Here is a 459,748-nt window from a genome sequence, read left to right as displayed (position 1 = left end):
GTCTGATGCGCGCCATCCGCTCCCCCGACGGGTCCGCGCCGAACGCGGCCGGGCGCAGGGCGTCGAGCGGTGAGCTGATCGGGCGGGAGCCGGTCACGGCACCTCCAGGGCGAGGGGCACCCCCGTGCCGTGGCGGCCCCGGGGAAGAGCAGGTCACCTCATTATCCGTCCGGCCCGCCGGGCTGCCGGACGAGCCCCGGACCCGGGCTACAGCCCGCTCACCCGGAGGGTGACGTTCAGTCTGCCGTCGAGGCCCAGCGCGGGCGGCGCGGTGCCGGGGAGGGTGCGGGGAACGCCGTGGTAGGCGAGCCGGGAGGGGCCGCCGAAGACGAAGAGGTCACCGCTGCGCAGCTCCACGTCCGTCCAGGGGCGGGTGCGCCCGCCCGGGTGCCCGAAGCGGAAGACGCAGGTGTCACCGAGGCTGAGCGAGACGACCGGCGCGAGGGACTTCTCGTCGCCGTCGCGGTGCAGGCCCATCTTCGCCTTTCCCCGGGCGTCGTAGAAGTTGACGAGGGCGATGTCGTACGGCTCCGGGCCGGCCTCGCGCCCGTACGCCCGGGCCACCGCGTCCCGGGCCAGCTCGCCCAGCCACGCCGGGAACGGCTTGACGGGCGCCCCGTCGCCGTCGACGACGGTACGGGCGTAGCCGTAGGGGAACCAGTGCCAGCCGAGGCAGACCGTGCGGACCGACATCTCCCCGCCGCTCGGCATCCGGACCGTCCGCAGGCCGGCGGGCGGCGCGGCCCAGCGCCGGCAGGCGGCCAGCAGGCGCCGCTGGTCGGCCGGGCCGAGCCAGCCGGGGACGTGCACGGCTCCCGGGGCGACCTCGGCCGAAGGCCTCGGGAAGAGCTCACCGTCCATGCCGCCAAGACTAGGACAGCCCCCTGACACACCGGCTCTGACCTGCGACGTCAAAAAACTTTCGGAAGGATGTCACGCCCGGGACCCCGCGGTCCGTCGTACGGTCGAAAGCAACCGCCCCTCTGACCGATGGAGGCACCGGCCATGGCCCGCATCCCGCTCGACCCGCCCCGCACCCTGCTGAACCGGATCACCGCCTGGTACAGCAAGCGCACCTACGGCAAGGTCATCGATCCGCTCCTGGCGCTGGCCCACCACCCGAAGGTGCTGATGACCGACGCCCGCTTCGAGAAGTCGGTGGCGCGCTGGAACAAGCTCGACTCCGGCCTCAAGGAACTCGCCGTGATGGCGTCGGCCTCGACCATCGGCTGCTCGTGGTGCATGGACTTCGGCTACTGGCTCAGCCACAACCAGGGCATGGCGCAGGACAAGCTGCGCGACGTGCCCCGGTGGCGGGAGAGCGACGCCTACACCCCGCTGGAGCGGGACGTCATGGAGTACGCCGAGGCGATGAGCCTCACCCCGCCGGCCGTCGAGGACGACCTGGCGGAGCGGCTGCGCCGGCGGCTCGGCAACGAGGCGTTCGTCGAGCTGACCGCGATGGTGGCGGTGGAGAACCTCCGCTCGCGCATCAACTCGGCGCTGGGGCTGACCAGCCAGGGCTTCAAGGACTCCTGCGACGTCCCGGCGCGGCCCGCGGTCTGACCCTCCCGGTCAGCCCTTGCGGCCCACTCCTCCGTAGAAGACGGTGTTGTTGAGCTCCTCGGCCCCCGGCACCGGACCGTCCGGGCGCCACAGCGGCACCCGGACGAGGCCGGGCTCCAGGAGCCGGAAGTCTCCGAAGAGGGGCTCGATCGCGGCGCGGCGGCGCAGGTTGAGCGGGGCGGTGGCGTTCTTGTAGACGTTCACCACGCCGTCCCGGGCGGCGTAGTCGGTGCGTCCGCCCTCGTATGCCTCGTAGGGCTCCTCGGTGGCGTGGGAGAGCACGAGCCAGCTGCCGGCGGGCAGGGCGTCACCGAGGGTGGCGACGATGCCGGCCGGGTCCTCCTCGTCCTTGACGAAGTGCATGACCGCGACGAGCAGCAGCGCCACCGGCTCATCGAAGTCGATCAGCCCGCGGACGACGGGATCCCGCAGGATCGCCCCGGGGGACCGGACGTCCCCGAGGGCGAATCCCGTGCCGCCCTCGTCGGTGAGTCTCGCCCCGGCGTGGGTGGCCACGATGGGGTCGTTGTCGACGTAGGCGACCCGGACGTCCGGGGAGACCTCTCTCGCCACCTCGTGGGTGTTGGGCGAGGTGGGGATGCCGGTGCCGATGTCGAGGATCTGGCGGATGCCCGAGCCGACGGCCTCGCGGACGGCGCGCCGCAGGAACGCGCGGTTGGCCCGGGCGGAGAGGCGCACCTGCGGGTGTACCTCGATGACGCGCTCGGCCGCGGCCCGGTCGACCTCGTAGTTGTCCCAGCCGTCGAGGTAGTAGTCGTACATCCGGGCCGGATGCGGTCTGCTGGTGTCGATGTCCTCGACCGGGAAGCCCACCTCGTCGATGCCCGGTCCCGGTACTCCCATGTCGTGCTCGCTCACGCGCTGTCCCCTTCGGTACGCATCTGATACGGCCGTCCCACCGCGTGCGGCTGGACGCCGTGCGCGGCTATTCGCCGGCGCGCGGCCCGGCCAGCAGGAAGTCGGCCTCGCCGGCCTTGGCGCCCCGGATGAAGGTCTCCATCTCGTGACGCGTGTAGATCAGTGCGGGGCCGCCGGGGTCGGTCGACTGGCGCAGGGCCACCCGGCCGTCGCACAGCCGCATCACCTCGACGCAGCTTCCGCCGTTGCCGCCGCTCCACGGCTTGCTCCAGCCTTCGGTACCGAGGTCGGTCGCGGGCATGCCGTTGTAGACGTGCTCCAGATCCATGGTTCAGATCTCCTTACGAATGCCACCCAGGATTGCCTTGGTGGTGTGTGCCGGCGCGGCCTGCGCGCACATGCGGTCCAGCGCCTCGAGGAAGGCCGACACGTCGTCGCGCTGGTCGAAGTACGAGGCGCCGACGAGGTTCTCGGCGTAGGCGATGTCCGGCAGTTCCCGGATCGGGAACCGGAAGATGTGGAAGGGGCCGTACATCGCCGGATGCGGTCCGGCGGCGAACGGCATCAACTGCAGGCGTACGTGGGGCAGGTCGGTGGCCTCGACGAGCCGGTCGAGCTGGGCCCGCATGACCTCCGGGCCGCCGATGGGCCGGCGCAGGACGGTCTCGTCCATCACCACCCACAGCAGCGGCGCCCGGTCCCGGGTGAGCAGGGCCTGGCGCTGCCGGCGGACCGCGACGGCACGCTCGACGTCGGCCTCCGGGGCGTGCGGCATGCCGGCGCGGAGCACGGCCCGGGCGTAGTCCTCGGTCTGCAACAGGCCGGGGACGTAGTGCGGTTCGTAGGCGCGGATGAGATTGGCTTCTCCCTCCAGGCTCACGAAGGCGCTGAACCACTCGGGCAGCACGTCGCGGAAGCGGTGCCACCAGCCGGGGCGGTTGGCCTCGCGGGCGAGGGCGAGGAAGCCCTCGACCTCCTCGGCGTCGAGCACGCCGTAGACGCGGAGGAGCTTCTCGACGTACGGGATCTTCAGCCCGACCTCGGCCTTCTCCATCCTCCGGACGGTGGCGTGCGTGACGTCCAGGGCGCGGCCCGCCTCCTCGTAGGAGAGCCCGGCCTTCTCCCGCAGGTCCTGGAGCCGCTTGCCGAGCACGACCCTCAGGACCGTCGGAGCGCCCGCCGGCCGCGCGTCCGCCACTGTCCACCCCCTCCAACTGCCGTCATATGCCAGCAGTGTGCCACGCAGTCTGCCGAGCCGACAGACTGTCCTTGCGATTCTGTAATTTGCAGATTGAACCTTGCCACAGATGAGCCGCATCGCACATAGTTGCGGAGTGGTCCCCTCCCATGACGCACTCTCGCTCGGGCTCTGCGGCAGCTTTCTCCCCGGCCGTCGGCAGGACGCCTTCCACTTCCCGGCCCTCACGACCTCGGTGGCCGAGGCGCGACGACGAGTCCTCGCGCGGCTGCGGGAGTGGGGAATGGACGAAATGGCGTGCGACGACGCCCAGTTGGTGGTGTCGGAGCTGGTCACCAACGCCGTGCGCCACACCGACAGCGACAAGGTCAGCTGTCAGCTGCGGCTGAGCGGCACGGGGCTGCGCATCGAGGTCGTCGACCAGGGGCACGCCCCGACGGAGCCGAGAGCGCGGTGCAGCGGGACGGACGAGGAGAGCGGACGCGGTCTGCTGCTGGTCGGCGCGCTCTCCCACGCGTGGGGGGTCCGGCCCGACGACGACGGCCGGGGCCGCGTCGTCTGGGCCGATCTGCCGCACGGGCGGCTCACCCCCTGAAGGCCCCCGCCGGGGCGAGGGTGGTGACACTAGAGGGGAAGCAGGTCCGGGCGCTTGGGCTCCACGTTGTCACCGGAGGACTGACCGCGCAGCCGGCGGCCGATCCACGGCACCAGGTGCTCCCGCGCCCAGTTGATGTTGTCGCGCCGCACCTCGGCGGCGGAGCGCTGCTCCTCGTCGGGCCACGCCTGGTCGGGGTCGGCCGGCACCTCAAGGCCCAGGACCTGGGCGGCCCGCAGCGCGACGCGCGTGTGCCCGTCCGCCGAGAGGTGCAGCCGGTCCTCGCTCCAGGCGCGCCGGTCCTGCACCGAGCGCAGCGACCACAGGTCGAGCACCGGGCAGTCGTGCCGGTCGGCGATGGCGCGCACGTGCGCGGTGTACGTCGCGATCTTCCCCCGCAGGTGGCGGAGGACGGGGACGCCGCGGGTGTCGAAGCCGGTGCACAGCAGCACCGTGCCGACCGACTCGCTCAACCGGACCACCGCCGCCTCGTAGCGCTGGGCCACGTCGTCCGGGTCGCTGCCCGGCCGGAGGATGTCGTTGCCCCCCGCGCAGAAGGTGACCAGGTCCGGCGCCAGCTCCTTGGCGCGGGGGACCTGCTCCTCGACGATCTGGTCCAGGAGGCGGCCGCGCACCGCGAGGTTGGCGTAGCGGAAGGAGTGCTCGTCCCGCTGGTCGGAGAGGAGTACGGCCAGTCGGTCGGCCCAGCCGATGAAGGTTCCGTCGGGCCCTGGATCGCCGACGCCTTCGGTGAAGCTGTCCCCGACGGCTGCGTACGACCCGATCGCGCCCTTGCTGAAAGAATTCGAATCGTCTGCCACGTCAGTACATCTTTCACCTTCACAAGTGACCTACGCCACCGTAACCAGGGGTTGACGTGCCGTGATGTATCCCACCCCGGCAATGTCGCCCCACCCGGAATACGATGCGGCGTCGCCGTTCGTGTCCCCTTCGTCCCTGCCCGACGTACCGCGCCGCCGCGCGGAGCCCCGAGGAGTGCCCATGACGCAGACGCCGCACGTCCCGTCGCACAGACCGCAGGCGGAAACCCTCCTCGCGGGGGTGCGCAACTTCCGTGACCTGGGCGGGCTGCCGGCCGCCGACGGACGGCGCGTCCGTCCCGGCGTCCTGTTCCGCAGCGGTCACCTCGCCCACGCGACGGCGGAGGACGTGGTGTTCCTCAAGTCGCTGGGCCTGCACACGGTCTTCGACTTCCGCAACGCCGCCGACATCGAGCTGGAGGGCCCGGACGTGGCCCTGACCGGGGTGCGGAACGTCAACATCCCGCTCTCCGACCCTGCCGACGGCAGCGCTTTCTGGCGGATGGTGCGGGACGGCGACCTGGACGTGCTGCGGTCCGTCCTGGGTGACGGCCGGGCCGCGGGCCGGATGTCCCGCTCGTACCGCACCATCATCACCACCCGCACCGCGGAGCACAGCCGGGTCCTGCACACCCTCGCCGACGGGGGCGTGCCGGCCCTGATGCACTGCGCGGCCGGCAAGGACCGGGCCGGGCTGTCGATCGCGGTCACGCTGCTGGCCCTCGGTGTGACGCCCGAGGCCGTCGAGGCCGACTACCTGGAGTCGAACGCGCCGCACCGCCGCTACCGCGTCCGGCGCGGCGACGCGATGGACGGTCAGGCGACCCCCGAGGTGATGGAGCTGCTGTCGCCGTTGTTCGAGGCGCGGGCGGAGTACCTGGCCGCCGCGTTCGCCGCCGTCGCGGAGACCTGGGGGACCACGGACCGCTACCTCGCCGAGGGGCTGGGGCTCGCCCCCGCCACGCGCGAGCGGCTCCGCGACCTCCTGCTCACGGACTGACGGGACGGCCGCCGCCGGCCGGCGGCGGTCACCGGTTGGTCACCGTCTGCTTGACCAGGGTCCGCCCGAACTCCCACAGCAGACCGCCGCCGCTGTGGGCGTCGTCCATGACCGCCGTGAAGGCGTCCACGAAGCGGTCCACCTCGCGTTCCTTGATGATCAGCGGCGGGATCAGCTTGATGACCTCCACGTGGTCGCCGGAGACCTGGGTGAGGATGCGGTGCTTCTGCAACAGCGGCACCACCACCATCTGCGCGAACAGGCCCTTGCGCGCGGCCTGCAGCATGGCCCAGCGGCTGCGCAGGCCCAGCGAGGAGGGCCTGCCGAACTCGATGCCGATCATCAGCCCCCGGCCGCGCACCTCGTGCAGCAGCTCGTACTTGCCGACCAGGGCGGCCAGCCGGGACCGCAGCAGTTCGCCGGTGTCGCGGGCGTTGGCGACGATCCGCTCGTCCTCCATGACGGCGAGCACCGCCAGGCCGGCCGCCATGGCCTGGGCGTTGGAGCCGAAGCTGGCCGAATGGACCAGGACCCGGTCCATCGAGGAGTAGACCTTCTTGAAGATCCAGTCCCTGCCGAGCGTCGCGCCGACCGGGACGTAGCCGCCGGAGAGGGCCTTGGCCACGCACACCAGGTCGGGCTCCACGCCGGGCTCGTGCTGGTAGGCGAAGAACTCGCCGGTCCGCCCGACGCCGGTCTGCACCTCGTCGGCGATGAGCAGGGCCTTGTGCCGGCGCAGCAGGTCCTGTGCCGCGCGCAGGTATCCGGGCGGCGCCATGTGCACGCCCTTGCCCTGGATCGGCTCGATGACGAAGCCGGCCACGTCGCCGCGCTCCAGTTCCCGTTCGAGGGCCTCCAGGTCGCCCAGCGGGACGGCGGTGTCGGGCAGCAGGGGCGCGAAGCCCCTGCGGAAGCCCTCCTCGCCGTTGACGGACAGGGAGCCGGTGGTCAGCCCGTGGAAGGCGTGCGCGCAGTACAGCACGCGCGGCTTGCCGGTGGCGTACCGGGCGAACTTCAGTGCCGTCTCCACGGCCTCGGTGCCGCTGTTGCCGAAGAAGACCCGGTCCAGGTGCGGGGCGTGGGTCAGCAGCCGCTCGGCCAGCAGGCCGGGCAGCGGGGGGCAGTCGAAGCGGGTGAGGTCGGGGAGCTGCGCGTCGAGCACGTCGTGCAGGGCCTTGCGCACGACGGGGTGGTGGCGGCCCAGCCCCATCACGCCGAAGCCGGCGAGCATGTCCAGGTAGTCCCGGCCGTCGGCGTCCCAGAAGTAGGCGCCCTCGGCCCGCTCGTAGACCTTGTCGAAGCCGATGGTGTGCAGCATGCGCGGCAGCTGGTGGTTGAGGTGGCGGGCGTGCAGCTCGTACCGTTCGCCGCCGCGCCGGCGCAGCAGCGCGGCCAGATCGAATCCCTCGGTGCCGTCGGCGGTCATGCGCTGTCGCTCTCCTTACCGGCTGTGCCGGCCCTGCCGGCCAGGGCCGCCTTCCTGCCCGGGCCGGCAGGGCCGGGGGACGCGCCGCCGCCGCGGCCGTCCACGGGCTCCTTGCGGGCCAGGACCGCGCTGATGCGTCCGGCGACCTCGGCGGGGGTGAGCCCCAGGTCCGCGAGCACCTCGGCGCGCTTGGCGTGCGCCAGGAACTGCTCGGGGATGCCGAAGGTCCGTACGGGCAGGTCGACGCCGGCGTCGCGCAGGGCCTGCGCCACCGCCCAGCCGACGCCGCCCGTGCGGCTGTTGTCCTCGACCACGGCGACCATCCGGTGCCGGGCGGCGAGCGCGGGGAGCGCCTCGTCGACCGGCTTGACCCAGCGGGGGTCGACGACCGTGCAGGTGGTGCCGCGGGCCTCCAGCAGGTCGGCGGCCTCCAGAGCCATCCGGGTCAGCGCCCCGACGGTGACGAGCAGGACGTCGCCGCCGGACGCTCCCGGTCCGGCGAGGAGGTCCATGCCGCCGATCCGGCCGAGGGCCGGGATGTCCGGGCCCACGTCCTCCTTCGGGAAGCGCACGACGGTGGGGGCGTCGGCGACGCCGACGGCCTCGCGCAGCTGGGCGCGCAGCTGCCCGGCGTCGCGCGGGGCGGCGATCCGCAGGCCGGGCACGACCTGGAGGATCGACATGTCCCACATGCCGTTGTGGCTCGCCCCGTCCGTGCCGGTGACGCCGGCCCGGTCCAGGACGAAGGTGACCCCGCACTTGTGCAGGGCCACGTCCATCAGGACCTGGTCGAAGGCCCGGTTGAGGAAGGTGGCGTAGACGGCGAACACCGGGTGCAGCCCGCCCGTGGCCAGCCCGGCCGCCGAGACGGCGCCGTGCTGCTCGGCGATGCCCACGTCCCAGACCCGGTCGGGGTACGCCTCCGCGAACTTCGTCAGGCCCACCGGGTGCAGCATGGCCGCCGTGACGGCCACCACGTCCGGGCGTTCGGCGCCGATGCGCACCATCTCGTCGCCGAACACCGACGTCCAGGACCTCCCGGCGGGCGGCGCCAGCGGTTCGCAGGTCAGCGGGTTCATCACCCCGACGGAGTGGAAGCGGTCCGCCTCGTCCTCCAGCGCGGGCTGGTAGCCGCGCCCCTTCTCGGTGCGGCAGTGCACGAGGACGGGGCCGTGGAAGCGCTTGGCGCGGCGCAGCGCCGACTCGACGGCGGCGACGTCGTGGCCGTCTATCGGGCCGAGGTACTTCAGCCCGAGGTCCTCGAACATGCCCTGCGGCGCGAAGGCGTCCTTGAAGCCCTTCTTCGCGCCGTGCAGCGACTCGTACAGCGGCTTGCCGAGGAGTGGCAGGCGCTGGACGGCGTCCTTGCCCCAGGACAGGGCGCGCTCGTAGCCGTCGGTGGTGCGCAGGGTGGCGAGGTGGTCGGCGAGGCCGCCGATGGTGGGCCCGTAGCTGCGTTCGTTGTCGTTGACGACGATGATCAGTTGGCGGTCCTTGGCGGCGGCGATGTTGTTGAGGGCCTCCCAGGCCATGCCGCCGGTGAGCGCGCCGTCCCCGATGACGGCGACGACGTGGCGGTTCCAGCGCCCGAGCACCTGGTTGGCCTTGGCGAGGCCGTCGGCCCAGCCGAGCACCGTGGAGGCGTGGCTGTTCTCGATGACGTCGTGCTCGGACTCCTCGCGCGAGGGGTAGCCCGACAGGCCCCCCTTGCCGCGCAGCTTGGAGAAGTCCTGGCGGCCGGTGAGCAGTTTGTGGACGTAGGCCTGGTGGCCGGTGTCCCACAGGATGCGGTCGGCGGGCGAGTCGAAGGCCCGGTGCAGGGCCATCGTCAGTTCGACCACGCCGAGGTTCGGGCCGAGGTGCCCGCCGGTCCTGGCCACGGCGTGAATGAGGAAGTGGCGGATCTCCTCGGCGAGTTCCGCGAGGTCCTCCCGGTCCAGCGCCTTCAGGTCGCTGGGGTTCCGGATGTTCTCCAACAACGACACGACGGCCCCCTCCTTGTTGGTCCGGCCTTTCCTGGCGAAAGCCCCCGGTCAGTGGACGGTGACGGCGGGGGGCCCGGAGAGGGCGCCCTCCGCCTCCATCTGCTCGGCGATCTTCATGGCCTCCTCGATGAGGGTCTCCACGATCTTGGACTCGGGAACGGTCTTGATGACCTCGCCCTTGACGAAGATCTGCCCCTTGCCGTTGCCGGACGCCACACCCAGATCCGCCTCACGGGCCTCACCGGGACCGTTGACGACACAGCCCATGACCGCGACCCGCAGCGGCACCTCCATGCCCTCCAAGCCGGCGGTGACCTCCTCGGCCAGCTTGTAGACGTCCACCTGCGCGCGGCCGCAGGACGGACAGGAGACGATCTCCAGACGACGCTGGCGCAGGTTCAGCGACTCCAGGATCTGGATACCGACCTTGATCTCCTCCGCCGGCGGAGCCGACAGCGACACGCGGATGGTGTCGCCGATGCCCTCGGAGAGCAGGGCCCCGAAAGCCACGGCGGACTTGATGGTGCCCTGGAAGGCCGGGCCCGCCTCGGTCACACCCAGGTGCAGCGGGTAGTCGCACTGGGCGGCCAGCTGCCGGTAGGCGTTGACCATCACGACCGGGTCGTTGTGCTTGACCGAGATCTTGATGTCGCGGAAGCCGTGCTCCTCGAACAGCGACGCCTCCCACAACGCCGACTCCACCAGCGCCTCGGGGGTGGCCTTGCCGTACTTCTGCAGCAGACGACGGTCCAGCGAACCCGCGTTCACACCGATACGGATCGGCGTCCCCGCGTCGGAAGCCGCCTTGGCGATCTCCTTGACCTTGTCGTCGAACTGCTTGATGTTGCCCGGATTGACCCGCACCGCCGCACACCCCGCGTCGATCGCCGCGAACACGTACTTCGGCTGGAAGTGAATGTCCGCGATCACCGGGATCTGCGACTTCCTCGCAATGACCGGCAGCGCGTCCGCGTCGTCCTGAGTCGGACACGCCACACGCACGATCTGACAACCCGACGCCGTCAGCTCGGCGATCTGCTGCAACGTCGCACCGATGTCGGACGTGCGCGTGGTGGTCATGGACTGCACCGACACAGGGGCGTCACCGCCGACCGGCACCGACCCGACCTGGATGCGCCGCGAGGGGCGGCGCACCGCGAGCCGGGCCGGCACCTGGGGGACGCCGAGGGAGAGCGGCTCCGTCGTGGCCATGGTCCCCTCAGCCCCGGTTCCCGGAGACGGTCTCCCGGGCGGCCCGCAGGGACTCCTTGAGGGACCCCATGGTGGCGAGCACGGCCGTGGGCTCGTAGCCGCAGTGCGCCATGCAGTTGGCGCAGCGCGGGTCCTTGCCCCGGCCGTACTTGTCCCAGTCGGTCTCCTCGATCAGCTGCCGGTAGGTGGGCACGTACCCGTCGCTCATCAGGTAGCAGGGCCGCTGCCAGCCGAAGAGCGAGTAGTTGGGAATGGCCCAGGCGGTGCAGGGAAAATCCGCCTTGCCCTCCAGGAAATCGAGGAAGAGCGGGCTGTGGTTGAGCCGCCAGCGCTTGCGGTTGCCGCCCGAGAACGCCTTCTTGAACAGCTCGCGGGTCTGCTCCACGCCCAGGAAGTGCTCCTGGTCTGGCGCCTTCTCGTAGGCATAGGCCGGAGAGATCATCATCTCGTCCACCCGCAATTCGTCGTTGAGGTAGTTGAGCACCTCGACGACGGTCTGGGCCGTGTCGGTGTTGAAGAAGGTGGAATTGGTGGTGACCCGGAAGCCGCGCCGCTTGGCCTCCTTGATGGCCTCCACCGCCTCGTCGAACACACCCTCCTTCGCGACGGATTCGTCGTGCCGCTCGCGCAGCCCGTCGATGTGCACGGCGAAGGCGAAGTACGGGGAAGGCGTGAACTTCTCCATCTTCTTCCGCATCAGCAGCGCGTTGGTGCAGAGGAAGACATACTTCCGGCGCGCCACCAGCTGGCGGACGATCTCATCGATCTGAGGGTGCATCAGCGGCTCGCCGCCCGCGATGGACACCATGGGGGCACCGGACTCCAGCACCGCGCCGACCGCCTGGGCCACCGGCATCCGCTGTTTGAGCACCCCCGCCGGATGCTGGATCTTCCCGCAGCCCTCGCATTTGAGGTTGCAGGCGTAGAGCGGCTCCAGTTCCACGATCAGTGGGAACTTCTCACGCCTGCGCAGCTTCTGTTCAAAAAGATAGGTCCCGACCCGGATGGTCTGGCGAAGCGGCATGGCCATCTGGCTCACCTCCTGGGGAGCAGCAAAGAACGGTGCCATTCGAAAAAGGCCGGAAGGACGGTGCGCAGCACACGGAAAGCCGATATTCCACCCCGCAGGGTCCCGATTCGCACAAGTTCGTGTTCTGGAGCGTCCACGACCACCCGTACGGCCGCAACCGGGCGTGTGCCGGCCCGCACGGCGCTTCGGAGTGTGGCGGCGGACTCCATGTCCGCGGCCAGTGCGCCCGCGGCGTGCAGGGCGGCCCGCTCCGCGCCGCGCACGACGTGGTCCGCGCCGATGAGGGGCCCGGTGTGGATGACGCGCCGGGGCACGGCACGCGCCAGCTCCTTGGCCAGCAGTTCGACGCCGACGCACTCGGTGCGTCCCGAGCTGTCGCGCGTCTCGTCGGCGACCACCAGGTCGCCGGGGTGCATGCCGGGGGCCAGCCCGGCACAGAAGCCCGTGGCGATCACGGCGGCGTCGTGCAGGACGGAGCCGTCGGCCAGGGCCTGGGTCACGGCACGGTCCGCCGCCTGCGGGCCCATGCCGGTGCGCAGGACGGTCACGGGCCCGGCCGCACCGGAGAGACCGCCGCGCAGGGCGAGGCGCTCGATGCCGAGCGCACAGGCGATCAGCAGCGGTGCGGGGGCGGGCGTGCCCGTGCCGGTGATCATCAGTCCTCCCGCCGCTCGGGGGACGGGGGCTCGCCGTGCAGGTACCGGCCGAGGGCCGTGAGCGGGAAGACCTGACGGTAGAGGTGGTAGTTGATGGAGAAGTCCCACGGGAAGCCAGTGCCGGTGAAGTGCGGCTCGTCCCACGAGCCGTCCTCGCGCTGGGTCTCGGTGAGCCAGGCCACGCCCCGCTCGACCGCCTCGCCGTCCCGCTCCCCCGCCGCCAGCAGGGCCAGCAGGGCCCAGGCGGTCTGCGAGGCGGTGGAGGCGCCGCGGCCGATCCACTCGGGGTCGCGGTAGGAGCGCAGGTCCTCGCCCCAGCCGCCGTCGGCGTTCTGCACACCGGTCAGCCAGGTCACGGCCCGCCGGATCGCAGGGTGGGTGACGGGCAGTCCCGCGGCCACCAGCGCGGGCACCACGGACCCGGTGCCGTAGACGTAGTTGACGCCCCAGCGGCCGAACCAGGCGCCGGACTCCTCCTGCTCGGCCAGCAGGTATTCGATGCCGCGCCGGGTGCGCGGGTCGTGCTGCTTGCCGAGGACCGCCAGCATCTCGACGACGTGCGCGGTGACGTCGGCGGACGGCGGGTCGACGACCTCCCCGAAGTCGCAGAACGGCAGCCGGTTGGGGAAGGCGCTGGTGTTGTCCGCGTCGAAGGCGCCCCAGGCGCCGTTCTTCGACTGCATGCCGAGCGTCCAGCGGGCGGCCCGCTGGACGGCCGTCTCGACGCGCTCGGGATCGGGGTGCGCCACGCGCTTGAGGGCGAGGACGACCTCGGCGGTGTCGTCGATGTCGGGGTAGTTGTCGTTGTGGAACTCGAAGGCCCAGCCGCCCGGGGGCAGTTCGGGGCGTCGTACGGCCCAGTCGCCGGAGCGCAGGATCTGCTCGTCCAGCATCCAGTCGGCGGCCTTCACCAGCGCCGGGTGGTCGGGGCGCACCCCGGCGTCGACGAGGGCGATCGCGGCCAGGCAGGTGTCCCAGACCGGGGACTGACATGCCTCGATCATCCGGACGGGGGCGCCCTCCTCGTCCTCGCTCCAGATGGCGAAACGGTCCAGCGACTCCAGCCCGGCGCGCAGCACCGGGTGGCCCAGGTCGTAGCCGAGGAGGTGGAGGGCGATGACGGAGTACACGGCGGGCGGCTGGATGCCGCCCCAGCAGCCGTCGTTCTCCTGGCGCTCGATGATCCAGCGCGCGGCGGCGTCGACGGCCGAGCGACGCAGCGGGCCGACGGCGATTCTGCGGTAGGCGTGCAACGCCTTGTCCAGGCGCTGGAAGAGGCCCTGCCAGCCGCCGGAGGAGCCGGTGCGCCGTGCGGGGAGGGGCCGGCGGGGGTCGGTGTGCAGCTCGTCGAGGCTGAAGGGCGCCGGCCGGACGGGCCGGGCGGCCGAGACGATGGTGAGCGGCACGATCGTCTGCCGGGCCCAGCAGCCGAAGTCGTAGATGTTGAGGGGGAACCACTTCGGCAGGTACATGATCTCCGGCGGCAGTTCGGGGAGATCGGTCCACCGCCACCAGCCGAAGAGGGCCAGCCAGATCCGGGTGAAGACGCGGGAGGCGGCGATGCCGCCCTGTTCCCGGACCCAGGCCGAGGCGGCGGCCATGTGGGGGGCGTCGGGAGGGTCTCCGGCGAGCCGCAGGGCGGTGTAGGCCTCGATGGTGGCGGAGAGCTCGGGAGGGCCGCCGTAGAAGGTGGCCCAGGTGCCGTCGGGGCGCTGCTGGGAGCGGATCCAGCGGGCGGCGGCCGCGGTGGTCCGTTCGTCGCGGATCCCGAGGAACTGACGCAGGAGCAGGTCCTCCGCGTCCATGGTGACGTTGGTCTCCAGGTCGCCCTTCCACCAGCCCTGCTCGTCCTGGCGGGACAGCAGGTGCTCGGCGGACCGGGCGGCGGCCCGCTCCGCGGCTTCGCGGATCTTCGGCGGCTCGGTGGCCGCCGGGCTCGGGGGCGGTGCTGTCGTGCTCTGGCCGGCCTCGGCTGCGCGGGGCGCTACCGCCCCGGTGCCGTCGGTCGTCGCTGTCATGGCTTTCCCCTAATGCAGTGAGTTCTTCTCTGCCGTACTGCTTGTGACTGCCGTACTGGGGGGTATCCGTCGGCCGGTACCGAGAGCGAGGGCACCGGCCGGCGACCGCGAGGTGGTGCTAGATCGGGTGAATGGCAATCATCTCTTCCGTACGACGACGAAGTCGGCGAGGGCGGTCAGCTGCGCCCTGACCTCTGCGGGCATGTCCACGGCGCTCAGCGCCTCGATCGCGGTGGCGTGCTGGCGGCGCGCCTCCTGAGAGGTCCACTCCCGGCCGCCCGCCTCCTCGATCAGGGCGGCGCGGTGGGCGAACTCCTCCTCGCTGAAGTCGGCCAGCTGGGCGTCGGTGAGCTTCGCGTCGGCGGCGAGCATGCCGGCGAGCCGCTCGGACGCGGAGCCGCCCGCCGCGAGGGCGGCGACGACGGGGAGCGACTTCTTGCGCTGCCGCAGGTCGCTCCAGGTCTGCTTGCCGGTGGCCTCCGGGTCTCCCCAGATGCCGAGCAGGTCGTCGACGGCCTGGAAGGCGAGGCCGAGGTGGTAGCCGTAGGCCTCCAGGGTGTCGGCCGTACGTTCGTCGGCGCCGCCGAGGACCGCGCCGATGGAGACGGCGCAGGCCAGGAGGGCACCGGTCTTGTTGCCCTCCATCTCCAGGCACTCCGCGACGGTGACCCGCTCGCGGTGCTCGTAGGAGATGTCCTGGGCCTGGCCGTCGATGAGCTTGCGGGTGGCCGTGGTCAGGCGCCGGGTGGCCCGGCCGGCCTCGACGGTGCCCAGCTCCAGCAGGACCTCGTTGGCGAGCGCGAAGAGGGCGTCGCCGACGAGGATGGCCTGCGCGGGGCCGTACGCCTTCCAGACGGTGTCGCGGTGGCGGCGCTGCTCGTCGCCGTCCATCAGGTCGTCGTGCAACAGCGAGAAGTTGTGCACGAGCTCGACGGCGACGGCGCCGGGGACGCCCACCTCGGCGGGCGCGCCGGCGGCCTCGGCCGAGAGCAGGGCGAGGGCGGGCCGGACGGCCTTGCCCTGGTCGCCGTGGGCGGGCCGGCCTTCGGCGTCGATCCAGCCGAAGTGGTAGGCGGCCACGGTGTCCATGGGTGCGGCGAGCCTGTCCACGGCGGCACGCAGCACCGGCGTGGCAAGCGTCCGTCCGCGCTCCAGCAGGGCCTGGACGCCCGCGGTGTCGACAGCTGGGATCGCCGATGTCACGGTCTCTCCTCTGGTGGTCGTGCTCACACGCGCCCCACTGTGGGGGACGCGCGCCTTGATGGCTCGCTGGTTCATACCGCCGCCTCCCGCACGGGGTTCCGGTGCGGTCGGCCGAGCTCGGAGAGTGCCGCGCCGGCGGCGTTCAGCCCGCTGCGCACCGCGCTCTCCATGGTCGCGGGCCAGCCGGTGGCGGTCCACGCACCGGCCAGGTAGAGGCCGGGCGCGTTCGTGGGGGCGTGCGGCCGCAGGCGGCCGACGCCCGGGGTGGGGGCGAACGTCGCCGTGCGCTCCCGGGTGACGAAGAAGTCCTTGACGACCGCGCCCCGGGCGGCGGGCAGCAGGCGCTCCAGTTCGGGCAGATAACGCTCGCGCAGCTCGGCGACGGGCCGGTCGATGTCGTCCTGAGCGGCCGACTGGGAGACGGCCAGGTACTGGGCGCCGGGGTCGGCGGCGGCCAGTCCGGAGGAGTCGGTGCGGTCGAAGACCCACTGCACCGGGCTGCCCAGGGCGGTGAAGAACGGCTGCCGCAGGACCTTGCGGTCGTAGACGACGTGCAGGTTGAGGATCGGCGCGGTGCCGATGCCGAGGAGCCGGCCGGGCTCGTCGAGGGCGCCCTCGGGCAGCAGGCCGTGGGCCTCGCGCTGCGGTACGGCGAGCACGACGGTGTCGGCGGCGAGCCGCCCGGCGGTGCCGGGGCCGGCCGCGGTGTCCACCTGCCAGCCGCCCTCGGGGTGCGCGGAGATCCGCGTGGCGCGGGTGCGCAGCGCGGTGCGCACGCCGGCCCGGTCGAGGGCGGCGCGGGCGCGGGTGTCGTGCAGCTCGCCGAGGGGGACGTGCGCCCAGCCGATGTCGGCGGCGCCGGGCTCGGAGAGCAGGCCGGTCTTGAAGACCATCGTGGCCAGGCCCAGCGAGGAGTGCTCGGCGGTGGCGTTGAGGGTGGCCACGCCGACGAGGTCCCACAGGGCCTCGACGGTGCGGGCGGACTGGCCGTGGCGGCGCAGCCAGCTTCCGAAGTCGACGTCGTCGAGCGCCGGGTCCAGGGGGTCCATGCCCCGCAGGGCGAGGGCGGCCCGCCCGACCCCGGCCCGCTCGGCGACCGAGAGGTGGGGGTAGGTGGCGAGGCTGGCGGCCAGGTGGAGGGGGACGGGCAGCGCGGTGCGGCGCAGCCGGCCGAGGCGGGGCCGGCCCGAGGGGCGGCCCACGTCCAGGACGGGCACGTCGAGCCGGTCCTGGAGGGGGGCGAGCGCCCGCGCGTCGAGGCGGTCGAGGAACCACCGGTAGGCGGTGCAGCAGCGCAGGTAGACGTGCTGGCCGTTGTCGACGGTCAGCTCGCCGCGCTGGAAGGAGAAGGCGAGGCCGCCCAGGCGCGGGCGGCCTTCGAGCAGGGTGACGCGCAGTCCGGCGTCGGCCAGCTCCAGCGCCGCCGTGACGCCGGCCAGGCCGCCCCCGATCACCACCGCGGCCGCCCCCTCGGGGCGGCCTGCCTCGTGCGCGGGGAGCCGGCCGTGCCGGGTGGTCGTCTCCGACGTCATGCCCCCACCCCCTCGGCTGCTGTCAGGGACGCGCCGGCCGGGCGGAGGGTTGCAGACCGGTGGCGGGTGTGGGCGCGGGCCATCAAGCGCGCCCCCTGGCGGTCTGCCGGTGGACGGTCCGCGCGTCGTACCCGGACAGCCCGCGCACGGCGACGAACGCCTTCTCGCGCCCGGGCAGGGAGACCCGGCCGCGCAGCACGGCCTGCGGCTCCTCGGCGATGCGGTCCAGGAGCCGGCGGTAGATGCCGGACATGGCGGCGACGCAGGCGCCGCTGCGCCGGTCGAGCATGGGCAGCAGCCGCATGCCCTGGGCGAAGAGCGCCCGGGCGCGCCGCACCTCGAACTGCACCAGCCCGGTGAAGTCCGCGCCGGGCGGCAGCGTGGCGGAGTGGAACCCGGCGGAGCAGCCGAACTTGGCGAGGTCCTCGGACGGCAGGTAGGTGCGGCCGTTGGCCGCGTCCTCGCGGACGTCGCGCAGGATGTTGGTCAGCTGGAGGGCGAGGCCGAGGGTATCGGCGTACTCGGCGGCGCGCGCGGTGTCACGCGCGCCGGGCACGGTCCCGAACACGCCGAGCGAGAGCCGGCCGATGGCGCCCGCGACGCAGCGGCAGTACGCCGACAGCTCGTCCCAGGTCTCGTAGGTCTCGCCGCGCACGTCCATCTGGACGCCGTCGATCAGTTCGTCGAGGCCGCCGATGGGGATGGGGAAGCGGCGCACGGCGTGCGCGAGCGCGACGGCCACCGGGTCGGTGTCGTCCTCGTCGAGGTCGCCGGCCTTGATCCGGTCCAGCGTCGTCCGGGCGTCCTCCAGGCGCAGCCGCTTGGACTCGGCGTCCAGGGGGCCGTCGCCGATGTCGTCCACGCGCCGCGAGAAGGCGTACAGCGCCGACATCGCCCGCCGCTTGGCGGCCGGCAGGAGTCTGATGCCGTAGCTGAAGTTGCCGGCCTGCTGTCCGGTGACGGCCTCGCAGTAGCTGTACGCGGCGAGTACCGGCGCGGACGCGTATGGCGTTCCGGTCACGGTCCCGCTCACCCCTCTCTTCGCAGTGTCGCCCCCACCTCGCGCAGCAGGCTGAGCTTGGTGGGCTTGGGCGGTCCGGGGAGAACGTCGTGGCCCGCGGCGGCGACCGCTCGGAGCGCGGCCCTCCCTCCGCCCACGAACCCCGCGAGCAACAGCTTCAGCCTGCCGTGGACGCTACCCACCAGGGGGGTGCCTTCATTCAGCAGGTGCCGGGCGCGTTCCGCCTCGTACGCGACCAGTGCACGCACCGAAGCGCTGCCGGTGGCGCGGGCGAGGTCGGCCTCCGTGACGCGGAAGCGCTCCATGTCCTCGGCGGGGAGGTAGACGCGGTCGCGCCGGAGGTCCTCGGCGACGTCCTGTAGGTGTTCGACGATCTGCAGGGCGGTGCAGACGGCGTCCGAGCGGCGGGTCCGCTCGGGGGTGGCGGTGCCGGTGATGCCGAGGACGAGGCGGCCCACGGGGTTGGCGGACAGCTCGCAGTAGGCGAGCAGGTCGGCGTACGTGCCGTAGCGGCGCACCCGCTGGTCCTGGCGGTTGGCCCCGATCAGCCCGAGGAAGGGCTCGGGGGTGAGCCCGCAGCGCCGCACGGTGGGGCGCAGGCGGAGCAGCAGGGGGTGGCGCGGGCCCGTGCCCGTGCGGTCGAAGACCCGCAGGAGGTCGGCCTCGAAGGCGTCGAGCATGGCGACGCGGTCGTCGCTCTGCTCGCGGTCCAGGCCCAGCAGCTCGGCGTCACGGCCGCCCGGGGGCAGGTCGCCGTCGCCGATGTCGTCGACCAGGCGGGCGTAGCCGTAGACGGCCATGAGGTCGTCCCGCCAGGCGCGGGGCACGAAGAAGGGTGCCACCGGGAAGTTCTCGTGCGCGGCCTTGTCGAGCACGGCGCGCGTGTGCGCGTCCGTCCCCGCGGTCATCGCGGGCTGCCCGGACCGGGGACGGCGTACGCGTCTCTGATCTGGAGAGTTCCCGTACCCATTGCCGTCACATCTCCCGTTCTACACTGCCGACCCAGAACATCCTATTTCGGACACGCCGCACAGCGGCGCCGCCTTGGGCTCCCCCTTGAGCCGCCCCTCGCGCCACCCCGCCGTCGGGGGGCGCCCAGGTCACCATGCCCCACCGCAAACAACCACAAAAGAGCACGCTACAGGGTACGCCGTACAAATGTCCGACGCCCGCCGGGGTACGTGCTTGATCCATACAATGCCACGCACGCGGTGAATCAACCCTGCTAATAAGCCAGTTGGTCGTCACGGATAGGTCAAGGCCCCCTGGGCGCACGCCCCGGGGGCCTTCTCGGCCCGGGGCCCTTGGGCCCCGGGAGCGAGCGGGAAGCGGACCGCTAGCGGGCCGTCTCCTTCTCATAGGCCCGGACCACCTCGTCGGTCGGCCCGTCCATGAGCAGCTCGCCGCGCTCCAGCCACAGCACGCGGTCGCAGGTGTCCCGGATCGACCTGTTGTTGTGGCTGACCAGGAAGACCGTGCCGGCCTCCTTGCGCAGCTCGCGGATGCGTTCCTCCGAGCGCTTCTGGAACGACCGGTCACCGGTGGCCAGCGCCTCGTCGATCATCAGCACGTCGTGGTCCTTGGCCGCGGCGATGGAGAAGCGCAGGCGGGCCGCCATGCCGGAGGAATACGTCCGCATGGGCAGCGTGATGAAGTCGCCCTTCTCGTTGATGCCGGAGAAGTCGACGATGCCCTGGTAGCGCTCCTTGATCTGCTCCCGGGACATGCCCATGGCCAGACCGCCGAGCATCACGTTCTTCTCGCCCGTGAGGTCGTTCATCATGGCCGCGTTGACGCCCAGCAGCGAGGGCTGGCCGTCGGTGTAGATCTTGCCGCGCTCGGTGGGCAGCAGCCCGGCGACCGCCTTGAGGAGGGTCGACTTGCCGGAGCCGTTGGAGCCGATCAGGCCGATGGCCTGACCCCGGTACGCGGTGAAGCTCACACCCTTGACGGCGTGCACCTCGCGCACCCCCGCCCCGGGCTTGCGCTTGATGATCCGGTTCAGGGCGGCGGTCGCGCTGCCGCGGCCGGTGTTGCCGCCGTAGACGCGGTAGACGATGTGGACGTCGTCCGCGATGACGGTGGGGACCCGCTCGGACGCCTTCGACGCGGAGTTCTGATCAGCCACGGCCGTACTGCTCCTCAGCCTTCCAGAAGTACACGAAGCCGCCGACGCCGACGACCAGCGCCCAGCCGACCGCCAGCGCCCAGACGTGCGGCGGCAGGTGGATCCGGCTGTGGTTGTCGATCAGCGACCAGCGCATCAGGTCGATGTAGACGGCGGCGGGGTTGGCCCCCAGGACGTCGACGACCCACGCGGGGGCCTTCGTCTTCTCCAGCGCCGCGGTCAGGTTGTACATCACGCCGGACGCGTACATCCACGTGCGGGTGAGGAACGGCAGCAGCTGGGCCAGGTCCGGGGTCTTGCTGCCCATCCGGGCGAGGATCATCGCCAGGCCGGTGTTGAAGACGAACTGGCACACCAGCACCGGCACGATCAGCAGCCAGGACAGCGCCGGCATGTGACCGAAGCCGACCAGGAACACGAACAGCACGCACATCGACAGCAGCAGCTGCTGGAGCTGCTGCATCGCGAAGGAGATCGGCAGAGCCGCCCGGGGGAAGTGCAGGGCGCGCACCAGCCCCAGGTTGCCGGCGATCGAGCGCACGCCCGCCATGGCCGAGCTCTGGGTGAAGGTGAAGACGAAGACACCGGTCACCAGGAAGGGGATGTAGGTGCCGATCCCCATGTCCTTGCCCTGCTGCATCAGGACGCCGAAGATCAGGAAGTACACCGAGGCGTTGAGCAGCGGCGTGGCCACCTGCCAGACCTGGCCCAGCTTGGCCTGGCTGTACTGCGCCGTCATCTTCGCCCGGGAGAAGGCGATGATGAAGTGCCGCCGGTCCCACAGCTGCCGCGCGTAGTCCGGCAGGCTCGGCCGGGCGCCGCTCACCGCGAGGCCGTACTTCTTGGCCAGCTCCGCGGCGGACAGTCCGTCGTCGGGGGATGGCGGGGCACTCATGGCGACCGCACTGTCGTGCGTTGTCTCGCTCACAGTTGACACTTTCGTCCTCAAGGTGCGCTGCCGGGGCGGGGCCCCGGCACGCGCCCGGTGCTCTCAGACACGAGCTTGTCAGATCACGGGCGGTCGACCCAGTCGGGTCAGGCGCCACACGGTACGCCACTTCATGGGCCGGCGCGGACCGCAGGGAGTCGTCCAGCCCTCCCGGAAACCGCCGAACCAGGCCCGCAGCGCGGGCAGGGAGGGGCGGCGGGCCAGGGTCAGCAGCAGCCAGACGCCGACGTAGACCGGGACCAGCGGGGCGGGCAGGTTGCGGCGCGCCAGCCAGACGCGGTTGCGGGCCACCATGCGGTGGTAGACGGCATGGCGGCTGGGAGCGGTGGTCGGATGGTGCAGCACCATGTCCGCCCGGTAGTCGATCATCCAGCCCGCGTCGAGCGCCCGCCAGGCGAGGTCGGTCTCCTCGTGCGCGTAGAAGAACTCGTCCGGCAGCCCGCCGACGTCGGCGAAGACCCTGGTGCGGGCCGCGTTGGCGCCACCGAGGAAGGTGGTCACGCGCGAGGAGCGCATCGGGTCGGAGGCCCGCAGGCGCGGCACGTGACGACGCTGGGTCTCACCTGTGTCGGGGTCGGCGATACGGAAGCTGATGATGCCGAGCTCGGGATCCGCGGCGAACGCCTCCCGGCACAGCTGGGCCGTGTCCTGGCCCGGCAGCAGGCCGTCGTCGTCGAGGAAGAGCAGGACGTCGACGTCGCGGCCGGCCGGCCCGAAGGCCTCGATGCCGACGTTGCGGCCGGCCGGGATGCCCACGTTCTCCGACAGCTCGACGGTCCGCACGGCCAGGCCGGGGACGCTGATCTCCGGCAGCGGCGAGCCGTTGCCGACCACCACCACCTCGATCGCCTCGCCGGTCTGCTTGGCCACCGACTCCAGCAGGGCGCGCAGCTCCTCGGGGCGGTTGCCCATGGTGAGGACGACCGCGCCGACCTTCATGCCCGGGCCCGTCATCGCAGCCTGCTCGACGCGAGGATGGACACCAGGTGCAGAAGGGTCTGCAGGACGGCGATGCCGGCGAGGACCGCGGTGCCGAGCCGGGTGAAGAACAGGTCGCCCCGGGCCGTGTCCACGATCGCGAGGACCAGGATCAGCAGGGACGCCTCGATCCCGAGGATCAGCCGGTGGAACTTCAGCGCGGCGGCGGCCTTGCGGGCCAGCGCCACGCCGGAGGAACGGGGCTCGGACGCGGCCTCCTTGACCGGCGGCAGGCCGGCCTGGTGGCGGGCGACGCCGACGAGGTCGGTCTCGGCCTTGATCAGGACGGCGCCGAGCGCGGCGAGGGTGCCGAGGAAGGCCCACAGCCAGTCGATCCGGCCGCCGCCCCACAGGTCGGCGGCGCGCAGGCCCAGGCCGACCAGGACCGCGGCGTCGCACAGGTAGGCGCCGACCCGGTCCAGGTACACCCCGGAATTCGAGTACTGCTTCTTCCAGCGGGCGATCTCGCCGTCGACACAGTCCAGCAGCAGGTAGAGCTGGACCATGACCACGCCGAGCACGGCGCCCGTGATCCCCGGCACCAGCAGGGCCGGGGCCGCGAGGACGCCCGCGACGGTCATCAGGTAGGTGAGCTGGTTGGGCGTGACCCTGGTGTTCACCAGGTGACGGTCCACCCGCAGCGAGATCTCCCGCATGTACAGGCGGCCCGCCCAGTGCTCACCGCTGCGCCGGTCCTTCACCCCCGCGGGGTGGACGACCGGGCGCAGCTCAGCGACGGACGGTTTTGGCATAGTCGGCGTATGCGTCCCTGATCTGGTCGGTGGAGAGCGCGAGGTGCTCCAGGATGGTGTACCGCCCGGGGCGGGTCTGCGGCGCGAACTCCACCGCCTTCACGAACTCCTCGTCCGTGAAGCCGATCTCGCCCGGCAGCACGGGCAGGCCGTGCCGGCGCAGCACCTCGACCATCAGCGCGGACTCCTCGCGGGCACCGCGCAGGTGCATCGCGAAGGCCGCTCCGAGGCCGCACTGCTCGCCGTGGCTGGCGGCGCGCTTGGGGTAGAGGAGGTCGAAGGCGTGGTTGATCTCGTGGCAGGCGCCGGAGGCCGGACGGCTGTCACCGGCGACGGACATCGAGATGCCGGTGAGCACGAGGCCCTCGGCCAGCACCTGGAGGAAGCTGTCGTCGCCGACGCCGCCGGGGTGGCGCAGCACGGCCTCGCCGGCCTGGCGGGCCATGGCGGCGGCCAGTCCGTCGATCGCCTCGCCCGTCTCGCGGTGGGCGAGCTCCCAGTCCGCGACGGAGGAGATGTTGGAGATCGCGTCGCCGATGCCGGAGCGGACGAAGCGGACGGGGGCCTCGCGGATCACGTCGAGGTCGATGACCACGGCGATCGGGTTCGGCACCCCGTACGAGCCGCGGCCCGCGTCGTTGTCCAGGGTGGCGACCGGCGAGCACAGACCGTCGTGCGACAGGTTCGTCGCGACGGCCACGAGCGGCAGGCCGACCCGGGCCGCCGCGTACTTCGCACAGTCGATGATCTTGCCGCCGCCGAGGCCCACGACCGCGTCGTAGTGCCCCTTCTTCATGGCGTCGCCCAGCTTGATCGCGTCGTCCAGCGTGCCGCCGCCGACCTCGTACCAGGTGGCGCCGGGCAGCGCCGGGGCGAGCCGCTCGCGCAGCACCGCCCCGGAGCCGCCGCTGATGGCGATGGCCAGCTTGCCGGAGCTGGAGATCCGCTGGTCGGCGAGGACGCTCGCCAGATCGTCCAGGGCTCCGGCACGGATGTCGACGACGACCGGCGAGGGGATGAGCCTCGTCAGTACTGGCACGCGATCCCCCGGCCCTTGGCGAGGTCGTCGTGGTTGTCGATCTCGACCCACTGGACGTCGCCGATGGGCGCCACGTCGATCTTGAAGCCGCGGTTGACGAGCTCCTGGTAGCCGTCCTCGTAGTAGAGGTCGGGGTCGCGCTCGAAGGTGGTCTTGAGCGCGTCGGCGAGCTCCTCGCCGGCCTCGGCCTCGATGAGGGTGACGCCGATGTACTCGCCGGTGGCCTCGGCGGGCTCCATCAGCTTGGTGATCTTCTGGACGCCCTTCTCGGCGTCCACGACGACCTTCATCTCCTCGTCGGCGAGGCTCTTGACCGTGTCCAGGGCGAGGATGATCTTCTGGCCCTGGCCGCGGGCGGCCAGCAGGGTCTTCTCGACGGAGACCGGGTGGACGGTGTCGCCGTTGGCGAGGATCACACCGCGGCCCAGGACGTCACGGGCGCACCACAGGGAGTAGGCGTTGTTCCACTCCTCGGCCTTGTCGTTGTCGATCAGGGTGAGCTTGAGGCCGTACTTGGCCTCCAGCGCCTCCTTGCGGGCGTAGACGGCCTCCTTGCGGTAGCCGACGACGATGGCGACCTCGGTCAGGCCGACCTCGGCGAAGTTGCCGAGGGTGAGGTCGAGGACGGTGATCGACTCCTCGTCGCCCTCGGGGCCCACCGGCACCAGGGCCTTGGGCAGGGTGTCGGTGTAGGGGCGCAGACGCCGTCCGGCGCCGGCGGCCAGCACGAGGCCGATCATGCGGGTTCTCCTGTTTCGTCGTGTACTGCGGGCGCCCCGGAGGACACCCAGAACCGGATGCTCTCGCCGAGCACCACGAGCGCGAGGGCGGTCGCGAGGACCGTCAGCGCGATGGTGAAGCCTTGACCGTGCCACAGGGCGGCGGCGGCCGTGACCGCCAGGACCCGTCCCTCGTGTCCCCCGATCGCGCGCACCAGCCACTGCGGGGGCGCGCCGGTACCGCCACGGATGCGGTAGACCGTGTCGTAGTGATGGTAGGCGACCGCGGCCACCAGGCCGAAAGCCGCAGGAAGGGCGCCGGAGACGCCGGATTTCGCCGCGAGCACCAGGATGATCCCGTATTCGGCGGCGCGGAACACCGGCGGGACGAGCCAGTCGAGGGGGCCCTTGAGGGGCTGCGCCACGGCGACGCCCGCGAAGACGGCGTAGACCAGGGCCTGCAGGACGGCCCGCCAGGTGCCGGCGTTGCCGGCGAAGAGCGGACCGACGAGCAGCGAGGCCGTCGCCAGCAGCGCCCAGAAGGGCGCGCTGTAGGCCGTGGCGGGCACCGTGCGGCCGACGCTGCCGGCCGCGAGCTCGGCGAGCGGGCCGGAGTCGGCGAGGTCCGCCAGCGCCTGGGCGGCGCGGTCGGTGCGCTTGGCCTTGCGGGTCAGCGAGCGCAGCACGCGGCCCGCGGTGGTGTAGCAGGCGGCGAACGCGCAGCCGATCAGCAGCACCGTGAAGACGACGCGGGGCGTGGTGAGGGCGGTGAGGACCGCGATCAGGGCCCAGCGCTCGCCGATGGGCAGCACGATCATGCGGCGGGCCCAGACCGTCCAGCCGACGCTGTCCAGCTTGTCGGAGAGGGCGGCGGTGGGGCTCGTGTTGGCGCTGGCGTCGTGGTTGGCCTCGGTGAAGGCGAAGTCGACGACGTGCCGGCAGGTCTGGAGGACCATCGCGCCGAGGGCGAGCGCCCACACGTCGTCCCCGCCGCGGGCGGCGCCGAGCGCCAGGCCCGCGTAGTAGGCGTATTCCTTGGCGCGGTCGAAGGTGGCGTCGAGCCAGGCGCCCAGCGTGGAGTACTGAAGGGAGTAGCGGGCGAGCTGGCCGTCGGTGCAGTCGAGCACGAACGACGCGATCAGCAGCACCCCGGCCGCGACGAAGCCCGGCCGGGTGCCGGTGGCCGCGCAGCCGGCCGCGACGAGCGCCGTCAGCAGCGAGGCGGTGGTCACCTGGTTGGGGGTCAGCCCCCGGCGTGCGCACCAACGGGCGACGTAGCGGGAGTACGGGCTGATGAAGAAGGTGGTGAAGAACCCGTCGCGGGACTTCACGGCGCTGCGCAGCCGCACGGCCTCGTCGTCGACGGCCTCGACCTCGGCCCGGGTCTTGGCGCGGGTGGCCTCGTCCTCGGGCACGGCGGCGACGAGCACGCCGAGCTCGGGCCGGTGCACGGCGACGCCCTCGGCCTCCAGGCGGGCGCCGACGGTGTCCGGCTCGGCGGTGCCGGCCGCCTCCAGCGCGCGCGTCAGGGCGCCGCGCGCCTCCGGCTGCGCGGTGAGCGCGCCCGGCACGGCGCCGGCGGGGAAGCGGGGGTCGGTGAGCGCCAGCCGGAGCGCGTGCGTGTGGCCCACGAAGCGGGGGTCGACGAGCGCGACCCGCTCGGCGGCCGGCACGGCGGCCAGGGCCGTCGCGGCGCCGTCGGCACCGGTGGCGGTGCGCACGGTGAAGCCCAGGGACCGCAGCTCGCCCTCCAGGGCGGAGCCGGCGGGCGGCGTACCGGTGAGGATGGCGGTCGACAGACGAACTCACTCCCTTGGAAGCTGACGTGGCCGCCGCGGGTACGCGAAGTGACCGGGCAGCGGGCGTGCCGCGCCGGGCCCCGGGCCGGGGGGCGGCGTGCGGCACGTCGGCAGAGGCTATCGGATCACTGGAAGGCGCCGTTCACCGCACGTGCACCGGTACGCGCGCCCGGGCGCCCCGTCACTGACCAGACGCACGGCGAAGCCGTACGGTTCCCGGGGCGCGGGCGGGGATTCCCGGCCGTCCGGCTGGATTAGGGTGCCGTCATGACGTGGCTGATCACAGGCGGAGCGGGGTACATCGGGGCGCACGTGGCGCGGGCGATGACAGAGGCCGGGGAGCGGGTGGCCGTCCTGGACGACCTGTCCTCGGGTGTGGCCGCCCGGCTGCCCGCGGGCACGCCGCTCGTGCGGGGCTCGGTGCTGGACCGTGCGGTGCTCGACCGGGCCTTCGCCGAGCTGGACGTGACGGGCGTGGTGCACCTGGCCGCGAAGAAGCAGGTCGGGGAGTCGGTGGAGAAGCCCCTGCTCTACTACCGGGAGAACCTGCACGGGCTGACCGTGCTGCTGGAGGCGGTGGTGGCCGCCGGTGTCGGCAGCTTCGTCTTCTCCTCCTCGGCGGCCGTCTACGGCATGCCCGACGTGGACCTCGTCACCGAGGACACGCCCTGTCTGCCGATCAACCCCTACGGCGAGACGAAGCTGGCGGGCGAGTGGCTCGTGCGGGCCACTGGCGCCGCGCACGGCATCTCGACGGCGTGTCTGCGCTACTTCAACGTGGCGGGGGCGGCCCGGCCGGAGCTGGCCGACACCGGTGTCTTCAACATCATCCCGATGATGTTCGACCGGGTCACCCGGGGCGAGCGCCCGCGGATCTTCGGCACCGACTACGCCACCCCCGACGGCACCTGCGTCCGTGACTACATCCACATCGAGGACCTGGCCACGGCCCACCTGGCCGCCGCCCGGCGCCTCGCCGGCCGGCCGGGCGCCGGGGACCTGACGCTGAACGTGGGCACCGGCCAGGGGGTGTCCGTCCGGGAGATGGCGGACCTGATCGCCGAGGTCACCGGCCGTCCGGGGCTGACGGCCGAGACCGGCCCACGCCGTCCGGGTGATCCGGCGCGTGTCGTGGCGTCCGGGAAGCGGATCGCCGAGGAGCTGGGCTGGAGCGCCACCCACGACCTTCGCAGCATGGTCACTTCGGCCTGGGAGGGCTGGTGCCTCCACCACCCCGAAGCACGTCTTCGCTGATCACCCCGGGTGCGCGTTCCCGCAGGTCAGGGGCAATGACAACGGTGTTCAGTGCCGCGTTGCCCGATACCCCCCACCCGTAGTTCACTGGGGCTCGGCCGGCGTCCGCCGGCCGATTCGGGCAACCGTTCGGAGGCGGCATTCATGGGAGCGGGGCACGACCACGGCCACTCACACGGGGGACCGCCGCCCGGTACGAGCGGCACCGCGGCCGCCGCCTACAAGGGGCGGCTGCGCGTCGCGCTGGGCATCACCCTGACCGTGCTGCTGACGTACGTCGCCGGCAGCGTGCTCACCGGCTCCCTGGCGCTGTTCGCCGAGGCCGGGCACATGGCGACGGACGCCGTCGGGGTGTCCATGGCGCTCCTGGCGATCCACTTCGCCGGCCGGCCGCCCTCCAGCCGGCGCACCTACGGCTACGCCCGCGCGGAGATCCTCGCGGCGCTGCTGAACTGTCTGCTGCTGCTCGGCGTCGGCGGCTTCATCCTCTTCGAGGCCGTCGAGCGGCTGGCGAACCCGACGGACGTGCCGGGCGGGCAGGCGGTCGTCTTCGGCCTGGTCGGCGTGGTGGCCAACGGCATCTCGCTGGCCCTGCTGATGCGCGGGCAGAAGGAGAGCCTCAACGTGCGCGGCGCGTTCCTGGAGGTGCTCTCGGACGCGCTGGGCTCGCTGGCCGTGGTGATCGCCGCCCTGGTGATCATGGTGACGGGCTGGACGCGGGCGGACTCGGTGGCCTCGCTGGTCATCGGCCTGATGATCGTGCCGCGCACGGTGAAGCTGCTGCGTGAGGCGCTCGACGTGCTGCTGGAAGCGGCCCCCAAGGACGTCGACATGGACGAGGTCCGGGCGCACATCATGGCCCTGCCCGGCGTCGAGGACCTCCACGACCTGCACGTGTGGACCATCACCTCGGGGATGCCGGTGCTGTCGGCGCACGTGGTCGTGGACCCGGCGAGGCTGGACTCGGCCGGGCACGAGAAGATGCTGCACGACCTCCAGGGCTGCCTCGGCGAGCACTTCGCCGTCGAGCACTGCACCTTCCAGCTGGAGCCCAGCGGCCACGCCGAGCACGAGGCGCGGCTGTGCCACTGACCGCGCCACCGGCCGTCGGGGGTCACCTCTCCCGTAGCGGGTTGATCCATGGCAGTCGCGGGCATTCCGTACGGCAGACTTGAGGTCGAAGACCGACAACGAGGATGGTCAATGCCGATCACATCAGCCCAGGGCCGCGCGGCCGACTCCGCGGCGGTCCCCGCCTCCGACGACGCCGCTGAACCGATCATGCTGGAGCTGGTCGACGAGAACGGCAGAACGATCGGCACCGCCGAGAAGGTCGCCGCGCACCTGGCGCCCGGCCGGCTGCACCGCGCGTTCTCGGTCTTCCTCTTCGACGACCGGGGCCGGCTGCTGCTCCAGCGCCGGGCCCTGGGGAAGTACCACTCCCCCGGCGTCTGGTCGAACACCTGCTGCGGTCACCCCTATCCGGACGAGCCCCCGTTCGTGGCCGCCGCCCGCCGCACCGGCGAGGAGCTGGGCCTCGCGCCCGCGCTGATGCGCGAGGCCGGGACCGTGCGCTACAACCACCCCGACCCGGCCTCGGGCCTGGTCGAGCAGGAGTACAACCACCTCTTCGTGGGGACCGTGCGGGCCGAGCCCCGGCCGGACCCGGAGGAGATCGTGGAGACAGCGTTCGTGACCCCGGCCGAGCTGGAGGAGCTGCGCGCGAAGCACACGTTCTCGGCGTGGTTCACGACGGTGCTGGACGCGGCGCGGCCGGCGATCCGGGAGCTCACCGGGGCCGGGACGGGCTGGTAGCCGGCGGCGGGCACAGCGGCAGGGCGGCCCAGATCACCTTGCCGCCGGCCGCGGTGTGCTCGACGTCGCACAGGCCACCGGCCTCGGCCACGGTGGCCTGGACGAGCAGCAGCCCCCGGCCTCCGGTCCGCGGCTCGTCCTCGGCGTACGCCTCGGTCGGCCTGGGCCGGTAGGGGTGGCTGTCCTCGACCGCAACCCGCACCCAGGCCGGGCCGAGGGAGACCTCCACGGCCACTTCGGGGGAGAGCAGCGCGGCGTGCTGGACGGCGTTGGTCACCAGCTCCGAGACGATGAGCAGCAGCCCCTGCAGCAGGTCCTCGCGCAGCGGCACGCGCTCCCGGCGGATCAGGTCGCGGACCGCGTGCCGGGCGCGGGGGACGGAGGAGTCGAGGGCGGGGGCGGTGTACCGCCAGGTGCCGTCGTACTCCGCCGGCTTCCGGGGCGGGGGCGTCCGCCGCGGTTCGGACGGGACGCTCCCGTGGCTCTCCATGTCCGATACCAACCCCTCACCCTGACTCGACCGCACATGCCGAGTGTTGGGAACCTTGGGGTGCGCACCGACGAGCTGTCCACAAGTCGACGCCTTTAGAAGGACTTTGACCGAGCGCGTATGCCGGAGTCACTCCCACGACTGTTCATGGCTGCTTACTGAGCCGTTCACGGGGCCTTCCGGAACACCCCCGTCCGCGACGAGACGTCACCAGGCGGCGTCGGGCGGACGTGAGCGACTCCTCACAGCGCCCCCCGTTCCTGATCACAGCCCCGCCCGTCCCGGATAGCATCCGGCGCATGGAGCCCGCACTGCGTCTCGACATCGCCGACGCCACCGCAACGATCCGCATCGCGAACCCCGCCAAGCGCAACGCCATGACCGCCGGCATGTGGCGGGCGCTGCCGGAGCTGCTCGACCGGTGCGCGGCCGACCCGGCCGTACGGGTGCTGGTGCTGACGGGTGAGGGTCAGACGTTCTGCGCGGGCGCGGACATCTCCACGCTGGGCGCGGACAGCGCCGAGAGCTCACGGGACCTCGCCGTCGCCGCCGAGGAGGCGCTGGCGGCGTTCCCCAAGCCGACGGTCGCGGCCGTGCGCGGCTACTGCGTGGGCGGCGGCTGCCAGCTCGCCGTCGCCTGCGACCTGCGGTTCGCGGCGGAGGACGCGAGCTTCGGGATCACCCCGGCGAAGCTCGGCATCGTCTACGCGGCCTCTTCCACGCGGCGGCTGGTGGAGCTGGTCGGCCCGGCGACGGCCAAGTACCTGCTCTTCTCGGCCGAGCTGGTCGACGCCGGACGGGCGCTGCGCACGGGCCTGGCCGACGAGGTGTGGCCGGCCGGAGAGCTGGACAAGCGGGTCGCGGAGTTCGCCCGGGTGCTGGCGTCGCGTTCGCAGCTGACGCAGGCCGCGGCGAAGGAGTTCGCCGCCGGGCCGGCGGACACGGAGCGGATGGCGCACTGGGCGGCGGTGGCGCGGGACAGCGGCGACACCGCCGAGGGCGTCGCCGCCTTCCTGGAACGCAGGGCGCCGCGCTTCGGGTGGACGGTCCCGACCCCTGTACCGGACCGTCCGCTCGGCGCCGCGGGCTCCTAGGCCACGCTGCGGCGCTCCTCGTAGATCTTCCGGAACCGGGCCACCAGGTCGGCGGGGGCCTTCTCGGGGGAACCCGCGTCGTAGGGCGGCTGCGGGTCGTACTCGAGCAGCAACTGGGCGCTTCGGGCGGCCTCGTCGCCCGCGATGCGGCCCACGAGGGTGAGTCCCATGTCGATGCCGGACGAGACCCCGGCGGCCGTGACGTACTTGCCGTCGGTGACGACCCGCTCCCCCGTCGGGTCGGCGCCGTAGGAGGCGAGCACGTCCAGGGCCGTCCAGTGGGACGTGGCGCGGCGGCCCCGGAGCAGCCCGGCGGCGCCCAGCAGCAGGGAGCCGGTGCACACGGACGTCGTCCAGACGGTGCCCGGGTCGACGGCCCTGAGCCAGTCCAGCACGGGTCCGGGCCGCCGCGGCAGGTTGGCCTCGGGGCCGCCCGGCACCACGACGACGTCCGGGTGGGGCACGTCCGCGAGCGACGCTTCGGCGACGAGCGAGAAGTGCCCCCGGTCGTTGGGTACGGGGCCGGGCCGCTCGGCGAGGAGGACGGGCTCGGCTCCGGGCATGCGGCCGAGCGTCTCGTAGGGGCCGACGGCGTCGAGCGCGGTGAAGCCGGGGAAGAGGAGGACAGCGATCTGCATGTGAGGCCCTTTCAGAGGTTCGGTCAGGGGGTGGGGAGGGCGGGGCGGAAGCGCCGCCGGTACTCGGCGGGCGCGGTGCCCAGGGTCCGTACGAAGGCCCGGCGCATCGCCTCGGGGGTGCCGTAGCCGCAGGCCCGGGAGACCTCCGCGACGCCGTCGGCCGTGTCCTCGAGCATCCGCCGGGCCGCCTCCAGCCGCACCTGTTCGACGTAGCGGCCGGGTGTCGTGCCCACCTCGGTGTGGAAGGCGCGGGCGAAGTGCCGGGGCGAGAGGTTCGCGCGGGCGGCGAGCGCCTCCACGCTCAGGTCGTCGGCGGGGTGCTCGGCGATCCAGTGCTGGACGTCCCGCAGCGTCGGGCGGTCGGCGGTCTGCGCGGCGAGGTGGGCGCTGAACTGCCGCTGGTTGCCCGGGCGGCGGAGGAAGACGACGAGGTGGCGGGCGACGGCGAGCGCGGTCCGCCGGCCGTGGTCCTCCTCGACGAGGGCGAGCGCCAGGTCGATGCCGGCGGTGACGCCCGCCGAGGTCGCCACGTCGCCGTCCCGGATGAAGATGGGCTCGGCCTCCAGGCGGACCGAGGGGTAGCGCTCGGCGAAGTCGTCGCAGTACGCCCAGTGCGTCGTGGCCCGGCGGCCGTCCAGCAGCCCCGCGGCGGCGAGCAGGAACGCCCCCGTGCACACGGAGACCCGGCGCCCGGCGAGGGAGCCCGTCGCGCGCAGCCAGGCCACGAGGCGGGGGTCCTGTTCCCGCGTGCAGAGGCCACCGGGGACGAGGAGGAGGTCCGGCGGCGCGCAGTCGCCGAGCGCCGCGTCCGGCATCAGGCCCAGCCCGCTGTGGGTCCGCACGGGCCGTCCGTCGACGCTGGCCGTGCGCACCCGGTAGGCGTCCGGGTCGCCGACGGCGTTGGCCGCACCCTTGAACACTTCCAGGGGGCCGGCCACGTCAAGGCTCTGTACGCCTTCGTAGAGCACGATGAGCACGCTGCGACGGGTTGTCATGCCGCCCATCGTCAACGGCCGCAGGACAGCGCCGCAATGACGGGTTTCCCACCTATCCTGCCATCGCACCCCGGCCCTTCCGGCCGTACCAACCAGTCGGTAGCGTACCGGCCATGACCACTCTGCCCGCGCGCGCCGGCCGGCGCTGCCACTACGTCGTCAACGCCCTGCACTCCGTTGTCTACTTCTCCCCCGACAACGAGCGGGAGATGTCCGCGCTCGGCATCACGGACCGCAGCGCCCTCTACTTCGCCGGCCGGGCGGCCGCACTGGGCCGGGTGGGCGCGGGCACGGTCACGGCCACCTTCCACAGCTTCAGCCACGAGCTGGTGGCCCGGCACGTCCCGCACATCTGGGACGTCGCCTCGCCCGAGGACGTCCTCGCGGCCCGTCTGCGCGTCGCCGACGCCACGCTGCGACGCCTGCTCGGCGAGGAGGCGCTCGCCTCCGCGGAGATGGCCGAGGCGGCCGGGCTGGCACTGCGGGCCGCGGAGGCCTGCGAGCGCCCGGTCCGCCCGCTGTACGCGGCCCACGCCGACCTGCCGGTGCCCCACGCCCCGCACCTGGCCCTGTGGCACGCCGCCACGCTGCTGCGCGAGCACCGCGGCGACGGCCACCTGATCGCCCTGGCCGGCTCCGGCCTGGACCCGCTGGAGGCACTCGTCAGCCACTCCGCCACCGGGCGCGGCATGTCGACGAAGTGGCTGCTGGCGACGCGCGGCTGGAGCGAGGAGGAGCTGACCGCGGCGCGGCTACGGCTGCGCGAGCGCGGTCTGCTCGACGAGCGGGACGCGCTGACGGACGCCGGGGCCGCGCTGCGCGAGGAGATCGAGGAGGAGACGGACCGCCTGGACGCGGCGCCCTACGAGCACCTGGGCGCGGAAGGCGTCGGGCGCCTGACCGAGCTGGCGACGGCCTTCGCCACGACGCTGGTAGAGAACGGCGGCTACCCCGCGGACCTGCGCCGGTAGGCGCCGCCGGCCCGGCCGCTGACGGCGCCGTGCTCCCGGCCGGGAGCACGGCGCCGTCAGCGGTACCTGCCACAATGCGATCGCGGGCTCGAGAGGGAAACCCCGGAAGAAGCGGAAGAAAGCAGAGCGTGATCGTGACGACGTCGATCGAAGGCAGGATCGCCGAGGAGCTCGGCGTACGGGAACGGCAGGTACGGGCGGCCGTCGACTTGCTCGACGGCGGGTCCACCGTCCCGTTCATCGCGCGCTACCGCAAGGAAGCGACCGAGATGCTCGACGACGCGCAGCTGCGCGCGCTGGAGGAGCGGCTGCGGTACCTGCGCGAGCTGGAGGAGCGGCGGACGGCCGTCCTGGACTCCGTGCGGTCCCAGGGCAAGCTGGACGAGGCCCTGGAGGCGCGGATCCTCGCGGCCGACTCCAAGGCCCGCCTGGAGGACATCTACCTGCCCTTCAAACCCAAGCGGCGCACCAAGGCGCAGATCGCCCGGGAGGCCGGGCTGGAGCCGCTGGCCGACGGGCTGCTCGGGGACCCTGACACCGAGCCGCTCGCGGCGGCCGCCGGCTTCGTGTCCGCCGAGAAGGGCGTCGCGGACGCCGCCGCCGCGCTGGAGGGCGCCCGCGCCATCCTCACCGAGCGGTTCGGCGAGGACGCGGACCTGATCGGTGAGCTGCGCGAGCGCATGTGGACCCGGGGGCGCCTGGTCGCGAAGGTGCGCGCCGGCAAGGAGGAGGCGGGCGCGAAGTTCGCCGACTACTTCGACTTCGCCGAGCCCTTCACGGAGCTGCCCTCGCACCGGGTGCTGGCCATGCTGCGGGGGGAGAAGGAGGAGACCCTCGACCTGACGCTGGAGCCGGAGCCCGCCGGTGAGACGCCCGCCGGGCCGAGCTCGTACGAGCAGGCGATCGCCCGGCGCTTCGGCATCGCCGACCGCGGGCGCCCCGCGGACAAGTGGCTGGGCGACACGGTGCGCTGGGCCTGGCGCACCCGCGTGCTCGTCCACCTCGGCATCGACCTCCGGCTGCGGCTGCGGCAGGCCGCCGAGGACGAGGCGGTGCGCGTCTTCGCCGCCAACCTCCGCGACCTGCTGCTGGCGGCGCCGGCCGGCACGCGCGCCACGATGGGGCTCGACCCCGGTTTCCGCACGGGCGTGAAGGTCGCCGTCGTGGACGCGACCGGCAAGGTGGCCGCCACGGAGACCGTCTACCCGCACGTTCCGCAGAACAAGTGGGACGCGTCGCTGGCGACGCTGGCCCGGCTCGCCCGGGAGCACGGCGTGGAGCTGATCGCCGTCGGCAACGGCACGGCCTCGCGCGAGACGGACAAGCTGGCGGGCGACCTGATCTCCCGTCACCCCGAGCTGAAGCTCACGAAGGTGATGGTCTCCGAGGCCGGCGCCTCGGTCTACTCCGCCTCCGCCTTCGCCTCGCAGGAGCTGCCGGACCTGGACGTGTCGCTGCGCGGCGCGGTCTCGATCGCGCGGCGGCTCCAGGACCCGCTGGCCGAGCTGGTCAAGATCGACCCGAAGTCGATCGGCGTCGGCCAGTACCAGCACGACCTGTCCGAGGTGAAGTTGTCCCGCTCGCTGGACGCGGTCGTCGAGGACTGCGTCAACGGCGTCGGCGTGGACGTCAACACCGCCTCCGCGCCCCTGCTGTCGCGGGTGTCGGGCATCGGTGCCGGCCTCGCCGAGAACATCGTCGCCCACCGCGACGCCAACGGCCCGTTCCGCTCCCGCCGGGCGCTGAAGGACGTGGCGCGGCTCGGCCCCAAGGCGTACGAGCAGTGCGCCGGCTTCCTCCGCATCCGCGGCGGAGACGACCCGCTGGACGCCTCCAGCGTCCACCCGGAGGCGTACCCGGTGGTGCGGGCCATGGCGAAGAGGACGGGCGGCGACGTCGCCTCGCTCGTCGGCGACACGGCGACGCTGCGCTCCATCCGCGCCGACGACTTCGTGAGCGACTCCTTCGGTCTGCCGACGGTCACCGACATCCTGCGCGAGCTGGAGAAGCCGGGCCGTGACCCGCGGCCTGCCTTCAAGACGGCGGTCTTCAAGGAGGGCGTCGAGAAGATCGGCGACCTGGCGCCGGGGATGCTGCTGGAGGGCGTCGTCACGAACGTGGCCGCGTTCGGGGCGTTCGTGGACGTGGGCGTCCACCAGGACGGCCTGGTGCACGTGTCGGCGATGTCGAAGACGTTCGTCAAGGACCCGCGGGACGTCGTGAAGCCGGGCGACATCGTGCGTGTGAAGGTGATGGACGTCGACATCCCGCGCAAGCGGATCTCGCTGACGCTCAGGCTGGACGACGAGTCCCCGGCCGGCGGCCGGGCCGGTGCCACGGCCGCCCCCCGCGAGCGCGCCGAGCGGGGCGCCCCGCGCCGCGGCGGCACCCCGCGGCCCCGTCGCGCGGAGGGCCGCGAGGCGGCTGCGGCGGACGGCGCGATGGCGGACGCCCTGCGCAGGGCGGGACTGCTGGGCGGGCCGAAGGGCCGGTAATCGGAACGGGCGGGGTGGGGCGTGCGCGCCCCGCCCCGCCTGGCAGCGCGAGACCGCCTTGCGGCCGCCGGGGCTGCCACGGGCCACCGTGTCGGCCGTGGACTGGGGTGAACGGAACGTCGTGAACGACACCGGGCGGACCGTCGGCTACGTCTTGATGGGCCAGTGACGGCTGGAGCGACGAGCCCGGCCGCCGGGCGCTGGAGAGCCCGCCCCGGCCGGCGGCGGCTGGGCGGGCACGGCGGGACCCGTCCTGGTGGACGGGTCCCGCTCCTACTTCCCGCTGTCCTCGGCGAGGGTGTGGGCCACGAGGGCGTTGGCGTGCCCGTGCCCCAGGCCGTGCTCGGCCTTCAGCCAGCCGACGAGTTCCATGTGCTTGGTCAGGGGCGAGGAGCGGATGAGGTTCTTCCACTCCGCTATCGGGCGGCCGTGCTTCTTCTCGACGGAGGGGAAGTAGCTGGCGGGGCCCTTCACGGTGGCCGTCATGTCAGGTGCGTTCCTTCCGCGTGTCGTGGGCAACCGGGCTGAAGCGCGTCAGCGGGCGGCGGGGGCGTAGGCGAGGACCTGGGCGCCGGTGGCGAACGTGGTGGTGCCGACGAGCCGGAGCGTCTTCTTCGGGGAGACCTCGGTGAACAGGCGCTTGCCGGTGCCCTCCACGACGGGGTGGGTCCACAGGCGCAGCTCGTCGAGCAGATCGTGCTCCAGCAGCGTGTTGACGAGGTCGCCGCTGCCGTAGACGAGCAGGTCGCCGCCGTCCTGTCGCTTCAGGTCGGCCACCGCCGCCGGGACGTCACCGGTCAGGAAGGTCGCGTTCCACTCGGGGGTGTCGAGGGTGGTGGTGGCGACGTACTTGGGCATGGCGTTCATCCGGTCGGCGAAGCCGTCCCCGTCGGTCATGGACGGCCATGCCTGGGCGAAGCCCTGGTAGGTCACGCGTCCCAGCAGGAGGGCCTCCGCGGCGAACAGCTGGGCACGGGCGAACGCGCCGGCCTCGTCGTTGAAGTACGGGGCCGACCAGGCCGGGTTCTCCATGACCCCGTCGAGCGTGACGTAGACAGACGCGATGACCTTGCGCATGGGAGACCCCCTGGTGACGAAGGGCACCACGGCACCCTTGTGTACGATGTCCACATTCGGAGGGTGTGGCGATCCGCGACCCCCCGAGCGATCTTGCACGAGCGTAGACGACCTAAGTGGATGCTGTCCACATTGGAGGGCGGATGTCAGCGGGGACGACCGGACCGAAGCGGGACACCTACCGGCACGGCGACCTTCGCAACGCGCTGATCGAGGCCGGCCTCGAACTCGCCCGCCAGGGTGGGCCGGAGGCCGTGGTGCTGCGCGCCACGACCCGCCAGGCGGGGGTGGTGCCCAACGCGGCCTACCGCCACTTCGCCGACCGGGGCGCCCTGCTGCACGCCGTCTCGCAGGCCGCCATGGCCCGGGTCGCCCGCACCATGGAGGCCGAGCAGGCCGCCCTGCCGCCGGCCGCGGACGAGGCCGCCGCCGCCCGGGCCCGCTTCCGGGCGGTCGGCACCGGCTACCTCCGTTTCGCCCAGGAGGAGCCCGGACTGTTCCGCGCAGCCTTCCACGTGCCCGGGGACATGACGCACGCCGCCGCCGACACGGCCGCCGGGACCGGCGGCAAGACCCCCTTCGAGCTCCTCGGCGCCGCCCTCGACGACCTCGTGGAGGCGGGCCTGCTGCCCGCGGACCGGCGCCCCGGCGCCGAGTTCCTCGCCTGGTCCGCCGTCCACGGCCTCGCCGTCCTCCTCATCGACGGTCCCCTGCGCGGCCTCCACCCCTCCCAGGCCCATGACGCCGGCCAGCACGTCATCGACATGATCGAGCGCGGTATCTGACGCCGGGCCGGGACGCCGCCGGAGGCGGGCCGTGCGGCGGGAGCGGCCACGGCGCAGTGCAGGGGGAACGATTTGGGAAGATCTCCCCCACGGACCGCGACCACCCCGGAGGCATCCATGGCAGCCAGAGCCACGACCCTGAAAGCCCGCGCCACGGTGCGGGAGTTCGCCCTCTCCCTCCCCGGTGCCGGCGAGGAGTTCCCCTGGGGTGACAGCGCGGTCGTGAAGGTCAACAAGAAGATTTTCGTCTTCCTCGGCGAGGAGGGGAACGCCGAGAACCCCGCCATCTCCCTCAAGCTCAGGGACGAGGAGATCCACGGGCACGCCCTGGCCGTGCCCGGCGCCGCCCCCACCGGATACGGGCTGGGCAGGTCCGGCTGGGTGACCGTGCCGCTGACCGGCGCGGACACACCCCTCGAGGTGCTCTGCGACTGGGTCGAGGAGAGCTACCGCACCGTCGCGCCCAAGCGGCTCGTCGCCCAGCTCGACGCGGGGTGACAGCCCGTGCGCCCCAGCCCCTTGTGGAGACTGGAACACGTTCTTAACATCACGAGTGTTACAGCGGTTGTGTCATAAGACGTGTCATCGGACGTGCCGTCAGGCACCGGACGTGGGGGCCGCATGGCGGGAACGACGGGAACGGGGCACGGTCCGCTCACCGGGGTGCGCGTGGTCGAGCTGGCGGGGATCGGGCCGGGCCCGTTCGCCGCCATGCTGCTGGCCGACCTCGGTGCCGACGTCGTACGCGTCGACCGGCCCGGGGGCTACGGGCTGGGCGTCGACCCGGCCTACGACCTCACCAACCGCAACAAGCGTTCGGTCCTCGTCGACCTCAAGTCCGCCGACGGCCCGGGCCTCGTGCTCGACCTCGCCGAGCGGGCCGACGTCCTGATCGAGGGCTGGCGGCCCGGCGTCGCCGAGCGCCTGGGCGTCGGCCCCGAGGCCGCCCTCGCCCGCAACCCCGCCCTCGTCTACGGGCGGATGACCGGCTGGGGACAGGACGGACCGCTGGCCCGGACCGCCGGCCACGACATCGGCTACATCGCCGTCACCGGCGCCCTCGGCATGGCGGGGCCCGCCGACGGCCCCCCGTACCCCGTCGCCAACCTCCTCGGCGACTACGCCGGCGGATCCCTCTACCTCGTCGTGGGCGTCCTCGCCGCCCTCCAGCACGCCCGCGCCGCCGGCACCGGCCAGGTCGTCGACGCCGCCATCGTCGACGGCACCGCCCACCTCACCGCCATGATCCACGGCATGCTCGCCGCCGGGGGCTGGCAGGACCGACGGGGCGCGAACCTCCTCGACGGCGGCGCGCCCTTCTACGGCACGTACGAGACCGCCGACGGCGGCCACATGGCGGTGGGCGCGCTGGAGCCCGCCTTCTACGACGCGTTCCTCCAGCTGCTCGGCATCGCCGGATCCGTGCCCGCCCGCGACGACCCCGGCCGCTGGGGCGAGTTGCGCGCGGCGATCGCGGCGCGCTTCCGTGAGCGCACCCGCGCCGAGTGGACCGAGGTCTTCGAGGGCTCCGACGCCTGCGTCGCGCCCGTCCTCACCCTCCGCGAGGCACCCGGCCACCCCCACCTCGCCGCACGCGCCACCTTCACCGACCACGACGGCATCACCCAGCCCGCCCCCGCCCCGCGCTTCTCCGCCACCCCCGGCTCGGTGCGCCGGCCGCCCGCGCGTCCGGGCGCCGACACCTCCGAGGTGGCCCGCGACTGGGGCGTACCCGGCCTACGACAGCTCCGGAAGGGGCAGCAGCGATGAAGCGTCAGCTCTTCTCCAGCGACCACGAGGCGTTCCGCGAGACCGTCCGCGCCTTCCTCGCCAAGGAGGTGACGCCGCACTACGAGCAGTGGGAGCGGGACGGCGTCGTCTCCCGCGACGCCTGGCTCGCGGCCGGCCGCCAGGGGCTGCTCGGCCTCGCCGTCCCCGAGGAGTACGGCGGCGGGGGCGAGAGCGACTTCCGCTACAGCGTGGTGCTCGCCGAGGAGTTCGCCCGCGCCGGGGCCGCGGGCCTCGCGATCGGACTGCACAACGACGTCATCGGCCCCTACCTGACCTCCCTGGCCACCGCCGAGCAGAAACAGCGCTGGCTGCCCGGCTTCTGCACCGGCGAGACGATCACCGCCATCGCCATGACCGAGCCCGGCGCCGGCTCCGACCTCCAGGGCATCCGTACCACGGCCGAGGACCGGGGCGATCACTGGCTGCTCAACGGCTCCAAGACCTTCATCTCCAACGGCATCCTGGCCGACCTGGTGATCGTGGTGGCGAAGACGACGCCGGAGGGCGGGGCCCGGGGCTTGAGCCTGTTCGTCGTCGAGCGCGGGACGGCCGGCTTCGAGCGCGGACGCAACCTCGACAAGATCGGCCAGCGGGCCCAGGACACCGCCGAGCTGTTCTTCCACGACGTCCGCGTCCCCAAGGAGAACCTGCTCGGCGAGCTGAACGGCGCCTTCGGCCACCTCATGACCAACCTCCCGCAGGAGCGCCTGAACATCGCCGTCGCGGCCGTCGCCGCCGCCGAGCACCTGCTGGAGATCACCACCGGCTACGTCAAGGAACGCGAGGCCTTCGGCCGTCCCCTCGCCCGGCTCCAGCACATCCGCTTCGAGATCGCCGAGATGGCCACCGAGTGCGCCGTCACCCGGGCCTTCCTCGACCGCTGCGTCGGCGACCACGACCGGGGCGAGCTGGACGCCGTGCACGCCTCGATGGCCAAGTGGTGGGCCACCGAACTGCAGAAGCGCGTCGCCGACCGGTGCCTGCAACTGCACGGGGGGTACGGCTACATGACCGAGTACCGCGTCGCCAGGGCGTTCACCGACGGCCGGATCCAGACGATCTACGGCGGCACGACCGAGATCATGAAGGAGATCATCGGCCGCTCCCTGCTCTCCTGACCCGCTCCCCCTCCTCCAGCCACCCCGAAAGGCCTACGACCTTGAGCACCGAAGCGTACGTGTACGACGCGATCCGCACCCCGCGCGGGCGCGGCAAGGCAAGCGGCGCGCTGCACGGCACCAAGCCCGTCGACCTCGTCGTCGGCCTGATCCACGAACTCCGGCGCCGCCTGCCGGACCTGGACCCCGCCGCCGTCGACGACATCGTGCTCGGCGTCGTCAGCCCCGTCGGCGACCAGGGCTCCGACATCGCCCGGATCGCGGCCGTCGCCGCCGGTCTGCCCGACACCGTGGCGGGCGTCCAGGAGAACAGGTTCTGCGCCTCGGGCCTGGAGGCCGTGAACCTCGCCGCCGCCAAGGTGCGCTCCGGCTGGGAGGACCTCGTCCTCGCGGGCGGCGTGGAGTCGATGTCCCGGGTGCCCATGGCCTCGGACGGCGGCGCCTGGTTCGCCGACCCCATGACCAACCTCGACGTCAACTTCGTGCCGCAGGGCATCGGCGCCGACCTGATCGCCACGCTGGGCGGCTACTCCCGCCGCGACGTCGACTCCTTCGCCGCCCGCTCGCAGGAACTGGCCGCCGCGGCCTGGAAGGACGGCCGCTTCGAGCGTTCCGTCGTGCCCGTCCGCGACCGCAACGGCCTCGTCGTCCTCGACCGCGACGAGCACATCCGCCCCGGCACCACGGCCGACACGCTCGCCGCCCTCAAGCCGTCGTTCGCGGCCGTCGGCGAGCAGGGCGGCTTCGACGCCGTGGCGCTCCAGCAGTACCACTGGGTGGAGCGGATCGACCACGTCCACCACGCGGGCAACTCCTCCGGCATCGTCGACGGCGCCGCCCTCGTCGCCATCGGCAACCGCGAGGTGGGCGAGCGGTACGGGCTGCGGCCGCGGGCCCGCATCGTCTCCGCGGCCGTCTCCGGCTCGGACCCCACCATCATGCTCACCGGGCCGGCGCCGGCCACGCGCAAGGCGCTGGCCAAGGCGGGGCTCGGCATCGGGGACATCGACCTCATCGAGATCAACGAGGCCTTCGCGGCCGTGGTGCTGCGGTTCGCCGACGAGATGGGGGTCGGCCTCGACCGCGTCAACGTCAACGGCGGGGCGATCGCCATGGGCCACCCGCTCGGTGCGACCGGGGCGATGCTGCTGGGCACCGTCGTCGACGAGCTGGAGCGGCGGGGCGGACGGTTCGGCCTGGTCACCCTGTGCGTGGGAGGCGGGATGGGGATCGCGACGGTCGTCGAGCGCCTGTAGCGCCCTCCCTTCCCCGCCGGACCACCACAGACCTCTGGAGACTTCGGACATGAGCGAGCCCACCACCATCCGCTACGAGCGCGCCGACGACGGCGTCGTCACCCTCGTCCTCGACGACCCCCGGCAGTCCGCCAACACCATGAACAACGCCTTCAAGGCGTCCCTCACCGCCGTCGCCGACCGGCTGGAGGCGGAACGGGAGTCCGTCCGCGGCGTCATCGTCACCTCCGCCAAGAAGACGTTCTTCGCGGGCGGCGACCTGCGCGAGCTGATCGCCGTGACCCCGGCCGACGCCCAGCGGGTCTTCGACGCGGGCCTGGCCGTCAAGCGGGACCTGCGCCGCATCGAGACCCTCGGCGTGCCCGTCGTCGCCGCCCTGGGCGGGGCGGCGCTCGGCGGCGGCTACGAGATCGCGCTGGCCTGCCACCACCGGATCGCCCTCGACGCGCCCGGCTCGAAGATCGGCCTCCCCGAGGTCACCCTCGGGCTGCTGCCCGGTGGCGGGGGCGTCACCCGCGCCGTACGGCTGCTCGGCATCACCGACGCGCTGCTGAAGGTGCTGCTCCAGGGCACCCAGTACGCCCCCCGGCGCGCCCTGGAGGCCGGGCTGGTCGACGAGGTGGTGACCGACGCCGGCGACATGCTCGCCCGGGCCCGGGCCTTCATCGACGCGCACCCGGAGTCCCGGCAGCCCTGGGACGAGAAGGGCTACCGGATTCCCGGCGGCACCCCGGCCAGCCCCCGCTTCGCCGCGAACCTGCCGGCCTTCCCGGCCACCTTGAGGAAGCAGACCGGCGGGGCCCCCTACCCGGCGCCCCGCGCCATCCTGGCGGCGGCCGTCGAGGGCTCACAGGTGGACTTCGAGACCGCCCAGGTCATCGAGGCCCGCTACTTCACCGAGCTGGTCACCGGTCAGACCGCCAAGAACATGATCCAGGCGTTCTTCTTCGACCTCCAGGCCGTCAACGCCGGCCGCAGCCGTCCCGAGGGGATCGCGCCCCGCACGGTCCGGAAGGTCGCCGTCCTCGGCGCCGGCATGATGGGCGCGGGCATCGCCTACGCCTGTGCCCGGGCCGGCATCGAGGTGGTCCTCAAGGACGTCTCCGCCGAGAACGCGGCCAAGGGCAAGGCGTACTCCGAGGGCCTGCTGGCCAAGGCGCTCGCCAGGGGCCGCACGACCGAGGCGGAGCGGGACGAGCTGCTCGCCCGCATCACGCCGACCGCCGACGCGGCCGACCTGGCGGGCTGTGACGCGGTCATCGAGGCCGTCTTCGAGGACCCGGCGCTCAAGCACAAGGTCTTCCAGGAGGTCCAGCACGTCGTCGCCCCCGACGCCCTGCTGTGCTCCAACACCTCCACGCTGCCCATCACCCAGCTGGCCGAGGGCGTGGAGCGGCCCGCAGACTTCGTGGGCCTGCACTTCTTCTCGCCCGTCGACAAGATGCCCCTGGTGGAGATCATCAAGGGTGAACGGACCGGGGACGAGGCGCTGGCGCGCGCCTTCGACCTGGTCCGGCAGATCCGCAAGACGCCCGTCGTGGTGGGCGACTCCCGGGGCTTCTTCACCTCGCGGGTCATCGGCCGGTTCATCAACGAGGGCGTGGCCATGCTGGCCGAGGGCGTCCCGGCCGCCTCCGTCGAGCAGGCCGCCGCGCAGGCCGGCTACCCCGCCAAGGTGCTGTCGCTGATGGACGAGCTGACGCTCACGCTGCCGCGCCGCATCCGCGAGGAGACCCGGCGCGCCACCGAGGAGGCGGGCGGCGTCTGGGAGCCGCACCCCGCCGACGAGGTCATCGACCGGATGGTGGAGGAGTTCGGCCGCACCGGCCGCAGCGGAGGGGCCGGCTTCTACGACTACGTGGACGGCGAGCGGGCCGGCCTGTGGCCCGGGCTCGCCGAGCACTTCGGCCGGGGCGGCGACCCGAGCGGGATCCCCTTCGAGGACCTCAAGGAGCGGATGCTCTTCTCCGAGGCGCTCGACGCGGTGCGCTGCCTGGAGGAAGGCGTTCTCTCCTCCGTCGCCGACGCCAACATCGGCTCGGTCCTCGGCATCGGCTTCCCCGGCTGGACCGGCGGCGTCCTGCAGTACGTCAACGGCTACGAGGGCGGCCTGCCGGGCTTCCTGGCCCGGGCGCGCGAGCTGCGGGCGGCGTACGGCGAGCGGTTCGCGCCACCCGCGCTGCTGGTCGAGAAGGCGGAGAAGGGCGAGACCTTCACGGACTGAGCGGGGCCTGCGGGCGCGGCGGCCGGGCTCCCCGTCCGCCGCGCGTCAGCCCCCGTACGTGGCCCTCAGTTCCTGCTTGAGCGACCGCTGGAACGCGGTGACCAGCGCCTGCACCACCAGCGGCTGCATGTGGGCCGACAGCGACTTCATCGCCTCGACCTCCTCCGGGTCGCTCTCGCGTTCGCGGTAGGGGCCCCACACCTCGTCGTGGAAGAGCCGGGTCAGCTCCCGCGCGGTGGAACGGGCGTGCTCGATCAGGACCGTACGGGCCGCCAGGACCGTCTCCAGCGCGATGGGCACGTCCAGCAGTTGCACCCCCAGGCCCAGCAGGCCGGGGTCCACCCGGAAGGTGTCGTCGTCGCCCGCCCGCTCCAGGACGTTCATCGCGGCGAGCCGGTCCACGTCCTCCTCGGCCAGCGGCCGGCCGGCCCGCCGCTCCAGCTGGGCGCGGGAGGTCTCCTCCGCCTTGTCCGGCGTCCAGGAGGCGACCAGTGCGCGGTGGATGGCCAGGTCGTGGGCGCTCAGGTCGGCGGGCAGCCGGCGCAGGTAGCGCTCGATGGCGGCCAGGGTCAGGCCCTGGTGCTGGAGTTCCTCGATCAGGGCCAGCCGGGACAGGTGCTCCGGTCCGTAGCGGCCGACCCGGCGCGGTCCGATCTGCGGCGGGGGCAGCAGGCCGCGCGTGCCGTAGAAGCGCACGGTGCGCACGGTCACCCCGGCGCGGGCGGCCAACTCGTCGACGGTGAGGGTGGTCTCCGCGCTCTCCGTCGTCTCCCCGGCTTCAGCGGCCATCAAAGGTGCCTCGCTCTCTGTCGCGCCCTTCGGGCCCAACAGTATTGCTGTGCCACCAGTGCTGTGAAACCCGTCCCGGGCGCGTGGAAAGGGCCCGCCGCCGAGGCGACGGGCCCTTCCGGGAGCCGCGGTCAGTGCTGGTGGCCGCGCTGCGCTTCCTGGATCTTCTTCCACGACCTGGGCTCGGCGGCCTTGAGGGACCGGCCGGTCCTGGCCGTCGCGGCCGTCTTGCCGATGCCGTCCTTGGCCGCCTCGGCCGCGCTGGGCTTGGCGGGCGTGAACAGCCAGGTGTCGAAGAGCTTCTGCAGCGGCTTGCCGGACGCCTTCTCCGCGAACTTCACGAAGTCCTGCACGGAGGCGTTGCCGTACTTGTTCTCGGCGGTCCACTGCTTGAGGATGGCGAAGAACGTCTTGTCGCCGACCTTGTTGCGCAGTGCCTGGAGGGCGACGGCCCCCCGGTTGTAGACGGCACTGTGGAACTGGTTGTCGGCGCCCGGGTCGGAGGGCTTGACCTTCCAGAAGGCGTTGTCGGCGGGGATGCTGGAGTAGACGTAGTCGGCCAGTTCCTGGGCCGTGCCCTCCTTCTCCTTCTCCGACCACAGCCACTGGGCGTAGGTGGCGAAGCCCTCGTTGACCCAGATGTCGCGCCAGTCCTTCACCGAGACGCTGTCGCCGAACCACTGGTGGGCGAGTTCGTGCACGACCACGGAGACGTTGGCGCCGTTCGCGAACTGGGAGGGGCTGTAGTACGGCCGGGTCTGGGTCTCCAGGGCGTACCCGGTCTTCACGTTGGGCACGTACCCGCCGATGGCGTTGAAGGGGTACGGGCCGAAGACCTTGGTCTCCCAGTCGATGACCTCGGTGCTGCGCTCGACGCTGGCCTTGGCCGAGTCGAGGTTGTCGCCCAGGTCCTTGCTGTAGGCGTTGAGGACCGGCAGCCCGTCGGCGGTCTTGTCGGTGGTGATGTCGAACTTGCCGATGGCCAGCGTCGTCAGGTAGGGCGCCTGCGGCTTGGTGGAACGCCAGTTGTACCGGGTCCATCCGAGCTTGGAGGTCTGCGACTTCAGCTCGCCGTTGCTGACGGTCTGGAAGCCGTCCGGCACCGAGACGGAGACGTCGTAGGTGGCCTTGTCGCGCGGGTGGTCGTTGCTGGGGAACCACCAGGCGGCCGACTCCGGCTCGTTGGCCACGACCGCGCCGTCCGGGGTGCGCTGCCAGGCGGAGTAACCGCCGATCTTCACCTCGGAGGGGACGCCGCTGTAGCGGACCACGACGGTGATCTGCTTGCCCTTCTCCAGCGGGGAGGCGGGCGTGATCTCCAGCTCGTGCTCGCCCGACGTGGCGAAGGGCGTGGGCCGGCCGTTGACCAGCACCTCGCTCACCTTGAGCCCGAAGTCGAGGTTGAAGCGGGACAGCGCCTGGGTGGTGGTGGCGGTCAGGGTCGCCGTCCCCTCCAGCACGTCCGTCTTCGGCTGGTACTTCAGCCGCAGGTCGTAGTGGGAGACGTCGTAGCCGCCGTTCCCGGACGTCGGGTAGTACGAGTCGCCGGCACCCGGCGCACCGGGCGTGGCGTCGGCAGCCGATGCCGGGACCGCCAGCAGCAGGAAGGCGGCGGCCGCGCTCGGGACGATGAGTCTGTGACGCACGAGTCACTCCAACTCGTAGGGGGCGAAAGATCGATCGCAGCCTATGCACTCATCGCCGCAGGGGCCATGCCCTGACCGGAACCCGACACGTGATCGACACGCCCGCGACATGAGCGCGCCCCAGATCATCACCCCCACAACCCACGTCAGCCCCCTTCTGCACGGCAGTTGACGCGCGCTACGGTCCCGCCGTGCCGATTCCCGTGCGGAAGCCCCGCATCCCTTGGTCAACGCCCTTACTGGCGGGCCTCGTCGCCCTGCTGGCCGTCCTCCTCGCCCCGCCGGGCGCCGCGCACGCGGCCCAGGACCCGGCCGGCGCGCGGCCGCCGGGCGGGAGCAGGCCCGTCTACTCCTACGACCGCGCGATCCGCGAGACGGTGTGGGTGGACACGGGGCTCGACGGTGACGGCGACGGCCGCGCCGACCGGGTGGCGGCCGACGTCATCCGCCCCCGCGAGGCCGCCGAGCAGGGCCGCAGGGTGCCGGTCATCATGGACGCCAGCCCGTACTACTCCTGCTGCGGACGCGGCAACGAGAGCCAGCGCAAGACGTACGACGCCCAGGGGAACCCCCTCCAGTTCCCGCTGTACTACGACAACTACTTCGTACCGCGCGGCTATGCGGTGCTGTTGACCGACCTCACCGGAACCAACCGTTCCGACGGTTGCACCGACATCGGCGGGCCCTCCGACGTCCAGTCCGCCAAGGCCGTCGTCGACTGGCTCAACGGCCGGGCCCGCGGCTACGCCTCGCGCACCGGCACGGGGCGCGTCGGGGCGGGCTGGAGCACCGGAGCCGTGGGGATGATCGGCAAGAGCTACGACGGGACCGTCGCCAACGCCGTCGCCGCCACCGGCGTCAAGGGCCTGAAGACCATCGTCCCCATCGGCGCCATCAGCTCCTGGTACGACTACTACTTCGCCAAGGGCGCCGCCCTGTTCGGCAGCGGCCCCGACGGCCTGGCGGCCGGCGTCGAGAGCCCCGGGGCGCGCGACCGCTGCCGGGCCGTGCAGCGGCGCCTCGCCGAGGGCGCCCCGCGCACCGGCGACTGGACTTCCCTGTGGAGCGAGCGCGACTACCTCGACGGCGCCCGCAAGGTGCGCGCCAGCGTCTTCGCCGTCCACGGCAAGCAGGACCTCAACGTGCGCACCAAACACCTCGGGCAGTGGTGGGACGCGTTGGCCGAGCAGGGCGTGGAACGCAAGATCTGGCTGTCCACGGCCGGGCACGTCGACCCCTTCGACTTCCGCCGCGAGAGCTGGGTGCCCACCCTCCACCGCTGGTTCGACCACTACCTCCTCGGCTACGACAACGGCATCGAGCGCGAGCCCATGGCCGACGTCGAGCGCGCCCCCGGGCAGTGGACCACCGACCGCGTCTGGCCGCCGCGCGGAACCCGGGCGGCCACGCTGCGTCCCGCCCCCGGCCCGGTGCCCGGCGCCGGCACGCTGGGCACCCGGCCCGCGCCGTACGGCAGCACGGCCGCCTTCACCGACGACCCCGGCCGGAGCGAGAGCGACTGGGCGGCGACGGTCGACCGGCCCACGCCCGACAAGGTGGCCTTCACCACCGGCCCGCTCGCCCACGACCTGCGCCTGGCCGGCTCCTCGTCGGTGCGCCTGACGGTCACCCCCCAGGCCGCCTCCGCCCACCTGTCGGCCGTGCTCGTCGACCTCGGACCGGCCACCATCCGCGACTACGCGGCGCGCGGCGAGGGCATCCGCACCCTCACCGAGCGCACCTGCTGGGGCGACGGCACCCCGGCCGACACCGGCTGCTTCCAGCGGACCGAGCCGGCCGCGGTGTCCACCGACCACACGGTCTTCAGCCGCGGCTGGGCCGATCTCGGCCACTACGCCGGCCTCGCCCACGGCCGCCCGCTGACCCCCGGCACCGCCTACGGGATCACTCTCGACCTCGCCGCCACCGACCATGTCGTCCCCGCGGGCCACCGCCTCGCCCTCATCGTCGCCGGCACCGACGCGGGTCTCCTCGAACCGGCCTCCACCACCCCGCGACTGACCGTGGACCTGCGGCGCAGCGCGGTGCGCCTGCCGCTCGTGGGCGGCGACGACGCCCTCGCCCGCGCGACGGCGGACGCGGGACGGCCCCAGGCACGCCCGACGGCACCGCTGACGCCGTACGGACCGCGGCCGGCGGGTCCGACGCTCCTGCCCTGACCGGGGAGGCTCGAAGCCGCGCTCCGGGGGAATACTCCCTCCATGACAGGGGGGCGGACGGGCGGTGAGCTGGTGCCGGCGGGGGCCGGCCGCCGGGTGCTGGTCGTCGGCCCGCGCGTCGCCTTCTCCGCCCGGCTCGCCGCCGCCCTGCGCGCCCGCGGCATCGGCACCGAGATCACGACGGCCGCCGCGGAGGCGGACCCCGGCGAGCTGCGCGGCTACGGGGCGGTGTCCTTCGACCGGACCGTCGGTGAGGACGCCCGGGCGGCGGTGCGCGCCGCGTTCGCGGCCGCCGGCTCCCGCGCCCTCTTCGTCGAGCCGCTCGCGCCCGTCGTGCCGCTGGTGGCGGCCCAGCTGGAGCAGGCCCTCCACAGCGGGTGCCGCACCCGGCGCCGCCGGCTGACCGGGCTCCGCGCGGAGCCCGGCCGGGTGCGGCTCGACCTGGCGGAGGCGTGCCGGGTGCGGGTGACGGGGTACGGCTCGGGGCGGCTGCGGCGCGGGCGTGCCCGCGAGCTGCTCGACGACCGGCTGGAAGCGGGCGGCCACCACGTGGCGTTGCCGCGCGGCGTGGCCTTCGTCGTGGCCCGCACCTACGACGACGTCCTGGTCGTCTCCGCGGCCGCGACGGACATCGAGTGGGGCGCCGGGCCGCCCACCGGTTAGAGTCGGGCTCTCATGAGTGCCACCCTCGTCGCCAAGGACCTCGCCGCCGGCCACGGCGACCGTACCCTCTTCTCCGGGCTCGACCTCGTCGTCGCCCCCGGGGACGTCATCGGTCTGGTCGGTGCCAACGGCGCCGGCAAGTCCACGCTGCTGCGCCTGCTCGCCGGCCTCGCCACCCCTGACGAGGGGACGCTGCGGCTCAGCCCGCCCACGGCGACCGTGGGCCATCTCCCCCAGGAGCCCGAGCGCCGCGAGGGCGAGACCGTCGGGGCCTTCCTCGCCCGCCGCACCGGGGTCGCCGCCGCCCAGGCCGCGCTCGACACCGCCACGCAGGCGCTCGTCGACGGCGCGCCGGGGGCCGACGACGCCTACGCGGTCGCCCTGGAGCGCTGGCTGGACCTCGGCGGCGCCGACCTGGACGAGCGGGCCGAGGAGGTCGTGGACTCGCTCGGCCTCGCCGTCGGCCTCGACCGCCACATGACCGGTCTCTCCGGCGGCCAGGCCGCCCGCGCGGGCCTGGCCTCGCTGCTGCTCAGCCGCTACGACGTCTTCCTGCTGGACGAGCCCACCAACGACCTCGACCTGGACGGCCTGGACCGCCTGGAGGCCTTCGTCACGGGCCTGCGCGCCGGGACGGTCCTGGTCAGCCACGACCGGGAGTTCCTGAGCCGTACGGTCGGCAAGGTCCTCGAACTCGACCTCGCCCAGCAGCAGGTCAATCTCTACGGCGGCGGCTACGCCTCCTACCTGGAGGAGCGCGAGACCGCCCGCCGGCACGCGCGTGACGCCTACGAGGACTACGCCGACACCCGCGCGGGGCTGGAGGCGCGCGCCCGCACCCAGCGCAACTGGATGGACAAGGGTGTCCGCAACGCCCGCCGCAAGTCCACCGACAACGACAAGATCGGCCGCAAGTTCCGCGCCGAGTCCACCGAGAAGCAGGCCGCCAAGGCCCGTCAGACCGAGCGCCTCATCGAGCGGCTGGACGTCGTCGAGGAGCCCCGCAAGGAGTGGCAGCTGCGCATGGAGATCGCCGCCGCGCCCCGCGCGGGGGCGGTCGTGGCCACCCTCAGGGGGGCACGGGCCCAGCGGGGGGCGTTCGCCTTCGGCCCCGTCGACCTCCAGATCGACTGGGCCGACCGCGTCGCCATCACGGGCGCCAACGGCTCCGGCAAGTCCACCCTGCTCGCCGCCCTCCTGGGCCGGCTGCCGCTGGAGGCGGGCAGCGCGTCCCTGGGGCCGGGGGTGGTGGTGGGCGAAGTGGACCAGGCCCGGGCGCTGTTCTTCGGCACCGAGACCCTGCTCGACGCCTTCGGCGCGGTGGTCCCCGAGCTCGCACCCGCCGACGTGCGCACGCTCCTGGCCAAGTTCGGTCTCAAGGCCGACCACGTGATGCGGTCGGCGGTGACGCTCTCGCCGGGCGAGCGGACGCGGGCGGCGTTGGCGCTCCTCCAGGCGCGGGGCGTGAACCTGCTCGTCCTCGACGAGCCCACGAACCACCTCGACCTGCCCGCGATCGAGCAGTTGGAGTCGGCACTGGCGTCGTACGACGGGACGTTGCTGCTGGTGACGCACGACCGCCGGATGCTGGACGCGGTCGCGGTGACGCGGCGGATCGAGGTGGCGGCGGGCAGGGTGAGCGAGCGCTGAGCGACGGGGCCGGCGCTCCGGTCACGGCAGCAGCCCGCCCTCCTCCAGCAGTCGCCGCACGCGTGTCACCGCCGCGGCGGGCAGGGGCGTCTGCGGGGCGGCCGTCGTCGCGCAGTCGATGACGCCCAGCAGCCGCAGCGCGGCCTTGAAGCCACCGAGGGCGGAGGCACCGCCGCTCATCAGGGCCGGATCGCCCGCCTCCACGAGCGCGAAGAGCCCTGCCAGCCGGTCCTGTTCGGCGGCCGCCTCCGCCCAGCGCCCGGCTCGCGCGTGCTCGTACAGCCGTACGTAGCCCGCCGGATCCACGTTGCCCAGGCCCGGCACGACGCCGTGCGCGCCCGCGAGCAGGGCCGCGTCGACGGTCAGTTCGGAGCCGGTCAGCACCGCGAAGGAACGGTCGAGGCCGTCGCGCCGCAGGGCGAGGAGGAGGCGGCGCAGGGCGCCGAGGTCACCGCTGCTGTCCTTGAGCCCGGCGAGCGTGCGGTCCTCGGCGAGGGCCAGCACCGTCGCGGCGGACAGCTTCGTGTGCACGGCGGGCGGGATGTCGTAGGCGATGAGGGGCAGGTCGACGGCTTCCCTGACACGCCGGAAGTGGTCGGCGACCTCGGCGGGGTGGGCGCCGGCGTAGAAGGGCGCGGTGGCGACGACCGCGTCCGCGCCGAGGGCGGCCGCGGCGCGTGCCTGGTCGAGGACGCGGGCGGTGGTCATGTCGATGGCGCCGGCCAGCACCGGCACACGCCCGGCGACGGCGTCGACGACGGCCCGCAGGGCGGTGCGCCGCTGGGCGTCGCTCAGGTGGGCGGACTCCCCGCTGGTCCCGAGGGCGAACACCGCCGCCGCCCCGGCGGCGAGCACGTGCTCCACCAGTGCGGCGAGCGAGCGCGGGTCCACGTCGCCCGACGCGTCGAGCGGGGTGCACAGCGGGGGGACGACACCGGACAAGGGCACGGGCAGACGCATCGGGGCCAGCCTTCCGGTCCGCGGGGATCTTCCGGTTCCGCACCGAATCTGTCCCGGCCCCCGGCGGGTGTCAAGGGCGCACAGCCGAACGCCTAGGGGCGGGCGGCCCGCAGGGCCCGCCGGCACAGGGCGTCCGCCGCCCGGGTGGTCTCCGGCTGCCGGAAGCGCGGTGCCAGCCGCAGGACGTGCGCACAGGCGTGGTCGAGGCTCACCCGGTGGCCGACCGAGACGAAGACCGGCTTGACGCCCTCCTGGGTGCGCAGCGCGCGCCCCACCTCCTCGGTGCCGTCCAGCAGCGGGGCCCACTCGCCCCGGCGCGGGCCCGGTGCTTCGTGGCGGAAGGTGAAGGGGTTCTTGGCGACCCCGATCGTGGGCAGCCCGGTGAGCACGCCGAGGTGGCTGGCCAGGCCGAAGCGGCGCGGGTGGGCGAGGCCGTAGCCGTCGCAGACGACCAGGTCCGGGGCGACGGCCAGGCCCTGGAGGGCGGCCAGCGCGGCGGGGATCTCGCGGAAGGCCAGCAGGCCGGGGACGTAGGGGAAGGAGATCCGGCCGACGGCCGTCGCCTCGGCGACGACCGTCAGGGTGGCGGCGTCGAGCGCGACGGCGGCGGCCGCGACGACGTCCCGCTCGTCGTCGTAGGCGACGTCGACCCCCGCCACGACCAGGGCCGCGTCCGGCGCGGGGCCCGCCTCGTCCCGCACCACCCGCGTGCGCAACCGGTCCTGGACGGCGGCCGCTTCCGCTTCGGTCGTGGGCCAGCCGGGCGGCGGGACGGCGGTGACGGGCGGGGGCGTGGGCGTGTCGGTCATGATCGCCCCACCGTACGGGACGGGTGCGCGGGAGGGAGCGGCGGGCGAGCCTGAGGCCGCGCCCGGGCGTAGCCTGTGGATCATGTTTGTACTTGAGCTGACGTACATCGCCCCCATCGAGCGCATCGACGCCGCCCTCGCCGAGCACGTCGCCTGGCTGGACGCCCACTACGCGTCCGGCGTCTTCATCGCCTCCGGCCGCAAGGTGCCGCGCGACGGCGGGATCATCCTGGCCCTCGGCGACGACCGGGCGAAGATCGAGGAGATCACGCAGAGCGACCCGTTCACCGTGGCGGGCGTATGCGAGTACACCATCACCGAGTTCATCCCGACGAAGACCGCCGAGGGCCTGGCCCAGTACCGTCAGTCGCTACCCTCCTGACCCTCCCGGCGCGAGCCGGGCGGTGCGTCCCTTCTCCCCCGCAGCCCAGCAGCCGCCGTCGGGGCCGCAGGCGACGGTGTCGTAGGAACCCGTGTCGAAGGCGCGCCAGGTGCGGCCGGCGTCCGTGGTGACCTCGCTGCCGGTCGGCCCCACGGCGAGGGCGGTCGTACGGCTGTGCGGCAGCCAGGCGACCCCGGAGCGGTAGCCGGCGGGCGGCCGGGGCGCGGCGGTCCAGCTGGTCCCGCCGTCGCCGCTGACGGCTGCGGCCGTCGGCGAGGGCTGCCCGGCGCGGTAGTCGCCGCCGACGGCCAGCCCGTGGGCGCGGCCCCGGAAGGCGAGCCCGAAGACGCCGCGCGCCGCGTCGCCGGCGGGCACGGGTGTGCCGGCGACGCTCCAGGTGCGGCCCCGGTCCGTGGAGTGCAGGACGCGGGAGACGGCCGCGCCGCCGGTGGCGAGCCAGGCGTCGTGTCCGCCGGCGGCGGTCACGCACTGGCCGCTCGCGGCGAAGGCGGCCTCGCCGGGCAGCGCCGCGGGCATCCCGTCGGAGGGCAGGACGTGCCAGCTGCGGCCGCCGTCGCCGGTCGAGAGGACCCGGAACCGGCCGTCCACGGGGTCGCCGACCGCGATGCCGTGCCGGCGGTCGAAGAAGGTGAGGCAGTCGTAGAAGGCCCTGGGGTCGGGGTTGCGGAACGTCTCGGTCCAGCTGGCCCCTCCGTCGTCGGTGCGCAGGACGCGTGAGGCGTCGCCCTCGCCGATGGCCAGCACGACCGCGTGCCAGGCGTCGAACGCCTCCACGTCCCGGAACTCCAGGGTGCCGGCCCCGGGCGGCGAGACGTCGCGCCAGTGGCGGCCGCCGTCGCGCGTGAGCAGTACGGTCCCCTTCGTGCCCGCCACCCACGCCGTGGACCGGCTGACCGCCGCGAGCCCGCGGAAGCGGGCGTCGCTGCCGCTGGTCCGTGTCTCCCAGGCCGGCCGGGGCTCTCGGGGGCGTGGGTCCGCCGCCTGCGCCGGCAGTGCGCCGCTCAGCGCGAGCGCCGCCGCCCCGAGCCCCACCGGTAACGTGCAGATCCTGCGTCTCATGAGCGGGCAAGCTAGCGGAGGCGTACCCGGCCGTCCATGGGTGCGGCGCATCCCCGTGCGCCGGCGCCCGGCGGGCCTCGCCGCACGCCTGGACGCGGTCGGCGGATGGCAACGGTCCATCACTCTTGGCGGGATTCCTTGGAGTTCACCGGCATAGAACACAAATGTCTTCTTTCCCAAGGAGCGTGACGCAGGTCACGCTTGATTCATGTGCACTGCTGCAATCGATAGACCGTCTCTCCCTGGGAAGAGGTCACGGAGCACGGAAGCGCACCACCCGGAAAACAACCGCAAGGGAGCTGGCGTTGTCCACTGTCATCGAACAGGCTGTCCAGGCACGGATCATCGCGTCGGCCCCGCCGTCCCGCACGGTTCCCGCCCGGCTGCGCTACGACCGCCGAGACCCGTTCGCCGTGCGCATCGCCTTCCCTCCCGCGGCCTCGCTGGACGGCGCCGACGTGGAGTGGGCGTTCGCGCGGGACCTGCTGGCGCGGGGACTGTTGCGCTCCGCCGGCGGCGGCGACGTCCGCGTGTGGCCGTGCGGGCCGCACCGCACGGTGCTGGAGTTCCACGCCCTGGAGGGCGTCGCCATGGTCCAGACCGACACCGCCGAGCTGCGGGCGTTCCTCGCCCGTACGTACACCTCGGTGCCGGCGGGAGGCGAGTCCGGCCACCTGGACGTAGACAGCGACCTGGCGGCTCTGCTGCGCCAGGCGTAGGGAAAGTGGGCACGGCTCAGGGGAGGTAGGCGACCCAGTCGGTGCCCGGCAGCGGGTGGGGGTGCCAGTCACGGGCGTACGCCGGCAGATAGGGGTCCTCGGTGTCGAAGAGCAGCGCCGTCGGCATCCGGTGCGCGGCGCGGACGATGCCGGCGGTGGTGGTGGAGCGGTTGTTGCCCATGGTCTGGGCCGAGGCGCAGCCCGCCTCGTAGGCGATCGGCTGGGCGCGCGGTCCGGTGACCAGGCAGGGAGCGGTCAGACCCAGACGCCCCAGCTCGTCGGCGGCCCGGCGGTAGCGCACGGTGGTGTCGCGGGCGTCCGCCGTGTTCAGCCGCAACTCCTCGGTCTGCACGGTGAGGTGGGCGGCGAGCACGGCGCCCAGCAGAGCGGCGACGACGAGCCGGGGGCGGCCGGGGCGTACCGCTCGCACCGCGTCGGCGGCCAGGCCCGCCACGGGGAGGGCGAGCAGCGCGTACGAGGGGAGCAGGAAGCGCGGCGCCGAGTAGTCGAGCAGCAGCAGATAGGGGGCGGCGAGGGCGAGGGCGCAGGCCACGGGCAGCCAGGTCGCGGCCGCGTCCGCGCGACGGCGGGCGGCCAGGGCGAGGGCGCAGGCCGCCAGGAGGGGGAGCAGCAGCCACCACAGGGAGTGGGTGACGGACGGGCCGGCCACGTGGCAGGGGCGGCACAGCTGGGGGCCGTTGAGGGAGCGGAGGGCGGCCCGCAGGCCGGCGCCGAGGTGGGCTCCCATGCCGCCCTCGGTGTCACTGGAGACCGACAGGCGCCGCCCGATGCCGCCGAACCGCGCGTACGCCTCCACCGCCCACTGGACGCCACCCAGCGCGAGCCCGCCGAGGACCGCGGCCACCGTGCCGGGCCGCCGCCAGGCCCGTACGGCCGCGCAGGCGGCCAGCATGGGCAGGGCCAGCCAGACCCCGTCGGGGGCGCGGAAGAGCGTGGCGGCGGCGAGCGTGGCGGCGAGGGCCGCGCGTGCGCCGCGCCGGCCGGGGGCGTCCGCGCGGGCCCGCAGGAACCAGCCCGCGGCGGCGACCGCGGTCAGCGCGACCCAGAGGTTCGGCATGACCTCCGGACCGCTGAGCACGGTGATCCACAGTCCGGCGAACAGCAGCGCCGCCAGCGCGGGCCGGACCCTTCCCAGCAGCGGCCGCCACACCGCGAACGCGGCGTACAGGGCGGCCGAGGACAGCAGCACCAGCACCACGCGCAACACGAGCACGGAGGACGTGAGGGCGACCACGGGCGCGGCCAGGAAGCTGACGCCGCGCGACCGGGGAGCGCTGAAGAATGCGGCCGGATTGCGGGGGTCGACCTGCGAGAGGTAGACGGTCTCGTCCCAGCCGAGGTCCATGTGGGCCACGGCGAAGCACAGTTGCACCACCGCGAAGGCGAGGGCGACGGCCGCCAGACGGAGATCACGGCTCCGTCCCGCGCCGGTGGTCGGGGCGGGGGCGGTGCCGGCTAGCCGGTCGGTGGTGGCCATGCCCCCTTGCTTACCGCATCACGGCGCGGGCCTCACCCCGATGTCCCGTTCCCGCCCCGCTTCGCGCGGGCGCGCGAGGCGTCGATCTCGGCCTCGGCGGCCACACGGCCGGCCCAGCAGGCGGCCTCGACGCTTTTCCCGGGCTCGAGTTCCTTGTAGACCTCGAAGAAGTGCTGGATCTCCAGCCGGTCGAATTCCGGCAGATGCCTGAGGTCGCGCACGTGCTCGTGCCGGGGGTCGGTGGAGGGCACGCACAACACCTTGTCGTCCTCGCCCTGTTCGTCGCGCATCCGGAACATTCCGATCGCGCGGCAGCGGATGACGGTGCCGGGAAAGGTGGGGTCGCCGGCCAGCACCAGGGCGTCCAGCGGCTCCCCGTCGGCGCCGAGCGTGCCGTCGATATAGCCGTAGTCGGCCGGGTAGCGCGTCGAGGTGAAAAGCATCCGGTCGAGCCGGATGCGCCCCGTCTCGTGGTCCATCTCGTATTTGTTGCGGCTGCCTTGCGGAATCTCCACTACTACGTCGAAGTCCACGGGGCTCCTCCGGAGGGTCGGCGCCGGGGTCACCATGGTGACGCGAGGGGGCCGGTGGGCGCCATGGCGCGTCCGTGTTCGCCGCGCCCCCACCGGGCTCCGTCGGTGCCGCCGGGCCACGCAGCCGCCCCGCTCGGACCGCCCCGGACCGCGCCGCGAGGCGGCGGCCGAGGAGGCGGGCGGCGGCGCGAGGGTGCACGGCCGGGGACAACCGGCCAGGTCCGGACCAGGTGGCGCTCAGCGCTGCTTCGTCCCCGAGCGGACGGGCACCAGGCAACTGTCCGACCGCGCGCCCGGAAGCATCGGTCCGCGTACGACGTTCATGGCGGGCACCGGTACAGCGGGGGGCGCAGGAGGAACGTCCTCCGGCTCGTCCTCGTCGCCCTCGCCCACGCCCTCCTCGCCCGGGGGACCTTCCGCCCCCTGGAGCGTCAGGGCGACGACGCCCACCGCGGCGACCGCGCCGGCGCCGGCGGCCAGCAGGCCGCCCACCAGCCCGAACCGGAAACCCTCGCCGAGGGCGACGATCCCGACGCCGGCGGCCACCACGGGATTGACGACCGTCACGGTCGCGAGGGGCGCGGTCAGGCCCGCGCCGCGGTAGGAGGCCTGGGAGAGCAGCATGCCGGCCGGGGCGAGCAGGGCTATGGCCACCAGGCTCGGCACCTGGGCGACCAGGCCCGCGTCACGGGCGATCCAGTCCTCGGCCACGGCCTTGGTGAACACCGAGGCCATGCCGAAGGCCGCGCCGGCCGCCGTGGCCAGCACCACGCCGCGCACCACGGGCGCGCGCACCCAGCGCGCGGCGAGCGCCAGCACGGCGACCCCGCCCAGCACCACCGCCGCGAGCACGGCCCGCTCGGCGCGCGCGAGGGACTCGGCGTGCGGCGGCCCGGTCAGCGAGAGCAGCCCGGCGAGCCCCGCCGTGGCCAGCAGCGCGCCGCGCCAGCCCGCCGCGCCGACGGGCCGGCGCACGCACAGCGCCGCCATGGGCAGCGCGAAGACGATCGTCAGCGCCCCCAGCGGCTGCACCAGGCTCAGCGGTCCGTACGCCAGCGCCACCACGTGCAGCCCCGCGCCGAGCCCGGTGAGCGCCACGGCGCCCCACCAGCCGGGGCGGCGCAACGTCCCGTAGGTCCCCGAGGTGTTCGTCGCGGCGACGCGCTCCTGGACGATGGCCGCGCCCGCGTAGCAGACGGAGGAGACCAGGCAGAGCAGGACCGACAGGACGAGCGCGCTCACGGCCTGCCTCTGCGGTCCGTAGCGCCCCCGTGTCTGCGCATGTCTCTGTGGTCCGTCCCCTCATGCTCCATACCTCCAACGATGCCTCTTTCCGAAGGCCCCGTCGTCGTACTTGAGTACGGGCTTTTTCGTACTTCGGATGGAGTACGGACCGGTGGCGGGACGGCGTCGGGCATGTTGGTGACACCCCCTCACGCGGTGGGCCGCCGGCCGGGGCCGCCGGGCGCCGGCGAGCAGCGCGCGGGCCTATTCGGCGCATTCCCTTCCGAATATCCGGATGATCGCAGACCGCTTTTATGCGTATGCCGTCTAACCGTTTGTCGACGCGGCGCGGAAAATTCCGTTGCGGGTTTGAGGGTGTCCTGAAACACCATTGTCACAGCCCGGGGTATATGAAATCTCTGTGTAGGCTCAAAGGGGAATAGCAAGGCATTTACGGGGGGAAGCTTCAATGTCCGATGCCTCAGCTTCTTGGCATGTCCACACCTTCGAAAACCTCGAACGGCGCGGTCGGCGCGTCCTCGTCATAGGCGCCGGGGTTTCCGGTCTCGTCGCCGCGTACGAGCTTGAGCGGCGCGGATTCGACGTCGAGGTCCTGGAAGGCAACACCCGCATCGGTGGGCGCATCCACACCCACCGGTTCGGGCAGCGCCCCGGGGGGCCGACCGTGGAACTCGGCGCCATGCGCATTCCGTCCCACCACGCCCACACCCTCGAATACATTCGGCGGATGGGACTCGACGGAAAACTCCGCGCGTTCAGCACCCTCCTGTCGGAGGAGAACGCCTTCCTCCACACCGACCGCGGCTTCGTCCGCATCCGGGACGCGGCCCGCACGCTCGGCCGTGACTTCCGGCACGAGCTGGAACGACACCGCCCCGGGCACCACCACGACGACGCCACGGTCGCCTTCGGGGCGTGGCTGACGGCCATCGTCGACGCCATCGCGCCACCCGACCTGCGCGAGGCGCTCCGCGGGGACCTCAGCGGCCGGCTGCTCGACATGGTCGCCCGCGTCGACCTGACCGGTCATCTGCGCGGTCCGGCCCGGGACCGGGTGGACCTGCACTCGCTCTTCGCGGCACACCCTGAGCTGCGCGCCGGCTGCAGCGCCCGGCTGAACAGCTTCCTCGACGACATCCTCACCGAGACCAGCCCCGACCTGCTGCGCCTGCACGGCGGGATGGACCAGCTGACCGACCGTCTGGCCGGGAGGATCCGGGGGCCGGTGACCTGCGGCCGCCGGGTCACGGGCCTCGACGTGCAGGGCGACCACGTCGTCGCGCACGTCCGCGCCGGCTCCCGCACGACCGTCCGGCGCGCGGACTTCGTCGTCTGCACCGTGCCCTTCCCTGCCATGCGGCGCATGCGCCTGAACGGGTTCGACCGCGACAAGCGGGCCGTGCTGCGCGACGTGGTCTACTGCCCGGCGACGAAGGTGGCCGTGCTGTGCCGGACGCCGTTCTGGCGGGAGAGCGGCATCCAGGGCGGGGCCTCGTTCACCGGGGGACGCATCCGCCAGACCTACTACCCGGCCCCCGACGGGGAGCCCGGACGCGGCGCCGCGCTGCTGGCCAGCTACACCATCGGCGACGAGGCGGCCCGGCTGGGCCGGATGTCGGCCCGCCGGCGTCACCGCCTCGTGCTCGACGAGCTCAGCGTGGTCCATCCCGAACTGCTCTCGCCCGGCATGGTGCTGGACGTGGTCAGCATGGCCTGGGGCCACCACCCCTGGACCGGCGGCTGCACCACGCGCTGGGGCAAGAACGCCGCGGAGTGCGAGGAGGAGCGCCTGCGCGCCGCCCGGCCGGTGGGCCGGCTGTTCTTCGCGGGCGAGCACTGCTCGAAGGCACCCGCCTGGATCGAGGGCGCGATCGAGTCCGCGCTGGAGGCTGTCCAGGCGATCGAACGCTTCGAGCCGGGCCGCCGCACCACGGAGGCCACCGGCCGTCCCAACCCCGCGGGAGCCCTGTGATGAGCGTCTTCGACCTGCCCCGGCTCCACTTCGCGGGCACCGCGACGACCAAACTGCCCACCGGGCCGCGCAGCGGGCTGGTCGACCTGGCCACGGGCCGCGCCCTGACGGGCGACGGCCCGTTCCCCACCGACCGGCCCGCGGCCGAGTACCACGACTACCTGCAACGGCTCGGCCCGCGCTTCGACGGCGAGGGGCGGCCGGACGGGGAAGGGGAGTTCAGCGCGGCGAAGGGCTGGCACTTCGACGGCAACGGACACTTCTGGCTGGACGCGCGGATCGTCTCCGCCGAGCACCCCGGCGGCGGCGCTCCGGACACCGGCGACCCGGTGGTCGGCCGCAGCGTGGACGTCTGGGGCCACTACAACGCCTATCTGCGCACCACCGTCAACCGGGCCCGGGTCTTCGACCTGGACCCGGCCTCCCGGTGGACGACGGCCCTGATGGTGGGCCGGTTCGGCTTCGGCCGGCTGGGCCGCTCGCACGACGACGGATACATGCTCATGGGGGAGGTGGAGGGCTTCCACCCGCCCCGCTGGGCCGACTTCCGCCGCATCCTCGACGTGGGCGAGCACGCCCTGGCGGAGCAGCTGCGCTACGGCGCGGTGCACCAGTTCGTGGTCACCGGTGAGGACGGGCCGGGCAGCGCGCTCCAGTGGCTGCCCGACGCCGACCTCTCCCCCGCCGCCCTGGCGCTGCGCACGGCCGTGGAGGGCGGGGCGGACGGGCTCGTGGTCCGCTTCGCGCTGGACGACATGGCCTCGCCCCGCGTCCCGGACACCCCCGCCCAGTGGCGGGTGCGGGGCACGATCGCGCCCTGGCACGCCCACGAGCTGCGCACCTACCCGGCCGGCCGGCTGCTCGTCCCCACCGCGGACGCGGCCGGCCGGCTGCACCACTGCACGGTGGACCTGGCCGACGGGCGCGCCGCGTTCGACATGGTCTCCGCCGTGCCGGTCACCCACCGGGCCCGCGAGGCGGGCCCCGGGCTCCTGCACCGGCTCGGCCCGCCGGTGGACGCCGGCGACCTGGAGCTGCGCACGGCCGGCTCCGGGCGGCTGGTCGCCCTGCTCCCCTCCGGTTCCTACCCCGGCGACCTCACCTCGGGGCTGGTCGCCGTGCCGGCCGAGCCGGGCTGGGAGCGGGCGGCGGGCGAAGGGCTGTGCCTGACCGGCACGGGGGCCGACGGGCGGCGGGTGACGCTGGCGCGCGAGCGGGAGGTCAACGTCCAGAGCGACGAGTCGCTGGTGGTCCTGCACCACCGCGACCGGGCCAACGGCCGTGACCACGCGGTCGGCGTGCCGCTGCGGGCGTACGTGCGCGGCCGCCCGGCGAGCGCCGGGCGGGTGCGCGTGCGCCAGTTCTACAACCCCCGCGCGCTGCCCGCCGACGGGCGGGCCGGCGCGCCGGGGGCCCGCTGCGGCGACGCGGTCGTCCTCGGCGTGCGCGGCGAGGGGCCCTTCGCCGAGGAGTGCGTCGTGGAGACCGACGAGCACGGCCACGGCCTGCTCGTCCTGCGCGGCGAGCGGGCGGGCACGTGCCGGGTGCTGCTGTCGGCCGGCGCCGAGGACGGGCCGCCGGGCGTGGACCCGCGGGCGGAGGGCTCGGCGTGGGCGGCGTACGACGACGAGGACGCGCTGGGCTTCTGGGCGGGCGCCGGCTCGCTGGCCGTACGGGTCCTGCCCGACGACTGGCACCTGGACGACGTGCCCCGCGAGGACGTGGACTTCGAGCTGCTGCACAGGGAGGTCTTCGCCTACTACGAGCACGTGTCCACCTTCATGCGGTCGGAGGTGTTCAGCCTCGCCGACCGCTGCAAGGTCGAGACGTACGCGGAGCTGGCGTGGCAGATGTGCGATCCGCGCAACAAGCCGAAGACCTACTACATGCCGCCCACCCGCGACCTGTCGGACCCCAAGGCCCGGCTGCTGCTGGCCTATCTGCGCAACCTCCAGGCACGCACCCGCCCGCCGCTCGCCGTTCCGGCCCGGAGCCCCGTGGGGCCGGTGATCGGCACGCGGGGCGAGCTGTGGACCGTGCTGAAGCAGGCGGCCACGCTGGAGCTGGCGGTGATGCTGCAGTACCTGTACGCGGCCTTCTCGGTGCCGACGCACGGCGCCGGGCGGGAGTACGTGCGGCGCGGCAGCTGGACGGCGCGGCAGCTGGAGCTGGCGTGCGGGCAGGGCGGCGCCACGCTGGACGACGGCATCCGCGGCATCCTGCTGAACGTGGCCCGCGAGGAGATGATCCACTTCCTGCTGGTCAACAACATCATCACCGCGATGGGCGAGCCCTTCCACATCCCCGCGATCGACTTCGCGACGCTCAACAGCGAGCTGCCGGTGCCGCTGGACTTCGCGCTGGAGGGGCTCAGCGTGGGCAGCGTCGAGCGGTACGTCGCCATCGAACAGCCGGCGGGCCTGACGCCGGAGCTGCGGTGTGCCGGGCGGCCGGAGACGGCCGGCGGGGTGGCCGCGGCGGAGGCCGCCCCGACCGCCTGGGGTTCGGTGAGCGAGTTGTACGCGGCGATCCGGGAGGGGCTGCAGCGCGTGCCCGACCTGTTCCTGGTGGACAAGGGCCGCGGGGGCGGTGAGCACCACGTGTTCATGCGGGAGTCGGTCAACTCCCGTCACCCCGACTACCAACTGGAGGTCGACGACCTGCAAAGCGCGCTGTTCGCCGTCGACTTCATCACCGAGCAGGGCGAGGGCGGCGCCCTGGGCCCCGCGGCGCCCTCGGACTCGTCGCACTTCCAGAGCTTCCTGCGGATCGGGGAGGTGCTGACCAGCGAGCGGGTCCCGGGCCCGTACGGGCGGCTGCTGCCCTGGAGCCCCGCCTACCCGGTGCTGCGCAACCCGACGCTGGGGCCGGGCGGCGACGGGGCGAAGGACCCGGTCACGGACCCCGAGGCGCGGGCCGTGGGGCGGCTGTTCAACCACTCCTACCACCTGATGCTCCAGCTGATGGCGCAGCACTTCGGGCAGAGCCCCGACGGGAGCCTGCGCCGCTCGAAGCTGATGAACGCCTCGATCGACGTGATGACCGGCGTCATGCGCCCGCTGGCCGAGCTGCTCGTCACCATGGAGTCGGGGCGGCGCGGCAGGACGGCCGGCCCGACCTTCGAACTGGCCGACGTGCCCGGCGTGACACCCCGCCCGGACGTGGCCCGCCGCGCGCTGGCGCTGCGCTTCGCGCACCTGTCGGCGGCGGCGCGCAAGTGCGGGCCGGTTCCCCCGCAGGTCGCCGAGATGACTGCTTTCTACGCCGACTTCTTCCGCCGCGACGAGTGAGGACCGGCCATGACGACGAAGGCGAGTGCGCGCGTCTGTGACACCGACGTGCTGATCGTGGGCGGGGGCCCGGTGGGCTTGGCCCTCGCCCTGGACCTGGCGTACCGGGGGGTGGACTTCCTGGTCGTGGACGCCTCGGACGGGGTGGTCGCACACCCGAAGGTGAGCAACGTCGGCCCCCGCTCGATGGAGTTGTTCCGCCGCTGGGGCCTGGCCGGCCGGATCCGCGCCGCGGGGTGGCCGGGCGACCATCCGCTGGACGTCGCCTGGGTGACCGCCGTCGGAGGGCACGAGATCCACCGCCTCCGCTTCGGCACGGCCGACTCCCGTCCGCTGCCGTCGTACACGCCCGAGCCCGAGCACGCCTGTCCCCAGCACTGGCTGGCGCCGCTGCTGGCGCGGGAGGTGGGGGTGCACGGGAGCGGTGCGGGGAGTCCGCTGCGGCGGCGGTGCCGGCTGGACGGCTTCGTCCAGGACGACGACGGGGTGACGGCCACGGCGACGGACCTCCGGGACGCCTCGCGCCTGACCGTGCGGGCCCGCTACCTGGTCGCCTGCGACGGCGCGTCGTCGCCCGTGCGCAAGGCGACGGGGGTCCCCGCGCCGGACCTGTACGCCACGCGCGTTTTCCGGAATATCCTCTTCCGGGCGCCGGGGCTGCGGGAACGGCTCGGAGCGCGGAACGCGCTGGTGTACTTCCTGACGCAGCCCCCGGCGCTGCGCTTCCCGCTGCGGTCGATCGACGGCCGCGAGCTGTACCGGCTGACGGTGGGCGTGGACGCGGGGACGGCGGAGGAGGGGGGCGGCGGGGACCCGCTCGCCATGGTCCGTTCGGCCATCGCCTTCGACACCCCGCTGGAGGTCCTCTCCGACAACGTCTGGCACCTCACCCACCGCATCGCCGGGCGCTTCCGCCTGGGGCGGGTGCTGCTCGCGGGGGACGCCGCCCACACGCTCTCGCCCTCCGGGGGCTTCGGCATGAACACCGGCATCGTCGACGCCGCCGACCTGGGCTGGAAACTGGCCGCCGAACTGGCGGGCTGGGCCGGCCCGCGGCTGCTCGACGCATACGACACCGAGCGCCGGCCCGTGGCCGAGCACAGCCTGGAGGAGGCCAACGTCAACCTGCAGCGGACCATGGGCCGGGAGCTGCCCAAGGAGATCCTGCTGGACTCCCCGGAGGGCGAACGGGCCCGCGCGGCGCTGGCGGCGGCGATGGAACGCGGCGGCGTGCGCCGCGAGTTCGAGGCCCCGGACGTGCACTTCGGATTCCGCTACGACTCGCCGCTGATCGTGCGCGACGGCACCGGGGCGGACGACGAGTGCTGGCGCACCGCGGCCGTCCCCGGCGCCCGCGCCCCGCACGCGTGGCTGGGCGAAGGGGTCTCCACCCTGGACCTGTTCGGCCGGGCCTTCCGGCTCATGTGCTTCACGGGCCAGGCGCCGGCGGGCGCGCCCGGCCCCGACGGGAGGGCGTCCACGGCGGCGGAGGGCGCGCTGGAGGACGCCTTCGCGCGAAGGCGCGTGCCGCTGGAGACCTTCCACTGCCAGAACCCGGCGGTGGGCGCCCTCTACGGCAGCCCGTATGTGCTCGTACGACCCGATGGCCACGTCGCCTGGCGCGGTGCGCGACCGCCCGCCGACCCCGGGGCGCTGGCCGACACGGTACGCGGAGGCGTGACATGACCGGCCCCCTTCCCGCTCCCTTCCGCACGGCGGACGTCCACCTTCCCGATCCCTACCCCCTCTACCGCCGCTACCGGGAGGCCGATCCGGTCCACTGGGCCGGGGACGGCTGGTACCTCTTCCGCCACGACGACGTGGCGCACGTGCTGACCAGCCGGCGCTACGGGCGGGGGGCACTGCCCGCCCGGCTGCCGCAGGAGTGCCCGCACCTGCGGCGCACCACCGCCAACTGGATGGTCTTCATGGACCCTCCGGAGCACACGCGCGTGCGGGCCCTGGTGGCCAAGAGCTTCACGCCGCGCATCGTGCGGGAGCTGCGTCCGCGCGTCCGCCGGCTGGCCACCGATCTGGTCGCCGAACTGGGCGCGAAGGCGACGGAGGACGCGACGGCCGACCTGGTCGGCGGCTTCGCCGCGCCCCTGCCCATCCTCGTCATCAGCGAACTGCTGGGCGTGCCGCGCGAGGACCGCCCCTGGTTCCGGGCCCAGGCCGTGGACCTCCAGCAGGCCACCAGCTCCCGCGTGGCCCGGCGGGCGGACGCCTTCGCGGTCGCGGACGCGGCGGCCCGGGAGCTGGACGCCTACTTCCGCGCCGAACTGGCCCGCCGCCGAGCCCGGAAGGAGGGCTTCGGGCCCGACCTCATCGGGGCCATGCTGCGCGCGGAGGAGGAACTTCCCCTGGGGGAGGACGCGCTGGTGGGCACGTGCATCCACCTGCTCACGGCCGGGCACGAGACGACCACCAACCTGCTGGCCAAGGGCCTGCTGGCCCTGTTCGCCCACCCGGATCAGCTGGCGGTGCTGCGGGAGCGGCCGGAGCTGATGCCGGGGGCCGTGGAGGAGCTGGTGCGCTACGACTCGCCCGTGCAGATGATCAGTCGCTGGGCCCGGGAGGACGACCGGATCGACGGACGCGCCATCCCGCGGGGCGCCAAGGTCACCCTGGTGCTGGGCGCCGCCAACCGCGACCCCGGCCACTTCCCGGACCCCGACCGGCTGGACGTCCACCGCGACGCGCGCCGCCACAGCGGCTTCGGCATGGGCATCCACTACTGCGTCGGGGCCCCGCTGGCGCGCGTCGAGGCGGAGATCGGCCTGAGCGAGCTGCTGCGGGGCCTGCCAGGGCTCGCCCCGGCGGACGGGGAGGCGGTGCGGTACGCGGAGGACCTCGTGTTCCACGGACCGGAACGGATGATGGTGCGGATCCACGCGTGAGGAACACCGGATGAGAGGAAAACCATGAGGTCCCAACGAATGTGACGACTTATCGTCTCCTGTGCGCTCGCACCCCGAACCCACAGGAGACTCGGTTGAGAACATTCCGGATAGGTGACCGGCTGCGCCGGGCGTTGGTCCCCCTGGCGGCCGCCGCGGCGGCGACGCTCGGCCTGCCCACGACCGCGGGCGCCGCGGGCGGCTCCACCGCGGTGGAGTCCGTACGCGCGATGACCTGGAACATCTGCGGCGAGGCCGGCGGAACCAGCCCGGCGGACGCAGGCTACTGCCCGTACCGCAACGAGCCGCAGAAGAAGGCGGACGCCATCGCCGAGGTCGTGCGGGTGCGCAACCTCAACGTCGTCATGCTCCAGGAGGTCTGCTCCGGGCCGCCCGTCGCCGGCGGGGCCACCGGGCCCAGCCAGCTCGACGTCATCCTGACGGCGCTCGGCCCGGGCTGGACGTCCGCGACGGCCCTCTCCGAGCGCCCCGACGGCCGCACGAACTGCCGGGGCGCCCTCTCCGGCACCCTCGGCACGGCCATCCTGGTCAAGGGCACCATCGACGACCGGCCCGAGCCCGTGGTGCTGCCCGTTCCCCTCGACACGGACGCCGACCGGTCCCGGGTGCTGTGCGTCGGCGTCGCCGGCTGGCGGACGCACCTGTGCACCACGCACCTGGCGAACAACGACACCCTGCTGAAGAGCGGCGCCTACGACGCCCAGGTCGCCACCCTCAAGCGCACGATCTCCGCGTACCCGCGGGTCGTCGTGGGCGGCGACTTCAACATGGGCCTCTACCACCACGTGATCCCGGCCAAGCTCCAGCCGATGTACGACCTGCTGACGGAGTGCGACCGCACGTCGTACGTGGCGGGCGACGCCGCCGACGAGGTCACGCACTTCACGTACGCCTCCGCCACCGGCACCTACACCTCATCGAAGATCGACTACCTGTTCTCCACGGCGGGCTTCACCGGCTGCGACTCGTGGACGCAGAAGGCCGACCAGGCCGACTACCGCACCACCAGGCAGCCCACGGGCGTCTCCGACCACGCGCCGCTGTACGGATACACCCCGGCCACGTCGTAGGCACTCCCCGGGCCGGCCCGGGCCATCCCGGGTTCTCAGACCGCGTCCCGGGCGAACCACCTGCGCAGATACGCCTCCAGCTCCTCCACCCGGTCGGTGCGCAGCCCGATGTGCCGGTCGGGCCGGACGAGCACCAGGGCCTTGCCGGGCAGCCGGGGCACCGTGTCCGGGTCCGTCCGGGGCCTGAGGATATCGACCGGGGCGCGGTAGCCGGCGACCAGCGCGCGCAGGTGGTCGTCGGTCATGCCGGGCCCCTTGGCCCCGGGTGCGGCCAGCAGGGTCCAGCGCTGGTAGGAGAGCAGGTCGTGGAGCCGGCAGTGCCTTCCCCGCACCCGGACGAACGGGTCCGGCAGCCGGTCCCCGCCACCGCCCTGCGACAGGGCGCTCTCCCGGTGGTGCATGGTCAGGTCGCTGAGCATCGACCTGATCCGGCCCGAGGCCCAGGGGGTGCTCATCACCGGCCCGCCGACGAGGCGCATGCCGCGCAGGGCGAGGGCGGTCGGCGGCAGCTCCAGGAGGTTGTGCCGCATCTCCCGCATGACCTTCTCGGCCGTGAGCCGCTGCTCGGTGCTGTAGGTGTCGAGCAGGGCGAACGGGTCGGCCGCCCAGCCGCGTACGGCCGCCGCGACCTTCCAGGCGAGGTTGTGCGCTCCGCGCAGCCCGGTGTTGAGGCCGTGGCCGCCGATCGGCGCCCACAGGTGCGCGCTGTCGCCCGCCAGGAGCGCCCGCCCCTCCCGCAGGGTCGCGGCGACGCGGTCCTGGAAGCGGGCGCGGTTGGCCCACGGCGGATCGGTCGGCGCCAGCCGCACTCCGGGCTCGTGCGCGGAACGCGCGACCAGGTCCCGCATCTCCTCCACTCCGGGCGGCCCTTCGACGGTCGGGTCGGGGTCCGTGAGGAAGGCGAAGAACCGGTATCCGCCGCCGGGCCGTGGCGAGACGCCCATCGACAGACCGCGTTCGAGGAAGAAGTAGGTGTGCCCGGGCCGGTAGGGCACCTTCCAGTCCGGCACGGCGTTGAGCTGGACGCACTGGAGGTCGGGGCGCCGACCGCCCTCGAACGGGATCCCGAGGCCCTTGCGCACGACGCTGTGCGCCCCTTCGCACCCGATCACCCACGCGCAGCGCAGGGTCGTGAGGCCCCCGTCCCCGGTGCGGACGTCGACTTCGGCGCCGTCGCCCCCGGTGCGGACCGCGACGGCCTCGGTGGACCATTCGACGCGGCCGCCGAGGGCGACCAGGCGCTCGCCGAGCAGCCGCTCCACGGCGTCCTGTTCGATGGACAGGGGGTTCGGGAAGGCCGTGCCGGCGCACTCCATCCCCATCCTCCACGCACGACGGCCCTCGGCGAAGACCTCCACGCGCCGCAGCTTGATGCCCTCCGCCGTCATCTCGCGCGCGCAGCCCAGGTCCGCCAGGACCTCCAGGGCCCGCTGCCAGATGATCCCGGCCCTGGCCTCGCGCTTGCCCAGCGCCGCCTTCTCCACCACGGCCACGTCCACTCCGTGCTGGCGCAGTCCCACGGCCACGGCGAGCCCCGTGGGGCCGGCCCCGACCACCACGACGTCGGCCTTGCGGATGTCGTCCACGGGTGTCTCCCCCCCTGTCGCGGTGCCTCGGGCGGTGCCGGCGCCGGGGCGCCGGCGGGCGAGGCCCCTTCCCTCCATCGTGTGGGACGAGAGGGCGGAACTCAGAACTTCCGGGAAAATCGGGGGCACGGTTCCGGTCAGCGTGGGGCGGAAGCGACGGGGAACGACGAAAGCCCCGGCCGAGGCCGGGGCTTTCTCACGCCGTCGTCACCGGCGGCGTCACTCCTGGGCCTCGGCCGCCACGGGCTTGGGGATCAGGAAGGACGTCGCGATGGCGGCGGCCAGGATGGCGACGCCCGCGATCATGCCGGCCACGTACCCGTCCGGCGAGGCCGCGTCGGACGGCTGGGCCGCGGTCTTGACCGCGTAGAGCAGCGCGAAGCTCAGGCCGGCGCCGAGGTTGAAGGCGCCCGCGTTGAGGCCGGGCAGGAAGCCCGGGTTGTCCTTGGGGGACAGCACGATGCCGAGCCCGTTGAGGACGATGTTCGCCACACCCGCGTAGGTGACGCCCACGAGGACCGAGGCCGCCAGCAGCATCAGACGCGAGTCGGCGGAGACCGTGAAGATCATCAGGGTGACGGACGCCACGGCGCCGACGAGCCCCAGCCGCAGGACGCGGCCGTAGCCGAAGGTGGCCGCCAGCCGTCCGGCGACCGGTCCCATGGCCAGTCCCGCCAGCGCGTAGGGGGTGAGCGTCCACCAGGCGGACTGCTCGGCGCTCATGCCGAGGCCGGCGTCGGCGTCCTGGGCGAGCGCCGGGATCAGTCCGTTCATGACGGCGAACACACCGGTCATGGTGAGCACGGTGGTCAGCAGGGTCGCCCAGGTGGCGCGCTGCTTCAGGTGCCGGGTGGCGACCAGGGGGTGGCCGCTGCGGTCCTCGGTGCGCCAGAACAGCGCGAAGGCGACGGCGGAGACGGCCACCAGGGCGCCGACGAAGCCCCAGCTGGCGTCGGCCAGCTTGCCGGCCTCGTTGAGGGCGATGAGCAGGGACCCGACGGACACGACCAGGAGGCCGACGCCCGGCCAGTCCATGCGGCTCGCGGCGGCCACCTTGGTCTCGGGGGTCAGGAAGGCGACCAGGCCCATGGCGACGGCGGCCACGCCAGCCATCGCCCAGAACACGGCCTGGAAGCCGTGCTTGTCGGCCAGGAAGCCGCCCGCGAGGGAGTCGACGCCGGCGACGCCGCCGTTGACGGCGGTGATCACGCCCAGCAGGGTGCCGTACCGCTTCGGCTCGGTGACCTCGACCCGCAGCATGATCAGGCACAGCGGGACGGTCGGGCCGGAGGCGCCCTGGAGGACCCGGCCGACGAACAGCACGGGCACGCTCTGCGCCAGCGCGGCGACGACGCAGCCGACCGCCATGAGGGCCAGCATGCCCACCAGGACCTTGCGGCGGCCGACGATGTCGCCGAGCCGCGGCAGGAAGAGGGAGAAGAGGGCCGCCGAGGTGAAGAAGGCGGTCTGCGTGAGGCCGATCTCGGCGGAGTCGGCGCCGAGGCTGTCCTCGATGCTCTTCAGCGCCGGGCTGAGCATGCTCGCGTTGAGCTGGAAGGCGACGCAGGCGGCGAGGAGCGCGGTCACCAGGACGCCGACGCGGACGGGACGGCCCGGGGCGGCGGAGGTGTCGTCGGTGGAGCGGGCAGGACTGGCGGTGCGGGTGGTGCTGGAAACGTTCATGCCTCGTGGATCTCTGGGTACATACACAGAAAAACCCCAGCTCAGCTGGGGTTCTCTCTGGTGTCCGAGGGGGGACTTGAACCCCCACGCCCGATAAAGGGCACTAGCACCTCAAGCTAGCGCGTCTGCCATTCCGCCACCCGGACTAGGTGTCTGCCTCTCGCGGGGGTGTTCCCCGCGGCGACATGGATAACTCTACCAAGGTTTCGGAGTGCCTTTCACCAGGGATTTCCTCGGGGGCCGGGACCGTGCGCCACGGGGCGTGGCGGCCGGGGCCGCGAGCCCCGGGCGCACGGTCGCGCCGGGCTCAGGGCATCAGGTGGTAGTCCGGGAAGTTGCCGGGCGCGCGCTCGTCCGCCGGGCCCTGCGTCACCGCCCTCACCAACAGCTCCCCGCCGACGAAGGCACCGCGCCACGAGGCGCCGAATCCTCCGAAGAGCTCCTCCCGGTCGCCGCGCGACCTGGGCTTTCCATGACCCACCTTGAACGCGCGGATCTGCGGGGCCAGCCGCTCGTACGCCGCCCGGTCGTCGCAGGAGAGGGTCGCGACGAGGGCGCCGTTGCTGGCGTTCATCGCGCTGAGCAGCTCGGCCTCGGTGTCGACCAGCACGATCGTGTCGACCGGCCCGAACGGCTCCGCGTGGTGCAGGGGCGAGGTCGAGGGCGGGCTGAGGAGCGTGACGGGGGGCACGTAGGCGCTGGTGTCCTGGCCCGGCAGGAAGCGGCCGGCCGACAGCTCGCCGCGGTGCAGGGGTATCGCGCCCCGGTCGACGGCCTCGGCCACCTGGTCGTTCAGCTCCTTGGCCTTGGCCGCGTTGATCAGGGGACCGAAGTCCAGGGCCGGAAGGTCCTCGTCCGCGGTGGCGACGGCCAGCGGGTGGCCGAAGGTCACCGAGCGGACCGCCGGGAGGTAGTGCGCCAGGAAGTCCGCGAACGCCGAGCGCTGCACCACGAAGCGCGGGTAGGCCGTGCAGCGCTGCTTCGCGTAGTCGAAGGTCTTGCGGATCTGCGGCGCGAGCGCGTCCCAGTCGGTGAAGTTCCAGACGCCCCAGGTGTTGAGGCCCTCCTGTTCCAGGATGTGGCGCTTGCCGAGGTCGGCGACGGCCGTGGCGACCCGGGCGCCGGTGTCCCGGCCGCCCACGAAGGAGACGCAGCCGACCTCGGGGGCCCGCACCAGCGCCTCGGACAGGTCGGCGCCGCCGCCGCTGACGAGCGTGACCGGCAATCCCTCCCGCGCGGCCAGGGCGCACGCGAGCGTGAGGCAGGCCAGACCGCCGTCGGTGGGGGTCTTGGCGATGACGGCGTTGCCGGCCAGCGCCTGGACGAGCATGGCGTGGACGAGCACGCTCATCGGGTAGTTCCAGCTGGCGATGTTGCTGACCGGTCCGGGCAGCGGAACGCGCCCCGCCGTCATGCGGTCGATCTCCGCGACGTACCAGCGGACGCCCTCGATCGCGCGGTCCACGTCCGCCCGGGCCAGCCGCCACGGCTTGCCGATCTCCCACACGAGGAGGAGGGCGAGCAGGTCACGGTGCTCGGCGAGGGCGTCCAGGGTGGCGCCCACCATGGCCTTGCGCTCGGCGAGGGGGACGTCGCGCCAGGCGCGGTGCTGGTCCAGTGAGGCCCGTACGGCGTGGTGGGCGGTGGCCGCGTCGAGCCGGGGCGGGCCGGCGATCGGGGTGCCGTCGACGGGGGTGGTGGCGGGCAGGGGCCGGCCGTCGGCCTGCCAGAGGCCGTTCCAGAGGTTGAGGACGCGGTCGTCGCGGAAGGCCTCGGGGGCGAGGGCCTGGCAGCGCTGCCAGGCCGTGGCCCATTCGGTGCCTGGCCGGAGGATGAGGGTGGGTGCCATGTGGATCTCCGCTCTCGGTGCACGGTCGGGGCGGGAATCGGCGCTTCCTACCGAACGGTAGCCACTGGGAGGGGTACGGGGCGGGGCCCTGCCTCCGATGAGGCCCACGTCACGTGAGACGGTGCCCCTGGACACGGCCGCGCACGGCCGGGGGCGCCCGACGGGCGCCCGGTCCGCCGAGAAACCGCCGAGCGCACACGGGGAACGATCAGCATGGGACGGGTCACCGCACGCCGCCGCGTCATCCGCATCCGCGACGGGGCCGTGAGCGCCCGCCCGGACACCCTCGTGGCCGAGGAGCCGCTGGAGATCCGGCTGAACGGCAAGCCGCTCGCCATCACCATGCGCACCCCGGGCGACGACTTCGACCTCGCCGCCGGCTTCCTGGTCAGCGAGGGCGTGCTGGGCGGTGCGGAGGAGCTGGCGAACATCGTCTACTGCGCCGGCGCCACGGACGACGGCTCGAACACCTACAACGTCGTCGACGTACGGCTCGCGCCCAGCGTGCCCGTGCCCGCCGTCAGCCTTGAGCGCAACGTCTACACCACCTCCTCCTGCGGCCTGTGCGGCAAGGCGAGCCTGGACGCCGTACGGACGACCGCCCGCTGGCCTCTCTCCGACGGCCCGTCACCGCTGCGGCTGGAGACGGGGCTGCTGGCCGCTCTCCCCGGCCGGCTGCGCGAGGCGCAGCGGGTCTTCGACCGCACGGGCGGGCTGCACGGCGCGGCCCTGTTCTCCGCCGAGGGCGAGCTGCTGGACGTACGGGAGGACGTCGGCCGGCACAACGCCGTCGACAAGCTCGTGGGCCGCGCCCTGCGGGAAGGGATGCTTCCGCTGGCCGGCGCGGTGCTGCTCGTCTCGGGGCGCGCCTCGTTCGAGCTGGCGCAGAAGGCGGTCATGGCGGGGATCCCGGTGCTCGCGGCCGTGTCGGCGCCGTCCTCCCTGGCCGTGGACCTGGCGGTGGAGACGGGGATGACGCTGATCGGCTTTCTGCGCGGCTCCTCGATGAACGTCTACGCGGGGGAGGAACGCGTCGTGCTGCCGTGAGGGTGGTGCGTTACTCCTACGTCCTGCCCGGCCGGCCGCGCCAGCGGCCGCTGAGACGGCCGAGGACGCCGAAGCGGTCCCACTCGTGGAACGTCTCCGCCCACGGACCGCCGACCTGCCGCAGGCAGTGGCGGATCTCCTCGACCTCCTCGGTGGACATGCGGCGCACTTCGGGCCGCAGCACCGAGGCGAGCAGGTCGGTGCGGATCTCGTCCCACAGGTCGTTCACGCCCGGGGCGGTGTGCCAGGCGACGAAGCAGACGGCGGCGTAGGTGGGCGTCCGCCCCAGCAGCGCGCGCACGCCGTCGCTGTGGGCCTCCAGGGCGTAGGCGTCCAGGAGGAGTTCGTCACCGGAGTGGATGAGGTCGGGCAGCTCGCCGGGGGCGGGGGGCGGGTCCATGCACAGCAGCCGCCGGGCGAGCGCGGCGCAGAGCCGCTCCGCGATACCGGCCTCCAGGGGGTGGGCCTGACGACGGAGGGCGATGACGCGGGCGGTGTATCCGGGTGGGGCGGCGCCGGAGGCGAGGTCGCCGGCCTGTTCCAGCAGCAGGAGCGCGGCGCGCTGGCGGGCGTCCAGCTCCCCGCTGCGGCCGAGGAGGCTCTTCAGCAGGCTCTTCGCGAGCCGTGGCGCCACGGGGTCGTCGGGCCCGCTGTCGAGGGCGGCTCCCACGAAGGCGTCGACGAGGTCGGGGGCGCGGTGCCAGCCCGGCGGCAGGCCGGTGAGCAGGGCCTCGGCCTCGGCCGGGCGCAGGGGGGCGTCGCCCCAGACGAGCCGGAAGGCGGTGCGCAGGACGGACGCGGTCTCCTGGTGCTCGGGGCCGGCCGTCTTCAGCAGGGTGTGGAGCTGGGCGGCGGCGTCGTGGTCGCCGTCCGGCAGGGGGGCGGCGGCCACGGCGGCGGCCATGGTCAGGTGGGGGCGGCCGGTGAGGTCGGCGCCGGGGAGTTCGGCGCCGAGCAGCCGCACGATGGGCTCGGGCGCGCTCGTGGCGGCGGTGTGGTCCAGCGAGTCGAGGACGGCGGCGCGCAGTTCGGGGTGGGCGTCCATGGCCGCCCGTACGACCTTGCGGTCCTGTGAGCGCTCGTCGAGCAGAGCGGCCGTCAGGCGGGCGGCCAGGACGGGCAGGACGGTGTCGCGGTCCACCCAGAGCGCCTCGGCGAGGCGCAGCAGGGCGAGGAAGCGGACGAGGGGGGTGGCCGGGTTCCCCGCCGCGCGGTCCAGCTCCGCGCGCAGGTCGTCCTTGAGGGGGGTGGTGGCCATGCGGAGGGCCGGTCCCGAGAACTCCTCGGTGAGCGAGGCCAGGACCGTCCACTCCTCGGGGGTGCGGTCGGTGCCGCCGGCGGCGACGGTGGTGAGGAGCCGGGTGCGCAGGGTGTTGCCGGGGTCGGTGCCGGGCGCGTGCCGGCGGGTCCAGCGGGCCGCGGCCGTGCGGCCCGCCGAGTCGAGGGTGATGCCCTCGCGGGCGGCCAGGGCGGCGAGCCGGTCGGCGTCGTCCTCCGCCTCGGGCACGCAGACGGTTCCTCCCGTGCCGCTGCGGGCCGCCGCGGCGCGGCCGGCGCCGGCGGTGACCGCCCCGGTACGGCCGAGGGCGGTCCGCCGGGTGGCCTCGGCGAACAGCTCCGGCCGTCCGGCCAGCCAGATCCGGGCGGCGACGGCCGCCCAGAGGTCCCGCTCCGTCCGGGCGGGGCTGGAGTGGCCGCCGGTGCAGTCGTGGACGCGGTAGCGGTGCTGTGAGGCGGCTGCGGCGTAGTCGAAGTCGGCGTCGGGGAAGACGCCGACGATCTGCTGCCGGGCGAGCATGGGGCGGCGAGTGTAGGTGGTGAACGTCAGCCGGCCGGCGAGTTCGCGCGGCAGGACGGCACTGGCGACGGCGACCCAGTACGCCGTATGGGCGCTGTTCTGCTCGACGACCAGGAGCTGGGGGGCGTCGGGGGTGCGGAACAGGGTGCGTACGTCCGTGAGGAAGGCTTCCAGCCGGTCCGCGCGGGCCTGGACGAAGTCCAGAAGCCCTTTCTTGTCGATGCGGCGGGCCGGGACGAGCGCCGTCAGGGGGACGGGGATGCCGCCGTCGGGCGTACGGTCGGCCCAGGAGGGCGACTCCCACGCCTCGATAGGCAGCAGGCCGCCGGGCAGGCCTCCGCTGTCGGGCAGCCGGATGGCGTGGGCGTGGAAATTTCCGTGGCGTCCGCTGCGGCCGGGGCCGGTGCGGACGGTGCGGCACAGCAGGCGGCTGCCGTCGGACAGCCTGTTGTGACTGAACGCCACGGGGAACGAGCTGAGTTCCTCGACGGTCGGGCGGCGGGGGGCGTCGCTCGGCGGCTCGTACCCGATCAACTGCTCCGCCTCGCCCAGCAGGGTGATGGGCAGTTCGGGACTCGCGGCGGTGAAGCGGAATCCGGAGCCGTTCGGTCCCAGCGTGGCGGTGGAGGTGTAGTGCAGCTGCTGCAGGTTCACGCGGCACCCCGTCTCGCCTTGTCCTTCTTGATCCTTGCCCTGTCGATTCTCGCCGTGCTCGGTGCACTTGTCGTGCTCGCCGTGCCCGTCGGGTGGTTTCTTGCTCCGCTCTGTAGTACGGGCAGGGGGCACCCAGGGGCTGTTCCCGCGCCCCTGCCTCCTCACATCGGGTGACATCCCACCAGATCCGGCGGGTCGTCACCTGGGGTTTGCGGAGGTTGGGGAGGAAGCGGGGGCGTACGCGTCGTCCTTACCGGGTGTCGCTCGCCGCCTGTCGGTGTCCCTACCGGGTGTCGCTCGCTATCTGTCGGCGTCCCTTCTGGGTGTCGCCGCCTGTCGGCCCTGGTCGTTCCTGCTCGCCTGGCCGGCCTGCTCGCCTGTCGGCCTGCTCGCCTGTCGGCCTGCTCGTGTCGGCCTGCTTGCCTGTCGGCCTGCTCGCCTCTGCTCGTTGCTGCTCGCCCTTACTGCTCGCCCTCGACGATGCGGGTGAGGAGCGCGAGGAACAGCTCGCGTTCGACGGGGGTGAGCGCTGCGAGCAGGGCCTCGTTGGCCTCGTCGCCCAGCTCGGCCAGGTGGGCGAGGCGGCGTCGGCCGGCCTCCGTGAGCGTGATGGCGTTCTTCCGGCGGTCGGCGGGGTCGGGCTCGCGGGTGATCAGCTCTTGAGCCTGGAGCTCGTTGAGGATGCCGACCATGTCCTTGGGGTCGAACCCGGTGGTGCGCCCGAGCTCGGCCTGGGCGACCGGGCCGAGGTCGGCGACGGCGGAGAGCACGGCGTGGTGCGGCATGCGCATGCCGTCCTGCGCCAGCGCGTCGGCCACGAGACGGCGTCCGCGCGCCGAGGCGCGGTTGAGCAGCCAACTGGGGAGGGAGCGGATGCGGGTGAGCGCGGGCCGGTCCTCGGAGGCGGACTCGGAGTCCTGCGTGGCGGGCGTTGCGGGTGACGGAGGCATGGGGCAAGCCTACCCAGAATCCGTTGGAGTTCCCAACGAAATAACCGTTGGACTTCCCAACGAACGGGTGTACCGTAGGCATAGCCAACGTTGGTGACCCCAATGAAAGCGCGGTCTCTTCGACTGTGCCCGCAATCCGATCCGTGGAGGTGTGCCCGCATGCGTCGTGTCCGGTATTACGAGAACGGCGGCCCCGAGGTCCTGAAGGTCGAGGAGGCCGAGGTCCCGGAGCCCGGTCCGGGTGAGCTCCTGCTGCGCACCGAGGCGGTGGGCGTCACTCTGCCGGTGGTGCGCAAGGTCCGGGAAGGCGGCCTGGCGTTGCCCGCGAGCGTGGGCGGCGAGGTGGCCGGAAAGGTCGTCGCCCTAGGGCCGGGGGTGACCGGCTTCGCCGTGGGCGAGCGGGTCACGGGCCTGTGTTTCGGCGACGGATACGCCGACTGTTCCCTTCTGCACTCCTCGATGGCCTCGCTCGTTCCCGGGGGCGCGAGCGCTGTCGACGCGGTCGCGCTCGTGCGGTCGGGGATCGTCGCCCTGGGGGCCTACGAGGCGGCGCGGCCCGCCGAGGGCGAGTCCGTCCTGGTGACGGGTGCCGCGAGCGGCGTGGGCCATCTGGCCGTGCAGCTCGCCAAGGCACGCGGCGCCGGACGGGTCGTGGCGGCGGTCGGCTCGATGGAGAAGGCCGAGTTCGTGCGCTCGCTGGGGGCGGACGAGGTCGTGACGTACGGCGACGACTGCTGGGGCGAGCCGGTGGACGTCGTCCTGGACGCGGTGGGCGGGGAGCTGCTCTCCCCTGCCCTGGCGGCGCTCGCGCCGGGCGGGCGGCTGGTGGCCTACAGCTCGGGCGGCGGCACCCTTCAGGCGTACGACCTGCTGGTGGGCGGAAAATCGGCGATCGGCTTCCAGGTGGCTCTCATAGCCCGCCACAAGCCCGCCCTGATGGAGCGGTGGCGGCGGGAGCTGTGGGAGCTGTTCGCCGCCGGACGGTTGCGCCCGCGGGTGCACGCGGAGTTGCCGCTGGAGAACGCGGCGAAGGCACACGCGATCATCGAGGCCCGCGCCAATCTGGGCAAGGTGGTGCTCCGCCCCGTGTGAGCCCGGTGAGCCCCGGTGAGCAGGGCGGGCTGCGGGCGGGAGCGGCGGCCTGTGCGCCCCCTTCGGCCCACGGTGCTTGTGAGGGGAAGGTCCGCCACGTACGTTTGCCCACCCGGACACGTGGGGCCTTCGGGCCTTGACGCGAAAGGGACGGGCCATGGCGGCGCATCCTGTTCCCCCAGTTCCCTCAGTTCCGTCTGCTCCCTCCGCTCCCCCGGGACGAGGTGGCCCCCGTGTGTGGGGGCGGCTCAGACAGGCCGTCAGACGTACGCGCGGCACAGTGCGCAGACGTGACATCAGGTGTGGCGGGGACGGACGCTCGGGAGCGCGGGGCAGCGGCATGCGTGACGGCCGCGTCATCCGTGCCCTCCGTGCCCGGCCCGGTCTCTCCACCCTGCTCGCGACCGGCGGGGCGTTGCTCGCCCTGCTCCCCCACCCGGCGTTTCCTCAGCCGGCGAGGGACCTGGCGCCGTTCGAGGAGCAGGTCCTGTTCCGGGCCGACCTGGACCCCGGCTACGCCTGCTATCGCATCCCGGCCGTCGTGACGACCACGCGTGGCACCCTGCTGGCGTTCGCCGAGGGGAGGAAGGAGAACTGCGGCGATGCCACCGACATCGACCTCGTGCTCAAACGCTCCACCGACGGCGGACGCACCTGGGGGCCTCTTCAGGTCGTCGACCCCGGTGACGGCGACACCCACGGCAATCCGGCGCCCGTCGTGGACCGGCGCACCGGCCGGATCGTCCTGGCCACGACCTACAACAAGGGCCGTGAGGACGCGGGCAACTGCGACGTGCCCTGCGACCGCACCCCCCATCTCCAGCACAGCGACGACGACGGGCTCAGCTGGTCGCGACCGCGCGACCTGTCCGCGCAGATCCGGCCGCGCGGCTGGAACTCCTGGTACGCGACGGGCCCGGGGCACGGCATCCAGCTGGCCGGCGGACCGCGTCGCGGCCGTCTGGTCATCGGGGTCAACGCCGAGAGCCATGACGGCGGCCACACCTCCGCCAACCACGCCGCGCTCGTCCTCAGCGACGACGGGGGCGAGCACTGGCGGCTCGGGGCGCTCGACAGCTACCCCGTGGGGTCCGACGACACCTACCGCCAGAAGCCCTCCGAGCTGACTCTGGCCGAGCGCGGCGACGGGGCCGTCTACGTCAACGGCCGTGAGCAGAACGGCACCGAGCTGGGGAACCGGGACGAGGCCGTGAGCCGCGACGGCGGGGCGAGCTTCACGGCGCCCTTCCGGGCGCTGCCCGGCCTCTACTCCCCCATGGTGCAGGGCGCGGTCGCGCCCCTGCGCCCGGGGCGCTGGCTGCTGTCCCTGCCCGCCGACCCCGACCGTCGCCGCACGATGACCATCCGTTCCTCCTACGACCAGGGGCGCACGTGGGAGAGCGCCGAGCTGGGCCGCCGGGTCACGGCCGACTGGTCCGGCTACTCGGACATGGCGGTGATCGCGCCGGGCACGACCGGCCTGCTCTACGAGGCCGGCAAGGCGGACGCCCGCCAGGAGATCCGCTTCGCCCGGTTCACCGAGGAGTGGCTGGGCCTCCGGCGTGACCCCGGTCCGACGACCCCGGACCGGGCGCCGGGCGGGCGGGACGGACAGCTGTTGGGGGCGCCGCGGCTGGTGGGCGGGCGTTTCGGGGGCGCGTTGTCCTTCGACGGCAAGGACAGTGCGGTGCGGGTGCCCTATCGCCCGTCACTGCCGTTGGGGACGCGCGACTTCACGGCGGTGCTGTGGTTCCGCTACCGGGCCGGCCGGGGGGAGCAGCCGTTCCTCTGGATGGGCGGGATGGGCGGGGCCCCGCAGGTGGCGCTGCGCGGCGAACCGGGCGAGCGGCGGATCGCGGGGCAGGTGACCGCGGTGACCGGCGCCGGTCCGGCCAGGACGGTGACGGTGCGGTCGGCCGGTGCGTACGACGACGGGAAGTGGCACCAGCTGGCTCTGCGCCGCACGGGCGACCAGGTGACGCTGACGGTCGACGGCGTCTCCACGGTCGCGCCGGGGGTGCCGGGGACGGTGGCGCGGAACTCGACCTTCGGGGTCCACGTGGGGCAGAAGCCGGACGGGAGGGCGTCTTTGACGGGAGACCTGGACGAGGTGCGGGTGTACGGGCGGGCGTTGACGGACGGTGAACTGCGGGCCTTGCGGGGCGCGAACGCGCTACCGGGGGCACCCGAGAGGAGGGGGGTGAGCGGGGAGGCGCCGGGGGCGGGGACGGCCGGGCGGGAGCCGGTGCTCTGGCTGCCGCTAGACCGGATCCGCCGCGTCGGCGGTCCTGATCGTTCCGGCGGGTGAGGGACGGCCGGCGGGGGTGTCGACGGACGGGACATCTGTGTCGGCGGGCGGGACGTCCGACTTGCGCCCGAAGCGCTTGGCGAGCACGGCGCCGACCATCAGCTGCATCTGGTGGAAGAGCATCAGCGGCAGCAGCGCCAGGCTCGCCTGCGCTCCGAACAGCACGGTGCCCATGGGCAGCCCCGCGGCGAGGCTCTTCTTGGAGCCGGCGAAGGTGATCGCGATCCGGTCCTCGCGGTCGAAGCCGAGCCACTGAGAGCCGCGCATGGTCAGCGTGAGCATCACGGCCAGCAGGACGGCCTCGACCGCCGCCAGCGCGAGGAGCCGCCAGGGCGTCACCTGGTGCCAGACGCCCTTGACGACTCCCTGACTGAACGCCACATAGACGACGAGGAGGATCGAGCCCCGGTCGACCAGCCCGAGCACCGACCCGCGCCGCTTGAGCAGGCCGCCCAGGTGAGGCCTCAGCAGCTGGCCGGCGAGGAACGGCACCAGCAGGCGCAGCACCACCGACAGCAGCGAGTCGAAGGAGAAGCCGCCCGTGCTGCCACCGAGCAGCGCGGAGGCGAGCAGGGGGGTGAGGAGGATGCCCACGACGCTGGAGAACGAGCCCGCACAGATCGCCGCGGCCACGTTGCCGCGAGCGAGGGAGGTGAAGGCGATCGAGGACTGCACGGTCGACGGCACCAGGCACAGGAACAGCAGCCCCGTGTGGAGCTGCGGAGTGAGGACGTACGGCACGAGGCCGTGCGCGGCCAGACCGAGGAGGGGGAAGACGGCGAACGTACACGCCAGGACCGTCAGGTGCAGGCGCCAGTGCCGCAGCCCGGCGAGCGCCTCGCGGGTGGAGAGCCGGGCCCCGTAGAGGAAGAAGAGCAGGGCCACCGCGCCGGTGGAGGCGCCCTCGGCGACGGTGGCGGCGGAGCCGCGCACGGGCAGCAGTGTCGCGGCGAGGACGGTGCCCAGCAGGGCGGCTATATAGGGGTCGACGGGCAGACGCAGACGGGCCATGGCGCCAGCCTGCCCGCCCGGAAAGCCATCGGGAACCCCGTTCACCGCTCTGACTGTCATCGGGATTCATGATGACGGCGGGGGTCGTTCCGGCCTAGGCTCGGGCCATGTTCGACCCGGTTCATCTCCGTACGTTCCTGGCGGTCGCCCAGACGCTGAGCTTCACCCAGGCCGGCCACCGCCTGGGGCTGCGCCAGTCCACCGTCAGCCAGCACGTGCGCAGGCTGGAGGAGGCGGCCGGGCGTCAGCTGTTCGCCCGCGACACCCACAGCGTGGCCCTCACCGAGGACGGTGAGGCGATGCTCGGGTTCGCGCGGACGATCCTGGAGGCCAACGAGCGGGCTGCGCACTGGTTCGCGGGGACGAGGCTGCGGGGGCGGCTGCGCTTCGGGGCGTCGGAGGACTTCGTGCTCACCCGGCTGCCGGAGATCCTCGAGAGCTTCCGGCGCGACCACCCGGAGGTGGACCTGGAACTGACCGTGGGGCTGTCCGGCACCCTGCAGGAGCAGGTCGCCGCCGGCCGCCTCGACCTGGTGCTGGTCAAACGCCACCCGGACGTGCCGCTGCCCGGCCGCGGCCGGCTGGTCTGGCGGGACCGGCTGGTGTGGATCGGCGGTGAGCGGCTGCGCCTCGACGCGCACCGTCCCCTTCCCCTGGTGCTCCTCCCACCCCCGGCGGTGACGCGCGCCCGGGCCCTTGAGGTCCTGGAGCGGCACGGCCGGCCCTGGCGCGTGACCTGCACGAGCGGCAGCCTCAACGGCCTGGTGGCCGCCGCCCGCGCCGGGCTGGGGGTGATGGCGCACGCCGAGGGCATGAGGCCGCCGGGCCTGGTCCGCGTCCCCGCCAGGGCCGGGCTGCCGGAGCTGGGCGGCATCGACGTGGTGCTGCTCTACGGCGCCGACGCGCTGCGGGACGGGTCGGTGCGCGGCAGCGCGGAGGCGCTCGCCGCAGCGGTCCTGGCGGCCGGCGACCGGCTGCACGCCCCGGCGGCGGAACCCTCGTAGGCCGGGGACGCGCTCCCGCCGGTCGCCAAGTCCCCCCGGATGGCGGCCCGGTGACAAGTCCGTGCACACCCTGGAGAGGTTATGGAGAGGAATCGTGCAGATCCGGTCGAGTCCGGCTCGTCAGACGAGACAAGCCGTGACGAAGGGGTTCGCCGCGGGACGGGATCGGGTACGGTCACGGCGCTGTGCGGAGCGGCCCGAGGAGCGAGAGGTTGCGCGAGTTCACCGTCCCACCCGTGGTGACGGCGCCCCCCGTCGGAGGACTGGCGGACGTCGTGTTCGACCATGCCGCCGACGATCCGGACCGGGTGGCGCTGGGCCGCAGGCCCGCACCCGGCGAGCCGTGGCAGGAGGTGACCGCCGCCGCCTTCCGGGACGAGGTGCTGGCCCTGGCCAAGGGCCTGATAGCGCAGGGCATACGGTTCGGCGACCGGGTGGCCGTCATGTCCCGCACGCGCTACGAGTGGACGCTGTTCGACTTCGCACTGTGGTGCATAGGTGCCCAGCTGGTGCCGCTGTACCCCACGTCCTCGACCGAGCAGGTCTTCTGGATGCTGCACGACGCCGACGTCTCCGCCTGCGTCGTCGAGCACGAGGACCACGCGATGACCGTCGGCTCGGTCGTCGACCGGCTGCCGCGCCTGGCCCGGCTGTGGCAGCTGGACGCCGGAGCGGTCCACGAGCTGACCGAGGCGGGCGCGGGCATCGGCGACGACGTGGTGCACCGGCACCGCATGGCCCTGACCCCCGACTCCCCCGCCACCGTCATCTACACCTCGGGCACCACGGGCCGGCCCAAGGGCTGTGTGCTCACCCACGGCAACTTCATGGCCGAGGCCGACAACGTCGTCCGGCGGTACGACCCCGTCTTCCGCTCACGCCCCGGCGACGAGGCGTCCACGCTGCTGTTCCTTCCCCTCGCCCACGTCTTCGGGCGCATGGTGCAGGTCGCGGCGGTGCGGGGCCGGGTGAAGCTGGGGCACCAGCCGCAGCTGACCGTCGCGGCCCTCCTGCCCGACCTCCAGGAGTTCCGGCCGACCTTCGTCCTCGCGGTGCCCTATGTGTTCGAAGGGATCCTGGCGGCGGCGCGCCGGGAGGCGGAGCTCCAGGGCAAGGGCAGACCGTTCGAGAAGGCGGTCGAGGTGGCGGTGCGGTACGCGCGGGCGCAGGAGTCCAAGGCCTTCGGCACGGGCCCGGGTCCGGGAACGGCGCTGCGCGTCCAGCACCAGGTCTTCGACAAGCTGGTGTACTCCAAGGTGCGCGAGACCCTGGGCGGCAGGGTGCGGCACGCGATGTCGGGCGGCTCGGCGATGGAGCGCCGGCTGGGGCTGTTCTTCGCCGGTGCGGGCATCACCGTGTTCGAGGGGTACGGACTGACGGAGACCACCGGTGCCGCGGTCGCCAATCCACCCGAGCGCACCCGCTTCGGCACCGTCGGCCGGCCCGTGCCGGGGACGAGCGTGCGCATCGCCGACGACGGCGAGGTCTGGCTGCGCGGCGGTCAGGTCTTCCCCGGCTACCTCGGCGACCGACGGGCCACCGAGGAGGTGCTGCGGGGCGGCTGGCTGGCCACCGGCGACCTGGGGGCGCTGGACGACGACGGCTATCTGACGATCATCGGGCGCAAGAAGGAGATCCTGGTGACGTCCGGTGGCAAGAGCGTGCCGCCGCTGGTCCTGGAGGAGCGGGTGCGGGCCCATCCGCTGGTCGCCCAGTGCATCGCCGTCGGCAACGACCGTCCCTATGTGGCCGCTCTCATCACCCTCGACCAGGAGGCGGTGGCGCACTGGCGGGCCATGCGGGAGCAGCCGCCGGTGGAGCCAGCCGAACTGGTGCGCGATCCGGAGCTGGAGGCCGAGATCCGGCGGGCCGTGGTGGCGGCCAACACGCTCGTCTCCCAGGCCGAGTCCATTCGCGCGTTTCGCATCCTCGTCGGGCGCTTCACCGAGGAGCAGGGCTTGCTGACGCCTACGCTGAAGCTCAAGCGGAAGGCGATCGAGAAGGCCTATGCCACCGAGGTGGAGGCGCTCTACGCCACCTGACGAGGCGCGAGAGCCCGATCCAGGCGACCGTGAAAGAAAATTACGTGTAAGGGGAATGCGATCCGGAGGGCATGGGTTGTCCCGGAAGTAAGCGTTCCGAAATCAGTAAGGATCGACTGCCCGTGAGCAAGGTCCCGACCATCACCCTCAACAACGGCGTCGAGATGCCGCAGCTCGGCTACGGCGTGTGGCAGGTGCCGGACGACCAGGCGGCCGAGGCCGTCTCGAGCGCCCTCGAAGTGGGTTACCGCAGCATCGACACGGCCGCCATCTACGAGAACGAGGAGGGCACGGGCAAGGCCCTGACCACCTCGGGCATCCCCCGCGACGAGCTGTTCGTCACGACCAAGCTCTGGAACAGCGCTTCGGAGACCTGGACGCGTGACAACGTCCTGCGCGAGTTCGACGCCTCCCTGTCCAAGCTCGGCCTGGACTACGTGGACCTGTACCTCATCCACTGGCCCCGGGCCATGCGCGACGACTACCTGACCATCTGGCGCACCTTCGCGGAGATCGCCGAGAGCGGCCGCGCCCGGGCGGTCGGCGTGTCGAACTTCCAGCCCGCGCACCTGGAGCGACTGCTCGCCGAGAGCCCGCTCGTGCCGGCCGTGAACCAGATCGAGCTGCACCCCTACTTCCAGCAGGCCGGACTGCGGGAGTTCGACGCACGGCACGGCATCGTCACCGAGGCGTGGTCGCCGCTGGGCCAGGGCCGGGGCCTGCTGGAGGACCCGGCGCTCGTCCGGATCGGCGCCAAGCACGGCAAGTCGGCGGCGCAGGTCGTCCTGCGCTGGCACCTCCAGGTGGGCAACGTGGCCATCCCCAAGTCCGTCACCCCGTCCCGCATCCGCGAGAACTTCGACGTCCTCGGCTTCGAGCTGGACGCCGACGACCTCGCGGCCCTCGCGGGCCTGGACAAGGGCACCCGGCTGGGCCCGGACCCGGACGAGTTCGACTTCAGCTGACGGCACCGCGGGTCCCCGGGGCGCGCCCGCGCCCCGGGGTCCGCGTCAGCGTGCCCCGTGCCCGGCGGCGACCGCCTCGACGCGGCGGGCCAGCTCCACGTCCAGTCCGGTCACCTTGCCGCCGACGCTGTGGGTGTTCACCGCGAGGGTCAGCGTGTTGTAGCCGAGCGTCAGGTCGGAGTGGTGACCCAACTCCTCCTGGATCTGGGCCACGTGGATCACCATGGCCGCGGCCTGGAAGTGCCCGTCGAAGGAATAGCTGCGGGTGATCCGGTCACCGTCCACGCTCCAGCCCGGCAGCTCCTGGAGTCGTTCCTCCACGTCCTTCTGTGAGAGCGGTTCGACTGCCATCACGCATCTCCTTCGGCCCGTCGCCACGGTCTGGTGAAGCCGGTCGGCGCAACCGGCCGATGAGACCGGCTGATGAAACGAATAGGGGAAGCAAGCGTCCCACGGGACGGGGGCGCTTTCGCGTCAATGTGCCACTGTTGGCACGGGCGCGTCGGTTGTGGCCTTCCGGGGCGACCGTGACGCACCTATGCTCCTGCGCCGGACATGACACGTTACCGGCGGCAGGGGCTGTGGACATGGGCGAACGCACGGACGGCAGCACACGAAGAGTCTTCCTCGGCGGCGCCGGCGCCCTAGCCGCGACGGCCGCGCTCGGCACGGCCACGGCGCAGGCCGCTCCCCGGCCGGTCACCGTCCCCGGCAGCCGCGGCCGCTCAGGCCGACGAACCGTGGCCGTGCTCGGCGGCGGCGTCGCCGGGCTGACCGCCGCGCACGAACTCGCCGAGCGCGGCTTCCACGTGAGCGTCTACGAACGCAAGTCCGCCCTCGGCGGCAAGGCGCGCAGCATGGACGTACCCGGCAGCGCCAAGAACGGCCGCAGGCCCCTGCCCGGCGAGCACGGCTTCCGCTTCATCCCCGGCTTCTACCGCAACCTCCCCGACACCCTGCGCCGCATCCCCTTCCCCGGCAACAAGAACGGCTGCCACGACAATCTCGTGGCCTCCACGGAAGTGATGCTGGCCCGCATGGGGCGGGAGAACATCCGGCTGCCGTTCGCCACGCTCGGCAGCGCGTCGCCGGTGCTCACTCCGGACGACTTCCTGCGCGCGGTCACCGCGCTGTGTGAGACGTTCCTGCGGTTGCCCGCCCATGAGATCGCCTACTTCGCCGGCCGTCTGCTGGTGTGGTTCACCAGCTGCGAGCGCCGGCGCACGGAGACCTGGGAGCGTGTGCCCTGGTTCGAGTTCACCCGGGCCGCGCGGATGTCGGAGGACTACCAGCGGCTGCTGGCCGTCGGCATCACCCGCAACATCGTCGCGACCAAAGCCGAGGTGGCGAGCACCCGGACCGTGGCGACCTGCGCGGAGGCCTTCCTCTTCAACGCACTGGGCCGTGACTCGGACGGCGAGCCCGACCGGGTCCTGAACGCCCCCACCAATGAGGCGTGGATCGACCCGTGGGTGACCCACTTGCGGTCACTGGGCGTGGAGTTCCACACCGGCTGGGGCGTACAGGACCTCCGGCTCGACGGTGGACGGATCACCGAGGCCCTGCTCCAGGACGCGGGCGGCAACCGCCACCCGGTCGCCGCCGACCACTTCGTCTCCGCGATGCCGGTCGAGCACGCCCGCAGGACGTGGAACGCCGAGGTGCGGGCGGCCGACCCCGCCCTGGCGCGTTGCGACAAGCTGGAGACGGACTGGATGACCGGCATCCAGTTCTATCTGACCGAGCCCACGCCCATCATCCACGGCCACGTCAACCACATCGACACCCCGTGGTCGCTCACCGCCGTGAGCCAGGCCCAGTACTGGGCCGGGCGGGACTTCCGGGCCGACTACGGTGACGGCGCGGTCGCCGACTGCCTGTCGGTGGACGTCTCCGAGTGGGACAAGCCCGGCATCCTGTACGGCAAGACGGCCAAGCAATGCACGCGCGAGGAGGTCGCCCGCGAGGTGTGGGCCCAGATGAAGGCGGGACTCAACGACACCGGACGCACGGTCCTGAGCGACGCCCGGCTGCACTCGTGGTTCCTGGACCCGGCCGTCGAGATCGGCGGCCCCCGCCCCACCAACGACGAGCAGTTGCTCATCCACCCCGTGGGCACGTGGTACAACCGCCCCGGCGCCCGCACCCGGATCCCCAACCTCTTCCTCTGCGGGGACTACGTGGCCGTGGACATCGACCTGGCGACCATGGAGGGAGCCAACGCGTCGGCCCGCGCGGCGGTCAACGCGCTGCTGGAGGAGGCCGGTTCGCCGGCCGAGCGGTGCACCATCACCCCGCTCTACCACGCTCCGGAGTTCGAACCGTTCAAGCGCCGCGACGAGGTCCGCCACCGGCTCGGGCTGGGCAACGCCTTCGACCTGGGCTAGTGGTGAAACGGTTCATCCGGGTTACGGTCAGCGCATGACGACTGTTGCGGTTGCCCCGGACACGGGCGTGGGCGTGGGCGCGCTGCTGCGCGAGTGGCGGGACCGGCGCCGGATCAGCCAGCTGGAGCTGGCGCTCCGCGCCGACTCCTCCGCCCGGCACATCAGCTTCATCGAAACGGGCCGCTCCCGGCCCAGCAAGGACATGGTCCTCCGTCTCGCGGACCACCTCGACGTGCCCGTCCGCGAGCGGAACGCCCTCCTCATCGCGGCGGGTTACGCCCCGCACTACCCCGAGCGGCCGCTGGACGACCCGGCACTGGGGGACGTACGCGAGGGGCTGGAGCGGCTGCTGAAGAGCTACGAGCCGTTCCCCGCCCTGGTCGTGGACGGCACGTACCAGGTGCTGGCGGCGAACAGCGGCATCGCGGCGCTCCTGGAGGGCGTGGCGGAGCCGCTGCTCACGCCCCCGCTGAACGCCATGCGCATCACCCTGCACCCCGACGGACTCGCGCCACGCATCCGCAACTTCCTGGAGTGGCGCGGCCATCTGCTCCACCAGATGGAACGTCAGCTCGCCCTGATGCGCTCGGCACCGCTGCGCTCCCTTTACGACGAGGTGAGCACCTACCCCCTCCCCCAGCCGCTGGGTGAGGAGAGGGCGGCGGCCGCCGAGGGCCGGCTGCCCTTCGCGCTCCCCATGGTGATCGAGCACAGGGGCCGCACCCTGTCGTTCGTCTCGACCATCGCGACGTTCAACACGCCGATGGACGTCACCGTCTCCGAACTGGCCCTGGAGACCTTCCTCCCCGCCGACGCGGAGACGGCGACCGCCCTGCGGGAGGGCCTCACACCGTAGGCGGGACCCGGTCGAGGAAACCGAGCACGGAACGGATGCGCCCGTCCTCGGCCAGCGTGATCACGTCGAACCCGGCCACGGGCGCGGACCCGTCGCTGACAGACACCAGCTCCCAGGAGAAGCGGGCGATGTCGTGGTGCCCGTCGACGCTCCCGGTGTGCCGGAACTCGAACCCGGCGAACTGCTCCTGGGCCCCACCGATCACGGCGGCCAGAGCGTCGTGCCCGCGCACCTGGGCGAGCGGGTCGGTGTACGTCCCGTCCTCGACCCACGCGGCGGCGACGGCCTTGGCCCGGGCGTCGGCGTCGCCGGCGTTCCACGCCTCGAAGTAACGGGCGACGGCGGTCTCGTACGGGTTCATGGCACATGCCTCCTGGCAACGAAACGAACGGTAAGCGGCGGCCCCCCGAACCCGAGTGCGCGGGTCCGGGCGGCTGCTGAGACCAACCTTGCCGGGGAGGGGGCGGGGGCGCGATTACGGCGGAGGTAATGGAGCTGCGGCGCGTGGGTGGGGGGCGAGGGGGCGTGGCGTGATGATCGTCCCTTTCGGTGCAGACAGGGAATCACATAGGATCAATGATCGAAAACAGACAAGTTCCGCAGTCACCCGTGCAATCGGAGTCTTCCGACGACACAGGACCAGGTCGGGCCACGGTGACCGCGGATGGGGGAAGGAACAACGATGAACGCATCCCGTGTCCGACGCCGTCTCGCCGGCGCCACGGCCGCCACGCTCATGGCAGGCGTGGGGGCGCTGGCCGCCGCCTCGCCGGCTGCCGCCAAGGCCAACCTCCTGGCGGTCGACAAGGTTTCCCTCGTCGGTGAGAACGTTCAGGTGGACGTCACGTACTCCTGTGACCCCGGTGAGAGCTACCAACTCGTCGCCAACGCGCTCACCCAGCGCGACACGCACTTCCAGGCCCGGGCCGCCACCCTGGTCAAGCCGGCCAAGCTCACCTGCGACTACAACAGCCGCACGCTCCACCTGACGCTGAAGAACGAGCTCTCCGCGCACTTCGCCAAGGGCGACCAGGTCAAGGTCAAGGTCTTCTACCTCGACCCCGACGGCTTCGACTACGCCAACGAAGAGACCGCCACGGTCCTGTAAGCGTGACGGTGCCTCCCCGCCGTCGCGCGCCGCGGGGAGGCGTCAAGCGCTGCGCGGGGGTGCGCTCACGGAAGATCCGTTGAGCCTGGCGCTCGCTCCGGACAGTTCCGGAGCCGTGGGCCACACGCGGTGTCCGCGCCCTGGTCAACGCCGGAATATCGGTGGTCCAGAGCGAGACGCCACCCACGCGAAAGGGGTGCTCCCGAAACCGGGGGCGCCCCCGCCGCCCGCGTGATGCTGGCGGCCATGGGCGAGCACGGCGTGGACACCCTCGACGCGCTGTTGGAGAAGCTGCGGATCCGGTACGGCCGGCAGGAATGGGGCTCGCAGTCGTGGGAGGGGTGCCGGCGGCGGGTGCACGAGAGGCGGCCGCCCATACCCCAGGCCAACCCTGACGCCGACCCCGACGGTCTGCTCTACGGGCGCAGCGTCTGCATCACGGGCACCCTGACCTCCATGACGCGCGCCGAGGCACAGGCCCTGCTGGCCGAGGCCGGCGCCCAGGCCACCGGATCCGTCAGCCACAGGACCGACATCCTGGTCGTCGGCGTCGCCGACCCCTCGCGCTTCGCCCCCGGGATGGCTCTCAGCAGCAAGCACCGCCGGGCACAGGAGCTGCTCGACGCCGGGCACGACATCGAAGTCATCACCGAGGCGGACCTCCGGGAGCAGCTGGCGGTCTGACCCCCACGGATCTCCACGGTTCCCCACGGCTCCCCTGCGGATCCCATACGCGTACGGGCCCCACACGGCGTTCTGCCGCTGACGCCCTCTGCGAGGTCGTCAGCGGCAGAACGGACCGGCGGTCGGCTAGGCGCGCAGCGGGCCCTCGCAGGAGAAGGAGCTGGTGGCGGCGGAGCCGGTGGACCAGATCTCCGGAGAGCTGAAGGAGCAGTTCATGTCCGCGAAGTTGTTGGCGGCGGACTCGCTCCGGTGGAGGATGAAGTAGTCGACGGTCTCGGTCATGTCGACGAAGACCTGGTCGGCGTCGTGTGAGTCGGTGAGGTTGGCGGTGATGCGGCCCGTGCAGGTGAAGCGCGGCTTGCCGCCCGTGTCGCCGTTGCCGGTGCAGGCCGGCGTGATCTGGGTGGCCGAGGCGAAGGCGGTGGCCACGTCGGTGGGGCGGGAGAGCTTCAGCGAGCCCACCGGGGTGAACGTGGTGGCGGGCACGTAGAGGTCGTCGACCTTCGCGATGTGCTCGTCGAGGAAGGCGTCGTACTCGCGCTGGAGCCCGGCGTCCGCGCCCGTGCGGGTGCGCCAGTCGTCGAATCCCTTGGGGTCGTCGGCGCGCTGGTAGCCGTACATCTCCCGCAGCAGCGACGGGTGGTGCTCCCAGAGGAACTCGAAGAACGTGCCCGCGTAGTCGTAGAAGCGGAATCCGTCGCCGTCGTAGGTGGAGTGCAGGAGCCTGTTGACGGTCATCCGGGGCCCGCCCCCGGCGGTGTCGCGGATGATGCCCTTGACCAGGGACTTGCGGACCTTGATGCCCTCGTCGCGGGTGGCGCCGTCGAAGAACTCGGCGGTGCCCTCGTCCATCGCGGTGGTCAGGTCGTTGGCGAACCAGCGGGAGTCACCGAACATGCCGGGCACGGCCCAGCGGCCGTTGAGGTAGTGGGTGTACTCGTGCCGGAACAGCTCTTCGAGGGTGAGCTGGGAGTCCTGGGGGACGCGGCGCTGGTAGGTGTAGAAGGTGGCTCCCTCCTCGATGTAGACGCCGCCGTTCTTGGTGCCCATGCCGGTCAGCAGCGGGTGGAGCACCTCGTAGTCCGCGCGCGAGGCGTACAGGTGGATGTGGAGGGTGGCGTTGGGGTCGCCGGCCAGGGGGGCGTCCGTGCCGAGCACGCGGAGGAAGTGGGCCTTGACCTGCTTGCTCGCGTAGTAGAGCTGGTCGACGGTGGACCGGTCGAGTGCGGTGCGGACCTCGATGCCGCCCTTGTCGTAGGTGTACGTGCGGGGGAAGACCCTGGCCTCTATCTGCGGCTTGCAGACGTTGAAACGCTTGCAGTCCTCGAAGAAGTTGAGCCAGGAGGCGAGGGAGGCCCAGGGGGCGCTGAGGTCGCCGAAGTTACCCTCGGCCGTCTTCAGGAGCGCACCGAGGTCGCCCACGATCGCCGTGCGCAGGCTGTCGATCTGGCCGAAGCGCCCGTATTCGCTCAGTGCGTCGCGGACGGCCCAGGCGTTGGCCGTGCCCTTGAGGTGGACGTGGCGGGCGAACGCCCGGAAGCCGGCCCGGTAGGCGGAGTTCGCGGCGACGGCGTTGCGGAAGGCGGTGTCGTTGTTGCCGGGGTAGATGCCGAGGTAGTTGGTGCTGAGTGCGGCCAGTGCCGCCCCGCCCCAGCTGGGGTCGGTAGCGGTCGCGGCTTTGGGCCCCAGAGTGTCCAGCACGCGGGAGATCAGCCCGAGTTGGTGCTGCCGCAACCCCGGTGCGCTGCCGGTGGTCAGCGCCTCGCGGAGGGTGTCGGCGTTCTGCTTGGTGGGGTCGAAGGTGCGGGCCGCGCCGCCGAACGCCGCGATGGCCCGGCGCATGGCGTCGACCGTCGGGGCGTCCGTCACGTCGATCTCGGTGCGCGAGAAGTCGTGGTAGACGACCGCGTGGAGGTAGGTGAACAGCTCGTAGAGGTGGGTGGCGTCGGTGCCTCCGTGGCTCGGCGCGAGCGACGCGGCCCGCCGGGCGACGGCCTGGACGTGGGCGCGGGACATCACCGGGGCGAGCCGGGCGTCCCAGGTCCAGATCAGGCCGCGCAGGCAGCCGTCCGCGGTGACGGCGGGATCGGTGAGGAAGTCGGCGAGCCGGTCGGGGTTCAGCCCGGTGATGCCGTCGAGGGTGCAGGGGACGGCTCCGCCCTGGGCGACGCCGTCGGGTCTGCCGGCCTTGCCCTCGGCCAGGTCGCCGGGTATGCGGCCCGGTGAGACCTTGCCTCCGCCGGGGGCGGGGGGTTCCACCCGGTGCTCGGGCGCCACGGCGAGCCGGTCGACGTCGGTGCGGGGGTCCTTGTGGGGGGTGTCGTGGGGGGTTCCGGGCACGTCGGTGGCGGTGACCGGTGGGCGGGTGGGGGGTTTGCCGGGCGCCGCCGCGGCGGCTTGGGCGGCCGGCAGGGCGAGGCACGCCGCGAGGGTGGCGGCGAGCAGGCCCTTGCGCGCGGTACGTAACGCGTTCACCGCATCTCCTAGTGGGAGTTGAGGCCTCGTCAGTCACGAGGTGCGCCGTACCATAGTAATGTGAAATTGCACTGACAACCCTTCCCGCCGCATCACCCTCCGCTTTACCTTGCCTTTCCCGAAGCGGAGGGGGGCGGGTGCGGCTCACCGCCGTTCACAGGGGCGGGAGCCCGTTCAACTGGACGATCACGCGGGGCCGTTCACCCGAGCTGTTCGACGCGGCCAACCGACGCAGCCGGGACGCGGCCGACCGACACAGCCAGCCAGCCGAGCGTCCGTCGAGCCCTTCGACTCCTTCGCGCCCTTCGCGCCCTTCGCGCGGAACGGCTCAGAGGGCGCCGAGGCGCGGCCGGCGGCTCGGCTCCACCGGTTCGTCGCGGGCCTGCGCCCACAACGAGCGCACCTTGCCGAGGTGGCGGCCCATGCACGCTTCGGCGCCCGCCGCGTCGCCCGCCAGCGCGAGCTCCAGCAGTTCCAGGTGCTCCTCGGCGGAGGGCAGCAGTTCGCCGCGCTCGTCCAGGCGCGTCAGGCCGTAGAGACGGGAGCGCTTGCGCAGGTCGCCGACGAAGGTGACGAGGTGATCGTTGCCCGCCAGGCTCAGCAGGGCGAGGTGGAAGCGGCGGTCCGCCTCCAGGTAACCGATGAGGTCGTGCGCACGGGCGGCGTCGACGATCTCCTCGGCGACCGGACGGAGCGCTTCGAGCTGCTGCCTGGTGGCCGTGCGGGCGACCCGGCCGACGGTGGGGATCTCGATCAGGGCCCGGATCTCCGTGAACTGGTCGAGGTCGCGTTCGCTCACCTCGGTGATCAGGAATCCCCTGTTCCGGATGGGCTCCACGAGCCCCTCCCGGGCCAGGTCGAGCATCGCCTCGCGCACGGGTGTGGCGGAGATGCCGAAGTCGGCGGCGAGGGCCGGCGCGGAGTAGACGCAGCCCGGGCGGAGTTCACCCGATATGAGCGCCGCCCGCAGCGCGTGGGCGACCTTGTCCCGCAGTCTCTCCTGCGCGGCGATCGCCACGATCGGACTGCGGCCGCGGTGCGTGCGCTCCCCCACTGCCTGACCTCCGGACGTTCCGTGCGTGCTCGGAGCAACAGCCTAGGGAGCCCCCTGATGCCATGTCACGTTGCGCCCGCAGCAAGGCCGGTTACCGCCCTTCCTGCGCCCGATCTCCCTCGCCCCACTTTCTTGACCGATCGTTCTCGATAGCACTAGGATCACGGATGTGGCCAGGACCAAGGAATTCGACCCGGACGCCGCCCTGCAGTCAGCCCTGGAGCTGTTCTGGGAGCGCGGCTACGAGGCGACGTCGATGGCGGACCTCGTCGAGCGCCTCGGCATCGCCCGGGCGAGCCTGTACGGGACGTTCGGCAGCAAGCGCGAGCTCTACCTCAAGGCACTGGAGCGCTACCGCGAGCAGCACGGCCCACGCGCCGTCGAGGAGCTGTCCCAGCCGGGCCCGGCACTGCCGGCCGTACGGGCCCTGGTCCGCCGCTTCGCCGACGAGGCCGCCTGCGACGTGCTGGGGCGCGGCTGCTTCGTCACCAACACGGCCGTCGAGCTGGGGGTGCGCGACTCCGGCAGCGCACGCCGCGTGGAAGAGAGCTGGAACAGCCTGGAGACGGCGCTGACCTCGGCGCTGATGCGCGCCAGGGCCCAGGGGGAACTGCCGCCGGGGCGCGACCCGGTGGCGCTGGCACGGATGCTGCTGGTCCTCCTGCAGGGGCTGCGCGTGGTCGGCAAGGTCACGCCCGACTCCGGCCGGCTGCGGGACGCGGCCGATCAGGCGCTGACGCTGCTGGACTGACACCTGCCACCCGCCCGCGCTTCGGCGCGGGCTTTTGCGGGACCTCTTTTAAGACCGATCGTTCTTGATTGCTGCAACGCTGAGGAGTAATGATCATGACCGCACGCTTCACCGGCAAGACCGTCCTCGTCACGGGCGGGGGCACGGGCATCGGCCGGGCCGTCGCGCTGGCCTTCGCCCGCGAGGGTGCGGCGGTCGTGGTGGCGGGCCGCCGGGCGGAACCCCTGGAGGAGACCGTCGCCCTCGTCGAGGCCACCGGCGGGGTGGCCTCGGCGGTCACCGCCGACGTCACCCGCTCCGAGGACGTACGGAACCTCGTCGAGCGCACCGTGGAGCGCCACGGCGGCCTGGACATCGCCGTGAACAACGTCGGCATGTTCGTTCGGCCCGCCAAGGTCGCCGACATCCCCGAGGACGACTGGCACGCCATCATGAGCACGAACCTCACCGGCGCCTGGCTGTCGATGAAGCACGAGATCGACCACATGCGCGCGCACGGCGGCGGCGCCGTCGTCAACGTCTCGTCCAATCTGGGCGCCCACCTGCGCAAGCCGGGCCTCGGCGCGTACTCCGCCGGCAAGGCGGCCCTGTCCGCGCTCACCCGCACCGCCGCCCTCGACCACATCGCCGACGGCGTGCGCGTCAACGCCGTCAGCCCCGGCCCGATCGACACCTCGATGTCCTCGTGGCCCGGCGAGTCGGCGAAGGACAAGGCCGAGCGGATGAAGCACGAGGTCCCGGCAGGCCGGGCCGGCGCCCCCGACGAGGTCGCCGCCGCCGTGCTGTACCTGGCCTCCGAGGAGGCGGGCTTCACGGTCGGCACCGAACTCGTCCTGGACGGCGGCGTCACGGCCTGACCGGGACCGGTCGTTCAGGCGGAGGGGGCGGGGGGCTTAGGCCACCCGCTCCTTCTCGGCCGGCTCAGCAGCCTCAACGGCCTCAGCGGCCTCAGCGGACTCGCCGGCTTCCGCGGACGCCGTGGCGTCCGCCGGGCGGCGGGCGGCCATCCACACGTAGACGATGACCCCCGCGAAGAGGAAGAGCACGCCCTGGTAGACCGCCGCGTAGCCGGCGCCCGCGACCAGCCAGAAGGAGAAGCCGAAGCCGCCGAGCGCCAGGACCAGGTCGCGGGTCAGGCGGGCCGGCTGGACCTTGTCGCGCCGGCCCCGCAGCAGGAAGTAGACCTGCGCGGCGGTGGCCAGGAGGTACGGGACCGTCGCGGAGAAGGTCGTGATCAGGACGAGGATCTCGAAGACGCCCGCCACGCCGGAGGTGTAGTTGATGACCGTCAGCACGGTCGCCAGGACCGCCGCCGCGAGCACACCGGCGGTCGGCACCCCGCGCCGCTTCTTCGCGAAGGCGGCCGGGAACAGTCCGTCCTGCGCGGCGGCGTACGGCGCCTGGGCGCTCATGAGCGTCCAGCCGTTGAGCGCGCCCACGATGGAGACCACGGCGGCGAACGCGATCAGCGTGCCGCCCCACTCGCCGCCGAACATCGCGTCGACCGCGTCGGAGAAGGGGGCGCTGGACTTCACCAGCTTGTCGTGCGCCACGGTCCCGAAGACGGACAGCGTGCCCAGCAGGTAGACGACGGCCGCGCCGATGGTGCCCAGGACGCTCGCGCGCCCCACGTTGCGCTCCGGGTCGCGCACCTCGCCGGCGCTCATGGCGGCCGACTCCACGCCCACGTAGCTGTAGAGGAGGATCGCGGCGGACGCGGTCAGGCTCCCGCTCCAGCTGCTGCCGCCCTCGGTGAAGGAGCCGAGGTTGGACGGGTCGAAGAAGAAGAGCCCGACGATCGCGACGAAGAGCAGCGGGATGAACTTCAGCACCGTGGACACCATCTGCACGGCACCCACCCAGCGCGTCCCGGCGAGGTTCGCCAGCGCCGGCAGCCACAGCAGGAGCAGCGCCACGGTCAGGTCCGAGGCCATCGAGCCGCTGCCCCCGGTCAGCACGTGGACGTAGCCGACGCCGGCGACGGCGAGGGCCGCGTTGCTCACCCACGTCATGGTCCAGTACGACCAGGCGGACAGGAACCCGGCGAAGTCGCCGAAGGCCTCGCGGGCGTAGACGTACGGGCCTCCCGTGCGCGGGAAGCGCTCGGTGAGCCGCCCGAAGACGAGCGCGAGCGCGATGGCGCCGATCGTCAGTACGCCGAAGGCCAGCAGGCTGACCGTGCCGAAGGGGGCGACGGAGGCGGGGAGCAGGAAGATGCCGCCTCCGATGATGTTGCCCATCACCAGCGCGGTGGCGGTGGGGAGGCCGAAGCGGCGGCTCTGCGTGCCGTCGGTGTCGTGCATGGGGTGGTGCGCCTCTCGTCCTGCGGGCAGGTCGCCGGTTCTCGTGCGACTGCACACGCCCGTGCGGTGAGCATAGGTCTGTGCGACTGCACATATTGACCGCCACCCGCCGCCGCGCAAAATCGGAATTTTTTGTTCCGCGAAGGGGGGTCGCCGGCCGCAAATGGTGCGGGGAACGCGCCCCGGGACCGTGATTCATTCACCGGGCCCGGCCGGGCTGATCTGCGCTCGCACACGGTCCCGGCTCTCCGGAATGCGGCCCCGCGCACACGAATTGGTATGGACCACCCAGGTGTCCGCGCGCACGCGCCGCCGACCGCCCGCACCCCCGCACGCCCCTGGCCCGCCCCACAGCGGCGCACCCCCGGGCGACCCGCCCCGGCTCCAGCGAAACACCGGGCAGGGACACCCCTCCCGCCACGAACGGGAATGCGGGGGGCGCGAAGAAGTGAACTCGTACACGGGGAGCTCCCGCCGCCGTGAAATTCATGAAAATCCCTATAGCCTTACCGGCCCGGCAAGGGCGCGGGGCACTTGCACGGGGATACACGGAAATACGCGGGGATATCGGACACGGGAAACGCCAGGCCAAAGGAACATCAGGGGCACTTCGCGGCTCGGGGGAAGACAATGCCTACTTCAGCCTCGATCATTCTTTTCGTCTTCGGCGGCCTCATGGTCCTGATCTCCCTGCTGGGCAGTGGATTCGCCGTCCGGGAGATTTCCTTTCCGCGGATCAGCCCGCTGATCCGCTCCACGGCCGCCCTGCTGGGCGCCGGGCTGGTGGCCACCAGCATCGTGTTCCTCGTGACGCAGGAGAAGAAGGAGCCGGCGCCGGGGCCGCCGACGGCGGGCCCGGTCCCGGATCCCGCGAGGACGTCACCGCCCCCGGTCTCGGTCTCCCCCACCGCCCCCGCCCCGCCGGCCACCGCTCCGCCCCGGCCCGCGCCCACCGGGCCGCCGGACGACGGGACACCGACCCAGGCCCTGCTGACCCACGTCCCCAGCGGCCTCCGCAGCGGTTGCAGGGCCGTGGACCGGTCCCGGTACGGCGCGTCGGTGACCGCCGTGGTGGAGTGCCGGCTGACCGGCGGGGTCACGGCGGTGTACGCGCAGTTCACCGACGTTTCCGGCATGAACACCCGGCTGGGCGAGATCATGAGCCGGGAGACCTTCACCCACAGCGGCTGCGGCGCCTCCACGCCCCTCAACGGCCGGCAGCGATTCGTCGTCGGAAACAACCGCTCGGAGGGCACCCTGATCTGTTTCCAGGGGGACGACGGCGACCCGCACCTCATCTGGAGCGACGAAAGCCTCGCCATCATGACCGAGGCCCAGTCGGCGCCGGTTTCCTACGGCGACCTCCTCGACTGGTGGCGGAAGTCCGCGGGCCCCGTTCCCGCGACGCCGGACGAGGCCGCGCAGAACGCCGGAGGGACGACGTGAAAACCTTCGAGTTCCCCTTGGAATCGGGCGGGACCATCCTGGTCGAGAGCACCCAGGCCGCCTTCCAGGCCGCCGACGGCGTCGTGACGCGGGGCTTCTCGGCCCAGGCCGCCGTCGCCCGGGCCGAGCAGACCTTCGAGGCCGCCCTGGGCACCGTGCGCACAGTCGCCGAGAGCGTCGTCGCCCAGCTGTGCGGCCTGCGCCTGCGGCCGGACACTGTCACGGTCGAGTTCGGGGTGGTGCTGGGCGCCAAGGCCGGGGCGATCCTCACGGCCGGCGCCGAGTCGCACTTCCAGGTGACCCTCAGCTGGGACGGCTCCACGCCGCCGCGGCCGTGATGCCGCATGCCGACGGACAGCACGGACTTCGTCGTCGAGATCGGCAGGGGCGGCGACACAGCCGGACGGTACGTGGTGGGCGTCTCCTCCCCCGCCGGTGAGGAGACACTGCACGTCTGCCTCGACCCCCACGCCGTCGGGGCGCGCCTGGAGGACATCCAGTCGGCGGTCCTCGCCTCCTCGGTGGCCCGGCGGGCGGCGGCGCTCGGCTTGGAGCAGCCGGTGCGGGAGGTGGGGGTCGAGCTCTTCGGCGCCGTCTTCGGCGGCCACGTCCGCAGCCTGTTCCTGTCGAGCCGGCAGCGGGCCGAGGAGCGCGACGAGGCGCTCCGGGTGGTCTTGAGGATCCGGGCCCCGGAACTCGCCGCGCTGCCCTGGGAGCTGCTGCACGACGCCGACCTCGGTGGCTACCTGTGCCTGCGGGACCCCGTCGTCCGGCACGTCGACGTGCCGGAACTCGTCCTTCCGCTGCGTGGCGACCCCCCGCTGCGCATCTTGGGCATGACCGCGCTGCCGGGCAGCCGCGCGCCCCTGGACGCGGACAGCGAACGGACGGGCCTGACGCTGGCGCTGCGGCCGCTCGTCGACCGGGGCCTGGTCCGGCTGGACTGGGTCACCGGCCAGACCGCGGAGGACCTGCGCCGGCGACTGCTGGACGGCTGCCACGTCCTGCACTTCATCGGCCACGGGGCCTACGACCCGGCCCGGCAGGAGGGCATGATCGCTCTGGCCGACGAGCAGGGCCGGGAGCACCTCCTGCACGCCACCGCGCTGGCGGCGCTCGTCAGCGTGGCGAAGCCCAGACCGCAGATGGTGGTGCTGAACAGCTGCCAGGGCGGCATGGGCAACTCCGAGGACCTCTTCTCCAGCACAGCCTCGGTGCTCGTGCGCACCGTGCCGGCGGTCGTCGCGATGCAGTTCGCCGTCACCGACAAGGCGGCGGCCCGCTTCGCGGCCTCCTTCTACCAGGCCGTGGCGTTCAACCGGTCCGTCGACGAGGCCGTGCGGATCGGGCGGGTCGCCCTGGTCGTCGACAAGGACGACAGCCTGGAATGGGCGACCCCGGTGCTCTACCTGCGCGGCCGCAACGCCCGGCTCTTCGACCTGGGGGTCACCGAGGACGACGGCGGCCCGGAGCCGGAGCCGTCACCGCCGCCTGTTCCCCCGGCCGCCCGGATCACCTCCCGCGTGCTGCCGGCCGGCCAGTGGGTGCACGCGGTGGCCTTCCACCCGGACGGCCGGCGACTGGCCACCGGCTCGCGCAGACGGATACGGGTCTGGGACACCGAGACCGGCAACCGGGTCTGGGAACAGCCCGTCGGCGGCTGGCTCTCCAGCGTCTTCGCCTGCGCGTTCAGCCCGGACGGGCAGCGGCTCGCCACCGGCGGCGCCGACGGCACGGCGCGGATGTGGGCCGCCTCGGGCGACCAGCTGCTGACCCTCCGCCACGACCACGTCGTGACCGCCGTGGCCTTCGGCCCGGACGGCCGGCACCTCGCCACGGCCTCCGCCGACCGCAGCGCCCGGCTGTGGGACACGGTCAGCGGCGAGCCGCTGCTGCGCGTCCGGCACGACCAGGTGGTGTCCGACGTCGCCTTCGACCCGGACGGACAGCGGCTGGCCACCGCGTCCGGCGACCGCAGCGCCCGCCTGTGGACCCTCAGCGGCGAGCCGCTGCTGCGGCTGCGCCACGACCACGGCGTCAAGACCGTCGCCTTCAGCCCCACCGGCCACCAGCTCGCCACCGGCGGTGACGACGGCAGCGTGCGCCTGTGGAACACCCACACCGGGCACCAGGTCCTGCTCGTCCGCCACGCCGGGGCCGTCAAGGACCTCGCCTACAGCCCGGACGGACACCGCCTCGCGACGGCCGGCGCGGACCACAGCGCCATCGTGTGGCACACGGCCGACGGCAACCGTCTGCTGCGCGTCCAGCACGGTCACACCGTCTTCGCCGTCGCGTTCAGCCCGGACGGGCGCTGGCTCGCCACGGGCAGCGAGGACAAGACCGTGAAACTCACGCCGCTGCCGCCGACGGCTCCACCACGGGTGGGGGACCTGACGGCGGGCTAGGCGGTGTCCGCGCCCTCCGGTCCCTCCGGGCCCCCGCCGCGGTCCAGGGTGGGGTCGAGGCGTGAGTCGTACGTCCCCCTGCCCAGGCAGTGCTTGCACTGCCCCGCGCGGTGCACCGTGTCGGCCGGGCCCTTGAAGGGGTCCGCCCCCGGGCTGTACGCGAAGGCACACGACACGAACCCGGAGCCGTGGCACCACTGGCACGTCCGGCCCTCGGGCTCCGGCTCGGGATCGGGCGGATACTCGCGCTCACTCATCGAGCACCGATTATCGCCGCGGCACGGGCCGCGAGGGGTGTTCGCGGGCCCGGTTCCCTCAGGGAAGTGGCTACGGGGACGCGTGTTGACCGGGTCCGGGGCGAAGACGGCGGTCACCGGGCGCCCGGCCGGCCCGGCGCCGCCGCGGTGACCATGTGCCGTCCCCCGCCCCGCCGGGCATGCTCCCCCCATGGCCCTCTCCCTCCGCACCCCGCGACTGACCCTGCGCCGCTGGCGCGAGGACGACATCGTCCCCATGGCGGCCATCAACTCCGATCCGGAAGTGATGCGTTGGATCGGCGACGGCTCCGTCCGGGACCGGTCGCAGACCGAGGCCGGGATCGTCGCGTGGGAGCGGGAGTGGGAGGAACGGGGCGTCGGGCTCTTCGCCGTCGAGGAGCGCACCAGTCGTCAACTCGTGGGCTTCGCTGGGCTGTCCGAGCCCGTGTTCCTGCCCGAGATCCTGCCGGCCATGGAGATCGGCTGGCGCTTCGGGCGGCCGTACTGGGGGCGCGGGCTCGCGACGGAGGCGGCGCGCGCCGCGCTGGACTTCGCGCTGCGGGACCGGGGGCTCGGGCGGGTCGTGAGCGTGTGCGCGCCCGGCAACGTCGCCTCCGAGCGGATCATGCGCAAGCTCGGCATGCGCCGGGAGCGGGAGACCGCCCATCCCCTGCACGGGGTGCCGTTGCGCGTGCACGTGATCGAGGCGCGGTCGTAGCCGGCCTCCCCTCACCTGTTCAGCCGCCCCCGCGTGCCCCGGCACCGTTCACCCACCAGCGTGGACCCCAGCGCGTCCGCGATGGAGGAGAGGGCCCTTGTCCGTGCACTTCGCCGAGCAGCACCCGGCCCCCGCCTCACCGGCGCACCCCGCCGGGCAGCTCGTCGCCGCCGGGCTGGGCCTCCAGGGGCAGGTGCCGGGCATCCTGCTCGGTGCGAAGGGGCACCGGATCGCGGCCGTCGCGGCGGGTGACTACCACAGCCTCGCCGTGACGGACGACGGTGCGCTGATCACCGCCGGGCTCGACGACGACGAGCAGGTGTCCGGCATCTTCGCGGCGGCGAGCGGGAAAGCGGTCTTCTCGGTCGCCGCCGGGGGCTTCCACAGTCTGGCCGTCACCCACGACGGCCGGCTGCTGGCCGCCGGCAAGGACCAGAACAAGCAGGTCTCGGACATCCTGGCGGCCGCCCGCGGCACCCCCGTCGCCGCCGTGGCCTGCGCCGCCGTGCACTCGCTGGCGGCGGCCAGGGACGGGCGGATCCTCGCCGCGGGCTGGGACGGGGACGGGCAGGTCACCGGCATCCTCGACGCGGCACGGGACGTCAAGGTGAGGGCCGTGGCCGCCGGTGACTTCCACAGCCTCGCCGTGACCGCCGACGGCAGGCTCCTCGCCGCCGGCCGCGACGACGACCGGCAGGTCTCCGGGATCCTCGACGCCGCGCGCGGCAAGAGGGTGGTCGCCGTCTCCGCCGCCGCCCTGCAGAGCCTGGCGGTGACCGACGAGGGCGAGCTCCTGGCCGCGGGGCGGGACGGCAACCACCAGGTGTCGGGGATCCTGCGGGCGGCTCAGGGGCTGCGGATCGCCGCCGTCGCCGCCGGACACCTGCACAGCCTGGCCGTCACCCGGGACGGCCGGCTCCTCGCCGTGGGCAAGGACTCCGACAAGCAGGTCTCGGGCATCCTCGCGGAGACGAAGGACAAGCAGGTCACCGCGGTGGCCGCCGGGGGCTACCACAGCCTGGCCGTGCTCGCCCCCGACGGTCCGCGGGGCCGGACGGTCCGGGTCGCCTTCGTCGCCGCGCACGGGCCGGAGCAGGGCGTGACCCTGCAGTTCCTGGAGCCGGAGGACGGCCTCGACGTCCGCCTGTACGCCGGCCGGCCCGCGAGGGACTTCGCCGTCAGGGAGGGCGTGGCCCTGCGGACGGCCGTCCGGAGGGACGCCGACGGCGGGGAGGAGGTCCTCGGCACCGGCTCGGTGCACTTCACCTACGACGAACTCACCGGCGTGGCCGGACTCGACACCCGGGCCAGCCGCTTCCCCTCGCACCTCACCTGCACCAGCCACGGCGGCAACCGGTTCACCTTCACCTGGAACAGGTAGGCGAGGAGGACGCACAGGTAGGCGAGGACGCGGGGCGGGTCAGACGTCCGGCAGCACCCGTGACGCCCCCACCGCCAGGTCCCACAGGTCCGCGCGGGGTCTCCCGGTCGTCTCCCACGCCGCCCGGACCCTGCGCAGCGGCTCCAGCGGCGGCTCGGCGGACAGCAGGAACGTGGACCAGTGCATCGGCGCCATCGCCCGCGCCCCGACGTCCTGGCAGGCCCGCACGGCCTCCTCGGGGTCCGTGTGCACCGGGCCGAGCATCCAGCGCGGGTCGTAGGCGCCGATGGGCAGCATCGCCACATCGATGTCGCCGTAGCGCTCGCCGATGCGCTCGAACCAGTGGCCGTAGCCCGTGTCGCCCGCGAAGTACACGCGCCGCCCCCCGGGCGCGGTGATCACCCAGCCGCCCCACAGCGAGCGGCAGGTGTCGGTGAGGGTGCGCTTGCTCCAGTGGTGGGCGGGCACGAAGTCGAACCGGACGGGGCCGGCCGGGCCGGGCAGTTCCACGGCCTCCCACCAGTCGAGTTCGGTGACGCGGGTGAAGCGGCGGCGCCGTGCCCAGCGGGCCAGCCCGGCCGGCAGGAGCAGGTGGGTGTCGGGCGGCAGCCGCCGGAGCGTCGGCAGGTCGAGATGGTCGTAGTGGTTGTGGCTGATGACGACCGCGTCGACCGGCGGCAGCTCCTCCCAGGGCACGCCCACCGGGGTGACGCGGGGCGGGGTGCCCAGGATCCGGCGGGACCAGACGGGGTCGGTCAGCACGGTGAGCCCGCCGATCCGCAGCACCCAGCTGGCGTGCCCCGCCCAGGTGACGGCGAGGGAGCCGGCGTCGACGGCCGGCAGCCGGGCGGGCTCGACGGGCAGCTCCGGGACGTCCCGCAGCGCCTGCGCGCCCGGCCGCAGGCGTCCCTCGCGGGCGAGGCGGGCGAGGGCTCTGACGCCCGGCAGCGGGGCCGTGAGGCGGTCGGTGAACGACCGGGGCCAGGAGCGGACCTCACCGAGGGGACGCGGTTCCGCGAGGGGGCGCTCGGTCTGTTCGGTCATCTGGGGGCTCCATTCATGGGGAACCGGAACCTGGGTGGCGCGGTGCGGGGGCGACGGCCGGGCACGGCGACGGAGGCGGGGGCGGAGGCTCTCCGACGACGGTAGATCAGTCGCCCGCGAGTTCACTGAACGCCGATCCAAAAGTGGACAACGCCTCCGCCACGCCGGGCGAACGCAGCGGGTCGGGCGCGTCGAGGGCGCGTTGCCGCTGGTCGTCGGCGGGGCCGAGGAGCGCGAGGGTGGAGAGCCGGACGCGGAGGGAGTCCGGGACGTCGCCGAAGCGGTGGCCACCGGGGGCCGGATGGCCCAGAACGGCCCCGAGATGGGCCTCCAGTTCGACGGAATCGGTGATGCCGCGGGCGGCGAGCGCGTCGCGCAGCTCGCCCAGGTCGGCGTAGAGGTGGGGGCCGGTCTGCGAGGGCCGGCACAGCGCCCCGGCGGCGTCGAGCCGCTGCCGCAGGGCCTCGCCCAGCACGCCGTACAGCCGGGCGGCCGCGGCGGTGCGGGCCCGTACGGGCGCGGGCTCGCTGAGGGCGAGGCTCGCGGCGGCGGCGATCGGGGGCGGCAGTTCGGCGCGCAGGGCCGCGAGGACGGAGGCGGCGCGGGCGTGCAGGGCGGGGCCGGTGCCGGCGGCCGGGAAGCGGGCGACGGCGGCGGGCCAGGCGGTGGGGGTGAGGGCGCCCGCGAGGTCGGTGAGGACGACCACGCGGTCGGGGTACATCTCGGCCGGGCTGACGAAGACGGTGGCGGGGGGCGGGTCGTGGACGGTGTCGCGCCAGGTCTCGTCGCTGACGACGGTCAGCTCCTCGGCCGCGGCGGCCTCGCAGACCTCGTGCAGGATCTCCGGCGGTGCGACGGTGCCGGTGGTGTCGTCGGCGACGGACAGGACCAGGAAGCGCGGCCGGCCGCCCTCCGCGCGGATCCTGCGCACGGTCTCCAGCAGGGCGAACGGGTCGGGGACGCCGCCGCACTCGGCCGGTACGGGCACGTGGTAGGCCAGCCGGCCGGCGAGGCGGGCGAGCGGGCCGTACCAGGGCGCGCAGGGCCGGGTCAGCAGGACCTCGCCGCCCGCGGAGGCGAAGAGGGCCAGCAGCAGGGGCTGGGCGCCGGGGGCCGCGACGACGCGGCCGGGCTCGGTGGGCAGGCCGCGCCGCGCCCAGTAGCCGGCGGCGGCCGAGCGCAGGGCGGTCCCGCCGCCGAGCGGCTCGGGCCCGGTGCGGCCCGCCGCCTCGGCGAGCCGCGCGGCGAGTTCCGGCAGGACGGGCAGGCCCGGCCCGGGGAGTGCCGCAGAGCCCTGCTGCATCCGTAGCTACCTCCGTGCCTCACCGACTCTTCCGTCCACCTTGGCAGACCGGGCGGTGCGCGGCGGTCCCGACACGGGCGGGCGAGTGACAACCGGTATCACATGACGAGACGGGTCTCTCGCGATCCGAGACGGATGCGTACGGTGAAAGTGCCCACCGGAACGACGGAGCGAAGGGAACGAGCATGCCCGAAGCACAGGGAGAGCGGACGGGGAACGACGGGCCGGGGCCGGACGCGCCCGGCGGGAGGGCCGTCTACATCCACGGTCACCACGAGTCGGTCCTGCGCTCCCACGGCAGGCGCCGGGCGGCCGACTCGGCCGCGTACCTGCTGCCCGAGCTCAGGCCGGACCACCGCGTCCTGGACATCGGCTGCGGTCCCGGCAGCATCACGGCCGACTTGGCCGTGCTGGTGCCGCGGGGGCGGGTCACGGGTCTGGACGCGGCCGAGGGGATCCTCGGGCACGCCCGCCGGGCCGCCCGCGAACGGGGCGTGGACAACGTGGACTTCACCACCGGCGACGTGCGCGCGCTGGACTTCCCCGACGGCTCGTTCGACGTCGTGCACGCCCACCAGGTGCTGCAGTACCTCGACGACCCGGTGGCCGCGCTGCGTGAGATGCGCCGGGTGTGCCGCCCCGGCGGGATCGTCGCCGTCCGCGACGTGGTCTACACGGCCATGACCTGGTACCCGAGGGTGCCCGGACTCGACGACTGGCAGCGGCTCTACGTGCGCGTCGCCCGGGCCGGGGGCGGGGAGCCGGACGCGGGCAGCCGGCTGCTGGGCTGGGCGCGGCAGGCGGGTCTGACGGACGTCACCACCTCGGCGGGCGCGTGGTGCTACGCGGGCGAGGAGCAGCGTGCGTGGTGGAGCGGGCTGTGGGCGGACCGCACCCTCGCGTCTCCTTACGCGCGGCTGGCGGTGGAGGGCGGGCACGCGGACCGGGCGGAGCTGGAGCGGATGGCGCGGGCGTGGCACGAGTGGGGCCGGCACGAGGACGCGTGGTTCGCGGTGCTCAACGGCGAGGTCCTCTGCCGGGTCTGATCCCCGGCGACCGCCCCCCTCGCCCGCGGCCGCCAACTAGCCTGGATTCCATGAACATTCTGGGGACTTCGCTGAGAGTGTGCGTCGACGATCTGGACGCGTCCATCGCGGTGTACGAACGGCTGACCGGTCAGGAGGCGGTGCGCTTCCAGCGCGGTGGGGTCAAGGTGGCGGCGGTCGGCTGCTTCTTCCTGATGAGCGGACCGGAGGCGGAGTTGTCGATCCTGCGGAGGATCGCGGCGACGGTCGCCGTGACCGACGTGGACGAGGCGCTCGCGGACCTCCAGGCGGTGGGGGCGGACATCATCGCCGGCCCGGTGCCGACCCCGATCGGGCGGAACCTGGTGGCCCGTCACCCCGACGGCTCGGTCTTCGAGTACGTGGACCGCCGCCGGCCGGGGTGAGGGGCCCGGGAGCCGGTCAGGCGAGGTGGTCGTACCGCGCGGGCAGGGGGTGCCTCTCGCGGGCGCGGGCCCGCACCTCCGCGGTCACCGGGCCTGGTCCCGCGACGAGGCGCTCGGCGACGGCGTACCACACGTCGGCGAGCGTCCGTTCGCCCTCTTGGAGGTCGTCGACGTCGAAGCCCTCGTCGAAGACCGCGCGGGCACCGGCGGCGTCGCCCCGCGCGAGCAGGATCCGGGCGTTCAGCAGGCGGAAGCGGCCGTGCGCGCGGGCGGGGGCGGGCACGCCCTCGACGATCCGCGCCGCGTCGTCCGCGCGGCCGGCGGCGAGGAGCGCGCAGGCCGCCTCGCGCGTCAGCGCGGTCAGGGCCGCGGGGGTGGCTCCGCCGGTGCGGGCGGCGCGGGCCGCGGCGGCGTAGCGGTCGGCGGCCCGCTCGTGGTGGCCGGCCGCGCGGTCCGCGGCGGCCAGGCAGCGCAGGGCGGGCCAGTCCAGCCCGTCCCGCAGCGCGCACTCCCAGCTGCGTACGGCCTGTGAGCGGTCGCCGGCGTGCCACTGGGCGACGCCCAGGTGGTACGAGGCGTACGGCCCCGGTTCCGCGGCCTCCAGCAGCTCCCGCCAGTGCGGGGAGACGAGGGACGGCCCGGGGTCGCGGCCGTCCTCGGTGAGGACGCCGGTGTGCAGCAGCTCCTGCCAGGGGCGCTGCTGGTCTCCCAGGGCGCTCGCCGGGAAGGGCGTGCCGGGCAGTTCGCGGCCGCTCCGCTCGGCCTCCAGCGCGCCCCAGCCGGAGCCGGTGGCCAGCGTCTCCTTGGGGGCGTGGTCGGCGTACGGGCGCCAGGCGGCGTACGCGGCGTCCACGGCGGCGCGCGGCAGTACGGCCTGGAGCCGGCCCGCCGCCTCGGCGCGGGCGGCGGCCCAGTCGGGGCCGTGGATCCGGCCGGGGTCCGCGGTCAGCGGCCCGTAGGCCTCCAGCCAGGCGAACTCCCCGCCCGCTTCCAGGGGCACGTGCTCCAGCTGGGTGCGGGTGAGCCCCGCCTGGACCTCGGCGTAGCCGCCGGTGCCCGGCTCGGTGAGCCACTCCTGGCGGCGCCGGTCGGCGGGGGCGGTGCCCCAGGCGTAGAGCTTGCGGCCGCGCAGCAGGTCGGTCGAGGTCTGGACGAGGCCGTGGCCGTCCCCGTCGAGGGCGGCGACCCAGCGCCGCTCGCCGTCGGGGAGGTCGTAGAAGTGGTCGCCGGACCGTTCTCCGGCCAGCAGGTAGGTGTGGTCGGCGCCGTCGTGGGCCGGGACGGGCACCCGGCGCAGGGTGCGCTCGCGGCCGTAGGACCAGGCCGCGTCGGCGGGGGCGAGGATCCGGGTGCGGGCGTCCTCGGGGACGGCGGCGTTGGACCACCAGTAGACGGGCACGGGGCGGTCGTGGGGGTTGCGGACGCGCACGCCGGCGTAGAGGAAGTCCGAGCCGTCCGGCAGCCAGAGGTCGACCTGGAAGGGCAGGTCGCGCAGCCGTTCCCACTCCCACAGCCGCAGCATCTCGCCGCCGTCGGGTGCGGGCAGGCGGGCGGCGTGCAGCGGGGCCGTGGCGAGGGGTCCGTGGCCGGTGGCACCGGTGTTCCATTCGATGCCGCCGGAGAACCAGGCGCCGTTGAGGGCGTAACCGGCGGGCTGGAGCACGGGGTTGGTGTAGAGGAGCGAGCGGCCGGTGGGCTTGTGGAGGAGGGAGTGCACGCGGCCGCCGAACTCCGGCAGCACGGTGGCGCGCAGCCTGTCGTTCTCGACGACGATCGCGGTGACGTCGGTGGGGACGCGCTTGCGGCCGTAGTCGTCGCGGCGGCGCACGGGCAGCAGGGACCGCAGCCGGCCGTGCCGCACCTGCCGGGCCATGTCGGGGGGCAGGTCGTCGGGGAGGCCGGCTCCGGGGCCGTGGACGTCCTGGGGTGCGGACAGCGGGGGCAGCGGGTTCTCGGGGCCCAGCGGCGCGGCGGGCAGAGTCAGGACGGCCGTCCTGACGGTGGTGGACACGGCGACTTCAGCTCCTCGGACGGGCCGCCGCCGGATGCCGGGCGGCCTCGTGTCTGTCCAGCGGTTTCCATGGATGTCGGACTGTTTCCCCGCCGGAGCGGCGGGGACGCGTGCCGGCGGGGCGGCACCGGTGGCGGGGTGTGCGGGGGCGGGTCCGGCGGGGCCCGCCCGGCGTCACGCCGGCCGCCAGGCGGGCTCGTCCGCGCCCCAGCGGCCGGCCGGGCGGGCCCAGTCGCGCGGGCCGCCGTCGAAGGTCACGGGCGGCAGGGCGTGGCGGACCCGGCCCAGGGGGCCCGGCCGCTCGGTCAGCCACGGCCCGGGGTCGTGGACGTCCCCGGCCGCGGGCTCGCCGGCGTCGCGGGCCACGTCACGGGCCAGCCACGCCGCGGTCTGGGCGAGGGCGAGGCGGGCCAGGTGGGTGCCGCCCTCCGTACGTTGCCGTGTGAGGGCCCGCAGGACGGCGGCGGCGAGCAGGTAGCCGGTGCCGTGGTCGAGGGCCTGGGCCGGCAGGGCCCCGGGGCGGGCGTCGTCGCCGGCCTCGGTGGCGGCTATGCCGCAGGCCGCCTGGACGAGGCTGTCGAATCCGCGCCGGTCGCCCCACGGGCCGTAGGTGCCCCAGGCGCTCACCTGGCCGACGACCAGCCCCGGCCGGCGCTCGGCGAGGGCCTGCGGGGACAGGCCGTGGCGGTCGAGCGCGCCCGGCCGGTAGCCAGTCACGACGACGTCCGCACCGGCGAGCAGCTCCTCGAAGGCGGCCCGGTCGGCGCGGCGCGCGAGGTCCAGGACGGTCGACCTCTTGCCCAGCCCCGTGTCGTCGTGCAGGTCCTGGCTCTCGGGCAGGGCCGGCGTGTCGACGCGCAGCACGTCCGCGCCGAGCAGGGCGAGGGTGCGGGTGGCGACGGGTCCGGCGAGGACGCGGGTGAGGTCGAGCACGCGCAGCCCGCCGGCGGGCAGGGCGCCGGACGCTCCCCCGGGCAGGCCGCCGAGGGTGCGCACGGGGCCGTCGGCGAACCGTTCGAGGCTCAACAGCGGGCGCTGGAGCACGGCCGCGCCGTGCGGGTGGACGGCCCATTCGTGCGGGGTGCGCACGGCGACGGCGAGCCCGCCGGCCGCGTGGACCTCCTCCTCCGTCCGCGCCGCCTCGCGTCGGGCGAGTGCGGCGGCGACGGAGGGGACCAGGGCCTCGTCGGCACCGGAGTCGGGGACGCCGAGCGCGGCGAGCAGACGGGCCCGGTGGTGGGGGTAGTTGGCGTGGGTGCGCAGCCAGCCGTCCGCGGTGCGCCAGAACCGGGACAGGGGGGCGAAGGAGGTCGCGGCCCGGCCGTCGACCCGTACGTGCCGCTCGCTGACGAACGCCGTCGCCACGGCCCCGTCGCAGACGCGCACGGCCGGGAGCGTGCCCCCGCCCCGCCGCGCCGCGGCGAGCTCGGCGGCGGCCAGCGCGCAGGCCGCCACGGTCGACCGCGCCATCTCCCGGACGGGGAGCCGGGCTTGGAGCGCGCCGCCGGGGCCGTCGGTGACCACGGCCGCCGTCAGGGCGGGATCGCCGCCGAGCGCGGCCCAGACGTGCTCCAGGGCGTCGGTCGATCGCTTGATCATCCCCTGAGTGTGGCACTGAGTGCCACAGGGTGGGAAGAGGTCCGCCGCGAGATCATGGGCCCGGCGACCAGGGCCCGCCGGATACCGGCCGGTGCCGCGGCCAGTCCGTTGATCAACTGCTCGTCGGTGAGCAACACCCGGACGATCTGGCGGCTGTAGCGCTCCACGGACTCGCGCTGGAACCCCATCAGCGGCCAGCCCCAGACGGACGACAGGAAGACGCCGTTCCTGACGAAGTAGGGGTCGGCCGGGTGCGTGGACTCCACGATGGGCTCCACGGCCGTCCGGTTGGTGGCGCAGCCGCCGACGAGGTCGACGACGACCGTGCCGGGCCGCAGGACGGACCGCACGTCCTCCTCGGTGACGAGGTAGCTCGTGCCCCGGAACCGGGAAGGCTGCTCGACGCCGTTGATCACGAGGTCGCTGGCCTGGAGGAGGCGGCTCACTCGGGGGCGGCGCGTGTCCCGCTTCGTCAGCACGTCGACCCTGGTGACGCCGTGCCGCACGCACTCGTCCAGGGCGCCGAAGGCGACGTTGCCGTAGCCGAGGACGGTGGCCGCGATGCCGGCCGGGGCGCGGACGCGGGGGTTGGCCCGCAGCGCCAGCTCGATGCCGAAGCGGGCGCCGGCCCGCCCGGTCTCGTGCAGGCACTCGATCCTCCGTCTGCCGTACGGGCGCAGCGGGTGACGGGCCAGGTGTTCGCGTACGAGGGCGGCGGGGACGTGTGCGGCGCGCTCGGCCAGCTCGTCCACGTCGACGAACAGCACGTCGGCGGCGGGCCGTCCGGCCGGGCGGCCGGACAGTTGGTGGAGGGACCGGGGGCCGCAGCGCGCCGCGTACTGGACGGCGCCGAAGGCGTCCGCGGAAAAGCCGACGAAGGCGACCGAAAGACGGTCGGGCGGTGTACCGGCGAGACCGCTGAAAATCTGCCGCAAGGCCAACTGGCTGCGCAGATAGGCCTCCGGGAGGGTTTCCGGTATTTCGCGTATCAACTCCATGGCTATGACGTTGACTTTGCTCTCGTTGGCCACGGCGACTCTTCGGGGTATGGACTGCACATGTGCCATGCAGAGCAGACAGGAGCCGGGATCCATACGGCGGACGTCCTCGTGGGCGGGGCCTTTGAGTTTGATGACGAGGTCCTTGTCGCGATAGACCTCGGCGCGTGATTCGATGACGGCTCCCGCCGCACGGTAGGCGGCGTCGGGAAAACCGACCGCCGAGCCGGCGTCGCGCTCCACCCCCACCGCGCACCCGTGGGCGACCAGCGCCGCGACACCGGCCGGGGTCAGGGCGACCCTGGTCTCCGAACCGTCGGGATTCTCGGGGGATTCATGCTCGGCGGCAAGCCCTATGCACCGGAAGGGCCGGTGCATTCGTGTGGGGTCGAATCCTGCTGTCATTATCTCCGGGCCCCTTCCGTGCTGGCACGCAAACGACCGAAGGGTGGCCGACAATTCATCATCGCAGCATTCCCCGCCCTGCGCCCGACGGGGTGACGGCGCACAGCGGGCGCGGCTCCGCCACGTCCTCACTAAAATGGGACGGATCCGTGCCGGACGCGCCGGGAGGCAGCTGTGAACTTTCACGTCCGCGCCCTGCTGATCGACATCAACGGAACCGTCTTCGACCACGGTGACGCCATCGACGGCGCCCCGAAGGCGATCAACCGGCTCCGGGACGGCGGTTACGCCCTGCGTTTCCTCACCAACACCGAGTCCAAGACGGTCGAGGTGACGCTGGAGAGCCTGCGCGCCTGCGGTCTGCACGTCGAGCGGGAGGAACTCTTCACGCCCGTGGTCGCCGCGCAGACACTGCTGGCGTGCTCACCGGGGGCCCGGGTCCTGCCGCTGATGTCCGAGGAACTGCGGAAGGCCTTCCCTCCCTCCGGCCGGACGGTGGGCGCGCCCGCGGCGACACCGACGCACGTGATCGTCGGCGACTGTCAGGCGGTCCTGGACTACCCGCTGCTGAACCGGGCCTTCCGGGCCGTGCGCGCGGGAGCGGAGCTGATCGCCCTGCAGCGCGGGGCGCTCTACCGCACTCCCCAGGGCGAGGAGTTCCTCGACACCGGGGCGATCGTCGCCGCGCTCGAGTACGGCACGGGCCGGTCCGCCCGCCTCCTGGGCAAGCCGTCGAGCGAGTACTTCGGGCTGGCCGCCACCTCGACGGGCTTCTCTCCCCAGGAGACGGCGGTGATCGGCGACGACGCCACCACGGACGGCACGGGCGGCCGGAGCATCGGGGCGATGACCGTGCAGGTGCGCACCGGCAAGTACGCGGATCAGGTCGCGGCGGGCGTGGCCGGAGGCGCCTCGCACACGGTGGCTTCGGTGGCCGAGGTGCCCGACCTGCTGCGCCGCCTGGAGCACGCCACCCCCTGACATGTTCGTTCACCTGTTCTATATGTGGCGTAGGCTGAGCGCATGACGGTCCAGCTTCAGGGCTCGCTCTTCGGCGCGGCCGACGCCATCGGCCTGGGGCGTCCCCTGGCCGAGGCGCGGCGTACGACGCTCACGCACGGCGCGTGGCTCGACGTCCTGCCCGGCTGGCTGAGCGGAGCCGACACCCTGTTCGAAGTCCTGGCCGGTACGGTGCCGTGGCGCGCCGAGCGGCGGCACATGTACGACAACGTGGTCGACGTGCCGCGCCTGCTCGCCCACTACGGGGAGGCCGACCCGCTCCCCCACCCGGTCCTGGCCGAGGCCCGGGACGCACTGAGCGGGCACTACGCCGCCGAGCTCGGTGAGGCGTTCCGCACGGTCGGCCTGTGCTTCTACCGCGACGGCCGCGACAGCGTGGCCTGGCACGGCGACCGGATCGGGCGCGGCGCGCGGGAGAACACGATGGTCGCGATCCTCTCCGTCGGGGAGCCGCGGGCCTTGGTGCTGCGGCCGCGCGACGGCGGCGCCCCGCACGTCCGGCAGCCCCTGGGGCACGGGGACCTCGTCGTCATGGGCGGCACCTGCCAGCGGACGTGGGACCACGCGGTCCCCAAGACCTCCAAGCCCGTGGGTCCGCGCATCAGCGTCCAGTTCCGCCCGCGCGGGGTCTCCTGAGGCCCCGGCCGCCGCGGCGGCCGGGAAAACCGATTTGACCGGCCCGTGCCCGCCGGGCTCTACTCGATCCCGGATCCGGCCCGACGCAAGAGGACGACAACACCGTGCCCGACGAGAGCGCAGCCGCGCACCCCGATTCGTTCAGCGACCTCGGACTGCGGGCCGACTGCGGCGACTGCTTCGGGCTGTGCTGTGTCGCACTGCCCTTCGCGGCCTCGGTGGACTTCGCCGTGAACAAGGACGCCGGAAAGCCGTGCGGCAACCTCCAGGAGGACTTCCGCTGCGGCATTCACAGCCGGCTGCGGGAGCGGGGCTTCAAGGGCTGCACCGTCTTCGACTGCTTCGGTGCCGGGCAGAAGGTCTCCCAGGTCACCTTCGGCGGCGAGGACTGGCGGGGGTCCGGGGGCACCGCCCGGGAGATGTTCGGCGTCTTCCCCGTGATGCGGCAGCTGCACGAGCTGCTCTGGTATCTGGCCGAGGCGCTGGAGCGGCCGGCGGCCCGCCCGCTGCACCGTGACCTCCGCCGTGCCCTCGACGCGACCGAGCGCCTCTCCCGGGAGAGCGCGGCGGCGCTGCTGGAGCTGGACGTCGCGGCCCACCGGCAGGAGGTCAACGTCCTCCTGCTGCGCACGAGCGAGCTGGTGCGGGCGAAGGCCCCCGCCGGGCGCAAGGCGAAGGACCGCCGGGGCGCGGACCTCATGGGGGCCCGCCTCAAGGGCGCCGACCTCCGGGGGGCCAACCTGCGAGGGGCGTACCTCATCGCGGCGGACCTCACGGGGGCGGACCTGCGGCTGACCGACCTCATCGGGGCGGACCTGAGGGACGCGAGCCTCGTGGGCGCGGACCTCTCCGACAGCCTCTTCCTCACGCAGGCGCAGGTGAACGCGGCGAAGGGCGACGGCCGGACGAAGCTGCCGCGGTCCCTGACGCGGCCGGGTCACTGGGACCGCTAGCGTCCTCGGCTGATGCGACAACACAGCGAGGTGCCGTGCCGGGCTCCGCAGGGCCCGTGCTGACCCATCGGACACCCCCTAAGGGGTATCCGCACGCTCCCGTACCGCCAGCGCGCCCGCGTACCCCTCCCCCACCGCCACGTCCGTCAGCGTCCAGCCCGGTGGTGACACCGGGGCAGGGCCCGTGCCGACGTAGGTCACGGAGGGGGCCTCGGACAGTCCCGTGCCCGTGCCCTTGAGGTAGGCCTCCTTGCGGGTCCAGCAGCGGGCGAAGGCCGGCGCGCGACGGGCGGGCGGCAGGGCGTCCAGCTCCTCCGTCTCCTTCGGGTGCAGCAGCCGGGAGACGTCGGCCACGACGGAGTCGGGCTGCCGCCGCTCCACGTCCGCCCCCACCGGGGTGTCCGCGAAGGCGAGGAGCGCGAGGTCCCCCGCGTGCGAGAGGTTGAAGTGCAGCCGCGGCGGGGACCCCGCGACGGCGGGGCGGCCGTGGAGCTCCCCGCAGCCGGGGCACGGCTCCCGCACCAGAGCGACCGCCTCCGGGGACGTGCCGGTGTACGCCCCGAGGAGCTGCCGCAGAGCCATGTGGGAGGCCACGTAACGCTCGCGGTGCAGCGGCCGCACGAAGCCGGCGGCGCGGGTGCGCTCCTGGGCGTCGAGGACCCGTTCGTACTCCTCCGGCCGCCACGGCGCGCGGTCGTCGATCCGCAGCAGCCAGACGTGCGGAGCGCCCTGGGGCGTCCACGCTTCCGGCAGCGGGTCGCGACCGATGACCCGAAGACGCATCAGTGCTCATCCCCCCTGGTCGGGCTGTATCCGAGTATCCCCCGCGCCGCCGGCGGCGAAGCGGGCGGACCGGCCCCGGCGGCGGCATCCGCCGGGGCCGGGGTCACGGGGACGGCCGGTCCGCGGCCGCCGCGGCACCGCCCGCGTGCTCGAGCACGCCGTCCGGCCGCCAACGGGCCGGCACCCCGGTGGGGCGGGCGTCCTCGCCGGCGACGTACAGCTCCCCGGTGACGCCGGGCGGGCAGGGCTGGCTGGCGGAGTCCAGCACGTGCAGGCGGGTGTTCCACACGGGCCGGCCGAGGGGCACCGGGCCGGGCCCGCCCGGCTCGCACCGGTGGTGGGCGACGACGCCGACCGCCTCCGACGGCCCGTACAGCTGGTGCAGGGGCACGTCCGGCAGCGCCTCGCACCAGCGGCCGGCCACCTCGGCCGGCAGCGGCACGCCGTCGCGGGACACGTCGCAGAAGACCTCTCGCAGACCGGTCAGGGCCGGCGTCCTTCCCGTGACGGACGCCACCTCGGACGGCGTGAAGTGCGCCACGGTGACGCCCTGTTCGCGGATCGTGCGGGTGGTGTCGGCCTGCTCGCCGGCCACGACGAGGGCGGCGCCCGCGCGCAGCGGCGCGAGGACCTCCCAGGCCAGGACCGCGGACCCGGGCGGCGCCTTGACCAGCACCCGGTCGGCCGCCGTCAGCGGGTGCTCCCCCTGCATCCAGCGCAGCAGGTTGTCGGCGGCGGCGTGGGGCACGGCGACGCCGTCGACGACGTACGCGGGGTGCCGGGGCGTGAGCGGACGGCCCGGGTCGGTGGGCAGGTGCCCGGCCAGGTCGCCGGCCGCCGCGGTGTCGTCGAGGACCACGAGGGGCCGTCCCGTGTCCGGCAGCGCCGCCCGCGTCGCCGTGTCGGTCAGCACGCACACGAGCGCCGGGTCCCGCTCCGCGTCCGCGAGCCGCGTCCGGGCGTCGGCGGCCGCCAGCGCCACGTACGCGCCGCCCGCCTTGAGGACGGCCAGCAGGGCCACGACCAGGGAGGCGGAGCGCGGCAGCGCCACGGCGGCCCGGGTGCCGGGGCGGACGCCGAGACCGATGAGGTGGCGGGCCAGCCGGTTGGCGCGGGCGTTCAGCTCCGCGTACGTCAGGGTCAGGTCCTCGGCGATCAGCGCGGGGGCGCCGGGGGTGCGGGCGGCCTGCGCCTCGACCGGGCCGATCAGCGTCGTGGGCGGCACGGCGACCGCCGTGTCGTTGAACTCGCCCAGCACCCGCTCGCGTTCCTCGTCGGTGGCCAGGCACAGCGCGGACAGCGGCCGGTGCGGGTCGCCGTCGGCGAGGCGGGTCAGCAGGTGGACGAAACGCTGCTGGTGCGCGGCGAGTTCGCCGGCGTCGTAGCGCGTGGGGTCGGCTTCGTGGTCGACGCGCAGGCCGCCGTCCTCGCCGAGCGCGAAGGTGACGGTGAGGTCGTCGACGGGCCCGGAGGAGACGACGTGCGCGGTGGCGGGCGCCCCGGCGAAGGACAGCTCCGGCCGGCGGGGCACGACGTGGACGAGTGTCCCGCCCGCAGGGCCCGCAGGGCGGTGGCGCTGATGGCGGCGGGCCGCCCGGATGCCGACGTCGGCCTGGCGCGCGAGCTCGGCGAAGGTCGTGTCGGGGGTGACGGTGAAGCACAGCGGGAGGACGCCCGCGAGGGCGGCCGGCACGCGCAGCGCGGTGGAGCCCGTGCGCCCCGTCATGGGCACGCCCAGGACGACGGTCTCGGCGCCGGTGGCGCGGGCCAGGTAGAGGGCCTGGGCGGCGAAGAGGACCTCGGTCCGGGTGGCCCGTACGGAGACGGCCAGGTCGCACAGCCGGGCGGTGGTCCGCGGGCCGAGGCGGGCCGTGTGGCGGTGCGGCGGCGGGGCGTCGGGGCCTTGGGGGACGGGCGGCCCGGCGAGGGTGGGCGCGGGGCGGGGGTGCGCGGCGAGGCGGCGCCGCCAGTGGGCCCGGTCGCGGTCGTGGGCGGCGGAGGCCCGGTAGGCGGCGTCCTCCGCGACGAGCGCCGCGAGCCGGCCGAAGGGGCTCGCCGCGGGCCGGGCGCCCCCGACGAGGGCGGTGTAGACGTCGGCGACGCGGCGGGCGAAGAGGGCGTGGCCGTGGCCGTCCAGGACGGCGAGGTGGGCGCGGTGGTACCAGAGCCAGTGGTCGCCGCCGACGTGGAAGAGGACGTGGGCGAAGAGCGGGCCGCGCGCCAGGTCGAAGGGCAGGGCGAGGTCGGCCCGCATCCACTCCAGCGCGCGGGCCACCGGATCCCCCTGGTGGCGCACGTCGGCGATGTGGAACGGGAAGCCGCGGTAGGGCGGCTCGGTGCCGGCGTCCACCTGCCGCGGCCCGTCGGGGGTGGCGGCGAAGCGGACGCGCAGGGCGTCCGCCTCGCCGACGGTGCGGTGCAGGGCCTCGGCGAACAGCTCGCCGTCCAGGTCACCGCGGATGTCCACGTACTCGGCCGTGCTGAGCGCGCTGGGGCGGCCCGGACCGAGGTTCCTGGCGGACCACAGGGCCGACTGGGCGGCCGTCAGCGGCAGGCCCTCCGGGGCGGAGGAGCCGGTGCCGCCGACGCGCCGGTCCAGTGCGTGGACCGTCATCCCCGGGCCCCCAGCAGGGGGGCCCACTGCTCGATGGCCGGCTTCTCGGCCAGCTCGACGAAGCCGGCCTGCACACCGTGGTCGCGGCGCCAGCGCTCCAGGAGGCTCATGATGCGGACGGAGTCGAGCCCGTAGTCCACGAGGTTCTCGTCGTCGGGGATGTCGGCGGGGTCCTCGCCCAGCACGTCGGCGACGTCGGCACGGATCTGTTCCAGAGTGAGAGCCACGAGGCTCACTTCCCTTCGAGGACGCGGTCGGTGGTGGTGACGACGGCGCACTTGGCCGCGGCCCAGCGGAGCGCCATGGCGTGGTCCTCCGCGGAGAAGTCGGCGACGGCGTCGGCGACGAGGAAGGGCTGGATGTCGCGCATCCACGCGTCACAGGCGCTCATCATGACGCCGATGTGCGCGTACACCCCGACGATGACCAGCTGGTCGCGGCCCTGGGCGGCCATCCGTTCGGCGAGGTCGGTGCGGACGAACGCGCTGTACTTCCACTTGGTGAGCACGGTGTCGTCCGCGCCCGGGGCGACCGGCTCCGCGATGGCCTTCGCACGGGCGTCGTCGGGCAGGCCCGGGCCCCAGAAGTCCTGCTGGAGGCCGCGTTCGGCGGCCGTCTGGCCGCCGGGCTGGGCGGAGTAGACGACCGGCACGCCGAGCCGGGCGCAGTCCTTCTTCAGCCGGCCGACGTTCGCCAGCAGCTCGGTGACGGGCGAGGCGTGGGCGGTGAAGGCGTCCAGGAAGTAGTTCTGGAGGTCGTGCACGAGCAGGACGGCGCGGGCGGGGTCGACGGTCCAGGCGACCTTGTTCGCCGGCAGGTCCGCCCCGGTGGGCATGGGATAGGGGGCGATGGCGGGGAGCGCCATGGTGGGTGGGCCTTTCTCAGTGCTTCGTGGCGGTGGAGGCGAGCTGGGCGGCGATGGCCGCGCGGAGGTCCTTCTTGGAGACCTTGCCGATGCCCGTCTGCGGGAAGGCGTCGACGAACTCGACGCGGTCGGGGACCTTGAAGGCGGCCAGGCCGCGTGCGCGGACGAACTTCTTGACGGCGAGGGACTTCACCGGCTCCGCACCCTCGCGCAGCACGACGTACGCGCAGGTGCGCTCGCCGAGGTAGTCGTCGGGCATGGAGACGACGGCCACGTCGTGGACGGAGGGGTGGGCGAGGATGTGGTTCTCGATCTCCTCGGCCGCGACCTTCTCGCCACCCCGGTTGATCTGGTCCTTCGCCCGGCCCTCGACCACGAGGTGGCCCGTCCCGGTGAGCCGGACGACGTCGCCGGTGCGGTAGAAGCCGTCGGCGGTGAAGGACCTGGCGTTGTGCTCGGGGGCCCGCCAGTAGCCGCGGATGGTGTACGGGCCGCGGGTGAGGAGGTGGCCGGTGGCGCCCACGGGCAGGTCGTTGTCCTCGTCGTCGACGACGCGGATCTCGTCGTCGGGCGAGATGGGGCGGCCCTGGGTGGTGACGACGATCTCCTCGGGGTCGTCGAGCCGGGTGTAGTTGACCAGGCCCTCCGCCATGCCGAAGACCTGCTGGAGGGTGCAGCCGAGGGCCGGTCGCACCCGCCGGGCGGCCTCCTCGCTGAACTTCGCGCCGCCGACGAGGAGGACGTCGAGGCTGGAGAGGTCGTGCGTGGTGTTCGCCGCGGCCTCGGTCCACACCAGGGCCAGCGGCGGTACGAGGCCCGTGAGGGTGACGCCCTCGCGCTCGATGAGCGGGAACGCCACGTCGGGGCTCGGGCGGGGGGCGAGCACGACGCGGGCGCCGGCGTAGAGGGCGCCCAGCGTGCCGGGCGAGCTGAGCGGGAAGTTGTGGGCCGCGGGCAGGGCGCAGAGGTAGACGCTGTCCTCGTCGACCCCGCAGATCTCGTTGGAGCTCCAGAGCGAGTAGATGTAGTCGTCGTGGGTGCGCGGGATGAGCTTGGGCACGCCCGTCGAGCCGCCGGAGAGCTGGAGGAAGGCCAGCTCGTGGGGGCGGGGCTCGTCCTCGATGACGACCGGCTCCGCCGGGACGTCGGCCAGCGCGGTGTGCTCGCCGGGGTCGCCGACGACGAAGACGTGCCGGAGGCCCGGCACGTCGGCCCGTACCGTCGTCGCTAGTGCGCGGTAGTCGTAGCCCTCGCTGACGTCGGGGATCACATAGGCCACCGCCTCGGTGAAGGCGCAGAAGTGGCGGATCTCGCTCTCGCGGTGGGCGGGGAGGGCGAAGACCGGCAGGGCGCCGATGCGGAAGAGGGCGAAGACGACCTCGAAGAACTCCGCGATGTTGGGGAGTTGCAGGACGACGCGGTCGCCCTTGCCGACGCCCCGGGCCAGCAGGCCCGCGGCCAGCCGGTCGGCGCGCGCGTCGAGCTCGGCGTACGTCCAGCGGCGGCCCTCGCCGGCGGGGTCGACGACGGCGACGCGGTCGGGGTACTTCTGGGCCCGTTCGCGGAGCATCCGCCCGAAGGTCTCGCCCCGCCAGTAGCCCGCCGCGCGGTAGCGCTCGGCGAACTCGGCCGGGTAGCCCGGAGCGTCGGTCGTCTCGGTCACTGGTCAACCCCCACTGCCTGCAGGAACGTCTGGAACTTGGCACCGGTCTCGGCCGTCTCGGCCTCCGGTGAGGACTGCGCGACGACGCCCGCGCCCGCGTACAGCCGCAGGGAGCGCTCCGCGGCCTCCGCGCAGCGGATGGTGACGACCCATTCGCCGTCGCCGTTCGCGTCGCCCCAGCCGACCATGCCGGTGAAGAACCCGCGGTCGAAGGGCTCCAGCTCGCCGATGACGTCGCGCGCGGTGGCGGTCGGGGTGCCGCAGACGGCGGGCGTGGGGTGCAGGGCGGAGGCCAGCTCCAGCGCGGACACCGCCGGGTCGGCCGGCTCGCCGGTCACCGTCGTGGACAGGTGCCACATGGTGGCGGTGCGCACGAGCGTGGGGCGGGCGGGCACCTCGAGGGTGCGGCAGTAGGGGGCGAGGGCCGCCCGGACGGCGTCGACGACGACGGCGTGCTCGTGCAGGTCCTTCGCCGACTCCAGCAGCGCGGCGGCGCGGCGCACGTCCTCGGCGAGGTCGGCGCTGCGGGGCGTGGAGCCGGCGAGCGGGTTGGCGACGAGCCGTCCGCCGCGCCGGGAGACGAGCAGTTCGGGGCTGGCGCCGAGCAGGGTGCGGCCGGGGCCGGAGGGCACGGCGAAGGTGTAGCCGGTCGGGTCGCGGCGGGCGAGGCGCTGGAGCAGCGCGGGCAGGTCGAGGTCGCGGGAGGAGCGCAGTTCGAGCGTCCGGGCGAGGACGACCTTGCTGAACTCGCCGCGGTTCATGCGGCGCACGGCCTCGGCGACGGCGTCGCCGTAGACGCCCGGCTCGGGTACGGGCCGGACGTCCCACGCGGCGGGCGCGGGCGGCGCCGCGGGGAGGGCGACGAGCGGGTCCTCGGCCAGCGGGGGTGCCCAGCGGACGGCCTCGGGCACGGCGAGCGCGGCGGGGGCGGTGTGGTCGAAGGGAACGGCTCCGACGACGACCGGCGCGGCGTTGCCGGCCAGCAGCTCGGCGTCGAGGGTCTCGGCGACGCGCCGGGCCAGCGGGGCGTCGCCGTGCGGGACGTGGGCGCGGGCGCCGTGGGCGAGCAGGGTGCGGGTGGGCGAGGCGAAGAAGCGGGCGCGCCCGGGTTCGTAGGCGTCGAGCAGCGACGTCGCGGCGCCGACCGTGGCGTCGCGGTCCGCGGGGATGCGCTGCGCTGTCGTGGCGGCGAGGCCGTCGGGACCGGCGCCTGGCTCGCTCGGCCGGTCGGCGACGTGGTGAGCCGTGGTCACCTGCTGCTCCGTTCCTCCGGTGGATCGCACCGGGTGTGAGGTAAAGATCTCCGGCGGACCGGCCCTCTTCGGGCACCCCGCCTGACGGCGACGGCCGGCCCGGTGGGGCGCGGCCGCCCTGGGGACGTGCGTGGTTGCTGTGCGGCGGACGGTTGACGGCCGTGGGGAGCGGACGGTGGCGGAGCCGTGGGGGCGGTCCGCCGGGAGCGGGAGCGGTCCCGCCGGTGGGCGCGGCGGCCGGCCCGGCGAGCCGTCCGGGGAGGACGGCGCCGTGTGCGCCGGCACCCCGCTGGCGGGTCCCGGAGGCGACCGGAGCGGGCCGGCCCGCCCGCGCCGCCGCGCACGGCCGCCACGGGCCGACTGCCCGTCAGGTGCCGTGCGGGGCGGCCGGTTCCGGCCGGTCGCGCACCGTCAGGCGCGCAGGGTGGCTCCGCCGTCGACGTACAGGTCGTGCATCGTGATGTGCCGGGCCTGGTCGGAGACGAGGAAGAGCACGGCGTCGGCGATGTCGGCCGGCTCGGCGAGGCGGCCGAGGGGGATGCCGACCCGGTACGCGCCGGGGTCGCCGTCGATGACGCGGGCGGGCGGCTCGTCGCCGTCCCACAGGGCGCGCTGCATGGCGGTGTCCGTGGAACCGGGCGAGACGACGTTGCAGCGGACGCCGCTGCGGGCCAGCTCGAGCCCGAGACACTTGGTGAACATGGTGGCGGCGGCCTTGGAGGCGGCGTACGCGGCCATGCTGGTGCGCGGGACGCCGGCGGCGTTGGAGCCGACCGTGACGATGCATCCCGAGCGGCGCCCGCTCATGCGGCGGGCGGCGGCGCGGGAGGTGTTGAAGACGCCCGTGGAGTTGACGGCGAAGGTGTGCGCCCAGTCCTCGTCGGTGATGCCGACGACGGGCGAAGTGCGCAGCACCCCGGCGACGTTGACCAGGATGTCGAGCGGGCCGACGGTGGTCTCCACGGCGTCGACGACCTTCTCGACGGCGCGGCTGTCGGAGACGTCGGCGGTGTGGTGGGTCACCCGTCCGGCGCCGAATTCCGCTTCGAGGCCCTTGATGCCGTCCGGCGTCGCATCGACGGCCGCGACATGTGCTCCCTTTGCGACGAGGGCACGGGTCACGGCCTCGCCTATGCCTTGTCCGGCGCCGGTGACCAGCGCTGTCCGGCCGGCGAGTTCGGACTGCTCCACGGCGGTTTCCCCCATTCCACTTGAATTAAGGTAAGCCTTACCTTACATGACGTTCACGGTCGAAGGGAATTGATGTGCGAGCGAACATACGACCGCGACCTCAAAATCCAAGCGAACCAAGAAAAGCGACGGAGAAACAGAAGACAACCATTAGGTTAGGCTAACCTCATGCGACTGGTCGTCGAACAGCTCACCGCCGGATACCCCGGCCACCCCGTCGTGCGCGGTGTGGACCTCACCGTCCCCGAGGGACAGGTCGTCGCCGTCGTCGGACCCAACGGCTGCGGCAAGTCCACCCTCCTGAGATCCCTCGCCCGGCTCCACCAGCCCGACTCCGGGACCGTGCGGATCGGCGACGCCGACATCTGGGCGCTCGCCCCCCGCAAGGCGGCGCACCGCATCGCCCTCCTGCCGCAGTCGCCGCAGGCCCCCGAGGCCGTGACCGTCGCCGGGCTCGTGCGCTACGGCCGCCATCCGCACCAGGGCCTCTTCCGCCAGTGGTCGCGCGAGGACGAACGCGCGGTCCGCGAGGCCCTCGACGCCACCGGCACCACCGCCCTGGCGTCCCGCCGCCTCGACCAGCTCTCCGGCGGCCAGCGCCAGCGGTGCTGGCTCGCCATGGTGCTCGCCCAGGAGACCCCCGTCGTCCTGCTGGACGAGCCCACCAGCGCCCTCGACCTCGGGCACGCCGTCGACGTCCTCGAACTCGTCCGCGAGGTCGCCGCCGCCGGCCGCACCGTCGTGATGGTCCTTCACGACCTGGCCAGCGCCGCCCGCTACGCCGATGTGATCGTCGCCATGCGCGACGGCCGGATCATCGGACACGGCCCCTCGCGCGAGGTCGTGGACGCGGCGCTCGTCCGCGAGCTGTACGGCATCGAGGCCGACGTCCTCGCCGCGCCCGGCGACGGCTCGCCCGTCGTCGTCCCCGCCGCCCGCACGGCGACCGCCTGCGCGGGGGCGGGCGCGGGGGCGCGCTCCGTGCCCGCGCAGGCGGGGTGAGGGCCGCGCCTACTTGACGAGTTCCAGCGGGGGGACGTCCGGCGCGACGACGCCGAAGGTCTGCGCGTAGAGGGAGAGTTCCGCCTCCAGGGCGCGGACCAGCGTCTCGGCACGGCGGAACCCGTGCCCCTCCCCCTCGAAGGTCAGATACGCGTGGGGGACACCGCGCCCGGCCATCGCCTCGGCGAACCGCTCGCTCTGCGCGGGCGGGCAGATGGGGTCCGCCAGGCCCTGGAGGAGCAGGAAGGCCGCCGAGACGCGGTCCGCCCGGGCCAGCGGCGAGCGGTCCCGGTAGCGGTCGGGGACCTCGGCCAGCGGGCCGACCAGCGAGTGCAGGTAGTGCGACTCGAAGTCGTGCGTGCCGTCGTTCGCCCAGGCCGTCAGATCGAGGACCGGATAGACGACGGTGCCGCAGGCGTAGGTCGTCGTGGACACCAGCGAGGCGGCCGCGGTCCAGCCGCCCGCGCTGCCGCCCCGGATCGCCAGCCGGGCCCGGTCGGCCGTGCCCTCCTCGGCCAGCGCCTCGGCGACGGCCGCGCAGTCCTCCACGTCGACGATCCCCCACCGCTCGCGCAGCCGCTCGCGGTAGGCGCGCCCGTAACCCGTGGAGCCGCCGTAGAGGACCTCGGCCACGCCTATGCCCCGCGAGGTGAAGTAGGCGATCTCCAGGTCGAGCACGAGGGGTGACCGGGCGGTCGGGCCACCGTGGGCCCGTATCACGTACGGCGGCGCCTCCTCGGCGGGACCGGTGAAGTCGGGGCTGTGCGGGGGGTAGACGTGCGCGTGGACCTCCCGGCCGTCCGGTCCCGTGAAGGTGCGGATCAGCGGCTCGGGGTAGTAGGCGCGGTCCACGGCGTCGGTGTGCCGGGCGCCGACGGCCCGGGCTCTGCCGGTACGGGTGTCCAGCTCCACCACCTCGTACGCGGTGCGGGGGCTCGCGGCGACGCCGACGACCCGCGTGCCCTGCGCGGCCAGGGCCGGCAGCCACTCCGTCCACGGCCCCGCGGCGTCGACAAGCTCCCCCGTCTCGGGGTCGAGTATCCCCAGCCGCTGGGCGCCCCGGCCGTGCACCACGGCGACGAGGCCGCCGTCCAGCGGTATGAACCAGCGCTGGCCCACGCGCCACAGCGGGCCCGCGAACTCCTCCTCGCGGGGGCAGAGGTTGACGCTCCCGCCGGTCGCCGGATCGACGCGGTGCAGGTTCCACCAGCCGCTCGCGTCGGTGGCGGCCAGCAGCGTGCCGTCAGCCGCCCACTCCACCTGCGCCACGGACTCCTCGGGCCCGCCCAGCACCGTCCGCGCGTCCGCGAAGCGGACCCCCTCGTCCCCCGGCACGACCCGCGCCACCAGCAGCTCGGTGCCGTCCCAGGGCATGCGGGGGTGGTCCCACGCCACCCACGCGGCGTGCCGGCCGTCCGGGGAGAGCCGCGGGCCGGTGACGAAGCGGTGCCGGTCGTCGCTCAGCTCACGCACGGCGGACCGGTCGGCCGCCGCGGAGCCGTCCAGGGGCACGGCGGCGATCACACGCCGTACGTCGCGCGGCCCCTCGCCGGTGAACTCCTCCAGGACACACCACACTTCACCGGACGCGGGCCGCAGCACCGGATCGGCCCAGCGCAGCCCGCCGCCCACCGCCGAGCGGGGCGTGAGCGGCCGGGGCGCCGCGCCCGCCGGGTCGTCCGGCTCCCAGGCGTACAGCCGCTGGTCGGCGAAGTGGACGAAGACCACCAGTGGGCCCCCGGCCGGCCGCGGCACGGCGGCCCAGGGGGCGCCCCCGTACTCCATCACCCTGCTGCGCGCGTTCCACGGGGCCGGGAGGGCCACGGCCTCCCGGCCCCCCGGCCGCAGCCGCACCAGGGCCGCCCGGCCGCCCTCCGCCGGGCGGGCGGCGACCCACCACACCTCGTCACCCACCATGCCCACGAAGTCCGGCTTGCCGTCGTGGGACGCGACGAGCGCGGCGTCGATCGGGGACCGCCAGGTTCCGTAGGGTGCCGTGGACACCATGATTGCTACGCCTCCTCGGGACAGTGTTCGTACGGTTCGGTCATCGGGCGCGGTCACGTCGTCGTGAACGCGCTCATCATGAAGTCGTCGAGCACGCGGACGCCGAAGTGCAGCCCCTCGACGGGCACCCGCTCGTCGACGCCGTGGAAGAGCGCCTGGTAGTCCCAGCCCGGGGGCAGTCTGAGCGGCGAGAAGCCGTATCCGGCGATGCCCAGGCGGGAGAAGTGCTTGGCGTCCGTACCGCCGGACATGCAGAACGGGACCACCCGCGCCTCCGGCTCGAACCGCTCGACGGCCTCGCGCATCCGGGCGAACACCGAGCCGTCGACCGGCGCCTGCACGGCCGCGTCCCGGTGGTGGAACTCCCAGTCCACGTCGGGCCCGGTCAGCAGGTCCATGGTGGCGCGGAACTCCTCGTCGCCGCCCGGCACCGTCCTGCCGTCCACGAAGGCGGTGGCGGTCCCAGGAATCACGTTGACCTTGTAACCGGCGTCCAGCACGGTGGGGTTGGCGCTGTTGCGCACGGTCGCGGCCACCAGACCGGCGGACTTCCCGAGCTTGGCCAGCAACGAGTCGACGTCGAACCCGGGCGCCTCGGGGTTCTCCTCGATGCCGTGGAGCTCCGCGAGTCCGCGCAGCGCCGCGGCCACGGTGGGGGTCAGCCGGACGGGCCAGCGGTGCTCGCCGATCCGGGTGACCGCGGCGGCCAGCCGGGCGACCGCGTTGCGGTGGTTGACCTTCGAGCCGTGCCCGGCGGTGCCGTGCGCGGTCAGCCGCAGCCAGGCGGTGCCGCGCTCGCCCGCGCCCACCGGATAGATCCGCAGGCCGCCGTCGCCGTGGAAGGTGTACGCGCCGGACTCGCCGACGGCCACCGTGCAGCCCTCGAAGAGCGGCGCGTGGTCGGCGACGAGGTGGGCGGCGCCGGGTGCGGCGCTGTCCTCCTCGTCGGCGGTGAAGGCGAGCACGATGTCGCGGGGCGGCCGGACGCCGGCGCGGGCCCAGGCCCGTACGGTCGCCAGGACCATCGCGTTCATGTTCTTTATGTCGACGGCGCCCCGGCCCCACACCACGCCGTCGCGGACCTCGCCCGAGAAGGGGTGCACGGTCCACTCCGCGGCGTCCGCGGGGACCACGTCGAGGTGGCCGTGGACCAGCAGCGCCTCGGCGCCCGGGTCGGTGCCGGCGACGCGGGCGACGACGTTGGTGCGCCCCGGCTCCTTCTCCAGCAGGACCGGTTCGAGCCCGGCCTCGGCGAGCCGCTCGGCGACGTACTCGGCGGCCGGGCGCTCCCGGCAGTCGCCGCCGCCGCGGTTGGTGGTGTCGATCCGGATCAGCTCCGAGGTGAAGCGTGTCGCCTCGTCCAGGGCCACTTCGTCGACCCGCCCGGCTCCCCCGCTCCCCCCGGTGACCGCGTCAGCCATATTGCTCCTCCACCGCCGCGGACACGACGGTGGTGACCGCCTTGAAGCAGCGGATTGCCTCGTACATGGTCGGCATGGTGTAGGAGACCAGCCGCTCACCCGTCTGCTCGACGCCGGGCACGGCCGTGGCCGCGCCGGCCAGGTGCTCCGCGTCGAACTCCAGCTCCATGGTGAACGGGCCGCCCCGCACGGGGTCGTGCCGCGCCGCGAGCGCGACGGCCTCCTCGGCCGCGGCCCGGATGGCGGCCGCCGTACGGGCCGGGGGGCGGCACACGGCCGCGTACCGCGAGACGTAGTCCTTCACGGCCACCGAACGGGCCAGGGGCGCATAGCGCTTGGCGTCCTCGCACGTCCGGTCGTCACCGGTCACCAACACCACGGGGACACCGTATTCGGCGACGACCAGAGAGTTCAGCAATCCCTCGCTCGCCCGCGTGCCGCCCACCCGGACGCCGATGAGGGAATTGGCGAGGTACGTGTGGGCGAGCACCCCCTCGGCCCCCGCCGCGGCGTGGTACCCGACGAAGGCGATGCCGTCCACGTCCCCGTGCTGCACCCCCTCGACCATGCTGAGGGACTTGTGCTTCCCCGTCAGCATCTCCGCTCGCTCGTCCAGGTCCTCCAGCAGCAGATTGCGCATGCTCCAGTGCGCCTCGTTGACGAGGACGGCGTCGGCGCCGCCGTCGAAGAACCCGGCGATCGCCGCGTTCACGTCCGAGGTGAACAGGTGCCGGCACCGCTCCCACTGCGGCGTTCCGGGCAGCACGTCGGCGGGCCAGGTGACGCCGGTGGCCCCTTCCATGTCCGCGGAGATCAGGATCTTCACCATGCACCAGTCCTACCGCAGGTCACCCCCGCCGTGCCATCGGTCGGCACGCGCCGCGCGGCACCGGCGCCGCCGGAGACGCCCGGGGAGCGCCTGCCGGCCGCGCGGCGGTGACTACTGGTCGGCGTGGCCGAGTTGGAGGTCGCGTTCGGTGCGACCGCCGCCCGCCACCTGCAGGACGGTGGCCACGGGCGGGTAGCCGGCGGCGACGACGGTGTACTCGCCGGCCGAGAGGTCCACGAAGCGGAACGCCCCGTCGGCGCCGGTGATGGTGGAGTCGACGACGTTGCCGGCCGCGTCCAGCAGGGTGATGCGGGCGTCGTCGACGGGCCGCCCGCCGCTCGCCCGCACCGTGCCGCGCAGCACCGCGCCGCCCGCCAGTTCGACGTCCTGGCGGGTCTCGCGGGCGGACTGGACGGTCACCTGCAGCGCGGCGGGCCGGAAGGCGGGGGCGCTGGCGGCGAGGGTGTACTCGCCGGCCACCAGCTCGTCGATGACGTACCCGCCCTCGATGCCGGTGCGGGTGGAGGCGACGACCTCGCCGTGCACGTTGGTGAGGGTGACCAGCGCCTCGCGCACGGGGGTGCCGTCGGCGGTTCGCACGGTGCCGGCCAGCCGGCCGGCGCCGCCGAGGACGACGTCGAGCTCGACGGGGCGCTCCCCCACGGTGACGGTGACGGCCTGGGGCTGGTGTCCGCCGGCGGCGGCGATGAGGACGTACGAACCGGTTCCGGGCGTGCTGAGCGCGTACCGCCCGTCCTCACCGCTGGCGCCGCGGCCGATCTGGCGGCCCTGGACGTCGATGAGGGTGAGGGCGGCTCGGGGGACGGTGGTGCCGTCGTGGTGCTGGACGGCTCCGGTGACGGGGATGCCCGCGACGTAGGGCGCCGGTTCGGCCGGCGGTGCGGGGCGCGCGGACGGGACGACGGCCTCGGGGGCGTTGTGGGACACCAGTGGTTTCTCTTTCAGCAGGAAGGCGAGCAAAAAGCCCACGATGAGCACCGGTACGAGATAGAGGAGGACCCGCGGCATGGCGTCGGCGTAGGCCCGGACGTATCCGTCGCGCAGCGGGGCGGGGAGCGCGTGCACCAGCTGCGGGGTGAGGGAGTCGGGGGCCGGGAGCCCGGCGCGGGGCGGCAGTTCGGCGGCCAGGGCGGCGGTGAGCCGGTGGGCGAAGAGCGTGCCGAGGACGGCCGCGCCGACCGAGCCGCCGATCTGCCGGAGGTAGTGGTGGGCGCTGGTGGCGGTGCCCACGTCGGCCGGGTCGGTGGAGTTCTGCACGGCAAGCACGAGGACCGGCAGGGCCAGCCCGATGCCGACCCCGAGGATGGCCATCCAGAGGCTGTAGACCAGCCGGCCGGTCTGGGCGTCGAGGTGGGAGAGCAGGTACATGCCCTCGGCGGAGAGGGCCCCGCCGAGGATGGGCAGGAGTTTGTAATGGCCCGTTCGGCTGATGAGGTGGCCGGAGACGAGCGAGGCGGCGACGATCCCGCCCATCATGGGCAGCATCAGCAGCCCGGACTCGGTGGCGCCGACGCCGTCGGCCATCTGGAGGAAGGCCGGCAGGTAGCCGGCGGCGCCGAAGAGGCCGACGCCGGTGACGGTGCCGACCAGGGCCGTGACGGTGAAGACGGAATCACGGAAGAGGTGCGGTGGGATGATCGGTTCTGCGGCGAAGTGCTCCACCACGGTGAAGAGCAGCGCCGTGCCGACGGCCCCCGCGGCGAGTCCGAGGACGGTGCGGGAGGTCCAGGCGTATTCGGTGCCGCCCCAGGTGGTCACGAGCACCGCGCAGGTGGTGGACGCGGTGAGCAGCAGCGCGCCCAGGACGTCGAAGCGGGCCCGGCGCGGCGGCCTGGGCAGGTGGAGTCCGGCGGCGACGACGGCCAGGGTGACGAGCCCGAGGGGGACGTTGACGTAGAAGCACCAGCGCCAGGAGGCCCGGTCGGTGAAGAGGCCGCCGAGCAGGGGGCCCGCGACGGAGGCGAGGCCGTAGGCGGCGCCGACGGCGCCCATGTAGCGGCCGCGGCGCCGGGCGGGCACGAGGTCGGCGACGATCGCCTGGACGCCGACGAGCAGCCCGCCGGCGCCGGCGCCCTGGACGGCGCGGAAGGCGATGAGCTGGTCCATCGTGCGCGACCAGCCGGCAAGCGCGGAGCCCGCGACGAAGACGGCGACGGCGACGAGGAAGACCGCCTTGCGGCCGGAGAGGTCGCCCAGCTTGCCGTAGAGGGGAAGGGTGATCGTCGAGGTGAGGAGGTAGGCGGTCACGACCCAGGACATCCGGTCCGGGCCGTGGAGTTCACCCACGATCTTCGGCAGGGCGGTGGCGACGACGGTCTGGTCCAGCGCGGCGAGCAGCAGCGTCAGCATCAGGCCGGCGAAGACGAGGCGCACCCTCGCCGTGCCGGGTGGAGGGCACCGGTCGGCCGGGGCGGGTGCGGTCGGGAGCGGGGCGAGCGTCCTGTCGCTCTTCTCCAAGGTGGTCTCGAAGGTGGACCCGCCCACGTACTGCTCCCCTCGTCGCGCCTGCAGTTGCCGCCCATTTCTCGCATTACGCGACAACGGCCAGCAAGCGCGACGATTTGCCGGGGAACGCCGAACGAGCGTTTTTCCCCCGGTCGGAGGGGGTTTGGGCGCACCGGCGGGGCAACGGGAAAACCACTCGATCCGGTGAGCCCGGACCGGTGAGGTCCGGGCGGCTCACGGCCGGAACCGTGCGCGTCGGACGTTTCGGGCCGCACCCGGCCCCCGCGCCCGTCCCGGATCAGGCGGCGCCCGGCCGGCCCTCCACCTCGGCGGCGAGCTTGTCGAGCACGGCGTCGTAGATGCGGGCGAGACCCTTGGGCGCGAAGGTCCGCTCGAAGAAGCCGCCGACGCCACCCGCACCCTTCCAGGTGGTGGTGACGACGACCTTCGCCTTGCCCTCGCCGGCCGGGGTGACCGTCCAGGTGGTGACCATGGAGGAGTTGCGGTCCCGCTCCACCAGCTGTCCGGTGGACGGCTCGGAGACCTCCAGCAGGCAGTCACGGACGCGCTTGCTGGTGGCCTGGAGCTTCCAGTGCACCACGGTGCCCTCGCCGTCGCCGCCCTCGCGCACCTCGTACTCGCTGAAGTGCTCGGGCAGCAGCTTGGCGCGGGTGTCGCTGTAGTCCGCCAGCGCGTCGAAGACGTCCTCCGCGCCCGCCGCGATGATCCGCTCCGTGCTGGCCTCGACCTGGCCCATGGCTAGTCCTCCGGGACGATGAAAAGTGCCGTGCTCTTCCGGTCCGCTGCGCTTCCCGGTCCTGCGTGTGTGCGGCACAGCCAACCACCAACATCACACCCGCCCAAATCGGGGGTCGCGCGGTTTTGCGTACATACATACGTTCTGCATCCGGGCGGGACATCCTCTAGCGTTTCGCTCCATGGTGCGGATACGGGAGATGACCGAGGCCGACGCCGACGCGGTGGCGGAGATCCGGGTGCGCGGCTGGCGCACCGCCTACGCCGGCCTGCTCCCCGGCGGGCACCTGGACGCCCTGGACGCCGCCGAGGACGCGGCACGCCGGCGGGAGCGGCTGGCCGCGGGCGACGCGCGGGTGGCCGACCTGGTGGCCGAGTCGGCGGAGGGGGACGTCGTGGGGTGGGTGTGCTTCGGCCCGTGCCGCGACGCCGACCAGCAGGCGGACACGGCCGAGTTGTACGCGCTCTACCTCCGGCCCGAGCGGATCGGCACCGGCGTCGGCCGGTCGCTGTGCGCGGCGGCGGTCGAGGGCACACGGAAGCGCGGCTATGCGCGGATGTCCCTGTGGGTGGTGCGGGACAACGCGCGCGCCCGCCGGTTCTACGAGCGCGCCGGCTTCGCCCCCGACGGGGCCGAGGACGTCTACGACGCCGACGGCACGCCCGTACCGGAGGTGCGCTATGTGCTGGACCCGCTCCGCACGCCGTGAGGGCCACCGCCCCGGCCGGTGAGCCGGGCCAGGGCCACGAGGGCGGCGGGACGCAGCCGTTCGTGCTCGCGGGCGGCGACGAGGGTGGCCTCGGCGCGGCGGTCACCGAGGACGCCCAGGCCCTCCACGCAGGCCCGGGCGACCGGCCAGCAGTGGTCGCGGGCGGCCAGCAGCCGCTCCAGGGTGGACAGCAGCGCCGGCACGGACTCGGGTGCGCGCAGCTCGGTGAGCAGGCGCACGGGGTGGACGGCGTAGGCGGTGCGCAGCGGGTTGGTGGCGAGGGCCGCGGCGGCGCGGGCGGTACGGGGGTCGCGGAGGCGGGCCAGGGCGTGGGCGGCGGTGGCGCAGCGCACGGGTTCGCGGTAGTTGAGGAGGAGCACGAGCGTCTCGAAGGCCCGGCGGTCGCCCTTGACGCCGAGGGCGAAGGCGGCGATCTCCCGGGCCCACAGCGGCCGTTCGGGGGCCACCAGGACCTCGGCCAGTTCGTCGCGTGCGGCGGGGCCGTCGGCCCGGACGAGCGCGAGCAGCGCCTCGTATGCCGCATGCTCGGCCGAGGAGGCGAGTTCGGCCCTGATCCTCTTCAGCAGCGCGCGGAATTCCTCTTCCATCTCCCGCTCTCCTCCCCGAGTGGCCTGCGCCACATCGTAAGTCGCGCGTACGCCCCCTGGCGCTCCCGGTTACCCGTGGGTTAATCTCCCGGCAAGAGCAGCACATCCGCTCTGGCGGGCTGGTGACGCAGCCGCCACGGCGTCTCCCCTCTTTCCGACGCCGGTTCGTCGGTTCGGCACTCCAGTACGGCGGGGCCCCGGGACAGGGCCCGCCGGCCACACCATTCCCTCTCCGCGGGCGCCCTCCACCCGTTCGCGGAAATCCCCTCATCGTCGACGTGCCCCGCCGGGGGCCGCCGACCGCCGTCCCCCCTGTGCACGGGGAACACCTTCTGGAGTCTCGCGATGGACCGTCCGTCCACCCCTCCGCCGTCCCCTCTCCCCTCCTCCGCCGGCTCGTCGTCCCTCATCTCCACCGTCGCCGTGATCGGCCTGGGCACCATGGGCACCGGCATCGCCGAAGTCCTCGTCCGGGCGGGCCGCGAGGTCGTCGGCGTCGACGTCAGCGAAGCGGCCGTGCTGCGGGCCGGCGCCGCCCTGGAGGCCGCCACCGCGCGCGCGGTCGAGCGCGGGCGCGTCACCGAGGACGAGCGGCGCGCCGCCCTGGCCCGCTTCCGCGCCTCCTGCGACCTGAACGACGCCGCCGGTGCCGACCTGGTGATCGAGGTCGTGCCGGAGGACTACGACCTCAAACACGAGGTGTTCACCGCCCTCGACGCCGTCGTGCGGCCCACGGCCGTCCTCGCGACCGGCACCAACGCCCTGTCGGTGACGCGGCTCGCCGCCGACTCGGCACACCCCGAGCGCGTGCTGGGCCTGCACTTCTTCAACCCGGCGCCGGCCATGAAGCTCGTCGAGGTCGTCTCCTCGGTGCTCACCGCGCCCTCGGCGGTCGCCGCCGTCACCGAGCTGGCCCACGAGCTGGGCAAGGAGCCGGTGGCGGTCGGCGACCGGCCCGGATTCGTCGCGGACGGGCTGCTGTTCGGCTACCTCAACCAGGCGGCGGCGATGTTCGAGTCGCGCTACGCCACCCGCGAGGACATCGACGCGGCCATGCGCCTGGGCTGCGGTCTGCCGATGGGACCCCTGGCGCTGCTGGACCTGATAGGCGTCGACACGGCCCACACGGTCCTGGAGGCGATGTACGCCGCCTCGCACGACCGGCTGCACGCGCCCGCGCCGGTCCTGGGCCAGCTCGCGGCCGCGGGGCTGACCGGCCGCAAGGCGGGCCGCGGGTTCTACACCTACGAGGCGCCGGGCTCCGCGACCGTGGTGGCGGACGCGGCGACGCCCGCCGGGGACGCCTCCGCGGCGGGCGGGCGCGAGGTGCGGTCGGTCGGGGTCGCCGGCTCGGGGACGATGGCCAGCGGGATCGCGGAGGTCTTCGCCAAGGCCGGCTACCAGGTGGTCCTCGCGGCGCGTTCGCAGGAGAAGGCCGAGGCGGCGACGGGGCGGATCGCGAAGTCCCTGGCGCGCTCGGTGGACAAGGGCCGGCTGACCGCCGAGGAGCGGGACGCCGCCCTGGGGCGGCTCGTCCCGGCCGCCTCCCTCGACGCCTTCGCGGAGGTGGACCTGGCCGTCGAGGCGGTGGCGGAGGACCTGGAGGTCAAGCGGCGGCTGTTCGCGACGCTGGACAAGGTCTGCAAGCCGGGCGCGGTGCTGGCCACCACCACCTCCTCGCTGCCCGTGGTCGCCTGCGCCCGCGCCACCTCGCGCCCGCAGGACGTGATCGGCATGCACTTCTTCAACCCGGCGCCGGCCATGAAGCTCGTCGAGGTGGTCCGCACGGTCCTGACGGCCGACGACGCGCACGCCACCGTGCGCGAGGTGTGCGCGAGGCTGCGCAAGCACCCGGTGGACTGCCACGACCGGGCCGGGTTCATCGTCAACGCCCTGCTGTTCCCGTACCTCAACAACGCGGTGAAGATGGTGGAGGAGCACTACGCCTCGCCGGACGAGATCGACGCCGCGATGAAGCTCGGCGGCGGGTACCCGATGGGCCCCTTCGAGCTGCTCGACGTGGTCGGCCTCGACGTCTCGCTGGCCATCGAGAGGGTGCTCCACCGGGAGTTCCGGGACCCGGGGCTGGCTCCCGCTCCGCTGCTGGAGCATCTGGTGGCGGCGGGGTGCCTGGGGCGCAAGACCGGCCGCGGCTTCCGTGAGTATGCGAAGGCCTGACCCGCTGCCGCGGTGGGGCGGACTGCTGGAGCCGGGACGGGGCCACCGCCCGGCGACGGCGGGGGGAGGTCCGTCCCCGCACGCCCACACGGGCGCGTGTTACGTTCCCCACATGTCCCAGCCCGCCAAGTCCGCCCGCGCCCCGCGCGGGGCCGCCGCCGAGCCGAGGGGAGCCAAGGGCCCGAAGGGGTCCAGGGAGCCCGCCGAGACCGGCACCGAGAGCGCCGGATCCCGTCGCGCCGCCGCCCAGCGGCTCACCATGCGCCGCAAACTCGCGGCGGCCGCGATGGAGTTGTTCGCGACGAAGGGCTACGAGGCGACGACCGTCGACGAGATCGCGGCCACCGCCGGGGTCGCCCGCCGGACGTTCTTCCGTCACTTCCGCTCCAAGGAAGAGGCGATCTTCCCCGACCACGACGACACCCTGGTGCGGGCGGCCGGGGTGCTCGACGCCGCGCCGCCGCACGAGAACCCGCTGGACACCGTCTGCCGGGGGATCAAGGAGGTCATGCGGATGTACGCGGCCTCCCCGGCCGTGTCCGTGGAGCGCTACCGCCTCACCCGCGAGGTGCCCGCGCTGCGCGAGCGCGAGATCGCCTCCGTGGCCCGCTACGAGCGCCTGTTCACCCGCTATCTGCTGGGTCACTTCGACGAGACCGCCCACCACGTCGGGGACGACGACCCCCTGCTCGCCGAGGTCGCCGCCTCGGCGGTGGTCACCGCCCACAACCACGTGCTGCGGCGTTGGCTGCGCGGCGGCGGCCAGGGCGACGTGGAGGCCCAGCTCGACCACGCCTTCGCCATCGTGCGGGAGACCTTCGGTTCGGGCATCGGGGCGGGCCGCGAGGCGGAGGCGGCCCCGGCGGCCACGGCACGGACCGAGGGCGAGGTGCTGGTGACCGTGGCCCGCACTGACGCGCCGCTCGACGAGGTCATGCGCGCGATCGAGAAGGCGCTCAAGAAGAGCTGAACACTCCCGTATCGGGATACATCACGACATAGAGCAACAACGGCCGTCCTTCGGGGCGGCCGTTGTTGCTCATGCGTGCCGTCCAGATGACATCTGAGAGAAATTGTTGGCACCCAGTGTCTTGTCGCATGGCACGCCGTGCCATACCTTGTGGGTGTCCGGGCGGCCGGCGCGCAGACACAACCGTCGTGCGCCGGCTGTCCCCACAAGTACGTTGTGCGCCCGGACGCCTGCGTCACCAGGCTCTGCCCACGCCACCCGCGTGGCCCGCACCACCGCCGAACCGACGGCACCGGCTCTGCACCACCCCCGACGTTCCCTCAAGCCCGTTTTCCCGACGAGCTTCGCCGGAGGCTTTCCGTGAACCAGATACTGGACGCGATACTCGCGCCCGACAGCAGTGCCGAGGACTTCGCCGCACTGGCCATCCCCGAGTCCTACCGCGCGGTGACCGTGCACAAGGACGAAGCGGAGATGTTCGCCGGGCTCTCCACCCGGGAGAAGGACCCGCGCAAGTCCCTCCACGTGGAGGACGTGCCGGTGCCCGAACTCGGGCCCGGCGAGGCCCTGGTGGCCGTGATGGCCAGCTCCGTGAACTACAACTCGGTCTGGACCTCGATCTTCGAACCCGTCTCGACCTTCTCCTTCCTGGAGCGCTACGGCAGGCTCTCCCCGCTGGGCAAGCGGCACGACCTGCCGTACCACGTCATCGGCTCCGACCTCGCGGGCGTCGTGCTGCGCACCGGCCCGGGGGTCAACGCCTGGAAGCCCGGGGACGAGGTCGTCGCGCACTGCCTGTCGGTCGAACTGGAGTCCGCAGACGGGCACGACGACACCATGCTCGACCCCGAGCAGCGCATCTGGGGCTTCGAGACGAACTTCGGCGGCCTGGCCGAGATCGCGCTGGTGAAGTCCAACCAGCTGATGCCCAAGCCGGCCCACCTGAGCTGGGAGGAGGCGGCGGCCCCCGGCCTGGTCAACTCCACGGCCTACCGCCAGCTCGTCTCCCGCAACGGCGCCGCGATGAAGCAGGGCGACAACGTCCTCATCTGGGGCGCGAGCGGCGGACTGGGCTCGTACGCCACGCAGTTCGCGCTCGCCGGCGGGGCCAACCCCATCTGCGTGGTCTCCAGCGAGCAGAAGGCGGAGATCTGCCGGCGGATGGGCGCCGAGGCGATCATCGACCGCAACGCCGAGGGCTACAAGTTCTGGAAGGACGAGCACACCCAGGACCCCCGCGAGTGGAAGCGCCTCGGCAAGCGCATCCGCGAACTGACCGGCGGCGAGGACGTGGACATCGTCTTCGAGCACCCGGGCCGCGAGACCTTCGGCGCGTCGGTCTACGTCACCCGCAAGGGCGGCACGATCGTCACCTGCGCCTCCACCTCCGGCTACAACCACGAGTACGACAACCGCTACCTGTGGATGTCGCTCAAGCGCATCGTCGGCTCCCACTTCGCCAACTACCGCGAGGCGTGGGAGGCCAACCGCCTGATCGCCAAGGGCAAGATCCACCCCACGCTGTCCAAGACCTACACCCTGGCCGAGACCGGCCAGGCGGCGTACGACGTGCACCGCAACCTCCACCAGGGCAAGGTCGGCGTGCTCTGCCTGGCGCCGGAGGAAGGCCTCGGTGTGCGCGACGAGGAGATGCGGGCCCGGCACATCGACGCCATCAACCGCTTCAGGGATGTGTGAGCACTACGTATGACTGAGCGTCAGAAGGATCGTCCGTGGCTGATGCGGACCTACGCCGGGCACTCCACGGCCGAGGCGTCCAACGAGCTCTACCGGCGCAACCTCGCCAAGGGCCAGACCGGTCTCTCGGTCGCGTTCGACCTCCCGACGCAGACCGGTTACGACCCCGACCACGTCCTCGCCCGCGGCGAGGTCGGGCGGGTCGGGGTCCCGGTCGCCCACCTCGGTGACATGCGGCGCCTGTTCCAGGACATTCCGCTGGAGCAGATGAACACCTCCATGACCATCAACGCCACCGCCATGTGGCTGCTGGCGATGTACCAGGTGGTCGCGGAGGAACAGGGCGCCGACGTCGCGAAGTTGCAGGGGACGACACAGAACGACATCGTCAAGGAGTACCTCTCGCGCGGGACGCACGTCTTCCCGCCCGGGCCCTCCCTGCGGCTGACCACCGACATGATCACGTACACGGTGGCGCACATCCCCAAGTGGAACCCGATCAACATCTGCAGCTACCACCTGCAGGAGGCCGGGGCCACCCCGGTCCAGGAGATCTCGTACGCCATGTCCACGGCCATCGCCGTGCTGGACGCCGTGCGCGCCTCCGGACAGGTGCCGGAGGAGAAGTTCGGCGACGTCGTCGCCCGCATCTCCTTCTTCGTCAACGCGGGCGTCCGCTTCATCGAGGAGATGTGCAAGATGCGCGCCTTCGGCCGCATCTGGGAGCACATCACCCGCGAGCGGTACGGCATCGACAACCCCAAGCAGCGCCGCTTCCGCTACGGCGTCCAGGTCAACTCCCTGGGGCTGACCGAGGCCCAGCCCGAGAACAACGTCCAGCGCATCGTCCTGGAGATGCTGGCCGTCACCCTCTCCAAGGACGCCCGCGCCCGGGCCGTGCAGCTGCCCGCCTGGAACGAGGCGCTGGGGCTGCCGCGCCCCTGGGACCAGCAGTGGTCCCTGCGCATCCAGCAGGTGCTCGCCCACGAGAGCGACCTGCTGGAGTACGACGACATCTTCGCCGGTTCGCACGTCGTCGAGGCCAAGGTGGACGCCCTGGTGACCGAGTGCCTGGCGGAGATCGAGCGCATCCAGGAGATGGGCGGCGCGATGGCGGCCGTCGAGTCCGGCTACCTCAAGTCCCAGCTCGTCTCCTCGCACGCCGAGCGCCGGGCCAGGATCGAGGCCGGCGAGGAGAAGATCGTCGGCGTCAACTGCTACGAGGGCACCGAGCCCAACCCCCTCACCGCCGACCTGGACACCGCCATCATGACGGTCGACCCGGCGAACGAGGCGCGCGTCGTGGCCGCCCTCCACCGCTGGCGGGACGACCGCGACGAGACCCGCGCCCAGGAGGCGCTGTCCGTCCTGAAGAAGACGGCCGCGGGCTCGGAGAACCTGATGGCGGCCACCCTGGAGTGCGTACGGGCGGGCGTCACGACCGGCGAGTGGTCCTGGGCCCTGCGCGACGTCTTCGGCGAGTTCCGCGCCCCCACGGGCGTCAGCGGCGCCCCGCTGGCCGTGACCGCCGAGGCGGGCACCCCGCTGGCGGCCGTGCGCGAGAAGGTCGCCCGCACCGCGCAGGACCTGGGCGGCGGCCGGCTCCGGCTGCTCGTCGGCAAGCCCGGCCTGGACGGCCACTCCAACGGCGCCGAGCAGATCGCCGTGCGGGCCCGTGACGCCGGCTTCGAGGTGGTCTACCAGGGCATCCGTCTCACCCCCGAGCAGATCGTCTCGGCGGCCGTCGCCGAGGACGTGCACTGCGTGGGTCTGTCGATCCTCTCCGGCTCGCACGCCGAGCTGGTACCGGACGTCCTGACCCGGCTGCGCGGGACGGGGGCGGACGACGTGCCCGTGATCGTCGGTGGCATCATCCCGTCAGCCGACGCCGCCGCCCTGCGGGCGGCCGGTGTCGCGGCGGTCTTCACCCCGAAGGACTTCGGTATCACGGAGATCATCGGCCGTATCGTCGACGAGATCCGCAAAGCGAACAGGCTCGACCCCCTGGAGGTATCCGCATGACTGGCACCGTCGAGGGCCTTTCCCCCGTGAACCGGCTGCGCCCGCGCCGTTCCTGCCTCGCCGTCCCCGGCAGCAACCCGCGTTTCCTGGAGAAGGCCCAGGGCCTGCCGGCCGACCAGGTCTTCCTGGACCTGGAGGACGCCTGCGCGCCGCTGGCCAAGGAAGGCGCCCGGCACACCATCGTCGACGCGCTGAACAACGGCGACTGGACGGGCAAGACCAGGGTCGTCCGGGTCAACGACTGGACCACGCACTGGACCTACCGCGACGTGATCACGGTCGTCGAGGGCGCCGGCCCGAACCTCGACTGCATCATGCTGCCCAAGGTGCAGGACGCCCAGCAGGTGGTCGCCCTGGACCTGCTGCTGACGCAGATCGAGAAGACCATGGGCTTCGAGGTCGGCCGCATCGGCATCGAGGCGCAGATCGAGAACGCCAGGGGCCTGGTCAACGTCGACGCGATCGCGGCGGCCTCGCCCCGCCTGGAGACGATCATCTTCGGCCCGGCCGACTTCATGGCGTCCATCAACATGAAGTCCCTGGTCGTGGGCGAGCAGCCGCCCGGCTACCCGGCGGACGCCTACCACTACATCCTCATGCGCATCCTGATGGCGGCCCGCGCGCACGACCTCCAGGCCATCGACGGCCCCTACCTCCAGATCAAGAACGTGGAGGGCTACAAGGAGGTGGCCGGGCGCGCCGCCGCGCTCGGCTTCGACGGCAAGTGGGTGCTGCACCCCGGCCAGGTGGAGGCGGCCAACGAGGTCTTCTCCCCCTCGCAGGAGGACTACGACCACGCCGAGCTGATCCTGGACGCGTACGACTGGTGCACCTCCGAGGCGGGCGGCAAGAAGGGCTCGGCCATGCTCGGCGACGAGATGATCGACGAGGCGAGCCGGAAGATGGCGCTGGTCATCGCGGGCAAGGGCCGCGCCGCCGGGATGACCCGTACGTCGAAGTTCGAGATCCCGGAGGCGTGAGAGCGATGCAGTTCGGCCGTACTTACGAAGAGTTCACCGTCGGCGACGTCTACAAGCACTGGCCTGGCAAGACGGTCACCGAATACGACGACCACCTCTTCTGCCTGCTCACGATGAACCACCACCCGCTGCACATGGACAGCAACTACGCGGAGGAGACGACCGACTTCGGCAAGAACGTGGTGGTCGGCAACTACGTCTACTCCCTGCTGCTGGGCATGTCCGTGCCGGACGTCTCGGGCAAGGCGATCGCCAACCTCGAGGTCGAGTCCCTCAAGCACATCGCGCCGACCTTCCACGGCGACACGATCTACGGCGAGACGACGGTGCTGGACAAGACGCCGTCGAAGTCGAAGAGCGACCGCGGCATCGTCCACGTCGAGACCCGCGGATACAAGCAGGACGGCACCGTCGTCTGCGTCTTCCGGCGCAAGGTGATGGTCCCCACCGCCACGTACATCAAGGAGCGCGGCGGGGAACAGCCCGGCCGCCCCGAGCCGATCACCGGGGAGAAGTGAGATGGGCCGTCTGGCACGGACCGAGGGGTTGACGGACGTCCAGCGGGAGATCCTCGCGACCGTCCGTGAATTCGTCGACAAGGAGATCATCCCGGTCGCGACGGAGCTGGAGCACCGCGACGAGTACCCGACGCGCATCGTCGAGGGCCTCAAGGAGCTCGGTCTCTTCGGCCTGATGATCCCGGAGGAGTACGGCGGCCTCGGGGAGTCCCTCCTCACCTACGCCCTGTGCGTGGAGGAGATCGCGCGGGGCTGGATGAGCGTGTCGGGCATCATCAACACGCACTTCATCGTCGCCTACATGCTCAAGCAGCACGGCACCCGGGAGCAGCGGGAGTACTTCCTGCCCCGCATGGCGACGGGCGAGGTCCGGGGCGCGTTCTCGATGTCGGAGCCGGCGCTGGGCTCGGACGTGTCGGCCATCACGTCCAAGGGTGTGCGCGAGGGCGACGAGTACGTCCTCACCGGCCAGAAGATGTGGCTGACCAACGGCGGCTCGTCGACGCTGGTCGCGGTGCTGTGCCGGACGGACGAGGGGCACCCGGAGGGGACGGCCCCGCACAAGTCGATGACCACCTTCCTCATCGAGAAGGAGCCCGGATTCGGGCAGGTCAAGCCGGGTCTCACCATTCCCGGCAAGATCGACAAGATGGGCTACAAGGGCGTCGACACCACCGAGTTGATCATGGACGGGCTGCGGGTGCCGGCCGACCGCGTCCTGGGCGGGACGACGGGCCGCGGTTTCTACCAGATGATGGACGGGGTCGAGGTCGGGCGCGTGAACGTCGCAGCGCGTGGCTGTGGCGTCGCTCAGCGCGCGTTCGAGCTGGGTGTGACCTACGCGCAGCAGCGGCAGACCTTCGGCAAGGCCATCGCCCAGCACCAGGCGATTCAGTTCAAGCTCGCCGAAATGGGCACAAAGGTCGAAGCGGCTCATGCGATGATGGTCAATGCCGCCCGGAAGAAGGACTCGGGCGAGCGCAACGACCTCGAAGCGGGCATGGCCAAGTACCTGGCCTCCGAGTACTGCAAGGAGGTCGTGGAGGACGCCTTCCGCATCCACGGCGGCTACGGCTTCTCCAAGGAGTACGAGATCGAGCGCCTCTACCGCGAGGCGCCCATGCTCCTCATCGGTGAAGGTACGGCCGAGATCCAGAAAATGATCATCGGCCGCCGGCTACTCGAGGAGTACCGGATCCAGGGGTAGATGTCCCCTCCAGAGGGAATTGGCGGCTTTTCCAAAGAGAAGAAGATCACACCCTGTCATCAGTGTTCGGCCATCTACCGACCCCGGCGCTTAGCCAGTTGCCGGTCGCAACCGATAGCATCCCCGGAAAGCCGCCGTCCCCCGATCGTTACGCGGCACCCTCCGCTACGAAGGTCACCCATGCCCCACAGCTCTTCCTCTGCACCTCGCGACAGCCTCCACGGCGTACGCCTCGCGCGCGGAGCATCGCCGTGGCTCCTCCCGACAGTCGCCACCGCAGCGGTCAGCCTCTCCAAGGCCCGCCGCTCCGGCCGCTGGGCGGCGCTGGCCGTGCCCGCCACCGCGCTCGCGGCGGGCATGCTGTGGTTCTTCCGCGACCCCGATCGTGAGATCGCCCAGGGCCGGGTCATCTCCCCGGCCGACGGCGTGGTGCAGAGCATCATGCCGTGGAAGGACGGACGAACCCGCGTCGCGATCTTCATGAGCCCGCTCAACGTCCACGTCAACCGGGCCCCGCTGGCCGGCACCGTGACGTCGGTCGAGCACATCCCGGGTGGGTTCGTGCCGGCCTTCAACAAGGAGAGCGAGAACAACGAGCGCGTCGTCTGGCACTTCGACACCGAGCTCGGTGACATCGAGATGATCCAGATCGCCGGTGCCGTCGCCCGCCGCATCGTGCCGTATGTGACAAAGGACACCAAGGTGGAGCAGGGCGAGCGCATCGGCCTGATCCGCTTCGGCTCGCGCGTCGACGTCTACCTCCCCGAGGGCGTCGAGGTCGCCGTCGAGGTCGGCCAGGTGACCAAGGCAGGAGTGACACGCCTTGACCGTGATTGATCCGGACACACAGGCCGCCTGGGTCCCGGAGGCGGACGACGACGCCGCGGACGACATGCCCCTGTCCACCCGGCTGTCAATAGCGGACACCCTCACCCTGGGCAACGCGATCTGCGGGTTCATGGCGGTGTACTTCACGACCACCGGCGTCCTCATCCCCCACCTCACGGGGAACGAGGACGGCGGCATGGCCCGCCACAGCGCGGCCACGGCCGTGATACTGATGCTGCTCGCCTCCGTCTTCGACCTCTTCGACGGGCTCGTGGCGCGCAAGCTGCGCAGTTCGGCGATGGGCGCGGAGCTGGACAACCTGTCGGACCTGATCAGCTTCGGTCTGGCGCCGGCCTATTTCGTGGTCGTCTGGGGCATGGTCGCCGACGACGCCCACCAGCGGGTGTCGGCGGTCGCCGCGATCGTGGTGCTGCTCGCGGTGGTCCTGCGACTGGCGCGCTTCTCGTGCGTGCCGATGCGGGACGGCATCTTCCAGGGCATGCCGAGCCCCTTCGGGGCGCTCACGGTGGTCTCGATCGTGCTGCTGGAGCTGCCCTTCGTGCCGACGCTCCTGGCGATCATGGGTGTGGCGTGGCTGATGGTGAGCCGCGTCGAGTACCCGAAGCCGCGCGGGCCCCTGGCGGTGGCCATGCTCAGCTGGATCGTGCTCAGCATGGGCCTGCTGGCCGCGTGGGCGTTCGACGCGCCGGGCGGTGAGCTGCTGCTCCAGACCGGGTGCGCGCTCCAGGTGGTCCTGGGCGCGGTGATCCCGCTCTTCGCGACGGCGCGACGGGTGAACACCTTCCGTGACAACCGCCGCGAGGCGCGGGCGGCGCAGCTGCCGTAGCGCCTCCCGGACGGGACGGACTGACCAAAGGGCGTGGGCCCGGGCGAAACGCCCGGGCCCACGCCCTTTGCCGTGCCGGGTGGCGGGACCCGTCACCCGGCGCACCGGTGGGGCGCTCACGCCCCCGCGCCGCGACAGCCACGCGAGGCGCACCAGGCCGCAGGTGGGGGGGCGGGCCCACGGGGGCGCTCACTCATGCGGCCCCGGGCAGACCGGGCCGGTGGGTGGGAAGGGCCGCGGCCTCAGCCGAGGTGGTCCCGCGCGACGCGCTCGGCGAGGCGCTCCAGCAAGGGCCCCGCTTCGGCCATGCACCGGCGCGGATCCGGCTCAAGGTCGGTGAGCGCGTACGCGCGCTCGATGCCGGCGCCGGCCAGGGCCGCGGCGTCGAGGGCCAGCCGGCCGCAGACGGCCACCACGGGCACCCCGCGCGCCCGCGCGGCCCGCGCCACGCCCACCGGCGCCTTGCCGTGCAGCGTCTGCTCGTCCAGCGAGCCCTCGCCCGTGATGACGAGGCCGGCCCCCTCCAGCGCCGTCTCGAAGCCCAGCACGTCGAGCATCACCTCGATGCCGGGGCGGAACGCGGCGCCCAGCCCGACGAGAGCGCCATACCCGGTGCCGCCCGCAGCCCCCGCGCCGGGCTCTGCCGCCCGTTCCCCGCCGTCCAGCACGGCCGCGTAGTGCGCGAGCGCGGCGTCCAGCACCTCGACGTCCGCCGGTGAGGCCCCCTTCTGCGGCCCGTACACCGCGGCGGCGCCGCGCGGGCCCGTCAGCGGGTTGTCGACGTCGCTCGCGAGCACGACGCGGGTGCGCGCGAGCCGCTCGTCGAGCCCGGACAGGTCGGCCTCCGCGAGGGCGGCGAGCGCGGCACCGCCCGGGCCGACGGGCCGCCCGGCACCGTCCGCCAGCCGCCCCCCGAGCGCGGCGAGCATCCCGGACCCGCCGTCCGTGGTGGCGCTGCCGCCCACGCCCAGCACGATCGTGCGCGCCCCCGCGTCGAGCGCGGCCCGCAGCAGTTCCCCGGTGCCGTACGTCGTGGCCGTCAGCGGCGCGGAGCGCCCGCCCGGCAGCAGCCGCAGCCCCGAGGCCCCGGCCATCTCCACCACCGCCGTGCCGTCCGCCGCCCGCAGGGCGTACGCGGCGACGACGGGCTCCCCCAGCGGACCGGTCACGGCCGCCTCCCGCCGGGCGAACCCGGCCGCCAGGGCGGCGTCGACCGTCCCGTCGCCCCCGTCCGCGACCGGCAGCGCGGTCACGTCCGCCGTGGGCGCGGCCCGGCGCAGTCCGGCGGCCACGTGGCCGGCCACCTGGGCGGCCGTCAGAGAGCCCTTGAACTTGTCCGCGGCGATCAGTACGCGTGTCGCTTCCGCCACCGTGCATCCCCTCGCTTCCGGGTCGCGCCGCGGTGACCCTACCCGGGGGACTGTCGCGCTGCCCATGCCCCGGTGGCGGCGCGCCAGCCCGTTCAATCAGGCGTTTCCCGGCCATAGTGGGGCGTCATGAGCACCGAGAGCACCGACGTGCGCCCACCGCCGGGCGACGCCCCGGACATGACCCTCGTCGCCGTCGGCGGGCTCGCGGTCCTGGCCGTGGTCTCGTGGGCTGCCCTCGGCAAGCGTTCCTTCGACCGGGTGTCGACGACCGCGCTGGGCTGGGTGCTGTCCAACTTCGCCTGGCTCTTCGTGATCGCGGCCGACGTGTTCCTCGTTCTGTGCGCGGTCATCGCCGTCAGCCGGTTCGGCCGGATCAGGCTGGGCGCGGACGACGCGCGGCCGGAGTTCGGCAACCTCGCCTGGATCGCCATGATGTTCAGCGCCGGCATGGGCATCGGCCTGATGTTCTACGGGGTCGGCGAGCCGCTGATCCACTTCGTCACCCCGCCACCCGGCAGCGGGGTCACCTCCGGCTCCCCCGCCGCGGCCCGCACCGCGCTCGAGTACTCGTTCTTCCACTGGACCCTCCACCCCTGGGCCATCTACGGCATGGCGGGCCTGGCCCTCGCCTACGCGGGCTTCCGCAAGGGCCGGGGCAACCGGCTCAGCTCGGCGTTCGTGCCCCTGCTCGGCGAGGCGCGGGCGGCCGGCTGGCCGGGCCGGGTCATCGATCTGCTCGCCGTCTTCGCGACCGTCTTCGGCACGGCCACCAGCCTGGGGCTGGGTGCCCTCCAGGTCACGAAGGGCCTGAACATCACGACCGGCGTCGCGGACTCCAAGACGCTCGAACTGGTCATCATCGCGTCGCTGTCGGCCGCGTTCGTGCTCTCCGCCTTCTCGGGGCTGCACAAGGGCGTGAAGTGGCTGAGCACGCTCAACATCGTGCTCGCCGCGTGTCTGATGGTGTTCGTCTTCCTGCTGGGCCCCACGGTCTTCGTGCTCAACGCCATCCCGTCCGCCACCGGCGGTTACCTCCACGACCTCCTCGTCCTCGCGACGCGCACCGGCGCGTTCACCGACTCGCAGTGGCTGGGCGCGTGGACGATCTTCTACTGGGCGTGGTGGCTGTCCTGGGCCCCCTTCGTGGGCACCTTCATCGCGCGGATCTCCCAGGGGCGGACCATCCGCGAGTTCCTCGTCGGCGTCCTGCTGGTGCCCAGCGGTGCGACGGTGATCTGGTTCTGCGTCATGGGCGGCAGCGCGCTGCGCCTGGACATGACCGGCACCGCGGACATGGCCGGCACCGTCAAGGAGGGCGCCGAGGCGTCGCTGTTCGCCCTGCTGGACACCTTGCCGCTGGCCACGCTGTCGTCGTGGATCGCCATGGCGCTGGTGATGACGTACTTCATCACCAGCGCCGACTCCGCGTCCCTGGTGATGGGCTCGCTCTCCAGCCGCGGGGCCCTGCACCCGCGCACCTGGCTGGTGGTCGTCTGGGGCGTGCTGATGGCCGCGGTCGCGGCCGTGCTGCTCGTGGCGGGCGGTCTGAAGTCCCTGCAGTCGGCGACGATCCTGGTCGCCCTGCCGTTCGTCGTGGTGATGCTGGCGCTGTGCTGGTCCCTGCTCGCCGAGCTGCGTACGGACCCGGGGGCGGGCCCGGCGCGGCACCACGCGCTGCACGGGCTGCGGGACGCGCTGCGCACGATGGTCGGCGACGCCATGACGGAGCAGGGTCCGGTGCGGCACCCGCGGCTGCGCCGGGTCGCGGAGAGCGCGCGGGACCGGGGCGAGGGCGAGGAGGGCGGCGGCCGCCCCTGACGCCGGGCGGGGCGTCTACACCCGGCCCGTGCGCAGGCGCCGCCACACCGCCCTGGCCGCGTGGTGCCCGGACATTCCGTGCACGCCGGGGCCCGGCGGGGTGGCGGAGGAGCAGAGGAAGACGGAGGGGTGGGGCGTGGCGTAGGGGACGCGGGCGAGCTTGGGGCGGACGAGCAGGCCGAGGCCGGCCACCGAGCCGGTGGCGATGTCGCCGCCGACGTAGTTGGCGTTGCGGGCGGCGAGTTGCGGGGGGCCGGCCGTGGCGCGGGCGAGGACGAGGTCGCGGAAGCCCGGCGCGAAGCGTTCGATCTGACGCTCGATCACCTCGGTGGCGTCGCCCTCCCAGCCGTTGGGCACGTGCCCGTACACCCAGAAGGTGTGCTTGCCCTCCGGGGCCCGGGTGGGGTCGAAGAGGCTGGGCTGGGCGGTGATGAGGAAGGGGACGGAGGGGTCGTCGCCCTCGACGGCGGCCCGCAGGGCCTCGCCGATCTCGCCCGCGGTGGGACCGATGTGGATGGTGCCGGCCCGGCGGGCGGGTTCGGCGGTCCAGGGCACGGGCCCGTCCAGCGCATAGTCGATCTTGAAGACGGAGGGGCCGTAACGGACGTTGGCGTACGTGCCGCCAAGGCCGGCGATGCGGGCGAGGGCCGTCGGGGAGGTGTCGAAGACGAAGGCGCGCGCGGGCGGCAGGTCGTCGAGGTGTCTGACCTCGAAACCGGTGTGGATGACGCCGCCCAGCGCGCGTAGGTACGAGCCGAGCGCGTCGGCGATCGCCTGCGAGCCGCCGCGGGGCACCGGCCAGCCGCCTTCGTGGGCGGCCAGGGCGAACACCAGGGCCATGCCCCCGGTGCCGAGGGTGCGCAGGGGAGCGATGCCGTGGGCGGCGAGCCCGGCGAGGAGCCCGCGGGCCTTCTCGTCCCGGAAGAGCCGGGCGAGGACCGCGGCGGGCAGGCCCGCGACCAAGCCGAACCGGGCGTAGAGGATCGGGTCGCGGGGCGGGCCGTCCCACTGGGTGCGCAGGAAGTCCGCGGCCAGCGCGTCCCACCGGCCGTGGAAGGGCGCGAGGAGCCGGCGGTAGGTGCCGGCGTCACGCGGCCCCAGCGAGCCGGCGGTCTCACCGACGGACCGGGAGAGGACGGCGGCCGTGCCGTCGGGGAAGGGATGCGCCATCGGCAGGCCGGGGTGGACCCACTCCAGCCCGTGGCGGTCCAGGGGCATCGCGGTGAAGGCGGGCGAGCGCACGGCGAGGGGGTGCACGGCCGAGCAGGGGTCGTGGCGGAAGCCGGGGAGGGTGAGCTCCTCGGTGCGGGCCCCGCCGCCGATGGCGTCGGCGGCTTCGAACACCTCCACCCGCAGGCCCCGGCGGGCCAGTTCGACGGCGGCGGTCAGCCCGTTGGGGCCGGCGCCTACGACGACCGCGTCGAGCATGGTGGCCACGGCACGGGCTCCCCTCGTGTGTCGCTGACGTCACGCCCTGGTGACGCCGGGTCAGCCGGCGGACGCCAGCAGCCCCAGGATATGCCGGAGGGTCGTCTCGTCCCGCGCAGCACTGAAGGGCAGGGTGTTGCCGCCCGTGACGCGGAACGGCTCCCCGGCGACCGTCGCGCTCGCGCCGCCCGCCTCGGCCACCAGCAACAGCCCGGCGGCGTGGTCCCAGGGGTTCTCCCAGGAGAAGGCCACGGCATCGAGAGAACCCTGCGCCACGTGCAGGTACTCCAGCCCGGCCGAACCACAGGGGCGCGGGGCGACGCCGTCGGTGAGCAGGGTGGCCAGGACGCGCTTCTGCTCGTCGTCGGTGAAGTCGAAGTGCGACGTGGCCACTTCCAGGTCGCGCCCCGGCTCGGGCACCCCGCAGCGCAGCGGCGTGCCGTTGAGCACCGCGCCCCCGCCCCGACGGGCGACGGCCATGAGGTCCAGGGCGGGCGCGTACGTCCAGGAGGCCAGCAGCTCGCCCCGGTGCGCGAGGCAGACGAGGGTGGCGAAGCCGGGGTCCCCCTGGACGAACTGCCGGGTTCCGTCGACGGGGTCGACGATCCACACGGGCGCGTCCCCGCCGAGCGAGAGCAGGATCCGGGGATCGGCGTGCACGGCCTCCTCCCCCACCACGACCGACCCGGGCAGCAGGGCGGTGAGCGCGGCCGTCAGGTGCTCCTCGGCGAGCCGGTCGGCGACGGTGACCAGGTCGTGGGGCCCGTTCTTCTCGACGATCTCGTCCGCGGCGAGCTGCCGGAAACGCGGCACGATCTCGGCGGCGGCGGCCTTGCGGACCGCCTCCTCGACATCGGTCAGACCACCTGCGAGAAATTCATCGATCATACGAACATCGAACCATGTCGCGAAGGCGTTCGGAGAGGGGGTGGTGGCCACGCGGTGACCGTCGGGTGAACGCCTGGTCGGGCGGGGTTGCGGTGGACGCCGCGGCCGGACGGAGCGGGGGGAGGAAACGCCGTGTACCACGGTGAATACAAGGTGCCGGGCGGCAAGCTCGTCGTCGTCGACCTGGAGGTCACGGACGGGCTGCTGCGCGGGGTGAGGGTGGCCGGGGACTTCTTCCTGGAACCGGACGAGGCGCTCCTCGACATCAACCGCGCCCTGGAGGGCGCCCCCGCCGGCACGGCGAGGACCTCGACGTCGAATGACCCCTGCCTGGGACGAGAGGGACAGCTATGGCAGTGAGCTCGGTATTCGGCCAGTGCGAAAGCCTCCGCGAGCGGTGCGAGATCGGGTCCGTCCAGCTGAGCCACGGTGAGGCGGACTACGACGAGGGGGCGATCTTGCCAGCTGGTGACTGGCGGCCACTGAACGTGGGGGAAGCCCAGCAGTTCGAGGCCGAGCCTGGCACCCCCGACGGCGCTCTGATCGAATTGGTACGCCAGCCCCTGCCGGTCATGCGACCGGAAGAGGCACCGGACATCCGCACCACCGCCGCCGCCCTCTATCCGTTCGCTGACCGCTGGCCTGCCGATTTCCTGGGCTGCGTCACGGACCCCGGAGACGAGCGCACCACGACTGAAGACCCTGCCACCGGGCGACGCCTCGGCCTTCACGTCGACAACTGGGACCGCCTCCCCTACGGAGCCCGTGGCGACGGCCGACGCAGGCTCTGCCTGAATCTCGGACCCGGTGTCCGCTACTTCCTCCTCGGTGACCGGGACATCGAAGAGATCTACCAATGCGTTCACCCTGACCCGGCACACCACTACCCGCACACGGACGACGTGAGGCGATACGTCACCCAGGGGCGGCCGCTGCAATGTCTGCGCATCCGCCTGGACCCCGGTGACGGCTACCTCACGCCCACCGAGCTACTGCCGCACGACGGCTCCACCCGGGGTGGAGAACAGCCCTCCACTGCTGCCTTCTGGCCAGGCCGGTGGCCAGGGGGCGCCGGCACGCCCTGACCACCTTCGGCCGGTTGCGCGTCGCCCCACCACGTACCGTGGCTGTATCCGCCACTGGGACCGGCCCGGAGGCAGGGTTCTGGAGGGTGCGCAGTGCACGGGGAGTACAAGGTGCCGGGCGGCAAGCTGGTCGTCGTGGACCTGGACGTGGTGGACGGAGCGCTCCGCGACGTGCGGGTGGCGGGGGACTTCTTCCTCGAACCCGACGAGGCGCTGTTCGACATCAACCGGGCGCTCGAAGGGGCCAACGCCGACCTGCCCGCCCCGGAGCTGGCCGGCCGTATCGACGCGGCGCTCCCCGAGGGCACGGTCATGTTCGGCCTCACCTCCGAGGCCGTGGGCGTCGCCGTGCGGCGGGCGCTGGCGAACGCCACCGACTGGCACGACTACGACTGGCAGCTCATCCACACCGGGCCCCAGTCCCCCGCCCTGCACATGGCACTCGACGAGGTCCTTACTGCGGAGGTCGCCGCCGGCCGCCGGGCGCCGACGCTGCGCGTGTGGGAGTGGGAATCGCCGGCCGTGATCATCGGCAGCTTCCAGTCGCTGCGCAACGAAGTCGACATGGAGTCCGCGGAGCGCCATGGCATGACGGTCGTCCGCCGTATCAGCGGAGGCGGGGCTATGTTTGTAGAGCCCCAAAGTACGATCACCTACTCGCTGTACGTACCGGACTCCCTCGTCCAAGGGCTGTCCTTCGCCGACAGCTACGCCTACCTCGACGACTGGGTGCTCGCCGCCCTCGGCGACATGGGCATCAAGGCCTGGTACCAGCCGCTGAACGACATCGCCACCGACGCCGGGAAGATCGCGGGGGCCGCGCAGAAGCGAATGGTCGGCGAGAACGGTGCAGTACTGCACCACGTGACCATGGCCTACGACATCGATGCCGACAAGATGCTCGACGTGCTGCGCATCGGCAAGGAGAAGCTCTCCGACAAGGGCACGAAGAGCGCGAAGAAGCGGGTCGATCCGCTTCGTCGGCAGACAGGCCTCCCTCGCGCCGAGGTCATTGACCGCATGATCGCCTCCTTCCGGAACCGCTACGGCTGCTCGGTCGGCGAGGTGACCGAGCAGGAGCTGAGCCGTGCGCAGGAACTGGCACAGACGAAGTTCAGTTCCCCGGAGTGGACCGCCCGCGTGCCGTAGCAGCCCCCGGGTGCCGTACGGTCCGCGCGGGCCGTACGGCACTCCCGCGTCACCGCAGGGCCGGCACCAGGTGCTCCCCGTACGCGTCGATCGTCGCTTCCTTCGCGTCGTGCATCGCGTAGACCGCGAACTGGTCCACTCCCAGCTCGCGCAGGTGCTCCAGCCGTTCGCGGTGCGCCTCCACCGGGCCGAGCAGGCAGAAGCGGTCCACGATCTCGTCCGGGACGAAGTCCGTGGAGGGGTTTCCGGCGCGGCCGTGGTGGCTGTAGTCGTAGCCCTGGCGTCGCGTGATGTAGGCGGTGAGGGCCTCGGGCACCACGCCGCTGTGTTCGCCGTAGCGGGAGACGAGGTCGGCGACGTGGTTGCCGACCATGCCGCCGAACCAGCGGCACTGCTCGCGCGCGTGGGCCAGGTCCTCGCCGACGTAGGCCGGCGCGGCGACGCAGATGGTGACCGAGGACGGGTCACGGCCGGCGTCGGCGGCCGCCGCCCGGACTGCCTTGATCATCCATTCGGTGAGGAACGGGTCGGCGAGCTGGAGGATGAAGCCGTCCGCCTCGCGGCCCGCCAGGGCGAGGGCCTTGGGGCCGTAGGCGGCCATCCAGACGGGGAGCCGACCGTCGCGGACCCAGGGCAGGCGCATCAGGGTGCCGTCTATGTCGGTCTCCCGGCCTTCGGCGAGGTCGCGGATGACGCGCATGGCCTCGCTGAGCGTGGCGAGCGTGTTGGGCTTGCGGCCTGCCACCCGCATGGCCGAGTCACCGCGGCCGATGCCGCAGACGGTGCGGTTGCCGTACATGTCGTTGAGCGTGGCGAAGGTGGAGGCGGTGACCTCCGGGCTGCGGGTGGAGGGGTTGGTCACCATCGGGCCGACCACCAGCCGCTCGGTGTGCTCCAGGACGCGGCTGTAGATGACGAACGGCTCCTGCCACAGCACGGCGGAGTCGAACGTCCAGCCGTAGCGGAAGCCGCACCGCTCGGCGCGGCGCATGAGGTCGACGACGGCGGTGGCGGGCGGGTCGGTCTGCAGGACGAGGCCGAAGTCCACGGTGTGGTGCGCTCCTTACGAGAGGTACTGGCAGGTGGAGCGGGGCACGAAGCGCCCGTGCCCGGCCCGCCCGGTGAACGTCCGCCGGTCGATGACGGTCTCGCCCCGGCACAGGACGGTCTCCACCTGTCCGGTGATCCGCTTGCCCTCGTACGCCGAGTAGTCGACGTTCATGTGGTGGGTGCGGGCGGAGATGGTCTGCTCGGCGTGCGGGTCGTAGACGACGACGTCGGCGTCCGCGCCGGGGGTGATCGTGCCCTTGCGGGGCGCGAGGCCGAACATCCGGGCGGGGGCGGTGCAGGCGATCTCCACCCAGCGGCGGCGGGAGATGTGGCCGTCGAGCACGGCCTGGTGGAGGAGGTCCATCCTGTTCTCCACGCCGGGCAGCCCGTTGGGGATCTTCGAGAAGTCGCCCCTGCCCAGCTCCTTCTGGCCCGAGAAGCAGAAGGGGCAGTGGTCGGTGGAGACGACCTGGAGGTCGTCCGTGCGCAGCCCGCGCCAGAGCGCGGCCTGGTGCTCGCGGGGGCGCAGTGGTGTCGAGCAGACGTACTTCGCGCCCTCGAATCCGGGCTCGGCGAGGTTGTCGGTGGACAGGAACAGATACTGCGGGCAGGTCTCGCCGAAGACGGGCAGGCCCTTGTCGCGGGCCTGCGTCAGCTCGGCGACGGCTTCCTCGGCGGAGACGTGGACGACGTACAGCGGGCTGCCGGCGACGCGGGCGAGCTGGATGGCGCGGTGGGTGGCCTCGGCCTCCAGGAGGGCCTTGCGGACCTCGCCGTGGTGGCGGGGGTCGGTCCGGCCGGCGGCGAGGGCCTGCTCGACGAGGACGTCGATGGCGATGCCGTTCTCGGCGTGCATCATGATCAGCCCGCCGTTGCCGGAGGCGCGCTGCATGGCCCGCAGGATCTGTCCGTCGTCGCTGTAGAGGACGCCCGGGTAGGCCATGAACAGCTTGAACGACGAGACGCCGTCCGCCACCAGCTGGTCCATCTCCTTCAGCGTGCCCTCGTGCACGTCGGAGAGGATCATGTGGAAGGCGTAGTCGACGGCGCACCGGCCCCCGGCCTTGGCGTGCCAGGCGTCGAGCCCCTCGCGCAGGCTCCTCCCCCGGGTCTGGACGGCGAAGTCCACGATGGTCGTGGTGCCGCCCCAGGCGGCGGCGCGGGTGCCCGTCTCGAAGGTGTCGCTGGCGACCGTGCCGCCGAAGGGCATCTCGAAGTGGGTGTGGGCGTCGACGCCGCCCGGCAGGACGTACTTGCCGGTGGCGTCGAGGGTGCGGTCGGCGGTCCAGCCCTGGGCGCAGGAGCTGCCCGGTGCCGCCAGCGCGGCGATCTTGTCGTCCTCGACGAGGACGTCGGCGAGGACCTCCTCCGCGGCCGTGACGACCAGGCCGCCGCTGATGAGCGTCCTCGTCATGGCCGTGCCTCGCCGCCGGTGGCGTCCTGGACCCGGCGCAGCGCCGCCTCGAGCATCGAGGCGCCCTCCTCGGCCTCCGCGACGGTGAGCGTCATGGGCGGGGCGAGGCGCAGGACGTTGCCCTCACGGCCGCCCTTGCCGACCAGCAGGCCCTGCTCGCGGGCGTGTTCGAGGGCGAGGGAGGCGGCGTCCGGCGACGGCGCGCCGTCGGGCCCGACGAGCTCGACGCCGATCATCAGTCCCCGGCCGCGGACCTCGCGGACGACGGGGAGGCCGGCGGCGATGGCGCGCAGCCGCTCGATGAGGAGGCCGCCGACGCGGCGGGCGTTGCCCTGGAGGTCGTGCTCCAGCAGGTAGGTGAGGTTGGCGAGGCCGGCGGCCATGGTGACGGGGCTGCCGCCGAAGGTCGAGATGGAGTTGGCGTCCAGGCAGTTCATGACGTCGGCGCGGGCGACGACGCCGCCGATGGACATGCCGTTGCCGATGCCCTTGGCGAAGGTGAGCAGGTCCGGGGGGCCGCTCGCGGCGTGGGCCTGCCAGCCCCAGAAGTGGTCGCCGGTGCGGCCCCAGCCGGTCTGCACCTCGTCGCTGATCCACAGGATGCCGTGGCGGTCCAGGACCTCGCGGAAGGCGGCGTAGAGGCCGTCGGGCGGCGCGGTGAACCCGCCGACGCCCTGGACGGGTTCGGCGATGAGCGCGGCGACGCCGCCGTGCGTCTGGCCCAGCACGTCCTCCAGGTCGGCGACGCACGCCACGATGAACTCCCCGTCGGACAGGTGCGCGTAGGGGCCCCGGCTGCGGACGCCGCCGTGCACGTACAGCGTCTGCAGTGGCGAGAGGCTGGTGGGCGACCAGCTGGCGTTGCCGGTGACGCCGATCGCCGAGAAGGACCGGCCGTGGTAGCTGTTGCGCATCGCCAGGATCTGGTTCGAGCGCCGGTGGGAGGTGGCCAGCAGCAGGGCCGCGTCGTTGGCCTCGGTGCCGGAGGTGGTGAAGAAGACACGGGCGTCGGGGATGCCTGAAAGCGCCGCGATGCGCTCCGCCAGCTCGACCATGTGCCGGTCGAGGTAGAGCGTGGAGGTGTGGAGGATGCGCTCGGCCTGCCCGGCGACGGCCTTGGTGACCTCGGGCAGTGCGTGGGCGGTCATGGTGGTCAGGACGCCGCCGAAGAAGTCGAGGTAGCGCCGGCCCTCGGCGTCCCAGACGTGCCGTCCCTCGCCGTGGGTCAGCTCGACCGGCTCGCGGTAGTAGAGGGCCAGCCAGTCGGGCATGACGGCCCGGTGGCGCTCGCGCAGCGAGGACGACGGGAGCGGGGAGGGCTGGGCGGACGGCGACGGCTGGGCGGACAGGGACGAGGAGGGGGCGGACGCCGACGAGGGGGCGGGCGGCTGCGGCGCGGCGGAGGAGGTCACGGCCGCACCAGCCCCTCGTAAGCGTCGGGCCGTCGGTCCCGGTAGAACGCCCACTGCTGCCGCACCTCATCGATGAGGCCGAAGTCGAGGTCGCGCACGAGCAGTTCCTCCTTGGTGTCGCTGGCGACGTCGCCGACGAACCGGCCGCGGGGGTCGGCGAAGTAGGACGTGCCGTAGAAGTCGTTGTCGCCGTACTCCTCGCGGCCGACCCGGTTGATGGCGGCGACGAAGTACTCGTTGGCCACGGCGGCCGCGGGCTGCTCCAGCTGCCAGAGGTGGGCGGAGAGGCTGCGGGAGGTGGCGGAGGGGTTGTAGACCAGCTGGGCCCCCGCCAGGCCGAGGGCCCGCCAGCCCTCGGGGAAGTGGCGGTCGTAGCAGATGTAGACCCCGACCTTGCCGACGGCCGTGTCGAAGACCGGCCAGCCCAGGTTGCCGGGTTTGAAGTAGTACTTCTCCCAGAAGCCCTTGACCTGGGGGATGTGGTGCTTGCGGTACTTGCCCAGGTAGCTGCCGTCGGCGTCGATGACGGCGGCGGTGTTGTAGTAGAAGCCGGGCTGCTCGATCTCGAAGACCGGTACGACCATCACCATGCCGGTCTCCCGGGCGAGGTCCCCCATCCGGCGGACCGTGGGGCCGTCGGGGACCGGCTCGGCCCAGCGGTAGTGCTCGCTCTCCTGCACCTGGCAGAAGTAGGGGGCGTTGAAGACTTCCTGAAAGCCGATCACCTTCGCGCCCTGGGCGGCGGCCGCTCGGGCGTGCTCCTCGTGCTTGGCGATCATCGACTCGGTGTCGCCGGTCCAGGCGGCCTGGACCAGGGCGGCGCGCACAACGTTGGCCATGAGCTGCTCCTATGCCGGGGCTTCAAGGCAGGCTCACACACGAAGATCCGCGTGTGCATGCGACCGTAGGTCCCGTCACTCCCCGTGGCAAGACCACTGCGCTTCCTGTGGAAAACCCACCGGGGACGGGAAAGGTCACCCGCCACGGACAGACGGGCTTCCTTGCAGGATAAGCCGCCCCCTCCCAGAATGACCGATATGCCCCGCCCCGTCAGGCGCGGTCACGCCCGGCCGTGCCCCGGATCCGGCCGGCCGCGCACCAGCCCGGGGCGTCGCACGCCGTGCCGCCGGGGCCCGCCCCGGCCGGCCGCCCCGCCGCCGAGGCGGCGGGCTGACGCGGCCGACCGGTCACGTCGGGCCCCGGTGACACCCGGACGGAGCGGTACGGCCCGGCCGCGCGCCGCCGCGGTCAGTGCACCGGCGGCTTCCCCGCCGGTCGTACCACCATCGCCGAACCGCCGCCCCGGCGTGCCGTCTCGGCCGCGGCCAGCCACCGCCCGTCGGGCAGGCGCTGCACGCCGGTGGCCGCGCCGATCTCCGCGTTCTGCTTGAACACGTGCCCCTTGGCCTCCAGTTGGCGTCGCAGCGGGCTGTTCCACAGCCCCGGCTCCAGCTCGGTCGCCGCCGCGTTGCGCTGGCTGGCGCGCGGCGCGGCGATCGCGTCGACGAGCGGCATCCCGCGGTCCACGTGGTTGAGCAGCGACTGGAGCACGGTCGTGATGATCGTCGCACCGCCGGGCGCGCCGAGGGCGAAGACCGGCTTGCCGTGTTCCAGGACGATCGTCGGCGACATCGACGAGCGCGGCCGCTTGCCCGGGCCGGGCAGGTTCGGGTCGTGCACGCCGGGCGTGACCGGGGTGAAGGAGAAGTCGGTCAGCTCGTTGTTGAGCAGGAAGCCGCGGCCGGGGACCGTGATCCCGCTGCCGCCGGTCTGCTCGATGGTGAGGGTGTACGCCACCACGTTGCCCCACTTGTCGGCCACCGTCAGATGGGTGGTGTTCTCGCCCTCGTACGGTGTGGGGGCCGCCGCGCCGCGCGTCGTGCAGGACGACGCCGGCCGGCTCGGGTCGCCGGGTGCCAGCGGGCTGGTCAGCACGGCGTCGTCCTTGACGAGACAGGCGCGGGAGTCGGCGAAGCGCTGGGAGAGCAGCCCCTTGACGGGCACCTTCTCGAACGCCGGGTCGCCGACCCAGCGGTTGCGGTCCGCGAAGGCGATCCGGCTCGCCTCGATGTAGCGGTGCAGATAGGTCTTCTCGTCGAGCCGGGAGAGGTCGCCGTTCTCCAGGATGTTGAGCGCCTCGGCGACGGTGGTGCCGCCGGAGGAGGACGGGGCCATGCCGTAGACGTCCAGGCCGCGGTAGCTGGTCCGGGTCGGCTCCTGCCGCTTCGTCGCGTACGCGCGCAGGTCCTTCTCGGTGAGGTCGCCGGGGCGTACGACGCGGTGCGCCCCGGGGGCGACGGGCGGCTTGCGGACCGTCCGTACGATGTCGCGGCCCACCTCGCCCTGGTAGACGGCGTCCACGCCCTGGCGGGCGAGGAGTTCGTAGGTGCGGGCGAGGTCGGGGTTCTTCAGGGTGGTGCCCACGACGGGGAGCCTGCCGCCCGGCAGGAAGAGCTTGGTGGTGGCGGGGAAGTCCTTGAAGCGCTCCTGGTTCTCGGCGGTCTGCTGGCGGAACGTCGCGTCCACGGTGAAGCCGTCGCGTGCCAGGCGCTGGGCGGGGCGCAGCAGTTCCGCCAGGGAGCGGCTCCCCCAGGTGCGCAGGGCGGTGTCCCAGGTGGCGGGGGTGCCCGGAGTGCCGACGCCGAGGCCGCTGGTGACGGCGTCGGGGAAGGGGATGGGCTTGCCGTTCTCCAGGAAGAGGTCCGGGCCGGCGCTGAGCGGGGCGCGCTCCCGGCCGTCGATGGTGGAGACCTTGCCGGTCTTCGCGTCGTAGCGGACGAAGAAGCCTCCGCCGCCGATGCCGGCGGAGTAGGGCTCGGTGACGCCGAGGGCGGCCGCCGTGGCCACGGCCGCGTCCACGGCGTTGCCGCCCTTGCGCAGTACCTCGATGCCGGCGGCCGAGGCGTCGGGGTCGACGCTGGAGACGACTCCGCCGTAGCCGACGGCGACGGGTGTCTTCTCCGGCGTGCGGTCCGGCGCGTGCCCGGGGGTGGCGGCCGCGGCCGGCGCGACGCCCAGGGCGGCGAGGAGCGTGGCCGCCGCCGTGAGGACGGGCAGGCGCCGGTGGGTGGTCGGTCTCGGGAGGGCCATGAGTGCCTCCATTCGCTCGAACGGGCCCCGGAGCCTACTCGCTGGGGCCCGTCCGCCGACAGGTTTCCGGCTCAGCGACCGTCAGCGCTTGGTGAGGGTCCCGAGGACCGCACCGGCCATGGCCTGCTCACCCTTGGCGTTGGGGTGGAAGGGCGCGGCCGGGTTCTCGGGGCTGGCGCCCTCGATCCACCGGTCCGCGGTGGGCGTGCAGACATCATGGCCCACGGTGGGCCCGTAGGTGTCGACGTAGCCGACGTGCGCCTTGCGCGCCTCGGTGCGCAGCATGTCGTTGAGGTGCTTCTCGGTGTCGCGCAGGTAGGCGGCGTCTCCGGCGGCGATCGGCACGGCGGGGAAGCAGCCGACACCGCTGTCGGGCATGATCGCCGGGTAGCCGACGACCGCCACGCGCGCGTGCGGGGCACGCTGGTGAACGGCCTTCAGCACGCTCGCCACCTTGGGGGCGGCTTCGGCGATGCGGGCGGTGAGCTGGTCGGTGCCGCCGGCGGTGAACTGCTTCTGGCAGGGGGCGCCGGCGGGGTCCGAGGCGGAGAGCTGGGCGCAGGTGCCGATGATGCCGGAGAAGCCGATGTCGTTGCCGCCGATGCCGAGGGTGACGAGTCGGGTGTTCTTGCCGAGGGCGTTCAGCTGGGGCGCGTTGGTGCCCTGCTCGCGCCACATCTCGTCGGTCTTGGCGCCGCTGCAGCTGACGTCCTTGAAGGACTTCTGGTTCAGCTTCGCCGCCACGAGCGAGGGGTAGTTGACGCTGGAGCGCGCACAGTTCTCGTCGACCTGCGTGGGCACGCCGGGCGCGGAGGTGTACGAGTCGCCGAGGGCGACGTAGCGCGCGCCGCCGGACTGCTCGGCGGACTGGCCGGTGGCCGCGGCCGCGGGGGCGGCGGCACCGGCCGCGAGGGCCGAGGCGGCGCCGAGGGCGGCGAGGGCCTTTCCGTATCGTCCGCTGCGTTTGGTCAGTTGTGCCACAGGGGGGTTCTCCGATGCGAGAGTCCTTGCGGTGACCTGCTGATCACCGCGGAGGTCAGACTCGTCGCGTCGTCACCCTGTGTCAATCTCGGCCCGGGCATCACAGGGGGCTCGGGCGCACCCGGACGTCGCGAAGCCCGTGCCGCCCCCGTCGGACTCCCCAGGGACACCCCCTAGTCCAGCTTCACCGGCCGTCCCGCGCGGTACACCGCCCGGACCTCGCGCACCGCCGCGATGTCGTGGACCGGGTTGCCGGGGATCACGAGGAGGTCGGCGTCGCGGCCCGGGGCTATGCGGCCCTTGCGGTCGCCCAGGCCGCAGGAGAGGGCGGCCAGGGACGTGACCGAGGCGAGCGCCTCCACGTTGGGGGCGACCTGCGAGGCGAAGTACGCGAGGTCGCCGGGGAGCACGTCGTGGGGCTTGTGGGGGTTGATGCCGGCGTCCGTGCAGCAGACGACGCGCACGCCGCGCCGGTGCATCGCCTCCTGGTTGCGCCAGTAGGGCTCGATCGTGCGCAGGACCTCGGCCGGCATCCCCTCGCGCGGCCGGACGACCGTGGCGCCGACGAACGTGCCGGCGGCGGCCATGGCGTCGACGGTCGCGGGGTCGGGCCGCACACCGGAGGCGGTGATGAAGGTGCAGTGCTCGACGCCGTCGACCCCGGCGGCCACGGCGTCGGCGATGCCGGCGGCGCCGTGCGCATGGGCGGTGACGGGCAGTCCGAGGCGGTGGGCGGCCTCGGTGACGGCCCGCAGCGCCGCCAGGTCGTACTGGGAGCCGCCGGGGTCGGAGCCGGTGGTCGACATGCCGCCGGTGGCCATGACCTTGACCAGGTCCGCGCCGCGGCGGGCCCGTGCCGCGACGGCGGCGACCGCCTGCTCCGCGTCGTCGGCCTCCCCGCCGAGGTACCAGCAGTGGCCGCGGGTGAGGGTGAGGGGAGGCCCGGACGCGACGATGTGCGGGCCCATGACTCCGGCGGCGAACTCGTCGCGCAGCCGCAGCGCGAGGTAACCGCGGTCGCCGAGGTCGCGGACGGTCGTGACGCCGGCGCGCAGCGCGCGGGCGGCGTGTCCCCGCATCCGGGCGAGCACCGTCTCGTCGTCGTCGTGGACCATCTGCCGCTCGGCGTGGCCGTCGGGGTCGAAGACGAGGTGGCTGTGGGCGTCCACCAGGCCGGGCATCACGGTCACGTCGCCCAGGTCCGTGAAGGCCCAGCCCTCCGGGGGGTGGGCGCCGGTGAAGTCGACGTCCACGATGCGGCCGTTGTCGGTGAGGATCATGACGGGCCCGGTCCGCAGGCTCTCGCCGTCGAACAGCCGCGCCGCGCGCAGGGCCAGAAGGACGTTGTCCACGAACACCGCTCCAATCGTCACGGGCACGCGCCGCCTTGTGGGCCGGCACCGCAGGGGGGCGGGCGGCTCCGGGCGCACCGTACGGGCCATGATCCCCGCACTCGCCGCGGCGGCGGGGCGGACGACCGGTCGTCAAGCCGGTTCCCGGCCAGAACGACGGGCACCGGCCGTCGCCGGAAACCGCACCCGCACAGCAAACGGAGCCCTGAAATCCGAGGGTTACCCGGCGCACACGAGCATGTACGCTGGCCCGCAGACGACAGGCTTGAGGGGAGGCCGCCGACCATGGACACGACCACGTCGGCCGACGCTCCCGCACGCCGGCCCGACACCTCGGTGCACGGCCTCCCCGACGGCAGTGAGAGCGTGCCGCACGACCCGGCCCGGGGAGGATGAGCCGGCGGTGCCCGCGGTCGCGTGAAAGGGGTGGGCTCATGACTCACAGGCATCAACGTGCGGCTGCGGCGAAGCTCGTCGCGCGACTCCCCGAGCTTCCCCGGCCGTGGGACGTCGAGGCGCTGTGCCGGGCGCTGGCGGAGATGCGGGGCCGGCCGCTGACGCTGCATCCGATGGACCTGCCCGCCATGCCCTTCGGGCTGTGGTTCGACGACGGGACCGGGGACCGCATCGTCTACCGCTCGTCGGCGACCGGGTACTACCGCGACCACATCGTCCTGCACGAGATCTGCCACATGCTCGCCGGCCACGGCGCGCTTCCCGAACACGGCGCGATCCAGGCGGATCCGGCGGGCGGCGCCCAGGAGCCGGTGAGCGGCAAACCGTGCAGCAACGCCGAGGAGGAGCTCGCCGAGACGTTCTCCACGATGGTGCTGAAGACGGCCGGACAGCTGCGGCCGAAGAAAGTGAGCGCGGTGGAACGCCGGGCGGAGGAACTGCTCGGAGCCGGCTTTGCATAACGTGCCCGACTGGGTCGAATCCCTGCGCTGGGTCATTCTCTACGTCGTGTGGGCCGTGCTCGTCCTGCGTCTCCCCGCGCTGCGGCGCCCCTCCCAGCGTCCGGTCTGGCTGGTCCTGCTGGCGCTGGCGACCGGGTCACTGGTGATCCAGGCGGGGGTGGCGCACTGGATCGACGACACCACCGGGATCGCGAAGGCCAGCGAACTCGCCGTGGCTCTCGTGGCGCTCACCGACTTCGCCGCCGTCTGGTGGTTCGCGGTGGCCCTGCACTCGGCGGGCCACCCGACCCCGGCCTGGCTGCGCCGGGCGCCGGCGGTCTGCGCGGGCACGATGGCCGCGCTCGCCGTCGTCTTCTTCGCCCTGGCCCCGGCGGCCGACCGGTTCGGCGCGCGGGCCCACGGCTGGTGGGTGCCCTACGCGGTGGCCTGGATCGGCTACGGACTGATCACCGCGGTGGGCGCGGGGGCGCTCTTCTGGCGGCACGGCGTCACCATGCGCAGCCCCGTGCTGCGCCTGAGCATGCTGGCCCTGGCCGTGGGCACCACCGCCGAGGTGCCCTACCTGGTGATCCGGGCGATCCGGTGGTTCACCGAGGCGCCGCAGGAGCTGGCACTCGCCGGCTTCTGGTGCTCCTTCACGCGCTTCGTCCTCGTCGCCCTCGGCTGCTCGCTGGCCGCGCTGGAGCCGCTGCGGCGGGCCGCCGTGTACTGGTACCGCAGGCAGCGCCTCCACGGCATGTGGATCCTGCTCCGCCAGGCGACGCCCGACCTGCTGGTGGTGGCGCCGCGGTCGCGCGTGCCCGACCTGCTGGCCTTCGGCGACTCCTGGGAGCAGCTCCACCAGCGGGTCGTGGACATCCGCGACAGCATCACCTTCCTGCACGACGGCTGGGCGTCGCCGGAGCTGCTGCGGGAGGCGGCCCGGCACGCGGCCGCCGCCACGGGCGGCGACGGCGGGCGTCTCGTCGCGACGGCCTGCTGGATAGAGGCCACGCGCCGGGACGCGGTGAGGGGTGCCCCCAAGCTCCACCTGGAGCTCGACAAGGACCTCCTGCCGGAGGTGCGGGCCGGCGAGTCGACCGTGCACCGCGAGATCCGTCACCTGCTGCGACTGCACCGGGCGCTGCGCTCACGGCCGGTGCGCGCCTTCGCCGACGCCCGGCCGTGGGCGACCCCGGGGGCCACGGCCTGAAGCCAGCCGGAGCCGGCCCCGGGGCGGCCCGGAGGAGGATCTTCCGAGGACCTTCGCGCCCGGCCCCCGCACCCCCCTTAATACGACTCTGGAAATCCAATTAGCTAGGATGTCTCCGTGCGACTGACCAAAAGCACCGACATCGCCCTGCGCATCGCCATGCGCCTGGCGGTGACGGAGGACGCCGGAAACGGTGCCGACACCGCCGCACCGACCACCCGCGAGGTGGCGGGAGCCGTCGGGGTGCCGTACACCCACGCCGCGAAGGTGGTCAGCCGCTTGCAGCACCTGGGCGTCGTCGAGGCCCGCCGGGGCCGCGGCGGCGGCCTCTCGCTCACGACCGCCGGCCGCACGGGCTCGATCGGCCGGCTGGTGCGCGAGCTGGAGGGCGCCGGGGACGTCGTCGGCTGCGAGGACGACCCGCCGTGCCCGCTGCGGTCCGCCTGCCGGCTGCGCGGCGCGCTGCGCGAGGCCCAGGAGGCGTTCTTCGCCGCCCTCGACCCCTACACCGTCGAGGACTTGACCCGCGCGCCCACGGGCCCGGTCCTGCTGAGCCTGAGCGCGCCGCCGGGAAGCTGACCGCCCCCGCCCCGGGGGCGCTTCCGCACGGGCAAAAATACGAATCTGACATGCAAGTTTCATCGAGCCGCAGAGCAACCGCAAGGAGCCCGCTGATGCTGTCCCCCAAGTCGACCGCGCTGGTCCGCGCCACCCTGCCCGCGGTCGGCGGCGCGATCGGCGAGATCACCCCGCTGTTCTACGACAAGCTCTTCGCCGCCCACCCGCGACTGCTGAGCGACCTCTTCAACCGCGGCAACCAGGCCGACGGCAGTCAGCAGCAGGCCCTCGCCGGCGCCATCGCCGCGTTCGCGACCGCGCTCGTCGAGCACCCGGACGTCCGCCCCGACGCGATGCTCTCGCGCATCGCCCACAAGCACGCCTCGCTCGGTGTCAGCCGCGAGCAGTACACCGTCGTCCACCGGCACCTCTTCGCCGCCATCGCCGAGGTGCTCGGCGACGCGGTCACGCCCGAGGTGGCGGCGGCCTGGGACGAGGTGTACTGGCTGATGGCCAACGCGCTCATCGCCCTGGAGGCGCGGCTGTACGAGCGGGCGGGCGTGCTGCGCGGCGCCACCTGGCGGCCCTACGTCGTGACCGCCCGGCACCGCGAGACCGCGGACGTGACGACCTTCGTGGTCCGGCCGGCCGACGGCCGCCCGGTCCCCGCCGCCCGCCCGGGCCAGTACGTCTCCGTCCAGGTCGCCCTGCCCGACGGGGCCCGGCAGATCCGCCAGTACAGCCTGTCGGGCCTGCCCGAGGACGCCCTCCAGTTCTCCATCAAGCGGGTGGACGGCGACCCGGCCGGCGAGGTCTCGGGGCACCTGCACGAGCAGGTCGCCGCGGGCGACACCCTCCAGGTCAGCCACCCCTTCGGCGACGTGGTCCTGGACGACGGCGACGGCCCCCTGCTGCTCGCCTCCGCCGGCATCGGCTGCACGCCCATGACCGGCATGCTCGCCCACCTGGCCGCCACCGGTTCGACGCGTCGCGTCGTCGTCGCGCACGCCGACCGCAGCGAGTCCACCCACGCCTTCCGCGCGGAGACCGGGCAGTTCGTCGCCAAGCTGCCCGACGCGGTCGCGCACGTCTGGTACGAGCGACCCGAGGGCGCATGGCCCGCCGACCGGACCGGCTTCGCCGACCTCTCCCTCATCGACGTCCCCGCCGGGACCACCGCCTACCTCTGCGGACCGCTGCCCTTCCTGCGCGCGGCCCGGGCCCAGCTGCTGGCGGCCGGCGTGGCTCCGGCCGACATCCACTACGAGGTCTTCGGGCCCGACCTGTGGCTGGGCGCCGAGGCCTGAGCTCCCGTCAGAGACCGGCCGACCTGCGGATCAATCGTTACCCACGCGTAACTCGCCCGGCTATTACCCGCGGTAAGCCCACGAGGTTACTTTCGAGTCACTTTGCATCGGCAGTGCCGCCGCCCCTCCCCCCGGGGCGGCGGCACCGACGTCAGGAGTGACCCGTGCGACTGACCCGTCAGGCCCTGCGCTCCACGGCCGCCGGCGCCGTCTGCGTCGCCCTGCTCGCCGGAGGCGCCCTCGGCACGCCCTCCGCACAGGCCGCACCGCGCGCCGTGGCGGCCGGCACGGCGGCGGCGGACATGGTGTTCACGGACATCCCCGGCTCCGGCGGCATCACCCTCAAGGGCAACGTCCTCTCCCCCGCCCACGCCGACGGCTCCCGCCGCTACCCCCTGATCGTGCTGCCCACCAGCTGGGCCATGCCGCAGATCGAGTACGTCGCCCAGGCGAGGAAGCTGGCCGACGCCGGCTACGTCGTGGTCAGTTACACCGCGCGCGGCTTCTGGCTCTCGGGCGGCGAGATCGAGACCGCCGGGCCGCCGGACGTCGCCGACGCCTCGAAGGTCATCGACTGGGCCCTCGCGCACACCCCCGCCGACCCCGGCCGGATCGGCATGGCCGGGGTGTCCTACGGGGCCGGCATCAGCCTGCTGGCCGCCGGGGCCGACAGACGCGTCCGGGCGGTCGTGGCGCTGAGCGGCTGGGCCGACCTCATCGAGTCGATCTACAGCGGCCGCACCCAGCACGTCCAGGCCACCGGACTGCTCGGCGGGCTGGGCGCGGTCACCGGGCGGCCCAGCCCGCAGATGCGGCGGATGCTCGACGAGTTCCTCGGCCCGGACGTGGTGGCCAAGGAGCCGGAGCTGATGGCCTGGGGAGCGGGACGCTCGCCCGCCACCCACCTGTCGGACATCAACGCCGGCGGCGCGGCCGTCATGCTGGGCAACGCCTGGGGCGACTCGGTCTTCCCGCCCAACCAGTACGTGAAGTTCTACGAGAACCTCACCGGCCCCAAGCGGCTGGAGCTCCGGCCCGGCGACCACGCCACCGCGGAGGGCACCGGACTGCTCGGCCTGCCCAACGACACCTGGACGAACGCCCGGCGCTGGTTCGACCACCACCTGCGGGGCGCCGACAACGGCATCGACCGGGAGGCACCCGTCCAGCTGAAGTCCCGCTCCGACGGCGGCTACGAGGCGTACCCCGACTGGGCCTCGGTCGAACGCACCCGCCGCACCGTGCCCCTGACCGGCTCCCGGACCGTGCGCACCGGCGTCGACTCGGGCGCCGACGGCGGCGTCGTCCTGCTCTCCAACACCCTGGACCAGTTCCTCAAGCTGCCCCCGCTGGTGTCCGTGCCGCTGCTGCCGCGCGCGTACGCCGCCGTGTGGCAGTCGGGGCCCTACGACCGCCCGCAACGCGTGCGCGGCACGGTGCGGCTGCACACCACGCTCACCAGCGACAAGGAGAGCGGCACCGCGGTCGCCTACCTCTACGACGTCGGCCCGCTGGGCGTGGGGCGGCTGGTCAGCCACGCGCCGTACACCTTCCACGGCCGGACGCCGGGGCAGTCCTTCGGCGTCGACCTCGACCTCTTCTCCACGGCCTACGACGTGCCCGCCGGCCACCGGCTGGCGCTGGTCGTGGACAGCGTGGACCCGCTGTACGTCCAGCACAACCCGGTGGGTGCCCGGCTGACCTTCTCCTCCCCCGCCGCCGACCCGTCGGTGCTGTCGGTGCCGGTGCGCGAGTGAGGGGTGGTCAGCCGTGGGCGGTGGTACCCGGCATGAGGGTGCCCGGCTCGGCGGGGGCGACCTGCACGGCCTCCGTCTTCAGGCTGCGCCGCTGCTGCTTGGCGACCCAGGTGGCGAACCACGACAGCAGCATGCACATCCCGATGTAGACCGGGGAGATGACCATGACGACGGGGATGAACGGCAGGTCGTAGTCGAGGTTGCTGGCGATCAGCTTCCCCGCGTGCAGGAACTCCTCGTAGGTGATGAGGAATCCGAGGGAGGTGTCCTTCAGGGCGACCACGAGCTGGCTGATGATCGTCGGCAGCATCGCCCGCAGCGCCTGGGGCACCAGGACGTGGCTCATCACCTGCGTCTTGTTCATGCCGAGCGAGTACGCCGCCTCGCGCTGCCCGCGCTCGACGGAGTTGACGCCCGTGCGGAAGACCTCCGCGAGGACCGAGCCGTTGTAGAGGGTCAGCCCGGTGACCAGGGCGGGCAACGGCTGGACCTTGAGGGCGACGAAGACGAAGAAGATCATGACCAGCACCGGCATGGCGCGGAAGAACTCCACCACGAGCGTGGCGGCCCAGCGCACGGGCCCGTGCTCCGACAGCCGCCCGCAGGCGAGCACGCCGCCGAGGACGAGGGAGAGCACGGCCGCGTAGGCGAAGGCCTTCAGAGTGTTGCCGAGGCCGCGCAGCAGCATCTCCTGGATGCCCTTGTACGCGAAGGGGGTCCACTTGGTGGCGGTGAACTGCTCGGTGTCGAAGAGGAGGTAGAGGACCCAGGCGAGGATCCCGAGGATGACGACGGTGGCGAGGACGCCGTAGAGGCGGTGGCGCCGCCTGGCCTGGGGCCCGGGGACGTCGTAGAGGGCGGTGCCGGTCATCGGGCGACTCCGAAGCGGTTCTCCAGCACGTTGAAGATCGCGCTGATGGTCAGGGTCACGATCAGATAGCCGACGGCGATCCAGACGAACGTCCAGATGATGCTGTAGCCCAGCTCGTTGAGCGTCTTGTACGTGCCGAGGAGCTCGGTGACGCTGAACGCCCCGGCGATCGCCGAGTTCTTGGCGAGCGCGATGAGCGTGGAGCCGATCGGTGGGATGACCGAGCGGAACGCCTGGGGCAGGACGACGTCGCCGAGCGTCTGCACGAAGGTCATGCCGAGGCTGCGGGCCGCCTCGCCCTGCCCGGTGGGCACGGTGTTGATGCCCGAGCGCACGGCCTCGCAGATGAAGGCGGAGGTGTAACACCCGAGGGCGAGGACCGCGAAGAGCTGGAAGGGCAGCACGAGCCCGAAGCGCGGCAGGCCCAGCATGACGGCGAAGAACAGCAGCGTCAGGGGGGTGTTGCGCAGCACCGTCACCCACACGGTGCCGAAGACGCGCAGCGAGCCGACGGGGGCGACCCGGAAGGAGGCCATGACGATGCCGAGGGCGAGGGCGAGCAGGGAGCCGTAGACGGTCAGCTCGATGGTGCCGAGCAGGCCCTCGCCGTAGAGGGCGAGATTGTCGGTGAGTACGTTCATCGCGGGCACCTCCCGGTGTCGTGGCGAGCGGGCCGGACGGCCGGGGTGCTTCCTTCGGGGGATCGCGGCACGGTGTCCTCAGCTCGCCGGGTAGCGGTCGATCGCGGGAGGCTGCGGTGCGGGCACCCCCGAGAGGCCGAGGGTCGCGTCGTAGGCCTTCTTCCAGTCGCCGTTCTTCTCGTGTGCGGCGAGGGCGTCGTCGAGGGCGAAGCGCAGGGCGGTGTCCCCGCGCGGCACGCCGATGCCGTAGGGCTCCTTGGAGAAGGGCTGTCCGACGACCTTGAGCTCGTCGGGAGCCTTGGCGGCGAAGCCCATGAGGATGGTGTTGTCGGTGGTGACGGCGGACACCTGGAGGCTGAGGAGGTTGTCCACGCAGATCGAGTAGGTGTCGTAGGCGACCGCGTGGATCTTGGGATAGTCCCGCTGGATCCGCTGGAGCGGTGTGGAACCCGACGCCGAGCAGACGCGCTGGCCGGCGAGGTCCTGGGGCCCCTCGACGCCCTTCTGGTCCTTGCGGACGAGCAGCGACTGGCCGGCCATGAAGTACGGCCCGGCGAAGCCGACCTGTTTCTTGCGCAGGTCGTTGATGGTGTAGGTGCCGACGTAGTAGTCGATCTGGCCGTTCTGCAGGGCGGTTTCGCGGTTGGCGGAGGCGATGGTGCGGAAGGAGAGCGTCTTGGGGTCGAAGCCCAGGGAGGCGGACAGCATCTTGGCGATCTCGATGTCGAAGCCCGAGTAGCGGCCGGTCGCCGGGTCCTTCTCGCCCAGGTACGGCTGGTCCTCCTTGGCGCCGACGACGAGGTGTCCCCGGCGCCTGGCGCCGCGCCAGGTGGGAGAGTCGGGCAGCTGGAAGCCGGTGGCGACCTGGTAGACGGGGAGCTGTTCGGGCTTGGGGCCCTTGACCGGCGGGCTGCCCTCCTTGCCGCAGGCTGCGGCGAGCAGGGCGAGGCCGGCGAGCGCGAGGGCGGCGGCCGCGCGGGGGCCGCGGCGGTGCGGGAGACTCATGTGCGCGGTCACCCTCAGTGCTTGAGGATCTTGGAGAGGAAGTCCTTGGCCCGCTCGCTCCGGGGGGCGGTGAAGAACTCCTCCGGGGTGCGGTCCTCGACGATGCGTCCGTCCGCCATGAAGACGACCCGGTTGGCGGCGGAGCGGGCGAAGCCCATCTCGTGGGTGACGACGACCATCGTGCTGCCCTCCCGGGCGAGCTGCTGCATGACCTCCAGCACCTCGGTGATCATCTCCGGGTCGAGGGCCGAGGTCGGCTCGTCGAAGAGCAGCGCCTTGGGGTCCATGGCCAGCGCGCGGGCGATGGCGACGCGCTGCTGCTGACCGCCCGAGAGCTGGGCGGGGTACTTCTCGGCGTGGGCGAGCAGACCGACCCGTTCGAGCAGTTCGCGCGAGCGGCGGTCGGCCTCCTCCCTGCTGCGCCTGCGGACCTTGATCTGGGCGAGGGAGACGTTGGCGAGCACCGTCTTGTGCGCGAAGAGGTTGAAGGACTGGAAGACCATGCCGACCTCGGCGCGGAGCCGGGCGAGCGCCCGGCCCTCGTCGGGCAGCGGCCGCCCGTCGAGGGTGATGGTGCCGGACTCGACGGGTTCGAGGCGGTTGATGGTCCGGCACAGCGTGGACTTGCCGGAGCCCGAGGGGCCGATGACGACGACCACCTCCCCGCGCCCGACGGTGAGGTTGATGTCCCGCAGCACGTGGAGTTTTCCGTAGTACTTATTGACATCACGTAGTTCGATCAACGGATCGACGGCCATGGCAGCCCTACCCACTCGCTCTCGGCGCTCTCACGGTCGCCGGAAGCTATTCCGCATCGCCACGGGACTTCACCACTGACACGCCTGCCGACGGGGATTGAGCCGGATCGGGTAGGCATTGGCCGCCATTTGCCCTAGTAGTGCTTTGTTAGGTGGCCCTTGTCGTGGTGGGTGGGCGGTAGTTCGCTGGCTGTATGAGGGCTGGGGAGCTTGCCGCGGTGCGGGGCCGGTTAGAGGAGTTCGTGTCGGATGTGTTCGCGCCGTTGGTGCGGCGGGATCAGCGGGCGAAGGGCGGGTTGTATCTGCGGGGGCTGCTGCTGGACGGCCGCAGGAAGTCGATGCAGCCGATGGCTGAGCGGCTTGGTGTCGATCATCAGCAGCTGCAGCAGTTCATGACGTCTTCGACCTGGCAGGTCGAGCAGGTGCGGGCCCGGCTGGCGTGGAGGGCTGTGGCCGTGGTCCGGCCGCAGGTATGGGTGGTGGACGACACCGGTTTCCCCAAGGACGGCCGTTTCTCGCCCGGGGTCGCCCGGCAGTACTCCGGCACTTTGGGCAAGGTCGGCAACTGCCAGATCGGTGTCAGCGTCCATGCCGCCTCCGGGGAGGCCTCGTGCCCGCTGTCCTGGCGCCTGTTCCTGCCCGCTGCCTGGGACGGTCCCGACGCGCAGGTCCGCAGGCAGGCCTGCCGGATCCCCGGCAGCGAGCGTCACCGGGCCAAGTGGCAGCTGGCCCTGGACATGCTCGACGAACTCGCCGGCTGCGGGCTGCGGCCTGCTGTCCTGGTCGCGGACACCGGCTACGGCGCGAACGCCGATTTCCGTCACGGTCTGGACGAACGCGGCCTGGCCTGGGTACTCCAGGTCAAGGGCGAGATGACCGCCCACGGCCAGGACGCGGTGCCGCACCAGCGTGAATACGGCGGGCTCGGCCCCAGGCCACTGCCCCGCTATCGCACCCGGCCGGTGTCATTGCGCGAGCATGTGCTGGCCGCAGGTCGCAGCCGTGGGCGGACCGTGACCTGGCGCAAGGGATCGAAAGCGGCAATGAGCTCGCATTTCGTGTTCCTGCGCGTCCGGCTCGCGGGCCGTCGCCCGAAGCCGGCTGCCGACGGCACCATCCCCTTGTCCTGGCTGATCGCCCAATGGCCCGAGGGCGAAAGCGAACCAGTGAAGTACTGGATCTCGAACCTGCCGGCCGACCTCCCCGCCAAGGATCTGATCCGTCTGGCGAAAGCCCGGTGGCGGATCGAGCATGACTACCGCGAGCTGAAAACAGCCCTGGGCCTGGACCACTTCGAGGGCCGCTCGTTCGCCGGCTGGCACCGGCACGTCACCCTCGTCACTGCCGCCCATCTGTTCCTGACCGAACAGCGGACACACCCAAAAGCCCCTGCCAGGGCCTGACCCTCTACCAGGCCCTGGACCTCCTCCAGCAGCTCATCGCCACCTGGACCGGAACCTGCCCCACCTGCCGACAGACCGTCCCATGGCAGCCCTACGACACCACCTAACAAAGCACTACTAGGCGGTGTCCGATGGATCAGCACCGATCCGCCGGACACCCCTAGGTACACAGAGGCCGCCTGGGTACCTAGCCTGTGGGGCCGGATGGGTGACACCCCAGGGGGAAGGGAGCCCGGTGTGGGCGACAGCAGGCCTGTGTACCTGCGCATCGCGGACGACCTGCGGCGGCGCATCGACGAGGGCGGGCTCGCCGTGGGCGAGCGCATCCCCTCCCGTTCCGAGCTCAAACGCACCTACGCGGCCAGCGATCAGACCGTGGACCGCGCCGTGCGCGTGCTGAAGGCCGCGGGGTACGCGGAGGGCCAGTTCGGGCGCGGGGTCTTCGTCACCGACCGGGCCCCGCTGGGCAGCCTGCTGCGCTCGACCGGCGCGGTCGACTCGCCCTTCGCCGCGGAGGTGCTGGGCTACGGCGCCCGGCCCGCCGGTGCCGGGGAGCGGCCCGGCAAGGGCCGGGAGACCGCGCTGACGTGGGAGGCGTCCTCCAGCGAGACCCCGGCGCCGGCACCGATCGCCGAGCGCCTCGGCATCGACGCGGGCGAGCCGGTGCTGTGCACCCAGTACGAGTACCTGGCCAACCGGCATCCCGTGCAACTCGCCACCAGCTGGGAGCCGCTGACCATCACCGAGGGCACCGACGTGGTGCTGCCCGAGCGCGGGCCCTACGCCCGGCGCGGGGTGCGCGGGCGGCTGGCGGCCATCGGCATCCGGGTCGTACGGGCCCGGGAGCTGGTCGGCTCGCGGCCGGCCACCACACCCGAGGCGGAGGCGCTGGGCTGCACGGCGGGCCAGTGCGTCACCGTCGTCGAGCGGACCCATTTCGACGGCGACGACCGGGCGGTGGAGACCTCCGACATCGTGGTCCGAGCGGACCGCTGGCGCCTGGAGTACAGCATCCCGTTCACGAGCTGACCGGCGGGGCGCGGCGTGCCGCCGCCGTCCTCGGACGTCAGTTCTCGGCCACCTCCGCGTACAGCTGCGACAGCTGCGGGGCGCCGTCCGCCGCCCACGCCTGGCCCGCCTCGACCACGTCGATCTCCCGGCCGCTGGCCAGCCGGACCACCGGCTGGCCGTCCGCCGCCCGCACCCACCAGCCCGCCCCCGGCACCGTCCGGACGACGGCCGTGCCCAGGTACAGGCCCGCGTCGTTACCGAGCCAGGGAACCAGCTCCGGGTCCTCACGCCAGCGCGGCTGCAGCTGGTCCAGTGCCTCCAGGGACGACGGCGAGTCGTCGAGCGCGACACCGGCCGACTGCGCGTGCGCGCGCAGCAGTTCGCACTCCGACAGCAGCTCGGCCAGGCCCTCCGGGTCCCGTTCGGCCCCCCGGGGCGACGCCAGGCCCCGCGCCGCTTCGTGCCGCTTGCGCCAGCTGTCCAAGAAGGGAATGTTCATACTGGCCAGGATCTCACTCCCACGGATGGCCCCACCACAGCCACGCTGCCTCCGACGTGGCCGGTCGGCCTCCTTGACGTCGCCCGGGCGTCTCCTTAGCTTCATCCCGCCCCTGACAGAGCTGGGAACGCTGGGAGGCATGACACGCATGCTCCGGATCACGAAGCTCGGGACGCGACACGGCAGAAGACACAGACGGTGGACCGTCAGCGGTGCCCTGGCGGCGGGGGCGGCATGCGCCCTCACCCTCACGGGCACGCCCGCACAGGCCGACACCGACGCACCGCGCAGAGAGCCGCTCCCCCTGGAGCGGCTCTTCGACAACCGGGCGGTCAGCGACGACGACCGCCCCCGGGCCGCCGACTTCGACGGCGCGGGCGGCTCGCTGTCCGCCCAGGACCTGGTCAGGGCCGGCTGGACGGCCGGCCGGGCCCTGGACGTCGACGCCTCCCGCCTCCAGCTGCCCCGCTGGGCGCCCGGCCGGCCCGACAACGTCCGGGCCGACGGGCAGGCGGTGCGGCTGGGCGGCCGCGGCGAGGCCCTGTCCTTCCTGGTGGCCGGAACGGGCGGCGACGCGAGCGGCACCGGAGTCGTCCGCTACCGCGACGGGTCGGCCAGTACGTACACCCTCACCGCGCCCGACTGGCGCCGCGGCCCCCTCACCACCAAGGCCGTGGGCCTGCCCCACCGCAACACCCCCGACGGCCAACGGTCCGAGACCACCCGCCTGTACGCGGTCACGGTCCCGGTCGCGCGCGGCCGGGACGTCACCTCCGTGGTCCTGCCGAAGGCTCCCGGCCGGGACGTCGCCCTGCACGTCTTCGCGCTGTCCCTGCGCGCTCCCTCGAACGGATGGACCGGCAGCTGGGCGGCGTCCACGTCCGGGTACGCCGCCGTGGGACCGTGGACCGACCGGACGCTGCGGCTGATCGTGCACAGCAGCGCGGGCGGGCCCCGCACCAGGATCCGGCTGGAGAACACCTTCGCCCCGAGCACCCTGCGCATCGGCCACGCCAGCGTGGCGGTGCAGCGCGGTGACGGCGCGACGGCGGCCGGCCGGCCCGTGCCACTGGCCTTCGGGGGCCGGGCGGGGACCGAGATCCCGGCGGGTGCCCAGCGGTTCAGCGACCCCGTGGACTTCTCCGTGCCTCCGGACACCAACCTGCTGGTGAGCATCCACCTGCCGGGCACCGTACGGGCACTGCCGGTGCACAGCTACAGCAACCAGGTCTCGTACATGAGCGCGGACGGCGCCGGCGACCGGACGGCCGAGCGGGGCGCCGGGGCGTACTCCCAGCGGCTGGGCAACTGGCCGCTGCTGACCGGCGTCGACGTCGCCGGCGGGCCCGGGTCGGTGGTGACGCTGGGCGACTCGATCACCGACGGCGAGGCGTCCGCCCCCGGCACCAACGGCCGGTGGCCCGACCTGCTGGCCCGGCGGCTGCGCGCGCAGCACACGGTGCCCCGCTTCGGCGTGCTCAACCACGGGATCTCCGGGAACCGCGTGGCGACCGACCGCTACCAGGGTGAGGGCACCAGCACCGTGATGAGCGGGGTCAGCGCCGGGCACCGGCTGGAGCGCGACGTGCTGTCCCAGACCTCGGCCCGCACCGTCATCGTCTTCGAGGGCGTCAACGACATCCGCGCCGGCACCAAGGCCGACGAGGTCGTCGCCGTCCTCCGCTCGATCGCCGAACGCGCCCACCAGCGCGGCATCCGGGTCGTGGCCGCCACCATCGCGCCGTGCGGCGGCTTCTACGACTGCACCAAGGAGGCCGACGACGCGCGCGTGGCCATCAACCGCCACATCCGCACCGCGAGGGGGCTCTACGACGCCGTCTTCGACTTCGACGCGGCGATCCGCGACCCCGAGCATCCGGAACGGATGCTGCCGCGCTACGACGCCGGGGACCACCTGCATCCCAATGACGCCGGGATGCGGGTCTTCAGCGAGACGGTCGACCTCAGGAAACTGGTCTGAGGACCGGCCGCGACGGATCGTGACCGCCCCGGGGCCGGCGTCGAGCCCGCTCCGGGGCGGCACCCCGCACAGGGCGCTCCGGTCTCAGACGTCCAGGTCGACGACGACCGGGGCGTGGTCCGAGGCGCCCTTGCCCTTGCGCTCCTCGCGGTCGACGTAGGCGTCCTGGCGCGCCTTGGCGAAGGGGGCGTTGCCGTAGACGAGGTCGATGCGCATGCCCCGGTTCTTCGGGAAGCACAGCTGGCGGTAGTCCCAGTAGGTGTAGGGACGGTCGTACTTCAGAGGGCGGGGCACGACGTCCGACAGGCCGGCGTCGCGCAGGGCGCCGAGGGCCGCGCGCTCGGCCGGGGTGACGTGCGTGGCGCCCTCGAAGACCGAGGGGTCGTAGACGTCCTCGTCGGTGGGCGCGACGTTGAAATCGCCGAGCACGGCGAAGGGCCGCTCGCCCGCCGCGTCCACGGCGACGGCGTCGCGCAGCGACTCCAGCCAGTGGAGCTTGTAGGCGTAGTGGTCGTGACCGACCTCGCGGCCGTTGGGCACGTAGACCGACCAGACCCGGACGGGCCCGCAGGTCGCCGAGACGGCGCGCGGCTCCTGCGAGCCGTCGTAGTCGGGTCCACCCGGCAGGCCCTTGACCACGTCGGCGAGGCCCACGCGGGAGATGACGGCCACGCCGTTCCACCGGCCGTCGGCGTTGACCGCGGCCTCATAGCCCAGCGCGCGCAGCTCCTCGAACGGGAAGGCGTCCTCACCGCACTTCGTCTCCTGTATGCACAGCACGTCCGTGCCGCTGCTCTCCAGCCAGGCGAGCAGCCGCGGCAGACGGGCGGTGATCGAGTTCACGTTCCAGGTGGCGATGCGCATGCGGCCACCCTAACGGCCGGGTCGGACACTCACCCCGACCGTCACAGCTCGACGCTCTCCCCGGCCGCCATCCGGGAGTGGTCCGCCCCGGCCACGCCCGGGCCGTCCGGCCCCAGCATCCGGTCGTAGACGGGCCGGGCCAGGTCGGCGAGCAGCCCGTCGTGGATGTCGATCGCGCGCCGGGGCTTGATCTCGCGCACGTAGTCGATGATCTCGGAGACCTTGTTCCAGGGGGCCATGACCGGCACCATCAGGGTCTCGACCGGCTGCCCCGGCAGGGTCAGCGCGTCACCGGGGTGGAAGACCGAACCGTCCACGAGGTAGCCGACATTGGTGATCCGCGGAATGTCCGGGTGGATCACGGCGTGCATCTGACCGTGCACCTGGACGTCGAAGCCGGCCGCGGTGAACGCGTCGCCCTCCCCGACCGTGTGCACGCGGCCGGGGAAGGCCGCCGAGACCTTCTCGGCGACGCTGCGCAGGGTCCACAGCTCGGCGGCCGGATTGGCCTCCAGGGCGGCCCGCAGCCGGTCCTCGTCGAAGTGGTCCAGGTGCTCGTGCGTGACGAGCACGGCGTCGGCCCCGACGGCCGCGTCCCGCTCGCTGAACGCGCCGGGGTCGATGACGAGCGTGCGGCCGTCCTTCTCCAGGCGGACGCAGGCATGACTGTGCTTGGTCAACTTCATGCCCCCATCCTGCTACGCCGGGGGCGCTACGTCTGCGGGTCGTGCCCGTCCCGTGCGTCGCGCTCCTCCGCGACGACGCGTCCGGCGACGGCGAAGGCCGCCCGGGCGGCGGGCAGGCCGCAGTGCAGGGAGCACTGAAGCAACGTTTCTTTGATCTCGCCCGGGGTGACTCCGCCGCGCAGGGCGGCGCGTGTGTGCTCGGCCAGCTCGTCGAGGTGGCCGCCGACGGTGAGGGCGGTCAGGGCGACGAGGAACCGGGCACGCCGGTCGAGGCCGGGGCGCGCCCACGTGTCGCCCCAGGCGACGCGGGTGGCGAAGTCCTCGAAGTCGGCGGTGAACGCGCGGTGGCCGCCGGAGGCGGCGGGGGCGGCGTCTCCCAGCACCTCGCGACGGAGCCGGGCGCCGGCGGCGAGGGCGTCCGTGGGGCCGGTGCGGCCGGTGTGGTCGGGGCGGCCGGCGGGGTCGGTGGTGTCGGTGCCGCCGGCGTGATCGGCGTGGTCGGGGGGAAGAGCGCCGGGAACGCCCGGGGTGGTCGTGCCACCGAACACCGGCGAGCCGGAGGCCGTGCCCGCGTACGGGTTGCCGCCCACGGGCGGCCCGAAACCGGGATGCGGCTCGGTGCCCTCGCCGACGGGAGCCGCCGCCGTCGCCGGGTCCGGCGCGGTCCCGACCGAGGACACGGGTGCCCCGGCGGCGGCGAACGGAACCGGGGCGGCGCCGGGAGCGGGGGTACCGGGGGTGGCGGTGGCCGCTGCCGGGAAGCCGGGGACGGCGGAAGCCGCCGGGGAGTCGCCGGGCATGGCCGTAGCCGACGCAGGTGCGCCAGGCACCGAGCCACCCGGCTCGGCGGAAACCGGCGCGAAGACGCTGGGGCCCACGGGGGCCGACGGGGCACCGGGCACGGGGACGCCGGGCATGGCCGTAGCCGACGCGGGGACGCCGGGCGACGGGACACCGGGGGCGGGGGATCCGGCGGATACGCCGGGTGCCGACGGGGTGCCGGGGGGCGTCGCCCACGGCGCGTTGAAGTGACGGACCAGCAGGTCCGTGACGGCCACGGGCTGCTCCACCGGCGCCAGGTGCCGGGCCGCCGGCACCATGGCGAGCCGGGCGTCGGGGATCCCCGCCACCAGCTCCCGGGCGTCCGCCGGCGAGGTCACCTGGTCGTCGGCGCCCACGATGACCAGCGTGGGCACCGCGATGCGGCCCAGTCCGGCGCGGGCGTCGAAGGCGGCGAGCGCCTCACAGGCGGCCGCGTAGCAGGGCAGGTCCGTCGTCCGGACCATCTGCACGGCCCAGTCCACGATGGCGGGCTGGGCGCCGCCGAAGAGCGGGGTGAACCACCGCTCCGGAGCGGAACGGGCGACCGGCTCCAGGCCGTTCGCCCGGACGTCGGCGGCACGCGGCACCCAGGTGGTGTCCGCGGCGTGAGCGGCCGAGCCGATCAGGGCGAGCGAGGCGAGCCGGTGCGGGTGCCGCAGGGCCAGGTCGACGCCGATCGCGCCGGAGACGCAGGCGCCGGCGTAGGCGAAGCGCTCGACGCCGAGCCCGTCGAGCGTGGCCAGCAACCGGTCGGCGAGGTCACCGGCGGTGGCGGCGGGCCGGGCGGGGGCGCCGCCGTGACCCGGCAGGTCGAAGCGCAGGACGCGCCAGTGCCGGATCAGCTCCGGTATCTGCCGGTCCCACATGTGCCATGTGGTACCCAACGCCGGCCCCAGTACCAGGACTGGGGCGTCTTCTGGCCCGTCAGAGCGGTATTGCAGGGTGTTCGCCGGTGTCTCAGTCACCCGCCAGACCCTCTCATCTGTCACGAGAAGTCACATCGCCGGGGTCTGCTGGCCATGCGGCTCGGCAAGTCGCTCGACTGGTGGAGCGCACGGCTCACGCTTGCCCCTCCACCGCAACCCCGTGCAGGCCATCCCACGTGGTGGCGGCTCCGCGGAGGTCCTCTACGTCCGGCTTGACGTACCACTTCTTGGTCGTCTTCACATTCGTATGCCCGGCCCATCGCGCGAGGATGTGGTCCGGCACACCGTTGTTGGCCAGGAAGGTGAAGCACGACGAGCGTGCGTCGTAGAGCCTGACGCGACGGAGGCCGAGAAGCTCCATGAGCCGGTACGCGCACCGACGAAGCTGCTTAATCGTGAAAGCATCTCCCGCCTCATGCACCAGCACGTAGCCTGACGCCACGTACGCCTCCCCCAGAGCGAGCCTCTCCTCGGCCTGGAGAGCCCTAAGAAGTCATCTCATTTGGCAAGCCTGCGGTAGCAGATGAGGATGCAGGCGATGCTGGTGAAGGCGAGGAAGTGTTCGGCTTTGCGCTCGTAGCGGCGGTGCAGTCGGCGGCATCCGGCAAGCCAGGACATCGTGCGTTCTACGGTCCAGCGGTGACGGCCCAGGCGGGACGAGGACTCGATGCCCTTGCGGGCGATGCGATGCCTGATGCCCCGCCCGCGTAACCATCGCCTCAGGTGGTCGTAGTCGTACCCCTTGTCGCCGTGGAGCTTTCCCGGTCTGCGCCGTCGGCGTCCGCGCCGGGAGCGGATCGGCGGTATCCCCTTCACCAGAGGGATCAGTGCCTGGCTGTCGTGCAGGTTCGCCCCCGAGATCCCGACGGACAGGGGCAGACCGGTCCGCTCGGTGATCAGATGGATCTCCGAGCCGTACTTACCCCGGTCTACAGGATTCGGGCCTGTCAGATCCCCTTTTTCAGGGCCCGCATGTTCACCGAGTCGATCGCGCAGCGGGACCAGTCCAGCTCGCCGCGGGCACCGAGCTCGTCGAGGACCAGGCGGTGGAGTTTTGCCCAGACCCTGGCCTTCGACCACTCCGTGAACCGCCGGTGGGCGGTGGCACCCGAAGGCCCGAACGAGGCAGAGGGCAGTTGCTGCCACGTGCAGCCCGACGTCGCCACGAACAAGATCGCAGCCAGCACCTCCCGGTCGCCGTGCCGACGCCGGCCGCCACCTTGCGGACGAGTCGGCGCCTCTGGCACCACCCGCTGGAACAACTCCCACAGCTCATCCGGCACCAGCCGCTCTACGATCCCCACACCCGCAGACTACCGAACGAGCCAAATGAGACGACCTCTAAGAACGGCCGATTATCACCTGCAAGGCATGCGCAGCAAAGCTGGGAGCCGCCCCTGGCGCAAACGTCGCCGCGCACGCCGACCGGCTCCCGCGGCATGTTTGGAGATCAGGTGGCCGGCTGACGCCTGACGTGCACCGCAACCTCCCCATGGCACGCCCGGCCCTCACCCGCCTCGACGCGCTCCTCGACCGGTCCAGGTCGGCGAGCCGCTCCGTGAGATCCTCTGGAGCCCTGTCGGCTCGCATACTTCCGGGCGTCCGGCGAGTGGAAGGCGCACGAGGAGGCGGGCCCCCGGGGAGTTGTCCTCGACGTGGACGGTGCCACGGTGGGCGGTCACGATGTCGTGGACGATGGCCAGGCCGAGCCCGGAGCCTCCCGCGTCGCGCGCGCGGGCCGCGTCGAGGCGGGTGAACCGGTCGAAGACCCGTTCGCGGTCGGCGGCGGGGATGCCGGGGCCGTCGTCGGCGACGACGAGTTCGGCCGTCCCCTCGAGGGTATGGAGCCCGACGTCGACCTGATGCCTTGCGTGCCGGGCGGCGTTGTCCAGGAGGTTGCGTACGACGCGGGAGAGTGCGTTGGCGTCGCCGATGACTCTGGCCGCGCCGACCGCTGATTGGTCGACGACGATGTGCGGTCTCTCCGGGCGGATGCGGCGGACCTCGGTGAAGACGACGTCGTCCAGGTCCACGGGGTCCTGGCGGTAGGCCGGTCGGGCGTCGAGGCGGGCCAGCTGCACGAGATCGTCGATCAGCCGGGACAGGCGCCAGGTCTCCGCCGCCAGATCGGGTGCGAGAGCGTCCCACCGCGTCGTTCCGGGGTGCTGGAGCGCCACTTCCAGCTGGGCGCGCAGGCTGCTCACCGGGCTGCGGAGCTCGTGGGCGGCGTCCGCGATGAACCGGCGCTGCTGCCGGCCCGCGGTGTCGAGACGAGCCAGCAGGTCGTTGAGTGTCGCGGCGAGGCGGCCGAGTTCGTCCCGTGCGGGTGGGACGTCGAGCCGCCGGCCGAGGTCGGACGCGGGGATGTCGGCCGCCTGCGCCCGCAGCAGCTCGACCGGCCGCAGCGCCCCCCCAGCAGCACCCATCCGACGGTGGTCAGCAGCGCGACGGCCACGGGCACGCCCATGGTGAAAGCGGTGGTGAGCTGGGCCAGACCGCGGTCCACACTCGTGGTGGGCAGGGCCACGTACACGGTGAGGGGGCCGCGCCCCGGCCCGGCGGGCAGGGCCACGGCACGCCATGTCGCTTCCTGTCCGAGGGGCAGGCCGTGCACGCTGCGGGCGCGAGGCTCACCGGACCCGCTCGCGGGGAAGGAGAACAGGCGCGGCTCGCCCTCGAGGTTCGCCGAACTCGCCTGTACCCGCCCACGGTTGTCGACCACTTGGACGGCGGTGCTCCCGTCTTCCGACCCGGGGAGGGAGCCGGAGGGCTTCCCCGAGGTCAGCGCGGCGGCGACGACCGAGGCGCGCTGGGTGGCCGTCTGGTCGAGCTGACGGATGAGGCCGGCGTGCAGCCAGGCGCCCAGCAGCACCCCAGCACCGGCCAGGCCCGCGGCGATCACCAGCGCGGCGGCCGCGGTCAGGCGCAGGCGCAGCGAGCACCCGGCCCACCAGCGCGCGAACGACCTGCCCATCGGGTCACTTCCCCGTGCCGAGCAGCCGGTAGCCGGCACCCCGTACGGTCTCGATCGTCCGGCGGCCGAACGGGGCGTCGATCTTGCGGCGCAGGTAGCCGACGTAGACCTCGACGATGTTGGTGTCGCCGTCGAAGTTCTCGTCCCAGACGTGGGTGAGGATGCCGGTCTTGCCGACCACCTCGTCCCGGTGCCGCATCAGGAACTCCAGCAGCGCGAACTCCCTTGCCGTCAGGGGGATCTCCTGGCCGGCGCGCTCGCACCGGCGGCGTGCCGGGTCGAGGGTGAGGTCACCGGCGGCCAGGACGGCCGGGCGGGGCGGAGCGCCGCGTCGCAGCAGCGCCCGGAGGTGGGCGACCAGGACGATGTACGAGCACGGCTTGCGCAGATAGTCATCGGCTCCCAGATCGAGCGCGTCGGCCTCGTCGTACTCGCCGTCCTTCGCGGTCAGCATCAGCACCGGCGTCCACACCCGCGCCGCCCGCAGCCGTCTGATCACTTCGTATCCGGAGAGCCCGGGCAGCAGGATGTCGAGCACGATGGCGTCGTACGGCTCGTTCACCGCGTTCCACAGGCCGTCCGTGCCGTCATGGACGACGTCGACGGCGAAACCCTCCTGGCCGAGCCCGCGCGCGACCGCCGCGGCGAGCCCGCGTTCGTCCTCGATCACCAGCACGCGCATGGCCGCCTCACCTGCCACTCTACGACGCCGCCACCGTAGAGCCGGTCGCATGAGAGGAGGCTGAGAACCCAGCGCGGGGAGGACGGCCCGGTCAGGTCCTCAGCGTCCTCTCAGCACCCGCGGCACAAGCTGGAGTCGTTCCGGGAACGCAGACCGCACGTCCCTTCGGCCGAGAGGAGAAGCACATGACACACCTCCGACGCAGGATCGCGCTCCTGGCGGGGGCGGTCCTGGTGGCGGGAGCCGGGGCCACGGGCGCCGCACTGGCCACGTCCCACACGGCGGCTCCGTCCGCGCCCGTCACGCACACCATGCCCGCGCCCAGGGCTTCGGACCCGGCCGATCCGGGCGAGGACAGCACCGGACCGGACCGGGACAACGTCCAGCAGGGTGACCAGACCGCTCCCGACACCGGTCGGGCGGGGCAGGAACAGGAACGCCGGGGTGAGGCTCCGGAGAACGGGGTCTCCGACGGTTCCGGCGGGCACGCCGATCCCTCCGGCACGGTCGATCACCGGTTCACCGGGGAGGAGTGACCGGCAGCGCAGGGGCCGCGGGCACGCCAGATGTGCCCGCGGCCCCCGCACGCGCGGGGTCGATCGTTAACCGGGCGTTAACCGGGCGCGGTGCGGGCGCTGGCCGTAGGGCTTCTAGCGTCGAGAACAAAGGCGAAATCCGCGGCGGTGAACCGGCCGCCGCCCTCGCCGGGAGGTGTCGACCATGCGTCGTCCGTTCGCCGCCGCCGCGGCCGGCCTGATGCTCGTTGCCGGGGCCGGGGCTGCGGCCTGTTCCTCGTCGTCATCGCCACCGCACCCGTCCGGCACGCCCGCGCCGTCCTCTTCGGCGCCGGCTCCCGCCGAGTCGAATCCGCCCGGTGACATTCCTGACACGCAGGTGTTCGTGCCGTGGTCGCCGCCCGGCGGCGGGTTCACGGTGAAGGTGCCGGAGGGGTGGGCCCGGACCGCCCAGGGGGCGGTGACGGTGTTCACCGACAAGTTCAACAGCGTACGCGTCGAGCGCGTCCCCGCCACGGCGGAGCCGACCGTGAACTCGGTGCGTACAAAGGACCTTCCGGGGATCCGCGCCGCGAGCAGCCACTTCTCGCTGGTCAAGGTGACCGATGTCCAGCGCTCGGGCGGCACGGCGGTACTGGCCGAATACCGGGCCGACTCCGCTCCCGACCAGGTGACCGGCAAGCGCGTCGCCCTCGACGTGCAGCGATATGTGTTCTACAAGCCGGACAAGGGTGAGGCTGTGGTGACGCTGTCCGGCGCGGTGGGGGCCGACAATGCCGACCCCTGGCGGACTGTCACGGACTCCTTCCGGTGGTCGTGATGGCCGCGGTGACCGGGCCCGTGCTCAGCGCCCGTTCCCTGTACCGGTTCTTCCGGGTCGGGGAGGAGGAGACGTTCGCGCTCCAGGGCGTCGGGCTGGATGTCCGGCGCGGCGAGACCGTGGCCGTCACCGGGCCGTCCGGGTCGGGCAAGACCACGCTGCTGAACTGCCTGGCCGGTCTCGACGAGCCGGACGGCGGCACCGTGCGGGTCGTCGGCGAGCGGCTCAGCCACCGCGCCGAACGCGAGAGGGGAGCCATCCGGGCCCGGCACATCGGGGTGCTGTTCCAGACGGGCAATCTGCTGGATCACCTCACCGTGCGGGACAACATCGCGCTCGTGCAGCGGCTGGTGCCGGCCAGGGCCCGCGTGGCGCCGCAGGAACTCCTGGACCGCGTCGGCATCGGCCGGCGTGCCGGGGCCCTGCCCGGACAGCTGTCCGGAGGGGAGGCCGCCCGGGCGGGCCTGGCCGTCGCCCTCGCGAACGCGCCCGACGTACTGCTCGCCGACGAACCCACGGGCGAGGTGGACGCGGAGACCGAACGGCGACTGCTGGCGCTGCTGAGCGAGCGCGCCGCCGCCGGGACCGCGGTCGTCGTGGTCACCCACAGCCGTGCCGTGGCGGGGGCCGCGGACCGGGTACTGCGCCTGAGGGACGGGAGGTGGGCGTGATGGCCGCCCCGGACACCGTGAACCCGAGGCGGGCGGGCGACACCGGCACGCCGCTGGTCGTATGCGAGAACGCGGCCCGCACCTACGGCAAGGGGCCGGGCGCCGTCGTCGCCGTGCATGGCCTGACCTGCGCGGTTGAGCCCGGCACCCGGGTCTGTGTGGTCGGCCCGTCCGGCTCGGGCAAGTCCACCCTGCTGCATCTGATGGCGGGCCTGGACCGCCCCACGGCGGGCCGGGTGAGCCACCCCGGCCTCGGCGGCGAGCACGCCGAGAGCCTGGCCCGGCACATCGGGGTCGTCTTCCAGGGGCCGAGCCTGCTGCCCCCGCTCACCGCCGCCGAGAACGTGGCGCTGCCGCTGCGGATCGACGGCGTACCGGAGGGCGAGGCGGACACCCGGGCGTACGCCGCGCTGGAAAGCCTCGGCCTTCAGGCGCTGGCGCCCCGGCTGCCCGACGAGCTGTCGGCCGGCCAGGCCCAGCGTGTCGCCGTGGCGCGGGTGCTGGCGCGTCGGCCCCGCCTCGTCCTGGCCGACGAGCCGACCGGGCAGCTGGACCGTGCCACGGGCCGTCAGGTGCTGTCGGTGCTCCTGGGCGCGGCCCGGGAGCTGGGGGCGGCGGTGCTGGTGACGACACACGATCCGCGGGTGGCCCGCGAGTTGGACGTCCGCTGGTACATGGCGGACGGCTGCCTGGTCCAGCCGGACGCGGAGGCGGGCCCGAATCCGCATCCGGCTGGACGGGCCGCGCCATGAACACGGACCGGCGGGAACCGGCCCCGGCCGCGCTCCCGCCGCGGCAGGCGGTCGGAGGCCTCTGTCGGCCGCGCTCCAGTGACGCCGAGGAGGAGAACGGCGATGATCAGGATTTGGCTGGCCGGCCTGCTGCGGCGGCGGGGTGGACGACTGCTCGGCGTGGCGGCCGGGGTGGCCACGGCGGTGGCGCTGCTGGCGGCGCTGGGCGGCTTCCTCGGTGCCACGCGGGCGACGATGACCGCGCAGTCCGTGCGCGGGGTAGTCACCGACTGGCAGGTGCAGGTGGCGAGTGGCGCCGATGCCCGCTCCGTGCTGACCACGGTGCGGGGGACTCCGGGCACGCGCGCGGCGCTTCCCGTCGGATACGCCGACACCAGCGGCCTGAGCGCCATCGCCGGCCGCACCCACCAGACCACCGGCCCCGGCGCGGTGCTCGGCCTCCCGGCCGACTACCGCACGACGTTCCCGGGCGAGATCCGGGTGCTGGCCGGGCGCGGGGACGGGGTACTGCTGGCCCAGCAGACCGCCGCCAACCTGCACGCGGCACCCGGCGACACGGTGACCGTCGGGCGAGCCGGGCTGCCGCCGGTCACGGTACGTGTCGACGGGGTGGCGGACCTCCCCCACGCCGACTCGCTGTTCCAGAAGGTCGGTGCCCCGCCACAAGCACAGCCGGCGGCGCCCCCGGACAACGTCGTGCTGCTGCCGCAGGCACGCTGGCACGCGGCCTTCGACCCGCTGGCCAAGAACCGCCCCGATCTCGTCCACGACCAGATCCACGCACGGCGCAGTCACGCCCTGCCGCACGACCCTGCCGCCGCCTACACGGCGGCGACCGGCAGCGCTCACAACACGGAGGCGCGACTGGCCGGGACCGGAGTGGTCGGCGACAACCTCGGTGCGGTCCTGGACGCGGCCCGCTCCGACGCCCTGTACGCCCAGATGCTGTTCCTCTTCCTCGGCGTGCCCGGCGCGGTGCTGGCCGGGGCGCTGACCACGGCGGTCGCCGGAGCGGGCGCCACACGCAGGCGCAGGGAACAGTCCCTGCTGCGCACACGCGGCGCCACTGCCGGGCGGCTGCTCGCGCTGGCGGCCGCGGAGGCCGGGATCGTCGCCGTCGCCGGCGGCGCGGCCGGACTGGGCGTCGCGGCGCTGCTGGGACACGCTGCCTTCGGCACGACGGGCACCTTCACCACCGGATGGGCGCTGGCCGCACTCGCCGTCGGCGCGGCCATCGCCGGCGGCACCGTGCTGCTGCCCGCGCGCCGGGACATCAAGGCCGCCACCATTGTCGCCGGGCGGGCGACGGTGGAACGGCGCCGGGTGCCACGTGCCGCGTGGTGGGTCCTGGCGGCCGGGCTGCTGGCCGGGTCGCTGGCGGTCTTCCGTATCACCAGCCGCACCAACTACGCCTTGGTCCTGGCGCCCGAGGGCACGCCCACCCTGTCGGTGAACTACTGGGCGTTCGCCGGCCCCGCCCTGCTGTGGACGGGCGGGGCACTGCTGGTCTGGCTGCTGGTGGACCTGGTCCTGCGGCGGGGCCGGCCGGCGCTGGCCAGGCTGCTGCGGCCGGTGACCGGGCCCCTGTCCGGCACGGTCGCGGCCGGCCTGTCCCGGCAGCGAGGCACCGTGCTCCGGGCCGTGGTGCTGCTCGCCCTGGCGGTCGCCTTCGCCGCCTCGACCGCCGTCTTCAACTCCACCTACCGTCAGCAGGCCGGAGTCGACGCGGTCCTCACCAACGGCGCCGACGTCACCGTCACCGAGACCCCCGGCACCACCACGGGCACGGCCGACGCGGCCAAGGTGGCGGCCCTGCCCGGCGTGCGCGGCGTGGAACCGCTGCAGCATCGCTTCGCGTACGTAGGGCCCGACCTGCAGGACCTGTACGGGGTGCGGCCCTCCACTGTCGTCGGGGCGGGCCGGCTCCAGGACGCGTACTTCTCCGGCGGAACCGCGCGGCAGCTCATGGACCGCCTGAGGCACCAGCCGGACGGGCTCCTCGTCAGCGCCGAGACCGCCAAGGACTTCCAGCTCCGTCCCGGTGACCAGGTCCGGCTCCGGCTCCCCGACAGCCGCGCCCACCAGCTGCGCCCCGTCGCGTTCCACTTCGTGGGCGTCGTCAAGGAGTTCCCGACCGCTCCCAAGGACAGCTTCCTGGTGGCCAACGCCTCCTACGTGGCCCGTACGACCGGCAGCGGCGCGATCGGCACGCTGCTGGTCGACACCGGAGGCACCGGCCAGCAGGCCGTGGCCCGGCACGTCCGGTCCGCGCTCGGCCCCGCCGCCCACGTCACCGACCTTCCGTCCGCCCGCACGGTGACCGGCTCCAGCCTTACCGCCGTCGACCTGGGCGGACTCACCCGGGTCGAACTCGGTTTCGCCCTGGTCATCGGGGCCGCAGCAGGCGGCCTGGTGCTCGCCCTCGGTCTCACCGAGCGGCGGCGCACCCTGGCGCTGGCGTCCGTGCTCGGCGCCCGGGGACGGCAACTGTCCGGGTTCGTGTGGAGCGAGGCCGCACTGGTCGCGGTGGCGGGCGCCGCCGGCGGCGTCCTCCTCGGCTGGGCCCTGTCCCACATGCTCGTGAAGGTCCTGTCCGGAGTGTTCGACCCGCCCCCGGCGGCCCTCGCTGTGCCGTGGGGCTACCTCGCCGCGCTCGCCGCAGCGGTCGCGGCGGCCCTGGCCGGTGCGGCCTGGACAGCGGTACATCACGCCCGACGGCCACCGCTGACGGAGCTGCGGGAGCTGTGACAGCGCCCGCCCCGGCGGCAACCTGTCACAGGGCGGGCCCGTCCCCTCCACCGGCGACCAGCCAGGTGAAACGCGGGTGCGGGGCTCTCCGGGAGAGCATGAGCCGTCCGCCCTCCGCCTCCGCCAGGGAGCGGGCGAGCGCCAGCCCGATCCCATGACCGCCGTCCCCGCCGCCGACGTCGCCGTCGTCGGCGCCACCGGCGCCGCGCCGCCGGGCGAAGACGTCCTCCCCCTCGGGCGGCCCGGGCCCCTCGTCCTCCACGTCCACGGCGAGCACCCCCGCCGCCTCCCTCGCGGTGACGGTCACCGTGCCGCTGCCGTGGGCGAGCGCGTTGGCGAGCAGCACGTCGAGGACCTGCCGGGCGGCGCGCGCCGAGCCGACCGCCTCCGGCAGTTGCTCCTCGACGACGACCCGCAAAGGCCGGCCCACGGCCGCCAGCTCGCCGTGCCAGCGACGTTCGGCTTCCGCGAGCAGCCCCGCCACGTCCAGGGGCGCTTGCTCCGGCAGGTCCCGGGCCAGGGCCAGGAGGTCGTCCAGTGTGGTCTCCATGCCTGCCAGCGCCTCCAGGGCGGCCCGCATCGCGTCGTGGGGGGCCGCAGGTGCGTCCGCCCCCGTCGGGCCCGGGGGGTGCGGGCCCGCACCCCCCTGCTCGGTGGCGAGCGCGCTCTCCAGCTCCAGCCGCGCCCGGGTCAGCGCGGTGCGCAGCTGGTGAGAGGCGTCCGCGCTGAAGGCCCGCTCGCGGCGCAGCAGTCCCCCGATGCGTTCGGCGGCGCGGTTGAGCGCGACCGCGACCTCGTCGGCCTCCGGAAGGCCCGACGCTGCGGCCCGGGCCGCCAGATCACCGCTCTCCAGCAGGACCGCCGTCGCGGCCAATGCCTCCAAGGGGTGGGCAAGGCGTCTGCTGGACCGGATCCCCAGCACGGCACCCACCCCCACCACCAACGCCGCCAGCGCGAGCATGCCCGCCCACGTCAGCGCTGCCCTGCGCAACGGCCCATCGGCCGGTGCACCGGCACGCACCACCGCCCGCACCCGCTCGCCCGAGCCCACCGGCACCGCTGCCACCAGCCGGTCACCCTGCAGGCGCGACGCGGCCCGGCCCGCCAGCGCCTCGCGCACCGGGCCGTCCCCGCGCGCGGGCCCCGCGCCGGTGACCAGGCGTGCCCCCTCGTCGTACACCCCCAGCCAGGTGCCGGCCTCGACGCGCGGCAGCTCCATCGGATCGCGTGGATGGTGGACGTCCGCCGGCACGGTCACGGCCACCCGATCGGCCAGCTGCTGCAGCTCGCGTACCTCGTCCTGCCGGTACAGCCGGAGTGTGGCCACCGCCAGGGGTACGGCGAACAGCAGCACCGCGCACACCACGGCCACGACTACGGCCCGCAGGATACGGCGGCGCACGGTCAGTGCTCCCCGGGAGGTTCGAGCCGGTAGCCGAAGTGCCGCAGGGTCGTGATCCGCACCGGGTCACCCAGCTTGCGGCGCAGCGCGGCCACATGGACGTCGAGCGTCTTGGTGGAACCGAACCAGTTCTCGTCCCACACGTCGCTCATCAAGTCCTCCCGTCTCACCGCCCGGCCGGCGGACACGGCCAGCCGGACCAGCAGGTCGAACTCCTTGGGCCGCAGCTCCACCTCCCCGGCCGGGGTGAGGCAGCGCCGCGCGGTGCGGTCGATCAGCAGGTCACCGTGGCGGATCCGGTCCGCGCCGCCGTCCCGGCCGGGCGAGGCACGCCGCAGATGGGCGGCGATCCGCGCCTGCAGCTCGGCCAGCCGGAACGGCTTGGTCAGATAGTCGTCGGCGCCCGACTCCAACGCCTGGATCACGTCCATCTCGCCCGTACGCGCCGTCAGCACCACGACCACCGCCCCCGGCAGGCGCTCCCTCATGCTCCGGCACAGCTCGAACCCGTCCGCGTCCGGCAGGCCGAGATCCAGCAGCACCAGCTCGGCGGGCCCCCGGGCAGCACGCTCCAGCGCCGCAGCGCCGTCCGGGCACCACTCGCTGTCGTGGCCCTGGGCGCGCAGCGTCGCCGTGAGCCTGCCTCCGATGGCGTCGTCGTCCTCGACGATCACAATCCGTGCCACGTCATCACGCTAACAAGGTGACGGGCGGCGGCGTGGTGACCGCTTTGCGCCCGCGAGCCTCGCCGCCGGGGTGCGGGCCCGGAGGACGAGGCGCCGTTCCGGTCCCTGGTGGGCCACCGTCCTCCTCGATCCGGTCCGGGCCGGCGCGTAAGCGGGCACACGGCGTCTGCCCGCGCCATGTGCCGCACTGATCGCTCGTGCGCTCGGTGCGGTTTGCCGGTCCGTTCGGCCTCCTCCTGGTCGGTGATGACGCGGGTGGTGACCGTTGCCCCGGTCAGGCCGGCTCCTCACATACGCCCTTGGCGCGTTCGTCCACGCCGTTCTCATTCGGGCAGTCCGCCACTGCCGGGATCCCGATCCGCGTGCCGGTGGTGCCAGGTGTCGTCCTCCCCGACGAAGACCGTCACTCGCAGCGAGCGTCCTGTCAGCCTCGTCATCGCTTCCTCCAGCCGATCGCTCGACGCGTCACGGCCGCGGCCGCCCACACCGCCGCCAGCGCGGCGCACAGGGTCGCGGCCAGGTAGACCAGGCCGAGGCCGGCGCGGCGGCCGTCGGCCAGGCGCAGGATGTCCACCACATAGGTGGAGAAGGTGGTGAAACCCCCGAGGCCCCGGTGCCGAAGAAACGGCCGCACCAGCCGGTGCGCCGCCCACATATCCGTGATCACCACCAGGAACACCCCGATGACCGCACAGCCGATCACGTTCACGACCAGGGTCGTCCAGGGGAAAGCGCCGCTCACGGTCGGGCACAGCAGCGACGCGCCGTACCGGGCCGCCGCCCCGACGCCGCCACCCAGCGACACCGCGCACACCATCGGAAACCAGCCACCCGGCAGCCACCGCGGCCGCCCGGACCGGGACGGCTCAAGGTCCGGGGCGATGGCCTTGTCGGCCACACGGCGGCAGGATGAGGGAAGCACCGGCGGGCAGCCGTCTGCTCGTCCGGACCGTTGCGTGATTCCTCAGGCGCGGGTGGGCCAGGTATGCACTACCGAGGGGCCGGCCTCGGTGTCCGCCGCGTGCGTACGTGGTCAGGTGGCGAGGAGCAGCGGTCGGGCCGGCCCGTTGCGCAGCCTGGAGACGGCCGGGGCGGCCAGGCGGCTCGCGATCGCCACGACGGCGACGCCGACGGCGATCCCGACGACGGCTCCTACGAGAACGTCGTGGGGGTAGTGGGCGCCGACGTAGACGCGTGAGGCGGCCATCAGTACCGCCGTCGGCATCGCGAGGGCGGCCAGGCGCCGGTTCACCAGGAGCAGTCCGGCCGCCACGGCGAAGGCGACGGTGGTGTGGTTGCTGGGGAAGGCGTAGTCGTTGGCGGGCGGGCACGCCTCGATGAGGAAGTCGTGGGGCAGTGCCCGGCAGGGCCGCGACTCCTGGAAGACGGACTTGATGCCGTCGTTGACCAGGTAGGCGATGACGACGGCGAACGGGGTGATCAGCGCGGCGGCCATGGTGCGGGCGTCGCGGCGGCGGGCCAGCCACCAGCCGGCGAGCAGAAGCGCTCCGAACAACGCGATGCCGTACGTCGTGTAGGCGGCCACTGGTCCGTTCAGCCAGTGCGTCCGGTGCGCGAAGTCGGTGACGTCGGTGTACAGGCCGCCGTCTATCGCGGCCCCGTCGAGGCCGTTGGGGCCGGAAGCGGTGCTCATTGTCTACAGATTCCCGTCGTGCGGAGGGTGTGGTCCCGTGGGGCTGCTGGAAGCCGCCGCGCGCGGGTGGGGGCCGGGAGGCGACGCCCGGCGAGCGTCTACACGCCGGTAGACGATAGCGGCAGCGGAACGGTTCCACACGTCCGGGCGGGGCCCGGTGATCAGTGAGCGGCTTCACCCTGGGCGACTTCCACGTCGTGGTGGAAGGCGACCAGGCTCGCCACCGAAGCGCCGGCAGCAGTGGCGGCGCACAGGGCGAGGAGTACGGCGATCCAGGGAGCTGCCCGGTGCGCCCGGTGCCGGGGTCCGGCAAGAAGGGCGGCGACGCGGCGCGGGACGGGTCCGGTCGTGGCCGCCGGGGTGACGACCGGCCGCCCGGGGCGGTGGGCGCCGGCGGCCAGCGCCGCGCGGGCGATGGCGCGGGCGGTCAGACGACGGTCGCCGACGGCCGCGGCGGCGGCTTCGTCGGCCGCGCGCTCCGCGGCGAACCGGATGGATGCGCGAACGGTGCGTAGTGCGGGGTGGCAGTGTGCGGCCAGCTCGGCCACGGCGAGGAAGTAGTGGTGGCGGCCGGCGTTGTGGGCGCGTTCGTGGGCGAAGAGGACCTCGCGTTCGGCGGGGCCGAGGCTGCGGATCATCGCGGTGGTGACCACGACACGGGCAGGCCATCCGGGCAGGGCGTAGGCATCCGGGTACGGGGAGTCGATGACGCAGAGGTCACCCGCGGCCGGCCGGCGGCCGGCTTCGGCGTGCGCCGCGCGCAACGCCTTGGCCTGCCGGAGGGCGGAACGGGTCAGCGTCCATGCGCCGACGGCGAGCAGACCGACGGAGGCGGCGGCGAAAGGTACTGCCACGGCGTCCCACGGCGTACGCAAGGGGTGGATCAGCTCGCCGTAGGCCGCGAGAACGGGCAGCTTCAGCAAGCCCGTGAGCACGAGGGCGCCCAGCGCCGTCAGCGAACCGCCGGCCAGCGCGACCGCGGTGAGGGTCAGCACCCACAGCGCGGTAACAGGAGCGAGGCGCCGTTCCGCATGCGTCGCCAGTGCCGGCACGGCGAATGGGAGCAGCAGCGGAAGCAGCAGCAGGACGGTCATCACTCTTCCGACTCCAGCAGATCCCTCAGGAGCCGCTCGTCGTCGGGGCTGAGCCCTTCGACGAACCGGGCCAGGACCATCTCGCGGTCCTCGTCCCGGTCGAGCTCGCTGTGCATGCGCAGGGCCCTCAGCCCGGGGGCGTCCTGTACGGGGAAGTAGGCGTAGCCGCGCCCTTGCCGCCGGCGGTCGACTATGCCCTTCTCGTACAGGCGGGTCAGGGTCGTGGTCACCGTGGTGCGGGCCGGGTCGTGGGTGAGGCCCGCCTGCACCTCGGCCGGCGTGAGGGGGCGGTCCGCGGCCCAGAGGGCGGCCAGGACACCGGCCTCCAGCTCGCCCGCCGGCCGGCGCTCGTCCTTCGCGTTCGTCTTGGAAACGTTCCTCACCCCGTTGTCGTCTACAGCACAGTAGACCGTCTATATGCTTGTAGTCAGTCGGGGTGCCGTGCCGGCCGCCCGCTCGTCCATTATGAAAGGGCCCGCGACGATGTCCGCACCCTTGTTCGCGACGGCTTCACCGCTCGCCGTCAACGTCCTCGACGCGCAGTCGCTCCTCGCGGCCTTCGGCGTGCTCGGCGTCGGCATCGTCCTGTTCGCCGAGACGGGACTCCTGGTCGGCTTCTTCCTGCCCGGCGACTCGCTGCTGTTCACCGCCGGACTGCTGTGCACAGGCTCTTCGGCGGCCACGGGCGTGCACCTGTCACTGGCACCGCTGCTGCTCGCGGCCGTCGCGGGCACCCTGGCGGGCTCGCAGTGCGGCTACCTCATCGGCAGGAAGGCCGGCGGCACCCTGCTCGCCCGCAGCCGCTCGGCACGCCTGCACGAGGGAGCCCAGCGGGCCGAGGCCCTCCTCGAACGGTACGGAGTCGGGAAGGCCATCGTGCTGGCCCGGTTCGTGCCCGTCGTCCGCACGGTGCTCAACCCCATGGCCGGCGCCCTGGGCGTGCCGGCGCGCTCCTTCACGGTCTGGCAGGTGACCGGCGGGCTGCTGTGGACGGTGGGCCTGACCTTGGGCGGCTACGCGCTGGGATCCTCCATCCCGAACGTCGACCGCTACCTCCTGCCCATCGTCGCGCTGATCGTCGCCGTCTCGCTGCTGCCGCTCGCCGCCGAGCTGTACCGGTCACGCCGCGCCGCTGCCGCGCAGAAGAACGGGGCGGGCGGGTGAGGGGACCCGGCCGCGCGGGCTTCGTCGGTCTCGCGGCCCTGGCATGCTTCGCGCTGCTGGCGGTGGCCGTCGTCCTGCGGAACGGCACCCCACTGCCGGCGGACGTCTCCCTGCTCTCGTGGGCCGTCGGACACCGCCCGGACACAGCGGTGACCGCGGCACGGGATGTGACCAGCACCGGGACGGACGCGGTCCCGTACCTGCTGGCCGCTCTGGCGGGCGTCATCGCCGGGCGCACAGCCCGGCAGAGGCTCCTCGCGGCGGCCGCGAGTCTGCTCTGCCTGGGGGCGGGGCAGGCTCTGCGGCAGGCCGTACTGCACCTCGTGGCCCGCTCGCGTCCGCCGGTGCCGGACCGGGTGACACACGCGTCGGGGTGGTCGTTCCCCTCCGGCCACGCCACCACGGCGGCCATCACGGCCGCGCTGCTCATCACTGCGGTGATGCTGCGCTCACCACGCGGCCGCTACGTCATCGCCGCGGTGATCGGCTGCTGGGGCGCCGCGGTGGGGCTGACGCGCGTCTATCTCGGAGTCCACTGGTTCAGCGACGTCATCGGCGGCTGGCTCTTCGCCCTCGCCTGGTTCACGGCGTGCCTCTGGGCCGCTGCCCGGTGGCTTCCCCCGGCCGTCGTCCCCAAGCGGGCGGAGAACCTCCGCCGCCGGCACGAGCGGGTCCGGCCCACCGGCCCCTGAGGAGAGAGCGTGCAGCACGTCATCCTGGTCGTCGAGGACGACCACGCCCTGCGGGACGTGCTGCTGCGCGGCCTGCGCGACGAGGGATTCGCGACCGTGCCCGCGCAGAACGGCGCCGGCGCCCTGCGCCTGGCCGGTGACTCCGTCGACGCGGTGGTCCTGGACGTCGGCCTGCCCGACGCGGACGGACGGGACGTGTGCCAGGCGATGCGGGCCAACGGGTTCCTCTCACCGGTCATCTTCCTGACCGCCCACCACCGGCTCGCGGACCGCCTCGGCGGCTTCTCCGCCGGCGGTGACGACTACCTGCCCAAACCCTTTCATCTCGCGGAGCTCGCAGCCCGGCTGCGAGCGGCGCTCAAGCGCACGGGCCGGCCGGCGCCGGCCTCCACGGGAGATCTGGTGCTGGACCCGGTGCGGCACGGCCTCTCCGTGCGCGGCTGCGAAGTCGCTCTCACTCCGACGGAGTTCCGCCTGCTGGCCGCGCTCATGGCCTCGCGCGGGGACGTCGTGTCCAGACGTGCGCTGGTCCGGGCCGGCTGGCCCGAAGGAGCGCAGGTCAGCGACAACACGCTGGATCAGTACCTGAGCCGGTTGCGGCGCAAACTCCGGGAAGCGGGCAGCGATCTGACGGTCCGTACCGCTCGGGGAATCGGGCACCGGCTGTCGTGACGGCGCTCTTCCGGGCCGCCCGGCCCCACAGCCTGCGCGGCCGTCTCTCGCTCGTGGCCGTCGCGACGGCGGCCCTGGTGATGGTGGTCCTCACCGTAGCGTTCAACACTGTCGTCCGGCACCACCTCGCGAGGCAGGCCGACGACGAACTGCGCACCCGTGCCGCCGCCGTGGCCACGACCGTGGACACCGGCAGCCGCCCGGTGCGGGTACGGGAAACAGCGGACGACGCGCTGCTCGACACCAACGTATGGATCTATGCCGAAAAGCGGCTGCTCGAACACCCTGCCTCGGCCCCGGAGGGCAGCCGCCTCACCAGGACCGCTGCGGGGCTCGCCACGTACGGGAGCGGGCGCTGCACCACTTTCCAGGGCGACACTCCCGTACGCCTGTGCGGACGGCCCGTCGGAGACGGCCCTCCCGGATCCCCGCCGCGCGCCGTCGTCGTCACAGCCCTGGACCTGTCCCTCTACCGCGCCTCGGCCGACACCATGCTCCTCGCCTCCCTCGCCCTGGGAACCGCCGTCCTCGCCTGCACCTACGCCCTCACCCGTCTCGCGGTGGGACGGGCCCTCCATCCCGTACACGTGATGACCGACCAGGCCACCCGGTGGAGCTCCGTCGCCTCCGACGAGCGCTTCAGCGCCACCGCCCGCCCTGTGGAACTCTCGCGGCTGGGCGCTTCCCTGGACGGGCTGCTGGACCGCATCCGCGCGGTGCTGCGGCACGAGCAGCAGCTGACCCGGGAACTGTCGCACGAGCTGCGCACGCCTCTCGCCCGCATCATCGCCGAGCTGGACTGGTGGCAGGCCCGCCCCCGTTCGACGGCTGACACCCGCGCCACGCACGCCAGGCTCGCGGACGCGGCCCGGTGCATGCGGACGATCTGCGACACCCTCCTCCACGACGCGCGCGACGGCGCCCGGACCGCCCCCGGCACCGCCGGCGTTCCACCCGTCCTGCGGGACCTCGTGGACAGGCTCCCCGGGAACGAAAGGGCGAAAGTGACGGTCACCTGCCCCGAGGAGCTGACGGTGGGTGTGTCCGCGGCCCTTCTCGAACGGGTCGTCAGTCCTCTGCTCGACAACGCGCTGCGCTACGCGCGCTCCCGCGTCCTCATCAGCGCCGCGCACCGCCCTGGCGGCGTGTTCGTGGAGATCGCCGATGACGGCCCGGGCGTTCCGCACTCCTTCACCGCACACCTGTTCCAGCCGGGCCGGCGCGCGGCTGCCGACGACGGGCACGACGGAGCGGGCCTCGGCCTGCCGCTCGCACGGCGCCTGGCCCGCTCCGCCGGCGGTGACGTACGCCATGAGGTCCGGCGCACACCGGGCGCGGCTTTCGTGATCAGCCTGCCTGCGGGGTGAGACTCTCCCGCGCGGTCACATCCCGCCGCGTCACCGTCAGAAACACGACCAAGCCTGTGATCACGGCCAGGAACAGCCCGCTTGTGGCGACCGTCCCCAGGCCCAGTCCTCCGTCGGCGGCCGGCTGGGAGAGGTAATCGCCGACCGAGGCGCCGAGCGGCCGGGTCAGGACGTACGCGATCCAGAAGCTCCACACGGCGTCCAGGCCCAGGGCGTAGTGCGCCACCGCGACGGCGGCGATGGCCAAGGCGAACAGGCCCGCGGAGAGCCAGTAGCCCAGGGCCATGCGCTCGGCGACCAGATCACCGGCGGCGGTGCCGAGGGCAAAGGTGCACAGAACCGCCGCCCAGTAGAAGGCCTCTCGGCGCGTGGTGTCCACGTGGTGGATGGACAGGGTCCGCTCGCTGCGGTACCAGACGGCGAACACCCCCACCAGCGCGGCGGCGAACACCGCAGTGCTGACCTGGAGCGGCACGCCCATATTGTCGGTCAGGTTGTCGGTGATCAGCGTGCCGACGACGCTGACCAGGGCCACGACGAGCCAGTAGAGACCGGGGCGGTAGGCCCTGACGCGGAACTGCACCACGAGCGCGACCACCAGCAGCGCGCTCATCAGCAGCGACACACCGGACAGGCCCAGGCCGAGATTGCCGTTCAGCAGGTCGGCCGCGGTCTCGCCGACCGTCGTGCACAGCACCTTGATCACCCAGAAGTACACGGTGACTTCAGGGACCTTGTTCCATCGGCGGCCGGGGCCGGCGCCCGGCGCAGGGGCAGTGTGCGTTGCGAGGGTCTCGGCGGTTTCGGAGATCTCTGGGGTCATGGGCCCGACCGTGCCACCTCCAACCTGAACGCATCCTGACCACAGCGCGGTTCTGCCACCACACCGGCCCGGGGCACAGGAACATGACGGCCATGCGCCATGACGGATCTCCGCCACCTCCCCCATCCGCCCCGACCGGACCCGGCTCACGGCGGACCAGCGCCACGGACGAGGCCGGCCCGCCGTCCGGTCCTCTTCCTCCGGGCCGGTTGACGGCTTGGCTGCGCCGACGGCTCGGATGGACCGTCACGGCGGCGTACCTGACCGCCGTCGCGCTTCCCGGGCCCGGCCTCCGGCTCCGCCACGTGCACACCGTTCCCCTGCCGGGCGCGTGCCTTCCGCTGAACGTGCCCTCGCTGCTGCTGGCCCTGGTGCTGTTCTCGGCCGGCCTGCAAGTACCGCTCGGCGACCTGGGCCGCCTCCTGCGGCGGCCCCTCGCCCTGCTGGCCGGACTGGCCCTGCACCTGGCCGCCCCGCTGCTGGTCGTCCCCGCCGTCGCGTTCGCCCTCCAGCGCTCCCCCGACTCCGACGGCGGCAGCGGCTTGATCACCGCCATGATCCTCATCGTCGCGATGCCCGTAGCGGCCGGCGCCACCGTCTGGACGGGCAAGGGAGACGCCGACCAGCCGGTCATGGTCGGGCTCGTGCTCGCCTCCACCCTCCTCAGCCCCTTCACCGTCCCGCTGACCGTGCACGCCCTGTCACCTCTGCTCGGCGGCGACTACGCGGGAACCCTGGACAAGGCCGCGTACGGCGCCGGCAACAGCTTCGCACTCACCTCGGTCCTGCTGCCCTGCGGCGCGGGCATCCTGACCCGGCTCTTCCTCCCCCATCGCGTCATGCAGCCACTGTTGCGCGCGACACCGGCGGCGGCGCTGTGGGGATCCCTGCTCCTGACATACGTCAACGCCAGCGGCGCACTCGGTTCGTTCTTCACACAGCCCCGCCCCCTCCTGCTCGCCGCGGCGCTCATCGTGGCCTCGGCGGTGTGCGCACTGTCCTTCGCCCTTGGCCGTGTCACCGCGCGCCTGCTCCGCCTGGACACGCCCACAGGCTCGTCGCTGACTCTCGCCTGCGGCATGAACAACAGCAGCGCGAGCGCCGTCCTCATCACCACCGCGCTGCCCGACAGACCTCACCTCCTCCTGCCCGTCCTCGCCTACGGCTTCCTGCAGAAGCTCGCCGCCGGCCGAGTCGTACGCGCGAGTGCCCACGGTTAGCGTGATGCGGCGGCCTCCATCGTGACCGCCGGGGCGACGAGGTCATCGGGCAGGCTCTCCCGGAACCACGACACCGACGGGCGCCCCGACAGCGCGGCGATCACGCCCACGAAGACCTCGCCGACGCCTGCGAGCGGTACCGCGTCCACGCCCCAGCCTTCCTGCCACCCTCGCGCCCCTCACCCACGGCGCACAGGTAAAAGATCAAGTCGGTGCTCGGCGCGAACGAAGACCACGTGCTGGTACTCGGCCTGCGGGGCGGCAGGCGACGTTGAAGGCGCCGTCCGCGGTGGCGTCGGGGTGGTGTGTCCGGACAGTCAGTCGGGGTTGGGCGGGGTCGGGGAGGGGTTCGTGAGGGTGTCGAGTTGGGTGGCGAGGTCGGGGTGGGTGGTGGTCAGGTGAGGGCGGGTGGCGTCGAGGGGACGGAGGAGGGCGCGGGGGGACGGAGGGGGGGGCGGCGGGGGGCCGAAATGACCGCCGCCCATCAGGTCCAGCCGGGACGGCGAATCGCGGGGACTGCCCATCACTCGTCGCGCCGTCCTGGTCCGAGGCGTCCCGCGCGGTGCCGCTCATGCGCAGGTGCGGTGGCGGCGGCGAGCGGGACGCTGGATAGGGGTGAAAAGTACGAGTGGGCAAGGTGAGGGCCGGTAGCCTACTGAGGTGAACGATCAGGTGTGGGCCGAGCGCCCGCAGGGACGGAGAACAGCGATGGCCCGTCGGTTTGACTGCTCCACGATGTCCGGCCACGCCGACGGGCTGCGCGCGGCCGCCGTGGCCGTGGGGCAGGGTGAACTGGTGGTACTGCCTACGGACACCGTGTACGGCATCGGTGCCGACGCCTTCGACCGGGAGGCGGTGGACAGGCTGCTGCGGGCCAAGGGCCGCGGCCGTGCCATGCCCTCACCGGTGCTGGTCGCCTCCCCCGACGCCCTGCGCGACCTGGTCACCGGCTTCCCCGAGCGGGGCTGGGCCCTGGTGGAGGCATTCTGGCCCGGTGGGCTGACCCTGGTCGCCCGCCATCTGCCGTCGCTGACCTGGGATCTGGGGGAGACCCACGGCACCGTGGCGGTGCGGATGCCGTCCCACCCGGTGGCGCTCGACCTGCTCGCCGAGACCGGGCCGATGGCGGTCTCCAGCGCCAACCTGACGGGACAGCCGTCCCCGCAGGACTGCGACGCCGCCCGGGACATGCTCGGCGACGCGGTCGCCGTCTACCTGGACGGCGGCCCCACCGAGGCCGCTGTCGCCTCCTCGATCGTGGACCTCACCGGCCCGGTGCCCGTACTCAAACGCGCGGGCGCGATCAGCGCCGAGAGACTGCGCACAGTGGTGCCCGACCTGCTGGACGCCCCCTGAACCCCACCGCGCTCCAAGGCTCCGGCCCGAAGCCCCCGCGCGACACGACGACGCTCAGCCCCCGGCCAGCCGGCAGGCCCCTCCTGGCGGATCCCCGCGCAGTGGCGAGCTGGGCCTTCTCATATCCTGCGGGCATGACTGACGCCCTGCCCCTGACTCCGTCCGAAGCCTTCGAGCTGTTGCTGGCCGGCAACCAGCGTTTCGTCGCGGGCGCACCGGAGCACCCGAACCAGGATGCTGTGCGCCGCGCCGAGACCGCGCCCGGCCAGCGCCCGTTCGCCGTGCTCTTCGGATGCTCCGATTCACGCCTGGCCGCCGAGATCATCTTCGACCGGGGCCTGGGCGACCTGTTCGTCGTCCGCACCGCGGGCCACGTCGCCGGGCCGGAGGTGCTGGGCAGCATCGAATACGGTGTCAGTGTGCTGGACTGCCCGCTGGTCGTGGTCCTGGGCCACGACTCGTGCGGCGCCGTGGCGGCCACCCGCGCCGCCCTGGCCGACGGCGTCGGCACCACCGGGTACATACGCGATCTCATCGAGCGCGTCACCCCCAGCGTGCTGGCCGCCCGGGCAGCCGGACTCACCCAGGACGACGACATCATCGCCGAGCACGTACGGCACACCGTCGGCCTTCTCCTGGACCGCTCCCGGGTCCTGGCCGATCAGGTCGCCGCGGGACGGACGGCAGTGGTGGGTCTGTCCTACCGGCTGGCCGACGGCAGCGCCCGCCTCGTCACCACCCGCGGCCTGCCGGCGGAGGCAGCCGACGCGGGCACGGATGCCTGAACGGGACGGGACCGGCTCCCGCCGGCGCAGGGGGGATGCCCGGCCTAAAGGCCTCGTCCGGTGGTTCTGGGCAGTCAGCGGTGTGAGCCTGGTAGGTCAGTGCGGCGGTGATCCGCCGGGCGGCGAATCCGGTACCGGCGACGAATCGCAGCATCGGCCCGAAAGTGGGCGCGGCCAAGGAACCGGTGAAGTACAGCCCCGGTACACAGGACTCGAACGCGCCGGACAAACAGGGGGCCTTCGAGCCAGCCACCCGGGCCACCGCGAGCCGCACCGCCGGCGTCAGGAAAGGCAGGGCGTCCACGTCGAGCCGGTACCCGGTGGCCGCCAGCACGTGATCGACCGACAGTTCGGCCCGGTCGTCGCCCACGCCCTCCACCCACAACCGCACCTCGGGCCCGTCCATGTGCGCTTGCCGGATGCGGCAGGAGGTGCGGACGGGCACGACGCCCTCGACGCGGTCGCGCAGCCACCACCCGCCCGCCGGGGCCAGCGCACGGCGGAACAACAGCATCCGCGCCGAAGCCGGAAGATGCCGTACCGTGCCCGGAGCGCGGCACACCACGGCCAGCGTCCAGCCGGTCCCCAGCGCCGAAGCCGGTGCGGCCAGCCGTCGGCTGACCGGGCGCCACAGCTGCGGGCGCTCTCCCCAGCGCACCCGGGGCGCGCGCACCAGAACCTGGACATCAGCGCCGCCCTCATGCAGGAGAGCGGCGCTCTCCAGCGCCGACTGCCCGCCGCCGACGACCACGACGCGGCGCCCGGCGTAGCGGGACAGGTCGGTGTGCTGGCTGGTGTGGGACAGCGGCCCCCGCGGGCCCGGCCCCTCAGGGGCCAGATGGCGGAGCCGGCGTGGGATGTGCGCGAGTGCGCCGAGCCCGGTGGCCACGACCACGGCCGCAGCCTCCAGCTCCTCACCGCCTTCCAGTTGGACAGTGAAGCCGCTCCCGGCCCGCTCCACCAGGCTCACGGGGACAGAAGCGACGGGGCCGACGTACCGCTGGGCGAACCACATCCCGTAGTCCACGAACGTCGTGCATGGGATCGGTGTCAGCTCGGTCAGCTCCTCCACGCCCGTGGCACGGCAGAAGTCCGCCAGCCGGCCGCCCGGCACGGGGGCGGTCAGATCCGTCGCCGCAGGCGTCGACTTCAGGAACATCCCGGTGGCCATCGCGTGCCGCCAGCTGCCCATGATCTCGCCGAAGACCCGCACCGGCACCCCGGCCGCCCGCAGATGAGCGGCCACCGACAAGCCGTACGGACCGGCGCCGATCACCACCACCGGCCTGCCCCTGGCCCCTCGCCCCCGCACGGCACGGCGCTGCCCGGAATACGACTGCGTCATTCATCCCCCCAGGGCCACGGCTGGCGCCCGCCCAGCGCACGCCGTCCATCACTGTGCGCAGGCCCCAGCCGTGCGCACCGCCTCCCCATCCCACGTCAGTGTGCCCTCCACGGTGCCACCAGCGCACGGCATTGGGATAAATCGGGAGACCATATCGCCTCGCTCCCATGGGGCATTCGTCGTCCCCCGCCCGCATAGGGAACTCGCCCTTCGCCTCCGTGGGAATCAGGGCCGTCCACCCCGCGGCGCAAGATCACCTCCCGTACGAGGACGGGCCGGGCCATGACGCCATGGGCCGACCGTTCGTTACGGGGACGGTGATCCGGAATCCGGCCTGTCCGCCGGCGGGCAGATGCTCGGTGTCCGCCATCAGCTCGGCTTGCCGAGCAAGGCACCAACGCGCCGCCCGTTCGGGCCGACCCGCAACGGGTGGCTCTGGCGGCGCCCACTGTGGGCACTCGAGGCGTTCGCAGATGCCGCAAGCAGGACCGAGGAGCGGACCTCTCTACTGAGGAACGCCGAGGCCCCCTGCCAGCACCTATCCGGTGGGGGCCCAGTGACCATCACGAGTCACGTCGCTGTCACCAACACCATCGACGCACCTGGACCACAGCGCCCCCACTTGCACAAACAGCAGCGACATAGACCACGTGGACGCCAGAAGACGCTTCCGCCTACCTGTGCCATGTGGTACCGAGGGCCGGGCCCACGACCAGGACCGGGGCGTCTTCCGGCCCGTCAGAGCGGTATTGGAGGGTGTTCGGCGTACTCTCACTCACCCGCTCACGCTCCCACATCTCACAGATGCCCCTGTGACGGGGGTCGGGCGCGCACCGGTCCGACCAGGGCGCAGACAGCGCGGGCGAGATGGCGCTTGGGGCGGATCCGGCGGGACCGGGCCCGGCCGGGGGCCCGATGATCCCTCGTGCGCACCGGCCGGTCCGGCCGACGTCCTCAGGCGGAACCGGAACCGGAACTGTCTGACGCCTGCTTCGCCGTGCGGCGGTACTCGGCGTTGATGCGCTGTGCTTCCTCGAGCTGGTCCTCGAGAATGACGATGCGGCAGGCGGCCTCGACCGGTGTCCCCCTGTCGACCAGCTCGCGGGCGCGAGCGGCGATCCGGAGCTGGTAGCGGGAGTAGCGCCGGTGTCCGCCCTCGGAGCGGAGTGGCGTGATGAGCCTGGCCTCGCCGATGGCCCGGAGGAAACCCGGGGTGGTGCCGAGCATCTCGGCGGCCCGGCCCATCGTGTAGGCGGGGTAGTCGTCGTCGTCCAGACGATCGCTCAGTGGACTGTCTGCTGGCATGTCACCTCGTTCTGCAACGCGTTGAGGGGCCCTGGTGCCGTACGGCACCAGGGCCCCGAAGGAAATTGAACACCATCTGCCGGCGTTACTGCCTCGCCGGCCTTCTGCTTCCGTCGCCCGGCCCGGGAGAGGGCGGGGCGTACGGGGATCGCGGTTGCGTGACCGGGGACCACCTTCCGTTCCGGGGCCTTGCGGTACCCGACCCGAACACTCTCGGACCGGGCGATCCTGATGGCGTCTGCTCCCTCCGTCCTTCCTCTGGTGAATCCGTGTGTAAGAACCGGCACTGTGTACGACCTGTGCCATCCCGGCAGTTCATGTCTGCCGGGCCTCTCGGACCATGTCTACGAGAGAAAATCTAACCACTCACCGGGCCAATGTCTACTCCGGCAAACACAGATTTTGATCGAGTCGCATCACAGGTAACCTCACGTCACTCCTGCCGGTGGATGGCGGGAGCGGCCGCTGGATAGAATCGGCTCCCATGTCGAACCCTGACGACCTGCTCGTCGGCATCTCCACCATGGTGGAGTCCGGGCAGAGCAATCAGATGTCGCTGACCGTGGTGGTCGGTGGTGCTGTCATCACTGGCCGACTGGCTCCCGAGGCCGCGTGGAGGGAGCGGGTCTCGGAGGTACTCAAGGACTCGGACCACCTCGGTTCGTTCTCCGCCGTCTTCAGCGCGGACCGGCCGCAGGACCGCGCCGACCGCGCCGAGGCGCCCACGCATCTACACTTCCATCTCGCCCGGATCCTCCAGGGCAACATCGGAATCCCCGAGACCGGGGGGATGTACCGCGTCGCGATCAAGGACGTCAGCGCCTGGACCGTGGGCGACTTCAGCTACTCCGACCACTGAGACGCCACACTGAGACCCCGTGTCCGGCGCCGCCCGCAGTGACGGCGCCGGTCGATCCGAACAACCGTACGACGACAGCGATGAAGGGCCCTGCCGACGCGCGTCGGCAGGGCCCTTCATCGCTGTCCTGTGCCGGACGCCGTCCGGTGGATCAGCTTCCGGAGGTCGTCGTCACAGCCCCAGCGGGCCGGGGCCGCCCAGCAGCGCCGACGCGGTCTCGAGCGGCGTGGGGGCGTGCGAGGCGTGCGAGGCGTGCGAGGCGTGCGAGGCGTGCGAGGGCGGAACCGGCACGGCCTCGTGGGCGCTCCGACAGGTGAAGCCCAGCCGCGCCATGGCCCGGGTGACCTCTCCGCTGGTGAAGTCGCGGCGGTCCTGCCGGGTGATGACTTCGCCCACCTGCTTGACGGGGTAGTGGCGGCGGCCGATGATCACGGACTCTCCCGTGATGGCCTCGGGCTTCACGCCCTTCATCGAGGTCAGCACCCCACTCTTGGTGAGGTCGAAGGGGAACCGGGCGATGACGCAGCGCATGATGCCTCACAGGGGAAGGAAGGGGACCGGGTCTACGGGGGCGGGTGGGGCCGATCAGCGGGACAGGGTGAGAGCGTCCAGGGCGGAACCGTGCTCGCGGGCGACGGCGGACGGGACGCCGGGCTGCCGGCACCGCGCCGGGTGCCCGGCTCCGGGCGTCGTCGTGGGGGCGGGCGGGGCGGGCGGCCCGTCGGCGCCGAGGACGTCCCTCAGCCGGAGCCGGTCCGTGTAGGCGGAACTGTCGCGGACGGCGACGAGCCGGGTCCGGGTGATCGAGCCCGTGACCTGATCGTCCCGGTCGCACAGGGACAGGAAGTCGACACGAGCGCCGGCCATGACGGCCAGCGCCACCTCCACGGTCATGTCGTCACAGACCTGCGGTCCGGACAGGTCCACGGCCTCGGCCCCGGCCGGGGCCGAGGTGAGGGGGTGCGGGGGGCGTTGCCGAGTCTGAGCCGGTGTCAAAGGGTGCCTCCTGCGGGACGGGCGGATGTGGAGGGTGCGGGCCGCGACTCGCCGCGTGACGGTGTCGGGTACGACGGTGCCGGACGCGACGGGTCTCGGCGGCTCTAAGCGGCCGCGTCGACGGACGAGCGCGGTGCCGTGCGGCGACCCGTGCCGCCGGCGGACCGGCCCCGGCCGACGCGACCACGCCGTCCGCGGGGCGAGGAGGAGTCGGCGCGCCGGGGACGTTCCGTGGCCGGCGCCGTGATGGTGACCGGGACGCCCGAGGGGGCCTGGGCACCGGTGATGCGGCTCAGTTCGGCTTCGCCCGAGCGCACCTCGGTGGTCTGCGGGGTGATGCCGGCGGCGGCCATCAGCCGGCTCATGGCGCGGCGCTGCTGGGGGGTCACCAGGGTGACGACGCTGCCGGACTCGCCGGCGCGGGCCGTGCGCCCGCCTCGGTGCAGGTAGTCCTTGTGGTCGCTGGGCGGGTCGACGTTCACGACCAGGTCGAGGTTGTCGACGTGGATACCGCGCGCCGCGACGTTGGTCGCCACCAGCACCGTCACATGTCCGGACTTGAAGCGGGACAGGGTCTTCGTGCGCTGCGGCTGGGACTTGCCGCCGTGCAGGGAGGCGGCGCGGACACCGCTGTTCAGCAGGTGCTCGGTCAGCCGGTCCACCGCGTGCTTGGTGTCCAGGAACATGATCACCCGGCCGTCCCGGGCCGCGATCTCGGTGGTCGTCCGGTGCTTGTCCGCGCCGTGCACGTGGAGGACGTGGTGCTCCATGGTCGTCACGGCGCCCGCGGACGGGTCGACGGAGTGGACCACCGGGTCGGTGAGGTAGCGGCGGACCAGCAGGTCGACGTTGCGGTCCAGGGTGGCCGAGAACAGCATCCGCTGGCCGTCGGGGCGCACCTGGTCGAGCAGCTCGGTGACCTGGGGCATGAAGCCCATGTCGGTCATCTGGTCGGCCTCGTCGAGCACGGTGACGGCGACCTGGTCCAGGCGGCAGTCGCCACGGTCGATGAGGTCCTTGAGCCGGCCCGGCGTGGCGACGACGACCTCCGCCCCGGTACGCAGCCCGGCGGCCTGCCTGCCGATCGGCATGCCACCGACCACGGTGGCAAGGCGCAGCCGCACGGAGCGGGCGTACGGAGTGAGGGCGTCGGTGACCTGCTGGGCCAGCTCACGGGTGGGTACGAGGACGAGGGCCAGCGGCAGCCGCGGCTCGGCGCGTCGACCTGCCGTACGGGCCAGCAGGGCGAGGCCGAAGGCGAGGGTCTTGCCCGAGCCGGTGCGGCCACGGCCGAGCACGTCACGCCCCGCGAGGGAGTTCGGCAGGGTCGCCGCCTGGATCGGGAACGGTACGGTCACGCCCTCATGGCCCAGCGCGGCCAGCAACTGCGCCGGCATGTCGAGATCGGCGAACGCCTCGACGGCGGGCAGCGCCGAGGTGACCGTCTTCGGCAGTGCGAACTCGCCCTGGGGCGAAGTCCGCCGGCGTCCGGGGCCTTCGGCACGGCGCGGGGAGCCGGAGCGGTTTCCGCCCATCGCGGAGCCCGGATTTCCGGAGCGGGTGCGGGCGGAGCGATCGTTTATACGCGTGCGGTTCACGGGGAACCTTCCTTGACGTGGCACGCATCAAGGAATTCCCGCAGAAAACGAGCAGCGCGGAGAATCGCAAGAACGAGCCGAAGAAAATGGGAGCCGAATCGGATGGACAATCGATCGGCGGAGGGATGCTCGCGGAGGCTTCGCCGGAGCGCGTGACGCGATTCCCGCGGCCGGGGCCAGTCGTTTCGCACGGAGGTCCCGGCGGGATGCTCGTCCGGAACCCGGGCGGGGCCCGGACAGCGGGTCGCGCATCCCCTCAAAACGCGTCGAGCCGGGGCCCGCACCCCAAGGTGCGGGCCCCGGCTGCGAGGTGCGTGCCGACGTCAGGCGGGAACGATGTTCTCGGCCGTCGGGCCCTTCTGGCCCTGCGCGATGTCGAACGTGACCTTCTGGCCCTCCGACAGCTCACGGAAGCCCTGGGCGGCGATGTTCGAGTAGTGGGCGAAGACGTCGGGGCCGCCGCCGTCCTGCTCGATGAAGCCGAAGCCCTTTTCGGCGTTGAACCACTTCACGGATCCGGAAGCCATGTTATTTCTCCTTCGGGGCGGTGCTCGGAGTTCACACCGTGTGTCCTCCGTGTCGCCGTGATGATCACCCTGCCGGAAATAACCGGAGCCAGAGAGGATCGCCACCGGAATGAACCGGCGGGGATGCCTGCAAGATTTCGGGAACCACAACTGCAACTGAGATCGAGACTAGCACGGTGCGATCGGCCGCGTACGGCGAATAACTCCGCTCTGCCTGTCGGGTAAGTAATATTCATCGCGCTCCGAACTTAATTCTCACTTCGCGAGCACAGATATTGACCTGCCCGGGTCCCATGGTTTCTGCCGAGGATTTGAGGGAGCTGGTAGCCGGCGGCGGGCCGCTGGGTGAGCGCCGGGCCCATCGCCGGGACGTCCGGCACGGCGGGCACGGCCGCGGTCGGGGCCGCGACGGCCAGGGCGCCGCCCGGCAGGGCCGGGTGGCACGCGCACAGGGGGCCGGACGTCACAGGAAGTGCCCGTCGGGACGGACGATGCGCGCCTGCCGGTAGGCGTCGGTCCGCACCGTCTGCAGGGGCAGGGTCATGGCCGCCGCCCGGGGATCCGGGGTGCCGCACGCCGGTACGAGGTGTACGTGGTGACCGGCGCGCAGGGCCTCGAACAGTCGGCGGTGGGGGCTCGTGGTCGTGGCGAGCAGCGGTACGTCGGGGGCCCGCGCTCCGTTCCGTACCCGGGCGCCGGGTCCGCGCCCCGCTCCTGCAGCCCGGCCAGGGCGGCGGCGAGGCGCCGGCGGACGGGCGGCAGCCCCGCACATCCCAGTCCCACGGCGCGCAGGGCGTGGCCCCACAGCGCGGGGGTCGCGTTGAAGTACAGCATGGCGCCGGTGAGCCGCATGACGCGGGCGGCGGACTGCCGGCGCTCCTAGGCGTAGGCGTCGAGGAGCCCCTCGTAGCGGGGGCGGCGACCGCCGCGGCCAGGCGCCACCCCAGGCTCATGGTGTCGGCGATTCCCGTGTCGAGGCCCTGGCCCCCGGTGGGCGGGTGGACGTGGGCGGCGTCGCCGGCCAGCAGCACGGCGCGGTCGCGGTACCGGGCGGCATGGCGGTGCTCGCACCGGTAGCGGCTGATCCACCCTCTCACCCGCACGCCGGCCGACCTCACCCCTTTCGGGAGCGACAACGACGGCCGCGTGTACACGGTGGCGGACCATCCGCAGAGCACCGCCTCGGTCGACGCACACCGCGCCTGAGGAACGGCAGCGGCTTCCCGCTCCCCCGCGCCGCGCTCACCACCGGCGCGCGGGGTACCGCCCTCAGGGGGTGGTGGTCGAGACGACGAAGACCTTCGGACGCTTCGGGTCGTCCAGGTTGGCGGTGATTTCCAGGGTGGGCTTGGGCTTGTCCTGCTCGTGGACCGTGCCCGCCCAGTGGTGACCGTCGCCGAACTCCCAGCCGACCTCGGCGGCCTCGTCCTCGTCGATGGTGACCTCGCCGTCCTCCAGGTCGGCGGCGCTGCTGCCCACCCCCGTGAGCCACTTGTCGAACTTCGCCCGGGTCGTCGTGAACCGCAGGTACAGGGCGCTGGACTTCCACGAGTTCGTCTCGAAGTGGGCGACGTCCTCGGCGGAGGACGGCACCGTCACCTCGTAGAGGCGCCGCTGCAGCCGGGTGGGCCAGCCCTCCTCCAGGCCGGTGGCGGCCGCCTGCTCCTGCTTGCTCTCGCCGCCCCCACGGCTCTGCATCGCCGAGATGTAGAGGTAGCCCGCGGGAATGGCGATGAGCAGGAAGACGATGACGGGCTTGAGCCAGCGGCGGTGCCGGCCGCCGCCCGGGCCCGCGCCACCCGGGGCCTCGTGGGGTCCGGGGGCGGCCGTGTGTTCCGGACGGTCCATCGTGATCACCCGCGGCCCGCCTGCGCGTAGCGCTCGTAGCGCTCGACGCGGCGCCGGTTGGCGCGGCGGAAGCGCCGGGCGACGAGCCGCGCCAGGTCGGCGGCGCCGACCATGCCCGCCTCGGGGCCCAGCTGCGCCTTGACGATGCGGGCCTCCGGGCGGTAGCCACGGCCGGTGAGGTGCCGGCGGAAGGCGTCCCGTGCCGGGCCGATCAGCAGGTCGTCGGCCGCGCTGACGCCACCGCCGATGACGAAGCAGGAGGGGTCGAGGGCGGCGGCGAGGTTGGCGATGCCCACACCCAGCCACTGGCCGATGTCCTGGAGCAGCTCCACGCACATGGCGTCGCCGGAGCGGGCCAGCTCCGTGATCAGCGGGCCGGTGATCTCGGGGATGTTGCCGGCGACGCGGTCGATGATCCCGTAGGCGACGGGCGACTCGGCGGCGGCCAGCTCGCGGGCCTCGCGCACCAGGGCGTTGCCGGAGCTGTACTGCTCCCAGCAGCCGCGGTTGCCGCACGGGCAGCGGTGGCCGCCGGGCACGACCTGCATGTGGCCGAACTCGCCGGCGACGCCGAACTTGCCGCGCTTGACCTGGCCGTCCTCGAGGATGGCGCCGCCGATGCCGGTGCCGAGGGTGATCATGACCAGGTGGTCCTCACCGCGGCCCGCGCCGAAGCGCCACTCCGCCCAGGCGGCGGTGTTGGCGTCGTTGTCGACCATGACCGGGACGGCCAGGCGGCCGGCGAGGCGGTCGCGCAGCGGCTCGTTCCGCCAGGACAGGTGGGGGGCGAACAGGACCCGGTTGCGGTCGGCGTCGACCCAGCCGGCGGCGCCGATGCCGACGGCGTGGACGTCGTGGCGGTCGGAGAGGTCCAGGACCAGCTCCACGATGGTGTCCTCGACGACCTTCGGGCTCTTGGACTTGTCCGGGGTCTCGGTGCGGAGCTTCTCGAGGATGTTGCCGTCGGCGTCGACGACGCCGGCCATGACCTTGGTGCCACCGATGTCGATGCCCACGGTGGGGACGCGGGGGGCGGTGAGGTGAGAGCGGCGCTCGCGCGTGCCCACCGTGCGGAGCACGGTCGCTCTGCCGGTGCCCCGGTATACGCGCTCGCGGTACATGCTCATCCGGTGGTCGCCCCTGCGGTGTCTCGTGAGGCCGGGCCTCGTGGATGCGGTCGTGGCCGATTGTGCCTCACGGGTGGGGGCGGGTGCACAACGGTGCGGCTTGCGGGGGCTCGGCCTTGTGCCGCCGCTTGCCGGTGCGTCGTGGGTCAGGAGCCGGGGCTGGGGCGGGACGCGGGTGGGTCGGGGCCGAGGGCGGACGGGCCCTTCCGGGGGCTGGATTGTTCACGGCGACCGCCGACCGTTGCGCTTGCCCGGCGATCCGCCGCCCCCTGGCAGGGCCCGCCCCCCTCGGCCCCTCCCGCCGCTGGTGGACCGACGGTCCCGGTGGACAGCCCGGGTGGAACCCGCGCCGGGGCGCGGGCGTCGTCAGTCCGCCTCGGTGGCTTCGATCTTCTTGCCGCCGATCACGTCGGGGCCCGGTGCCCGCTCCAGCTCGTGGCTGAGCTGGTCGAGCTCCGAGCCGCCCGCCATCTGACGGGTCAGCTCGTCCAGGGCGATCTCGGACTTGGCGTGGCTGCCCGCCATCGCTCCCCGCTTGAGGAGGACGAAGCGGTCACCGACCAGGTACGCGTGGTGCGGGTTGTGCGTGATCAAGACCACGCCCAGGCCGGCGTCGCGGGCCGCCGCCACGTACTTGAGGACCACGCCCGACTGCTTGACGCCGAGCGCGGCGGTGGGTTCGTCCAGGACCAGCACCTTCGCGCCGAAGTACACCGCCCGGGCGATCGCGACGCACTGGCGCTCGCCGCCCGAGAGCGTGCCGATGGGCTGGTCCACGTCCCGCAGGTCGATGCCCATGCGGAGCAGCTCCGCGCGGGTCGTCTCGCGCATCTGCTGCACGTCGAGGCGCTTGAAGGGGCCCTTGCCCTTCGTCGGCTCGGAGCCGAGGAAGAAGTTCCGCCAGACCGGCATCAGGGGGACGACCGCCAGGTCCTGGTAGACCGTGGCGATGCCCCGGTCCAGGGCCTCGCGGGGGGAGGCGAGCTTCGTCTCCTCGCCCTCGATCTCGAACACGCCCGCGTCGTGCTGGTGCAGACCCGCGATGATCTTGATCAGGGTCGACTTGCCCGCACCGTTGTCGCCCAGCACGCAGGTGATGTCGCCCGCGTGGACCTCCAGGGAGACGCCTTCGAGGGCGCGGATGTTGCCGTAGTACTTGCTCACGTCGGTGAGCTTGACCAGAGCGCTCACTTGCTCGCCTCCGCCCGCTTGCGGACCCATGCGTTCAGCAGGGTCGCCAGCAGGAGCATGCCGCCCAGGAAGAACTTGAACCAGTCCGGGTTCCACTGCGCGTACACGATGCCCTTGCTGGTCATGCCGAAGATGAAGGCACCCACCGCGGAGCCGATGGCCGAGCCGTAGCCGCCGGTCATCAGGCAGCCGCCGATGACGGCCGCGATGATGTAGAGGAACTCGTTGCCGACGCCCTCGCCGGACTGCACCACGTCGTACGACATCAGCAGGTGCTGGCCGGAGATCCAGGCGCAGAAGGCCACGGCCATGTAGAGGCCGATCTTGGTCTTGTTGACGGGGACGCCGACCGCGCGGGCCGCGTCCGCGCCGCCGCCGACCGCGAAGATCCAGTTGCCCACGCGGGTGCGCAGCAGGATCCAGGTGGCGAGGGCGACGAGCCCGAACCACCACAGGATCGTCACCTGGAGGTCGACGTCGCCGATCGTCAGGTGGGAGGCGAAGAGCGTCCGGGCCGACTCGAAGCCTTCCATGTCACCGATGGTCTTGGTGGAGACGGTGCCGCTGACGAGCTTGGTGAAGCCCAGGTTCAGGCCGGTGAGCATGAGGAACGTGCCGAGGGTGATGATGAAGCTCGGCAGCTTGGTGCGGGTCAGCATGAAGCCGTTGAAGAAGCCGACGGCCAGGGTGGCCAGCAGGGACACCCCCACGCCCACCCAGACGTTCGCCGTCATCTGGTAGCTGACCATCGAGGAGACCAGCGCCGACGTGGTGACCATCACGCCGGTCGACAGGTCGAACTCGCCACCGATCATCAGCAGCGCCACCGGGACGGCCATGATGCCGATCGTCGAGGACGCGTACAGGACGGTGGAGAGGCTGGAGGCCCGCAGGAAGCTGTCCGCGGCGAACGAGAAGAAGAGGAAGACCGCCGCCGCGCCCACCACCGCGCCCAGCTCGGGCCGGCCGAGCAGGCGGCGGAGGGGGCTGCGGCCGATCAGGCGCTCGTCCGTGATCGCGTCGGCGCTCATCGGGTGCCCCGCTTCGTGTATTCGGCGAGGGTCTTGGCGTCGTCCTTGGTGACGATCTGCGGGCCGGTCAGGACGGGGCGGCCGCCGCCGAGCATGTCGCGGTTGTAGCGGTAGAGCCACAGCAGGTCCACGGCCTCGTAGCCCTGGAGGTAGGGGTCCTGGTCCACGGCGAAGCCGAGGGTGCCCTTCTGGAGGGCGTCGGCGACCTTGGCGTTGAGGTCGAAGGTGTCGACCTCGGCCTTGCTGCCGGCCTGCTGGGCCGCCTTGACGGCGGTGGGGGCGAAGGGGGCGCCCAGGGTGACGACGGCGTCGATGTCCTTGTCGGACTGGAGCTTCGCCTCGATGGACGACTGCACGTTGGGCATGTTGGTGCCCTCGACGTAGAGGTTCTCCAGGTCGCCCTTGAAGGACTTCTTCACACCCTCGCAGCGCTGCTCGTGGCCCACGTTGCCCTGCTCGTGCAGGACGCAGACGGCCTTCTTCTTGCCGCGCGCGTTGAGCTGCTCGCCGACGGCCTCGCCGGCGATGACCTCGTCCTGGCCGATGTGGGTGAGCGCGCCGAAGTCCTTCGACTTGTCGGAGCCCGAGTTCACGGTGATCACCGGGATGCCGGCCTTCGCCGCCTTGGCGACGACGTCCTTCATGGCGTCCGGCTTGGCGAGCGTGACGATCAGGCCGTCGACCTTCTGGTCGATCATGGCCTGGACGTTCTGCGCCTGCTTGTTGCCCTCGACGTCGTGTGCGTAGAGGAACTTGATGTTGTCCTTGGCCGCCGCCTGCTTGGCACCGCTCTGGACGATGTCCCAGAACGTGTCGCCATCGCCTGAGTGGGTGACCATCGCGAAGGTCCACCGGGGGGTGTCGACCGCGGCCCGCCCCTGGGCGGCCTTGGCGGCCCGTTCCTCGGCACGCTTGCCGCCCGTGCTGCTGCACCCCGCCAGTGTGGCGCCGAGCACCGCTGCCAGCACGGCGCTCACCGCACGTACGCCTGTCCGAACCCTTGCCACGAGGACTTGCCCTTCCACTGTCTGTCACGGTGCGGCTGGGCCCCGGTCCCGCGGGCCCAACCGCCCAAGTATCCGTCACCATCCGTCACCGCTGTCGCCCGGGGCGTCGGCGGCGGCGTGGGGGCTGGTTGCTGTGGGTGAAGTTAAGTGGCGGGCGCCACATTCCGTCAAGACTTTGTATGAACATTCTTACGTCGTGACAGACGCTCGGGCGTCAGGAACGGGCGAGGAGCTGGAAGTCGAAGGAGTACCGCGACGCCCGGTAGAGGTGGGAGCCGAACTCCACGGCGCGGCCCGTGTCGTCGAAGGTCGTCCGCTCCATCGTCAGCAGCGGCGCGCCCTCCGGCTCGGCCAGCAGCTCGCCCTCCTCGGCGGTGGCCGCCCGGGCGCCGATCGTCTGCCGGGCGCTGTGGAGGGTGATGCCGGCCGTCCGCATCAGCCGGTAGAGGCCGCTCCGCTCCAGCGCCTCGCCGCCTTCGAGCTCCAGCAGACCGACGGGGAGGTGGTTGCGCAGGTGCGCCATGGGTTCGCCGTGCGCGAGGCGCAGCCGTTCGACGAGCAGGACGTCGGCGCCCTCGGCGACGCCCAGGGCCGCGGCCACCTGGGCGCTCGCGGGCTCGACGGCGTGCCGCAGCACCCGCGTGGCCGGCTTCTGGCCGGCGGCGTCCAGGTCGTCGTAGAGACTGCTCAGCTCCAGCGGACGCTTGATCTGGCTGTGCACGACCTGGGTGCCCACCCCGCGCCTCCGCACCAGCAGGCCCTTGTCCACCAGCGACTGGATGGCCTGCCGGACGGTGGGCCGGGACAACCCCAGCCGCCCGGCCAGGTCGATCTCGTTGCCCAGCAGGCTGCCGGGGGCGAGCCGGCCCTGCTCGATCGCGGCCTCCAGCTGCTGGGACAGCTGGAAGTACAACGGCACCGGGCTGCCGCGGTCGAGGGTGAACTGGAGGGGTTGCTGCTTCGCCACGGAGGGAGCGTAGCCGTAGGACCTGATGACGGGAAGTCCGGAGGTCACATTGTCCGGACATGGAGACCGGGGCCGTGCCCGGTGCCGCGGGAGCCGCCGGGGACGTCAGCCCTCCGCGCCCGCCGCCTCCGCCAGACGACCGAGCAGGTCGGCCACGCGCTTGGCGACGGAGTCCCGGTCGCCCTCGGCCAGTTCCCCTCCCACCGCGCAGGCCACGGCTCCCGCGGCGATCCAGGCGGGGGCCTCGTCCACGGATATCCCGCCGCCGGGCACGAGCGCCGCCTGGGGCAGTTCGGCCCGCAGCTCCGCGAGCCAGGCGGGGCGACGTCCGGCCGCCGGGAAGACCTTCAGCGCGTCGGCTCCCAGCTCCATGGCCCGTACGACTTCGGTGGCGGTGGCGACGCCCGGGAGGACGGGGACGCCGTAGCGGTGGCCCGTACGGATGACGGCGGCGTCCACGGCGGGCGAGGCGAGGAAGCGGGCGCCGGCGTCGACGGCCATGCGGGCGGACGTCCCGTCGAGCACCGAGCCGGCGCCGATGACGGCCTCGTCGCCCACCTCGCGGCACAGGGTGGTGACGGCTTCCAGGGCGAAGGGCGTGGTGAGGGATATCTCCAGGCCGGTGATGCCGGCGGACAGCAGGTGGCCGGCCGCCACGGTGGCCCGGTCGTAGCTGTCGCCCCGGACCACGGCCACGACGCGTTGGGCCAGTACGGCCCGGGTGATCTCCCAGCGGTACACGACGGTCCACCGCCCTTCTCACGGCGCGTAGGTGGTGTCGTGCCTCCCCGGGGGCCGTCCGGCCGAAACGTCGGGCGGGACCGTCGGCGCGGTGCGCCGGACGCGACGGGTCCCGCCGTCCAGGACGGCGGGACCCGAAGAAGTGTGGTGTCAGGTACCTGACAGATCAGCAGCCGAAGTCGACGAGGTCGAAGGTCTCGTAGTGGTCACCGGTGTAGTAGTCCTCGTGCGCCCCCTGCCCGGCGACGACGCGCCGCGCCCCACGGTCCGGCGAGCCCGGGGTGATGACGGTGTACTCGTGGTAGTAGCCACTGGTGTGCTGGGGCAGCACACCCTCGCGGTTGGTGAAGACGGTCCCGTCCTTCGGGTACGGGAAGGGGCCACCGGCGTCGATGAGGCGGATGGTGTCGTGGGCCTGCGAGGGCAGGGCGGAGAGACAGACGTCGCCGACGGACTTCACGGCGGCGGCCGGATGCACGGTGGGCGTGGCGGCGACGGCCGGGGTGCCGATCAGCAGGGTCGAGGCGATGACGGCGAGGGCGCCGAGGCGCGCGAAACGTTGGGGGGTGTTCATGACACACAGCATGACCTGCGGGAACAGTGTCATGTCAACGACAAATCCTTGATGTTCCCCTGACGTTCACCGATCTTGAAGCGGGAAAGACGGAGCCTTTGCCTCCGAGGCAAAAACTTTGCCCCTGAGGCACGAGGAGGGCTATACCGGACTCATGAACCCGCAGCCCGAACCGCCCGCCCCTGCCGCGGGCGAAGGGGAGGAACTCCCGGCCGTGGCCCCGCAGCTGCGCGCGTTGCGCAGGCGCAGCGGGCTGACGCTGGAGGCGGCCGCCGCCCGGGCCGGGCTCTCGCCCGCCCACCTGTCCCGGCTGGAGACCGGCCGGCGGACCCCGTCCCTGCCGATGCTGCTGGCTCTGGCCCGCACGTACGGGACGACGGTGTCCGACCTCCTGGGCGAAGTGCCCGAGGAGCGCGATCCCATCGTACGGGCGGACCGCATGGAGGCCCAGCAGTCCGGCGGCTGGACGTACTGGCGGGCCGGCGGCTCGGGGCGGGCCATGCAGGCGCTGCGGCTGCACGTGCCGCAGGGCCGGGGCAGCCAGGAGGAGCTGGTGCGGGTGCATCCGGGAGAGGAGTGGCTGTACGTGACCGGCGGACGGCTCAGGCTGCGGCTCGGGGACACCACGCACCTGCTCGGCCCCGGCGACGCGGCCCACTTCGACTCGCTCACCCCGCACCGCATCGCGGCGGCCTCGCCCGGCGGAGTGGACCTGCTGTTCATGCACACCCTGATGCAGAGCGGCGCGGCCGGGCTGTGCCTCGGCGACACCGCACCGGACCGGAGAGGAATGCCGTGAGCGCCAACGCCAAGCACGTCGTGGAGGAGGACCGGGCCCCCATGGGCATGACGGTCCGCGTCTTCATCTACCTCGTCGCCGTCCACTTCATCGCCGCCTTCTTCTTCCTCATCTTCTATCTCGCCGGCGCCGAGTGACGACTCGTCCGTGGCTACTCTGGGTCCATGGCACCCATGGACCGGGAAGGGCGCACCGGCCGGGACGGCGACGACGCGGCGCGCGGGCCGGCCGGCGCCGGCGGCAACCGCCTCGTCCCGCTGATCGCGGCGGGCTCGGCCCCCCGGGCGGCCGTCGCCGCCCTCGCCCTGGAACAGCACCACGTCATCCCCGCCGACCGGCGCAGCTTCCGCCACCTGGCGGAGCGGGCCGCTCAGGGGCGGCAGCCCGCCGTCGCCGCGTTCTTCGCCCACCTCGAACAGGGCGAGGGCGTGGCGCTGGAGCGGCTGGGCGTGCTCGCGGCCGCGTGCGGACTGGACGCGGAGACGCTGCGGGCCCATGAGCCGCGCGCCGGATGCCAGGCGTATCCGGCGTACGTGGCGTGGCTGGCGCTGGGGGCCGAGCCGGTGGACGTAGTGGTGGCGCTCTCCGCCAACTTCGCCGCCTGGGGAGGCTATTGCGCCACGGTGGCGCAGGCCCTGCGCCGTCACTACGGCTTCACCGACGAAGCGTGCGGCTTCTTCGACTTCTTCGCGGAGCCCGACCCGAGGGGCGCGGCGCTCGCGGCGGAGGCGGGGCGGGCGGGGCGTGCGGAGGGTCTGCTGACGGAGCGTCTGGCGCACCGCTACGGACGGATGTTGCAGGAGTACGAGTCGATGTTCTGGAACACCCTCGCGGATACGTGTGTCGTACAGTGACTCCATGGTCGTCCACCGCACAGTCCGCGACGGGGAGGCGAAGGCCGTCGAGGCGATCGACAATTCCTTCACCACTGATTCCGTCATCGAGGTGACGGCGTCGGACGACGGGTTCCGTCTGCGCTTCGTGCCGGTCGAGCCACCGCTGCGCAAGGTGTACCCGGACGACGAGGACGACGGAGCCGAGGGCGGCGAGACGCTGGTCGCCCTCGACGACGGCGAGCTGTGCGGTGCCGTCACGTTCGCGTACGAGGCGTGGAACCGGCGGTTGTTCATCGCCGACGTCAGGGTCGCCCCCGCCCACCGGGGCCGGGGCGTGGGACGTGGGCTGGTGGACCGGGCCCTCGCCCGGGGCCGCGAGCTGGGGGCGCGGACCGCCTGGCTGGAGGTCACCAGCGTCAACGCCCCGGCCGTGCGGGCCTACCGCCGCATGGGCTTCGCGGTGTGCGGCCTGGACATGTCGCTGTACGCGGGGACGTCCTCGCGGGGCGAGGTGGCGCTGTTCATGAGCCGCGCCCTGGACGAGGGCGAGTTCTGAGCGCCCTGGCCGGGGGCACGGCCCCGGCCGGGGCGCTTCCTCAGCCGAGCAGGTCGTAGCCCGGCAGTGTGAGGAACTCCGCGTAGTCCTCGTCGAGGGCCACCTTCAGCAGCAGGTCATGGGCCTGCTGCCAGGCGCCCGTCTCCGTGCGGGCCGCCGCGAGCTCCTCGGCCGCCACCTCCCGCACCAGGGCCGCCGTCACCTTCTCGCCGTCGTCGAGCACGACGCCGGCGTTCACCCACTGCCAGAGCTGGGAGCGTGAGATCTCCGCCGTGGCCGCGTCCTCCATGAGGTTGAAGATGGCGACGGCGCCCATGCCGCGCAGCCACGCCTCGATGTAGCGGAGGCCGACCTGGACGGCGTTCCTCAAGCCGGCCGCCGTGGGTTTGGCCTCCAGCGAGTCCACGGCGATCAGCTGGTCGGCCGTCACCCGCACGTCCTCGCGCAGCCGGTGCTTCTGGTGCGGCCGGTCGCCGAGGACGGCGTCGAAGCAGGCGCGGGCGACCGGCACGAGGTCGGGGTGGGCGACCCAGGAGCCGTCGAAGCCGTCGGCCGCCTCGCGGTCCTTGTCGGCGCGGACCTTGCCGAGGGCGACCTCGTTGACCTCGGGGTCCCGGCGGGAGGGAATGAAGGCCGCCATGCCGCCGATCGCGTGGGCGCCGCGCTTGTGGCAGGTGCGCACCAGCAGCTCGGTGTACGCGCGCATGAACGGGGCCGTCATGGTGACCGCGTTGCGGTCGGGGAGGACGAACCTCTCCCCTCCGTCGCGGAAGTTCTTGATGAGGGAGAAGAGGTAGTCCCACCGGCCGGCGTTGAGCCCCGAGGCGTGGTCGCGCAGCTCGTAGAGGATCTCCTCCATCTCGAAGGCGGCGGTGATCGTCTCGATCAGCACGGTGGCGCGGACCGTGCCGTGCGGGATGCCGAGGTGGTCCTGGGCGAAGACGAACACCTCGTTCCAGAGCCGGGCTTCGAGGTGCGACTCGGTCTTGGGGAGGTAGAAGTACGGGCCCTTGCCCAGGTCGAGCAGCCGCTGGGCGTTGTGGAAGAAGTAGAGGCCGAAGTCCGTGAGGGCGCCGGGGACGGGGCGGCCGTCGACGGTCAGGTGGCGCTCGTCGAGGTGCCAGCCGCGCGGCCGCATGACGACGGTCGCGAGCTCCTCGGCGGGACGCAGCGCGTAGGTCCTGCCGCCGGGGGCGGTGAAGTCGATGCGGCGGCGGAAGGCGTCGGCCATGTTCAGCTGGCCTCGGACGACGTTCTCCCATGTGGGTGAGGAGGCGTCCTCGAAGTCGGCGAGCCACACGCGGGCGCCGGAGTTGAGGGCGTTGACCGTCATCTTGCGGTCGTCGGCGGGGCCGGTGATCTCCACGCGGCGGTCCTCGAGCGCGGCGGGCGCCGGGGCGACGTGCCAGAGGGGGTCCTCGCGCAGCGGGGCGGTCTCGGGGAGGAAGTCCAGCCTGCCCGAACGGGCGATCTCCGCCCGGCGCTCGGCGCGGCGGGCCAGCAGCTCGTCGCGGCGCGGGGTGAACCGCCGGTGCAGCTCGGCGACGAAGGCGAGCGCCGCGTCGGTGAGCACCTCCTCCTGCCGCTCCACGTACGGGGCGCCGGCGGCCACGGCCGCCCGCTGCGCTGGTGCGGACATGAGCAGTCACTCCTTCAGCGACGGGTGCTGGGGGCACTCTCACGGCACGCGGTGCCGCATGTGGAGAATAGTTTTCTCATGGTGGAACTTCAATGGCACCGAGGGCGCCTCAGTCAAGGAGCGCCAGGTCGTCCGGGGTGTCGACGTCGTCCGGCGCGGCGACGTCCGAGCACTCCACGAGACGTACGAGCGAGGCGTGTTGACGCAGGTAGTCCCGCGCACCCCGGTCGCCCGTGGCGGCGCGGGCCACGCCGTCCCAGTGCTCCCGGGCGAGCAGCACGGGGTGGCCGCGCACGCCCTCGTACGCCGCCGCCGCCAGCTCCGCCCCCTCCCGGTGCGCGGCGAGCACGCGGGCCACCGCCCGGGCGCCGACACGCGGTTGGTCGACGAGCGCCACGAGCGCCGCCGACGCGTCCGTGCCGGCGGCCGTCAGCGACGCGAGCCCCGCCCGCAGGGAGGTGCCCATGCCGTCGGCCCAGCCGGGGTGGTCCACCAGGACCACGCCCGCCGCCGGCCCGAGCCGGGCCCGCACCTTCTCCGCCCCCGCGCCCAGCACCACGTGGACGGGCCCGCAGCCGCCCTCGCGCAGCACCCGCAGGGCGTGCTCCACCAACAGGCCGCCGCGGTGGGGCAGCAGGGCCTTGGGGCGTCCGCCCAGCCGCCGCCCGCCGCCCGCCGCGAGGAGCAGGCCCGCGACGGGCGCCCGGCCCGTACGCGCGTTCACCGTTGACGTCATGACTCCTGCATACCTCATGACTGGCCGCCTGTGCGCCGCACGCACGTTCGTCACTCGTACGTGAACGCCGAGCCTGAATTTCGCTGTGCGTGTGGCGCGTCGCACGGAAAGTGGCGTTAACTGATCCGCGCGGGCGGGCGCGTGGGAGGGGGAGAGTCGGGGTGGAAGGCGCCGTGGCGGTGGAAGAGGAGCGAGTGGGTCGTTTCGGTGCGGAGCCGGACCCGAGAGTCGACGCGCTAAGCACCGCGGTGTCCCGGCTGCGCCGGGCGCTGGCCGGGCACCCCGTCCTTCTGCCGGACCGGGACGCCGCCGAGGACGAGCTGGCCGCCCTGGACGCCATGGTGCGCACGGGCTCGCCGGATGTCTCGCGGCTGCGCCGCTCCCTGCTGCTGGTGGCGGGCGCCGTCGGGTCCGTCAGCGCCCTGGCCCCCGCCCTCGGCGAGGTCCGTGCGGCCGTGGACCGCTTCGGCGGGCCGTCGGAGGGTGCCGGCGGCGAGGCGGAGCTGCCCCGGCCGCGCGAGGGCGCCTGAGGGCCCGGCGGCTCAGGCCGGAGCCGCCCCCGTGCCGGCCAGCTCCGCGGAGAGCTCCGCCGCGACCTCCCGCAGCAGCGGAACGATCCGTTCCGTGGCGGCTTCCGTGACCCGGCCCGCCGGTCCCGAGACCGAGATGGCCGCGGAGGTCGGCGCGTTGGGCACCGGCACCGCGAGGCAGCGGACGCCGATCTCCTGTTCGTTGTCGTCCATCGCGAAGCCCGCCTCGCGCACCTGGGCCAGCTCCGCCAGGAACGCCTCGGGCGTGGTGATGGTCTTCTCCGTCGCCGCCGGCATGCCCGTCCGGGTCAGCAGCGCGCGCACGTGGTCGTCGGCGCTCTGCGCCAGCAGCGCCTTGCCGACGCCCGTGGAGTGCGGCAGGACGCGCCGGCCGACCTCCGTGAACATCCGCACCGAGTGCCGTGAGGGCACCTGGGCGACGTAGACGACCTCGTCGCCGTCGAGCAGCGCCATGTTGGCGGTCTCGCCGGTCTCCGCCACCAGCCGCGCCAGATGCGGTCGTGCCCAGGTGCCCAGCAGCCGGGCGGAGCTCTCGCCGAGCCGGATCAGACGGGGGCCGAGCGCGTACCGGCGGTTGGGCTGCTGTCGTACGTACCCGCAGGCCACCAGCGTGCGCATCAGCCGGTGGATGGTCGGCAGCGGCAGCCCGCTGCTCGTCGCCAGCTCGCTCAGCCCGACCTCGCCTCCGGCGTCGGCCATCCGCTCCAGCAGGTCGAAGGCGCGCTCAAGGGACTGGACGCCGCCGCTGGTCGAGGCGGGTCGGGGCTCGGCGGACGGGGGCACGGCGCTCCTTCCGGGTGGGGTGGCAGCAGCCTACCGGCCGCCGTCCGCGCCGAAGACGGGTTTCTGATGCGTGAAATCGCGGTTCCGGTGCGTGAAAGGGTCTTGACCCGGGGCGCGCGACGGCTGAAGACTGCGGGCAGCGCGCTTCAACAAACCGTTGAATCAACGGACTTCATCCCGGGCCTCCGAGCCCCCGGCCGACTTCCGGAGCGCAGATGACCACGAGCGGCATATCCGGCGGCACGTCGTTCACCGGCCCCGCGGGCCCCTACCCCGGCGGCGACCCGTACGCCGACTACCGCGCCGCCGCCTTCGCCTTCGAGGCGTGGCCCGACCTCGCGGACCGGCGGCTGGGCGCCGGGGTGATCGCCGCCAGCGACGAGTTCTTCGCCGAGCGCGAGAACCTGCTGACGCCGGAGGCCCCCGTCTTCGACCCGGCCGCCTACGGCCCCAAGGGCAAGGTCATGGACGGCTGGGAGTCCCGCCGGCGGCGGGGCGCCCACGCCGGCCGGCCGCATCCCGACGACGGCGAGCACGACTGGGCGCTGATCCGGCTCGGGGTGCCCGGCGCGGTCCGGGGCGTCGTCGTCGACACCGCCCACTTCCGTGGCAACCACCCCGAGTCCGTCGCCGTGGAGGGCGCCGCGCTGCCCGGCACCCCCTCCCCCGGCGAACTCCTCGCCGACGACGTGCGCTGGACGCCCCTCGTCCCCCGCACCCCCGTCGGCGGCCACGCCGCCAACGGCTTTCCCGTCGACACCGCGCGGCGCTTCACCCACCTCAGACTCAGCCAGTTCCCCGACGGCGGCATCGCCCGGCTGCGCGTCCACGGCGAGCCGCTGCCCGACCCCGCCTGGCTCGCGGCCCTGGGCACCTTCGACCTCGCCGCGCTCGAACACGGGGGTCGCGTCGAGGACGCCTCCGACCGCTTCTTCTCCCCGCCGTTCCACAGCATCCTGCCCGGACGCTCCCGGAAGATGAGCGAGGGCTGGGAGACCCGCCGCCGGCGCGACAAGGGGCACGACTGGGTCCGCTACCGCCTGGCCGGGCACTGCGTCCCCCGCGCCGTGGAGATCGACACCGGCTGTTACGTGGGCAACGCGGCGGGCTGGGCGGCCCTGTCGGTGCTCGACGCCACCACGGGGGCGGACCCAGTGGACCCCACGGCCGGCTGGACCGAGGTGCTGGCGCCGACGCGGCTCCAGCCGGACGCGGTGCACCGCCTGGCGCTGACCGGGGTTCCCGCCGCGACGCACCTGCGCGTCGACATCTACCCCGACGGCGGCATCGCCCGCCTGCGCGTGCACGGTTCGCTGACGGAGGCGGGCGTCCGGGGACTGCGCCGCTCCCCCTGACGGGCCGCCGGCACGCCCTCAGGCGAACGCCGCCCCGAGCGCCACGAAGCCGCAGACCAGCACGGCGAGGATCGCCAGCAGCGGCCACACGAACCGCAGGTAGCGGTCGTATCCCACCTTCGCGAGGGAGACTCCGCCCACCACCACCGCGGTCGTGGGGACCCACAGGTTCATCCAGCCGCTGGCCGCCTGCCAGGCCGTGACCACCACCGAGCGGGCGACGCCCGCGAAGTCCGCCAGCGGCGCGAGGATCGGCATGGCGAGCGTGGCGTGCCCGGACGTCGAGGGGATCAGGAAGGCCAGGGGCAGGTTGACGACGTAGACGAGGATCCCGAACGCCACGGCCGGCGTGCCGGAGACCACGCCCTCCATCGAGTGCAGCACCGTGTCGATGATCTTCGCGTTGGTCATGATGACCGTGACACCCCGCGCGAGGACGATCACGAGCGCGGGTCCGATGAAGTCGGCCGCGCCCTGGACGAGCGCGGCGCTCAGCCGCTGCTCCCCCAGACGGGCGACGAGTCCGACGAGCACGGCGGCAGTGATGAACAGCGCCGACAACTGCCCGAAGGACCAGCCCAGTTCCCAGCCGTAGGGCCGTGCGTCCGCCTTGCCCGTGAGCGCGCTCGCCCAGGGGATCACCGAGAAGATCATGAAGGCGAAGACCAGGGTGACCAGCACGAGCACGGTCTGCTGCAGACCCGTCAGCTCCGGCGGCTCGGCGGCCTGCGCCGCCAGCTCCCGGTCGCCCTCCCGGAAGCCCGTCAGCGAGCGGTCCGGGTCGGTGCGCACGCGGTGGGCGTAGCGCAGGACGTAGCCGATGGTCACGGCGGTGAGGACGAGCCACATGGTGAAGCGCAGAGCGATGCCGTCACCGAGCGAGACGCCCGCGGCCGAGGAGGCCACGCCGGTGGCGAAGGGGTTGACGGTGGAGGCGAGCACGCCGATGCCGGCGCCGAGGATGATGGTGCCGGTGGCCACCATCCGGTCGTAGCCGAGCGCCAGCATCAGCGGCACCAGCAGCCCGTAGAAGCCCAGGGTCTCCTCGGCGAACCCCTCGACCGTCCCCAGGAGCGAGAAGACGGTCATGACCCCGGCGATCAGCAGGGCGCCACGGGCCCGCAGCCGGTGGGCGAGGCGCTCGATGCCCCGGTCCAGGGCGCCGGTGGCGAAGACGACGGTGATGAACGCGCCGATCGCGAGGACGAAGAGGAAGACGGCGGCGCTGCCGTAGAGGGCCCCCACGGCGTCCGGTGTGATCTCCCCGGTGGCGAGGTCCCGGACGCCGTACAGCCCGTTGACGGGCGACAGGAACAGCTCGCCGAGGCGGTGGACGAAGCCGCCGGCGGCCGCCTCGTGGTGGTACGTGCCGTGGACGGGGTTGCCGTCGGGGTCGCGGCGGTAGGTGCCGGAGGGGATGACGAAGGTGAGGGCCCAGACGGCGACGGTCACGGCCGCCAGCACGGTCAGCGCGCTGGGGAAGACGAAGGGCCGCCTCCCCTCCGGGGGACGCTCCGGGGACTCCGCTCCGGCTTGCTGGTCCACAGCGGAACCCCTCTCCGCACTGCTGCTCCGTTGTGGTGGAGATTTTTGCGCAATGCGGCGTTCGCCCCTAGTCGCCACGCACAGGCCGGCGCCGGCGGCCCAGGTGGTTGAAGGCGAGGTTGAGCAGGACCGCCGTCAGGCATCCGGCGCTCACGCCCGAGTCCAGGATGATCCTCAGGGTCTCGGGGACGGCCGCGTTGGCGTAGAAGGTCCTGGAGACGACCGGGATCATGCCCACGCCGAGCGAGGTCGCGGCGATCAGCAGGTTGTCGCCCCGGTCGAGGCCGGCTCCCCGCAGGACGTTGACGCCGCTGGCGGCGACCGTTCCGAAGAGCACGATGCCGGCGCCGCCGAGGACCGGCTGGGGGACGAGCGCGATGAGCGAGGCGCAGACCGGGCTCAGTCCCAGCAGCAGGAACATCGCCCCGCACGCGGCCACGGTGAAGCGGCTGCGCACCCCGGTGAGGGCCACCAGGCCGACGTTCTGCGCGAAGGCGCTGTTGGCGAAGCCGTTGAACAAGGGGCTGACGGCGCTGCCCAGGGTGTCCGCGCGCAGGCCCGCGGCGATGGTCCTCTCGTCCGCCGGGCGTTCGACGATCTCGCCGAGGGCCAGCATGTCGGCGGTGCTCTCGGTCATGCACACGAGCATCAGGACGCACATGCTCACGATGGCGGGCCCCTCGAAGAGGGGGTGGCCGAAGTGGAAGGGCTCGGGGAAGCCGGCGACCGCGGCGGCGCGGGTGGCGGCGGTGTCGACGGCTCCCGTCGGTATCGCCAGGAGCGTGCCGGCCACGAGGCCCAGCAGGATGGCGATCTGCCGGCCGAAGCCGGTCAGCAGCCGGCGCAGGACCAGCACGGTCACCAGGGTGGCGCCGGCCAGGCCGAGGTTGGTGAGGGAGGCGGGCCGCTCGGGGTGGCCGCCCTGGATCCAGCCGAAGGAGACGGGCAGCAGCGTGATGCCGATCAGGGTGATGACGGTGCCGCTGACGACGGGCGGGAAGAAGCGGACGAGCCGGCAGAAGCAGGGGGCGAGCAGGAAACCCAGCACGCCGGCCACGATGACGGCGCCCTGGATGGCGGGGAGCGCCCCGGCGTGACCGGGCCGTGCGTCGGCGATGGCGAGCATCGGCGCGACGCCCGCGAAGGAGACGCCGTTGACGAACGGCAGCCGGGCCCCGACCTTCCAGAAGCCGATCGTCTGGAGCAGGGTCGCGAGCCCGGCCGTGAAGAGCGCGGCGCCGACGAGGAAGGTGGTCTGCGCGGGCGGCAGGCCCACGAAGGCGCCGACGACCAGGGGCGGCGCGACCACTCCGGCGTAGCTGGCGGCCACGTGCTGGAAGCCGCTCGCCAGCAGCCGGCCCGGGCCGGGCAGGCGGTCCACGGGGTGGACCTCGCCGGGTGGTGGAGCCGGTCGTTCCTGGGGGCGTTCGGTGGCACCGGGCTCTGCGGTCACGGCGTTCCCTCCTGGGGGCGGTTCCTCCTGTGCCGGAAGGGCCGGGGGCGGGGCGGGGCCCCGCGCCCGGCCCCCGCCCGGCCGAGGGCCGTCCCCCTCGGCGGGTCCGCGGCCGGCCGGTGTCCGACGGGGCCGCGCCGGTCACGGGCCGGTCAGGCGCGTGCGGCCACGGCGGCCAGGCGGCGGGACTCGAGGCGCGCCTCGCGGGCGACGGCGTCCTCGTCGGCGGTGACCAGCCGGCCGTCCTCCACCACCGCCTCGCCGCCGACGAGCGAGAGGGCGACCGGCGCGGGCGGGCCGAGGACGAGGGCGGCGACCGGGTCGGCGATGGTGGAGTGGCCCAGTCCGTCGAGCTTCCACAGGACCAGGTCGGCGAGCTTGCCGGCTTCGAGCGAGCCGGTCTCGGCGGCCCGGCCGAGGACCGTGGCGCCGCCGTGGGTGCCCAGCCGCAGGGCGGTCCGCGCGTCCATGGCCTTCTCGCCGCCGGCGAGCCGGTGCATCAGCAGGGCGTTGCGCAGCTCGGTGTGGAGTTCTCCGGACTCGTTGGAGGCGGTGCCGTCCACGCCGAGGCCCACGGGGACGCCGGCCCGGAGCAGGGCGGGGACGGGTGCGGTGCCCGCGGCGAGGCGCGCGTTGGAGGAGGGGCAGTGGGCCACTCCCGTGCCCGTACGGGCGAAGGCGGCGACGTCGGCGGCGTTCATGTGGACGCAGTGGGCCATCCACACGTCGTCGCCGAGCCAGCCGGTGGACTCGAGGTAGTCGGTCGGCCCCATCCCGAAGCGCTCCTTGCAGAAGCTCTCCTCCTCGACGGTCTCCGAGCCGTGGGTGTGCAGGCGCACGCCCTTGCGCCGGGCCAGCTCGGCTGCCTGCCGCAGGAGTTCGGTGGTGACGGAGAACGGGGAGCAGGGGGCGACCCCGACGCGCAGCATCGAGTCGAAGGAGGGGTCGTGGTGGGCGTCGACGGCCGCCTCGGTGGCGATGAGGGCGTCCTCGGTGCTCTCGACGGCGAAGTCGGGGGGCAGCCCGCCGGCGGACTCCCCGAGGTCCATCGACCCGCGGGTGGCGTGGAAGCGGACGCCCAGCTCCCGGGCGGCGCGGATCTCGGCCCCCAGCAGGTCGCCGCAGCCCCGGGGGAAGACGTAGTGGTGGTCGGCGGCGGTGGTGACCCCGCCGCGGACCATCATCGCCAGCGAGCCGCGCGCCGCCGCGTACACCATGGGCTCGTCGATGCGGGACCAGACGGGGTAGAGGGCGACGAGCCAGTCGAAGAGGTTGGCGTCCTGGGCGAGGCCCCGGGTGAGCCACTGGTAGAAGTGGTGGTGGGTGTTGACCAGGCCGGGCGTCACGAGGTGGCCGGTGCCGTCGACGCGCCGGACGACGCCGGTGAGCCCCTCGGGCGCTGCGCCGGGGCCGACCGACTCGATCCGGCCGCCCGCGACGACGACGTGGCCCGAGGCGTGTTCGGTGTTCTCCGCGTCGACGGTGGCGACGGCGCAGTTCTCGATGACGATGCGGGGCGGGGGCGCTGCCATGGCGGGGGTTCCTCTGGGCGTGGGGGCGGTTAGAGGTTCGTCAGGTCCACCGGTATGGCGGCCTCGGCGCCGTCGCGCAGGACGGTCGCCTCGATGAGGCCGTAGGGGCGGTCGGCCGCGTGGTAGACCTCGTTGTCGTTCTCCAGGCCGAAGGGGGTGAGGTCGACGAGGAAATGGTGCTTGTTGGGGAGGGAGAGGCGTATCTCGTCGATGCCGGGGCAGCGGTCGATGACGCGTGAGCCCATGGCGTAGAGGGTCTCCTGGAGCGAGCGGGAGTAGGTCTCGGCGAAGGCGTGCAGGAGGTGGTCGCGCACCGTCGCGTAGGAGTGGTCCCAGCGCACGGCCTCGCCCCCGGGTTCCCCGCCCGTTCCCGCGTGGCGCCAGCGGGCGTTCACCTCGGTGGCGAGGATGCGGTCGGTGGTCTCGGGGAGGGTGGTGTAGCGGTCCCGGACGTAGCCGCGGAACTCCGAGTCGGTGGAGTTCAGCACGACGAGGTCCTTGAGCCCGGAGAGGATCTGCCAGCCCTCGCCGTCGTGGGTGATCTGCGCGGTGCGGGTCTCCCGGCCGGCGCGCACGAAGGAGTGCGGCTTGCCGCCGGGAGCCTCGATGCGTTCCCAGGCGTGTTCCTCGATGCGGACGCGGGCGGAGGTGACGGCCTCCTGGCTGGCGACGAAGTGGCGGGCCAGGTGCATGCCGAACCGCTCGGCCGATTCGACCCCGTGCTCCTTGGCGAAGGCGAAGACGGTGTTCTTGGTGGCGTCGGTCGTCAGGACCTTGGCGTTGCATCCCCGGAGGTGCACGTCCGCCATGTCGCCGGAGAGGGCGACCGAGACGGTGAGGTCCTTGATGTGGTGGGTGATGCCGTCGCGGACGATTCTGACCACGTGGTTCTGGGCCTTGCCGTACTGGTTCTGGCCGAGCGTCACGTTTCTAGCTCCCTCGGTAGACGGAGTACCCGAACGGGCTGAGCAGCAGCGGCACGTGGTGGTGCTCGCCGGCTGCGACGGCGAAGGTGACCGTCACCTCCGGGAAGAAGGCCGCGCCCTGCGGACGGCGGGACAGATAGGGCTCGACGTCGAAGCGCAGCCGTGCGCGGGCCGCCCGGCCGGGCAGGGCCGGAAGGCCCGTGCAGCGCCCGTCGGCGTCGGTCCGCGCCGCCCCGAGGACCGTCCACTCGCCGTCGTCCGCGGCGGCCGACAGCTCGACGGCGACGCCTGCGGCCGGGCGGCCCGCGGCGGTGTCGAGGAGGTGAGTGGACACGGAGGCGGCGCCGGCTGCGACGGCGGGCTCGGTGCTCACGGCCGGTCCGCTCCTTCCTCCGCGGTCTGGACGACGAGCCGGGCCAGCCGGATGCGGTTGATCCCGGCCAGCTCCCCACGAACGATCTCCTGTTCGCGTTCCGGCGGGTTGTCCAGCCTGTTACGGGCGGCGTCATACAGCTGCCGGGCCGTCAGGCCCGTGGCGCAGACAAGGAAGACGTGCCCGAACTTCTCCTGGTAGGCGAGGTTGAGTTCGCGCATCCGGGCGCGCAGGTCGGCGGGGGCGTCCGCCATGCCGCGCTGTTCGCGGGCGGAGACCGGGTCGTCCGGCGCGGGCCGCCCGATCGGCGGGTGTCCCGCCATCGCCTCGGCCAGGTCCGCCGCGCCCATGCGGGCGACGGCGGTGTCGCTGGCGGCCAGCAACGCCTCGGCGTCGGGGTACGGGCGGTGGGCGAGGACTTCGGCGGCCCAGGCGGTGCTGGTGCAGATCCGGTGGAGTGCGGCGCGGGCCTCGTCGCCCCCGGCCGCGTTGAACCGGGCGAGACCCGGCGTGGAACTCGCAGTCACGGCAACCTCCGTGGCGCTCGGCGCTGCGCTCGGACGAGCTGCGCATAGCTAACGCCTTGCGCCGGAGCGCGTCAACAGTTTGTTGAAAAACTGCTCGCGCCCGCCGGACCGCTACGCGTTCCCTTCCCTGTTCAGGTAGTTGTAGATCGTGAAGCGGCTCACCCCCAGCGCCGAGGCGACCGTCTCCACGCCGTGCCGGAGCGCGAACGCGCCACGCGCCTCCAGGTTGCGCACGACCGACTGCTTGGCCCCGCGGTCCAGTTCGGCCAGCGGCAGGCCGTGGCGGCGCTCCAGGTCGGCGAGGATGCGCTCCAGCGATTCGGAGAGGGCGGGCAGGCGGACGGCCACGACCGGGCGGCCCTCCCACGAGAGCACGACGTCGTCGTCCGTCGCCTCCCCGGGCTCCAGCATCCGGCCGCCCATGGCGTCGACCAGGGGCGCGACGGCCGCGCGGAAGGGGTGCTCGCTCACGCGCCGTCCGCCTCCACGACGTTGACCTGGAGGGACACCCGCGTGGCGCCGGCCGCCAGCGACCTGCGCAGCAGTTGGTCGAGCGCCGCCAGCACGGCGTCGGACCCGCCCTCGACGGTGTTCCCGAACGGCCCCACGTCGACGGCGTCCAGCTCGGCGGCCTGGACCACCTCGCGGGCCACCACGGCGTGGCGCGGCGGCTCGTCGAGGTCGAACGGCTCGGTCGTGAACTCCACTCTCAAACGCACCATGCCCCCACACTAGGGTGGGCGGCGACGGACGACCGGGGGTACGCACAGGGGGGCGGCATGGGCGGGGAGCGGTCGGGGGCCCGGGCGGCGGGGAGCTACTTCGAACGGACCGGCCCGGACACCTACGCGCCGACCTCCCACACCCAGGGCCCCTGGAACCCGGAGCACCAGCACGCGGGGCCCACGGTCGCCCTGACGACGCGGGCCGTCGAGCACTGCCTCGCCACGAGCGGCGGCGACCCCCTGGACGTCGGCCGGATCACCTGCGAGATCCTCGCTCCCCTCACGCTCGCCCCCATGACGGTCCGGGCCCGCCTGGAACGGCCGGGCAAGCGGGTGCGGCTCGTGAGGGCCGAACTGGGCCAGCGGGGGCGGACGGTGCTCACCGCCTCGGCCTGGGCGGTGGCGCACGCCCCCGGCGACCTGCCGGTGCGCAGCGCGCCGGCCGCGGTGCCGCACCGCCCGCCGGAGGGGCTGCCCTCGGTGGATCCGACGCGGCGCCCGGAGTGGGACTGCGGCTTCATGGCGTCGGTGGAATGGCGCTTCGCCGACGGCGGGTTCGGCCGGCCGGGCCCGGCCGCCGTGTGGGCGCGTCCGAGGATTCCGCTGCTCGCGGGCGAGGCGGTGTCGCCCCTCCAGCGGCTCCTGCTGACCGCCGACTCCGCCAACGGGGTCAGCGCCGAACTGCCCATCGACCGCTGGCTTTCCATCTCCCCCGAGCTGACCGTGCACGTCGCGCGGCTCCCGCGGGGCCCCTGGCTCTGTCTGGACGCGGAGACGAGCGCGGGCCCGGGCGAGACGGGGCTGGCCACCGGGCGGCTGTGGGACGGCGAGGGGCTGGTGGCGCGCTCGGCGCAGTGCCTGCTGCTCGCCCCGCAGTCGCGGTGAGGGCGCTCGGGTCACCAGCTGACGACGCCCGACAGCCCGGTCACCCCCGCGATCGCGAGAAGCAGGACGCCGGCGACGTTGTTCAGCCGTCTGGCCGTATTCGGCCGGGTGGCGAAACGGTCGCCGGCACCTCCCGTACCGAAGGCGACTGCGCCGTAGACCAGTCCGCAGAGCAGTACGTGCGTAATGCCCATGAGGGCCATCTGCGCGGTTTCCGGAAGGTCCGATCCCTCCCTGATGAATTGCGGGAGCAGCGACAAATAGACGAGCAGTCCCTTGGGGTTGAGCAGGCTGGTCAGCGCGCTCTGCCGGAGTACGGTCAGCGCGCTGTGCACGGGTGCAGAGTGGGCCTCGTCGGCGCTGCCGCGTGCGGCCATGAGCAGGCGCACGCCGAGATATACCAGGTAGACGGCGCCGCAGTAGCGCAGCACGTCGAGCGTGGCCGGGTTGGCCGCGATGAGCGCGGCCAGTCCGGCGACGGCCAGGACCGTGTGGGTCAGATAGCCGAGCAGGAGCCCGGCGACGGCGATCAGTGCCATCCGCCGCCCCTGCCCCAGCCCGCGGGCGATGACATAAAGCCAGTCGGGGCCGGGGACGAAGACCAGGGCGAGGTCCACCGCGACGAATGACAGAAAGGCCTCGATCGGCAAGCGGGTCACCTTTCCGTGGGAGCCGGAACAAGGCTAACGAAAAGGCCCGGGCACAGGATTGCGTAATGCGCCGTTCCGCGGCGGGGGTTGAGCATACGATCCCGGCATGGACAGCATCGACCGCATGATATTGCGCGAGCTCCAGAGCGAGGGCCGGCTGCCCAACGCCGAGCTGGCGGACCGTGTGGGGCTCACCCCCTCCCCCTGTCTGCGGAGGGTGCGGCAGCTGGAGGCCGACGGCGTCATCCGGCGCTACGCGGCGGTGGTCGACCCGGCGAGGATCGGCCGCAGCTTCGAGGTGTTCGTGTGCGTCGAGTTGCAGAAGGAGGACCGGGCCACGATCACCGCCTTCGAGGACCGGGTGCGGGAGCTGCGCGACGTCGTCGAGGCGTACCGGCTGTTCGGCGGGCAGGACTACCTGCTGCGGATCGCGGTCGCGGACATCAGCGCCTACGAGCACTGCTACACCAACGAGCTGGCCACGTTGCCGGGAGTGGCCCGGCTGACCTCCCACCTCGCGATGAAGGCGGTCGTGGCGGAACGGCCGCGTCCGGTCGACGGCTGACGGCGCCGCCCCCGTCCGGGCGGTCCGGGGGGAGCGCGGAGCGGTCAGGGCGACAGGCGCATGCCCGACCGCGCGAGCAGATAGCCGAGTTGGGCGCGGCTGCGGCTGCCCAGGCTCACGGCCTCGCGGCGGACGTGGGCGGCGACGGTGCGGGGGCTCACGCCCAGCCTGCGGGCGATGACCTCGTCGGTGTGGCCCTCCACCATCATGCGCAGGACGGCGTGCCGGAGCTCGTCGCGGGGCCGTTCCGGTGCGCCGTCCGCGGCGGCGACGGGCCGGGCGGCGCGCCAGGCCGTGTCGAAGGCGAGCGCCAGGTGCCGGACCAGCGCCGGGTGGCGGACCTCCAGGCAGGGGCCGCAGTCCTCGTCGTGGGCGGGCAGGAAGGCGATCGTACGGTCACAGACGACCAGCCGTTCGAGCAGCAGCCCGGCGACCCGGACCTCGGCGCCGGCGGCGAGCGCCTGCCGTACGTCATCCGCCTGCCCGTCGGCCGCGCCGACCGGGGAGGCCCCCCGCAGGTAGCGCACCGCGACACCGTGCCGGAGCTGGGGGCCGGCCCCCGGCGGGCCGAGGTCCGCCCATCCGCCGCGCGGCCGGCGGCCGACGGGCTGGGCGACCAGCAGTTCCTCCCGGCACGCGGCCACGGCCTCCCGGAGCGCGGGGCCGGCGCGCCGGGCGCCGTCGAGGGCCGTGACCGGCGCGTCCCGCCGGCGTCCCGTACCGCTCCCGCCGGCCTGGGCCAGGGCGGACTTGATCGCTTCGAGCGCGCCCTTCTGCACGGCGACGGAGTACTCGAGGGGGGCGACCAGGGCCGCCGCGGGGTGCCCGGCGGACGCCCGGCCCACGAGGTCCTCGACCAGCCGGGACAGCGGTTCCAGGTCCTGGACGTGACGGGGACAGCCCGGACCCCCTCGCCCGGCGCATTCCCGCGCGCTGTCCGCGTTCTCACGCATGTCGGCTCCTTTCATGTTCTTGCAGGTGCAGGAACATGAACCCCGCTGGACCGTGCGGGGCCGGGTGGCGAGGATGGGTTCGGTGGCGTTCAGCGGTGCGTGCGGTGGCCGCCTCACGGGGCGACGGGGGGATTCATGCAGGGGTGCAGCGACATATTCCAGCATTCCGCGTTCGTCCGGGGTGAGTCGGATTCCGGCCGCCGTAGGGGCTCCCCCGCGCCACCGGCCCCGTGCCGCCCCGCCGTGGTGGCGACGTGCGCACCGGGTGGGGGGCAGCCCTGAGATGGGGGGTGAGGGGGGAGTGCGCCATCCGATCAGCATCTCGAGCACCCGCCTGCGGTATTTCGTGGCCGTCGCCGAGGAGTTGCACTTCGGCCGGGCGGCCGCGCGGGAGTACATCGCGCAGCCCACACTGAGCCAGCAGATCAAGTGCCTGGAGAAGGAGATCGGTGCCGTCCTCTTCGAGCGCACGCGGCGGACGGTGACGCTCACCCCGGCCGGCCACCGTTTCCTGGCCGGCTCCCGGGAGGTGCTGGAATCCCTGCACCGCATCGTCCAGGAGGCCCGCGAAGTGGCCCGGCAGGATCCGGGCGAAGTCCCGGCGGGCACCGCGGAGGCGGCCCGGCGGGTTCCCTCCGACTGATTGCGTTTCCCTATTGGACAGCCGTCCGGGCCGCTGACAACGTGTGGAGAAGTCCCGAAAGCGGCAGGACAGTTGGGGAGTGATGGACGCCCTTACATGTTTGACGACCCGCCGGAGCATTCACCAGGTCTCGGACTCGGGCCCTTCGGAAGACGAATTCCGCATCATGCTGGAGGCGGCTTCCCGGGCTCCCGACCACGGCGGTCTGCGGCCCTGGCGCCTTCTGGTCTTCAGGGGCGAGGCACGCCGCGAGCTGGGCGAGGTGTTCGCACAGAGCGCCCTGCGGGACGATCCCGGTACGAGTGCCGCGGCGGTCGGGCGGCTCCGGGGGAAACCTCTGCGCGCACCCCTGATCGTCGCGGTGGTGTGCCGGAGCCGGGAGCACCCGAAGGTGCCCGCGTGGGAACAGCTGGCGTCGGCCGTGTGCGCGGCGCACAGCATCTCCCTGGCGGCGCACGCCCTCGGGTACGGCGCCGTATGGCGCACCGGAGGGCTCTGCGCCCACGAGTACGTACGGAAGTCCCTCGGCGTCGAGGACGACGAGCAGCTCATCAGCTGGATGTACATCGGCCGCCCCCGAAGGCGGCCCGGCCCCGGCCGCGCACGGTCCGTCGAGGACCGGGTGACCGACTGGCGGCCGGCGGAGCCGGACACCCCTTCTCACCCAAGAGGATTCGGCCGGTCCGGGGAACGGGCCGGTCTTCCTGAATTCTTTCGCCGGTATCGGAGGAAACAGTGAGCACGAGCATTGATCAGCTTGTGGAGCGCATTCGCGGGCACCGCTGCTACGACCACCCCGTGTTCGACCACTGGACTTCGGGGAACCCCACGGCGGAGGTCGTGGGCGCCCTCTTCCACCAGATCCAGAAGTTCTGCGCCGTGACCCGGCCCGGGGGCAGGTTCCCCGAGGCCCTGACCTCTTTCGAGTTCTCCCGGGAGAGCAAGCTGCTCCAGGAGATCGTGGAGAGCGAGGAGGACCACGGTCCGGAGCTCGCCACCATGGCGGGTTACATCCTCAACCGGGCCGCGGGCCGTGCGGTCTTCGCCGACCTCGACGACCAGCAGCGGGTCGAGGCGGGCCTGAAGGAGTTCTCGGACAAGATCCTCGGCAGCCTGCCGGGGTACGACCCGACGACGGGTCTGCTGGTGCAGACGCGCAAGGCGATGGCCGTGTTCGACGGGCGCCAGGCGGTGGACAAGGAGTCCACGCTGCGCAATCTCGGCACGGCCCTCGCCCTGGAGATGATCTCCAACCGGCAGCTCATACCCGGCGAGAAGCGCTGCCTGGTCGACAGCGGGCTCTACCGCGCCTCGCTCGACGACCCGGAGATGCACTACCTCCTGGAGCACTGGGGGGAGATCGGCGCCGAGCAGATGCACGAGGAGAACGCGATCGCCGCGGTCGGCTCCGTGCTCAACGAGGAGACCGAGGAGCTGATCACCGAGGGCGTGGACGCGTTCCTCGACAACCTCGCGAACCTGTGGGACGTGCTCGACTCGGCGCTCCTGGCGTCGGGGCACCGCGAGGCGGCGCTCACCGGCTGAGCGATCCCGCCGTTCCCCTTCCGAGAGGCCGTCACGCTGCCGCGTGGCGGCCTCTCGCCGTGCGCGGGGCCTTGACAGCGCACGACCTCACGGGCAGCCTGCATTTCGCTGAGCAGAACTCTAATTCCGTCATACGGAAATGAGGCCGGGCATGGCAGGCTCCCGTTCCCTGGACCGCTTCGATGTGAACCTCTCGATCCTCTTCACCGGGCTCCCTCTCCTGCGGCGCCCCGCGGCGGCCGCGGCGGCGGGCTTCACGGCCGTGGAGCTGTGGTGGCCCTGGCCCGACGAGCCGGTGCCCGAGGCGGCCCGGCTCGACGCGCTGCGCGAGGCCCTGGCCCGCGCCGGGACCCGCCTGGTGGCGCTCAACTTCTACGCGGGCCGCCTGCCGGGGCCCGACCGGGGCGCCCTGTCGCTGCCCGGCGAGGAGTCGGCGCGCTTCCGCGCGAACGTGGAGGTCGCCGCCGCCTTCGCACGGTCGGTGGGGTGCACCGCGCTCAACGCGCTGTACGGCAACCGCGTCGCGGGGCTCGACCCGCGGGAACAGGACGCCCTCGCCCTGGAGAACCTCGTCCACGCGGCACGGGCCGCCGACCGGGCGGGCGCCCGGCTGCTGGTCGAGGCCCTCAACTCCCGGGAGTCACCGCACTATCCGCTCGTCACGGCGGCGGACGCGATCGAGGTCGTGGACAAGGTCAACAAGGCCACCGGCCTGGACAACGCGCGGTTCCTCATGGACCTCTACCACCTGGCGACGAACGGCGAGGACCTTCCCGAGGTCATCGCCGCCCACGCGGGCGGCGTCACGGGCCACGTCCAGATCGCCGACGTCCCCGGGCGCGGCGCCCCCGGCTCCGGCCGCCTGGACGTCCCCGCCCTGCTGGACCGGCTCGACGAGGCGGGCTACGCCGGCTGGATCGGCCTGGAGCACAAGCCCGCCGCCCCGCACGCCGAGAGCTTCGCCTGGCTGGCGGACCGGTGCGCCCCGTCGCGCCCGGCCGCCGGCTGAGGACCCGCTCCCCCACCCATCGAGAGGAACGGACGCGACACCATGCTGGCCGACACCGCACTCCCCTCCGTCGCCTGGATAGGCCTCGGCATCATGGGCGCGCCCATGGCCGAGAACCTGCTCAAGGCGGGCTACTCCGTCACCGGGTACACCCTTGAGGAGCACAAGCTCGACCGCCTGGCCGCCGCGGGCGGCACCCCGGCGGGGTCCGTCGCCGACGCCGTGCGCGACGCGGACGTCGTCGTCACCATGCTGCCCGCCGACGCCCAGGTCGCCGCCGTCGCCCACGGCGACGAGGGCGTCCTGGCCCGGGCCCGGCCCGGCGCCCTGTTCATCGACATGTCCTCGGTCACCCCGCGGATCTCCCGGGCCCTGGCCGAGGCCGGCGCGGCCCGCGGCCTCCGCGTCCTCGACGCCCCGGTCAGCGGGGGTGAGGCCGGTGCCGTCGAAGGCGTGCTCTCCGTCATGGTGGGCGGCCACCCGGACGACTTCGCCGCGGCCGAGCCCCTGCTGCGGGTCCTCGGGACGACCGTCGTCCTGACCGGCCCGCACGGCGCCGGCCAGACCGTCAAGGCCGCGAACCAGCTCATCGTGGCCGTCACGCTCCAGGCGTGCGCCGAGGCCGTGGTCTTCCTGGAGAAGTCCGGCGTGGACCTGGCCGCCGCCCTGGACGTGCTCGGCGGCGGGCTCGCCGGCTCCGCCGTGCTCACCCGCAAGAAACACGCCTTCCTCGCCCGCGACTTCACCCCGGGCTTCCGGGTCGACCTGCACCACAAGGACATGGGCATCGTCACCGACGCGGCCCGCGCGGTCGGCGCCGCCGTGCCCGTGGGCGCCCTGGTCGCCCAGCTGGTCGCGGCGCTGCGCGCCCAGGGCGACGGCGGGCTCGACCACTCCGCGCTGCTGCGCGGCGTGGAACGGCTGTCCGGCGGGCCGGTCCGGTGACCGCCGTGCGGATGCCCGCCATGGAGGCGGCGGTGCACGTCATGAAGGACGAGGGCGTCGACATCGCCTTCGGCTGCCCCGGCGCCGCCATCCTGCCCCTCTACCAGGCGATGGCGCGGGTCGGCGGGATCGAGCACCTCATCGTGCGGCACGAGGAGGGCGCGACCCACATGGCCGACGGCTGGGCCCGCACCAACGGCAGGGTCGGGGTCGCCCTCGCCACCTCCGGCCCCGGCGCCACCAACCTCGTCACGGGTCTCTACACCGCCTTCGCCGACTCCGTGCCGATGCTGTGCGTCTCCGGCCAGGCCGTCTCGGCCAAGCTGCACCAGGAGGCCTTCCAGGCGGTCGACATCGTGGACGTCGTGCGGCCGGTGACCAAGTGGGCCGTGCAGGTCAAGGAGGCGGCCCAGGTCCCCTGGGTCTTCCGCGAGGCGTTCCGGACCGCGCGCGAGGGCCGCCCCGGGCCGGTACTCGTCGACATCCCCGTCGACGTCGCCCGGCGCGAGATCCTCTACGACGCGGCCGCCGACACCCGGCTGCCGCTGCGGACGGCCGAGCCGCACCCGCCCGCCGTGGCGGCCGCGCTGGAGCTGCTGCTGGCGGCCGAACGGCCGCTGGTCCTGGCCGGCGGCGGGGTGATCCTGGCGGACGCGGCGGACGAACTGCGGGCGCTCGTGGAACACCTGCGCGTCCCCTTCCAGGTCACCCTCATGGGCAAGGGCGTCATCGAGGACGACCACGAGCTCAACATGGGCACGACCGGCATCCAGACCTGTCAGCGGTACGCCAACGCCTCGTTCCTGGAGTCGGACTTCGTGCTGGCCGTCGGCGCCCGCTTCGGTGACCGGCACACCGGTGCGGACACCGCGGTCTACAAGGGCGCGCGCACGTTCGTGCACGTCGACGTCGAGCCCACACAGCTGGGCCGGGTCATCGAACCCGACCTGGGCGTCGTCGCCGACGCGAAGCTCTTCCTCGCCGCCCTGCTGGAGGCGGCGAAGCGCCGCGGCGCGACGGCGGGCGGCGCCCCGTGGCGCGACCGCTGCCGCCACCTCAAGCGGACCCTGACCCGCCGGGAGGACTTCGACACGGTCCCGGTCAAGGCGCCGCGGGTCTACAAGGAGATCAACGAGACCTTCGGCGAGGACACCTACTTCGTCACCGCCATCGGCTTGTACCAGATCTGGGGCGGCCAGCACCAGAAGGCCCACCGCCCGCGCCACTACCAGGTGTGCGGCCAGGCCGGGCCGCTCGGCTGGGAGATCCCCGCGGCGATCGGGGTGAAGAAGGCGCTGGAGGGCATGGGCCGGGGCGGCACCGAGGTGGTCGGCGTCGTCGGGGACTACGGCTTCCAGTACATGGTGGAGGAGCTGGCGGTCGCCGCCCAGTACGAGGTGCCCTGCGTCCTGATCATGCTCAACAACGAATACCTGGGACTGATCCGGCAGGCCTCGATCGGCTACGGAATGAACTACCAGGTCGACGTCCACTACGACGAAACCGGTACGGACAACGTCGGGCTCATGCGCGCCTACGGCTGTTCGGGACGCCGCGTCACGGGCCCCGCGGACATCCGGCCGGCCCTGGAATGGGCCCGCAAGGAGGCCGTCTCGACGTCCCGGCCGGTGCTCGTCGAGATCATGATCGAGCGGGAGGCGAACACCCCGCACGGGCCGGACATCGACGCCGTCGAGGAGTTCGAGCCCCTCCCCTGACCCCGCGCGGGTCAGCCTCGGGGACCCGGGCGGCGGCGCCGGCCCACGTCCCGGTCGCGCCCTCCGGCGCCGCCGCCCGGAACCTCCGCGCCGGCCTTGGCGATTGGCTGCACGGCCGGCTCCGCATCGTGGACGATGGGGTGCCCCACAACCCCTACGGATCCCCCGCTGGAGCCCACCATGGCCAAGAGCGTGCCGGTGCACTGCCCCACGTGCCGCCGGGAGCACTCCTTCACCCCGCCCACCTTCCCCTGTGCCTGCGGAGCCCCCCTCACCGTGCCCGTCCTGCCGGACGCGGACCCGGAGTTACTCGCCCACCGGACCTGGCGGGACTCGTGGGTCGCCGTGCGCTGCCCCGCCTGCGACCGCCAGGGCCAGTGGCCGCGGCCCGAGTTCGGCTGCTCCTGCGGGGCAGTGGTGCGGCTGCCCGTCCAGCCGTCGTGCGACGTCGCGCCGCGAGGGCCCGACGACGACGGGTCCCGCCGGGGCGCGGTCACGCCCCCGCCCTTCCGGCCGGTGGCGATCCGCACCGAGCGCGACGCGGTCATGGCGGCCGAACGCTATCTGCGCTGGCTCGGCTTCACGGGCGTACGGCGTCCCGGCAGCTGCCCGGCGCCCGCCGCGTCCGGCGTCGACCTGCGGGCCGAGGGACTCGTCGTCCGGGTCGACCCGACGACGTTGCCCACCACGCTGCGGGACGTGGAGTGCCTGTGGCTGCACGGCCTGCTCGAGTCGTCCGACAGCGCCTGCTTCTCGCTGGCCGGATACGCGGGCGACGCGCGCACGCGCGCCGACGACCTGCGTCTTCCGCTGTTCGTCCTGGATCTCACGGGCCTGCCGCGGGCCCTCAACGACTGGGCCGACGAGCTCGTCCGGCGCGGCCGCGGCTGAGGCCCGCACGCACCGCCAACCTCAATTCTTGCTCTGAACTCGCGTCGCGGCATGGCGACTTGGCTGCCGCGAGGCGGAAACTGGGGCCGGGCCCGCGGACCACGGGGGAACGCGGGCCCACCACGGGGGAAGCACGACCACGGGGGGATACGGGGGGCACGGGGGATGGCGGGGTGGGCCCGGGAGGGCCCTCCCCGCTCACGCCTTTCCGGGCCCGGCGGGGGCGCTCACCGGTGGTCCTCCTCCCGGTACTCGACGCCGCCGCCCCGCGCGGTCCGCTCGCGCAGCTCGACGCGGCGGATCTTGCCGGACACCGTCTTGGGCAGGTCGGCGAACTCCAGGCGGCGGATCCGCTTGTACGGCGCGAGCACGGCCCGTGAGTGGGCGAAGAGGGCCTTGGCGGTGTCGGGGCCGGGCTCCCAGCCCTCGGCGAGCACGACGTAGGCCTTGGGCACGGACAGCCGCAGGGGGTCGGGCGCCGGGACGACGGCGGCCTCCACGACGGCCTCGTGCTCCAGCAGCGCGCTCTCCAGCTCGAAGGGCGAGATCTTGTAGTCGCTGGACTTGAAGACGTCGTCGGCGCGCCCGACGTAGGTGATGTATCCGTCGGCGTCGCGGGAGCCGATGTCGCCGGTGCGGTAGTAGCCGCCGGCCATCACCTCGGCGGTGCGCTCGGGGTCGCCCGCGTAGCCGGTCATCAGGCCGACGGGACGCTCGCTCAGGTCGAGGGCGATCTCGCCCTCGTCGGCCGGCTCCCCGGTGTGCGGGTCGAGCAGGGCCACGGTGAAGCCGGGGCTGGGGCGGCCCATGGAGCCGGTCTTCAGTGCCTGGCCGGGCGGGTTGGCGACCTGCACGGACGTCTCCGTCTGGCCGAAGCCGTCCCGGATGGTCAGCCCCCAGGCCCTGCGGACGGCCTCGATGACCTCGGGGTTGAGCGGCTCGCCGGCGGCCACGGCCTCCCGCGGCGGGCGTCGCAGGGCGCCCAGGTCGGCCTGGATGAGCATCCGCCAGACGGTCGGCGGGGCGCAGAAGCTGGTGACGCCGCAGCGGTCCATCTCGGCCATCAGGCGGGCCGCGTCGAAGCGGGTGTAGTTGTGCACGAAGACCGTGGCCTCGGCGTTCCAGGGGGCGAAGAGGTTGGACCAGGCGTGCTTGGCCCAGCCGGGCGAGGAGATGTTGAGGTGGACGTCGCCGGGCCGCAGGCCGATCCAGTACATGGTCGTCAGGTGCCCGACGGGGTAAGAGGTGTGGGTGTGTTCGACCAGTTTGGGCTGGGCCGTGGTGCCGGAGGTGAAGTAGAGCAGCAGCGGCTCGTCGGCCCGGGTGGGTCCGTCGGGCGTGAACGCCTCGTCCGCGTGGGCCGAGTCCTCGTACGCCAGCCAGTCCCCGCCGGGCGTGCCGCCGACCGCGATGCGGGTGTAGTCGCCGGGCACGTCCGTGAACTTGGCGGTGTCCTCGGCCCGTACGACCACGTGGCGGGCCCGGCCGCGGGCGAGGCGGTCGGCGAGGTCGGCGGGGCCCAGCAGCGGGGTGGCGGGGATGACGACGGCGCGCAGCTTCATCGCGGCGAGGGCGGTCTCCCACAGCTCGGTCTGGTTGCCGAGCATGACGACGAGGCGGTCGCCGGCCCGTACGCCCCGGGCGCGCAGCCAGTTGGCGACGCGGTCGGAGCGGCGGCGCAGCGCGTCGAAGGAGATCCGCTGTTCGGTGCCGTCCTCCTCGACGATCCACAGCGCGGTGCGGTCGTTGCCGTCGGCGATCGTGTCGAACCAGTCGATCGCCCAGTTGAACTCGGCGGGCCGGGGCCAGGTGAAGCCTTCGTACGCCCGCGCGTAGTCCTCGCGGTGCGCGAGCAGGAAGTCCCGGGCCGCCCGGAAGGCCTCCGCCGGGCCGGTGGTGCCCGTCGCGCTGGTTGTCGTCACGTGTCCTCCAGTGTCGCGCGGCGCGGTTCCGGCCCGCCGGCCGGCGCCCTCTGCTCCGGTGATCCTGGAGCGGTGTCCCGGGCGGGTCAAGGGGCGGGGGTGTCCCGGCGCGCGAAGGGCCGCACGTCAACACGCCGTCAAGGGACCACCGGAACGGGTAAACGTGCTGTCAAGGAAGCGCTCGGCGGGGCATGGGGCGGGCATAGCGTGACCGTCGCACCGTCCTTTACCGGCACTCCCACCGAGGACCGTCATGCATGTGAGCCGTACCCCCGCCGAAGCGGCGGCCGTCGCAGCCGTCACGACCTCCGATGCCGCCGGCCGCGCGGACCGCGCCGACGGCCACCGGGCCGACGACGGCGACCCCTCCCATCCCGGCCCGGCGAGGCCGCTGTACGTCCCCGTGCGGCCCTGCCCCACGGGCTTCGCCCTGCGTCTGTTCCGCACCCCGCTCGGCACCCGGACGGCCGTCGCCTTCACCACCCGGCGGCGGCTCGTCGACTGTCTGGGCCCGGCCGTCCCGTCGGTCCGCCTCGCCCTGCCGGCCGTCTCGGCCCTGGCCGCCCCGCTCGGCGTCACCGAGGTCTCCGTCGATCCCCAGCTCAGCGCCCCGCCCGTACGGCGGTCGCCCGAGGACACCTCGCCGTTGCTGCTGAGCTTCCCGGGCTGACGTCCGCCGTCCCCACGGACCGCCGCCCCGGTCCCGGCGTCCCGGCCGCCGCCGGCCGGGGCGCCGGGACCCCGGCCTCCGCACGTTCCACCGAAGGAGATCGCCCGTGTCCCTTCCCCTCGCACCGCGTCCGCTGCCCGTCCCGGCCGAGGAGCCCACGCCCGCACCCGCGCCCGTGTGGCCGGCGTCCGCCCGGGTGCTGCCCTCGGGCGACCTGGCCGTCGGCGGCGTCGCCCTCGCCGAGCTGGCCGACCGGTTCGGCACCCCCTCGTACGTCATCGACGAGGACGAGGTCCGCGCGCGGGCCCGGGCCTGGCGCGCGGCCCTGCCGGACGCCGGCGTCGCCTACGCGGGCAAGGCGTTCCTGTGCCGCGCGCTGGTCCGCTGGATCGAGGAGGAGGGCCTCGGCCTCGACGCCTGTTCCGCCGGGGAACTGGAACTCGCCGCGCTCGCGGGCTTCCCGCCCGAGCGCATCGTCCTGCACGGCAACGCCAAGAGCCCCGACGACCTGCGCACGGCGCTGCGGCTGGGTGTGGGCCGCGTCGTCATCGACGGCACCGGCGAGATCGCCCGCCTGGCGGCGCTGGTGCCGCCGGGTGCCCGGCAGCGGGTCATGGTCCGCGTGGTGCCGGGCGTGGCGGCGGGTGCGCACGCGGCGGTGCGGACGGGGGTGGAGGGGCAGAAGTTCGGCCTGTCCGTCGCGAGCGGCGAGGCGGAGGAGGCCGTGGCCCGGGTCCTGGGCCAGCCCCGGCTCGAACTCGTCGGCCTGCACTGCCACCTGGGTTCGCAGATCGCTTCGACCGGCCCGTACATCGCGGCCGTGCGCCGTCTGGTCCCGCTGCTCGGCCGCCTGCGCGACCGGCACGGCGTGATCTTCCCCGAACTCGGTCTGGGCGGTGGCTTCGCCATCGCCTACCGCGAGGGGGACCCGGCCCTGGACCCGCGCGGGTACGCCGAGCGCGTGGGCGGCGAACTGGAGTCGCTGTGCGGCCGGCAGGGGCTTCCGGTGCCCCGGCTGACCGTGGAACCGGGCCGCTGGATCACCGGCCCGGCGGGGGTGGCCCTCTACCGGGTGCTGGCCGTGAAGTCCGCGGGGGACCGCATGTTCGTCGCCGTGGACGGCGGCATGAGCGACAACCCCCGTCCGGCGCTGTACGGGGCGCGGTACACGGTCCGGCTGGTGGGGCGCGCAGCCGGGGCGCCGCCGCGGCCGGTGACGGTGGTGGGCCGGCACTGTGAGGCGGGTGACGTGCTGGCGGAGGACGTGCCGCTGCCGGCGGACGTCAGGCCCGGGGACGTGCTGGCGGTGCCGGCGTCGGGGGCGTACCAGCTGTCGATGGCCTCGGTGTACAACCTGGTCGGGCGGCCTCCGGTGGCCGCCGTCTCGGGAGGACGGGCGCGACTGCTCGTCCGCAGGGAGACGGCGGCGGACCTGCGCAGTCGCGACGTCGGGGAGTGAGGGCGGGGCGCGGTGGGGTCAGCGGCGGTCGGGGGCGAAGGGGATGCCGCTGACCAGGCCCCGGCGGCCGATCACGAGGGCCTCGCCGAGGAAGCCGACGCCGATGGAGAGCTGGACGGGCCGCGCCTGCTCGTGCATGCCCATCGAGGCGGCGAGCAGTGCGAAGCCGCCCATGACCGGGACGGACAGGGCGATGACGAGGAAGGTGCGGCCGGTGTAGCGCTGCCACAGCACGCCCTGCTTCTCGAAGACGTGGACAGTCCGGCCCCGTAGGGCGCCGAGCGCGAGGCCCAGGGCGACGCCGGCGACGGCCCAGGCGAGGTCGCCGCCGGTGAGGTCGTGCGCGCGGTACACCGACCAGCCGCCCAAGGCGGTGAGCACCACGGCGGGGGCGAACAGGTCGCGGACGTTGAGGGGTTCGCCGCCCAGGCGCTTGGCGATCACGGCGACAGCGGCCACGGCGATGAGCCCGGCGAGCAGCCAGACGTTCACTCCACCACTCCTTCGGTCTTTTATAGCTCGGTCGTGCCAAAAAGAATTTAGCCCGGTCGTGCTATAAAAGGCAACATGCCGAAGATCGTCGACCGTGAGGCCCGCCGGCAGGAGGTGGCGGACGCGGTGTTCCGTGTCGCCGCCCGGGACGGCCTGGAGAACGCCTCGCTGCGCAAGGTCGCCGACGAGGCCGGGCTCGCCATCGGCTCGGTGCGCCACTACTTCACGGGCCACGGCGAGCTGATGACGTTCGCCATGGAGGAACTGGCCCGCCGCATCGAGCACCGCGTACGCGGCCACGCCGACCGGATCCTGAGCCCCGGGGCGCGGGCCGGGGACCGCCGGGCGGGGATGACGGAACTGCTGGCCGAATTCCTGCCGCTCGACGCGGCGCGCCAGGAGGAGGCGACGCTCTGGCTGGCCTTCACCACGGCCGCCCGCACCCGGCCGGAACTGCGCCCGCGCCTGGACGCCTCGCACGAGGGCATGCACGCCCTGCTCGTCCGGGTGCTGAGCGAGGCGCGGCGCGCGGGCGGGCTCTCCGAGGACGCCGACTTCGACATCGAGGCCCTGCGGCTCGCCGCTCTGCTCGACGGCCTCACGCTCCAGGCCGTCCTGCGTCCCGGCGACGTGACGCCGGAGGCGATGCGGCGGGTGCTGACCCGGCATCTGGACTCACTGAGACACTCCGGCTGACCGCCCCTGGAGGGGTACGTTCCGAGAACACCACCCGCCCCAGACGTTTCTTTGGGCCCGTATATCCTGTTCTGTGGCCCTGAGACGAGCGAGAGGGAATGAGATTCCGTGCCCGAACGCCCTCCCCGCCCCCGCTCCACGCCCAAGCGCCACTCGTGGCTGCGCCCCATGAACGGTCGCGCGGTCACCCCCGCCACTCCCCCGGCCGCACCCGGCACCCCGCCGGCCGCTCCGGACCGCGACGAGGGCAGCGTCGTCCACGCCGCCGTCTACCGCGACGGCCACCGCGTCGCCACTCCCGGCTCGCTGGCGGACACCTACCGGCTGCTGCGCGACCAGCCCGACAGCATGGCGTGGATCGGACTGCACCGGCCAAGCGAGGAGGAACTGCTCTCCCTCGCCGACGAGTTCGACCTCCACCAGCTGGCCGTCGAGGACGCCCTCGAAGCCCATCAGCGCCCCAAGCTGGAGCGCTACGGCGACACGCTCTTCGTCGTCCTGCGCGCCGCCCGCTACCTCGACGCCCCCGAAGAGGTCGACTTCGGCGAGCTGCACGTCTTCGTCGGCCCCGACTTCGTCATCACGGTCCGCCACGGCGCGGCCCCCGACCTCTCGGCGGTGCGCCGCCGCATGGAGGGCAACCCCGAGCTGCTGGCCCTGGGCCCGGAGGCCGTGCTCTACGCCATCCTCGACGCGGTGGTCGACGACTACGCGCCGGTCGTGGCGGGCGTCCAGAACGACGTCGACGAGATCGAGACCGAGGTCTTCGGCGGTGACCCGGCCGTGTCCCGGCGCATCTACGAACTGGCCCGCGAGATGGTGGAGTTCCAGCGCGCCACCCGCCCCCTGACCGGCATGCTGCACGGCCTGATGGCCGGCTTCACCAAATACGGCACCGACGACGAACTCCAGAGCTACCTGCGCGACGTCGCCGACCACGTCACCCACATCAGCGAACGCGTCGACGGCATCCGCTCGGCCCTCACCGACATCCTCCAGGTCAACGCCACCCTCGTCACCCAGCAGCAGAACGCGGAGATGCGGGCGCTGGCGGAGGCGGGCTTCGAGCAGAACGAGGAGATCAAGAAGATCTCGTCGTGGGCGGCGATTTTGTTCGCGCCCACGCTGGTGGGGACGATCTACGGGATGAACTTCGAGGCGATGCCCGAGCTGAAGTGGGCGTTCGGGTACCCCTTCGCGATCCTGTTGATGGCGGTGGTGTGCGTGAGCCTGTACTTCATCTTCAAGAAGCGGGACTGGCTGTAGGCAGCACATCGACGCCATTGATCAACTTAGCTCCCGCGAACGCGTGGAAGCAGGCCGCAAGGCCCCCTGGGGAGAATCTGCTGGGAAGAATGTCAGCACGCGGCTACGGAGGGTGGCGAAAAGGGGTGGCACGGCATCTGTGCGCCAGATCACCCCACCGCGCACGGCCGGTCGTAGCCGAGCCGACCCCGGGCACTCGGCGGAAGCCCGGCCGACGCGGGGGCGGCGAAAACCTGGCGTGCGGGGCCGACGGAACCAGGTAACGTCTTTGTCATGTTCTTCCAGACACCGATTTACGAGTGAGAGCGTGACGGGCCCCTGCCGACGTCCTTCGACGTCGCCGCGCCCGTCCCCCACCGATGAATCCGTAGATCACTTCACATCACATCGGGAGAACCCGTGACCGACAGCAAGAACATCAACAACCCCGTGGGCCAGGGCGGCGGCCAGCGCAAGAAGCTGTCCCGTGCCGAACGGCAGAACAACGGTCCGCACCGCAACCGCGACCGCCAGAGTGCCGCCGCCCAGAAGGCCGAGCTGGTGCGCAAGATGCGCGAGAAGGCACGCGCAGCTGAGACCGCCGGGCAGGCGAGCGACGACACCGCACAGAGCTGACGCACCTCCGCCACAGGGCGGCACCGCACGAGCAGCCAATCGGGGGGCGTCACCTTCGCCGACGTCAGTCGGAGCCGAACCGACACCGGGTGCACGCGGTGCGTGCCCCAACCGTCCCCTTCAGGGCGGTGAACAGCGGTCACCCCAGGTCTCAGAGTTCAGCCGATCCACAGGACGACTGGTTCCTCCGCAGGTATCAGTCGGCCCGTCTCCCCAGAGCGTCGCCACTCGTAGTGCGCTACGGCAGTGCCACCGTCCGGCAGCCAATGACCTGTTACCCGAGCGCGCAAGACCTGCTTTCTGATTTCCAAGATCGATGCAGCCAACCGGCCGTAGACGCGAACTGCCGCACGGAGTTCCCCCTGCGACCCAAGGGGTTCACGGAGCGGCGGCACTATCAACTCCGCCGATCTCCAGAACCATCTGTCGTCTCCGCAGCCGTGCTTCATCTGGGCCCGAAACTCGACCGTCGGCTCGAACCACATCTGCCCAACAGCAGCACCGTGCATCCCTCTACCAACCATGGCTGGAGGCTAACGGGCCACGGTCCACGAAACGGCCACGGGCAGAGGGAAGAACGGATCAGTCGGCCCACACCCGCGCCAGGCAGCGGCCGGCGTGCGGTGGGGGTGGGTCGGCGAACGAAGTCCTGCCGTGCAGGATGGCCATGTTGTCCACCAGCAGCAGGTCACCGCGGCGGAGCCGCACGCGCAGGGCCATGCGAGGTCCGCCAGGACCTCGTCGAAGGCGTCCAGAGCGGCGACCTGCGCGGTGAAGCGGCTTGCCGGTCTCGGCGTCGTGCATGGTCTGCTCCTCATACCGTCCGCCTGCTGGACTGGCACACCACCCTCTTCTCCTATGGCGTCGCGCTGGAATCGCACCAGCAGAACACCTCGATCGTCCTCGACGGCCACGGCGGCCTCCCCCGGATGCGGCTGCTGCTCAAGGACAACGACGGGCCACGCGTGCACCCTGCGCGCCTTGCCGCACGGATCGGCGGGGCGGCAGCCGCGGGTCTGCTGGGCTTCGCCGACCCCCGGGTCCTCGTCACCGACGACGGCCCGCTGGCCGACCTGTTCACGACCGTGCCCGTTCATCTGTGTGCGGCTGCCCTTGCCTTCGAACTGGCCGAACGCGGCCGGGGCCCGTTGGACACCTGGCTGGGGCTCGTCCGGGACCGCCTCACCGAAGCCGTCGACCGGCTTCCCGCGGAACCGGCCGCGGTGCTGCGCGCCCGGGTGCTCAAGGCGCCCCGGTTGCCGATCAAGGCGATGGTCACCGCCGGAACGCTGTTCAGCAAGGACCGCTCGGGGGCCGTGGACATCAACAAGTACTACGTCGACGGACCCAACTACCTGCTCCCCACGGATTCGGGGCGGCGGGCATGACCGCCGTCCCCCGGGCTGCCGGTGCACGCCGGCGCGCGCGGCACGTCATGGTGCCAGGTAGGGGTGGAACACGTTCTCCGGGTCCCACCGTGCCTTGAGCTCCTGCAGGCGGTCCCAGTCGGCGGGGGCGTACGCGCGCCGGGCTCGGGCGGCGTCGGCTTCCAGGTCGGCCTCGGCCACGTACCGGCCGCCGTGCCCCGACGGGTCCGTCGCCGCCGCCACGCCCCGCAGCCAGCGGTCGTTGGCCCCGTCGGCGCCCGGGTCGTCCCAGATCGCGTAGGAGACGCAGTAGGACCGGCCGAGCGGCGAGAAGGCCATGTTCCGCAGCAGGGCCGGCTCCTCGGACACCGGTTGCACCGGGGCGAGCACGAGGGACCTGGGGGACGGGGCGTGGGCGACCGCGTCGGCCGCCCGGGTCAGCTGGGTCTCGTAGGTCTCGGCCGACCACAGCGTGTCGGCCGCGTACCGGCGGCCGGGCGGCCACAGGGAACCTGCGCCCGCGTGCAGGGCCGCGAACGACGTCGGCTCGGGCGCCTGCCGGGACTCGGCGCTCGCGGCGAAGGGGCAGGCGTCCACCGGGGCGAGCGAGGCGAGCGCCTCCTCCCGCGACGCCGCGAACGAGGTGGCGCCGATCATGATCTGCGGCCCCGCCGGAGGTGTCGCGGCGGGGTCTCCGGAGGCGCGCAGGACGAGGGCCGTCTCGACGTACGGCGGGAGTTCGCGCGCGGTCCGCTCCCCCCATGCGGCCACGCGGCCGACCTCGGACACCGGGAACGTCAGGCTCGTGGTCACGATGGCCGCCGGCTGGGGGTGGAGGCCGAGCCGGAAGCGCGTGGTGACGGCGAAGAAGCCCGGCCCCGCGCCCCGGGCGGCCCAGAAGAGGTCGCTGTTCTCCGTCTCCGAGCAGATCACCGTCCGGCCGTCCGCGGTGACGGCCTGGATCTCCTGGACGTCGGCGCACGCCGCGCCCCACGCACGGGAGTTCCAGCCGAGCCCGCCGCTCAGCAGGAATCCGCCCACCGCGACGGTGGGGCAGTGGCCCACGGGGAAGGCCAGTCCGTGCGGGGCGAGCGCCGCGACCAGGTCCTGACCGGTGGCCGCGGGCCCGACCGTGGCCGTCGCCGGCACGGGGTCGACCTCGCACCGCGCGAGCCCTGACAGGTCGAGCAGCAGGCCCCCGTCCCGGAGCGGGGAGCCGGACCAGTTGTGACCGCCGGAGCGCACCGACACGCGCAGCCCGTGGGAGCGGGCGTAGGACAGGGCCCTCGGGACGTCCTCTTCGGAGGCGGCCCGCACGACGGCGTCGGGGAACCGTTGCGGCTTGCGCCCGTTCCACACCGCGTCCGCCCTGGCGCGGTCGTAGTCCCGGTCGCCGTGCCGGATCAGGACCCCCTCGAACCCCTCTCCCGCGGACATCAGCTGATCAGCCCGAAGATCACGACGAACAGCAGGTAGGCGAGCACCACCAACGCCGCGCCCGCCACGTGCACGCGGGCCGGGGCGCGCCCCGGCACCAGCCAGAAGGCGAGCGCTCTGTTCACCAGGGGCATCAGCAACCAGGTCAGCGCGCTGACGCTCAGCACGTTGCCGACGAACAGACCGACGTAGCCGGGGACGCCGAGCTCGTCCAGCTCGTATCCCACGGTCAGGTTCAGGACCATCACGGTGGGATAGAGGGCCAGGAGCACGGACATGGCCTGCTTCCAGTTGGGCGGGGCACCGCCCCGTGCGCCTCCCTCGAAGCGGAACCACCCGCTGAACGCCGAACCGACCTTGTGCACGTCGTAGGAGGCGAAGTAGTGACGCCCCTCCTCCAGCAGCTCCTGGCGGACGTCGGACGCGAGCCAGTCGTCGAGGTGCTCGCGGGAGTCGAACCGGAACACGGCGACCCAGCGCTCCTGGACTCCCTGGACCGGTCTGAACAACTCGGACCCCATGAATCCGGGCGCCTTCTCCTGCGCCTTGAGGGCCTTCGCCTGCCAGCGCAGGAACCCCTGTTCCCGTCCGGGCTCCACCACGTGGGAGATGACGGCCGTGACGGCTTCCGGCTCCTGCTCGGCGGGGGCGCCGCCGTGGAGCACCTCCTGTGTCGGAGGCCCCTCGAACAGGTCCTGGCCTTCGGCGAGCAGTTCCCGTCGCCGGGGCGAGTCGAGCCAGGCGGTCAGGTGGTCGATCCCGGAGAACCGGAAGACGGCCACCCATACGTTCTCGTCGCCGCCTTCGGGCGGGTACGCCTCGGCGCCCTCGAACCCCTCGAATTCGCGGGCCGCCTCGTTCGCCCTGTCCTGCCAGCGCTGATAGTCGCCGACCCGGCCTGCGCGCACCTTCTGCGAGATCACCACGGTGGCGTTGTCAGCCCCGGCGTCACGGCTTGCACGGGGACTCACAGCAGGTAGCGTAGTTCGTGTAGGACTTTTCGAGCAAATCGGGCGTTCGGCCGAGGGGTTGTCGACGTCGAGGATTGGTTGCCTCAGGGGTTGGTCTACCCGCGAGGGGTTTGTTCACCCGTTCCACGATTTCGTTCCTCAAGAGGACACCCACGCCGGCGGCCATGCCGATCGGAGGGCGCGTGATGGAACACAAGGAACTCATCACCGAAGCGGTACGGCTCGCGACCGAGTCGGTGGAGAAGGGCTGGGGCGGCCCCTTCGGTGCGGTAATCGTCCGGGACGGCGAGATCATCGCGCGCGGGCAGAACCGCGTCCTTCTGACCGGGGACCCCACGGCCCACGCCGAAGTCGAGACCATCCGCAAGGCCGTGGCACATCTCAACCCCGAAGCTCCGTCGATCTCCGAAGAGCACCAGAACGAGAGCACCCTCGCCTACGTGCCCCGTCCCGAGGGGTCGCCGGATCCGGTCCCCGAGCGGGCCCGGATGCTCCAGGGCTGCTCCATCTACATCAGCGGCGCCCCGTGCCCCATGTGCATGAGCGCCATCTACTGGGCGCGGATAGACGAGGTCTACTTCAGCTGCGACCTGGACGACACCCGCCGGATCGGCTTCGACGACGCCTACCAGTACGAGGACTTCACGAAACCGCTGAGCGAGCGAAGGATCAAGATCGAGCAGCTCCACCCCGAAATCGGCGCCCACGCCTACGACGCCTGGACGAGCAAGCCGGACCGGCACCCGTACTGAGTCCGCACCGACTCCGCGCTGGCTCCGCACCGAGTCCGTACTGAGTCCGCGCTGGCAGGCGCCGGAGGCCGTCCGGCGGCGCACAGTCCGCGCGCCGCCGGGAAGCGGCCGCCCTCAGGTGATCTGACGGCGGACCAGCTCGTGGAAGAGCCCCCCGGTGTCGGCGAGCAGTGCGGCCGGCGGGCCCTGCTGGACGACCCGTCCCTCCGACATGACGATCACCCGGTCCGCGTCCATGACCGTGGACAGCCGGTGGGCGATCACGACACGGGTGGCGCGCAGGGCGCGGGTCGACTCGATGACCACGCGCTGGGCCTCGTTGTCCAGCGCGCTGGTGGCCTCGTCCAGGAAGAGGACGCGCGGCTTGCGGATGAGGGCCTGCGCGATCATCAGCCGCTGGCGCTGACCGCCCGAGACGGTGCCGCCGCCGTCGGAGAGCATGGTGTGCAGGCCCATGGGCATGGCCTTGACGTCCTCGGCCAGGCCCGCCATCGCCACGGCCTCGGCGACCTCCTCCAGCGGGTACGTCTCCGCACCGCAGACGCACTCCAGGATGGAGCCGGAGAACGGCTGGGCGTTCTGCAGGACGACGCCGCACTGGCGGCGCACGGCGGCCTGGTCGAGCGCCGCCAGGTCCTGGCCGTCGTAGAGCACACTGCCCGAGAGGGGCTTGTCGAAGCCGATGAGCAGCCGCAGCAGGGTCGACTTGCCGCAGCCGCTCGCGCCGACGATCGCCACGAACTCCCCCGGCCGCACCTGGAAGGACACGTCGTCGAGCACCAGCGGGCCGTCGTCGGTGTACCGGTAGGACAGGTTCTTCGCCTCGACGGCGCCGGTGAGCAGGCCCGGCCGGGTGCTGGAGCCGCGTACCTCCGGGACCTCCCTGAGGATGGGCTCGATCTGCTCGAACATCGGCTGCACGGCGGCGGCCGACAGGAGCGCGCCGGTCAGCTGGGTGACCGAGGACAGCAGCATCGTCACGGCGGTGCTGAAGGTGAGGAAGTCGCCGGCGGACATGCTGCCCCGGGCCGGGCCGGCCAGCAGCACGAACATCACCAGCGTGCACAGCGGCAGATAGACCGCGTTGAGCACCGTGACGACGTTCTTGATCCGGCCGATGCGCTGCTGGAGTTCGCGGGTGCGGGCGAACTCCCGGGCCCAGGCGGCGTAGGCGAAGCTCTCGGCCGCGGCGACGCGCAGTTTGGGCAGTCCCCGCAGGGTCTGGAACGCCTGGTTGTTGAGCTTGTTGCCGAGCCTGATCAGCTGCCGCTGGTAGCGCAGCTGCCACAGTCCGAGGCCGAGGAAGACCACGGCGACGAGGAGCAGCATGGCGACCGCCACCAGTGCCAGCGGCACGCTGTAGACGAGCAGCAGCACGAGGTTCATCGTGCCGACGGTGCCGGCCTGCACGGACACCGAGCCGATGCCGGACAGCACGCGGCGGATCGCGCTGACGCCCATGGCCGCGCTCGCCAGTTCCCCGGTGGAGCGGCCGGCGAAGAACGTCGTCGGCAGTCTCAGCAGCCGGTCCCACACGGCCGGCTGCAAGGTGGCCTCGACGCGGCCCTCCAGGCGGAGGATGGAGATGTTCTGCAGCAGCATGAAGGCGGCCGAGACGACGCTGGTCGCGACGAGCGCGAGCCCGGTCTGCACGATGAGGCCGTTCTCGGCCTCGGGCACGTACGCGCCGAGCACCTTGCCCGTGGCGATGGGCACGAAGGCGCCCAGGAGGACCGCGACCAGCCCTCCCAGGACGAGGCCGCGCAGTTCCCCGCCGGTGCCGCGCGTGGCGAAGCGCAGCAGACGCAAGGGGCTCAGCCGGACGTCGGGCAGCGGGCGGTAGAACATCACGGCGCGCGGTTCGTAGGCGGCCTCGTTGTCCCCGCGCACGCGCTCCCGCGTGCCGGCGGCCGGGTCGACGGCCTCGTAGCCGCCGCGCCGCCACAGCAGCGCCACCGGTGCGCCGTCCTCCGCGCGCCGGCCCACCAGGGGCCCGCTGTCCTCCCGCCACCAGCGGCCGTCCAGCTTGACGGCGCGGGTGCGGATCCGTGAGGCGAGCGCGACGCGTTCGACGGGGTCCGTCCCGTCGGCGGCGGCGCCGGCGCCGCCCGGTTCGGTCAGCGTGACGCCTGCCGCCTCGGCGACGAGGCGGCAGGCGGCGAAGGTCGCGTCGTCGCTCGCGCCCCGGCGGGAGTCCCCGCGGGAGCGGCCGATGGAGGCCAGCAGCGCCCGGTCCGCCTGGGTGCGGGCCGCCTCGCCGGCCTCGATGCCGGCCGCCGTGCGGTCCTCGTGGGCGCGCTCCAGCTGCTCGATCCAGCGGTCCAGCGCGTACAGCAGCCGGTGCTGCTGGTCGACCATGCCCTGCCACATCGTCGCGTCGACGAGGAGCGTGCCGGCGGTGTCGTATCCCTCGTGGCTCTCGTAGATGGCGCCGTACTGCACGCTGCCCGGGGTGATCTGCATCCACAGGACGTCGTCGTCGGCCGCGCTGCGGCCGGTCGTGGCGCGGCTCTCCAGCGGCGCCTGGTAGAGCACGCGCAGGCCGCGGCCGACGCCGAGCGCGAAGGCGTTCTCCAGGGGGCTGAGCATCCCGTCGGCGTGGCCGTACTGTCCGTCGTACCACGGCCCGTTGTCCTGGCCCCCGTAGCCGGGGTACTCGGGGTACTCGGGGCGGTACAGCTCCCGCAGTTCGATGCGGCGCAGCAGGCAGCCGTGCAGGGGTCGGCCGAGCAGGGTGTGCGCGGGGCCCTCGGCCGGGCCCAGCAGCAGGGTGCCCGCCCCCAGCCGGCCGAGGAAGTGCCAGTGGCCCGCCTGCGCGGCGTCGACGGCGAACAGGTCCAGCTCGCCGTCCACGACGAGCCACAGCACGAGCGGCCCTTCCAGCGACAGGCTGCGCAGGCCCGCGCAGTCGACCGGCGAACCGAGCCCGCCGAGGGCGGCGACGACGGGGTCCAGGGCGACGTGGGTCTGGTGGGGGATCGTCACCTCAGTGCTCCTTGACCAGTTCGGCGTACGCGCCGGGCACGGCGAGCAGGTGCTCGTGCCGTCCGCGTTCGACGACCGTGCCGCGGTCGAGCACGACGATCTCGTCGCTGTCGCGCACGGTGCTCAGCCGGTGGGCGATGACCACGCAGGCGCAGCCGCGGCGGCGCAGGTTGTCGATGACGACCTGCTCGGTCGCCGCGTCCAGGGCGCTGGTCACCTCGTCGAGGACCATGACGCTGGGGCGGCGCACGAGCGCCCGGGCGATCTCCAGGCGCTGGCGCTGGCCGCCGGAGAAGTTGCGGCCGTCCTGCTCGACGCGGCTGTGGATGCCGCCGGGGCGCCGGGCCACCACGTCGTACACGGCCGCGTCCTCCAGGGCTGCGACGACGGCCTCGTCCGGGACGGAGGGGTCCCACAGGGCGATGTTGTCGCGGACGGTGCCCTCGAAGAGGAAGACGTCCTGGTCGACGAAGGAGACGGAGGCGGCCAGCGCGCCGCGCGGGATGTCCTCCAGGCGCATACCGTCGATGCGGATGGTGCCCTCCCAGGGGGCGTAGAGGCCGGATATCAGCCGGGAGACGGTGGACTTGCCGCTGCCGGAGCCGCCGACGAGGGCGACCTGCTGCCCGGGGCCGACGGAGAGGGAGAAGTCCTTCAGCAGCGGGGCGTCCAGCGGGCTGTAGCCGAAGGTGATGTTCTCCAGTTCGACGTGGCCGGTCAGGCGGCGGGTGCCGGCGGCGGGCTCGCGGCGCGCGTAGAGGGGGTCGACGGGGAAGTTCTCGACGTCCTTGAGGCGGGCGACGTCGGCGGCGAAGTCCTGGATCCGCCCGGCCACGCCGTTGAGGCGCGTGATGGGCGCGGTGAAGCTGGCCACCAGGGCCTGGAAGGCGACGAGCAGACCGACCGAGAGGTGGCCCTCCACCGCCCGCAGCCCGCCGATCATCAGGATCAGCGCGCTGTTGAGCGCGGCCAGGGTGGGCGCGACGACCGCGAGCCAGGCGCTGGGCACGCCGAGCCGCTGCTGGACGTCGAGCGTGACGGCGTGCTGGCCGGCCCAGCGGCGGAAGAAGCCGTTCTCGCCGCCGGTGGCCTTCATCGTCTCGATGAGCGTCAGGCCGCTGTAGGAGGTGTTGGTGAGCCGGGCGCTCTCGGCGCGCAGCTTCTGGGTGCCGGTGGCCCGCACATGGATCACGATCCGCATGGCGAACACGTTGAGCAGCGCGATGCCGATGCCGACGACCGTCAGCTGGGGGTCGTACGTCCACAGCAGCACCGCGTAGAGGACCACGACCACGGCGTCCACGCCGGCGGCGGCGAGGTCCCTGGCCAGGGTCTCGGCGACCGCGTCGTTGGACTGCAGGCGCTGGACCAGGTCGGCGGGGTTGCGCTGGGAGAAGAAGGTGACCGGCAGCCTGAGCAGGTGCCTCAGGAAACGGGCGCTGCCGAGGGTGGAGGAGATGATGCGCCCGCGCAGCAGGTTGGCCTGTTGCAGCGCGGTGAGCGTCGCGGTGAGCACCAGGGCGGTGGCCATCGACGCGAAGAGCACGCCCAGCAGGGACGTCCGGCCGCCGATCAGGAACATGTCGATGTACGTCCGGCTGAGCGCGGGCACCGCCGCGCCGACGGCCACCAGCAGGAGGCTGGAGAGCACGGCGGCGAGCATGGTGCCCGACGTGCCGCGCAGGCGGGCCGGCATCGCGCCCATGACGCCGGGCCGGCGGCCGGTGCGGCGGAAGTCCTCACCGGGTTCGAAGGTGAGCACGACGCCGGTGAAGCTGGTGTCGAAGTCCTCCATGGTGACGAACCGGCGGCCCTTGGCCGGGTCGTTGACGTACACGCCCCGGCGGCCGAAGCGGCGGCCCATGCCGTCGTAGACGACGTAGTGGTTGAACTCCCAGAAGAGGACGGCCGGCGGGCGCACGCCGGCGAGCGCGGCCAGGTCCATCTGCATGCCCTTGGCCGTCAGCCCGTAGCCGCGGGCGGCCTTGAGGAGGTTGCTGGCCCGGGATCCGTCGCGGGAGACGCCGCAGGCGATGCGCAGCTCCTCCAGGGGCACGAAGCGGCCGTAGTGGCCGAGCACCATGGCCAGCGCGGCGGCGCCGCACTCGACGGCCTCCATCTGCAGCACGCTGGGGGTGCGTACGGTCCGGGGCGTGCGGCCCCTGGTGGGGGGCGTGGAGCGGCGGCGGGCGCCGCCCTTGGGTTCGGGTCGGTGGCGCCGGCGTCCGGCGGGCGCGGGTGGCTGCGGGGCGGTCACGAGAGCAGCCAGTCGACGGGGTGCTGCGCGGAGAGGCGGACGGCCGCGGTGACGGGCGTCGTGGAGTCGAGGGCGTACGGGGGGCCGTCCGCGGAGGACCACCGGTAGCCGGACCGGGTGGTGGCGGAGGTCTCCAGCTCGACGAGCACCGCGACGGGGTCCTTCTGTCCGGCGAACCGCGCGGCGAGCCGGCTGTCGCCGAGGAAGCCGCTGATCTGCGCCTGGGTCTGGGGAGCGCGGCCGACCGCCTTGACGCGGCCGCGCAGGACACCGGACCGCTCGCGGGCGACGGACTGGACGTCCAGGTCGACCGGGGCGCCCACGGGGATCGCGCCGCTGTTCCCGGCGGGCACGTACAGCATGGCCACCAGCGGGTCGCCGGGGTTCTTCACGCGTTCCACGGTGGCCACGTCGGCGCCGGTGGTGAGGACCGAGCCCGTCCTGGCGGCCAGGGTCGTCACGCGTCCGCCGGCCACCACGCGCACGGCCCGGTCGCCCCGGTCGGTGCTGACCTGGAGGAGGGGTGCGCCGGGGGGCAGCAGCTGGCCCTCCTTGGCGAAGACGGCGGTGACCTGTCCCGCGTAGGGGCTCTGCAGCAGGTAGCCGCCCTCGGCGTGGATGAGGATGCCGGGCGCGGTCAGCTTGGAGGAGACGGATCCGGTGAACGCCCAGAAGCCCGCGGCGGCCATGACGAGGACCGTGACGGCCAGGACGAGCCGGCCTTGCGGGCGCGCGAAGCGTAGGGGCAGATCGAGTTCTTCAGGCGATTGCAGCTTGGAAAGCGCCTTTTGGCGGAACTGCACGAACTATTCCTTCGACTGCATTCGTGACACGGGTGCTGAATTACGCGGACGCCCGTGAACCCCGGAACAAAAGCGTTCCGGGGTTCATGGGCGGCGCATCCCGCTCAGAGGCCGGCGACACCGACGTGGACGCCGACGAGGCCCTCGACCGCGCCGACCGTCGGGCGGACGGCCTGGACGGTCTGGAGGTTGGTCACGGTGCCCAGCACGGTGTGAACGTCGCCGGTCACGCCGCCGAGCAGGCCGCCGGAGATGCTCACACCGCCGGAAACGGCGTCCAGCTCGGCGTCGGCGATCTCACGGGTCTCGATGTCGTTACGCATGATGTGCGCACCCTTCATGTCATGTGAATGTTTCTCAAGTTGATGTGGGCGGGCCGCGACGAAAACGGTCCGACCACTCCCCCGACGACCCGGTCGTAATCGACCACCGTTCGAAGAGCCGTCGCGGTGCGCAGATATAAGCATGCGAACGGGTGGCCCAGCCAACCGTCTTGGCGGCTCCGGGTTCACAAGACGGACTATCCGGAAGTTGGCTTTCCGGTTCCTTTACGCGATCATCACAACTTCTCCACAAGATCGAGTAACAGATACGGGCGCCCCTCGATCCCCGGGGAACATAGACGGACACAGGCCCATCAAGCGCACGGGACATAACCGGCAAATCGGGGAGCCGCCCGGCGGGTTACCCCCCGTCACCCGCGCCTTGTGAAGATTTATTGAAGCGATGCCGGAGGGCGTCCCCCTCCCGCCCGGCACCGGCCGGGCGGCCGGTCACGGGGCCGCCCGCAGCCTCCCCAGCAGCTGGTACACCGTCTCCGTGCCCTGCCGCAGGGCGGCCACGTCGATGTGCTCGTCGGTGCCGTGCATGCGCCGGAGCATGTCCCGGGTGACCGTGAAGGGATAGATGCCGTAGACGGGGACACCCCGCTCGCGGAACGGCACCGCGCTGGTGACCGCCTCGAACTGGCAGGCGGAGGCACGGATCCCCGGGTGGGTCTGCCGGACGGCTTCCTGCCAGGCGCGGAAGACGTCCGTGTCGGCGGTCGAGTCGGGTACGGACAGATAGCCGCGCAGCCGGTCGATCGCCTGCTCCTCCGTCTCGCCCGGGTTGCCCACCACGCGCAGGGTGGCACCGTCCCCGGCGAGCAGGCGCAGCTCGGCGACCGTGCGGCCGGGGTCGTCGCCGCCGGGCAGGAACGCCACGCGGAACTCGGCGGTGGCGGTGCCGGGGACGATGCTCGGGTAGTAGCCGGCGCTGGTGGCGGTGAAGGCGGCGGTGGTGCGCAGCATGGCGTTGTGGAGCTCGGGGGTGTCGCTCAGGCGCACCACCTCGTCGCCGGCCCGGTCGCGGACGGCCTCGGTGCGGGCGTCGAGCATGGCGCGGACGGCCGCGGCCAGGGCCGGGTCGGCGGTGGCGCGGGCGAGTTCGGTGAAGTACTGGCGCGAGAGGGCGTTGGGGCGGATGTGGGCGCGCCAGCCGCCCAGCCGCTCCAGCGCCTGGCCGAGGCGGGTGACCGCCTGGCCGGTGAAGGGCTTGGAGGTGTGGGTGGCGTAGGAGGCGGTCTCCAGCCGCAGCAGCAGGGAGCGTTTGTCGTTGCAGGTGAGCGCGGCGATCATCGGGGTCTTCCCGTCGCGCTGGCCCAGCACCCAGCCGCCCTCGGTGAGGACCACGCCCGGGTCGACCTTGTCCGGGTGCTCGGAGAGGAACCAGCGGACCCCGTGGGGGCCCTGCTCCTCGTCGCAGTCGGACCACAGGACGACGTCCCGGTCGAAGCGCGTCCCTTCCTTCACGTGGCGCAGCAGGGCCGCGACGAAGGCGGCGGTGACGCCCTTCATGTCGAGGGCGCCCCGGCCGTAGAGCATGCCGTCCTTGACGAGCCCGGCGAAGGGCTCGACAGTCCAGGTGTCGCCGGTGGCCGGGACGACGTCGCTGTGCCCCAGGAGCAGCAGGGGCTTCTTCCCTCCGGGGCGGGCGGCGGGGACGCGGGCGAGGAAGTGGACGTTGTCCTGCTTCGGGGTGGGCACGATCTCGGTGGCCACCCCGGCCGCCTCGAAGACGCCCTGGAGCAGGAGGGCGTGGGGGCGGGTGACCGCGCCGTCGCCGGGGTTGCTCGTGTTCTGCCGGATCATGGCGACGGCGAGCGCGAGGGGATCGGTGGGGTCGCCCTCGAAGGGGTGGGGGGCGGGGGCAGCCGCCCGGCCCCGGGCCGCCGTGGCGGTGCCCGGCGTCAGCACGGCGCCCGCGACCGCCGTGACGCCCGCGCCCAGGAGCGTCCGGCGGGAGGGGCCGCCGGCCGTGGGGACGTGCTCGTCCAGGCAGGCGGCGACGACCGCCCCGGGCGCCTCCTGGTGGACGTAGTGACCGCCCTCGACGGCGGTCACGACGCAGTCGAGGGTGGTCCAGGCGGCCCACTTCTCCACGGCCCGGCGCGGGACGTGCTCGTCGTCGGTGGCCCACACCGCCCGCAGCCGCACGGGCAGCGCGGGCGCGTGCCGGCCGTCGTAGCCGCCGGACAGGCGCAGGTCGGCGAGGACCGGGGGCAGCAGGACGTCCTCGAAGTCGGGGTCGGCCAGCAGCTCCGGGTCGGTCAGCCCGGTGCGCAGGACGAAGGCGCGGGCGTCGTCGGCCGTCAGCTCGCCGCCGTCGCCGTGGAAGTCGCCGGGTGTCTGCCCGGCCACCACGCACAGCCGTGCCACGGGCACGTCGGCGTCCAGCAGGCGGCGGCAGGTCTCGTAGGCCAGCAGCGCCCCCAGGCTGACGCCGACGAGCACCAGCCGCCGTCCCCGCGCGGCCGTGCGCAGGCCGGCCGCCACGGCGTCGGCGTACGCGGCCATGCCGGTGACCGGCTCCTCGTCCATCCGGCTCCCGCGGCCCGGCGGCGCGACGAGGGCGAGGGCCGTCCCGGCGGGGAGCGCGGCGCGCCAGCCCGCGAAGCTGGCGCCGTGGGCGCCGGTCGGGGGGAAGCAGACCACAAGGGTCCCGTCCTGCGCGTCGTCGTGGATTCTCAGCCATGGCGTGCTCATCCGCGCGCCTCCTTCCGGACCTCGTGGCACACGGCGGCGATGCCCCGGACGGTGGGGGCGCCCAGGATCCGGCGCAGCGGGACGCGCCGGCCGGCGGTCGCCTCCAGCCGGCCCGCGAGCCGTACGGCGAGGAGCGAATGGCCGCCGGCGTCGAAGAAGTTCTCGTCCGCGGTGGCGGGCGGCGCGCCGAGGAGTTCCCGCCACAGGGCGGCGACGGCCGCCTCGGTGGCGTCGGCGGGCGCGAAGTCGCTCCCCCGTCGGGCCCGGGTGCTCGCCACGACGTCGCGCAGGGCCGCGCGGTCGAGCTTGCCGTTGGTGCCGAGCGGCAGGCGGGGCACCTGCTCGACGCGGGCGGGCAGCATGTAGTCGGGCAGCCGGTCGCGCAGGTGGGCCCGCAGGGCGGGGACGTCGAGCTCCTCGCCGGCCGTCACGCAGGCCACGATGCGTGTCTCGCCCTCCTCCCGGTCGGCGTACGCCCCGGCGTCGGTGACGCCCGGCGCCTTGCGCAGGGTGGACTCGACCTCTTCCAGTTCCACCCGGTAGCCGCGGACCTTGACCTGGTTGTCGGTGCGTCCGGTGATCTCCAGGGCGCCGTCCGGCAGGAGGCGGCCGCGGTCGCCGGTGCGGTAGTGGCGGGTCCCGGAGGCGTCCGTGGTGAACCGGTCCCCGTCGTCGCCGCCCAGGTAGCCCAGGGCGAGGGGAGGTCCGCTGACCCACACCTCGCCCGGCGCGCCGGCGGGCAGGCGCCGGCCGAGCCGGTCGCGTACGGACAGCACCGCGCCGGCCACCGCCCGTCCGACGGGGACGCGTTCGGCGTCGTCCGGCAGCGCGGCCGTGTCGTAGGCGCCGACGTTGGAGGCGGTCTCGGTCATGCCGTACAGGTTCAGCAGCGTGGCCGCCGGCCAGACCTCGCGGAAGCGGCGGACGACGGACACGGGCAGGGCGTCGGCCCCGCTGGTGACCAGCACCGGCTGGTGGCCGCCGGCGAGGGCGGCGCTCTCCTCCAACAGTCCGGCGAGCAGCTGGGGCGTCACGTACAGGTGGGTGATCGCCTCCCGGGCGACGGCGGCGGCGAACAGCGCCGGGTCGAGCACCTCGTCGCTGCCGAGGACCACCGAGGGGACGCCCTGGAGCAGGCCGCCCAGCAGCTCCCAGGGGGAGGCGACCAAGGCCACGGACTTCTGGACGGCCAGGACCGCGCCCTCGGTGAAGGGGTGGTCCCGCCACATCCACTCCAGCCGGTTGCGGACCGAACGGCGGCTGATCCGCACGCCCTTGGGGTTTCCGGTGGTTCCGGAGGTGTAGACGATGTGGAAGAGGTCGTCCTCGTCCGGCTCCCGGGCGGGGCCGGGGTGTAGCGGTCCCTCGGTGAGGGGGACGAGGCGGACGCGGGGCACGTCGAGGGTGGGGAACCGGTCGAGACCCGGTTCGGCCAGGACGACGTGCGGCCCGGCCTCCTCGATCATGCGCCGCTGGCGCCGCACGGGGGTCGCCGGGTCCAGTCCCAGGTAGGCGGCGCCGGTCTTGAGGACGGCGAGCACTCCGGCGACAGCGGCGGGTCCGCGGTCGGCCGCCAGGGCGACGAGGGAGCCGGGTCCGGTGCCCTTGGCCGCGAGCCGGGCGGCCAGCCGCCCGGCCCACTCGTCCAGTTCGCGGTAGGTGAGGGAGGTGCCGGTGTGGCGCAGGGCGACGGCGTCGGGGTGGTCCGCCACCTGCCGGGCGAAGCGGTCCAGGAGGGTGGGTGCGGTCATGAGTGCTCGCCTCCAGGCAGCAGGTCGAGGGAACGGATGGTGGTGCCCGTGGCGCGTGCCGGGTCGGTGAGGGCGCGCAGGGCGGTCAGGGTGGAGGCCAGGACGTCCCGTGCCGCCTGTGCCTCCAGCAGTTCCCGCTGGTAGGCGTACTGGAGGAGCAACCGGTCGGTGCCGTGCGGCTGGACGTACAGCGCGCAGTCGTACTTGGTGTAGCCGGTGTCCAGTTCGACGAAGCGGAATCCGACGCCGGCCGCCGTGGTCTCGCGCGCCGGGTAGGGCAGCATGTTGAGCATCGTCTGGAAGACGGGCGTCGCGGCGGAGCTGCGGGTGGCCGCGGGCAGTCGCCGCAGCGTCCAGCCGAAGGGGTGGTCGGCGGCGGCGTAGGCGTCGTGGACGGTCTCGCGCACCTGCGCCGTGAACTCGGCCAGCGGGACGTCCGGGTCCATCCGCAGGCGCAGCGGCAGCATGGCCAGCGTGAAGGCCGGTACGTCCGCCGCCTCCGGTCGCTCGCGCCCGGCCATGGGCGCCCCCACGATCACCTCCTCCGCGTCGCCGTAGTAACCGAGCGCCAGCGCGTAGGCGGCCAGCAGCGGGACGAAGGCCGTGGCGGAGGCGGCCAGGGCGGTCTCGTTCAGGCGCCGCGTCAGGTCCGCGTCGAGGACCGCCTCGACGGTCGCGCCGTGGTAGCCGGGGGTGGCCGGCCGCTGCTTGCGGGCCAGTTCCAGCACGGGCAGCTCGCCGGCGAGCCGGCGGCTCCAGTAGCGTCCCGCCTCGGCGACCTCCTCGGTGTCCAGCAGCCGCCGTTGGTGCTCCAGGTAACGGTCGTAGCGGGTGGCCCGCTCGGGGTCGGGGCCCTGGGGGCGCGTCGCGTACAGCTCCGCGAGCCGCTGGAAGAGCACGGTGGCCCCCCAGCCGTCCAGGAGCAACTCGTGCATGGTGACCAGCAGCCGGTGCTGCCCGCCGGGCAGCTCGAACAGCTCCGCCCTGAGGGCGGGTTCGCACGTCAGGTCGAAGGGGCGGCCGGCTTCGGCCGCCGCGTGGCGGCGGTACTCCTCCGCGGTGGCCTTGCGGGCGTGCGACGGCAGGGGCACGTCCCAGTGGGGGTAGTGGTGGAGCACGTCGGCGCCGTCGTCGCCCTCGGCGCCCTCGGTGAACCGTGCGAGCAACTGCGGGTTCTCGCCGAGGAGGAGCTGCCAGGCGCGGGCCAGGCGCGGCGGGTCCAGCGGTCCGTCCAGCTCCAGTGAGCCCTGGTAGCTGTAGTACGGGCTGTCGGGGTCGAGCCGCCAGTGGAAGTAGACGCCGGCCTGCTGGGGGGTGAGGGGCCGGGTGCGGGGGCCGGGCGGGAGGGTTTGCCGCGCCGGGGTGCCGGCGGCGTCCGGCTCACGCCATCCGTGGGCGGCCAGCGCGGCCGGGCTGCCGTCGCGCAGCACGTCGCGCAGGCTCGCGGTCGAGCCGGCCCGGCGCAGCCGCGCCAGCAGCCGCATGGCCTGGAGCGAGTCGCCGCCCAGTTCCAGGAAGGAGTCGTCGCGGCCGACCGGGCCGGTGCCCAGGACGTCGGCGACCTCCTGGGCGACGCGGGTCTCGGCCTCGCCCCGGGGTGCCGCGAAGGGGCGGCTCCGGGGCCGCCGCCGGGGCGGGGGGTCGGGCAGGGCCCGGTGGTCCGTCTTGCCGTTCCTGGTGAGGGGCAGCCGCGGGAGGGTGACGACGGTGTGCGGCACCATCGCCGCGGGGAGCCGCTCGGCCACGTACGCGCGCAGGGCGTCCTCCGAGGCGGCCTCGCCCTCCGGGGAGGTGACGTAGGCGACGAGCCGGGGCGGCGGGGCGGCGTCGGCGGTGTGGGCGCTCTCGCGGGCCACGAGGGCGCCGTCCGGGGCGGGGGTGCGGACGGTGACCGCGCAGGCGGCCACCTGGGGGTGCGCGGCGAGGACCGCCTCGATCTCGGCGAGTTCCATGCGGACTCCGCCGATCTTCACCTGCCGGTCGATCCGGCCCGTGTACTCCAGCTGCTCGCCGGGCAGGACGCGCACGGCGTCGCCGGTGCGGTACAGCCGTCCGGCGCCGCCGGTGAAGGGGTCGGCGAAGAAGGCGCGGGCGGTGCGCTCCGGGTCGCCCAGGTAGCCGCGGCCCACGACGACTCCGCCGACGAACAGCTCGCCCGTCTCGCCGTGCGCGCACGCCTGCCAGCGGCCGTCCTCCTCCCGCAGGACGTACAGGACGGCGTTGCCGATCGGCCCGCCGATCGGCAGGTGCCGCACGTCGGGGTCCGGGCTGGTGAGCACGGCGTGGGTGACGTCGTCGGAGCATTCGGTGGGGCCGTAGGCGTTGAGCAGGGCCGTGCCGGGGAAGGTGGCGGTCCAGCGCCGGGCGAGGGCGGGGGGCAGTTCCTCACCGGTGGCGATCATCCAGCGCAGCGCGTCGGGCCGGGTTCCGTCGGCGTCGTGGGCGTCCAGCAGGAAGCGGATCAGGGTGGGCACGGTCTCCAGCACCGTGGTGCGCGACCGCAGTGCCGTGTGGAGGAGGGCCGCGCCCTCCTGGGCCTGCGCGTCGTCGTAGATCTGCACGCGGCCGCCGGGCAGCAGGGGCGCGAGCATCTGCCACACGGAGATGTCGAAGCTCAGCGGTGCGGTCTGGGCCAGCCGGTCGTCCTCGGTCAGGCCGAGGTCGTCGACCTTGGCCCACAGGTGGTTGAGCATGCCCCGGTGCTCGATGACGGCTCCCTTGGGGCGGCCCGTCGAGCCGGAGGTGTAGAGGACGTAGCGGATCTCGTCGGGTGCGGGCGGTGTCGTGCGGGTGTACGGATCGCCGGTGAGCGGCAGGGGGACGGCGGGGGTGCCGGCGGCCGTGGCGCCCTTGGTCAGGCTCTCGTGGTCCTCGGGTGGTCCAGTGGTGACGAGCAGGGCGGCGCCGCTGTCGGCGAGGACGGACCGGACGCGGTCGGCGGGCCAGGTGGTGTCGACCGGGAGGTAGACGGCGCCGAGCAGTTCGAGGGCGAGGAAGGCGGTGACGACGTCGGCGCCCCGGCGGCCGCCGACCGCGACGACGCGGCCGGCGCCGGCGCCGGCCGCGGCCAGCCCCGTGGCGGCGCGCCGCATGCGGTCGGCCAGGGCCGCGTAGGTGACGGTGTGGGGGCCGTCCTCGATGGCGACGCGGTCGGGGTGGGCGGCGGCGTGCCGTTGGACGTGGGCGTGGACGCCGTCCTGCGTCGGGTACGGCTCGCTGCGCGCGAGGGCGGCCATGAGGGCCTTCTCCCGGGCCCCTTCGGCCAGGGGCAGCGGCGGGTAGTGCGCGGGCAGGCCGGTCACCGGTCCCCCCTCGTCTCCACGACGGCCAGGAGGTATTCGACGGGCACTCCGGTGCCGCGCTCGTCGGTAGTGTGGAACTGCTCGGTCATCTCGACCAGCTCGGCCCGCAGTTCCTTCCAACGGGAGGGAGGCGCGATGGTGTTCTTGGCGGCGATGAACGGGCCGAAGCACGTGGCGAAGAAGGATATGAGGTCGTCCGCCGAGGGGAACGCGTAGAACAGTTCGCGGCGTTCGGCGGTGACGGCGCACCCCGGGCCGAACAGTTCGGTGAGGTAGTCGGGGTCGCCCCACAGCATCGGCTGTCCCTGGTGTCCGGCCGCCGAGGGGAAGTAGGAGGACAGGACGGCCTGGAAGTGGGCGGTCCAGCTGCGTGCCGTCCAGTTGCACATCCCGACGCGTCCGCCGGGGCACAGCACCCTGGCCATCTCGCCGGCGGCCGCGGTGTGGTCGGGGGCGAACTGCACCCCGTAGGTGGACGTCACCAGGTCGAAGGAGGCGTCGGGGAAGGGCAGCTCCTGGGCGTCGCCCCGGTGCAGGTCCACGGTGACGCCCGCCTGGTCGAAGCGGGTGCGGGCGTCGGGGAAGAACTCGTCGGTCAGGTCCAGCCCGTCCACGACGGCGCCGCGCAGAGCCGACAGCAGCGCGACGTTGCCGTTCCCGGTGGCGACGTCGAGGTGGCGGGTGCCGGGGCCCGGCGCGAGCCGCTCGACGAGGTCGGCGGCGCCCGGTCGCAGCAGGTCGGCGACGTGGCGGTACTCGCCGTACGACCACATCGTGCGGTTTATCTCCTGGATGTTCCGGTCGATCGTCATCGCGGCACCTCTACAGCGGGAGTCGGGAGCCGAGGCCGGCGGCCTCGGGGTGGGCGTGGATCCGGTCGGTGACGGCGACGTCGAGGGGAAACATCGGCTTGCCTCCTTGATGGGCGTCGGGTCGTCGGACGGGGAACGCCGGGCGTCAGTCGGCGGTGCGGGCCTTGGGGCGCGACGCGGGCGTGTCCGGCGCCGTGGCGGGGGCGGTGGGGATGCGGCGCAGCATCACGAACGGCACGAGGGCGCCCAGCAGCATGACGCCCGCGAACGCCATCCAGCCGGCGGTGCCGAGGGCGAGCACCACTCCGGTCATCAGGACGGGTCCGGCGACCCGGTTGGCGATGGTGCGGCTGGTGTTGAACAGCACCAGATAGGCGCTGCGCGCCTCCTGGGGGGCCAGGTCGAAGGACAGCGTCCACGACGCGCCCACTTGCAGGAGTTCGGCGAAGGTCAGCAGGACGACCGCGCCGCCCAGCACCACGAGGGCGCCCTGCCAGCCGAAGCGCGGCGCCGCGGCGAAGGCCAGGGCCCCGCCGCCGAGGAGCACCGCGGCGCCGGCGTAGGACAGCCAGGCGCGTCGCGTGGTGCGGTAGCAGCGGTTGAGGGGGTACTGGAGCGCGATGCACAGCACGGTGTTGACGGCGTAGAGCACTCCGACGTACCGCTCGGGCACGTCGGTGGCGGTGACGAGCCACAGGGGGAACGCCACGTTGAGCACCGGCATCCACAAGGAGACCAGCGCGTTGTACGCCGTGAACCCCAGCAGCCGCCGGTCCCCCAGGAGCTCGGCCACGGAGGTGCCCTCCGCGACCGCGCCGCCCTCCTCCCGGGGGGCGGTGGCGAACACGGCGGCGACGGCCAGATAGGCGACGGCGCCGCCGATCAGCAGGGGGCGGAAGGCGTCCGCGTCGCCGGCGCCCAGGGCCGCGCCGGCGATCAGGCCGCCCAGGCTGATGCCGAGGTTGACGACGGTGCGCTGGACGGCCATGACCCTGGCGCGCAGGTCCTCCGGCGTCCGGGCGCCGACGTAGGACTGCACCAGCGGCGGCGAGGACTGCTCGGTGACGGCGATCGCGGAGACGACGAGGAGGAAGCTCCACCACCCGTCCACCCACAGGTAACCGACGGTGGCCAGGGCGCGGAGCAGCATGACGCCGATCAGCAGGGGTTTGGGCCCGAGGCGCCCGGCCAGCCTGGCGAGCGGCACGGAGACCGCTATGGCCACGGCCCCGCCGATCGTCAGCCCGGTGCCGACGGACGCCGTGCTGAGGTGGGCGACCTTCACGAAGTAGATCGTCGAGACGGCGAGGAACAGTCCCGTCCCGGTCCACTCGATCAGGGTGGCGGTCTGTACGAGGGGCAGGAACTGCCGGTACTTCCCACCGGTCGCCGGCTGTGCGGGCGTCGTGCTCGTCTTCATGGGCTGCGGTGCTCCTGGTGCTGCCGGTTGGTGGGGTGCGGGCCCTCCGCGGGCGGCCGGGCCGCCGCCCGCGCGCCTCGCCTGCCGGTGCGCCGGCGCTCCGCCCGGCGTCCGTGGCGCGGGGTGTCGCGAGGGGGAGGACCGCCCCCGGCGGCCGGGCGGACCGGCACTCCCGGCTCCGCGCTCCCCCGCACGATGCCGGCGAGGAGCGCACGGTTGACGCAGCCCCGGGGCCGCGGGCCCGGGTGCGCGGCGGGGCCGCCGCGCCCGGCGACGGCCCCGGCGGCGCCCGGGATCGGCGCGACGAGCGACATGTTCCCCCCTCATGTGCCGCGTCGTCCTGCCGGACGCACCTTCCCGGCGCCCCGGCGCGGCCGGTCTCCGGCGGGCGGGGAAGCGGTGGGGCGCGACGGCCCGCCGACGGTGCGCGATGGCCATGACACCAGCTCAGGGCCGCAGTTCAGGCGATCAGCCCCGTCCGTACGATAGGCATGCGCCCTCGTGGGACGGCAACCGCTTTGCAGCCGGATTCCAGGTGGTTGGCCGGATTTCTGCCCCCTCGCGGACATGCCGCGGCCGACGGGCGCCGCCACCCCGATCTGCGGGCGAAGGCCGGGCGGTCGGCCCGGGAGAGCCCGCCGAGGGTGGGAAAGATGTCCTGTTTTCGCCCTACGGCGTCCGAAGGCCGGTCGGCGCGGCCGCCGCGAAGATACGCCAGTTCCAGCAGCGTCGGACTCCAGGGTGAGGCGACGGCTTCGGTCACGCGAGGCCCCGGCTCCCCTGGCGCAATCACCCCGGGGAACGGGGTTGTTCATGGCATTCCTCCCATTCGCCGCCTCGCACGACTGTCTGAAATAGTGATCATCCGTAACGGGGAGGAGCAGAGTCGTGAGTGTGGTGCTGCCCGATTGGGCCGACACGTTGCTGGATGTCATCGGTGTCGACTGGCCGAATGTCGACGAGGACGCGTACCGCGACATGGCGGACGCGCTGCGGGAGTTCGCGGACGACATCGATGACGACGCCCATGCGGCGAATCTGCATGTGCAGCGTCTGCTGTCCTCGGGCGAGGGCTGGGCGATGGAAGCCCTCAACGAGCACTGGGGGAAGGTCAAGGACAAACACCTCAAGGACCTGGCGTCCGCGGCACGGTTGATCGCGGGGGCGATGGACGCGGCCGCCGTGGCGGTGGCGACCATGAAGGCCGCGGCCATCGTCCAGCTGGGGTACCTGGCCGAGGAGGCCGGGATCGCGCTGTCCCTGATCCCCGTGACGGGGGGTCTGTCGGCACTGCTGGGCGCGGGGGCGATGCGCCTCACGCAGGAGGCCGTGCGACGGCTGATCAGGGATTGCATGAAGGAGGCCGTCGGGTACATCGTCTCGGCGCTGACCGAGCCCGCGGTGGCCGCGCTGGAGGGCATGGCGGCCGACCTGGTGGTGCAGCTGGGCGCCACGGCGCTGGGCCTGCAGAACGGTGTCGACGTCGGCCAGGCCAAGCAGGCGGGCAAGGACGGTTTCAAGGACGGCGTCGACAGCGCCAAGGGCCAGTTGCACCTGGCGTCGGCCGGCGGAGGAGGCGGGGGCGAGGGTTCGAAGGACAACTTCCGCATCGATCACGGTGAGCACAAGCTGGCGAGTTCGCAGCTGAACTCGGTCAGCACCTCGGTGCACGGCCGCACACGGAGCAAGCTGAGCAAGGCCAAGCGGCACCACGGCCGCACCCGCGGCAGGGACTCCATCGCGCAGGCCATCGACCCGGTGGCCGACAAGGCGATGACCGCGCTGGAGAAGGCCGTCAAGGAAGTCGGCGACCACCTGGGAACGCGGCTGCCCACGGCCGTCCGGCAGATATCCAAGGACCACAAGCGCACGGACGAGGGCATCCGCGACGGCTTCGACAAGGCCAAGAAGGCCGCCCGGGGCAAGGACGACGGCGTCAAGCCCGGTGGCAGGCCCTCCGACGGCAAGCCCGGATCCGGCCGTACCAAGCCCGACCCGCTCGACAAGGCCAAGGACGAACCGAGGCGCAACGCCATCTCGCTGGAGAAGACGGTCTGCAAGACCGACCCGGTCGACGTCGCCACCGGCGAGATGCTCCTGCCGCACACCGACCTGGTCCTGCCGGGGGTGCTGCCGCTCGTACTGCGGCGCACGCACCTGTCGCAGTACCGCTACGGCCGGTGGTTCGGCCGCAGCTGGGCCTCCACGCTGGACGAGCGCCTGGAGCTCGACCCCGTGGGCGGCGGGGCGGTCTGGGCCCGCGAGGACGGCTCCCTGTTGGTCTACCCCCGCCTCCCCCGCCCCGACGGCGACAGCGTCCTCCCCGTCGAAGGAGCGCGCCTGCCCCTCGTCCACGGCGGTCACGACGGCGCGGAGACGACCTACCACGTCACCGACCCCTCCACGGGGCTGACCCGCTCCTTCACCGGCAGCCCCTACAACACCTCCTCCGCCTACTGGCTCACCCTCATCGAGGACCGCCACGGCAACCGCGTCGAGTTCGGCCGCCACAGCGACGGCGCGCCCTTCGACGTCCTGCACAGCGGCGGCTACACCGTCCAGCTCTCGACCGACGACGAGCGCATAGCCGAGCTGGCGGTCAGGACCCCCGACGGCCCGGTCACCGTCATGACCTACGGCTACGACGACGAGGGCAACCTCGCCGCCGTCACCAACTCCTCGGGCCTGCCCCTGCGGTTCACCTACGACGACGACGCACGCATCACGTCCTGGACCGACCGCAACGACTCCACCTACCGCTACGTCTACGACACCGCCGGCCGCGTCGTGCGCACCGTCGGCCCCGACGGCTACCTCTCCTCCACCTTCACCTACGACACCGCGGCGCTCACCACCCACTACACCGACTCCACCGGCGCCACCACGGTCATCCAGCTCAACGACCGCCTCCAGGTCGTCGCCGAGACCGACCCCCTCGGCAACACCGTCCGCCAGACCTGGGACCGCCACGACCAGCTCCTCTCCCGGACCGACGCGCTCGGCCACACGACGAGCTGGTCCCTGGACGAGCGCGGCAACCCGCAGTCCGCCCACCTGCCGGACGGCAGCGTCAGCCGCCTCGTCCACAACGAACTGAACCAGCTCACCGAACTCACCGGACCGGACGGCTCGGTGTGGCGGCAGGAGTTCGACGAACGCGGCAACCGCGTCTCGGCGACCCTCCCCGACGGCAGCGTCACGCGCTACTCCTACGACCCGGCGGGACGGCTCACGGCCGTCACCGACGCACGCGGAGTCCTCAGCCGGATCCACTGCGACGCCGCCGGTCTGCCGGTCGCCGTCATGGGCCCGCTGGGCACGGTCACCCGCTACACCCGGGACGCCTTCGGCCGGCCCCTGAGCGTCACGGACCCGCTCGGCAACACCACGGAGTTCGAGTGGACCGTGGAGGGGAAGCTCGCCCGCCGCGTCGACCCGGACGGCGCCGAACAGCGGTGGACCTACGACGGCGAGGGCAACCGCCTGTCCCACGTGGACCCGCTCGGCAGGGAGTCACGCTTCGAGTACACCCACTTCGACCTGCTGGCCGCGCGCACGCTGCCGGACGGCACGCGGTACGAGTTCACCCACGACACCGAACTGCGTCTCGCGTCCGTCACCGGCCCGTCGGGCGCCCGCTGGACGTACCGGCACGACGCCGCGGGACGCGTCGTCTCCGAGACCGACTTCGACGGCCGCACCCTCACCTACACCCACGACGCGGCGGGCCGCCTGGCGACCCGCACCAACGGGGCAGGCGAGACGGTCCGCTACGAACGTGACGTCTTCGGCCGCGTCACCGCCAAGGACGCGGCGGGCGCGGTCACGCGGTTCGAGCACGACGGCATGGGCCGGCTGGTGCGGGCGCAGGGCCCCGACGCGGAGCTCTCCTGGCGGCTGGACGGCGCTGGACGCGTCCTCGCCGAGGTCTGCAACGGCCGGGTGCTCAGCCACGAGTACGACGACCACGGACGTCGCCTCCAGCGCACCACACCGGCCGGAGCCGTCAGCACCTGGCACTACCCTTCGGACGGCAGGCGCGCGGAACTCCACATCGCCGGCCGGAGGCTGACCTTCGAATACGACGAGGCGGGTCGTGAGATCGTCCGGCGCGTCGGGGACGGCCTGCAGATCCAGCAGCAGTGGGACACTCTGGGCCGTCTCGTCAACCAGACAGTCACTGGAGCCGAAGACCTCGCGGTCCAGCACCGCGCCTACACCTACGGCGCCGACGGCATCCTGACGTCCGTCGAGGACCGGTTGGCGGGCTCCCGCAGCTTCGACCTCGACCTGACCGGGCGCGTCACCACCGTCCGCTCGGGGGACTGGACGGAGCGGTACGCCTACGACGAGACGGGCAACCAGTCTGAGGCCACCTGGCCGGCCGGCCACCCGGGCCAGGACGCCACCGGCCCTCGTACATACCAGGGCGACCGCATCACCCGGGCAGGCAGCATCCGGTACGAGCACGACGCGCAGGGACGCATCGTCCTCCGGCAGAAGAAGCGCCTGTCCCGACGTGCGGAGACCTGGCGGTACACCTGGGACGCACAAGACCGCCTGACCTCTGTCGTCACCCCCGACGGAGTGGTCTGGCACTACCGCTACGACCCGCTCGGCCGACGCATCGCCAAACAGCGCCTGGCCGAGGACGGCCGCGTGGTCGAACAGGTGGACTTCACCTGGGACGGGGACATTCTCTGTGAACAGACCACCCACGGTTCCGACGGTCAGGTGGCCTCAACCCTCACCTGGGACTACGACGGCCTGACACCGGTCTCCCAGACGGAGCGCAGGTCGGCGGCCGACGCCCCGCAGCATGAGGTCGACCAGCGGTTCTTCGCGATCGTGACCGATCTCGTCGGCACGCCCCGCGAGCTCGTCGACGAGAACGGCGAGGTCGCGTGGCACACCCGCAGCACCCTCTGGGGCCTCACCACCTGGAACCGCACGGCTACGGCGTACACGCCGTTGCGCTTCCCCGGCCAGTACTTCGACCCCGAGTCGGGGCTGCACTACAACCGCTTCCGGTACTACGACCCGCAGACGGCGCGCTACCTCTCGCCGGACCCGCTGGGCCTCGTACCGGCCGCGAACCCGCTGGCGTACGTCCACAACCCGACGATGTGGATCGACCCGCTGGGCCTGGCGGGATGCCCGCACCGCAAGACGGGCGAGCCGCACGACGTCGTCCTCGGCGTCAATCCGCCGTCCGACAACCTGGCCAGACACCTGCGGGAAAGGCCCGACGACCCGATTCCGGGGGCGCACACGTACAACGGCAAGCCCTATGACGACGTCGAGGCGAGCGGCCCCGTCTGGATGACCAACGTCATGGCCGCCGTCGGTGACGAGAACACCACGCTCCACGTCACGTTGGACGGCATGCCGAACCGCAATGGGGAGGTGGGCAACTGGAACACTCCGGAGGCCATCGCCGAGGCCTTCCAGGTGGCTGTCAGGCGAGGCGAGCCCTTCGGCGTGTCGCACGAATCGGACTACGCGCCCCCTGGAAACGGAACGGCCTGGGAGATGAGCGTGATCGCAAGAAATGTGAGAATCCACAACGACGACCCCGATCTTGGCGGGCGGTCCTGGGACTCCATTCGCTGGTATTCCAACAATCAGCACATTCCGAACGTGCCCCAGCCGAACATTCCCGAACTCGAACCCGGCTACCAGCCCGAGCCGCCGCCCAGCCACCGGCGTCGCAGGCGGTAACCTTTCCTGCCCTTTCTCAGCGGCCCGATCTCCGCACAGCCATTCGATAGGATCTCCATATGTCAGCACAAGACGGCAAGTCGGCGGCCGCCGAGACGGTCGCTCTCGCGTGGCAGCGCGTACTCTCCCTGGAAGAGGATCTGCTCGCCCCGGAAATAGCGCGGGCCGCTTATGCCGAGCCGCGCCTCCGCGAGCTCTTCCCCTTGGTCAGCCATGGCGCCCTCACTCTGAGCCGCTGCACTCGATCGCCCTGGTCGAACGACGTCCCCACCCTTTACCGACGCGCCGGGGGCGGTTACGTCGTCATCCGCTACGGCGAGGGCAGGCTGGGCGAGCCGGACACGGTGGAGGAAGCCGTCGCCCTCATCGTCGCCAACCTCCCCGCCGGCTGCGGGGCCGCCGTCGACGGGACAGCCGACGACCTCGACTGACCCGCGTCCTCTTACCCATCAAGGGACTTGAAAGCACCCATCGCCGTTGCACCGCCCGCCACACGCAACTTAGCCTTACCTAACTTCCGTGTGACGAAAGGATCCGGCATGGACCTGAAGGCGGAGCCCGCAGGCGACGGCTGGCGGAGCCGGGTGGTGATCATGCAGTTGGTGTGGGGTCACATGACCTCCAGCATCCTGAGCACCACCACCCGGCTCGGCATCATGGATCACCTAGGCGACGGCGAGCGCACAGACCGAGCGCAGGAGCACGGCCGACGGCACCCGGGAGGGTACGGCGGACCAGCGCTTCTTCACGATCGTCACGGACCTCGTGGGCGCTCCCCGGGAACTCCTCGACGAGAACGGCGACGTCGCCTGGCGCACCCGCACCACGCTGTGGGGCCTGACCACGTGGAACCGCACCGCCACCGCGTACACACCGCTGCGCTTCCCGGGTCAGTACTTCGACCCCGAAACGGGACTGCACTACAACCGTTTCCGCCACTACGACCCAGAGACGGCCCGCTACCTGTCGGTCGACCCCCTGGGTCTCCTCCCCGCCGCGAACGCCAGGACGTACGTCCACAACCCGGTCATGTGGATCGACCCGCTGGGCCTGGCGGGTTGCCCCCACCGGGAGAACAACGACCAGACCCACAGCGTCGTGCTGGGCGCCAACCCTCCTTCCGACAACCTGGCCAGACATCTACGGGAGAACGGTGACCCCGGCGCCCACACGTACAACGGCGATGACTACGCGGGAGACGTCAACGGATCCCCCGTCTGGATGACCAACGTCATGGCCGCTGTGGGAGACCGGAACACCAGGCTGTCCGTCACGCTGGACGACATGGCGAACGCCGCCGGAGAACGTGGGAATTGGAATACGCCTGAATCCATCGCCGAGGCCTTCCAGGTCGCGGTTCAGCGAGGTGAACCGTTTGGCGTCGGGCCTGGTCAGCCCCGGCCGCCGACAGGTTACGGAACGGCCTGGGAAATGAGCGTGATCGCAAGGAATGTCAGGGTTTACAACGCCGACCCCGATCTGGGCGGGCGCTCGTGGGACTCCATCGAGTGGTACTCGAACAACCAGCGCGTCCACGTGCCGCAGCCGGATATCCCCGAACTCCAGCCCGGCTACCGTCCCGACCAGCAGAACGAGCATCATCGAAGGCACCGGCGGTGAGCTCCCACGGATGTTGGACGGCCCCCGCAGTACAGCACGACTCGATAGGATTCCCCTATGTCCGATAACAATTCCACACATGAAGCCGTCGAAATCGTTGCCGCCGCGTGGCAGCGCGTACTGGCCATGGACGAGAATTTGGTCGACCCGAAGAAGACACGTCTCACTTATTCCTATCCGGAACTCCGTGTCCTCTACCCGCTCGTCAGCCACGGCATGCTGCAACTGAGCCGCTGCACTGATTTCCCGTGGACCGCCGACGTGCCGGTGATCTACCGGCGCGTCGAAGGAGGCTACGTCGTCCGGCGCCTGGACCGACCAAACGGCGCCGATGACGCAATCGTGGGCTACACGGACACCCTGGAGGACGCAGTGGCCCTCGTCGCCGCCAACCTCCCTCCCGGCTGCGGCCCCGCCATCCAAGGAACCCCCGACGACCTCGACTGACGCCCGCCCGGGGCCGTATCCCCTTACCCGTCAGGAGACTTGAAAGCACCCATCGCCGTTGCACCGCCCGCCACACGCAACTTAGCCTTACCTAACTTCCGTGTGACGAAAGGATCCGGCATGGACCTGAAGGCGGAGCCCGCAGGCGACGGCTGGCGGAGCCGGGTGGTGATCATGCAGTTGGTGTGGGGTCACATGACCTCCAGCATCCTGAGCACCACCACCCGGCTCGGCATCATGGATCACCTAGGCGACGGCGAGCGCACAGCGGACGAGGTGGCGTCCCTGTCCGGCACGCAGACGGAGGCCACCCTGCGGCTGCTGCGGGCCCAGGCCGCGCTCGGGCTGCTGGAGGAGCCGCGGCCCGGGGTGTTCCGGCTGACCTCCGCCGGGGCACTCCTGCGGTCCGGCCGGGACGACAGTCTGGCCTCACTGGTCAGGCTGCTCAGCGACCCCCTGATGACGAAGCCGTGGGACCACCTCGACGCCTGCTTGCGGACCGGCCTGCCCGCGTTCGACGACGTCTACGGGGACGACTTCTTCACCTACCTGAAGAAACACCCGGACATCTCGGCCGTCTTCAACGCGGCGATGAGCGAGGGCACCCGCACGGCCGCCGAAGCGGTCGCCGGGCTCTACGACTTCAACCGCTTCCGCACCATCGTGGACGTCGGCGGGGGCGACGGCACACTGCTGTCGTACGTCCTGCGGGCGCACCCCGCCCCGCGCGGAATCCTCTACGACACCGCCGAAGGCCTGGCCCAGGCCCCGGCCAGGCTGGCGGCCGAGGGGCTCACGGACCGCTGCGCCCTGGAGACCGGCGACTTCTTCACCGGGGCGCCTGCCGGCGGGGACCTGTATCTGCTCAAGAGCATCATCCACGACTGGAACGACGCGCAGTGCGCCCAGATCCTGCGCGGCGTCCGCGCCGTCGTCCCCGCCGACGGCCGCGTGCTGATCGTGGAGCCCGTGCTCCCGGAGCGGGTGGATCCGGCGGGCGCGCAGACCAGTCACTACCTCAGCGACCTCAACATGCTGGTCAACGTGGGCGGTCGGGAGCGGACCCGGCAGGACTTCGAGGAGCTGTGCGCGGGCGCCGGCTTCGCGGTCGACTCCGTCACGTCCATGCCGGCTCCCAACCCCTTCTCCCTCATCGAGGTGGCTCCCGTCTGAGGACGGACTGGAACCCTCACCGTCCGGTGAAGAGGTTCCGTACGCGACGCCGGGCGCGGCGGCCCCGGCCGTAGCCGCTGTCCGGGCCGCCGTCGGCGTCGTCGTCATCGTCGTCGTCCGGACCCTGCAGGACGGTCCAGCTGACGGCGGAGACGGCGGGTTCCAGGGACAGTCTGCTGACGGCTTCCTCCAGCAGGCTGTCGTCGCGCCGTTCCGTGGTCAGTTCGGCGGAAACGGTCACCTTGCCGGCGGTCTCGGCGTCGCGGCTGTGCACCGACCGCAACCGGAAGCCGGGGCGGGCGACCGCCTGGACGACGAGGGTACGCACGTGGGCCTCCTCGGGCTCGGTGCACACCACTTCGAAGTGGTAGTCGGTGGAGACCTCCGCGCCGCCGTGCGGCCCCCGGTCCAGGCCGCGGGCCAGCGGCCGCAGCAGGGTGTTGGCGGCGACCACCCCGACGGTCCCGAGCGCCGCCAGCACGTACAGTCCCGTACCGGCCAGGGCGCCGACGGCTGCCGAACACCACAGTGTGGCTGCCGTGTTGAGGCCCCGGACGCTCAGTCCGTCGCGCATGATGACGCCCGCGCCCAGGAAGCCGATGCCGGAGACGATCTGCGCGGCGACGCGGGAGCCGTCGTAGCCGCTGGTGCTGGTCGCGCTGCTGAAGCCGTAGGTCGACAGGAGCACGAAGAGGGCAGATCCGGCGGCGACGAGCGCGTTCGTGCGCAGTCCCGCCATCCGGGCCCGCCACTGGCGCTCCAGCCCGATGATCGCGCCGAAGCCCAGCCCGGCACCGATGTTCGCCGCCAGAGCCCATTCGTTGACGAAGGCCATGGTCCGCCTTCCTCCGTTCCTTGTCGTCGATCTCCTATCGGCCGGTCGCCGCCGGGTGTTGAACCGGCGCCGGACGCCGTGTGGGCAGCGCGAAGCACCCCGGAACCACGGCTTCAGGCGAGGGAGGCGGGGCGGCGCCTGCGGGAAGGGGGAAGGGGCGTCACGCGCGACGGCGACCGGTGCGGACGGGCGTACCCGCGCCCGGCACGGCACGGCGGACGGCCGGCGGGGCCGTTCGCGTGGTCAGCGGGCCGGGAGGCGGCGGGCGCCGCTGCGGCGAGGACTTCCCCCGGGACTGCGGCTGGCCATCCCGGTCACCTCCTCGCTCGTACGGACGGCGCGGGTGCCGTGGCCGCGTCGACGGCGGAACCGGAACGGCACCTTCAGCCATCCAGCATGCCACAGGCCGGAGCAGCGACCACCATGAAAGGGTAATAAGGCTGCAAAAGGGAGCCGCCCCCTGGAAGGGGGCCGGGGGCCCGCCCGAGTGACGACCACTCAGGCGGCGACCGTGCTCCCGGCCTCGTGGTGGATGGGGGCGTCCCCTCCCGTCAGCGGCACCCCCGTCCCTCCGCGCCGCACCGCCACGATCTCCGCGGCGATGGACAGGGCCGTCTCCTCCGGCGTCCGGGCCCCCAGGTCGAGCCCGATCGGCGAGCGGAGGCGGGCCAGCTCCGCCTCGTCCGCGCCGGCCTCCCGCAGGCGCGCCAGCCGGACGGCGTGCGTGCGGCGCGAGCCCATCGCGCCCACGTACGCTACCGGCAGCCGCAACGCCCGCCGCAGCAGCGGCACGTCGAACTTCACGTCGTGCGTGAGGACGCACAGCACCGTGCGGCCGTCCAGGGCCGCGCCCTGCCCGTCGAGGTAGCGGTGCGGCCAGTCGACGACCACCTCGTCCGCCTCGGGGAAGCGGGCCGCCGTCGCGAAGACGGGCCGGGCGTCGCACACCGTCACGCGGTAGCCCAGGAACTTCCCCGCCCGCACCAGCGCCGACGCGAAGTCGATCGCGCCGAAGACGAGCATGCGGGGCGGCGGCACGCTGCACTCGACCAGGAGCCGCACCGGTTCGCCGCAGCGCGAGCCGTCCGCGCCGAGGTCCACCGCGGCGGTGCGGCCCGCGTCCAGGAGGGCGGCCGCCTCGCGGGCCGCTGTCCGGTCCAGGGCGGCGGGGCCGCCCAGGGAGCCGCCGGCGCGGCCGTCCGGCCCGACGAGCAGCGCCCGGCCCAGCAGGGGGCGGGGGCCGGAGACGACGCGCGCCAGGGCCGCCGTCCCGCCCCGCGCGACCGTGGCCAGCGCGGCCCGCTCGACCGACCCCTCCCGCACGGGGACCACGAGGACGTCGATCTCCCCGCCGCAGGTCAGTCCGACGGCGAAGGCGTCCTCGTCGGAGTAGCCGAACCGCTCCAGCACCGGCTCGCCGCCGGCCAGCGCCGTCCGGCACAGCTCGTAGACCGCGCCCTCGACGCACCCTCCCGAGACCGAGCCGAGCACCGTGCCGGCCGCGTCGACGGCGAGGGCCGCGCCCGGCTCGCGCGGGGCGCTCCCGCGGACGGCCACCACCGTGGCGACCGCGAAGTCGCGTCCCTCCTCACACCACCGGTGCAGCCCGGCCGCGATGTCCAGCATCGGTCGTTCCCCCCTTACTTCACGCCCAGCCAGTGCTCGATGGGATGCAGGGCGAAGTAGCCCGCGAAGACCAGGCTCAGGGCCCACATGAAGACGCCGGGCTCGCGCCACTTGCCCTGACCCGCCTTGATGGCCGTGTAGGCGATGACGCCGCCGCCGACGCCGGCCGTGATGGAGTACGTGAAGGGCATGAGGACGACCGTCAGGAAGACGGGGATGGTCACCGCGCGGTCCGTCCAGTCGATGTGCCGGGCGTGGCCCATCATCATGGCGCCGATCACCACCAGGGCGGCCGCGGCGATCTCGCCGGGGACGATCCTCGTCAGCGGGGTGAAGAACAGGCAGGCCGTGAAGAGCAGCCCCGTGACGACGGACGACAGGCCCGTGCGGGCGCCCTCGCCCACGCCCGTCGCGGACTCGACGAAGACGGTCTGGCCGGACGCCCCGGCCACTCCCCCGATCGCCCCGCCCGCGCCGTCGACGAGCAGGGCCCTGCTCAGACCCGGCATCCGGCCCTCGTCGTCGGCGAGGCCCGCTTCGGTGCCGACGCCGATGACGGTCGCCATGGCGTCGAAGAAGCCGGCCAGGACCAGGGTGAAGACGATCATCCCGACGGTCACCCCGCCCACCGCGCCCCAGCCGCCGAACTCGACCCGCCCGAAGAGCGTGAAGTCCGGCATGGAGACGGCACCGCCCCTGAGTGCCGGGGCGCCGTTCTGCCAGGTCTTCGGGCCGAGGTCGCCGACGGCGTTCACGACGACGGCCAGCACCGTGCCGGCCACGATGCCGATGAGGATCGCGCCGGGCACCTCCCGGGCCTGCAGCACGAAGATCAGCAGCAGGGTGACGCAGAAGAGCAGCACGGGCCAGCCCGCCAGTTCGCCGGCGGGGCCCAGGGTGACCGGGCCGCCCGACCGCGAGGCGTGCACGAAGCCCGCCTTCACCAGGCCGATGAGGGCGATGAACATGCCGATGCCCATGGTGATGGCGTGCTTGAGCTCCACGGGGATGGCGTTCATGACGCGCTCGCGCATCCCGGTGAGCACGAGCAGCATGATGACCACGCCGTAGACGACGCACATGCCCATCGCCTGCGGCCACGTCATCCGGGGGGCCACCTGCGTGGAGAGCACTCCGGAGACGCCGAGCCCGGCCGCCAGGGCGAGGGGGACCCGGCCGATCAGGCCCATGAGCAGCGTGCAGGCCGCCGCGGCGAAGGCGGTGGCGGTGATGAGGCCCTGCCGGTCGAGGGTGTGCCGCGCCACGTCGGGGCCGGAGAGGATCAGCGGGTTGAGCAGCAGGATGTAGCTCATCGCCATGAACGTGGTGACGCCGCCGCGCACTTCGCGCGCGAGCGTCGAGCCCCGGTCGGTGATGTGGAAGTACCGGTCGGGCCAGGACCGTCCGGCGGGCCGCCGCGGGCCCGCGCCCGCGGCGTCCGCCGGGGTCTTTGGCCGCGCTGGTGCGTGGGTCATGGTGCCTGCTCCATCAGTCGTGGGTGGGGGCTGCACGACCCGGGGGACGGCCCGAGGCGGAAGGGTGCCGCCGCGACGCCACTGGGGGGCGCGTGCGCGGCGCGGCGGACGACGGCGGGCGTCAGGTGCCGGTCAGGTGCTCCGGCCGTACCGGTACGCGCGCGAGCGCCAGGCCCGTGGCCCGGCGGATCGCCGCCACGACGGCGGGCGTCGAGGACAGCGTGGGTGCCTCGCCGACGCCGCGCAGCCCGTAGGGGGCGTGGTGGTCGGCGAGTTCGAGGACGTCGACGGGTATCGCCGGCGTGTCGAGGATGGTGGGGATCAGGTAGTCGGTGAAGGAGGGGTTGCGGACCTTCGCGGTGACCGGGTCGACGACGATCTCCTCCATGACCGCGAGTCCCAGGCCCTGGGTGGTGCCGCCCTGGATCTGGCCGGCGACGGACAGCGGGTTGAGGGCCTTGCCGACGTCCTGGGCGCAGGCCAGTTCCACGACCTTGACCAGGCCCAGCTCGGTGTCGACCTCGACGACCGCGCGGTGGGCGGCGAAGGAGTACTGGACGTGGCCGAAGCCCTGTCCGGTGCGCGGGTCGAAGGGCTGGGTGGGGCGGTGCCGCCACTCCAGCTCCGCCTCGCAGCTCTCGCCCTCCAGGACGTCCGCGAGGGAGGCCAGCGTCTCGCCGCCGTCGGTGACCACCTTGCCGTCCTCCAGCAGGAGTTCGGCCGTCGCCCACGCCGGGTGGTACGTGCCGAACTTCGCCCGGCCCAGCTCCAGCACCTTCTCCCGCACCGCCTCGCAGGCGTGCTTGACGGCGCCGCCGGTGACGTAGGTCTGGCGGGAGGCGGAGGTCGACCCCGCCGACCCCACCGCGGTGTCGGCCGGGGCGACGGTGACGCGGGAGACGCCCAGCTCGGTGCGGGCGATCTGGGCGTGCACGGTCACGCCGCCCTGGCCCACCTCGGCCATGGCGGTGTGGACGGTGGCGACGGGCTCGCCGCCGGTCACCTCCAGGCGCACCCGGGCGGTGGAGTAGTCGTCGAAGCCCTCGGAGAAGCCGACGTTCTTGATGCCCACGGCGTAGCCGACGCCCCGCACGACCGACTCGCCGTGGGTGGTGTTCGACAGCCCGCCGGGCAGGGCCCGTACGTCCGGGGAGCCGCCGGCGGTCTCCCATTGCCGCCGTGGCGGCAGCGGCATCGCCTTGACGCGGCGCAGCAGTTCGGCGACGGGGGCGGGCGAGTCGACGACCTGCCCGGTGGGCATGACCGCGCCCTGCGCCATGGCGTTGACGCGGCGGAACTCCACCGGGTCCATGCCCAGGGCGTCGGCGAGCTTGTCCATCTGCGCCTCGTAGGCGAAGCACGCCTGGACCGCGCCGAATCCGCGCATCGCTCCGCAGGGCGGGTTGTTGGTGTAGAGGGCGATCGCCTCGACGTCGACGTCGTCGACGGCGTAGGGGCCGACGGCGAGGGAGGCGGCGTTGCCGACGACGGCCGGGGAGGAGGAGGCGTAGGCCCCGCCGTCCAGCACGATGCGGGCCTTGACGTGGCAGAGCCTGCCGTCGCGGGTCGCCCCGTGCTCGTAGCGGAGCGTGGCGGGGTGGCGGTGGACGTGGCCGAAGAAGGACTCGAAGCGGTTGTAGACGATCTTCACGGGCTTGCCCGTGCGCAGCGCGAGCAGGCAGGCGTGGGCCTGCATGGACAGGTCCTCGCGGCCGCCGAAGGCGCCGCCGACCCCGGAGAGCGTCATGCGGACCTTGTGCTCGGGCAGCCCGAGGACGGGGGCGATCTGGCGCAGGTCCGCGTGCAGCCACTGGGTGGCGATGTAGAGGTCGACGCCGCCGTCCTCGGCGGGCACGGCGAGGCCGGACTCGGGGCCGAGGAAGGCCTGGTCCTGCATGCCCACCTCGTAGTCGCCGGTGACGACGACGTCGGCGCGGGCCCGGGCGGCGGCGACGTCGCCGCGGACGACGGGCTGGCGGTGGACGATGTTGGGGTGGGGGACGTGACGGGCGTGGTCGTCCGTGCGGCCGGGGTGGAGGACGGGGGCGCCGGGTGCGGTGGCGCTCTCCTCGCCGGTGACGACGGGCAGTTGCTCGTAGTCGACCACGATCTTGGCGGCGGCGCGGCGGGCGGTCTCGGGGTGGTCGGCGGCCACGAGGGCGACGGGCTCGCCGTGGTGGCGCACGACGCCGTCGGCGAGGACCGGGGTGTCCTTGATCTCCAGGCCGTAGCGGGTCTCTGCGGGGAGGTCCCGGTGCGTCATGACGGCGTGGACGCCGGCCGTGGCGAGGGCGGCGGAGACGTCGACCGAGCGGATCCGGGCGTGGGCGTGCGGGCTGCGGAGGGTGAAGCCCCACAGCATGTCCTCGTGCCACAGGTCGGAGGCGTAGGCGAACTCGCCGGTGACCTTGAGGGTGCCGTCGGGGCGGAGGGTGGACTCGCCGACGCCGCCCCTGGTGCCGCCGCGCCGGGTGACGCCGGCGGGGGTGCGGGTGTCGTCGCTCACGGCCGGGCCGCCTCTCCGGTACGCGCGGCGGCCAGGCGGACCGCGTCGAGGATCTTCTCGTAGCCGGTGCACCGGCACAGGTTCCCGGACAGGGCCTCGCGTATGTCGGCGTCGGAGGGGTCGGGGTCGCACTCCAGCAGCTCGTCCGCCGCGACGAGCAGGCCGGGGGTGCAGAAGCCGCACTGCACGGCGCCGGCGTCGACGAACGCCTGCTGGACGGGGGTGAGTTCGCCGTCGGGCAGTCCGGCGCGGCCGGCCAGGCCCTCGACGGTGGTGACCTCGCACCCCTCGGCCTGCCCGGCCGCCACCAGGCAGGCGCAGACGGTCACGCCGTCGAGCCGGACCGTGCAGGAGCCGCATTCGCCCTGCTCGCAGGCGTTCTTGGAGCCGGGCAGGCCCAGCCGCTCGCGCAGCACGTACAGCAGGCTCTCGCCCTCCCACACGTCGTCCGCCTCCTGCGGACGGCCGTTGACCGTGAAGTTCACGCGCACGGCGCGCTCCTCTCCCCCGTGGTGTATTCCTCCCAGACCCAGCCCAGCGTGCGGCGGGCCATGACGCCGACGGCACGACGGCGGTAGGCGGCGCTGCCGCGCACGTCGTCGATGGGGTTGCAGGCCCCGGCGGCCAGTTCGGCGAACTGGGCGGCGACCGGCGCGGGGACGGCCCGCCGCGACTCCCAGAGGCCGGCCTCCTCCAGGGCGGCGTCCAGGAACTCCTCGGCGGCGCGGGCCCGCAGGGGCGTGGGCGCGGCCGAGCCGATGCCGGTCCGCACGGTGCGGCTGCCCGGGTGGAGGGCGATGCCGAAGGCGCAGACCGCGATGACCATCGCGTTGCGCGTGCCGACCTTGGAGAACTGCTGCGGCCCGGTGGCCTTGCGGATGCGCACGGCGCGGATCAGCTCGTCTGGCGCGAGGGCGTTGCGCTTGACGCCGGTGTAGAACTCCTCGACCGGGATCAGGCGGGTGCCGCGTACGGACTCCGCCTCGACCTCGGCGCCGGCGGCGAGCAGCGCCGGGTGGCTGTCGCCCGCGGGGGAGGCGGCGCCGAGGTTGCCGCCGACGCTGCCGCGGTTGCGGATCTGGGGCGAGCCCACGGTGTGCGCTGCGCGTGCGAGGCCGGGCAGCTCGCGGCGCAGGTGCTCGATGACGCGGGCGTAGGGCACGGCGGCGCCGAGGCGCACGTCGCGCCCGTCCGTCTCCCAGGCGTGGAGCTCGGCGACGCGGCCCAGGTCCAGCAGGTGCTCCGGACGGCGGTGGTCGAAGTTGATCTCGACCATGACGTCCGTGCCGCCCGCTATGGGCACGGCGGCGGGGTGCTCGGCCTTGGCGGCGAGGGCGTCCTCCCAGCTGGCGGGGCGCAGGAAGTCCATGAAGGGTCTCTTCTCGAGGGGGGTGCCGGAGTCGTTCATGGCGGGTTCCGCACGGGGTGCACCGCTGCGTGCAGCCAGTAGAGCGGCGCCCGGCCGGGCCGGTGCAGTCACTGAAAACATGAAGCGGTTGGCTGGCCAGGGCCCCTGTCTTGTAGATTCGAACGAAAGACGGGGTTCAGAAACCTCACTGCATTCCACTGGTTACAAGAAGACAGATCGGCGGCGACCACGATGCGGCTGCGCGCACTGCTGGAGACCGAGGCGCTGGGCCTCCGCCTGCTCGGCGGCGAGGACGAGCTCGACCGCACCGTGCGCGGCGTGATGACCACCGACCTGCGCGACCCCAGTCGCTACCTGTCCGGCGGCGAGCTGGTCCTCACGGGGCTGGCGTGGCGGCGGGAGCCGGAGGACTCGGAGCGGTTCGTGCGCATCCTCACGGCCGCCGGGGTGGCGGGGCTCGCGGCGGGCGAGGCGGAGATCGCCTCCACGCCCGACGACCTGATCGAGGCCTGTGCCCGGCACCGGCTGCCGCTGTTCTCCGTGAACGAGGACGTCTCGTTCGCGTCGGTCACCGAGCACGTGGTCCGGCAGGTCTCCAGCGAGCGGGCCGGGGACCTCGCGGCCGTCGTGGACCGGCACCGGCGGCTGATGACGGGCGGCCCGGCGGGCGGCGGCCCGGAGGTCGTCCTCGACCTGCTCGGCTCCGACCTGGACCTGCGCGCCTGGGTGCTCTCCCCCACCGGCCGGCAGATCGCCGGCTCGTCCCTGGCGGACGCCGGCGCGGCCCTGCCCGCCCAGGTCGGCGCCGCCCTCGCCGGCGAGCACCTGGCGGCCTCCCGCAGCGGCCGGCGCGGCCCGCACCGGGTGACCGCGGGCGGCGGCACGTACTCCCTGTTCCCCGTGCGCAGCAGCGGCCGGGCCGCCTCCGCGCGGGACGTGCGCGAGACCGTGCTGTCGGACTGGCTGCTGGCCGTCGAGGCCGACGCGGGCGAGTGGCCCGAGGAGCGGCTGGACCTGCTGCACGGCGTCACCCAGCTGATCGCCGTCGAGCGGGACCGGCGCGACGCGGCCCGTACGGTGCGGCGCCGGCTGGCCCAGGAGGTCCTGGAGCTGGTCCAGGCGGGCGCCGCGCCCGCCGAGATCGCCGCCCGGCTGCGGGTGGCCGCGCCGGTGCTGCTGCCGGGCCTGGGCACCGCCCCGCACTGGCAGGTCGTCGTGGCCCGGGTCGAGTGGGCGGACGGGGAGATCCCCGGCGGCCCGGTCGCCCAGTCGCTGCTGGAGGAGGTGCTGGTCGACCCGGACGCCTCCGGCCCCGAGCCCTCCGACCGCATCGCCGTCGCCCACACGGGTGACGAGGCGGTGGCCCTGGTGCCCCTGCCGTCCGTCGCCGCCGCCCCCGGCGAGTCGTCGGCCGGCCTGGACGCCGACGCCCTCCTCGCGACGGTCCGCGAGCCCCTCACCCGGGGTCTGGCCGACGACGGCCGCGTGACCTTCGGCGTCAGCGCCGCCGTCCACTCCGCGGAGGGCCTGCGCGGCGCCCTGGAGGAGGCCCGGCACGCCCGCCGCGTCGCCGCCGCCCGCCCCGGCCCGGTGTGTGCGGCCGGCCACCAGGAGCTGGCGTCGCACGTCCTGCTGCTGCCGTTCGTCCCCGACGACGTGCGCCGCGCCTTCACCGCCCGCCTCCTGGACCCCCTGCGCGACTACGACCGCCGGCACCGCGCCGAACTGATCCCGACGCTGGAGGCGTTCCTGGAGTCCGACGGCTCCTGGACGCGCTGCGCGACGCGGCTGCACCTGCACGTCAACACCCTGCGGTACCGGGTGGGGCGGATCGAGCAGCTGACGGGACGGGACCTGTCCCGGCTGGAGGACAAGCTGGACTTCTTCCTGGCCCTGCGGATGAGTTGAGGTTTTCCGGCGGCCCCGGGGCGTGTGATCTCTTCGGTACTCTGCGCCTACCGCGAGGAGATCACCGGCCGTCGGCCCCCTGGGGTCCGCGCATGGCTTTGTGAATTGCTTCACACCTGACCCTTGGCCGCGCCCGGGTCCTCGTGCTGAGATCGAGGCAGGCTTCCAGCTCGACGGCGCGCTTGGGGAGGGCACTGTGGCGGATACCGCCATGCGGAATTCTGGGTTGTCGGAGCCATACGGAGCGACGGGGTCGGGGGGCCCCGAGGGCGGGGCGGCCCAGGGGGATCCGCTGGAGAGGGCGGTGTGGCGGCTGCGGTCGCGGGCCTGCTGGGACGACGCGGCCGCGCTGCTCGCGCCCCGGGCCGCCACCGAGCCGGGCCAGGCGGTGCGGCGGACGGCGGTGCTGGTCGAGCGGTGCGTGTTCACCGGGGAGGGCTGGGGCGCGGCCGAGGACTCGCTGCGGGCGGCGGAGGCGCTGGCCGCGGACGACGAGGAGCGGGGCGCGGCGGCCTGCGAACGGGGCCATCTCGCATACGCGTCCACTCTTTTGGGGGTACGTGACCGGGCGGACGAGGCACGCTCGGCGCTGGGCCGGGCGGCGGCGCTGCTGGGACCGCAGTCGCCGACCCGGCCGCTGCTGCACTTCCGGCGGGGGCTGATCGCCCAGCACCTGTCGGACAACCCCTCCGACGCGACGGCCGCGTTCGAGCGCGCCCACGCGGGGGCGACGGCGCACGGGCACCGTCTGCTGCTCTCCTTCACCTGGCGGCACCTGGCGGCGATGGCCGAGCACGACGGCAGGCTGGCCGAGGCGCGGCACGGCTTCGCCGAGTCACTGAGGATCCGCGAGGACCTGGGCTATCTGGTGGGGATCGCCCCCGCGCTGGCCTCGCTGGCGGCGGTGCTGCCGGACGCGGCGGAGGCGGCCCGGTTGCGGGCGGAGGCGGGGCGGCTGGTCCGGCTGCTGGGCGGGGTGCCGGCGTGGCTGGCGGAGCGGCTCACCCCCGCGGCGGACGACTGACGGGGAGGCGCGGCCTGCTGCCACGGCTGGGGCGTGCCCGCAGCGCAACGCCGTGTGCCCGCCGGGGCGTGGCCCGGGGCGTCCGGTGCCGGGGGCACCTCCCGGCCAGGCCCGTGCTGACCCGTCGGACACCCCCTGGGGGGTGTCCGACGGGTCGGTGCGGGTCCTGCGGTGTCCGGTGCGGTAGATCGCAAGGCGGAGCATCTGCCTCGGACCGGGCGTCCTCGGCTGATGTGACAACGCAGCGAGGTGCCGTGCCGGGCGCCGCAGGGCCTGTGCTGACCCGTCGGACACCCCCTAGGGGCGGTGCCCGCAGAGCCGGGTGCCCAGCGCCTCGACGGCCATGACGTCCTGCATGGCGAGGGCGTCCAGCAGTTCGAGGTGCTCGGCGGCGGGGCAGTCGCGGGCGGCCGGCCACTGGGCCCGCCGGTGGAGCTCGTCCGCGACCGCCACCAGCTGGTGGTTGCCGCTGAAGCCGAGGACGGCCCGGTGGAAGGCCCGGTCGGCCTCGGCGTAGGCCGCGCGGTCGCCGCGCGCGGCCGCCGCGACGGCCGCCTCGGCCAGCGGCCGCAGCTCGCACCACCGCCCGGTGGGCACCGTCCGTGCCAGCCGCAGCAGCGCCGGCACCTCCAGGAGGGCCCGGACCTCGGCCAGTTCGGCACGTTCGCGCGGGGAGCGGCTGGCGACGCGGAACCCCCGGTTGGGGACGACCTCGACGGCCCCCTCCAGGGCAAGCTGCTGCATCGCCTCGCGCACGGGCGTGGCGGACACGCCGAAACGCTCGCCGAGCGCGGGGCCCGAGTAGACCTCGCCGGGCACGAGCTCGCCGCAGAAGAGCGCCTTGCGCAGGGCGTCGAGGATCTGGCCGCGCACGGAGTAGCGCTGCGGCATCCGGTGCACGGGCCGCCCGGCGGTGGCGCCCTCCTCATGGGTGTGCTCCCCGCGCGCGGACGACGCGGCCTGCGCCGGAACCCCGGCCCGCGCCCCTGATACTCCGGTGTGGGATCTGCCCTGCTCCATTGCGGTCCTCCTGGTGTCCATCGGAACCATAAGCGGCACTTGTCGCAGTTCAAACCCCGATCAAGCCGGGTAAGGTAAGGCTTACCTGTCAACGATCGCGATTCGGTGGTCCCGCATGTCCGCTGCCACGGCTCCGGTTACCCCCTCCTCGCCCCCGCTCGCGGACGCGTACGCCCGGCTTTCCGCGGCCCTGCCGACGCTGACCGTGCTGAGCGGGCCGCCGCGCGCCGGCGACGGCTGGGTCACGGCCGCGGGGCTGGCGGCGGGCGGCGCCGAGCTGGACGCCTTCCTCGCGTGGGACGAGGAACAGGTGCTGCGGGACTTCGGCCGGCGCGCCCGCCCCGACGTCGTCGCGAGCCTCGGACTGCACCGCTACGCCTGGCACTTCTGCCTGCTCGTGACCGTGCCGTGGTTCGTATGCCACCGCGTGCCGCGCCTGCCGGCGGAGGCCGTCTCCTTCCACCGGGCCACGGGCCGGATCACCGCCGACGTACGCGAGTTCGCCTGTCTGCCCGGCGACGAGGCCGCGGCGCTGCCGGGCGCCCTGACCGTGTCCGGCGAGGAGGCGCTGCGCGCCGAGGTGCGGGCGGCGGTCGCCGCGCACCTGGAGCCGGTCCTGGAGGGGTTCCGGCCGCGCATGCGGCGCGGCTCCCGTGCCCTGTGGGGCATGGTGACCGACGAGACCGCCGAGGGACTGTGGCATGTGGGGCGGCTGCTCGGCGAGGAGCCCCGGGCGCGGCGTGCGGCGGAGCTCCTGCTGCCGGGGTCCACGGCCCCGTTCGTCGGCGGCGCGGAGTTCCGCGAACTGACCGGGCCCCGGGGCGAGTCGCTGCCCACCCGCGACCGGGCGAGCTGCTGCTTCTTCTACACCCTGCGCCCCGAGGAGACCTGTCTGACCTGTCCGCGCACTTGCGACGTGGACCGCGTCGAGCGGCTGTCAGCCCGGTGAATCGCCTAAGCCACCCGATCCAGTGGATTGAATAGAACCCAAATTCTTTTTCCTTGGCGGGCGTTCGAATTCCTTCGTCGCTCTCCGTATATCTTTGCCGTCCATTGGCGGCGAGTTGCCGCGAAACCCCTTGGCTTCCTGAGCGGTTCCGACAGGATGGCGCGCGAAACGCCGTACTGCATGCAAGGGACGCAAGATGAGAGTGACCGACATACCGCTGAATTGGGTGCTCCCCAGTGCCGTGGCGCTCATCGGGGCAGTGGTGGCGGTGACGGTGTACGCGCGCGGCCGGCGGACCGGCCCGGAGGACACGGCGGCCGGCACGGACTCCTGGGAACGCAATGAGGAGCGCAGACGCCGCAAGGAGGCCATCTACGGCAGCGCGTCCTACGTCCTTCTCTTCTGCTGCGCCGCGGTCGCCGCGGCCCTGTCCTTCCACGGCCTGGTCGGCTTCGGCCAGCAGAACCTGGGGCTGACGGACGGCTGGGAGTACCTGGTGCCCTTCGGCCTCGACGGGGCCGCGATGTTCTGCTCGGTGCTGGCGGTGCGCGAGGCGAGCCACGGCGACGCGGCTCTCGGCTCCCGGATGCTGGTGTGGACCTTCGCGGGCGCGGCGGCCTGGTTCAACTGGGTGCACGCGCCCAGGGGACTCGACCACGCCGGGGCACCGCAGTTCTTCGCCGGCATGTCGCTGTCGGCGGCCGTGCTCTTCGACCGGGCGCTCAAGCAGACCCGGCGGGCGGCGCTGCGCGAGCAGGGCCTGGTGCCCCGCCCGCTGCCGCAGATCCGCATGGTCCGCTGGCTGCGGGCCCCCCGGGAGACCTTCGGCGCCTGGTCGCTGATGCTCCTGGAGGGTGTGCGGTCGCTGGACGAGGCGGTCGAGGAGGTCCGCGAGGACAAGCGCCAGCGCGCGCAGCACCGGATGCGGCGCCGCGAGGCGGGCAAGCTGGAACGGGCCCGGCTCAAGGCGTACAACCGGCAGCACCGGGTGTGGAGCCGCCCGCGCGGTGGCCGGCAGGTCGAGGTGACCGCGCCGACTCCCGTGCCGGCCGCCGCCCAGCCCGCCCAGATCGGTTCGCAAGGCGGACCGGAACCCTCCATAGTCGAGCACGGGCAGCTTCCCGTGCGCTCCCGCCCCCTTCAGGCGGTGGGCAGGCCGGACCCGATCGACCTCACCGCCGAGGACGACACCCAGGCCATTCCGCGGCTCGACTCGCTGGAGGCCAAGCTCGCCCAGATCGAGCGTCAGTTCGGCTGACGCCTCCACGCCCCGGGCCGTCGTACGCGACCGGCTCGGGGCTTCGGCATGTCCGCCCGGCTCCGTCCCGCCGGGCGCGGCCTCACGGTTTCCCGGGGGGTTCCTGGGCGTCCAGCTCGAACCACACCGACTTGCCCACGCCGTGGGCGCGCACGCCCCACCCGTCGGCGAGGGCGTGGACGAGGAGCAACCCGCGCCCGGAGGTGGCGGCCGCCTCGACGCCGTCCGGTGAGACGCCCGGGACGCCGGCCGACGGCGCCCGCAGCGTGGGTTGCCGGGGGAGGAAGTCCCGCACCTCCACCCGCAGCCGGCCCCGGACCGACGCCGCGGGGCCACCGGTGAACCCGGCCGTGACGACCGCGCCCCCGTCGGTGTGCACCAGCGCGTTGGTGACCAGTTCGCTGGTCAGGAGCTCGGCCGTCTCCGCCCGCCCGGGCGCCCCCCACGCGGCGAGCAGCCGCCGGAGCTCCGCGCGCACCTCCCCCACCGCCGTGAGGTCCCGGTGGCGCAGCCGTCTCTGCCAGCAGGGCCCCGTCACGGGATCCGCTCCCCCCGCGGCCTCCGGAGCCATTCCGTCCGCGGACCCTCCCCCGCCCTCGCGCCGTTCCGCGCCCGCCCGGTATGCAGTCCGCCGTTTCATCCTTCGCCGCCCCGACCCCTCCCCCGGCGCCCCGGCATCGAACACGCTCACGGCGAATGCATGCCCAGCACCTGGCGCGACAAGCCTGTCGAGGCGGCAAGGGAGGTTATCCGGCCGGAACACGGGGGCGTCTCGCGCGTTCCTGCCGGGCCGGTCGGCAAAGCGGCGTTCTCCGCGTCGCCTCGCGGGCGCGCCGCCGTGCCCGCCGACGGGGACCGGCGGTGGCACCGGGCAGGTACGGGGGGACACGGCCCCGGCGTCGGCCCGGACCGCCGCGGGCCGCCGCGGACCGGCGCGGGATGTCCGAGGAGGGCCCGGCACCACGGCACGCGCACGGGCCGGGAGCCCACGGGGCCCCGCCGGACGGTGTGTCAGGCGTCCCAGACCGCGCAGGCACTGCGGTCGTCGGCGTAGCCCTTCACCCTCAGCTGCGCGTCGGCGAGGAACTCGGCCAGGCCCGGCGGCTCCGGCCGCGCCCACCGCTCGGCGAGCCGGATCCCCAGCTCGGGCTCGCCGCGCAGCGGATCGGCGAGGCCCGCCGTGCACAGCAGCAGGGCGTCCCCGGGCCGGGCGATCGACGCCCGGAAGCGGAAGGGTTCGCTGGGCACGTCGTCCGGGTCGATGACGGGCGTGGTGCCCGGCGTCGGGATGCCGAGGTCGACGGTGATCCGGTCGGCGGTGGCGTAGTCGGTGCCGTAACCTACGACGGGGTCCCCCGCCGGGTCCTGTTGTCGCGGGCCGGGGTCGAGGTCCTGCCAGGTGCCCCCGCGCAGCCGGAAGAGGCCGCCCGCGCCGACGCCGAAGAACACCCGCGTGCGGCAGCGGACGTCGGCGGGCAGCAGCAGGCAGCGCAGGCCGGCGGTGTACTCGGCGGGCTGCACGGCGAGTTCGCCGGCCCGGGCGCGCAGCCGCCCGTAGGTGCGGTCGGTGAGCCGGTGCAGGCCGGACTTCAGCTCGTCACGGCGGCCGGCGTGCAGGTCCTCGGCCAGCCGGGCGTGGCTGCGCCCGACCGCGCCGGCGATCCATTCGCAGATCTCACGCGCCGCCCGGTGCGCTCCCTCGGCGGCGCGGGCGCCGCTCGCCATGGCGACCAGCAGCAGCGCCTCGTCCCCGGTGCCGAACCGGGCGGTGAGGAGGGCGTCACGCCGGGGCTCGCCCCGGTAACGGGCCGAGTCCCCGCGCATCGAGACGGCCCGTAGCGTCATCGACCCGTAACAGGCGCCGTCCAGCACCGTGTCGGGCACCAGGCCGGACAGCCCGGCGGGGTCGGCGGGGGGCCAGGCCGTCGGCTCGGCCTCGTACGTGGGAGGGCGGGGGCCCACGAACTCCGGTCCGCGGAACCGCTTTCCCTGCCGTTGCGCGGGCGCGGCCACGGCCGGCGACGGGGGCGGCACCTCGGAGACCTCGGCGGTGTCGAGCGGGCCGGGCCGCCGGGAGATCTCGGCGTCGGCCGTGACACCGGTCGCGACGGCCAACGCGCCCGTTTCGTCGGGCGCCTCGGGCGCGTCCGGGGCCGCCGCAGCCGTCGGGGCCGTCGCCGCCGGGGAGTCCTCGCTCGTACCCGCGGCACCGGCGCCCTCCGGGGACGCGGGGGCCGGGGGCGGCTCGGCGGCTCCGGGCGGCTCCACGCCCTGGGACGGCTCCGCGGCCCGGGGTGGCTCCGCGGCCCGGGGTGGCTCGGAGGCCACGGGTGGCTCGGCCGCGTCACCGTTCCCGGGTGCCTCCGAGGCCGGGATGCGGGGCGGCGGGGGCGAAACGCGGGTGCGCGGGTCGGGCGGCGGCGGCGCGTCGGGGGCCGGCTCCCGGCCGACGGTCGGGCGCGGTCCCGGGACGGCGGGGTCCGGGTCGTCGGGCGGCGGCTTCGGGGCGGACACCGGCGGCACGCCGTCGCCGGGCGGCACCCAGCGCTTGGTCTGCCGGGGCACCCCGCGCGAGACGGCCGGCGACAGCCCGGAGGGGGACCCCGAGGCGGGCCCGGGCAGCGCGGGCTGGCCGGGCTGCCCGCCGGGCCGGGGCCGCTGGAGGCCGAGCCGCCCGGTACCGGGGGACGGCGGGCCGTACCCCGTGGGCTCCGGCGGGGCGGGGGCCGCCCGCCCGGCATCGGGCCGGCGGCGCTCCGGCCGCTTGGCCTCCGCTCTCGGACGCGCCGGTTCCGGCCCGACGACCGCCGAGGCGGAGGAGAATCGCTCGTCGAGGCTGTCGCCCGCGGCGTTGGTTCCCGCTGCGGGTTCGCTCGTGCCGTACAACTCGCGCCACCAGGCGTCCTCTTGTTCGGCGTGCTGGTCCCCCTGCTGACTCATGCCCTTATTGTCCACACTCCGGGGCATACGGGAAGAGTGCACGGCGAACACCACCCCAGGGATGATGTCCGGTGTCGCGAGGCGGTCATGGGGATGGGGAGGGGATTCGCGTGCTCGACGCCATGGGGCGCAGCGCCGTCCGGGAGGCGGTACAGGCGGACGGACCAGCGCAGCAGCCCGTCGGTTGGGGGGCGGTGGAGGTCGTGACGGGAGCCGAGGCGGTCGCCGGGAGGCTGCTGGGACTGCGGCTGAGTGCCGTGGAAGAAGTGTGCGCCATGTTGACGGGCAGGGTCCGGGAGTTGACGCCCGACCCGGTGGCCGCGCTCCCCGGCCCCGGGGCCCACGTGGCGCACCGGACGGTCGTCGAACACTCCGCGCCCTTCCGGCCGGCGGCCGGCGGGCGGACACGGGTGGTCGACCGGATACCCGCCGAGCTGGTCATCGCCGACCGGCGGGTGGCGCTGGTGCCGCTGGCGTCCGGCGCCGCGGACTCCGCCGCCCTGGTCGTGCACGCCGGAACGCTGCTGGACGCCCTGGTCGACCTGTTCGAGGACGTCTGGCACGAGGGCCGCCCCCTCAGACCCGTGACCGGCGGGACGGAGGAATCGCACGCGCCCGACGCCACCGACCTCCAGGTGTTGTCCCTGCTGCTCGCGGGCCTCACGGACGCGAGCGCGGCCAAGCAGCTCGGGCTGGGCCTGCGGACCGTGCAGCGACGAGTGAAGCGGCTGATGGAGATCGCCGGGGTGACCACCCGGTTGCAGCTGGGCTGGCACGCGGCCGAGCGCGGCTGGGTCACCCCGCGCTGACCGGCCGGCGCGAGCCGGGGAGCGTCCGAGGGGCGGTGCGGGCTGGGGAGCGTCCGACGGCCCCGCGGTGTCCGGACGGTGTCCGGTGCCGGGGCGCCTCTCCGCGGCGGCCGGCGAGCGTCGCAAGGCCGAGCCTTCCGCACCGGCCACCGCAGGACCCGCACCGACCCGTCGGCACCCCCTAGAGGGCGCCCTCCAGGGCGAGCAGGTGGCGCTTGCGGTCCAGGCCGCCCGCGTAGCCGGTGAGCGAGCCGTCCGCGCCGATGACCCGGTGGCAGGGTCGCAGCACGAGCAGCGGGTTGGCCCCGATGGCGCCGCCGACGGCCCGGACGGCGGCCCGTGGGGCGCCGATGCGGGCGGCCAGCTGGCCGTAGCTGGTGGTGGCGCCGTACGGGACGGCGTCGAGGGCGTCCCAGACCTTCCGGCGGAACTCGGTGCCCTCCACGGCGAACTCCAGGGCGAAGTCCCGTGTCTCCCCCGCGAAGTAGGCGGCGAGCTGCCGTGCCGCCTCGCCGAAGGCGGCGGGCTCGCGCCGCCAGTCCGGCCCGGGGGCGGGGGCGTTGCGCTGCTCCGGTACGGACAGCGAGACAAGGGCGGTGCCGCCGGGCGCGGTGGCGGAGGGGCGGCCGGTCAGGAGCAGTCGCCCGAGCGGGCTGTCGATTTCGGTGTAGAGCATGTCGCTTTCCTTCAGAGTGCGGCGGTGACGGGCGGGGCGACCCGGTTCCAGAGGTGGTGCACGGCGTACGAGCTCCAGGGGCGCCACTCCTCGGCGTCGGCGGGCGTCGCGCCCACCGCGGCGAGCCCGTGCCGCACTCCGGCGTCCCCCTGGAGGAAGACGTCCGGGTCGCCGAGGGCGCGCATGCGGATGTAGCCGGCCGTCCAGGGGCCGATGCCGGGCAGAGCGCGCAGGGCCCCTTCGGCGGCGTCCCGGTCGACGCCGGGGTCGAGGCGGACGGTGCCGTCCGCGAGGGCGCCGGCGATCGTGCGGAGGGCGTTCCGGCGTGCCCGCGGCATGCCCAGTTCGTCGAGCGGGGCGTCGGCCAGGGTGCCGGGGTCGGGGAAGACGTGAGTGAGCGTGCCGTCCGGCGCCGGGAGGGGCTTTCCGTAGGCGGCCACCAGCGTGGCCGCGAGCCGCGCGGCGGCCGCGACGGACACCTGCTGGCCGAGCACGGCCCGTATCGCCAGTTCCTCGCCGTCCGCCGCGCCGGGTGAACGCAGTCCGGGCCGGGCGTCGACCAGCGGCCGCAGCCGGGGGTCGGCGCCGAGCCGCTCGGCGACGGCGAAGGGGTCGGCGTCCAGGTCGAAGAGCCGGCGCACACGCTGCACGGCGGTCGACAGGTCGCGGTGGTCGGTCAGCAGCAGCCGGCAGTCGAGCCAGGCGCCCTGCCCCGGGCCGGGCTCGCGCACCTCGGCCACGCCCGTGCCGTACGGCAGCCGCAGGGTGCGGCGGTAGCGGCGGGCACCGCCTTCACCGGTCGTCTCCTCGATGCCGGCGATGGCCCGCCGCTGGAGGAACGTGAAGATCTCGTCCGCGGCGTAGGGCCCCCGGTGGGCGAGGCGCAGGGGGATGCCGGCGGGCGCCCGGCCGTCGTCGTGCGCGGCGGCGGGGCGGCCGCGGAGCTCGCTGGGCGTACGGGCGTAGACGGCCCGGACGGTGTCGTTGAACTGGCGGACGCTCGCGAAGCCGGCCGCGAAGGCGATCTCCGTGATGGGCATCCGTGTCGTCTGGAGCAGGACGCGCGCGGTGTGGGCGCGCTGCGCCCGGGCGAGGGCCACGGGGCCGGCGCCCAGCTCCTCGGTGAGCTGGCGGTTGACCTGGCGGGAGCTGTAGCCGAGGCGGTGGGCCAGCCCGGCGACGCCCTCGCGGTCGACGACGCCGTCGCCGATCAGCCGCATGGCGCGGCCGACCAGGTCGGCGCGGACGTTCCACTCGGCGGAGCCGGGGGCCGTGTCCGGGCGGCAGCGGCGGCAGGCGCGGAAGCCGGCGCCCTGGGCGGCCGCCGCCGAGGGGTAGAAGCGGACGTTCTCACGCTTGGGCGTCACGGCCGGGCAGCTGGGGCGGCAGTAGATCCCCGTGGTCTTCACGGCGGTGAAGAACTCGCCGTCGAAGCGCGCGTCCCTGCTGCTCACAGCCTGGTAGCGGGAGTCGTCCAGTCGGCTCTCGGTGTCCGTCATGCGTTCCAGTCTGCGTCACCGGGAGGGGTGGGACTGGCGGGAATCGGACATGGCCCTCACCCGGGGGTGAGGGCCATGTGCGGGGCCGGGCGGGCCGGGGCTCAGCCCCGGCCGCCCCGCTTCTCGGCGTTCATCCGGCGGCCGGCCGCCTGGATCACCTTCCACTCGCGCCGCATCTCGGCCCGCAGGCGGGCGTCCGTGCGGGCGGCGATGTGGGCGTTCTCGCGGAGCAGCTTGCGGTAGCTGGCCAGACGGCGTTCCGGCAGCTCACCGGCCTCGACCGCGGCGAGCACGGCGCAGCCGGGCTCCGAGGCGTGACCGCAGTCGTGGAAGCGGCACTCGGCCGCCAGCTCGTCGATCTCCGAGAACGTCCGGGCGACTCCGTCCTCGGCGTCCCACAGGCCCACGCCGCGCAGGCCCGGCGTGTCGATCAGGACGCCGCCGCCGGGCAGGGCGAGCAGGTTGCGGGTCGTCGTGGTGTGCCGGCCCTTGCCGTCCCGGTCGCGGATGGCCTGCACGGTCTGCGTCTCGGTGCCCAAGAGCGCGTTGGCGAGCGTGGACTTCCCCGCCCCGGACTGGCCGAGGAGGACGGAGGTGGCACCGGCGAGTACGGCGGCGAGGGCGTCGACGCCCTCGCCGGTCTCCGCGCTGACCGCCAGCACCTGGGCGCCCGGCGCCGCCGCCTCGGTGTCGGCGACCAGGTGGGCGAGGACGGCGGGGTCCGGCACCAGGTCGGCCTTGCTGAGGACGACGAGCGGCGTCGCGCCGCTCTCCCAGGCCAGGGCGAGGAACCGCTCGATCCGGCCGAGGTCGAGCTCGACGGCCAGGGAGACGGCGATGACGGCGTGGTCGACGTTGGCCGCGAGGATCTGTCCCTCGGACCGCTTGGAGGAGGTGGACCGGACGAACGCGGTGCGGCGCGGCAGCAACGCCCGGACGTGGCCCGCGGCGAGGTCGACGGCCGCCCAGTCGCCGGTGCACATGATGCGCAGCGGGTCGCCGGTCGTGACGAGGGCGGTGTCGGCGAGGACGGTGCGCACGCCGTCGCCGTCGGGGACGACGAGGTCGCAGCGGCCCCGGTCGACCCGGATGATCCGGCCGGGTACGAGGCCGTCGGCGGCGTGGACGGCGAAGCTGTCAGCGAACTCCGCGTCCCAGCCGTAGCCGGTGAGCGGGTGCGTGGAGCCGTGGTGAGGCAAGGCGGTGTTCCTTCAGGAGGGAGGTGGGATGCGTCTGCTTCCGAGTGCGGGCAGGGCCCGTGGCGACGACAGTCATCGCGTACTCACCTCCTGTGGAGTTCTTGCTGGCCCGGTGATCGTAAGGTCGGGCGGCCGGGCGCCGCCAACGGTTTTCCCCGCGTCAGCCGCGGCGGGGCGGCTTCGCGTGCTTGGGCTGGTGTTCGGGCTTGTGCAGGCGCGAGCGCACGTCCTCCGGGGGGAGGAACTGGGCCCAGCGCTCGGGGAACTCCGAGGGCGGCTCCCGGTCCTGGCCCACCACGCCGTCGTCGGCGGGCTCCTCGAAGGGGTCGTCCTCCATCTCGTGGACCAGGGCCGCCGCGGCCCGTTCGGCGGCCGCCCGCGCGGCGGCGGCCTCACGTTCCCGGTCGACCTCGGCGCGGGCGGCGGCGGTGGCGACGGACGGCCAGACGCGGTCGAGCGCGGCGTTGACGGCGGCGCCGACGAGCACGGCGAAGGCCGAGACGCCGATCCACAGCAGGACGGCGACGGGCGCGGCGAGGGAGCCGTAGATGGTCACGCCCTCGACGGTGTGGGTGAGGTAGATGCGCAGCAGGAAGCTGCCCAGCACCCACATGGTCAGGGCGACGAACGCGCCCGGGATGTCCTCCGCCCACGGTGAGCGCACCGGCACCGACACGTGGTACAGCGTGGTGAGGAAGGCGATGGACAGGATGATGACGACGGGCCAGTAGAGGAACCAGACGACGTCCGCGCTCCACGGCACGACGTCCACCACGACCTCCGGGCCGGCCACCATCAGCGGCAGGGCCACCGCCCCGACGACGAGGGCGACGAGGTAGAGCAGGAAGGCCAGCAGCCGGGTCCGGACGATGCCGCGCTTGCCCTCCAGCCCGTACATGATCGTGATGGTGTCGACGAAGACGTTCACGGCCCGGGAGCCCGACCAGAGGGCGATGGCGAAGCCGACCGAGATCAGGTCGGGCCGGCCCAGCCTGAGCACGTCCTTCATCAGCGGCTCGGCGATCTCCTTGACGCCCTTGTCGGACAGGACGGTCGCGGAGGCGGTGAGGATGTTCTGCTGGAGGGCCCCGAGGGTGTCGGTACCGGTCCAGTCGTCGAGGTAGCGCAGCAGGCCGAGGAGGGCCAGCGCCAGGGGCGGCAGCGACATCAGGGTGAAGAACGCGGCTTCGGCCGCGAGCCCGGTGACGCGGTATTCCATGCAGGAGTTGACCGTGTCCTTCAGGAGCAGCCACGCCATCCTGCGTTTGGAGACATTGCGATACAGAGCGCGGGCCCTGTGGAGCCGGCCGGTCTGCCGACCCGAATGTTCTTTTGCTGCCTGCACGCCCTAACCGTATCCGCCGCGGGCGGGTCGGTTCATCCAGCGCCTCGGGGGGCCGGGCGGGGGCCGGTGCCGGTGGGAGAGCCGCGGAGGGTGGTGCTGCGCCGACTCGGCACCACCCTCCGGCCGCTCACCGTCACCTTCGGTCCTGAGCGGGGGCACTCGCAAAGGTTGCATCGCGTTGCAATATCGCCGATGCCCCGGCGCGCGGGGGCCGCTGCGGGCACCATGACAGCGTGAAGCGCATACCAATCGACGCGCGGCTGCTGCCCGCGGTGCGGGAGGCGGCCCTGTCGGGGGCGAGAGCCCCCGCGCCGCCGCGTCCGCTGATCGGCGAGTCCTGGAACCGCGCTCTGCGCCACGGCGTGAACCCCGACACCGGCCGGCCCGGCCCGCTGATCTCGGCGGAGGAGGTGGAGCACCGGCGCCACACCTCGCGGCTGGGCGAGCTGCTGCCGCAGCTGCGCGAGGGGCTGACGGAGGCGGTCGACGCGGTGCGGCACCTGATCGTCGTGACGGACGCCGACGGCCGGCTGCTGTGGCGGGAGGGCAGCTCGGGGGTGCGCCGCAGCGCCGACCGGCTGGGGTTCCTGGTGGGCGCCTCCTGGACGGAGGACCTGGTGGGGACGAACGGCATCGGCCTGGCGCTGGTGGAGCGCCGCCCGGTGCAGGTGCACTCGGCCGAGCACTTCGTCCGCACCCATCACTCCTGGACGTGTGCGGCGGCCCCGCTGCACGACCCGCGCGACGGCCGGCTGCTGGGCGTGCTGAACGTCAGCGGTCCGGTGCCGGCGTTCAATCCCGCGACGCTGGCCCTGGTGACGGCCGTCGCCAAGGTCTCCGAAGGGGAGCTGCGGGCCCGGCACTGGGAGTCCGTGGACCGGCTGCGCACGGTGGCGGCGCCGATGCTGGCCAGGATCGGCGGCCGGGCGCTGGCCGTGGACCGCGACGGCTGGACGGCCGCGGTGACGGGCATGGCACCGGTGGGCCGGGTGATCCTGCCGAGGGACGCCCAGCCGGGGCGGGCCTGGCTGCCGTCACTGGGGCCGTGCTCGCTGGAACCCCTCCCGGACGGCTGGCTGGTGCGCGTCGACGGGGAGGACGGCCCGGGCGAGGCCCCGCCCAGCCGGGTGGAGCTGGACCTGCGTCCTGCGCGCACGGGCACGGTGACCGTCTCCGGTGAGGCCGGCCGGTGGTCGCACGCCCTCAGCCCCCGCCACGCGGAGCTGCTGTACGTCCTGGCCCGGCACCCGGAGGGACGTACGGCCGCGGAGCTGGCGGCGGACCTGTTCGGGGACCCCACCCGGACGGTGACGGTACGGGCGGAGATGTCGCGGATGCGGCGCACGCTGGCCGGGGTGCTGCGGCACCGCCCCTACCGCTTCGCGGAGGGCCTGGAGATCCGGCTGCTGGTCCCGGACGACCCCGCCGGCCTGTTGCCGGCCTCGACGGCGCCGGTCATCCTGGCCGCGCGCCGGGGGGTGACGACGGGGTAGGAGGGGGCCCGTGGTTGGGTTCGGTCATGAGCGACAGCACGACGCGGACCGTGACCACCTGGTCCCTGGAGCAGACCTCGCCGGCCGATCTCGTTCCCGCCCGGACGCCGGACGCGTCATCCGGCGTCCGGATCGAACGCGCCGAGGTGCCCTCACCGGAGTTCAGCCGCTTCCTCTACACGGCCGTGGGCGGCGACTGGTCGTGGACCGACCGGCTGCCCTGGTCCTACGCCCGGTGGCAGGCGCATCTGGAGCGGCCGGGCGTCGAGACCTGGGTGGCGTACGAGCGCGGGACCCCGGCCGGCTACCTCGAGCTGGACCCGCAGCCCGACGGGGCCGTAGAGATCGTCTACTTCGGTCTGATCCCGTCCTTCCAGGGCCGTCGCATCGGCGGTCACCTGCTGTCGTACGGCACCGCGCGGGCCTGGGACCTTGCCGGGCGGTGGCCCGGCCGGGAAGCCACCCGGCGGGTGTGGTTGCACACGTGCAGCAAGGACGGCCCGCACGCGCTCGCCAACTACGAGCGGCGCGGCTTCCGGGTGTTCGCGACGCGGACGGAGGAGGAGCCGGACGCCGCCGCGCCCGGACCGTGGCCCGGCGCCCACACCGGCGACAAGGACTGACCGGCCGGCCTCGGCGAGGCTTCCGTCTCGCCATGCGAGACGATATCGACCACATTGCGGACAACTGTGGACTGGCCGAACTGTGCCGTGCCACGCTTCCGTCATGTCCCGAGCTGGAATCGCCTTGGTGAGTCGGCGTCACGTCGACCTCGGCCGCGTGTCCAGCGCCATCTGTCCGGCAGGCTGACACGCTCGGCACGATCGTTTCGCCTCGCCGTCCCCACTGTCGCGGACGAGCGCATCCCCCTTTGCCGCACCCGTTTGCCGCACCGTCGTCGCGTCCGCCCCGCGCGGCACGACGTCGCGCCGCCGCACCTGCGCGTCCCGCCCCCACGGGCGCACCGGTGCGCATCGGGCACTCGCCGCCACAGAAGGACGTACCGCCATGGCCGCCACCTCGGAAACCCCCGTCGCCGCCGCACCCCGGCGCAAGACCGGCCGCCACCGGGGCGAAGGGCAGTGGGCCGCCGGCCACTTCACCCCTCTCAACGCCAACGAGCAGGTCAAGAAGGACGACGACGGTCTCAACGTGCGGACACGCATTGAGACGATTTACGCCCAGCGCGGCTTCGACTCCATCGACCCGAGCGACCTGCGCGGCCGGATGCGCTGGTGGGGCCTGTACACCCAGCGCAAGCCCGGCATCGACGGCGGCAAGACCGCGGTCCTGGCGCCGGAGGAGCTGGACGACGAGCACTTCATGCTGCGGGTGCGGATAGACGGCGGCCGGCTGACGACCGATCAGCTGCGGGTCGTCGGCGAGGTGTCGCAGGAGTTCGCGCGCGGCACCGCCGACATCACGGACCGTCAGAACATCCAGTACCACTGGATCCGCATCGAGGACGTGCCCGAGATCTGGCGGCGGCTGGAGGCGGTGGGCCTGTCGACGACCGAGGCGTGCGGCGACACCCCACGGGTCGTCCTCGGCTCGCCGGTCGCGGGGATCGCCGAGGACGAGATCCTGGACGGCACCCCGGCGATCGAGGAGATCCAGCGCCGCGTCGTCGGCAACCCGGCCTTCTCCAACCTGCCGCGCAAGTTCAAGTCGGCCGTGTCCGGATCCCCGCTGCTCGACGTGGCGCACGAGATCAACGACGTCTCGTTCGTCGGCGTCGTGCACCCCGAGCACGGTCCCGGCTTCGACCTGTGGGTGGGCGGCGGGCTGTCCACCAACCCCAGGCTCGGGGTGCGGCTGGGGGCCTGGGTGCCCCTGGACGAGGTGCCCGACGTCTACGAGGCCGTCATCTCGGTCTTCCGCGACCACGGCTACCGCAGACTGCGCAACCGCGCCCGGCTGAAGTTCCTCGTCGCCGACTGGGGAGCCCCGAAGTTCCGCCGCGTGCTGGAGGAGGAGTACCTCCGCCGCCCGCTCACCGACGGCCCGGCCCCCGAGCAGCCGGTGGAGCGGTGGCGCGACCACGTGGGCGTGCACCGGCAGCAGGACGGCCGCTTCTACGTGGGCTTCGCCCCGCGCGTCGGCCGGGTCGACGGCGCCACCCTGACCAAGATCGCGGCGCTGGCCGAGGACCACGGCTCCGGCCGGCTGCGCACCACCGCCGAACAGAAGATGATCGTGCTCGACGTACCCGAGGCACAGGTCGCCTCGCTGGTCGCGGGCCTGGAGGCGCTGGACCTGCGGATCGCGCCCTCCCCGTTCCGGCGCGGCACCATGGCCTGCACGGGCATCGAGTTCTGCAAGCTCGCCATCGTCGAGACCAAGGCCCGCGGCGCCTCCCTGATCGACGAACTGGAGCGGCGCCTGCCGGACTTCGACGAGCCGCTCACCATCAACGTCAACGGCTGCCCCAACGCCTGCGCCCGCATCCAGGTCGCGGACATCGGTCTCAAGGGCCAGCTGGTCCTGGACGACCACGGGCACCAGGTCGAGGGCTTCCAGGTGCACCTGGGCGGTGCCCTCGGACTCGAGGCCGGGTTCGGACGCAAGGTCCGCGGTCTGAAGGTCACGTCGGCGGAGCTGCCCGACTACGTCGAGCGGGTGCTGCGACGCTTCCAGGAGCAGCGCACGGACGGCGAACGGTTCGCGCAGTGGGTGGCGCGGGCCGCGGAAGGAGACCTCTCGTGAGCGAGCGTGCGGCGCCCTTCCACTGCCCGTACTGCGGTGACGAGGACCTCCGCCCCGGCGAGCAGGGCCACGGCGCCTGGGAATGCGGGGCCTGCAACCGCGCGTTCAAGCTTTCCTTCCTCGGGCTCCTCGCCCGGGGCCTGACCAAGGGGGCGGACCATGACGGACCTTGAGCGACTGGCCGAGCGGGCGGGCCGGGAACTGGAGGACGCACCGGCGACGGACATCCTGCGCTGGGCGGCCGAGACCTTCGGGGAGCGCCTGTGCGTCACCTCCTCCATGGAGGACGCGGTGGTCGCCCACCTCGCCTCGCGGGCCGTCCCGGGCATCGACGTGGTCTTCCTGGACACCGGCTACCACTTCCCCGAGACCCTCGGCACCCGGGACGCCGTCGCGGCCGTCATGGACGTCCGGCTCGTCACGCTCACGCCCCGGCAGAGCGTCGCCGAACAGGACGCCGAGTACGGACCGGCGCTCCACGACCGCGACCCGGACCTGTGCTGCGCGCTGCGGAAGGTGCGGCCCCTGGACGAGGGGCTGGCCTCCTACGACGCCTGGGCGACGGGCCTGCGGCGCGACGAGTCGCCGGCCAGGGCCGGCACGCCGGTCGTCGGCTGGGACGCGCGGCGGCGGAAGGTCAAGGTCTCCCCCATCGCCCGCTGGACCCAGGACGACGTGGACGCCTACGTCACCGAGCACGGCGTGCTCACCAACCCCCTGCTGATGGAGGGCTACACCTCCATCGGCTGCGCTCCTTGCACCCGCGCGGTGCGTGAGGGCGAGGACACCCGGGCCGGACGCTGGGCCGGCCGGGCCAAGACCGAGTGCGGACTGCACGGATGACAGGGAGTACGACATGAGCGTGGGCGCCACCGTGTGGCTCACGGGCCTGCCGAGTGCGGGGAAGACGACGATCGCGCGTGCGTTGGCGGGGCGGTTGCGTGGTGTGGGTGGGCGGGTGGAGGTGCTGGACGGGGACGAGGTCCGTGAGTTCCTCTCCGCGGGTCTGGGTTTCTCGCGTGAGGACCGGTTCGTGAACGTGGAGCGGATCGGTTTTGTGGCGCAGTTGTTGGCCTCGCATGGGGTGCTGGTGCTGGTTCCGGTGATCGCGCCGTATGCGGATGCGCGGGAGGCGGTGCGTGAGCGTCACCGGGTGCGGGGCACCGGGTTCGTGGAGGTGCATGTGGCGACGCCGGTGGAGGTGTGCGCGGTGCGGGATGTGAAGGGCTTGTACGCGCGGCAGGCGGCGGGGCGGTTGTCGGGTCTGACGGGGGTGGACGATCCGTATGAGGTGCCGGTGGCCCCGGACCTGCGGATCGCCGCCCATGAGCAGGGTGTTGAGGAGTCGGTGGCGGCGCTGCACGTTTTGTTGAGCGAGCGGGGGTTGATATGACCGTGGTCGCGGGGCAGGCCTTACGTGTTGTCGCATGTGGATGTGCTGGAGTCGGAGGCGGTGCATGTCTTTCGGGAGGTGGCGGGTGAGTTCGAGCGGCCGGTGATGTTGTTTTCCGGTGGTAAGGACTCGATCGTCATGCTGCATCTGGCGTTGAAGGCGTTCGCGCCGGCGGCGGTGCCGTTCGCGTTGTTGCACGTGGATACCGGGCACAACTTTCCCGAGGTCCTGGCGTATCGGGACCGGGTGGTGGCCGAGCACGGGTTGCGGCTGCATGTGGCGTCGGTGCAGGAGTTCATCGATGACGGCCGGTTGCGTGAGCGGGGGGACGGTACGCGTAATCCCTTGCAGACGGTGCCGTTGCTGGAGGCGATCGGGCGGCATCGTTTCGATGCGGTCTTCGGTGGCGGGCGGCGGGACGAGGAGAAGGCGCGGGCGAAGGAGCGGGTGTTCTCGCTGCGGGACGAGTTCGGTGGCTGGGATCCGCGGCGGCAGCGTCCGGAGCTGTGGCAGCTCTACAACGGCCGGCACGCGCCGGGGGAGCATGTGCGGGTGTTTCCGTTGTCGAACTTCACCGAGCTGGATGTGTGGCAGTACATCGCCCGGGAGAAGATCGAGTTGCCGTCGATCTACTTCGCGCATGAGCGTGAGGTGTTCGCGCGGGAGGGGATGTGGCTGGCGCCGGGCGGGTGGGGTGGTCCGCGCGAGGGTGAGCGGGTGGAGCGGCGGCTGGTGCGGTATCGCACGGTCGGTGACATGTCCTGCACCGGGGCGGTGGATTCCGACGCGGTCACGATCGAGGCGGTGATCGCTGAGATCACGGCGTCCCGGCTGACCGAGCGGGGTGCCACCCGGGCCGACGACAAGCTGTCGGAGGCCGCGATGGAGGACCGCAAGCGCGAGGGGTATTTCTGATCATGACCACCACCGACATGGTGGGCCTGGCGGCTGCTTCGCTGCTGCGGTTCGCCACCGCCGGCTCCGTCGACGACGGCAAGTCCACCCTGGTGGGCCGGCTGTTGCATGACTCGAAGTCGGTTCTGGCCGACCAGCTTGACGCCGTCGAACGCGCCTCGCGCCACCGCGGTGCGGCCGCACCTGATCTGGCGTTGCTGACGGACGGGCTGCGGGCGGAGCGTGAGCAGGGCATCACCATCGACGTCGCCCACCGCTACTTCGCCACCCCGCGGCGGCGTTTCATCCTGGCCGACACGCCCGGGCATGTGCAGTACACGCGCAACATGGTCACCGGCGCCTCCACCGCAGGGCTTGCCGTGGTCCTGGTCGACGCCCGCAACGGGGTGGTCGAGCAGACCCGCCGTCACGCGGCTGTCGCGGCTTTGCTGCGGGTTCCCCATGTGGTGCTGGCCGTGAACAAGATGGATCTGGTCGGTTACGCCGAGTCCGTCTTCGCCGCGATCGCGGGGGAGTTCACCGCCTACGCGAGCCGGCTGGGTATCGGGGAGGTCACCGCCATCCCGGTCTCCGCGCTCGCGGGGGACAACGTGGTGGTCCCCTCCGCGCACATGGACTGGTACGGCGGGCCCACCGTGCTCGAACACCTGGAGAGCGTGCCCGTCGGCACCGACCCCACCACCAGCGCGGCCCGTTTTCCCGTCCAGTACGTCATCCGCCCCCAGACCCCCGGGCACCGCGACTACCGCGGCTACGCCGGCCAGATCGCCTGCGGCGTCTTCCGCGTCGGCGACCGGGTCGCTGTCCTGCCCAGCGGCCGTACCAGCACCATCACCGCCATCGACGCCCTGGGCACCAGCGTCGATCTGGCCTGGGCGCCCCAGTCTGTGACCCTACGGCTCGCCGACGACCTCGACATCTCCCGCGGCGACCTCATCACCCCCACCACCAGCGCACCCCCCACCACCCGCGATATCGAGGCCACCGTCTGCCACCTCGCCGACCGCCCCCTGCGCACCGGTGATCGTGTCCTGCTCAAACACACCACCCGCACCGTCAAAGCGATCGTGAAGGACCTCCCCTCACGCCTGAGCCTTGACGACCTCACCCACACCCCCCACCCCACCCACCTCACGGCCAACGACATCGGCCGTATCACCCTCCGCACCTCCGAACCCCTCGCCCTCGACCCCTACACCAACTCCCGCCACACCGGCTCCTTCCTCCTCATCGACCCCACCGACGGCACCACACTGACAGCGGGCATGGCGGGCACGTCGTTCGCCGCCCCGGCCGCGCCCGTGAGCACCGACGGCGAGTGGGACTTCTGACATGGCATCGGTGACGCGGGACTTCTTCTCGGCCTTCGACAAGGAGGGGGGCCGGATCGGCAGCGGCTCCCTGGGCAGCGGACAGGGCGGGGTCGGCCGATGTGCGCGCTGACGCCCGCCCACCGCTCGCCCGCCTCCCGCAGTCCCCTCGAACGAGAGGAACCCCCCTCGTGTCACCTGCCGCTCGCCGAGCCCTCGCGGCACTCGCCGCCGTCCCCCTCCTTACCGGCGCCCTGAGCGCCTGCGGCTACGGCTCCCAGAAGGACTCGAACACGTCCCCCGCCAGGGCCCGGGCCGTCAGCGGCGAGAAGCTGTCCGCGGACTCCGTGCGCATCGGCTACTTCCCCAACCTCACGCACGCCACCGCGCTGGTCGGCGACCAGGAGGGGCTCATCCAGAAGGAGCTGGGCGGCACGAAGCTCCGTGCGACGACCTTCAACGCGGGGCCGTCGGAGATCGAGGCGCTCAACGCGGGCTCCATCGACATCGGCTGGATCGGCCCGTCTCCCGCGATCAACGGTTACGTCAAGTCCAAGGGCGGGAACCTGCGGATCGTCTCCGGATCCGCCTCCGGCGGCGTGAAGCTGGTCGTCGACCCGAAGAAGATCACCTCGCCGGAGGACGTCAAGGGCAAGCGGATCGCCACGCCGCAGAAGGGCAACACCCAGGACGTGGCCTTCCTCAACTGGATCGCGAGCCAGGGGTGGAAGACCGACCCCCGGAGCGGCAAGGGCGACGTGTCCGTCGTGCGGACGGACAACAAGGTGACGCCGGACGCCTTCAAGTCGGGTTCCGTCGACGGCGCGTGGGTGCCGGAGCCGACGGCGTCGAAACTGGTCGCCGAGGGCGGCAAGGTGCTGCTGGACGAGAGCTCGCTCTGGCCGGACGGCAAGTTCGTCATCACCAACGTGGTCGTGTCGCAGAAGTTCCTGGCCAAGCACCCCGACGTGGTGGAAGCAGTACTCCGGGGCTCGGTGCGCACCAACGCCTGGATCGCCGCCCACCCCGACGAGGCCAAGGCATCGGCCAACGCCGCCCTGAAGAAGCTGGGCGGCTCCGCCCTGCCCGCCGACGTCCTGGACCCGGCGTGGCAGTCGATCCGTACGACCGACGACCCGCTGGCCACCACCCTGGACGCCCAGGCGGAGCACGCCGTCGCTGCGGGCCTGCTGGACAAGCCGGACCTGACCGGCATCTACGACCTGACCCTCCTCAACAAGGTGCTCAAGGCCGAGGGCAAGCCCCCGGTCGACGCAGCGAAGCTCGGCAGGCAGTGACCGTGTACACGGCAGTAGGGGCTCGCATGCCCGTCCGCACACCAGGAGGTGACCGGATGACCCCGGCGCTGACCACCGAGAACTCCACCGAGCCCGTCGTCGACGAGACGCAGGCGGCCGTCCGGATCGACCGGGTGCACAAGGGCTTCGGCCGTTCCGGCGGGGGACAGCCGGTGCTGGAGGACATCTCCCTCGACGTGCGACCGGGGGAATTCGTCTGCATCCTGGGCGCCTCCGGCTGCGGCAAGTCGACCCTGCTCAACCTGGTCGCCGGGCTCGACCGGCCCACCTCCGGCACCATCGACGTCCCCGGCGGCCGTCCCGCCCTGATGTTCCAGGAACACGCCCTCTTCCCCTGGCTGACCGCCGGCCGCAACATCGAACTCGCCCTGCGGCTGCGCGGCGTCCCCCGCACCGAACGCCGCACCGAGGCCGAGAGGTTGCTGGACCTGGTCCGCCTCGGCGGCTCCCACGGCAAACGCGTCCACGAGCTCTCCGGCGGCATGCGCCAGCGCGTCGCCCTCGCCCGCGCCCTCGCCCAGGACAGCCGCGTGCTGCTCATGGACGAACCCTTCGCCGCCCTCGACGCCATCACCCGCGACGTCCTCCACCACGAGCTCACCCGCGTCTGGTCCCAGACCCGGCTGTCCGTCCTGTTCGTCACCCACAACGTCCGCGAAGCCGTCCGCCTGGGCCAGCGCGTCGTCCTCCTCTCCTCCCGCCCCGGCAAGATCGTGCGCGAATGGACCGTCGACATCCCCCAACCGCGCCGCATCGAGGACACCGCCGTCGCCGACCTGTCGATCGAGATCACCGAAGAACTGCGCAAGGAGATCCGCCGCCATGGCCGCGACTGACACCACCCGGACCACCGAGCCGGACCTCGCGGGACTGGAGGCCGGTCTCGACGCGCTCGACACCGTGCAGGTCGGCCGCACCCCACTGCGGCAGGTGCTGCTGCACAAGGTGCTGCCGCCCGTCGTCGCGGTCGCCCTCGTCCTCACCGTCTGGAAGCTGCTGGTCCTCGCCGGCGTCACCGACGACTACAAACTCCCCGACCCCACCGCCGTCTGGCGCAGCCTGCGCGAACTCTGGCTCCAGGGCACCCTGTTCGACATCATCTGGACCAGCGTCTCCCGCGGCCTGCTCGGCTTCCTCGCCGCCCTCGCCCTCGGCACCCCCCTCGGCCTCCTCATCGCACGCCTCCCCCTCCTGCGCGCCGCCCTCGGCCCCCTCCTCTCCGGCCTCCAGTCACTGCCCTCCGTCGCCTGGGTCCCCGCCGCCGTCATCTGGCTCGGCATCACCGACACCGCCATGTACGCCGTCATCCTCCTCGGCGCCGTGCCCTCCATCGCCAACGGCCTCGTCTCCGGCATCGACCAGGTGCCACCCCTGTACCTCCGCGCCGGACGCACCATGGGCGCCACCGGTCTGCACGGCACCCGCCACGTCCTGCTGCCCGCCGCCCTCCCCGGCTACGTCGCCGGCCTCAAACAAGGCTGGGCCTTCTCCTGGCGCTCCCTCATGGCCGCCGAACTCATCGCCTCCTCACCCGAACTCGGCCTGGGGCTCGGCCAGTACCTTGAGAACGCCCGGACGGATTCGGACATGCCCGGCGTCCTCCTCGGGATCATCCTCATCCTCCTCGTCGGCATCGCCATCGACCTGGCAGTCTTCAGCCCGCTCGAACGCCGGGTCCTGCGGGCCCGCGGGCTGGCGACCCGCTAGGCGGTGCGGTCATGGCTCTGCTGCTCGTCGCCCACGGCAGCCGTGATCCGCGGCACGCCGCCACGGTGGCCGCGCTGCGTGCGGCCCTCGCGGCACGCCGGCCGGGACTGCGCGTCGAGGTGGGCTTCCTGGACTTCTGCGCGCCGGGCGTGGGGCAGGTGCTGTCCCGGCTGGAGGCGGAGGGCGTACGGGAGGTGGTGGCGGTTCCCCTCCTGCTGACGCGTGCCTTCCACGCCAAGAGCGACGTGCCCGCCGCGCTCGCCCGCGCGGTCGCGGGCCGGCCGGGTCTGGCGGTGCGCCGGGCCGGTGTGCTGGGCCCCTCGGAGCTGCTGGTCGCCGCGCTGGAGCGGCGGCTCCGCGAGGCGGGGGTGCGGGACGCCGACCGGGGTGCGACGGGAGTCGTCCTGGCGTCGGCGGGGTCCTCCGACCCGGAGGCGCTGGCGGTGCTCTCGGGCGTCGCCCACAGGTGGCAGCGCACCGGCTGGCGCGCCGTGCGGCCCGCGTTCGCCTCCGCCGCCGCACCGGACACCGCGCAGGCGGTCCGGGCGCTCCGCGCGGAGGGCGTGGAGCGGGTGGCCGTGGCCCCGTACGTGCTCGCGCCGGGGCGGCTGCCGGACCGCATCGTCTCGGGGGCGCGGGCGGCGGGCGCGGACGTCCTGGCGGACGTCCTGGGTCCGGCGCCGGAGGTGGTCTCGCTGCTGGTGCGGCGCTACGAGCAGGCCGTGGCGGCGCCGGAGCTCGCGGTGGCGCGCCCCGCGTGAGGGGGTGTCAGGAGGCGCGGCCCTCCCGGCCCAGCCGCTCGGCCTGGGCGCGGCCGACCTCCGTGACCTTGCCGAGGTAGTCGCCGATGACGGTGAGCTCCTCCTCCGAGTAGCCGGCGAGGACCTCTCGGAAGGCGTTTCCGGGGACCTGCCAGGCGGCGCCGATCCGGGCCGTGGCGTCGGGTGCCAGCACCACCAGGGCGCGCCGGCGGTCGGTGGGGTCGGTGCGGCGTTCGACGAGCCCGGCCTTCTCCAGCCGGTCGACGAGCCGGGTGGCCGACCCGGGGGTCAGCCCCGTCAGCTTGGCGATGCCGCCCGTGGTCTGCGGCTCGGCGTCGTCCAGGCAGAGCAGGTTGAGGCACTGCAGATCGGTGGGGTGCACCCCCAGGTGGTCGGCGAGGGCCTGGTTGAACACGGTCCAGGCGGCGTAGTGCCGACGGCTCTCGTCGGCGATCCATTTCAGCAACTCCGTGCGCTTCGACACCGGGTCCGTCCTTCTCCGGCGGATAATTGCTTGCGTGACGCAATCTCCGCACGACACAATCCTTGCATGACGCAATCGATGCGCCATCTGAGCATTTTACGTATCCGGAAGGAACTTCCTCCGTCATGACCATTCTCGTCACCGGCAGCCGCGGGCGAGTCGCCCGTGCCCTCATCGGCCTGCTCCACGACCGCGGCCACGCCGTCCGCGCCTCCTCCCGCGAGGCCGGCGACCTCGGCCTGCCGGCCGGCACGGAGGTCGTGCGCTGCGCGCTCGACGATCCCTCGACCTTCCCCGCGGCGCTGGAAGGCGTCTCGTCCGTCTTCCTCTACGCGGAGCCCGCGCACATCGACGCGTTCGTCGAGGAGGCCGCCCAGGCCGGCGTCCAGCACGTCGTGCTGCTGTCCTCGGTCGCGGCCCTCTTCCCGGACGCCGCCTCGCACCTGATCGGCCGGCCCCACCTGCTGGTCGAGCAGGCCCTCACGGAAGCGCCCTTCACGTCGACGTTCCTGCGGCCGGGCTCCTTCGCCACCAACACCCTCGGCTGGGCCCACTCCATCAAGGCGACGGGCTCGGTGAACCTCCCCCATCCCGCCGCCCACTCCGACGCCGTCCACGAGGCCGACCTCGCGGAGGCGGCGCTCGCGGTACTCACCGACTCGGCTCTCGCCGGTGCCGCGTACGAGCTCTCCGGGCCGGAGTCCCTCACCTTCGAGGAGCAGATCGACCGGCTGGCCCACGTCACGGGCCGCGCCATCACGGTCAACGTGGTGAGTCCGGAAGAGTGGAAGCAGGAGGTGTCCGCGTTCATGCCGGCGCCGTTCGCCGACACGCTCCTCGACCTGTGGCGGCGGACGGAGGGCGTCCCGCTGCCCGTCACCGGCGCCGCCGCCGTGGCGAAGCTGACGGGCCACCCGGCCCGCTCGTTCACGACGTGGGCGGAGGACCACGCCGCGGACTTCACCGCGTAGCCGCGGGCGCCACCGCCCGGCGAAGGAGACGGGACCGGCCCCTCAGACCGACTCCGCCGCCGTTCCGACGCCCAGGGCCACCAGCACCCCGCCCGTGGCGCGTTCCAGGTTGCGGTGGACGCGGGGGCGCCGCAGCCAGGTCAGCATGCGGGCGGCGCACACCGCGACCAGCAGCATCCACGCAGCGGCGATGACCGCGTCCACCACGCCGAAGAGCAGCGTCGCCCCCAGCGGCGAGCCGCCCTCGGGCAGGAACTGCGGCACCACGGCCACGAAGAAGACCCCCACCTTGGGGTTGAGCAGGCAGCTCAGCAGTCCCTGCCGGAACGCCTCACCCAGGCCGGGCGCCCGGCCCGCCGGCTCCTGCGCCCCGTACGCCTCCTGCGGCCCGGCGGCGGCTCGCGCGGCGCGGCGCTGGGCCCACAGCGCCTGCGCCCCGAGGAAGACCAGGTAGGCCGCGCCGGCCAGACGCACGACGGTGAAGGCCGCGTCCCACCGCTGGAGCGCCGCCGCCAGGCCGAAGGCCGCGGCCACACCCCAGGCGAGCGAACCGACGGCCGCACCGAGAGCCGTGGCGCTCCCCGTACGGCGGCCGCCGCGAAGACAGTTGCGCAGGACGAGCAGGGTGTCGGGGCCGGGGGCCATGGTCACCAGGAGGGAGAACAGAGCAAAGCCGAGCATCGCGGTGGTCACGGGTGGACTCCTCTCACGTGATCGTTTACAGGAGCCTAGCCATGGGTCGGCCGCCGTGCCCCGTGGGGGCAGGGCACGGCGGCCGTTGGCACGGGACCGTACCAGGGGTCACCCCCGAGGCCGAAGGTACGGTGGGCGGTGATCGGCCCGGGACGGATCCCGGGGGTGGACGAGGGGCGGTAGGGACGACGTGGTGGACGCGGCATTCACGGAGCAGCGGGCACGGGCGCTGCTCGCCCTGACGGACGCGGCCGGGTCCGCCGCGGACGCGGAGCTGCTGGCGCTCGGCGAGAACGCGGTCTTCGCCGTCGGCGGCCTGGTCGCCAAGGTGGGCCGGGACGCCTCGCTCGTCCCGCGCGCCCGCCGTGAACTGCGCGTCGGCGCCTGGCTGGAGGACTGCGGCGTGCCCGCCGTACGGCCGGCCGCCTCCGAGGTGCTGATCGCCGACGGCCACCCGGTGACGCTCTGGCACCGTCTCCCCCAGGCCGTGCGCCCGGCCTCCCCCGCCGATCTGGCCAAGCTGCTGCGCCGCCTCCACGCGCTGCCGGCGCCCGGCTTCGGCCTGCCCCGGCGCGACCTCCTCGGCGGGGTCGAGCGCTGGCTGCGGCTGGCCGGCGACGCCGTCGACCCGGCTGACGCGGACTATCTGCGTGAGCGCCGCGACGGCTTCGCCGCGGCGACCGCGGCGCTGACGCCGCACCTGGAGCCGGGGCCGATCCACGGCGACGCGCTGCCCCGCAACGTCCACGTCGGCCCCGACGGCCCGGTGCTGGTGGACCTGGAGACCTTCGCCGTGGACCTGCGGGAGCACGACCTGGTGGTGACGGCGCTCAGCCGGGACCGGTACGGGCTGGACCCGGAGGCCTATGCCGCCTTCGTGCGCGCCTACGGCTGGGACGTGCGGGAATGGGAGGGCTGCGCCGTGCTGCGCGGGGCCCGGGAGACGGCGAGTTGCGCCTGGGTGGCGCAGCACGCCCCGGGCAACCCGGCGGCGCTGGCGGAGTTCCGCCGGCGGGTCGCGTCGCTGCGGGACGGTGACCCGGCCGTGCGGTGGTATCCCTTCTGAGCCCCGGCGCGCTCCGGTTCCCTCTCACGGGGCGCAGTCGCCGGCGGGGAAGCCGGCCCGGCTCAGCGCAGCGGCCAGGCCCCGTCCACCACCGCGTCCGCGTCGCCCTGGCCGCGCAGCCACGTCTGATAGCCGGCCGCCCACTCCCCGTACCACCGGATCTGGTCGCGGTGCAGCTCCTCCAGGGCGGCCCCGGCTATCCGCTCGTGCCGCGCCGCCAGCGCCCGGGCCACCCGGACCGCCGCCAGGGCGTCCGCCCCCGCCTCGTGCCAGTCGTCGAGCACCACGCCGTACTCCCGGCAGACGGCCTGGAGGGTGCGCCGGCCCTTGCGGTAGCGGTCGACGGCCCGGTCGATGGTGTACGGATCGACGACGGGCCCGGTCTTGCGGCCGTCGTCCAGCCGCTCGCCGAGCGAGGGCAGCCGGTGGCGCCGCAGTTCGGCGGTGAGGAGACTGAGGTCGAAGCCGGCGTTGTACGCCACGACGGGCGCGCCCGTCGACCAGTGGCCGGTCAGGACGGCCGCTATCTCGTCCACGACCTCGCGGGCGGGCCTGCCCTCGGCGGCCGCCCGCTCGTCCGTGACGCCGTGGATGGCCGCCGCCTCGGCCGGGATCGGCACGCCCGGGTCGGCCAGCCACAGCCGGCTCGCCACCACCTCGCCGCCCTTGGTCTCCAGGACCGCCGCCGTGACGATCCGTGCCCGGGCCGGATCCGTGCCCGTCGTCTCCAGGTCGAAGCCGATCAGCGGCTCCTCGTGCCAGCCCATGGCGGTTCCCCCTTCGGTGGTGCTTCCCCCGTCTGGTTCCCCAGCGTCGCACAGCCCACTGACAATTCAGCGGCCCGAACGGAACCGGCTGCGGCCCGGCATGGGCGGGCTTCACGAGACCGACCGGGAGTCCGCCCACACCCCTTCGAACTCCTCGCGGTAGGTCTCGAAGAGGCCGCCGTCCTGGTCGACGCCCTCCCGGAGCACGTCCCGGCCCCGGCCCCGCAGCACCAGGACCGGCGACTCCATGCCCCGCGCCTTGCGCAGGTAGGACTGCACGACAGCCAGTCCGTCGGAGCCGTCGCCGTTGACGAGGTAGGCGGTGAAGCGGGGCGTCTCGTCGAAGACGCGGATCTCGAAGGCGCCGGTGTCCCGCAGCCGGTCCCGCACCCGCCGCATGTGCATGATGTTCATCTCCACCGAGCGGCTCATCTCGCCCTTCTTGATGCCCAGTTCCCGCTCGCGGCGGCGCACCGCGCTGCTGGCCGGGTTGAGGAAGAGCAGCCGGGCCCGGCAGCCGGACTCGGCGAGCCGGACGAGCCGCCGCCCGGAGTAGTTCTGGACCAGGAGGTTCAGCCCTATGCCGACCGCGTCGAGGCGGCGGGCCCGGCCGAAGAGGTCCTCGACGGGCAGCTGCCGCTGGAGCCGCACACGGTCCGGGTGGACGCCGACGACGTCCGCGTAGCGGTCGCCCACGAGGTCCTCGACGGCGTCGATGGGCAGCCGGTCGGCGGAGGACGCCCCGGCGCCGTGCCCGCTGCCGAGGATGTCCAGCAGCCGCGCGGAGGCCCTCTCGGCCTGGGCGAGGACGGTCTGGGACAGGGCCCGGTTGCGGGAGACGACGTTGCGGGCCACCTCCAGCTCGTCCAGCGCGAGTTCGAGTTCCCTGCGGTCGTCGAGGTACGGCTCGAAGCAGGGCCAGTGCTGGACGAGCAGCTCGCGCAGCTGCGGCAGGGTGAGGAAGCTGAGGACGTTGTCGTCGGCCGGGTCCAGCAGGTAGCCCTTGCGGCGGCTCACCTCCCGTACGGCCACGGCGCGCTGCACCCACTCCTGGCCCGCGGGGCCGGCCGCGGCGACGACCCACTCCTCCTCTCCGTGCACCGGCTCGTAGACCGGACGCAGCACGGCGGCGACGACGGCCCTCAGTCGCTGTTCGACCAGATTCAGCCAGATGTAGGCACGCCCGGCACGGCGGGCGCGGGTGCGCACCTCGCCCCAGGCACCGGCGTCCCAGTCCAGTTCAGCCCCGATTTCCCGCGGACGCGCCAGGGACACCACGCCCGGTGGTGTGCCGGCCCCGCCGTCCTCTTCCGGACAGCCGTCTCCAGGGGGCAGTTCCAGCCCGCCCGAGCTCACCAGTGCACCGCCTTCCGCCCCCGTCCCAACGATCAAGGCAGAGTACTGTGCGCGCGGGAGGCGGTGCACCCGCGTCCGTCCGGCCGTCAGCCAACTGACGGTCCCAACGTGCCGGTTGTCCGACGGCCCTGCGGGGGACGTGAGCTGATTCATAGCCAGAAGGGTGGCTCTCACCCGGTTGGACCAGTCCCGGGGCGCGGTGGGGACGTTCGTTTCGGGAAGATCTGCGGAAAGAGCCGCCGACAGTGGAACACTCGACCCCATGCAGGTCTGGCCTGGACAGGCGTACCCACTCGGCGCCACCTACGACGGCGCCGGCACCAATTTCGCGGTCTTCTCCGAGGCCGCCGAGCGGATCGAGCTGTGTCTGCTGCACGACGACGGCTCGGAGACGGCGGTGGAACTGCGCGAGAGCGACGCCTTCGTGCGCCACGCCTATCTGCCCGGCGTGATGCCGGGGCAGCGCTACGGCTTCCGGGCGCACGGCCCGTACGAGCCGGAGCGGGGGCAGCGGTGCAACTCCGCGAAGCTGCTGCTCGACCCGTACGCGAAGGCGGTGAGCGGAGCCGTCGACTGGGGCGAGGCGGTCTACGGCTACCACTTCGGGCGGCCCGACAAGCGCAACGACATGGACTCGGCGCCCCACATGATGACTTCGGTCGTGGTCAATCCGTACTTCGACTGGGGCGACGACAGGCTGCCGCGCACGGACTACCACCGGACGGTCATCTACGAGGCCCATGTGAAGGGCCTGACGATGCTGCACCCGGCGCTGCCGGAGGAGGTGCGCGGGACGTACGCGGCGCTCGCCCACCCGGCGGTGATCGAGCATCTGACGGAGCTGGGGGTCACGGCGATCGAACTGATGCCGGTCCATCAGTTCGTCAACGACCACCGGCTGGTGGACGCGGGTCTGGCCAACTACTGGGGGTACAACACCATCGGTTTCTTCGCCCCGCACAACGCCTACGCGTCCTGGGGCGACCGGGGTCAGCAGGTGCTGGAGTTCAAGTCGGCGGTGCGGGCCCTGCACGCGGCGGGCATCGAGGTGATTCTGGATGTGGTCTACAACCACACCGCCGAGGGCAACCACCTGGGGCCCACGCTGTCCTTCCGGGGGCTGGACAACTGCTCGTACTACCGGCTGGCGGACGACCCGCGGTACTACATGGACACCACCGGCACGGGCAATTCACTGCTGATGCGCAGCCCGCACGTGCTCCAGCTCATCATGGACTCGCTGCGGTACTGGGTGACCGAGATGCGGGTGGATGGCTTCCGCTTCGATCTGGCGGCGACGCTGGCGCGGCAGTTCCACGAGGTGGACCGGCTCTCGTCGTTCTTCGACCTGGTCCAGCAGGACCCGGTCGTCAGCCAGGTGAAGCTGATCGCCGAGCCCTGGGACGTGGGGGACGGCGGTTATCAGGTGGGCAATTTCCCTCCGCTGTGGACGGAGTGGAATGGCAAATTCCGGGACACCTGCCGGGACCTGTGGCGGGGCGAGCCGGCCACCCTGGCCGAGTTCGCCTCCCGCCTGACCGGTTCCTCCGACCTCTACCAGGAGGACGGCAGGCGCCCGCTGGCCTCGGTCAACTTCGTGACCTGCCACGACGGCTTCACCCTGCACGACCTCGTCGCGTACAACGACAAGCACAACGAGGCCAACGGCGAGCACAACCAGGACGGCGAGAGCCACAACCGCTCCTGGAACTGCGGGACCGAGGGCGCGAGCGACGACCCGGCCGTGCTCGAGCTGCGCGAGCGGCAGATGCGCAACTTCATCGCCACCCTGATGCTGTCGCAGGGCGTGCCGATGCTCAGCCACGGCGACGAATTCGCCCGCACCCAGCACGGCAACAACAACGCCTACTGCCAGGACAACGAACTGTCCTGGGTGCGCTGGCCCAGCACGGCGGACGAGTCCTCCGCGACGGCGCGCCGGATGCTGCGTTTCACCCGTTCCCTGGTCTGGCTCCGCCGCGACCACCCCGTCTTCCGGCGCCGGCGCTTCTTCCACGGACGCCCCATTCAGGGGACGGGAGATGATTTGTCGGACATCGCCTGGTTCACTCCGGAGGGGGAGGAGATGCGGGACGGCGACTGGCAGGCCGCCCACGCCAAGTCCCTGACGGTCTTCCTCAACGGCGGCGCGATCTCCGAGCCGGGGCCGCGCGGCGAGCCGATCGTCGACGACTCCTTCCTGCTGATGTTCAACGCGCACGACCAGCCGCTCGACTTCGTCGTGCCCGTCGACCACGGCCGGCAGTGGCAGATCGTCCTCGACACCGCGCGGGCCGACGGCGTGACGGCCGACGGCCCGAAGGTGCAGGCCGGCGACCGGCTGACGCTCACGGGCCGGAGCCTGGCGGTGCTCCAGCGGCCCCTGTAGGGAACGGATCCGGCACTCGGCCGTCATGCGGGGCGCACCTAGCGGGTACGCATGTTCCCGTGAAGCGTGAGAGGTCCGCCCCGCCCACCGCCACCTACCGGCTGCAGCTCCAGCCCGCCTTCCCCTTCGCCGCCGCCGAGCGCGCCGTGCCGCACCTCGCCGCGCTCGGGGTGTCCCACCTGCATCTCTCCCCGGTCCTGGAGGCCGTCCCCGGCTCGGCCCACGGCTACGACGTCGTCGACCACACGACCGTACGGGCCGAGCTGGGCGGCGAGGAGGGCCTGCGCGCGCTCGCCCGCACGGCGCACGCGCACGGGCTCGGGCTGATCCTCGACATCGTGCCGAACCACATGGCCGTGCCCGCGCCCGAGCGGCTCAACCGGCCGCTGTGGGAGGTGCTGCGCGACGGCCCGGCCTCGCCCTTCGCCCACTGGTTCGACATCGACTGGGCCGAACACGGCGGCAAGGTGCTGCTGCCGGTACTGGCCGGACCGCTCGGCGAGGAGCTGGAGCGCTTCACCGTCACCGACGGCGCCCTGCGCTACCACGACCACGTCCTGCCCCTGCGCCCCGGCACCGAGCAGCTGCCGCTGCCCGAGCTGCTGGACGCCCAGTGGTACCGGCCCGCGTGGTGGCGCCTGGCCCGCACCGAGCTGAACTACCGGCGTTTCTTCACCGTTTCGGAGCTGATCGCCGTGCGTGTCGAGGACCCCGCGGTGTTCGCCGACACCCACGCCGCGGTGCTCGCCCTGCTGCGCGAGGGCGTCCTCGACGGGCTGCGGGTCGACCACCCCGACGGGCTCGCCGACCCGCCCGGCTATCTGGACCGGCTCCACGAGGCCACCGGGGGGCGGTGGACGGTCGTGGAGAAGATCCTCGGTGGGGACGAACGGCTGCCCGCCGGCTGGCCCGTCGCGGGCACCACCGGCTACGACGCCCTGCGCCACCTCGACGGCCTCTTCACCGACCCGGAGGGCGCGGCGGAACTGGCCGCCGCCTACCGCGCCTTCACCGGAGCCCCTCCCGACCGCGGCGGCGACTGGCCCTCGACCGTGCGCCGCGCCGCCCACCGGGTGGTCACCCGGGAGCTCGCCGCGGAGGTCGAACGGCTGGCCCGGACCGCGGGGCGGATCTGCGACGCCTCCCACCACCTGCGCGACCACGCCCCCTGGGCCCTGCGCACCGCCCTGCGCGAGACGCTCGTGCGGCTGCCCGTCTACCGCCCGTACGCCCTGCCGGGCCGGCCGGCCGCGCCGGCGGACGCGGCGATGCTGGACGAGGCCGCGCAGGGGGCCCGCGCCGCCTTCGCCGTGCCGGAGGAGGCCGCGGTCGTCACGTTCGTCCGGGACGCGGCGCTCGGACGGCTCGGCGACGGTCCGGACCACCGCGACTTCTGCGCCCGTTTCGCCCAGACCGCCTCCGCGCTGCGCGCCAAGTCCGTCGAGGACACGGCCTTCTACCGCTACGTGCCCCTGCTGTCGGCGAACGAGGTCGGCGGCGACCCGCAGCGGCCGGCCGTCGGCCCGGCGGAGTTCCACGCCTACTGCGCGCGTCTGCAACGCGACTGGCCGGCCACGGGCACGGTGCTGTCCACCCACGACACCAAGCGCAGCGCCGACGTGCGGGCGCGGATCGCCGCGCTGAGCGCGTGCCCGGACCGCTGGACGGAGCTCATGGGCCGTCTGCACTCCGCCGCCCCCGCGCCCGACCCGCACGTGGCCTGGGTGGCCTGGCAGACCGCCTTCGGGCTGGGCGGCGAGGGCGCCCCGGAGCCGGCGCGGCTGGAGCCCGCCCTGCTCAAGAGCGTGCGCGAGGCGGCGCTGTGGACGACGTGGACCGAGCCGGACACCGCCTACGAGGAGGCGGTGCGGGCCTTCGTGGCGGCCGGCCCGTGCGGGGCGCCGTACGGCCTCCTCGCACCGCTGGCCCGGGAGACGGGGCCCTGGGTGCGGGCCCATGTGCTCGGTGCGGCGCTGCTGCATCTGACCATGCCGGGCGTCCCGGACCTGTACATGGGCACCGAGCGGGTGTACCGCGCCCTCGTCGACCCCGACAACCGCCGCCCGCCCCGCTTCGGCGACGAGGACGGCGGGGACGACTGCGCGGACGGGGGCGGAGGCGGCGCGGGCTTGGAGCCGACGGGGCTGTCGGCCGCGAAGCTCCACCTCACGCGTACCGCTCTGCGGCTGCGGCGCGCGCACCCGGAGTGGTTCGGGCCCGGCTCCTCGTACGAACCGCTGACCGCGCTGGGCCCGGCGGCCGGCCACTGCGTGGCCTTCGCCCGCTCCGGCGAGGTGGTCACCGCCGTGCTCCGCCTTCCGCACCGGCTCGCCGCAAGCGGTGGCCCGGCCGGAACGGCTGTGCCGCTGCCGGGCGGTGGCGCGTGGCGGGAGTTGCTCACGGGGCGCACCTACGAGGGACGGATGCCCCTGTCGGCGCTGTCGGGAGAGTGGCCGGTGGCCCTGCTGACACGGGGGTGAGCGGCGGGCCCCACGCCTCCCCGCCCACGAGGGCGGTCAGCGGCAGACGGCCTCGCACGCCGCCGGCGCGGTCACGCGGGGCCTCCGACGCCGGCCGGGGCCCCGAAGGCGAGTTGCTCGCAGAGCCGGACGAACGCGGCCGCCGCGCCCGCCAGCTCCACTCTGGAGAAGGCCGTCTGCTCCCGCTGCCAGGCGGGCTCGACGCGCACGGCCACCGTGCCCTGCGTCGTCCGGGCGAGGTGCGTGGGGGCGGCGACGATGCCGACGCCCGCCGCCGCCATGCGCACGGCGGTGGAGGAGTGCTCGGTCTCCAGGGCCGTGAGCGGGACGAAGCCGTGCCGGGCGCAGACCCAGTCCAGCCAGCGCCGCCCCTCGACGAGCGGTTCGAGGGCGCAGCGCACCCAGGCGCGGTCCGCGAGCTCGGACAGGCGCACGGGAGTGGTGCGCGCGGCGAGGGGGTCCGCGGTGGCGGTGACGACGACGATCTCCTCCTCGCCGAGCGGGACGACCGGGCCCGGCCAGGCCTCGGGGCGGGGACCGACGGCGACGTCGGCGACGCCGCGTTCCATGCCGTCGCGCAGGTCCTCGGTGGTCGCGTACTCGTGCAGGTGGAGCCGGACGCCGGGGGCGTCCCGCCGCCAGCGGGCGAACACCGGCGGCAGCACGCCGACGGCCAGCGCGTGCAACGTGGCGATGTGCAGTTCGCCGCCCTCGGCTCCGGCGGCGGCCCGGGCGGCGCGCCGGGCCTGGCCGGCGCTGCGGACGGCGCGTTCGGCGTGCGGGAGGTAGGCGCGGCCCATGGGGGTGAGCCCGACGCCGCGCGGCAGGCGTTCGAGGAGCGGCCCGCCGACCTCCCGTTCCAGCGCCTTGACCTGGTGGGAGAGCGCGGACTGGGTGACGTTGAGCGTCTCGGCGGCCCGGGTGAAGGACGCGTGCTCGACCACGGCGACCAGGTACTCCATCTGACGCAGGCTCATCGGCTGCGGTCCCCCTCCCCCGAGCGTCCCATGAAGAGTCTTCATCGACTCGATCGAGACATTGCGTTGGACTCATCATCCCAGCTGGGAGGAGGGTGAGGGCATGCATGAGACAGATGTCATCGTTATCGGCGGCGGCACCGGCGGCTACAGCACCGCGCTGCGCGCCGCCGCCCTCGGCCTCGAGGTCGTCCTGGCCGAGCGGGACCTCGTGGGCGGCACGTGCCTGCACCGCGGCTGCATTCCGAGCAAGGCGATGCTGCACGCCGCGGAGCTGGTCGACGGGATCGCGGAGGCGCGGGAGCGCTGGGGCGTGAAGGCGAGCCTCGACTCCGTCGACTGGGCGGCCCTGACAGCGACCCGTGACGACATCGTCTCCCGCAACCACCGTGGTGTGGAGGGGCACCTGTCGCACGCCGGAGTGCGCGTGGTGCGAGGTTCGGCGACGCTGACGGGCCCCCGCACCGTCCGTGTCGAGACGGGTGCCGAGGCGGGGACGGCATGGCGTGCCCGGCGCGGGATCGTCCTCGCCACCGGTTCCCGGCCGCGGACCCTGCCGGGCCTCCAGCCGGACGGTGCCCGGGTCGTCACCAGCGACGACGCCCTCTTCGCGCCCGGGCTGCCGGGCTCGGTGCTGGTGCTGGGCGGCGGTGCCATCGGGGTCGAGTACGCCTCCCTGCACCGTTCGATGGGCGCCGAGGTGACGCTGGTCGAGGCGGCCGACCGGCTGCTGCCGCTGGAGGACGCCGAGGTGAGCCGCCATCTGACGCGGGGCCTGAAGAAGCGCGGCATCGACGTCCAGACGAGCGCGCGCCTGGAGGAGGCGACGCCCCACGAGGACGGCGTACGGGCCACCTTGCGCACCGCGCGCGGCGAGGTCCGCGAGGTCCGGGCCGACCGGCTGCTGGTGGCCGTGGGCCGCGTGCCCGTCACCGACGGCCTCGGGCTTGCGGCGGCCGGACTGGCCACGGACGCCCGGGGGTTCGTCGCCCCCGCCGACTGGTCGCGTCTGGAGACGGCCGTGCCCGGCGTCCACGTGGTGGGCGATCTGCTGCCGCCGCCCTCCCTGGGGCTCGCGCACGCCTCGTTCGCCGAGGGCCTGGTGGTCGCCGAGGCGCTCGCCGGCCTCACGCCCCGGCCGGTGGACTACACGGCCGTCCCACGCGTGACCTACTCCAGCCCGCAGACGGCGGCGGTCGGCCTCTCCGAGGCCGAGGCCCGCGAGCGGGGACACGACGTCCTCGTCAACTCCATGCCGCTGACGGCCGTGGCCAAGGGGATGGTGCACGGGCGGGGCGGGGTGGTGAAGGTCGTCGCCGAGCGGGACGGCGGCCGGGTGCTGGGCGTCCACCTGGTGGGCCCGCACGTGTCGGAGATGATCGCCGAGAGCCAGCTGGTCGTCGGCTGGGACGCCGAGGCCGCGGACGTGGCACAGCACGTCCACGCGCATCCGACGCTGTCGGAGGCGGTGGGCGAGGTCATGCTGTCGCTGGCGGGACGGGGCCTGCACCAGCAGTGAGGGGCGAAAAGCGTTCGACGGGGGTGGGGCGGTGCCCTACGGTGCGCCTGAGCCGCCCACCACAAGGAGCTTCATGACCGAGCTGGTCCTGCACACCCTCTCCGACCGCGACACCGCCCTGTTCACCTCCCTCCCCGGCCCGTTCCTCGTCGGCCGGGCCGCCTTCGGGCACGTGTGGAAGCCCGTCCGGGACGGCGGGGAGTACCGCCCCGACTGGTGCCGGGTGGCGCTGCGTGACGGCCAGGTGGTGGCGCGCGCCGCCTGGTGGGGGGCGCGTGACGACCAGGAGCCGGTCGTGCTCGACTGGTTCGACTTCGCCGAGGGCGAGGAGGAAGCCGCCGCCGAGCTGTTGCGGACGGCGCCCTTCCGGACCGAGTTCAGCCTGCTGGCCCCGCCGGGCTGGCGCGAGGAGGCACAGGTCCGGGCCGCCGTGGAGGCCCGCGTCGCGGCGGCCGTCGCGGCCGGGATGAAGCCGCTGGTCGAGCGGTACCGCTACGAGTGGACGACGGCGTGCGGCCTGCCGGAGCGCCCCGGGCGGCTGGTCTTCCGCGCGGAGCCCGACGACGCCGTCATCCGCGAGGTGCTCGGCCGTACGTTCGAGGGCACGCTGGACGCCCACGACGGCGGGAACGTCGCCGAGTCGGGCCTGGAGGCGGCCGTCGACGACGCCATGGACTTCCTCAACTGGTGCCCCTCGCCCCGCGCGTGGTGGCGGCTGGCCCACACCCCCGGGGGCGACCTGGTCGGCATCCAGGTGCCCGCGCACAACCCCAACGGCCCGTGCGTCGGCTACGTCGGCGTGGTCCCCGAGCAGCGCGGCCACGGATACGCCTACGACCTGCTGGTGGAGTGCACCCACGACCTGGTGGCCGAGGGCGCGGAGCGGATCACGGCCGCGACGGACCGGGGCAACCTGCCGATGGCCGCCCACTTCGCCAGGGTCGGCTATCCGATCGCGCAGGAGCGCATCGACCTGGTGCCGTAGGGCCCCTCCGGACGGCACCATGGAGAGCACCGTCGTCGACCCGTCGGGAGGAGCCGTCGTGCTGTTCGAGGTGTGGGCGCCGCGAGCCGGACAGGTCACGCTGTGGGCGGACGGGGGGACGTACGCCATGGCACCCGGCCCGGCCGGGACCGGCTGGTGGCGGTGCGAGGCGCCGGGGACCGAGGGCACCCGCTACGGCTTCCGCCTGGACGGCGGGCCACCGCTCCCCGACCCGCGCTCGCGCCGCCAGCCCGACGGCCCCGACGGCACCAGCGCCGTCGTCGACGTCTCCCGCTTCGCCTGGCGGCACGCCTGGCCCGGCCGCCCGCTGCCGGGGGCGGTGCTCTACGAGCTGCACGTCGGCACGTTCACCCGCGAGGGCACCTTCGAGGCGGCGGCGGCCAAGCTGCCGCACCTGGCGGAACTGGGCGTGACCCACGTGGAGGTGATGCCCGTGTGCCCCTTCCCCGGCCGGCACGGCTGGGGGTACGACGGCGTGGCGCCCTGGGCCGTGCACGAGCCCTACGGCGGCCCGGAGGGGCTGGCGCGCTTCGTGGACGCGGCGCACGGACGGGGGCTCGGGGTCGTCCTGGACGTGGTGCACAACCACTTGGGCCCGTCGGGCAACCATCTCCCCTCCTTCGGCCCGTACTTCACCGACGCCCACCACACGCCGTGGGGCGCGGCCGTCAACCTCGACGGCCCCGGATCCGCCGAGGTGCGGGCGTATCTGACGGCCAGTGCGCTGGCGTGGCTGCGTGACTACCGGCTCGACGGGCTGCGGCTGGACGCGGTGCACGCCCTGGCCGACACCTCTCCCGAGCACTTCCTCGCCGAGCTGTCGGCGGCCGTCGACGACCTGGCCGCGCGGCTGGGGCGTCCGCTGTTCCTCGTCGCCGAGTCCGACCGGAACGACCCGGCCACCACGACGCCGCGGGAGGCGGGCGGCCTGGGCCTCCACGCACAGTGGAACGACGACTTCCATCACGCCCTGCACACCGCTCTGACCGGCGAGTCCCAGGGCTACTACGCCGACTTCGCCGCCGACCCCGCGGCGGCCCTCGGCAAGACGCTGCGGTCGGGCTTCTTCCACGACGGCGCGTACTCGTCGTTCCGGGGCCGGCGCCACGGCCACCCCCTGGATCCGGGCGTCACCCCCGCGCACCGCCTCCTCGGCTACGCCCAGACCCACGACCAGGTGGGCAACCGGGCGCTGGGCGACCGGCTGTCGGCCGCCCTCTCCCCCGGGCTGCTCGCCTGCGCCGCCGCGCTGGTGCTGTGCGCGCCGTTCACACCGATGCTGTTCATGGGCGAGGAATGGGGCGCCCGGACGCCGTGGCAGTACTTCACCGACCACACCGACCCCGGCCTGGCGGAGGCCGTACGGACGGGACGGCGGCGCGAGTTCACCGCCCACGGCTGGCCGGAGGAGGAGATCCCCGACCCCCAGGACCCGGCGACGCGCGACCGCTCCTGCCTGGACTGGGCCGAGCCCTCGCGCGAGCCGCACGCCGCCCTGCTCGCCTGGTACCGGCGGCTGATCGCCCTGCGGCACACGGAGCCGGCGCTGACGGACCCCCGCTGGGCCTACGGGGACCTGAGCGCCGACGCCCGTACCGTCCGTTTCGCCCGCGGTCCGCTCCACGTGGCCGTGAACCTGGGGGCCGAGACGGCCGCGCTGCGGATGGGGGCGGCGGCGGCCGGCGCCGAAGTCGTCGCCGCCTGGCGGCCCGTCCCCCCGCCGGACGCCGAGGGCGTCCTGCGGCTGCCTCCGGAGACCGCGGTGGTGCTGCGGGCGGGGGCGGCGCCCGCGCCCCCGGTTGCGGCGGCCACGGGAGCGGGCGGAACCTGAAAGGGACGCGACCGCATCCCGCTGGGGGCGCGGTCCGGGTGCCCCACGCGGCCGCGCCGAAGGAGTGAGGCCGATGCGCACGCTACTGAGGGCCCGGATGGACACCCGCGCCGGCAACGAGGCGGTCCGCGACGGCACGATGGGCACGGTGGTCCAGGAGCTGATGGAACAGCTCAAGCCCGAGGCCGCCTACTTCACCGCGCTGGACGGCGGCCGGACCTGCCTCCTGGTCTTCGACATGGACGACGCCTCACAGATGCCCAAGATCTGCGAGAAGCTCTTCACCGAGATGGAGGCGGAGGTCGAGCTGCACCCGGTCATGGACGCCGAAGACCTGAAGAAGGGCCTGGCGGCGCTGAAGTAGAACGGAAGCCGGGGCGGAGCGGGAAGAGGCCCCTGCGGCCCTGCTCCCGGCCCGCCCTCCTCAGCCCTCCGCCGGCTCCAGCCGCAGTGAGATGGAGTTGATGCAGTACCGCTGGTCGGTGGGCGTGGGGTAGCCCTCGCCCTCGAAGACGTGGCCGAGGTGCGAGCCGCAACGCGCGCACCGCACCTCCACGCGGACCATGCCGTGCGAGCGGTCCTCGACCAGCTCGACGGCGGAGGAGTCCTTCGGGTCGTAGAAGCTCGGCCAGCCGCAGTGGCTCTCGAACTTCTCGGTCGACCGGAAGAGCTCCGCCCCGCAGGCGCGGCAGGCGTAGACGCCCTCCGTCTTCGTGTCGGTGTACTCACCGCGGAAGGCGGGCTCGGTGCCGGCCCGGCGGAGCACCTCGTACTCCGCGGGGGTCAGCTCCGCGCGCCACTGCTCGTCCGTCTTCTCGACCTCGTACGTCATCTCGCACGCCCTCCGCGGTGTGTCGGTCAGCTCTCCAGGCGGGCCAGGATCTTCGGACCGAGGTCCGTCACGTCGCCGGCGCCCATGGTGAGAACGAGATCGCCGGGGCGGGCCATTCCCGCGATCACGTCGGGAACGGCGGCCATCGCGTGCTCGGGGCGGACGTCCGCGCCGGCCTCCTTCGCCGCGTCGATGATCAGGTCGCTGGTGACGCCCGGGATCGGGTCCTCACGGGCCGGGTAGATGTCGAGGACCACCGAGGCGTCCGCGAGGGCGAGGGACTGGCCCATCTCGGTGCCCAGCTCCTGGGTGCGGCTGAAGAGGTGCGGCTGGAAGACGACCAGGACCCGGGAGCCGGCCGCCGCGCCCCGGATGGCCTCCAGGTCGGCGGTCATCTCGGTCGGGTGGTGGGCGTAGGAGTCGATGACCTGCACGCCGTTCGCCTCGCCCTTGAGCTGGAGGCGGCGCTTGACGCCGGTGTACTTGCCGAGGGCGGAGGCGAGGTTGTGCGCCGGGATGCCGAGGGCGACGCCCGCGGCGAGGGCCGCGACGGCGTTGTGCGCGTAGTGGCTGCCGGGCACGGAGACGGCGAAGGTGAGCATCTTGCCGTTCAGCAGGACGGTGACCTCGCTGGCCAGGCCGCGCGGGGTGACCTTCAGGACGCGCACGTCGGCGTCCTCGGCCGCGCCGTAGGTGACGATCTCGATGTCGTGGCGGCCGGAGACCCGCTCGGTGAGCTCCCGGGCACCCGCCTGGTCGGCGGAGACCACGAGCGTGCCGCCCGGGCGGACCCGGCCGACGAAGGTCTCGAAGGACTCGTAGATCTCGTCCATCGACGCGTAGTTGGCGTGGTGGTCCAGCTCCACGTTGAGGATGATCGCGACCTCGGGCGCGTACTTGTGGAAGCTGCGGTCGCTTTCGTCCGCCTCGGCGACGAAGATGTCGCCGCCGCCGTGCCGGGCGTTGGAGCCGGGGCCGTCGAGGTCGCCGCCGATGGCGTACGACGGGTCGAGGCCGAGGGCGGCGAGCGAGACCGCGAGCATGGAGGTCGTGGTCGTCTTGCCGTGCGTGCCGGCCACGGCGATCGGCCGCAGGCCGTCCATCAGGCGGGCCAGCGCGTCCGAGCGGTGGACGACGGGGACGCCGCGCTCGGCGGCGGCGGCCAGCTCGGGGTTGTCCGCGCGGATGGCGCTGGAGACGACGACGCAGGTCGCGTCCTCGTCCAGGTGGTCCGCGGCGTGCCCGATGTGCACCGTGGCGCCCAGGGCGCGCAGCGCCTCGGCGGTCGCGGACTCCTTCGCGTCGCTGCCCGCGACCCGCGCGCCGCGCTGGGCGAGGATCTTCGCGATGCCCGACATGCCGGCGCCGCCGATGCCGATGAAGTGCGGTCGGTCCATCGTCGTGGGGACGGCCGGTGCCATGTGCGGTGCTCCCTGGGTCTGGAGGACTGGATCTAACCAACGGTGATTCTCGCACCCGCCGCCGGCGGCCCGGTCCACGGCCGGGCCGCGCACCCCGTGCCGCAGCCGTCCCCGGCTGTCCCTCGGCTGCCCCTCGACCGTTCCTCGGCCGTCACACCGCCCGGATCAGACCCGCCGCCAGGCCCGCGGCGATGGCGGCCGTACGGCTGTCGACCCCCAGTTTTCCGTAGATGTGCACGAGGTGGGTCTTGACCGTGGCCTCGCTGATGAACAGGCGGCGGGAGATCTGCCGGTTGGCCAGGCCCTCGGCCAGCAGGCCCAGGATCTCGGTCTCGCGCGGCGACAGGACGGGCCGGCACCCGGCCCGTACGCGCCCGAGGAGGCGGGCCGCGACGGGCGGGGCGAGGACGGTCTCGCCGCGGGCGGCGGCGTGCACGGCGGCGGTGACCTCCTCGGGCGGGGCGTCCTTGAGGAGGTAGCCGGTGGCCCCCGCCTCGACGGCGGCGAGGATGTCGGCGTCGGTGCTGTAGGTCGTGAGGATCAGCACGGCGGGCGGGCCGGGCCGGGCGGTGATGCGGCGGGTGGCCTCGACACCGTGCATGCCGGCGCCCATCTGGAGGTCCATGAGCACGACGTCGGGCCGCGCCCCGCCGTCGAGCAGGCGCAGCGCCTCGGCCCCGTCGGCGGCCTCGCCGACCGCCTCGACGTCGGGCAGCTCGTCGACCATGGCGCGCAGGCCGCGCCGTACGACGGGGTGGTCGTCGACGAGGAGGACGCGGACGACACCGCCCGGACCCCGCGGGGCGCTCATGCGGCGACCGTCCCGGTGGCCGGGGCCCCGGCGGGCGCGGAGGCGTCGCCGGGGTGGGGGGTGTGGCCGGGACCGGGACCGGGGCGGGGGCCGGGGTCGGGGTCGGGGCCGTGACCGGCGGCCGGCTCCGGAGGGACGGCCGACTCCAGTCGAACAGCCGGCTCCGGGCCGGCGGCCCGGACCGGCACCGTCGCGGCGATGGCCGTGCCCTCGCCGGGGGCGGACTCGACGGTGAGGGTGCCGCCGAGCTCGGCGATGCGCTCGCGCATGCCGTGCAGACCGAAGGTGCGGCGCCCGTCGGCGGGGCCCTCCCCGGGGGCGAAGCCCACGCCGTCGTCGAAGACGTCGAGGGTGACCTGTCCGTCCAGGTAGGCGAGGGTGACGGCGGCGTGCTCGGCGCGGGCGTGGCGGGCGACGTTGGCGAGGGCCTCCTGTGTCAGGCGCAGGAGGGCGACCTCGGTCTCCACGGGCAGGGGGCAGGGCTGGCCGTCGAGCCGGAAGGCGGCGCCGGGGACCGTGCGCGCGGTGACGCGGCGCAGGGCCTCGGGCAGCGGCGCGTCCTCCAGGGCGGGCGGGGTGAGGGCCTGGACGAACCGGCGGGCCTCGGCGAGGTTGTCCGCCGCCGTCCGGCCGATCTCCCGCACCCGCTCCCGCACGGCCTGCGGACCGGCGCTCTCGGCGGCGCGGGCGAGCAGCACGATGCTGGACAGGCCCTGCGCGAGGGTGTCGTGGATCTCGCGGGCGAGCCGCTGCCGCTCGGCGAGCCGGCCGGCCTCGCGCTGGGCGGCGGCGAGCTCGTCGCGCGTGCGGACCAGGTCGTCGATGAGGAGCTGCCGCCGGCGGCTCTCCTTGGAGAGCGCGGCGTAGCCGTAGCCGGTGAGGACGGCGACCGCGGCGCCGGCCACCGGCCCGATCACCTTGGCGGGCGTGAGCCCGCCGGGCCCGGCCGCCTGGGCGGCCACGACCGCGGCGGTGGCCGCCGCGATCGCCGGGTGCGCCCAGCGCACGGGCATGGCGTGCAGGTAGAGGAAGAACAGCGGGAACGCGACGTAGCTGAAGCCGTGGTCCATGGCGAGGAGCACCAGCCACAGCGCGGTGACCGCGGCGAGCCAGGGCCCGGGCCGCCGCGGCCGCCGGACGACCCCGGCCGCGTAGACGACGGCGAGCACGCAGGCGGACGGCAGCACGGCGGCGGGCCCGGCGCCGAGGAGCGCGGGGGCGAGGGCGACGAGGAGCAGGGCGTAGAAGGCGCCGTGCAGCGCGAGCCGCACCAGGCGCAGCGAGGGCACGTCGAATCCCGCCCGTACCCCGGCGAGCGAGGCTGCGGGCTCACCGCCGGGCGTCGTCCGCGCCGTCCGGGGGAGCGCGCGCAGGCGTGCGAGGGGTCCGCGGGCACGGGCGGGCGCGGCCTGCGCGGCGGGGCGGGGAGGGCTGGTGCGGCTCATCCCGTCGAGCGTACGGGCCGCGGGGCCGGGAGTCCGCCGCCGTTTCCCTCAACCGTTCGGTTGATTTCCGGGTACCCCCTACGGACGGGCCGGCAACCGGTCCTTGCCCTGATGGCGCGGGGGCTGCCGGGCGGGAGGGTGGGGCGGTTCCCACTCGTCTCGTCCGCCGGAGGGTTTCCGTCCGTGTTCGTCGCGCTCCGTGACATCCGCTTCGCCCGAGGACGGTTCGCCCTCATGGGTACCGTCGTCGCGCTAATCACCACGCTCGTGGTCTTCCTCTACGGGCTGACGGGCGGCCTGGCCCGGGAGGCGTCGTCGGCCGTCGCCGCCCTGCCCGCGGACCGGATCGTCTTCGGCGCCCCCGCGGGGGCCGAGCCGGAGGTGTCGTTCGCCAACAGCACCCTGGACGAGCGCCAGGGGGACGCGTGGCGGCGGGCGCCCGGCGTCGCCTCCGCCGAGCCGCTGGGCGTGGCGATGGCGCGGCTGACGGCCCACGGCACGGCCACGTCGGTGAGCGTCCTCGGGACGGCCGCCCGGCTGCGTCCCGCGCTCCTGACCGGTTCGGCGCCGGACGACGCCGGCGTGGCGGTGAGCGAGCGCCTCGCGCGCGAGAAGGGACTGCGGGTGGGAGACCGCGTCACCCTCGGCACCGTGGAGCTGACCGTCTCGGGCGTCACCCCGGACCGGGGCTACGGGCACGCGCCCACCGTCTGGACGACGCTCGCCGCCTGGGGGCGGGCCGCCCACCAGCAGCAGCCCACGGCCCTGGCCGTGCGGGGCGGCGGAGGCCCCACCGGCGCCGTCGCCCGGACCACGAGGGCGGTGGCGCTGGACGACGCGCTGGACGGCATCGACGGCTACGCCGCCGAGCACGGCACGCTCCAGCTGGTGCAGGGCTTCCTGTTCGTGGTCAGCGCGCTGGTGGTCGGGGCGTTCTTCACCGTGTGGACGGTCCAGCGGCGCCCGGACGTGGCGGTGCTCAAGGCGGTGGGTGCGAGCAGCGGCTACCTGCTGCGCGACGCCCTGGGGCAGGCGGCGGCCGTCCTGGCCGCCGGAGCCGTGCTGGGCGGGGCGGCCGGCGTCGCCGGCGGCGCGCTGGCGTCCCGGGCGGTGCCCTTCGAGCTGGGCGCCGAAACGGTGGCCGTCCCGGTGGCGGCCATGGTGCTGCTGGGCCTGGCCGGCTCGGCCCTGGCCGTGCGCCGCATCACCTCCGTCGACCCGCTGACCGCGCTGGGAGCAAGCCGATGACCTCGACACCCTCGGGCGGGGCCTCCGCCACGACCGCCCTCTCGCCCCTGTCCCTGGAGGACGTCACCCTCACCTATCCGGACGGCGACCGCCGGCTGACCGCCCTGGACGGGGTGTCCCTGGCCGTGGCGCCCGGCGAGCTGGTGGCCGTGGTGGGGCCGTCCGGGTCGGGGAAGTCGAGTCTGCTCGCCGTGGCGGCGACGCTGCTGCGCCCCGACGCGGGGCGCGTGGTCGTGGCGGGCCGGGACGTGTCGGGGATGAGCGCCGGAGAGCGTACGGCGCTGCGGCGGGACCGGGTGGGCGTGGTCTTCCAGCAGGCGAACCTGCTGCCGTCGCTGACGGCCGAGGAGCAGCTCCTGGCCGTCGAGCACCTGCGGGGCGGCCGGGTGCGGCCGGCCCGGGCGCGGGCGGCGGAGCTGCTGGAGTCGGTGGGCCTGGACGAGGCGAAGCGCCGCCGCCGGCCGCACCGGCTGTCGGGCGGCGAGCGGCAGCGCGTCAACATCGCCCGGGCGCTGTTCGGCGGTCCGTCCGTGCTGCTGGTGGACGAGCCGACGTCGGCGCTGGATCATGAGCGGGGCGCGGCGGTCGTGGAACTGCTGGCGGAGGTCACGCGGCGGCACGGGACGGCGACCGTGCTGGTCACGCATGACCGTGGGCTGCTCGGCCGGGCGGACCGGGTGCTGACGATGGACGACGGCCGGCTGCGCTGAGGCGGGGCGGCCTCTGCGCTGGGCGGGGGCGGGCGGCGGCGGCACGGTGTGACGGGCCGCCGGTGCGCGCGGCCGCCCGGCGCGCGGACGACCACCCGGTACGACCACCCGGTGGGCGCGCGAACGCCCACCGGGTGATCATGCCCACCCGGTGGGCGTACCGCCGCCTTCATCCCTGGTCAGCCCTGCCTCAGTTCCGGGTCAGCCCTGGTCAGCCCTCGTCGGCCGTCTCCGCCTGGTTCACGTCCTCGTCGTTGTGCGCGTACAGCTTCAGCACGGGCACGCCGACCTTGTGGCGTGCCTGGGAGGCCCAGTCGCGGTGGAAGAACTCCTCGACCAGGTGGGGGGCGGTCAGGACGATCACCTCGTCGGCGTGGGTCTGCTCGACGACGGACCGCAGCAGGTCCAGGGGGTGGCCGTCGATGATCTGGCCGACCGCCTCGCAGCCCGCGTCGCGGAGCCTGCGGAGGGAGTGCTCCAGGGCGAGCGCGGCAGGCCGCAGGGCCTCCTCGCCCTCCGGCTCGTCGGCCTCGTGGACGGCCTGCTCCAGCTCCCCCAGGGCGACGTCGTCGATGGCCCGCAGCAGCCGGTCCTCGTTGCCCCTCGGCCGCATGAGGACCACGAAGGACATGCTGTCGTCGTGGAGGGTCGTGACGAACTCGACATCCGCGGCGGACAGCGGCTGCTCGATCATCAATACGCTCGTGAACACGGTGGGAGCCCTTCTTCTCCGTGGGCCACCGGGCCCAACAGAAACCATCCTGCGCGTGCTCCCCGTGAACCCGCCTGTTGTGGGCCGGGGCCTCGGGGGAGCGTCTGTCTCAATTCTGCCCATCGAAACAGAACCGGAACGGCAAATTCCGCCGATTGTCAGATCCTTTGCGAGGCCCTGGTCGACCGGCGCCGTCGACAGTGGTCAGACCATGCCACGCCTATCCCTCGGCGGCCACCCTGCGGTAGCTGGTGAACAGGAATCCGCCCTCTTCCAGAACGGAACCGAGGGCGAACCGCTCCGGGACCTCCAGCGGCGGCCCGGCCATGATCCTCGGTGCCGCGCCGGTGGCGACCACCGGGGCCAGGGACAGACACATCTCGTCGAGTACCCGCGCCGAGGCGAACTGCCCCAGCAGCCGGGGCCCGCCCTCGGTGAGCAGCCGGATCAGGCCACGCTCGGCCAGCAGCCCCGGCACCCGCGCCGCGTCCACGCCGCGCCCCTCCCCCGCGACGACCACCTCGGCGCCCGCGGCCCGTGCCGCCGCGACGCGGTCGGCGGGGGCCTCGGAGCCCGTCAGGACGAGGGTCTGCACCAGCGGGGAGGTGAAGAGCGGGAGGGAGAAGTCCAGGTCGAGCCCCGCGCTCACGACGGCGATCGCGGGCGCGGGCCCCTGACCGAGCGCCGTGCGCCGCGCCGCGAAGGCCTCGCGGGCCCGGGCGGGCCGGTAGCCCTCCTGCCGTACGGTCTCGGCGCCGACCACCACCGCGTCGGCCAGCCCCCGCAGCGTCCCGAAGATCCGCATGTCCGCGGCGGAGGACAGCGGCTGCGAACGCCCCTCGTGGTGGGCCGCGCCGTCGAGCGACGAGACCATGTTGGCCCGCAGCCACGGGCGCCCGGCGGCGGCCTCCTCGTGCGGGTAGGCGTAGAGGCCGGCCAGCTCGTCCAGCCCCCATTCGCGGTCCTCGAGGTCGGCGGGGCTGAGCGGGGAGGGGAACAGGCGTCGCATAGGCCGCAGTGTGACATGCCTCGCTCCCCGCGCGACGGGGACGGCCCACTTCCGGGGCTACGCTGGATTGCTGTGTCGTCCACCATCGCATCGCCCTCCAGCGCCACCGGCTCCGCCCCCGTCACGGGGCAGGGGACGGACCGGCCCGTCGCGCTCACCTCGCGCGCCCCGCACGTACCGGCCGACCGCCTGGTCGCCGAGATGGTGCCGCCGCCGCGCTTCGACACGGTGCGCTTCGACAACTACATCCCCGACCCGAACCAGCCCAGCCAGACCGAGGCGGTCAAGCTGCTCAGCGGCTTCGCCGACGGCCTCGGCGACAGCGCGGCCGGCGGCCGCAAGCGCTGGTTCCGGTCCCGTCCGGCCGCTGCGGCGGGCCCCCGCGGGATCTACCTGGACGGTGGCTACGGCGTCGGCAAGACGCACCTGTTGGCCTCCCTCTGGCACGCCACCCCGGCGCCGCCCGAGCGGAAGGCCTTCGGCACGTTCGTCGAGCTGACGAACCTCGTGGGCGCGCTGGGCTTCCAGCAGACCGTGCGGACGCTCAGCGGCCACAAGCTGCTGTGCATCGACGAGTTCGAGCTGGACGACCCGGGCGACACCGTGCTCGTCTCCACCCTGCTCGGCAAGCTGGTGGACGCGGGCGTGGCGCTCGCCGCGACCTCCAACACCCTGCCGGGCAAGCTCGGCGAGGGCCGCTTCGCGGCCGCCGACTTCCTGCGCGAGATCCAGGGGCTGTCCGCCCACTTCCGGCCGCTGCGCATCGACGGCGAGGACTACCGCCACCGCGGCCTGCCGCAGGCCCCTGCCCCGTACGACGACGCGACCGTCGAGCGCGTGGCCCACACCACGCAGGGCGCCTCCCTCGACGGCTTCCCCGCCCTCCTGGACCACCTCTCCAAGGTCCACCCCAGCCGCTACGGCGCCATGTGCGACGGCGTCCGGGCCGTGTGCCTGACCGGCGTCGAGCCGGTGCCGGACCAGTCGACGGCCCTGCGCCTGGTCGTCCTCGCCGACCGCCTCTACGACCGCGAGGTCCCGGTCCTGGCGTCGGGGCGGCCCTTCGACGAGCTGTTCAGCGAGGAGATGCTCAAGGGCGGCTACCGGAAGAAGTACTTCCGAGCGATCTCCCGCCTGACGGCGCTGGCGCGCGACGGAAAGCCGTTGACGGAGGGGTAGCCGGGCTTCGGCCCGTCGCACCTCCTGCGGCGCCTCTTTCTCGACACGCCGCAGCGCAGCGAACGTCGGCCGGCCATCGCCGAGGGCGTGCCACATGCGGGCGGTGTCCGTCCAGGCCCGAGCCCTCCGCCCCACCGGAGAAAATCTGTCCGTGACCCGAACCCCGCGCACCCTCCCGCGCACCGCCCCGCGCTCCGGCGCCGTCCTCGCCGCAGTCCTGTGCTGCGCCCTCGCCGCCTGCGGCGGCAGCGGTGGCTCCCACGCGGCCGAGACCTCCTCCGGCGCCCGAGGGAGCCGGGCGGCCTCCCCGGCCGTCAGCCCCTCGCCGTCCGCCGCGCCCGCCGCCCCCACGCTCCCGCCCGCACCCGGTGGCGCCGTCCCCGTCTTCTCGCACGGTTCCCGCGACGGCGGCAAGCGCGTCGCCCTGACCTTCGACGCCGACATGACGGCGGACCAGGGGCCCCGGGCCGCCCGCGGGGAGCACTTCGACAACCCCGGGCTCGTGGAGACCCTGCGCCGCCTGAAGGTGCCCGCCACCGTCTTCATGACCGGCAGGTGGGCGGAGCAGTACCCCGACCAGGCCCGGTCCATCGGGGCGGACCCGCTCTTCGAGGTCGCCAACCACTCGTACAGCCACCACGCCTTCTCGACCCCCTGTTACGGGCTGCCGGCCGTGCCGCGCGGCGGGGCCCGCGCCGACGTGGAGCGGGCCTTCGCGGTGTTCCGGCGCGCCGGGGTCGAGCGGGTCGTGCCCTACTTCCGCTTCCCCGGCGGCTGTCACGACGCCACCGTGCTGCGTGAGCTCGGGCCCACGAAGGTGACCGCCGTGCAGTGGGACGTCGTCAGCGGCGACGCCTTCGCCAAGCAGGCCGGGCCGGTTGCCGCACAGGTGCTCTCCCAGGTGAAGCCCGGGTCGGTCGTGGTGATGCACTGCACCCGCAGCGCGGCTCCCACGACGCAGGAGGCGGTGGAGCGCGTCGTGCCGGAGCTACGGGCCCGCGGCTACGAGTTCGTACGGGTCTCGGACCTCGTCGGCGCCGGCGCCCACCAGCCGGGCACCCCGTGAGCGGCTGGCAGACTGGGGGTGTGACCAGCACTGACGCCCTTCCGCACGGCGAAGACCCCCGAGAAGCCGCCCGCGAAGTCCCCAGCGAAGACCCCCGCGACGACGCCCCTCAGTTCGTCCTGCCGCTCGTGGTGCGCATCGAGAAGGCCGCGCCTCCGTCCCGCACCGACGCCCTCCAGACGGCGGCTCGTGCCGTGCTGGCGCTGCTGTCCGACGAGCGGGCCACGGCGGAGGACGGTGAGTGGGCGCGGGCGGTGCGGGACTGGCAGGACGCCCGCATCCGCAAGGTGGTGCGGCGGGCGCGGGGCGCGGAGTGGCGCAAGGCGGCGGCGCTGCCGGGGCTGACGGTGGCCGGCGAGCACGCCGAGGTGCGGGTCTTCCCGCCCGTGCCGCTGGACGGTTGGCCCAAGGAGCTGGTCAAGCTCCAGGTGTCGGGCACGGACCTGGACGATCCCGGACCGCCCGCGGAGGCGGACCCCGCGCGGCCGGTGCTGTGGCTGAACCCGGACCTCGCGATGTCGGCCGGCAAGGCCATGGCGCAGGCCGGGCACGGCGCCCAGCTGGCCTGGTGGGTCCTGGACGACGCCGCCCGGCGGGCCTGGCGCGAGGACGGTTTCGCCCTGTCCGTACGGACCGCGGACCCGGCGCGCTGGGCCGCGCTGACGACGAGCGGGCTGCCGGTGGTGCGGGATGCGGGGTTCACGGAGATCGCCCCGGGATCGTGCACGGTGGTCGCGGACCACCCGTTGCTACGGAGTTGTCATACAAGCCTGTGATACTGACGCCTGAACAGATGTGCTGGCGCCAGGGAGTGCGAAGTTGTCGATGAAGTCCATGCGCGGCAAGTCCATGTACGGCGCGACGGCTCTGGGCTCCGTGTGCGTCGTCGCGGCGCTCGTGGTGGGGCTGACGGGCGGCGGTTCCGATGACCGCGGAAGCTCCGCCGCCGCCTCCTCGGGCCGCCCGGAGTCCGGGAACCCCAAGGACGAGGCGCACGGCGGGGCCAAGGAGGAGGAGGTCTGGGACGGCAAGGTCCACGTCCTCGGGGACGGCTCGACGTCCTACACCGGCCCGCAGCCGAACGTGAAGAAACCCGAGAAGCTCAAGCCGGGCGAGAAGCCCCCGCAGTTCGTGGTCTTCTCCTGGGACGGCGCGCTGGAGGGCGACGACCACCTCTTCTCGCACTTCCAGGAGGTAGCCAAGGAGAACGACGCGCAGATGACGTTCTTCCTGACCGGCATGTACCTGCTGCCGAAGTCGAAGGCGACGCTGTACAAGCCCCCGCAGCACAAGCCGGGCGACGCGGCGATATCCTTCGCGACCGACGCGCACATCCGGGACACCCTGAAGCAGGTGCGCAGCGCGTGGCTGGCCGGCAACGAGATAGGCACGCACTTCAACGGCCACTTCTGCGGCGCCAAGGGCGGCGGCGACTGGAGCCCGGCGGAGTGGAAGAGCGAGATCGAGCAGTCGTATTCCTTCGTGCAGAACTGGAAGACGAACACCGGCTACAAGGACCTGCCCCCGCTGCCCTTCGACTACAAGAAGGAGCTGGTGGGCGGCCGCGCCCCCTGTCTTGAGGGGCAGAAGAACCTGCTGACGGCGGCGAAGGAGTTCGGCTGGCGGTACGACGCCAGCTCGCCCGGCGACTTCCAGCTGTGGCCGTCCAAGGTCAACGACATCTGGAACTTCCCGCTGCAGCTGCTGCCGTATCCCAAGAGCGACAAGCAGGTCCTGTCGATGGACTTCAACTTCCTCTTCAACCAGTCCGGGGACAACACCAAGGGCGACCCGGCGAAGTACGAGGAGTGGCGGAAGCTGACGCGTGACGGCTATCTGAACGGGTTCGAGCGCGTGTACAACGGCAGCCGGGCGCCCCTGTTCATCGGCAACCACTTCGAGGACTGGAACGACGGCATTTACATGAAGGCCGTGGAGGACGTCATGAAGTCGGTGTGCAAGCGGGACGGGGTGCGCTGCGTGTCGTTCAAGCAGCTGGCCGACTGGATGGACGTCCAGGACCCGAAGGTGCTGGCGAAGCTGCGCGGGCTGGACCCGGCGCAGGCCCCGGACTGGAAGAGCTTCCTGAAGTAGTCCGCCGCGAGCGGCCGGCCGCCCGCGGGGAGCGCGGGCGCGGCTCCCGTGCTCCCGTCCGGGCCGCCCCGGCCCGGCCGCCGCTCAGCCGCCGGTCTTCGCCATGCAGGCCGTCCAGATGTCGATCGGGTACGGGCTGCCGGTCGCGGTCTTCGGGGCGCCGCCGAGGCCGTCCAGGGGCAGCAGCTCCTGGGTCTTGGGGTCGATGCGGGTGAGGGAGACGGCGGTCGAGACCTTGCCGCGGTAGCCGGCGAACCACGCGGACTTGTTGTCCGGTCCGGTGCCGGTCTTGCCGGCCGCGTCCGGCCCGGCCGCCTTGGCCGCGGTGGCGCTGCCGCGCTTGACGGCCTCGTGCAGCGCGTCGTCCACGGACGTGGCGACGCCCGCCGGCAGGGCCCGCTCGGCGGTGGGCTTCTCCACCTCCACCGCGTCGCCGTTGCGCCGGAGGCTGCCGACGGAGTAGGGCTCGCTGTGCATGCCCTTGGCGGCGAAGGTGGCGTAGGCGCCGGCCATGCGGATGGCGCTGGGCGTGGAGGTGCCGAGCGAGAAGGCCGGCACCTGGGGGCCGAGGCTCTCGGGGAGCAGCCCCGCGCCCACGGCCGTCCGGCTCACCCGGTCCAGGCCCACGTCCATCCCCAGCTGCATCATCGGGGAGTTGACGGACTGGGCGACCGCCTCCTTGAGCGTGATCCTGCCCCAGGACTTGGAGTCGTCGTTGAGGGCCTTGACGATCTTCCCCGAGCGGTCCCAGTAGGGCCCCTCGGGGGTGCGTATCGCCACCTTGTTGTCGCCGTTGTAGAGCGTGGCGGGGGTGACGGGCGTACGGGTCGCGCCGCGTTCGCGCTGGATGCCGTCGCGGAGGGCGGCGGCGTAGACGAAGGGCGTGAAGGCGCCGCCCGCCGGGACGACGGTGGAGTTGGCGTCGTTGAAGCCCTGCTTGAGGTAGTCGGGGCCGCCGTAGAGGGCCACGATGCGTCCGTCCGTCGCGACGGAGGCGGCGCCGATGCGGACGTTCTGGTCGGCTTCCCGCTCATCCGGGTCGAGGTGGGCGCGCGCGCCGTCGACGGCCTTGGCGAGGGCCTCGACCCTGGGCTTCTCGAAGGTGGTGCGGATCTGGTAGCCGCCGAGGTCGAAGTCGGCGTCGGAGACGTTCGTGTGGGCGCTGACGTAGGCGCGGGCGGTGTCCACCAGGTAGCCGGTCTGGCCGGTGAGGTTGACGGGCTTGGGCGGGGCCTTGGGCTCGGGGAAGGTGGTGTAGCGGGCCCGCTCCTCGGCCGAGAGCTTGCCGGTGCTGACCATGCGGTCGAGGATCCACTTCCAGCGCTCGACGGCGCGCTCGTGGTTCTTGGCGCCGACCGCGGGGTCGTACAGGGCCGCGCCCTTGAGCAGCGAGGCGAGGAAGGCGCCCTCGCTGGCGTTGAGCTGCGAGACGTCCTTGTCGTAATAGGCGTGCGCGGCGCGCGCGATGCCGTAGGTGCCGCGGCCGAACCAGCTGGTGTTGAGGTAGCCCTCCAGGATGTCGTCCTTACTCATCCTGTTGTCCAGCTTGATCGCGATGAACGCCTCGGTGAGCTTGCGGCTGAAGGTCTGCTGCTGGTTGAGGTAGGCGTTCTTCACGTACTGCTGGGTGATCGTGGAGCCGCCCTGGGTGTCGCCGCCGGTGACCATCCGGGTGACCGCGCGCATCATGCCGCTGGGCGAGACGCCGCTGTCGGAGTAGAAGGTCTCGTTCTCGGCGGCGAGCGCGGCCCAGCGCACCTTCTCGGGGACCTTCTCCAGCGCCGTGTCCTGACGGTCCACGGGGCCGGTGCGGGCCATCTCGGTGCCGTCGGCCCAGTAGTAGACGTTGTCCTGCTGGGTGGCGAAGGCGTTGAGGTCGGCGGGTATCTCCGTGCGGGCGTAGAGGATCATGACGATCGCGGTGAGCGTGCCGAAGACGAGGCCGAACAGGCCCAGCGCCTGGCGCCACGAGGGCACCCAGCGGCGGTAGCCCGTGCGCCCCGGGCGGGGGTAGGCGGGCCGGAGGCGGGCCGCGTCGAAGCGGGGCGGCCGGAGGCGGGGCAGGCTGAAGCGGCGGGCCGGCGGCCGGCGCCGCCTGCCGTGGGCGGAGGCGGATGGCTTGTGGGCGCCTGTCCCGTTGTCCCGTTCGACCACTGACTTACCCCGACCTCGTCCGAACACCTGTCGCCGCTTCTCGCACTCGATATCCCGCGAGTCTGCCACAACCGAAATCTTCAGATCCGTCAGGTTCTGAGCTGACGTCCGCGTCCTTTACACTCCTGTAGAGGGAGAACCCGGAGATCAGCGGTAGCTCGGCAGAAGGAACACTCAAGAAGATGGACGCGGCCACACCCGTCGTCGTGCGCCAGGGCCGGCGCCGCCCGAGCGGAGCGCTCGAAGGCGAGGTCCTCGCGGCGCTGCAGCGGGCGGGCATCCCGCTGACACCCCGTGAGGTGCAGGCCACCCTGCCGGGCGAGCTGACGTACAGCACGGTGGTCACGATCCTCTCCCGGCTGCACGGCAAGGAGGTGCTCACCCGCACCCCGCGCGGCCGCGCCTACGCCTACGCGCCCCTGACCGACGAGGCCGGGCTCGCCGCCCGCCGCATGCACAAGATCCTCGACGGCCGCACCGACCGGGAAGTGGTGCTGACCCGCTTCGCCGACGGCCTGGACGAGGCGGACGCGGCGCTGCTGCGGCAGCTGCTGTCCGACGGCCTTCCCCGGCCCCGCTAGGGGGTGTCCGATGGGTCGGTGCGGGTCCTGCGGTGTCCGGTGCGGTGGATCGCAAGGCGGAGCATTTGCCTCGGACCGGGCGTCCTCGGCTGATGTGACAACGCAGCGAGGTGCCGTGCCGGGCGCCGCAGGGCCTGTGCTGACCCATCGGACACCCCCTGGCCCCCTCACGCCCCCAGCCAGACGCGGCGGTTGCGCGCCACCGTGTGGATCCGGTCGACCCGGTGCGGGTGGAGCGCGCCGCCCAGGGCGCCGAGTCCGGCCACCTCCCGCTCCCCGAGGACGCGGACGTCCTCCAGCGAAGCCGCCACCTCCCAGCTCGGGGGCCCCACCAGCACCAGGACCGGCAGGACGCGCACCAGGAAGCCGCACCCCCGGGAGAGCGCCAGCGACGCCCGAGCCGCGCTGTGCCGGGCCCGGCGGACGCAGGGGCGGGGATGCCGTTCGCCGACGACGCGGACGGCGGAGTCCCCGACCTCCGCATGAGCCCTGCGGGTCGGCTCGGAGGCGACGCAGAAGACACCTCCGGGGCCGATGAGCAGGTGGGAGATCACGGCGCTGGCGGGGCCGCCGGGCAGCACGATCGAGTGCACCACCTCCCAGCCACCGGCCGTCAGCTCCTCCAGCTCCGCGCCGACGACTTGCTCGGCGGCCAGCCGCCTGCGCCAGGAGTCCTCCACGGGCCTGCGCCCCAGCAGCCGGGCCAGGACGAGCCCGGCGCGCCCCGTCCGCGACGCGTCGAGCCTCGCACGCAACGTCTCCCCCGGGCGGTTCGGGGCGAGGTCGTCGTCGGGGGGCAGGAAGAGCCGTTCGGGGTCGTAGGGCCTTCCGATCGCGCTCCTCTTCGCTTCCGGCCGCTCGCACACGCCCATCACCCCCACCCGCCATCCTGCCGCAGAAGCGGGGGAGCCAACCGTGTCCGCGCGGTTCGGCGGCAGCGCGGGGGCGAACGGGGGGCGGGGGCGCCGGGTCGAGCCCATTAGTGCCCGAAACGCTCGACATCGCCGGTCAGTCCTTTACTTCACCAACCCCTGACCTAATTATCCCTTTTGCCGTATTACATATGAAGGGATAAGGCTAGTGAGAACAGCAGCCTTGTACGGAACCCTCGGATCCCTGATCCTCACCGGGCTCACCGGCCTCCCCGCCACCCCGGCACAGGCCTACGACGGGCAGGCCGAGACGCGCGGCGTCGCCCTCGCCGCCCGCCGGGCCGCCGACCGCGGCATCGACTTCGGCGCCTGCCCCGCCGTCGAGGGCCTCGCCGCCCCCGTGCAGTGCGGCACCGTCGCCGTACCGCTGGACTACGCGCACCCCGACGGCAAGCAGATCCGCCTGACTGTCAGTCGCTCCCGGGCCCTCGGCGGCGGCGCCGCGCGCCAGGGAGCCATCGTCTTCAACCCCGGCGGGCCGGGCGGCAACGGCATGTTCTACCCCCTGCTCGCCCGGCTCCCCGCCTGGCGCAACATCGCCGACGCCTACGACCTGGTCGGCTACGCCCCCCGCGGCGTCGGCCGCTCCGCACCGCTGTCCTGCGTCAGCCCCGGCTTCGCCAAGGGCCCCAGCAAGTCGCCGGAACACCCCTCCCGCGCGTACAAGGAGCAGCAGCTCACCAAGGCACGGGCCTACGCGCGCGGCTGCGCCCGCCGGGGCGGCCACGGCCTGCGGCACTTCACCAGCCTCAACAACGCCCGCGACCTCGACGTCCTGCGCGCCGCGCTCGGCCAGCGCAGGCTCACCTACGTGGGAGCCTCCTACGGCACCTACTTCGGCGCGCTCTACGCCACGCTCTTCCCCCGGCACGTGCGCCGCATGGTCTTCGACAGCGTCGTCAACCCGGACCCGCGCAAGATCTGGTACGGCAACAACCTCGACCAGTCCGCCGCCTTCGAACGGCGCTGGGCCGACTGGCGCCGCTGGGTGGCCAAGCACCACGCCGTCTACCACCTCGGGCGCTCCCCGGCCGACGTGCTGGACTCCTACGACAAGGCCGTCCGGCGGCTGTCCCGGCGGGCGGCGGGCGGCTCGGTCGGCCCCGCCCAGCTCCAGGCCCTCCTGCTGAAGGCCGGCTACTCCGACAGCTACTGGGCCCGGGACGCCCAGGCCCTCTCGGCGTACCTGCGCGGCGACGACAAGCCGCTGGTCGCTCTCGCGGGGGACGGCGGGGCGGACAGCGCGCGGGCCGCCGAGAACGAGAACGCCGTCTACACCACCGTGGAGTGCAACGACACCTCCTGGCCGCGCTCCTGGCGGCTGTGGAACCGGGACAACGACCGGCTCGCCGACCGTGCCCCGTTCGAGACGTGGAACAACGCCTTCATGAACCTGCCGTGCGCGTTCTGGCAGGGGCCCCACCAGCGGCCGCTCGACGTCCGCGTGAACCGGCGCTCCGGTCTGCCGCCCACGCTCCTGCTGGCCGCCGAGCGCGACGCGGCGACGCCGTACAAGGGGGCGCTGGAGCTCCAGCGCCGCCTGGCGGGCTCGGCGCTGGTCACGGAGCGGGGCGCGGGCACCCACGGCATCGGCGGCGGGCCCAACACCTGCGTCAACCGCTACCTGGAGACGTACCTGCTGACGGGCGAGGTCCCGGCGCGTCGCGTGTACTGCGCACCGCGACCGGAGCCGAGGGCGACGACCTGAGGTCCCCGAACGGGCCCGGGCCCGCCCCCAGGAGGGGCGGGCCCGGCGCCGTTCGGATCAGGTCCGACCACCGCCCCTTCAGGCCAGTCCCGCCACCAGGTCCGCCACGGCCTTGCGGCGGCCCGTGTAGAACGGCACCTCTTCGCGGACGTGCATCCGGGCCTCGGAAGCGCGCAGGTGACGCATGAGGTCCACGATGCGGTAGAGGTCGTTGGCCTCGAAGGCCAGGATCCACTCGTAGTCGCCCAGCGAGAACGACGCGACCGTGTTGGCGCGGACGTCCGGGTAGCCGCGGGCCATCTTGCCGTGGTCGGCGAGCATGCGGCGGCGGTCCTCGTCGGGCAGCAGGTACCAGTCGTACGAGCGGACGAAGGGGTAGACGCTGACGTAGTCGCGCGGCGTCTCGTCGGCGAGGAACGCGGGGATGTGCGACTTGTTGAACTCGGCCGGGCGGTGCAGGGCCATGTTCGACCACACCGGCTCCAGCGCCCGGCCCAGCCGGGTGCGGCGGAAGAGGTTGTAGGCGTCCTGGAGGGCGTCCGAGGTCTCGGAGTGCCACCAGATCATCACGTCGGCGTCGGCCCGCAGACCCGACAGGTCGTACGTGCCGCGCACCGTGACGTCCTTCTCGGCGAGCTGGGCGAAGAGCTCCTCGACCTCGTCGGCCCAGCCGGCGCGGTCCTGCGGCAGCACGTCGCGCAGCTTGAACACCGACCAGAGGGTGTAGCGGATGACCTCGTTGAGGTCCTTGGCCTTCTTGCCGGCGTTCGGGGTCTTCACGGTCGCGTCAGTCATGTCCCTATTCTCACTCGTCGCCCGCGGTGTCCCGCGTCAGGGTCTCCAGTACCTCGTCGGCGGCCCGGCGCCCGCTGGAGACGCACGCCGGGATGCCCACGCCGTCGTACGCGGCGCCGCAGACACGCAGGCCGGGCAGGCGCGCGACGTGCTCGCGGACGCGGGCGACGCGGGCCAGGTGGCCGACCGGGTACTGCGGCAGGCCGCCGTCCCAGCGGGTGACGACGCTCTCGACGGGCGACGCGGCGAGGCCCACGGCCTCGCCCAGGTCCGCGAGCGACAGCGCCACCAGTTCGGCGTCCTCGCGCCCGAGGTCCTCCTCGTCGCCGAACCGCCCGATCGAGGTACGCAGCACGAAGACGTCCGGGCCGGCGTCCGCGATCCAGCCCCACTTCTGGCTGGCGAAAGTAGACGCCTTGATCTTCCGGCCGTCGACCGGCGGGACCAGGAAGCCGCTGCCCGCCGGCAGCCCCGCCACGTCGCGGCGCCGGAAGGCCAGCGTGACCAGGGCCATGGAGGCGTACTCGACCGAGGCCAGGTCGTCGGCGGCCGCCCGGGCGTGCGGGGCGAGCAGCCGGGCCGTGGGGGAGGCGGGGGTGGCGAGGACGACGGCGTCGGCCGTCAGCGTCCGCCCGTCCAGGACGACCCGCCAGCCCTCCGGGCCGCGTTCGAGGCCGGCGACGGGGGCGTTCGTGAGGATCTCCCCGCCGGCCGCGCGCACCGCGTCCGCGACCGCGCCCGGCAGGGTGCCGATCCCGCCGTCGACGCCCATGAAGACGGGGCCGGCGGCCGTCTGCCGTCCGGCGGCGCGCTCCTGGAACTCGCGTACGCCCTCGATCAGCGAGCGGTGCGTGCGGGCGATCTCGAACAGCTGCGGGACGGCCGCCCGCAGGGAGATCCGGTAGGGATCGCCTGCGTACACGCCGCCGAGGAGGGGCTCCACCAGGCGGTCGACCACCTCGCGGCCCATCCGGCCGGCCACGTACTCGCCGATCGCGACGTCGTCGCCGACCTCGGTGCGCGGCAGCTCGGCGTCCCGGGCGACCCGGGCGACGCCCTCGTCGGAGAGGACCCCGGAGGCCGCCAGCGGGGCGAGGTCGCCGGGCACGCCCATCATGTGTCCCTTGGGCATCGGGCGCAGCCCGCCGCGCGACCAGATCCCCGCCGTGGCGGTGGCGGGCGGCTGGAGCCGGTCGCCGAGTCCCACCGCGCGGGCCAGCTCGACGGCCTCCGGCCGGCGGGCCAGCATCGACTCGGCGCCCAGGTCGACGGGCACGTCGGCGATCCGCCCGGCGAGCAGCTTGCCGCCGAGACGCCCGGACGCCTCCAGGAGGGTCACGCGCACGCCGCCCGCGAGCAGCCGGTGGGCCGCCGCGAGGCCCGAGATTCCGCCGCCGATGACCACCACGTGCCGGGAGGGGGTGTGCGCTGCGCTCATGGCCCCACTGTCTCAAACGGCCACCGGCCCCGGTCCGGCACCCCATTGACAGTGATCGTGGCCGGGCCGAGACTCGCGCGCACAACGACCGTCCCACTCGCCACGAACGTTTACGGAGCCCCCATGAACGACCGCATCCGGGATGTGTACATCGTCGACGCCGTCCGCACCCCGGTCGGGAAGTACGGCGGCGCCCTCGCGGGCGTGCGCCCCGACGACCTCGCGGCGCACGTCGTCCGGTCCCTGGTCGGGCGCACACCGGAGCTGGACCCGGCGCGCGTCGACGACGTCGTGCTGGGCAACGCCAACGGCGCCGGCGAGGAGAACCGCGACGTGGCCCGCATGGCCGTGCTGCTCGCCGGCCTTCCCGTGGCCGTGCCCGGCGCCACCGTCAACCGGCTGTGCGCCTCCGGCATGGAGGCGGTCGTCCAGGCGTACCGCGCCGTCGCCGTCGGGGACGCGTCGGTGGTCGTGGCGGGCGGCGTGGAGTCGATGAGCCGTGCGCCCTGGGTGCTGCCGAAGGCGGAGCGGGCGTTCCCCGTCGGTCACCAGCAGCTGTACTCGACGACGCTGGGCTGGCGGATGACCAATCCGGCCATGCCGGAGCGCTGGACCGTCTCCCTCGGCGAGGGCGCCGAGCTCGTCGCCGACAAGCACGGCATCGGCCGCGAGGCGCAGGACGCCTTCGCGCTCGCCAGCCACGAGAAGGCGGCCCGGGCGTGGAAGGACGGGGCGTTCGAGGCCGAGGTCGTGCCGCTGCCGGGGGTGGAGCTGCCCCGGGACGAGTGCGTTCGCGACACCACCTCGGCGGAGGCGCTCGCCGCGCTGAAGCCCGCGTTCCGGCGGTCCGGGGGCACGGTGACGGCCGGGAACTCCTCGCCCCTGAACGACGGCGCGGCCGCGCTGCTGCTGTGCGACGAGGAGGGGCTGCGGGCCACGGGGCGCGAGCCGCTGGCGCGCGTACGGGCCTCGGCCGTCACCGGCATCGAGCCGGACCTGTACGGCCTCGGCCCGGTCGAGGCGGTGCGGCGGGTCCTGGCGAAGGCCGGCCGGGGCTTCGGCGACCTCACCCACGTGGAGCTCAACGAGGCGTTCGCCGCGCAGGCGCTGGGGTGTCTGGCCGAGTGGCCCGAACTCGACCCCGCCCTCGTCAACCAGCGCGGCGGGGCCATCGCCATCGGCCATCCGCTGGGTTGCTCAGGCGCCCGGCTGGCCGGCTCGCTCGCCCACCAGCTCGCGGCGGCGGGCTCGGGGACGGGCCTGGCGACGCTGTGCGTCGGCGTCGGCCAGGGTCAGGCGCTGATCCTGGAGCGCTGAGCCCGCAGGCGTACCGAAGGCCGTACCAAAGGCCGTACGGGCGGTCCGGCGGGCCGGGCCGGGAAGTGGCCGAGAACCGCCTGCCCGGCGCGGATCACCGCCGTCCGCGCCGGGTAGGCCATGGCCATGGCAGCGCCTGAACCGATACGGGAACGCGAACCAGAACGGGCACGCGGGCGGCAGGCCCCCTCGGCCGCGGGCGGCGCCGCCCCGCCCTACCTCGGCCCCGTCGAACGCCGGCCGCGGCGACCGCCGGTACCGCTCCGCCTCGCTCCCGGGGCCGTCGAGCTGAGCGGCCCCGTCTTCGGGCCGGCCGACGTCGGCCCGCTGGACTGCGATCTGACGCGGCAGCACACCGGGGAGCCGCTCGGCGAGCGCATCACGGTCAGCGGACGGGTCCTGGACGGGTGGGGCCGGCCCGTGCGCGGCCAGCTCGTGGAGCTGTGGCAGGCCAACGCCGCCGGCCGCTACGTCCACCGGCTCGACCGGCACCGGGCCCCGCTCGACCCCAACTTCACCGGCACCGGCCGGTGCCTGACCGACGACGAGGGCCACTACCGCTTCACCACCATCCGGCCCGGCGCCTACCCCTGGGCCCATCACCGCAACGCCTGGCGCCCCTCCCACCTGCACTTCTCCCTCTTCGGCACGGCCTTCACGCAGCGTCTGGTCACCCAGATGTACTTCCCCGACGACCCGCTCCTGCCGTACGACGCGGTGTGGAACGCGATCGCGGACACCACCGCCCGCCGCCGGCTCATCGCCGCCTACGACCCCGGTCTGAACGAGCCGGACGAGTCCCTGGGCTACCGCTGGGACATCGTCCTGGACGGCCCGGACGCCACCTGGGCCGAGGAGGGCCGGTGATGTCCCTGCCGCCGACCCCCGCGCAGACCATCGGCCCCTTCTACGGCACCGCCCTGCCCTTCGCCGGCGGCGCCGACGTCGCCCCGGCGGGCCACCCCGAGGCGGTCACCGTCCACGGCTACGTCCACGACGGCGAGGGCGCGCCGGTGCCGGACGCGCTGCTGGAGTTCTGGCAGGCGGCGCCGGACGGTTCGGCCGCCGGGTCGCCGGGCAGCCTGCGCCGCGACGGTGCCCGCTTCACCGGTTTCGCCCGCGTGCCCACCGCCGGGGACGGCCACTACGCGCTGCGCACCCTGTCGCCGGGCGGGGCGCCCTATCTCGCCCTGTGCCTCTTCGCGCGCGGTCTGCCCCGCCACCTGTTCACCCGCGTCTACTTCCGCCTGCCCGACGGCGACCCGCTGCTCGCCGGGCTGCCCCCGGAGCGGCGCGCCACGCTGCTGGCCGTGCCCGAGCCGGGCGGCCACCGTTCGTACCGCTTCGACGTGCGGCTGCGGGGAGACGCGGACCACGCCGAAACGGTGTTCCTCGCCTTTCCCGCCGGCTCGTAACGTGGGCCGCGACGACGGGGACGACGAGACGAAGGGGACGCGATGGCACAGCGGCGGCTGGTGGTCGTCGGGGGTGACGCGGCGGGCATGTCCGCGGCCTCCCGCGCGCGCAGGCTCAAGGACCGGGAACAGCTGGAGGTCGTCGCGTTCGAGCGGGGCCGCTTCGCCTCGTACTCGGCCTGCGGCATCCCGTACTGGACCGGCGGCGTCGTCGACGGGCCCGGCGCGCTGGTCGCCCGGACGCCGGAGGAGCACCGCGAGCGCGGCGTCGACCTGCGGATGCTCACCGAGGTGACCGAACTCGACCTGCCCGGACAGCGGGTGCGCGCCCGGGACCTGACCTCCGGGCGGGAGACCTGGCACGGGTTCGACGACCTGGTGCTGGCGACGGGGGCCCGGCCGGTGCGGCCGCCGCTGGAGGGCGTCGACGCGCCGGGCGTGTACGGGGTGCAGACCCTGGACGACGGCAAGGCGCTCCTCGACGGGCTGGAGCGGACGACGGGCCGCCGCGCCGTGGTCATCGGCGCCGGCTACATCGGCGTGGAGATGGCCGAGGCCCTCGTGCGCCGTGGCTTCGCGGTGACGGTCGTCGAACGCGCGGCACAGCCGATGGCCACGCTCGACCCGGACATGGGGGCGCTGGTCCGCGAGGCGATGTGCGGCATGGGCGTCGAGGTGGTGACGGGCACGGCCGTGACCGGCGTCGTCACCGGCGGGGACGGCCGCGTCGCCGCGGTCGCCACGGAGGACGGCGAGCACCCTGCCGACGTCGTGGTGCTCGGCCTCGGCGTCCGTCCGGAGACCACGCTGGCGCGGGCCGCGGGGCTGCCGCTGGGCGAGTCGGGCGGTCTGCTGACGGACCTGGCGATGCGGGTGCGCGGCCAGGGGAACGTCTGGGCGGGGGGCGACTGCGTGGAGGTCCTCGACCTGGTCTCCGGCCGGACCCGGCACATCGCCCTGGGCACGCACGCGAACAAGCACGGCCAGGTCATCGGCACGAACGTCGGGGGCGGCTACGCGACGTTCCCCGGCGTCGTCGGAACGGCCGTCAGCAAGGTCTGCGACCTGGAGATCGCCCGCACGGGCCTGCTCGAGGAGCAGGCCACGGCGATGGGCCTGCGGTTCGTGACCGCCACGGTCGAGTCGACGAGCCGGGCCGGCTACTACCCGCAGGCGAGCCCGATGACGGTGAAGATGCTCGCCGAGCGACGGACGGGGCGGCTGCTGGGCGTCCAGATCGTGGGGCGTGAGGGGGCGGCGAAGCGCGTGGACGTGGCGGCGGTCGCGCTGACCGCCCGGATGACGGTGGATCAGATGACGGCCCTGGACCTGGGGTACGCGCCGCCGTTCTCCCCGGTGTGGGACCCGGTGCTGGTCGCGGCGCGGAAGGCGTCCGCGAGCGTGGCGACGGGGTGAGGGTGCCCCGGTTCTCAACCGCCGGGCGGGCTGGGAAATCCAGCCCGCCCGGCGTTTTCGAGGACCGGGGTCCGGCGCGGGGAGAGACCCGCCGGAGGCTCCTTTAGCGCGCCGTCTGCTCGTGCACGTACGCGACGAGGCGGGTCAGCGCGTCCGGGTCCATGCTCGGCATCACGCCGTGACCCAGGTTGAAGACGTGGCCCTCCAGGCCGCGCGCCGCGTCGAGGACCTCGCGGGCCTTCGCCTCGACGGCCTCGCGCGGGGCGAAGAGGACCGCCGGGTCCAGATTCCCCTGCAGCGCCTTGCCCGGGCCCACGCGCCGGGCCGCCTCGTCCAGCGGGACGCGCCAGTCGACGCCGACGACGTCCGCCCCGGCCTCTCCCATGAGGCCGAGCAGCTCACCGGTGCCCACGCCGAAGTGGATGCGCGGCACGCCGTAGCCGGCGACGGCCTGGAAGACCTTGGTGGAGGCGGGCATGACGTAGCGGCGGTAGTCCGCGGGGGCGAGCGCGCCGGCCCAGGAGTCGAAGAGCTGGACGGCGCTCGCGCCGGCCTCGATCTGGACGCGCAGGAACGCGGCGGTGATGTCCGCGAGCCGGTCGACGAGGTCGGCCCACAGCTGCGGGTCGCCGTACATCATGGCCTTGGTGTTCTCGTACGTCCGCGACGGGCCGCCCTCGATGAGGTAGCTGGCCAGCGTGAACGGGGCGCCGGCGAAGCCGATCAGCGGGGTGGCGCCCAGCTCGGCGGTGAGCATGCCGACGGCCTCGGTGACGTAGGGCACGTCGGAGGGGTCGAGCGGGCGCAGGCGCTCCAGGTCGGCGCGGGTGCGGACCGGCTCGGCGACGACCGGCCCGACGCCGGGCTTGATGTCGAGGTCCACGCCGATGGCCTTGAGCGGCACCACGATGTCGCTGAAGAAGATCGCGGCGTCGACGCCGTGCCGGCGCACGGGCTGGAGCGTGATCTCGGTGACCAGGTCGGGCCGCATGCAGGACTCCAGCATGGGGACGCCCTCGCGGACCTTGCGGTACTCGGGGAGCGAGCGGCCCGCCTGCCGCATGAACCACACCGGGGTGTGCGGCACGGGCTCGCGCCGGCACGCCCGCAGGAACGCCGAGTCGTGTGCCGCGGTGCGGCCGGTCTGCTGGTGGCTGCGCTCACTCATGCCCAAATCTTCGCACGGGCCGAACGAGTGACCCGCCCGCGTGGTGTCCCTACCCGGAACCGGCGCTCGTTCCGCCTAGTCTTCCGGGCATGGCTGCGGCGCAGGGACACCTCTCGGACGGTCCGGACGACGCGGGTGGGGAGGACACCCCGTCCGTCTTCCGGCAGGCGGTCGCGGGGCTGCAAGGAGTACGCCTGCGGCCCGAGATCGAGCTGGACGCCACGCCGCCCCCGCAGCGGCTCGCGCCGTACTCGTACGCGCTGGAGGCCGCGGTCGTCGTGGACGACGAGGAGCTGGCGGACGGGCGGCTGATCCTGCTGCACGATCCGGCCGGGCACGAGGCGTGGGGCGGCACGTTCCGGCTGGTGACGCTGGTGCACGCGGAGCTGGAGCCGGAGATGGCGGCGGACCCGCTGCTGCCCGAGGTGTGCTGGACCTGGCTGACGGGGGCGCTGGAGGCCCGGCGGGTGCCCTACGCCGCCCCGAGCGGCACGGTGACGCGGGCGAGCTCCCACTACTTCGGGGGGCTGCGGGAGCGGGAGCCGTCGACGCGCATCGAGATCCGGGCCTCGTGGTCGCCGGTGCTCCCGACCGGGTCGGCCGGCCAGGGCGCGGTGCCCGACACGGCGGCGCACCTGTCGGCGTGGTGCGACCTGCTGTGTCAGATCGCGGGGCTGCCGCCGGGTGGCGCGCCCGAGGCGGGGATCGTGACGCTGCCCCAGCGCCGGGGCCCGCACAGCAGGTGAACCGCGGCGGTCCCGTGCCGCCGTGGCCGGAGGCGGGGCGGCCGGGCGGTCGCCCGTAGCCGTTCGGGGCCGTTTCAGGGCCCGAACGGCCCCTGAGCAGCGCCTCCGGGTGAACATTCCTGAGCAATTTGATCGGGCAACCGTCCTAATTGCCCGAATTGTTACTCATCAATTCGTGATCATTCCCTAAAGCCGGGCCGTTTTGGTGCCGAAGGACCTTGTGACCCTTCCTGTACGGATCGCCCCGGCTTATCCCCAAGTCGGCACCCGTCCCCACCCCTACCCCCACTGGAGGCCTGGTGTCCGTTCTCCTCGAGCAACCCGCTAGCCTCGCCTATCGCCCGAACAAACCCACGGCCATGGTCGTCGTCGCCGACCCCCGGGTCCGTTCCACCGTCACCCGCCATCTGTGGGCACTGGGCGTACGCGACGTGATCGAGGCCTCGTCCATCGCCGAGGCGCGGCCGCGGATCGGCAACCCCCGCGACATCTGTGTCGCCGACGTCCATCTCCCCGACGGCTCCGGCCTGACGCTGCTCTCCGAGACCCGTGCGGCCGGCTGGCCCAACGGGCTGGCCCTGTCCGCCGCCGACGACATCGGTGCCGTGCGCAACGCGCTCGCGGGCGGCGTCAAGGGCTACGTCGTCACCGGTACGCGCACCAACCTCGGCGTGCCCGGCCGGCCCGGCGCCGCCCCCATCGGCTCCGCCGCCGCCCGTATGCAGCGCCGCCCGCCCGGCGCGCCCGGCCACCCCGGCGGGTACCGCGAGCTGTCCGGTCGTGAGGTCGAGGTCCTGCGGCTGGTTGCGGAGGGCCAGTCCAACAAGGCCATCGGCGTCTCGATGGGGCTCTCGGCACTCACCGTCAAGAGCCACCTCGCCCGGATCGCCCGCAAGCTCGGCACGGGAGACCGGGCCGGGATGGTGGCGGTGGCCCTGCGCACCGGCATCATCCACTGACCGCGCGAAACCGCGCCGCGCCCGTCGCCGGAACGTTCCGGCGACGGGCGCTTGCCATCCACAGATACCCTTGACCGGTGACCGACGCCCAAGAGACCGCAGAAGACACGACACTGCGAACCACCGGGGGCGGCCCCCCGGACGACGTCGATTCGGCGCCGGTTCCCCTGCTGGAACCACGCGAGGGCATGCCGCCGGTCGTCGCCGACGCCGACGCCCTGGCCGATGTCGTCGCGGCCTTCGCCGCGGGCACCGGGCCCCTCGCCGTCGACGCCGAGCGCGCCTCCGGCTACCGCTACGGCCAGCGCGCCTATCTGGTCCAGCTGCGCCGCGAGGGCGCCGGGACCGCCCTGATCGACCCGGTCGGCTGCCCCGACCTCAGCGCGCTGGGCGAGGCCGTCGCGGACGCCGAGTGGGTGCTGCACGCCGCCACCCAGGACCTGCCGTGCCTGCGTGAGATAGGGATGACGCCCACCCGGCTCTTCGACACCGAGCTGGCCGGGCGCCTGGCCGGCTTCGCCCGGGTGGGGCTCGGCGCCATGGTCGAGAACGTCCTCGGCTACGCCCTGGAGAAGGGCCACTCCGCCGTCGACTGGTCCACCCGCCCGCTGCCCGAGCCCTGGCTGCGCTACGCCGCCCTGGACGTGGAGCTCCTGGTGGACCTGCGCGACGCGCTGGAGCGGGAGCTGGACCGGCAGGGCAAGCTGGAGTGGGCCCGCCAGGAGTTCGACGCCATCGCCTCGGCGCCGCCCGCGCCGCCCCGCAAGGACCCCTGGCGTCGCACGTCCGGGATGCACAAGGTGCGCCGGCGCCGGCAGATGGCCGTGGTGCGCGAGCTGTGGACCGTGCGCGACCACATCGCCCAGCGGCGCGACGTCTCGCCCGGCAAGGTGCTCGGGGATGCCGCGATCGTCGAGGCGGCCCTCAACATCCCGCCGAACGTCCACGCGCTGGCCGCGCTCCCCGGCTTCGGGCACCGCATGAGCCGCAAGCAGCTGGAGCAGTGGATGGCCGCGGTGGACCGGGCCAAGGCACTGCCGGACGCGGAGCTGCCGCAGCCCGGCCAGCCCCTGACGGGTCCGCCGCCGCCCCGGGCGTGGGCGGACAAGGACCCGGTCGCGGCGGCGCGGCTGTCGGCGGCCCGGGCCGCGGTGTCGGAGCTGGCCGAGCGGCTGACGATGCCCCAGGAGAACCTGATCACCCCGGACACCGTGCGCCGGCTGTGCTGGGAGCCGCCGAAGGCCGCGACGTCGGAGGCCGTCGCGGAGGTCCTCTCGGCGCACGGCGCGCGGGCGTGGCAGGTGGAGCAGGTGACGCCGGTGCTCGTGAAGGCGCTGACGGAGGCGTCGGCCTGAGACCGCTGCGGCGTGCCGCCCAGGTGGGGCGTGCCTGATCGCCGTCCTGACGGCTTTCCCGCTCAGTCGCCGGACCGGCTGGCTCTCCAGCCCGTCCGGCGATTGGTGTCCGGGGCCGGGGCGCAGCCCCGGGAAACGGGGGGAGGGCGGGGCGGGGGCCCGCTTCCGCCCCGGTGGCGCCCAGCCCCGTATGCGCGGCCGGCGGTGCCGAACTCCCCCGCAAGCCCTGCGCACCGGGCAGCCGCCGTGCGCCCCCGCCCTGCGGAATGTGACCTTCGCCGCTCCCGCCGGGAGGTCTGTGCAGCGTGGTTACCCGCAAGTAGCATGACCGGTGTCAGCCCCGCACCGCGGCGGAGCCGTACCCGGCATGCCCGCGCGCAGCGATCCGCACCTGGAGGAGAGCCAACGTGCCTCGTACCGCTAGGGACGTCGTCTTCGTCGACGGCGTCCGCACCCCGTTCGGCAAGGCGGGCCCGAAGGGCATCTACCACGAGACCCGCGCCGACGACCTGGTCGTCAAGTGCATCCGGGAGCTGCTGCGTCGCAACCCGGACCTGGACCCGGCCCGCATCGACGAGGTCGCCATCGCCGCGACCACGCAGATCGGCGACCAGGGCCTGACCCTGGGCCGCACCGCCGGCATCCTCGCGGGCCTCCCGCAGTCGGTGCCCGGTTACTCCATCGACCGCATGTGCGCCGGTGCGATGACGGCCGTCACGGCCGTCTCGGGCGGCGTCGCCCTCGGTGCGTACGACATCGCCCTCGCGGGCGGCGTCGAGCACATGGGCCGCCACCCCATGGGCGAGGGCGTCGACCCCAACCCGCGCTTCGTCTCCGAGAAGCTCGTCGACGAGTCCGCCCTGTTCATGGGCATGACGGCGGAGAACCTGCACGACCGCCTCCCGCACCTCACCAAGCAGCGCGCCGACGAGTACGCGGTCCGCAGTCAGGAGAAGGCCGCCAAGGCGTACGCCGACGGCAAGATCCAGGCCGACCTGGTGCCGATCTCCGTCCGGCGCACCTCCCCCGAGGGCGGCGAGCTGGGCTGGGGCCTGGCCACGGCCGACGAGCCGATGCGCCCGGGTACCACGCTGGCGAACCTGGCGGGTCTGAAGACCCCGTTCCGCCCGCACGGCCGGGTCACCGCGGGCAACGCGGCCGGTCTCAACGACGGCGCCACCGCCTCCCTGATCGCCGCCGAGGACGTGGCGCGCGAGCTGGGCCTGCCGGTCAAGATGCGCCTGGTCTCCTACGCCTTCGCGGGTGTCGAGCCCGAGGTCATGGGCATCGGCCCGGTCCCGGCGACCGAGAAGGCCCTGGCCAAGGCCGGCCTGTCGATCGACGACATCGGCCTCTTCGAGATCAACGAGGCCTTCGCCGTCCAGGTCCTCTCGCTGCTGGACCACTACGGCATCGCCGACGACGACCCGCGCGTCAACCAGTACGGCGGCGCGATCGCCTTCGGCCACCCGCTGGCCTCCTCCGGCGTCCGTCTGATGACGCAGCTGGCCCGCCAGTTCGAGGAGCAGCCGCACGTCCGCTACGGCATCACCTCGATGTGCGTCGGCTTCGGCATGGGCGGAACGGTCATCTGGGAGAACCCGCACTTTGACGGAGGCAACAAGTGAGCACCACCGCTGAGCTTCTGAAGGGCGCGGCCGAGCTGTTCCCCGACGAGGTCGTCACCCAGGCGCACGTGCGCCACCTCGACCTGCCCTACGGCGCGGGGCGCTTCGCGCTCATCACGCTGGACAACGGCTTCGACCACACCAAGCCGACCACCTTCGGCCCCCAGTCGCTCGCGAACCTCAACACCGCGATCGACCAGGTCGAGGCGGAGGCCGCGGCCGGCGAGATCACCGGCGTCGGCATCACCGGCAAGCCGTTCATCTTCGCGGTCGGCGCCGACCTCAAGGGCGTCGAGCTGCTGAAGAAGCACGAGGACGCGCTGGCCATCGGCAAGGGCGGCCACGACGTCTTCAAGCGTCTGTCGTCGCTGGCGGTGCCGACCTTCGCGTACTACAACGGCGCCGCGATGGGCGGCGGCGTCGAGGTCGGCCTGCACTGCACCTACCGCACGGTGTCCAAGGCGATCCCCGCCTTCTCGCTGCCCGAGGTCTTCCTGGGCCTGGTGCCCGGCTGGGGCGGCTGCGCCCTGCTGCCGAACATCATCGGCGCGGACCGGGCGGTCTCGGTCATCATCGAGAACTCGCTCAACCAGAACCGCCAGCTCAAGGGCAAGCAGGTCTTCGAGCTCGGCATCGCCGACGCGATCTTCGAGGGCGCGGACTTCCTGGAGCAGTCGCTGCTGTGGACCGCGTCGGTCCTCAAGGGCGACACCGAGGTCGTCCGGGCCGAGGTCGACCGCGGTGAGGCCTGGGACCAGGCCGTCGAGCGCGGCCGGTTCATCGCCGACTCCAAGGTGCACGGCGCGGCCCCGGCCGCCTACCGCGCGCTGGACATCATCGCCGCCGCCAAGAACGGCGACCTGCGTCAGGGCTTCGACGCCGAGGACCAGGCCCTCGCGGACCTGATCATGGGTGACGAGCTGCGCAGCGGCATCTACTCCTTCAACCTGGTGCAGAAGCGCGGCAAGCGCCCGGCCGGCGCGCCGGACAAGTCGCTGGCCCGCCCGGTGAACAAGGTCGGTGTCGTCGGCGCCGGTCTGATGGCCTCTCAGCTCGCGCTGCTCTTCGCGCGCCGCCTGGAGGTGCCGGTCGTGCTGACCGACATCGACCAGGAGCGCGTCGACAAGGGCGTGGGCTACGTCCACGGCGAGATCGACAAGCTGCTGCTCAAGGGCCGCATCAACCAGGACAAGGCCAACCGTCTCAAGGCCGCGGTGACCGGCTCGCTGGACAAGGCCGCCGCCTTCGGCGACGCGGACTTCGTCATCGAGGCCGTCTTCGAGGAGATGGGCGTCAAGCAGCAGGTGTTCGCCGAGGTCGAGGCGGTCGTGCCGGAGCACGCGATCCTCGCCACCAACACCTCCTCGCTGTCCGTCAGCGAGATGGCGTCGAAGCTGAAGCACCCCGAGCGGGTCGTCGGCTTCCACTTCTTCAACCCGGTCGCGATCCTCCCGCTCCTGGAGATCGTGCGCGGCGAGCGGACGGACGACGCGGCGCTGGCCACGGCGTTCGGCGTCGCCAAGAAGCTCAAGAAGACCGCGGTGCTGGTGAAGGACGCCCCGGCGTTCGTCGTCAACCGCATCCTGACCCGCTTCATGGGCGAGATCCAGAACGTCATCGACGAGGGCACCCCGGTCGAGACCGCCGAGAAGGCCGTCGAGCCGCTCGGTCTGCCGATGTCCCCGCTGGTGCTGCTGGAGCTGGTCGGCCCGGCGATCGGTCTGCACGTCTCCGAGACGCTGCACGGCGCGTTCCCGGACCGCTTCACGGTCTCCCCCAACCTGGCCGCCGTGGTCAAGGCGGGCAAGCGCGGCTTCTACGTCCACGACTCCGGCAAGCCGGAGCTGGACCCCGAGGTCCTCGCCCTCATGGAGCAGGGCGACAGCGTCCTGACGGAGGAGCAGGTGCGGGCCCGCGTCCTGGACGCGGTCGCGCAGGAGATCGGCCTGATGCTGGACGAGGGCGTCGTCGCCGAGGCGCAGGACATCGACCTGTGCCTGATCACGGGCGCGGGCTGGCCCTTCCACCTGGGCGGCATCACGCCGTACCTGGACCGTGAGGGCGTCTCCGAGCGTGTCAACGGCAAGCGGTTCCTGCCGGTGGGCGTGGCGAGCGTTCCCGCGTAACGCGGCCTGACGCCAAGGGGCGGGCCGGGGATTCGTCCCCGGCCCGCCCTTTGCGTCGTGTCCCGTCGTGTCCCGTCGTTTCCCGGAGCGTTCGGCTCCGGGGCGAGGACACGGCCTACGTCCTGCCCGCGGCCCACCGCTTCACGACGTCCGTCAGGGCCCGTACCGCGCTCGCCAGCAACTGGTCGTCGGCCCGTACGCGGCGGCTGTGCTCGACGTGCAGGAAGGGCACCCCGACCGTGTCGGCGTAGTCGCCCTCCACGTTCGTGCGGCCCTCCAGGCGGCCGCAGTAGCGCTGCCAGACCTCGCACGCCCGCAGGTCCTCCCGGCGCAGCGCGGCCGACAGGCGGCGGGCGTCGGGCAGGCCCGCGTCGCCCTTGCCGGGGGAGACGACCACGTCGTGGTCGGGCAGGCTGCTGTCGGCGAAGCCGTGCACCTGGACGGCGGGGAGGCGGCGGTCGGCGAGCGCGTCGGAGACCGCCGCGAAGACCGAGTCGGCGCGGTGGGCGACGTCCGCGGCGTCCCCGTCGGCGGGCGCGTCCGAGGGCGTCCCGTCGCCCTCGGTCCGCGGGGCGGTCGCCGCCGCGGCGCGGTGCGCGCCGGCCAGGACCAGCACCCCGCCCGGGGCGCCGCGCAGCAGCCCGACGCCGAGCTGCTCGGTGCGCTGGTCGGCGGTGGGGTGCGGCACCTGTACGGCCCAGCGCGCCGGTCCGCCGAGGGCGACGTAGACCCGGCCCCAGCCACGGGTGGCCTCGCCGTCCTTCGTCGCGTCGGCGATCTCGGCGTACCGCCGGCCGCCCGCCCGGTCGGCGAGGGTGCGCAGGCCGTAGCCCACCGTGGCCAGTTTCCGCTCAGCCCCGGACGGGTCGCCGTCCAGCAGCAGCCGGACGCCGTCGGCGACGGCCCGGCGCTCGCCGGGCGTGGGGACGCGGTAGTGGCCGTCCTGGGTGACGCGGTCGGTGAAGCTGGTGATCCACTGGCCGAGGTCCACCGAGCCGGCCGGGGCCGGCATGCCCGAGGCGCGGCTCCCGTCGGTGCCGGCGCGGCCGGGGGCCGGGGCCGGGGCGCAGCCGGCCAGCCCGCCGAGCGCCGTCAGCGTCAACGCGCCGAGCAGCGCGGACGCGACGGGGGCGGTGAACACCGGCTTGGACTTCATGGCGGTCAAAGGTACCTCGGGGTGGCGGCCGGATCGCCCGGAGAACGATCACGGTACGGGCACGGGTCCTGCCGGAACGTGACTCAACCGGAATGGGGCTTTTTGCCTGCCCTTTAGGCGTTGCCTACAATTCGAACCTACAATCCGAACGACTCACGCCCGTTCGTGCGCGTGACGGATCATTTTCAGGCACCCCGCGGTCCCGGCATGCCCCGCGCGCCGCGACCGAGAGGAAGACCTTTGTCCGCTTCGCGCGGTCCGCGCCGGCACAAGGTCCGGCGTCGCGCCGACATGCCCCTGCTGGGCGGTGCCCGGCCCCCGATAGCCGCCCTGCTGGTCCTGCTGCTGGTGGTGGCCGCGACGACGGCCCTGGTGCTCGGCGACCGGGAGCGGGCGGCGGCCGACACCGCGGTCCTCACCTCGCAGCAGCACGTGGCCGAGGACGGCGCGCTGTCGCTGCGGGCCTCGCTCGACGAGAGCATCACCGACATCGAGCGCGCGGCGACCCAGTTCGGCACGGGCGGCGGCGGGGCGCCGGACGAGATCCTGGACAAGCTCGGCAAGGTCTACAACAAGTGGCGCGGCACCGCCGTCGTCGACCCGGCCGGCGGCACCCTGCTCGCCGCGCGCGGCGAGACCATCCCCCTCGCCCCCGTCCTCGGCAACGGGGACGGCAAGGGCAAGGACGCCAAGGACCTGCTCGGCCCGCGGCTGGTGAGGCTCGCCTCCGGCGAGACCCGCATGCTCGTCGTGGCCGCCCTCCGCGGCGCCGACCATCCGCTGCTGCTCGTCGCCTCGGGCACGTTGAACGCGCCGGGCATCTCCTCCGGCGAGGGCCGCTCGCTGCTGGTCGTCGACTCGGCCGGCACCGTGCTGGCCAGCGACGGACCGTCCGTGGCCCGCAAGTCCTGGGCCAAGCGCGTCCGTGAGACCGCGGCCGCGGACTCGGCGAAGACCCCCGAGCCCGGCGGCCACCCCGGAGCCAGCGGCCACCTCATGGGCGACAGCCGCGGCAAGGTCCGTACCGCCGTCGGCTACGCGGCCGCGGGCCGGGCCCCCGGCGAGACGTCGGCGGCCGGCGGCCTGGGCCTGTCGGTCATCACCTCGGTCAAGGTCGAGGGCGACCCCACGGCCGTCCGCACCCAGGCCTTCGGGCTGGTCGCGGCGGGCATCCTGCTGGTCCTGGCCCTCGTGGTGGGCTGGGTGCTGCTGCGCACGGTCCAGCGGCCGCTGCTGCGGCTGTACCTGGAGAGCCGACGGCTCGCCCGGGGCGAGCTCGACCGGCCGGTCGCACGCTTCAAGGGCCGCGAGCCCGCCCGGATCGGCGCCGCCCTGGAGAGCCTGCGCCGCCAGCTGCTGGGCGGCCGGCCCACCCGCGCCGGGCGGGCCCGCGGCGGCTTCGGCACCCGGGGCACCGTCGTCGTGTGCGCCGTGCTCCTCCTCGCCTGGGCCGCTCCCCTGCTGCTGTTCCTCAACCGGCCCGGCAGCAGCGTGTCCGTGCCCGAGCAGCTCGTCGACGACCAGCGGCGGCGCACCGACACCGCCTCGGACCGGGTCCGCAGGGCGCTCAACGAGGGCTGGGCCGACGTGGCGTCCGTCGCCCAGGCCCTGGCGGGCGGCGAGCGCGCGAAGTCCGGGGACCCCGCCGCCTACGACAAGGCCGTCCTGGACCAGACGCTGCGCGAGCACGGCCGCTACCGCGCGGTCTACGTGATCGACGGCGAGGGCAAGGTCCTCTCCCGGTCCGGCGCCTCCCCGCGCCACCCGGCCGGGAAGCCGCCCGTCGAGGACTCCGTCGCCCAGCTCAACACCTCCGGCAAGGAGCCGGCCGTCGCCGCGTACGCCGCCGTGCCCGGCGCCAAGGGCCTGACGGTCGTGGGCGAGTACGACCCCCAGTTCCTGATCTCGATGGTCACCCGGCCCGGCCTGGGCCAGGTGTGGCTGATCGACAAGGGCCACCGCATCATCGCCGCCGACCGCGCCCACGGCTTCCGTGCCTTCGCGAAGCTGCCCTCCGGCCACCTCGACGCCCTCGCGGACACCGCCGTGAAGAAGGCCGGGCGGACCACCGGCACCGCCGTCCTGCACCGCTCCTCCCGCTCCTCCGACATCGCGGCGGCCGCGCCCTTCACCGGCGGCGGCGCGGTCAAGGACCTCGGCTGGCAGGTCGTCAGCTCCCAGCCCACCTCCTGGCTGGAGCTGCCCGAGTACACCGCCCAGCGGCACACCATGCTCGCCGGGCTGCTCGGCGTCACCGCGGCCGTCGCCTGCCTGGGCTGGCTGCACATCATCGTCATCCGCCCGCTGCGCTCCCTCGCCGACCAGGCCGAGGCGCTGGCCGCCGGCGACCGCAAGACCGTGCTCTTCCCCCAGCACCACGACGAGGCCGGGGCGGTCGTGCGCAACCTCGAGCTGATCCGCCAGCGGCTGCGGCCCACCCAGAAGCCGCAGGCCCGGCCGGCCGGAAGGAACTGACCCCGTGCTCTTCCTCTACACGGTCCTGGTGATCTGCTGTGCCGTCGTGCTGGTCGCCGGCGTGATCGAACAACGCCGGCACTTCACCAACCTGGACCTCATCCCCACCCGGGTGCTCGTCAACGGCATCCGCGGCAAGAGCTCCATCACCCGGCTGTGCGCGGGCGCGCTGCGCGGCGGCGGGCTGGTCACGGTCGCCAAGACCACCGGCACCGCGGCCCGCTTCATCCACCCGGACGCCACCGAGGAGCCCGTCTACCGCAAGTTCGGCATCGCCAACGTCGTCGAGCAGATCGGCATCGTGCGCCGCGCCGCCGCCTACCGCCCGCACGCCCTGGTGATCGAGTGCATGGCCGTCATGCCGGCGCTCCAGGAGGTCAACCAGACCAAGCTGATCCGCTCCACCATCGGCGTGCTGTGCAACGTCCGCGAGGACCACCTCGCCGAGATGGGCCCGACGCTGGACGACGTGGCCCGCTCGCTGAGCCGGTCCATGCCGCTCGGCGGCGTCTGCGTCACCGCCGAGCGGGACCGGCTGCACATCCTGCGCGAGGAGGCCGCCAAGCGGGACTGCCGGCTCGTCTCCGTGAACCCCGAGACGGTCACCGACGCGGAGCTGCGCGGCTTCAGCTGGTTCACCTTCAAGGAGAACGTCGCGATCGCCCTGGCCGTCGCCGAACTCCTCGGCGTCGACCGCGCCACCGCCCTGCAGGGCATGTACGACGCGCCGCCGGACCCGGGCGTGCTGTCGGTCGAGCGCTACCTCACGCCCGAGGGCACACCGTTCCGCTTCGCCAACGTCTTCGCGGCCAACGACCCCGAGTCGACGCTGATGAACGTCGAGCAGCTGCTGAGCCTGGGGGCCGTCGAGCGCCCCCTGCACGTCCTGATCAACTGCCGGCCCGACCGCGTCGAGCGCAACGGCCAGATGGGCGAGATCGTCCCGCGGCTGGCCCCCGACTCGGTCTTCCTCATCGGCCACCCCACCAAGAGCGCCCACGACGCGATCCCCGCCGAGTGGCGCGAGAAGGTGGTCGACCTCGGCGGGGACCGCCGCGACCCCGCCGAGCTGGAGCGCGAGATCCTGGGCCGCCTCGGCCCGGGCGCCTCCCTGGTGGCCATCGGCAACATCCACGGCCAGGGCGAGCTGCTGCTGGAGCGGCTGGCCGAACTGCCGGCGGACGAGTCGGCGCAGTCCCGGCAGCCGGAGGAGCCCCCGGTGTATGTCCCGACGTACATAGATCCCACAGGAGACTTCCGTTGATCCCCGCCGTCCTCACTCCGGAGATCGCAGCCATCGGGATCGCCCTGGGCCTGCTGTTCTCGCTGGTCTGCTACCTGACGACGAACCTCTCCCCCGGCGGCATGATCACCCCCGGCTGGCTGGCCCTCACCCTCGTCGAGGACCTCCAGCGCGCGGCCATGGTCGTCGGCATCACCGTCCTGACCTACCTCGGCACCCTGCTGCTCCAGCGCTACGTGATCCTCTACGGCAAGCGGCTGTTCGCGGCCGTCGTCCTGACCGGCGTGGTGCTCCAGGCGACGCTCTACGTGGTCCTCCAGCAGCAGTTCCCGCTGATGTACGCCAACCAGACGCTCGGCTTCATCGTCCCCGGCCTGATCGCCTACCAGCTGGTCCGGCAGCCCCGGGGGGCGACGCTGCTGGCCACCGCCACCGTGTCGCTCGCCAACTACGTCGTCCTGACCGCCGGGATCCTGCTCGGCTTCATGCCCACCGCCTGACGCGGCCGACCCGAGACGGAGCACGGACCCATGTCCCGCAAGAAGACGACGTCCCGCAAGAAGGCGGCAGGCCCGGCCCGCCGGCGGACGCTGCACGCGCTGGTCGTGCTCGGCCTGCTCGGCACGAGCGCCTACCTGACCGTGGAGCTGCGCGACCGGCAGCAGGAGAAGGCGCCACCGGTGCAGTCCGTCGGCCGTCCCGAGGGTGCCGCGGCGGGCAAGGCGGTGCCCTCGGGCGAGCGCCGTTTCGAGCGCCTGGCCGGCCCGGCCCGTACGGTCGTCCGCGCGGCCGACGGCAGCGTCCTGGCCACCTTCACCGACAACGCCCGCACCGCGGTGCTCACAGGCCCCAGCCGCACCTTCACCGAGCCCAACTTCACCGAGGCGAAGGTGACCTCCGACAGCTGGGTGCGGCTGCTGCCGCAGCAGTGGAAGGAGGGCGCCGAGAAGTCCGCCTGGTTCAAGGACTGGTTCGAGCGGTACCTCGGCAGCCAGGAGCCCGACGTCCTCGCGTTCTCGATGGAGTACCTGGACGGCGCCCCGCAGAAGAAGGACGTCCACGGCCTCGTCTACGCGGGCGACGCCCAGTTCGGCCCCGTCAACCCCAACGGCTCGCAGGCCGGCGACCTGCGCCTGGAGCAGTCGGACTTCTACGACTACCTCGGCATCCCGTACACGTTCCGCGACGGCACGGTGGAGCGGCCCGAGCCGCAGCGCCTGCGCGCCATCGACTGCTCGGGCTTCGTCCGCACGGTCTTCGGCTACCGGGCCCGCTATCCGCTGCTGGGCAAGGACGTCAAGGGCGACGGCCTGCCGCGCACCGCCGACGGCATGGCCCGCCTCTCCCCCGGCGTCCCGGTGCTGGAGCTGACCGGCAAGCGGCCCGAGAACATCGACAAGCTGCAGCCGGGCGACCTGGTCTTCTTCGAGATCGACAAGCGCACCGGGGAACGCCTCGACCACGTGGGCATCTACCTGGGCCTGGACACCGACGGCAAGCCCCGCTTCGTCTCCAGCCGCGAGGAGGCCAACGGCCCCACCTTCGGCGACAAGGGTGGCACCGCCCGCCTCGACGGCAACGGCTTCTACGCGGCGGGGCTGCGGAGCGCCAAGCGGCTGTGAGGGCGGGGGCGGCGGCGCCTCAGGCGGTTAGGGGGTGTCCCCCTACGCCCGCTCCCAGGGGCCCAGGGCCAGCCCGGCCTCGGCCGTGCGCTGGCGGGCGACGCGCAGGGTGCCGTCCGTGGCGATGACGGCCAGGACCACGCGGCCCTGGGCGTCCAGGGCCAGCGCCGGCGCGCCCGCGCACTCCTCGCCCGTCTGCGACCAGGCGGCGTCCGTGGGGACGTCCTCGCCGTCGGGGTAGGCGGTCACGGCCGGCAGGCCCGACCCGGAGCGCTGGGCCAGGACCGTGGAGGGGTGGCCGTCCAGGGTGGTGCGCAGGGCGGCCACCGGGCCGGTGCCGTCGCCGCCGAGGGAGACCAGGGCCGTGGGGGCCGCCGCCTCGGCGCCCTCCTCGCTGCCGGGGCCCGTGGGGGCGGCGGGGCTCAGGTGCTGGAGGACGGAGTCGGTGGCGTCCCGCCAGACGTGGGCGACGCGGCCGTCGCCGGTGGGGAACGAGGTGGCGGTGCCGGTCAGCGGCTTGGCCGGGGTGTTGAGCACCCGGCGCAGCGGGCCGCCCGGCTCCTCCTGCCGCCAGCGGAGCACGAACTCGGAGGCGGGGCCGAAGAGTTCGATGCGGCCGTCGGCCGTCGTGGCCCCCGAGACCGTGTCCAGGAGGTGGCTGCCCTTCATGTCCGTCCACGGCCCCCAGATGCCGCGGGCGTCCTGGCGCCGCCCGCAGACGCCGCCGCCGGCGTTGCGGACGAGGAGGTGCAGGCCGACGCTGTCGCGGACCGCGGTGGGGACGCCGATCTGGTCCGCCCGCTGCCAGTCCTGGCCGTAGGGGGTGCCGACCGACCGCCAGGTCGTCATGGCGCGCCCCGACTGGAACTGCGTGGAGTAGACGACGTCGGTCTCGGCCCGGCCGTCGTCGTGGGCGCGGCGGCGCAGGCCGGCCAGGCTGACGTAGCCCTCGGGGCTCTGGGCTATGGACAGGTACGGCTCCAGGCCGGGCACCTCCACCCGCTCCGGACCGGTCCACTCCGGGCCGCCGGGGCGGGTCTCGGTCCAGCGGACCACGCCGCCGGAGACCGGTGCGTAGGCCGTCAGTCGGCCGTCCTTGCCCCTCAGCAACCAGCCGGTGGTGGGGGTGGACGTCCGCACTGCCATGACTCGCCGCCAGCCTCTCTTGGAGCGTCTGCGCCGGCCTTCTCCACCGGCACTTTGTTGACTCTCGACAATAACATTGCCCTTGATCATCGATGCCGGGCGGACGGCGCGCGCGGGCGCCGTGCGAGGCTGTCCGCATGACCGTCCCTCTTCTCGTGGTGGACGCGGCCAACGTGGTCGGATCCGTGCCCGACGGCTGGTGGCGCGACCGCCGGGGCGCCGCCGAGCGGCTGCGCGACCGGCTGGCCCCCCGCGCCCGGGAGGGGCTCCCGCCGGGCACCGTCACACCGCCGCTGCCGGGTCCGGTGGAGGTCGTGCTGGTGGTGGAGGGTGCCGCGCGCGGCGTGGGCCCGGTGCCGGGCGTACGGGTCGAGGCGGCGGCGGGCAGCGGGGACGACGAGGTGGTCGCGGTGGTGGCCGGGCGGGTGCCGGGACGGCGCTGTGTCGTGGTCACCGCCGACCGGGAGCTGCGCGAGCGGGTGACGGCGCTGGGCGCCGAGGTGGTGGGGCCGCGGTCCGTGCGCCCGTAGGGCCGCGCGGCCCCGGCGCCAGACGGCCGCCCGCGTCCCGGGTGGGACGCGGGCGGCCGGACGGACGCGGGGTGGCCGTCAGACTCCCGGCGGCACCGGCCGCTCCCCTTGCCGGACGCGGCTGTTGCGGCGCCCGTAGACGAAGTAGACGACGACTCCGAGCAGCATCCAGACGGCGAACCGCGCCCAGGTCTCGGCGGGCAGGTTCAGCATCAGCCACAGCGACGCGAGGACCGACAGCACGGGGACCACGGGCACGAACGGGGTGCGGAAGGCCCGCGGCAGGTCGGGGCGGGTACGGCGCAGGATGACGACGCCGAGGGCGACGACGACGAACGCGAAGAGCGTGCCGATGTTGACCAGTTCGGCCAGTACGTCGATCGAGGTGAAGCCCGCCACGACGGCGACGATCGCGCCGAGCAGGATCGTCGAGCGGTAGGGCGTGCCGAAGCGCGGGTGGACGGTGGAGAAGAACCGGGGCAGCAGTCCGTCCCGGCTCATGGCGAAGAACACCCGGCTCTGCCCGAGCAGCAGGATCATGCAGACGGAGGTGAGCCCGACGGCCGCGCCGAAGCTGATCAGTCCGGCCCAGAAGGGGTGTCCGCGGTCCTTGAAGGCGTCGGCGAGGGGTGCGTCGGTGGACAGGAGCTTGTACTTCTGCATGCCGGTGACGACGATCGACACCGCCACGTAGAGCACGGTGCAGATGGCCAGCGAGCCGAGGATGCCGCGGGGCACGTCGCGCTGGGGCCTGCGGGTCTCCTCGGCGGCGGTGGCGACGATGTCGAAGCCGATGAAGGCGAAGAAGACGACGGCGGCGGCGGCGAAGATGCCCATGACGCCGAAGTTGGAGGGCGTGAAGCCGAAGATGAGCTGGATGAGCGGCGCGGCGAGGCCACCCGAGCCCCCGGCGTTCTCGGCGGGCGGGACGAACGGGTCGTAGTTGGCGCCGCTGATGAAGAAGGACCCCGCGATGATGACGATCAGCACGACGGTGACCTTGATCCCGACGACGACGGCCGTCACACGGGAGGAGAGCTTTATTCCGGCGATCAGGATGCAGGTCAGGACGAGGACGAGGGCGCAGGCGAGGACGTCGAAGCCGAAGGCGCCGTGGTGCGGGCCGGTGAGGACCTGCGGCAGGCTCCAGCCGGCGTTCTCCATGAGCGAGCGGATGTAGCCCGACCAGCCGACGGCGACGACGGCGCAGCCCAGGGCCAGCTCCAGCACCAGGTCCCAGCCGATGATCCAGGCGGGCAGCTCGCCGAGCGAGGCGTACGAGAAGGTGTACGCGGAGCCGGCCACCGGCACGGTGGAGGCGAATTCGGCGTAGCACAGGGCCGCCAGCGCGCACACGATCCCGGCGAGCACGAAGGAGAGCGCCACCGAGGGGCCCGCGTTCTCCTTGGCGACCTTGCCGGTGAGGACGAAGATGCCGGTGCCGATGACGACGCCCACCCCGAAGACGGTGAGGTCGAACGCGGAGAGGTCCTTGCGTAGGGCGTGCTCCGGCTCCTCCGTGTCCTGGATGGACTGCTCGACCGATTTGGTCCGGAACATGGCGCTCCTGCCGCGGCCGCTCCGGACGGGTTGCTCTGTGGTCATCGGCTCACCTCCACCTGCTCGGCGTCGCTCGGTTCCCCCTGAACTGAGCGAGTGTCCGCGATGATCCAGGCCGTACGAGGGCGGGCACAGCCGCCCGGTCCAGGATTCACCCGATGGGAGGCGGTGGCACCCATGCGGAAGGGCCGACCGGACCACCCTTTCCGGATGATCGTCGGCCGGCCCTGACCCGCGTGACGCGGGAGCGCTCGTGTGGGGTCGTCAGTCGCGTACGGCCTCTGCGGGCTCGGCGGAACCTCCGGCCTCGGGGGCCACGGCGTCCTCGCCGGTCCCGACCGGCCCGGCCTCCTCGTAGCGCCCGTCGAGCTTGGCGACGAGCCCGGTGACCTGACGGGCGATGTCGGGGGCGGTGAGCCCGATCTCGGCCATGACCTCCTTGCGGGAGGCGTGGTCGAGGAAGCGCGGCGGGATGCCGAAGTCGCGCAGCGGCAGGTCCACGCCCGCGTCGCGCAGCGCCTGCGCGATCGCGGCGCCGACGCCGCCCACGCGGCCGTTGTCCTCGACGGTGACGACGACGCGGTGCTCGGCGGCGAGGCCGGGCAGGGCCTCGTCGACGGGCTTGACCCAGCGCGGGTCGACGACGGTGGCGGAGATGCCCTGCTTGTCGAGGAGGTCGGCGATCTCCAGGCACATGGGGGCGAGCGCGCCGACGGAGACGACGAGGACGTCGGGCCGCTCGGTGCCCGGCGCGGGGCGGCGCAGGACGTCCATGCCGCCGACGCGGTCGACGGCCTCGACGGCGGGGCCGACGGTGCCCTTGGAGTAGCGCACGACCGTGGGCGCGTCCTTGACCTCGACGGCCTCGCGCAGCTGGGCGCGGACCTGGTCGGCGTCGCGCGGGGCGGCGATCCGCAGGCCGGGGACGACCTGGAGGATCGACATGTCCCACATGCCGTTGTGGGAGGCGCCGTCGTCGCCGGTGACGCCGGCCCGGTCCAGGACGAAGGTGACGCCGCACCTGTGCAGGGCCACGTCCATCAGGACCTGGTCGAAGGCGCGGTTGAGGAAGGTGGCGTAGACGGCGAAGACCGGGTGCAGTCCGCCGGTGGCCAGGCCGGCGGCCGAGGTGGCCGCGTGCTGCTCGGCGATGCCGACGTCGTAGACGCGGCCGGGGAAGGCCTTGGCGAACTTGCCCAGGCCCACGGGCTGCATCATGGCCGCGGTGATGGCGACGATGTCCTCGCGCTCCTGCCCGAGCTTGACCATCTCGTCGGCGAAGACGGAGGTCCAGCTGGCGCCGCCGGAGGCGACGGGCAGGCCGGTGTCGGGGTGGATCGCCCCGATGCCGTGGAAGCGGTCGGCCTCGTTCTGCTCGGCGTGCTTGTAGCCGCGGCCCTTCTGGGTGAGGCAGTGGACGAGGACGGGGCCGCCGAAGCGCTTGGCGCGCTGGAGCGCGGACTCCAGGGCCTCGATGTCGTGGCCGTCGATGGGGCCGACGTACTTCAGGCCCAGGTCCTCGAACATGCCCTGGGGGGCGATGAAGTCCTTCAGGCCCTTCTTGGCGCCGTGCAGGGTCTCGTAGAGCGGCTTGCCGACGACCGGGGTGCGCTCCAGGAGGTCCTTGCCGCGGGCCAGGAAGCGCTCGTAGCCGTCGGTGGTGCGCAGGGTGGCCAGGTGGTCGGCGAGGCCGCCGATGGTGGGCTCGTAGGAGCGCTCGTTGTCGTTGACGACGATGACGAGGGGGCGGTCCTTGGCGACCGCGATGTTGTTCAGCGCCTCCCAGGCCATGCCGCCGGTGAGGGCGCCGTCGCCGATGACGGCGACCACGTGGTCCTTCTTGTCGAGGATCTGGTTCGCCTTGGCGAGGCCGTCGGCCCAGCCGAGCACCGTGGAGGCGTGGCTGTTCTCGATGACGTCGTGCTCGGACTCCTCGCGCGAGGGATAGCCCGACAGGCCCCCCTTGGCCCGCAGCCGGGAGAAGTCCTGGCGGCCGGTGAGGAGCTTGTGGACGTAGGCCTGGTGGCCCGTGTCGAAGAGGATCTTGTCCTTGGGCGAGTCGAAGACCCGGTGGAGCGCGATGGTCAGCTCGACGACACCGAGGTTGGGCCCGAGGTGTCCGCCGGTCTTGGAGACGGCGTCGACGAGGAAGGTGCGGATCTCCGCGGCCAGCCTGTCGAGCTGCTCCGGGGTCAGCCGGTCCAGGTCGCGCGGTTCCCTGATGCGGGTCAGCAGGGCCACCCGTGCCTCCTTCATCGAGCTGTCGGCGTGTAGAAGCTTGCAGAAGCTCTTCGGAAGCTTCTAGATCCGTCGAGTCTAATGTTCCGCCCGCAGTGGCGATGAACGGGTGATGCGACCTGTGTCACGCGATCGGCCGAACAGCCACCCAAACCGCCCGAAAGGGCAGGGTGGGCCCCGGACCTCCCAGGTCCGGGGCCCACCCGTTCGTACGTACGGGCCTTACGCCCGTCCGGCCGTCTTCTGGGTGCGGCGGGACACCGAGTCGATCACCACGGCGGCCAGCAGGACCGCACCGGTGATCATGTACTGGACCGCCGAGGCGATGCCCAGCAGGGCCATGCCGGAGGCGATGGACTGGATCACCAGCACGCCCAGCAGCGCGGACCAGGTGCTGCCGCGGCCGCCGAAGAGGCTGGTGCCGCCGATGACGGCCGCCGCGATGGCGTTCATCAGGAGGCTGCCGGCGCCGGAGGACTGGTTCGCGGCGTTGATCTGGGACGCCAGGAACATGCCGCCGAGGGCCGCCATCGTGCCGGACAGGGCGAAGACCGAGATCCGGATGGCGGAGACGTTGATGCCGGCCCGGCGGGCCGCCTCCACGCTGCCGCCCAGGGCGAAGACCTTGCGCCCGTAGGAGGTGCGGCGCAGGACGAAGTCGAGCGCGATCACCACCCCGAGGAAGATCACCACGGCCAGCGGCAGGCCCTTGTACTGGTTGAACAGCCAGGCCACCACGTAGGCGGGCACCGCCAGCGCGACCGTGCGCAGGACGATCTCGCTCAGCGGGCGGCTGGGGACGCCCATCGCCTCGCGCCGTCTGCCGTCCCGCCAGGAGGTCAGGAAGAACGCCGCCACCGCCAGCGTGGCCAGGCCGTAGGCCGCCGCGACGTCGCTGAAGTAGTGGTTGGTCAGTCCCGCGACGAGGCCGGAGTCGTCGAGGTTGATGGTGCCGTTGGAGCCGAGCACCTGGAGCATCAGGCCGTTCCAGCCGAGCAGGCCGGCCAGGGTGACGACGAAGGCGGGCACGCCGATGCGGGCGAAGAAGAAGCCGTGCACGACGCCGACGACGGCCCCCGAGAGGATCGCCAGGACGAGCGCGAGCCACTCCGGCATGCCGTGGTTGATGTTGAGGACGGCGAAGACCGCGGAGGCCAGGCCGCTCACCGAACCGACCGACAGGTCGATCTCGCCGAGGATCAGCACGAACACGATGCCGACCGCGATCAGACCGGTGCCGGCGGCGGTGACGAAGAGGTTGGAGAGGTTCTCCGCGCCGAGGAAGGCCGAGTCGTTCAGCTGGAAGACCAGGCCGATGACGATCAGCCCGACGACCACGGGCAGCGAGCCCAGCTCGCCGCTGCGCAGCTTCCGGCGGAACTCGCCCCAGTAACCGGCGAAGCCCTCCTCGCGGACCAGCAGGCGCGGGTCGACGGCGGTGACGGCGGCCGGGGCCGCCGGAGGGGCCTCCTGGGAGTCCGCGGATCCCGGGGAGTCCTGGGGTTCCTGGGCTTCCTTGGACAGGTCGGTGGTCACTTCGCGGCCTCCGCGCTCTCGCTCTGTGCGGTACGTGCCTTGCGACGGGTCACCGCGTTGTCCGTGGCGCCGGTGATGGCGGAGATGATCTCCTCCTGGGAGGTCGTCCGCACATCGAAGGTGCCGTTGTTGCGGCCGAGGCGCAGCACCGCGACCCGGTCGGCGACGGCCTTCACGTCGGCCATGTTGTGGCTGATGAGGATCACCCCGAGGCCGCGCTCGCGCAGCCGCTCGACGAGGTCGAGGACCTGCGCGGTCTGCTCCACGCCGAGGGCGGCGGTGGGCTCGTCCAGGATCACGATCTTGGGCTCGCCGAGCAGCGAACGGGCGATCGCGACGGTCTGGCGCTGGCCGCCGGAGAGCGAGGCGATGGGGATCCGGACGCTGGGGATGCGGATCGAGAGGGTGGAGAGCAGCTCGCGGGAGCGCCGTTCCATCTCGACCTCGTCCAGCACGCCGGCGCGGGTGATCTCCCGGCCGAGGAAGAGGTTGCCGACCACGTCGAGGTTGTCGCACAGGGCGAGGTCCTGGTAGACGGTCGCGATGCCGAGCTCCTGGGCGGTGTGCGGCCGGTCGATGGTGACGGGCCGGCCCTCCCACTCGATGACGCCGTCGTCCGCGGGGCCGGCGCCCGCGATGGTCTTGACCAGGGTGGACTTGCCGGCGCCGTTGTCGCCGACCAGGGCGACCACCTCGCCGGGGTGGATCTCCAGCTCCACGTCGGTGAGCGCCTGGACGGCACCGAACCGCTTGGAGATTCCGCGCAACGCCAGCACGGGCGCAGCGGTCACGTGAATCATCTCCTTCGCCGCCTGACCGGCGGATATATCGCCTGACCGGCGGGGTTTCCGCCCGGCGGGCGCCTTCTGGCGCCCGCCGGGCGGGTCACGGGCTTGCTTCGGACCGGCGGCTTACTTCAGGCCGGCCTGGTCGCACTGCGCCTTGTACTTGTCGGTGCAGATCTCGTCCAGGGTGAAGAAGCCCTCCTTGCCGACGTACTGGCCGATGTCGGCCTTGGTCAGCGCGAAGGGGGTGACGATGATCGCGGGAATCTTCTTCTGCGAGCCGCTGTCGACGGTGGACTTGGCGACGGAGTCCAGGCCCTTGCCCTGGGCCAGGGCGACGGCCATGGAGGCGGCGGCCTCGGCCTCGGGCTGGTACGGCTTGTAGACGCTCATGAACTGCTCGTCCGAGAGGATCCGCTGGACGGCCGACAGCTCGGCGTCCTGGCCGGTGACCGGCGGGAGCTTGTCGAAGCCGGCGCTGCGCAGGGCGGTGATGATGCCGCCGGCCATGCCGTCGTTGGCGGAGTAGACGCCGACGATGTTCTCCTTGCCCAGCGAGGAGATGGCGCCCTTCATGTTCTCGTTGGCGTTCTCCGGCTTCCACTCCTTGGTGTCGTACTCCTTGCCGACCTTGACCTTGCCGTCGAGCACGGAGTGGGCGCCGTCCTTGTACATCTTGGCGTTCGGGTCGGTGATCGCGCCGTTCATCATCACGATCTGGCCCTTGTCGGCGTTGTCGCCCAGTTCCTTCAGCAGGGACTCGGCCTGGATCTTGCCGACGCGCTCGTTGTCCACGGAGGTGTAGGCCTTGACCGGGCCCTCGGCGAGGCGGTCGTAGGCGACGACGGGAATGCCCTTGTCATTGGCCTTCTTCACCGAGGACGCTATCGACTTCGCGTCCACCGCGTCGACGATCAGCGCGTCGACCTTTTTGGTGATCATGGTGTCGACCTGCTGCTGCTGGACCGCGGCGTCCTGCTTGGCGTTCTCGTAGAGGACCTTGACGTCGGGGCCGCCGAGTTCCTTGATCTTCTTTTCGATCAGCGGCTTGTCGAAGCGCTCGTAACGGGCGGTCTGGTTCTCCGGAAGGAGGAGCCCGATGGTGAGGGGACCCTTCTTGTCCTTCTTCTTGTCCCCGCCGTCGCCGGCTTCCTTGGCGCTGCCACAGGCGGCGAGACCGGCGGCCATGGACACGGCGGCCACGGCGACCGCGGCACGACGCAGATGAGCGTTCACTTGCAGATACCTCCCTGACGAGGCCGCGACGTTGCGGCCGAGGTGGCTGGAAGTCAACTCGGCCGCCAAGAGACCGTCAAGAAGTAAATCCTTAACGAGATGGCAACGATGCCATTCGTTATCTGCGTGAACTCAAGAATGGCATCGCCGTGTCTCAGCCGGGCAGCGGCGCGCGAAAGGGCGCGGCGTCGTCCAGCAGGGAGGCGTCACCCATTTCGCTGAGGACGAGCGCGAGCGCGCCCAGCACCTCGGCCCGGCCGCCCAGCGCGCCGGGCACGACCTCCAACTGCCGTGCGGCGCTGGGGATCGCGTAGCGGGAGACGGATTCCCGGATGGGCGCGAGCACCAGCTCACCGGAGTCCGCGAGGTCGCCGCCGAGGACGACACGACTGGGATTGAGCAGATTGCAGAGATTGGCCACGCCACTACCGATATGGCGACCCACGTCCGAAATGACCCGCCGGCATCCGGGGTCGCCCTCCTGGGCGAGCCGCACCATTTTGGCCACGGTCAGATCGGCGCCGTGGGCCGAATGGAGCAGCGGCAGCACGTACCGGGCGGCAGTGAAGGTCTCCAGGCAGCCGCGGTTGCCGCAACGGCAGACGGGACCGGACTCGTCGAGGGTGATGTGCCCGATCTCGCCGGCGGTGCCGCCCGGGCCCCGGTAGATCTGCCCGTTGATGACGAGCCCGGCACCGACGCCGCTGGCGACCTTGATGTAGGCGAGGTCCGCGGCCCCGCGCCCGGCACCCCAGACCAGCTCGCCGAGGGCACCGAGGTTGGCGTCGTTGTCGACGTAGACGGGCACGCCGAGCCGGCCCGCGAGGTCGTCGCGGGGGTTGGTGCCGGCCCAGCCCGGCAGGATCGCGGTGGAGCCGAGCACGCCGGACTCCACGTCGATGGGCCCGGGCACACCCAGACCCACGCCGATGATCTTGTCGGGGCTGATGCCGGCGGCCGAGATCAGGCTCTTGACCAGGTACTCCGCGCGGGCCAGCCCCTGCGCGGCGGAGGCGTCGACGTCCAGCGGCTCGGCCTCCTCGGCCAGCACGCGGTGGGCGAGGTTCCCGACGGCCACGCGCAGGTGGGTGTGGCCGAAGTCCACGCCGACGACGATGCCGGCGTCACCGGACAGCGAGACGCTGCGCGCCCGCCGCCCGCCGGAGGAGGTGGGCGTGACCTCGACGGTCCCGCCGTCCTTGAGCTCGCGGACGATGTTTGAGACGGTGGCCGCGGAGAGCCCCGTCGACCGGGCGATCTCCGCCTGGGTGAGCGACCCCGCCATGCGCACGGCACGCACGACCCGCTCCAGGTTGGCCCGGTGCAGCGACGACTGCGACCCCGGAGTCTCCACGCCCATCCACTCCCGCCTAGACGGCGCGGCACGACCACCGCCCCGTGGGCCGGACCACAACTCTGGGGCCCGGCGTTCCGTACAACATGTGAACTCTAAGTGAGCCGTTCGGCGGAGACCCCCGTCAAGGCCTGGTATCACATCGAGGCCTCATCGTACGGAACGGGCGCGCGGGGGCGGGGGGGCGGTGGACCCGACGGCTCCAAGGACGCCAGGTGATCAACATTCTCGATACCGCACGCCCGAGACACACTGAACTGTCGGGGTCACCTAGGAAGTGTTTGAGATGTGCTCGTAGAGGCTGATGGGGCCTGTCGCGGCCCTACCCGCCCCACTCGGGCGGTCGTCGAGTGTGCCGGTTACCGTTCCCCCCGTGGCAGAGGAACCGATAGCCATCAAGCTCACGCGCGATCAAGCTCTTGTACTGTCGGACTGGCTCTATCAGGCGATGCACCGGTCCGACGTGCTGGATGACCTGTTGAAGACAGACCGTGCAGTCTGGTCTCCGATCTACGCGATCTCTGGGACGCTGGAAAGGACGCTCACTGAGATTTTCACGCCGGACTACGACGAGCGCATGAAGGCGGCGCGTCAGCGCCTGCTGGTCGAAATGTATGGCTCGGATGACGAAGCAGAGACAGGGGAGACAGCGTCCTGATGCAGGTCTGAGTCGTCGATCAGGCCCGTGAAACGATCTCGGTGTGGCTCGTGGGGATCTGACAGACGACCAGTGGGAGCGGCTGGAGCCGCTGCTGCCGCCAGTACCGAAGATGGGGCGGCCGCCGAGGGACCGGCGGCAGGTCTTCGACGGAATCTGGTGGCGGGCAAGGACCGGCTCGCCATGGCGGGACGTCCCCCGGCGGTACGGGCCGTGGGAAACCGCCTACTCGGTCTTCCGGCGCTGGCAGATCGACGGCGTTTGGGCCCGCGTTCTGACAGAGCTCCAGATCAAGGCTGATGCGGACGGCATGATCGAGTGGGAGGTCTCCGTCGACTCGACGGTTTGCCGGGCCCATCAGCATGCCGCCGGTGCCCGCAAAAAGGGGCTCACGATCCGGGCCGGACGGGTGCGGACTACCTGGCGGCGGAGCCGGACGACCACGCACTGGGCCGCTCGCGCGGGGGCCTGACCTCCAAGATCCACATGGCGGCGGACGCCTCCGGACATCTCCTGGCCGTCACGGTCACCGGTGGGCAGCGCGGGGACGCCCCGCAGTTCATCCGCCTCATAGACAAGATCCGCGTCGCCCGAACGGACGGCGGGCGCCCGCGCACCCGGCCCACTCGCGTGATCGTCGACCGGGCGTACTCTTCCCGCGCGATCCGCGCCTACCTGCGCCGCCGCCAGGTCCCGCACACGATCCCGGAGAAGCGCGACCAGGCCGGCCACCGACTCCGTCGGGGTTCGGCAGGTGGCCGCCCGCCCGGCTTCGACCCCGAGGTCTACAAGCGCAGGCACAAGGTCGAGTGCCGGATCGGGCTGCTCAAGCAGGCTCGGGGCGTGGCCACCAGATACGACAAGCTCGCCATCCGCTACGAGGCGACCGTCCAACTCACCCTGATACGGCAATCGCTGTGACTACATCTCAAACACTTCCTAGGGGCAGCCCCCGCCCCCGTCGCCCGACTGTCAGGCACCGCCGCCCGCTCCTGCCGCCATCTCACACAGACGCCCCGCCAGGCAACACCTGACGGGGCTTCACGTAGCGTCATTGCTGGGGCAGTTAGCAACCGCCACCCAGCGGCAGATCAGGCAGGCTGTACGGCAAAATCCGAGCCTTTGTGGCATCCACACATTTCTCGAATTCTGCGGCGTCCCCGCTTTCGAGTGCTTCTCGCACTAGTGATTTCGCGGCGAAGGCCACCCCAGCGCCAAATTCCCTGACAGCGGTCATCAACCTGCGGGGAGGCTCCTGGCTAGGCGATTTCAGTTAGCCAGTCCCAGTCCCCGGGGCACGTGCGCAGCTGCGCAAAACCTTGCTCGAGACAGTCACCAAGGCTGGACGACTCAGCACGAATGTACTCTAGGCCACCCACGCCTGGCCCTGACATTAGCAAAGTCCAGGGCTCTCCGCCTTTCGCCATTCTCTCCTCATCAATTTTCAGTAGGACAGTGACTCCGGAGCGTCCCAGCTTCTCCATGAGCCGTCTTACGTCGATTTCTTGCATTCCCATCAATTCCTCTTCAAAGCCGCCGAGATTTCATTAATTTCTCTCAACTCGCCCTTCCCCACTCGAAGGACTATTTTCTCCAGAGCCTCAGGCGTTGGGCGGACCCTAATTCGATTTCGCTCTATCAGCTGCTCGGCGACGGCCTCAGCAGTCCGCTTATTGCCATCGTTATACATGTGGGCACCAGCAATATCCCGAACAACAACCGCTATTTTATCCCAGAAGCTATTGTAGCGGCTAGCATTGATGTACATATTCTCAGGCGAGCCGGTGTAGAGGATCTTCCCGCCAACGCTGCGGTTAATCGCAGCGATCTCCTCAGGCGTCAGCGCAACCTTGAACCCCCCAGTGGCTGCTGCACGCGCCACGCGTGAGCCTCTGGCTGCACCTTTGACTCCTTCCGCGAGCTTTTCCGCCGCCTTGAGTCTGCCGAAAGGGAGGGCCACCATTGCGGCTACGGCACACTTATCCAAGGTGGGATTTTTAGCGCAATCCTCGATGTCCTGAAGTCCCGTAACGACCCATACGGCTTTAGTCAGCCTTGGGTCAGGCGGCGTGTCGTCGATGGTCCATGCGCCCGGCCCGCGTGTGCAGGCCATCCCGCCGAGTTCGTTGCCGGGGTGATCCGGGATCGCACGGCACTTCCGCTTTTCCTTCTCCCTCCTCTCCTTCTCGATCTGCTTTCGCTGCTGCTCAGCCAGGCGCTGCGCCTCCGCCTGCTCGGCCTGACGCTTCTTCAGCACTTCTTCCCACGCCTTGGAGGCGTAGGTGTTGGCTTCCTCGGCATTCTTTCCAGCTGCCACGGCAGAGCTGCGAGCGTCGTCGGCGTAGTCAGCTGCATCGCTGGCGGATTGACGGGCGTAGATAGCAGAGAATTCGGCCTGAGCTGCGGATTCGGTGGCTGCGTCCGCATCACGATCAGCAGCATCGGCGGCATTGCGCGCCGTGGTCGCAGATTTCGCCGCCTTTGCAGCAGAGCTCTCGGCCTGACGAGCGGACCTGTCAGCGTCGGCGGCGTACCCCTTGGCTTCGTCAGCCGACTTCTTGGCCTGGTCGGCGGCCTTGTCCGCGTCAGTCGAGGCGCCCTTGGCGACAGCCGCGGCCTTGGCCGCGATCCAGCTGTTCTCCTGCGCCTTGGCCGCGATCTGGGAGCCGTGGTCGATCAGGTTCTGGAGCCGGGCGATGTGTGTGGCGGAGAGTTGGTCCTTGCGGTCGGCCGTGTACTGGCCTGTCTGGATGAAGGCGTGCAACTGGTCCGCTGGGCCCGCCATGGCGATCCTGGCGGCGGCCTTCACTTCCGGGCCGCCGGCGCTGAAGATCTGGGCGGCCAGCACCTGCTCGTCGTCGTTCCGCGCCTGGTGCTGCCCGACGTTGAGGAAGGCCACCAGCTTCTTGGTGTCGCGGCTGGCCAAGGCGGCCTTGGCTGCCTCCTTCACTCCGGGCCCACCCGCGGAGTAGATCTGGGAGACGCGGACGTCGTAGTCCACGTCTCCAGCTGCGTACTGACCAGTGGTGTAGAAGTCCTTGATCTGCTGATCACTGCCCTTGAGCGCCGCCTGGGCCGCGCTGCGGACCGCTTCAAAAGGGCTCTGGACGGAGAGGTCGACAACCTGCTGTCGGATCTCCTCCTGTCCAGCCTTCTCCCAGCCACCGCGGAGATACCCGACAACGTCGGCATCAGTTCCGGACAGCGCCCTGGCGGCGGCCTCCTGTTGGAAGGGACCCCGGAGCTTCATGGCCTTCAGAGCCAGAGCCCGGCCCTTCGCAGCGACCGCCTTGACGTCCACGTCTGACTTGGCCGCCTCGGCGGCCAGAGCCTTTGCCGTGTCGTCCAGCCCCCTGGCCTCCACCTCCTGAGCGGCGGCAGCCGAAGTGAACTTCTCCGCCTGCCGCTGGTCGGACTTGGCCCGTTCAATAGCGGCTGCCATGCGGGTGGCGAGTTCTTCCGCCTCGGTGTCGCGGGCTATCGCGAAGACCTTCTTGGCGGTGGCCACTGCCTTGCTCGCCGCGTCGGCGGCTTCCTTCGCGGCTCCGGCTTGTTTGGCCGACTCGGTGGCGGCGTCCTTGGACTCGCCCGCGTGCTTGGCTGCTTCCTCAGCAGCGTCAGCGGCCTTGTTCGCGTGGTAAGCGGCGGAGTTGGCCGCATCCCGAGCTTCGTAGGCGGCATTGGCCGACCTGCCGGCCAGCGCTTCCGCCGCGTTGGCCGCGCGGTTGGCCTCCTGTGCGTGCTGACGCGTCTCCGCTGCCGCCACCGCCGCCGCGTTCGAGTGCACACCCGCTGCGTCCGCATACTGATTGGCCTCGTCGGCGGCATTGGCCGCGTCCATGGCGTTGTCGCGGGCGCTCTTCGACGCCTTCACCGCTTCCCCAGCGGCCCACGAGGCCTTACCCGCCTGGTCCGCGGCCTCAGCCGACTTCTTCGCAAGCCCGGCTGCCGCACGCGCTTGCTTCGCGTAGTCCCTGGCCTCCGCAGCCTTACTAGCGTCGCCGCCCGCAGCGATGGCCGCGTTGTAAGCCCGGGTGGCGGCCTCCGCCGCGGCGTTCGCCGCACTGGCGGTCTGAGCAGCCGCAAGGGCTGCGACACGGGCGGAACGCTGCGCGGCGTTGGCCGCACCGATGGCCTGCTGGGCCGCAGCGGCAGCACCCCGAGCAGCCTCCGCGGCCTGCTGGGCCTTGACAGCCGCCTTCTTGGAGTCGTCCTTGGCGGCCTTGGTCTCCCTCGCCGCCTTCTGCGCAGCCGCCTTGGCCTGCTCCGACGCGGCGACCGCACGGGCAGAGGCCTTCTGCGACGCCTCGGTCGCCTGTTGCGCCTGCAGGCCCGCCTTCTCCGCCTGCTCAGTCAGCTCCGCGATAGTGGCATGTTCCTGATCGCGACTGCGAGCCGTGAACTGGCCCACTTCCAGGAACTCGACGATGTCTTCCGGGGTTCCGTTGAACGCGAGCTTGCCGGCAGCCTGCACGTTCGGGCCACCCGCACTGATGATCTGCCCGACGAGAACCTGGTTGTCCGTCTCACGCTCTTCGTACTGGCCGACTTCCAGGAATCTGGCGACGTCAGCAGGGGTGCCCTTCAGCGCCGCCTGACCGGCCTCCTTAACCCCCGGCCCACCGAAGGAAGCGACTCGGGAAGCCTCTACGATCTGATCGTCTGCGAGAGGCGCTTTCCAGCCATCCCTCAAGAAGGCACGTAGCTCTTCCGGCGTCCCCTTCAGGGCTTTCTTTGCAGCCTCACGTACTGCTGGCCCTCCGACGCTGAAGACGCGGCTGGCGTCGACGGAGTCGTCGTCGTACTGGAGGCTGTCTACGACATCGAAAAACTTCTTGACATCCTCGTCCGTTCCCAGAAGCGCTTGCTCGGCCGCCTCCTTGACGCCTGCGCCACCCGTCTTCCACAGTTCGACTACAAGCCCACGCTCCGGCGACCAGTTTTGATCTTCTGCCGCAGCAGCGGGTGAGCCACCGAGCAGACAGGCGAGCAGCGCAACGGGAAGGGCCCCGGAAACGGTGCCACGCAAGCTGAATAAGTGCTTCCGTCCTCCCCGTAAGGATTCAGGCTTCAGTCGCGCCCCGATTCTCGGGCGCAGAGGACGTCTCATGCGGGCAGTCTCTTTCTGATCGGTCCAGTCCACAGAGAGCCACACCCCGTAGCCGCGTCGCGTACCTTCACGCAGTCGGCGTCAGAGGCACAGTCAGCCGAGGAGTGTGACGAGCGCGACACTCTCGTCGAAGTGGTCCAACTTCCCGTGATCTAGGACTAACTGTGGACATGTCAGCCAGTATCATACCTATGGTTTACTGACGACTACACAGAGTGTCACTCCTGCCCCCGGCTTGTGAACCGAAGAAGGTAAGCATGGCGAGATCTAGCACCCGAAATGGCGTCACAGCTGCCACCATCACGGCATTTGCCCTACTTGTCGGATTAGCCACCTCGTCGGCGGCTCAGCCCGGCCCTTCGCAGGCCACACCCAGGGCGGCCACGGCGCCCGCTCCGGACGGTGACGACGACATGCCGTTCGCCGTCGAGAAGTTCGAATACCCCGACTCTGCGAAGATCCTCAAGGAGAAGGGAATCACCCTGCAACGGGGCGACGGTCACATCGTGCTCGCCGACTGCGCAGTCTCCAACGACATCGAGATCAGAACCCGGGTCGGCCAAAAAAATTACTGCTTCGAAGTCAAGAGCAGGCCGGGTGATCTCACCCTCCAGATACCCCAAGCGTTTTCCATCGCAGTCAAGGACTTCCAGGTCGCGGCCACCATCAAGGTTGACGGCGCAGAGTCCAACATCAACGTCAAGAACGGTTTGGCCACATTCGGCGAAGCCGGCACACCTCCCACGGGTCGCGCGGATCTCATCAGGCTGAAAGTCGCCGGCTGATGATCAGCTGCCGCATTGAAGCCACCTCTATCTGCATGGGCAGCATCTCCGGATCTCTGTTCTGCTGAGCACGGATTCAGTACGCAGCCCGCGCCTGCCTGCCCTACTGGCACTGCGTACCTGCATGTGCCCACATCGACGCGGCAAACGAAGTAACCGACTCCGTTTTCCCCGGATCGCTCCCGTCGGCCAGGCCCCACATACCTCACAAGGAAAAAGCGACATGACCGTCAGACGCCCCCGCGCCACGTGGGTCACCGGTTTCCTCTTAACCGCCGTCACCGCGAGCACACTGACAGCAGCCCCCGCGCACGCCCTCGCGGGAGACACCGTCAACAGCTCCTTCGGGTTCACCGCCAAGCTCGACATCGGCGTCGGAGACGACAAGCGCAGCTGCTCGGCCGCGCTCGTCGCACCCCAGTGGCTGGTGACCGCCGCCAGCTGTTTCGTCAAGGACCCGACCCAGGGCACCAAGGCCCCTACCGGCCCGCTTGCCCCCACACTCAAGACGACAGCCACCATCGGACGCACCGACCTGTCCAAGGAAAACGGCAGCGTGACGGACGTCGTGGAACTCGTCCCCCGCGATGACCGCGACCTGGTGCTGGCCAAGCTCGCCAAGCCCATCACCGGAGTCACTCCCACGGCCGTCAGCCTCAACGCGCCTATCGAGGGCCAGGACTTGTGGCTCACCGGGTACGGCCGCACCAAGACCGAATGGGTCCCCGACCGTCTGCACTACGCCACATTCACCGTGGGCTCGGTAAAAAGCACCACGATCGGTCTCACCGCCAAGACCGAAAAAGCGGCCGTCTGCCAGGGCGACACCGGCGGCCCAGCATTCCGCGAGGTCGGCGGCGGATACGAACTCGTCGGCATCAACAGCCGCTCCTGGCAAGGCGGATGCATCGGCACCGACGAGAAGGAAACCCGCACCGGTGCCATCGACACCCGCGTCGACGACATCGCCGCATGGATTCGTGAGCAGGTCGAACCCAAGGCCCCGGAGCCCCGTGGTGACGCCCCTGTGGACTCCAACATCGACATCAACGGTGACGGCAAGGCCGACTACCTCGTCCTCGACGACGACGGCTCAGTCCGCGCCTGGGCCAACAACAGCGACGACGCCAAGGACGACTGGATCAGCCAAGGTGTGATCGCCACCGGCACCGGTGCACCCGCGAGCAAGATCCGCTTCGCCGACATCGACGGCGACCACAGGACCGACTACCTCGTCGTCGACGACAGGGGTGGCATTCGTGCGTACATCAACAACTCCAGAGTCGCCAAGGACAGCTGGATCGACCGTGGTGTGATCGCCACCGGCACCGGCACCGTTGCAAGCAAGATCCGCTTCGCCGACATCAACGCCGACGGCAAGGCCGACTACCTCGTCGTCGAAGACAACGGATCCGTGCATGCGTACGTCAACAACGGCGGCGACACAAACGGAGGCTGGATCAACAGGGGCGTCATCGCCACCGGCACGGGCGCCGCCGGGCACAAAGTCCGCTTCGCCGACATCAACGCCGACGGCAAGGCCGACTACCTCGTCGTCGAGGACAACGGCTCAGTCCACGCCTGGATCAACAAGAGCAGCGGCACCAAGGACGACTGGCAGGACCGCGGCGTCATCCCCACCGGCACCGGCGCCCCCGGACACAAAGTCCGCTTCGCCGACATCAACGCCGACGGCAAGGCCGACTACCTCGTCGTCGAGGACAACGGCTCAGTCCACGCCTGGATCAACAAGAGCAGCGGCACCAAGGACGACTGGCAGGACCGCGGCGTCATCGCCACCGGCACCGGCGCCCCCGGACACAAAGTCCGCATCTGACCTCTTCCCCTGCTCGCTCCGCCGGCTCACCGGCGCATGTGAACAGCCCCGCGTCGACGGACCGGCGCGGGGCTCCGCTTTCGTCCCGGCTGCCACCCGTACGGCGGCAGCCCTCATGGAAAGTCCCCAACGATGCCCCTCGCCCCTCCTCGTCCGTGCTCTGCGACTCGGCTCCTGGTCGCTGCATTGGCCGCGGCACTGACGACAAGCCTGGCGGCCACGGCCGCGGTCACCCCCGCCGCCGCTGCCCCGGCACCGGACACGGCGGTGACCGCCCCGGCCGGCCGGCAGAACTGGAAGGTGCCGCGCCTGGCCGTCATGCCCCTGGGGGACTCGATCACCTGGGGGGCCGGCAGCTCCACCCGTAACGGCTACCGTTTCGCTCTGCGGGACAAACTGGCCTCACACACCGACTCTCTGCAGTTCGTGGGCTCGGTACGAACCAACGGCGCAGATCACGAAGGACACTCGGGCTGGCAGATCGCCGACCTCTCCGAGAACATCGAACGCTGGCTACCAGCGGCAGACCCGAACGTGGTGCTCCTCCACATCGGCACCAACGACATGGATCTCAACAACGACGTCGACGGCGCTCCCCTCCGGCTCGGCCGTCTGATCGACCAGATCACCCGTGCCGCTCCTGACATGACGCTGCTCGTCGCCTCCCTCGTGCCGTCGCAGTCGGCAGAGATGCAGAAGCGCGTCGAGAAGTTCAACGCCGAGGTGCCCCGCTTGGTCGCCGAGCGGCGGAACAAGGGCTTCAAGGTGGGGTACATCGACATGAGCGCCCTTACCACGCGTGACCTCAACGACCGCCTTCACCCCAATGACAGCGGCTACACGAAGATGGCGACTGCCTTCTACGAGGGACTGACCCGCGCGGCCGGTGACGGCTGGCTGCGCGAGCACGTGGACGTCAAGCCCCCCCCACCCGGCCATGCGCCCCTCGGCGACTACCAGGTGGACATCAACGGTGACGGCAAGGCCGACTACCTGGTCGTCGAGGACAACGGCTCTGTGCATGGGTACGTCAACAACGGCGGTGACGGCCACGGCGGCTGGATCGACCAGGGCATCATCGCCACCGGCACGTGAGCGCCGGGCACCAAGGTCCGTTTCGCCGACATCAACGCCGACGGCAAGGCCGACTACCTCGTCCTCGACGACAACGGCTCAGTCCACGCCTGGACCAACAACAGCGACACCGCCAAGGACAGCTGGACCGATCGCGGCGTCATCGCCACCGGCACCGGAGCGCTGGCGAGCAGGGTCCGTTTCGCCGACATCAACGCCGACGGCAAGGCCGACTACCTCGTCCTCGACGACAACGGCTCAGTCCACGCCTGGACCAACAACGGCGGCGACGGGCACGGCGGCTGGACCGACCAGGGCATCATCGCCACCGGTACAGGCGTCCCTGCGAACAAGGTCCGTTTCGCCGACATCAACGCCGACCGCAAGGCCGACTACCTCGTCCTCGACGACAACGGCTCAGTCCACGCCTGGACCCACAACAGCGACACCGCCAAGGACAGCTGGACCGACCAGGGCATCATCGTCTCCGGTACCCCGACTCCCGACGGCGGCATCCGCTTCTCCGACATCGACGGCGACGGCAAAGCCGACCACCTGATCGTTCATGACGACGGCGCCGTCGACGCCCTCGTGAACCAGGGCGGCGGCCGCGGCGGCTGGGTCGACTACGGCCGCATCGCCACCGGCGCCGGCCCGGGCTTCCGGGTGCGCATCTAGCCAGGAGCAACAGAGCCGGCCCAGACAGGCCTCCACGCCGTGTTCCACCTCCGCGCCGCTGTAGGCGAAGCGCCCGGCGCGGAACAGCGCGCGCATATGGTCGGGGGTCTGGAGCAGGACGGGAACCAGCCCGGTCTACCAGGTCTGGATGGCGACGGCCTTTGAACTCCAGACGCGCCAGATCGGCGACGCCGGGAAAGGCCCTACTTCAGCGCCCCCGCCGTCAGGCCCTGCTGCACCTGCCGCTGGAAGATCACGTACGCCGCCAGGACCGGCAGCATCGCGATGACCAGGCCCGCGAAGAGCCCCGACCAGTCGCCCTTGTAGCGCTGGCTGACCGCGAGGGCGACCAGGCCCTGGGGCAGCAGTTTCTTGTCCTCGTCGCCGATGTTGAGCACCGCGGGCAGCAGGTACTGGTTCCACTGGCCGAGGAAGTTGAAGATGCCGACGCTGATCAGGCCCGGCTTGGCCATGGGCAGCATCACCTGGAAGAACGTGCGGGTGTGCGAGGCTCCGTCGATCAGTGCCGCCTCGGCGACGGAGCTGGGGAGCGTCCGGAAGAAGCCGGTGAGGAAGAAGACCGTGAACGGCAGCGAATAGGCGATGTAGACGAGGATCAGCCCGGGATACGTGTTGAGCAGGTGCATGTTCTTCATCACGAAGAACAGCGGCACCAGGGCCAGGATGACGGGAAAGCTCATCCCGCCCACGAAGAGGAAATAGAAGAACCGGTTGCCGGGGAATTCGAAGCGGGCGAGCACATAGGCCGCCATCGAGCCGAGCAACATCGTGCCGGCGAGCGAACCGGCCACGACGACGAGCGAGTTCACGAAGTACTGGCTCATGTGCGCATCGGACCAGGCGCGGCCCCAGGCGTCGAAGTGCAGGCCCTTGGGCAGCGCCCAGGGCGAGGTGAAGATCTCGTTGTCCGTCTTGAAGGCGCTCATCACCGCCCAGAGCAGCGGCAGGCTGACCATCAGCGCCCAGATCACGAGGATGCCGTGGGAGAAGACGTTGAGCACCTTGCCCTCGGTGGCGGGCCGTTCCTGGCCGGGGCCCGGGGCCGGGCCGCCGCCGCGCTGCCGGGGGACGGCCGGCGCGGTGGTCTGCGTCCCGCCGCCCGGGAGGTGCGGGGGCTCGGCTTGCGCGGTCACGGTGCTACCCCCAGGTCGGTGGGTCGAGTGCGTACGGGCATCGGCAGTCCGGGCGGCGCCAGCACCCCAGCTGGCACCGGCACCCCAGCTCGCATCATCAGTCCACCCCGCATCAGTACTCCAGCCGTTCGCGCCGGCCGAGCTTCATCACGACGCCCGCGAAGATCAGGGTGACGATGAGCAGGGCGACGCCGAGGGCCGTGGCGTAGCCGGCCTGCCCGTCGGAGAAGGCCTTGGTGTAGAGGTAGTAGGTCAGCAGCTCGGTGGAGTAGTCCGGGCCGGGCCCGTCGGTCATGATCTGGACGACGGCGAAGCCGTCGAGGGCCATGATGCCCATGTAGACCCAGCCGGTCTGGACCGTGTCCCACAGCAGCGGCAGCGTGATGCGGAAGAACGTCTGGGCGCGGCCCGCCCCGTCGAGCAGTGCGGCCTCGTAGAAGTCCTTCGGGATGGAGCTCATGCCGGCCGAGAACAGTACGACGTAGAAGCCGACGTTGCTCCACACCATCACGGCCGTGACGCACCACAGGGCGAGGTCGGGGTCGCCGAGCCAGTCGGGCCGGACGGAGTCCAGGCCGATGGCGCTCAGGAAGGAGTTGATGGCGCCGCTGTTGGGGTTGTAGGCGAATTTGAACAGCAGGGCGACGATGGCGATGGACAGGACCTGGGGGAAGAAGTAGACGACCTTGTACAGGCCCGCGCCGCGGACGCCGCCCACGGCGGCGTTCTTCCGCCGCCGGCCCCCGACGTTGAGCATGAACGCGAAGAACAGGGCGAGTCCGAGCGTCACCAGCGGCAGCACCAGGAGCAGCAGGACGTTGTGCCCCACCGCCTTCCAGAACAGTTCGTCGTCCCACAGCCGCTGGTAGTTCTTGAGGCCGGTCACCTTGAACTTCGAACTGAGCCCCGTCCAGTCGGTGAACGAGTAGTAGATCGCCTGGACGAAGGGCGAGATGACGAAGACGCCGTAGATCGCCAGGGGCACGACGAGGAATCCGGCGATGAAGCGGTACTTTCCGTGCTGCATGACGTACGACCCCGATCTTTCCGTCTTCCCGGATTGCCCGTGCGAACGGGATCACTTGTGCTTGTACTTCTTGACGGAGTCGTCCTTGCGGGTGTCGTCGACGTACTTCTGGATCTTCTTGATCGTCTCGTCGGGGGTGAGGCGGCCGGCCATCATCTCGCCGAGCGCGCCCTTGCCGATCTTCTCCTTCTGCAGGGTGACGTACCAGTCCTGCAGCCGGGGGTTGACCACGTTCCCGCCGGCCTTGGTGAGGGCTTCCTGGGAGGAGGCCAGGCCCGGCGGCAGGGACAGGCCCTCGGTGCCGCCGTTGAGGGAGGTGAGGGAGGAGACGGCCTTGATGAAGTTCTGGGTGGACTTCTTGCCGAGCATGACGCGGAGGAGTTCCATGCCGCCCTGGGGGTTCTTGGCGCTCTTCGGCACGATGAACGGCTCACCGCCCGAAGCCCAGAGGGTGCCGAACGGCATCTTGTCGCTCTTGTCGAGGCTCGGCGGGGCGCCGACGGCCATCTGGAAGTCGGCGGGGGTCATCTTCTTCGACTCGTTCTCGACCCAGGAGCCGTTGGGGATGAACAGCGCCTTGCCCTGGTTCCAGGCCGTCTGCGACTGGATGTGGTCCAGGCCCGGGGTGCCCTGGAGGACGTAGCCCTTCTTGTAGAGCTCGTAGTAGGCCTCGAAGGCGGCCTTGACGGCCGGGTCCTTCCAGGAGTCGGGCTCCAGGTTGTCGATGCGCTTGAGGACGTCGGCTCCGCCGATTTTGGCGATGAAGGGGTAGAGGCTGAAGGGCAGGTAGTACGGATGCTGTCCCGCGTACGTCCAGCCGGCGACGCCCTTCTTCTTCGCCTTCTCGCAGACCTTGAGCATGTCGTCCCAGGTCTGCGGGTACTGCTCGTCGAGTTTCTGGAGGTTGGTCTTCGAGTACCAGATGCCGTAGACGGTGTAGGCGTAGTAGAGGACCCAGACCTGCTCGCCGTCGAACTGGCCCATTTCCACGACGCCCGGGCGCAGGGTGTCGCGCACCTTCTTCTTGGGGTCGTCGAGGGACGGCGCGTCGAGCAGGGCGTTGAGGTCGGTGAGCTGTTTGAGGCCGACGAGAGTGCCCAGGTCCATCTGCTTGGCACCGGAGTTGTCGATGAGGTCGGGGGGCGTGCCGCCGTTGAAACGCGGCTGGACCTGGGGGCCGATGTCCTGGGTGCCGGAGTGCTTGATCTCGGCCTTCGGGTACGCCTTCTTGTATTCGGCCTCGGCGTCCTTGGCGTACTGCTGGCCGAAACCGCCGTCGAAGATGACGACGTCCAGCGGCGCCGAGCCGTCGACGTTCAGCGGCTTCATCTCGGCGTCCTTCTGTCCCTTGCCGCCGGAGTCCGTCTTCTTGTCGTCGTCGTCATCGCCGCCGGCCGCACAGGCGCTGAGCGCGCTCATCGTCGGCACCGCGATCAGGCCGAGCGCGGCGGCCCGCTTGATGAGGTCGCGCCGGCTGAATTCCGAGGTGGATCCCATGCTCAAGTCCTCGCCCTCTCCAGGACTCAGGCGGTGTGACGGTCTCCCCGGTTCTCTCTCCGGCGACGAAGGGCCCGACACCGCGGGTCAGTTGAAGCTTGGGTGTGCAGGGTGTGCGCGGATATTCACGTGTGCTGGGTGTACACCGGGGAGACGGGTCACGGCGTGCTCACCCGGCCGCTCCCCCCGGGTCGGCTCGGCGGACACGGCCGCCCCGGATTGCCGACAGGTATAGTCCACTCTTCGCCAACTGGGCAAGATCGAAGGCAGCTTTGGCCGGGACTCTTTCCCTAGTTGAGACCTCGCGCCGCCCCCGGCGGCCGCCCGGCGACACCAGCGCCGAGACCCTTGACACCACTGGTGTCTCACGCCCTACTTATCATGCTGCGTTTCGGGTGACAACGTTGTCGGCTTCGTGGAGAGGCTAGGGATGCGACTCAGGCTCGGGCACCACCGATGGCGTACGCTCGTCCGCCCCACGGCGCTCCTCGTGGCCACCCTGATGATGACGGCGGCTCAGATCACCCAGGGAGCGGCCGTGTCGGCGCCCCCGGCCGGCCAGCGGGCGGGCACCACCTTCCGGTCCTCCTTCGAGGCCGGCGAGCCGCAGCCCGATTGGCTCAACACCGTCGAGACCGACGCCACCGGCCGCCGCAGGACCGCCGGCGTCGACGGCGAGGACCCGAGCGGCATCCCCGGCAACGTCACCGACAAGGTCACCGCCGTCCGGGCCAGCGGCGAGCACGCCGAGGCGGGCGAGGTCAAGGAGAACCTCGTCGACGGCGAGAGCGCGACCAAGTGGCTCGACTTCGAGCGGTCCGCCTGGCTGGAGTTCCAGCTCTCCGAGCCGGTCAAGGCCGTGCGGTACGCCCTGACCTCGGCCAACGACGCCCCCGGCCGCGACCCCCGGGACTGGACCCTCAAGGGTTCCGACGACGGCAAGGACTGGACCGTGCTGGACGCCCGGCACGGCGAGACGTTCGAAAGACGACTCCAGACGCGGGAGTTCTCCTTCGCCGGCACGGCCGCCCACCGGTGGTTCCGGCTGGAGATAACCGGCAACGGCGGCGAGCCCGTCATCCAGCTGGCCGAGGTGCAGTTCGCCACCGGCGGCACCGAGGGCCCGCCCCCCGCCGACATGCGCAGCTACGTCGACCGCGGCCCGACCGGCTCGCCCACGGCCAAGGCCCGGGCGGGCTTCACCGGCACCCACGCGCTGCGCTACGGCGGCAGCCACCCGGGGACCGGCCGCGGCTACTCGTACAACAAGGTCTTCGACGTCCGCACCCGGATCACCTCCCGGACCCAGCTGTCCTACAAGGTCTTCCCCGCGATGCCCGAGCAGGACCCCCGCTATCCCGCCACACACGTCGCCGTCGACCTCGCCTTCACCGACGGCACCTACCTGAGCGAGCTGAACGCCGTCGACCAGCACGGCGCCCGGCTGACCCCGCAGGGGCAGGCGGCCTCCAAGACGCTCTACGTCAACCAGTGGAACAACAAGGAGTCGCTCATCGGGTCCGTCGCGGCCGGCAAGACCGTGGAGCGGATCCTCGTGGCCTACGACTCCCCCGTGGGCCCGGCGAAGTTCCGCGGCTGGGTGGACGACGTCTCGCTCGCCCCGGCCCCCCGGGAGAAGGCCCCCGCCCACCCCGCAGACTGGGCCCTCACCACGCGCGGCACCCACTCCAGCTCCGCCTTCTCCCGGGGCAACACCTTCCCCGCCACCGCCGTCCCGCACGGCTTCAACTTCTGGACCCCGGTCACCAACGCCGGTTCGACCAACTGGCTGTACCAGTACGCGGCCACCAACAACGCCGACAACCTCCCCACCGTCCAGGCCTTCGGCGCCAGCCACGAGCCAAGCCCCTGGATGGGCGACCGGCAGACCTTCCAGGTCATGCCCTCGACCGCGGCCGGCACTCCCGACGCCTCCCGCACGGCCCGCGCGCTGCCCTTCCACCACTCCGCCGAGACCGCGCGCCCCCACTACTACGGCGTGACCTTCGACAACGGCCTCAAGGCCGAGATCGCGCCCACCGACCACGCCGCCATGATGCGCTTCACCTTCCCCGGCGACGACGCCTCCGTGATCATGGACAACGTCAAACGGCAGGGCGGCCTGACGCTCGACCCCGCCCACTCGGCCTTCAGCGGCTGGTCGGACGTCCGGAGCGGGCTGTCCACCGGCGCCGGGCGGCTCTTCGTCTACGGCGTCTTCGACGCCCCTGTCACCGCGAGCGGCCCGCTCAAGGGCGACGGCCGGGAGGGCACCGACGACGTGACCGGCTACCTGCGCTTCGACCCCGGCGAGGACCGGACGGTCACCCTGCGCATCGCCACCTCCCTGATCGGCGTCGACCAAGCCCGGGCCAGCCTCGCCCAGGAGATCCCCGACGGCACCTCCTTCGCCGCCGTCCACGACCGGGCCCGCGCCGCGTGGGACGCCCTCCTCGGGCGCGTCGAGGTGGAGGGCGCCACCCGTGACCAGCTCACCACGCTGTACTCCAGCCTCTACCGCCTCTACCTGTATCCCAACTCCGGCTTCGAGAACACCGGCACCGGCACCCGCCCCGTCCCCCGCTACGCCAGCCCCTTCTCCGCTCCCGCCGGCCAGGACACCCCCACCCGGACCGGGGCGAAGATCGTCGACGGCGAGGTGTACGTCAACAACGGCTTCTGGGACACCTACCGCACCACCTGGCCGGCCTACTCGCTCCTGACACCCCGCCAGGCCGGTCGGCTCGTCGACGGCTTCGTCCAGCAGTACAAGGACGGCGGCTGGATCTCCCGCTGGTCCTCTCCCGGCTACGCCGACCTGATGACGGGCACCAGCTCGGACGTGGCCTTCGCCGACGCGTACGTCAAGGGCGTCGCCTTCGACGCCGAGGCGGCGTACGAGGCCGCGCTGAAGAACGCCACCGTGGCCCCCACCGACCCGGGCGTCGGCCGCAAGGGCATGGACACCTCCGTCTTCCTCGGCTACACGAGCACCAAGACCCGCGAGGGCATGTCGTGGGCCCTGGAGGGCTACCTCAACGACTTCGGCCTCGCGAAGATGGCCGGCTCCCTCTACGACCGGACGCACAAGCCCCGCTACCGCGAGGAAGCCGACTACTTCCTCGGGCGGGCCCGCAACTACGTCCGGCTCTTCGACCCGCGGATCGACTTCTTCCAGGGCAAGGACCCGAGAGGCGCCTGGCGCCTGTCCCCCGACGCCTACGACCCGCGCGTATGGGGCCACGACTACACCGAGACCAACGGCTGGAACTTCGCCTTCACCGTCCCCCAGGACACCCGCGGCCTCGCCACGCTGTACGGGGGCCGCACGGGCCTGGCCAAGAAGCTGGACACGTTCTTCACCACGCCCGAGTCGGGGGCGCCCGAGTTCGCCGGGTCCTACGGCGGCGTCATCCACGAGATGACCGAGGCCCGCGACGTCCGCATGGGCATGTACGGCCACAGCAACCAGGTCTCCCACCACATCGCCTACCTCTACGACGCGGCCGGGCAGCCGTGGCAGACCCAGGCCAAGGTCCGCGAGGTCATGTCCCGGCTCTACCTCGGCAGCGAGATCGGCCAGGGCTATCCGGGCGACGAGGACAACGGCGAGATGTCGGCCTGGTACGTCTTCAGCGCGCTGGGCTTCTACCCCCTGGTCATGGGCCAGGGCGAGTACGCGATCGGCTCGCCGCTGTTCACGAAGGCGACCGTACGGATGGACAACGGCCGGACCCTCGTCGTCAAGGCCCCCCACAACAGCGCCCGCAACGTCTACGTCCAGTCGGTGCGGCTGAACGGCCGCTCCTGGACCTCCACGGCGCTGCCGCACTCCCTGCTGGCCGAGGGCGGCACGCTGGAGTTCGCGATGGGGCCGCGCCCGTCGGCCTGGGGCACCGGGGAGAACGCCGGCCCCACGTCCCTCACGCCCGACGGCGAGACCCCGTCGTCGCCGGCCGACGCCACGGGCCCCCGCACGGAGGTCGTCACGACGGGCGGCGACGGCTCCGATGCCGGTGCCCGGCTGGTCGACGACACGTCGGGCACGTCCGCGACGTTCGCCTCGGCCGAATTCCGCCTGGACCGGGACGCCCGCGCCGTGCAGTACACCCTCACCTCCTCCGAGCGGGCCAAGGCCCCCTCCGGATGGGTGCTCCAGGGCTCCCCCGACGGGGTGACCTGGCACGACGTCGACCGACGGGCCGGAGAGTCCTTCGCCTGGGACAGACAGACCAGGGCCTTCACGATCCACGAGCCGGGCTCGTACGCGCGGTACCGGCTGGTGCCGGAGGGGACGGCGGGGGCGACTCTGGCGGAGGTGGAGTTGCTCGCGAACCAGCCTCACTGAGTGCACGGCTCGGGCTACGCTGAGTAGGTGACACAGTCCAAGGACACGGACCCGTACGCGGATCCGCGCGCGTTCTACGGCTCAGAGCTGAAGCGCCTCCGCGAGGGGGCGGGGCTCACGCAGGAGCAGCTGGGGCAGCGGGTCTTCTGCTCGGCCTCGTACATCGGCCAGTTCGAAACGGCCGTCCGACGACCACAGTTGGAGCTGTCACAGCTCCTCGACGACGTGCTGGGCAGCGGCGAGCATTTGCAGCGGCTGTGCCGGTTGGCGCACAGGTCGAAAGTCGCGAACTACTTCGCGGACGCAGCGGAACTGGAACAACGAGCTAGGACGATCAGCGAGTTCTCCTCGATGTATGTGCTGGGCTTGCTGCAAACCGAGGCATACGCGCAAGCTGTGACTCGGTCTGCTCTGCGGTTCGTCTCGCAGGAAGCGAGGGAGCGGCTCGTCAGCGCTCGAAGGGAGCGGGCGCAGTTGCTTGAGGGTCCATCCGCACCCGCATACTGGGCGATCATGCACGAGGCGACACTTCGTGTAGCGGTGGGCAGTCCGGCAGTCATGGCCGAACAGCTCAACCACCTCGCCGAGGTGGTTCGCGCGCTGCCCAACATCGTGCTCCAGGTGATGCCCTTTACTGCCGGAGCACACCACTTCCTGAACTCCATGGTGTCACTGATGCACTTCAACGACGCGCCGCCTGTTGTCTATACGGAGGGCGCGGGCACAGGTCGGCTCATCGAGGATCCAGCCCTGGTGGCGCACTGCCAATCGTCATACGATCTGGCCAGGACTGAGGCGCTGCCCACGGCAGCGTCGCTTGCCCTGATCGAATCGGCGGCGAAGGACTGGACGACACAATGAGCACCACACCTGGCTTAATACGAGCAGACTGGCGTACGTCGTCTTACTCCGATGGAACCGGCGGCAACTGCGTCGAAGTCGCCGACACGATCGCGGACACGATCTGGGTCCGCGACAGCAAGAACCCCGACGGCCCCGCCCTCACCTTCCCGCCCCAAGCGTGGGCGTCCTTCATCCGCACCCTCTGACGCATAACGCCGCACCCGGCTTACGGGTCAGCGTCCGCCGCGCGCCCCGCCTCGCTCCAGGACGGCCTCGGCCGCGGCGAGGAGCCGCTCCCCCACACGGTCGACGCTCCCGTTCTGGGCGCTGACCTGCGCACCCTCCAAGATGAAGGTGATCTCCGCGGCGGCCTCGTCGGGATCCCGCACACCGGCCCTCTCGCACATGCCCGTGAGCCGGCGCTGCTGGGTGGCCTTGTGGTCCTCGATCAGCCGGCGGGCCGGGTGTCCCCGGTCGAGCAGGGTGATGGAGTTGACGAAGGGACAGCCCCGCCGCGCGACGTCCGGCAGCCCCTCGGCGACGAATCGCGCCAGGGCGAGGACCTGGGCCCGGCCGTCGCCGGGGTGTTCGGCCTCCACCCGGTCGAAGGCGGCCGAGTAGCCCGCCGCGACGATTCTCAGCCACTCCTCGATCAGGGCGTCCTTGGTGGCGAAGTGCCGGTACAGGGCCATCTTCGTGGTCTTCGCCTGATCAGCGATGGCCTGGACCCCGACGGCCCCGATGCCCTCGCGCAGGAAGAGCTCCTCGGCGGCGTCGAGGATGCGCTCACGCGGGGGCAGGCGGGCCACTCTCGTGTCCCGGCCGGGCCTTGGGGGGCTGCTCGCCATCTCCGCCTCACTTCGAATCGCCGTCGCCGGCCTCTCGCCGCCCATGCTACGTTACCGACCGACCCCGAACGATACCGATCGGTATCACACGGGACCGACCGGACTGCGAGGCTGAGCATGCTGAAGCTGCACGAATACACCCGGTACGACGCCGTGGGGCTGGCCGAGCTCGTCGCGCGAGGCGACGTCACCGCCGCGGAACTCGCCTGCGCGGCCCAGGAGGCGATGGCCGCCGTCAATCCCCGCATCAACGCCGTCGTGGAGAGCTGGCCGGCCGAGGACACCCCGAGCGCGGGCAGCACACCGCTCGCCGGCGTCCCGTTCCTCATCAAGGATCTGGCCGTGGCCATGAAGGGCAAACGCGTGGAACTGGGCAGCCGCCTGGCCGCCGGCAATGTGGCAACGGCGGACTCCTTCCTCATGCGACGGTTAAGGCGGGCCGGCCTGGTGACGCTGGGACGGACGGCGTCCCCCGAATTCGCCTACAGCACCACCACGGAGCCGGTCCTCCACGGGCCGACCCGCAACCCCTGGGACGTCACCAGGACACCGGGGGGCTCCAGCGGCGGCTCGGCCGCAGCCGTCGCCGCCGGCATCACCCCCATCGCACACGCCACCGACGCGGCCGGCTCGATCCGCGTCCCCGCGGCCAGTACGGGGCTGTTCGGGCTCAAACCCACCCGGGGCCGCGTCTCCATGGGTCCGGACGCCGACGAGGTCTTCAACGGCTTGGCCGTGCACGGCGCCCTCAGCCGGACCGTGCGCGACAGCGCGACGCTCCTCGATCTGGTCCAGGGCCCCGAAAGCGGTGACCCCTACTTCGCGGCACCTCCCCGGCGCCCGTACGCCGAGGAGAGCACCCGCGCCCCCGGGCGACTGCGCATCGGACTGCTCACCGCCCCCTGGAACGGACGCGCCGTGGAGCCGGCCGTGCACGAAGCCACTTTGGCCGCCGCCCGCTTGCTGGATTCGCTGGGCCATCGGGTCGAACCCACCAGCGTGGACCTCGGGGTGAGCTGGGAGGAATTCGTCCTCGCCAACGCCCGGCTGTGGACGGCGAACCTGGTGACATTGATCGACGGCTTCGCCGAGGCGTTCGGCCGCCCTGTGAACGAGACGACCGTCGAGCCCGAGACGCTGACGAGCTACGCCTGGGGACGCCGGGTGAGCAGTGCGGAGTTCGTACAGGCCCTCGATATGCGCAACAGGGTCGCCCGGGCGATCGGTGCGTACTACGACCGTCACGACGTACTGCTGACACCCACCCTTCCCGAACTCCCCATGGCCATAGGCACCTACCACCATGGCGCGGAGGGGGCGGACGGCCGGCGCTGGCTGGAGCACCTGCTCCACAGGTCTCCGTTCACCGCGGCCTTCAACGTCGCCGGCACCCCCGCCATGTCGGTGCCGCTGGCGTCCGATCCGGTCACCGGCATGCCCATCGGCATCCAGTTCGCCGCCGGGTACGGGCGCGAGGACATCCTGTTCCGCCTCGCCGGCCAACTGGAGAGAGCCGCCCCCTGGGCACAGCGCAAGCCCCCCGTCTGGGCGGGCACACACCCGGGCGACGCGTTGACGTAACGCTGACTGTCCGACCCCTCAAGCGCGACGCAGCCGCCTGACCGCTGCCCGCACGAGGAAGCGCGCAGGCTGCGCGAGCATGAGGGCCAGTCCCGCCACGGGCAGGACGAGCAACAGGCTCTGGAACACGGCCGCAATCACACCGAGCGTCGGGTTGCCGGAGGCCCCCGCGTTGGCCAGCAGCGCGGTGATGCGCTGCCAGTCCGCCTGGACAAGCTCAGGCAGGTTGACGAGCACCATGCCCAGCTGCAAGGACAGTACGGGCACCAGGAACATGACCCACACCGCCACCACGATCTGCGGCCACCGCTTGAGCGTCCGCAGTTGCTCGTCCTGCGGGCGGCGGAGGACGAAGCGCTTGAGGATCGGGGCGATGTATTTGAAGAGGTCGGGGATGCCGACCAGGTCGGCCACGATGTAGTAGCCGTCGAACCGCAGCGTGGGCAGCAGCTGTTGGATCATTTCGAGGTGGACGGAGAGGATCGCCACCAGCAACAGCTGCCACCCCGTCGCCACGTACAGCGCCCCCGCCGCGATCACGAACAGCGCGTTGAAGTAGACGCCGCCCAGGTCGGCGCGGATGCGTCCCGCGCGGCCGAGCCGGTACGAGTTGGTGATGTCGGTGTAGAACGCGGGCCACACCAGGTAGATGCCGCAGCCCATCGCGCCGGGTCGTACGCCTCCGTAGCGGCAGGCCGCGCCGTGGCCCAGTTCGTGGAACGCGCAGGAGACGACGGCCAGGAGGATGACGAGCAGGACGTTCGCGGGCGACGAGAGCACCGACTGGAGTGCGGCGCCGGTGTTCTGCGTCGTCCACAGCCACGTCTCGCAGGCCACGAACGTGCCGAGCATGGCGACCACCGCGACCGGGCGGAACAGCCAGGCGAAGAGCCCCGACAGGAACCACGTCACGTGTTCCGGAACGACCGCCAGGCGGAACCGGAAGGCGAGGAACGGGTCGGTCTTCTTCGTCGGCGGGGGTGGTGAGCCGTCGCTGTGGGTCGTCAGGCCGAGGGGGGCGAGTTTCTTGTCGAGGAGGAAGGCGACGTGGTCGGCCGTGAAGGTGCGGCCCGTCTCGCGGGTGAGGTCCTCGGCCACCCGTGCCATGACCGGCGGTCCGCCGCCGGGCGGTGTCGCCGCCAGGGCCCGTAGCGCCGCGTAGAGGAGGGTGGGGAGGCGGACGATCTGGCCGTCGGGGCGGCAGACCAGGTGGGGTGGCTCGCGGTAGCCGGAGTCCTCGAACTCGCCGACCAGTTCCGTGCCCGCCACCACGGTGGGCCCGTCGGTCCCGTGTGCTTCGCCGGTGCGCGGGACGGAAGGCAGTGACAAGGGGCTCTCCGTGAGGGTGTCGGGGTGGACGGCCGGCATGGGACGGGGAAGGACCGGACGGCTCCCGGTCCTTCCCCGGACACGCACGACGGGCCGCTAGGCGATCAGTGGCTGGAGATGGCCGTGGGCATGCAGGTCATGCTGGTGGTCGGGTTCGTGGACGGCAGGCCCAGCGAGCCGAGCAGACCCGGGGTGCCCTGCCGGTCCACGGCCTGGCAGGCCGCCAGCATCGTGGTGCCGTGGTGGTCGGCCGGGGGCGCGAACACGCCCCCCACGCCGCCGCCCGTCGCGGCGCTGCTGCTGGAGCTGCCGGCGCCAGCACCGGAGCCGCCGACGGGGTCGCCGGGGCCGGCATAGCTGAGCGGGGTGGCCACGATGCCCATGACGGTCCGCTCGGGCAGCACCTCGCCCGCGACGTTGTCGAGCTCCTCGAAGCTGATGGCGTTGTCCATTCCATTCCCCTTCTCTGGTTCCTGGTTTTCCGCACCCGGTCCGCCACGCGGGCAGGCCGGGGCGAGTCGTCCCGGGCGGCCCTGTTTCCGCCGGGGACGAGTCCTTGGACGTGCTCGGTGAATCAGTGGTTCACGGGCTGGAGATGGCCGCGGGGACACACGTGGTGGTGTATCCGGGCGCGCTGGGGGCCAGCCCCAGCGCGACGAGGAGGCCGGGACTGCCCGGGTTCTGCCGGTACTGGCAGGCGTAGGCCACGGTCGTGCCGTGTTCCGTTCTCACCAGCGTCGGATACACCGGCTGGTCGGTGCCCGCCGGTAGCAGCACGCTCGAAAGCGCGATCCGCGGGGGAAGCTCCTCGCCCCTCAGCCGGCCGAGTTCCCCGAAGGTCACCGCGGATCCCATCGCCCAACCCCTCCCTCTGGGCCGACGCCGTCGCGTTCGTCCCGACGGGAGCCTAACCAGCACAGGATTACCCGACACCTCCTCAATCTCCCCATCACCCAGTCGTGTTGGGGGTTGCCCCGGAAGAGTGGCGGGGTGAACGCGCGCCCGGTAACGACGCGAAGGGCCGCACCCCGTACGAAACGGGGTGCGGCCCTTACGACTGGCGTGCCGGAACCGCTTACTTGCGGATCAGGCTCCGCAGCACGTACTGCATGATGCCGCCGTTGCGGTAGTAGTCCGCCTCGCCGGGGGTGTCGATGCGGACGACCGCGTCGAACTCGACACCGGTGTCGGTGGTGACCTTGACCGTGCGGGGCGTGCGGCCCTCGTTGAGCTCGGTCACGCCGGTGAAGGTGAAGGACTCCTCACCGGTCAGGCCCAGGGACTCCGCCGAGGCGCCCTCGGGGAACTGGAGCGGCAGGACGCCCATGCCGATGAGGTTCGAGCGGTGGATGCGCTCGTAGGACTCGGCGATGACGGCCTTGACGCCGAGCAGCGCGGTGCCCTTGGCGGCCCAGTCGCGGGACGAGCCGGAGCCGTACTCCTTGCCGGCCAGGACGACCAGCGGGATGCCCTGCTCGATGTAGTTGCGCGAGGCGTCGTAGATGAAGGAGACGGGGGCGTCCTCCTTCGTGAAGTCGCGGGTGAAGCCGCCCTCGGTGCCCGGCGCGATCTGGTTGCGCAGGCGGATGTTGGCGAACGTACCGCGGATCATGACCTCGTGGTTGCCGCGGCGGGAGCCGTAGCTGTTGAAGTCGCGGCGCTCGACGCCGTGCTCGGTGAGGTACTGGCCGGCCGGGGTGTCGGCCTTGATCGCACCGGCCGGGGAGATGTGGTCGGTGGTGACCGAGTCGCCCAGCTTGGCCAGGACGCGGGCACCGGCGATGTCGGTGACCGGGGTGGTCTCCATCGTCATGCCCTCGAAGTACGGGGGCTTGCGGACGTAGGTGGACTCGGCGTCCCACTCGAAGGTGTTGCCGGTGGGGATCGGCAGGGCCTGCCACTGCGCGTCGCCCGCGAAGACGTCCTGGTAGGACTTGTTGAACATGTCCTCGCCGATGGCGTTGGCCACGACGTCGTTGACCTCGGCCTCGGACGGCCAGATGTCCTTGAGGTAGACCGGGTTGCCGTCGGTGTCGACGCCCAGGGCGTCCTTGGTGATGTCCACCTTCATGGAGCCGGCGAGGGCGTAGGCGACGACCAGCGGCGGGGACGCCAGGTAGTTCATCTTGACGTCGGGGTTGATGCGGCCCTCGAAGTTGCGGTTGCCCGACAGGACGGACGTGACCGCGAGGTCGTGGTCGTTGACCGCCTTGGAGACCTCCTCCGGCAGCGGGCCGGAGTTGCCGATGCAGGTGGTGCAGCCGTAGCCGACGAGGTTGAAGCCGACCTTGTCGAGGTAGGGGGTCAGGCCCGCCTTGTCGAAGTAGTCGGTGACGACCTTGGAGCCCGGGGCGAGGGTGGTCTTGACCCACGGCTTGCGGGTCAGGCCCTTCTCGACCGCCTTCTTGGCCACGAGCGCCGCGGCGACCATGACGTAGGGGTTCGAGGTGTTGGTGCAGGAGGTGATCGCGGCGACGGTGACGGCGCCGTGGTCGATCTCGTAGGTCGAGCCGTCGGGGGCGGTCACGGTGACCGGCTTCGACGGGGCGCCGGTGGAGATGGCCGGGGCGTCGGAGGCCGGGAAGGACTCCTTGCCCGCCTCGTCGACGTCGTCGACGTAGTTGCGGACGTCCTGCGCGAACTGCGCGGCGGCGTTCGCCAGGACGATGCGGTCCTGCGGGCGCTTCGGGCCGGCGATGGAGGGGACGACCGTGGAGAGGTCGAGCTCGAGCTTCTCGGAGAAGTCGGGCTCGGCGGCCGGGTCGAGCCAGAGGCCCTGCTCCTTGGCGTACGCCTCGACGAGCGCGACCTGCTGCTCGGAACGGCCGGTGAGCTTGAGGTAGTTCAGGGTCTCGCCGTCGATCGGGAAGATCGCGGCGGTGGAGCCGAACTCGGGCGACATGTTGCCGATGGTGGCGCGGTTGGCGAGGCTCGTCGCCGCCACGCCCTCACCGTAGAACTCGACGAACTTGCCGACGACGCCGTGCTTGCGCAGCATCTCGGTGATCGTGAGGACGAGGTCGGTGGCGGTGGTGCCGGTGGGCAGCTCGCCGGTCAGCTTGAAGCCGACGACGCGCGGGATGAGCATGGAGACCGGCTGGCCGAGCATCGCGGCCTCGGCCTCGATGCCGCCGACGCCCCAGCCCAGCACACCGAGGCCGTTGACCATCGTGGTGTGCGAGTCGGTGCCGACCAGGGTGTCGGGGTAGGCCTGGCCGCCCCGGACCATGACCGTGCGGGCCAGGTGCTCGATGTTCACCTGGTGGACGATGCCGGTGCCCGGGGGGACGACCTTGAAGTCGTCGAAGGCGGTCTGGCCCCAGCGCAGGAACTGGTAGCGCTCCTTGTTGCGGCCGTACTCCAGCTCGACGTTCTGGCCGAAGGCTTCCTTCGTGCCGAACTTGTCGGCGATGACGGAGTGGTCGATGACCAGCTCGGCCGGGGAGAGCGGGTTGACCTTCGCCGGGTCGCCGCCGAGCTCCTTGACGGCCTCACGCATGGTGGCGAGGTCGACGACGCAGGGGACGCCGGTGAAGTCCTGCATGATCACGCGGGCCGGCGTGAACTGGATCTCCTGGCTGGGCTGGGCCTGCGAGTCCCAGTTGCCCAGCGCGCGGATGTGGTCGGCGGTGATGTTCGCGCCGTCCTCCGTGCGGAGCAGGTTCTCCAGCAGCACCTTCAGGCTGTAGGGCAGGCGGGCGGAGCCCTCGACCTTGTCCAGCTTGAAGATCTCGTACGACTCGTCGCCCACCTGCAGCGTGCTGCGGGCGTCGAAGCTGTTCGCCGACACGACAGTCTCCTTCATGCATGAATTCGCGTACGCGGCAATCCTGCCGCCCCGACACCGCGCGGATCCGCTAAGGTGTGCCTAAGTTAGGTACGCCTTACTGGCGCGACAGCGGTACGCCTCTCGGCAGATATCTCGATGTCGAGATAACTCTAATACATCGCTGTCCGGCGGTCATGCCCGGATGGGCCGTCCGGTGTGGACGGATACCGATATCCACCGACATAAGGGGTGCTGCCACCCCCCGCTCCCCTGACTGGCAGCCGCGATCCTGCCCGAGCAAGCTTGAGCGTGTACAGCGCCTGTACAAGCGCACAGCGCGGCACGCGAGAGTGGGAGCGGGTACGTGAGGGCACCGAGCGCGGGACGCACCGCCGCCAGGTGGGGGTGCCTGCGCCGTCTGGGGCTGCTGCCGGTCCTGCTGCTCGTCGGAGGCGCCCTCCTCGACTACAACACCCCGCCTCACTTCAGCGCCGAGGCGTTCTACACGGCCGCGCCGATGACGGCCGCCGCGCTGCTGTCGCTGCGCGCGACGATCCTGGCGGGCGTCGGCGCCTGCGCCGCCGACCTGGCGCTGCTCACCCACTTCGGGTTCATCGGGGACTCGGGCGGGCAGAGCGAGCTGGCGACGGTCGCGACCGTCTCCGCCTTCGCCGTGGTCCTCAACCGCCTCATCTACTACAGCGACGTGCAGTTGCAGTCCGCGCGCCGGATCGCCCTCGCCGTGCAGCGCGCCGTACTGCCCGAGCCGCCGGCCTCGATCGGGTCCCTGCGGATCGCGGTGCGCTACCAGTCGGCCGTGAAGGAGGCGCAGATCGGCGGTGACCTGTACAGCGTCCAGGACACCCCGTACGGGATGCGGTGCGTCGTCGGCGACGTACGCGGCAAGGGCATGGAGGCGGTCAAGGCGGTGGATGTGGCGCTGGGCGCCTTCCGGGAGGCCGCCGAGGAGGAGCCCACGCTCGCCGGGACCGCGGCCAGGCTGGACCGGGCCGTGCGCAGGGAGGCGGAGCAGCGGGCCGGGCTGGAGCGGACCGAGGGGTTCGTCACCGCGGTGCTGGCCGAGATCCCGCCGTCCGGCGACGAGCTGCGGCTGGTCAACCGCGGCCACCCGGCGCCGCTGCTGCTGCACGACGGCGCGGTGCGGGCGGTGGAGCCCTCGGTCCCCGCCCTCCCCCTGGCGCTGGCGGATCTGGGCGCCGACGAGGACCGGACCGACACGGTGCCGCTCCCGCCGGGGGCGACCCTGCTGCTGTACACCGACGGCCTCACAGAGGCGCGCGACCGCGCCGGCGTCTTCTACGACCCCGTGGCCGGACTGTCCGGCCGCACCTTCCCGGACCCGGACACCCTGCTCGACGCCCTCCTCACCGAGGTGGCCCACCACACGGGCGGGCGCATCACGGACGACATGGCTTTGCTGGCGGTCACGAGGGACGGGGGCGGGGAGAGGGCGTAGCGGGTTGGTTCACCTGTACGAGTGGACGTTGGGCCGAACGGGCGGGCGAGTGGCGGCGGTTGCTGTAAATCATGGACAGTCGTCAAGCTGCCGTAGCGACGTCCCGGGAGGACCAATGAGTACACAGCCCCACACGTACGCGGCGGACGACCCCGAATCCGCGCTGAAGTACGCGATCAGGCACATCGAGGGAGACCGTGTGCAGATCGTCGAGGGGGTTATCTCCATGATGTCGCCGAGCTGGGATCACGAGTCCGCGGCCAATTCCGTCCGCCGCCAGATCGAACGCAGGGTGGTGGAACTGGACTGCATCTCGGGCTCCGGCGACCTGGACCTTCCAGGAACTCCCAACTGGTTCATTCCCGATCTGGCCGTCGTCCCAGCGAGCCTGGCCAAGGATGCCGGAGCCCTCGTCCCCGACCAGACCCTGCTCATCGTCGAGGTCACCTCCGGCTCCAACGGGGACACCGACCGGATCGTCAAGCGCCGCCGCTACGCCGAGTACGGTGCACCGCTCTATCTCCTCGTCGACCGTGAGCAGCGTTCCTGCACGCTCTTCAGCGAGCCGGGCGAACTCGGTTACACGAAGTCGGACGGCCCTCGCCCCTTCGGCGCACCCGTCCGCCTCCCCGACCCCTTCGAGCTGGAACTCGACACCTCCGGCTTCTGACCGTCACCCGCCCCCCAGTCCCACCCGCACCATCGCCAGCACCTCGTCGTCCGTCAGGCCCAGCGCCCGCGCGTCCGCGACCAGGTCGCGGACGCCCTCGACGAGGCGGGCGCGGCCCGGGGACGTGGTGTCGGCGCTCACCACCGCGCCGCGGCCGCGGCGCAGTTCGATGAGGCCCTCCTCGCGCAGGCGCTGGTAGCCCCGCAGGACGGTGTGGACGTTGACGCCCAGGGAATCGGCCAGGGCGCGGGCGGCCGGGAGGCGTTCGCCGGTGCGGACGGAGGCGTCGGCGATGGCGCCGCGGACGGCGGCGGCGATCTGGTCGCCGAGCGGGACCGGGGAGGCGTGGTCGAGACGGATCAGCATCTGGAGCCCCCGTGGGCCCGGTGGCGGTCGGCGAGGGCGTTGAGCAGGGCCGCGGCCGTGGCGGCGTCGTCGACGGTGACGACGAACTCGCTGCCGGTGGTCAGGGCGACCACGATCGCCTCGCCCGAGCGCAGGGCCAGCCCGCTGCGGCCGGGTACGACGCGGTAGCCCCAGCCGCCTAGGTCCTTCCAGGGGTCGACGTGCCGGGCCTGGGCGGAGGCGACGCGGGCGAGCGGGATGCGCAGCCGGGGCCGGGGCAGCCAGGGGAGGCAGGCGGTCAGGCCGTGCCGGTCGACGGTGACGCGGACGGTGGACATCGGCAGCAACAGGACCGTCGTCGCCAGCAGGCCGAGGCCCGCGCCCCACCCCACGAGGGCCGCCAGGAGCACGCCCAGGACGCCGCTCACCGCGCCGACGACGCGCAGGGGTCGCGATCCGGCGACCCTCGTCCAGGTCGCGCTCTCCCCGTCGCCGAGGTCCAGACGGGGGGCGCCGGCCCCGGCCGGGGCCGGGGCGGCCGAGGGGGTGTCACGGCCCGCGAGCAGCAGGCCCAGGCCGGCCGCCGCGGCGCCGACGGCCAGGGCGAGCCCCAGGTGGCCCAGCGGAAGCCGGGCCTCCGCGGCGGTGGACGCGTGGGCGTTGACGAGGACGACGCTCGTACTGACGCATCCCAGGGTCCCGGCGAGTCCGCAGGCCAGGGCCGTCAGGGCTCTCGTCCGCGCGGTTCTCATGGCGTAGCCGAGGGCCACGAACAGCGCGGCGGGGGCGAGCAGCAGGGCGAGGGCCTCGTACGGGAACGAGTCCAGCGCCGTATAGCCGTCGGCGTGACCGCCGCCGGAGAAGTGCGTGGCCATCGGATCCGGCAGGCGGTCATGATGTGCAAGGAAAGCGGCGACAAACACAGCAAAGCCGGTCAGATAGGCCAGGGCTATCACCAGAGGCCGGCGCAGGTCCTTCACAAAAGACGTGGATACGTTCATGACACCTCCGAGTTGTTCGCATAGTAGTAGAACAAGCGGGAAGGCATGGCACGGGCGGCAGAAATCTCATATCTGAGATACCGTCCGCCTCATGACAGACGCCTACCTCGGCCGCATCGGCAAGCTCATCCGTGACGCACGCCAGCACCGTGGCTGGACCCAGACCCAGCTCGCGGACGCACTGGGAACCAGCCAGAGCGCGGTCAACCGCATCGAGCGGGGAAATCAGAACATCAGCCTTGATATGATCGCCCGTATCGGAGAGGCGCTCGACAGCGAGATCGTCTCTCTCGGGTACGCCGGGCCGATGCATCTGCGGGTCGTCGGCGGCCGTCGGCTCTCCGGCTCCATCGACGTCAAGACCAGCAAGAACGCGTGCGTCGCCCTGCTGTGCGCCACCCTGCTCAACGCGGGCCGCACCACGCTGCGACGGGTCGCGCGGATCGAGGAGGTCTACCGGATCCTGGAGGTGCTCGCCAGCATCGGCGTCCGGCACCGCTGGATCAACGACGGCAACGACCTGGAGATCGTGCCGCCGGCCGAGCTGGACCTCGCCGCCATGGACACCGAGGCCGCCCGCCGGACCCGCAGCGTCATCATGTTCCTCGGCCCGCTGCTGCACCGCATGGACCACTTCAAGATCCCGTACGCCGGCGGCTGCGACCTCGGCACGCGCACCGTGCAGCCCCACATGACGGCCCTGCGGCACTTCGGCCTGGAGATCACCGCCACCGACGGCACGTACCACGCCCAGGTCGACCGTTCGGTCGCACCCACCCGGGCGATCGTGCTGACCGAACGCGGCGACACCGTGACCGAGAACGCCCTGCTCGCCGCGGCCCGCCACGACGGCGTGACCGTCATCCGCAACGCCAGCTCCAACTACATGGTCCAGGACCTGTGCTTCTTCCTGGAGGAACTGGGCGTGCGCGTCGAGGGCGTCGGCACCACGACGCTGACCGTGCACGGCGTGGCCACCATCGACCGCGACGTGGACTACGCGCCCTCGGAGGACCCGGTGGAGGCCATGAGCCTGCTCGCCGCGGCCGTGGTCACCGAGTCCGAGCTGACGATCCGCCGGGTGCCGGTGGAGTTCATGGAGATCGAGCTCGCCGTCCTGGAGGAGATGGGCCTCGACCACGAGCGCAGCGCCGAGTACCGCGCCGACAACGGCCGGACCCGGCTGCTGGACCTGACCGTGCGTCCGTCCAAGCTGTGCGCGCCGATCGACAAGATCCACCCGATGCCGTTCCCGGGCCTCAACATCGACAACGTGCCCTTCTTCGCGGCCATCGCCGCGTTCGCCCAGGGCCAGACCCTCATTCACGACTGGGTCTACGACAACCGCGCCATCTACCTCACGGACCTCAACCGTCTCGGCGCGGACGTCAAGCTGCTCGACCCGCACCGCGTCCTGGTCGAGGGCCCCACGCGCTGGCGCTCGGCCGAGATGATGTGCCCGCCGGCCCTGCGGCCCGCCGTCGTCGTCCTGCTGGCCATGATGGCGGCGGAGGGCACGTCCGTGCTGCGCAACGTCTACGTGATCAACCGTGGTTACGAGGACCTGGCCGAACGGCTCAACTCCATCGGGGCCCAGATCGAGACGTTCCGGGACATCTAGGCGAACCCTCCCCTACCGCACCACACCCACCCCAGCGGCCCCTCCGGCCGGCCGACCAGGCCCGGCAGGAGGGGCCGTTGCCATGCCCGGGCGGCCGTACGTAGACTTCACTGACCGGTCGGTCAGACTATTGACCGGTCGGTCATCAACCATGCGGGGCGACGGGGAGGACGACATGGAGCGCACGACCTGCTGTGTGGTCGGGGGTGGGCCCGCGGGCATGATGCTGGGACTGCTGCTGGCCCGGGCCGGCGTCGAAGTGACCGTTCTGGAGAAGCACAAGGACTTCCTGCGCGACTTCCGCGGCGACACCGTGCACCCGTCCACGCTGCGGCTGCTGGACGAACTCGGCCTCGGCGAACGGTTCGCGCGGCTGCCCGCGCGCCGGCTGGACCAGGTGCGGATGCACGTCGGCGACACCGTCCTGACCCTCTCCGACCTTCGGCGCATCCCCGGCCCGCACAAATACATCGCCATGGTTCCGCAGTGGGACTTCCTCGACCTGCTCGCGAGCGCGGCGGGCGAGGAGCCGGCCTTCACCCTGCGGATGCGCACCGCCGTCACGGGCCTGCGCTTCGAGGACGGCCGGGTGGCGGGAGTGCGCTACACGGACGAGGACGGCGGGCCCGGGGAACTGGCGGCGGACCTCACGGTCGCCTGCGACGGCCGGGACTCCCTCGTCCGCGAGGCGGCCGGGCTGCGGCAGGACCTCTTCGACGTGCCCATGGACGTGTGGAACGTCCGCGTCCCGGCGCAGAAGGACGACGGCAAGGACGGCCGGGTCTTCATGCGGGCCGAGGGCCGGCAGTTCGCGGTCACGATGGACCGCGGCGCGTACTACCAGACGTCCTACCTCATCAAGAAGGGCACGGACGCCGAGCTGCGCGCCAACGGGATCGAGTGGTTCCGCGAGCGGATAGGCGGGCTCTTCGGCTGGGGGCCCGAGGTGACGGACGCGATCCGCTCCTGGGACGACGTGAAGCTGCTGGAGGTCACGATGGGCCGGCTCTCGCGGTGGTACCGGCCGGGACTGCTGTGCATCGGGGACGCGGCGCACACCATGTCCCCCACCGGGGGCGTCGGCGTCAACCTCGCGGTGCAGGACGCGGTGGCGGCCGCCCGCATCCTGGCGGGGCCGCTGCGGCGCGGCACCGTCCGGGACGAGGACCTCGCGCGGGTGCAGAAGCGGCGGCTGATGCCGGCGGCCCTGGTGCAGAAGGCGCAACGGGGCGAGCACGAGGCGCTGTTGCGCCCGGCGCTCGACGGCGTCCTCGACCACGGGCGGCTGCCGCTGCCGTTCCGCCTGCTGGGGCGCGTACCGCTGCTCACCACGCTGACGGGCTACCTCGGCGGGGTCGGCGTGCGACCCGAGCGGGCACCCGCCTTCGCGCGACCGTGACCGGCCGCGCGGACCGGACGGGGATCAGTCCCGGCGCTCGATCGCGTTCAAGGTGAAGGTCACCAGCTCGTCGGCCGCGGCGTCGAGGTCGAACTCGGGGTGGACCAGCCAGTAGGAGACCACGTTGTCGATCGAGCCGCCGACGGCCAGCGCCGTGGTCCGCGTGTCGAACGCGCGGAAGCACCCCGCCTCCTGGCCGGCGGCCAGCAGCCGGGCCAGCCCCTGCCAGCGGTCGTTGGTGTCGTGCGAGCCCGGCGTCTTCAGCCGCGTGCCGCCCTCGTCGTCGAGCAGCATCTCGGTGATCACGCGGACGTGCCGGCGGTTGGCCTGCTGGTAGGAGATCATCGCGCGGACGTAGGCGACGACGGCGGCCACCGGGTCGGACTCCCGCTCCACCCGCTCCGTCACGTGGGCGGAGAAGCGCTCCATCACATGGGCCAGCGTCGCCCGGTCCAGGTTGTCCTTCGAGGTGAAGTGGTACAGGACCGAGGCCTTGGAGATGCCCGCCTCCTCGGCGATCGCCGCCAGCGACGTCGCCGGGTAGCCCCGGGTGGAGATCAGGTCGATCGCGCACTCGACGATCTGCTCCCGCCGGGCGCGCTCGGTGAAGGTCAGGCCGTCCGGGCCGGCATTCCGACGAGGAGCCATCGAGACGCCACCTTGCCTACACGGGAACACGGAACGGTACCGAACCGTACACCGGCCCCGCCGTCAGGGCAGCACGGCCGTTCCGTCCAGCTCCACCAGGGCCTCCTCGTCCCAGAGCCGGGTGACGCCCACGAGGGCCATCGCGGGGTAGTCCCGTCCCGCCAGGCGCCGCCACACGGCGCCCAGTTCCCTCGCGTGGGCGCGGTACGCCCCGACGTCCGTGGCGTAGACGGTCACGCGCGCCAGGTGCCGGGGCTCGCCGCCCACGGCCCGCAGGGCGGCCAGGAGGTTGGCCAGCGCCCGCTCGAACTGCTCCGGCAGGCCGTCGCCCACGACCGTGCCGTCCGCGTCCAGCGCGGTCTGGCCGGCGAGGAACACCAGCCGGCCGCCGGTGGCGGTGACGGCGTGGGTGAAGCCGGTGGGCGGGGACAGCCCGGCCGGGTTGGTGCGCCGGAGGGTCATCGGTACAGCTCCCTGGCGATGATGGTCCGCTGCACCTCGCTGGCCCCCTCGTAGACGCGCGGGGCGCGCACCTCGCGGTAGAGGTGCTCCAGGAGGTGGCCCCGGCGCAGGGCGCGGGCGCCGTGGATCTGCACGGCGGCGTCGACGACGTACTGGGCGGTCTCGGTGGCGAAGAGCTTGGCCATCGCGGAGCGGCGGGCGACGCCGGGCTCCCCCGCGTCGTACGCCGAGGCCGCGGCGAGGACGAGCAGGGCGGCGGCCTCGGTGCGGGTGGCCATCTCGGCGAGCTGGTGGGAGACGGCCTGGAGGTCCTTGAGCGGGCCGCCGAACGCCTGCCTCTCGGACGCGTGGAGCAGCGCCGCGTCGAGAGCGGCACGGGCCATGCCCACGGCGAAGGCGCCGACGCTGGGGCGGAAGAGGTCCAACGTGGTCATGGCGACGCGGAAGCCGCCGCCCACCTCGCCCACCACGTCGTCCGGGCCGACGGGCACGGCGTCGAAGGCGAGCGTGCCGACGGGGTGGGGGCTGAGCATCTCCAGGGGCCGGCCGCTGAGGCCCGGCCGGTCGGCGGGGACGAGGAAGGCGGTGACTCCGGCGGCACCGGGGGCCTGGCCCGTGCGGGCGAAGACGGTGTAGACGTCGGCTTCGGGGGCGTTGGAGATCCAGCACTTCTCCCCCGTGAGCCGCCAGCCTCCGCCGCCGCGCGGGCCGGGGCCGGCCGGCTCGGCGAGCAGTTCCAGGGCCGCGGCGTCCGAGCCGGCGCCCGGCTCGCTGAGCGCGAAGGCGGCCACCGCGCGGCCCGCCACGACGTCCGGCAGCCAGCGCGCGCGCTGGTCGGGGGTGCCGGACCGGGCGACCGGATGCGCGCCCAGGCCCTGGAGGGCCAGGGCGGTCTCGGCCTCGGTGCACTCCTGGGCCAGTGACAGGCGCAGCAGGCACAGGTCCATGGCCCGGGCGGGCCCTTCGACAGGCAGGGCGCGGGCCAGCAGGCCGAGTTCGCCCAGGGCGGCCACGAGCGGCCGGTTGACGTGCCCGGGCTCGCCCTTCTCGGCCAGGGGACGCAGCCGTCGTGCGGCGAGGTCGCGCAGTTCGGCGCACCAGGTGTGCTGTGTGCGGTCCAGTGCGAACGGTGTGGTCACGGGCCACCACCCTTCCCGGGCGCGGGCTCCGCGCTCGATATCGCGCTCTGTTGACTGTCGTCACCGACTCGCTACGCTGGCAGCGGATCCATATCGCTGGCAAGACCCCCCGTTCACCTCCCTTTTCCGCTCGGCTCTCGGCGCGAGGGGGCGCATCCGCGATGGAGTTCACGCCGTCGGCCCATGCCGATACCTTTCCCCGCGACCACCTCCCGCCCACCGACCAGTGGCCCGATCTCCGCTTCGATCTCGCGGACGGGCCCGCCCTGCGCTATCCGGACCGGCTCAACTGCGGTGCGGCGCTGCTGGACGCGACCGTCGCGCGGCTCGGCCCGGACCGGCCGGCCGTGCGGGACGGCGAGGGGCGCGTGTGGTCGTACGGCGATCTGAAGGCGCGCGTCGACCGGATCGCCCACACCCTGACCCGTGACCTGGGTGTCGTGCCCGGCAACCGGGTGCTGCTGCGGGGGCCCACCACGCCCTGGCTGGCGGCCTGCTGGCTCGCGGTGGTGAAGGCCGGCGCGGTGGCCGTGACCGTGCTACCGGCGCAGCGGCCGCAGGAGCTGGCGGACATCTGCCGGCTGGCGCGGGTGCGGCACGCCCTGGTCGACACCCGATCGGCCGACGACGTCTTCGCGGCAGAGGTGTCACACTTACGCGTTACCTTGTTCGGCGGCTCGTCGCCCGACGACCTTCTGCGGCGTTCGGCGGACAAACCTTCCTCCTACGAGGCGGTCGCCACCGCCGCCGACGACGTCGCGCTGATCGCCTTCACCTCCGGAACGACCGGCCGCCCCAAGGGCTGCGTCCACTTCCACCGCGACGTGCTCGCCGTCGCGGACACCTTCTCGGCCCGGGTCCTGCGGCCGCACCCCGACGACGTCTTCGCGGGCAGCCCGCCGCTCGGTTTCACCTTCGGCCTCGGCGGTCTGGTCGTCTTCCCGCTCCGCGCCGGTGCCAGCACCCTGCTGACCGACTGGGGCGGCCCCGACAAGCTCCTCGGCGACGTCCAACGGCACGGAGTGAGCGTCCTGTTCACCGCGCCCACCGCCTACCGGGCCATGCTCGCGAGGCTCGGCTCGTACGACACCTCGTCGCTGCGCCGGTGCGTCTCCGCCGGCGAGCACCTGCCGGCGCGGCTGTGGCACGACTGGCGGCGGGCCACCGGGCTGCGCGTCATCAACGGCATCGGGGCCACGGAGATGCTGCACATCTTCATCTCCGCGGCCGACGACCGCATCCGCCCGGGCACGACCGGGCTTCCCGTGCCCGGCTACGAGGCCCGCGTCGTGGGGGCCGACGGAGCCCCCGTGCCCGACGGCAGCCCGGGGCTGCTGGCCGTGCGCGGCCCCACCGGCTGCCGCTACCTGGCGGACGAGCGCCAGAGGGAGTACGTGCGCGACGGCTGGAACCTCACCGGCGACACCTATGTCCGGGAGCCCGACGGCTACTTCCGCTTCGTCGCCCGCGCCGACGACATGATCGTCTCGGCCGGCTGCAACATCGCCGGTCCCGAGGTCGAGGAGGCCCTGCTGCGCCACCCCGACGTCTTGGAGGCCGCCGTGGTCGGACGCCCCGACGAGCGGCGCGGCCAGATCGTCGTCGCCCACGTCGTCCTGCGTCCCGGAGTGCCCCGGACCGGGGAAACGGCGGAGAAACTGCGGGAGTTCACCAAAAAGGAGATCGTTCCGTACAAGTGCCCCCGCGTGATCGAGTTTCCCGACGCCCTTCCCCGCACCCCCACCGGTAAGTTGCAACGATTCCGGTTGCGCGCGGGCCCTTTACAGTTTCCCCGTGACTGACCAGCAACCGCCCCACACTCCCCGGTCCCTCATCGTCACCTTCTACGGCGCCTACGGGCGCGGCACCGCGGGCACGCCCGCCGGCCCGGTGCCGATCGCGGCACTGATCCGGCTGCTGGGGGCGGTGGGCGTGGACTCGCCGTCGGTGCGGTCGGCCGTCTCCCGGCTCAAACGGCGGGGGTTGCTCGTCTCGGGCCGTACGGCCGACGGCGCGGCGGGGTACGGGCTGTCGGAGGCCGCGCGGCAGCTGCTGGACGACGGCGACCGGCGCATCTACGGCCGTCCTGCCACGCGCCCGGGCCAGGGCTGGCTGCTCGCGGTCTTCTCCGTTCCCGAACAGGAGCGGCACAAGCGCCACTTGCTGCGCTCGCGGCTGGCACGGCTGGGCTTCGGCACGGCGGCGCCGGGGGTGTGGATCGCCCCGGCGCACGTCCACGAGGAGACGCGGCACACCCTCGAACGGCTCGGCCTGGACACGTACGTCGACTTGTTCCGGGGCCGGCACCTGGGCTTCGAGCCGACCACGGAGTCCGTGGCCCGGTGGTGGGACCTGGACGCCCTGGCGCGGCAGCACCGCGCGTTCCTCGAAACCCACGAGCCCGTGCTGCGCCGCTGGTCGCGCCGGAGGCCGGTGCCGCCGGAGGCCGCCTACCGCGACTACCTCCTCGCCCTGGACTCCTGGCGGCGGCTGCCGTACGCGGATCCGTGGCTGCCGACCGCGCTGCTGCCCGCGGACTGGCCCGGGGGGCGCGCGGCCCGGGTCTTCGCGGCACTGCACGCCCGGCTGCGGGACGCGGGGGCGCACTTCGTGACGATGGGGCTGACGTAGGACGCGGACGCCCTGCGCGGCCGGGAGGCCTCGGGCCTCACGCCTTGCGTCCCGTGGGCGGCTTGCGGCTGCCCGCGCGGTACTGCACGGGCCAGTGCACGCCCGGCCCGGAGTACTCCTGTTCCGCCGCCGCGTGCAGCGTCCAGTTCGGGTCGTACAGGTGGGGCCGGCCCAGCGCGCACAGGTCCGTGCGCCCGGCCAGGATCAGGGAGTTCACGTCGTCCCAGGACGATATGGCGCCCACGGCGATGACCGGCACGCCCGCCTCCTGACGGATGCGGTCGGCGAACGGCGTCTGGTACGAGCGCCCGTAGGCGGGACGCTCGTCGGGCACGACCTGGCCGGTGGAGACGTCGACGGCGTCGGCGCCGTGGTCCGCGAAGGCGCGGGCGACGGTGACGGCGTCCTCGGCGGTCGTCCCGCCCTCGGCCCAGTCGGTGGCGGAGATCCGGACCGTCATGGGCCGCTCGGCGGGCCACACGGCCCGCACCGCGTCGAAGACCTCCAGCGGGAAGGCGAGCCGGCGCGGGAGGTCGCCGCCGTAGGCGTCGTCACGGTGGTTGGTGAGCGGGGAGAGGAAGCCGGACAGCAGGTAGCCGTGCGCGCAGTGCAGTTCGAGGAGGTCGAAACCGGCGCGGGCGGCCGCTTGGGCGGAGCGGGCGAACTGTTCGCGCAGGTCGGCGAGTTCGCCCGGGGTCAGGGCGTGCGGGGTCTGGCTGACGCCGGGGCGGTAGGGCAGGGCGGAGGCGGCGACCAGCGGCCAGTTGCCCTCGGGGAGCGGCTGGTCGATGCCCTCCCACATGCGGCGGGTGGATCCCTTGCGGCCGGAGTGGCCGAGCTGCACGCCGATGGCCGTGCCGGGGGCCTGCTGGTGGACGAAGTCGGTGACGCGGCGCCAGGCCCGCTCGTGCTCCGGCGCGTACAGGCCCGCGCAGGCGGGGGTGATGCGGCCGTGGGCGCTGACGCAGACCATCTCGGTCATCACGAGTCCGGGGCCGCCGAGGGCGCGGGCGCCGAGGTGGACGAGGTGGAAGTCGCCGGGTGTGCCGTCGACGGCGGAGTACATGTCCATCGGGGAGACGACGACCCGGTTGCGCAGGGTCAGGCCGCGCAGCCGGAAGGGGGTGAACATCGGCGGCGTGCCCGCCGGGATCCCCGCCTCCTTCTCGACGGCGGTGACGAAGCCGGCGTCGCGCAGGCGGAGGTTGTCGTGGGTGACGCGGCGGCTGCGGGTGAGCAGGTCGAAGGCGAACCGGTGGGGCGGCCGGCCGACGTGGTGGGCGAGGTCCTCGAACCACTCCAGGCTGGCGCGGGCGGCCCGCTGCGTGGACTCCACCACGGGCCGCCGCTCGGCTTCGTAGGCCGCCAGGGCCTCGGGCACGGCCGGGGTCCGGTCCAGGTGGCGGACCAGGGCCACGGCGTCCTCGACGGCCAGCTTGGTGCCGGATCCGATGGAGAAGTGGGCGGTGTGGGCGGCGTCGCCGAGGAGGACCGTGCGCCCGTGGGACCAGCGCTCGTTGACGACGGTGCAAAAGACGGTCCACGCCGAGCGGTTGGTGCGCAGGGGGCGGCCGTCGAGGAGGCCGGAGAAGTGCTTTCCGCAGCTCCGGAGGGTTTCCTCCTCGTCGCAGCGGTCGAGCCCGGCGCGCCGCCAGACCTCCTCGCGCATTTCGACGATGACGGTGCTCGCCCGTGGGGAGAAGGGGTAGGCGTGCAGCTGCATGATGCCGTGTTCGGTCTCGGCGATCTCGAACCGGAAGGCGTCGAGCGCGAAGCCGGCGGCGAGCCATATGTAGCGGCAGCGGTGGGGGGTGAGGGTGGGGCGGAAGACGTCGCGGTGGCTGCGGCGGGTGCGGCTGTGGACGCCGTCGGCGGCGATGACGAGGTCGTGCGAGCGGACCAGTTCGGCGGCGGGCGGCGCCTCGGTGCGGAATCTGAGGGTGACGCCGAGGGTGCGGCAGCGCTCGTGCAGTAACTCCAGCAGGCGGTGGCGGCCGAGGGCGGCGAAGGCGTGGCCGCCGGAGACGAGCCTGCTGCCCCGGTGGACGACCTCGATGTCGTCCCAGCGGACCGCCTCCTCGCCGATGGCGGCGGACACGGCCGGGTCGGCGGTTTCGAGGCCGCCGAGCGTCTCGTCGGAGAGGACGACGCCGAACCCGAAGGTGTCGTCGGGGGCGTTGCGCTCCCAGACGGTGACGTCCCGCCGCCGGTCGTGCCGTTTGAGGAGGGCCGCGGCGTAGAGGCCGCCGGGGCCGCCGCCGATGACCGCGACCCGTGCGGCGGTCATCGTCCCTGCCACTTGGGGGGCCGCTTCTCGGTGAAGGCGGCGTGGAATTCGGCGTAGTCGGCGCTGTGCATCAGCAGGGCCTGGGTCGCGGCGTCGAGTTCGATGGCGGCGGAGAGCGGCATGTCGAGCTCGGCGGTGAGCAGGGCCTTGGTCTGGGCGTGGGCGAGGGCCGGTCCGGTGGCCAGGCGCCGGGCGAGGGCCTGGGCGGCGGTGTGGGCCTGGCCCTCGTCGGCCAGTTCGCTGATGAGGCCGATGCGCTCGGCCTCCGGGGCGCGGACGGGCTCGCCGAGCATGAGCAGCCGGGTGGCGTGACCGAGGCCGACGACGCGGGGCAGGAGGTAGGCGGCGCCCATGTCGCCGCCGGAGAGCCCGACCTTGGTGAAGAGGAAGGAGAAGCGGGCGGTCGGGTCGGCCACGCGGAAGTCGGCGGCGAGGGCGAGGACGGCGCCGGCGCCGGCGGCGGCCCCGTGCAGGGCGGCGACCACGGGGAAGGGGCATTCGCGCAGGGCGCGGACGACCTGTCCGGTCATGCGGTTGAAGTCGAGGAGACGGTCGGTGTCCATGGCGAGGGTCGCCCCGATGATCTCGTCGACGTCGCCGCCCGAGCAGAAGCCGCGTCCGTCGCCGCCGAGCACCAGGGCCCGTACGGAGCCGTCGCGGGCCAGTTCGGGCAGGAGGTCGCGCAGGTCGGCGTAGGCGCCGAAGGTGAGGGCGTTGAGCTTGTCCGGGCGGGCGAGGGTGACGGTGGCGACCCCGGAGTCGAGGGTCAGGCGCAGGTGCCGCCATTCCTCGGTGCGGGACGCGGAGCCGGTGAACGGGCTCATGGAGCACGGCCTCCTTCAGCCGGGGGGCTGGTGCCTGCCCGGTGAAGTTATCACCGTCTTGTGACCGTCGTCACGAGTACGCGATAGGCCTGGAGGGTGCGCGACCGGCCCGGAGGGGCCGTGGGCCCTCCGTCCGCCGGGCGCGCACCCGCGCTGGGGGGTCAGCCGGCGAGCGTCGCCACCAGCACGGCCTTGATGGTGTGCAGCCGGTTCTCGGCCTCCTCGAAGACGACCGAGTGCACGGACTCGAAGACCTCGTCGGTCACTTCCAGGGAGGTCAGCCCGTGCCGCTCGTAGATCTCCCGGGCGACCGTGGTGCCCAGGTCGTGGAAGGCGGGCAGGCAGTGCAGGAACTTCACGGCGGGGTTGCCCGTCGCCCGCAGCACGTCCATGGTCACGGCGTAGGGGGACAGCAGGGCGATCCGGGCGTCCCAGACCTCCTTGGGCTCGCCCATCGAGACCCACACGTCGGTGGCGATGAAGTCCGCGCCGTCCACGCCGTCGGTGACGCTGTCCGTGAGCGTGATCCGCGCGCCACTGGCCTCCGCCATCTGCCGGGCCCGGGCCACGACCTCGGGGGCCGGCCAGAGTTCCTCCGGCGCGACGATGCGGATGTCCAGGCCGAGGAGGGCGCCGGTGATGAGGTAGGAGTTGCCCATGTTGTACCGGGCGTCGCCGAGGTAGGCGAGGGCGACGTGCTCCAGGGGCTTGGCGGTGTGCTCGGTCATGGTGAGCACGTCGGCGAGCATCTGGGTGGGGTGCCATTCGTCGGTCAGCCCGTTGAAGACCGGCACACCGGCGTGGACGGCCAGCTCCTCCACGACGTGCTGACCGTGGCCCCGGTACTGAATGGCGTCGAACATCCGGCCGAGGACGCGGGCGGTGTCCTTGACCGACTCCTTGTGACCGATCTGTGAGCCCACCGGGTCGAGATAGGTCGTACGGGCCCCCTGGTCCGCGGCGGCGACCTCGAAGGCACAGCGGGTGCGCGTGGAGCTCTTCTCGAAGACCAGCGCGATGTTGCGCCCCGCCAGCCGGGGCTGCTCCGTGCCCGCCTGCTTGGCGGCCTTGAGCTCCGCCGCCAGCTCGATCAGGCTGTGGAACTCCTCGGCGGTGAAGTCCGCCTCCTTGAGGAAGTGGCGGCCTTTGAGGTCTGTCGCCATGGGGTGGGGCTCCTCGGTCCTGGGTCAGGGTCGTGAACAAGGAAGACGCCGGTGGCACGGATCATGGAGAACGCGCTCACCGACACTGCACGATAAGGCTGAAATTCTATACGCAACCTCGCATCTATATGCAGAGACGTCGGTCACAGTCCCGGTACGGGGTCCCGCTCGACCGGACAGCTCATGCAGCGCGGCCCGCCCCGGCCGCGCCCCAGCTCGCTGCCGGGGATGGTGATGACCTCGATGCCGTGCTTGCGCAGGAACGTGTTGGTCGTGGCGTTGCGCTCGTAGGCCACCACCACACCCGGCTCTATGGCCAGCACGTTGCAGCCGTCGTCCCACTGCTCGCGCTCCGCCGCGTGGACGTCCTGCCGGGCGGTGAGCACCCGGATGGAGTCGAGCCCCAGGGCGGCGGCGATCGCGCGGTGCATGTGCTCCGGCGGGTGGTCGGTGACCTTCAGCTCCCCCTCGGTGGTCCCCGGCTCGATCGTGTACGAGCGGAGCATGCCCAGGCCCGCGTACTGCGTGAAGGTGTCGCCGTCCACCATCGTCATCACGGTGTCCAGATGCATGAACGCCCTTCGCTTGGGCATGTCCAGCGCCACGATCGTGCGCGCCGACCCGGCCGCGAACATGCCGCGGGCCAGCATCTCCACGGCCTGCGGAGTGGTCCGCTCGCTCATCCCTATGAGCACCGCGCCCTCGCCGATGACCAGGACGTCGCCGCCCTCGATGGTGGACGGGTAGGCCGACTGCCCCTCGCACCAGACGTGGAAGCCGCCCGCCGCGAAGAGGGGGTGGTGGCGGTAGACGGCCTCGTAGTGCACGGTCTCGTGCCAACGGGCCGGCCAGCGCATGGCGTTGATGGACACGCCGTCGTAGATCCAGGCCGAGGTGTCGCGGGTGAAGAGGTGGTTGGGCAACGGGTTGAGCAGGAAGTCGTCCAGGTCCATGGCGTGGAAGCGGACGGAGACCGGTTCGGGGTGCCGCTCCAGGAACTCCCGCTTGGTCATCCCGCCGACCAGCCAGCTGCCCAGCTCGGAGGGGGGCATCGCGTCGAAGGCGGCCCGTAGGTGGTCGGTGGCGAGCGGTCCGTACTCCTTCTCCGAGAACACCCGGTCCAGGACGAGCGCCCGCGCGGCCGGGACGCGCAGGCTCTCCTCCAGCAGGTCCTGGAAGAGGTGCACCTCGACGCCGCGCTCGCGCAGCACGTCGGCGAAGCCGTCGTGCTCGGCGCGGGCGCGGCGCACCCAGAGCACGTCGTCGAAGAGCAAGGCGGTCTTGTTGGACGGCGTGAGCCGCTTCAGCTCCAGGTCGGGGCGGTGAAGGATGACGCGGCGCAGCCGCCCGGCCTCGGAATCGACATGGAATCCCATCCCCCCATCCTCACCTGAACCAGCCGTGATCACTCGGCACGCGAGGCACTTGGTGCCACCGCGTGCCGGGGGCCGGCCGGGGCCCAGAACCGCTACAGGCGCGGATCCACGGGCTCCGATTCCAGGGCGAGGACCGCGAAGACCGCCTCGTGCACCCGCCAGAGCGGCTCGCCGGCCGCCAGCCGGTCCAGGGCCTCCAGACCCAGGGCGTACTCGCGGAGGGCGAGCGAGCGCTTGTGGCCGAGGTGGCGTATGCGCAGCCGGTCCAGGTTGGCGGGCCGGGTGTACTCCGGGCCGTAGACGACGCGCAGGTACTCGCGGCCGCGGCACTTGACGCCGGGCTGGAGGAGCCTGCCGTCGGCACCGCGCGCGGCGGCCTGGAGCGGCTTGACGACCATGCCCTCGCCGCCGGCGGCCGTGAGGTCCAGCCACCACCGGGTGCCGGCGGCCACCGACGTCTCGTCCTCGGTGTCGACGAACAGCCGCCGCGTACGGACCAGCAGACCGCCGGCCTCCCCCGGTCCGTCCCCGGCGGCGTCCTGATCGACGAGCCGGTCGATGAGGGCGAGCTGTTCGTCGTGCGGCAGGGTGGCGAGGCTGCGGGCCTCGGCGGCCAGGATCTGGAACGGCGCGAGCCGGACGCCGTCCAGGCCGCCCTCCCCACCGCCGGCCGGCCAGCAGTACCGCCCGTACGCCTCGGTGAACGCCGCCGCGTCCCCGGCCCGCTCGCGCTGACGGTCGAGCAGCCCGGCGACGTCCACGCCGCGCGCGGCCGCCGACTCCAGCGCCGCCAGGGCGTGCGGGAAGACCACGCGGGAGGCCGCGCCGACGGCCGCGTACTGGTCGCGCAGCAGGCCGGTGGCCTTCAGCGACCAGGGCATCAGCTCGGCGTCCAGCAGCAGCCAGTCGGTCTCCAGCCGCTCCCACAGGCCGGCGGCGTCCACGCGGGCGGCGAGCCGCTCAAGCAGCCGCCGGGCCGTCTCGGGGGCGTCGAAGAACGGCCGGCCGGTGCGGGTGTACACCGTGCCGGGCACGCCGTCGGCCGTGCCGAAGCGCTCGGCGGCCACGTCCGCGTCGCGGCAGACGAGGACCACCGCGCGGGAGCCCATGTGCTTCTCCTCGCAGACCACCTGGCGCACGCCCGCCTCGCGGTAGGCGGCGAACGCCTCCGCGGGGTGCTCCAGATAGCCCTCCTCCTTGGAGGTGGCGCAGGGCGCCATGGTCGGCGGGAGGTAGACCACCTGGCGGGGGTCGACGGCGAAGCGGCTCATGACCTCCAGGGCCGCGGCGGCGTTCTCCTCGCGGACGGCGACGCGGCCCAGGTGCCGGGTCTCCACGACGCGGCGGCCGGTGACGTCGGCGAGGTCGAGCGGCCGGCCGTCCGCACCACCGGGCGCCTCGGTCACCAGCGGCCGCGCCGGCTCGTACCAGACCTGCTCGGCCGGCACGTCCACCAGCTCCCGCTCGGGCCAGCGCAGCGCGGTCAGCTTGCCGCCGAAGACAGCGCCGGTGTCGAGGCAGATGGTGTTGTTGAGCCAGGTGGCCGACCGGGTCGGGGTGTGGCCGTAGACGACGGCGGCACGGCCGCGGTAGTCCTCCGCCCAGGGGTAGCGCACGGGCAGGCCGAACTCGTCGGTCTCCCCCGTGGTGTCCCCGTACAGGGCGTGCGAGCGGACCCGGCCGGAGGTGCGGCCGTGGTACTTCTCGGGCAGCCCGGCATGACACACCACCAGCCGCCCGCCGTCGAGCACGTAGTGGCTGACCAGCGAGGCGACGAAGTCCCGGACCCGCTCGCGGAACGCGGGATCCCGCCCGGCCTCCCGCTCCAGCTGCTCGATCGTCTCCGCCAGGCCGTGGGTGGCCTTGACCTGGCGGCCGCTCAGGAAGCGGCCGAGCTTGTTCTCGTGGTTGCCGGGGACGCACAGGGCGTGCCCGGCGGCCACCATGCCCATGACGAGCCGCAGCACGCCGGGGCTGTCCGGGCCGCGGTCGACGAGGTCGCCCACGAACACGGCGGTGCGCCCCTCGGGGTGGGTGGCGTCCACCGGGCGGCCGGCCTCGTCGCGGACGAGGGCGTAGCCCAGGCGGGTCAGCAGGCTCTCCAGCTCGGAGCGGCAGCCGTGGACGTCGCCGACGATGTCGAACGGGCCGCTCAGGTGCCGCAGGTCGTTGAACCTGCGCTCGCGGACGACCTCGGCCGACTCCACCTGCGCCACGCCGCGCAGGACGTGCGTCCTGCGGAAGCCCTCGCGCTCCAGGTGCCCCAGGGAGCGGCGCAGTTCGCGCTGGTGGCGCTGGATGACGCGGCGGGGCAGCGCGGCCCGGTCGGGCCGGGTGGCGTTGCGCCGGGCGCACACGTCCTCGGGGACGTCGAGGACGATCGCGACGGGCAGGACGTCGTGCTCCCGGGCGACGCGGACGAGCTGCTTGCGGGCCTCGGGCTCGACGTTGGTCGCGTCGACGACGGTGAGCCGGCCGGCCGCGAGCCTCTTGCCGAGGATGTAGTACAGGACGTCGAAGGCGTCCTTGCTGGCGCTCTGGTCGTTCGCGTCGTCGCTCACGAGACCGCGGCAGAAGTCGGAGGAGATCGTCTCGGTCGGCAGGAAGTGGCGCGCGGCGAAGGTGGACTTGCCGGAGCCCGTGGAGCCGACGAGGACCACGAGGGACAGGTCGGGCACGCCCAGCCGGATGGGCTCGGCCGGTGTGGTGGGTGCGCTGCTCATGCGGTCTCCTCCTCCTTCGCGGTCTCGTCGGTGCCGCGTTCGCCGTCGGTGCCCTGGGGGGCGTTCCCGGTGTCGTTCCTGCGGAAGACGGCCATCTGCGTGGGCGGCCCCACCTCGGGGTCGTCGGCGCCGACCGGTGTGAACTCGACGGCGTAGCCGTGCCGCCCGGCGACCCGGTCGGCCCAGGCGCGGAACTCCTCCCGGGTCCACTCGAAGCGGTGGTCGGCGTGGCGTACGTGCCCGGCGGGGAGGGTCTCCCAGCGGATGTTGTACTCGGCGTTGGGCGTCGTCACGACGACCGTCCCCGGCCGGGCCGCCCCGAACACGGCGTACTCCAGGGCGGGCAGCCTCGACAGGTCGAGGTGCTCGACGACCTCGCTGAGCACGGCCGCGTCATAGCCCGCCAGCCGGCGGTCGGTGTAGGCGAGGGAGCCCTGCAGGAGGGTCACCCGGGCCGACTGCCGTTCGGTCATCCGGTCCAGGCGCAGCCGGCGCGCGGCCTCCTTCAGCGCCCGCACCGACACGTCGACGCCGACTATCTCGGTGAACCGCGTGTCCTGGAGCAGCGCGCCGACCAGCTGGCCCTGCCCGCAGCCCAGGTCCAGCACCCGGGCCGCGCCGGACGCGCGCAGCGCGGCGACGACGGCCTCGCGGCGCCGCACGGCCAGCGGCTGGGGCCGCTCCTCGGTGTCGTCCTTCTCGTCGACCGCGTTGTCCAGCTCCTCGGCCCGGCTGTCGTCGGCCTCGGCGAGCCGGGCGAGGGCGAGGCGCTCCAGGGCGTCGCGGGTGAGGGACCAGCGACGGGACAGGTAGCGGCTGGTGATGAGCCGCTGCTCGGGGTGGTCCTCCAGCCAGCCCTCGCCGGAGCGCAGCAGCTTCTCCACTTCGTCGGGCGCCACCCAGTAGTGCTTGGCGTCGTCCAGGACGGGCAGCAGGACGTAGAGGTGTCGCAGCGCGTCCGCGAGCCGCAGCTCGCCCTCCAGCACCAGCGACACGTACCGGGACTCGCCCCACTCGGGGAACCGCTCGTCCAGGGCGACCGGCCGGGCCGTCACCGTCCAGCCCAGCGGCTCGAAGAGCCGTGCGATCAGGGCGGCGCCACCGCGCGCGGGCAGTGCGGGCACCTCGACGCGCAGGGGCCGGGCCCGCCCGGGCAGCTCCGGCCGGGCCGCGCACTGCCCCTTGACGGCGCTGGAGAACACGCTGCCGAGCGCCACGGCCAGCAGCGAGGACGCCGCGTAGGGGCGGTCGTTGACGTACTGGGCCAGCGTCGGGTCGGCCGGGCCGCCGCGCTCCTTGCCCTTGCCGCGCCGCACGAGTGCCACCGGATCGACCTCCAGCAGCAGCGCCGCCGTGCAGCGCTCCACGCCCGCCTCGGGGTAGAGGACGTGCGCGGTGCCGTGGGAGGTGGAGAACCGCTGCGCCTTCTCGGGGTGCTTGTGCAGCAGGAACCCGAGGTCGGTCGCCGGATTCTCCGGAGTGCCGGTCGTACTGATCGTCAGAAACACACGGCACAGTATCTCCCCCCTTATGGCCCCGTTCCTATGGGTTTTTCAGCACCTGGGCCAGTTCCGCGATCCGGTCCGGGCCGACCCGGCAGCATCCGCCGACCAGCCGGGCCCCGGCCGCCGTCCACCGGCCCACCCGGGCGGGGTCGAAGGTGGGCAGCCCCCGCCACCGCCGCTCCCGGGCGTCCCAGCCCTCCCCACTGTTCGGATAGGCCACCACCGGTTTCCCGGTGACCCGCGCGGCCGTCTCCACCGCCCGCTCCACATCGCCCGGCTCACAGCAGTTGACCCCGACCGCCACCACCTGCTCGTCGCCGGCGGCGAGCGCGAACGCCTCCGCCAGCGGCTGCCCGGCACGGGTGTGCTCCCCCGCCACGCTGTAGGACAGCCACACGGGTACCCCGCACCCGCGCACCGCCCTCAGCAACGCCTCCGCCTCGTCCGCGTCGGGCACCGTCTCCAGCGCGAGGACGTCGGGGCCGGCCTCGGCCAGCGTCTCCACGCGGGGCCGGTGGAAGCGCTCCAGCTCGGCCACGGAGAGCCCGTACCGCCCGCGGTACTCGCTGCCGTCGGCGAGCATGGCTCCGTACGGCCCCACGGACGCGGCGACCCACACCTGCTGCTCCACCCGCCCCGCCGCCCGCCGGGCCAGGGTCACGCTGCGCCGCAGCAGGACGGCGGCCTCCTCCCAGCCCAGGCCACGGCGGGCGAACCCCTCGAAGGTGGCCTGGTAGCTGGAGGTGATGAGCACCTGCGCCCCGGCCCGGGCGTACGCGGTGTGGGCCGCTTCGATCTGGCGCGGGTCGTCGGCGAGCAGCCGGGCCGACCACAGCTCGTCGGACAGGTCGCACCCCTGGGCCGCCAGCTGGTTGGACAGTCCCCCGTCCAGGGCCAGGGGTCCTCGGGCGAGCGCGGTGGCCAGCGGTGCGGTGGGGGCGGACATGGCGGTGGCTCCTCTGTTTGCGGTCCCCTCCATCCTGCACTTTTCGAGCACCCGTCAACCGATCACGGACCGCGCCGCCCGAATCGGCCCGGCAGGGTGAAATTCCCGGCCCGCCGCCGGCCTACGGAGTACGGGCCAGTGTCCGGCGCGCCCGGTGGTCGTTGGCTCGGGCGGAGCCGGACCGCCCGGCCCGCGCACCGGTGTCCGCTGCCGGTGGCGACGACCGCAACACCGCCCGCCCGCTCCGGGAGGGCGAGGGCCGAGGAGGCCACGATGACCCAGGAAGCCGCGCCCGACGAGGCGGTGCCCACCCAGGCCGCCGCCCCCGGGCAACAGGGCGCGCCCAAGGGCCTGCTGCAACAGATGGAGGAACTGATGGCAGCGCTCAACGCCGATCTGACCCGGCTCGACGCCGACCTTCAGTCGTCGGCCCAGGCGACCGCCGAGCGACTCGCGTCGCAGGGCGACGAGGACCACGCCTGACGCACACCCCCGCTCGCGGCGGCACCTCACGCCGCACCTCCCCGCTCCCGCAGGGTGAGCCGTCTCAGCAGTCCGCTGATCCGGTCGCTCGTCTCGTCGGCGGCGTCGATCGCCTCGATGCACTGCCAGTAGACGGCGTCCTCCTCGCACGCGCAGGCGACGCCCACCAGGGCTATGCCCACCTCCCCGAGGAGGTCGCCGAGGTCCGTCAACGCACTCCACGGGTCGCGCACTTCACCCAGCTGCGCCGCCCGTAAGCCTCCGGCGCGCAGGGCGATCCGGCACAGCGCGCCGGAGGCCCTGCCGCCCGCCTCGCTCAGGCCCCGGGCCGCCGCCCGCACTTCAAAGGGCCCGTGCGCCGCGAGATGACTCCCGACCGCCTCCGCCAGCGCCTGTGCCTGCCATGCCTCAACGACGATGTCCTCCACCGCCCCGGCCCGCGCCAGGGCGTGCCGTGTGACCTCGATCAGCCGCGCCGCGTCCATGACCGATCCCCCATATTTTCCGTCCGCCCGCTCTCACTACCCAGAGTGATGACTAACCGCCGGAAAAGCCAGGGGAATTCAGAAATCTGTGGATACCAAATGCGGTGTGGACAACCCCATCACTCCGGAGAGTGACAATCGCCCTCGTCCGGGGCCCCACCGCCCCGCTCCCCCGGTACCGGAAAGCGCCGCTCGTTGCGGTCGATCTTCGTCGACAGCGCCGCCAGCACGTCGATCCCCAGCACGTCGCAGAACTGGAGCAGATACGCCAGGACGTCCGCGACCTCGTCCTGGACCCGCCCCGCCGTCCCGGGACTGTCCATCACCCGCGCCGACTCCTCGGGCGTCAGCCACTGGAAGATCTCCACCAGTTCGGAGGCCTCGACGCTGAGCGCCGCCGCGAGGTTCTTGGGCGTGTGGAACGGCTGCCACTCTCGCGCCGCCGCGAACGCCGCGAGACGGCGCTGCAACGCGCCGAGCTCAAGGGCGCCGCCTCCCCCCACGCCATCGCCGCGTCCCGGGGCCCCCGAGGGCGCTGCCTGCTCCGTCCGGTCTTCTGCCTGGTCTTCCGTCACACCTCCAGGTCTACCATCGAGGCGCCCATCACCTCCTCGGCCACCTCTGCCACCACCCCCCGCACCGACCCCACCAGCCTGATGTGTCCCCGCTCGCACATCCGCGCCGCCAGTCCCAGCAGCTCCCGCGCCTGGCGGCCGTCGAGGCACCGGTCGAAGCCGTCGGCCAGCACGGTCAGCACCTGGCGCGCGGGCAGCACCTCGGCGGCCGGATCCACCTCCAGCACGCCCGGTCCGGTCAGCAGGACCAGGCACAGGGCCAGATAGCGCAACTCCCCGTCCCCCAGCCGCTCCAAGGGCGTGTCCGCGCCCGGGCCGCGGGCCAGCACGGCCCGTACGAGACCGCCCGTCAGGCCCTCCACGCCCAGCCCCTCGACCTGCCCCCGGCAGCCGGCCCCCGCGGCCGCGACCAGGGCCGCGTGCCGGGTGACGCACTCGTTGCGGGTCCGGCCGAGCACCGCGGCAACGTTGTCACAGGCGCCGCGCAGCAGCCCGTCGCGCGCGGCGACGGGCGTGCGCATCAGTTCGGGGCGCGGGTCGCAGGGGAAGACGGAGCGCAACGCGACCACGGTCTGCTCGGCCGCGTCGAGCACCATCCGCTGTCCGGCGGTCTTGCCGGCGACGCGCAGCGGGAGCAGCGCGGTGCCGAGCCGGTCGTCGGGCAGCGGGGCGCGGGTGACGGGCACGGAGCCCGCGGTGTGCCAGGCGGCCTCGACCTTGCGCAGGCCCGGGTCCCGCAGCGCCGTGGACAACAGGACGCGCCCGGAGGCGCTCAGCCGCTCGCCGACCACCCGCAGCTCCGGCTCGGCCTGCACGGCCACGTCCAGCCGGACCGGGCCCACCGGCCCCTCCACGGTGCAGCCGATCCTGAAGCCGCGCCGCCCCTGGGCGTCGGGCCTGGCCGACTGGGGTACGCACGCCAGGGCCCCGCCGGCCACGGGGGCGAGGGCCTCGTCGAGGCGGTCGCCGCCGGCGAGCCGGGCGAGCGCCCCGTACGCCTCCAGCGCGCTGGACTTGCCGCTGCCGCTCGCGCCCCGGAACAGGGTCAGGGGCGCGAGCGGATAGACGGCGTTGCGGTGCGACTTGAAGGCGGAGAGCCGCAGTTCGGTCACGGCGGGGCGCTGAGGCTGGCGGGCGGCGTCCATGCCCGGACCGTATGCGGGGCCTCTCAGCCAAACCGTTTCAGCTGATCATTCTTCCTACGATCGGGGTACCCCGAACCCACCTCCGTCCCTTCGGGAGCGAGCAGAAAGACATTGGTGTCGACCCGGTGCATGGCGCTGCTCAGGCCGAAGACGACGCCGCTGGAGAAGTCCAGGATCCGCTTGGCGACGTCGATGTCGGCGCTGGTGAGGTCCAGCAGCACCGGAACGCGGGCGATCAGGTGCTCGGCGACCTCGCGCGCGTCCGCGAAGACCTGGACGCGGAGCACGACGAGCCGCCGGCGGTCCCGCTCGGGCTCCTCCTCGGGCAGGGCCCGGTGGTCGGGCCAGGACGGCCATGCCTGGTGACCTCTCAGCGGGACGACCTCGGCCAGTCCCTCCCACTGCTCGTCGGTGGCCTCGGACCGGTTCACCGGATCACCCCTCCGGGGAACGTGCTGGCTATGTACATCCCGCGATTCTAGGGAGGAACACGCACCGGTTAGGCTGAATGACACGCCTGACGTACGTATCGGGTGGCATCGTCCCATGTGCCCCGGTGCGCGAGCGACGCCGAACCACCAAAACAAGACAGGCGTTCCCCCGTCGAACGATTTCAGCCACCCTCACCGAGGCGTTGTCGGCCTTGAGAGCTACCATCGCCGACAGCGAGGCAGTTGCACAGGACAGTGGTAGTGGAACGGTGCGTCAGGGAGAATGACATGTCGCGGAGTCCGCGCGTCCACACGGAACACGCTCTCTTGCGAAGGGCCGGGACGCCTGTGGCGGGCAAAGGGTAGCCTTCAGCCGTGGCCACCGTCTCCCGGGCGCGGCAGCAGGTCCGTAAAGGAGACCTCAAGCGCCTGCGCCGGGCTTCCGAAGCGATCCTGGCCCGTCTGGACCTGCCCGACGGGTGCAGCATCGCCACGCTCACGGACCGGCTCAGCACGGACCGCGGCCGTCCGATCCAGCTCGTGCCGCTCCCCCTGGGAGCCGAGACCCCGTGCGGCATGTGGCTCGCCACGGACGTCGCCGACATCATCATCGTCGAGGCGAACACCAGCCGGCTGCACCGCGACCACATCATCGCCCACGAGCTCGCACACATGCTGTGCCGCCACTCCGACTCCACCGGGCCCGACCCGACCGGGATCGGCCGGCTGCTGCCCAACCTGGACCCGAGGCTCGTCCGCGAGGTGCTCGGGCGCACGAGCTACTCCACCGAGGAGGAGCAGGAGGCCGAGATCGTCGCCTCCCTCATCCTCGAGCGGGTCACGCGCCCCCCGGTGGAGTGCCGCTGGGACGTGCCGTCCGTCGACGCCGAGACCGTCGCGCGCATCGACCACTCCCTCAATCCCGGCTGACCTTCCGGTCCCGGCCCGGGCCGGCGCGCCGCACCGCCTCGTCGGCGAAGGCCAGGCCCTCGCCGAGCTCGACGTCGTAGACGGCGTCCCGTTCCGGGCCCGCGCGCACCGCCGCGCCCACGTCCCGGGCCGGCGGCGACGGCAGGAGGTCCCATGCACGACGTGAAGGCCGTGGTGTTCCCGGCATGCGCGGCCCTGTGCGCGCTGGCCTTCCTCTACAAGCTGCGCGACGTGCGGCACCAGCGGGACGATCCGGCGCTGAGGGCACTGCTCGTCGCCTTCTCCTGCAAGGGCGTCTCCTTCACGCTCTCCACGCCGCTCGTCGCGCGGAAGGTCGACGACGCCCTGGGCGTGCGCGACCTCGGGGCGCTGGGCATCCACCTCTTCGGCGGGGTGGCGTCCAGCGCCGCCTTCCTCACCGCGATCGTCTACTGGGTGTACCCCCGCGAGGAGGCCCGCCGGCGCGCCCTCGCACGGCTGGGGGCGGCGGCCGTGGTGGCGGTCGTCATGTTCAGCCTGTGGATCGCGGCGAAGAGCGGGGTGCAGCAGCGCAGCGCCCACTACCTCCTGCAGAACGCCCACCGTCCGGTCGTGGCCGCCTATCTGCTCCTGTACGTCAGCGCCTTCGGCTCCGGGATGATCGAGATCATCCGTCTGTGCGGCCGGTACGGGCGGGTGGCCGGGCGGCAGTGGCTGCGCAGGGGGCTGCACACCACGGCGATCGGCGCGAGCGCCTGCCTCGTCTACTGCCTGAACCGCGCGCTCTCCGTGGTCACGGTGCAGCTCGGGCTGGACCCGCTGGAGTGGGAGCTGCTGACGCCGGTCGCCAACGGCACGGGGATCTTCTTCCTGGTGGCGGGCCTGACCATGCCGTCGTGGGGCCCCCGGGTGTCCGACGCACGGCGTCTGGCCCGCAACTTCGTCACCTACCAGCGGCTGCACCCGCTGTGGCACGCGCTGTCCACGGCGATCCCCGACATCGCCCTCAACCCCCAGTCGGACAACCGCCTCACCCATCTCCTGCCGGGCGACATCAACTACCGGCTCTACCGCCGGGTCATCGAGATACAGGACGGCCTGCTCGCGCTGCGGCCGTACACGGACCCGGACGTCGTCGCCGCCGCCGAGCGGTCGGGCCACGAGGCCGGCCTGTCGGGCGACAGACTCCACGCGCGCGTGCAGGCGACGTCGCTGGCGGCGGCCCTGCGCGCGAAGCGGGACCGGCAGCAGCCGGGCGGGGAGCCCGTGCCACTGCGGCCGGACGCGACCGGCGGCGGGGGCTACGCCGACGAGGTGGCGTGGCTGCTGAAAGTCGCCCGGGCGTACACCGCCCTTCCGTCTGCTGAAAGGACCACGCAGTGAAGTACCGCGAACTCGGTGCCCAGGGGCCCGAGGTGTCGGCGATCGGCCTGGGCTGCATGGGCATGTCGGTCGCCTACGGCGTCCCCGACGAGGAGGAGTCCCAGCACACCCTGGACCGCGCCCTGGAACTGGGCGTCACCCTCCTCGACACCGCGGACGCCTACGGGCAGGGACTCAACGAGGAGCTGGTGGGCCGCTGGCTGCGCCGGCACCCCGGCGACCGGGACCGCATGGTGGTGGCCACCAAGTTCGGCCTGAGGCACGACGCGGCCACCGGGCGGGTCGGCGACGTCGACACCTCCGCCGCCTACGTCCCGGTCGCCTGCCGCGCCTCGCTGCGCCGTCTGGGCGTCGACCACATCGACCTCTACTACGCACACCGCAGGAACCCCGCGACGCCCGTCGAGGAGACGGTGGGCGCCATGTCCCGGCTGGTGGACGAGGGACTGGTACGCCACATCGGACTCAGCGAGGTCAGCACCGCCACACTCCGCAGGGCGCACGCCGTCCACCCCGTCAGCGCGGTGCAGGTGGAGTACTCGCTCTTCACCCGGAGCGTGGTGGAGGACGAGCTGCTCGCCACCTGCCGCGAGCTGGGGATCGCCGTCGTGGCCTACTCCCCGCTGGGGCGCGGCATGCTCACGGGGGCGCTCGCCTCCCGCGAGGACCTGGGCCCGCAGGACAACCGGCGGCGCTGGCCGCGCTTCGCCGACGACAACATCGACCGCAACCTGGCGCTCGTCCGCGCCGTCGGGGACGTCGCCGCGCGGCTCGGCTGCACACCCGCCCAGGCGGCGCTCGCCTGGCTGCTGGCCCAGGGGGACGACGTCGTACCCATTCCCGGCACCAAGCGCCGGCGGTACCTGGAGGAGAACGCGGGCGCGGTGGACCTGCGTCTGACCCCCGGCGACCTCGACCTGCTGCGCGCGGCCGTGCCCGAGGAGGCGGTGGCCGGCGAGCGGTACCCCGTCCAGGCGCTGGAGCGCCTCGGCCACTGAGAGGCCTCCGCACGACCGGTGCGCCCGGTGCCGGCTCCGGCCGGCCACCGGGCGTACGGATCCCTATGCCCCGGCAGCGACCGGCTGCGACGAGCGGCGGCCGGCTGCGACGAGCGGCGGCCGGCTGCGACGAGCGGCGGTGCGGACGCGTGCGCGACCGACCGGCCGGGAAGCGGAATTCGCAATTCCCTTAGGTCGCCGCGCAGTTGAACGCCATCCGGAGGCTCTCCTACCGAAGAGCGGCGCGTCCCGGCGTGACGGGCGTCATGCCGGGGCGGGGAACCACTCCCGCCCGTGGGTCGCGGCGGCGGTGAACATATCCCCCACAAGCGCACGCGACAGGCCCAACCGACTTCCTCCGTGTGAAGTTGCCTACACCAAAGCCCTGTCATCTCCCCTTGCGCTGCGCGCCCTTTAAGGGCTGGACCTGCGAATTGGCAAGCGTTGACAGCCATCGGGCAGCGATCTAGGTTCGAATCCGGCCGGGGCTCAAGCGCTCGGGACGCAGACATCGACAGTTGGGGGACTGGGGCTGTATGAGCACGTTAATTCTGCCTGCGTCCGATATCGCCAGGATCGTGCAGCTGGTCGGGCGCGACACGCTGATGGACCGGATGATCGACCGAATGGCGTGCGGAATTGCGGCACTTGGCCGCGGCGAGGTCGAACCGACGCCCCGGCGCGGTGGATTCACCCGCGACTCCGACGGTGTCGGCGTCATTGAATGGATGCCGCACCACGAGCCCGGCAAGGGCATGACGCTCAAGACCGTGGGATACACCCCGAGCAATCCCACCAACAATGACCTCCCCACCATTCTGGGCACGGTGGCCCGCTACGACGACGTGACCGGACAGCTGGTCGCCCTCGCCGACGGCGTGGTCCCCACCGCGATCCGCACCGGCGCCATGTCCGCGGTGGCGAGCCGGTTGCTGGCCCGCCCGGACAGCACGACCGTCGGCCTCATCGGCGCCGGCGCCCAGTCCGTCACCCAGCTGCACGCCCTGTCGCGGGTGTTCGACGTGCGCCGGGTCCTGGTCCACGACATCGACCCCGAGCACACGGCGAGCTTCGCCAGCCGGGTCGCCTTCCTCGGCCCGGACCTCGACATCCAGCTGGTCACGGCCGAACGGGTGGCCGCCGAGTCGGACGTCATCTGCACCGCCACCACCGTGGGCGTCGGCGAGGGCCCCGTCCTGCCGGACACCGTCATGCGCGACCACGTCCACGTGAACGCGGTCGGCGCGGACCTCCCGGGCAAGACCGAGCTGTCGGCCGGGCTGCTCGCCCGTTCGCTCGTCACCTACGACCACCTGGGTCAGGCCCGCGTCGAGGGCGAGTGCCAGCAGCTGCCCGAGGACGCCGTAGGCCCCTCCCTGGCCAGTCTCTGCGCCGACCCCGGGTCGGCCCTGCCGTGGCGCGAGCGCAGCACCGTATTCGACTCCACCGGTTTCGCATTCGAGGACCACCTGGCCCTCGACCTCTTCCTGGAACTCGCCATCGATTTCGGGCTCGGCCAGACCGTCGAGGTGGAATACCACCCGGTCGACAGCCTCGACCCGTATCCGCCGCTCGTCGACGCCGATTCCGCAGCGGGTGTGCCCGTGCGACACGCGGTGCCGTCCGCCGCGGCCTGACCGCATCAATCAGCAGCATTCGGCGGGAAGTTATTTCGCCGGCCACCCAGAGAAGGCTGAACAATGGGGCACGCAGGAATGCCTAAAACCGGTGGGCTCAGCGCGGCGATGAACAACCTGTTCGAGCGCACGCGCCGCAAGGAACAACCCACCGGAATTGTCCCCGTCGGGCGAGACCGGACTCTCAAGGCGTCGTTCGCGCAACAGCGGCTGTGGTTCCTCGACCAGCTGGAGCCCGGTAACGCCTCGTACAACATCCCGCTGGCCATGCGCATCCACGGGGACCTGGACACCGGCTGCCTCGCCCGTGCCGTCTCCGAGGTCGTCGGCCGGCACGAGGCGCTCCGCACGACGTTCGGCGAGGACGGCGGGGAACCCGTCCAGCTGATCCGGCCCGCCGGACCCGTGCCCGTCCCGGTCGTGGACGTGCCCGGCGCCTCGCCCGACGAACGGCTGGCGGCCGCACGGGAGATGGCCGGCGCCGAGATCGCCGAGCCCTTCGACCTGGCCGTCGGGCCGCTGCTGCGCGGGAAGATCCTGCGACTGGACGACCAGGACCACGTCCTGCTGCTCAACGTCCACCACGTGGCCACCGACGCCTGGTCGCAGGGCGTGCTCGTGCGGGAGCTCTCGGCCGTCTACGGGGCGCTCGTCGCCGGGCGCTCCCCGGCCCTTCCGCCGCTGCCCGTCCAGTACGCCGACTACGCCGTGTGGGAGCGGGAGTGGCTGTCAGGCCCCACCCTGCGGCGGCAGCTGGACTACTGGAAGAAGCAGTTGGCCGGCATGGAGCCGGCGCTGGAGCTGCCCACCGACCGGCCCCGCCCCTCCGTCGCCCGCCAGGAGGGCGAGGCGGCCCGCTGGGAGCTGCCCGCCGAACTCGTCGACACCGCACGGAAGCTCGGCGCCGGCGAGAACGCCACCCTTTACATGACCCTGCTGGCGGCCTTCAAGCTCGTGCTGGCGCGGTACGTCGACAGTGAGGACATCGTCGTCGGCACCCCCGTGGCGAACCGGGGCCGCTCCGAGATCGAGGGCCTCATCGGCTTCTTCGTCAACACCGTGGTGCTGCGGACCGACCTCTCCGGCGACCCGACCTACCGCGAGCTGCTGCGCCGGGTCCGGGACACCACGGTCGGCGCCTTCGCCCACGGCGACCTGCCCTTCGAGTACCTCGTGGAGCACGTGCAGCCCGAGCGGGACCTGTCGCGGAACCCGCTGGTCCAGGTCCTCTTCCAGATGATCAACATTCCGGCCGAGCGGCTGTCCCTGGCCGGTCTCGCGACCGAGCAGTTCGACCCGGGGCGCATCCTCACGCGGATGGACCTCGAGTTCCACCTCGTCGAGGGGGACGACGGCGGCCTCATCGGCCACATCGTGTACAGCAAGGCCCTCTTCGACGCGCCGACCATCGAGCGGCTGCTGCACCACATCGGTGTGGTCCTGCGGGCCGCGCTGGCCGACCCCGACCGGCCGGTCTCCGAGCTGTCCCTGCTCGACGAGGCCGAACGCACCCTCGTCGTCGAGGGGTTCAACGACACCGCCCAGCCCCTGCCGGAAGGCTCGCTGTCCGACCTGTTCAGCGCGCAGGCGCGGCTCCGGCCCGACGCCGTGGCCGTCGTCCACGGCGACGACCGTCTCACCTACGCGGAGCTGGAGCGGCGGGCGAACCAGCTCGCGCACCACCTCCAGGACCGGGGAGTGGGCGACGAGGACCTCGTCGGCCTGTGCGTCGAGCGCGGCGCCGACGTGATCGTGGCGATCCTCGGCATCCTGCGGGCCGGAGCCGCGTATGTGCCGATCGACCCCAACCACCCGCGCGACCGCATCCGCTTCGTCCTGGACGACGCCAAGGTGGCCACCGCCGTCACCCAGCAGCGCTTCACCGGGCTGTTCGAGGCGCCGGGCACCGACCTCGTCCTCCTCGACGCCGAGCGCGAGGACCTCGCCGCCCGGCCCGGCACCCCGCCGGCCACGCCCACGCGGGCCGACGCCCTGGCGTACGTCATCTACACCTCCGGCTCCACGGGCGTCCCCAAGGGCATCCTCATGCCCGGCAGTTGCATCATCAACCTGGTGGCGTGGCAGAAGCGGGCCCTGCCGATCGGCCCCGACGCCAGGACCGCGCAGTTCGCCACGGTGACCTTCGACATCTCGCTCCAGGAGATCTTCTCCGCCCTGCTGTACGGCGAGACGATCGTCGTCCCGGACGAGGAACTGCGGATGGACCCGGCCGCGTTCGCCCGCTGGGCCCACGAGCAGGAGCTGGCCCAGCTGTTCGTACCCAACGTGATGCTGCGCGCGATCTCCGAGGAGGTCGACCCGCACGGCCCGGAGCTGTCCGCCCTGCGCCACCTCTCCCAGGCGGGCGAGCCGCTCTCCCTCCACCACGACCTGCGCGAGCTGTGCGAGAACCGGCCCGAGCTGCGGCTGCACAACCACTACGGGCCGAGCGAGGCCCACGTCGTCACGTCGTACTCGCTGCCGGCGGACGTGGCCGACTGGCCGCTCACCGCGCCGATCGGCAAGCCCATCGGCAACACCCGGGTGTACGTGGTCGACCGCGACCTGCGGCCGGTCCCGGTGGGCGTGCCCGGCGAGCTGTGCGTCGCGGGAGCGGGCCTGGCCCGGGGCTACCTGGGCCGGCCCGAGCTGACCGCGTCCCGCTTCGTCGAGGACCCCTTCCGCGACGACGGCTCCCGGATGTACCGCTCCGGCGACCTGGTGCGCTGGCTGTCCGACGGCAACCTCGAGTTCCTCGGCCGCATCGACGACCAGGTCAAGATCCGGGGCTTCCGGATCGAGCCGGGCGAGATCGAGGCGATCCTGGCCAGGCACGCGGACGTCCTGCACGCCGCCGTCATCGTCCGCGAGGACGTCCCCGGCGACAAGCGCCTCGTGGCCTACGCCGTCGCCGAGCCGGGCGCGGCGGACCGCGACGGGCGGCTGGCCGAGACCCTGCGCCAGCACGTCGAGTCGGCGGTGCCCGAGTACATGGTCCCCTCGGCGGTCGTGCTCCTGGAGTCGATGCCGCTGACCACCGGCGGGAAGATCGACCGGGGCGCGCTGCCCGCACCCGACCTGCGCACCGTGCTCGAGGTCGGCTACGTCGCGCCGCGCACGCCCGAGGAAGAGGCGATCTGCGGCATCTACGCCGACCTGCTGGGCTCGGAGCGGGTGGGCATCGAGGACGACTTCTTCTCGCTGGGCGGTCACTCCCTGATCGCCACCCGGGTGGTCGCCAGGATCCGGGCCGCCCTGGGCGTCGCGATCCCGCTCAAGACCATCTTCCAGCAGCGGACGCCGCGGGAGCTGGCGGTCACGGTCGCCTCGGCGCCTCGCGCCGACGCGGGCCCCGGCCTTCCGCCGCTGGTCCCGGCCGAGCGGGACCGCTCCCTGCCCGTCCCCTTCAGCTTCGCGCAGCGGCAGGCCGACCTCTTCTTCGAGGACGTCCGGCGGGCGGGGCACTGGAACATCCCGCTGGCGGTGCGGGTCTCGGGCGAGCTGGACCTGGCGCACCTGCGGCGGGCCATGGAGGTCCTGGTCGCCCGGCACGAGGCCCTGCGGATCACCGTCGTCGGCGAGCCGGGCGCGTACGTCCAGGCCGTGCAGGCGAGCGCGCCGGTCCGCGTGGAGGTGACCAACGTCGCCGACGCGGCGGAGGCCGCGGACCTCGCCGGCCTGGAGGCCGTCCGGCCGTTCGACCTCACCGGCGACGCGCTGGCACGGCTGAGCGTCCTGCGGCTGGGCGAGCGCGACCACGTCCTGGTGCTGTCCCTCCACCACCTGGTCACCGACGGCTGGTCCCGGGGCGTGCTGATCCGGGACCTGTCCGAGGTGTACTCGGCGCTGGTGGCCGGCGGGGAGCCCGACCTGCCCGCCGTGCCGGTGCAGTACACCGACTTCACCCTCTGGGAGCGGCAGTGGCTGCGGGGGCCGCTGCTGGAGGAGCAGCTGGACTTCTGGAACCGCCACTACGACGGCATGGTGCCGGCCCAGCTGCCCACGGACCGGCCCCGCGCGGCGGTGGCCGACTACGACAGCGGCCTGTTCCACTGGCAGCTTCCCCAGGACGTCGTCACGTCCGCCCGGAAGCTGGGCGAGTCGGCGAACGCCACGCTGTACATGACGCTGCTGGCCGCGATGAAGCTGGTCGTCTCCGCCCGCTCGGCGAGCCCCGACGTCCTCGTCGGCATGCCGATGGCCAACCGCGGCCACGACGAGCTGGAGAACATGGTCGGCCTGGTGTCCAAGATGCTGGCCGTGCGGACCGACCTGGGCGGCGATCCGACGTTCCACGAGCTGCTGGTCAAGGTGCGCGACGCGATGTCCGACGCGCACACGCACCAGGACGTGCCGTTCGTCTCGGCGATCGAGCGGTGGGCGGACGGGGCGCGGCTGTTCGAGGACCCGGCGGTGAAGGTGGTCTTCCAGATCGTCAACACCCCGCCGCAGGAACTGCGGCTCGCCGAAGCGACGGCCGAGCCGTTCGTGATGAGCCACCCGCCGGTCCGCTTCAACCTGGACATGGAGATCGACCTGTACGAGGACGCCGTGGACGGTGCTCTCGCCGGCACGGTGCTCTACAGCACGTCGCTCTTCGACGACGCGACGATCGAGAGCCTCTGCGAGGACGTCATGGCCGTCGTCACCGCGGCGGCGGCGGACCCCGGCAGGACGCTCTCCCAGGTGTGGGACGAGCGGTTCGACGGCCGGTGACCACACCTCCGCCCGGCCCATGACCGTGACCCGGGCCCGGACCCCGTGTCCTGGCCCCTCGCCGGCCGCGGGCCGGCATCGGGCACGGCACCGGCGGGGGCCCGTGGCCGTACGGCCGGGGACGGGTTCCCCGCGCCGGCGGTCGCGAACACCCGGTACGGCCGGGAGCAGGACCCGCGCCGTCGGCCGCGACACCCCGCGCGGCCGACGGCCACCGCCGCGCGGTCACCGGCCGGGCAGTCCGCCCGGCGGTGACGGGCGCCAGGGGCAGCAGGACCACCACGACGACCAGGACCACCAAGGATCAGCATGAAAGCGGACGAGGCTGTCGCCGTTGTCGGAATGTCCTGCCGGTTTCCGCAGGCTCCCGATCCCACCGCGTTCTGGCGGCTGTTGACCGACGGAGCCTCGGCGGTCACCGGGGTGCCGGCCGGGCGGTGGACGCCGCCCGGGTCCGCGCCCGCCGCCGTCCGCCACGGCGGCTTCGTCGACGACGTCGACCGCTTCGACGCCGCCTTCTTCGGCGTCTCGCCCCGCGAGGCCGCGGCGATGGACCCGCAGCAGCGGCTGATGCTGGAACTGGCCTGGGAGGGCCTGGAGCACGCCGGCGTCGTCCCCGCCGACCTGGACGGCACCGCGGTCGGCGCGTTCCTCGGCGTGACGTCGCACGACTACGCCGAACTGTCCCGGGGCCGGCGCTCCCACCACACCCTGACCGGCACCCACCGGGCCATGGTCGCCAACCGCGTCTCGCACACCCTCGGCCTGCGCGGCCCGAGCGTGACCGTCGACGCGGCGCAGGCGTCGTCCCTGGTCGCGGTGCACATGGCGGTGGAGAGCGTACGCCGGGGCGAGTCCCGGTTGGCGCTGGCCGGCGGGGTGAACCTCAACCTGGTGCCGGGGACCGCCGCCGACATCGCCGAGTTCGGCGCGCTCTCGCCCGACGGCCGCTGCTACACCTTCGACGCGCGCGCCAACGGCTACGTACGGGGGGAGGGCGGCGGCGTCGTCGTCCTCAAGCCCCTGTCGCAGGCCCTCGCGGACGGCGACACGGTCTACTGCGTGATCGCGGGCAGCGCGGTCAACAACGACGGCGGCGGCGACTCGCTGACCACACCCGACGCCCGCGGCCAGGAGGCCGTCCTGCGGCTCGCGCACGAACGGGCGGCGGTCTCGCCCGCCGACGTGCAGTACGTGGAGCTGCACGGCACCGGGACGGCCGTCGGGGACCCGGTCGAGGCGCAGGCGCTGGGCCGGGTGTTCGGGCCGTGCCGGGGGGCGGGAGCGGAGGTCCGCCCCGTCGAGGTCGGCTCGGTGAAGACCAACATCGGGCACCTGGAAGGCGCCTCGGGCATCGCGGGGCTGCTCAAGACCGTCCTGGCCGTCCACCACCGCCACCTGCCGGCCACGCTCAACTTCGAGACCCCGAACCCGCGCATCCCCCTCGACGAGCTGAACCTCTCGGTCCGCACCGTTCCGGGCCCCTGGCGCACGCCGGAGGCCCGCCTGGTCGCAGGCGTCAGCTCGTTCGGCATGGGCGGTACGAACTGTCACGTCGTCCTCGCCGAAGCACCGGCGCGCACGGCCCCCGAGCCGCGGACCGGCGCCGAGGGGCCCAAGGCCGGGCTCCCGCTTCCCCTGACCCTGTCGGGGAAGACGGAGGCGGCGCTGCGGGACCAGGCCCTGCGGATGCGGGCGCATCTGGAACGCACCGAAGACGAGAAGCCAAGCGCGGGGCACGCGGCGGGGCACGACACGGAGCACATGGCGGGCCGGGAGGCCGCCCTGGCGGACGTCGGGTTCTCCCTCGCGACGACGAGGTCGCACTTCGAGCACCGGGCCGTGATCGTCGCCGACGACGCGGCCGCCGCGGAACGGCAGCTGGCCGCGCTGGCCTCCGGCGGGGTGGCGCCCGGCCTGGTCACGGGCGTCGCCCGGCCGGCCGGCAAGATCGCTTTCAGCTTCACGGGGCAGGGCGCTCAGCGTCTCGGCATGGGCCGGGAGCTCGCGGCCGCGTATCCGGCGTTCGCCCGTGCCTTCGACGACGTCTGCGCGGAGCTGGACCGGCACCTGGACCGGCCCGTCCGTGAGGTGATCGACGGGGACGACGAGCAGTTGCTGGAGCAGACGGTCCACGCTCAAGCCGCTCTGTTCGCGATCGAGGTGGCGCTCTTCCGGCTGTTCGAGGACTTCGGGCCGGCGCCGGACGTGCTGATCGGCCACTCGATCGGTGAGGTGGCCGCGGCGCACGTCGCCGGTGTGCTGTCGCTGCCGGACGCCGCGGCCTTCGTCGCCGCCCGCGGCCGGCTGATGCAGGCGGTGCGGGAGCCGGGCGCGATGGTGCTGCTGGAGGCCTCCGAGGACGAGGTCACGGACGCGCTGGCGCCCGGCGGCGACGCCACCGCCGGGATCTCCGTCGCCGCGGTCAACGGACCGGCCGCGACCGTCGTCTCCGGCGACGAGCAGGCCGTGCTCGACCTCGCGGCCGACTGGGAACGACGCGGCCGCCGGGCCAAGCGGCTGCGCACGAGCCACGCCTTCCACTCCTCTCACCTGGACCCGATGCTCGACGAGCTGCGCCGGGTCGCCGAGGGGCTCACCTTCCGGGCGCCGCGGATACCGCTGGTCTCCAACGTCACCGGGGCGCTGGCCACGGCCGAGCAGCTGTGCTCCCCCGAGTACTGGGTGCAGCACGCCCGCCGGACCGTACGCTTCCTGGACGGCGTCCGGTGCCTGGAGGACCAGGGCGTCACCACCTTCGTGGAACTGGGCCCGGACAAGGCCCTCACCACCCTGACCCGGGACTGTCTGACCCGGCCCGGCATCCTGGTCGGCGCCCTGCGCCGGGACCGCCCGGAGCCGCAGGCGCTGGTCACCGCCCTGGCCGAACTCCACGTGGCGGGTGCCGAGGTGGCGTGGGATGCGGCGTTCCCCGACGGCCGGCGGGTTCCGCTGCCCACGTACGCCTTCCAGCGCCGTTCGTACTGGATCGACCCGGCCGGACCGGGCGGAGACGCCGGCGACGGCGCCGTGGCCGCTCTGGTCCCGGCTGAAGCCGAGGCCGGAGCCGCGGAGTCGTCGTCGCCGGGTGAGGAAGAGCCGCGGACCGCGCGGGGACCGGCCGACCAGCCGCGGGCCCTGCTCGCGCTCGTCCGGCAGCACGCCGCGGTCGTCCTCGGGCATGACGGCGCCCTGTCCGTCGGCGAGGCGCAGACGTTCAAGGAGCTCGGCTTCGACTCGATCACGGCGGTCGAGCTGTGCGAGCGCCTGGGCGCGGCCACGGGCCTCAAGCTGCCCGGAACCCTGCTGTTCGACCACCCGACGCCCGTCGAGCTCGCCGCGCAGTTGCACCGGCGGATCCACGGCGAACCGGAGGAGGGAACGGCCTCGTCCACGGCCGCGGCGAAGGCACCGGCCGGCGAGGACGACCCGGTGGTCGTCGTCGGCATGAGCTGCCGCCTCCCCGGCGGGGTCCGCTCGCCGGAGGACCTGTGGCGGATCGTGGCCGGCGGCGAGGACGTGATCTCCGGCTTCCCGGCGGACCGGGGCTGGGACCTGGAGAGCCTCTACCACGCCGACCCCGGCCGGCCGGGCACGTCGTACACCCGCGACGGCGGCTTCCTTTACGACGCGGCCGAGTTCGACGCGGGCTTCTTCGGCATCTCGCCGCGCGAGGCGACGGCCATGGACCCGCAGCAGCGACTGCTGCTGGAGACGTCCTGGGAGGCCTTCGAGCGCGCCGGCATCCCGGCGGAGTCGCTGAAGGGCAGCCGTACCGGCGTGTTCGTCGGCGCCTCGTCGGCCGGTTACGCGGCGGGCGCCGGGGAGTCGGCCGAGGGCTACCAGCTGACCGGCAGCGCGGCGAGCGTGGCCTCGGGCCGCGTGTCCTACACGTTCGGCCTTGAGGGGCCGGCGGTGACGGTGGACACGGCGTGTTCGTCGTCGCTGGTCGCCCTGCACCTGGCGGTGCAGGCGCTGCGCAACGGCGAGTGCTCCCTCGCCCTGGCGGGCGGTGTCACCGTCATGGCGACACCCGGCATGTTCGTCGAGTTCTCCCGGCAGCGCGGCCTGGCCGCTGACGGACGCTGCAAGGCGTTCGCGGCGGCGGCGGACGGCACGGGGTGGGCCGAGGGCGTCGGCATGCTGCTCGTCGAGCGGCTGTCGGACGCCAAGCGCAACGGGCACAAGGTGCTGGCCGTGGTGCGGGGTTCGGCGGTCAACCAGGACGGTGCGTCGAACGGCTTGACGGCCCCGAACGGGCCCTCGCAGCAGCGGGTGATCCGGGCGGCGCTGGCGAACGCGGGGCTCGCGGCCGCGGACGTGGACGCCGTGGAGGCGCACGGCACGGGCACGACGCTGGGCGACCCGATCGAGGCGCAGGCGCTGCTGGCCACATACGGGCAGGACCGTGAGCAGCCCCTGCTGCTCGGCTCGGTGAAGTCCAACATCGGCCACACGCAGGCAGCCGCCGGTGTCGCCGGCGTCATCAAGATGGTCATGGCGATGCGGCACGGCGTGCTGCCCCAGACCTTGCACGTCGACGAGCCGTCGCCGCACGTCGACTGGGCCGCCGGTTCCGTCGAGCTGCTGACCGAGCGCGTCGACTGGCCCGAGACGGGTGCCCCGCGCCGAGCGGGTGTCTCCTCGTTCGGCGTCAGCGGCACCAACGCCCACGTGATCGTCGAGCAGGCCCCCGAGGTGGCCGAGCCCGCGGCGGACCGGATCGAGCTCCCGGCCGTTCCGTGGGTGCTGTCGGGCCACGGCGAGGCGGGACTCAGGGCGCAGGCCGAGCAGCTGCGTTCCTTCGTGGAGGGAGACCCCGCGCCGGACCCCGTCCGGATCGGGTGGTCGCTGGCCTCGACGCGGGCGACGCTGTCGCACCGCGCGGTGATCGTCGGCACGGATCTCGACGCCCTGATCCGCGGGCTGGACGCCGTGGCGAACGGAGAATCGCACCCGGGCGTCGCGCAGGCCCCCGCCGTTTCCGGCGACGTGGTGTTCGTGTTCCCGGGTCAGGGCTCCCAGTGGGCCGGGATGGCGCTGGAGTTGATCGACGCCTCACCCGTGTTCGCTGAGCGGATGCGGGAGTGTGCTGCCGCGCTGAGCGCCTTTGTCGACTGGTCGCTGCTCGACGTCCTGGACGACGAAGAGGCGCTGCGCCGGGTGGATGTCGTGCAGCCGGTGCTGTGGGCGGTGATGGTGTCGCTGGCGGAGCTGTGGCGTTCGTACGGGGTGGTACCGGCAGCGGTCGTGGGTCACTCGCAAGGTGAGATCGCGGCCGCATGTGTCGCCGGGGGTCTCTCGCTGGAGGACGGCGCCCGGATCGTCGCCCTGCGCAGCAAGGCCCTGCTGGCGCTCTCGGGCCAGGGCGGCATGGTCTCCGTGCCGCTGCCCGCCGACCGGCTGCGCGGCCGCGACGGCCTGTCCATCGCCGCCGTCAACGGGCCCGCTTCGACCGTCGTGTCGGGTGGCAATGACGTGCTGGACGCCGTCTTGGCCGAGTTCCCGCAGGCCAAGCGCATCCCCGTCGACTACGCCTCCCACTCCCCCCACGTCGAACAGATCGAAGCGGAGCTGGCCGAAGCACTCGCACCCGTCGCGCCCCGCACCGGTGACATCCCCTTCTACTCGACCGTCACCGGTGAACTCACCGACACAGCCGAGCTCGACGCGGCCTACTGGTACCGCAACCTCCGCCACACCGTCGCCTTCCAGCCCACCGTCGAGAAGCTGCTCACCCTCGGCCACACCGTCTTCGTCGAGGCCAGCCCCCACCCCGTCCTGACCGTAGGCGTCCAGGACACCGTCGACGCCACCGGCGCCCAGGCCACTGTGACCGGCTCCCTCCGCCGCAACGAAGGCACTGTGGAGCGCTTCATGCTCTCCCTCGCCCAGGTACACGTGTGCGGTGCGCGCGTCGACTGGCGGCCGGTCTTCGGTGACGTCCGGCCTGTGGAGCTGCCGACCTACGCCTTCCAGCGGGAACGTTTCTGGTTGGAGCCCGCCGTCGTGGATCCGGTCGACGCCGGGTTCTGGGACGCCGTGGAACGTGGGGACCTGGCGGAACTCGCCGCCACCTTGCAGGTCGACGGGGCCTCGCTGGGCGACGTCGTGCCCGCGCTGTCCTCGTGGCGCAGCCGGCGGCGTGAGGCGTCCGCCGTGGACACGTGGCGGTACCGGATCGGCTGGAGGGCGCTGTCCGGCCTGGGTGCCGGTGCTCCGGCCGGCACGTGGCTGGCCGTGGTGCCGGCGGGCGACGCGTGGTCCGTCGCATGCGGCCGGGCCCTTGCCGGGCACGGCGCACAACTGCGTATGGTCGAGGTGCCGGACGGTGCCGGACGCTCGGCCATGGCCGAGCTGCTCGCGGACGCCGCGGGGGCCGACGACGTCGCGGGCGTCGTGTCGTTCCTGGCCGTCGACGAGCGGGCGGCCACCGGGCACTCCGCCCTTCCGCGCGGGCTCGCGAACACGGTGGAGCTGCTGTGCGCGGCGGCGGCAGCCGGTGTCGACGCACCGCTGTGGTGCGTCACCCGGTCCGCCGTGGCCGCCGTCGACACGGATCCGGGGCCGAGCCCCGCCCAGGCCGCGGTCTGGGGCTTCGGCCGGGTGGCCGGGCTGGAGCGGACGGGGCGTTGGGGCGGGCTGATCGACCTGCCCGAGGTGTGCGACGCGCGGGTGGTGCAGCGGTTCGCCGCGGTGCTGGCCGCGGCGGGCGACGAGGACCAGGTCGCGGTCCGGCCCTCGGGGGTCCTGGGCCGGCGGCTGGAGCCCGCGCGCCCGGCCGGGCCGGCGGGCACGTGGCGTCCGCGCGGCACGGTGCTGGTCACCGGTGGCACGGGTGCGCTGGGCGGGCACGTGGCGAAGTGGCTGGCGCGGGCCGGGGCGGAGCATCTCGTCCTGCTCAGCCGGCGCGGGCCGGACGCCCCGGGCGCGGCCGCCCTGGAAGAGGAACTGACGGCTCTGGGTGCGCGCGTGACCATCGCGGCCTGCGACGTCACCGACCGCGCCGCCCTCGCCGGCGTGCTCCGGCAGACGGCGGACGAGCTGACCGCTGTGGTGCACCTCGCCGGGGCGGTGCAGTTCGGCGGCGCCATCGACGCGGACCTCGCCGAGTACTCCGACGTGTTCCGTGCCAAGGTCGTCGGCGCGGGGCTCCTGGACGAGCTCGTCGGCCACGAGGGGCTGGACGCGTTCGTCGTCTTCTCGTCGGCGTCGGCGGTGTGGGGCGGGGCCGGGCAGGCGGGGTACGCCGCCGCGAACGCCTACCTCGACGCACTGGTCCAGCGGCGCCGGGCCCGGGGCCTGCCGGGCGCCTCGGTGGCCTGGGGGGCGTGGGGCGGCAGCCTCGCCGGTGGGGACGAGGAGCGGCTGCGGCGGAACGGGCTGCGTCCGATGCCGCCCGAGGTGGCGGTCACCGCGCTCCGGCATGCGGCCGGGCCGGGCGAGCCCTGCCTGACCGTCGCGGACGTCGACTGGTCGACGTTCGCCCCGGTCTTCACGGCCTCCCGGCCCAGCCCGCTGATCGGTGAACTTCCGGAGGTGCGGAAGGCCCTGGACGGCACCGGCGCGATCGGTGGCCACGCCGGGCTGCGCGAGCGCCTCACCGGGCTGCCGGCGGCGGAGCAGGAGCGGGTGCTGACGGATCTCGTCCGCGAGCACGCCGCCGGCCTGCTGGGGCACCGCAGCCCCACGGCCGTCGATCCGACCGCGCCGTTCCGCGACCTGGGCTTCGACTCGCTCACCGCGGTGGAGCTGCGTACGCGCCTGAACGCGGCGACCGGCCTGCGCCTGCCCGCGACCTTGTTGTTCGACCACCCGACCTGCCGCGCCGTGGCCGGCCTGCTGCGCTCGGAGCTGCTCGGCCTGCCGGAGGCCGGGACGCCGGAGAGTGCGTCGACCGGGTCGTACGCCGCGGACGAGCCGATCGCGATCGTCGCGATGAGCTGCCGGTTCCCCGGGGACATCCGCTCCCCGGAAGACCTCTGGCGGCTGGTCGACGAGGGCCGCGAGGTGATCTCGGAGTTCCCCGACGACCGCGGGTGGGACGTGGACGGGCTGTACGACCCCGACCCGGACCGGGCCGGCAAGTCCTACGTGCGCGCCGGCGGCTTCCTCCACGACGCCGCCGAGTTCGACGCGGGGTTCTTCGGCATCTCGCCCCGTGAGGCCCTGGCGATGGACCCGCAGCAGCGGCTGCTGCTCCAGGCCGCGTGGGAGGTCTTCGAGCGCGCCCGGATCGCTCCGGACGCGGTGCGGTCCACCCGCACCGGCGTGTTCATCGGCGGCTGGACGCAGGGCTACCCGTCGGCGTCCGACGAGGCGTACGCCCTCACGGGCGCCGCGACCAGCGTGATGTCCGGGCGCATCGCCTACACCCTGGGGCTCCAGGGCCCGGCGCTGACGGTGGACGCGGCGTGCTCGTCGTCCCTGGTGGCCCTGCACCTGGCGTGCGAGTCGCTGCGGCGCGGCGAGTGCTCGATGGCGCTCGCCGGCGGTGTCACCGTGATGGCGACGCCGGCCACGTTCGTGGAGTTCTCACGGCAGCGGGGCCTGGCGGCCGACGGCCGCTGCAAGCCCTTCGCCGGAGCGGCGGACGGCACGGGCTGGGCCGAGGGCGTCGGCATGCTGCTCGTCGAGCGGCTCTCGGACGCCAAGCGCAACGGACACCAGGTGCTGGCCGTGGTGCGCGGCTCGGCGGTCAACCAGGACGGTGCGTCGAACGGCCTGACCGCCCCGAACGGGCCGTCCCAGCAGCGGGTGATCCGGGCGGCGCTGGCGAACGCGGGACTGGCTGCTGCGGACGTGGACGCGGTGGAGGCCCACGGCACCGGTACGACGCTGGGCGACCCGATCGAGGCGCAGGCGCTGCTCGCGACGTACGGGCAGGACCGCGAACAGCCTCTGCTGCTCGGCTCGGTGAAGTCCAACATCGGGCACAGCCAAGCTGCCGCGGGCGTCGCCGGGATCGTGAAGATGGTCATGGCGATGCGGCACGGTGTGCTGCCCCAGACCTTGCACGTCGACGAGCCGACGCCCAAGGTCGACTGGACCGCGGGCGCGGTGGAGCTGCTGACCGAGCGGACGGAGTGGCCGCAGGCCGGCCGGCCGCGGCGGGCCGGTGTGTCCGCGTTCGGCGTGAGCGGCACGAACGCCCACGTGATTCTTGAGCAGGCGCCGGAGGTTCCGGACGAGCCGGAGACCGAACGTGTCGCACCGGCCGCCGTGCCGTGGGTGCTCTCGGGTGACAGCGCTGCGGGGTTGCGCACCCAGATCGAGCGTCTGAGGTCCTTCGTGGAGGGCACCCCGGAGCTGGACCCGGTGGACGTCGGCTGGTCGCTGGCCTCGACGCGGGCGACGCTGCCGCATCGCGCGGTGGTCGTGGGGGCTGACCGGGAGGAGCTGCTGAGCGGTCTCGACGCGTGGGAGAGCGACGGCGCGGCGGAGCCGGGGCGCGGTGTGGTGTTCGTGTTCCCGGGTCAGGGTTCGCAGTGGACCGGGATGGCGCTGGAGTTGATCGACACCGCTCCGGTGTTCGCTGAGCGGATGCGGGAGTGTGCTGCCGCGCTGAGCGCCTTTGTCGACTGGTCGCTCTTCGACGTCCTCGACGACGAAGACGCACTGCGGCGCGTCGACGTCGTGCAGCCGGTGCTGTGGGCCGTGATGGTCTCGCTGGCGGAGCTGTGGCGCTCGTACGGCGTCACCCCCGCCGCTGTCATCGGCCATTCACAAGGTGAGATCGCGGCCGCATGTGTCGCCGGCGGTCTCTCGCTGGAGGACGGCGCCCGGATCGTCGCCCTCCGCAGCAAGGCCCTGCTGGCCCTGTCCGGGCAGGGCGGCATGGTCTCCGTGCCGCTGCCCGCCGACCAGCTCCACGGCCGCGACGGCCTGTCCATCGCCGCCGTCAACGGCCCCGCTTCGACTGTCGTGTCGGGTGGCAACGACGTGCTGGACGCCGTCTTGGCGGAGTTCCCGCAGGCCAAGCGCATCCCCGTCGACTACGCCTCCCACTCCCCCCACGTCGAACAGATCGAAACCGAACTGGCCGAAGCACTCGCACCCGTCACGCCGCGCACGGGCCAGGTCCCCTTCTACTCGACCGTCACAGGCGAACTCACCGACACAGCCCACCTCGACGCCCCCTACTGGTACCGCAACCTCCGCCACACCGTCGCCTTCCAGCCCACCGTCGAAAAGCTGCTCGACCTCGGCCACACCGTCTTCGTCGAGGCCAGCCCCCACCCCGTCCTGACCGTAGGCGTCCAGGACACCGTCGACGCCACCGACGCCCAGGCCACCGTGACCGGCTCCCTCCGCCGCAACGAAGGCGGACCGGGCCAGTTCCTCACCGCGCTGTCCCGTGTGCACGTCCGGGGCGTCGACGTGGACTGGCAGACGACGTTCGCCGGGCTCGGGGCGCGGGTGGTCGACCTGCCGACCTACGTCTTCAAGCGCGAGCGGTTCTGGGCGGCATCCAGCCGGGTCGCCCCCGGGACGGCGGGCTTCGATCACCCCTTGCTGAGTGCGGAGGTGCCGCTGCCCGACTCCGGGGGCGGCGTGCTGACCGGTGCGCTGTCCCTGGCCGGGCAGCCGTGGCTCGCCGAGCATGCGGTGTCCGGTGTGGTGATCTTCCCGGGTACGGGCTTCGTGGAGCTCGCCCTGCAGGCGGGGCTGCGGTTCGGCTGCGACGTGGTCGAGGAGCTGACGCTGGAGGGGCCACTGGTGCTGCCTGAGCGCGGCACCGTCGAGATCCAGGTGTCGGTGGCGGGGGGCGACGAGGAAGGGCGCCGTTCGGTGTCCGTCCACGCCCGTCGGGGCGAAGGCGAATGGTTCCGGCACGCGACCGGGTCGCTCGGTGTCGCCGACGCCGCCCCGAGTGCTCTTCAGGAGTGGCCGCCTGCGGGCGCCACGCGGGTGGAGACCGACGGGGTGTACGACGTCCTGGCGGAACGCGGTTACACGTACGGCCCGGTGTTCCGGGGCCTGCGGGCCGCGTGGCGCCGCGGCGACGAGGTGTTCGTCGAGGTCGCGGTGCCGGAGGCGGCCCGTGATGACGCGGGCCGGTGCGCGGTGCATCCTGCGCTGCTCGACGCCGCGCTGCACGGCGTCGGGCTGGGCGGTCTGATCACGGATGACGGCCGGGCCTACCTGCCGTTCTCCTGGACCGGTGTGGCCGTTCAGGGTGTCGGCGCCACGTCGCTGCGCGTGGTGCTGTCCCCTGTGGGCGCCGACGCGGTCACGCTTCGCGTGGCCGACGACGCGGGCGAACCGGTCCTGTCCGTGGACTCGCTGGTCCTGCGCCCCGTCACGGCACAGCAGTTGTACGACGCCCGTGGTGGTGTGGTCGATGCGTTGTTCCGAATGGAGTGGATCGAGCGCACCGGTATCGACCTGCACGGACCGGCACTGACACACCTCGCCGACCTGGCCCCGGACGCAGACGCCCCCGCATGGGTGCGCATCGACGGCCACAACCCCGCCGACGTCCTCACCGCCATACAACAATGGCTCACCGACCAGCGCTTCACCCACACCCGCCTGGCCGTCGTCACCCACCACGCAATCGCCGCCCTACCCGGCGAAGACATACCCGACCTCGACGCCGCCGCCGTATGGGGCCTGACCCGCTCCGCACAGACCGAAAACCCCGGCCGCATCCTCCTCATCGACCTCGACGACCCCACCACCCCCCTCCCCGACCTCACCACCGCCACAACAACAGGCGAAACACAACTCGCCCTCCGAGCCGGAACCCTCCTCACCCCCCGACTCGTCAAAACCCACCGCCACAACGACCCCGACCTCACCACCGGCACCACCCTCATCACCGGCGGCACCGGCACCCTGGGCACCCTCATCGCCCGCCACCTCATCACCAACCACAACGTCCGCGACCTCGTCCTCGTCAGCCGCCGCGGCGACACCGCACCCGGCGCAACCCAACTACGCACCGAACTCGAAACCCTCGGCGCACACGTCCGCATCCAAGCCTGCGACATCACCGACCACGACGCCCTCACCACACTCATCACCTCCCTCCCCGACCTACGCACCGTCATCCACACCGCCGCCACCCTCGACGACGCCACCCTCACCTCCCTCAACACCCACCGCCTCCACCACGTCATGGCCCCCAAAGCCAACGCCGCCCGCCACCTCCACGAACTCACCCGCCACCACAACCTCAACGCCTTCATCCTCTTCTCCTCCGCCGCCGGCATCCTCGGCAACGCAGGCCAAGCCAACTACGCCGCAGCCAACGCCACCCTCGACGCCCTCGCCACCCACCGCCACGCCACCGGACTCCCCGCCACCTCCATCGCCTGGGGCTTCTGGGAACACCGCAGCGAACTGACCACCGACCTGGACGACGTCCAGCTGTCCCGGATCTCGCGGTCGGTCGGCATGAGCCTGACCGACGAGCAGGGGCTGGAGCTCTTCGACGCGGCGCTGGCCACCGGCGAGGCGGTCGTGCTGGCCGATCCGCTGAACCTCCCCGCGCTGCGCGAGCAGGCGGCCGCCGGCACCCTGCCGGCCGTCCTGCGCGGCCTGGTCGGAACGCCGGTCCGCCGGGCCGTCCAAAGTGGCGGCGGTACGCCGGCCGGACTGCGGCACGAGCTGACCGGCCGGTCCGAGGCGGAACAGCAGCAGTACGTGCTGCGCCTGGTGCAGGAGCAGGTGGCGTCCGTCCTCGGTCACGTGTCGGCGGAGTCCGTCGAGGTGTCGCGGTCGTTCCAGGAGATCGGCTTCGACTCGCTCACGGCCGTCGAACTGCGCAACCGCATCAGCGCCGCCACCGGCGTACGGCTGCCCGCCACCGCCGTCTTCGACTACCCCACTCCCCGCGTCCTGGCGGAGTACGTACGGTCCGAGGCGCTGGGCACCGGGGGCGGCGTCGCCCCGGCCGTGGGCACGGCCCCGGCCGCGCTCGACGACGACCCGATCGTGATCGTCGGCATGAGCTGCCGCTACCCGGGCGGCATCGCCTCCCCCGAGGACCTGTGGCGGTTCGTGGACTCGGCTTCCGACGCCGTGTCCGTCCTGCCGACGGACCGGGGCTGGGACCTGGCGGCCTTGGCCGGGGCGAAGGGGGGCACCGGCACGTCGTCCACCCTGGACGGCGGGTTCCTCTACGACGCGGCCGAGTTCGACGCGGGCTTCTTCGGCATCTCGCCGCGCGAGGCGGCGGCGATGGACCCGCAGCAGCGGCTGCTGCTGGAGGCGTCCTGGGAGGCGTTCGAGCGCGCCGGCATCGCTCCCGACTCGTTGAAGGGCAGCAGGACCGGCGTCTTCACGGGCGTGATGTACCACGACTACGCCTCCTGGCTGCGCGAGGTCCCGGAGGACGCCGAGGGCTACCTCGGGACGGGCACCGCGGGCAGCGTGGCCTCGGGCCGCGTGGCCTACACGTTCGGCCTGGAGGGCCCGGCGCTGACGGTGGACACGGCGTGCTCGTCGTCGCTGGTGGCGCTGCACCTGGCGTGTGAGTCGCTGCGGCGGGGCGAGTGCTCCCTGGCGCTCGCGGGAGGCGTGACCGTGCTGTCGACGCCTCAGATCTTCGTGGAGTTCTCGCGGCAGGGCGGGCTCGCGACCGACGGCCGCTGCAAGTCCTTCGGGGCCGGTGCGGACGGTACGGGCTGGGCCGAGGGCGTCGGCATGCTGATCGTCGAGCGGCTGTCCGACGCCGAGCGCAACGGCCATCAGGTCCTGGCGGTGGTGCGGGGCTCCGCGGTGAACCAGGACGGCGCCTCCAACGGCCTGACCGCCCCGAACGGTCCCTCCCAGCAGCGCGTCATCCGGCAGGCTCTGGAAAGTGCGGGCCTGGCGCCGCAGGACGTGGACGCGGTCGAGGCCCACGGCACCGGTACGACGCTGGGCGACCCGATCGAGGCCCAGGCATTGCTCGCCACGTACGGCCAGGACCGCGAGCAGCCCCTGCTGCTCGGCTCGATCAAGTCCAACATCGGCCACACGCAGGCAGCCGCCGGCGTCGCCGGCGTCATCAAGATGGTCATGGCCATGCGCCACGGCGTACTCCCGCAGACCTTGCACGTCGACGAGCCCACGCCGCACGTCGACTGGACCGCCGGCTCCGTCGAGCTGCTGACCGAGCGGACGGAGTGGCCGGAGACGAGCGGGCCCCGGCGCGCCGGTGTCTCCTCGTTCGGCGCGAGCGGCACCAACGCCCACGTCGTGCTGGAGCAGGCACCGACCGGGGATGAGGCCGACATGGAGCGGAGTGAGCTGCCTGCCGTGCCCTGGGTGCTGTCGGCAGAGAGCGAGGTCGCGCTTCAGGCGCAGGCCGCCCGGCTCCGGTCGTTCGCGCACCGCAACCCGGAACTGGACCCTGCGGACGTCGGCTGGTCGCTGGTGTCGACCCGTGCCGCACTGTCACACCGCGCGGTGGTCGTCGGCACCAACCGCGACGAACTCCTCACCGGACTTGAGAACCTGACCGCCGGCGTCCCGGTGACAGGTGCGCTGGGCGTGCTCTTCACCGGGCAGGGCTCACAGCGGCTCGGCATGGGACGCGAGCTCTACGACGCGTACCCCGCCTTCGCCGCGGCCTGGGACGAAGTCTGCACCCAGCTGAACCGTCACCTCGACCGGCCCCTGACCGACGTCGTGTGGGGCGAGGACGCCGAACTCCTCGGCGAGACCCTCTACACCCAGACCGGACTCTTCGCCCTCGAAGTCGCGCTGTTCCACCTCGTCTCCTCCTGGGGCGTCAAGCCCGACTACCTCCTCGGCCACTCCATCGGCGAACTCGCCGCCGCGTACGTGGCCGGCGTGTGGTCACTGGACGACGCAGCGAAAATCGTCACCGCCCGCGGCCGCCTCATGCAGGCCCTGCCCACCGGCGGAGCCATGGCCTCCATCGCCGCCCCCGAAAACGACGTCCTCCCCCTCCTGACGGACGACGTCGCCATCGCCGCCGTCAACGGGCCCGAATCCACCGTCATCTCGGGTGACGCGGAAGCGGTGGAGGACGTCACCGGGATACTCGCCGCGCGGGGGGCCAAGACGCGACGCCTGTGGGTGAGCCACGCGTTCCACTCCCCCCGTATGGACGCGATGCTGGACGACTTCGCCGCCGTCCTCGACGAGGTCACCTTCCACGCACCCACCCTGCCCGTCGTCTCCAACCTCACCGGCACCCTCGCCGACGACGAGCTGCGCACCCCCCACTACTGGGTCCGCCACGTCCGCGAAACCGTCCGCTTCGCCGACGGGCTCGCCCACCTCCGTGACCTCGGCGTCGCGACGTTCCTGGAACTCGGGCCCGACGGCACCCTCACCTCACTCACCGACGGCGACGGCATCACCGCCCTCCGCCCCAACCGCCCCGAAGCCACCGCCGTCACCACCGCCCTCGGCAACCTCCACGTCCGCGGCCTCGACGTCGACTGGACCGCCGTCTTCCCCGGCACCCACCCCCGCATCGAACTCCCCACGTACGCCTTCCAGCGGGAGCGCTTCTGGCTGGAGCCGGCCGCCGACACCGAAGCCGCCAGCAGTGCCGTCGACGCCGCGTTCTGGGACGCCGTCGAGCGCGGCGACCTCGGCTCTCTGGGCATCGACGCCGACCAGCCGCTCAGTGCTCTCCTCCCCGAGCTCTCGACCTGGCGGCGTGCCCGGCAGGAGCAGTCGGTCATCGATTCCTGGCGCTACCGCCTCGGCTGGGCTCCGGTCCCGGCGGCGGCTGCCGAGGCGCCGGCACCGGCCGGCACCTGGCTGGTCGTCACCGGCGACGGTGAGCCGGAACCGTCGGTGCACGCCGACGTGGCCGCCGCCCTGCGCGCTGTCGGCGCCCACCCGCACGTCACGACGCTCAAGGACCTGGAGCCGGACCGGCTCCTGGACGACGGAGCCGCCCCGGTCACGGGCGTGGTCTCCCTCCTGTCCGTCGTCGACACGGTCTCCTTGGTGCAGGCTCTCGGCGCGGCCACCGTCGACGCACCCCTGTGGTGCGTCACCCGCGGCGCCGTCGCCGTCACCGACGACGACACGGTGGACCCCGACCAGACGACCCTCTGGGGCCTCGGCCGCGTGATCGCGCTGGAGCACCCCGACCGCTGGGGCGGCCTGATCGACCTGCCCGCGCGCCTGGACGAACGAGCCGGAGAGCTGCTCTGCCGGGTGCTCGGCGGATCCACGGGTGAGGACCAGGTCGCGGTCCGCTCCTCCGGTGTGTGGGGCTGCCGTCTGAGCCGGGCGACCCCCGTGCCGGACGGCGCGGCCGCACCCGGGTTCGGGGGTACCGCGCTGGTGACCGGCGGTACCGGTGCGCTGGGTGGCCACGTCGCCCGCTGGCTGGCGGGTACGGGCGTGGAGGAGCTGGTGCTGACCAGCCGGCGGGGGCCGGATGCGCCGGGAGCGCGGGAGCTGGCCGGGGAACTGGAGCGTGCCGGGGTCCGCGTACGGGCTGTGGCGTGCGACGTGGCGGACAAGGACGCGGTCGCCTCGCTCCTCGGCACGATCCCGGACCTCCGGGTGGTCGTGCACACCGCGGGTGTCCTGGACGACGGGGTGCTGGAGTCGCTGACGCCGGAGCGGGTCCGCGAGGTCATGCGCGTCAAGGCCGACGGCGCCCGCCACCTCGACGAACTCACCCGCGACCGCGACCTCGACGCCTTCGTCCTCTTCTCCTCGGCGGCCGCCACGTTCGGCAACGCCGGACAGGCCAGCTACGCCGCCGCCAACGCCTACCTCGACGGCCTCGCCCACCAACGCCGCGCCCAAGGCCGCACCGCCACCTCCGTGGCCTGGGGCGCCTGGGCCGGATCGGGCATGGGCGCGGGGCAGCGGTTGCTGCCGGGCATGCCTCCGGAGGCGGCCGTCGGCGCGCTGAGCCGGTCGCTCGCGGCCGGGGAGACGACGGTGATGATCGCCGACGTGGAGTGGGCGGGCTTCGGGGCCCGGTTCACCGGGCTGCGGCCGAGCCCGCTGTTGAGCGAGCTGCTGGGCGGCCTGCCGGCCGCGGCCGTCACTCCGGTGGAGCCCGCGGAGGAGCTGGCCGCCCGGCTGCGGTCCATGCCGCCGGCCGAACAGGAGCGTACGGTGCTGGAGTCGGTGCGTGCCCAGGTGGCGGCCGTGCTGGGGCACGCGAAGCCGGCTTCGGTGGATCCGGCACGGCGGTTCCTGGAGATCGGTTTCGACTCCCTGACCGCGGTGGAGCTGCGCAACCGGCTCGCCGCCGCGACCGGTCTGCGCTTCGCCGCCTCGGTGATCTTCGACTACCCGACTCCGGCGGCACTCGCCGGGCACATCCGGGCCGAGCTCGCCGGGGACGAGCGGACACCGCCCGCGCTCGACGAGCTGACCAGGCTGGAAGCGGCGCTGTCGGCCCTGTCGCCGAGCGACGCGGCCGGTGCCGAGGTCACCGCACGACTCCAGAGTCTGCTGTCCCGCTGGACGGACTCCGGAAGCAATGACGTCGACGTGGAAGTCGATTCCGCGACCGACGACGAAATATTCGATCTCATCGGCAAGGAATTCGGGATCTCGTGAATCGTCCGTCGAACGTGAATTCCCCGTCGAACGAGTTCAGTACCGCGTTGAGAGGGCAGCCTGCGATGTCGAAGTCGAACGAGGACAAGCTTCGTCACTTTCTCAAGGAGATGACGAAGGATCTGCGGCAGACTCGCCAGCGCCTTCAGGACGTGGAGGCGAAGAACCACGAGCCGATCGCCATCGTGGGCATGACCTGCCGTTTCCCCGGTGGCATCGCCTCTCCGGAGGCGTTGTGGGAGTTCGTGTCCGCGGGCGGGGACGCGGTGTCGGACTTCCCCCTGGACCGTGACTGGGACCTGGACGGCCTCTTCGACGCGGCCGGCCGTTCCGGCACGTCGGTCACCCGGTACGGCGGGTTCCTGCACGACATCGCCGACTTCGACGCGGGGCTCTTCGGGATCTCGCCACGTGAGGCCGTCGCGATGGACCCGCAGCAGCGGCTGCTGCTGGAGACGGCCTGGGAGGTCCTCGAACGCGCGGGCATCTCCGCGGAGTCCGTGAAGGGCAGCCCGACGGGCGTGTTCATCGGCACCAACGGCCAGGACTACGCCACCATCCTCAGTGCGGCGCGTGACGAGGTGCAGGGTCACCTCGGCACGGGCAGCGCGGCGAGCGTGATCTCCGGCCGGGTGGCCTACACCTTCGGTCTCGAAGGCCCGACGGCCACCGTGGACACCGCCTGCTCGTCCTCGCTGGTCGCCCTGCACCTGGCCGTCCAGGCGCTGCGCAACGGCGAGTGCTCGCTGGCCCTCGCGGGCGGTGTGACGGTCATGACCACCCCCAGCACGTTCGTCGAGCTGTCCGCGCAGGGCGGCCTGGCGGTCGACGGCCGCTCCAAGGCGTTCTCGGCGGCCGCGGACGGCACGGGCTGGGGCGAGGGCGTCGGCATGCTCCTCGTCGAACGGCTCTCCGACGCCCAGCGCAACGGCCACCCCGTGCTGGCCGTGGTCCGCGGCTCCGCCGTCAACCAGGACGGCGCCTCCAACGGCCTGACCGCGCCCCACGGCCCCTCCCAACGACGCGTGATCCGCGCGGCCCTGGCCAACGCCCGTCTCACCACCTCGGACGTCGACGCGGTCGAGGCCCACGGCACCGGCACCAAGCTCGGCGACCCGATCGAGGCGCAGGCGCTGCTGGACACCTACGGCCAGGACCGGGAGACCGACCGGCCGCTGTGGCTCGCCTCGGTCAAGTCGAACCTGGGCCACACGCAGGCGGCGGCGGGCGTCGCCGGCGTCATCAAGATGGTCATGGCGATGCGGCACGGCCTGCTGCCGCGGACCCTGCACGTGGACGAGCCGACCCCGCACGTGGACTGGTCGGCCGGCGCGGTGCGGGTCCTGACCGAGCACACGGCGTGGCCCGAGGCCGACCGGCCGCGGCGCGCCGGTGTGTCCGCGTTCGGCGTGAGCGGCACCAACGCCCACGTGATCGTCGAAGAGCCGCCCGCCGCGGAGGAGCCCGGGGCGGAGGACGGCCTGCCGCGCGCCGAGGCGCCGGCGGTGCCGTGGATCGTGTCGGGGCACGGCGAGGACGGCCTGCGGGCGCAGGCCGCGCGGCTGGCCGCCGCGGCCGCCGACCTCGATCCGGCCGACGTGGGCTGGACGCTGTCCGCGACGCGCTCGGCGCTGTCGCACCGCGCGGTCGTCACCGGCTCGGACCGGCGGGAACTGCTGGACGGGCTCGCGGCGCTGGCGGCCGGGCAGCCCGCCGCCAACGTCGTCGAGGGCGTGGCCGGCCCGGACTCCGGCGTCGTGTTCGTCTTCCCGGGCCAGGGCTCGCAGTGGGCGGGCATGGCCGTCGAACTGCTGGAGACCTCCCCGGCCTTCGCCCGGCGGTTCGCCGAGTGCGCGGCCGTCCTGGAGCCGTACTACGACTGGTCGATCGAGGACGTGGTGCGCGGTGCGCCCGGAGCACCGTCCCTCGACCTGATCGAGGTCGTCCAGCCGGTCCTGTTCACCGTGATGCTGTCGCTCGCCGAGCTGTGGTCCTCCTACGGCGTGACGCCGTCCGCCGTGGTCGGCCACTCGCAGGGTGAGATCGCGGCAGCCTGTGTGGCGGGAGCGCTGTCGCTGGAGGACGCGGCGAAGATCGTGGTCCTGCGCAGCCGCCTCTTTTCCGAGACGCTGGTGGGCAAGGGCGCCATCGCCTCCGTCGCCCTGCCCGTCGAGCAGCTGGCCGCCCGGATCGAGCCGTGGGGCGAACGCCTGGCCGTGGCCGGCGTCAACGGCCCCGAGGCCGCCACGGTGGCGGGCGACCCGGAGAGCCTTGAGGAGTTCGTCGCCGCCTGCGCAGCGGACGGGGTGCGCGCCCGCGTCGTACCCGCGACGGTGGCCTCGCACAGCCCCCAGGTGGAGCCGCTGCGGGAGCGGCTGATGGAGCTGCTGGCGGACGTCAGCCCCCGCCGCTCCTCCGTGCCGTTCTACTCCACGGTGACCGGCGGGCTGCTGGACACCACCGCGCTCGACGCGGACTACTGGTTCCGCAACGCCCGCATGCCGATCGACTTCGTGGGGGCGCTGCGGTCCCTGTTCGCGGACGGCTACCGCGTCTTCGTGGAGTCCAGCTCCCACCCGGCCCTGATCACCGGCGTGCAGGCCACCGCCGAGGACGCCGGCGAGCAGGTCGTCGTCACGGGTTCCCTGCGGCGTCGGCAGGGCGGGCTCGCGCAGTTCTTCACCGCGCTGTCGCGGCTGCACGTGCACGGCGTACGGGTGGACTGGCTCCCGGCGCTGGCCGGCGGGCGGCGGGTGGAGCTGCCGACGTACGCGTTCCAGCGGGAGCGTTTCTGGCTGACGCCCGCGCCGGGGCAGGGCGACGCCTCCTCGCTGGGGCTGGGCGCGCTCGACCACCCGCTGCTGGGTGCGACGGTGACGCTGCCCGCCTCCGGCGGCTGTGTGCTGACCGGCCGGCTGTCGCAGGCGTCGCACCGCTGGCTCGGCGACCACGCGCTGTCCGGTGTGGTGCTGCTGCCCGGTACGGGCTTCGTGGAGCTCGCCCTGCAGGCGGGGCTGCGGTTCGGCTGTGACGTGGTCGAGGAGCTGACGCTGGAGGGGCCGCTGGTGCTGCCCGAGCGCGGCGCCGTCGAGGTACAGGTCTCGGTCGGCGAGGCGGACGAGAGCGGCCGCCGGTCGGTCTCGGTGTACTCCTGCCGGGAAGGCGAGTGGATCCGCCACGCCAGTGGTGCCCTCGGCACCGCCGCACCCGAGGCCCACACCCCGGAGGCCTGGCCGCCGGCCGGCGCCGAACGGATCGACGCCTCCGGTCTCTACCCCGCCCTGGCGGAGCGAGGCTACGCCTACGGGCCGGTCTTCCAGGGCCTGCGCAGTGCCTGGCGCCGCGGTGACGAGGTGTTCGCCGAGATCGTCGTGCCGGAGGAGGCCCGTGGCGACGCCGCCCGGTGCGCGGTGCACCCGGCGCTGCTCGACGCCGCGTTGCACGGCATACGCTTCGGCGACTTCGTCTCCGACGACCAGCTGGCGTACGTCCCGTTCTCCTGGAGCGGTGTCACCCTGCACGCCGTCGGTGCGACGACCCTGCGCGTCACCCTGTCCCCGGCCGGCCCCGACACGGTCTCCCTGCGGGCGGCGGACGCCACCGGCGAGCCCGTCCTGTCCGCGCGGTCGCTGGCCCTTCGCCCCGTCACGGCACAGCAGTTGTACGACGCCCGTGGTGGTGTGGTCGATGCGTTGTTCCGAATGGAGTGGATCGAGCGCACCGGTATCGACCTGCACGGACCGGCACTGACACACCTCGCCGACCTGGCCCCGGACGCAGACGCCCCCGCATGGGTGCGCATCGACGGCCACAACCCCGCCGACGTCCTCACCGCCATACAACAATGGCTCACCGACCAGCGCTTCACCCACACCCGCCTGGCCGTCGTCACCCACCACGCAATCGCCGCCCTACCCGGCGAAGACATACCCGACCTCGACGCCGCCGCCGTATGGGGCCTGACCCGCTCCGCACAGACCGAAAACCCCGGCCGCATCCTCCTCATCGACCTCGACGACCCCACCACCCCCCTCCCCGACCTCACCACCGCCACAACAACAGGCGAAACACAACTCGCCCTCCGAGCCGGAACCCTCCTCACCCCCCGACTCGTCAAAACCCACCGCCACAACGACCCCGACCTCACCACCGGCACCACCCTCATCACCGGCGGCACCGGCACCCTGGGCACCCTCATCGCCCGCCACCTCATCACCAACCACAACGTCCGCGACCTCGTCCTCGTCAGCCGCCGCGGCGACACCGCACCCGGCGCAACCCAACTACGCACCGAACTCGAAACCCTCGGCGCACACGTCCGCATCCAAGCCTGCGACATCACCGACCACGACGCCCTCACCACACTCATCACCTCCCTCCCCGACCTACGCACCGTCATCCACACCGCCGCCACCCTCGACGACGCCACCCTCACCTCCCTCAACACCCACCGCCTCCACCACGTCATGGCCCCCAAAGCCAACGCCGCCCGCCACCTCCACGAACTCACCCGCCACCACAACCTCAACGCCTTCATCCTCTTCTCCTCCGCCGCCGGCATCCTCGGCAACGCAGGCCAAGCCAACTACGCCGCAGCCAACGCCACCCTCGACGCCCTCGCCACCCACCGCCACGCCACCGGACTCCCCGCCACCTCCATCGCCTGGGGCTTCTGGGAACACCGCAGCGAACTGACCGAGCGGCTCTCCGAGGACGACCTGGCGCGTGCCCACGCGCTGCCGATGTCCACCCCGCAGGCGCTCGAGCTCTTCGACGCGGCGCTGGCCTCCGACGAGGCGGTGGTGATGGCCGCGCCGCTGAACCCGTCCGCCTGGACGGGCAGCGACCACGTGCCGCCGGTCCTGCGTGACCTGGTCCGGGTGCCGATCCGGCGCG

At 72.9% G+C, this 459,748-nt stretch carries 380 protein-coding genes, 1 tRNA gene and 8 pseudogenes (2 of these 389 running past the window's edge); 182 read left to right on the top strand and 207 right to left on the bottom strand.

Translation table 11 applies throughout. The annotated features are described in order from the left end of the window. Positions 1-97, bottom strand: the 5' portion of a protein-coding gene (locus CYQ11_RS26215) for an MBL fold metallo-hydrolase (RefSeq protein WP_099202776.1). Its footprint begins 1,109 nt before the window's first position; only the first 97 of its 1,206 coding nucleotides appear in the window; it begins with the start codon at positions 95-97; its stop codon lies beyond the left edge, outside the window. A 110-nt stretch (positions 98-207) separates the two neighbouring features. After that, positions 208-861 (bottom strand): alpha-ketoglutarate-dependent dioxygenase AlkB family protein, encoded by a 654-nt coding sequence (locus CYQ11_RS26210; RefSeq protein WP_099202775.1) that lies wholly within the window; start codon positions 859-861, stop codon positions 208-210. Between the two features lie 144 nt (positions 862-1,005). Between CYQ11_RS26210 and CYQ11_RS26205 the strand changes: the two genes are divergently transcribed. Further along, entirely contained in the window at positions 1,006-1,566 is a 561-nt protein-coding gene (locus CYQ11_RS26205) for a carboxymuconolactone decarboxylase family protein (protein ID WP_099202774.1), read from the top strand. 9 nt (positions 1,567-1,575) lie between these two features. Here CYQ11_RS26205 and CYQ11_RS26200 read toward each other — a convergent pair whose 3' ends face one another. The 3 genes from CYQ11_RS26200 to CYQ11_RS26190 form a co-directional block, all read right to left on the bottom strand. Next, entirely contained in the window at positions 1,576-2,430 is an 855-nt protein-coding gene (locus tag CYQ11_RS26200) for an SAM-dependent methyltransferase (protein ID WP_099202909.1), read from the bottom strand. Between the two features lie 82 nt (positions 2,431-2,512). After that, positions 2,513-2,773: a DUF397 domain-containing protein gene (locus CYQ11_RS26195; RefSeq protein WP_099202773.1), complete on the bottom strand. Its 261-nt coding sequence runs from the start codon at positions 2,771-2,773 to the stop codon at positions 2,513-2,515. A 3-nt stretch (positions 2,774-2,776) separates the two neighbouring features. Beyond that, positions 2,777-3,643: a Sco1979 family transcriptional regulator gene (locus CYQ11_RS26190; protein WP_099202772.1), complete on the bottom strand. Its 867-nt coding sequence runs from the start codon at positions 3,641-3,643 to the stop codon at positions 2,777-2,779. Between the two features lie 109 nt (positions 3,644-3,752). Between CYQ11_RS26190 and CYQ11_RS26185 the strand changes: the two genes are divergently transcribed. Next, positions 3,753-4,238, top strand: a complete 486-nt coding sequence (locus CYQ11_RS26185) for an ATP-binding protein (protein WP_099202771.1) — start codon at positions 3,753-3,755, stop codon at positions 4,236-4,238. Positions 4,239-4,267: 29 nt separating this feature from the next. Here the strand turns inward: CYQ11_RS26185 and CYQ11_RS26180 are convergent, their stop codons facing one another. After that, positions 4,268-5,059: an SGNH/GDSL hydrolase family protein gene (locus tag CYQ11_RS26180; RefSeq protein WP_099202770.1), complete on the bottom strand. Its 792-nt coding sequence runs from the start codon at positions 5,057-5,059 to the stop codon at positions 4,268-4,270. A gap of 181 nt (positions 5,060-5,240) precedes the next feature. Between CYQ11_RS26180 and CYQ11_RS26175 the strand changes: the two genes are divergently transcribed. Beyond that, positions 5,241-6,059 (top strand): tyrosine-protein phosphatase, encoded by an 819-nt coding sequence (locus tag CYQ11_RS26175; RefSeq protein ID WP_099202769.1) that lies wholly within the window; start codon positions 5,241-5,243, stop codon positions 6,057-6,059. Positions 6,060-6,087: 28 nt separating this feature from the next. Here CYQ11_RS26175 and CYQ11_RS26170 read toward each other — a convergent pair whose 3' ends face one another. The 17 genes from CYQ11_RS26170 to CYQ11_RS26090 form a co-directional block, all read right to left on the bottom strand. Then, positions 6,088-7,485 carry an aspartate aminotransferase family protein gene (locus CYQ11_RS26170; RefSeq protein WP_099202768.1) on the bottom strand — a complete coding sequence of 466 codons (1,398 nt, stop codon included), beginning with the start codon at positions 7,483-7,485 and terminating at the stop codon, positions 6,088-6,090. Next, a complete protein-coding gene (gene dxs / locus CYQ11_RS26165; protein WP_099202767.1) occupies positions 7,482-9,470 on the bottom strand; it encodes a 1-deoxy-D-xylulose-5-phosphate synthase in 1,989 nt (662 codons plus the stop codon). The genes CYQ11_RS26170 and dxs (CYQ11_RS26165) overlap by 4 nt, the downstream gene beginning before the upstream one ends. A 48-nt stretch (positions 9,471-9,518) precedes the next feature. Beyond that, the gene (ispG, locus tag CYQ11_RS26160) at positions 9,519-10,682 is read right to left on the bottom strand and encodes a flavodoxin-dependent (E)-4-hydroxy-3-methylbut-2-enyl-diphosphate synthase (protein WP_099202766.1); all 1,164 of its coding nucleotides are present in this window, start codon (positions 10,680-10,682) and stop codon (positions 9,519-9,521) included. Between the two features lie 7 nt (positions 10,683-10,689). Further along, complete coding sequence (gene hpnH, locus CYQ11_RS26155) at positions 10,690-11,712, bottom strand: adenosyl-hopene transferase HpnH (protein ID WP_181143793.1); 1,023 nt, start codon at positions 11,710-11,712, stop codon at positions 10,690-10,692. 5 nt (positions 11,713-11,717) lie between these two features. Next, positions 11,718-12,368 carry a phosphorylase family protein gene (locus CYQ11_RS26150; protein WP_099202908.1) on the bottom strand — a complete coding sequence of 217 codons (651 nt, stop codon included), beginning with the start codon at positions 12,366-12,368 and terminating at the stop codon, positions 11,718-11,720. Then, entirely contained in the window at positions 12,368-14,386 is a 2,019-nt protein-coding gene (gene shc / locus CYQ11_RS26145) for a squalene--hopene cyclase (protein WP_104651091.1), read from the bottom strand. The genes CYQ11_RS26150 and shc overlap by 1 nt, the downstream gene beginning before the upstream one ends. Positions 14,387-14,524: 138 nt before the next feature. Then, entirely contained in the window at positions 14,525-15,664 is a 1,140-nt protein-coding gene (locus CYQ11_RS26140) for a polyprenyl synthetase family protein (protein WP_099202765.1), read from the bottom strand. Further along, on the bottom strand, positions 15,661-17,121 hold the full coding sequence (gene hpnE / locus CYQ11_RS26135) for a hydroxysqualene dehydroxylase HpnE (protein WP_099202764.1): 1,461 nt from the start codon (positions 17,119-17,121) through the stop codon (positions 15,661-15,663). The genes CYQ11_RS26140 and hpnE overlap by 4 nt, the downstream gene beginning before the upstream one ends. 82 nt (positions 17,122-17,203) lie before the next feature. Next, positions 17,204-18,154, bottom strand: coding sequence for a presqualene diphosphate synthase HpnD (hpnD, locus tag CYQ11_RS26130; RefSeq protein WP_181143792.1), 951 nt, complete (start codon positions 18,152-18,154; stop codon positions 17,204-17,206). Then, entirely contained in the window at positions 18,151-19,050 is a 900-nt protein-coding gene (gene hpnC / locus CYQ11_RS26125) for a squalene synthase HpnC (protein ID WP_181143791.1), read from the bottom strand. The genes hpnD and hpnC overlap by 4 nt, the downstream gene beginning before the upstream one ends. Before the next feature lie 428 nt (positions 19,051-19,478). Continuing rightward, a complete protein-coding gene (locus CYQ11_RS26120; RefSeq protein ID WP_099202763.1) occupies positions 19,479-20,270 on the bottom strand; it encodes an ABC transporter ATP-binding protein in 792 nt (263 codons plus the stop codon). Then, positions 20,263-21,198 (bottom strand): ABC transporter permease, encoded by a 936-nt coding sequence (locus CYQ11_RS26115; protein ID WP_099202762.1) that lies wholly within the window; start codon positions 21,196-21,198, stop codon positions 20,263-20,265. The genes CYQ11_RS26120 and CYQ11_RS26115 overlap by 8 nt, the downstream gene beginning before the upstream one ends. A gap of 78 nt (positions 21,199-21,276) precedes the next feature. Then, entirely contained in the window at positions 21,277-22,173 is an 897-nt protein-coding gene (locus CYQ11_RS26110; protein ID WP_099202761.1) for a glycosyltransferase family 2 protein, read from the bottom strand. Next, a complete protein-coding gene (locus tag CYQ11_RS26105) occupies positions 22,170-22,949 on the bottom strand; it encodes a CDP-alcohol phosphatidyltransferase family protein (protein ID WP_099202760.1) in 780 nt (259 codons plus the stop codon). The genes CYQ11_RS26110 and CYQ11_RS26105 overlap by 4 nt, the downstream gene beginning before the upstream one ends. Then, positions 22,927-23,988, bottom strand: coding sequence for an iron-containing alcohol dehydrogenase family protein (locus CYQ11_RS26100; protein WP_099202759.1), 1,062 nt, complete (start codon positions 23,986-23,988; stop codon positions 22,927-22,929). The genes CYQ11_RS26105 and CYQ11_RS26100 overlap by 23 nt, the downstream gene beginning before the upstream one ends. Then, a complete protein-coding gene (locus tag CYQ11_RS26095) occupies positions 23,976-24,728 on the bottom strand; it encodes a phosphocholine cytidylyltransferase family protein (protein ID WP_099202758.1) in 753 nt (250 codons plus the stop codon). Before CYQ11_RS26095 ends, CYQ11_RS26100 begins: the two co-directional genes overlap by 13 nt. After that, complete coding sequence (locus tag CYQ11_RS26090) at positions 24,725-26,506, bottom strand: DUF5941 domain-containing protein (RefSeq protein ID WP_099202757.1); 1,782 nt, start codon at positions 26,504-26,506, stop codon at positions 24,725-24,727. The genes CYQ11_RS26095 and CYQ11_RS26090 overlap by 4 nt, the downstream gene beginning before the upstream one ends. A 267-nt stretch (positions 26,507-26,773) precedes the next feature. Between CYQ11_RS26090 and galE the strand changes: the two genes are divergently transcribed. The 3 genes from galE to idi all read left to right on the top strand — a co-directional run bounded on the left by galE (position 26,774) and on the right by idi (position 29,575). After that, the gene (gene galE / locus CYQ11_RS26085) at positions 26,774-27,760 is read left to right on the top strand and encodes a UDP-glucose 4-epimerase GalE (protein ID WP_099202756.1); all 987 of its coding nucleotides are present in this window, start codon (positions 26,774-26,776) and stop codon (positions 27,758-27,760) included. Between the two features lie 144 nt (positions 27,761-27,904). After that, positions 27,905-28,852, top strand: a complete 948-nt coding sequence (locus CYQ11_RS26080) for a cation diffusion facilitator family transporter (RefSeq protein ID WP_099202755.1) — start codon at positions 27,905-27,907, stop codon at positions 28,850-28,852. 111 nt (positions 28,853-28,963) lie between these two features. Then, positions 28,964-29,575, top strand: coding sequence for an isopentenyl-diphosphate Delta-isomerase (gene idi, locus CYQ11_RS26075; protein ID WP_099202754.1), 612 nt, complete (start codon positions 28,964-28,966; stop codon positions 29,573-29,575). On the opposite strand, the gene CYQ11_RS26070 is transcribed toward idi, so the two are convergent. Further along, the gene (locus CYQ11_RS26070; protein WP_099202753.1) at positions 29,550-30,065 is read right to left on the bottom strand and encodes an ATP-binding protein; all 516 of its coding nucleotides are present in this window, start codon (positions 30,063-30,065) and stop codon (positions 29,550-29,552) included. The genes idi and CYQ11_RS26070 overlap by 26 nt on opposite strands. A gap of 299 nt (positions 30,066-30,364) precedes the next feature. Between CYQ11_RS26070 and CYQ11_RS26065 the strand changes: the two genes are divergently transcribed. Beyond that, positions 30,365-31,159 (top strand): enoyl-CoA hydratase/isomerase family protein, encoded by a 795-nt coding sequence (locus CYQ11_RS26065; RefSeq protein ID WP_099202752.1) that lies wholly within the window; start codon positions 30,365-30,367, stop codon positions 31,157-31,159. On the opposite strand, the gene CYQ11_RS26060 is transcribed toward CYQ11_RS26065, so the two are convergent. Together CYQ11_RS26060 and CYQ11_RS26055 are read right to left on the bottom strand one after the other, a co-directional pair. Beyond that, positions 31,156-31,797: a DJ-1/PfpI family protein gene (locus CYQ11_RS26060; protein WP_099202751.1), complete on the bottom strand. Its 642-nt coding sequence runs from the start codon at positions 31,795-31,797 to the stop codon at positions 31,156-31,158. The genes CYQ11_RS26065 and CYQ11_RS26060 overlap by 4 nt on opposite strands. 23 nt (positions 31,798-31,820) lie before the next feature. Then, positions 31,821-32,792, bottom strand: a complete 972-nt coding sequence (locus tag CYQ11_RS26055; protein ID WP_099202750.1) for a GlxA family transcriptional regulator — start codon at positions 32,790-32,792, stop codon at positions 31,821-31,823. Between the two features lie 113 nt (positions 32,793-32,905). Here CYQ11_RS26055 and CYQ11_RS26050 point away from each other — a divergent pair, with 113 nt between their 5' ends. Next, positions 32,906-33,763, top strand: a complete 858-nt coding sequence (locus CYQ11_RS26050; RefSeq protein ID WP_099202749.1) for an SCO6745 family protein — start codon at positions 32,906-32,908, stop codon at positions 33,761-33,763. 134 nt (positions 33,764-33,897) lie between these two features. Continuing rightward, the gene (locus CYQ11_RS26045) at positions 33,898-36,258 is read left to right on the top strand and encodes a Tex family protein (protein ID WP_099202905.1); all 2,361 of its coding nucleotides are present in this window, start codon (positions 33,898-33,900) and stop codon (positions 36,256-36,258) included. Positions 36,259-36,531: 273 nt separating this feature from the next. Here the strand turns inward: CYQ11_RS26045 and CYQ11_RS26040 are convergent, their stop codons facing one another. Then, positions 36,532-36,744: a DUF4287 domain-containing protein gene (locus CYQ11_RS26040; RefSeq protein ID WP_099202748.1), complete on the bottom strand. Its 213-nt coding sequence runs from the start codon at positions 36,742-36,744 to the stop codon at positions 36,532-36,534. Positions 36,745-36,792: 48 nt separating this feature from the next. Further along, a complete protein-coding gene (locus tag CYQ11_RS26035; protein WP_240003708.1) occupies positions 36,793-37,389 on the bottom strand; it encodes a dihydrofolate reductase family protein in 597 nt (198 codons plus the stop codon). Between the two features lie 89 nt (positions 37,390-37,478). Here CYQ11_RS26035 and CYQ11_RS26030 point away from each other — a divergent pair, with 89 nt between their 5' ends. The 6 genes from CYQ11_RS26030 to CYQ11_RS26005 all read left to right on the top strand — a co-directional run bounded on the left by CYQ11_RS26030 (position 37,479) and on the right by CYQ11_RS26005 (position 44,509). Further along, a complete protein-coding gene (locus CYQ11_RS26030) occupies positions 37,479-38,120 on the top strand; it encodes a TetR/AcrR family transcriptional regulator (RefSeq protein WP_099202747.1) in 642 nt (213 codons plus the stop codon). A 117-nt stretch (positions 38,121-38,237) separates the two neighbouring features. Beyond that, positions 38,238-38,618, top strand: coding sequence for an MmcQ/YjbR family DNA-binding protein (locus tag CYQ11_RS26025; protein WP_099202746.1), 381 nt, complete (start codon positions 38,238-38,240; stop codon positions 38,616-38,618). 123 nt (positions 38,619-38,741) lie between these two features. Beyond that, complete coding sequence (locus CYQ11_RS26020) at positions 38,742-39,890, top strand: CaiB/BaiF CoA transferase family protein (protein WP_099202745.1); 1,149 nt, start codon at positions 38,742-38,744, stop codon at positions 39,888-39,890. Next, positions 39,887-41,029, top strand: coding sequence for an acyl-CoA dehydrogenase family protein (locus CYQ11_RS26015; protein ID WP_099202744.1), 1,143 nt, complete (start codon positions 39,887-39,889; stop codon positions 41,027-41,029). The genes CYQ11_RS26020 and CYQ11_RS26015 overlap by 4 nt, the downstream gene beginning before the upstream one ends. A gap of 41 nt (positions 41,030-41,070) precedes the next feature. Then, positions 41,071-42,285, top strand: coding sequence for an acetyl-CoA C-acetyltransferase (locus tag CYQ11_RS26010; protein WP_099202743.1), 1,215 nt, complete (start codon positions 41,071-41,073; stop codon positions 42,283-42,285). Positions 42,286-42,334: 49 nt separating this feature from the next. Continuing rightward, positions 42,335-44,509, top strand: a complete 2,175-nt coding sequence (locus CYQ11_RS26005) for a 3-hydroxyacyl-CoA dehydrogenase NAD-binding domain-containing protein (RefSeq protein ID WP_099202742.1) — start codon at positions 42,335-42,337, stop codon at positions 44,507-44,509. Between the two features lie 45 nt (positions 44,510-44,554). Here CYQ11_RS26005 and CYQ11_RS26000 read toward each other — a convergent pair whose 3' ends face one another. After that, positions 44,555-45,298, bottom strand: a complete 744-nt coding sequence (locus tag CYQ11_RS26000) for a MerR family transcriptional regulator (RefSeq protein WP_099202741.1) — start codon at positions 45,296-45,298, stop codon at positions 44,555-44,557. A gap of 131 nt (positions 45,299-45,429) precedes the next feature. Beyond that, positions 45,430-46,944, bottom strand: coding sequence for a M1 family metallopeptidase (locus CYQ11_RS25995; RefSeq protein ID WP_099202740.1), 1,515 nt, complete (start codon positions 46,942-46,944; stop codon positions 45,430-45,432). Positions 46,945-47,141: 197 nt separating this feature from the next. On the opposite strand from CYQ11_RS25995, the gene CYQ11_RS25990 reads away from it, so the two are divergent. The 3 genes from CYQ11_RS25990 to CYQ11_RS25980 are packed head-to-tail and all read left to right on the top strand — an operon-like array spanning position 47,142 to position 51,437. After that, positions 47,142-49,124, top strand: a complete 1,983-nt coding sequence (locus tag CYQ11_RS25990; RefSeq protein WP_420894545.1) for a Xaa-Pro dipeptidyl-peptidase — start codon at positions 47,142-47,144, stop codon at positions 49,122-49,124. A gap of 42 nt (positions 49,125-49,166) precedes the next feature. Further along, positions 49,167-49,787, top strand: coding sequence for a hypothetical protein (locus CYQ11_RS25985; protein ID WP_099202738.1), 621 nt, complete (start codon positions 49,167-49,169; stop codon positions 49,785-49,787). Positions 49,788-49,799: 12 nt separating this feature from the next. Next, positions 49,800-51,437, top strand: a complete 1,638-nt coding sequence (locus CYQ11_RS25980) for an ABC-F family ATP-binding cassette domain-containing protein (protein WP_099202737.1) — start codon at positions 49,800-49,802, stop codon at positions 51,435-51,437. 21 nt (positions 51,438-51,458) lie between these two features. On the opposite strand, the gene CYQ11_RS25975 is transcribed toward CYQ11_RS25980, so the two are convergent. Both CYQ11_RS25975 and CYQ11_RS25970 read right to left on the bottom strand, forming a co-directional pair. Then, positions 51,459-52,397: a dihydrodipicolinate synthase family protein gene (locus CYQ11_RS25975; RefSeq protein WP_099202736.1), complete on the bottom strand. Its 939-nt coding sequence runs from the start codon at positions 52,395-52,397 to the stop codon at positions 51,459-51,461. Positions 52,398-52,489: 92 nt separating this feature from the next. Beyond that, positions 52,490-53,206 (bottom strand): endonuclease V, encoded by a 717-nt coding sequence (locus tag CYQ11_RS25970; RefSeq protein WP_099202735.1) that lies wholly within the window; start codon positions 53,204-53,206, stop codon positions 52,490-52,492. A gap of 82 nt (positions 53,207-53,288) precedes the next feature. Here CYQ11_RS25970 and CYQ11_RS25965 point away from each other — a divergent pair, with 82 nt between their 5' ends. Then, the gene (locus tag CYQ11_RS25965) at positions 53,289-53,588 is read left to right on the top strand and encodes a YciI family protein (RefSeq protein WP_099202734.1); all 300 of its coding nucleotides are present in this window, start codon (positions 53,289-53,291) and stop codon (positions 53,586-53,588) included. Here CYQ11_RS25965 and CYQ11_RS25960 read toward each other — a convergent pair. Continuing rightward, the gene (locus tag CYQ11_RS25960; RefSeq protein WP_099202733.1) at positions 53,577-54,668 is read right to left on the bottom strand and encodes a WD40/YVTN/BNR-like repeat-containing protein; all 1,092 of its coding nucleotides are present in this window, start codon (positions 54,666-54,668) and stop codon (positions 53,577-53,579) included. The two genes, CYQ11_RS25965 and CYQ11_RS25960, sit on opposite strands and share 12 nt — an antisense overlap. Before the next feature lie 305 nt (positions 54,669-54,973). Here CYQ11_RS25960 and ssgD point away from each other — a divergent pair, with 305 nt between their 5' ends. Then, on the top strand, positions 54,974-55,387 hold the full coding sequence (gene ssgD / locus CYQ11_RS25955) for a spore wall synthesis regulator SsgD (protein WP_099202732.1): 414 nt from the start codon (positions 54,974-54,976) through the stop codon (positions 55,385-55,387). Between the two features lie 16 nt (positions 55,388-55,403). Here ssgD and CYQ11_RS25950 read toward each other — a convergent pair whose 3' ends face one another. The 3 genes from CYQ11_RS25950 to CYQ11_RS25940 all read right to left on the bottom strand — a co-directional run bounded on the left by CYQ11_RS25950 (position 55,404) and on the right by CYQ11_RS25940 (position 58,660). After that, positions 55,404-56,885, bottom strand: a complete 1,482-nt coding sequence (locus tag CYQ11_RS25950; RefSeq protein WP_240003707.1) for a hypothetical protein — start codon at positions 56,883-56,885, stop codon at positions 55,404-55,406. A gap of 32 nt (positions 56,886-56,917) precedes the next feature. Next, positions 56,918-57,418 (bottom strand): inorganic diphosphatase, encoded by a 501-nt coding sequence (locus CYQ11_RS25945; protein WP_099202731.1) that lies wholly within the window; start codon positions 57,416-57,418, stop codon positions 56,918-56,920. Between the two features lie 237 nt (positions 57,419-57,655). Continuing rightward, entirely contained in the window at positions 57,656-58,660 is a 1,005-nt protein-coding gene (locus CYQ11_RS25940; RefSeq protein WP_099202730.1) for a DMT family transporter, read from the bottom strand. Between the two features lie 451 nt (positions 58,661-59,111). Here CYQ11_RS25940 and CYQ11_RS25935 point away from each other — a divergent pair, with 451 nt between their 5' ends. The 5 genes from CYQ11_RS25935 to CYQ11_RS25915 all read left to right on the top strand — a co-directional run bounded on the left by CYQ11_RS25935 (position 59,112) and on the right by CYQ11_RS25915 (position 67,916). After that, positions 59,112-60,635, top strand: coding sequence for a flavin monoamine oxidase family protein (locus CYQ11_RS25935; RefSeq protein WP_099202729.1), 1,524 nt, complete (start codon positions 59,112-59,114; stop codon positions 60,633-60,635). Continuing rightward, a complete protein-coding gene (locus CYQ11_RS25930) occupies positions 60,635-63,925 on the top strand; it encodes a ferritin-like domain-containing protein (protein ID WP_099202728.1) in 3,291 nt (1,096 codons plus the stop codon). The genes CYQ11_RS25935 and CYQ11_RS25930 overlap by 1 nt, the downstream gene beginning before the upstream one ends. A gap of 9 nt (positions 63,926-63,934) precedes the next feature. Continuing rightward, positions 63,935-65,611, top strand: a complete 1,677-nt coding sequence (locus tag CYQ11_RS25925) for an FAD-dependent monooxygenase (RefSeq protein ID WP_099202727.1) — start codon at positions 63,935-63,937, stop codon at positions 65,609-65,611. Then, entirely contained in the window at positions 65,608-66,825 is a 1,218-nt protein-coding gene (locus CYQ11_RS25920; protein WP_099202726.1) for a cytochrome P450, read from the top strand. The genes CYQ11_RS25925 and CYQ11_RS25920 overlap by 4 nt, the downstream gene beginning before the upstream one ends. 95 nt (positions 66,826-66,920) lie before the next feature. After that, positions 66,921-67,916 (top strand): endonuclease/exonuclease/phosphatase family protein, encoded by a 996-nt coding sequence (locus CYQ11_RS25915; RefSeq protein ID WP_146104741.1) that lies wholly within the window; start codon positions 66,921-66,923, stop codon positions 67,914-67,916. A 35-nt stretch (positions 67,917-67,951) separates the two neighbouring features. Here the strand turns inward: CYQ11_RS25915 and CYQ11_RS25910 are convergent, their stop codons facing one another. The 4 genes from CYQ11_RS25910 to CYQ11_RS25895 form a co-directional block, all read right to left on the bottom strand. Then, entirely contained in the window at positions 67,952-69,502 is a 1,551-nt protein-coding gene (locus tag CYQ11_RS25910; RefSeq protein WP_181143789.1) for an FAD-dependent oxidoreductase, read from the bottom strand. Positions 69,503-69,721: 219 nt separating this feature from the next. Further along, positions 69,722-71,185 carry a uridine transporter UriT gene (gene uriT, locus CYQ11_RS25905; protein WP_099202723.1) on the bottom strand — a complete coding sequence of 488 codons (1,464 nt, stop codon included), beginning with the start codon at positions 71,183-71,185 and terminating at the stop codon, positions 69,722-69,724. A 58-nt stretch (positions 71,186-71,243) separates the two neighbouring features. Then, positions 71,244-71,331, bottom strand: a tRNA-Leu gene (locus CYQ11_RS25900). Between the two features lie 161 nt (positions 71,332-71,492). After that, positions 71,493-73,034 (bottom strand): aldehyde dehydrogenase family protein, encoded by a 1,542-nt coding sequence (locus CYQ11_RS25895; RefSeq protein WP_099202722.1) that lies wholly within the window; start codon positions 73,032-73,034, stop codon positions 71,493-71,495. A gap of 213 nt (positions 73,035-73,247) precedes the next feature. On the opposite strand from CYQ11_RS25895, the gene fdhD reads away from it, so the two are divergent. Then, positions 73,248-74,081, top strand: coding sequence for a formate dehydrogenase accessory sulfurtransferase FdhD (gene fdhD, locus CYQ11_RS25890; protein ID WP_099202721.1), 834 nt, complete (start codon positions 73,248-73,250; stop codon positions 74,079-74,081). A gap of 16 nt (positions 74,082-74,097) precedes the next feature. On the opposite strand, the gene CYQ11_RS25885 is transcribed toward fdhD, so the two are convergent. Together CYQ11_RS25885 and CYQ11_RS25880 are read right to left on the bottom strand one after the other, a co-directional pair. Further along, a complete protein-coding gene (locus CYQ11_RS25885) occupies positions 74,098-76,533 on the bottom strand; it encodes a GTPase-associated protein 1-related protein (protein WP_099202720.1) in 2,436 nt (811 codons plus the stop codon). Between the two features lie 461 nt (positions 76,534-76,994). After that, positions 76,995-77,483: a MarR family winged helix-turn-helix transcriptional regulator gene (locus CYQ11_RS25880; RefSeq protein ID WP_099202719.1), complete on the bottom strand. Its 489-nt coding sequence runs from the start codon at positions 77,481-77,483 to the stop codon at positions 76,995-76,997. Between the two features lie 159 nt (positions 77,484-77,642). Here CYQ11_RS25880 and CYQ11_RS25875 point away from each other — a divergent pair, with 159 nt between their 5' ends. Together CYQ11_RS25875 and CYQ11_RS25870 are read left to right on the top strand one after the other, a co-directional pair. Beyond that, positions 77,643-78,575, top strand: coding sequence for a quinone oxidoreductase family protein (locus tag CYQ11_RS25875; protein ID WP_099202718.1), 933 nt, complete (start codon positions 77,643-77,645; stop codon positions 78,573-78,575). A gap of 340 nt (positions 78,576-78,915) precedes the next feature. Then, the gene (locus CYQ11_RS25870) at positions 78,916-80,883 is read left to right on the top strand and encodes a sialidase family protein (protein ID WP_099202717.1); all 1,968 of its coding nucleotides are present in this window, start codon (positions 78,916-78,918) and stop codon (positions 80,881-80,883) included. Here CYQ11_RS25870 and CYQ11_RS25865 read toward each other — a convergent pair. Next, positions 80,836-81,894 (bottom strand): bile acid:sodium symporter family protein, encoded by a 1,059-nt coding sequence (locus tag CYQ11_RS25865; protein WP_099202716.1) that lies wholly within the window; start codon positions 81,892-81,894, stop codon positions 80,836-80,838. The two genes, CYQ11_RS25870 and CYQ11_RS25865, sit on opposite strands and share 48 nt — an antisense overlap. Before the next feature lie 107 nt (positions 81,895-82,001). Between CYQ11_RS25865 and CYQ11_RS25860 the strand changes: the two genes are divergently transcribed. The 3 genes from CYQ11_RS25860 (at position 82,002) to CYQ11_RS25850 (ending at position 85,905) form a co-directional block, all read left to right on the top strand. Then, positions 82,002-82,898 carry a LysR family transcriptional regulator gene (locus tag CYQ11_RS25860; RefSeq protein WP_099202715.1) on the top strand — a complete coding sequence of 299 codons (897 nt, stop codon included), beginning with the start codon at positions 82,002-82,004 and terminating at the stop codon, positions 82,896-82,898. 212 nt (positions 82,899-83,110) lie between these two features. After that, entirely contained in the window at positions 83,111-84,940 is a 1,830-nt protein-coding gene (locus tag CYQ11_RS25855; protein ID WP_099202714.1) for an AMP-dependent synthetase/ligase, read from the top strand. 122 nt (positions 84,941-85,062) lie between these two features. Next, positions 85,063-85,905, top strand: coding sequence for an aldo/keto reductase (locus CYQ11_RS25850; protein WP_099202713.1), 843 nt, complete (start codon positions 85,063-85,065; stop codon positions 85,903-85,905). A 45-nt stretch (positions 85,906-85,950) separates the two neighbouring features. Here the strand turns inward: CYQ11_RS25850 and CYQ11_RS25845 are convergent, their stop codons facing one another. Beyond that, entirely contained in the window at positions 85,951-86,256 is a 306-nt protein-coding gene (locus CYQ11_RS25845; protein WP_099202712.1) for a 4a-hydroxytetrahydrobiopterin dehydratase, read from the bottom strand. 236 nt (positions 86,257-86,492) lie between these two features. Between CYQ11_RS25845 and CYQ11_RS25840 the strand changes: the two genes are divergently transcribed. Both CYQ11_RS25840 and CYQ11_RS25835 read left to right on the top strand, forming a co-directional pair. After that, positions 86,493-88,292 (top strand): hydroxysqualene dehydroxylase, encoded by a 1,800-nt coding sequence (locus CYQ11_RS25840; RefSeq protein ID WP_099202902.1) that lies wholly within the window; start codon positions 86,493-86,495, stop codon positions 88,290-88,292. Positions 88,293-88,326: 34 nt separating this feature from the next. Then, the gene (locus CYQ11_RS25835) at positions 88,327-89,148 is read left to right on the top strand and encodes a helix-turn-helix domain-containing protein (RefSeq protein WP_099202711.1); all 822 of its coding nucleotides are present in this window, start codon (positions 88,327-88,329) and stop codon (positions 89,146-89,148) included. Here CYQ11_RS25835 and CYQ11_RS25830 read toward each other — a convergent pair. Further along, positions 89,138-89,509, bottom strand: coding sequence for a nuclear transport factor 2 family protein (locus tag CYQ11_RS25830; protein ID WP_099202710.1), 372 nt, complete (start codon positions 89,507-89,509; stop codon positions 89,138-89,140). The two genes, CYQ11_RS25835 and CYQ11_RS25830, sit on opposite strands and share 11 nt — an antisense overlap. A 321-nt stretch (positions 89,510-89,830) precedes the next feature. On the opposite strand from CYQ11_RS25830, the gene CYQ11_RS25825 reads away from it, so the two are divergent. After that, positions 89,831-90,256, top strand: a complete 426-nt coding sequence (locus tag CYQ11_RS25825; protein WP_099202709.1) for a hypothetical protein — start codon at positions 89,831-89,833, stop codon at positions 90,254-90,256. Between the two features lie 246 nt (positions 90,257-90,502). Next, positions 90,503-90,940, top strand: a complete 438-nt coding sequence (locus tag CYQ11_RS25820) for a BRCT domain-containing protein (protein ID WP_146104740.1) — start codon at positions 90,503-90,505, stop codon at positions 90,938-90,940. A gap of 126 nt (positions 90,941-91,066) precedes the next feature. On the opposite strand, the gene CYQ11_RS25815 is transcribed toward CYQ11_RS25820, so the two are convergent. Both CYQ11_RS25815 and CYQ11_RS25810 read right to left on the bottom strand, forming a co-directional pair. Beyond that, entirely contained in the window at positions 91,067-93,415 is a 2,349-nt protein-coding gene (locus CYQ11_RS25815) for a collagenase (protein ID WP_099202707.1), read from the bottom strand. A gap of 328 nt (positions 93,416-93,743) precedes the next feature. Then, entirely contained in the window at positions 93,744-94,469 is a 726-nt protein-coding gene (locus CYQ11_RS25810) for a GntR family transcriptional regulator (protein WP_240003706.1), read from the bottom strand. Between the two features lie 169 nt (positions 94,470-94,638). On the opposite strand from CYQ11_RS25810, the gene CYQ11_RS25805 reads away from it, so the two are divergent. Beyond that, on the top strand, positions 94,639-95,220 hold the full coding sequence (locus CYQ11_RS25805) for a TetR/AcrR family transcriptional regulator (RefSeq protein WP_099202706.1): 582 nt from the start codon (positions 94,639-94,641) through the stop codon (positions 95,218-95,220). A gap of 95 nt (positions 95,221-95,315) precedes the next feature. Then, complete coding sequence (locus CYQ11_RS25800) at positions 95,316-96,077, top strand: SDR family NAD(P)-dependent oxidoreductase (protein WP_099202900.1); 762 nt, start codon at positions 95,316-95,318, stop codon at positions 96,075-96,077. A gap of 36 nt (positions 96,078-96,113) precedes the next feature. On the opposite strand, the gene CYQ11_RS25795 is transcribed toward CYQ11_RS25800, so the two are convergent. Beyond that, positions 96,114-97,523 (bottom strand): amino acid permease, encoded by a 1,410-nt coding sequence (locus tag CYQ11_RS25795; protein ID WP_099202705.1) that lies wholly within the window; start codon positions 97,521-97,523, stop codon positions 96,114-96,116. A 630-nt stretch (positions 97,524-98,153) separates the two neighbouring features. On the opposite strand from CYQ11_RS25795, the gene CYQ11_RS25790 reads away from it, so the two are divergent. From CYQ11_RS25790 to CYQ11_RS25780, 3 genes are read left to right on the top strand one after another with little or no spacing between them, the layout of a single operon-like run. Then, positions 98,154-98,969, top strand: a complete 816-nt coding sequence (locus CYQ11_RS25790) for a hypothetical protein (protein WP_099202704.1) — start codon at positions 98,154-98,156, stop codon at positions 98,967-98,969. After that, a complete protein-coding gene (locus tag CYQ11_RS25785) occupies positions 98,966-99,307 on the top strand; it encodes a CU044_2847 family protein (protein ID WP_099202703.1) in 342 nt (113 codons plus the stop codon). The genes CYQ11_RS25790 and CYQ11_RS25785 overlap by 4 nt, the downstream gene beginning before the upstream one ends. Before the next feature lie 6 nt (positions 99,308-99,313). Continuing rightward, positions 99,314-101,377 (top strand): CHAT domain-containing protein, encoded by a 2,064-nt coding sequence (locus tag CYQ11_RS25780; RefSeq protein ID WP_099202702.1) that lies wholly within the window; start codon positions 99,314-99,316, stop codon positions 101,375-101,377. On the opposite strand, the gene CYQ11_RS25775 is transcribed toward CYQ11_RS25780, so the two are convergent. Continuing rightward, the gene (locus CYQ11_RS25775; protein WP_099202701.1) at positions 101,374-101,634 is read right to left on the bottom strand and encodes a hypothetical protein; all 261 of its coding nucleotides are present in this window, start codon (positions 101,632-101,634) and stop codon (positions 101,374-101,376) included. The two genes, CYQ11_RS25780 and CYQ11_RS25775, sit on opposite strands and share 4 nt — an antisense overlap. Before the next feature lie 190 nt (positions 101,635-101,824). Here CYQ11_RS25775 and CYQ11_RS25770 point away from each other — a divergent pair, with 190 nt between their 5' ends. Next, a complete protein-coding gene (locus CYQ11_RS25770; protein WP_099202700.1) occupies positions 101,825-102,352 on the top strand; it encodes a GNAT family N-acetyltransferase in 528 nt (175 codons plus the stop codon). 103 nt (positions 102,353-102,455) lie between these two features. Continuing rightward, positions 102,456-103,733, top strand: coding sequence for a hypothetical protein (locus tag CYQ11_RS25765; protein WP_240003727.1), 1,278 nt, complete (start codon positions 102,456-102,458; stop codon positions 103,731-103,733). Between the two features lie 39 nt (positions 103,734-103,772). Here the strand turns inward: CYQ11_RS25765 and CYQ11_RS25760 are convergent, their stop codons facing one another. Together CYQ11_RS25760 and CYQ11_RS25755 are read right to left on the bottom strand one after the other, a co-directional pair. Next, the gene (locus tag CYQ11_RS25760; RefSeq protein WP_099202698.1) at positions 103,773-104,777 is read right to left on the bottom strand and encodes an MBL fold metallo-hydrolase; all 1,005 of its coding nucleotides are present in this window, start codon (positions 104,775-104,777) and stop codon (positions 103,773-103,775) included. A gap of 106 nt (positions 104,778-104,883) precedes the next feature. After that, entirely contained in the window at positions 104,884-106,080 is a 1,197-nt protein-coding gene (locus tag CYQ11_RS25755) for an aminotransferase class I/II-fold pyridoxal phosphate-dependent enzyme (RefSeq protein WP_099202697.1), read from the bottom strand. 185 nt (positions 106,081-106,265) lie between these two features. On the opposite strand from CYQ11_RS25755, the gene CYQ11_RS25750 reads away from it, so the two are divergent. After that, positions 106,266-107,126, top strand: coding sequence for a class I SAM-dependent methyltransferase (locus CYQ11_RS25750; protein WP_099202696.1), 861 nt, complete (start codon positions 106,266-106,268; stop codon positions 107,124-107,126). Between the two features lie 50 nt (positions 107,127-107,176). After that, a complete protein-coding gene (locus tag CYQ11_RS25745; protein WP_099202695.1) occupies positions 107,177-107,530 on the top strand; it encodes a VOC family protein in 354 nt (117 codons plus the stop codon). Between the two features lie 16 nt (positions 107,531-107,546). On the opposite strand, the gene CYQ11_RS25740 is transcribed toward CYQ11_RS25745, so the two are convergent. The 3 genes from CYQ11_RS25740 to CYQ11_RS25730 form a co-directional block, all read right to left on the bottom strand. Further along, the gene (locus CYQ11_RS25740) at positions 107,547-109,541 is read right to left on the bottom strand and encodes a DUF5107 domain-containing protein (RefSeq protein ID WP_099202694.1); all 1,995 of its coding nucleotides are present in this window, start codon (positions 109,539-109,541) and stop codon (positions 107,547-107,549) included. 174 nt (positions 109,542-109,715) lie between these two features. Next, entirely contained in the window at positions 109,716-111,140 is a 1,425-nt protein-coding gene (locus CYQ11_RS25735; protein ID WP_099202693.1) for a CoA transferase, read from the bottom strand. Continuing rightward, positions 111,137-112,516, bottom strand: a complete 1,380-nt coding sequence (locus CYQ11_RS25730; RefSeq protein WP_192939113.1) for an alanine dehydrogenase — start codon at positions 112,514-112,516, stop codon at positions 111,137-111,139. The genes CYQ11_RS25735 and CYQ11_RS25730 overlap by 4 nt, the downstream gene beginning before the upstream one ends. Before the next feature lie 201 nt (positions 112,517-112,717). On the opposite strand from CYQ11_RS25730, the gene CYQ11_RS25725 reads away from it, so the two are divergent. From CYQ11_RS25725 to CYQ11_RS25715, 3 genes are all read left to right on the top strand, one after another. Continuing rightward, the gene (locus CYQ11_RS25725; protein WP_099202691.1) at positions 112,718-113,524 is read left to right on the top strand and encodes an HAD hydrolase-like protein; all 807 of its coding nucleotides are present in this window, start codon (positions 112,718-112,720) and stop codon (positions 113,522-113,524) included. Between the two features lie 42 nt (positions 113,525-113,566). Next, positions 113,567-114,199 carry an alpha-ketoglutarate-dependent dioxygenase AlkB gene (locus tag CYQ11_RS25720; RefSeq protein WP_099202690.1) on the top strand — a complete coding sequence of 211 codons (633 nt, stop codon included), beginning with the start codon at positions 113,567-113,569 and terminating at the stop codon, positions 114,197-114,199. A 104-nt stretch (positions 114,200-114,303) separates the two neighbouring features. Continuing rightward, on the top strand, positions 114,304-115,152 hold the full coding sequence (locus CYQ11_RS25715) for a pentapeptide repeat-containing protein (protein WP_099202689.1): 849 nt from the start codon (positions 114,304-114,306) through the stop codon (positions 115,150-115,152). A 78-nt stretch (positions 115,153-115,230) separates the two neighbouring features. On the opposite strand, the gene CYQ11_RS25710 is transcribed toward CYQ11_RS25715, so the two are convergent. The 7 genes from CYQ11_RS25710 to CYQ11_RS25680 all read right to left on the bottom strand — a co-directional run bounded on the left by CYQ11_RS25710 (position 115,231) and on the right by CYQ11_RS25680 (position 123,536). Next, positions 115,231-115,935, bottom strand: coding sequence for a 4'-phosphopantetheinyl transferase family protein (locus CYQ11_RS25710; protein WP_099202688.1), 705 nt, complete (start codon positions 115,933-115,935; stop codon positions 115,231-115,233). Between the two features lie 103 nt (positions 115,936-116,038). Beyond that, complete coding sequence (locus CYQ11_RS25705; RefSeq protein ID WP_099202687.1) at positions 116,039-118,549, bottom strand: AMP-binding protein; 2,511 nt, start codon at positions 118,547-118,549, stop codon at positions 116,039-116,041. After that, complete coding sequence (locus CYQ11_RS25700; RefSeq protein WP_099202899.1) at positions 118,546-118,776, bottom strand: phosphopantetheine-binding protein; 231 nt, start codon at positions 118,774-118,776, stop codon at positions 118,546-118,548. The genes CYQ11_RS25705 and CYQ11_RS25700 overlap by 4 nt, the downstream gene beginning before the upstream one ends. Before the next feature lie 5 nt (positions 118,777-118,781). After that, positions 118,782-119,414, bottom strand: coding sequence for an isochorismatase family protein (locus CYQ11_RS25695; RefSeq protein ID WP_099202686.1), 633 nt, complete (start codon positions 119,412-119,414; stop codon positions 118,782-118,784). 16 nt (positions 119,415-119,430) lie between these two features. Beyond that, positions 119,431-121,077, bottom strand: a complete 1,647-nt coding sequence (locus CYQ11_RS25690) for a (2,3-dihydroxybenzoyl)adenylate synthase (RefSeq protein WP_099202685.1) — start codon at positions 121,075-121,077, stop codon at positions 119,431-119,433. Further along, complete coding sequence (gene dhbC, locus CYQ11_RS25685; RefSeq protein ID WP_099202898.1) at positions 121,074-122,246, bottom strand: isochorismate synthase DhbC; 1,173 nt, start codon at positions 122,244-122,246, stop codon at positions 121,074-121,076. The genes CYQ11_RS25690 and dhbC overlap by 4 nt, the downstream gene beginning before the upstream one ends. A gap of 495 nt (positions 122,247-122,741) precedes the next feature. Further along, on the bottom strand, positions 122,742-123,536 hold the full coding sequence (locus CYQ11_RS25680; RefSeq protein WP_099202684.1) for a 2,3-dihydro-2,3-dihydroxybenzoate dehydrogenase: 795 nt from the start codon (positions 123,534-123,536) through the stop codon (positions 122,742-122,744). A gap of 153 nt (positions 123,537-123,689) precedes the next feature. Between CYQ11_RS25680 and CYQ11_RS25675 the strand changes: the two genes are divergently transcribed. Continuing rightward, a complete protein-coding gene (locus CYQ11_RS25675) occupies positions 123,690-124,523 on the top strand; it encodes an ABC transporter ATP-binding protein (RefSeq protein WP_099202683.1) in 834 nt (277 codons plus the stop codon). Positions 124,524-124,532: 9 nt separating this feature from the next. Here the strand turns inward: CYQ11_RS25675 and CYQ11_RS25670 are convergent, their stop codons facing one another. The 5 genes from CYQ11_RS25670 to CYQ11_RS25650 all read right to left on the bottom strand — a co-directional run bounded on the left by CYQ11_RS25670 (position 124,533) and on the right by CYQ11_RS25650 (position 132,003). Next, the gene (locus CYQ11_RS25670) at positions 124,533-126,530 is read right to left on the bottom strand and encodes a prolyl oligopeptidase family serine peptidase (RefSeq protein WP_099202682.1); all 1,998 of its coding nucleotides are present in this window, start codon (positions 126,528-126,530) and stop codon (positions 124,533-124,535) included. Between the two features lie 53 nt (positions 126,531-126,583). Further along, positions 126,584-127,951 (bottom strand): M20/M25/M40 family metallo-hydrolase, encoded by a 1,368-nt coding sequence (locus tag CYQ11_RS25665; RefSeq protein WP_099202681.1) that lies wholly within the window; start codon positions 127,949-127,951, stop codon positions 126,584-126,586. Then, positions 127,944-128,777, bottom strand: a complete 834-nt coding sequence (locus CYQ11_RS25660; protein WP_099202897.1) for a M55 family metallopeptidase — start codon at positions 128,775-128,777, stop codon at positions 127,944-127,946. The genes CYQ11_RS25665 and CYQ11_RS25660 overlap by 8 nt, the downstream gene beginning before the upstream one ends. 114 nt (positions 128,778-128,891) lie before the next feature. Then, positions 128,892-131,285, bottom strand: a complete 2,394-nt coding sequence (locus tag CYQ11_RS25655; protein WP_099202680.1) for an MFS transporter — start codon at positions 131,283-131,285, stop codon at positions 128,892-128,894. 259 nt (positions 131,286-131,544) lie between these two features. Then, on the bottom strand, positions 131,545-132,003 hold the full coding sequence (locus CYQ11_RS25650) for an SRPBCC family protein (RefSeq protein ID WP_099202679.1): 459 nt from the start codon (positions 132,001-132,003) through the stop codon (positions 131,545-131,547). 181 nt (positions 132,004-132,184) lie between these two features. On the opposite strand from CYQ11_RS25650, the gene CYQ11_RS25645 reads away from it, so the two are divergent. Continuing rightward, positions 132,185-132,712, top strand: a complete 528-nt coding sequence (locus CYQ11_RS25645) for a GNAT family N-acetyltransferase (protein WP_099202678.1) — start codon at positions 132,185-132,187, stop codon at positions 132,710-132,712. On the opposite strand, the gene CYQ11_RS25640 is transcribed toward CYQ11_RS25645, so the two are convergent. After that, a complete protein-coding gene (locus CYQ11_RS25640) occupies positions 132,682-133,320 on the bottom strand; it encodes a HEAT repeat domain-containing protein (RefSeq protein WP_099202677.1) in 639 nt (212 codons plus the stop codon). The two genes, CYQ11_RS25645 and CYQ11_RS25640, sit on opposite strands and share 31 nt — an antisense overlap. A gap of 345 nt (positions 133,321-133,665) precedes the next feature. Here CYQ11_RS25640 and CYQ11_RS25635 point away from each other — a divergent pair, with 345 nt between their 5' ends. The 9 genes from CYQ11_RS25635 to pssA all read left to right on the top strand — a co-directional run bounded on the left by CYQ11_RS25635 (position 133,666) and on the right by pssA (position 144,568). Continuing rightward, entirely contained in the window at positions 133,666-135,498 is a 1,833-nt protein-coding gene (locus CYQ11_RS25635; RefSeq protein ID WP_099202676.1) for a 3-hydroxyacyl-CoA dehydrogenase family protein, read from the top strand. A gap of 112 nt (positions 135,499-135,610) precedes the next feature. Continuing rightward, positions 135,611-136,468 carry a TetR family transcriptional regulator gene (locus CYQ11_RS25630; RefSeq protein WP_099202675.1) on the top strand — a complete coding sequence of 286 codons (858 nt, stop codon included), beginning with the start codon at positions 135,611-135,613 and terminating at the stop codon, positions 136,466-136,468. Positions 136,469-136,828: 360 nt separating this feature from the next. Further along, positions 136,829-138,166, top strand: coding sequence for a crotonyl-CoA carboxylase/reductase (gene ccrA, locus CYQ11_RS25625; RefSeq protein ID WP_099202674.1), 1,338 nt, complete (start codon positions 136,829-136,831; stop codon positions 138,164-138,166). Between the two features lie 9 nt (positions 138,167-138,175). Next, positions 138,176-140,188: a protein meaA gene (locus tag CYQ11_RS25620; RefSeq protein WP_099202673.1), complete on the top strand. Its 2,013-nt coding sequence runs from the start codon at positions 138,176-138,178 to the stop codon at positions 140,186-140,188. Beyond that, a complete protein-coding gene (locus tag CYQ11_RS25615) occupies positions 140,185-141,168 on the top strand; it encodes an HpcH/HpaI aldolase/citrate lyase family protein (RefSeq protein WP_099202672.1) in 984 nt (327 codons plus the stop codon). The genes CYQ11_RS25620 and CYQ11_RS25615 overlap by 4 nt, the downstream gene beginning before the upstream one ends. Before the next feature lie 5 nt (positions 141,169-141,173). Further along, positions 141,174-141,686 (top strand): MaoC family dehydratase, encoded by a 513-nt coding sequence (locus CYQ11_RS25610; protein WP_099202671.1) that lies wholly within the window; start codon positions 141,174-141,176, stop codon positions 141,684-141,686. Between the two features lies 1 nt (position 141,687). Next, positions 141,688-142,893 carry an acyl-CoA dehydrogenase family protein gene (locus tag CYQ11_RS25605; RefSeq protein ID WP_099202670.1) on the top strand — a complete coding sequence of 402 codons (1,206 nt, stop codon included), beginning with the start codon at positions 141,688-141,690 and terminating at the stop codon, positions 142,891-142,893. Positions 142,894-143,073: 180 nt separating this feature from the next. Further along, complete coding sequence (locus CYQ11_RS25600) at positions 143,074-143,730, top strand: phosphatidylserine decarboxylase (protein WP_099202669.1); 657 nt, start codon at positions 143,074-143,076, stop codon at positions 143,728-143,730. Further along, positions 143,717-144,568 (top strand): CDP-diacylglycerol--serine O-phosphatidyltransferase, encoded by an 852-nt coding sequence (gene pssA / locus CYQ11_RS25595; protein WP_181143787.1) that lies wholly within the window; start codon positions 143,717-143,719, stop codon positions 144,566-144,568. The genes CYQ11_RS25600 and pssA overlap by 14 nt, the downstream gene beginning before the upstream one ends. A 242-nt stretch (positions 144,569-144,810) precedes the next feature. Here pssA and CYQ11_RS25590 read toward each other — a convergent pair whose 3' ends face one another. Continuing rightward, on the bottom strand, positions 144,811-145,938 hold the full coding sequence (locus tag CYQ11_RS25590) for a glycerate kinase (protein WP_398780580.1): 1,128 nt from the start codon (positions 145,936-145,938) through the stop codon (positions 144,811-144,813). A 126-nt stretch (positions 145,939-146,064) separates the two neighbouring features. Here CYQ11_RS25590 and CYQ11_RS25585 point away from each other — a divergent pair, with 126 nt between their 5' ends. Then, positions 146,065-147,756, top strand: coding sequence for a BCCT family transporter (locus tag CYQ11_RS25585; protein ID WP_099202666.1), 1,692 nt, complete (start codon positions 146,065-146,067; stop codon positions 147,754-147,756). A 15-nt stretch (positions 147,757-147,771) separates the two neighbouring features. Here CYQ11_RS25585 and CYQ11_RS25580 read toward each other — a convergent pair whose 3' ends face one another. Continuing rightward, positions 147,772-149,184 carry a phytoene desaturase family protein gene (locus CYQ11_RS25580; RefSeq protein ID WP_099202896.1) on the bottom strand — a complete coding sequence of 471 codons (1,413 nt, stop codon included), beginning with the start codon at positions 149,182-149,184 and terminating at the stop codon, positions 147,772-147,774. A gap of 60 nt (positions 149,185-149,244) precedes the next feature. Next, positions 149,245-150,072, bottom strand: a complete 828-nt coding sequence (locus CYQ11_RS25575) for an inositol monophosphatase family protein (RefSeq protein ID WP_099202665.1) — start codon at positions 150,070-150,072, stop codon at positions 149,245-149,247. Between the two features lie 132 nt (positions 150,073-150,204). Here CYQ11_RS25575 and lplB point away from each other — a divergent pair. From lplB to lplAB, 3 genes and pseudogenes are all read left to right on the top strand, one after another. Continuing rightward, positions 150,205-150,372 (top strand): annotated as a pseudogene (gene lplB, locus CYQ11_RS25570) (lipoate-protein ligase small subunit); the annotation flags it as partial. Positions 150,373-150,428: 56 nt separating this feature from the next. Continuing rightward, complete coding sequence (locus CYQ11_RS25565) at positions 150,429-151,157, top strand: hypothetical protein (protein ID WP_104651090.1); 729 nt, start codon at positions 150,429-150,431, stop codon at positions 151,155-151,157. A 93-nt stretch (positions 151,158-151,250) separates the two neighbouring features. Then, positions 151,251-152,306 (top strand): lipoate-protein ligase LplAB, encoded by a 1,056-nt coding sequence (gene lplAB, locus CYQ11_RS25560; protein WP_099202663.1) that lies wholly within the window; start codon positions 151,251-151,253, stop codon positions 152,304-152,306. Between the two features lie 49 nt (positions 152,307-152,355). On the opposite strand, the gene CYQ11_RS25555 is transcribed toward lplAB, so the two are convergent. The 7 genes from CYQ11_RS25555 to CYQ11_RS25525 all read right to left on the bottom strand — a co-directional run bounded on the left by CYQ11_RS25555 (position 152,356) and on the right by CYQ11_RS25525 (position 161,632). Then, complete coding sequence (locus CYQ11_RS25555) at positions 152,356-153,354, bottom strand: TIGR03842 family LLM class F420-dependent oxidoreductase (protein ID WP_099202662.1); 999 nt, start codon at positions 153,352-153,354, stop codon at positions 152,356-152,358. 15 nt (positions 153,355-153,369) lie between these two features. Next, complete coding sequence (hydA, locus tag CYQ11_RS25550; RefSeq protein WP_099202661.1) at positions 153,370-154,770, bottom strand: dihydropyrimidinase; 1,401 nt, start codon at positions 154,768-154,770, stop codon at positions 153,370-153,372. Then, positions 154,767-156,041 carry an aspartate aminotransferase family protein gene (locus CYQ11_RS25545; RefSeq protein WP_099202895.1) on the bottom strand — a complete coding sequence of 425 codons (1,275 nt, stop codon included), beginning with the start codon at positions 156,039-156,041 and terminating at the stop codon, positions 154,767-154,769. Before CYQ11_RS25545 ends, hydA begins: the two co-directional genes overlap by 4 nt. Positions 156,042-156,178: 137 nt before the next feature. Next, on the bottom strand, positions 156,179-157,021 hold the full coding sequence (locus tag CYQ11_RS25540) for a nitrilase-related carbon-nitrogen hydrolase (RefSeq protein WP_099202660.1): 843 nt from the start codon (positions 157,019-157,021) through the stop codon (positions 156,179-156,181). A gap of 409 nt (positions 157,022-157,430) precedes the next feature. Then, positions 157,431-159,272: a gamma-glutamyltransferase gene (gene ggt / locus CYQ11_RS25535; RefSeq protein ID WP_099202659.1), complete on the bottom strand. Its 1,842-nt coding sequence runs from the start codon at positions 159,270-159,272 to the stop codon at positions 157,431-157,433. Positions 159,273-159,353: 81 nt separating this feature from the next. After that, positions 159,354-160,253 carry an SGNH/GDSL hydrolase family protein gene (locus CYQ11_RS25530; protein WP_181143786.1) on the bottom strand — a complete coding sequence of 300 codons (900 nt, stop codon included), beginning with the start codon at positions 160,251-160,253 and terminating at the stop codon, positions 159,354-159,356. A gap of 173 nt (positions 160,254-160,426) precedes the next feature. After that, complete coding sequence (locus tag CYQ11_RS25525) at positions 160,427-161,632, bottom strand: amidohydrolase family protein (protein WP_205041828.1); 1,206 nt, start codon at positions 161,630-161,632, stop codon at positions 160,427-160,429. A 407-nt stretch (positions 161,633-162,039) separates the two neighbouring features. Between CYQ11_RS25525 and CYQ11_RS25520 the strand changes: the two genes are divergently transcribed. From CYQ11_RS25520 to CYQ11_RS25500, 5 genes are all read left to right on the top strand, one after another. Next, the gene (locus tag CYQ11_RS25520; RefSeq protein ID WP_099202657.1) at positions 162,040-162,522 is read left to right on the top strand and encodes a hypothetical protein; all 483 of its coding nucleotides are present in this window, start codon (positions 162,040-162,042) and stop codon (positions 162,520-162,522) included. Between the two features lies 1 nt (position 162,523). Further along, positions 162,524-163,714: a DUF6545 domain-containing protein gene (locus tag CYQ11_RS25515; protein ID WP_205041827.1), complete on the top strand. Its 1,191-nt coding sequence runs from the start codon at positions 162,524-162,526 to the stop codon at positions 163,712-163,714. Between the two features lie 117 nt (positions 163,715-163,831). Further along, a complete protein-coding gene (locus tag CYQ11_RS25510) occupies positions 163,832-164,293 on the top strand; it encodes an RrF2 family transcriptional regulator (RefSeq protein ID WP_099202656.1) in 462 nt (153 codons plus the stop codon). Positions 164,294-164,388: 95 nt separating this feature from the next. After that, positions 164,389-165,579: a globin domain-containing protein gene (locus tag CYQ11_RS25505; protein ID WP_099202655.1), complete on the top strand. Its 1,191-nt coding sequence runs from the start codon at positions 164,389-164,391 to the stop codon at positions 165,577-165,579. Positions 165,580-165,743: 164 nt separating this feature from the next. Then, positions 165,744-167,336 (top strand): CocE/NonD family hydrolase, encoded by a 1,593-nt coding sequence (locus CYQ11_RS25500; protein WP_099202654.1) that lies wholly within the window; start codon positions 165,744-165,746, stop codon positions 167,334-167,336. 7 nt (positions 167,337-167,343) lie between these two features. Here the strand turns inward: CYQ11_RS25500 and CYQ11_RS25495 are convergent, their stop codons facing one another. The 4 genes from CYQ11_RS25495 to CYQ11_RS25480 form a co-directional block, all read right to left on the bottom strand. Then, positions 167,344-168,207 carry an amino acid ABC transporter permease gene (locus CYQ11_RS25495; RefSeq protein ID WP_099202653.1) on the bottom strand — a complete coding sequence of 288 codons (864 nt, stop codon included), beginning with the start codon at positions 168,205-168,207 and terminating at the stop codon, positions 167,344-167,346. Further along, the gene (locus tag CYQ11_RS25490; protein ID WP_099202652.1) at positions 168,204-168,848 is read right to left on the bottom strand and encodes an amino acid ABC transporter permease; all 645 of its coding nucleotides are present in this window, start codon (positions 168,846-168,848) and stop codon (positions 168,204-168,206) included. The genes CYQ11_RS25495 and CYQ11_RS25490 overlap by 4 nt, the downstream gene beginning before the upstream one ends. A 78-nt stretch (positions 168,849-168,926) precedes the next feature. Continuing rightward, a complete protein-coding gene (locus CYQ11_RS25485) occupies positions 168,927-169,853 on the bottom strand; it encodes a glutamate ABC transporter substrate-binding protein (protein WP_099202892.1) in 927 nt (308 codons plus the stop codon). Between the two features lie 14 nt (positions 169,854-169,867). Beyond that, entirely contained in the window at positions 169,868-170,611 is a 744-nt protein-coding gene (locus CYQ11_RS25480) for an amino acid ABC transporter ATP-binding protein (protein ID WP_099202651.1), read from the bottom strand. A 194-nt stretch (positions 170,612-170,805) separates the two neighbouring features. Here CYQ11_RS25480 and CYQ11_RS25475 point away from each other — a divergent pair, with 194 nt between their 5' ends. Both CYQ11_RS25475 and CYQ11_RS25470 read left to right on the top strand, forming a co-directional pair. Next, positions 170,806-172,014 carry an IS701 family transposase gene (locus tag CYQ11_RS25475; protein ID WP_099198813.1) on the top strand — a complete coding sequence of 403 codons (1,209 nt, stop codon included), beginning with the start codon at positions 170,806-170,808 and terminating at the stop codon, positions 172,012-172,014. A 237-nt stretch (positions 172,015-172,251) separates the two neighbouring features. Continuing rightward, complete coding sequence (locus tag CYQ11_RS25470) at positions 172,252-173,043, top strand: GntR family transcriptional regulator (RefSeq protein ID WP_099202650.1); 792 nt, start codon at positions 172,252-172,254, stop codon at positions 173,041-173,043. Between the two features lie 37 nt (positions 173,044-173,080). Here CYQ11_RS25470 and CYQ11_RS25465 read toward each other — a convergent pair whose 3' ends face one another. Further along, entirely contained in the window at positions 173,081-173,524 is a 444-nt protein-coding gene (locus CYQ11_RS25465; protein ID WP_099202649.1) for a DUF6278 family protein, read from the bottom strand. Positions 173,525-173,672: 148 nt separating this feature from the next. Here CYQ11_RS25465 and CYQ11_RS25460 point away from each other — a divergent pair, with 148 nt between their 5' ends. After that, a complete protein-coding gene (locus CYQ11_RS25460; protein ID WP_099202648.1) occupies positions 173,673-175,505 on the top strand; it encodes an SGNH/GDSL hydrolase family protein in 1,833 nt (610 codons plus the stop codon). 84 nt (positions 175,506-175,589) lie between these two features. On the opposite strand, the gene CYQ11_RS25455 is transcribed toward CYQ11_RS25460, so the two are convergent. The 8 genes and pseudogenes from CYQ11_RS25455 to CYQ11_RS25425 all read right to left on the bottom strand — a co-directional run bounded on the left by CYQ11_RS25455 (position 175,590) and on the right by CYQ11_RS25425 (position 182,459). Beyond that, positions 175,590-176,369 (bottom strand): exodeoxyribonuclease III, encoded by a 780-nt coding sequence (locus tag CYQ11_RS25455; protein ID WP_099202647.1) that lies wholly within the window; start codon positions 176,367-176,369, stop codon positions 175,590-175,592. Positions 176,370-176,410: 41 nt separating this feature from the next. Continuing rightward, positions 176,411-177,055: an MBL fold metallo-hydrolase gene (locus tag CYQ11_RS25450; RefSeq protein ID WP_099202646.1), complete on the bottom strand. Its 645-nt coding sequence runs from the start codon at positions 177,053-177,055 to the stop codon at positions 176,411-176,413. 26 nt (positions 177,056-177,081) lie between these two features. Continuing rightward, complete coding sequence (locus tag CYQ11_RS29855) at positions 177,082-177,855, bottom strand: carboxymuconolactone decarboxylase family protein (RefSeq protein ID WP_240003725.1); 774 nt, start codon at positions 177,853-177,855, stop codon at positions 177,082-177,084. Between the two features lie 39 nt (positions 177,856-177,894). Further along, a pseudogene (locus CYQ11_RS25445) lies at positions 177,895-178,842 on the bottom strand (alpha/beta fold hydrolase); the annotation flags it as partial. A 94-nt stretch (positions 178,843-178,936) separates the two neighbouring features. Then, on the bottom strand, positions 178,937-179,245 hold the full coding sequence (locus CYQ11_RS25440; RefSeq protein ID WP_099202645.1) for a tyrosine-type recombinase/integrase: 309 nt from the start codon (positions 179,243-179,245) through the stop codon (positions 178,937-178,939). A 56-nt stretch (positions 179,246-179,301) separates the two neighbouring features. Next, positions 179,302-180,101, bottom strand: a protein-coding gene (locus tag CYQ11_RS25435) for an IS5 family transposase (protein ID WP_181143884.1) whose coding sequence is annotated in 2 segments (ribosomal slippage) — positions 179,302-179,762 and positions 179,762-180,101 — 801 coding nt in all. Because the reading frame shifts where the segments join, the coding sequence is not laid out codon by codon here. A 210-nt stretch (positions 180,102-180,311) separates the two neighbouring features. Beyond that, the gene (locus tag CYQ11_RS25430; protein WP_181143784.1) at positions 180,312-181,229 is read right to left on the bottom strand and encodes a HAMP domain-containing sensor histidine kinase; all 918 of its coding nucleotides are present in this window, start codon (positions 181,227-181,229) and stop codon (positions 180,312-180,314) included. 552 nt (positions 181,230-181,781) lie between these two features. Further along, a complete protein-coding gene (locus CYQ11_RS25425; RefSeq protein ID WP_099202642.1) occupies positions 181,782-182,459 on the bottom strand; it encodes a response regulator transcription factor in 678 nt (225 codons plus the stop codon). 185 nt (positions 182,460-182,644) lie between these two features. Between CYQ11_RS25425 and CYQ11_RS25420 the strand changes: the two genes are divergently transcribed. The 5 genes from CYQ11_RS25420 to CYQ11_RS25400 all read left to right on the top strand — a co-directional run bounded on the left by CYQ11_RS25420 (position 182,645) and on the right by CYQ11_RS25400 (position 187,965). Further along, positions 182,645-182,995 carry a hypothetical protein gene (locus CYQ11_RS25420; protein ID WP_099202641.1) on the top strand — a complete coding sequence of 117 codons (351 nt, stop codon included), beginning with the start codon at positions 182,645-182,647 and terminating at the stop codon, positions 182,993-182,995. A gap of 184 nt (positions 182,996-183,179) precedes the next feature. Continuing rightward, positions 183,180-183,794 carry a hypothetical protein gene (locus tag CYQ11_RS25415; RefSeq protein WP_099202640.1) on the top strand — a complete coding sequence of 205 codons (615 nt, stop codon included), beginning with the start codon at positions 183,180-183,182 and terminating at the stop codon, positions 183,792-183,794. Continuing rightward, positions 183,794-184,465: an ABC transporter ATP-binding protein gene (locus tag CYQ11_RS25410; RefSeq protein WP_099202891.1), complete on the top strand. Its 672-nt coding sequence runs from the start codon at positions 183,794-183,796 to the stop codon at positions 184,463-184,465. Before CYQ11_RS25415 ends, CYQ11_RS25410 begins: the two co-directional genes overlap by 1 nt. Continuing rightward, positions 184,465-185,217: an ABC transporter ATP-binding protein gene (locus CYQ11_RS25405; protein WP_099202890.1), complete on the top strand. Its 753-nt coding sequence runs from the start codon at positions 184,465-184,467 to the stop codon at positions 185,215-185,217. Before CYQ11_RS25410 ends, CYQ11_RS25405 begins: the two co-directional genes overlap by 1 nt. 102 nt (positions 185,218-185,319) lie before the next feature. After that, positions 185,320-187,965 carry an FtsX-like permease family protein gene (locus tag CYQ11_RS25400; protein WP_104651089.1) on the top strand — a complete coding sequence of 882 codons (2,646 nt, stop codon included), beginning with the start codon at positions 185,320-185,322 and terminating at the stop codon, positions 187,963-187,965. Positions 187,966-187,990: 25 nt separating this feature from the next. On the opposite strand, the gene CYQ11_RS25395 is transcribed toward CYQ11_RS25400, so the two are convergent. The 6 genes from CYQ11_RS25395 to CYQ11_RS25370 all read right to left on the bottom strand — a co-directional run bounded on the left by CYQ11_RS25395 (position 187,991) and on the right by CYQ11_RS25370 (position 193,184). Next, the gene (locus CYQ11_RS25395) at positions 187,991-189,367 is read right to left on the bottom strand and encodes a sensor histidine kinase (protein ID WP_099202639.1); all 1,377 of its coding nucleotides are present in this window, start codon (positions 189,365-189,367) and stop codon (positions 187,991-187,993) included. 2 nt (positions 189,368-189,369) lie between these two features. Then, positions 189,370-190,053, bottom strand: a complete 684-nt coding sequence (locus tag CYQ11_RS25390) for a response regulator transcription factor (protein ID WP_099202638.1) — start codon at positions 190,051-190,053, stop codon at positions 189,370-189,372. Positions 190,054-190,486: 433 nt separating this feature from the next. Next, on the bottom strand, positions 190,487-190,870 hold the full coding sequence (locus tag CYQ11_RS25385; RefSeq protein ID WP_099202889.1) for a fluoride efflux transporter FluC: 384 nt from the start codon (positions 190,868-190,870) through the stop codon (positions 190,487-190,489). A 216-nt stretch (positions 190,871-191,086) separates the two neighbouring features. After that, positions 191,087-191,707, bottom strand: a complete 621-nt coding sequence (locus CYQ11_RS25380; RefSeq protein ID WP_099202637.1) for a phosphatase PAP2 family protein — start codon at positions 191,705-191,707, stop codon at positions 191,087-191,089. Positions 191,708-191,868: 161 nt separating this feature from the next. Next, a complete protein-coding gene (locus CYQ11_RS25375) occupies positions 191,869-192,801 on the bottom strand; it encodes a M48 family metalloprotease (protein WP_099202636.1) in 933 nt (310 codons plus the stop codon). Then, positions 192,801-193,184, bottom strand: coding sequence for a BlaI/MecI/CopY family transcriptional regulator (locus CYQ11_RS25370; RefSeq protein WP_099202635.1), 384 nt, complete (start codon positions 193,182-193,184; stop codon positions 192,801-192,803). The genes CYQ11_RS25375 and CYQ11_RS25370 overlap by 1 nt, the downstream gene beginning before the upstream one ends. Positions 193,185-193,284: 100 nt before the next feature. Between CYQ11_RS25370 and CYQ11_RS25365 the strand changes: the two genes are divergently transcribed. From CYQ11_RS25365 to CYQ11_RS25350, 4 genes are read left to right on the top strand one after another with little or no spacing between them, the layout of a single operon-like run. Continuing rightward, complete coding sequence (locus CYQ11_RS25365) at positions 193,285-193,965, top strand: DedA family protein (RefSeq protein ID WP_181143783.1); 681 nt, start codon at positions 193,285-193,287, stop codon at positions 193,963-193,965. Beyond that, positions 193,962-194,657 (top strand): phosphatase PAP2 family protein, encoded by a 696-nt coding sequence (locus CYQ11_RS25360; protein WP_099202633.1) that lies wholly within the window; start codon positions 193,962-193,964, stop codon positions 194,655-194,657. The genes CYQ11_RS25365 and CYQ11_RS25360 overlap by 4 nt, the downstream gene beginning before the upstream one ends. A gap of 9 nt (positions 194,658-194,666) precedes the next feature. Beyond that, a complete protein-coding gene (locus CYQ11_RS25355) occupies positions 194,667-195,329 on the top strand; it encodes a response regulator transcription factor (protein WP_099202632.1) in 663 nt (220 codons plus the stop codon). Further along, positions 195,326-196,696, top strand: coding sequence for a sensor histidine kinase (locus tag CYQ11_RS25350; RefSeq protein WP_398780966.1), 1,371 nt, complete (start codon positions 195,326-195,328; stop codon positions 196,694-196,696). Before CYQ11_RS25355 ends, CYQ11_RS25350 begins: the two co-directional genes overlap by 4 nt. Here the strand turns inward: CYQ11_RS25350 and CYQ11_RS25345 are convergent. Further along, a complete protein-coding gene (locus CYQ11_RS25345; protein ID WP_099202631.1) occupies positions 196,677-197,519 on the bottom strand; it encodes a COG4705 family protein in 843 nt (280 codons plus the stop codon). The genes CYQ11_RS25350 and CYQ11_RS25345 overlap by 20 nt on opposite strands. 305 nt (positions 197,520-197,824) lie before the next feature. Here CYQ11_RS25345 and CYQ11_RS25340 point away from each other — a divergent pair, with 305 nt between their 5' ends. Next, positions 197,825-198,739 carry a bile acid:sodium symporter family protein gene (locus CYQ11_RS25340; protein WP_338105730.1) on the top strand — a complete coding sequence of 305 codons (915 nt, stop codon included), beginning with the start codon at positions 197,825-197,827 and terminating at the stop codon, positions 198,737-198,739. On the opposite strand, the gene CYQ11_RS29850 is transcribed toward CYQ11_RS25340, so the two are convergent. Both CYQ11_RS29850 and CYQ11_RS30485 read right to left on the bottom strand, forming a co-directional pair. After that, positions 198,736-198,888, bottom strand: coding sequence for a hypothetical protein (locus CYQ11_RS29850; RefSeq protein ID WP_181143782.1), 153 nt, complete (start codon positions 198,886-198,888; stop codon positions 198,736-198,738). The two genes, CYQ11_RS25340 and CYQ11_RS29850, sit on opposite strands and share 4 nt — an antisense overlap. A gap of 168 nt (positions 198,889-199,056) precedes the next feature. Beyond that, a complete protein-coding gene (locus CYQ11_RS30485) occupies positions 199,057-199,263 on the bottom strand; it encodes a hypothetical protein (protein WP_240003703.1) in 207 nt (68 codons plus the stop codon). A gap of 184 nt (positions 199,264-199,447) precedes the next feature. On the opposite strand from CYQ11_RS30485, the gene CYQ11_RS25330 reads away from it, so the two are divergent. Further along, positions 199,448-200,095, top strand: a complete 648-nt coding sequence (locus CYQ11_RS25330) for an L-threonylcarbamoyladenylate synthase (RefSeq protein WP_099202630.1) — start codon at positions 199,448-199,450, stop codon at positions 200,093-200,095. A 134-nt stretch (positions 200,096-200,229) separates the two neighbouring features. Next, positions 200,230-200,880 carry a carbonic anhydrase gene (locus tag CYQ11_RS25325; protein WP_099202629.1) on the top strand — a complete coding sequence of 217 codons (651 nt, stop codon included), beginning with the start codon at positions 200,230-200,232 and terminating at the stop codon, positions 200,878-200,880. Here CYQ11_RS25325 and CYQ11_RS25320 read toward each other — a convergent pair. Then, a complete protein-coding gene (locus CYQ11_RS25320) occupies positions 200,828-202,162 on the bottom strand; it encodes an NAD(P)-binding domain-containing protein (protein ID WP_338105729.1) in 1,335 nt (444 codons plus the stop codon). The two genes, CYQ11_RS25325 and CYQ11_RS25320, sit on opposite strands and share 53 nt — an antisense overlap. Before the next feature lie 1,017 nt (positions 202,163-203,179). Beyond that, entirely contained in the window at positions 203,180-203,530 is a 351-nt protein-coding gene (locus CYQ11_RS25315) for a MerR family transcriptional regulator (protein ID WP_099202627.1), read from the bottom strand. A gap of 484 nt (positions 203,531-204,014) precedes the next feature. Here CYQ11_RS25315 and CYQ11_RS25310 point away from each other — a divergent pair, with 484 nt between their 5' ends. Beyond that, a complete protein-coding gene (locus CYQ11_RS25310) occupies positions 204,015-204,389 on the top strand; it encodes a GvpU-like protein (protein WP_099202626.1) in 375 nt (124 codons plus the stop codon). A gap of 171 nt (positions 204,390-204,560) precedes the next feature. Here the strand turns inward: CYQ11_RS25310 and CYQ11_RS25305 are convergent, their stop codons facing one another. The 14 genes and pseudogenes from CYQ11_RS25305 to CYQ11_RS25245 all read right to left on the bottom strand — a co-directional run bounded on the left by CYQ11_RS25305 (position 204,561) and on the right by CYQ11_RS25245 (position 215,996). Next, on the bottom strand, positions 204,561-204,920 hold the full coding sequence (locus tag CYQ11_RS25305; RefSeq protein WP_099202625.1) for an SCO5918 family protein: 360 nt from the start codon (positions 204,918-204,920) through the stop codon (positions 204,561-204,563). Positions 204,921-204,974: 54 nt separating this feature from the next. Continuing rightward, entirely contained in the window at positions 204,975-205,385 is a 411-nt protein-coding gene (locus CYQ11_RS25300) for a hypothetical protein (RefSeq protein ID WP_099202624.1), read from the bottom strand. A gap of 104 nt (positions 205,386-205,489) precedes the next feature. Beyond that, on the bottom strand, positions 205,490-206,983 hold the full coding sequence (locus CYQ11_RS25295) for a DEAD/DEAH box helicase (protein ID WP_099202623.1): 1,494 nt from the start codon (positions 206,981-206,983) through the stop codon (positions 205,490-205,492). A gap of 323 nt (positions 206,984-207,306) precedes the next feature. Then, complete coding sequence (locus CYQ11_RS25290; protein ID WP_099202622.1) at positions 207,307-207,510, bottom strand: cold-shock protein; 204 nt, start codon at positions 207,508-207,510, stop codon at positions 207,307-207,309. 540 nt (positions 207,511-208,050) lie between these two features. After that, positions 208,051-208,362: a hypothetical protein gene (locus CYQ11_RS29845; RefSeq protein WP_181143781.1), complete on the bottom strand. Its 312-nt coding sequence runs from the start codon at positions 208,360-208,362 to the stop codon at positions 208,051-208,053. Positions 208,363-208,487: 125 nt separating this feature from the next. Then, positions 208,488-208,541: pseudogene (locus tag CYQ11_RS30930) on the bottom strand (FAD-dependent monooxygenase); the annotation flags it as partial. Positions 208,542-208,779: 238 nt separating this feature from the next. Continuing rightward, on the bottom strand, positions 208,780-209,358 hold the full coding sequence (locus CYQ11_RS25280; protein WP_240003702.1) for a hypothetical protein: 579 nt from the start codon (positions 209,356-209,358) through the stop codon (positions 208,780-208,782). Positions 209,359-209,363: 5 nt separating this feature from the next. Beyond that, positions 209,364-210,485 (bottom strand): ROK family glucokinase, encoded by a 1,122-nt coding sequence (locus tag CYQ11_RS25275; protein ID WP_104651088.1) that lies wholly within the window; start codon positions 210,483-210,485, stop codon positions 209,364-209,366. Between the two features lie 366 nt (positions 210,486-210,851). Next, positions 210,852-211,706 carry an ATP-binding cassette domain-containing protein gene (locus CYQ11_RS25270; protein WP_099202620.1) on the bottom strand — a complete coding sequence of 285 codons (855 nt, stop codon included), beginning with the start codon at positions 211,704-211,706 and terminating at the stop codon, positions 210,852-210,854. Further along, positions 211,673-212,707 carry an ABC transporter permease gene (locus tag CYQ11_RS25265; RefSeq protein WP_099202619.1) on the bottom strand — a complete coding sequence of 345 codons (1,035 nt, stop codon included), beginning with the start codon at positions 212,705-212,707 and terminating at the stop codon, positions 211,673-211,675. The genes CYQ11_RS25270 and CYQ11_RS25265 overlap by 34 nt, the downstream gene beginning before the upstream one ends. Beyond that, positions 212,704-213,714 (bottom strand): sugar ABC transporter substrate-binding protein, encoded by a 1,011-nt coding sequence (locus CYQ11_RS25260; RefSeq protein ID WP_099202618.1) that lies wholly within the window; start codon positions 213,712-213,714, stop codon positions 212,704-212,706. Before CYQ11_RS25260 ends, CYQ11_RS25265 begins: the two co-directional genes overlap by 4 nt. Before the next feature lie 214 nt (positions 213,715-213,928). After that, the gene (locus CYQ11_RS25255; RefSeq protein ID WP_099202885.1) at positions 213,929-214,681 is read right to left on the bottom strand and encodes a GntR family transcriptional regulator; all 753 of its coding nucleotides are present in this window, start codon (positions 214,679-214,681) and stop codon (positions 213,929-213,931) included. A gap of 105 nt (positions 214,682-214,786) precedes the next feature. Next, positions 214,787-215,422, bottom strand: a complete 636-nt coding sequence (locus tag CYQ11_RS25250) for a bifunctional 4-hydroxy-2-oxoglutarate aldolase/2-dehydro-3-deoxy-phosphogluconate aldolase (protein WP_099202617.1) — start codon at positions 215,420-215,422, stop codon at positions 214,787-214,789. A 166-nt stretch (positions 215,423-215,588) separates the two neighbouring features. Then, entirely contained in the window at positions 215,589-215,996 is a 408-nt protein-coding gene (locus tag CYQ11_RS25245) for a guanyl-specific ribonuclease (RefSeq protein ID WP_099202884.1), read from the bottom strand. Positions 215,997-216,150: 154 nt separating this feature from the next. On the opposite strand from CYQ11_RS25245, the gene CYQ11_RS25240 reads away from it, so the two are divergent. From CYQ11_RS25240 to CYQ11_RS25230, 4 genes are read left to right on the top strand one after another with little or no spacing between them, the layout of a single operon-like run. Then, entirely contained in the window at positions 216,151-216,795 is a 645-nt protein-coding gene (locus CYQ11_RS25240) for a helix-turn-helix domain-containing protein (protein WP_099202616.1), read from the top strand. Beyond that, the gene (locus CYQ11_RS29835; protein WP_181143894.1) at positions 216,792-216,932 is read left to right on the top strand and encodes a DUF6126 family protein; all 141 of its coding nucleotides are present in this window, start codon (positions 216,792-216,794) and stop codon (positions 216,930-216,932) included. The genes CYQ11_RS25240 and CYQ11_RS29835 overlap by 4 nt, the downstream gene beginning before the upstream one ends. A 27-nt stretch (positions 216,933-216,959) precedes the next feature. Further along, entirely contained in the window at positions 216,960-217,649 is a 690-nt protein-coding gene (locus CYQ11_RS25235; protein WP_240003701.1) for a transcriptional regulator, read from the top strand. A 4-nt stretch (positions 217,650-217,653) separates the two neighbouring features. Continuing rightward, positions 217,654-218,187, top strand: coding sequence for a GNAT family N-acetyltransferase (locus CYQ11_RS25230; protein ID WP_099202614.1), 534 nt, complete (start codon positions 217,654-217,656; stop codon positions 218,185-218,187). A 40-nt stretch (positions 218,188-218,227) separates the two neighbouring features. Here the strand turns inward: CYQ11_RS25230 and aceB are convergent, their stop codons facing one another. Together aceB and CYQ11_RS25220 are read right to left on the bottom strand one after the other, a co-directional pair. After that, on the bottom strand, positions 218,228-219,826 hold the full coding sequence (gene aceB / locus CYQ11_RS25225) for a malate synthase A (RefSeq protein ID WP_099202613.1): 1,599 nt from the start codon (positions 219,824-219,826) through the stop codon (positions 218,228-218,230). Between the two features lie 109 nt (positions 219,827-219,935). After that, a complete protein-coding gene (locus tag CYQ11_RS25220) occupies positions 219,936-220,562 on the bottom strand; it encodes a nucleotidyltransferase family protein (protein ID WP_099202612.1) in 627 nt (208 codons plus the stop codon). A 179-nt stretch (positions 220,563-220,741) separates the two neighbouring features. Here CYQ11_RS25220 and CYQ11_RS25215 point away from each other — a divergent pair, with 179 nt between their 5' ends. After that, entirely contained in the window at positions 220,742-221,092 is a 351-nt protein-coding gene (locus CYQ11_RS25215) for a DUF5955 family protein (RefSeq protein WP_240003700.1), read from the top strand. 12 nt (positions 221,093-221,104) lie between these two features. On the opposite strand, the gene CYQ11_RS25210 is transcribed toward CYQ11_RS25215, so the two are convergent. Beyond that, on the bottom strand, positions 221,105-221,896 hold the full coding sequence (locus tag CYQ11_RS25210) for an IclR family transcriptional regulator (RefSeq protein ID WP_099202610.1): 792 nt from the start codon (positions 221,894-221,896) through the stop codon (positions 221,105-221,107). A gap of 215 nt (positions 221,897-222,111) precedes the next feature. On the opposite strand from CYQ11_RS25210, the gene alc reads away from it, so the two are divergent. Then, positions 222,112-223,251, top strand: coding sequence for an allantoicase (alc, locus tag CYQ11_RS25205; RefSeq protein WP_099202609.1), 1,140 nt, complete (start codon positions 222,112-222,114; stop codon positions 223,249-223,251). 18 nt (positions 223,252-223,269) lie between these two features. Here alc and CYQ11_RS25200 read toward each other — a convergent pair whose 3' ends face one another. The 8 genes from CYQ11_RS25200 to CYQ11_RS25165 form a co-directional block, all read right to left on the bottom strand. Next, on the bottom strand, positions 223,270-224,796 hold the full coding sequence (locus CYQ11_RS25200; RefSeq protein WP_099202608.1) for a YfcC family protein: 1,527 nt from the start codon (positions 224,794-224,796) through the stop codon (positions 223,270-223,272). A 67-nt stretch (positions 224,797-224,863) separates the two neighbouring features. Then, positions 224,864-226,249 carry a nucleobase:cation symporter-2 family protein gene (locus tag CYQ11_RS25195; protein ID WP_099202607.1) on the bottom strand — a complete coding sequence of 462 codons (1,386 nt, stop codon included), beginning with the start codon at positions 226,247-226,249 and terminating at the stop codon, positions 224,864-224,866. Positions 226,250-226,401: 152 nt separating this feature from the next. Beyond that, positions 226,402-227,781 (bottom strand): 8-oxoguanine deaminase, encoded by a 1,380-nt coding sequence (locus tag CYQ11_RS25190; RefSeq protein WP_099202606.1) that lies wholly within the window; start codon positions 227,779-227,781, stop codon positions 226,402-226,404. Between the two features lie 29 nt (positions 227,782-227,810). Continuing rightward, complete coding sequence (pucL, locus tag CYQ11_RS25185; protein ID WP_099202605.1) at positions 227,811-228,707, bottom strand: factor-independent urate hydroxylase; 897 nt, start codon at positions 228,705-228,707, stop codon at positions 227,811-227,813. Positions 228,708-228,711: 4 nt separating this feature from the next. After that, positions 228,712-229,080 carry a hydroxyisourate hydrolase gene (gene uraH / locus CYQ11_RS25180; protein ID WP_099202604.1) on the bottom strand — a complete coding sequence of 123 codons (369 nt, stop codon included), beginning with the start codon at positions 229,078-229,080 and terminating at the stop codon, positions 228,712-228,714. Then, on the bottom strand, positions 229,077-229,607 hold the full coding sequence (gene uraD, locus CYQ11_RS25175; RefSeq protein WP_099202603.1) for a 2-oxo-4-hydroxy-4-carboxy-5-ureidoimidazoline decarboxylase: 531 nt from the start codon (positions 229,605-229,607) through the stop codon (positions 229,077-229,079). Before uraD ends, uraH begins: the two co-directional genes overlap by 4 nt. Positions 229,608-229,718: 111 nt before the next feature. Beyond that, positions 229,719-230,030: a helix-turn-helix domain-containing protein gene (locus tag CYQ11_RS25170; RefSeq protein ID WP_099202882.1), complete on the bottom strand. Its 312-nt coding sequence runs from the start codon at positions 230,028-230,030 to the stop codon at positions 229,719-229,721. A 44-nt stretch (positions 230,031-230,074) separates the two neighbouring features. Next, complete coding sequence (locus CYQ11_RS25165; RefSeq protein ID WP_099202883.1) at positions 230,075-230,326, bottom strand: YkoF family thiamine-binding protein; 252 nt, start codon at positions 230,324-230,326, stop codon at positions 230,075-230,077. 60 nt (positions 230,327-230,386) lie between these two features. On the opposite strand from CYQ11_RS25165, the gene CYQ11_RS25160 reads away from it, so the two are divergent. Further along, on the top strand, positions 230,387-231,217 hold the full coding sequence (locus tag CYQ11_RS25160; RefSeq protein ID WP_099202602.1) for a thioesterase family protein: 831 nt from the start codon (positions 230,387-230,389) through the stop codon (positions 231,215-231,217). An 11-nt stretch (positions 231,218-231,228) separates the two neighbouring features. Here the strand turns inward: CYQ11_RS25160 and CYQ11_RS25155 are convergent, their stop codons facing one another. Next, entirely contained in the window at positions 231,229-231,867 is a 639-nt protein-coding gene (locus CYQ11_RS25155) for a LysE family translocator (protein ID WP_181143779.1), read from the bottom strand. A gap of 106 nt (positions 231,868-231,973) precedes the next feature. Between CYQ11_RS25155 and CYQ11_RS25150 the strand changes: the two genes are divergently transcribed. Then, positions 231,974-232,432, top strand: a complete 459-nt coding sequence (locus tag CYQ11_RS25150; RefSeq protein WP_099202600.1) for an Lrp/AsnC family transcriptional regulator — start codon at positions 231,974-231,976, stop codon at positions 232,430-232,432. A gap of 44 nt (positions 232,433-232,476) precedes the next feature. Here CYQ11_RS25150 and CYQ11_RS29270 read toward each other — a convergent pair whose 3' ends face one another. Next, positions 232,477-233,385 carry a helix-turn-helix transcriptional regulator gene (locus CYQ11_RS29270; protein WP_146104739.1) on the bottom strand — a complete coding sequence of 303 codons (909 nt, stop codon included), beginning with the start codon at positions 233,383-233,385 and terminating at the stop codon, positions 232,477-232,479. Between the two features lie 301 nt (positions 233,386-233,686). Between CYQ11_RS29270 and CYQ11_RS30480 the strand changes: the two genes are divergently transcribed. The 7 genes from CYQ11_RS30480 to CYQ11_RS25105 all read left to right on the top strand — a co-directional run bounded on the left by CYQ11_RS30480 (position 233,687) and on the right by CYQ11_RS25105 (position 240,136). Beyond that, entirely contained in the window at positions 233,687-234,028 is a 342-nt protein-coding gene (locus tag CYQ11_RS30480; RefSeq protein WP_398780971.1) for a LysR family transcriptional regulator, read from the top strand. An 82-nt stretch (positions 234,029-234,110) separates the two neighbouring features. Further along, positions 234,111-234,767, top strand: coding sequence for a nitroreductase family protein (locus tag CYQ11_RS25130; protein ID WP_146104738.1), 657 nt, complete (start codon positions 234,111-234,113; stop codon positions 234,765-234,767). Next, entirely contained in the window at positions 234,764-235,573 is an 810-nt protein-coding gene (locus CYQ11_RS25125; RefSeq protein WP_099202596.1) for a hypothetical protein, read from the top strand. Before CYQ11_RS25130 ends, CYQ11_RS25125 begins: the two co-directional genes overlap by 4 nt. A gap of 151 nt (positions 235,574-235,724) precedes the next feature. Continuing rightward, positions 235,725-236,582 carry a TIM barrel protein gene (locus CYQ11_RS25120; protein WP_099202595.1) on the top strand — a complete coding sequence of 286 codons (858 nt, stop codon included), beginning with the start codon at positions 235,725-235,727 and terminating at the stop codon, positions 236,580-236,582. A 42-nt stretch (positions 236,583-236,624) separates the two neighbouring features. Further along, entirely contained in the window at positions 236,625-237,527 is a 903-nt protein-coding gene (locus tag CYQ11_RS25115) for a 2-hydroxy-3-oxopropionate reductase (RefSeq protein ID WP_099202594.1), read from the top strand. Between the two features lie 11 nt (positions 237,528-237,538). Beyond that, positions 237,539-239,245, top strand: coding sequence for a glyoxylate carboligase (gene gcl, locus CYQ11_RS25110; RefSeq protein ID WP_099202881.1), 1,707 nt, complete (start codon positions 237,539-237,541; stop codon positions 239,243-239,245). A 180-nt stretch (positions 239,246-239,425) separates the two neighbouring features. Continuing rightward, complete coding sequence (locus CYQ11_RS25105) at positions 239,426-240,136, top strand: hypothetical protein (protein WP_099202593.1); 711 nt, start codon at positions 239,426-239,428, stop codon at positions 240,134-240,136. Between the two features lie 227 nt (positions 240,137-240,363). On the opposite strand, the gene CYQ11_RS25100 is transcribed toward CYQ11_RS25105, so the two are convergent. Beyond that, positions 240,364-242,058: an AMP-binding protein gene (locus CYQ11_RS25100; RefSeq protein ID WP_099202592.1), complete on the bottom strand. Its 1,695-nt coding sequence runs from the start codon at positions 242,056-242,058 to the stop codon at positions 240,364-240,366. A 259-nt stretch (positions 242,059-242,317) separates the two neighbouring features. Here CYQ11_RS25100 and CYQ11_RS25095 point away from each other — a divergent pair, with 259 nt between their 5' ends. Beyond that, entirely contained in the window at positions 242,318-242,728 is a 411-nt protein-coding gene (locus tag CYQ11_RS25095) for an SAV_915 family protein (protein ID WP_338105728.1), read from the top strand. Positions 242,729-242,834: 106 nt separating this feature from the next. Continuing rightward, the gene (gene lysA, locus CYQ11_RS25090; protein WP_398780973.1) at positions 242,835-244,187 is read left to right on the top strand and encodes a diaminopimelate decarboxylase; all 1,353 of its coding nucleotides are present in this window, start codon (positions 242,835-242,837) and stop codon (positions 244,185-244,187) included. An 18-nt stretch (positions 244,188-244,205) separates the two neighbouring features. Here the strand turns inward: lysA and CYQ11_RS25085 are convergent, their stop codons facing one another. Then, positions 244,206-244,679, bottom strand: coding sequence for a DUF1453 domain-containing protein (locus CYQ11_RS25085; RefSeq protein WP_099202591.1), 474 nt, complete (start codon positions 244,677-244,679; stop codon positions 244,206-244,208). 75 nt (positions 244,680-244,754) lie between these two features. Here CYQ11_RS25085 and CYQ11_RS25080 point away from each other — a divergent pair, with 75 nt between their 5' ends. The 3 genes from CYQ11_RS25080 (at position 244,755) to CYQ11_RS25070 (ending at position 247,256) form a co-directional block, all read left to right on the top strand. Next, positions 244,755-245,375: a TetR/AcrR family transcriptional regulator gene (locus CYQ11_RS25080; RefSeq protein WP_099202590.1), complete on the top strand. Its 621-nt coding sequence runs from the start codon at positions 244,755-244,757 to the stop codon at positions 245,373-245,375. A 168-nt stretch (positions 245,376-245,543) separates the two neighbouring features. After that, on the top strand, positions 245,544-246,641 hold the full coding sequence (locus CYQ11_RS25075) for a magnesium and cobalt transport protein CorA (protein ID WP_099202878.1): 1,098 nt from the start codon (positions 245,544-245,546) through the stop codon (positions 246,639-246,641). Positions 246,642-247,040: 399 nt separating this feature from the next. After that, positions 247,041-247,256, top strand: a complete 216-nt coding sequence (locus CYQ11_RS25070; RefSeq protein WP_099202589.1) for a DUF6243 family protein — start codon at positions 247,041-247,043, stop codon at positions 247,254-247,256. 582 nt (positions 247,257-247,838) lie between these two features. Here CYQ11_RS25070 and CYQ11_RS30475 read toward each other — a convergent pair. Then, complete coding sequence (locus tag CYQ11_RS30475; RefSeq protein WP_240003698.1) at positions 247,839-247,976, bottom strand: TauD/TfdA family dioxygenase; 138 nt, start codon at positions 247,974-247,976, stop codon at positions 247,839-247,841. 107 nt (positions 247,977-248,083) lie between these two features. On the opposite strand from CYQ11_RS30475, the pseudogene CYQ11_RS25060 reads away from it, so the two are divergent. Then, a pseudogene (locus CYQ11_RS25060) lies at positions 248,084-248,644 on the top strand (IucA/IucC family C-terminal-domain containing protein); the annotation flags it as partial. 45 nt (positions 248,645-248,689) lie between these two features. On the opposite strand, the gene CYQ11_RS25055 reads toward CYQ11_RS25060, so the two are convergent. Both CYQ11_RS25055 and CYQ11_RS25050 read right to left on the bottom strand, forming a co-directional pair. Beyond that, positions 248,690-250,060 (bottom strand): FAD-binding oxidoreductase, encoded by a 1,371-nt coding sequence (locus CYQ11_RS25055; RefSeq protein ID WP_099202586.1) that lies wholly within the window; start codon positions 250,058-250,060, stop codon positions 248,690-248,692. Further along, positions 250,060-251,031, bottom strand: a complete 972-nt coding sequence (locus tag CYQ11_RS25050) for an antibiotic biosynthesis monooxygenase (RefSeq protein ID WP_240003697.1) — start codon at positions 251,029-251,031, stop codon at positions 250,060-250,062. The genes CYQ11_RS25055 and CYQ11_RS25050 overlap by 1 nt, the downstream gene beginning before the upstream one ends. A 185-nt stretch (positions 251,032-251,216) precedes the next feature. On the opposite strand from CYQ11_RS25050, the gene CYQ11_RS25045 reads away from it, so the two are divergent. Beyond that, a complete protein-coding gene (locus tag CYQ11_RS25045; protein ID WP_099202876.1) occupies positions 251,217-251,783 on the top strand; it encodes a nucleoside deaminase in 567 nt (188 codons plus the stop codon). A 114-nt stretch (positions 251,784-251,897) separates the two neighbouring features. Here the strand turns inward: CYQ11_RS25045 and CYQ11_RS25040 are convergent, their stop codons facing one another. The 10 genes from CYQ11_RS25040 to CYQ11_RS24995 all read right to left on the bottom strand — a co-directional run bounded on the left by CYQ11_RS25040 (position 251,898) and on the right by CYQ11_RS24995 (position 268,453). Then, positions 251,898-254,768: an NHLP bacteriocin export ABC transporter permease/ATPase subunit gene (locus CYQ11_RS25040; RefSeq protein ID WP_099202585.1), complete on the bottom strand. Its 2,871-nt coding sequence runs from the start codon at positions 254,766-254,768 to the stop codon at positions 251,898-251,900. A 1-nt stretch (position 254,769) separates the two neighbouring features. Then, positions 254,770-257,025: an NHLP family bacteriocin export ABC transporter peptidase/permease/ATPase subunit gene (locus CYQ11_RS25035; protein WP_099202584.1), complete on the bottom strand. Its 2,256-nt coding sequence runs from the start codon at positions 257,023-257,025 to the stop codon at positions 254,770-254,772. Continuing rightward, complete coding sequence (locus CYQ11_RS25030; RefSeq protein WP_099202583.1) at positions 257,022-257,828, bottom strand: HlyD family efflux transporter periplasmic adaptor subunit; 807 nt, start codon at positions 257,826-257,828, stop codon at positions 257,022-257,024. The genes CYQ11_RS25035 and CYQ11_RS25030 overlap by 4 nt, the downstream gene beginning before the upstream one ends. Before the next feature lie 104 nt (positions 257,829-257,932). Next, positions 257,933-258,151: a hypothetical protein gene (locus tag CYQ11_RS25025; protein ID WP_099202875.1), complete on the bottom strand. Its 219-nt coding sequence runs from the start codon at positions 258,149-258,151 to the stop codon at positions 257,933-257,935. A gap of 450 nt (positions 258,152-258,601) precedes the next feature. Further along, positions 258,602-260,854, bottom strand: a complete 2,253-nt coding sequence (locus tag CYQ11_RS25020) for a M20/M25/M40 family metallo-hydrolase (RefSeq protein WP_099202582.1) — start codon at positions 260,852-260,854, stop codon at positions 258,602-258,604. Next, positions 260,851-262,605, bottom strand: coding sequence for a non-ribosomal peptide synthetase (locus CYQ11_RS25015; protein ID WP_099202581.1), 1,755 nt, complete (start codon positions 262,603-262,605; stop codon positions 260,851-260,853). The genes CYQ11_RS25020 and CYQ11_RS25015 overlap by 4 nt, the downstream gene beginning before the upstream one ends. Further along, the gene (locus CYQ11_RS25010; protein ID WP_099202580.1) at positions 262,602-265,907 is read right to left on the bottom strand and encodes a non-ribosomal peptide synthetase; all 3,306 of its coding nucleotides are present in this window, start codon (positions 265,905-265,907) and stop codon (positions 262,602-262,604) included. Before CYQ11_RS25010 ends, CYQ11_RS25015 begins: the two co-directional genes overlap by 4 nt. Beyond that, entirely contained in the window at positions 265,904-266,719 is an 816-nt protein-coding gene (locus tag CYQ11_RS25005) for a class I SAM-dependent methyltransferase (protein WP_099202579.1), read from the bottom strand. Before CYQ11_RS25005 ends, CYQ11_RS25010 begins: the two co-directional genes overlap by 4 nt. A 145-nt stretch (positions 266,720-266,864) precedes the next feature. Next, complete coding sequence (locus tag CYQ11_RS25000) at positions 266,865-268,139, bottom strand: MFS transporter (protein WP_099202578.1); 1,275 nt, start codon at positions 268,137-268,139, stop codon at positions 266,865-266,867. Continuing rightward, positions 268,136-268,453, bottom strand: coding sequence for a hypothetical protein (locus tag CYQ11_RS24995; RefSeq protein ID WP_099202577.1), 318 nt, complete (start codon positions 268,451-268,453; stop codon positions 268,136-268,138). Before CYQ11_RS24995 ends, CYQ11_RS25000 begins: the two co-directional genes overlap by 4 nt. A gap of 574 nt (positions 268,454-269,027) precedes the next feature. Here CYQ11_RS24995 and CYQ11_RS24990 point away from each other — a divergent pair. The 5 genes and pseudogenes from CYQ11_RS24990 to CYQ11_RS24970 all read left to right on the top strand — a co-directional run bounded on the left by CYQ11_RS24990 (position 269,028) and on the right by CYQ11_RS24970 (position 277,100). Then, complete coding sequence (locus CYQ11_RS24990; RefSeq protein WP_240003695.1) at positions 269,028-273,860, top strand: RHS repeat-associated core domain-containing protein; 4,833 nt, start codon at positions 269,028-269,030, stop codon at positions 273,858-273,860. 59 nt (positions 273,861-273,919) lie between these two features. Beyond that, positions 273,920-274,291, top strand: a complete 372-nt coding sequence (locus CYQ11_RS24985) for a DUF6193 family natural product biosynthesis protein (protein WP_099202576.1) — start codon at positions 273,920-273,922, stop codon at positions 274,289-274,291. Between the two features lie 250 nt (positions 274,292-274,541). Next, positions 274,542-275,480: pseudogene (locus CYQ11_RS24980) on the top strand (RHS repeat-associated core domain-containing protein); the annotation flags it as partial. A gap of 57 nt (positions 275,481-275,537) precedes the next feature. Then, positions 275,538-275,927, top strand: a complete 390-nt coding sequence (locus CYQ11_RS24975; protein WP_099202574.1) for a DUF6193 family natural product biosynthesis protein — start codon at positions 275,538-275,540, stop codon at positions 275,925-275,927. Between the two features lie 120 nt (positions 275,928-276,047). Then, positions 276,048-277,100, top strand: coding sequence for a methyltransferase (locus CYQ11_RS24970; protein WP_099202573.1), 1,053 nt, complete (start codon positions 276,048-276,050; stop codon positions 277,098-277,100). A gap of 16 nt (positions 277,101-277,116) precedes the next feature. Here CYQ11_RS24970 and CYQ11_RS24965 read toward each other — a convergent pair whose 3' ends face one another. The 6 genes from CYQ11_RS24965 to CYQ11_RS24940 form a co-directional block, all read right to left on the bottom strand. Continuing rightward, positions 277,117-277,935: an MgtC/SapB family protein gene (locus CYQ11_RS24965; protein ID WP_099202572.1), complete on the bottom strand. Its 819-nt coding sequence runs from the start codon at positions 277,933-277,935 to the stop codon at positions 277,117-277,119. Between the two features lie 498 nt (positions 277,936-278,433). Next, positions 278,434-279,561 (bottom strand): XdhC family protein, encoded by a 1,128-nt coding sequence (locus CYQ11_RS24960; protein WP_099202571.1) that lies wholly within the window; start codon positions 279,559-279,561, stop codon positions 278,434-278,436. A 14-nt stretch (positions 279,562-279,575) separates the two neighbouring features. Continuing rightward, entirely contained in the window at positions 279,576-281,036 is a 1,461-nt protein-coding gene (locus CYQ11_RS24955; protein ID WP_099202570.1) for an NCS2 family permease, read from the bottom strand. A gap of 121 nt (positions 281,037-281,157) precedes the next feature. Further along, a complete protein-coding gene (pucD, locus tag CYQ11_RS24950) occupies positions 281,158-283,542 on the bottom strand; it encodes a xanthine dehydrogenase subunit D (RefSeq protein ID WP_099202569.1) in 2,385 nt (794 codons plus the stop codon). Beyond that, entirely contained in the window at positions 283,539-284,033 is a 495-nt protein-coding gene (locus tag CYQ11_RS24945; RefSeq protein ID WP_099202568.1) for a (2Fe-2S)-binding protein, read from the bottom strand. Before CYQ11_RS24945 ends, pucD begins: the two co-directional genes overlap by 4 nt. Beyond that, positions 284,024-284,911: an FAD binding domain-containing protein gene (locus tag CYQ11_RS24940; protein WP_099202873.1), complete on the bottom strand. Its 888-nt coding sequence runs from the start codon at positions 284,909-284,911 to the stop codon at positions 284,024-284,026. The genes CYQ11_RS24945 and CYQ11_RS24940 overlap by 10 nt, the downstream gene beginning before the upstream one ends. 231 nt (positions 284,912-285,142) lie before the next feature. Here CYQ11_RS24940 and CYQ11_RS24935 point away from each other — a divergent pair, with 231 nt between their 5' ends. Together CYQ11_RS24935 and CYQ11_RS24930 are read left to right on the top strand one after the other, a co-directional pair. Beyond that, positions 285,143-286,819, top strand: a complete 1,677-nt coding sequence (locus CYQ11_RS24935; protein ID WP_099202567.1) for a PucR family transcriptional regulator — start codon at positions 285,143-285,145, stop codon at positions 286,817-286,819. 211 nt (positions 286,820-287,030) lie between these two features. Beyond that, on the top strand, positions 287,031-287,843 hold the full coding sequence (locus CYQ11_RS24930; RefSeq protein WP_099202566.1) for a hypothetical protein: 813 nt from the start codon (positions 287,031-287,033) through the stop codon (positions 287,841-287,843). Positions 287,844-288,140: 297 nt separating this feature from the next. On the opposite strand, the gene CYQ11_RS24925 is transcribed toward CYQ11_RS24930, so the two are convergent. Beyond that, entirely contained in the window at positions 288,141-288,863 is a 723-nt protein-coding gene (locus tag CYQ11_RS24925; protein WP_099202565.1) for a GntR family transcriptional regulator, read from the bottom strand. A gap of 115 nt (positions 288,864-288,978) precedes the next feature. Here CYQ11_RS24925 and CYQ11_RS24920 point away from each other — a divergent pair, with 115 nt between their 5' ends. Beyond that, positions 288,979-289,812, top strand: a complete 834-nt coding sequence (locus CYQ11_RS24920) for a (2Fe-2S)-binding protein (RefSeq protein WP_099202564.1) — start codon at positions 288,979-288,981, stop codon at positions 289,810-289,812. A 196-nt stretch (positions 289,813-290,008) separates the two neighbouring features. Then, entirely contained in the window at positions 290,009-291,070 is a 1,062-nt protein-coding gene (locus CYQ11_RS24915; protein ID WP_099202563.1) for a DUF2637 domain-containing protein, read from the top strand. 82 nt (positions 291,071-291,152) lie between these two features. Here the strand turns inward: CYQ11_RS24915 and CYQ11_RS24910 are convergent, their stop codons facing one another. Together CYQ11_RS24910 and CYQ11_RS24905 are read right to left on the bottom strand one after the other, a co-directional pair. Beyond that, positions 291,153-291,641, bottom strand: coding sequence for an ATP-binding protein (locus CYQ11_RS24910; RefSeq protein WP_398780988.1), 489 nt, complete (start codon positions 291,639-291,641; stop codon positions 291,153-291,155). 440 nt (positions 291,642-292,081) lie between these two features. Continuing rightward, positions 292,082-294,010: a protein phosphatase 2C domain-containing protein gene (locus CYQ11_RS24905; protein WP_099202562.1), complete on the bottom strand. Its 1,929-nt coding sequence runs from the start codon at positions 294,008-294,010 to the stop codon at positions 292,082-292,084. Between the two features lie 110 nt (positions 294,011-294,120). Between CYQ11_RS24905 and CYQ11_RS24900 the strand changes: the two genes are divergently transcribed. Next, positions 294,121-294,819, top strand: coding sequence for a helix-turn-helix transcriptional regulator (locus tag CYQ11_RS24900; RefSeq protein ID WP_099202561.1), 699 nt, complete (start codon positions 294,121-294,123; stop codon positions 294,817-294,819). 181 nt (positions 294,820-295,000) lie between these two features. Here the strand turns inward: CYQ11_RS24900 and CYQ11_RS24895 are convergent, their stop codons facing one another. The 4 genes from CYQ11_RS24895 to CYQ11_RS24880 all read right to left on the bottom strand — a co-directional run bounded on the left by CYQ11_RS24895 (position 295,001) and on the right by CYQ11_RS24880 (position 299,538). Then, a complete protein-coding gene (locus CYQ11_RS24895) occupies positions 295,001-295,495 on the bottom strand; it encodes a methylated-DNA--[protein]-cysteine S-methyltransferase (protein WP_099202560.1) in 495 nt (164 codons plus the stop codon). An 11-nt stretch (positions 295,496-295,506) separates the two neighbouring features. Continuing rightward, positions 295,507-296,994 carry a DNA-3-methyladenine glycosylase 2 family protein gene (locus tag CYQ11_RS24890; RefSeq protein WP_099202559.1) on the bottom strand — a complete coding sequence of 496 codons (1,488 nt, stop codon included), beginning with the start codon at positions 296,992-296,994 and terminating at the stop codon, positions 295,507-295,509. A gap of 101 nt (positions 296,995-297,095) precedes the next feature. Continuing rightward, positions 297,096-298,193, bottom strand: a complete 1,098-nt coding sequence (gene rsgA / locus CYQ11_RS24885; protein WP_099202558.1) for a ribosome small subunit-dependent GTPase A — start codon at positions 298,191-298,193, stop codon at positions 297,096-297,098. Positions 298,194-298,353: 160 nt separating this feature from the next. Further along, the gene (locus CYQ11_RS24880; RefSeq protein WP_181143777.1) at positions 298,354-299,538 is read right to left on the bottom strand and encodes a YihY/virulence factor BrkB family protein; all 1,185 of its coding nucleotides are present in this window, start codon (positions 299,536-299,538) and stop codon (positions 298,354-298,356) included. 233 nt (positions 299,539-299,771) lie between these two features. Here CYQ11_RS24880 and CYQ11_RS24875 point away from each other — a divergent pair, with 233 nt between their 5' ends. The 13 genes from CYQ11_RS24875 (at position 299,772) to CYQ11_RS24820 (ending at position 311,142) form a co-directional block, all read left to right on the top strand. Next, positions 299,772-301,031 (top strand): GAF domain-containing protein, encoded by a 1,260-nt coding sequence (locus CYQ11_RS24875; RefSeq protein ID WP_240003693.1) that lies wholly within the window; start codon positions 299,772-299,774, stop codon positions 301,029-301,031. Positions 301,032-301,057: 26 nt separating this feature from the next. After that, the gene (locus tag CYQ11_RS24870) at positions 301,058-301,654 is read left to right on the top strand and encodes a GNAT family N-acetyltransferase (protein ID WP_099202556.1); all 597 of its coding nucleotides are present in this window, start codon (positions 301,058-301,060) and stop codon (positions 301,652-301,654) included. A 103-nt stretch (positions 301,655-301,757) separates the two neighbouring features. Further along, positions 301,758-301,841: a putative leader peptide gene (locus tag CYQ11_RS30925; RefSeq protein ID WP_332836347.1), complete on the top strand. Its 84-nt coding sequence runs from the start codon at positions 301,758-301,760 to the stop codon at positions 301,839-301,841. Positions 301,842-302,039: 198 nt separating this feature from the next. Then, entirely contained in the window at positions 302,040-303,737 is a 1,698-nt protein-coding gene (locus CYQ11_RS24865) for a nitrite/sulfite reductase (RefSeq protein ID WP_099202555.1), read from the top strand. Next, the gene (locus CYQ11_RS24860; RefSeq protein WP_099202554.1) at positions 303,734-303,910 is read left to right on the top strand and encodes a hypothetical protein; all 177 of its coding nucleotides are present in this window, start codon (positions 303,734-303,736) and stop codon (positions 303,908-303,910) included. Before CYQ11_RS24865 ends, CYQ11_RS24860 begins: the two co-directional genes overlap by 4 nt. Further along, positions 303,897-304,580 carry a phosphoadenylyl-sulfate reductase gene (locus tag CYQ11_RS24855; RefSeq protein WP_099202553.1) on the top strand — a complete coding sequence of 228 codons (684 nt, stop codon included), beginning with the start codon at positions 303,897-303,899 and terminating at the stop codon, positions 304,578-304,580. Before CYQ11_RS24860 ends, CYQ11_RS24855 begins: the two co-directional genes overlap by 14 nt. A 13-nt stretch (positions 304,581-304,593) precedes the next feature. Next, complete coding sequence (gene cysC, locus CYQ11_RS24850) at positions 304,594-305,130, top strand: adenylyl-sulfate kinase (RefSeq protein WP_099202552.1); 537 nt, start codon at positions 304,594-304,596, stop codon at positions 305,128-305,130. 24 nt (positions 305,131-305,154) lie between these two features. Beyond that, positions 305,155-306,045, top strand: coding sequence for a sulfate adenylyltransferase subunit CysD (cysD, locus tag CYQ11_RS24845; RefSeq protein ID WP_104651087.1), 891 nt, complete (start codon positions 305,155-305,157; stop codon positions 306,043-306,045). 2 nt (positions 306,046-306,047) lie between these two features. After that, positions 306,048-307,376, top strand: coding sequence for a sulfate adenylyltransferase subunit 1 (locus CYQ11_RS24840; RefSeq protein ID WP_099202550.1), 1,329 nt, complete (start codon positions 306,048-306,050; stop codon positions 307,374-307,376). Between the two features lie 170 nt (positions 307,377-307,546). Next, positions 307,547-308,653, top strand: a complete 1,107-nt coding sequence (locus CYQ11_RS24835; RefSeq protein ID WP_099202549.1) for an aliphatic sulfonate ABC transporter substrate-binding protein — start codon at positions 307,547-307,549, stop codon at positions 308,651-308,653. Positions 308,654-308,709: 56 nt separating this feature from the next. Continuing rightward, a complete protein-coding gene (locus tag CYQ11_RS24830; protein ID WP_099202548.1) occupies positions 308,710-309,510 on the top strand; it encodes an ABC transporter ATP-binding protein in 801 nt (266 codons plus the stop codon). Further along, positions 309,497-310,381, top strand: a complete 885-nt coding sequence (locus tag CYQ11_RS24825; protein ID WP_099202547.1) for an ABC transporter permease — start codon at positions 309,497-309,499, stop codon at positions 310,379-310,381. Before CYQ11_RS24830 ends, CYQ11_RS24825 begins: the two co-directional genes overlap by 14 nt. A gap of 11 nt (positions 310,382-310,392) precedes the next feature. Then, on the top strand, positions 310,393-311,142 hold the full coding sequence (locus CYQ11_RS24820) for a sirohydrochlorin chelatase (protein WP_099202546.1): 750 nt from the start codon (positions 310,393-310,395) through the stop codon (positions 311,140-311,142). A 7-nt stretch (positions 311,143-311,149) separates the two neighbouring features. On the opposite strand, the gene CYQ11_RS24815 is transcribed toward CYQ11_RS24820, so the two are convergent. Then, on the bottom strand, positions 311,150-311,626 hold the full coding sequence (locus CYQ11_RS24815; protein ID WP_240003692.1) for a MarR family winged helix-turn-helix transcriptional regulator: 477 nt from the start codon (positions 311,624-311,626) through the stop codon (positions 311,150-311,152). 125 nt (positions 311,627-311,751) lie between these two features. On the opposite strand from CYQ11_RS24815, the gene CYQ11_RS24810 reads away from it, so the two are divergent. Beyond that, a complete protein-coding gene (locus CYQ11_RS24810) occupies positions 311,752-312,597 on the top strand; it encodes an NmrA family NAD(P)-binding protein (RefSeq protein ID WP_099202544.1) in 846 nt (281 codons plus the stop codon). 42 nt (positions 312,598-312,639) lie between these two features. Here CYQ11_RS24810 and CYQ11_RS24805 read toward each other — a convergent pair whose 3' ends face one another. Next, positions 312,640-313,290 (bottom strand): LysE family translocator, encoded by a 651-nt coding sequence (locus CYQ11_RS24805; protein ID WP_099202543.1) that lies wholly within the window; start codon positions 313,288-313,290, stop codon positions 312,640-312,642. Between the two features lie 193 nt (positions 313,291-313,483). Between CYQ11_RS24805 and CYQ11_RS24800 the strand changes: the two genes are divergently transcribed. Continuing rightward, positions 313,484-314,356, top strand: coding sequence for a phosphotransferase enzyme family protein (locus tag CYQ11_RS24800; RefSeq protein ID WP_099202871.1), 873 nt, complete (start codon positions 313,484-313,486; stop codon positions 314,354-314,356). 62 nt (positions 314,357-314,418) lie between these two features. Here CYQ11_RS24800 and CYQ11_RS24795 read toward each other — a convergent pair whose 3' ends face one another. After that, on the bottom strand, positions 314,419-315,123 hold the full coding sequence (locus tag CYQ11_RS24795) for a 3'-5' exonuclease (RefSeq protein WP_099202542.1): 705 nt from the start codon (positions 315,121-315,123) through the stop codon (positions 314,419-314,421). A gap of 111 nt (positions 315,124-315,234) precedes the next feature. Beyond that, positions 315,235-316,479: a DUF5919 domain-containing protein gene (locus CYQ11_RS24790; RefSeq protein WP_099202541.1), complete on the bottom strand. Its 1,245-nt coding sequence runs from the start codon at positions 316,477-316,479 to the stop codon at positions 315,235-315,237. 262 nt (positions 316,480-316,741) lie between these two features. Here CYQ11_RS24790 and glgX point away from each other — a divergent pair, with 262 nt between their 5' ends. Together glgX and treY are read left to right on the top strand one after the other, a co-directional pair. After that, the gene (gene glgX / locus CYQ11_RS24785; protein WP_099202540.1) at positions 316,742-318,868 is read left to right on the top strand and encodes a glycogen debranching protein GlgX; all 2,127 of its coding nucleotides are present in this window, start codon (positions 316,742-316,744) and stop codon (positions 318,866-318,868) included. 59 nt (positions 318,869-318,927) lie between these two features. Next, positions 318,928-321,348: a malto-oligosyltrehalose synthase gene (treY, locus tag CYQ11_RS24780; RefSeq protein ID WP_099202539.1), complete on the top strand. Its 2,421-nt coding sequence runs from the start codon at positions 318,928-318,930 to the stop codon at positions 321,346-321,348. Positions 321,349-321,419: 71 nt separating this feature from the next. Here treY and CYQ11_RS24775 read toward each other — a convergent pair whose 3' ends face one another. Continuing rightward, positions 321,420-322,325 (bottom strand): LysR family transcriptional regulator, encoded by a 906-nt coding sequence (locus CYQ11_RS24775; protein ID WP_099202538.1) that lies wholly within the window; start codon positions 322,323-322,325, stop codon positions 321,420-321,422. A gap of 103 nt (positions 322,326-322,428) precedes the next feature. Here CYQ11_RS24775 and lpdA point away from each other — a divergent pair, with 103 nt between their 5' ends. From lpdA to CYQ11_RS24755, 4 genes are all read left to right on the top strand, one after another. Then, positions 322,429-323,844, top strand: a complete 1,416-nt coding sequence (lpdA, locus tag CYQ11_RS24770; RefSeq protein WP_099202537.1) for a dihydrolipoyl dehydrogenase — start codon at positions 322,429-322,431, stop codon at positions 323,842-323,844. Between the two features lie 73 nt (positions 323,845-323,917). Then, a complete protein-coding gene (locus tag CYQ11_RS24765) occupies positions 323,918-324,829 on the top strand; it encodes a GNAT family N-acetyltransferase (RefSeq protein ID WP_099202536.1) in 912 nt (303 codons plus the stop codon). A 58-nt stretch (positions 324,830-324,887) separates the two neighbouring features. Then, a complete protein-coding gene (treZ, locus tag CYQ11_RS24760) occupies positions 324,888-326,681 on the top strand; it encodes a malto-oligosyltrehalose trehalohydrolase (RefSeq protein ID WP_099202870.1) in 1,794 nt (597 codons plus the stop codon). 73 nt (positions 326,682-326,754) lie between these two features. Next, on the top strand, positions 326,755-327,045 hold the full coding sequence (locus CYQ11_RS24755) for a DUF3303 family protein (protein WP_181143776.1): 291 nt from the start codon (positions 326,755-326,757) through the stop codon (positions 327,043-327,045). A 60-nt stretch (positions 327,046-327,105) separates the two neighbouring features. On the opposite strand, the gene msrB is transcribed toward CYQ11_RS24755, so the two are convergent. The 4 genes from msrB to CYQ11_RS24735 form a co-directional block, all read right to left on the bottom strand. After that, positions 327,106-327,513, bottom strand: coding sequence for a peptide-methionine (R)-S-oxide reductase MsrB (gene msrB / locus CYQ11_RS24750; protein WP_099202534.1), 408 nt, complete (start codon positions 327,511-327,513; stop codon positions 327,106-327,108). Positions 327,514-327,539: 26 nt separating this feature from the next. Next, positions 327,540-328,934 (bottom strand): UDP-N-acetylmuramate--L-alanine ligase, encoded by a 1,395-nt coding sequence (murC, locus tag CYQ11_RS24745; protein ID WP_099202533.1) that lies wholly within the window; start codon positions 328,932-328,934, stop codon positions 327,540-327,542. A gap of 151 nt (positions 328,935-329,085) precedes the next feature. Next, a complete protein-coding gene (locus tag CYQ11_RS24740) occupies positions 329,086-329,745 on the bottom strand; it encodes a response regulator (protein WP_099202532.1) in 660 nt (219 codons plus the stop codon). Beyond that, on the bottom strand, positions 329,742-331,190 hold the full coding sequence (locus tag CYQ11_RS24735) for a sensor histidine kinase (protein ID WP_099202531.1): 1,449 nt from the start codon (positions 331,188-331,190) through the stop codon (positions 329,742-329,744). Before CYQ11_RS24735 ends, CYQ11_RS24740 begins: the two co-directional genes overlap by 4 nt. Positions 331,191-331,373: 183 nt before the next feature. Here CYQ11_RS24735 and CYQ11_RS24730 point away from each other — a divergent pair, with 183 nt between their 5' ends. Together CYQ11_RS24730 and CYQ11_RS24725 are read left to right on the top strand one after the other, a co-directional pair. Beyond that, positions 331,374-332,438 (top strand): ABC transporter permease, encoded by a 1,065-nt coding sequence (locus CYQ11_RS24730; RefSeq protein ID WP_099202530.1) that lies wholly within the window; start codon positions 331,374-331,376, stop codon positions 332,436-332,438. Then, entirely contained in the window at positions 332,435-333,148 is a 714-nt protein-coding gene (locus CYQ11_RS24725) for an ABC transporter ATP-binding protein (RefSeq protein ID WP_099202529.1), read from the top strand. The genes CYQ11_RS24730 and CYQ11_RS24725 overlap by 4 nt, the downstream gene beginning before the upstream one ends. Positions 333,149-333,359: 211 nt before the next feature. Here CYQ11_RS24725 and CYQ11_RS24720 read toward each other — a convergent pair whose 3' ends face one another. Next, a complete protein-coding gene (locus CYQ11_RS24720; protein ID WP_099202528.1) occupies positions 333,360-333,860 on the bottom strand; it encodes an indole-3-glycerol phosphate synthase in 501 nt (166 codons plus the stop codon). Between the two features lie 220 nt (positions 333,861-334,080). Then, positions 334,081-334,869: a pyrimidine reductase family protein gene (locus CYQ11_RS24715; protein ID WP_099202527.1), complete on the bottom strand. Its 789-nt coding sequence runs from the start codon at positions 334,867-334,869 to the stop codon at positions 334,081-334,083. Positions 334,870-334,941: 72 nt separating this feature from the next. Between CYQ11_RS24715 and zapE the strand changes: the two genes are divergently transcribed. The 4 genes from zapE (at position 334,942) to CYQ11_RS24690 (ending at position 339,208) form a co-directional block, all read left to right on the top strand. After that, positions 334,942-336,048, top strand: coding sequence for a cell division protein ZapE (zapE, locus tag CYQ11_RS24710; RefSeq protein ID WP_099202526.1), 1,107 nt, complete (start codon positions 334,942-334,944; stop codon positions 336,046-336,048). 151 nt (positions 336,049-336,199) lie between these two features. Next, positions 336,200-337,114, top strand: a complete 915-nt coding sequence (locus tag CYQ11_RS24700; protein WP_240003691.1) for a polysaccharide deacetylase family protein — start codon at positions 336,200-336,202, stop codon at positions 337,112-337,114. 20 nt (positions 337,115-337,134) lie between these two features. Further along, entirely contained in the window at positions 337,135-337,890 is a 756-nt protein-coding gene (locus tag CYQ11_RS24695) for an aminoacyl-tRNA hydrolase (protein ID WP_099202524.1), read from the top strand. Between the two features lie 49 nt (positions 337,891-337,939). Then, positions 337,940-339,208: a polysaccharide deacetylase family protein gene (locus CYQ11_RS24690; protein ID WP_240003719.1), complete on the top strand. Its 1,269-nt coding sequence runs from the start codon at positions 337,940-337,942 to the stop codon at positions 339,206-339,208. 84 nt (positions 339,209-339,292) lie between these two features. Here the strand turns inward: CYQ11_RS24690 and CYQ11_RS24685 are convergent, their stop codons facing one another. After that, entirely contained in the window at positions 339,293-341,362 is a 2,070-nt protein-coding gene (locus tag CYQ11_RS24685) for a transglycosylase domain-containing protein (protein ID WP_099202523.1), read from the bottom strand. A 182-nt stretch (positions 341,363-341,544) separates the two neighbouring features. Here CYQ11_RS24685 and CYQ11_RS24680 point away from each other — a divergent pair, with 182 nt between their 5' ends. Beyond that, complete coding sequence (locus tag CYQ11_RS24680) at positions 341,545-341,943, top strand: BlaI/MecI/CopY family transcriptional regulator (protein ID WP_099202522.1); 399 nt, start codon at positions 341,545-341,547, stop codon at positions 341,941-341,943. Positions 341,944-342,110: 167 nt separating this feature from the next. On the opposite strand, the gene CYQ11_RS24675 is transcribed toward CYQ11_RS24680, so the two are convergent. Then, on the bottom strand, positions 342,111-342,809 hold the full coding sequence (locus CYQ11_RS24675; RefSeq protein WP_205041826.1) for a nuclease-related domain-containing protein: 699 nt from the start codon (positions 342,807-342,809) through the stop codon (positions 342,111-342,113). Positions 342,810-343,023: 214 nt separating this feature from the next. On the opposite strand from CYQ11_RS24675, the gene CYQ11_RS24670 reads away from it, so the two are divergent. Then, entirely contained in the window at positions 343,024-344,583 is a 1,560-nt protein-coding gene (locus tag CYQ11_RS24670) for an alpha/beta hydrolase (RefSeq protein ID WP_099202520.1), read from the top strand. A 78-nt stretch (positions 344,584-344,661) separates the two neighbouring features. On the opposite strand, the gene hemQ is transcribed toward CYQ11_RS24670, so the two are convergent. Beyond that, positions 344,662-345,378 carry a hydrogen peroxide-dependent heme synthase gene (gene hemQ / locus CYQ11_RS24665; protein WP_099202519.1) on the bottom strand — a complete coding sequence of 239 codons (717 nt, stop codon included), beginning with the start codon at positions 345,376-345,378 and terminating at the stop codon, positions 344,662-344,664. A gap of 10 nt (positions 345,379-345,388) precedes the next feature. Then, positions 345,389-346,816 carry a protoporphyrinogen oxidase gene (gene hemG / locus CYQ11_RS24660; RefSeq protein WP_099202518.1) on the bottom strand — a complete coding sequence of 476 codons (1,428 nt, stop codon included), beginning with the start codon at positions 346,814-346,816 and terminating at the stop codon, positions 345,389-345,391. 123 nt (positions 346,817-346,939) lie between these two features. Between hemG and CYQ11_RS24655 the strand changes: the two genes are divergently transcribed. The 4 genes from CYQ11_RS24655 to CYQ11_RS24640 all read left to right on the top strand — a co-directional run bounded on the left by CYQ11_RS24655 (position 346,940) and on the right by CYQ11_RS24640 (position 350,964). Beyond that, positions 346,940-348,133 carry a thiolase family protein gene (locus CYQ11_RS24655; RefSeq protein WP_099202517.1) on the top strand — a complete coding sequence of 398 codons (1,194 nt, stop codon included), beginning with the start codon at positions 346,940-346,942 and terminating at the stop codon, positions 348,131-348,133. A 126-nt stretch (positions 348,134-348,259) separates the two neighbouring features. Then, positions 348,260-349,000 (top strand): protocatechuate 3,4-dioxygenase subunit beta, encoded by a 741-nt coding sequence (gene pcaH, locus CYQ11_RS24650; RefSeq protein WP_099202868.1) that lies wholly within the window; start codon positions 348,260-348,262, stop codon positions 348,998-349,000. After that, positions 349,000-349,548: a protocatechuate 3,4-dioxygenase subunit alpha gene (gene pcaG, locus CYQ11_RS24645; RefSeq protein ID WP_099202516.1), complete on the top strand. Its 549-nt coding sequence runs from the start codon at positions 349,000-349,002 to the stop codon at positions 349,546-349,548. Before pcaH ends, pcaG begins: the two co-directional genes overlap by 1 nt. A 42-nt stretch (positions 349,549-349,590) precedes the next feature. Beyond that, positions 349,591-350,964 (top strand): FAD-dependent oxidoreductase, encoded by a 1,374-nt coding sequence (locus tag CYQ11_RS24640; protein WP_099202515.1) that lies wholly within the window; start codon positions 349,591-349,593, stop codon positions 350,962-350,964. 103 nt (positions 350,965-351,067) lie between these two features. Here CYQ11_RS24640 and hemE read toward each other — a convergent pair whose 3' ends face one another. Next, positions 351,068-352,132 carry a uroporphyrinogen decarboxylase gene (gene hemE, locus CYQ11_RS24635; RefSeq protein ID WP_099202514.1) on the bottom strand — a complete coding sequence of 355 codons (1,065 nt, stop codon included), beginning with the start codon at positions 352,130-352,132 and terminating at the stop codon, positions 351,068-351,070. 89 nt (positions 352,133-352,221) lie between these two features. On the opposite strand from hemE, the gene CYQ11_RS24630 reads away from it, so the two are divergent. The 5 genes from CYQ11_RS24630 to CYQ11_RS24610 all read left to right on the top strand — a co-directional run bounded on the left by CYQ11_RS24630 (position 352,222) and on the right by CYQ11_RS24610 (position 358,946). Further along, the gene (locus CYQ11_RS24630) at positions 352,222-352,878 is read left to right on the top strand and encodes a DUF3000 domain-containing protein (protein WP_099202513.1); all 657 of its coding nucleotides are present in this window, start codon (positions 352,222-352,224) and stop codon (positions 352,876-352,878) included. Between the two features lie 299 nt (positions 352,879-353,177). Further along, the gene (locus tag CYQ11_RS24625) at positions 353,178-353,837 is read left to right on the top strand and encodes a response regulator transcription factor (RefSeq protein ID WP_086571339.1); all 660 of its coding nucleotides are present in this window, start codon (positions 353,178-353,180) and stop codon (positions 353,835-353,837) included. Between the two features lie 77 nt (positions 353,838-353,914). Next, on the top strand, positions 353,915-355,192 hold the full coding sequence (locus CYQ11_RS24620; protein ID WP_099202512.1) for an HRDC domain-containing protein: 1,278 nt from the start codon (positions 353,915-353,917) through the stop codon (positions 355,190-355,192). Between the two features lie 407 nt (positions 355,193-355,599). Continuing rightward, positions 355,600-356,820: a thiolase family protein gene (locus tag CYQ11_RS24615; protein ID WP_099202511.1), complete on the top strand. Its 1,221-nt coding sequence runs from the start codon at positions 355,600-355,602 to the stop codon at positions 356,818-356,820. Beyond that, positions 356,817-358,946, top strand: a complete 2,130-nt coding sequence (locus tag CYQ11_RS24610; protein ID WP_099202510.1) for a 3-hydroxyacyl-CoA dehydrogenase NAD-binding domain-containing protein — start codon at positions 356,817-356,819, stop codon at positions 358,944-358,946. Before CYQ11_RS24615 ends, CYQ11_RS24610 begins: the two co-directional genes overlap by 4 nt. Before the next feature lie 115 nt (positions 358,947-359,061). On the opposite strand, the gene CYQ11_RS24605 is transcribed toward CYQ11_RS24610, so the two are convergent. Then, entirely contained in the window at positions 359,062-360,102 is a 1,041-nt protein-coding gene (locus CYQ11_RS24605) for a hypothetical protein (RefSeq protein WP_181143772.1), read from the bottom strand. A gap of 240 nt (positions 360,103-360,342) precedes the next feature. Here CYQ11_RS24605 and CYQ11_RS24595 point away from each other — a divergent pair, with 240 nt between their 5' ends. The 4 genes and pseudogenes from CYQ11_RS24595 (at position 360,343) to CYQ11_RS24580 (ending at position 365,442) form a co-directional block, all read left to right on the top strand. Beyond that, the gene (locus CYQ11_RS24595; protein ID WP_240003689.1) at positions 360,343-362,577 is read left to right on the top strand and encodes a HAMP domain-containing protein; all 2,235 of its coding nucleotides are present in this window, start codon (positions 360,343-360,345) and stop codon (positions 362,575-362,577) included. 4 nt (positions 362,578-362,581) lie between these two features. After that, positions 362,582-363,766 (top strand): annotated as a pseudogene (gene pgsB / locus CYQ11_RS24590) (poly-gamma-glutamate synthase PgsB); the annotation flags it as partial. A gap of 71 nt (positions 363,767-363,837) precedes the next feature. Beyond that, positions 363,838-364,320: a poly-gamma-glutamate biosynthesis protein PgsC/CapC gene (locus tag CYQ11_RS24585; RefSeq protein WP_099202506.1), complete on the top strand. Its 483-nt coding sequence runs from the start codon at positions 363,838-363,840 to the stop codon at positions 364,318-364,320. 30 nt (positions 364,321-364,350) lie between these two features. After that, on the top strand, positions 364,351-365,442 hold the full coding sequence (locus CYQ11_RS24580; RefSeq protein WP_099202505.1) for a C40 family peptidase: 1,092 nt from the start codon (positions 364,351-364,353) through the stop codon (positions 365,440-365,442). A gap of 42 nt (positions 365,443-365,484) precedes the next feature. On the opposite strand, the gene CYQ11_RS24575 is transcribed toward CYQ11_RS24580, so the two are convergent. Next, positions 365,485-366,588, bottom strand: a complete 1,104-nt coding sequence (locus tag CYQ11_RS24575; protein ID WP_099202504.1) for a PLL family lectin — start codon at positions 366,586-366,588, stop codon at positions 365,485-365,487. A gap of 137 nt (positions 366,589-366,725) precedes the next feature. Between CYQ11_RS24575 and CYQ11_RS24570 the strand changes: the two genes are divergently transcribed. After that, positions 366,726-367,118 carry a PIN domain-containing protein gene (locus CYQ11_RS24570; RefSeq protein ID WP_099202503.1) on the top strand — a complete coding sequence of 131 codons (393 nt, stop codon included), beginning with the start codon at positions 366,726-366,728 and terminating at the stop codon, positions 367,116-367,118. A 78-nt stretch (positions 367,119-367,196) separates the two neighbouring features. On the opposite strand, the gene CYQ11_RS24565 is transcribed toward CYQ11_RS24570, so the two are convergent. From CYQ11_RS24565 to CYQ11_RS24540, 6 genes are all read right to left on the bottom strand, one after another. After that, positions 367,197-368,723: an amino acid permease gene (locus tag CYQ11_RS24565; protein ID WP_099202502.1), complete on the bottom strand. Its 1,527-nt coding sequence runs from the start codon at positions 368,721-368,723 to the stop codon at positions 367,197-367,199. Positions 368,724-368,942: 219 nt separating this feature from the next. Next, on the bottom strand, positions 368,943-370,919 hold the full coding sequence (gene dxs, locus CYQ11_RS24560; RefSeq protein ID WP_099202501.1) for a 1-deoxy-D-xylulose-5-phosphate synthase: 1,977 nt from the start codon (positions 370,917-370,919) through the stop codon (positions 368,943-368,945). Positions 370,920-371,138: 219 nt separating this feature from the next. After that, entirely contained in the window at positions 371,139-372,452 is a 1,314-nt protein-coding gene (locus CYQ11_RS24555; RefSeq protein WP_420894542.1) for a sugar ABC transporter permease, read from the bottom strand. Further along, positions 372,449-373,252 carry an ATP-binding cassette domain-containing protein gene (locus tag CYQ11_RS24550; RefSeq protein ID WP_099202500.1) on the bottom strand — a complete coding sequence of 268 codons (804 nt, stop codon included), beginning with the start codon at positions 373,250-373,252 and terminating at the stop codon, positions 372,449-372,451. The genes CYQ11_RS24555 and CYQ11_RS24550 overlap by 4 nt, the downstream gene beginning before the upstream one ends. A 111-nt stretch (positions 373,253-373,363) precedes the next feature. Then, positions 373,364-374,473, bottom strand: coding sequence for a substrate-binding domain-containing protein (locus CYQ11_RS24545; RefSeq protein WP_099202499.1), 1,110 nt, complete (start codon positions 374,471-374,473; stop codon positions 373,364-373,366). A gap of 154 nt (positions 374,474-374,627) precedes the next feature. Further along, positions 374,628-375,827 carry an ROK family transcriptional regulator gene (locus CYQ11_RS24540; RefSeq protein WP_099202865.1) on the bottom strand — a complete coding sequence of 400 codons (1,200 nt, stop codon included), beginning with the start codon at positions 375,825-375,827 and terminating at the stop codon, positions 374,628-374,630. Between the two features lie 373 nt (positions 375,828-376,200). Between CYQ11_RS24540 and CYQ11_RS24535 the strand changes: the two genes are divergently transcribed. Together CYQ11_RS24535 and CYQ11_RS24530 are read left to right on the top strand one after the other, a co-directional pair. Then, positions 376,201-376,485 (top strand): hypothetical protein, encoded by a 285-nt coding sequence (locus tag CYQ11_RS24535; RefSeq protein WP_099202498.1) that lies wholly within the window; start codon positions 376,201-376,203, stop codon positions 376,483-376,485. A gap of 43 nt (positions 376,486-376,528) precedes the next feature. Continuing rightward, a protein-coding gene (locus CYQ11_RS24530) for an IS5 family transposase (RefSeq protein WP_275666530.1) occupies positions 376,529-377,406 on the top strand; the annotation gives its coding sequence in 2 pieces (ribosomal slippage) (positions 376,529-376,922 and positions 376,922-377,406; 879 coding nt in all). A gap of 595 nt (positions 377,407-378,001) precedes the next feature. On the opposite strand, the gene CYQ11_RS24520 is transcribed toward CYQ11_RS24530, so the two are convergent. Next, positions 378,002-381,595, bottom strand: coding sequence for a hypothetical protein (locus tag CYQ11_RS24520; protein ID WP_146104737.1), 3,594 nt, complete (start codon positions 381,593-381,595; stop codon positions 378,002-378,004). 257 nt (positions 381,596-381,852) lie between these two features. Between CYQ11_RS24520 and CYQ11_RS24515 the strand changes: the two genes are divergently transcribed. The 4 genes and pseudogenes from CYQ11_RS24515 to CYQ11_RS30920 form a co-directional block, all read left to right on the top strand. Further along, on the top strand, positions 381,853-382,380 hold the full coding sequence (locus tag CYQ11_RS24515; protein ID WP_146104736.1) for a hypothetical protein: 528 nt from the start codon (positions 381,853-381,855) through the stop codon (positions 382,378-382,380). 223 nt (positions 382,381-382,603) lie between these two features. Then, entirely contained in the window at positions 382,604-384,217 is a 1,614-nt protein-coding gene (locus tag CYQ11_RS24510) for an FG-GAP-like repeat-containing protein (RefSeq protein WP_181143771.1), read from the top strand. A gap of 186 nt (positions 384,218-384,403) precedes the next feature. After that, the gene (locus tag CYQ11_RS24505; protein ID WP_181143770.1) at positions 384,404-385,312 is read left to right on the top strand and encodes a GDSL-type esterase/lipase family protein; all 909 of its coding nucleotides are present in this window, start codon (positions 384,404-384,406) and stop codon (positions 385,310-385,312) included. A gap of 30 nt (positions 385,313-385,342) precedes the next feature. Continuing rightward, positions 385,343-385,789: pseudogene (locus CYQ11_RS30920) on the top strand (FG-GAP repeat domain-containing protein); the annotation flags it as partial. Here the strand turns inward: CYQ11_RS30920 and CYQ11_RS30470 are convergent. From CYQ11_RS30470 to ngcE, 4 genes are all read right to left on the bottom strand, one after another. Continuing rightward, on the bottom strand, positions 385,709-386,086 hold the full coding sequence (locus tag CYQ11_RS30470) for a hypothetical protein (protein ID WP_341533612.1): 378 nt from the start codon (positions 386,084-386,086) through the stop codon (positions 385,709-385,711). The pseudogene CYQ11_RS30920 and the gene CYQ11_RS30470 sit on opposite strands and share 81 nt — an antisense overlap. A gap of 86 nt (positions 386,087-386,172) precedes the next feature. Further along, the gene (locus CYQ11_RS24495; RefSeq protein WP_240003688.1) at positions 386,173-387,123 is read right to left on the bottom strand and encodes a carbohydrate ABC transporter permease; all 951 of its coding nucleotides are present in this window, start codon (positions 387,121-387,123) and stop codon (positions 386,173-386,175) included. Between the two features lie 112 nt (positions 387,124-387,235). Continuing rightward, the gene (locus CYQ11_RS24490) at positions 387,236-388,150 is read right to left on the bottom strand and encodes a carbohydrate ABC transporter permease (RefSeq protein WP_099202492.1); all 915 of its coding nucleotides are present in this window, start codon (positions 388,148-388,150) and stop codon (positions 387,236-387,238) included. A 51-nt stretch (positions 388,151-388,201) separates the two neighbouring features. Continuing rightward, positions 388,202-389,647 (bottom strand): N-acetylglucosamine/diacetylchitobiose ABC transporter substrate-binding protein, encoded by a 1,446-nt coding sequence (ngcE, locus tag CYQ11_RS24485; RefSeq protein ID WP_099202491.1) that lies wholly within the window; start codon positions 389,645-389,647, stop codon positions 388,202-388,204. A gap of 430 nt (positions 389,648-390,077) precedes the next feature. Here ngcE and CYQ11_RS24480 point away from each other — a divergent pair, with 430 nt between their 5' ends. The 3 genes from CYQ11_RS24480 to CYQ11_RS24470 are packed head-to-tail and all read left to right on the top strand — an operon-like array spanning position 390,078 to position 395,044. After that, the gene (locus CYQ11_RS24480) at positions 390,078-393,995 is read left to right on the top strand and encodes a GH92 family glycosyl hydrolase (protein ID WP_104651085.1); all 3,918 of its coding nucleotides are present in this window, start codon (positions 390,078-390,080) and stop codon (positions 393,993-393,995) included. 27 nt (positions 393,996-394,022) lie between these two features. Continuing rightward, positions 394,023-394,856 carry a helix-turn-helix domain-containing protein gene (locus CYQ11_RS24475; protein ID WP_099202490.1) on the top strand — a complete coding sequence of 278 codons (834 nt, stop codon included), beginning with the start codon at positions 394,023-394,025 and terminating at the stop codon, positions 394,854-394,856. Continuing rightward, a complete protein-coding gene (locus tag CYQ11_RS24470) occupies positions 394,853-395,044 on the top strand; it encodes a DUF397 domain-containing protein (protein WP_099202489.1) in 192 nt (63 codons plus the stop codon). Before CYQ11_RS24475 ends, CYQ11_RS24470 begins: the two co-directional genes overlap by 4 nt. Positions 395,045-395,071: 27 nt before the next feature. Here the strand turns inward: CYQ11_RS24470 and CYQ11_RS24465 are convergent, their stop codons facing one another. Continuing rightward, positions 395,072-395,686, bottom strand: coding sequence for a TetR/AcrR family transcriptional regulator (locus tag CYQ11_RS24465; RefSeq protein ID WP_099202488.1), 615 nt, complete (start codon positions 395,684-395,686; stop codon positions 395,072-395,074). 120 nt (positions 395,687-395,806) lie between these two features. Between CYQ11_RS24465 and CYQ11_RS24460 the strand changes: the two genes are divergently transcribed. Then, entirely contained in the window at positions 395,807-397,267 is a 1,461-nt protein-coding gene (locus CYQ11_RS24460; RefSeq protein ID WP_104651128.1) for an amidase, read from the top strand. An 18-nt stretch (positions 397,268-397,285) separates the two neighbouring features. On the opposite strand, the gene CYQ11_RS24455 is transcribed toward CYQ11_RS24460, so the two are convergent. From CYQ11_RS24455 to acnA, 4 genes are all read right to left on the bottom strand, one after another. Further along, positions 397,286-398,596 carry a hypothetical protein gene (locus CYQ11_RS24455; RefSeq protein WP_205041825.1) on the bottom strand — a complete coding sequence of 437 codons (1,311 nt, stop codon included), beginning with the start codon at positions 398,594-398,596 and terminating at the stop codon, positions 397,286-397,288. Positions 398,597-398,700: 104 nt separating this feature from the next. Next, the gene (locus CYQ11_RS24450; protein ID WP_099202487.1) at positions 398,701-399,048 is read right to left on the bottom strand and encodes a hypothetical protein; all 348 of its coding nucleotides are present in this window, start codon (positions 399,046-399,048) and stop codon (positions 398,701-398,703) included. Positions 399,049-399,178: 130 nt separating this feature from the next. After that, the gene (locus tag CYQ11_RS24445) at positions 399,179-399,451 is read right to left on the bottom strand and encodes a hypothetical protein (protein ID WP_099202486.1); all 273 of its coding nucleotides are present in this window, start codon (positions 399,449-399,451) and stop codon (positions 399,179-399,181) included. Positions 399,452-399,671: 220 nt separating this feature from the next. Further along, positions 399,672-402,386, bottom strand: coding sequence for an aconitate hydratase AcnA (gene acnA / locus CYQ11_RS24440; RefSeq protein WP_099202485.1), 2,715 nt, complete (start codon positions 402,384-402,386; stop codon positions 399,672-399,674). Between the two features lie 343 nt (positions 402,387-402,729). Here acnA and CYQ11_RS24435 point away from each other — a divergent pair, with 343 nt between their 5' ends. Both CYQ11_RS24435 and CYQ11_RS24430 read left to right on the top strand, forming a co-directional pair. Then, on the top strand, positions 402,730-403,842 hold the full coding sequence (locus CYQ11_RS24435; protein ID WP_099202484.1) for a PP2C family protein-serine/threonine phosphatase: 1,113 nt from the start codon (positions 402,730-402,732) through the stop codon (positions 403,840-403,842). A 115-nt stretch (positions 403,843-403,957) separates the two neighbouring features. Next, the gene (locus CYQ11_RS24430) at positions 403,958-404,512 is read left to right on the top strand and encodes a Uma2 family endonuclease (RefSeq protein ID WP_099202483.1); all 555 of its coding nucleotides are present in this window, start codon (positions 403,958-403,960) and stop codon (positions 404,510-404,512) included. 3 nt (positions 404,513-404,515) lie between these two features. Here CYQ11_RS24430 and CYQ11_RS24425 read toward each other — a convergent pair whose 3' ends face one another. Continuing rightward, positions 404,516-404,878 carry a GntR family transcriptional regulator gene (locus tag CYQ11_RS24425; protein WP_099202482.1) on the bottom strand — a complete coding sequence of 121 codons (363 nt, stop codon included), beginning with the start codon at positions 404,876-404,878 and terminating at the stop codon, positions 404,516-404,518. Continuing rightward, positions 404,872-405,858, bottom strand: a complete 987-nt coding sequence (locus CYQ11_RS24420; RefSeq protein WP_146104735.1) for a DUF1648 domain-containing protein — start codon at positions 405,856-405,858, stop codon at positions 404,872-404,874. Before CYQ11_RS24420 ends, CYQ11_RS24425 begins: the two co-directional genes overlap by 7 nt. 91 nt (positions 405,859-405,949) lie before the next feature. Between CYQ11_RS24420 and CYQ11_RS24415 the strand changes: the two genes are divergently transcribed. Together CYQ11_RS24415 and CYQ11_RS24410 are read left to right on the top strand one after the other, a co-directional pair. Next, entirely contained in the window at positions 405,950-407,479 is a 1,530-nt protein-coding gene (locus CYQ11_RS24415; protein WP_099202480.1) for a helix-turn-helix domain-containing protein, read from the top strand. Positions 407,480-407,654: 175 nt separating this feature from the next. After that, entirely contained in the window at positions 407,655-408,878 is a 1,224-nt protein-coding gene (locus CYQ11_RS24410; protein WP_099202862.1) for an FAD-dependent oxidoreductase, read from the top strand. 24 nt (positions 408,879-408,902) lie between these two features. Here the strand turns inward: CYQ11_RS24410 and CYQ11_RS24405 are convergent, their stop codons facing one another. From CYQ11_RS24405 to CYQ11_RS24395, 3 genes are all read right to left on the bottom strand, one after another. Then, the gene (locus CYQ11_RS24405) at positions 408,903-409,526 is read right to left on the bottom strand and encodes a TetR/AcrR family transcriptional regulator (protein ID WP_099202479.1); all 624 of its coding nucleotides are present in this window, start codon (positions 409,524-409,526) and stop codon (positions 408,903-408,905) included. Between the two features lie 63 nt (positions 409,527-409,589). Continuing rightward, entirely contained in the window at positions 409,590-409,988 is a 399-nt protein-coding gene (locus tag CYQ11_RS24400; protein ID WP_099202478.1) for a RidA family protein, read from the bottom strand. Next, positions 409,985-411,127, bottom strand: coding sequence for an acyl-CoA dehydrogenase family protein (locus CYQ11_RS24395; RefSeq protein WP_099202477.1), 1,143 nt, complete (start codon positions 411,125-411,127; stop codon positions 409,985-409,987). Before CYQ11_RS24395 ends, CYQ11_RS24400 begins: the two co-directional genes overlap by 4 nt. Before the next feature lie 161 nt (positions 411,128-411,288). On the opposite strand from CYQ11_RS24395, the gene CYQ11_RS24390 reads away from it, so the two are divergent. Both CYQ11_RS24390 and CYQ11_RS24385 read left to right on the top strand, forming a co-directional pair. Then, a complete protein-coding gene (locus CYQ11_RS24390; RefSeq protein ID WP_099202476.1) occupies positions 411,289-412,929 on the top strand; it encodes an AMP-binding protein in 1,641 nt (546 codons plus the stop codon). Continuing rightward, complete coding sequence (locus tag CYQ11_RS24385) at positions 412,922-413,758, top strand: PaaX family transcriptional regulator (protein WP_099202475.1); 837 nt, start codon at positions 412,922-412,924, stop codon at positions 413,756-413,758. The genes CYQ11_RS24390 and CYQ11_RS24385 overlap by 8 nt, the downstream gene beginning before the upstream one ends. A 37-nt stretch (positions 413,759-413,795) precedes the next feature. On the opposite strand, the gene CYQ11_RS24380 is transcribed toward CYQ11_RS24385, so the two are convergent. From CYQ11_RS24380 to mmuM, 7 genes are all read right to left on the bottom strand, one after another. Further along, positions 413,796-416,045 carry a bifunctional salicylyl-CoA 5-hydroxylase/oxidoreductase gene (locus CYQ11_RS24380; protein WP_099202474.1) on the bottom strand — a complete coding sequence of 750 codons (2,250 nt, stop codon included), beginning with the start codon at positions 416,043-416,045 and terminating at the stop codon, positions 413,796-413,798. Next, positions 416,042-416,869 carry an enoyl-CoA hydratase family protein gene (locus CYQ11_RS24375; RefSeq protein ID WP_099202473.1) on the bottom strand — a complete coding sequence of 276 codons (828 nt, stop codon included), beginning with the start codon at positions 416,867-416,869 and terminating at the stop codon, positions 416,042-416,044. The genes CYQ11_RS24380 and CYQ11_RS24375 overlap by 4 nt, the downstream gene beginning before the upstream one ends. Before the next feature lie 161 nt (positions 416,870-417,030). After that, positions 417,031-418,032, bottom strand: coding sequence for an ornithine carbamoyltransferase (gene argF, locus CYQ11_RS24370; RefSeq protein WP_099202472.1), 1,002 nt, complete (start codon positions 418,030-418,032; stop codon positions 417,031-417,033). Positions 418,033-418,175: 143 nt separating this feature from the next. Then, a complete protein-coding gene (locus tag CYQ11_RS24365) occupies positions 418,176-419,408 on the bottom strand; it encodes an arginine deiminase (protein ID WP_099202471.1) in 1,233 nt (410 codons plus the stop codon). 92 nt (positions 419,409-419,500) lie between these two features. After that, a complete protein-coding gene (locus CYQ11_RS24360; protein WP_099202470.1) occupies positions 419,501-422,131 on the bottom strand; it encodes a polynucleotide kinase-phosphatase in 2,631 nt (876 codons plus the stop codon). After that, a complete protein-coding gene (locus CYQ11_RS24355; RefSeq protein WP_099202469.1) occupies positions 422,128-423,639 on the bottom strand; it encodes a 3' terminal RNA ribose 2'-O-methyltransferase Hen1 in 1,512 nt (503 codons plus the stop codon). The genes CYQ11_RS24360 and CYQ11_RS24355 overlap by 4 nt, the downstream gene beginning before the upstream one ends. A gap of 34 nt (positions 423,640-423,673) precedes the next feature. Continuing rightward, positions 423,674-424,582 (bottom strand): homocysteine S-methyltransferase, encoded by a 909-nt coding sequence (gene mmuM, locus CYQ11_RS24350; RefSeq protein WP_099202468.1) that lies wholly within the window; start codon positions 424,580-424,582, stop codon positions 423,674-423,676. 273 nt (positions 424,583-424,855) lie between these two features. Here mmuM and CYQ11_RS24345 point away from each other — a divergent pair, with 273 nt between their 5' ends. Continuing rightward, positions 424,856-425,065, top strand: a complete 210-nt coding sequence (locus tag CYQ11_RS24345) for a hypothetical protein (RefSeq protein ID WP_099202467.1) — start codon at positions 424,856-424,858, stop codon at positions 425,063-425,065. 26 nt (positions 425,066-425,091) lie between these two features. Here CYQ11_RS24345 and CYQ11_RS24340 read toward each other — a convergent pair whose 3' ends face one another. The 4 genes from CYQ11_RS24340 to CYQ11_RS24325 form a co-directional block, all read right to left on the bottom strand. After that, the gene (locus CYQ11_RS24340) at positions 425,092-425,550 is read right to left on the bottom strand and encodes a DUF6099 family protein (protein ID WP_099202466.1); all 459 of its coding nucleotides are present in this window, start codon (positions 425,548-425,550) and stop codon (positions 425,092-425,094) included. Positions 425,551-425,669: 119 nt separating this feature from the next. Next, positions 425,670-426,053 carry a nucleotide pyrophosphohydrolase gene (locus CYQ11_RS24335; protein ID WP_099202861.1) on the bottom strand — a complete coding sequence of 128 codons (384 nt, stop codon included), beginning with the start codon at positions 426,051-426,053 and terminating at the stop codon, positions 425,670-425,672. Positions 426,054-426,121: 68 nt separating this feature from the next. Beyond that, a complete protein-coding gene (locus CYQ11_RS24330) occupies positions 426,122-427,270 on the bottom strand; it encodes an AAA family ATPase (RefSeq protein WP_099202465.1) in 1,149 nt (382 codons plus the stop codon). 23 nt (positions 427,271-427,293) lie between these two features. Continuing rightward, complete coding sequence (locus tag CYQ11_RS24325; RefSeq protein ID WP_240003687.1) at positions 427,294-427,701, bottom strand: cell division protein SepF; 408 nt, start codon at positions 427,699-427,701, stop codon at positions 427,294-427,296. Positions 427,702-428,076: 375 nt separating this feature from the next. On the opposite strand from CYQ11_RS24325, the gene CYQ11_RS24320 reads away from it, so the two are divergent. Beyond that, positions 428,077-428,631: a toxin gene (locus CYQ11_RS24320; protein ID WP_099202464.1), complete on the top strand. Its 555-nt coding sequence runs from the start codon at positions 428,077-428,079 to the stop codon at positions 428,629-428,631. On the opposite strand, the gene CYQ11_RS30705 is transcribed toward CYQ11_RS24320, so the two are convergent. Next, on the bottom strand, positions 428,618-428,740 hold the full coding sequence (locus CYQ11_RS30705; protein ID WP_279382115.1) for a hypothetical protein: 123 nt from the start codon (positions 428,738-428,740) through the stop codon (positions 428,618-428,620). The genes CYQ11_RS24320 and CYQ11_RS30705 overlap by 14 nt on opposite strands. A 44-nt stretch (positions 428,741-428,784) precedes the next feature. Here CYQ11_RS30705 and CYQ11_RS24315 point away from each other — a divergent pair, with 44 nt between their 5' ends. The 6 genes and pseudogenes from CYQ11_RS24315 to CYQ11_RS31020 all read left to right on the top strand — a co-directional run. Beyond that, entirely contained in the window at positions 428,785-429,993 is a 1,209-nt protein-coding gene (locus CYQ11_RS24315) for an MAB_1171c family putative transporter (RefSeq protein WP_099202463.1), read from the top strand. Further along, positions 429,990-430,991: an aldo/keto reductase gene (locus CYQ11_RS24310; RefSeq protein ID WP_099202462.1), complete on the top strand. Its 1,002-nt coding sequence runs from the start codon at positions 429,990-429,992 to the stop codon at positions 430,989-430,991. Before CYQ11_RS24315 ends, CYQ11_RS24310 begins: the two co-directional genes overlap by 4 nt. Before the next feature lie 536 nt (positions 430,992-431,527). Further along, positions 431,528-432,628, top strand: coding sequence for an ornithine cyclodeaminase family protein (locus CYQ11_RS24305; RefSeq protein WP_099202461.1), 1,101 nt, complete (start codon positions 431,528-431,530; stop codon positions 432,626-432,628). 78 nt (positions 432,629-432,706) lie between these two features. Continuing rightward, positions 432,707-437,344: a non-ribosomal peptide synthetase gene (locus CYQ11_RS24300; protein ID WP_181143769.1), complete on the top strand. Its 4,638-nt coding sequence runs from the start codon at positions 432,707-432,709 to the stop codon at positions 437,342-437,344. Between the two features lie 309 nt (positions 437,345-437,653). Beyond that, the gene (locus CYQ11_RS30005; RefSeq protein ID WP_205041823.1) at positions 437,654-454,852 is read left to right on the top strand and encodes a type I polyketide synthase; all 17,199 of its coding nucleotides are present in this window, start codon (positions 437,654-437,656) and stop codon (positions 454,850-454,852) included. Between the two features lie 92 nt (positions 454,853-454,944). After that, positions 454,945-459,748, top strand: a pseudogene (locus tag CYQ11_RS31020) (type I polyketide synthase) (its annotated part continues 4,817 nt past the right edge of the window); the annotation flags it as partial.

The sequence above is a fragment of the Streptomyces cinnamoneus genome (assembly GCF_002939475.1).
Taxonomy (GTDB): domain Bacteria; phylum Actinomycetota; class Actinomycetes; order Streptomycetales; family Streptomycetaceae; genus Streptomyces; species Streptomyces cinnamoneus_A.
Note: the sequence above shows the minus strand (reverse complement) of the source record. Positions and strands in the feature narration are given on the sequence as shown.

Bases quoted from the DNA above. Each gene is read 5' to 3' on its own strand.
- CYQ11_RS26210 (WP_099202775.1), bottom strand. From the start codon at position 861: ATGGACGGTGAGCTCTTCCCGAGGCCTTCGGCCGAGGTCGCCCCGGGA.
- CYQ11_RS26205 (WP_099202774.1), top strand. From the start codon at position 1,006: ATGGCCCGCATCCCGCTCGACCCGCCCCGCACCCTGCTGAACCGGATC.
- CYQ11_RS26200 (WP_099202909.1), bottom strand. From the start codon at position 2,430: ATGGGAGTACCGGGACCGGGCATCGACGAGGTGGGCTTCCCGGTCGAG.
- CYQ11_RS26195 (WP_099202773.1), bottom strand. From the start codon at position 2,773: ATGGATCTGGAGCACGTCTACAACGGCATGCCCGCGACCGACCTCGGT.
- CYQ11_RS26185 (WP_099202771.1), top strand. From the start codon at position 3,753: ATGAGCCGCATCGCACATAGTTGCGGAGTGGTCCCCTCCCATGACGCA.
- CYQ11_RS26175 (WP_099202769.1), top strand. From the start codon at position 5,241: ATGACGCAGACGCCGCACGTCCCGTCGCACAGACCGCAGGCGGAAACC.
- CYQ11_RS26170 (WP_099202768.1), bottom strand. From the start codon at position 7,485: ATGACCGCCGACGGCACCGAGGGATTCGATCTGGCCGCGCTGCTGCGC.
- ispG (WP_099202766.1), bottom strand. From the start codon at position 10,682: ATGGCCACGACGGAGCCGCTCTCCCTCGGCGTCCCCCAGGTGCCGGCC.
- hpnH (WP_181143793.1), bottom strand. From the start codon at position 11,712: ATGGCCATGCCGCTTCGCCAGACCATCCGGGTCGGGACCTATCTTTTT.
- CYQ11_RS26150 (WP_099202908.1), bottom strand. From the start codon at position 12,368: ATGATCACCGGCACGGGCACGCCCGCCCCCGCACCGCTGCTGATCGCC.
- shc (WP_104651091.1), bottom strand. From the start codon at position 14,386: ATGACAGCGACGACCGACGGCACCGGGGCGGTAGCGCCCCGCGCAGCC.
- CYQ11_RS26140 (WP_099202765.1), bottom strand. From the start codon at position 15,664: ATGAACCAGCGAGCCATCAAGGCGCGCGTCCCCCACAGTGGGGCGCGT.
- hpnE (WP_099202764.1), bottom strand. From the start codon at position 17,121: ATGACGTCGGAGACGACCACCCGGCACGGCCGGCTCCCCGCGCACGAG.
- hpnC (WP_181143791.1), bottom strand. From the start codon at position 19,050: ATGACCGCGGGGACGGACGCGCACACGCGCGCCGTGCTCGACAAGGCC.
- CYQ11_RS26110 (WP_099202761.1), bottom strand. From the start codon at position 22,173: ATGACGGGCCCGGGCATGAAGGTCGGCGCGGTCGTCCTCACCATGGGC.
- CYQ11_RS26105 (WP_099202760.1), bottom strand. From the start codon at position 22,949: ATGCCAAAACCGTCCGTCGCTGAGCTGCGCCCGGTCGTCCACCCCGCG.
- CYQ11_RS26095 (WP_099202758.1), bottom strand. From the start codon at position 24,728: ATGATCGGCCTCGTGCTGGCCGCCGGCGCCGGACGGCGTCTGCGCCCC.
- galE (WP_099202756.1), top strand. From the start codon at position 26,774: ATGACGTGGCTGATCACAGGCGGAGCGGGGTACATCGGGGCGCACGTG.
- CYQ11_RS26080 (WP_099202755.1), top strand. From the start codon at position 27,905: ATGGGAGCGGGGCACGACCACGGCCACTCACACGGGGGACCGCCGCCC.
- idi (WP_099202754.1), top strand. From the start codon at position 28,964: ATGCCGATCACATCAGCCCAGGGCCGCGCGGCCGACTCCGCGGCGGTC.
- CYQ11_RS26070 (WP_099202753.1), bottom strand. From the start codon at position 30,065: ATGGAGAGCCACGGGAGCGTCCCGTCCGAACCGCGGCGGACGCCCCCG.
- CYQ11_RS26065 (WP_099202752.1), top strand. From the start codon at position 30,365: ATGGAGCCCGCACTGCGTCTCGACATCGCCGACGCCACCGCAACGATC.
- CYQ11_RS26060 (WP_099202751.1), bottom strand. From the start codon at position 31,797: ATGCAGATCGCTGTCCTCCTCTTCCCCGGCTTCACCGCGCTCGACGCC.
- CYQ11_RS26055 (WP_099202750.1), bottom strand. From the start codon at position 32,792: ATGACAACCCGTCGCAGCGTGCTCATCGTGCTCTACGAAGGCGTACAG.
- CYQ11_RS26050 (WP_099202749.1), top strand. From the start codon at position 32,906: ATGACCACTCTGCCCGCGCGCGCCGGCCGGCGCTGCCACTACGTCGTC.
- CYQ11_RS26040 (WP_099202748.1), bottom strand. From the start codon at position 36,744: ATGACGGCCACCGTGAAGGGCCCCGCCAGCTACTTCCCCTCCGTCGAG.
- CYQ11_RS26030 (WP_099202747.1), top strand. From the start codon at position 37,479: ATGTCAGCGGGGACGACCGGACCGAAGCGGGACACCTACCGGCACGGC.
- CYQ11_RS26025 (WP_099202746.1), top strand. From the start codon at position 38,238: ATGGCAGCCAGAGCCACGACCCTGAAAGCCCGCGCCACGGTGCGGGAG.
- CYQ11_RS26020 (WP_099202745.1), top strand. From the start codon at position 38,742: ATGGCGGGAACGACGGGAACGGGGCACGGTCCGCTCACCGGGGTGCGC.
- CYQ11_RS26015 (WP_099202744.1), top strand. From the start codon at position 39,887: ATGAAGCGTCAGCTCTTCTCCAGCGACCACGAGGCGTTCCGCGAGACC.
- CYQ11_RS26005 (WP_099202742.1), top strand. From the start codon at position 42,335: ATGAGCGAGCCCACCACCATCCGCTACGAGCGCGCCGACGACGGCGTC.
- CYQ11_RS26000 (WP_099202741.1), bottom strand. From the start codon at position 45,298: ATGGCCGCTGAAGCCGGGGAGACGACGGAGAGCGCGGAGACCACCCTC.
- CYQ11_RS25985 (WP_099202738.1), top strand. From the start codon at position 49,167: ATGACAGGGGGGCGGACGGGCGGTGAGCTGGTGCCGGCGGGGGCCGGC.
- CYQ11_RS25980 (WP_099202737.1), top strand. From the start codon at position 49,800: ATGAGTGCCACCCTCGTCGCCAAGGACCTCGCCGCCGGCCACGGCGAC.
- CYQ11_RS25975 (WP_099202736.1), bottom strand. From the start codon at position 52,397: ATGCGTCTGCCCGTGCCCTTGTCCGGTGTCGTCCCCCCGCTGTGCACC.
- CYQ11_RS25970 (WP_099202735.1), bottom strand. From the start codon at position 53,206: ATGACCGACACGCCCACGCCCCCGCCCGTCACCGCCGTCCCGCCGCCC.
- CYQ11_RS25965 (WP_099202734.1), top strand. From the start codon at position 53,289: ATGTTTGTACTTGAGCTGACGTACATCGCCCCCATCGAGCGCATCGAC.
- CYQ11_RS25960 (WP_099202733.1), bottom strand. From the start codon at position 54,668: ATGAGACGCAGGATCTGCACGTTACCGGTGGGGCTCGGGGCGGCGGCG.
- CYQ11_RS25950 (WP_240003707.1), bottom strand. From the start codon at position 56,885: ATGGCCACCACCGACCGGCTAGCCGGCACCGCCCCCGCCCCGACCACC.
- CYQ11_RS25935 (WP_099202729.1), top strand. From the start codon at position 59,112: ATGTCCGATGCCTCAGCTTCTTGGCATGTCCACACCTTCGAAAACCTC.
- CYQ11_RS25930 (WP_099202728.1), top strand. From the start codon at position 60,635: ATGAGCGTCTTCGACCTGCCCCGGCTCCACTTCGCGGGCACCGCGACG.
- CYQ11_RS25925 (WP_099202727.1), top strand. From the start codon at position 63,935: ATGACGACGAAGGCGAGTGCGCGCGTCTGTGACACCGACGTGCTGATC.
- CYQ11_RS25920 (WP_099202726.1), top strand. From the start codon at position 65,608: ATGACCGGCCCCCTTCCCGCTCCCTTCCGCACGGCGGACGTCCACCTT.
- uriT (WP_099202723.1), bottom strand. From the start codon at position 71,185: ATGAACGTTTCCAGCACCACCCGCACCGCCAGTCCTGCCCGCTCCACC.
- CYQ11_RS25895 (WP_099202722.1), bottom strand. From the start codon at position 73,034: ATGGCACCCACCCTCATCCTCCGGCCAGGCACCGAATGGGCCACGGCC.
- fdhD (WP_099202721.1), top strand. From the start codon at position 73,248: ATGGGACGGGTCACCGCACGCCGCCGCGTCATCCGCATCCGCGACGGG.
- CYQ11_RS25880 (WP_099202719.1), bottom strand. From the start codon at position 77,483: ATGCCTCCGTCACCCGCAACGCCCGCCACGCAGGACTCCGAGTCCGCC.
- CYQ11_RS25875 (WP_099202718.1), top strand. From the start codon at position 77,643: ATGCGTCGTGTCCGGTATTACGAGAACGGCGGCCCCGAGGTCCTGAAG.
- CYQ11_RS25870 (WP_099202717.1), top strand. From the start codon at position 78,916: ATGCGTGACGGCCGCGTCATCCGTGCCCTCCGTGCCCGGCCCGGTCTC.
- CYQ11_RS25865 (WP_099202716.1), bottom strand. From the start codon at position 81,894: ATGGCCCGTCTGCGTCTGCCCGTCGACCCCTATATAGCCGCCCTGCTG.
- CYQ11_RS25860 (WP_099202715.1), top strand. From the start codon at position 82,002: ATGTTCGACCCGGTTCATCTCCGTACGTTCCTGGCGGTCGCCCAGACG.
- CYQ11_RS25845 (WP_099202712.1), bottom strand. From the start codon at position 86,256: ATGGCAGTCGAACCGCTCTCACAGAAGGACGTGGAGGAACGACTCCAG.
- CYQ11_RS25840 (WP_099202902.1), top strand. From the start codon at position 86,493: ATGGGCGAACGCACGGACGGCAGCACACGAAGAGTCTTCCTCGGCGGC.
- CYQ11_RS25835 (WP_099202711.1), top strand. From the start codon at position 88,327: ATGACGACTGTTGCGGTTGCCCCGGACACGGGCGTGGGCGTGGGCGCG.
- CYQ11_RS25830 (WP_099202710.1), bottom strand. From the start codon at position 89,509: ATGAACCCGTACGAGACCGCCGTCGCCCGTTACTTCGAGGCGTGGAAC.
- CYQ11_RS25825 (WP_099202709.1), top strand. From the start codon at position 89,831: ATGAACGCATCCCGTGTCCGACGCCGTCTCGCCGGCGCCACGGCCGCC.
- CYQ11_RS25820 (WP_146104740.1), top strand. From the start codon at position 90,503: ATGGGCGAGCACGGCGTGGACACCCTCGACGCGCTGTTGGAGAAGCTG.
- CYQ11_RS25800 (WP_099202900.1), top strand. From the start codon at position 95,316: ATGACCGCACGCTTCACCGGCAAGACCGTCCTCGTCACGGGCGGGGGC.
- CYQ11_RS25795 (WP_099202705.1), bottom strand. From the start codon at position 97,523: ATGCACGACACCGACGGCACGCAGAGCCGCCGCTTCGGCCTCCCCACC.
- CYQ11_RS25790 (WP_099202704.1), top strand. From the start codon at position 98,154: ATGCCTACTTCAGCCTCGATCATTCTTTTCGTCTTCGGCGGCCTCATG.
- CYQ11_RS25780 (WP_099202702.1), top strand. From the start codon at position 99,314: ATGCCGACGGACAGCACGGACTTCGTCGTCGAGATCGGCAGGGGCGGC.
- CYQ11_RS25775 (WP_099202701.1), bottom strand. From the start codon at position 101,634: ATGAGTGAGCGCGAGTATCCGCCCGATCCCGAGCCGGAGCCCGAGGGC.
- CYQ11_RS25770 (WP_099202700.1), top strand. From the start codon at position 101,825: ATGGCCCTCTCCCTCCGCACCCCGCGACTGACCCTGCGCCGCTGGCGC.
- CYQ11_RS25760 (WP_099202698.1), bottom strand. From the start codon at position 104,777: ATGACCGAACAGACCGAGCGCCCCCTCGCGGAACCGCGTCCCCTCGGT.
- CYQ11_RS25755 (WP_099202697.1), bottom strand. From the start codon at position 106,080: ATGCAGCAGGGCTCTGCGGCACTCCCCGGGCCGGGCCTGCCCGTCCTG.
- CYQ11_RS25750 (WP_099202696.1), top strand. From the start codon at position 106,266: ATGCCCGAAGCACAGGGAGAGCGGACGGGGAACGACGGGCCGGGGCCG.
- CYQ11_RS25745 (WP_099202695.1), top strand. From the start codon at position 107,177: ATGAACATTCTGGGGACTTCGCTGAGAGTGTGCGTCGACGATCTGGAC.
- CYQ11_RS25735 (WP_099202693.1), bottom strand. From the start codon at position 111,140: ATGATCAAGCGATCGACCGACGCCCTGGAGCACGTCTGGGCCGCGCTC.
- CYQ11_RS25730 (WP_192939113.1), bottom strand. From the start codon at position 112,516: ATGCACCGGCCCTTCCGGTGCATAGGGCTTGCCGCCGAGCATGAATCC.
- CYQ11_RS25720 (WP_099202690.1), top strand. From the start codon at position 113,567: ATGACGGTCCAGCTTCAGGGCTCGCTCTTCGGCGCGGCCGACGCCATC.
- CYQ11_RS25710 (WP_099202688.1), bottom strand. From the start codon at position 115,935: ATGCGTCTTCGGGTCATCGGTCGCGACCCGCTGCCGGAAGCGTGGACG.
- CYQ11_RS25705 (WP_099202687.1), bottom strand. From the start codon at position 118,549: ATGACGGTCCACGCACTGGACCGGCGCGTCGGCGGCACCGGCTCCTCC.
- CYQ11_RS25695 (WP_099202686.1), bottom strand. From the start codon at position 119,414: ATGGCGCTCCCCGCCATCGCCCCCTATCCCATGCCCACCGGGGCGGAC.
- CYQ11_RS25680 (WP_099202684.1), bottom strand. From the start codon at position 123,536: ATGGGGGAAACCGCCGTGGAGCAGTCCGAACTCGCCGGCCGGACAGCG.
- CYQ11_RS25675 (WP_099202683.1), top strand. From the start codon at position 123,690: ATGCGACTGGTCGTCGAACAGCTCACCGCCGGATACCCCGGCCACCCC.
- CYQ11_RS25670 (WP_099202682.1), bottom strand. From the start codon at position 126,530: ATGGTGTCCACGGCACCCTACGGAACCTGGCGGTCCCCGATCGACGCC.
- CYQ11_RS25665 (WP_099202681.1), bottom strand. From the start codon at position 127,951: ATGGCTGACGCGGTCACCGGGGGGAGCGGGGGAGCCGGGCGGGTCGAC.
- CYQ11_RS25650 (WP_099202679.1), bottom strand. From the start codon at position 132,003: ATGGGCCAGGTCGAGGCCAGCACGGAGCGGATCATCGCGGCGGGCGCG.
- CYQ11_RS25645 (WP_099202678.1), top strand. From the start codon at position 132,185: ATGGTGCGGATACGGGAGATGACCGAGGCCGACGCCGACGCGGTGGCG.
- CYQ11_RS25640 (WP_099202677.1), bottom strand. From the start codon at position 133,320: ATGGAAGAGGAATTCCGCGCGCTGCTGAAGAGGATCAGGGCCGAACTC.
- CYQ11_RS25635 (WP_099202676.1), top strand. From the start codon at position 133,666: ATGGACCGTCCGTCCACCCCTCCGCCGTCCCCTCTCCCCTCCTCCGCC.
- CYQ11_RS25630 (WP_099202675.1), top strand. From the start codon at position 135,611: ATGTCCCAGCCCGCCAAGTCCGCCCGCGCCCCGCGCGGGGCCGCCGCC.
- CYQ11_RS25620 (WP_099202673.1), top strand. From the start codon at position 138,176: ATGACTGAGCGTCAGAAGGATCGTCCGTGGCTGATGCGGACCTACGCC.
- CYQ11_RS25615 (WP_099202672.1), top strand. From the start codon at position 140,185: ATGACTGGCACCGTCGAGGGCCTTTCCCCCGTGAACCGGCTGCGCCCG.
- CYQ11_RS25610 (WP_099202671.1), top strand. From the start codon at position 141,174: ATGCAGTTCGGCCGTACTTACGAAGAGTTCACCGTCGGCGACGTCTAC.
- CYQ11_RS25605 (WP_099202670.1), top strand. From the start codon at position 141,688: ATGGGCCGTCTGGCACGGACCGAGGGGTTGACGGACGTCCAGCGGGAG.
- CYQ11_RS25600 (WP_099202669.1), top strand. From the start codon at position 143,074: ATGCCCCACAGCTCTTCCTCTGCACCTCGCGACAGCCTCCACGGCGTA.
- CYQ11_RS25585 (WP_099202666.1), top strand. From the start codon at position 146,065: ATGAGCACCGAGAGCACCGACGTGCGCCCACCGCCGGGCGACGCCCCG.
- CYQ11_RS25580 (WP_099202896.1), bottom strand. From the start codon at position 149,184: ATGCTCGACGCGGTCGTCGTAGGCGCCGGCCCCAACGGGCTGACCGCC.
- CYQ11_RS25575 (WP_099202665.1), bottom strand. From the start codon at position 150,072: ATGATCGATGAATTTCTCGCAGGTGGTCTGACCGATGTCGAGGAGGCG.
- hydA (WP_099202661.1), bottom strand. From the start codon at position 154,770: ATGACGAGGACGCTCATCAGCGGCGGCCTGGTCGTCACGGCCGCGGAG.
- CYQ11_RS25545 (WP_099202895.1), bottom strand. From the start codon at position 156,041: ATGCCCGACTGGCTGGCCCTCTACTACCGCGAGCCGGTCGAGCTGACC.
- CYQ11_RS25540 (WP_099202660.1), bottom strand. From the start codon at position 157,021: ATGGCCAACGTTGTGCGCGCCGCCCTGGTCCAGGCCGCCTGGACCGGC.
- ggt (WP_099202659.1), bottom strand. From the start codon at position 159,272: ATGGCCCTCCCGAGACCGACCACCCACCGGCGCCTGCCCGTCCTCACG.
- CYQ11_RS25520 (WP_099202657.1), top strand. From the start codon at position 162,040: ATGACTCACAGGCATCAACGTGCGGCTGCGGCGAAGCTCGTCGCGCGA.
- CYQ11_RS25505 (WP_099202655.1), top strand. From the start codon at position 164,389: ATGCTGTCCCCCAAGTCGACCGCGCTGGTCCGCGCCACCCTGCCCGCG.
- CYQ11_RS25495 (WP_099202653.1), bottom strand. From the start codon at position 168,207: ATGACCGGCACCGCCCTCTACGACGTCCCCGGGCCCCAGGCCAGGCGG.
- CYQ11_RS25490 (WP_099202652.1), bottom strand. From the start codon at position 168,848: ATGAACGTACTCACCGACAATCTCGCCCTCTACGGCGAGGGCCTGCTC.
- CYQ11_RS25485 (WP_099202892.1), bottom strand. From the start codon at position 169,853: ATGAGTCTCCCGCACCGCCGCGGCCCCCGCGCGGCCGCCGCCCTCGCG.
- CYQ11_RS25480 (WP_099202651.1), bottom strand. From the start codon at position 170,611: ATGGCCGTCGATCCGTTGATCGAACTACGTGATGTCAATAAGTACTAC.
- CYQ11_RS25475 (WP_099198813.1), top strand. From the start codon at position 170,806: ATGAGGGCTGGGGAGCTTGCCGCGGTGCGGGGCCGGTTAGAGGAGTTC.
- CYQ11_RS25465 (WP_099202649.1), bottom strand. From the start codon at position 173,524: ATGAACATTCCCTTCTTGGACAGCTGGCGCAAGCGGCACGAAGCGGCG.
- CYQ11_RS25460 (WP_099202648.1), top strand. From the start codon at position 173,673: ATGCTCCGGATCACGAAGCTCGGGACGCGACACGGCAGAAGACACAGA.
- CYQ11_RS25455 (WP_099202647.1), bottom strand. From the start codon at position 176,369: ATGCGCATCGCCACCTGGAACGTGAACTCGATCACCGCCCGTCTGCCG.
- CYQ11_RS25450 (WP_099202646.1), bottom strand. From the start codon at position 177,055: ATGAAGTTGACCAAGCACAGTCATGCCTGCGTCCGCCTGGAGAAGGAC.
- CYQ11_RS29855 (WP_240003725.1), bottom strand. From the start codon at position 177,855: ATGCCCGGCGACTCCCCGGCGGCTTCCGCCGTCCCCGGCTTCCCGGCA.
- CYQ11_RS25430 (WP_181143784.1), bottom strand. From the start codon at position 181,229: ATGGGTGCTGCTGGGGGGGCGCTGCGGCCGGTCGAGCTGCTGCGGGCG.
- CYQ11_RS25425 (WP_099202642.1), bottom strand. From the start codon at position 182,459: ATGCGCGTGCTGGTGATCGAGGACGAACGCGGGCTCGCCGCGGCGGTC.
- CYQ11_RS25420 (WP_099202641.1), top strand. From the start codon at position 182,645: ATGACACACCTCCGACGCAGGATCGCGCTCCTGGCGGGGGCGGTCCTG.
- CYQ11_RS25415 (WP_099202640.1), top strand. From the start codon at position 183,180: ATGCGTCGTCCGTTCGCCGCCGCCGCGGCCGGCCTGATGCTCGTTGCC.
- CYQ11_RS25410 (WP_099202891.1), top strand. From the start codon at position 183,794: ATGGCCGCGGTGACCGGGCCCGTGCTCAGCGCCCGTTCCCTGTACCGG.
- CYQ11_RS25405 (WP_099202890.1), top strand. From the start codon at position 184,465: ATGGCCGCCCCGGACACCGTGAACCCGAGGCGGGCGGGCGACACCGGC.
- CYQ11_RS25400 (WP_104651089.1), top strand. From the start codon at position 185,320: ATGATCAGGATTTGGCTGGCCGGCCTGCTGCGGCGGCGGGGTGGACGA.
- CYQ11_RS25385 (WP_099202889.1), bottom strand. From the start codon at position 190,870: ATGGTGTGCGCGGTGTCGCTGGGTGGCGGCGTCGGGGCGGCGGCCCGG.
- CYQ11_RS25380 (WP_099202637.1), bottom strand. From the start codon at position 191,707: ATGAGCACCGCTTCCGGCCCCAACGGCCTCGACGGGGCCGCGATAGAC.
- CYQ11_RS25375 (WP_099202636.1), bottom strand. From the start codon at position 192,801: ATGACCGTCCTGCTGCTGCTTCCGCTGCTGCTCCCATTCGCCGTGCCG.
- CYQ11_RS25365 (WP_181143783.1), top strand. From the start codon at position 193,285: ATGTCCGCACCCTTGTTCGCGACGGCTTCACCGCTCGCCGTCAACGTC.
- CYQ11_RS25345 (WP_099202631.1), bottom strand. From the start codon at position 197,519: ATGACCCCAGAGATCTCCGAAACCGCCGAGACCCTCGCAACGCACACT.
- CYQ11_RS30485 (WP_240003703.1), bottom strand. From the start codon at position 199,263: ATGGGCAGTCCCCGCGATTCGCCGTCCCGGCTGGACCTGATGGGCGGC.
- CYQ11_RS25330 (WP_099202630.1), top strand. From the start codon at position 199,448: ATGGCCCGTCGGTTTGACTGCTCCACGATGTCCGGCCACGCCGACGGG.
- CYQ11_RS25325 (WP_099202629.1), top strand. From the start codon at position 200,230: ATGACTGACGCCCTGCCCCTGACTCCGTCCGAAGCCTTCGAGCTGTTG.
- CYQ11_RS25315 (WP_099202627.1), bottom strand. From the start codon at position 203,530: ATGCCAGCAGACAGTCCACTGAGCGATCGTCTGGACGACGACGACTAC.
- CYQ11_RS25310 (WP_099202626.1), top strand. From the start codon at position 204,015: ATGTCGAACCCTGACGACCTGCTCGTCGGCATCTCCACCATGGTGGAG.
- CYQ11_RS25305 (WP_099202625.1), bottom strand. From the start codon at position 204,920: ATGCGCTGCGTCATCGCCCGGTTCCCCTTCGACCTCACCAAGAGTGGG.
- CYQ11_RS25290 (WP_099202622.1), bottom strand. From the start codon at position 207,510: ATGGCTTCCGGATCCGTGAAGTGGTTCAACGCCGAAAAGGGCTTCGGC.
- CYQ11_RS29845 (WP_181143781.1), bottom strand. From the start codon at position 208,362: ATGCGGCTCACCGGCGCCATGCTGTACTTCAACGCGACCCCCGCGCTG.
- CYQ11_RS25280 (WP_240003702.1), bottom strand. From the start codon at position 209,358: ATGGACCGTCCGGAACACACGGCCGCCCCCGGACCCCACGAGGCCCCG.
- CYQ11_RS25275 (WP_104651088.1), bottom strand. From the start codon at position 210,485: ATGAGCATGTACCGCGAGCGCGTATACCGGGGCACCGGCAGAGCGACC.
- CYQ11_RS25270 (WP_099202620.1), bottom strand. From the start codon at position 211,706: ATGGGTCCGCAAGCGGGCGGAGGCGAGCAAGTGAGCGCTCTGGTCAAG.
- CYQ11_RS25265 (WP_099202619.1), bottom strand. From the start codon at position 212,707: ATGAGCGCCGACGCGATCACGGACGAGCGCCTGATCGGCCGCAGCCCC.
- CYQ11_RS25245 (WP_099202884.1), bottom strand. From the start codon at position 215,996: ATGAACACCCCCCAACGTTTCGCGCGCCTCGGCGCCCTCGCCGTCATC.
- CYQ11_RS25240 (WP_099202616.1), top strand. From the start codon at position 216,151: ATGAACCCGCAGCCCGAACCGCCCGCCCCTGCCGCGGGCGAAGGGGAG.
- CYQ11_RS25235 (WP_240003701.1), top strand. From the start codon at position 216,960: ATGGCACCCATGGACCGGGAAGGGCGCACCGGCCGGGACGGCGACGAC.
- CYQ11_RS25230 (WP_099202614.1), top strand. From the start codon at position 217,654: ATGGTCGTCCACCGCACAGTCCGCGACGGGGAGGCGAAGGCCGTCGAG.
- aceB (WP_099202613.1), bottom strand. From the start codon at position 219,826: ATGTCCGCACCAGCGCAGCGGGCGGCCGTGGCCGCCGGCGCCCCGTAC.
- CYQ11_RS25220 (WP_099202612.1), bottom strand. From the start codon at position 220,562: ATGACGTCAACGGTGAACGCGCGTACGGGCCGGGCGCCCGTCGCGGGC.
- alc (WP_099202609.1), top strand. From the start codon at position 222,112: ATGACCACGAGCGGCATATCCGGCGGCACGTCGTTCACCGGCCCCGCG.
- CYQ11_RS25190 (WP_099202606.1), bottom strand. From the start codon at position 227,781: ATGGCAGCGCCCCCGCCCCGCATCGTCATCGAGAACTGCGCCGTCGCC.
- CYQ11_RS25170 (WP_099202882.1), bottom strand. From the start codon at position 230,030: ATGGGCGGCCGGATGCTGGAGCCCGGGGAGGCGACGGACGACGACGTC.
- CYQ11_RS25160 (WP_099202602.1), top strand. From the start codon at position 230,387: ATGGGCGGGGAGCGGTCGGGGGCCCGGGCGGCGGGGAGCTACTTCGAA.
- CYQ11_RS25150 (WP_099202600.1), top strand. From the start codon at position 231,974: ATGGACAGCATCGACCGCATGATATTGCGCGAGCTCCAGAGCGAGGGC.
- CYQ11_RS29270 (WP_146104739.1), bottom strand. From the start codon at position 233,385: ATGCGTGAGAACGCGGACAGCGCGCGGGAATGCGCCGGGCGAGGGGGT.
- CYQ11_RS25130 (WP_146104738.1), top strand. From the start codon at position 234,111: ATGGACGCCCTTACATGTTTGACGACCCGCCGGAGCATTCACCAGGTC.
- CYQ11_RS25120 (WP_099202595.1), top strand. From the start codon at position 235,725: ATGGCAGGCTCCCGTTCCCTGGACCGCTTCGATGTGAACCTCTCGATC.
- CYQ11_RS25115 (WP_099202594.1), top strand. From the start codon at position 236,625: ATGCTGGCCGACACCGCACTCCCCTCCGTCGCCTGGATAGGCCTCGGC.
- gcl (WP_099202881.1), top strand. From the start codon at position 237,539: ATGCCCGCCATGGAGGCGGCGGTGCACGTCATGAAGGACGAGGGCGTC.
- CYQ11_RS25105 (WP_099202593.1), top strand. From the start codon at position 239,426: ATGGCCAAGAGCGTGCCGGTGCACTGCCCCACGTGCCGCCGGGAGCAC.
- CYQ11_RS25080 (WP_099202590.1), top strand. From the start codon at position 244,755: ATGCCGAAGATCGTCGACCGTGAGGCCCGCCGGCAGGAGGTGGCGGAC.
- CYQ11_RS25075 (WP_099202878.1), top strand. From the start codon at position 245,544: ATGAACGGTCGCGCGGTCACCCCCGCCACTCCCCCGGCCGCACCCGGC.
- CYQ11_RS30475 (WP_240003698.1), bottom strand. From the start codon at position 247,976: ATGGCCCTGCGCGTGCGGCTCCGCCGCGGTGACCTGCTGCTGGTGGAC.
- CYQ11_RS25055 (WP_099202586.1), bottom strand. From the start codon at position 250,060: ATGTCCGCGGGAGAGGGGTTCGAGGGGGTCCTGATCCGGCACGGCGAC.
- CYQ11_RS25045 (WP_099202876.1), top strand. From the start codon at position 251,217: ATGGAACACAAGGAACTCATCACCGAAGCGGTACGGCTCGCGACCGAG.
- CYQ11_RS25025 (WP_099202875.1), bottom strand. From the start codon at position 258,151: ATGCGTAACGACATCGAGACCCGTGAGATCGCCGACGCCGAGCTGGAC.
- CYQ11_RS25020 (WP_099202582.1), bottom strand. From the start codon at position 260,854: ATGAGCACGCCATGGCTGAGAATCCACGACGACGCGCAGGACGGGACC.
- CYQ11_RS25015 (WP_099202581.1), bottom strand. From the start codon at position 262,605: ATGACCGCACCCACCCTCCTGGACCGCTTCGCCCGGCAGGTGGCGGAC.
- CYQ11_RS25005 (WP_099202579.1), bottom strand. From the start codon at position 266,719: ATGACGATCGACCGGAACATCCAGGAGATAAACCGCACGATGTGGTCG.
- CYQ11_RS25000 (WP_099202578.1), bottom strand. From the start codon at position 268,139: ATGAAGACGAGCACGACGCCCGCACAGCCGGCGACCGGTGGGAAGTAC.
- CYQ11_RS24995 (WP_099202577.1), bottom strand. From the start codon at position 268,453: ATGTCGCTCGTCGCGCCGATCCCGGGCGCCGCCGGGGCCGTCGCCGGG.
- CYQ11_RS24985 (WP_099202576.1), top strand. From the start codon at position 273,920: ATGTCAGCACAAGACGGCAAGTCGGCGGCCGCCGAGACGGTCGCTCTC.
- CYQ11_RS24975 (WP_099202574.1), top strand. From the start codon at position 275,538: ATGTCCGATAACAATTCCACACATGAAGCCGTCGAAATCGTTGCCGCC.
- CYQ11_RS24970 (WP_099202573.1), top strand. From the start codon at position 276,048: ATGGACCTGAAGGCGGAGCCCGCAGGCGACGGCTGGCGGAGCCGGGTG.
- CYQ11_RS24965 (WP_099202572.1), bottom strand. From the start codon at position 277,935: ATGGCCTTCGTCAACGAATGGGCTCTGGCGGCGAACATCGGTGCCGGG.
- CYQ11_RS24960 (WP_099202571.1), bottom strand. From the start codon at position 279,561: ATGCTGGACATCGCGGCCGGGCTGCACCGGTGGTGTGAGGAGGGACGC.
- CYQ11_RS24955 (WP_099202570.1), bottom strand. From the start codon at position 281,036: ATGACCCACGCACCAGCGCGGCCAAAGACCCCGGCGGACGCCGCGGGC.
- CYQ11_RS24940 (WP_099202873.1), bottom strand. From the start codon at position 284,911: ATGGACTTCCTGCGCCCCGCCAGCTGGGAGGACGCCCTCGCCGCCAAG.
- CYQ11_RS24935 (WP_099202567.1), top strand. From the start codon at position 285,143: ATGCGGCTGCGCGCACTGCTGGAGACCGAGGCGCTGGGCCTCCGCCTG.
- CYQ11_RS24930 (WP_099202566.1), top strand. From the start codon at position 287,031: ATGCGGAATTCTGGGTTGTCGGAGCCATACGGAGCGACGGGGTCGGGG.
- CYQ11_RS24925 (WP_099202565.1), bottom strand. From the start codon at position 288,863: ATGGAGCAGGGCAGATCCCACACCGGAGTATCAGGGGCGCGGGCCGGG.
- CYQ11_RS24920 (WP_099202564.1), top strand. From the start codon at position 288,979: ATGTCCGCTGCCACGGCTCCGGTTACCCCCTCCTCGCCCCCGCTCGCG.
- CYQ11_RS24915 (WP_099202563.1), top strand. From the start codon at position 290,009: ATGAGAGTGACCGACATACCGCTGAATTGGGTGCTCCCCAGTGCCGTG.
- CYQ11_RS24910 (WP_398780988.1), bottom strand. From the start codon at position 291,641: ATGGCTCCGGAGGCCGCGGGGGGAGCGGATCCCGTGACGGGGCCCTGC.
- CYQ11_RS24905 (WP_099202562.1), bottom strand. From the start codon at position 294,010: ATGAGTCAGCAGGGGGACCAGCACGCCGAACAAGAGGACGCCTGGTGG.
- CYQ11_RS24895 (WP_099202560.1), bottom strand. From the start codon at position 295,495: ATGCTCTACACCGAAATCGACAGCCCGCTCGGGCGACTGCTCCTGACC.
- CYQ11_RS24890 (WP_099202559.1), bottom strand. From the start codon at position 296,994: ATGACGGACACCGAGAGCCGACTGGACGACTCCCGCTACCAGGCTGTG.
- CYQ11_RS24870 (WP_099202556.1), top strand. From the start codon at position 301,058: ATGAGCGACAGCACGACGCGGACCGTGACCACCTGGTCCCTGGAGCAG.
- CYQ11_RS30925 (WP_332836347.1), top strand. From the start codon at position 301,758: ATGTCCCGAGCTGGAATCGCCTTGGTGAGTCGGCGTCACGTCGACCTC.
- CYQ11_RS24865 (WP_099202555.1), top strand. From the start codon at position 302,040: ATGGCCGCCACCTCGGAAACCCCCGTCGCCGCCGCACCCCGGCGCAAG.
- CYQ11_RS24855 (WP_099202553.1), top strand. From the start codon at position 303,897: ATGACGGACCTTGAGCGACTGGCCGAGCGGGCGGGCCGGGAACTGGAG.
- cysC (WP_099202552.1), top strand. From the start codon at position 304,594: ATGAGCGTGGGCGCCACCGTGTGGCTCACGGGCCTGCCGAGTGCGGGG.
- CYQ11_RS24840 (WP_099202550.1), top strand. From the start codon at position 306,048: ATGACCACCACCGACATGGTGGGCCTGGCGGCTGCTTCGCTGCTGCGG.
- CYQ11_RS24830 (WP_099202548.1), top strand. From the start codon at position 308,710: ATGACCCCGGCGCTGACCACCGAGAACTCCACCGAGCCCGTCGTCGAC.
- CYQ11_RS24825 (WP_099202547.1), top strand. From the start codon at position 309,497: ATGGCCGCGACTGACACCACCCGGACCACCGAGCCGGACCTCGCGGGA.
- CYQ11_RS24820 (WP_099202546.1), top strand. From the start codon at position 310,393: ATGGCTCTGCTGCTCGTCGCCCACGGCAGCCGTGATCCGCGGCACGCC.
- CYQ11_RS24810 (WP_099202544.1), top strand. From the start codon at position 311,752: ATGACCATTCTCGTCACCGGCAGCCGCGGGCGAGTCGCCCGTGCCCTC.
- CYQ11_RS24795 (WP_099202542.1), bottom strand. From the start codon at position 315,123: ATGGGCTGGCACGAGGAGCCGCTGATCGGCTTCGACCTGGAGACGACG.
- glgX (WP_099202540.1), top strand. From the start codon at position 316,742: ATGCAGGTCTGGCCTGGACAGGCGTACCCACTCGGCGCCACCTACGAC.
- CYQ11_RS24775 (WP_099202538.1), bottom strand. From the start codon at position 322,325: ATGAGCCTGCGTCAGATGGAGTACCTGGTCGCCGTGGTCGAGCACGCG.
- lpdA (WP_099202537.1), top strand. From the start codon at position 322,429: ATGCATGAGACAGATGTCATCGTTATCGGCGGCGGCACCGGCGGCTAC.
- CYQ11_RS24765 (WP_099202536.1), top strand. From the start codon at position 323,918: ATGACCGAGCTGGTCCTGCACACCCTCTCCGACCGCGACACCGCCCTG.
- CYQ11_RS24755 (WP_181143776.1), top strand. From the start codon at position 326,755: ATGCGCACGCTACTGAGGGCCCGGATGGACACCCGCGCCGGCAACGAG.
- msrB (WP_099202534.1), bottom strand. From the start codon at position 327,513: ATGACGTACGAGGTCGAGAAGACGGACGAGCAGTGGCGCGCGGAGCTG.
- murC (WP_099202533.1), bottom strand. From the start codon at position 328,934: ATGGCACCGGCCGTCCCCACGACGATGGACCGACCGCACTTCATCGGC.
- CYQ11_RS24740 (WP_099202532.1), bottom strand. From the start codon at position 329,745: ATGAGCGCCCCGCGGGGTCCGGGCGGTGTCGTCCGCGTCCTCCTCGTC.
- CYQ11_RS24735 (WP_099202531.1), bottom strand. From the start codon at position 331,190: ATGAGCCGCACCAGCCCTCCCCGCCCCGCCGCGCAGGCCGCGCCCGCC.
- CYQ11_RS24725 (WP_099202529.1), top strand. From the start codon at position 332,435: ATGACCTCGACACCCTCGGGCGGGGCCTCCGCCACGACCGCCCTCTCG.
- CYQ11_RS24715 (WP_099202527.1), bottom strand. From the start codon at position 334,869: ATGCGACGCCTGTTCCCCTCCCCGCTCAGCCCCGCCGACCTCGAGGAC.
- CYQ11_RS24690 (WP_240003719.1), top strand. From the start codon at position 337,940: ATGAAGTCCATGCGCGGCAAGTCCATGTACGGCGCGACGGCTCTGGGC.
- CYQ11_RS24680 (WP_099202522.1), top strand. From the start codon at position 341,545: ATGGACGCGGCCACACCCGTCGTCGTGCGCCAGGGCCGGCGCCGCCCG.
- hemQ (WP_099202519.1), bottom strand. From the start codon at position 345,378: ATGACTGACGCGACCGTGAAGACCCCGAACGCCGGCAAGAAGGCCAAG.
- hemG (WP_099202518.1), bottom strand. From the start codon at position 346,816: ATGAGCGCAGCGCACACCCCCTCCCGGCACGTGGTGGTCATCGGCGGC.
- CYQ11_RS24655 (WP_099202517.1), top strand. From the start codon at position 346,940: ATGAACGACCGCATCCGGGATGTGTACATCGTCGACGCCGTCCGCACC.
- pcaH (WP_099202868.1), top strand. From the start codon at position 348,260: ATGGCAGCGCCTGAACCGATACGGGAACGCGAACCAGAACGGGCACGC.
- pcaG (WP_099202516.1), top strand. From the start codon at position 349,000: ATGTCCCTGCCGCCGACCCCCGCGCAGACCATCGGCCCCTTCTACGGC.
- CYQ11_RS24640 (WP_099202515.1), top strand. From the start codon at position 349,591: ATGGCACAGCGGCGGCTGGTGGTCGTCGGGGGTGACGCGGCGGGCATG.
- hemE (WP_099202514.1), bottom strand. From the start codon at position 352,132: ATGAGTGAGCGCAGCCACCAGCAGACCGGCCGCACCGCGGCACACGAC.
- CYQ11_RS24630 (WP_099202513.1), top strand. From the start codon at position 352,222: ATGGCTGCGGCGCAGGGACACCTCTCGGACGGTCCGGACGACGCGGGT.
- CYQ11_RS24605 (WP_181143772.1), bottom strand. From the start codon at position 360,102: ATGAAGTCCAAGCCGGTGTTCACCGCCCCCGTCGCGTCCGCGCTGCTC.
- CYQ11_RS24580 (WP_099202505.1), top strand. From the start codon at position 364,351: ATGTCCCGCAAGAAGACGACGTCCCGCAAGAAGGCGGCAGGCCCGGCC.
- CYQ11_RS24575 (WP_099202504.1), bottom strand. From the start codon at position 366,588: ATGGCAGTGCGGACGTCCACCCCCACCACCGGCTGGTTGCTGAGGGGC.
- CYQ11_RS24570 (WP_099202503.1), top strand. From the start codon at position 366,726: ATGACCGTCCCTCTTCTCGTGGTGGACGCGGCCAACGTGGTCGGATCC.
- CYQ11_RS24565 (WP_099202502.1), bottom strand. From the start codon at position 368,723: ATGACCACAGAGCAACCCGTCCGGAGCGGCCGCGGCAGGAGCGCCATG.
- CYQ11_RS24550 (WP_099202500.1), bottom strand. From the start codon at position 373,252: ATGATTCACGTGACCGCTGCGCCCGTGCTGGCGTTGCGCGGAATCTCC.
- CYQ11_RS24520 (WP_146104737.1), bottom strand. From the start codon at position 381,595: ATGAGACGTCCTCTGCGCCCGAGAATCGGGGCGCGACTGAAGCCTGAA.
- CYQ11_RS24515 (WP_146104736.1), top strand. From the start codon at position 381,853: ATGGCGAGATCTAGCACCCGAAATGGCGTCACAGCTGCCACCATCACG.
- CYQ11_RS24510 (WP_181143771.1), top strand. From the start codon at position 382,604: ATGACCGTCAGACGCCCCCGCGCCACGTGGGTCACCGGTTTCCTCTTA.
- CYQ11_RS24490 (WP_099202492.1), bottom strand. From the start codon at position 388,150: ATGCAGCACGGAAAGTACCGCTTCATCGCCGGATTCCTCGTCGTGCCC.
- ngcE (WP_099202491.1), bottom strand. From the start codon at position 389,647: ATGGGATCCACCTCGGAATTCAGCCGGCGCGACCTCATCAAGCGGGCC.
- CYQ11_RS24480 (WP_104651085.1), top strand. From the start codon at position 390,078: ATGCGACTCAGGCTCGGGCACCACCGATGGCGTACGCTCGTCCGCCCC.
- CYQ11_RS24470 (WP_099202489.1), top strand. From the start codon at position 394,853: ATGAGCACCACACCTGGCTTAATACGAGCAGACTGGCGTACGTCGTCT.
- CYQ11_RS24465 (WP_099202488.1), bottom strand. From the start codon at position 395,686: ATGGCGAGCAGCCCCCCAAGGCCCGGCCGGGACACGAGAGTGGCCCGC.
- CYQ11_RS24450 (WP_099202487.1), bottom strand. From the start codon at position 399,048: ATGGACAACGCCATCAGCTTCGAGGAGCTCGACAACGTCGCGGGCGAG.
- CYQ11_RS24445 (WP_099202486.1), bottom strand. From the start codon at position 399,451: ATGGGATCCGCGGTGACCTTCGGGGAACTCGGCCGGCTGAGGGGCGAG.
- CYQ11_RS24430 (WP_099202483.1), top strand. From the start codon at position 403,958: ATGAGTACACAGCCCCACACGTACGCGGCGGACGACCCCGAATCCGCG.
- CYQ11_RS24425 (WP_099202482.1), bottom strand. From the start codon at position 404,878: ATGCTGATCCGTCTCGACCACGCCTCCCCGGTCCCGCTCGGCGACCAG.
- CYQ11_RS24420 (WP_146104735.1), bottom strand. From the start codon at position 405,858: ATGAACGTATCCACGTCTTTTGTGAAGGACCTGCGCCGGCCTCTGGTG.
- CYQ11_RS24415 (WP_099202480.1), top strand. From the start codon at position 405,950: ATGACAGACGCCTACCTCGGCCGCATCGGCAAGCTCATCCGTGACGCA.
- CYQ11_RS24410 (WP_099202862.1), top strand. From the start codon at position 407,655: ATGGAGCGCACGACCTGCTGTGTGGTCGGGGGTGGGCCCGCGGGCATG.
- CYQ11_RS24405 (WP_099202479.1), bottom strand. From the start codon at position 409,526: ATGGCTCCTCGTCGGAATGCCGGCCCGGACGGCCTGACCTTCACCGAG.
- CYQ11_RS24400 (WP_099202478.1), bottom strand. From the start codon at position 409,988: ATGACCCTCCGGCGCACCAACCCGGCCGGGCTGTCCCCGCCCACCGGC.
- CYQ11_RS24390 (WP_099202476.1), top strand. From the start codon at position 411,289: ATGGAGTTCACGCCGTCGGCCCATGCCGATACCTTTCCCCGCGACCAC.
- CYQ11_RS24380 (WP_099202474.1), bottom strand. From the start codon at position 416,045: ATGACCGCCGCACGGGTCGCGGTCATCGGCGGCGGCCCCGGCGGCCTC.
- CYQ11_RS24375 (WP_099202473.1), bottom strand. From the start codon at position 416,869: ATGAGCCCGTTCACCGGCTCCGCGTCCCGCACCGAGGAATGGCGGCAC.
- argF (WP_099202472.1), bottom strand. From the start codon at position 418,032: ATGGCGACAGACCTCAAAGGCCGCCACTTCCTCAAGGAGGCGGACTTC.
- CYQ11_RS24365 (WP_099202471.1), bottom strand. From the start codon at position 419,408: ATGGGATTCCATGTCGATTCCGAGGCCGGGCGGCTGCGCCGCGTCATC.
- CYQ11_RS24360 (WP_099202470.1), bottom strand. From the start codon at position 422,131: ATGAGCAGCGCACCCACCACACCGGCCGAGCCCATCCGGCTGGGCGTG.
- mmuM (WP_099202468.1), bottom strand. From the start codon at position 424,582: ATGTCCGCCCCCACCGCACCGCTGGCCACCGCGCTCGCCCGAGGACCC.
- CYQ11_RS24345 (WP_099202467.1), top strand. From the start codon at position 424,856: ATGACCCAGGAAGCCGCGCCCGACGAGGCGGTGCCCACCCAGGCCGCC.
- CYQ11_RS24340 (WP_099202466.1), bottom strand. From the start codon at position 425,550: ATGGACGCGGCGCGGCTGATCGAGGTCACACGGCACGCCCTGGCGCGG.
- CYQ11_RS24330 (WP_099202465.1), bottom strand. From the start codon at position 427,270: ATGGACGCCGCCCGCCAGCCTCAGCGCCCCGCCGTGACCGAACTGCGG.
- CYQ11_RS24315 (WP_099202463.1), top strand. From the start codon at position 428,785: ATGCACGACGTGAAGGCCGTGGTGTTCCCGGCATGCGCGGCCCTGTGC.
- CYQ11_RS24305 (WP_099202461.1), top strand. From the start codon at position 431,528: ATGAGCACGTTAATTCTGCCTGCGTCCGATATCGCCAGGATCGTGCAG.
- CYQ11_RS24300 (WP_181143769.1), top strand. From the start codon at position 432,707: ATGCCTAAAACCGGTGGGCTCAGCGCGGCGATGAACAACCTGTTCGAG.
- CYQ11_RS30005 (WP_205041823.1), top strand. From the start codon at position 437,654: ATGAAAGCGGACGAGGCTGTCGCCGTTGTCGGAATGTCCTGCCGGTTT.